Raw genomic sequence first — 448771 nt, 5'->3', positions numbered from 1 at the left:
GTCACAGATACGGGCGGCGCCCACGTGGTGCTGCTGGCCACGGGGGGCACCATCTCGTCCCGCGGGTCCGCGGCCGGCGGCGGCGCGGTGGCGTCGGACACGGGAGAGCAGGTCTTCGCCAGCGTGGCCGGCCGGGCCGCCCACCCGGTTCGCGTCGTGGACGTCTTCCGGAAGGGTTCGTACCTGCTGACCGTCGACGACATGATCGCCATCTGCACCCGGATCCGCGAGGTCCTGGCGGACCCACAGGTTCTCGGTGTGGTGGTCACGCACGGCACGGACACGATGGAGGAAACGGCGTACCTTGCGGAACTCACGCATAACGATGCCCGACCGGTCGTCTTCACCGGAGCCCAGCAGGCGGCCGACTCCAGCACCCCTGACGGCCCGGGAAACCTCGCCCGGGCGATCGCCGTCGCCGGTTCTCCCGCAGCCCGGGGGAAGGGGGTGCTCCTGGCCTTTGCCGGGACAATCTTCCCTGCGGCCGGGGTGCGGAAGTGCCACACCACCAAACCCGAAGCCTTTGCCAATCCGGATTTCGGTACGGCCGGATCGGTCAGCGAAGCGGGTGAAGTCAGCCTCACGGCGGCGCGGCCCCCGGTTGAGGCGCTGCCGTTGCCTGGCGCCGGGGCAGGGTCGCCCCGCGTGGACCTCATTGCCGCCTACCCCGGGGCGGACGCCACCCTGCTGCGAAGTTCCCTCCAGGCCGGGGCGGCGGGGATTGTCCTCCAGGGGACGGGAACGGGCAACGCCAACCGCGAGATCTGCCGGGAGGTCGCCGGGGCCACCGCGGCCGGTGTCGTGGTGGTGACGAGCACCCGGGTGGAGGCCGGCGCCGTCGTGCCGATATATGGCGACGGCGGCGGCGACGATCTGCGCGCGGCGGGCGCCGTATCCTCCGGGCTGCTCCGTCCCTCCCAGTCGCTGGTCCTCCTCAGCCTGCTGCTCCGCCTTGGCGCGCCAGCGGACCGCATCGCGGAAGTCTTCGCCCTGCGCGGCAGGGCTCCGGCCCCCGACCCACCCGAAGCCAGTACCTCAGCACCGCAACTCCAACAAAAAGCCCAGTGAAAGGTTGATCTCATGACTAAGGACATCCAAGTCGCATTCGGCGTCGACGTGGACGCCGTTGCCGGAATGCTCGGCTCCTACGGAGGCGAAGACTCTCCGTGTGACATCTCCCGCGGTCTGTTCAGCGGTGAGGTCGGCGGCCCCCGCCTCATCCGCCTCTTCGAAAAGTACGGGCTGCCGGCCACTTGGTTCGTCCCGGGCCACTCGATCGAGACGTTCCCGGACCTGACCCGGATGATCGTGGACGCCGGACATGAAATCGGCGTGCACGGTTACTCACACGAGAACCCCATCGCCATGACCCGGGAGCAGGAGACGGCCATCCTTGACCGGTCGATCGAACTCATCGAAAAAGTCTCCGGCCGCCGCCCCACGGGCTACGTCGCTCCCTGGTGGGAGTTCTCGCAGGTTACCAACGAGATTCTCCTCGAACGCGGGATCAAGTACGACCACTCCCTCATGCACCGCGACTTCGAGCCCTACTACGTCCGGGTCGGCGACAGCTGGAAAAAGATCGACTACACCAAGGACGCCGAAACCTGGATGGAGCCGCTGGTCCGCGGCAAGGAAACGGACCTGGTCGAGATTCCGGCCAACTGGTACCTCGATGACCTGCCTCCGATGATGTTCATCAAGGCGTCCCCGAACTCGCACGGCTTTGTCAGCCCCCGCGACATCGAGCAGATGTGGCGCGACCAGTTCGACTGGGTGTACCGGGAGATGGACCAGGCCGTCTTCACCATGACCATCCACCCGGACGTCTCGGGCCGGCCCCAGGTCCTGCTCATGCTCGAACGCCTCATCGAACACATCAACTCCCATGAAGGCGTCAGCTGGCTCAAGTTCGACCAGATCGCGGACTCCTTCCTCGCCCGCAGCCCCCGAAAGGAAAACCAGTCATGAGCATCCACGAACCCGCCGTCGACTTGACCAGCCCCCGGCCGGACGAGAAGCGGCGCTTCCCGGTCTTTTCCAAGCGGAACACCAGCATCTCGACCGTCCTGGCCCTGCTGGCCTGGACCGTCGCCGTTTTCGACTACGGCCTCTTCGGCACCTTGCTGCCGGCCATGCAGCAGGAGTTCGGCTGGACAGCGCCCGAGGCCTACGCCATCAACACCTGGATCGCCGTCGGCACCGCGATCGTCTGCTTCGGCATCGGCCCCGTTATCGACAGGCTCGGCCGCCGCAAAGGCATGATGGTGACCATTGGCGGCACGGCCGTCGTGTCCGGCGTGACGGCGCTGATTCCGACCGGAATCCCGTTCCTGAGCAACGGGCTGCTCGTGCTGGTCCGTTCCTTCGGCGGGCTCGGATTTTCGGAGCAGGCCGTCAACGCGACCTACATGAACGAGGTCTACCAGGTCACCGAGGTCGCCGATAAGCGCAAGCGCCCCGGCTTCCATTACTCCTTCATCCAGGGCGGCTGGCCGCTCGGCTTCCTGCTCGCCAGTGCCCTGGCGCTCGCCTTCCTGCCCTCGCTCGGCTGGCGCGCCCTGTACCTGATGGCCACCCTCCCGGCCGCCATCATCGTCTGGGTGATCGCCAAGAAGCTCAAGGAGACACCCCAGTTCGAACTGCACCACAAGCTGACCGAGCTCGAAAAGACCGGCAACTCGGACGAAGCCCACGCCCTGGCCCACGCCTACGGCGTCGAGCACTCGTCCGCGGCCCCGCTGAAGCGCATCTGGGAACCCCACCTGCGCCGCAACACCATCGTGTTCTCCCTGGCCTGGATCGTGAACTTCTTCGGCATCACCATTTTCAGCGTGCTGGGCAGTTCAGTCCTGAAGAACGCGAAAGGCGTGGAACTCTCCGACGCCTTCTGGATGCTCATTGTGATCAACCTGCTGGCCTACTTCGGCTACGTGTTCCACGGCTGGCTCGGGGACAAGATCGGCCGCAAACGGACCATCATCGGTGGCTGGATCCTCTCCGGCATTTCCTTCACCGTCATGCTGAGCCCCATCGCCACCAGCCCGTTCATGATCATCCTCACCTACGGTGCCGGCCTGTTCTTCCTCGTCGGACCCTACGCCGCAATCCAGTACTTCATGGCGGAGTGCTACCCCGTCAGCTGCCGCGCCACCGGCACCGCCTTCATCGGTGCGATGAGCCAGCCGGGCACCATCATCGGCGGGGCAATCTTCACCGCGATTGCCGCCGGCAGTGGGACCGGCACCGCAGCAGTCTGGGTGGGTGCCCTTGGCACGCTGGTTTCCGGGCTCCTGATGATCGCTGCCAAGCCGCCGGCTGAGGCCCTGCTCGAGGACCACCCGCACGAGGTCGACGCGTGACCGGGGATGTGAAGGTGGCGGTGATCACCGGGGCCGCCAGCGGAATCGGCCGCGCGCTCGCCGTCCACTACGCCAAGCATGGCGTGCGCTCGGTGATCGGCACCTTCCCGGGGGATCCCCACGACCCGGAGGAAACCCTGCGCCTGGTGAAGGAGGCGGGGGGCCAGGCGGTGATCCACGAAGTGGATGTCCGCAGCACCCCGTCGGTCGATGCGTTCGCCGGACGCGCCGTCGACGAATTCGGCCGGCTGGACTATGCGGTGGCGAACGCCGGGGTCCTGCGCAACTCGCCCCTGGGCGAGATGACCGACGAGCGCTGGGACGACATGCTCGACGTCGACCTCACCGGAGTGCTGCGGACCCTCCGGGCGGGGTCCGCGAGGATGACCGAGGGCGGCGCCATGGTTGCCGTGTCCTCAATCGCCGGCGGTGTTTACGGGTGGGAGGAGCATGCCCACTACGCGGCCGCCAAGGCCGGGGTGCTCGGGCTGATCCGCAGCGTGGCCGCAGAGCTGGGACCGCGTGGCATCCGCGCCAACGCCGTCATTCCCGGGCTCATCGAGACGCCGCAGTCACTGGACCCGGTGAACTCGCTGGGGCCCGAAGGCCTGCAGCGCGCCGGGCGGGACATTCCCTGGGGGCGCGTCGGCCGGCCCGAGGAGGTTGCCAGCGTGATCGGATTCCTGACCTCCGATGACGCCGCCTACGTCACCGGCCAGTCGCTGATAGTCGACGGTGGCCTCACTATAAAGATGCGTGCCTGAGAAGCGCTGGAAGGAACGAATGAACAACACTGACACCTCCCCTCACCAGTCGGGCCGGGCTGTGGTGGTCACGGGCGGGGCCAGCGGCATCGGCAAGGCCATCGCCGAGGCCTTCACCGCCAACGGCGACAGAGTGGCAGTCCTGGACCGGTCCGGCGCGGCGGGAACCATCGCCGTCGACGTCTCCGACGAAGCGAGCGTAAAAGCCGCCTTCGCGACCGCACGGGATCAGCTGGGCAGGATCGACATCCTCGTCAACAGCGCGGGCCTGCTGACCGAATCGCGGCTGGAGGACATGACCCTGGCCATGTGGAACGAGACAATTTCCGTTGACCTGACCGGCGTTTTCCTTTGCTGCCGGGAGGTGGTGGGGGAGATGCGGCAGCAGAAGTGGGGCCGCATCATCAACATCGCCTCCCAGCTGGCCATCAAGGGCGGCACCGGGCTCAGCCACTACAGCGCCGCCAAAGCCGGGGTGGTGGGGCTGACCAAAGCCCTGGCTCTGGAAACCGCCGGCGACAACGTGCTGGTCAACAGCATTGCTCCGGGTCCGATAGAAACTCCGCTGGTTGACGGGATCTCGGAAGACTGGAAGGCGGCCAAACGGGCGGAGCTTCCGCTGGGGCGCTTCGGAAAGCCGGCGGAGGTGGCGCCCACGGCTCTCCTGCTGGCCAGCGACCCAGGGGGAAACCTCTTTGTGGGGCAGACCCTGGGGCCAAATTCCGGCGACGTGATGCCCTAGGAAGGAAGGCCACATGTGCGGCGCCTGCGGACGAACCGTTGTGCCCGATCCCGTCCTGGGACCGGTCAGGACGATGCGGCAGAACCTGATTGTCGCAGCCACCATCAACAGTGTGTGCCAGGGCCTGCCGGGAGCCCCCAGGGTGACCGCGCTGAAAGAGGGCTGGATGATGACGGGCCCTTCGGGGGCCTCAACGCAATGCCAGACCCTTGAAGAGCTCTGGGCCGCTGTCCTCGCTTGTTTTACCGAAGTCTCGGTACGTGGACGCCTGCGCAGGCGCCAGGAAGACTACGCGGCAGACCCGTCCAACGCAGGGCTGCCCGCCCGTGCGGCCGGCATGTTTGTCCATGTTGCGTGACGGTGCCGCCGACGTCGTCGCGCGTCCCGCCGATGTCAACGACTGGGAGGTGGAAGGGGCGGGCTGATGGCTCCACGTTCGGTCGTTGGAAGGCGCCAGTCGCCGGCGGCCGAGCAGCTACGCGCGACGTCCCGGGTTGGGCGCTATCGGCGCCCGAATCAGCGGAATCGGCCAATGCGCGGCCCGAATCGGATCGATTCCGTCGTCGGTGATTCCCGCGGTGAAGTCCTCAAACCCAAAGACCTTAAACAGTGCTTCGCGGCCGAATTTCGAGCTATCTGCAACAAAGAACGCCTCGCCTGCCACCGAGCGCATCTTGCGCTTGAGCTCTATCGAATAGCTAGAGCTTGCATAGATTCCGTCGTCCATCACGGCGCCCGCGCCGAAAACGGCAACGTTTACCCTCATGTTCTCAAGCTGTTGCAAGGATGCCGGGCCCCACATGGAAGTGCTGCCGGGAAGGAGTTCGCCGCCAATGAATACCAGATTGATACGAGGCTTACGCGAAACCTCTATCCCTACCAGCAGGTCGTGGGTAACCACAGTCAGTCGCGAATGGTTGAGGTGCTTCGCGACCTCTAGGCAAGTCGTCCCGCTGTCCAGAAGCACCGTTTGGTTTTCAAGGATTCTGTCCGCAGTGGCAGCCCCGATTGCTTCCTTTTCCCGGGACTGAAGCTCGGGCATTCTCGCTGGGTTAGCGGGCTCTAGGGGCGCAGCCCCACCGTGGGTTCGCCTGATCTTTTTTTCTTCGGCGAGACGCTCCAGATCCCTGCGAATCGTGGATCCGTCCACCCCGTACTTGCGGGCGAGCGTGGTGACGCTCTGGAAGCCGTGCTCCTCTATGAGCTCGACGATCTCCTGGCGGCGCGACATCGGGCCCCTTTCTTAGGTCTGAGCTAAAGGGTAGACCGACGCACGATTTCGCGCAATATTCGCGCGGATCTTGGCAATTTTGCACGAATCTCTCGACACCTGCGCGAATATGACCTAGCGTATGCACAGATCGGAGAAACCGATGCGCGGATTCAGGCATCCGCAATGCGTGATCACAAAGGAGTGAATTGATGAAGCTTTTGCGTACATCAGCGTTTTTCGCCGCCGGCCTCTCAGCCGTTCTCATGACGGGCTGCGGCTCCGTGAATGATGGGGCCTCCGCCACGGCAGCGCCCGGCGCGAACGGCGACACCAAAGCGTCTGATATGACCATGGTGACCGTAGTAAAACTCAAGGGCATCGCATGGTTCGACCGGATGGATGAAGGCGTGCAGAGCTACGGCAAGCGCACCGGCATCGACACACGAACCGAAGGCGGCGATGACGTCAGCCCGGAGAAACAGATCAAAATCATTCAGGATCTTGTGGCGCAGAAGCCGACGGCCATCACCGTGGTGCCGAACTCGCCTGAAGCCGTTGCAAATGTTCTGGCCCAGGCCAAGGCCAAGGGCATCATCACGGTCGCGCACGAGGCCACGGGCATCAAGAATGTCGACATCGATATTGAGGCGTTCGACAACAAGGTGTACGGCCAGAAGATCATGAAGAGTTTGGGTACGTGCATGGAAGGCAAGGGCGAGTACGTGCAGTTCGTTGGCGGACTTACGGCCAAGACGCACATGGAGTGGGTCGGCGCCGCCTTTGATTACCAGAAGTCGAACTTCCCCGACATGAAGCGCGTCGAGGATCCGATTGAAAGCACGGACAACGAGGCTGCGGCGTACCAGAAGGCCAAGGAGATTCTCGCCAAGCACCCGAACATCAAGGGCTTCGAGGGGTCCGCCGGAAATGACGTTCCGGGCATTGCCCGCGCCGTCGAGGAAGCCGGCAAGGCAAAGGACATCTGCGTCATGGGAACGTCGATTCCGTCCGCGGCGAGCAAGTATCTCGCAACCGGCGGAATCGACAAGATCTTCTTCTGGGATCCCGCGTTGGCCGGGGAGGCTCAGCTTGAGATCGCCCGCATCCTTGCCACCGGAGGAAAGATCGAAACGGGCACTGATCTCGGCATTAAGGGCTACAACAGCCTGAAGAAGCTCGAGGGCTACGACAACGTATTCCTGGGCGATGCTTCTATCGAGGCGGATGCCGAATCCGCAAAGCAGTACAACTTCTGATAGTCCGGGGCGTGGGGCGGATCGTATAGCGCCCCACGCCCTCCTGAAAGGGTTCCGATATGACAAGTACTGCCCTCCAGGGGCCGCCTTCGCCTGTGCTCGAAGTGCGGAACATTGTCAAGACATTTGGCGGCGTTGCTGCACTGAGCGATGTATCGCTCGATCTGCGGGCTGGTGAAGTCCTTTGCCTCGCCGGTGAGAACGGCTGTGGGAAGTCCACCCTAATCAAAATAATTTCCGGAGCCGAGACGCCGGACTCCGGCGACATCATCGTTGATGGAACCTCATATTCTTCGATGGACCCGACCACCGCGATCAAGAGCGGAATCCAGGTCATCTACCAGGATTTCTCCTTGTTCCCGAACCTCACTGTCGCCGAGAATATTGTCCTGACCTCGGCAGTGGCGAGCCGTCATCGGCTTCATAGTTCCCGGCGCGCACGTCCCAAAGCGCAGGCCATCGTCCACGATTTGGGCTTGCACCTTGACCTCGATGCCGACGTGGAGAAGCTCTCAGTCGCCGACAAGCAACTGACTGCGATCTGCCGCGCGCTCGTCAGTGATGCGCGGGTGCTGATTATGGACGAGCCGACCACTGCACTCACCCACTCCGAGGTGGACAGGCTCTTCGAAATTGTAGAGCGATTGCGTGCCAAAGGAGTGGCGCTCATTTTCGTTTCGCACAAACTGGATGAGGTTTTGAAGATCTCCCAGCGCGTTGCGATCCTGCGTTCGGGCAGGAACGTCGTTACGAGTCCTGCCTCAACCTTGGATCCGTCGACGATCGCGCTCCACATGACAGGACGCGAACTTGACGAGACGCGCCATGTAAGCCAGCTGGATCCGAGAACCGACGTCGTCCTGGAACTCGCGGGGCTCGGACTGCGGGGAGCCTACGAGGACGTCTCGTTCAGCCTTCGGCGGGGCGAGATTCTTGGGGTGACCGGGCTTCTTGGTTCGGGCCGCACCGAAATCGCTGAATCGCTCTTCGGTGCGGTGCCGCACGACTCCGGCACCGTAAGGATTGACGGCAAAGAGGTACGCATCCGCTCCATCAAGGACGCAATCGAGGCGGGCATTGGCTACGTGCCCGAGGACCGCCTCACCCAGGGGCTCTTTATGGACAAGTCGATCGCGGACAATATTATTGCCGGTTCGCCGGCCGAGCATACGACCCGTCTGGGAACCCTCGACCTGCGTGCCGTACGGCAGACCATCCAACGGCTCTTTGAGCGGTTGCGGGTCAAGGCTCCAAACGTTCAGTCCCCGGTCCGCACCCTCTCAGGCGGCAACGCGCAACGGGTAGTGCTCGCCAAGTGGCTTGCACGCAGGCCTCGCATTTTGATGCTCAACGGTCCAACCGTTGGTGTTGACATCGGATCAAAAGCGGAGATTCTCAGCATTCTACGAGCCGAGGCTGCGGACGGCATGGGCATCATCGTGATCTCGGACGACGCGCCCGAGCTTGTGGCTTGTTGCCATCGTGTACTTGTCGTACGGCACGGCAGGGTTGTTGAAGTCCTCGAAGGCGACGATGTCGCCGTGGACACTATCCGAGAGAAGGTGGCTGCATGAGCGACACCAAGCCGGGAACTTCGGCGAGGCTCCGGCGACTCCGGGGCCCCAACAATGAAGGCGTCCTCGCAGTAGTCCTCCTGGCACTCATTGTGGCCATGTCCATAGCCAATCCGGTGTTCTTCACCTTACCGACGGCCTTCAGCATTCTTCGCAGCTCCATCGTGCCTCTGATTTTTGCCCTAGGCGTCCTTATGGTCATCATCTCCGGTGGCATAGACGTCTCGTTTGCTGCTATAGCGGTTTTTGCGGCCTACACCACGGTGCGGGCGCTCGAGACAGGAATGCCGGACTTCGGACTCGTGGGAGTTTTCGTTCTTGCGTTGCTGATGGGCGCCTCGCTGGGCGCTATCAACGGGTTCCTCATAGCGAAGTTCAGGTTGCCGACGCTCATCGTCACGCTTGGTACCCAAGGCATTTTCAAGGGTGCGCTGCTCACATATGTCGGCTCCCGCTACATAGCTGATTTGCCGACGTCAATGGCGCAAATCTCCACGTCTAACCTCGTGGAAGTCGACACCGCAAGCGGAAGCGCCTATCTGCATGTCTTAGTCGTCCCCGCGGTGCTTCTGGCACTCGGCCTCGCGTGGGTTCTCAGGAGCACGATGTTCGGACGAAGCATCTACGCCATCGGCGGGGATGTGGAGGCCGCTCGTCGCGCCGGAATCCGCGTGGTTCGCACACAGATGATCGTCTATGTAGTGGCCGGCGCCATGGCCGCGGTGGGCGGATTGATCTACGTCATCATGGGACGCAGCGCCAGCCCGCAGATCCTTGTCGGCAGCGAACTCGACATCATTGCCGCGGTTGTCCTCGGCGGAGCGTCGATCTTCGGCGGCCGCGGCTCGGTTCTTGGAACTACGCTGGGCGTTCTCCTGGTCCAAGTGATCTATAACAGCCTCATTCTCGCGGGGGTGCCGAGCGCTTGGCAGCGAACGGCTGTGGGTGTTCTGCTGCTGGTGGGTGTGGGCATCCAGGCACTGGCATCACGCCGTACTACCCAAGCCCGCATCCTCGATGAGGTCCCTCAGACGCAGGAGGTCGCAGCATGAAAAACGCAGGTCCCCAAGTAAAATCCCTTGGCCGCCTAAATGACTCACTCGACTCTGCCTGGACCCGCACGTTGGGAATGGCGGGTCTGCAAGGCGGGGTCAAGCGGATGCTGGCTCTACTCCTCGTTGCGTTCGCCATCTTCGCAGTACTGAAGCCGTCGGTATTCCTCAGCGGCACCAACCTGCGCAACATCGCGCTGAATTCACCCGAAATCGGGGTGCTTGCGGTCGCGATGATGCTGGCAATGCTTACCGGCGGAATCGACCTGTCGCTGGTGGCAACGGCCAACCTTGCAGCCATCACAATGTCGACAATGTACACGGCCGTATCCGCAAGCGATCCGGCCCTTGCCGAGCAATCTTTCCCACTTATTGTCCTCGTCGGCATCGCCGTCGGGGCGGCGGCCGGTTGCGTCAACGGGCTCCTGATCTCAGTCCTGGGTATCACGCCGATTCTTGCAACTCTGGGCACCCTACAGATCTTCAATGGAATCGCTGTTGCCTGGACCGGCGGCAAGACCTTGAACGGTACACCCGCCGCCCTAACAGCCATTGGGGCCTCGACCTTAGGCGGGATTCCAACCCTTTTCTTCGTGTTCATTCTTCTGGCCATTGCGGTCGGCATCATCGTCAATCGAACCCCTCTTGGGCTAAGAATTCAGCTCCAGGGCGCCAACCCAACGGCGGCTCGTTACTCAGGCATAGGCAGGCAGAAGACTCTTATGAGCACGTACGTTCTGACCGGTCTCCTCAGCGGCCTCGCGGGGGTGTTTTTCATCGCCCGCAACCCCACCGCGTCGGCCGACTATGGAGCTTCCTACGTTCTCCTGGTCATCGTCATAGCGGTGCTCGGTGGTACGAACCCCAACGGCGGGTTCGCCACCGTCTTCGGCGTCGTGCTGGCGACGCTTACTTTGCAGATTGTGTCCAGCGGCTTCACCGCGCTAAGACTCTCCTCCTACCAGTACGCGATCGCCCAGGGTGTGATCCTCGTGGCAGCGATGGCCTTTGAGCAGATCCGGTGGCGTCGCCGCCGGCGATTGCCTCAAGCTGCGGTCCAGCCGGGATAGGGCTCTGTTCCGGACCCCGGCTGCCAACCATGCTTTCTGCAGTGCCCGCCCAACAACCTCCCATGCGTCAACAGAAAGAAAACCGTGAAGAAGATCATTAATAAGCCTGAGGACTTCGTCAACGAGATGATCGAAGGAATCCTCCTCGCACACCCTGACAAGTTGAAGACCCCCGGCGACGATCCCCGCATTCTTGTCCGCGCAGATGCGCCGGTTGCAGGCAAAGTCGGGATTGTCACCGGAGGGGGGTCTGGCCATCTGCCGCTGTTCAAGGGCTACGTAGGCCAAGGGCTTTGCTCAGGGGTTGCGATCGGAAACGTCTTTAGTTCGCCCAGCTCGCAGCAGTGTTTTGAGGCAACAAAGGCCGTCAGTGGGGGCGCCGGCGTCCTTTACCTGTATGGGAATTATGGCGGCGACGTGTTTAATTTCGATCTGGCGGCCGATCTGGCGGAACTTGAAGACATCGAGACGCGGACCGTTATGGGCCGCGACGACGTGGCCAGCCAGCCCAAAGAAAATCGCTTGGAACGCCGAGGGGTCGCTGGACTGATCTTTGCCTACAAGGCAGCCGGCGCAGCGGCCGAGCGCGGAGACAGCCTTGACGAGGTGGCAGCCGTTGCTGAGGACATCGTCGACAATACGGCGACCATGGGGATCGGACTGTCACCCACCATCCTCCCGACTACTGGTTCCTTGAGCTTTGACCTTCCTGACGGAGAGATGGAAATCGGAATCGGGATCCATGGTGAGCCAGGTATCCACCGTGGGGCGCTCGAACCCGCCGATGCCATCACCGACCGTCTGGTTACGGCTTTGATCGAAGACCTAGACCTCACCGAGGGCGACCGCGTTGCCATTCTCGTGAACGGGATGGGCGCAACTCCACTGGAGGAGCTCTACGTCATGTACAGGCGTGCGCACCAGCTTCTCTCCGGCCACGGTGTTTCGATCAGCAAGAACTACATCGGCGAATATGCCACGAGCCTGGAGATGGCAGGCGCGTCCATCTCGCTCCTTAAACTCAACGACGAACGGCTGTCGCTGCTTGAAGCACCGGCCGCTTCACCCTTCTTCCTGGAGGTCTAAAGCATGCACTCGACACAGCTCATTGAACAGATCCAAGGAAGCCTCAGGGAGGTCGTTAAGTACGCGGATGAACTGCGCGATCTGGACCAGGCCTTGGGGGACGGCGACCTTGGTATTACGATCACCCTCGGCGCCGGCGCGGTAATTGACGCTTTAGCCGACCTCCCGGAAAGTGCCAACCCTTCGGAGATTGCCAGGGCCTGCGCCAAGGCTTTCGCCAACGCGAACCCGTCCACCATGGCCGCGCTCGTGGCCGGAGGCTTGCTCGCCGGATCCAAGGTCTGGAAAGACGTTGAGGATGTGGACATCGTTGCGGCGGCACGCTTTGTCCGCGCTGCTGGGGACAACATTGCGCAGCGGGGCAAGACACAGCTTGGTGATAAGACAATCGTCGATGCCATCATGCCTGCCGCCGACGCCTTAGACGTCAGCCGAAGCGGATCAACCGGGCTGGATGCCGCCATCGCCGCGGCAGAGAAGGCCGTCGTTGAGACGCGTTCGTTGCGTTCACGCCGAGGCCGTGCCGCTTGGCTCCAGGAGCGCAGCATCGGCCTGCAAGATCCGGGAGCGACCGCGATGTGGCGTTTCCTTGAAGCGTGGCGCACCGCCAGCGTGCCCGCCCGTTCATAGATATCGACGAAAGTTAGCTCACAGCTGTCAGCCGGATCAATCTTCCCCCTGCAACGGCTGAGAGCGGCCGACCTGGCCAGTCGGCGGGCCCGTAAGGTGGCCCGCCGACGGAGCACAATACATAGGAGTAGCAAAGATGAAAGTCCTCGTAACTGGGTCCCGCGGAAAGGTGGGCACCGCTGTTGTTCGTGCCCTCATCTCAGCCGGACATGATGTCACTGGCTCCGATCTTGGACGTCATGCTTTTGACCGGATTCTTCCCGGCGAACCCGACTATCAGCAAGCTGACCTGACGGATGCGGGGCAGGTCTACGGAATGGTTCGAGGATTCGACGCAGTGGTCCACGCCGGCGCGATTCCGGAGCCCACACACAACCCTGCACACGTCGTCTTCCAGAACAACATCATGGGCACTTTCAACATGATTGAGGCGTCCGTCCGCGCTGGCGTCAAGGTTTTCGTGAATATCTCCAGCGAGACCGTGCCGGGGTTCTTCTTTCCCGAACGCCCAGTCCTTCCGGATTACGCGCCGGTCGACGAGAATCACCCGATCCGGCCGCAGGATCCGTATGCTCTCTCCAAACTCTTCGGCGAAGAACTTTGCGACGCCGCGGTTCGCCGAAGCGACATGCGCTGTATTTCGATTCGGCCAAGTCACGTCCAGCACCCCGGAAACTATGAAAGGAACCTGGGCGCACAGGTCCGCGACGCAGGAAAACTGAGCCCAAACCTTTGGAGTTACGTCGACTCGGAGGATCTCGCGGACGCAATTGTGTTGGCCGTCGAATCGAATATCCCAGGCCACGAGGTCTTTTATATCGCTAACCCCGACAACGTAGGTGGGAGGGACTTCGCAAGTGTTCTAAAGGAGTACTACGGAGATCAGATTGAGCTCCGGGAGCTAAGCCGCGTGGACTCGTCCGGTATCTCATGCGCAAAGGCCGAACGCATGCTTGGTTGGAAGGCCAAGAGGTCTTGGCGAGATCACCTAGACACCGAGGGGCGTTCAATCGAAGGAGGGCACTGAGCCCCCGTTCCCGCAGACGGATGACGGAGGGGCCCTGGGGGCGGCAGTCCACCGGCCGGTCATCACTGACCGGCCGGCCTAGCCGGTGGAACGACGAGCGTCATTTCCTGAAATTCACGGTCGGACTTCCGTCGAAGTGTGACTATCAAACGACCCGCCCCCAAGGGGTGGGCTCTGAATGTGAGGAAAGATGCGAGAAGTTGTGCTGGGCATCGATATTGGCACGTCCAGTAGCAAGGGGGTGCTGGTAGATTTCAGTGGCAAGATTCATGCAACTGCAGTACGCGACCACGACGTTGCCCGCCCATCGCCGGGCCGCGTGGAGATGGACTCCGCCATCTGGTGGCGGGAAGCCGTGGAGATTTCCAGGGAACTTACAGCTGCGGAGGACGTCCGGATAGTCGGGGTCGGGGTAAGTGGCATGGGGCCATGCGTTCTGGTCGCGGATCAGCAGGCCAAAGCGCTCCGGCCGGCAATCCTCTACGGAATCGATTCACGGGCCGTTAGGCAGATCGACGATCTGAACCGCGCTTTCGGCGAGCAATCGATCGTCGAACGGTGCGGATCGGCCCTCTCCTCACAGGCCGTAGGCCCAAAACTCGCATGGCTCTCCGAACATGAACCAGACGTGGCGTCCAAGGCGCGAATGCTCTTCATGCCGAGTTCTTGGCTGGTCCACAAGTTGACAGGTGAGTACGTTCTCGACCACCACTCAGCAAGCCAATGCACTCCCATGTACGACACGTCGGCACACGGCTGGTACAGGCCCTATGCCGAACCGCTGATTCAATCTATCGAGCTGCCCCGTCTCGTCTGGCCGGGTGACGTCGTTGGTTACATAACCGGGGAAGCAGCGAAAACTACCGGCATACCGGAAGGCGTGCCGGTTATCGGTGGAACTATCGATGCTTGGGCGGAAGCCGTAAGCGTGGGAGCACAACGCCCCGGCGACCTGATGGTGATGTATGGCACGACGATGTTCCTGATAAGCACGCTCCAGGAACGAGCAACCTCGTCCTGTCTATGGGGCACGGTCGGCGTGCTGCCGGGTACCTACAATCTTGCTGGCGGTATGGCAACATCCGGTGCCATCACAACGTGGCTTCGGACCCTCCTCGGTTCGCCTGACTACTCGGTCCTGCTTGACGAGGCGAATAAATCTGGGCCGGGCGCGAACGGCTTGCTCATGCTTCCGTACTTCGCAGGGGAGCGCACACCCGTCGCGGACCCGGAAGCCCGCGGCCTCCTTGCGGGACTGAATCTAAACCACAACCGTGGCGACCTGTACCGTGCGACGTTGGAGGCAACAGCCTTCGGAGTCCGACACAATATTCAGGAACTCGAAAATCTGGGGGGATCCGTGCGCCGCACTATTGCCGTCGGCGGCGGTACTAAAGGGGGCTTGTGGACCCAGATCGTCTCCGACGTCACGGGGCTGGAGCAGCACATACCTCTCGTAACGATCGGGGCGAGCTTTGGGTCCGCCTTCCTGGCCGCCGGCTCTCTGGACGCGGTAGACATACACGACTGGAATCCAATCGTCGCTGTAACCCGGCCCCGCGAAGAATTGTCGGCCAGGTACCACGCTCTATACGGGCTTTACAGGGAACTATACGAGTCCACGGCGTCCATAACTCACCGACTTGTGGATCTCGCTTCGAAGTGAAGCAGTAAAGCGCGTGCCCAACTCCGCACGTTGACGCTCCGGAACCCGCGCTCCTGCGCCGCTCCCACCGTATGACCTGCGGCGATGCGGCATCGGCCCGGCACGCTGCCGGGCTATCATGGGAGCCAGCCAGTCGAAGAGCCGTGGCACGGCTACGTTCCGCAAACGGCCCCAGCTGAATTCACGAGCAGGAAGCTGCCGGCGGATTGTCCGGACCGGACCCGCGAAGGCGCGGGCCGCCGCCGGGAAAGATCGGCGGGTTCTAGCGGCTGAAGTGAAAAGGTTGGGTTGGCAGATGGCGTCTGGGGTAGCAGCACGCAACAACGTGCACGTGTACGGGCCCGAAGACGGCCCGGTCCTGGTGTTCGCCCATGGTTTTGGCACCGACCAGAGCACGTGGGGCAGGGTCCTGCCCTGGTTCACCGACCGCTACCGGGTGGTCCTGCTGGACCACGTGGGATCCGGGGGATCGGACCAGTCCGCCTACGATTCGGCCACCTATTCCGCGCTCGACCCCTACGTCGATGACCTGATGGAAGTCTGCGCGGAACTCGGGCTGGAGCACGCCACCCTGATCGGCCACAGCGTCGGGTCCATGATGGCGGTCAGCGCCGCCTCCCGCGACCAGGGTCGCCGCTTCGACCGTCTCGTCCTGCTCACTGCGTCGCCCAGCTACCTCGACCACCCCGGGGAGGGGTACGTGGGAGGGTTCACCCGCGAAGACCTCGACGACGTCTTCGAATCCCTGGACGCCAATTACCTCGTCTGGGCCGAGCAGATGGCACCGGTCTACATGAACGCGCCCCACGCGCCCGAGCTGGACCGCGAAATCCAGGGCAGCTTCGGCCGGATCAGCCCGCGGGTCGCCCGCGACTTCGCCCGGGTGGCGTTCCTCTCCGACGTTCGGCACCTGCTGCCCGATGTGACCATCCCCGCGCTGGTCCTGCAAAGCACCGACGACGTTGTCACGCCGGACCACGTGGGCACCTACCTGCACCGGGAACTGCCGGCCAGCACCTTGGTGCGGCTGGCGGCCACCGGCCACTTCCCGCAAAGCAGCGCGCCGGAGGAAACCGCCACCGCCATCCTCGAATACCTGAAGCAGCGATGAGCCAGAGGACCCAGGCCGTCGACTACGGGCAGCTTTTCCACCAGGCGCCGGCCGGCTACGTCGTAGCCGGCCGGGACGGGACCATTCTGGCCGCGAACGCCACCATGTGCGCCTGGACCGGCGTCGACGCCCTCGAGGGCACCCGCCTGCTGGACCTGCTGCCGGCCGGCGACCGGCTGATGTACCGTACGCATGCCGGGCCGAAGCTGGAACGCGACGGCCACCTGGCCGAACTTTCGATCGCACTGCTGGGGCCGGACGGGCATCGCAAGCCGGTGCTGCTCTCGGTCACCCGGACACTCAACGGCGGCGAGCCGCGGGACCTGATGATCTTCTTCGCCGCCCCCGAACGGCGGCGGTACGAGCGTGAGCTGGCCAGCGCCCACCGGCAACTCGCGGACGCCGAGGCGGAGCGCGCCAAGCTCCTACAGGAAGCGCGGCACCGGGCCCTGCATGACCCGCTGACCGGCCTGCCCAACCGGCGGCAGCTCCAGGACAGCCTGCTGGCGGCCGTGGCCCGCGCCGGCGAGCAGCGGCACAGCGTGGGCCTTTTGTTTTGCGACATCGATAACTTCAAGCAGGTGAACGACACCCTGGGCCACGCGGCCGGAGACCAGGTCCTGGAGCACGTCGCGCGGATGTTCGCCGGGGCCGTGCGCGGCGAGGACACCGTGACGCGTTACAGCGGGGACGAGTTTGTGGTTCTGATCCCCGGGCTGGAGCACCCGGGGGAGCTGGAAGCGGTAGCCGGCCGGGTCCGGGACTGCCTTGCAGCGCCCGTCACCATTGAGGGGACCGTGCTGCGGCTGGGGATGTCCGTGGGCCTGGCACAAACCGCCGTCCCGGCGGGCGCCGGGACGGCGGAGTGCCAGGAGCTGGCCAAGGCACTGCTGATCGCCGCCGACCAGGATATGTACCGGCTCAAGGCCCGGACTCCCGGCGGCCGGCGGGAAGCTCACGCCGTGGTCGACGTCTAACCCGGCGCCGGTGCCGCGACGGAGCCCCGGCGGATCAGCTCCGCCGTAAACACGGGCGCCGCCGCAGGCGCCTTCCGATCCTCCATCTGCCGGATCAGGGCCGCGGCTGCGGCTACGCCCATCTCATACACGGGCTGCGCGATGACCGTGAGCGGAGGCGTGGTGAGCCGCGTCCAAGCGAAGTCGTCGTACATGAGGAAGGAGACATCCTCCGGAATCGACAGGCCGAGCTCCTGGATAGCCTCAACGACACTCAGCCCGATCAAACCGTCGGAGGCGATAATCGCCGTCGCCGGGTCCGGGCGCTGCAGCAGCTCGCGGGTGATCTTCCGGATCGACTCGTCATCGCCGGCGTTGAGGCGGATCAGGTCATCCGGCGGTTGCAGGCCGGCGTCAACGAACGCACGGTGCAGCCCGGCGCGCCGGTCCGAGATCTGGGAAGAGTCCAGCGGCATGCCTTCACGGTACGGTTCGTCCGTCCGGAGCGTGGAGATGAAGGCGATCCTGCGGTGGCCGGCATTGATCAGGTAACTCGTGGATTCATAGGAGATGTCCTCCATGTCGACGGCGACGGTGTCGACGTCGAGCCCGGGCGCCTTGCGGTCCAGCAGGACCAGCGGGCGGCCGGACTCGTGGACGCGCCGCAGATGTTGCGTCTCGACCGAAGACGCCGGTGCCACGATCAACCCGTCCACACGCTTGTCCAGCAGCACCCTGACGGCATCGATTTCCGCGGCCGTGTCCTCGTCCGTGTTGATCAGGATGACGTTGTAGCCGCTGCGCTTGGCGGTGTCCGTGATGCCCCGGGTGGCCAGGCCGAAATGGGGGTTTTCGATGTCGCCCACCACCACCCCGATGGTGTGCGATTTGCCCGTGTTCATGCTGCGGGCCAGCTCATTGGGCCGGTAGTCCAGCTCCTCGGCGGCGGCCAGCACCCGCTCGCGCACATCCTCGCTCACAGCGCCGTAGTTGCCCAGGGCACGGGCCGCCTGGGCTTTTGACACCTGGGCGGCCCGCGCGACGTCGGCGACGGTGACATCGCGGCGACGGGAAGCATCACTCTTCATGACGGCCTTTCGTAGCGGACCCTTGACGCCCCATGTGGCTTCGATTACATTTCTAGCAATCGATGTGAGTCCGGTCTCAATCCTAGGGACTGAGACCGGACTCAGCAAGACCCGCATCGGCCCTCACCCACCACGGGGCACACCGCCCACCTACCTCGCTCCCCACCCCACGATTGGAAAACGCTGTGAACACAGGAAACAAGCTGCGCCCCGGGGCGCTCATTGCCGCTGCTGTTGCCGCGGTGCTCGCACTGTCCGGCTGCGGCGGAGCCTCGTCCGCGTCGTCGTCGCCGGCGGACAACCCCTACGGCCTGATCGAGCCCGGCACCATTCGCGTGGCCAGCCTGGGTGATTCCAAGCCCTACACCTTCGCCGATGCGCAGGGGAACTTCACCGGCTTCGACGTCGAACTCTTCAAGGATGTCGCCCACCGCGCCGGTATCGACAAGGTCGTCTTTACCGGTCAGGACTTCTCCGGGCTGCTCGCCGCCGTCTCCAACGGCCAGTTCGACGCCGGCGTCGCGGCGATCGGCATCACGGACAAGCGCAAGCAAACCGTCGACTTCTCCGACGGCTACCTGGCTGGCTACCTGACCGTCATCACCACAAAGAACTCGGGCATTGCCAACGCTGACGCGCTCGCCGGAAAACGCCTCGGCGTGGTGCAGGGGACGCTCCAGGAGGCCTACGCCGTCAAGAACTTCACCTCGGCCAGCCTGGTGCGCTTCCCGGACAACAACACCGCTATTTCAGCCGTGAACAGCGGATCCGTGGACGCGCACTTCCTGGACTACGAGGCAGCCAAGGCCTACGAGGAGAAGTACGGACTGGTCAGCGCCGCGGACATCCCGTCCTTCGACGCCCCCGCCGGGTTCGCCGTGGCGAAGGGCAAGACGGCCTTCAAGGACGCCCTGAACAAGGGGCTGGCCGCCGCCATGGAAGACGGCACCTGGAAGAAGCTGTACCAGAAGTGGTTCCCGGGATCGCCGATGCCCAAGCAGTACCTGCCGAAGGCCGAGCAGGCGGCAAGCCCCTCACCCAGCCCCACGTCCAGCAAGTAAGCCGCAAGGCGGACACCTCCGGCAGTCCCTCCGCTGCCACCTGACCGGGCGGGCCGCACAGCGCGGCCCGCCTGGGATCCACAAGCTACCTACGTCTGAGAGACACCATGGACTGGTTAAGCACCATCACCCGCACTTTCTTCGACTTCGGCGCAATGGCCGAAGTCCTGCCCCAGCTTCTGGGAGTCGGACTCCTCAACACCCTCATCATCTCCGTCGCCGCCACCATCCTCGGTGTCGCCCTCGGTATGGTCGTCGCCGTGATGGGGATATCCCCGTCCGCCTGGCTCCGTGTCCCGGCCCGGATCTACACGGACCTGTTCCGTGGGCTTCCGGCCATCCTGACCATCCTGCTGATCGGCCAGGGATTCGCCCGTCTCAGCCAGTCGATCTTCGGCCCGTCGCCCTATCCCCTGGGAATCATCGCCCTGAGCCTGATTGCCAGTGCCTACATCGGCGAGATCTTCCGCGCCGGTATCCAGAGCGTGGACAAAGGACAGGGCGAAGCCTGTCGCGCGCTGGGCATGAGCTACGCAAAATCGATGGCCCTGGTGGTTGTCCCGCAGGGTGTCCGCCGGGTCCTGCCCGCGCTGGTCAACCAGTTCATCGCCATTGTGAAGGACTCCTCGCTGGTCTACTTCCTGGGCATGCTGGTTTCCGAACGGGAACTGTTCCGCGTGGGCCAGGATGCCGCCGTCCTCTCCGGCAACCTCTCCCCGCTGGTCCTGGCCGGGATCTTCTACCTGGTGGTCACGGTGCCCCTTACCCACCTGGTCAACTACTTCGACAACCGCTTCCGCACCGGCCGACGCCGCCCCGCCGCCCCCAGCAGCGGCCTCAAGGAAGTCAACGAACTCGCCGCCGCCTCACCGCTGACCACCGGGAGCAACACATGAGCCTCGCAAGCAACACCGCCAGCAATACTGCGCCGGACATCGAGACCTTCCACGGTTCCAGCCTGGAACTGAGAAACCTGACCATGGCCTACGGTGACATCGAGGTGCTCCGGAACGTCAGCCTCAACGTTGCGCCGGGCACCACCACCTGCATCATCGGGCCCTCCGGCTCCGGCAAGTCCACCCTGCTCCGCGGTGTCAACCGGCTGCATGAACCCACGAGCGGGGACGTGCTCCTGGCCGGTGAGAGCGCCCTGCAGGTCAAACCGGATCTCTTGCGGGCCCGCCTCGGCATGGTCTTCCAGCACTTCAACCTTTTTCCGGACCACACCGCCCTCGAGAACGTCGCCCTGGCGCTGTGGAGCGTCAAGGGAATGCCGAAGGCCGAAGCGCGCGAACGTGCCCGCCGCCGCCTCGCCGAGGTGGGCCTCGCCGAGCGCGCCGACCACCGGCCCCGGGACCTCTCCGGCGGACAGCAGCAGCGCGTCGCAATTGCCCGCGCCCTGGCCATGGAACCGGAAGTCATGCTCTTCGACGAGGCCACCAGCGCGCTGGACCCCGAACTGGTTAAGGGCGTGCTGAACCTTATGGCAGGCCTGGGCCGCCGCGGCATGACCATGCTGGTGGTCACGCACGAGATGGGGTTCGCCCGCAAAGTCGCCGATCAGGTCGTCTTTATGGACGAAGGCGAAGTTGTCGAATCCGGCACCCCCGCCCAGCTCTTCGACAACCCCCAAAGCGAACGCCTCCAGCGGTTCCTCTCGGAGGTGCTCTGATGGGCAGCGGCGCAGCGGAGCCCATCCGCACCGCCGTCGTCGGCTTCGGTGTCTCCGGCAAGGTCTTCCACGCGCCGCTGATCGCAGCGCATCCCGGCTACTCGCTGGACGTCATTGTTACGGCGGATCCGGCCCGCGCCGCGGAGGCGGCCAGGCTCTACCCGCACGCCCGGATCGTCCCTACGCCGGAGGCACTGTTCACGCATGCCGGAAGCCTGGACCTGGTCGTTCTCGGGACGCCGCCGCAGACTCACTACGACCTGGCTGCAACGGCAATGGACCGCGGCCTGAACGTTGTGGCGGACAAGCCATTCGTCACGAGCACGGCCCAGGGCGACGCTCTCATCTCCCGCGCGGCTGACGCCGGCGTGCAGCTTACGGTCTTTCAGAACCGGCGTTGGGACGCCGACTTCCTGACCCTCCGGGAGCTGGTTCGGGAAGGAGCGCTGGGCGAGGTCCGCAGCTTCGAGTCGCGCTTTGAGTGGTGGCGGCCGGATGGGTTTGGGAACTGGCGGGACACTGCGACGGCGTCCGACGGCGGCGGCATTCTCAATGACCTCGGCGCCCACCTGATCGACCAGGCAGTCCAGCTGTTCGGCCCTGTAGCGGAGAGCTACGCGGAGACCGCCAACCACGGACACCCGGATGGCGCCGACACCGAGGCCTTCGTTTCCCTGTTGCACGCATCCGGGATCCGCTCACGGCTCTGGATGAACGGCATGGCGGCCCGGGTCGGCCCGCGCTTCCACGTCCTGGGCTCCGTGGCCGGGTACACCAAGTGGGGTCTGGACAGCCAGGAGCCCGCGCTGGCGGGCGGCATGTCGCCGTCGGACCCGGCCTACGGCGTCGAGGCCGAGGACTCTTGGGGGGTCCTCGGTGTCGACGGAACCTACGAGGCGGTCCCTGCCCGGTCGGGTGCCTATCCCGAGTTCTACACGCGGCTGGCCGCGGCGCTCCAGGGGGAGGGTCCGCTGCCGGTCGACCCCGAGGAGTCACTCGAGGTCCTGAGGGTGATCGAAAACCTCCGCGCTTTCGCCTAGCCACACCTCGCGCCGCCCGCCCGGGCCGCGCGAAATTCAAGCACCCATGATGCAAAGAAAGGGAGACCCATGTCCTCCACGCCCTCAACCAAACGCGTCGCTGTCATTGGCGGCGGTATCCTCGGTGTCTCCACCGCCGTCCACCTACTCCGCGAAGGCGCCTCGGTGATCCTCCTGAGCGAACGCGGCCTGGCCAGCGAGGCCACCGGCCGCTCGCTGTCCTGGCTGAACTCCGCCGGAGAACGTTCCACCCCGTACCACCAGCTCCGGGTCGCCGGCGTGGACCGCTACCGGACCCTCTTCGCTGCGGATCCGGACCGGGACTGGCTGCAGTTCGGCGGCGGCCTCATGTGGAACGCCGCAGGACAACGGGCGGTTACTGAAGCCCGGCACGACTACGAGACGTCAGTCGGCTACAACTCCAAACTGCTCGCGCCCGAGCAGCTCGCTTCAGCCGTTCCCGGCGTCGACCCGGCCGCCGTGCCCGAGAGTGCCATCTTCAACCCCGGCGAGGGATGGGTCAGCCTGCCCGAACTGGTGGAGTTCCTGATGGAGGAGTTCCACGAGCTGGGCGGGGAACTTGTGCTCAATGCCGGCAAGGTCTCCGTCACGGTCGCTGCCGGGCGGGCAAGCGGCGTGGAGACGGCCGCCGGCGACACCTACCCTGCGGACGCCATCCTGGTGGCGTGCGGCGCCGCGACACCCGCCGTCGTCGCACCCCTGGGCGTCGACATCCCCAACGGTTCCCCGGTCTCCATGCTGGTGCTGACCAAGCCCGTGGACCACGGACTGAAGGCCGTGCTGAACACCCCGCGGGCAGCCGTGCGGCCGAACCCCGGAAACGCCCTTGCCCTGGACCATGACTGGTACGAAGAACACATCACCGAACACACCGACGGTTCCTTCAGCATCCCCGACGACGTGGTCCAGGAACTTGATGATGAAGCGTCCAAGCTGATCGCAGGCCATCCCGAGCTGAAGCCGGCCTCGTGGAAGATCGGGTACAAGCCCATCCCCGGCGACGGCGAACCGGTCTTTGGTGAACTCGGCCAGGTGCCTGGCTGCTTCGTGGCCTTCACCCACTCGGGGGCGACGCTGGGCCTTATTGCCGGCGAACTCCTCGCGGGCGAGATCCTGAGCGGGAAGAAGCACCCTATGCTGGCCACCTTCCGGCCGGGCAGGTTCTCCTGACCGGTGGCCGGCTGAGCCGCCCGGACTGAGCTGGCGGCAGCCTTCCGGAGACGCGACGACGACGGCGGGAAAGCTCCCGCCGTCGTCGTCATTCCTGCGTTGAAAGGGTGCTGCTAGGCGGAGGCCGAATCCAGGCTGGCCGCGCCGTTCAGGCTGAGCGTGAAGGTGTTGGGGCCGCTGGCGTGGACCGCGATGTCGGACTTCGCGGTGTTGTGCCGGACCGAGAGGTCGTGGACCAGGGCATCCAGCTCGTGGTGCATCGTGGAGCGGTCCCAGAGCTTGTGGGTGACAGCGTTGGCAGTTTCAAACGTCATTGTTCAGTGCTTCCATTTCTGAATCCGGGTGTCCGGCCGCCGCACCGATGCGGAGCCGCCGTAGGCCAGCCCAGGAACACCTGAGACCGTGGGCAGCTCTGCGAGCTCACCGGTTTGGCCTCCTTGCGTCCACCAGGATGGTGCCCCTGCCCCGCTTCGGACGCGCGGCGTCAAAGCGGGTAACGGGGCTGTGCCGGCGGGGGGAGTTGACGCCCCTGCCTGCCTTTTTATGATGCACAGCGCCGGCCGGCCCGCTCAAGCCAGGCGGCGATTATTGCAGGTGAGACTGGTCACAGGAGGGCGGCCGCCCCCGCAGTCACACGTCGATGGTGACGACGGCGCGTTCCCCTGTTGCGTCCGCCCGCGATCCGGTGTCGGAGCTGACGGCCCGGGAAACGCAGCAGCACATCTTCGCCGCCGCATGCTGCTGGCGCTCGCTGTAGAACACATCGCGGTGGTCCACCTTGCCCTGCAGGCCCACCAGCCGGACTTCGCAGAGGCCGCATTCGCCCTTGCGGCAGTCGAACATCATGTCCACGCCTGCGCCCTCAAGCGCTTCCAGCATGGACTCGCCGGGCCCGACGGTCGTCTCCACGCCCAGCCGGGGCACGCGGACGACAAATTCCTCCGGGTCGAACCAGCCGCTGTTGCCGAACGTCTCGTACCGCAGGTTCGGCACGCTCAGCCCGCGTGCGTCCCAGCCGCGCTTCACCGCGTCCATCAGCCGGATCGGCCCGCACATGTAGAGCTCTGTCTCCGGGTCCACTCCGTCCAGCAGCGCGTCGACCTTCAGGGCCGTGCCTTCGTCATCCACGTGCACCCGGAGCTTGTCGCCGTGCAGTCCCTCCAGCTGGGGCAGGTAGGCCATGGCGGACCGGCTGCGGCCGGCGTACACGAGGGTGTAGTCTGCCTTGATGTTGCGCAGCACCCGGGCCATGTTGACCATCGCTGTGATGCCAATGCCGCCGGCCAGGAGCACGTAGCGCGGGGCGCCCACCCGGAGGGGAAAGTTCTGCAGCGGCTGGGTGATCTCCAGCCGGTCCCCGACCCCCAGGCCCTGCATAAAGATCGAACCGCCCCGGGATTGCGGTGCCCGGTAGACGCTGATCGCCACCTGCCGGCCGTCGTCGCTGCAGTCGACCACGGAGTAGGAGCGCTTGTGGCGTTCCCCGTCGATGGTGACCATAACGTCGATGTGCGAGCCGGGCTCGGCCTTCTTCGGGAGCGACTGGGACAGGACCAGCCGCCGTGTTTCCACGGTGACCGGCTCTGCCTCGACGACGGTGCCGGTCTGCCAGACCTCTGTGTTGCTTGCTGCCATGACTTTCTTCTAACTTCTCGCTGGGGCTTGGTGGCTCCGGGGTTCCCGCCCGGGACGGTCAGACGGTGGGGATGAGCCGGCCTTCGGCGGCGAGCTGGCGCTCGATCAGCCTCCGGACCCACATGCCGCCGGCGTCGATATTGAGGTTGTAGAACTCGTAGTCCGGGTTGGCGTCGATCGCCTCCTGCTGGGCCTTGAGCATGGCCTCGTCCTCGCCGAAGACGCCGTTGACGCCGTTGCGGAGCTGGGTGGTGATCAGCTGGCTGTCGAGCCGGTAGTTGCGCATGAAGGCCCAGAAGTAGTGGCAGGTCTTGGCGGTTTCGGGCGAGATGGTGTTCATGACGAAGCCGTTTACGCCCTGGCTGCGGTCTCCTTCCGGTGCCCCGGTGCCTGCCTTGGCGACGCCGACGTCGATGTTGATGGTCGACGGCGACTGGAAGGTGATGATCTGCCAGCGGTCCACCCTGCCCTCGAAGCCCGGGAATTTGTCGCGCATGTTCTTGAGCCAGAACGGCGGCGCATCGATGTCGAGCATCCACCGGGACACGGTGACGGTGTTGCCCTCCTGGGTGACTTTGAAATCGGACTCGCTCAGCTCGTCCTGCCCGATCGAGGAGGAGTGGACGAACTCCTCGTGCGTGAGGTCCATCAGGTTGTCCAGCACCAGTTGGAAGTTGCACGGGGCAAAGATGGTCTCGCCGTCGCCGGCCCATTCCTCCGAGCTCATCTGGTGCATGTCCGGGACCAGGGTGGGGTCGGCCTGGGTCGGATCGCCCAGCCAGACCCAGACGTACCGGTACCGTTCGATCACCGGGAAGGACGGCACCGTGGCGCTCGGGTTGATGGTTTCCTGCGCCGGCATGGAGACGCAGCGGCCGGCGGAGTTGTAGATGATGCCGTGGTACGGGCACTGGATGGCATCCCCAGCGAGTGTCTTGCCCATGGAGAGCGGGGCCAGCCGGTGCCAGCAGGCGTCCGCGAGTGCCACCGCCTTGCCGTCCTCGGTGCGATAGAGGGCGAGAGGCCGGTCAGCGATCCGCCGGGACATCGGCTTCCGGGTCACCTCGTGGTCCCAGGCGGCCACGTACCAGGCGTTCAGGGGGTAGCCCAGCACCTTGTTGGTGGTTGAACTCACGGACTGCATCATCGCGGTCATGTCATTCCTTCGCTATATCTATCTACATAGGTAGTGGTCTGCGTCACAGCATAACTATGTTGATAGATAGTGGCAAGGCCTAAGGGTTGAGCTTGTCGATCAGCTCCAGGCCGCGCTCGGCCCAGTGGACCTCGGCGTTGGCGCGCTCGATCATGCCCTCGTAGGTAAAAATCTTGTAGCCGGCGATCTTGGCCCGGTCGGCATCCGGGGCGGTTTCGAGGCGGGCGGCCAGGATGGGGTTCGTCCGGTCCTGCAGGGCGGCGATCATCTCCTGCCACTGCTGCGCGCGGGACGAGTGGTACGCGATGTGGGCGCGCAGCTGTGCCCGGGCGGCGTCCGGTTCGGCCCACTCCAGGTATGCCGCCTTGAGGTGGATTGGGTCGCGTTCTCGGGTGTAGTCCAGCGTGGTGTTGATCCATGCGCGGAACGCCTCAACCCCCTCCGGGGTGATGTGGTACCGCTTCTTTTTGCCCTTCTTGCCCCAGGGTTCCTCGACGCCGCGCAGGAGGCCATCCTTTTCCATCCGGCGCAGTTCTGGGTAGATCTGCGAGTCCGGGGCATGCCACACGTAACCGACGGATTGTTCGAAGTGCTTGAAAACGTCGTAGCCCGTTAGGGGCTGGGACGTCAGCAGCGCCAGCAATGCGTATCGCAGGCTCACCTGCCACCGATCCTCTCCGATAGGGTCCGCCGGCCACGGCGCGGCCGGGGTCCAACTTTCCTAACGCTCTTGTCAACTAACTATGTTCATAGTTACGCTGTGTCTCACGCCACATCTAGCTATCAGTATAGATAGTTGTCCGGCCGCCGGCCCTTCGACGACGAGGTCCGGCAGCGGGCATTGGCCCCCGAGCGGCGCACCCTGCCTCTCGGCACGCAACTTTGTACCCGCCCGGACTGTCCGCGGCCTCCAGAAAGTAGTCCCATGCAACTCCAAGAACGCATCGACGCGTCCCGCATGTCCCTGTACCAATGGCTGATCGTCGGACTGTGCATCATCCTCAACGCCCTCGACGGCTTCGACGTCCTGGCCATGGCCTTCACGGCCAACAGTGTCACCCGCGAGTTCGGCCTCAGCGGTGCCGAGCTGGGCATCCTGCTCAGTTCCGGGCTGGTCGGCATGGCCATCGGATCCCTGGGTCTGGCGCCCTTCGCAGACGTGATCGGCCGCCGGCCGATGGTGCTGGTCTCGGTGGGCCTGGCGACCGCCGGCATGCTGCTCGCCTCCCTGGCGCACTCGGCCATGGAGCTGGGCATCTGGCGTGTAGTCACGGGCCTGGGCATCGGCGGCATCCTGGCCTGCACCAACGTGATTGCCAGCGAATACTCCTCCAAGCGGTGGCGCGGTCTGGCCATCAGCATCTACACGGCCGGCTACGGCATCGGCGCGACCCTGGGCGGCGCCGCCGCGGTGTCCCTGCAGGCAAACTTCGGCTGGCGCTCGGTCTTCGTCTTCGGCGGCATCTGCACCGGCGTTGTCCTGGTCCTGCTGGCGGTCCTGCTGCCGGAATCGGTGGATTTCCTGACCAACCGCCGTCCCCGCAACGTCCTTGAGCGCCTCAACAAGATCGCGCGTAAGATCGGCCAGGCCGAGGTGACGGAGATCCCCGCCCCCGCCGTGGTTGCGCAGTGCAGGAACAAGCTCTCCGAACTCTTCACCGCCGGCAACCGCCGCTCCACCTTACTCGTCTGGCTGGCCTTCTTCGCCACCATGTTCGGGTTCTACTTCGTGAACAGCTGGACGCCGCGGCTGCTCGTCACCGCCGGCATGACCGAGAGCCAGGGCGTCATCGGCGGCCTCATGCTCACCCTCGGCGGCACTTTCGGGTCCCTGCTCTACGGCCTGCTGACCATCCGCTGGAACAGCCGCAAGGTGATGATCGTGTTTGCCGTCCTCTCTGCCGCCACCATGGTGATGTTCATTTCCACCGCCGGCATCCTTGCCCTGGCGTTCGTTGCGGGCGGCATCGTGGGCATGCTGATCAACGGCTGCATCGCCGGCATGTACACCATCACCCCGGCCCTGTACGGCGCCTCCGTCCGGAGCACCGGCGTCGGCTGGGCCATCGGAATCGGCCGCGTTGGCGCGATCGTCGCCCCGCTCATCACCGGCGCCCTGCTGGACGCGCACTGGACCGCGTCCATGCTCTACATGGGCGTAGGGGTAGTGGTCCTCGTGGCCGGCGGCGCCGTTGCAGCGATGCGCCCGGCAAAGCCGGAGCCTGCCGTTCACGACGACGCGGCGGAGGAAGTCCCGCTGTCCGTCTGACGCGGCAGCCGGACCGGCCGGCGACCGGCACCCAAACGGAAGAGGACGACGGCGGGAACTTCCCGCCGTCGTCCTCTTGCGTTCTCCCCGAGCCCTAAGGGAACACGGGGAAAGTCACCGGTGTTATTAACATCGGACCCAAAATGACTACGAAATACACAGCATTGATAATTCCGGCCCGGATCAGCGAACCTGTCCGGCTGGCCACCATTGAAACCGACCAGCGCACCCTACAGGGCCTGGTGGGCGGAGACCTTGAAACAGTCAGCCGCGGGAACTGGCACGTCTACCTCAACGCTGAAGGTGTGACGACCAACCTCCCGGCGAACCTGCGCGCCGCACAGTTGATGTACGACTGCGGCCTGGACTTGTCCGGTGTGGCGCGAGGCACCGCTGTCATACTCGGCCATGGCGACCATGGCCAGGACGCCGACGTCCCTGACCACCTGATCCGGCTCGCGGAGGAGTTCTTCGACACGCGGCTGGTCGCCTGACGGGGCGGCCTGTTCAGTAACAGCGGACTTCCAGTGACTGTCCGAACCTGCTGGGCGAAAGAGCATGTGCCCTCAACGCGGCTGAGCCTGCCGCGGGATCGCGACAGGCTCAGCAACTTGTGTATTGCAGTTCAGGACTACGGCTGCAGCACACTCTTGGGCAGCCGGTGAACCGTGACTGCTCCCACCGGAGTGAACGGGTGGAGAGGATCCGGTGCCGAAGAACCGGTTGGTCCTCCCAGCCGGGAGTCGCCGACTGCGCTCAGGACTGCGTAGGCGTCGTCCGGCTGCCAGCCATGGTCCGTGACAAGGAAGTGGAACATGTCCTCGTAGCCACGGGTGATGCTTTCCTGCACCGGGTCGCCCAAACCGACGAAAAGCCAGTCTTCGCGGGTTTCAATCCTAGGGGCGCGAAGATTCATCCCTTTGACGAGTTCAATGCTGATGATGGCGGTACCCTCGGCCTCGATGGCCACGAAGGACGATTCCCCCTCCGCCATGAGGGCATGGATGTCTCCGATCGAGAGGTAGGCGCCCTCCACCATGACGGGCAGATAGACTTTCGAGCCCGGCCGGCAGCCGGTGAGGTCCATGTTGCCGCCCCCGGCGAAGCTGGGCATGACCGTCGAGTTCTCCCCCTCGGCCGGTGCAGTGCCGATGCAACCGATCATGGGCTGGGCCTCGAAGACGTGCCGGTCGGTCACGTGCACGCCGGCCGCGTCTATCGGGATCCGCCGGGTGAACATCTTTTCGCCCATCACGTACCGCAGCGCTCCCGTTCCCGGCAGGCTGACGGACCAGCCGAAGTCTTTGAGCAAGATCTCGTGAATGGTGACGATCAGGGCGTCTCCCGGTTCGGCTCCGTCCACAAACACCGGTCCGGTGATCGGATTGATACCAACGCTGAGCCGGTCAAGGTCGTGATGTTCGTGCAGCTCCGCGTAGACGGCGTCGCTCGTCTCGAAAGCGATCCGTTCTCCCGTTCCGGGCGCGATCCGAAGTGCGGGCTCCTCGTTCGCGGAGAAGGAGAATTTCCCGTGGGATTTGTCGAGGAAATGATCGGCGATGAGGCTCACAGCTGGGACTCCGTTCCGCTCATTGCAGGCTCGGGATCGGCGCCGTTGTTCTCCGCCAGGTCCGGGGTTCGGCCGGTGAATTTGTAATATGCGAAGACTGCAGCGCCCACGACCAGCCAGATGGCGCCGCCAATTTTTGCCTCGGGCGCCGCGTTCAGCAACACATAGCCAATAATCAGGAAGCCCAGGATCGGCACCACGAGATGCAGCAGGTAGTTCTTCGATTTCTTCCGAACGACGTAGTGGACGATTACCGAAAGGTGCAGCAGCAGGAACCCGAACAGTGCGCCGAAGTTCACAAGAGCGGAAATGACGTCGATTTGCCCCACGAAGAACAGTACGAGAATCGCCGAGATGGCAGACACCAGGATGATGGCGTTCCGGGGCACCTGGCGGGTGTCGATCCGGGACAGGAACTTGGGCAGTTGACGGTCCCGGCTCATTGAGTACAGCAGCCGCGAGGTGGCGGCCTGTGCGGCCATGGCGTTCGCAACACCGATCGCGAGCACGTTCACCACAAAGAATGCCGTCATCCAGCCGCTGTTGGAGGCTGCTTCAACGACAGTGAAGAACGCGTTGCCGACCTCGTCGTCGTTGAAGGAGGGGCGGCCCGCCGCCAGTGCGCTGGCCAGCCATGTCTGCAGGATGAACAGGAAAGCCACGAGGAACAGAGCCAGGATCATGGCCCGCCCGGCGGCGTTGCGTCCGCCCGTGGCTTCCTCTGCCATGGTGGAGATGCCGTCAAATCCGAGGAAACTCAAAACGGCGATGGACAGCGCGGAGGCGATCAGCGGTCCCGTGACCTTGCTCGCGTCCCAGATCGGGTTCATTGTCAGCTCGGCGCCGGGGACGGTGTGCCCGGCCAGCGCATTGACGGCGATGACGACGAAGATCACCACAAAAATGAGTTCAATCGCAAGGAAGATCCGGTTCATCCGTTTGATTGAGCTGATCCCAAGCAGGTTGACGACGGTGTTGACCGCGACAAAGATCAGCGCCCAGAGCCAGCGCGGTGAATCGGGGAAGATCCCCACCATCGACTCGGCCGCGAACACGTAAAGCAGTGTAGGGACAAGAAGGTAGTCCAGCAGTATTGCCCAGCCGGCGAAGAACCCGGCCGTGGGATGGATGCCGCGGCCCACGTAGGAGAAAACGGAGCCGGCGAGGGGGATGGACTTTGCCATCTGCTGATAGGCGAGGGCGGTGAAGATCATGGCGACCAGGCCGATCACGTAGACGAGCGGGACCATCCCTCCCGCCGCATTGTAGACGACGCCGAAGATTGCCCACGGTGCGATCGGCACCATGAAGACGAGCCCGTAGACGAGGAGGTCCGCGGTGGATACCGATCGTTTTAGTTCCTGTTTGTAACCGAAGGCCTCGAGTTGCTGTTGGGCGCTGAGCTCGGGGGCGCTGGAAGAGTTTGCCATCGAAATCTTTCTGGGAGTGAGGGAATCGTTGTGGGTGCTAAGAGTTTGCTTGGTGGTCGTGGCGGGCCAGGTGCGCGGCAATGACGCTCCGAAACGCCTCGGGCTGCTCAAGGTGTGAGCAGTGGCTCGCGCCGGGGAAGACGTGGCTGGCGGCATCCGGAATGTTGGCGATGAACGGCTCCCAGGTGGCGGGGGTTGCCTCGTCGAATTCACCGGCTACCACCAACGTCGGAGCGGTCACGCGGTGGAGTCGGTCGATGATGCTCCAGTCGCGAAGCGTTCCGATGACATGGAACTCGTTGGGGCCGTTCATCGTGTGGTAAACCGTCGGTTCGGCCTCCATCTGGGCCACACTCTCCTCAAAATCTGCTGGGAGGGGCGTGATGCGGCAAACATGCCGCTCGTAGAACGCCGAAGCCGCAGCGGCGTACTCGGGGGTCGTCACCGTGCCCGCATCCTCGTGGAACGTAAGCGCGTCCTGGACTTCGCGGGGCAACTGCTCCCTGAGCTCCGTGGCGGCCTCTGCCCAGAGTCCCATCGAGGCGGGCGAGTTGCAGATGGAAAGGCTTGCCAGGCCCGATGGCTGGCGCACGGCGATTTCCGCGCCCAGCATGCCTCCCCACGATTGCCCGAGAAGATGGAAATCGTCCAGGCGGAAGTGCGCGAGGAGGTTCAGAAACTCGTCCACGAACAACTGCGGGACCCAGAAGTCCGCCGGAGCGTCGGGCAGATGCGAGCTGTTTCCGCAGCCCAGCTGGTCGTACAGGATGACGGTGCGACCGGTTGCCGTCAATGCCTTAAGGCTTTTCAGGTAATTGTGTGCCATGCCCGGACCGCCGTGAAGCACGACGAGGGGTAGCGCGCCCGGAACCGGGATGTCCGGGGTGAAGCGCGCGGCCCAGGTCTCCCATTGGCGGAAGGGAATTCGGTGGGTTGTGAGGGTTGTCACTGTTGATCCTTTGGTCGGACGTGAGGATCATCTTCGCGTACTAATGGTCTAATTCCAAGACCTTTTACGAATATGTATAAGTTGGTGGCATGGGCAACAGCAAAGACGACAGTCCCGAGGGGGCGCTGGACATGCCTCTGGCCGCTATGTCCAGGGCCGATGAAATCACCGACCGCCTCATCACAGCGATCGCCGTGGGCGAGTACTTGCCGGGCGCGCGCTTGCCATCCGAGCGTGATTTGGCCAAGTCCTTGCACGTGGGAAGAATGACGGTGCGAGCCGCCATCGGCCGGTTGGTTGACCAGGGACTGCTGTCTACCCAGCGCGGCCGCGCTGGCGGGTCGTTCGTCCGGGAACAATGGACGGCGGCGTCCAACGCCTCCGTGCAGAGAACACTCTCGTCCCGCTGGGACTCATTGCGCGACACCTGCGAAGCCATGGTCCATCTTCATGGCGCGATCGCCCGAGCAGCAGCGGAGAACCGTACCGACGTCGATACAGCCGTCCTTCGGGAACGGCTGGAAGCCTACCGTGTGGCCGAATCGGGCAGCGCCTCGCAGAAAGCCGACGCGCGGCTCCACATGGCCATCGCCGAAGCCGCCCACAACGTGACCCTGACCCGGATCCTCTTGGAACTCGAAGCCCAGATCGGGCTCGCCGCGCCAGCCCATCTCTGGGGTTTCGCCGAGGGAATGCGCGAGATGGAGCTCCGCGCGCTGGCTGATCATGAGCGGCTTGTTGATGCCATCTGCGCGCAGCGCCAGGCGGAGGCGGGCACCATAGGCCTCACGCATGCACGGATCGATATCGAGCTGCTGGAAGCTGCGTTGACCAGGGCCGGCTCCCACTAATCCGGCTGGCGGAGGCGTTCTTCGCCGCGGCTGGTCGCCTGACGGGCCGGTCCAACAGGATCGGGGGACCGGCCATGGACGTGTCGTTATCGCCAAACCGAATGCTCGGACGGCTAGCCTTCAGCTCAAGACGCCGGCCGCCCCTCTCGCCTTCTGTGCACTGCTCGGCGCGCTGGCCGTGTTCCAGCTGCTGCTTATTCTCGGTCTGCTGCTCAGCGTGCTGCCCAACCTGGCGTCCAAGAGCAAGCCCGAAAAGCTCGTCATGGTTCCGCTGTCCTTTTTGCTGGCCGCCCTGGCGATTGCGATCGCGCTGAGCTGAGCCCGGCCCTCGATGGCGGTGCCGACCCTGAGGTCACGCCACTGGTCCAGCTCCGCTCCGCTCTACGCCCCGGACCTTCCTGACGTCCGTGCTGTGACGCCCCCACAACACGAGGGCTATCCCAGAGCCGCCTACTTGGCCGTCGGCGTCGGCGTCGGCGTGGGAGTCGCGGATGCCGTCGCCGGCGGTGACTGGAGCTGGGCGGCGGTGAGTTTCATCCACGGGGAATCCGGGGCGCCCTCGAGCATGGCCTGCGGGCTGTCGGACTGAGTCCACCACTTGGCCTCGAAGGCGTAGCCGTCGAACAGGATCCGCGAGCCGCGCTGGTAGACCGTCTTGGCGGACCAATCCGGGTAGGTGCCGGCCGGAATGGTCGTACGCGGGCTGGGCCGGTCTCCCGGCAGGACCGGGCCGATCAGCTTCCACGGAGCCGCGGCGCCCTGCACCACGGGGTTGTCCGGGCTGTCGCCCTGCGTCCACCACTTGGCTTCGTAGACGTTGGCGTGCCACACCGTGCGGTCGCCGACGACGTAGCGCGCGGTCTCGTTCCAGACCGGGTAGGGGCTGGTCGCCGGGTCGTCCGTGGCCGTCGCCGTCGGGCTGGCGGAGGCGGCGGGCGCCTGCGCTGCGGCCGACTTCGTGGGGATGACGTCGGCGCCCAGGACGGTGGCGAAGGAAGCGTCACCCTGCTTGACGCCGCTGCAGCTGTCGGAAACCTTGGTCACGTCCGGGTAGTTGCTGCCGCAGGTCCGGTCGCGGTTGAGCGACCACATGGAAACCCGGCCCACGCCTTTGGATTTGGCGTAAGCGTTGAGTGAGGCAGCGTCGTCAAGGGTAAAGATTTCCCCGGCAATGTCGTTCTGCCCGATCATGGGAGTGATGCCAAGCTTGCGCCAGGCCGTGTCCGAGCCGAGGTCCTCGCCGTTTTGGTGGAACAACGACTGGAGCTGCTCGTGCGCCGCGTCGGCCGCGGAGGCGGAGGCCTGGTACATGGTCTGGCCGGCAGCTTTGCTGCCGCCGAAGTCCATCGTCATGAGGTTCACGCCGGCCAGTTCGACGCCGGCACGGAGGTTCCGCGTTACGAGGTCCCGCCCCGCCTGCGTCAGTCCCGCCGGGTCCGCCGGGAGGGTCAGCCACACCTCAAGGCTCTTCCCGTTGTTCTTGCGGTCCTGCTGGAGGGCGGCCACCGCCTTGGCACGGCGGTCGATGGACGCCGTGTCCGACAGGGCTGCCCCCTCAATGTCAAGGTCGATCGAGCGCAGGTCGTAGCGTTCGACCACTTCACGGTAGGCACTGGTGAGCTTGTCGCCGTCGGTGCACCCGACGGCCAGTTCGTTGTTGCTCAACCCGCCGAATGACACGGAGACCGTGCCGCCTACCTGGCGCAGCCTGGCGATCCGCCGGTCCAGGTCCAAATCCGTTTCGGCCTGGGCAAGGCTGTAGAAAGCTCCCCACGTCGGCGCGCAGGGATCCTGCTTGTCAGCAACAATGAAGGACAGGACGGCGCCCCTCGCCTCGGGGCTGGTCGGGGATTCAAACGCAAACCTGGGCGTCGCCGTCACATCGACGTAACCGGAGAACACCGAGGGGATCGAGGACGCCGCGTTGGCGTCCTGGAATGAGCGGAGCCCCAGATACGACCCGCCGGTAAGGGCAACCAGCACCAATACAAGAATTCCGAGCCGCAGTTTGGAAAGGCGGCGCCCGGGAAAGCGGTTCGACACAGATATACCCCAATGCTTGTCAAAGTGTGGTGCTCCAACCCCGGCACGCGGACTCGCGGCCCAAATATTCTGCCGCTGGCCAGGTGACGAAGCCGGAGGACGAGTTATTTGGGGTCGTGCGCTTAGTATAAGGGCAGGCCGCACCCCGAATTGACGGGACGGGCGGCCTAACGTGTGTCCGCTGGGGGTGCACATGATGTGGATGGGGATGCATGTCTGACCTCTTGACCGTTCCGCGGCCCGACGACACAACGGCCGACGAGCAGGCGACGAAGAGCCGTAAACGCCAATGGGGCGCGGAGCGACGCTCGGAACCGCTGGCTATCGTGCACCCGGAGCCTTCGCGCCGGAAAATCATTCTGGGCCGCATCGGCATCGTCGTGACGGTGCTGGCGTGGGCCGCCTACGTGGTGACCACGGTGCTCCGCGCGCTGATCAACGATCCGACGGCGGGGTTCCGCTTCCGGGCCGAGGCTGTTTCTTACGTCGTCGTCGTAACATTCCTGACTTTTTCGGCACTGATGTACCTGCTGGCCCGGCAAGGCGCCCTTAATCGCTTCCGCGAACACCGCAGGGTTCCCCGCGGGGAACTGGACCGCCACTTCGCCGATTACGAGGACGCGGTCACCGTCCTCGTCCCCTCCTATGCCGAGGAGCCGCAGGTGGTCCGGGCCACGCTGTGGTCGGCTGCGCTGCAGGAATTCCCCGACCTGTCCGTCGTCCTCCTGCTCGACGACCCGCCGTCCCCCACGGATCCGGAAGACCAGGAACGGCTGCAGGCCACCCGCGACCTCGCCGCCGGCATCACCCGGACGCTCTTGGAGCCGTCCGAGCGCTTGAACGCCGCGAGCGATGCCTTCAACCGGCGGACCGGCGAAGGGAAGGCCGGCGGGGAGCTGCCCGCGCTGATCGAGGAGTACGAGTACGCCGCTGGCTGGCTTGAGGGCATGGCCGAGGCGGAGCGGGTTGAAGACCACGTCGATGAATTCTTCGTGGACCTGGTGCTGATGGGTCTGGCCCGCGAGCTGCGGCTGGTCCTGACTGCCCTGTATGCGGCCCAGGCGCAGGGTGCCGAGCCCGAGCCGGCACGCATGCGGGAGCTTTACGCCCGGCTGACCTGGATCTTCAACGCCCGCGTTTCGACCTTCGAGCGCAAGAAGTACGCAAGCCTGTCGCACGAGGCGAACAAGGCCATGAACTTGAACTCCTATCTGAGCCTCATGGGGCACCGGTGGCAGAAGGAACAGACGGCCGACGGGACGGTGCTGCGGCCGGCAGTCAAACCCTCCGCAGACGACCTTGTGATCGAGGACAGCACCTACGTCCTGACCCTCGACGCCGATTCTCTGCTGCTGCGGGACTACTGCCTGCGCCTGGTCCATTTCCTGGAATCCCCCGGCAACGAACGGGTCGCGGTCACCCAAACGCCGTACTCCTCGTTCCGCGGCGCCCCGACGCGCATCGAACGCGTCGCCGGAGCCACCACCGATCTGCAGCACATCCAGCACCAGGGGATGACCCGGTACGGGGCCACCTTCTGGGTGGGCGCCAACGCCGTTATCCGCAAGATCGCGCTTGAGGACATTGTGGAAGTGACCTCCGAGGGCGGCTTCGAGGTCCGGACCTACATCCAGGACCGGACCGTCATTGAAGACACCGAATCCAGCGTCGACTTGGGCCGCGAAGGTTGGGATTTGGTGAACTATCCCGAGCGTCTGAGCTACAGCGCCACACCTCCGGACTTCGGCTCCCTGGTGGTGCAGCGCCGCCGCTGGGCCAACGGCGGACTGCTGATCCTGCCGAAGCTGTGGGACACCATCCGGCACCGTCGCGGCCTCGACAACGGTGTCCGGGCACGCGAAATCATGCTGCGCGTCAACTACATGGCATCCCTCACCTGGGCGAGCTTCGGGCTGCTATTCCTGCTGGCCTACCCCTACGACAGCCGGCTGCTGAGCCCCCTGGTGTTCGCCGCGGCGCTGCCGTACTTCCTGGCCATGGGCAGCGACCTGCGCGAGTCCGGCCACCGCTTCAGTGACATCTTCCGGATCTACGGGTTCAACCTCGTGCTGATGCCCGTGAACCTTGCCGGAGTGATGAAATCGCTGCAGCAGGCGCTGACCGGCGACAAGATCCCGTTCGCCCGCACCCCGAAGGTCAAGGACCGCACGGCCGCACCGGCGCTCTTCGTCATCGCACCGTACGCGATCGTGGTGTTCTCGCTGTTCACGGTCTACCGCGATTTTATGCAGCAGAACTGGACCAACGCGGCCTTCGCTGCCTTCAACGCGGTCATGGCGGCCTATGCCATCCGCGCCTACATGGGGATCAGGAACTCGATCGTGGACATTTTCCTCGGCGTGGTGAACTGGCTCTACGTCAAGCCGAGGCCGGCCGCGCCGGCGCCGCCGCAGATCATTCCGAAGTCCCCCGAGGAGGTCGACTGGGCGTCGATCCTGTACCACGGCGACCGCCGCCTTAATCGCGACCTGCGCGGCAAAAAGGACCGGCGGAAGCGGGCCGGTGTCCGCTGAGCAGCGGTTTTCCGCCAGCGCCGTGCCGTGTTGCTCCCGCTCACGGCACGGCCGCGCCTAGACTTGGGCAGATGATGCCAGAACCACTGCTCGCTGCCGCCGGGAAGAACTCCCTGCGCATCAGCGGCGGCATCCTTGAGTCCGTCTGGACCCCCGGCGCGTTCGTGGACGTCGACGACGCCCGCGACGCCATGCGTGCCACGGAACGGATCAGCCAGGGCAGGCGGCTGCCCATGCTGTCCGTCATGACCGACGTCGAAATCAGCGCCGCCGCCAGGTACGAGTTCGCCAAGTCGGTCGACGTGGTTGCGATCGCGGTTCTGGGATCCAGCGCGGTGGACCGCGTGGTGGCCGCCGCGACCAGCCGGGACACCCGGTACCCGCACGAATTCTTCACCTCGCGGGCAGACGCCGTGGCTTGGCTCAACGGCTTCTTCGACAGCCCGGAAGCGGAAGTACTCCCGGAGCAGTCCGCAGTCATAACTCCCTAGGCTGACCCTTCCCGGGACTGCTACTGTCCCCGTAAGAGCGGCATCACAGCGACAGTTCCAGTTGTGAGCGAGGGAATCAGCATGACGGTTGCCGAAATCCAAGTCGACCAGCGCGTGATCGGCATCGATTCGAGACGCTTCGCCTCGGTGGAGAAGGCGCTGGTGGAGCTGATCACCAACAGCGACGACAGCTACGCCCGGCTCGAACAGACCGGCGCCCGCGTGAGCGGCCGCATCCTGGTGCGGTACGAGCGGCACCTCACCGGTGCCGTGTTGATGGTCAGCGACCAGGCCGAGGGCATGTCCTTCGAGCAGGCCGGCCGGATCCTCAGCTACGGCGGCGCGCACAGCCCGCTCGCGCGCGGCGAGGGCGACGGCCGGGGCTACTTCGGCCGCGGCCTCAAACAGGCGATCTTCGGCCTGGGCCACGGCTGGATCGAGACCGTCCAGGCCGGGCGCTTCACCCGGATCGACATCTTCCGCGGGCAGAACGGCGGCTACCTCTACGACGACGGCGGAGAAGACCGCCGCGCCTTCCCTGCCGACTACGCCCGGCTGGGCCTCGACGAAGCACCGGCCGCCAGCGGCACCCGGGTGAGCATCGTCGTCGACAATCCCCGCGTCCGGATCACCCAGTACAGCACCCTGCTGCAGTCCCTGTCCGACAACTTCTACCTGCGTGCGGTGCTGGACCGGCGGCAGGTGGAGCTGGAGCAGGGACAACCGGGCCCGGGCGAGGGCCGCCGCGACCCGCTCCGTTTCCGGGAACCCGCGGCGGACCTGGTGCTCGGCCCGGACCAGCCGGGAAGCGTCAGCTTTGAAGGCCAGGCGTATCCGTTCAGCCTCACGCTCAAACGCGCCGCGGACACCGAGCTGTCACTCAGGGGCGACGAACGCACCAACGGCCTGGTGGTGCTTTCCGGGAAGGCGGCTCTGGATTGCCAGCTGTTCGCTTTCGAAAACCAGGTGGGCACCGAGTACCTTTTCGGCACCGTGGCCTGTGACGCCCTGACCGGGATGCTGGGCCGCGGCCGCGCGATCATCAGCGACGAGCGCGAGGGTCTGAACCCCCGGGACCCCTTTGTGGCCGCGTTCTCCCAGGCCGTCAGCCGCATGATCGCCGGGGCCGTGCAGGCTGAGAAGGAGAAACTCACGCATCTGGAGCGGGCCACCACCTCCGGCCGCACTGCCGAGATGATTGAGCGGCTGCTGCAGCACATGAGCGAGGCGGCCGTCGTCGATCTGGGCCTGGAAACGGCGCCGGCGGCAGGCGGCGGGGGCGGTCTCCCGGCGGCTGGGCAGCCCGCAGCGCTGCGCTTCACCACCCCCTTCTACTACCGCCCGCCGGGGCACCCGTTCCATGTTTCCCTGCTGCTGGACCCGGCACAGTTACCCGACGGCGGGACGCTCACCTTCGAGCTGGAGCTGCCCGGATCGCTGCGGATCGACCCGGTACCGGCTCCGCTCGCTGTCGGCTCGCTGGGAGAGATGCGCCGGCTGGAATGGACCGTGACCGGGGAGCGGCCGGGCGACCGGGGCGAGCTCAGCGTCCGGATCGGCGACTACTGGGCGCTGTGTGAAATTGTCATCGCCGACCACGCCTCGCACCATAGCGCCGCCCAGCCGCCGCACCCCGCGGTAGCCGACGTCGGGGCCGCGCAACCGCCAGGGCCGCACCGGGAAGCCCGGCGCCCGAGCCGGGACCACGGCGTCGACCTCTTCACCGGTTACGAGTTCCGCAGCCTGCACAACAGCGCCGACCGAGCCGTCTACAGCGCTGAAGAACGCAAGGTCATCATCAACACCGCCGCGCCGACCGTGCAGCTGTACGTCGACGGGCGCGGACGGTTCCGCGATTCGGCCCGGCTGCTGCTGGCCGAACTCTTCCTGGACGTGATCGCGGACGAGCTCGCCCGGCGCCGCACCGAACAGCACGGCCACGCCGGAAACCTTGAAGCGTTCAAAAGCGCCAAACGGGACATCATCCGCCGTTACGGCAGCGACGTCCACAGGACGTTCCTGGGCTAAGGTGCCGCCAACCCATTGACACCCCCATACGGCAGATCTATCCTACAACCAAATGGTTGTAGATCAGTTGGGTGATGAAGCGGTGGACCGCCTGTTCCAGGCTTTTGCCGACTCCACCCGCCGGGACATTGTGCGGCGGGTGACGGTGGGGGAGTACTCGGTCTCCGGGCTCGCCGCGCTCTACGCCATGAGTTTCGCCGCCGTCCAAAAACATGTGGCGGTGCTGGAACGCGCCTCCCTGGTGACCAAGGAGAAGCGCGGAAGGGAGCAGATTGTGCGGGCCAACCACAACGGGCTGCAGAAGGCCCGCAGCCTGCTCGAGGAGTACGAGGTCATCTGGCGGCAGCGGACCGAACGGATCGCAGACCTGCTGGCCGAAAAGGCTCCGCAGGAAGTCCAGCGGCTGACCGGCAAGGCAGAAACCAGCGAAACAGAGGGATAGGAAGGGTTGAACATGACAGTCATCAGTTCAGTCAAGAATCTTGAAGCGCTCAGCCTGAGCGTCGTCGCGGAGTTCGACGCCAGCATCGAACGGGTCTGGCAGATCTGGGAAGACCCGCGCCAGCTCGAGCGCTGGTGGGGGCCGCCCACCTGGCCGGCCACTTTCGAGAAGCATGACTTCGTCCCGGGCGGCGAGGCCAGCTACTACATGACCGGGCCCGGCGGGGAGAAAGCCCGCGGCTGGTGGCGGTTCGTCACCATCGACGCCCCGCGCAGCCTGGAGTTCGACGACGGATTCTCGGACGACAACGGCGACCCGGTGACGGAGATGGGCGCCATCCACGGGATCGTGACACTGGAACCGATCGGCGACCGGACCCGGATGACCGTACTGTCCACCTTCGAGACGGAGGAGCAGATGGAGAAGATCGTCGCCATGGGCATGGAGGAAGGCATGAAGGGCGCCCTGGGCCAGGTCGATGCGATCCTCGCCGAGCACGCCAACGCCTGAAGCGTTTCCGTCGCCCGGTACTCCCAACTGACTGGCAGTACTTGCCGTTTTGACACCTGAAACGCCAACTATTGCCAGTTAGTCGGGTGAAAGTGGTGCTGGGTCTTTCGTCCTCCCGCTTGCCGGTGGTTGGCCGCCGGCCTAGTTGTTGGCGGCCGCGTACAGGTTCAGGCTGGCCGAGAACACCAGCCACGAAACGTACGGCAGCATCAGCACCCCCGCGGTCGTGCTGATCGGTCCGAAGTGCAGCACGGCCATGGTCGCGAATACGGCATGGGCGGCGATCAGCAGCAGCGCCAGCCACAGGGCAGCGCTACCCATCATCGGGTACAGGCCGAAAAACATCAGCGGCCACGCCAGGTTCAACAGCAGCAGGGCGCCGTAAACCTTGAGCGCATCCCGGCGAGGGAAGACCCGCTGCCGCCACACCAGCCACGCCGCCACCGCCATGGCCGCGTACAGCACCAGCCAGGCCGCACTGAACATCCACCCGGGCGGGGTCCACGGCGCCGTGTCCGCGGCCGCGTACCAGGCGCCGTTCATCCTGATCGGCAGGGAGCCCAGCAGCGATACGGCCCAGGAAGCCGCCAGAAAGCCGATCAGGGCCGCAATCTGACGCCGCCGCGGGCTGGTGCCGGGGGCAAGCGTGGTGCCCGGGGCGCTTTGTTCAACGTTCAAGAGCACTGAATTACTGTGGACAACCGCAGGCCCTCCCGTCAAACTGCGACGGCGGCACCTGACAGCCCGCCAGCCTATCCGGGGACCGCCGCCCCGGTTAGGCTGACGCTGTCAGGGTCGTTTTACGTCTGGAAGGACATCATGGGCAACGATTCTTCATGGCAGGAAACCATCACTCCGGGGCGTTTCGCCGGCAAGACCGTGATCGTCACCGGCGCCGGCTCCGGCATCGGCCTGGCCACCGCGCTGCGCATCGCGAAAGAGGGCGGCAAGGTGGTCGCGGCGGACATCAGCAAGGAGCGCCTGGACCACCTGGTTGCCGACAATGCCGGCCTGGACATTGTGCCGGTGGCGGGCGACATCTCCACCGAGGAAACCGTTGCCTCCGTCGTCTCCGCCGCGGGCGGCCGCGTCGACGCCCTCGCCAACGTCGCCGGCATCATGGACAACTTCGCCCCGATCCACGAAGTGGACGACGCCGTCTGGGAACGGGTTTTCCGGATCAACGTCACCGCGCTGATGCGCCTGACCCGGGCCGTGGTCCCGCTGATGCTCCAAGCCGGCACCGGGTCCGTGGTCAACGTCGCCTCCGAGGCCGGGCTGCGCGGATCCGCCGCCGGCGCCGCGTACACCGCGTCCAAGCACGCCGTCGTCGGGCTGACCAAAAACTCCACGGTGATGTACGGGCCGAAGGGCCTGCGTTTCAACGCGGTGGCCCCCGGCGCCACGCTCACCAACATCGTGGCCGACTGGGGCTCCCAGGTCGCCGCCGAGCGCCTCGGCCCGCTGATGGGTGCCAACATCCCCACCCCCGCCACCGCGGCGCAGCTGGCAGCCTCGATCACCTTCCTGCTCAGCGACGACGGTACCAACGTCAACGGCGCCATCCTCGCTTCCGACGGCGGCTGGTCCGCGCTGTAGCTTCCCCCGCGGCACTCTGGGGGACGCTCCCTCAGGTCCTGCGGCACTCTGGGGGGACGCTCCCTCAGGTCCCGGGAGAATTTGATGGACGCTCCCTCAGGTCAGCTGAGGGGGCGCTTGTCGATCTGGCGCCGATACTGAAGGAGCGTTGGTTGTTTGGCTGCCGGAGGTGAGGGAGCATCGGGATTCGCACCCGCGCGAAGTTCGCGAAATGATGAGGACATGGAGCACACTGACCAGCAGCCCTGGGTGAAGAACTACCAGCCGGGGGTCCCGGCCGAGATCGAACTGCCCACGGAGTCGCTGGTCGCGATGCTGGAGAGGTCCGTGGCCGAGGCCGGAAGCGCCCCGGCCCTGGAATTCTTCGGCCGCCGGACCAGCTACTCGGAGCTCGGCGAGCAGGTGGACCGGGCCGCCGAGGGCCTGCGCCGGCTCGGTGTCCGCGCCGGGGACCGGGTGGCCCTGATCCTGCCGAACTGCCCGCAGCACGTCGTCGCCTTCTACGCGGTGCTGCGCCTGGGCGCCGTCGTCGTCGAACATAACCCGCTGTATACCTCCCGCGAACTCCGGCACCAGTTCGAGGACCACCAGGCCCGCGTCGTGATCGCCTGGGACAAGGCTGCGGCCGCGGTCCGCGAGTTCCCCGCGGACATCGAAATCGACCACGTCGTCTCCGTGAACCTGCTTGAAGCGTTCCCTGCCATCAAGCGGCTCGCCCTGACGCTTCCGGTCGGGAAGCTGCGCGAAACGCGGGCCTCGCTGACCGCCCCCGCGCCGGGAACCATGCCGTGGAAGCAGCTCCTTGGCCACGGCCGGATCGACCCCGCCCACCCGCGCCCGTCGGTGCAGGATCTCGCCGCGATCCAGTACACCTCCGGCACCACGGGACGGCCCAAGGGAGCGATGCTCACCCATTTCAACCTGTACTCCAACGCGCTGCAGGGCGAGGCCTGGATGGCCGGCGCGGAATACCGCAAGGAAGTTTTTTACGCGATCCTGCCGATGTTCCACGCCTTCGGCATGACGCTGTACCTGACCTACGGCATCCGCAAGCAGGGCCTGCTGGTCCTGTTCCCCAAGTTCGACCCGGACCTGGTGCTGGCCGCGATGAAGAAGTCGCCCGCCACCGTCTACTGCGCGGTCCCGCCGATCTACGAGCGCACCGCGATGGCCGCGAAGGAGAAGGGCATCTCGCTGCGGTCCTGCAAGTACTGCATCTCCGGGGCCATGAACCTGCCGGACCACGTGGTAGAGCTCTGGGAATCGGTCTCCGGCGGCCTGCTCGTGGAGGGCTACGGCATGACCGAATCCTCCCCGGTGGCGCTCGGCAACCCCTTCCACCCCACCCGCCGCACCGGCACCATCGGTGTGCCGTTCCCGTCAACCCTGATGAAAGTCGTCGACGTCGACGACCCGACCGCGGAGGTCCCGCAGGGCCAGCCGGGCGAGCTGCTGATCAAGGGCCCGCAGGTCTTCCATGGCTACTGGAACAACCCGGAGGAAACCGCGAAAACGCTCACCGCCGACGGCTGGCTGCGCACCGGTGACGTGGTCACCGTGGACCCGGACGGCTTCACCACGGTGGTGGACCGGGCCAAGGAACTCATCATCACCGGCGGTTTTAACGTCTCGCCCACCGAGGTGGAGGCCGTGCTGCGCCTGCACCCGGACGTCAAGGACGCCGCCGTCGTGGGCAAGCCGCTGGAGCGCGGCGGCGAACTGGTCGTGGCCGCCGTCGAACTCGAACCCGGCACCGCGCTGGACGAGGACGCCCTGCGTGCCCACTGCCGCGAGCACCTCGCCGGCTACAAGGTCCCCCGCCGGATCGTCCCGGTCCCGGACCTGCCCCGCTCCATGCTCGGCAAGATCCTCCGCAAGCAGGTCCGCGAACAAGTCCTGCCGGGGCTATAGGGATGGGCGCCGCAGCGATCGACTTCACGTCCGCCACTCCTCGCCCCGGCGACCTCAACGTCGCCTGGATCCACGGCTCGGAGTCGGCCAAGCACAACACGGACCCGGAGATCCAGGTCCACGCCTATGACGAGCACACCTTCGTGCTGCGCCAGAACATGGCCGTCAATTACGAGGCGCCGTTTATGTTCCTGCTGTTCGGCAACGCCCGGGCCGTGCTGATCGACACCGGTGCCACCGCCTCCGCGGAGTTCTTCCCGCTGCGCCGGGTGGTCGACGGCCTGGTGCACGACTGGTTGGCCGCGCACCCGCGGGAAGGCTACGGGCTGCTGGTCCTGCACACGCACCCGCATGGCGACCACGTCGCGGGGGACGCCCAGTTTGCCGCCCGGCCGGGCACCCTGGTGGTGGACGCCGGACAGCGAAGCGCCTGGGAATTCTTCGGATTCGCCGATGCCGCGGACGAGGACGCGGACGCCGACGCCGACGGCCGGCTTGGGCGGGTGGACCTGGGCGGACGGGTCCTGCAGTGCTGGCCCAGCCCGGGCCACCACAGCGCCGCGGTCACGTTCTATGACCCCTACACCGGCGTCCTGTTCACTGGTGACACCGTCTACCCGGGGCGTCTCTACATCCACGACTGGCCGGCGTTTGTCCGCACCACCGACCGGCTCCTCGAGTTCTGCGCCGCGTACCCCGTCAGCCATGTCCTGGGCTGCCACATCGAAATGTCACGGAAGCCCGGCGTCGACTACCCGATCTACACCACCTACCAGCCCGGCGAACCGCCGCTGCAGATGACGGTGGAGCAGCTGCGGGAACTGCGCCGGGCCATCGACGTCGTGGACGGGCGTCCGGGCCGACACGTCTTCCCCTCCTTCGTGCTCTGCCTCGACGAGGCGTGAACCGCCCGCGAGATGACACTTAGCGGCAATGTTTGGGCACACCACTGCCGCGGCGTGCCATCTCGGGCGATTCCGGCCCGGTGGCTCCGCCGCTTTTCCCGCCGCCCGGATCTGCGCATACTGGAAGGCAGATTCGCTACTCCGGCCAGCGGGAAGGATGGTATCTCATGGGCGACGGTGGACGCTCGGCGTTCCGGCGCCGGGTGGAACGGGCCGCCGAGTTGCGCTCCATCCGGTCCAGCGGCAGCACGGTCCAGGAGAATGACGAGCTCACCGCCGCCGAGGAAGAACTCCGGCAGAAGCGCGCAAAAGTCGACGACGCCGCGAAAGCGGAGTACTTAATCCGTGACGCCATGGCGCAGGGGAAGTTTGACAACCTGAAGTACGCCGGCAAGCCTATCCCCGGGCTCGGCGAGGTGTACGACCCGGACTGGTGGGTGAAGGGCCTGCTCCAGCGTGAAAACATCACCGGGTTGGGCCCGACGGCGATCCTGCTCCGCACCGAGGACGCCGGACTCGAGGCCCGCCTCGACACCCAGTCCACCGAAAAGCAGGTCCGGGACATCCTGACGGACTTCAACGCCCGGGTGATCGACGCCCGCCGGCAGCTCCAGGGCGGACCGCCGGTCATCACCAAGACCCGCGACGTCGACGCCGAGGTTACCGCCTGGCGCGACCGGCGTGCCACGGCGGCCGCTGCCGCTGCCCGGCCCGCACCGGAACCTGCACCGCCCTGGTGGTGCAGGTTCTGGAGACGTCGGCTCCGGTGAGCCGACGACGGCGGCCAGTTTCGCCGTCGCCGGACGCCCGGTAAGTCAGTGGGCGCGTCAGACGGCGCTCAGATGGTGCGCGGCGCCTTCGCGAGGTTCTCCCGCAGCTCGGTGGCGTTTTGGCGGGCGACGTAGGCCGGGCGGTCGCGTTCCACGCGCCAGCTTTCGGAGAGCGGGCCGATGTTGACGGTGTCGAATCCGAATTCGTCGTAGAGCCGGGTGACGAGCTCGGCCGCCTCCGGGAAGTCGCTCGCAGTGGCCAGGGCGCGGCGGTTTTCCGTCCCGGCGGGCGTCCCGTCAGTGGTGATGTCCGTGTACATGATGTGGTTGAAGCCCTTGGCCACCTTGGATGCGGGCAGGTGCTCCTGCAGCAGCCCCGAGGTGGTGGCTTCGCCGTTGTCCAGTGCCGGGAACCGCCCGTCGCGCTCCCAGTAGTAGTTGTTCGTGTCGATCACGATCTTGCCCGCCAGCGGCTCCGCCGGGAGGTCCTTGATGTTCTTCAGCGGGACGGTGACGACGGCGAAGTCTCCGGCCGCTGCTGCTTCTGCCGCGGTCGCCGCGCGGGCATGCGGGCCCAGTTCCGCGACGAGTTCGGCCAGCGTTTCCGGGCCCCGGGAGTTGCTGATTACGACGTCGTAGCCGAGCTGGACCGCCTTGCGGGCGAGCTGGCTGCCAATGTGTCCTGCACCGATGATTCCGATAGTTGTCATGTCCGGGCTAACCGCATCCGGACCGCGGATATTTCAGGCGCGTCCCGGCCGGGCGTGTGCGGGCGTCGGGGGTAGGCCGGTTACGGGTGCAGCCAACCCTGCTCGAAGTCCGGGTGGTCGTAATAGGGCAGCGCCAGGGCCTGCAGGGAACGCTCCATCCAGTCCAGCGACCGCGGCGCCCAGTGCGCCTCCTGGAGCGAGTCGCTGACCATGGCGGCCAGTGCCGACTGCCGTGCGGCTTCGACGACCCCGATCAGTCTCCGCTTTGCCTCGCATTCAAGCAACAGCCGTCGTTCGTACCATTCGCCGGATTTGGAGACAGTCCGGTCGCTGAGCAGTGTCCGGGCCGCCGCCTCGTCCTCGGAAATGCGCTCGGACAGAAACTCAACTATGTCCACAAACCGAGGGTACGCGCGGAGGGCGGCCTTGGCATCACCCCAGCAGGTCGTCCTCATAGCACCAGCGCCAGTCCTCGCCCGGCTCGACGCTCCGCATCACGGGATGGCCTGTCGCCTCGAAGTGCCGGCTGGCGTGTGTTCCGGGGGAGGAATCGCAGCAGCCCACGTTCCCGCACGCCAGGCACATCCTGAGGTGGACCGGCGTCGTGCCCTCCCGGCGGCAGTCCGCGCAGACGGGTTCCGGCGGTACCTCCGGGTCCGGCGCGGACTCGAGGTGGCCGCACACCCCGCCGGGCCTAGCGATCCCTTCGCCGCCGCCCTCGCTGGCGGTGTCCAGCTCGTCGAGCGAGACGTCCAGCATGGACTCCTCAACATCCAGCCGCTCCAAGACCTCGCTGAGGACCTCATGGGCGTATTCACCGCCGCGCCGCAGTTCCAGCACCTTGGCCCGTTCCGCGTCCAACATGGCCAGTCGCAGCTGGGCGTAGCGCTGGCTGGGGGTCGCAGCCTCCGACGTCGGCCGGCCGAGCCGTTCCCAGGCCGCCAGCCCGCGCTCCTGGGTGCGCCGCTTCAGCATCGCGACGACTTCCGGCGGGTCGTTGTCGGTGCGCAGTTCCTGGAGCCGCTCCACCCCGGCCGCGGTGGCCAGCTGCATCAGGGAGGCCTGGTTCAGGGCGTCCTCACGCTGGTCCGGGCCCTGCACGCCGAGGACCCGGACCAGCGCCGGCAGGGTGAATCCCTGCAACGCCAGGGTCCCGCCCACCACCACCATCGCCGCGAGGATCAGCACGGAGCGGTGCTCCAGATCCGCGGGCAGCACCAGCACCGCGGCCAGCGTCACCACCCCGCGCATCCCGGCCCAGGACACGATCGCGGCGAATTGCCACGGCGGCGCCGGGTCAGCCCGCCGCACGGCCGGAATCAGCCGGGGCAGGTAGGTCGCCGGGAACACCCACACCGGCCGGAGCAGCAGCACGGCCAGCAGGATCACCGCGCAGCCGGCCCAGATCCGGCCGGCGCCCAGCGAGTCGTCCTGGACACCCTCGATGATGGTCCGGACCTGCAGACCGATCAGCAGGAACACGGAGTTCTCCAGCAGGAACTGCACCGTGTTCCAGTTGCTGCGCTGGCTCAGTCGGGCCGCGCCGTTGGGCATGGACGGAGCCTTCGTCCCCATCACAAGCCCGGTCACGACGACGGCGAGGACTCCGGAGGCGTGGATCGCCTCGGCCGGGAGGTAGGCGACGAAGGGTGCCATCAGCGACGTCGAGGTGTTGATGGCGACGTTCCGGATCCGTTTGCGGAGTTCGGTCAGGACGTAGGCCGCGGCCAGGCCCACCACCAGTCCGCCGCCGGCCGCAAGCAGGAAGCCGCCGGCGATTCCGGCCGCGGATACGGACCCGGCGATCGCCGCGATGGCGGCGCGGAGGCAGACCAGCGCGGTGGCGTCGTTGACCAGGGATTCGCCTTCGAGGATGGTGACAATCCGGCGGGGCATGCCCACCTTCCGGGCGATCGCGGTCGCGGCCACGGCGTCGGGCGGTGCGACGACGGCGCCGAGGGCGATTGCAGCGGCCAGCGGGATCTCCGGGAACAGCCACCAGACCACGAAGCCGACGGCGATGGTGCCAAAGACGACGTAGCCGACAGAGAGCAGCCCGATGGCGCGCCGGTTGGAGCCGAAGTCGAACAGCGAGGTCCGCAGCGCCGCGGCGTAAAGCAGCGGCGGCAGCAGCCCCACGAGGACCAGCTCCGGATTCAGCTCAATATCCGGGACGAAGGGGAGGAAGGACCCCGCGACGCCGGCCAGCACCAGCAGCAGGGGGACGGAAACGTTGAGCTTCCGGCCCAGTGCGCTGCCGGCGCAGACGACGGCCACGAGAACCAGCAGTCCGAGGGCGAGTTCCATGAGGCCATTCTGTCAGGCGGTTGCGGCCGGGCTTCGTGCCAGGCCCCAGCGTTACGCGAAGCTGTCCGCCTTCGCGCGCTCCGGCTGTCCGTGCGGTGCGGCAGCGGTGGCGTGCGCGGCAGCAGGGCGCCCGTCGTGGGCCGGACGGTGGCCCTGGACGTGGTGGCCGAACGGGTTGAAGCGGCTGTGCGCCAGGCCGTCGAATTCGTACGCGGTCTCGGCGTGCTCCGAGCGGTCCACACCCGCCACCTCGGCCTCGTGGCTGACGCGGAAGCCCATGGTCTTGTGGATCGCGAGTCCGATCACCGCCGTCGCCAGACCGGACAGCGTCATCGTGATCAGCACGGCGACCATCTGGGCGACCAGCTGGTGCAGGCCGCCGCCGTAGAACAGGCCGCCGCCCTGTCCGTCTACCGGCAGGGCAATGAAACCAAGCGCCAGGGTGCCGATCAGCCCGCCGCCCAAGTGGACACCGACGACGTCGAGCGAGTCATCGAAGCCAAACTTGAACTTCAGGTCCACGAAGACGCAGCAGGCGGCGCCGGCCACCAGGCCGAGGCCGACGGCGGCGATCGGGCTGACGTTGGCGCAGGACGGCGTGATCGCGACGAGGCCGGCCACGACGCCGGACGCGGCGCCGAGCGAGGTGGGGTGGCCGTGCCGGACCTTTTCGACCACGAGCCAGCTCAGCATGGCGGCTGCGGGGGCCGCGAGGGTATTGATCCAGATCAACCCGGCCTGCTCCACCGTCGCCGCGGCGCCCGCATTGAAGCCGAACCAGCCGAACCAGAGGATGCCTGCGCCGAGCATGACGAAGGGGATGTTGTGCGGGCGGTGTGCCGGATCCTTGCCGAAGCCGTGGCGGTTGCCCAGGATCAGGACCAGGACCAGGGCGGCGGTGCCGGAGCTGATTTCGACGACGGTGCCGCCGGCGAAGTCGATCACCTGGCCGAAGACGGAGCTCACGGCGCCGCCGGCGCTCATCAGGCCGCCGCCCCAGACCATGAAGGCCAGCGGGCAGTAGACCAGGGTGATCCAGATTGGGACGAAGAGCGACCAGGCGGCGAATTTGGCGCGGTCGGCAATGGCACCGCTGATCAGGGCGACGGTGATGATCGCGAAGGTGGCGCTGAAGCCGGCCTTGAGCAGATCGGGGGAGCCCACCAGCCGGGCCAGGCCGAAGTCGGCAAAGGGGTTGCCGAATATGCCCAGGACACCCGTGCCGGTGGTCATCGAATAGCCCCAGAGCACCCAGACCACACCGACGATGCCGGCCGAGACGAAGCTCATCATGATCATGTTCAGTGAGGCTTTGGCCCTGGTCATGCCGCCGTAAAAGAGGCCGAGCGCCGGGGTCATAAGCAGCACGAGGGCCGCCGAGACCATGATCCAGACGTTTCCCGCGGTGAGTTCCACCTGCGTGTCCCTTCTCAACAATTCGCCGTACCGGGACACCTCGCCGCCGGTCCCCAACCGGGTTCAATCCTCGCGGCGGCGTGTTTCAGGCAATCGGGAACTACGTTGCGGGGACGTTACAGGAACTGCCGTTTCGTGAAGGTCGCGTGTCGGTCGTGTTTCGGATATGTAAACGGCGGCTATCCGGCGCGGTTCCCCCGCCGTCGGGCTTGGCGCCAGCGTTCCGTCCCAGTTCTCGGCCCGGGGCAGGCAGTCCGGCCGCCGCACTCCCGCGGATCACGCGGAATCTCCGCGGCCGGCTGCGGCCGGCTGCGGAAGAACCGGGCGGGAACGTCGGGACCCTCAAGCCGTCCAGCGTCCGGAATCCCGGACACAACCGTTCCCGTTCCCCGTGATCCAGGTCACGGGACATGCTCAGATGGACGGACAAACCCAACCTGATCTTTGGTGAGGACGAGCATGCAAGCTTCGACACGAACGGATTCCGCCGGGCGGCGGGTCGAGCGCCGCTCCATCGACTTCGTTCCGGAAAATGAACGCCACGGATCTCCCGGGCAGCAGTTCACGCTGTGGTTCGGGGCGAACATGCAGATCACCGCAATTGTCGACGGCGCCCTGGCCGTGCTCTTCGGCGCAGACGCGCTTTGGGCAATCCTGGGGCTCCTGGTCGGCAACCTGCTCGGCGGCGCCGTGATGGCCCTGCATGCGGCACAAGGGCCGAAGCTCGGCCTGCCCCAGATGATCTCCAGCCGCGCCCAGTTCGGCGTCTTCGGGGCGGTGATTCCGCTGGTGCTCGTCATCGTCATGTACCTCGGCTTCGCGGCGACCGGGACCGTCCTCGCCGGCCAGGCCATCGACCAGATCACCCGCACCGGCACCCCTGCCGTGGGCATGGTGATCTTCGGTGCCCTCACGGTCCTCGTGGCGACCCTCGGCTACAAATACATCCACCTGCTGGGCCGCATCTCCACCGTCATCGGCGTCCTGGGCTTCACGTACCTGGGGATCCGGCTGTTCGCGAGCCAGGACGTCGGTGCCCTCCTGGCCTCGGGCACGTTCGAGTTCCCCACCTTCCTGCTCGCCATTTCGCTGGGCGCCGGCTGGCAGCTGACCTACGGCCCCTATGTCGCGGACTACTCGCGCTACCTTCCCTCGAAGACCCCGGCGCGCAAGACGTTCCTGGCCGCATTCCTCGGGACCGTGCTGGGTTCACAGTGGTCCATGACGCTCGGCGCCCTTTTCGCGTCGCTGGCGCTGCCGAAGGGCCAGCGGTTCCTCGACGGTCAGGTAGCCTTCCTGGGCAACCTGTCCGGCGGCGGGCTGGTCGCCGTCGTCATCTACCTCGTGATCGTGACCGGGAAGCTGACGGTCAACACGCTGAACGCCTACGGCGGCTACATGACCATGCTGACCTCCGTCACGGCCTTCACCCGCAAGTCCGCAGCCGCGTCGCGCACCCGGTTCGTCTACGTGATCGGCTTCATCGGCCTCACCGTGCTGATCGCCATGCTGGCCTCCCCGGACTTCCTCGCCAATTTCAAGAACTTCGTGCTGCTGCTGCTCATGGTCTTCATCCCCTGGAGCTCCATCAACCTGGTGGACTACTACCTGATCTCCAAGGAGAAGGTGGACATCCCGGCCCTGTACGACCCGAACGGCCGCTACGGGCGGTGGAACAAGACCGCGCTGCTGTCCTACGCCGTCGGCATCGTCGCCCAGATTCCCTTCCTGGCACAAACGCTGTACACCGGCCCGATGACCGAGGTGCTGGGCGGATCCGACATCTCCTGGCTGGTGGGCCTGGCGGTCACCGCCCTGGTCTTCTACCCGCTCGCCAGGCGCAACTCCAACGCCCCGGCAGAAATGATCTACCCGCACGACGGCGGCCCGCTCGCCGCAGAACCGGTGCGGGCACCGGAGGCCGGCCGGCTCGCCGGCACCCCCATGGCCTGAGCCGCGCCACCGGCCGAGTCCCGGCCGCCGCTTGGATCCGCCAGATGACGGAGGTCCCGGCCGCACCCGCGGCCGGGACCTCCGTTGTTTCCGGTAAGCCGGGTCAGAGCCGGCTGATCTGGGTCAGGTAGCCGTAGTACTTGGCACCGGACGGCCGGAGCGGATCTCCGATAAAGCCGAAGTCCTCGTGCCGGTTGTTGTACGCCGCGGCGATGTCCAGGAACTGCTCTCTGACTTCCGGTCCCGATCCCTGGCAGGCGCCGTTGTTGATGCACAGGGCCACCGCACCTGCCACCGCGGGACTGGCGAAGCTGGTGCCGTTGTTGATGCCGTATCCGCCCGGCACGGTGGACAGGATGCACACGCCGGGTGCCGCGATCGTGTGCCGCTTGTCCCTGGCGTTGACCGCGAAGTTCGAGAAGAACGCCGGCCGGTCGTCCAGCTGGCCGAGGCGCCGCCAGTCGTCACGGCCGCAAAGGCTGGGCGCCAGGCCCTCCGGCTTCCCGTCGAAGTCCGCCATGGCGGTCGCCGTCAGCACCTCGTGGTACGCCGCAGGCACGGTGCCGGCGAGGTCGGCGGCGGAGTTTCCGGCCGCGACCGCGTAGGTGACGCCGGCCCTGACCGAGCGGCAGATCGCGTAGTGCATCGGGTCCGTGCCCTTGCCGCAGTTGGCCGTGTCGGTACCCGGGCCGCCGATGCTGATGTTGGCGACGGCGATGTCGTTGTCCTCGTTGTCGTCCTTATGGGTTGAGGTCACCCAGTCAATGGCGCAGATCAGGCTCTCTTCGGTGATGGAGCCGGTGTTGGACACGACGCGGACGGACCAGAGCGGGGTGCCGGGCGCCGTGCCGATGATGCCGGAGCCGTTGTTACGGGCTCCGATGACCCCGGCAACCGACGTCCCGTGGCCCATCACGTCAACAGGTGTCACTTCCACCGGTTTCCCGGAGGTGCAGTCGATCCCTCCGACGACGTTGAGGTCCGGGTGGCTGCCGTCGATTCCGCTGTCGATGACCGCGACGTTGACTCCGGAGCCGTTGTCATTGCCGGCTCCGGCGCGGACGGCGTCCCTGGCCTCTTCCGGATCGCCGCCGATCCGCTGCCACCATAAGGGGGCCACCTCGGTATTAGGCGTCTTGGGCTCATCGGGCTCGTCGAAGTGCCGGCCGAGCGTCACGAAATCGACACTCGGATCGGCGGCGAGCTTCCTGGCCTGGGTCGCCGTCATGGCGCCGGAGTAGCCGAGCACGGCGCTGCGGTAGACGTTGGAGGCTTTGAAGCCGAACTTGCCCTGCTGCGCGGCGGCCAGCGCGCCGGCATCGCCGGCGCCGTCCTTGAGCACAACGATGTAGCTTTGAACAGATTCGGCGGCGGTCGAGGGCGCGGCGGCGGCGATTCCCCCGCCGGTCGCCAGGGCGAGCGCGGCCAGTCCCCCCACGAGGCTCCGCGTCCGCGTGCGGTGAAGCGGGGGAGCGGCGGTGCCAGGCCGGGTCCGGCCGGGATCCACGAATGTTTTCTGCACGTGCGGAAAGAGTTTGCGGACAGTGGTAAACATCGTGGCCTCCCAGTAAGCGTGGTGCTTTTCGAGTGCCCCCCGTCCATATGGTAGGCCCTGCGGCCCGGAAAGATCAGGGGCATTCGGACCCCGGGCCCGGCGCGGGCGACGGCGGCGGCTAGTCCAGCGGGATTTCCAGGCACCTTCCGTCGGCGTCCCAGTTGCTGACGGTGCCGAGGTCCGTGCAGAGCCGGGACATCCGGGCCGCGATCTCCCGGGAGCTCGGGCCCGCCATCCGGGCTTGGAAATCGGCGATGACGGTGGGAAACAAGCGCAGCCGCCGCGGCGCCCCGCCGTCGGTCTCCAGGAGGAAAACGAAGGAATAGTCGTTGCGCTCCTCCGGGTCCACGGCATAGTCGTCGACGAAATCCCCGGCACCGTAAATGACCGGCCGGTTCCGGTACACCTCCACGCCGCGGAAGATATGCGGCGAATGTCCGAACACGACGTCGGCGCCCGCGTCGATCAGGCGCCGCGCCATGGCCCGGTGTTCCGCCGGTGCGCCCGAACCCCAGTTGCCGCCCCAGTGCGCCGAAACGATGAGCGCCTGGACGCGGGACTTGGTCCGCCGCAGCAGCTCCAGCAGCTCCTCGACGCGCTCGCCGTGTTCCGCCGCGGGGACGTAGTGCACGCCGGGGGAGCCGGGCGCCGCCTCCCAGTCCGGCTGGTTGTCCGTGAACGCCACACATCCGACGGCGATGGCCCCGACCCGCCGGATGGCGGGCCGGTCCGTACCCGCGCCAGCGTGCAGGATCCCGTGCCGGTCCAGCGCGCCGAGCATCTCCCGCAGCGCGTCCGGCCCGTAATCAAGCACGTGGTTGTTGGCCAGTGACACCAGCTCGATCCGCGCTTCGACCAGGCTGCGAACGTTGTCCAGGTCGGTTCGGAACGTGAAGACCTTCCCGGGTTCGGGCGCCCCGCCGTCGGCAATAACGCATTCCAAGTTGGCGATCCGCAGGTCCGCCCGCCGCAGGACGGGCAGGGTGTCGCCCCACGGATACGCCGGCCCGGCGGTCTTCAGGTACTCGTTCACCAGCCGGCCGAGCATGACATCACCCAGGAATGCGATCTGCATGGCACCAGCATGGACCGCCCGGCCGGGCAACGGAAGAACGACGGCGGTACGTACCGCCGTCGTTCTCGGCCGTGCTGACCTAACCGCGGAGCCGGCCGCCCAGGTTCCGGAATTTCTCAAGCCGGCGCGGCAACAGTTCGCCGATCCCGGCGGCCGAGACCAGGGACAGCTCGTATTCGATGGCTTGCCCCATCCGCTGGCAGAATGCCCGGGACTCCAGAGCCGCGTCGTCGCGTTCGTCCACAATGTGGTCTATCAACCCGTTGGCGTGCAGCGCCGCTACGTTGACGCCCTGGGCCTGCGACATGGCCGGAGCGAAGTCGGTGGTCCGGTGCACGATGGCGCTTGCGCCCTCGGGCGGCAGCGGCGAGAGCCAGGCGTGCTGGGCGGCTACGGTCCGGTCGGCCGGGAGCAGTGCCAGCGCCCCGCCGCCGGCGCCCTGGCCCAGCAGCACCGAGACAGACGGCGACTGCAACCCGATTAAGTCATGCAGGGACCGGGCGATTTCGCCGGCCAGCCCGCCTTCTTCAGCCTCCTTGGAGAGCGCGGCGCCGCCGGTGTCGATCACCGTCAGCAGCGGCAGGCCCAGCTCTTCGGCCAGCCGCATGCCGCGCCGCGCCTCGCGGAGGGAGGCCGGCCCCATGGCGGTCTGCTGCGACGGCCTCGGCCGCGTGTGGCCGAGTACGACGCAGGATTTCCCGCCGAAACGGGCCAGCGCCAGCAGCAGCCCGGGATCCTTCTCGCCCTGGCCGGTGCCGTTGAGGGGCAGTACGTCCCGCGCCCCGTGGACCAGGAGCTGGCGGAGGTCCGGCCGTCGGGGGTTCCGCGAGATCTCGATTGAGGCCCACGCGCTGGCGTCCGACGGCGCCACCGCCAGGGTCGGCGGGGGACCCACCGGGGCCGGCGTGCCGGCGCTGAGGATATCCAGTGCCCGGTTGACGATATCGGGCAGCTGCCCCGGAGGGACGACCGCGTCCACAAGTCCCTTGTCAAAGAGGTTCTCCGCAACCTGGACGTTTTCCGGGAAGGGCTTGCCGTGCAGCGCCTCGTAGACCCGCGGGCCCAGGAACCCGAGGAGGGCGGCCGGTTCGGCGACGGTGATGTGGCCCAGGGAACCCCAGGATGCCATCACTCCGCCCGTGGTGGGATGGCGCAGATACACAAGGTAGGGAAGTCCGGCCTGCCGGTGTGCCCGGACCGCGGCGGTGATCTTGACCATCGACAAGAACGCCAGCGTCCCCTCTTGCATCCGGGTACCGCCCGAGGCGGGCCCCGCCAGCAGGGGCAGGCCCTCCGCGGTGGCCCGTTCGACGGCGCTGACGATCCGTTCGGCGGCGGCGGCTCCGATGGAACCCGCCAGGAAACGGAATTCGCTGGCGATCACCGCGACCCGGCGCCCGCGGATCAGCCCCTCGCCGGTCAGGACGGACTCGTCCACGCCGGATTTCTCGCGCGCCGCCGCCAGCTCTGCCTGGTATGCAGGACTTGGGTCCGGGTCCGTCACCGGCCGGTCCCAGCTCCGGTAGGAGTGCGCATCCAGCACCGTGGCGACGAGTTCGGCGGCGTCCAAGTGCCGGACCTTCTGCTCCGCCAGCATGTCAGCGGCCGCCCTGGCCCGTTGAGCCGGCCGCCGAAGGAACGCCCGTGGCGTGGTCCAGCCAGCGGCGGATCTGCTCCCCGTCCTGGTCCAGCAGCGGCGGAGCGCTGTGCGAGGTCAGGGTCGTCTCCTGGGCATCGCCCTGGTCGAAGAACCGCAGCGGGGGCCCGGGCAGGCTGATCTTTCCCAGCACCTTGTGCTCGACGTCGACCACCAGCCCCTGCGAGTGGACCTGCTCCCACTGGTAGACCTCGTCCAAGGTCCGGACCTTGCCGGCCGGGATGCCCGCCTCGTTCAGCTTGGCCAGCAGCGGCTCGGCTTCGTACCCGGCGAAAGCGTCCTCCACGGCCTCGATGACTTTTTCGCGGTTCCGTACCCGGTCCGCGTTGGTGGCGAACTCTGGTCGTGTGGTGTCGATCCCGAACGTGGTGGCGAAGGTATTCCAGAGCTTCTCGCTGCCCACGCTGATCTGGACCCGTCCCTGCCGGCAGTGGAACAGCCCGTAGGGGGCGATGGAAGGGTGGTGGTTACCCTGGGCGCGCGGCACCTCGCCGGCCACGGTCTGCCGGGTGCCCTGGAATGCGTGCACCCCGATCAGGGCTGAGAGCAGGGAGGTCCGGACGATCTGGCCCCTGCCCGTCCTTTCGCGTTGCAGCAGTGCGGCGAGGGTGCCAAACGCCCCGTACATCCCGGAGAGCAGGTCAGCGATCGGCACCCCCACCCGCTGCGGATCGTCCGGGCCGGAGCCGGTGAGGGACATCAGGCCGGCCTCGCCCTGCAGGATCTGGTCGTAGCCGCTGCGCGATGCCTCCGGACCGTCATGTCCGAACCCGGTGATGGACAGGATCACGAGCTGCGGGTTCAGGGCGTGCATTTCCGCCGTCGAGAAGCCGAGCCGGTCCAGCACGCCGGGGCGGAAGTTCTCCACCACGACGTCGGCCCTGCCGATCAGCTCGCGCAGGATCTGGCGGCCGTCGTCGCTCTTCAGGTCTAGCGCGATGGACTCCTTATTGCGGTTACAGGACAGGAAGTACGTGGCCTGCGGATCGTCCTCGGGCCCCACGAAGGGCGGTCCCCAGCCGCGGGTATCGTCCCCGGTCCCGGGGTTCTCAACCTTAATCACGCGGGCCCCCAGGTCGGCCAGCATCATGCCGGCGTGCGGGCCGGCGAGGGCGCGGCTGAGGTCCACCACGAGGTAGCCGGACAGCGGTCCCTCGGCGGGGCGGTCGGATTCCTTGCTCATAATCGGTCCTTTTTCTTTGCAGTTCCAGGGTGTGCGGTGCGTGCGCCGGGATCGGCCGGGGACGGCTACATCCAGCCCGGGACGACCATCACCAGCCAGGCGATGGCCGGCCCGGCGACGACGACGACGCCGCTGTAGGCGAGGATCTGCTTGTAGAACTTGTCCTTGTCCACGTCCTCCGGCGCGTTGGCGAGCACAAGGGCGCCGTTGGTGGAGAACGGCGAGACGTCCACGATCGTGGAGGAAACGGCGAGTGCGGCGATGACGCCAATGGCCCCGATTTCACCGCTGGCCAGGAAGGGAACCGCCAGCGGAATGAGCGCGGCCAGGATGGCGGTGGAGGAAGCGAAGGCGGAGACGATGCCGCCGATGTAGCAGATCAGCAGGGCTGCAAGCAGGGGCATGCCGAGGTCGGCGACGCTGTTGGAGACGAACTTGATGGTGCCGGCTTCTTCGAGGACGCCGACGAAGGTCAGCATGCCGCAGATGAGCAGTACGGTGGACCAGCTGATCTTGTTCACGGCCCCCTTCTGGGCCTCGGGTGAGACCAGGGCCAGGATGATGGCGATGGTGATGGAGACGAATCCGACGTCGACCTTGAACCCGAGTGAGATCACGGCCAGGGCGATCAGGCCCAGGACGGTGATGATCTGCGGTACGGTCGCCCGGGCGCCGCCGGCGGTGGCGGTCTTGTCTGCGCCGCCGGTGGAAACGTCCGCACTGCTGCCCTTGGCGGACACGCTGGCGGGGGAAATGTCAGAACCGGAGCCCTGCAGGGTGACGCCGGCAGCGCGGGCGCCGACGCTGACCTTCATGCGGGTCTCGGCCGCCTGCTCGATGAACTGCCCGGTCTTCGAGGAGAGCAGCTTGTTGCCGCCAAGGACCATGAAAAGCACGAGCGCGATGACGAGGTTGAAGAAGAAGCTCGCCAGGAAGATGGCCATCGGGCTCGCCGCGAGGTCCGTCTTGGCGATGATGCCGTTGACCGTGACGCCGTAGACGGCGATCGGGGAGAAACCGCCCGCCTGGGCGCCGTGGATCACCATCATGCCCATCATGAGCGGGTTGATCTTGTGCTTCGCTGCGAAGCTCAGGGCGATCGGCGCGATAATGGCGACGGCGGCCGGGGAGAGCGCGCCCACAGCGGTGATCAGCGCGGTGATGGCGAACATGACCCACGGAATGAGCGCGACCTTGCTGCCCACCATCCGCACGGCACCCCGGACAAGGAGGTCAATGGTGCCGTTGTTCTGCGCAATGGCGAAGAGGTAGGTGACACCAACGATCGTCAGGAACAGCCCGCCGGGGAAATTGGCCAGGATGTCGTTGGTGGACATGCCGAGGAAAACCGAGCCAAGCAGGAAGGCGCCGACAAAGGCCAGCGCACCCATGTTGAGGGGCAGCACCGTGGCCAGCAGGAACATCACCGCCAGGACGATGATGGAAAGCACGGGAGCGGACATCTTTGTTCCTCCGGGGAATAGTGTGATGTGGATTACAGGACTACTGGCCTAGCCTCTTAGACAGTAGGTGAGTTTGTCAATACGCCGCCGGGATAGGATGGGCGTGTCGCTATATCGGGAGGATGTTGAAGATGGCAAAGAAGTCTGAGGTCCCGGAGATATCCCGCGTGTCCAGGCCGCGCCTGTACGAGCAGCTCGTGGCGCAGCTTCTGGACTTCATCGAGTCGGCGCAGCTCGGCCCCGGCGACCTCCTGCCGGCCGAGCGGGACCTGGCGGAACGGCTCGGGGTCTCCCGCGCCACGCTGGCCCAGGCGCTCGTGGCGCTGGAGGTCCTTGGCGTGATCGACGTCCAGCACGGCACCGGAGCCGTGCTGGTCTACCGACCGAACGTCCCCGCGGTGATCAGGGGCCTGCGCGAACACCGCAGCAGGCTTCCGGAGATCGTCGAGGCCCGCAGCACCTTGGAGGTCAAGCTCGCCGAACTGGCGGCCGCGCGGCGGACGGACCAAGACATGCAGGCGATCGATGCGGCGATTGACGTGATGGCCGAGGAGGTGGCCGCCGGCTCAAAGGGTGCGCGGGGCGATGAACTCTTCCATCAGGCCGTCACGGCCGCCGCCCACTCCGCGGTGCTGGGCCAGCTGATGGCCTTCATCGCGGAAATGATCCTGGAGACGCGGCTCGAATCCCTAGGGCAGCCGGGGCGCCCCGAGCAGTCCATCGCCTCGCACCGGAAGATTGCCGACGCGATCCGGGTGCAGGATGCCCCTGGCGCTGCCGCCGCCATGTTGGCCCACATCGAGATGGTGTCCGACGTCGACCTGCTCAAATAGCTAGCGGCGCAGGCCCGGGGCGGCTCGGGGCTTAGCCGTTGTAGCCCTCGACCTGCGTGACGGGGCGCGTCTGCGCGTCATCCGGGTTCTCGCCGTACTGACGCTTGGCCCGACGCTGCCGCAACAGGTCCCAGCACTGGTCCAGATCCTCCTCGAGCTGCCGGAGCCGCAGCCGGTCGGGGACGTGGTCATGGTCGGGGCTCGCGGATTCGGCGCGCTCCCGGAGCTCACGTTCCTCGTCCACCAGTGAGGTGATGCGCTGGAGGATATCCCGTTCGTCCATGGTGTCCTGCTTTCTGCGGTCCTGAAGCTGTGCGTACCCGCCAGCGTAACCACGGGCGGTCGCCGTGACCAGAGGCTGGCCGGTGCGCGGAACCCGACAGCCCAAAGACATAGTCAGCTTGCTTATTATTTTCCGGCTTCCTAGAGTTGTTTCTGTAAGGCACCAATCTCTCCGCGTGGGACATGAGTGGCCGCACGGCCGCCGGACCCTCGCGCTGGCCAGAGGAGGACACATGTCGGAACACAACATTGCAGGCAAGAAGGTCGCGTTTCTGCTGACGGACGGCGTCGAGCAGATTGAGCTGACCAGCCCGTGGAACGCGGTCAAGGACGCTGGCGGAGAACCCACCCTCGTGGCGCCCAAGAGCGGAAAGCTGCAGGGCTACGACGGGACGGACAAGGGGGAGACGTTCGACGTCGACCTCACCGTCGACCAGGCCAACGCCTCGGACTTCCACGCCCTGGTGATTCCGGGCGGCGTCGTGAACGCGGACCATCTGCGCGCGGACAAGGGCGCCCAGGCCTTCGCGCGCGGCTTCTTCGAGCAGCACAAGCCGGTGGCCTCAATTTGCCACGGCCCTTGGCTGCTGATCGACGCCGGCGTGGTGAACGGACGGAACCTGACCTCCTACTACACGCTGGAGACCGACCTCAAGAATGCGGGCGCCAACTGGACTGATGAGGAAGTGGTGGTCGACCAAGGCCTGGTAACCAGCCGGAACCCCGACGATCTGCCGGCTTTCAACGACAAGCTGCTGGAAGAAATCGCCGAGGGCGAGCACGCCGGCCAGACCGCCTAGGCGGCCGCCGCCCGCCGCCGGGGGCGGCTCCCCTGGCGGTGGGCGGGCTCTATGAAGTGGGCCCGGTTTCGGGCAGGATATGCCTGTAAGCTGCGCCGGTACGGGCGTTGCCGTTCGCCAGTCCCGCCGCCACCCGCTGCTACCAAGGAGTCCCGGATATGACCACGCTCAACCCCTACCTTGGCTTCCGCGACAACGCGAGGGAGGCCATGACCTTCTACCAGTCCGTGTTCGGCGGGGAGCTGAACATGAGCACTTTCGCCGAGTTCCAGGCCAGTGAGGACCCTGCCGAGCAGGACAAGATCATGCACGCGATGCTGACCGGTGACAAGGGACTGGTGCTGATGGGAGCCGACACTCCCAACAGCATGGACTACACGCCCGGCAACAATTTCTCGGTGTCCCTCAGCGGAACCGACGAGTCCGAACTCCGCGGTTACTGGGACAAGCTCTCCGACGGCGGCACAGTGACCATGCCGCTGGAGCGGGCCCCGTGGGGCGACACCTTCGGCATGTGCAAGGACAAGTTCGGGGTGGACTGGCTGGTCAACATCGCCCCGGCTGCCGGTTAGCACTGCCGGCGGCGGCTGCTCAGTCGGGGGTGGTGTCGGTGGTGAGGCCGCGGTCGTCGGCTGTCTTTTCGTCGTCTTCCTCGGCCGGCCCCGGCACCTTCTGGGTGTCGCCCTCGGGAGGTGCCTGACCTGCCGGGGCGCCTTTTTCCGGGGCGTCCGGCGCCGTGCCGGCGGAACCCGCGCCGCTTTCTTCGCGCGGAATAGGCTTCTCGCCGCCCTCCACCCCGTCGCTCACGATGTCTTCAGGTTCGATCGGCTTGCTGCTCATGCGTTCCTCCGATGGTGGGCTGCGCCGGGGGTTTCGCCCCGGGATGCTCCACACCAAGGTACAGGGGCGCCGCGCCCCCGTACAGGCCGACGGCAGCAGGCTCTGGCGCGCCACGGGCGCCGGTACTAGAGTCTCGCCATGAACCAGGATCCGGTGGCGACGAACCCGGGCTTGTACCGGGTGGTATTCGAAAATGAACGCGTGCGCGTGCTGGAGTACACGGACCAGCCCGGGGAGAAGACCGTCCGGCATTCGCATCCCGACAGCGTGATGATCACGCTCAGCAGCTTCCGTCGGCGGCTCTCTGCCAACGGCAGGGAGGTCGACGTCGAGCTCCCCTCGGGGCTGGCGCGCTGGCTGCCCGCGCAGTCCCACTCGGGCGAGAACACCGGCGATACCGAGACGCACACAATCTTCGTCGAGCTCAAGGACCCTGCCCCAGGGCGCGAAGGCGCTGAAGAGCCGCTCGGTCCGGCGACCAGCTAGCGGCGGCCGCCCTTTAGACGGTTTCCCGCGCCCACGTCGAGCCGCGGGCCGGGCCCGCAGGGAACCGGGCGGGCCGGAGCTTGCACGGTACGCCAGCTTGTTCGGCCCGCGCATGACCCGTCATCTGTCAGTATGCTTACTAGACGACGAACAGAAACGAGACCCACCATGAGCAGGCCCGTGCGGATCGAGGTCGAGGCCGCTGGCCACCTGGGCCACGTCTTTGCCTCCCGGCGGCCGGCGGGAGCGACGGCGGCCGGGCCCGCCGTCGTGCTCCTCCACGGGATCGGGGCCTCGCACCGTTACCTGCGCCGGCTGCACGGGCTGCTCGCTGATTCGGTCGACACGTTTTCGGTCGACTTGCCGGGCTTCGGGGCCACGCCCACGCCGGAGCATTCGCTCACCGTTGCGGAGCAGGCCACCTACCTCCTTGGAGCGCTCGAGCAGCTTGGAGTGCTGGAGTTCGTGGTGGTGGGGCACTCGATGGGCACCCAGTTCGCGGTGGAAGCCGCCCTGCAGCAGCCGCACCGGATCCCCCATCTGGTGCTGATGGGGCCGGTGGTGAATGACCGGCGGCCGACCGTGGCGCAGCAGGCCCTGGCGCTGGGCCGCGACTGCCTGTTCTTCGAGAGCCCGTCGTCCAACGCCCTGGTTTTCACGGATTATGTTCGCTGCGGACCGGGCTGGTACCTCAAGAACCTGCGGATCATGATGGACTACCGCCTCGAGGAACGGATTAGCGCTGTGAGCGCCCCCGTCCTCGTGCTGCGGGGCGCGAACGACCCGGTGGCTCCGGCGGACTGGTGCCGGCGCCTTGCCGCCCGGGCGACCACCGCGCAGGTCTTGGAAATCGAGGGTACCGGGCACGTGGTCCAGCACAACCGAGCCGTCGAGGTTGCCGGCTCCATCCTCGCCTTCGCCGGCATCGCAGCCGATGAAAGCGAAGCGCCCCAAGGGTTCACCGCGTGAGCACGCCCGTCCAGGTCGCTGGCTGGTGGGCCCGGGACTATGTTTACGCCGTCGGCCGGCAGTTGCGCAGTGCGGTCTCCCGCGTCAGTCCCGACGAGTTCCTCAGTGGCACAGGACGGCCCGTCCTCGTCATCCCCGGCATCTACGAGGACTGGCGCTTTATGCTGCCGCTGATCCGGGAGCTGCACGCGGCCGGGCATCCCGTACACGTAGTGACCGTACTGCAGCGCAACCGGTTGGCGGTACCGAAAGCCGCGGCCCTGATCGCCGACTACCTCCACCAACGCGACCTCAGGGACACCATGATTGTGGCGCACAGCAAGGGCGGGCTGATCGGCAAGTACACCATGATGTTGCTGGACCAGACGCGACGCATTACCCGGATGGTGGCCGTGTGCTCCCCGTTCTTAGGATCCCGCTACGCGAGCTACATGCTGTTGCCGAGCCTGCGGGCCTTGTCGCCGCGCAACGCCGTAACCTTGCAGCTGTCCCGCGAGCAAAGCGTCAACGAACGCATCACCTCGGTCTACGGCCTCTTCGATCCGCACATCCCGGAGGGCAGCGTGCTTCCCGGAGCGCACAACATCCAACTGAATACCGGCGGCCATTTCCGGATCCTTGCCGACGAGGACACCATCCGCACCGTGCTGGCGGAAGCTGGCGCACCGGCCGCGTTGTGAGCGGTCCGGCCGCCTAGTCCTCGAAGTGGGTCCGCGCCGGGCCCTGGCCCAGGCCGTCCACGATCGCGGAGGCGACGGCGTGCAGCTTGACGTTGCGGGTGCTGGAGGCGGTCCGGAGCAGATCGAATGCTTCCGCCTGGCTGCAGCGGTTCTGCGCCATGATGATGCCCACGGCGACGTCGATCGCGGTGCGGCTCTCCAGCGTCGCCTTGAGGTTGTCCGCCGTGTCGCTGAAGTTCGCGAAACGCACGGCCAGCCCGAGCGCCATGGTCGTCTGGCTCACGAAAACCCTCGCCAGTTCCTGGGCGCGCTCGTCGAAGCGGTGCGGCCGGTGCGAATAGAGGTTCAGTGCTGCCCGGGTTTCGCCGTCGAGCAGGAACGGCACCGCAAGAATGGAACGCATGCCGTGTTCACGGACCCTGGCCGCGCACTGGGGCCACCGCGTGTCTTCGTCCAGGTCGGCAATGTGCACTGTTTCCTGTTCCCGGGAGGCCGTAACGCAGGGGCCGTCGTTGAAGCCGTACTGGATTTCGTCCATGGCCTGTGCGGCCGGGCTGCTGCTGGCCACGGTGGCGGCTTTCCGCTGCCGGAGCAAGGTGATCCCGCACAGGATTTCGTCACCCGGTTCGGAAAGGATGCGCGCCGAAACCCGGGCCAATTCGCCGAGGAATTCCTCCACATCGGCGCTGTTCAACACGAGCTGCTGCAGGTGTTGGGTGATCGATGTTGCCGTTGACTCGCTTGCCACTATTCCTTGATGCCGTTTCGCTCGGGTCGAATCGACCCGGCGGGCGGCGCCCCACAGCACGGAATGTGGCGGTGGTAAGCGGCAGCTAAGCCGGATCGAAGAACTATCCAACGGCCTTCTGCTAAACCGTACCGAAAAAAATTATATACAGGACTGTGCCCGCATTTTGCCGGGAGATTCGCCAGCCCGCGGGCGGGGATTCCCGGCCCGCCCGGCGGGGCCGCTCGCTGGCCGACCGCACCCCCGGTGACTCGCCCCAGCTCCCGACGTAGTCTTAGCCGTATCGCGAGGTAACCGGACGGATTCTGGATGCAACAGCTCGAAACGCGGGAGTCCGCCTCCCCGCCGTTGACCATCGCCGACGCCGCGCGCGCCGACGGTGCCACGGTGCTCGGCCTGCTGGGTTCAGGCCCCGGCGGCCTGGCCGAAGCGGAGGCCGACGAGCGGCTCCAGGCGCTGGGGCCGAACGCGGTCCGGACGCATGCGGCAAGCGGCTGGTCCGTGCTGGGCCGGCAGTTCCGCAGCCCCATCCTGATCCTGCTGCTCATCACCGCAGCGCTCTCGCTCTCGCTGGGGGACGCGACCAACTCCATCGTGATCGGCGTGATCCTGCTTGTCAGTGTGGGCCTGGGGTTCAGCAATGAATTCCGCGCCGAACGCGCGGCCGAGGCGCTGCATTCGCGCGTCACGCACACCGCCGTCGTGCTCCGCGACGGGGCCGCCCGCGAGGTGGAGGTGACCGCCCTGGTTCCCGGCGACGTCGTGCAGCTGGGGCTGGGTGCGATCATCCCGGCCGACCTGCGCCTGCTGGCGGTCAAGGACCTGCTCTGCGACGAGAGCATCCTGACCGGGGAGTCGCTGCCGGTCGGCAAGGATCCCGCCCCCGTGGCCGGCGGCGCGGCGCTGGGGGACCTGACGTCCTGCCTGTTCATGGGCACCGTGGTCCAGTCCGGTAGCTGCACCGGGGTGGTGGTGGCGACCGGCGGCCGGGCCGAATTCGGCCGGATCGCCCTAGGCCTGGGCGAACGGCAACCGCAGACCGAATTCCAGCTCGGGCTCAAGCGCTTCTCCTTCCTGCTGCTGCAGGTGGCGGTCGTCCTGACGTCGCTGATCTTCATCGCCAACCTGCTGCTCCAGCGCCCGGTCATCGATTCACTGCTCTTTTCCCTGGCCATCGCCGTCGGCATCACCCCGCAGCTGCTGCCCGCCGTCGTCAGCACCAGCCTGGCCACGGGCACCCGGCAGCTGGCCAAACGCAAGGTGCTGGTCAAACGGCTGGTCTGCATCGAGGACCTCGGCGACATGGACATCCTGGTCACGGACAAGACCGGAACCCTCACGGAGGGCAGGATCAGCCTCACGGCCGCCCTGCCCGTGGCTGCCGGCCTGTCCGCGGATCAGCTGTTCACCCTGGGGTTGCTCGCCACCGAGGCGGACTACGCGGAAGCCAAGCGGTCCGTCATCGGGCAGAACCCGCTGGACGCTGCGCTGTGGGAGTCGCCGGGTGCCGCGGCTTTCGAGCCGTCGCGCTTCGAACGGCTCGACGTGATCGATTTTGACCACCAGCGTCGGCGGACCAGCGTGCTGGTCCGCGACGCCGGCGGCCCCGCCCGGATCATCACCAAGGGCTCGCCGGAGGACGTCCTGGCACTGTGCGGCGCCACTCCGGCCAGCGTGCAGGCCCTGCTGGACGAACAGTTCGACGCCGGATCGCGCGTGGTGGCCGTGGCCACCCGGGCCGCCGCCGGCATGGACGACATGTCGCCGGCCGACGAAAAGGAGCTGGTCCTGGCCGGGTTCCTGGTCTTCCTCGACCGGCCCAAAGCCAACGCGCGGGAATCCCTGGACCGGTTGGAGGCCCTCGGCATCACGGTCAAGATCGCCACCGGGGACAACGCCAAGGTGGTCGAGAAGGTGTGCGACGAACTCGGCGTGCTCTCCGGCGGGACCATCACCGGTGCCGAGGCGGAGGCAATGTCCGATCCGGAGCTCAGCGCCGCCGCACGCGAGGCCAGCATCTTCGCCCGCGTCTCCCCGGAGCAGAAGGCCCGGATCATCCGGCTGCTGCGCCAGAGCGGCGGAGCCGTCGGGTTCATGGGCGACGGCGTCAACGATGCGCTCGCGCTGCACCAGGCGGACATCGGCGTGTCCGTCGACAGCGCCACCGACGTGGCCAAGGACGCCGCCGACGTCGTACTGCTGGACAAGGACCTCGGCGTGCTGGCCGATGGTGTCATGGAAGGCCGCCGGATCTTCGCCAACACCATCAAGTACGTCCTGATGGGCACCTCCAGCAACTTCGGCAACATGTTCAGCGCCGCAACGGCGTCCGTGGTGCTGAGCTTCCTGCCGATGCTGCCGGGGCAGATCCTGCTCAACAACCTGCTGTACGACACCGGCCAGCTGGCCATCCCCGGCGACCGGGTGGACAAGGAGCAGCTGCTCGCGCCGGCCCACTGGAACATCGCCTTCATCCGGCGCTTTATGTTCCTTTTCGGCCCGATCAGCTCGGTCTTCGACTTCGCGACGTTCGCCCTGATGCTGTTCGTCTTCGACGCCGTGCCGGGGGAGTTCCGGGCCGGCTGGTTCATCGAGTCGATCGCGACGCAGACGCTCATCATCTTTGCGATCCGGACCCGCCGCGTTCCCTTCCTGCGCAGCCGCCCGTCCCTGGGACTGCTGGGAGCCTCGCTGGGCGTGGTGGCCCTGGGCGTCTATCTTCCGTTGTCCCCGCTCGGCGCCGTCCTGGGCTTCGATCCGCTCCCGGTGCCCTTCTTCCTGGCCCTGCTGGGCATGACGGTGGTGTACCTGGTGCTGGTGGAATTGGCGAAGCAATGGTTCTTCTCCCGGGCGGCCCAGCAGCCCGCCGCGCCGGTGCTGCCCAGGGTTCGGCGCCGGGGCAAGGACCACCACGTTGCCCGCCGCGCCGCGCGCTTCAGCACCACGGCGGCGGCCACCCGGCACGCCCGCCGGTCCCCGCTGGCGCCCCGGCGGGGAAGGCCCGTCCGGCGCAAACGAAACCGGGTACAAGGGCCCTCACATCCCCGGAACTCCTGACGGATAGTGAAGGAAGCGGGCCACCTGGTCCGATGCCCGGATTGGGGGGCGCATCGCAGGACGAGTCCGACTGCCGGCGCCCGATTGGAAAGCCAAGACGATGAGCATTTTTGAAGACAGGGTTGACGCCGGGCGGCAGCTGGGGCGGCGCCTGTCGGACCTGCGAGGCCAGGACATCGTGGTCCTTGGCCTTCCCCGCGGTGGCGTCCCGGTCGCGTTCGAGGTTGCCGCCGCCCTGGACGCGCCCCTGGACGTGATCGTGGTGCGGAAACTTGGGCTGCCGTACCAGCCCGAACTGGCGATGGGGGCGATCGGCGAAGGCGGGGCAAGGGTGCTCGAGGAGCATGTGCTGGCGCAGTCGCGGGTCAGCGAGCAGGAACTGCAGGCCGTCGAGGAGCGCGAACGGGCCGTGCTCGAGGACCGGGTGGCGCGGTTCCGGAAGGGCCGCGGCCGCCAGGACCTGACCGGTCGCATCGCGGTGATCGTCGACGACGGAATCGCCACCGGGTCCACCGCCCGGGTTGCCTGCCGGATCGCCCGGAAGCTTGGCGCCGCGCGCGTGATTCTGGCAGTTCCCGTGGCGCCGGCCGACACCCTGGCCAGCCTGAGCGAACCCGACGAAGTGGTCTGCCTGGCCACCCCCCGGCACTTTTCCGCCGTCGGATACCACTACCGTGACTTCTCACCCACCGAGGACGACGAGGTAGTCCAGTTGCTCGACGCCGCCGCCCGGCGGCTGCGGGATTCGTCCCGGCCAGCCGTGGCGGCGAAGGGATCCGGGGACCCGGGCGAATCCGACGAGGAAGTGGAGATCCCATCCCGGGGTGTCCGGCTCCAGGGCCAGCTGCACCTTCCCGTGCCGGCCCGCGGCGTGGTGGTTTTCGCGCACGGCAGCGGCAGCAGCCGGCACAGCCCGCGCAACCGCTTCGTGGCCAGCGTGCTCCAGCGCGCCGGGCTGGGTACCCTGCTGCTGGATTTGCTGACCCCGGCGGAGGAACGCAACCGCGCCAACGTCTTCGATATCGAGCTGCTGGCGCGCAGGCTGTCCTCGGCCACGGACTGGCTGGGCACCCGCGAGGACACCGCTTCCTGCGCCATCGGGTATTTCGGCGCCAGTACCGGGGCGGGAGCTGCACTGTGGTCCGCCTCCGAACCGTCCGCCCGGATCGCCGCCGTCGTATCCCGCGGCGGACGCCCCGACCTGGCCGGGCCGCGGCTTTCCGCCGTCCGCGCGCCCACGCTGTTGATCGTGGGCAGCTTCGACTACGAGGTGCTGGAGCTGAACCGCAAGGCCAAGGCCATGATGCGGTGCCTGAACCAGCTGGCCGTGGTCCAGGGCGCCACGCACCTGTTCGAGGAACCCGGTACGCTGGCCGCGGCAGCCATCCTCGCCAGGGACTGGTTCGCCAAGTACCTGCTGACCGTGACCGAACCGACAAGCCAGGAGTGATCCATGAGCTACACCTACACCGCCGTCGTCCCGCTGAGCTGGGCAGACGCCGTCGAAAAGACCCGCGCCGCCCTGGCGGAGCAGGGTTTCGGGATCCTCTCCGAGATCAACGTTCGCGACACTTTCGCGGCCAAACTCGGCGACGACGCCGCGCAGGCCCTGGGCGACTACGTGATCCTGGGCGCCTGCAACCCGCAACTGGCGAGCCGTGCCCTTGCGGCCGAGCCGGAAATGGGGGCCTTGCTGCCGTGCAACGTGGTGGTCCGCCGCGGTCCGGGTGCGGCCGGAACGACGGTGCACGCGATCGATCCGCAGACCATGGTGCAACTCAGCGACAGCCCCGCGGTCCGTGAGGTGGCGGACGATGCCGGCACCCGGCTCCGCGCGGCCATGGCCCAGCTGGCGGGGGACGCCTAATTTCGCGGCCGCCGCGGCTCTTCTGAGGCCGGCGACGTTCCTGCCCGGTTTTTCGGGTCCGCGGCCGGGGACCGCCGCGGACCCGCAAGGAAACCTCGGCCCCCGGGGGGCCGCGGCCGCCAACAACTGGGCGGGAACGCGTCGGTCAGGCCCAGGGGCGTGCCCTTACTCGCTGTGGCCCTGATCGCGGCTCATCTGGCCCTCGGCCGGCGGTGTCTCACCTGGCGGGACGCCCCCGCCCGGCTCCAGCCCGGTGATTTTGCCGCTGAGTGGATCGGGATTGGGCGAACCTCCCTGGTCGGCGGGCTGGGGCTCCTGGTCGCCGCGCTGCATTGCACCGGGCACGCTTTGCGGACGCGCGGAGCCGCCACCCGGTTTGGGCGGATCGGGGTTGGCCGGGTCATTTTCCGGATGGTAGGTGCTCATGGTCATGCCTTCCCTAGTTTCGGTAACTCTGGACGCTTAATAAGCATGCTGATTATCCTAGCCGTCCGGGCACGAATTCGGCCATGAGCCCTGAAGAGAAACCGGATGAGGGAGCCCTAGGCGCCGTGTGCCTTGTGCTGCCCGTCGTGGCGGGCGCGGTAGGCGTACACCAGGAGGGCAATCCCGGCCAGGATCATGACGGCGGGGACCGCAAAGTCCGCAGCGATGAGCAGCGCCGTGGCCTGCAGAGCGAAAATCGCTCCCAGCACGGCAAGCACGGCGGCCGGGATTAAGGGCCACTTCATCCGGACCGTGTGACCGGCGGTCCGGACCGGGACGAGGGAAATCAGGCCGAAGGTGGCCGCCAGGCCCAGGAACAGGACGGCGGCGACGGGCGTCCCCTGCAGTTCCTGCGGAAGGGCAACGATGGCTGCCAGCGTGAGCATCACCCCGGCGGGGATCAAAGCCCACCAGTTGGACCGTTCACGCAGGTAGACCGCCGCGAATCCCGTTGCCATAAACAGGAACAGGAAGGCTGCGCCCGCGCCTCCGTCCGCGAATTGCGAGGCGGTGATGACCGCGGCCAGGCCCAGGAACACCGAACCAGGGATGGCCGCCCACCAGTTCTCCCGGCTGCGGATGAAGAGGGACAGGAACACCACCCCGACAGCGGCAAAGATTAGCGCCGGCAGATAGGCGGCGCCCTTAACCACGCCGAGCAGGTCCAGCAGCAACAACAGTCCGACCGCCATCAGGACGATGCCGGCGATGATGCTTGCCTGCGCCGATTTCACCCGGCGCCTCCCCAGTTGCGGCGGCGCCTGCCGCGGGGATGCCGGCGCTCCACCCGGGAGCGGATGCCCAGCAGCATTCGGCGCTCCATCAGGAACTGCAGCGGTTCGAGCACCACTCGCAGCGGAATGCCCAGCGGCAACGGTGAATAGTCGTAACGCGTCCGGGACAGCAGCCGCGTACTGCGGACACCCAGCGGCTGCAGCACAAAGGTCCACCCGACATCCAGTCGCGGGCCTCCCGCCGGCGGTCCGTCGTCCGAGACCTCGCCGGTGACCTGCCCGGTTCGCGGGTCCATGGTTCCGCCCAGCGCCAGCACGGCCGACGGCTCGAGCCGCCTGACCGGGACACCGCCGCCGGGGGACAACGGAATAATGTCGCCGACGGCGAGGTGCTGGAACTCGGGCAGGATCCGGTCAGCGCTGTGCATGCCGAGGCCGGCGGCATTCTCCAAGGCGTCGTAGCTGTACATGCCGCCGCGGCCTGCCCCGAGCTGCACGAGCCACGGCCAGACAACCGCCGGCGGGGCAGCGATGCTTACGGCCCGGGTGCTTTGCAGGCGCGGGGTCGGGACGAGTTCGTCTCCCGGCAGCGGACCGGCGGCCTCCTGCGTCGTGGCGCCCCAGCGCAGCAACCGCGGCCGGACGGCGAGGACGTAGCCTGCCGCGGCTCCGGCGGCAACCAGCGCCGCGAACGGCCCTTTCAGCCCGGCAGCAAACGGCGGGCGGGGCGCGGCCTGCGCCGTTCGTCCGCTCATCCGCCGGGCTTGCGTTCGCCGGCCTCCTGGCCGACCACCAGCACCGGGCAATGGGCATGCGCCGCGCAGGCGCTGCTGACCGAGCCCATCACCTGGGCGAGGAAGCCGCCCTGGCCGCGCCGTCCGACGACGAGCAGTTGCGCGTCCCGGCTCTCGTCCACCAACACCTTTGCCGGCGGCCCGAACTTGACCTGCCGCGTGAGCCGCTCAGGGCGGGAATCGCCGAAAGCCCTCTCCAGCGACTGCTCCACCAGGCGTTTGGCGGTCTCCTCAAGTTCGCTGGTTGAGGCGGTGCGCTCCTCCGGAAGGTGCGTTGCGAGGAAGAAATCCGAGGTGCCGAGGCACGTAATCACCTCCAGCGGGGCGTTCAGGCTGGTGGCCATTTGTCCGGCGAGCCGGAGTGCCGTCGTTGAAAACTCGGAGCCGTCCACGCCCACGACTATCCGCTGATCTCCGCTCATGGCACCCACCCTGCCTCCTCCCCCCGGCAGTGCCTAGGGCCAAAGGTCACCGCGCCGGCGTGCGCCCCGCGCCGGTCCGGGATGCACCGGCGCGTGGTCCGTTCTAGGGTGGGGGGAACAGCAGCCGCCCCAGCACGGAGGAGACCCTGATGAGAATTGCAGTTACCGGAGGAAGCGGAAAGCTCGGCAGGAACGTGGTGCGCAGACTCACCGACGACGGCCACCAGGTCACCAACCTGGACCAGTCGGGCGAGCGGGAGCACGGATTCACCCGTGTGGATCTGCGGAACTTCGGGCAGGTGGTCGATGTCATCCTCGGCCTGGATGACCGGCATGAGGGCTTCGACGCGATCGTGCACCTGGCGGCCATCCCGGCCCCCGGCCTTGCCCCGGACGCCGCGACCTTTGAGAACAACATGCAGGCCACCTACAACGTGTTCCAGGCCGCGCGCCGCGCGGGCATCAAAAAGATCGTCTATGCGTCCAGCGAGACGGTGCTGGGACTGCCGTTCGACGTGGACCCTCCCTACATCCCGGTGGACGAGGAGTACCCGGCCCGCCCGGAAAGCACCTATTCGCTGGTCAAGCACCTCGAAGAGCAGATGGCAATCCAACTGACCCGCTGGGACCCCACGCTGAGCATCACCGGGCTGAGGTTCTCCAACGTGATGGACCCGGAGGACTACGAGGAGTTCCCGTCCTTCGACGCCGATGCCCGGCTGCGCAAGTGGAACCTCTGGGGCTATATTGACGGCCGCGACGGCGCGCAGGCTGTGGCCCGCGCGCTGGAACATGGAAGACCGGGCTTCGAGGCCTTTATCATCGCCAACGAGGACACCGTGATGAGCCGCCCCAGCAGCGAACTGGCCGCCGAGGTGTTCCCCAACGTCAAGGTGGTCAAGGAACTCGGCGAGCATGAGACGATGCTCTCGATTGACAAGGCCAAGCGGCTGCTGGGCTACGCCCCGGAACACAGCTGGCGGAACTACCACTCGCTGCGCACCACGCCCACCGAAGACTGATCGGAAGCTTATGGAATACCGCACCCTGGGCGCCAGCGGCGCCGTCGTTTCCAACTAGGCGCTGGGCACCATGACCTTCGGCGCCGAGGCCACCGAGGAGCAGTCCCACGCGATCCTGGACGGTTACCTCGCGGCCGGCGGCAACTTCATCGACACCGCCGATGTCTACGCCGCGGGGGTGTCGGAGGAGATCATCGGCCGCTGGCTGGCCGCGCGGCCGGAGGCCCGGGACCGGGTGGTGCTCGCCACCAAGGCCCGCTTCCCGATGGGACAGGCCCCGAACGACGTCGGCACCTCCCGCCGGCACCTGAACCGCGCCCTGGATGATTCCTTGCGCCGCCTCGGGGTGGAGCAGATCGACCTGTACCAGCTGCACGCCTGGGACCCGATCACGCCCGTGGAAGAATCCCTGCGCTTCCTGCACGACGCCGTCAGCAGCGGAAAAATCGCCTACTACGGCTTTTCGAACTTCCTGGGCTGGCAACTGACCAAGGCCGTGCACGTGGCCAAGGCACACGGCTGGAGCGCCCCGGTAACGCTGCAGCCGCAGTACAGCCTGCTGGTCCGCGAGATCGAGTCGGAGATCGTCCCGGCCTCGCTCGACGCCGGCATCGGCCTGCTGCCCTGGTCGCCGTTGGGCGGAGGCTGGCTCTCCGGCAAGTACACCCGGGACCAGCCGCCCACCGGAGCCACCCGGCTGGGCGAGAATCCCGAGCGCGGCATGGAGGCGTGGAAAGCCAGGAACGCGGACCCGCGCACGTGGGAGATCGTCGAGGCGGTGCATGAGATCGCCGGCCGGCACGGGGCCAGCGACGCCCAGGTGGCCTTGGCCTGGCTGGCTGAGCAGCCGGCGGTGACCTCGGTGATCCTGGGGGTCCGCAGCGCGGAGCAACTGGCCGACAACCTCGCGGCCGCGGGCCTGGCACTGACCGGGGCGGAGCTGGGGCGGCTGAGCGAGGTGAGCCGCCCGCGCGTCGGGGTCTATCCCTACGGCCCGATGGCCCAGGAACAGCGGAGCCGGAAGGTCGCCGGCGGTCGCTAAACCCCCTGGTGGCTGGTCCAGATGTCGCCGATTTCCTCGGTGGACTGCTCCACGATCCGGCGCATGGCCGCGTGGGCGGCGTCTGTCTCGCCGCGCTGGATGGCGCTGGCCACGTCCACGTGCAGCTGGAGCGCCTCGTGCTGGGGCAGGTGCGGCATCAGGCCGTGCTCGGTGCGGCCGGTGAGGACCTCGGCGACCAGGTTGTGCAGCTGGGAAAACATCGGGTTGCCGGAGGCCCGCAGCACGGCGGCGTGGAACTCGATGTCCAGCTGCAGGAAGTCGTCCTGATTGCCCCGCTGGCCCGCGGCCCAGAGCCGGGCGGCCTGGGCGACGAGGTCGCTGCCGGTGTCCCACGACGCCCGTTCGGCGGCGAGCCTAGCGGCCTGCGGCTCAATGGCGCCGCGGAGTTCGTTCAGGGCGCGCAGCTGGTCCACCCGCCGGGACGAGGCCAGCCGCCAGCGGATCACCTGCGGATCGTAAAGGTTCCACGACTCCTCGGGCTGCACCACGGTCCCCAGCCGGCGCCGCGATGCGAGCATGCCCATCGAGGAGAGGACCCGGGTGGCCTCCCGGACCACCGAGCGCGAGACGCCGTGCTGCGCCTCCAGCTCGTCCAGCCGGAGGATCGAGTTCGCCGCCAGGCTCCCCTCGGCGATGGCGAGCCCCAGGTTCTGGACGAGCACGGAGTGCAGGTCTGCCGGGGACGCCGCCTTTGGGGTTTGCATGAATAAATCATACGGGTGGGCACAAGGGGTTGTTTAAGTCTGCTTTATTTCTCTAAGATCGCTGCAGAGCAGATGTAAAGATGCATCAGCGGGTGGCTGGAACGATCCGGCCCTGAAGACAAGGGAGTCGTAATGAAGCGACGTTCAGTTGTGAAGTACGCGGCCGTTGCCGCGGCACTATCGCTTGGCCTCACGGCCTGCGGCGGTGCTGGAGGCGGCGACGCAAAGGCCTCCGGCACCGTCCGGGTCACGCTCGCCAACCACGTGTGGACCGAAGGCATCAAGGCAGCCATTCCGGAGTTCGAAAAGTCCACCGGCCTCAAGGTCGAACTCACACAGCTCGGCGAGGACCAGCTTTCGGACCAGTACAACGTCAAGCTCAACGCCGGCAGCGACGAGATCGACGTCATGATGTACCGCCCGCTGCAGGAAGGCAAGCTGTTCGCCAAGAACGGCTACCTCACTGACCTGACGTCCAAGGTTTCCGCCGACGCAAACTGGGACTGGAAGGACTACCAGGAGGGTCCGGTCAAGGCCAGCACCGTAGACGGCAAGGTCGTCGGCGTCCCGATCATCACCGAACGCGAAGTCCTCTACTACCGCAAGGACCTGCTGCAGGCTGCCGGCCTCCAGGTCCCCAAGACCATGGACGAACTCCAGGCCGCCGCGAAGAAGATCTCCGCAGCCAACCCGGACACCGCCGGCTTCGTGGCGCGCACCGCCAAGTCCGCCGCGGTCACCCAGTTCTCCAGCTTCCTTTACAGCTTCGGCGGCGACTTCACCGACGAAAGCGGCAAGTCCGCCATCGGCAGCGACGCGGCAAAGAAGGCCTACTCCTTCTACGGCGGTCTGATCAAGAACTCCGGCCCCAAGAACGTCAGCACCGACATGAGCTGGCCCGAGGCGATGGCCATCTTCACCCAGGGCAAGGCAGCCTTCTACACCGAGGCCGATTCGCTCTACAAGAACGCCACCGACCCGGCAAAGTCCAAGGTTGCGGACAAGGTCGGCTTCGCCGCACTGCCCGCCGGCCCGGCCGGTTCCAAGCCGTACAACATCCCGTCCTGGGGCCTGGCGATCAACCAGGCCTCCGGCAACCAGGAGAATGCCTGGAAGTTCATCCAGTGGGCTACCAGCAAGGACCGCACCATGGCTGCGCAGAAGGCCGGCGTCCCCGGTCCGCGTGCCTCGGTCTGGGCTGACCCGGCCGGAACCTCCACCTACCCGAAGGACCTGGCCGAGGCCATCGCCGCCAGCGCCAAGAACGGCGTCGGCCACGACCGCCCTCAGGTCGTCACCGTAGGCCGGGCCCGGGAAATCGTCGGCGAGCCGATCGTTGCCAGCATCACCGGCGCCGATGCCTCGGCCGCCGCGGACTCCGCCAACGAGGCCTTCCAGAAGTTCCTGGACAGCGAAAAGAAGTAGCGCACCGCGCCCGACGCGAACCGCTCCACGTATCAACGCCCGGCGGGGCGGCTGCCACGCCGTCCCGCCGGGCCACGCTCGTCACTTCACCCCCAACTCCTTAGGGAACCATGTCTGTACTGAACACCTCCCGCGGCGACTCCCGGAACGCGGTCCGCCCAACGGCCCGCGCGACCGGCCCGCGGGACAACTTCTCCGCCTGGGCCAACCGGCACCGTAAGTGGCTCTTCGCCGCGCCGGCCATGATCTTCGTGGGCGTCCTGATCATCTTCCCGCTGGCCTGGACGCTGTATCTGAGCCTCACCGACTCGCAGGGATCGGTGCGCGCCGCATCGGACTTCGTCGGCCTGAAGAACTACCTGACGGTGCTCTCCGACGTCGATCGCTTCTGGCCCGCCGTCGGCCGCACGCTCTCATTCACGGGCATCGCCCTGGTCTGCGAGGTCGTTCTTGGCATGGGCATCGCGCTGCTGCTGTGGCGGCCCTTCCGCGGCGAAAAATGGGTCCGGGTCGCCATCCTGCTGCCGCTGGTCGCCACCCCCGTCGCCGTCGGCATGATGTGGCGGCTGATCTTCGATCCGAACATCGGTTTCGCCAATCAGCTGCTCGGCCTGGTCGGCATCCCCGCGCAGCCCTGGCTCGCCGGGCAGGACACCGCCCTCGGCACCACGATTTTTATCGACGTATGGCAGTGGACCCCGATGGTGGTGCTGATCCTGCTCGCCGGACTGACCTCCCTCTCCGAAGAGCCGGACGAGGCCGCACGGATGGACGGCGCCAACGCCTTCCAGCGCTTCTTTTTCATCACCCTGCCGCTCATGATGCCGACCGTGATTGTCGCGATCCTGCTGCGCGGCATCGACGCCTTGAAGACCTTCGACATCCTCTACGCCACCAAGGGCAAAGGCGGCGGCTCGTTCCACGAGGTGGAAACGCTCAACGTGTACGCCTACGGCCTGAGCTTCGACTACAACCAGTACGGGCTCTCCTCCGCGGTGCTGATCCTGTTCTTCATGATCATCATCGGCACCATGTGGCTGCTGACCATGCGCAAGAAAGCGGTAAGCAAATGACCGTCCTGAACGAAAACACCGAAGCCCGGACGCCCGCAGCCGCCGGGCGCGCCCCCGCCGCCCGCCGCCGCAAGCCGCTGGCCACCCGCGCTTACAAGGTGTTCCGGGTTGCCGCGCTGGTCGTGGTGGTGCTCTTCCTGCTCGCCCCGCTGTTCTGGATGCTGCTGGCGTCCTTCAAGACCAACGTGGACATCTACGACACTGCCAAGTCGTTCGTCTTCACTCCCACGGGCGAGAACTACGCCAACGTGCTGGACCGGAACAACTACTTCATCTTCATCTTCAACAGCTTCTGGGTCGCCTTCGTTTCCACCGCCTTGTCGTTGGTCCTCGGTGTCCCGGCGGCCTACGCGATGAGCCGCTTCACCATGCACCGTTCGGCCCTCGTGGTCCTGATGGCCCGCGTCATCCCGGGCGTCTCGCTGCTGGTGCCCTGGTACTACGTTTTCTCCAACCTGAAGATGGTGGGCGGATTCGAGGTGCTGATCCTCAGCCACATGTTCGTCGCACTGCCGCTGATCGTCTACATCATGATGAGCTACTTCGATTCGATGCCGCTGGAGCTGGAGGAATCGGCCCAGGTGGACGGGCTCACCCCGATCGGCGCCTTCCGCCGCATCACCCTGCCGCTGTCCGTCGCCGGCGTCGCCACCGCCGGAATCCTGTCCTTCATCTTCTCGTGGAACAACTTCATGTTCGCCCTGGTGCTCTCCGGGTCCAAGACCAAGACCCTGCCGGTGGCGATCTTCGACTTCGTCTCCTACGCCAGCATCGACTGGGGCGGCCTGATGGCGGCCGCCACCGTGGTCACCATCCCGATCATGATCATTGCGCTCTTCACGCAGAAGTACATCGTCTCCGGCCTGACCGCCGGCGCGACCAAGGGCTAGGCAGTACATGACACGCATCAGCAGGATTGAAACCTTCCTCGTCGCCCCGCGCTGGCTCTTCGTCCGGATCGAAACCGACAGCGGGATCGTCGGTTGGGGCGAGGCCAGCTGCGAGGGCCGCAGCGAAACGGTGCGCACCGCCGTCGACCAGCTCTCCGAGCTGCTGATCGGCAACGACGCACTCCGGATCGAGGACCACTGGCAAGTCATGACCAAGGGCTCCTTCTACCGCGGTGGGCCCATCCTGGCCAGCGCCGTCTCCGGCCTGGACCAGGCCCTATGGGACATCGCGGGCAAGCACTTCAACACCCCTGTGCACCAGCTCCTGGGCGGCCACGTCCGCGACCGGATCCGGATGTACGGCTGGGTGGGCGGGGACGAACCCAACGAGGTGGCGGACCAGATCAGCGCGCAGCTGGCGGTCGGACTCACCGCGGTGAAGATGAACGCCAGCGGCCGAATGAGCCCCATCGCCTCGGTGGCGGAGCTCGACGGCGTCGTCCGCCGGGTCGCAGCCGCCCGCGAAGTCCTCGGGGACCACCGCGACGTCGCCGTCGACTTCCACGGCCGCTTCAGCCTGGCCAACGCCCGGCGCGTGGCGCCGCTGCTGGAACCATACCGGCCGTTCTTCCTCGAAGAACCCGTGGTCCCGGAAAACACCCACCTGCTCCGCGAGTTCACCTCCTCGACCACGACGCCGGTCTCCACCGGCGAGCGGCTCTACAGCCGGCAGGAATTCCTGCCCGCGCTGCAGGCCGGCATCGCCGTGGCGCAGCCGGACCTCTCGCACGCCGGGGGCATCACCGAGGTGCGCAAGATCGCCTCACTCGCCGAAATCTACGAAGTCCAGCTGGCCCCGCACTGCCCGCTCGGGCCGCTGGCGCTCGCAGCCTGCCTGCAGGTGGGCTTTGCCACGCCCAACTTCCTGATCCAGGAACAAAGCATCGGCATCCACTACAACCAGGGCGCCGAGGTCCTGGACTATGTGGTGGACAAGAGCCCGCTGAAATTCGTCGACGGCCACATCGAACGGCTGACCGGGCCGGGCCTCGGCATCGAGATCGACGAGGCCGTGGTCCGCGCCGCGGACAAGCGCGGCCATGCCTGGCGCGGGCCGGTCTGGCGCCACCCCGACGGCTCCTTCGCAGAATGGTGAATGACATGACCTCCGAGTTGACCCCTGAAATCCTCCTGGCCGGAATCCGCGAGACCCGCCTGGTGGCGATCGTGCGCGGCACCGACGGTGGGGCCGCCGCCCAGGCCGCACTCGCGGCCATGCAGGAAGGCTTCCGCTACGTCGAAATCGCCCTCACCACCCCGGACGCACTGGCGGCCATCCGCTCGGTCCGCGCCGCGGCGCCCGCCGGCTGCTTCGTCGGGGCGGGCACCGTCCTCACCGCCGCGGATGTCGACGAGGTTGCCGACGCCGGGGGCCAGTTCATGGTGACGCCGTCGCTGGCCAGCTCCATCCAGGAATCCGCCCGCCTCGGCATCCCCATCCTCGCCGGGGCGCTGACCCCCAGCGAGGCGTACGAGGCGATGAACCGCGGCGCCACCGCGGTGAAGCTATTCCCCGCCTCCATCGGCGGTCCCCGCTACCTGAAGGCGCTCCGCGACCCCTTCCCCGGCATCCCGTTCATCGCCGTGGGCGGCGTCGGGCTGGACGAGGCAGCCGGGTACTGGGACGCCGGCGCCATCGCCGTCGGCCTGGGCGGCCCGCTGTTCGGTGACGCCGGCTCGGGCGGGAACCTCGCCCCGATGCGCGAGCGGGCCCGCGCTTTCGTCGGCCTGGCGGCCAGGTACGGCCGGCAGGCAGCCGCGGAGCCCGCCCGGTGACAGTCGACCTGCTCACCCTGGGTGAATCGATGGTCTCGCTGCGCTCGGCGGGGCCGCTGTCCGCCGGCGGCAGCCTGGGCATGCATGTGGCCGGGGCGGAGTCCAACGTCGCCGTCGGCGTCGCCCGGCTGGGCCACAGCGTCGCCTGGGCAGGCGTCATCGGCGCGGACCCGCACGGTGAATTCATCCTGCGCCAGCTGCGGAGCGAGGGCATCGCGGTGCAGCACCGGGTGGATGCCGCCAGGGCCACCGGGGTGATGTTCCTCGAGCGGCGCACCGCGGACATCAGCCGGGCCTACTACTACCGAGCCGGTTCCGCCGGCTCCACGATCTGCCGCGAGGACGTGGACCGGGCTTTCGCAGCCGGCCCGCGCGTCCTGCACCTGACCGGCATCACAGCAGCCCTCGGCCCGGAGGCCCGGCGTGCGGTCGAGTACGCAGCCGCCCGCGGCGCGGCCGAAGGCCTGGTGGTTTCCCTCGACGTCAACTACCGCAGCAAACTGTGGTCCCGCGACGAGGCCCGCGCCGTCCTTACCCCGCTCGCCCGGCACGCCAGCGTCCTGGTGGCCTCCGACGACGAACTCGGACTCGTCGCCGACGGTGGAGTCACTGGCGGCACCCTTGGCAGTAGTGCCGGCACAGCAGGCCCGGAGTCCGCTGAACTGGCCATGGCCGCCGAGCTGCTGGACCGCGGCATCCGCGAGGTTGTGGTCAAGCGCGGCGCCGCAGGCGCCGGCGTCCACACCGCCGCCGGCCGCTGGGAATCCCCTGCCGTCCCGGTGACCAGTATCGACACCGTGGGCGCCGGAGATGCCTTCACCGCCGGCTACCTCTCCGCCCTGCTCGACGGCGGCGACGTCGCCGCCCGACTCAAGCGCGGCACCCTCGCCGGTGCCTTCGCGGTCAGCACCGCCGGCGACTGCGACGGCCTGCCCAGCGCCGCGGAACTGGCGCTGCTGGTTGCCGCCCCGGACGGAAGCACCCAGCGCTAAGACACCCTGCACCTCATCCCCGGATACCCCCCCCGACCGACACCGAAAGCCTGGACCAGACCGTGAAAATCATTGCCGCCGAAGTTTTTGTTACCAGCCCCACGCGTAATTTCGTGACGTTGCGGATCACCACGGAGGACGGTGTGACCGGGATCGGCGACGCGACTCTCAACGGCCGTGAGCTGGCCGTCGCGGCGTACCTGAAGGAACACGTCGCGCAGTTGCTGATCGGCAAGGACCCGCACCGGATCGAGGACACCTGGCAGTTCCTCTACCGGTCTTCGTACTGGCGCCGCGGTCCGGTCACGATGGCCGCTATCGCCGCGGTGGACATGGCGCTGTGGGATATCAAGGGCAAGCTGGCCGGCATGCCGGTCTACCAGCTGTTGGGCGGGGCGTCCCGGAACGGGTTGCGGGCCTACGGCCATGCCTCGGGTTCGGACCTGGAGTCATTGTTCGATTCGGTCCGGGAGCACCTGGAACTCGGGTACAAGTCGATCCGGATCCAAACCGCCGTGCCGGGGATCAAGGCCGTCTACGGGGTTGCGGCGCAGGCGCAGGCCTCGGGGGAGCGGTACGACTACGAACCTGCCGGGCGCGGCGCGTTTCCGCTGGAGGAGGACTGGGACACCCGGGCCTACCTGCGGCACCTGCCGACGGTGTTCGAGGCGGTCCGGAACGAGTTCGGCCCGGAAATCCCGCTGCTGCATGACGGGCACCACCGGATGACGCCGATCCAGGCCGCGAAGCTGGGCAAGGCGCTGGAACCCTACGACCTGTTCTGGCTGGAGGACTGCACCCCGGCCGAAAACCAGGAGGCGCTGCGCCTGGTCCGGCAGCACACCACCACCCCGCTGGCTATCGGTGAAATCTTCAACACCGTGTACGACTACCAGACCATCATCAAGGAACAGCTGATTGACTACGTCCGGGCCGCGTCCACGCACTTCGGCGGGATCTCGCCGTTGAAGAAGGTCATGGACTTCGCCGCGCAGTACCAGATCAAGTCCGGCTTCCACGGCCCCACGGACATCTCTCCGGTGGGGTTCGCCGCGCAGCTGCACGTGGGCCTGGCCATCCACAACTACGGCATCCAGGAGTACATGCAGCACTCGGACAAGACCAACGAGGTCTTCGAGCAGTCCATGACGTTTGTGGACGGCTACCTGCACCCGGGGGAGACGCCGGGCATCGGCGTCGAGTTCAACGAAGAGGCGGCCGCGGCCTACCCGTACCAGCAGGCCTACCTGCCCTACAACCGCCTTGTCGACGGAACCGTCCACGACTGGTGAGCGGCAGCTGAAGCAAAAGTAGGTCCCGGGCGGCGATTCGCAGCTCAGCCGCCCGGGACCTGGTCTGTTAGCGGCCGGGGCATGTCGTTCCCGGCCCGGCGCGCCGCTGCCTAGACGACGACTTCCCGGGTCATGCCGAAGGGGACCTGGTCAGAGAGCGCCGCGGTGTAGTGGCCCGGCTTGTGCCGGGTCAGCAGGATGCCGTGGGTGCCCGTGAGCATGGCGAGCCGCTGCAGCCCCTGGACCGCGTCATTGAGCCGGTCGTCCAGCAGCTGGCGGTTATCGACCTGGATCTCGATGCATTCGCTTGCTGTCGTCATCGCACTGTCTTTCCTGGAGGTGGCTGCCGTGGCGTCCAACGGCTGAAGCGAGGATAACGTCTGATTTAAATGTGAGTCAAATCACCGCGCGGTCGCGCCGGTGGCCGCGTCCGGACCTCAGGTCAGCACCGTGAACTCGGCCGCCGGATAGCGCACCCCGTTGACCTGCGGCTGCAGCGCGTGATCGCCGGGATGGTGGACCCGGGTGGTCATCTGGCGGAAGGCATGGCGCTTCGAAAACGTCCTTGATTCACCGGGCCCCAGGACGGCCGTGCCGAGCTTGAACACTTTGTCCGCGAGGACGCCGTTGGCCTTGGCGTAGTGCACCACGTAGTCGACAGCGATGCGGGCCTCCGCCGGGCCGATATTGGCGACGTCGAAGTCGAAGCCCAGGTCCCCCGGCAGTTCGATGACGGTGCGGTCGAGCCGGGGCGGCGTCACCGCGAGCGATGCCGGCGGGAATCCGAGCAACCCCAGCGCGCCGGGGTGGGCCTTCTTGACCAGGGTCCGCAGGCCGTGGCGGACCACCCTGCCGGTGTTCGCGTCCGGCTCCGCCAGCCAGCGCGCTGCGGTGGCGACCACCTCGTCGGGGGCATGCCGGGCCAGGTCGTTCAGGTGGTTGGCCACCGATCGCCGGACATCCTCGACCGGGTCGCGGTACAGGGCGTCCAGGATCGGCAGGGTTGCTGCCGGCCGCGCCGTGAGCCCGGGTACCCGGATAGCCCACGGCAGGTACGCCCGGGTACCCTCGCTGGCGAGCCGGCGGACCTGCCAGTCCGGGTGGGTGGTCCAGTGCTGAATGACCGTCAGGGCGCGGTCCAGGTCGGAGCCGAGGAGCCGCCGGATGGCGAATTCACCCGTGAGTCGCGGGGTCAGCTCGGCGAGCAGCGACAAGCAGTCCTCGAAATCGGCTGGACCCCTCCGGGCAAGCGCGAGCGTGGCCGCCGCCTCGCTGACCGGCCAGATCATCCAGCCGGTGAACTCCGGGTCCTGCAGCGCCCGGCGGAAGACCGCCGCCGCGGCAGGGTACCCACCGGGCAGGTCGGTGAGCATGGCGCCGCTGAGCAGGTCGGTGCGTTCGCGCAGGCTCAGTCCGTCCAGCTGGCCGGCCGTGCCGGCCAACTGCGGGAAGCGGTGGCCGGGGGAAGCAGCGGCAAGGATCCGTTCCAGCGAGCCGACCACCCCGGGGTTGATCAGTTCATTCATGACGCCCATGGCTTCAGGTTACCGGCGGGATGGCCGGGACCTGACGCCTGACCGACGCGCCCTGGGCACCGGAACCGGGATATTCTTCACGGTGGGAATGTCCACACACGGCGCAGAGGCGGATACGGGAATGGCAGAGCAGGAAACCGGGAAATCATCCGGCTGGTGGCAGGTCTTCCATGACAAGTTCGTGGTGGAGGAGCGCTACATGAGCGTGGATGCGCGGAGGAACCTCTACCGAATCGCCGTCGGGCTCATGGTCGTCGGCGTCGTGTTGTTCACCTTCATCCTGCTCAGCGTGGTGCAGCACGGCGGTATCACCGCCGTTGACGAGCCGGTCCGCTCCGGGCTCGTGGCGGTGCGCGGGGAGCCCGCCACGACCATCATGATCATCCTGGCCATTGTCTTCGGCCCTGTCGGGCTGCCGATCATCATCCTGGTGTTCACGGTGGCCTGGGGGCTGCTGGCCAAGCATGCCTGGCGGCCGATGGTGCTGGCCGGGGCCATGTTGACCGGTGTCATCCTGGCGCAGATCATCGGCCGCTCGGTCGGCCGGCAGCGGCCGCCCGTGGACCTCATGCTCTTCGGGGCGGACTCTACTTTCTCGTTCCCGTCCGGCCACGTCCTGGGCGCCTGCGACTTCCTGCTGGTCACCGCATTCCTGGTCTTTTCCCGCCGCAAGAACCCGAAAGCCGCCGTCGCGGGCTTCGCGGTTGCCGGCATCGGGATCTTCTTCGCTGCGCTGAGCCGGCTCTACCTGGGCTACCACTGGACCACCGATGCCCTCGCCTCGCTGTCCATCTCGTTCGTGATCCTGGGCGCCGTGATCCTGCTGGACACCTGGCGGACCGCCAGGATCCCGGGGGAGCGGATCACCGGCGAGCTCTCCAAGCAGGAGACCGGCGCGGAGTAGGCGGCGGCGAACGCGGGGCGCGCTGCCGGTCAGCGCGCCCCGCGTCGTTTAAGCTCCGCACGGAGCTTGGCATTGGCCGCTTCCAGGTCCAGCACCTTGGCGACGCCGGCGAGGTTCAGGCCTTCGTCCAAGAGTTCGCTGATCCGGCGCAACACCGCCAGATCCGTCTCGCTGTACTGCCTCGTTCCGCCTGCCGTGCGGTCCGGCGTCAGCAGCCCCCTGCGCTCGTACAGCCGGATGTTTTGCGGCCCGGTCCCGACCAGTTGCGCCACCACGGAGATCGCGTAAACCCCGACGTCGGCTTCACGTTCCGCCATGGCTCACGTCCCTTCGTTTGGTCGAAAATTTCCTGTTGCATCAGTTTGGCACCGGTGCTATAAAAAATCTATATCCACCATCACAGATAGTTGCGGGTTGGATAGGCAGGAAATTCAAGACTCTCGTATGAAGGAGTGGGAAATGATGTTGATGCGTACGGACCCGTTCCGTGAACTGGACCGGCTGACCCAGCAAGTCTTTGGAACGGCGGCGCGGCCCGCCGCCATGCCGATGGATGCGTGGCAGGAGGACGGCGAGTTCGTCGTCGCGTTCGATCTTCCCGGCGTCAACGTTGACTCGGTGGATCTCGACATTGAACGCAACGTCCTGACGGTTCGGGCCGAACGGCGCGAACCGGCGCAGCCCAACGTTGAGCTGATCGCCTCGGAACGGCCCCGCGGAGTCTTCAGCCGCCAACTGATCCTGGGCGACACGCTGGACACCGACAAGGTCAAGGCGAGCTACGCCGACGGCGTCCTGACGCTCCGGATTCCGGTGCTGGAGCAGGCCAAGCCGCGGAAGATTGAAATCACGCACACACAGGACAAGATGCAGGAGATCGGGAAGTAACAGCGCCGGCGGCGGAGCTCCGGACCGCTGGCGGTGCGGGGATCCGGCCTGCCGGTACGTGCGGCCGGATCCCCGCATAATCGGCCCGAGGCCTGTCCGGCCAGCCAGGAGGTGAGCCGATGAACCGCGACCCGCGCGGCTTCTACGCCGCGTTGCACGTTGCGCCGGATGCGTCCCCGGCCGAGATTCAGCGCTCCTTCCGTGCGCTGATGCGGCGCCGCCACCCCGACGTCGAAGCGTCCGGCGGTTCGGCGCCCGGCGGCGGGCCGGAGGCCATGCCCGACGCCGGGGAGGAGGTGCGCCGCATCCTCGAGTCATTCGCGGTGCTGCGGAATCCGGAAACACGGGCCGCCTATGACTCTGCGGCCGGTTCTGCGGCCCGGCCGGCCGGCGCCGGGGACACCGCCGCCGGCGCTTCCACCGTTGGCCGGGACATTCCGGTGCGCCACCACCGAAGCGGCCAGCCGGTGCTGCGCGTGACCCCGGTGCGGTGGGAGCGGGGCCCGGAGTGACGCCGGCGCCGGGTGACCGGTGCAGCAGCAGGCCGCAGCAGGCACGACGACTAGAAGAAGGAGTACAGCCATGAGCGCCTGGCGGCGTTACGACTCGCACCTCATCCCCGCCTTCCACGAACGGTTCGAGGAGCGCTGGGGCGAGGGCACGGCACCGTTCCTGGACCCGGAGGCCCACGAGTTGCCCCTCCCGCGTGCGCAATGGATCAACGTGGACACCGGCGCGGCCCTGGCGGTGGTGCCCATCTGGGCCCCCGAGGACAGCCAGCACCGCTCGTTCGGGGTGTTCTATTTGCCGCCCGCCGGGGACATTTGGGTGCTCAGGCCCGGGTTCACCGGCTACCTCGAGCCCGCGGCGGACGACGCAGAACAGCTGCTGAGCCTGCGGAATGACGCGTTCAAGAAAGCCGTCGCGCACGCCAAGGAGTACCTCTTCGGGCCGGAGGCCGGCAGCTACTGAGCAGGGCTGGGCAGCGGGGCGCGCCGGCGGGGGACCGCCGCGCCAAATGTGGCGCGGCCCCCCGCCGGGGCCTAAAATCAATCAACCATCAGCGCAACTGCATAGGGGATCCGCCAATGAATGCTTCCGCCCACGATCTGGCCGCCCTGCTGCCGCCCGGATTTACCATGGGCGTGGCAACCGCCGCCTTCCAGATCGAGGGGGCGCTGGACGAGGACGGGCGGGGACCCTCCGGCTGGGACGTCTTTGCGGCCACCCCTGGCGCGATCGTCAATGACCACAGCCCCGCAATCGCCTGCGACCACTACCACCGGATGCCCGAAGACGTGGCGCTGATGAAGGAACTGGGGATTGATTCGTACCGGTTCTCGCTGTCCTGGCCACGCATCCAGCCCGGCGGCAGCGGCCCGGTCAATCCCAAGGGACTGGACTTCTATGACCGGCTGATCGACCTGCTTCTGGCCAACGGGATCACGCCGATGGCCACGCTGTACCACTGGGACACCCCGCTGGAGCTGGATGAGGCCGGCGGCTGGATGAACCGGGACACCGCCTACCGGCTGGGAGAATTCGCAGCCATCGCCGCCGCGGCGTACGGGGACCGGGTGGCCCGCTGGGTGACCATCAACGAACCGGCCACGGTGAGTGCCAACGGATACATGCTGGGCGTGCACTCCCCGGGCGAATCCCACATGCTCAAGGCGCTGCCCAGCGTCCACCACCAGCTGCTCGGCCACGGGCTGGCGATGCAGGCGCTGCGGGCGGCGAAGGTGCCCGGCGACATCGGCCTCACCAACGTCTATTCGCCGATGGTCCCGGCCTCCGGCAACCCGCTGGACAAGGTCAGCGCCGGGCTGATGGACATGGCCCAGAACCGCTTGTACGCGGACCCGGTGCTGCTGGGCAAGTACCCGGACGCCATCAGGGCCGCCACCTTCTTCTCCTCCTTCAGCCCGTCCAGCGAGGACATGGAGCTGATCTCGCAACCCCTGGACTTCTACGGGCTGAACTACTACATGCCCACCCGCGTGGCCGCCGGGCCGGGCGAGGGCACCGTGCCCGAGGGCATGGCCGAGGCCATGGGCAACGACCTGAACGGTGGCGGATCCGGAACGCCTTTCCACATCCAGAGCTTCCCGGATACCGAGATCACCGCCTACGGCTGGCCGATCAAGCCGGACTACATGGCCGTCGCGCTCGCGGAAATGGCGGAACGCTACCCGAACCTGCCCCCGGTCTACATCACCGAGGGCGGGGCGAGCTTCGAGGACCTGGAAATCCACGACGCCGAGGGCCGCCTGATCGTGCCGGACGAGCGGCGCGTGCGGTACCTCGCCGAGCACATCGGGGCCGCCATCGAGGCGACCTCGCCCGGCGGCACGGCCGAATCGATCGACCTGCGCGGCTACTATGTGTGGTCGCTGCTGGACAACTTCGAATGGTCCGCCGGCTACAAGCAGCAGTTCGGCCTGCTGCACGTGGACCGGGACACCATGGTCCGCACGCCGAAGGCCTCTTTTTACTGGATCCGGGAGCTGATCGCGGCCCGGAACGCGTCCGGCGGCGGGACGGACGCCGCGGAAGCTGACGGTGCCGCGGGCACGGCGGAAGCTGCCGCCGTCGACGTCGAAACTCCCGCGGCCGGAGCCGGTGCAGGGAGCGCGGCCGCCGGCTAGAGGATGTCCAGCTCCTGCAGGCGCTTGGCCATGCCGGCGCCGTCGGGCGAGTAGACCCACGGCACAGCGGAGCCGGTGTGGTCGCCGTTCTCGGAATGGCCGCCAGCCAGCACCGCCTCTCCGGTGGAGAGCTGGCGGATGCCGATCGCGGCCACCCGGTCGCCGTGGTCCCGGGCGAACTGCGAATAGATGGCCTCGTCGTGCTGGCCGTTGTCGCCGAAGAGGAGCCAGCGCATGTTGGGGAATTCCTTGGCCAGCAGCTCCAGGTTCCGCCGTTTGTGGTCCTGGCCGCTGCGGAACCAGCGGTCATGGGTCAGGCCCCAGTCGGTCAACAGCAGGGTCCCGGTGGGGTACATGTTGCGGGTGATGAAGCGGGCCAGCGTCGGCGCCGCGTTCCACGGCCCGGTGGACAGGTAGATCACCGGCGCCTCGGGGTGCTCCACCAGCAGCCGGTCCATCAGGACGGCCATGCCCGGGGTGGCCATCCTGGCGCGTTCGTTGAGGACGAAGGTGTTCCACAGGGCCAGGAAGGGCCGGGGGAGGGCGGTGACCATGATGGTGTCGTCAATGTCGGAGACAATGCCCAGCTTGGTGTCCGGGGCGATGACATAGATTCTCGCCTCCGCCGGCTCGGTCCCTTCGGCGCGCAGCACGGCGGTATGCCAGCCGGGCGTGAGCTGGACCTTGACCACGGTGTCCACGAGCCCGCCGCGGTCAGCGTGCACGGTGGTGGTGGTCCCGCCGATCTCGATATCCACCTCAACGAACTGGATCGGTACGGACGTGAAGGCGCGCCAGCCGCGGACATTCTGGTTGCCGTTTTCCGCCGCCTCCGCCGCCCGGCTGCCCGGGGCGGGCTTGCTGGTGAGCAGCACGCGGCCGAGGACCCGGACCCACTCGGTGGACCCGTAGCCTTGGTACGCGATGGTTTGCGGGGCGAACTTCCAGCGCCTGGCCGCCTTCAGCCGGAAATGGTTGACCGTGTCCGAGACCAGGTGGGCCAGCCGGAAAGCCTGGCTTCCCGAGACTTTGTTCTCCCGCGGTGGTTCCTGCGCTGACTGCTGCGACGCCAATTCCATACCCCCACTCTCCCACAGCGGCGGCGGGCTCCGGCGATTGCGTCAGCGGCTCAAATGCCGAGCAGTTCGCGCAGCCGGGCCGCGTTGCGCACCGCGTTGCCGCCGCCGTCGTTGTTGAAATACGCATATACGTCCTTGCCCGCCGCCTGCCATTCGCGGATCCGGTCCGCCCACCAGCCCAGCTCCTGGTCAGAATAGGAGCCGGCGTAGAGGCGGTCCCGGTCCGGTCCATGCAGCCGGACGTAGACGAACGGGGCGGTGGCCCGCAGGATGCAGGGCAGCTGCGCCCCGCTCATCACGCAGTAGGCCGCGCCGTGCCGCTCCAGCAGCTCATACACCGCCGGCTGGTCCCAACTGGCATGGCGGAACTCCACGCTGACGCGGATCCAGTCCGGCAGCGCGGCCAGGAAGTAGTCCAGCCGGGCGTCGTCGCGGGCCAAATCCGGCGGCAGCTGCACCAGCAGCACGGCACGCTTGTCCCCCAGCTGGTGCCAGCACCGGATAATCCGCTCCACCCAGGCCTCCGGGCCGTAAAGTTTCTTGCCGTGGGTCAGCCCCCGCGGTGCCTTGACGGACATGGTGAAGCCCTGCGGCAGCCGGCGCTGCCAGCTTGCAAAGGAAACCTCCCGCGGCCAGCGGTAGAAACTCGCGTTCAGCTCCACCGTGGTGAAACGGGAGGCATAGTGGGCCAGCCGGTCCCGGGCCGGCAGCCCGGGCGGGTAGAGCACGTTCTCCCAGTGGTCATAGCTCCAGCCGCTGGTCCCGATCTGCGGCACCCCGGCGGGGAGGTGCGGGCCGCCGTCGTGGTGTGCCCAGGTTTCCTGTTCCGGCATGCTGGGATCCTAGCCGGAGCAGTGCCGCCCGGCCCAGCCCCGCATCCTAAGACGCCACGCCGCATCTTCGTCCGGCCGCGGGTCCTGTGGCAGGGTAAGAGCCATGGCACGCATCGAGGATTACGCAATGGTCGGCGACCTGCACACCGCCGCACTGATCAGCACCGAAGGCTCCATCGACTGGCTGTGCCTGCCCCGCTTCGACTCGCCGGCCTGTTTCAACGCCCTGCTGGACAGCCCCAAAGCCGGCCGCTGGCTGCTCGCGCCGGCCGCCGGCGGCGAATGCACCCGGCGGCGCTACCGGAAGAACACCCTCATCCTGGAAACCGAATGGGAAACCCCCGAGGGCCAGGTCAAAGTCATCGACTTCATGTCCCCGCGCGACGGCGCCGCGGACATTGTGCGGATCGTGGTGGGGATCCGCGGTACCGTCCGGATGCGCGGCGAGCTGGCCCTGCGGTTCGACTACGGCCACATTGTCCCCTGGGTCCGCCGCGACGAGCACGGCATCCACGCCGTGGCCGGCCCCGATGCCGCCTACCTGGTCACCGACGCGCCCTTGCGCGGCGAGCACATGCAGACCGCCAGCGACTTCACCGTCAAGGCCGGGGAACGGGTTCCGTTCGTGCTGACCTGGGCGCCCAGCCACCTCGGCCGGCCGCGGCGGGTGGATCCGGAAGCGGTCCTGGAAGCCACCGAATCGTTCTGGCACCAGTGGACGGCCAAGTGCAGCGCCACCGGCCCGTACCGCGACGCCGTGGTGCGCTCGCTGATCACACTCAAGGCCCTGACCTTCGCCCCGACCGGCGGCATTGTGGCGGCCGTGACCACCTCCCTGCCGGAGGAAATCGGCGGGGAACGGAACTGGGACTATCGCTTCTGCTGGCTCCGCGACGCGACCCTGACCCTGCAGGCACTGCTCGCCTCGGGCTACTCCGAGGAGGCCGCAGCCTGGCGGAACTGGCTGCTGCGCGCGGTGGCCGGAGACCCTGCGGACCTGCAGATCATGTACGGCCTGCACGGCGAGCGCAGGCTGCCGGAAACGACGCTGGACTGGCTGGCCGGCTACGAGGGGTCGGTGCCCGTGCGGATCGGCAACGGGGCTGCCGGCCAGTTGCAGCTCGACGTCTGGGGCGAAGTGCTGGACTGCCTGGCCCTGACCCGGAACTCCCTGCTGCTGGACGGCGATGATTCGTGGGACGTCCAGGTGGCGCTGATGGAGCACCTCGAGACTGCGTGGGACCGGCCGGACAACGGGCTCTGGGAAATGCGCGGACCGCGCCGCCATTTCACCCACTCCAAGGTGATGGCCTGGGTGGCGGCGGACCGGATGGTCAAAGGCGTCCGGGATGCCGGCCTGCCCGGCCCGGCGGACCGCTGGGAGGAACTCCGGGACCGGATCCACGCCGACGTCATGGCCAACGGTTTCGACGTTGAACGCAACACCTTCGTCCAGTCCTACGGCCGGCCGGAACTGGATGCCGCCCTGCTGCTCATCCCGCGGGTGGGGTTCCTGCCGCCGGATGATCCGAGGGTGGTGGGCACCATCGAGGCCGTGCAGCGCGAGCTCACCCATGACGGTTTCGTGCTGCGTTACCGGCAGGAGCAAAGCGACGACGGGCTTGCGGGCGGCGAGGGGGTTTTCCTCGCGTGTTCCTTCTGGCTGGTGGACGCCCTGATCGGCGCGGGCCGGCGGCGCGAGGCCAGGGAGCTGTTCGAACGTCTCCTCGCGCTACGCAACGACGTCGGGCTACTGAGCGAGGAGTGGGGGGTCGAGGAGGCCCGGCAGCTGGGTAATACGCCACAGGCGTTCAGCCATTTCGCCTTGGTGCGCAGTGCCCTCCACCTGCAGGAGGGCGGCGACTGACGGCGGCCCCTGGCCCCGGCGCGGCCAAGGGGCGGGCTTTCCTCCAGAGCTTAGATAAGTATACTTACTAATATCCCCACCAGGGGTGCAGGATTGAAGGAGTATGCAATGGCTGGATATTTCGAGGTTGTGGATGCCCCCGACGGCGGCTACCGCATTCGGATGATGGACGCCGCCGGGGACCTGATGGCGGTCTCCGTGACGTTCCCGACGAAGCGGGCGGCCGTGGCAGGTATTGCCCAGGCCCGCGAGATTGCCGGCACGGGCCTGATCCGTGACCGCAGCGGCGACGGCCAGCCCGCCATCATCGCGTCGATGGCAAAGCGGCGGACCGGCGGCGGCGCGGGCCGCGGCTCTTCACTCTCCGGTGGCACCCTGGCGGCAGCGAAGCGTACCCGTGCCCATAACTAACTCCTCCACGCCCCAGCACACGGCGGCGGTCCTGTTCGACGTCGACGGAACGCTGATCGATTCTTCCTACCTCCACACGCTCGCCTGGTGGCGCGCCTTCCGGCAGGCCGGCTATGACGTGCCGATGGCCAGCATCCACCGCTCCGTGGGCATGGGCGGGGACAAGATCCTGGACAGCCTGCTGCCCGCCGACCGGGACACCGACGCCGATGCGGACATCATGACCTCCCATGCCGCCGTGTTCTCCACGTTCTGGCCCTCGCTGCGCAGGCTCGACGGTGCCCGCGAACTGCTGGCGCAGTGCCACGACAGCGGACTGGCCGTCGCGCTGGCCTCCTCGGCCCGTGACCGCGACCTTGAGATGCTGCGGGCCGCGATCGACGCCGACGCCTATATCCATGCAGCCACGAGTTCGGCTGACGCCAAGGAGAGCAAACCGGCGCCGGACATCCTCGTCGCCGCGCTCAAAGCCGTGGGAGTCCCCGCCGAGAACGCGGTATACGTCGGGGACGCCGTCTGGGACATTTACGCCGCCGCCGCCCTGGATATCCCGGCGATCGGGCTCACTTGCGGCGGCACCAGCGAAGCCGAACTCCGGGCAGCCGGCGCGGTGGAGGTCTACCAGAGCCCCCGCGCCCTGCTGGACAACCTCGCCGGCAGCGCCATCGGCAAGCTCGCGGCCCGCTCCCGCTGACGCCGGCAACTCCTCCGCTGTGGAACCGGCGCGCAGTCGGCTTCGCGAGCTCCACATTCCTTCCAGATTTTCCCTCCAGACCGCGACCGAAAGGCAAGCTCATGAAGGCACTTACTTGGCAGGGCAAACGTTCCGTCAGTGTTGAAGAAGTTCCCGATCCGGTGATCCAGGAACCCACCGACGCGATCGTGCGCATCACCTCGACGGCAATCTGCGGCTCCGACCTTCACCTCTACGAGGTCCTCGGCCCCTACATGCACAAGGGCGACATCATCGGCCACGAGCCGATGGGCGTCGTTGTGGAGGTGGGCAGCGCCGTCACCAACTTGGCTAAGGGGGACCGCGTGGTCATCCCGTTCAATATCTCCTGCGGCCACTGCTTTATGTGCAGCCAGGGACTGCAGTCCCAGTGTGAAACGACCCAGGTCAAAGAAAAGGGCTCCGGAGCCTCGCTCTTCGGGTTCTCCGAGCTTTATGGTTCCGTGCCCGGCGGGCAGGCGGAGTACCTGCGGGTGCCGCACGCCGACTACGGACCCATCAAGGTGGGTTCGGAGCTGCCGGACGAACGCTACCTCTTCCTCTCCGACATCCTGCCCACCGCCTGGCAGGGTGTTAAGTACGCGGACGTGCCCAAGGGCGGCACCCTCGCGGTGATGGGCCTGGGACCGGTGGGGCAGTTTGCCTCACGGATCGGCAAGCACTTCGGCCTACGCGTCATCGGCGTGGATCCCGTGCCGGAGCGCCGGGCGATGGCGGAACGGCACGGCGTCGAGACGCTGGACTACTCCAAGGACGTCGCCGATGAACTCCGGTCCATGACACAGGGCAGGGGCGCCGATTCCGTAGTGGACGCCGTCGGGATGGAAGCCCATGACTCGCCCGTGGCCTCGTTCGCCCAGCACGCCGCAGGCCTGCTGCCGGAAAAGCTGGCCCAGAAAGCCTTCGAGACCGTGGGGGTGGACCGGCTCTCCGCCCTCCACACGGCCCTGGACGCGGTCCGGCGCGGCGGCACCGTCTCGCTGAGCGGCGTGTACGGCGGCACGGCCTCCCCGATGCCGCTGATGCACATGTTCGATAAGCAGATCCAGTTGCGGATGGGCCAGTGCAACGTGCGGCGCTGGACCGAGGACCTTCTGCCGCTGGTGGAGTCCGACTCCGATCCGCTGGGCGTCATGGACCTCGTGACGCATCAGGCCAGCCTGGACGAGGCCCCCGCAATGTACGAGAAGTTCCAGAAGAAGCAGGACGGCTGCATCAAGGTGGTGCTGAAGCCCTGACGGGCCGCGGACGTCCCAGGGACGTCCCTGCGGTGGGGGCTGCGGCCGCCTCAGCGGACGGGAAACTTCCTACTCCAGAGTTTCAGGAAGGCCCGCTCCGAGGCGGCCGCCAGGCTTTCTTCCTTGGCGTGCAGCCGGCCGTAGCTGAAACCGCTCTCCCCCCTGCGCAGCGCCCGGCCGCCCAGCTCCACCAGCCGCTCCCGCGCCACGACACTGTCTTGGTGCAGGCCCAGGAGCTGCTGGATCTTCCGCGCGGCTTTCGCCAACCGCTTCGCGCGCCGGCGCCGCTTTTCCCCAGCTTTCAGTGAGGCGGCCAGTTCAGCGGCGTAGCGCAGCCGCTTGGCCGCTTTCCGGACCTCGTGCAGGCCGGCATCCCGGGCGGCGCTACCGACGGGGGAGGAGCCGCCGTCGCGGGAGGGACCAGCACCGCCGTCGTCCGCAAGGGGGAGGGAGGCGACAGCGCGCTCCAACCGGCGCCGGTCCTTGGCCACGAGCTTGCCGATCCCCGGCCCCGGAGCTCCGGCCGCCTTCGGTGCCGCCGGCGCACCGGTGAGGAATTGTTCCAGGGCCGCCTGCAGGCGGGCGTACCGCTCGCTCCGAAGTCCCTCAAGTGCCGCATCGAATCCGGCTGCGGCCAAGGCGTCCAGCTCCTCGTCGATCCGGAGGGCGCCGGGCCCGAAACGCAGCGCCTCCGGCTCCTGGGCGAGCAGGGCGGTCAGCCTGGCATGGACCACCTCCGGGTCCCGGGCTGCCCCGAGAAGGCCGGAGAGCCAGCGCAGTTCATCGCGGAGCGGTTCCACGGCCCCGGCTTCGAAGAGCGGTCGGCCGGACGCGAGCAGCGAGCGGAGTCGGCGTGCCGCCACGCGCATCTGGTGCACGTCGTCGGGCTGCCTGGCCAGCACTCCGGGAGCGTGCCGGCGCAGCTCGGCGAGCTGCTGCCCAAGATAGGCCAGCAGGACCTCGCCCGCGGTGGTTGCCACGCTTCACTCTACGTCCTGGGCGGACGGCTTCGCGGCCCCGCGAGGTGGCAGATTGCGGCAATCTTTGCGCCGGACACTGCCGCAACGTGCCATCTCGGCATAGGCTGTCCGGGACCGGATTCCAGTACGCCACCCCAGGGAGCCCCATGACACGCCAGCACCACCCAGGCCGGGTCGCCGTCGTCACCGGAGCGGGGTCGGGGATCGGGCGGGCGGTGGCACGGCTCATGCTCGCCGAAGGCTACCGGGTGGTGCTGGCCGGCAGACGGGAGAAGCCGCTGCTGGAGACCGGTGCCGGACACGCGCAGTCGCTGGCCGTCCCCTGCGACGTCACCCGGCCCGACGACGTCGAGCGGCTTTTCGCCGCGGCGCTGAAGCACTGGGGGAGGGTGGACGTGCTGTTCAACAACGCCGGTGTGTTCGGCCCCGCCGCCTCGGTGGACGAGATCAGCGTCGAAGACTGGGAAGCCACGGCCGCGGTGAACCTGACCGGCTCGCTGCTGTGCGCGGCCGCCGCGGTGCGGGCGATGAAGGCCCAGTCGCCGCAGGGCGGCCGGATCATCAACAACGGCTCCATCGCCGCGCACTCCCCGAGGCCGCGCACCGTGGCCTACACGGTCACCAAACACGCGATCACCGGCCTGAGCAAGAGCATCGAACTCGACGGCCGCGGCTTCGGCATCAGCTGCGGGCAGATCGACATCGGCAACGCGGCCACGGAGCTGATGGACGAGATCGGCGTCGGCGAGGGCGCGCTCCAGGCGGACGGCAGCCGCCGGGCGGAGCCGACGTTCCCGGTGGAGGACGCGGCCCGGGCCGTGCTGCTGATGGCCGGCATGCCCGCCTCCGCCAGCGTTGGATCGCTTATTATCACCCCTGCGGGGATGCCGTTCATCGGGCGCGGCTGAGCCGTCACGCCCGGCCGCTGACTGCCTAGAGCGGGAGCAGGCCGGACAGGTCCGCGCGCAGACCTGAGGCGGCCACCTTGCCCGCGTCCACCGCGTCTGCCCAACTGAGCCGGCCGCTGACCATGGCGAGCCAGGTGGCGGCGTCGCACTCGATGACGTTAGGGGGAGTGCCGCGGGTATGCCGGGGGCCCTCGACGCACTGGGTGACGCCGAACGGCGGGACGCGGACCTCCACCGAGTTGCCGGGGGCACGGGCGGTGACCTCCTCGAGGGAGTAGCGCACCGCCGTCGCGAGCGTGCTGCGCGGGACCGCCGGAGCACCCGTCGTTGCGCCGTCCGGCCCGGCGGCGTCAGACGCTCCGGCGGTCGCTTCCCGCCAGGCGGCCAGAGCCGCGCGGCCCTCGTCCACCGGAATCCGGCGCCGCTGAACAGCCACGGCCTAGTCCAGCAGCGCCGAGACGGCGTGGCCGAGGCGGATCTTGCCGACCGGCCGGCCGCCTCCGAGCACCGGGTCGACGACCTTGTCCAGGGCGCTCGAGACCTCCGGGATCTCCACGGCCCCCGCGGCGGCGAGCAGGGTCAGGCCCACCAGTGTGGTGGCGCGGACGTTGCCGTCAAGGACCTTGACCGCCACCGAGACGCCCTGCGGGGTGGCCATGACCAGCACGCCCTCGGCGCCGACCTTGGCGATGATGCCGAGCTCGTCCATGACGATCGTGTTGGCCTGGCCCCGGCCCTGCACCGCCCATGGGTAGTCCAGCATGGAGGTGGCAATCGTGGCGGCCCGGGCGTTGGAGTTCTTGTCCCCGGGCGCCTTGGCCAGGCGGGAGAAGGCGCTGGCCAGTCCGGCGAGCGAGACCGCGGCCACCGGGGCGCCGCAGCCGTCAATGCCGAGGTGGGAGATCTTTTCACCGCAATATTCCTCGATTACGGAGCGGATGCGCTGCTGGAGGGGATGGTTCGGTTCCAGGTAGCTGTGCGTGTCCCAGCCATTCTCGGTGCAGGCCCAGAGGAACGCGGCGTGCTTCCCCGAACAGTTGAACGCCAGCCGCGACTTCCCGCGTTCGGTCTGGACCAGCCACGTCCGGGCCGTCTCGTCCTCGGGCCAGGCGGCGGGGCATTGGAGCTGGTCCTCCTTGACGCCGGCGGCCTTGAGCATGCCTTCCACCACGTCCATGTGGTCCAGGGAGCCCACGTGGCTGCCGCAGGCGATCGCCACCTGTGCGCCGCGCAGCGGAACGCCGGACTGCATGGACGCCAGTGCCTGCAGGGGCTTGAGCGTGGAGCGGGCATAGATCGGGGTGGTGATGTCCCCGAGTTCGGTGACGATGTTTCCGTCCGCGGCCATGACGACGGCGGAGCCGATGTGGCGGGACTCGATGAAACCGCTGCGTTCCACGACTGCCAGTTCGACGGCGGACTCAACAGTGAAGGTGGCATGCGGGTTCAGAGGCATGCTGCAAGTCTATGGTGCGTTGGGGTCCCGGCCCGGTTACTCCACGGTGACCATGACAGACTGCCAGCCGGAGGCGCCGTCGGGCACAGGATCGGCGCGCTTGTCCGTCTGGACTTCGCCGGTACCGTCGGTGGCGCGGGCTTTGATGTAGTGCGGTCCCGGGGTGGCATCCCAGTCGAGGGACCACTGCCGCCAGGTCACCAAGGAAGCCTCTGCGGACAGCACGGCCTCGGTCCAGGGGCCGTTGTCGATCTGCACCTCGACCTTGGTGATGCCGCGGGTCTGTGCCCAGGCGGTGCCGCCGAGCGCGACCTTGCCGGCGGCGACCTTGGCGAAGGACTTGGGGACCTCCACCCGGGCCATGGTCTTGATCGGGCCGCGCTCGGACCAGCCGCGCTGCGTCCAGTAGGCCTTATTGTCCGCGAACCGGGTTACTTCCAGGTCCACGACCCATTTGGTGGCCGAGACGAAGCCGTACAGCCCGGGGACCACCATCCGGACGGGGTAGCCGTGCTCCAGCGGGAGGGCCTCGCCGTTCATGCCGATCGCCAGCATCGCATCGCGGTCATCCTGCAGGACCTCCAACGGCGTGGAGGCGCTGAAGCCGTCGACCGAGGTGGAGAGCACCATGTCCGCGCCGTCCTTGGGCCGGGCCATCTTCAGGACGTCGCGGATGGGCATGCCCAGCCACTTGGCGTTGCCGGCCAGGTTGCCGCCGACGGGGTTGGACACGCAGGTCAGCGTGACATGGGATTCGATCAGCTGCGCATCCAGCAGGTCCTGGAAGCTGAGCCGGACCTCCTGTTCGACCATGCCGTGGATCCGAAGCTCCCAGGACTGGGCGTCGATTTCCGGCACGCTAAGGGCGGTGTCAATCCGGTAGAAGTCCTTGTTCGGTGTCAGCCAGGGGGTGACACCGGGTGCCTTGGACTGGACGCCGGCGGGCACGGGGGCGGCAGCCTTGGCCGGGGCCGGCAGTTTGAGTGCTTCTCGGGCCTGGGCCACGTTGCTGCGGGCGGCGCTTAGGAGCCGTCCTCCTGTCGCAGCCGCCGCGGCAGCGACGGCGGTGATCCCGCTGGCGGTGAAAAAGGCGCGGCGGCTGGTGGCGGGACGGTCCGGCTCTTCGGCGCCGAGGTCCGATGCCACCTCCGGCCATTGGTGCATCCGCCACAGCTTGCTGATCAGGAACCGCAGCACCACCAGGCCGGCCACGGTGCCGATCAGCGAAGGAATGGCATCCAGCGGTTTCACACTGGCCCGGGTCACTACGCTGGCCACGATCACCGCACCCAACAGCAGCACGCCTGCCACGCCCAGGACCCACTTGCGGAACGCGACGATGCCCAGCACACACGCCAGCAGCAGGATAGTCAGGCCCATGCCGACGAACAGTGCGGCCTTGTCATTGGTGCCGAACGTGGCGATGGCGAAATCCTTCATCCACGGCGGGGTGAAGTCGATGAAGGTCGAGCCGAGGGCGATCAGCGGGGTTGCGCGGGCCGTGAAGAAGGCTCCGATCAGTTCCGCGACGGCCAGCACGACGGCGGCCGATACCACGCCGGCCAGTGCGGCTAGGGCGGTGGGGCCTGACAAGAGGGCGGGCCGCTTCTTGCGCTGTGTGGTGGTGCCGGGCGTCGGATTGCTGGGCGTCTTCATACAGGATGTTCGGAGCGGTGGTGCCGGTGGATTGTCCGCGGCCAGGACTGGGTATGCCCGGCGGGCTGCGGCTAAGGCTGGACACGTCCCTTGGCTCGTCCGGTGCTGCGTGTGAGACATGCCCTCAACCGGGCAGCATGCCGGATGCTGGGGAATAACCCGAAGACGGGCCATCGTTGGTTGCATGGATGCAACGGGGCCGAGGGCTTGGTGCAGCAAGGCTTGGATCCAAGGCCCCGGAAGGGTGTTCCTGCGGCAAGTGGGCCCAGCCGCATCCGCATTGCCGACCGCGTGCTGATGCTCATGAGATCGGTGACCGCCAAGCCCACATGGCTATCAGGGAAGAACCGGGCCATTGGGAGGGCGACCTCAGGGTGTCTCATTCACTGCTTTAGGCCAATGCGGGACGGCCACGGCCGCTCCGGTGACTACGGCTGCCAGTACGAAAGCGGCAGCGAGCCCCCAGGCAGCTGCGACTGCACCTGCGGCCGTCGCGCCGAGCGCCTGCCCCAGGACGAGTGCAACAAACAGCAGCGAGGTACCCGTTGCAGCACGACCGAAGTCGCGTTCCAACGTCCATGCGATAAGCGCTCCCGTGGCGGCGGTGTAGCCCCACCCGAAAGCACCGCAGGCGACTAGCGCCAGGGCAGTAAAGCCGGGTGTGATCCCAAGCATCACAGTAGCGCCGGCAACCACGGAGGCACTGACCGCCCACGCGGCCCGTGGCCGAAAATGGCTCATCCACCGTGCAGTGGCGATTACTGCTGTTCCACCGATGCCGAGGGCTATCCATGCTCCAATCGATACCGGCTCGCTGGCACCGGATTCCACCAGATGGGCTCGTCCAAAGGTCCATACGGCAGCCGAGCCGGCACCCATCAGGAGTGCAGCGGCGATGATGTGGCTGTGTGCGCCGAACCAGGATCTGGGCGGAAACCTATTCTCGTCAACTGAGAGGTGGATGCGTGCCCTGTCAAGCCGTAGAACCATGGCGGCAACGACGAAGGTGAAGCCGGCTACGACGAACCAGGGGAGCCGCCAGTTAGGGAGAAGTACCAGCGCCAGCACCCCGGCGATGATCAGTCCAGGCCCGGTGTCTGCGTTCACAATTGATTGTGCGCGATCGTTGTCCCTTCTTTCGACATTGCGGCCGATGATGGACACGAGGGCAGGTGATGCAAGACCGGCGCCGGTGGAACTGAGGATTGCGAAGGCGGCAAAGACGCCCGGCTGCATCGCTGCGGCCATGCCTGCGGATCCAACGCCGGCACAGAGAGCCGCCCCAATGACCAGCCGGCGCGGGTGAGCCGCACCCGCGCGTAAACCGATCATGGCACCCACGCAGTAGGACAGAGACGCGCCGGATGAAATGATGCCCGCCGTGGCTGCGTCGAAGGAAAGTTCTGCCTGCACGTCCGGAAGAAAGAGGCCGTACGCCATTCGGACCAGACCATAGGTCAGCGCGATGAAGCTAGTGCCCGCGGCAAGTAACATGCCATCCATGGCGAGGGTAAACGAAAACGCACGTTTCATTTTCATAGCCTAAGCTATTTCCATGGGAATTCGTTCAAAAACTGAGGAAAAGCTGCTCGATGCCGCGGATGAGCTCTTCTTCACCCGCGGAATCGCCGCTACACCGGTTGACCTAATCCTTGACAGGGCCGGGGTGTCCGCGGCCACGCTTTACCGCGGTTACCCAAGTAAGGAAGCGCTAGTCGCAGCCGCTCTTACCAGACGTCATAAGGCATGGCTTGCTGCATGGGACCAGGCCATCGAGCGCCAGACAGCAGCCCGGGGAAAACTGCTGGCGGTCTTCGATGCACTGGACGAATTCATGGCAAGCCCTGGTGGCGCGCGCTGGTGCGCATTCCTTGGTTCTGCCGCTGAGTATGCCGAAATGCCTGCCGAAATCCTCGAGGTAGTGCGGGCAGACACCAATTCCTTTCGAACCCGGCTCGCCGAATTCGCCGTGCCCGTTGTAGGGCGCCAAGCCCAGGCTCTGGCCGAGGAACTGCTGCTCGTGGTCACCGGCGTCTTGGCGATGAGACTGCGTGAAGCCGGACAGGGAACAACAACTGCACGCAGGGTTGCCAGCTTTCTGATTGAGACCCGAACAGCCTAACGGGCGTAGGAAGTGAACCGCGGCTTATGCCTGCTTAACCGCATGGGGTGAACTTCGGCTGCTCGTCCGGTGCTGCGCGTGGGACATGCCCTCCCCGGGGCGTGAGGAATGGGCTAATGCGCGTTATGTCCAGCTGCTGCGGCTAAGGCTGGACATGTCCCGCGCCGGTCACAGCTTAGGACGCTGCAGGGTGCACAAAGTACCCTTGGGAACTGTGAAGGTACTTGTCATCGGCCCCGGCGGCCGCGAACACGCCATTGTCCGATCCTTGCTCGCCGACCCCAATGTTTCCGAGGTCCACGCGGCCCCGGGCAACGCCGGTATCAGCAGGCTGGTCCCCACACACGCCGTCGACGCGAATGATCCCGACGCCGTCGCCGCGCTGGCGACCAAACTCGACGTCGACCTCGTGGTGGTCGGTCCGGAAGCCCCGCTGGCCGCCGGCGTCTCCGACGCGGTGCGCGACGCCGGGATCCCCGTCTTCGGTCCCAGCAAAGCCGCCGCCCAGCTTGAGGCCTCCAAGGCGTTCGCCAAGGAAGTCATGGCCGAGGCCGGTGTGCCCACCGCGATGGCCCGGGTTGCGTCCAACGCCGAGGAGGCCGCAGACGCGCTCGATACCTTCGGTGCCCCCTACGTTGTGAAGGATGACGGACTCGCCGCCGGCAAGGGCGTCGTCGTCACCCGCGACCGGGATGAAGCCCTGGCCCATGCCCAAAGCTGCTTCGACGCCGGCGGAACCGTGGTGATCGAGGAATTCCTCGACGGTCCCGAGGTCTCCGTGTTCGTGCTGTGCGACGGCAGCACCACCGTGGCGCTGTCCCCGGCGCAGGATTTCAAGCGCATCTTCGACAACGACGAGGGCCCCAACACCGGCGGCATGGGCGCCTACACCCCGCTGGACTGGGCCCCGGAAGGGCTCGTCGAGGAAGTCATCGACCGGATCGCCCAGCCCACCGTGAACCAGATGGCGCACCGGGGCACCCCTTTCGTCGGCGTGTTGTTCGTCGGCCTCGCCCTCACGTCCCGCGGCACCCGGGTCATCGAGTTCAACGTCCGTTTCGGCGATCCGGAAACCCAGGCGGTCCTGGCCCGGCTCAAGACGCCCCTGGGCGGCCTGCTGATGGCCGCCGCGAAGGGCGAACTGGACAAGGTCCAGCCGCTTCGCTGGTCCCGGGAGTCGGCGGTCGCCGTCGTCGTCGCCGCCGAAAACTATCCCGGCACGCCCCGGACCGGCGACCGGATCCGCGGGCTCAAAAAGGTTGAAGCGATCGAGGGCGTGCACGTCATCCATGCCGGTACCAAATTGGACGACGAGGGCAAGGTCGTCTCCGCAGGCGGCCGCGTCCTCGCCGTGGTGGCGCTCGGGACGGACCTCGTGGAGGCCCGCGAGCGGGCGTACGACGGCGTCGAGCTGGTCCAGCTCGACGGCGGCCAGTTCCGCACCGACATCGGCGGCAAGGCCGCCCGCGGCGAAATCAAGGTGACGGCGCCCGGCGCAGCCTCGGCTGTCGCCGCGGCCGCGAAAGCGAAGGGCTGAGCATGAACGCCATCGAATCCGCCGGGCCCACCGGCGGCCTGCAGACCGAGACCCTGGACCTGCCGGGCTGGAAGCACGTCTATTCCGGCAAGGTCCGAGACCTGTACGTCCCGGCGGATGCGTCCATTACCGAGCGCGTCGGCCACGAGTGCGTCCTGGTGGTGGCCAGTGACCGCATCAGCGCCTACGACCACGTGCTCGCCAGCGAGATCCCGGACAAGGGCCGCATCCTCACCCAGCTGAGCCTGTGGTGGTTCGAGCAGCTGGGGGTGGAGCACCACGTGCTCGCGTCCACGGTCGACGGCGGCGTGCCCGCCGCGGTCGAGGGCCGCGCCATGATCTGCAAGAAGCTCGACATGTTCCCGGTGGAATGCATCGCCCGCGGCTACCTGACCGGGTCAGGGCTGGCCGAATACCGGCAGTCCGGCACCGTGTGCAGCATCCCGCTGCCGGCCGGCCTGGTCGACGGTTCCCGGCTCGCCGAGGCCATCTTCACTCCCTCCGCGAAGGCCGAGGTGGGGGAGCACGACGAGAACATCACCTACGACGCCGTCGTCGCGCTGGTGGGCGAGGACACCGCCGGGCGGCTACGGGAGCTGACGCTGGAGATCTATACGAAGGCCGAGGAGATCGCCCGCGGCCGCGGCATCATCCTGGCCGACACCAAAGTGGAGTTCGGCGTCGACGCCGCGACCGGCGTCATCACCCTCGGCGACGAGGTCCTGACCCCGGACTCCTCGCGCTTCTGGGACGCCGCGACCTACCGGCCGGGCCAGGCGCAGCCGTCATATGACAAGCAGTACGTCCGCGACTGGCTGACGTCGGCTGCATCGGGCTGGGACAAGTCCTCCGACACGCCTCCGCCGGCGCTGCCGGCCGACGTCGTCGACCGCACCCGCAGCCGCTACGTGGAAGCCTACGAGCTGCTCACCGGCCGGACCTTCGCCTAGCTGCCCTTCGCCTGGATGGCTTCATCCTGGCTGACGACGGCTGGCCCGCGGCCAGTGGGAGCTAGCTTCCGGCGGCCGCTGCTTCGGCGCGCCGCTGGGCGAGCCGGATTTCCAGGACGGCGTCCATGGCCTGCTGCACCCGGTCCGAGGCTCCGGCGGCGCTGAACTCCTTCTGGGCTTCATCCAAGTAGACGAGGGCCTCTTCGGATTCACCGGCGGCCTTGAGTGCCTTGCCGAGCAAAAGCGACACCTCGCCGGCAGTGTGCTTCGCGAGGACGTTGCGTTCCTGGTGGATCTCCCGCAATTTCTGGACCGCGCCGACGATGTCCCCGGTGAGGTAGAGCCAGCGTGCCCGGATGAAGGCCACCTCGAGCTGGTCGGTCTTGTTGCCGCCGACAATGGAGAGGGCCAGCTCGGCGCGTTCGATCGAGGACAGGGTCTCTGGCTCGACGATCCCCGAAGACAGGCGCACGGCGGCGGAGGCCTTATTGAACCTGGCCCAAAGGTCGATGTCGTTCGCGGGGGAGAGCAGCTTGGCGGCCTTCTCGTGGTACTTGATCCCCTCGGCATAGTCATGCCGCATAAAGGCCACGTTTCCCACCACCCAGGCGACTTCGCCGGCAAGCTGGGACATGGACTGGTCGTCCATCTGTTCGTTCATGTCCTGGCAGTACTTCCAGGCCTCGTCGAGCCGGCCACTTTCGGCGAGGGCGCCGATGAGTGCCCGCAGCGCCCCGATGATCAGCGTGGAGCCCTTGGGCAGCTGGGCGCAGAGCCGCACCGCTTCCTGGGCGTTTTCAACCGCTGCGGTGAGCTGGCCCTGTCCCTGGGCAGCTGCGGCCAGCATCTGCCGGGCCCGTACGCCCAGACCGGCCGATTCGGCGGCCATGGGGTGGTCCAGCAGCCGCTGGACGATCGCCTTGCACTCGGCCCACATGCCCTGCTTGATCAGGCACTCGGCCTGCATGTAGGTCATGTTCCACCATGCACTGGTGTTCTTTGCCTCCAGTGCAATCTGGGCGGCTGATGCAGCATGGACTGCCGCCAGCGGGTAGTCCCGCAGATCCCAGGCTTGCCGGGCGTACAGCCCTGCCAGCACGTATTCGGCGTCGCTGACGGAGACGGGCTGGCTCCAGGCTTCCAAGGCTTTAGGCGCGAGTTCAAGCCGGCGGGCGAGCTCTTCGATGACCTCCGCGGTCGGTTCCCGGCGCCCGGTTTCGAGCAGCGAGATGTAGCTGGGCGAGAACAGATCCTTCCCCAGTTCCGCCTGCGTGAGTCCACGCTCCAGCCGTTCCGCGCGGAGTTTCTCCCCGAATCCGTTCCCCACGGATACCACCTCATTCTGGACACTTCGTATACTAAATGCTTGACAGTCTCTGTGGAAAACATTTTACAATGTGTGTCAACAAGGGCAGTGCTGACTTGGTAACGACTCCGACTCAAAATGAGGAACTCTATGTTGAAGAAGATTGCAGCCGGCGCGGTTCTCGCAGGCGCCCTGGCTTTCTCCGCAGCGGCTCCGGCCGTTCTGTCCGCAGGTTCCATCGCCGATACCACCAACATCACCGCCGTTGGCAACTGGCCGGACCCCATGCGTACCGCATCGGCCGTGGGCAACTGGCCTGATCCGATGATGTACTCCACCAACGTCGGCAACTGGCCGGACCCGATGTAACCAGCGCTTTCACAGCCCCGGGATGACTGCCAAGTGTGTCCCGGGGCTTTTTGTGCCCTGGCCACCTCGTCGATTGCTCCGTTACGGCCCTTATGAGGGGTCTAAACGGCGGTTATGGAGCAATCGTTGGGTTCGACGGCAGGTCCGGTTGCCGCAGGCCGGTCGAACACAAAAAAGAGGGCCTTCCAATGGAAGGCCCTCTTTCGACTGGTCGGGATGACAGGATTTGAACCTGCGACCTCGTCGTCCCGAACGACGCGCGCTACCAAGCTGCGCCACATCCCGATCCGTTACTTCAAAAGCAACTTCACAAGAGTATCCGATTCGGGGCCCGGATGCGAAATCGGGGCCCTGATCGGGGCCAACGGAGCCGCCCTCCACGGGCGGCCGGCTCAGACCAGGGAGTCCTTCCACGCCCCGTGCAGCTTGGCAAAGCGCCCGCCCCCGCCGATCAGCTCCGCGGGTGTGCCATCCTCCACCACACGGCCGTCATGGACCACCAGGACGCGGTCGGCGGTCTCCACGGTGGAGAGCCGGTGCGCAATGATCAGCGCGGTGCGGCCCGCCTCGCCGGAGCTCACGCCTTGCAGCAGGCTCGCCAGCCCCGCCTGGACCATGCGCTCCGAGGGGATGTCCAGCGAGGACGTGGCCTCATCCAGGATCAGGACGGCGGGCCGGGCCAGGAAAGCCCTGGCGAAGCTGATCAGCTGGCGCTGCCCGGCCGAAACCCGGCCGCCGCGTTTGTTGACGTCGGTGTCGTAGCCGTCGGGCAGCGCGGAGATGAACTCGTGGGCGCCCACGGCCTTGGCCGCGTCCTCGATCTCCTGCCGGGAAGCCTCGGGCCGGCCCAGCGCGATGTTGTCCGCCACGGATCCGCTGAACAGGAATGCCTCCTGGGTGACCATCACGACGTTCCGGCGCAGGTCCGACGTCGTCAGCTGCCGCAGGTCCACGCCGTCGAGCGTGAGCGAACCCGAGGAGACGTCGTAGAAGCGGGCGATCAGCTTGGCCAGCGTTGACTTCCCGGCGCCGGTCTGGCCCACCAGGGCGACCGTCTGGCCGGCGGGTATGTGCAGGTCCATGGCGGGGATGATGACCGGGCCGTCGCCGTAGCGGAACTCGACGTTCTCGAAATCGATGCTGCCCTGCGCCGCGGGCAGGGCTACGGGGTTCTGCGGAGGCCGGACGGTGGGCACTTCCTCCAGTAGCCCGGAGACCTTCTCCAGCGCGGCCTGCGCACTCTGGAACGAGTTGTAGAACATCGCCATCTGGTCCACTGGCTGGAAGAAACGCTTGGCCGAGAGGATCAGCGCCAGCAGCACGCCCACGGCGAGCTCGCCGCTGAGGACGCGGAAACCGCCGGAGAGGAGCACGACGGCGACGCAGACGTTCCCGATCAGCACCAGGCCGGGCTGGAAGACGCCGTTGAGGTTGATGGAGCGGACAGTGACCTTCCGGTAGTCCTCGGAGAGCTCCGCGTAGCGCTCGGCGTTCTGGCGCTCCTTGCGGAAAGCCTTGACGGCGCGGATGCCCGTCATGGTCTCGACGAAGTGCACAATCAGCCGGGCCGAGACAACGCGGGATTCGCGGAACGCGATCTGCGAGTGCTTTTGGTACCAGCGGGCCAGGAAGTACATCGGCACGCCGGCGGCGAGCACCAGCAACCCGGTGCGCCAGTCCAGGGCGAACACGGTGATGGCGGTGAAGACCATAAACAGCATCCCGGAGGCGAGCGAGCTGACCCCGGAGTCCAAAAGTTCGCGCAGGGCCTCAAGGTCCGAGGTCTGCCGGGCGATGATGCGGCCCGAGGTGTATTTCTCGTGGAACTCCAGGCTCAGCCGCTGGGTTTGCCGGAAAACCCGCACGCGCAGGTCCAGCAGCATCGCCTGGCTCAGGCGCGCCGTCGAGGTTACGTACAGGGCGGTCAGCCCGGCCGTCGCCACCGCCGCTGCGAGGTACGCGACGCCGGCCAGCACCAGCGGGACGTTGTCCCCGGCGCGCAGGGCGGGCAGGGCATGATCGATGCCGAAGGCAATGAGCGCCGGCCCCGCGACGCGGGCGGCCTGGGACAGCACGACGGCGGCGATAGTCAGCCAGAACCGCCGGCGGACCGGGCGGATCAGCGAGCCGAGCAGGGCCAGCGAGCGGCGGCGGACGGCCCTGCTGTCGGACTTGGACAGGTGCGCGTTGTCCTCGTTGGCGGTGCCGAAGGTGGCGGTGCTCATCGGGACACCTCCTCGGCCTCGAGGGCGGACAATTCGGAGTCGAGGTCCCGCGGTTCCGGATCCAGGCTGGCGATGACGTAGCGGTAGTGGCTGTTCTCCGCGAGCAGTTCGGTGTGGGTGCCGACGGCGGCGATCCGGCCGTCCTCCAGCAACGCCACCCGGTCGGCCAGGGCCACTGTGGAGGGCCGATGGGCGACGATCAGCGTGGTGGTGTCCGCCAGCACCTCCCGCAGCCTGGCCTCGACAAGCTCCTCGGTGTTGACGTCCAGCGCGGAGAGCGGATCGTCCAGGACCAGGACCTTGGGCTGGGCCGCGACAGCCCTGGCCAGGGCGATGCGCTGCCGTTGTCCGCCGGAGAGGCTTAGTCCCTCCTCGCCGATCAGGGTGTCCAGGCCGTCCGGCAGCGAGTACGCGAAGTGGGCCTGCGCGGTGTCCAGCGCCTCGGACAGGATCTGCTCCCGGCGTTCCGCGGACTGGTGGCCCGGGACGCCGAGCAGCACGTTGTCCCGGACGGAACTGGAAAACAGGGTGGTGTCCTCGAACGCGACGGCGACGACGCTGCGTAGCTCCTCCACGCTGAAGTCCCGCAGGTCCACGCCGTCGATCGTGACCGAGCCCGCCGTGACCTCGAACAGACGCGGCACGAGCTGCAGCAGGGCACTCTTGCCGCTGCCGGTGATGCCCACCAGGGCCATGGTCTCGCCGGGCCGGATATCCAGGCAGATGTCCTTGAGGATCGGCTTGTCCGGCGCGTCCTCGAAGGCGAAGGTGGCGTTGTGGAAGCCAAGGGCGCCCCGGAGCCGATCGGGACGGCGCGGCTGCGGCGGGCTGGTGATGGTGTTGACCGAGTCCATCACCTCGAAGTGCCGGTCCACCGCGGTCTTGGCGGTGAGCGCCATCGCCAGCAGCATGCCGCAGAACTCCACCGGCGCGGCGATCACGGCTGCGGTGGCGAAAAACGCCACGAGCGAGCCGATGCTCAGCTCGCCTCCGGCCGCCAGCATGATGCCGACAACCAGCCCGGCGCCGAGGGCCAGTTCAGGCAGCAGGGTGACGACGAGGCTGAAGGCTGCCAGGTGTTTGGCCTTGGCGATCTCGGTCTGGCGCAGCTCTTCGGCCTGTTCGTTGAAGTTTTCCAGCGCCTCTCGGCTGCGCCCGAAAGCCTTGAGCACGCGGATGCCGTGGACCGACTCCTCGACCGTGGTGGCGAGGTCGCCGGCCTGGTCCTGGCTGCGTCGGGCGACCTTGCTGAAGCGGGTCCGGAAGCGGAATCCGTAGATCATGATCGGCACGGCGGCGGCCAGGAAGATCAGCGCCAGCTGCCAGCTCATGGAGAACATCACGACGACGCCGATCACCACGGTCAGCGTGGTAACCACGAGCATGATCGCACCGAACGCCATCCAGCGCCGGAGGAAGTTCAGGTCCGTCATGGCCCGGGAGAGCAGCTGGCCGGAACCCCAGCGGTCATGGAAGGCGACGGTCAGGTCCTGCAGGTGGTCGTATAACGAGACCCGCATCCGGGTTTCCACCGTGGTGGCCGGGTTGATGACAAACTGGCGGCGCAACGCTACGAGCCCGGCTTCGGCGATACCCAGCACCAGGATCACCGCGGAGGCAATCCAGACGGCCTGGCTGCTGCCGCCAGGCCGCAACCAGTCGTTGACGAGCACGCGCAGCACCTGCGGGATGGCCAGGGCGACCAGGCTGGCCAGCAAGGCACACAGCAGGCCCATAACCAGCCGCGGCATGATCGGTCTGACGTGCGGATAGAGACGGCTGATTGATGAGAAAAACGGAGTCTGCTTGGCCATGCCTGCTTCTTAGGGGCAACTGCGAAGTGAATTACGCAACTGGATGTAGTTTCCTGTAGCAACTACCCTAGGCCATCCCGTGACCCGCTTCACAGGATATCGCGCCGTTCCGAAATCTGGCCCAGTAATTATGTTCCGCAATGCTGCCTTGTCCATCGCCGGTCCCGAAGACGGAGCATGTCCGCTGGGAGGCCGCCAGCGCGGTGGACATGTCCATCTGCAGCAGGCGCCCGGCGAACGGGCGAAGTACTTCCGGCAGGCTCAGGAACGGGCGGTCAGCGTGAGCAGGACAGCTTCGGGCTTGCAGGCGATCCGGACCGGGGCGAAGCGCGACGTGCCGACGCCGCCGGAGACGTTTACCGGCGTCGTATGTCCCTTGTTTTCCCAGTTGTGCAGGCCCTTGGCCCGCCAGGTGGGCAGGTCGCAGTTGGCAACCAGCGCTCCGTAGCCCGGAACGCAGATCTGTCCGCCGTGGGTGTGGCCGGCCAGCAGCAGGTCCGCGCCGTCGTCGGTGAAGTGGTCCAGCACGCGCTGGTAGGGCGCGTGGGCGACGGCGACGCGCAGGTGCGGTTTGGCGTCCTGGCCCCTGGTGCCCCGGGGCCAGCCGGCGTAGCGCTCCAGGCGCAGGTGCGGATCGTCCACGCCGGAAAAATCCACCCGCAGGCCGTTGATCACGAGCGACTGGCAGCGGTTGGTCAGGTCCACCCAGCCGCCCATGCCGAAGCCGGAACGCAGCCGCGGCCAGTCCAGTTCAATGGGATCCGGCCGGGACTTGGACGGCCCCAGCAGATAGGAGGCGGGGTTCTTCAGCCGCGGCGCGAAGTAGTCGTTGGAGCCGGGGACGAAGACGCCCGGGAATTCCATCAGCGGCCGCAGCGCCTCCAGCACGGGGTCGATGGCTTTGACGTGGCTGAGGTTGTCGCCGGTGTTCACCACCAGGTCCGGTTTCAGCCCGGCGAGGGACTGCAGCCAGGCGGCCTTGCGGTGCTGGCCGGGCACGAAGTGGATGTCGCTCAGGTGCAGCACACGCATTGGCCCGTACCCCTGCGGCAGGATGGGGAGGTTCTCCTCCCGGAGCACGAACTGGTTCTTCTCCCACAGTCCGTAGCCGGTGGCGGCGGCCCCCGCGGCGGCTCCGAGGGCGGTGGTGACGGCAAAGCCGCGCCCGATGCTTCGAGCGCGGCTTGCCAGGGCGGATCCGCCGGCCATGGCTACTTGTTCTTTCCGGGCTTCGTCGGGCCCGAGGTTGCCGGCGGTGCGGCCGGCGCGGGGTTCTGCGTCGCCGGGGCCGGGTTGTCATTGGTGTTGCCGTTGTTGTTCGTGTTTCGGGACTCCGTGTTGGGTTGCTGGTACTGGGTGTTCCCGTACAGCAGGCTCGATGGCGGCTCCGGGAACGGCTCCGTGCCGTGCGACGGGGCGATCTGGGCCATGAACCTGGAGAACATCGGACCGGCGATCATGTAGCCGTCGATGCCCTGGTAGAACTGGCCGTTGATCGTGATGTTCTGTCCGGCGCGCTTCTGGCTGCCGAGGGGGTCGCCAAACCAAGCTGCCGTCGCGAGGCCGGTGGTGTGGCCGACAACCCAGGTGGACCCGTTGTTGTTGGAGGTACCGGTCTTGGCTGCGATCGGGAAATTGGTGACCGTGGAAATGCGCGGCTGGATCAGCGAGCCGGAGCCGCGGTTCAGGACCTCCTGCAGGGCGTAGTTCACGCCCTTGGCAACCTCGGGCTTGAGGGCATCCCGGCAGTTCACGGCCTGGGCAGGAAGTTTGGCGCCGGTCGCATCCGTGACCGAGGTGATCGCCATCGGTGCGCAGTACCGGCCGTCATTGGCGAAAGTGGCGAACGCGCTGGCCATGGTCAGCGGCGCCGTCTGGGTGGCGCCGAGCAGGTTGGGGAGCCGTGACATGTCGACCGGCTGGTTGTCCAGGCCGTTGTGGATGCCGACCGCGTCCACAATCCGCTGGATCCCGCAGAAGTCGAGTTGCGCCGCGGAGGCGAACGTAATGGTGTTGATCGAGTTGTAGAGGCCCTTCAGGACCGTCATGGGCCGATAATAACCCTCTTCGGCGTTTTGCAGGTCGTCCGCGGCGTTCCCGCCGGCGTTCTTCTCGGCGGTGCTGTAGGCGCCGAGGGTAGTACCGCAGGAGTTCCGCCAAGGGAAGCCGGTGGGGTAGGCCCGTACGGAGCCGTCCACCACAGTGTTCATGGACTTGCCCTCGTCCAGCCATTCGGCGAAGGTGAACGGCTTCATGGTGGAGCCAGGCTGGGCGCCGCCGAGGCCGCCGAGGTCCCCGCCCTTGTCGTCGTTTTTATCGACGTTGAAGTTGATCTGCGTGTCGAATTTCCCCTTGGCAGGCAGCCAGGTGGTGTTCTGTGCCATGTTGGTGATCTTGCCCGTGCCCGGTTCGACGGAGACCAGCGCGGCACCCCACTTGTCAGGGTTCGCGCCCGCCGCGGCATCCACCTGCGTCTGGGCTGCCTTCTGGGCCGCCGGTTCCAGCGTGGTCTTGATGGTCAGGCCGCCGCGGAAAATCTTCCGCTCGCGTTCCTTGGCGTCCGCGCCGTACGCCGGGTTGTTGAGCAGCAGGTGCAGCACGTAGTCGCAGAAATAAGGGGCGGTGGGGGAGTAGGCGCAGCCCTGGCGCGGCTGGGTCACCTTGGTCTTGACCGGGGTTGCGATGGCGGCGTCGTACTGCGCCTGCTTGATTTTGCCTTGCGCGAGCATGGCCTTGAGCACAAGGTCGCGGCGCGCCTTGGCGTTGTCCGGGTTCGTGATCGGGTCGTAGAAGGAGGGGCTGTTCACAACGCCGGCGAGGAGCGCGGCCTGCGGCAGCGTCAGGTTCTTGGCGGACGTGCTGAAGAACAGCCGGGACGCCGCCTCGATGCCGTAGGCGTCGCGGTTGAAGAACACGATGTTGAGATAGCCCTCAAGGATCTGCTCCTTGGTGAACTTCTTCTCCAGTGCGATGGCAAGCTTCATCTCGCGAAGCTTGTCCCCGACGCCCTTGTTAACGCCGTTGAGAAGGACCTGGTCGCCCTTGCCCTCGGACTCAAGCGAGGAGTTGATGACGTTGTTCACGTACTGCTGGGTGATGGTCGAGGCGCCCTGCTTGTTGCCGCGCGCGGTGGCAACCAATGCGCGCAGGATACCCGTGGTGTCCACACCGCCGTGTTCGTAGAAGCGGCTGTCCTCAATGGCGATCACCGCGTCCTTGATGAAGGGCGACATCTGGTCCAACGAGACGCGGGTGCGGTTCTCTTTGTAGATCGTGGCGATGACGCTGCCGTCCGAGGCCAGGATCGTGGTCGACTGGCTCGGCGGATCAACCTTGAGTTCAGCCGGCAGCGCCTCGAAGAATTTGATCGAACCGCTCGCGGTGTTGCCGGAGACGGCCGCCGCGGGGACCAGGAGTCCCGCCACCAGGACGCCACAGATAGCGCTCACGCCCAGGAAAAGGACCAGCTTTCCGAGGGTGGTGGCCGTGTCGAATAAAGGGTTCTTACCAGTCGCCATGTTTTCCACTTTACCGGCAAGGACTAGGCTTTACTTCATGACCAAATGGGAGTACGCCACGATTCCGCTCATTATCCACGCCACTAAGCAGATCCTGGATCAGTGGGGCGACGACGGCTGGGAGCTTGTGCAGGTTGTTCCGGGCCCCGATGGAAACGGCCTGGTTGCCTACCTGAAGCGGGAGAAGAACTAGCCATGAGCACGCCCGAGACGGCGGCGCCGGCCACGGGTCCGAGCCCCGCCAACACGGCGGAAAGCACCGCCCGCACCGGCGCGTCGTCCGCCGTCGAACAGCGCCTCGCCGAGCTTGGCCTGGAGCTTCCGGAGGTCGCCGCCCCGGTGGCCGCCTATGTCCCGGCCGTCATCTCCGGCAACCACGTCTACACCTCCGGCCAGCTGCCGTTTATTAACGGCAAACTCGAAGCAACCGGCAAGGTCTCCTCCGGGGCCGAAGCCACCTCGGATGAACCAACCGTGTCGCCGGAAGAGGCCAAGCGCTATGCCGAGGTCTGCGTTGTCAATGCGCTGGCCGCCGTCAAGAGCGTGATCGGTGACCTCGACCGCATCACCCGCATCGTGAAGGTGGTCGGGTTCGTTTCCTCCGATCCCTCGTTCACCGGCCAGCCCGGTGTCATCAACGGCGCCTCCGAGCTTCTGGGCAAGGTGCTCGGCGACGCCGGCCAGCATGCACGTTCCGCCGTCGGCGTTTCAGTTCTGCCGCTCGACTCTCCGGTCGAGGTCGAACTGATCGCTGAATTCGCCTAGAGGGCCGGTCGTTTCCCTTGCCGCACTTAGCTCGACGCCTGTTTGTCCTCCCCCCGGATCTTGAGGGGGCGGCCCGCAGCTGGATTGAACACGGCGAGCGGACCCCCCGTGCCCCCCGGTTTGCCTCCTCCGTTGTCCTGCTGCGGGATTCGCCCACCGGCTTGGAGGCATGGCTGGGATACCGGCCCGGGTCCTCGCCGCTGGGCGTGCTCGCGTTCCCCGGCGGCTCGCTGGAGTCGTCCGACGACGACGCGGTGGGCTGGCTTGGACCCCCGCCGCAGTGGTGGGCCGAGCAGATGGGAACCCCCGACGTCGGGCTGGCGCGACGCCACGTGGTGGGCGCTATCCGAGAGCTGTTCGAGGAGACCGGCGTACTGCTGGCCGGTCCGGATTTGTCCACTACGGTGGAGGGCACCTCCACGCCCGAGTGGATGCGCGCCAGGGAGGCCGTGGCGGAGCAGGAAAAGTCGTTCACCGATGTTCTCGCCAAGCGCGGGCTCTCGGTGCGGACGGACCTGCTCAAGCCGCTGGTGAACTGGCTGAGCCCCGACTTCGCCCACCGCCGCTTCAACACCCGGTACTTCGCTGCGACCGTCCCGGTGAACCAGCAGCCCTCGCTGCTGGCCAGCAAGGGGGTGTGGGGGCGCTGGGTGTGTGTCCGCAAGGTCATTGCCGAGCGTGACACGACAGTCCTGGGCGACGAGGTGGGCCAGCCGAACACGGTGGGCCTGACGCTCGGCCAGCTCCTGGTGCCGGGTTCGGAGATCATGCTGGAGAAAATGGCCGCCGCGAACGGCTGCATCGCCTACCTCAGCTACAAACGCAAGGCCCACGCCTACCAGCCGACCCTGGTGGAGGAAGACGGCAGGCTCATGCTCGAAGTCGAGGCCGCCAAGACCGTCGCCGGGGAACCGCAGCGGGAACGCTGAGCGTCCCGGGGCATGTCCTCCGCACGGCCTGGGCAACGGACATAGTGCGCTTTTGTCCACGCCCGGCGTCCAAGAATGGGCATGTCCCCCGTCTGGCCCCGGAAAACACCAGGCCCCTGCAGCCTCCAGCATCCACCCAAGCCCCGCTTAAACACCGAAGGCCGGCCCGTTTCACGGGCCGGCCTTCCTGCATGCACTGTAAAGCTGTAGCAACCCCTAGCGGGAGCGCTGCCGGAGACGCTGCATGTCGAGGATGACGACGGCGCGGGCTTCCAGGCGCAGCCAGCCGCGCTGAACGAACTCGGCGAGGGCCTTGTTGACGGTCTCGCGGGAGGCGCCGACCAGCTGGGCCAGTTCCTCCTGGGTGAGCTCGTGGGCCACGAGGACGCCGTCCGTCGCGGGGCGGCCGAAGCGGTCGGCCAGGTCCAGCAGCGCCTTGGCCACGCGGCCGGGGACATCCGAGAAGACGAGGTCGGAGAGCGAATCGTTGGTGCGGCGCAGGCGCCGCGCGAGGGCCTGCAGCAGCTGGGCCGAGACCTCCGGGCGGGTGCGCAGCAGGGCGTTGAGGCTCTCGTTCTTCAGCCCGGCCAGGCGGGTTTCGGAGACGGCAGTGGCCGTGGCGGTGCGCGGGCTCGGGTCGAACAGTGCCATCTCGCCGAACAGTTCGCCCGGGCCGAGGATGGCGAGCAGGGATTCGCGGCCGTCGGGGGACGTGCGGCCGAGCTTCACCTTGCCGGAGACGATGAAGTAAAGCTGGTCACCCTGGTCGCCTTCCCGGAAAACCGAGGCCCCGCGTGAGAGGTCCACCTCGGTGAGTTCGTCCGTCAGCAGACGGAACGCCTCGTCGTCGAGCGTGGCGAAAAGGGGTGCGCGGCGCAATACCTCGATATCCATGAAATCTCCTGACTTACTGTGTCGGCTGGGGCGCTTCCGCCATTGTTTCAGAATTTTGCGGCTTCTGTGACGTAGTTGGCACCGAAACGCGCGAAACGGCGGGCGCGTGACGGGCGGGCCCTGCCTCGGGCACCCGCCAAACTGTCAGCCTGCGCCGGTAGAATGGGGGTCTTACCAGTCATTAAGGAGCCCCGGTGTTCGGCTTGACCATCTTGGACCTGGCGTTGATCCTGACGCTCTTGTCCTACCTGATCTACGGGCTGCGCAACGGCTTCCTGGTGACTCTTGGCGGCATCGCAGGGTTCGCGGCGGGGGCCGTGGCCGCCTTCGTGTCCGTGCCGGTCGTCAGCGACCTTGTCGACGACTCGGGCTGGCGGCTCACGGCGATCATCGCCGCCGCTGTCCTGCTGATGATGGTGGGGCACGGGTTGGGCACCATGATCGGGCGGCGCCTCCGGAGCGTGGTCAGGATCAGCCCGCTCCGGCTGGCCGACCGCGTCGTCGGCGGCGGCGTCAACCTTGCCGTGTCGGCGCTCGTGATGTCCATGCTGGCGTTCAGCATCAGCGCCCTCGGTGTGCCCTTTGTTTCCCAGCAATTGGCCGATTCCAAGGTCATCGGGTTCATCGACGGCGTCACCCCGACGCCGTTGAAGACGTCCATGGCCCAATTGCGCTCCGCGGTGATCGGCGAGGGGATTCCCACCCTGTTCGAAGGCGGCGTCGGTGGCCGGCCCGTGCCGGTCCCGGACGCCAGCACCGACACCCCGGCGCTGAACAAGGCGGCAGCTTCGGTGCTGAAGATCGCCGGAACCGCCTACCAGTGCGGCCAGAACCAGACCGGAACCGGCTTTGTGGTCTCGCCCGGCCGGGTGGTGACGAACGCCCACGTGGTGGCCGGGGTACCGGAGCCTGTTGTGGAGGTCCCGGGCGGCGGGGCGCTCCCCGGCCGGGTCGTCTACTTCGACAGCCAGCATGACCTGGCGGTCCTGGCAGTGGACGGGCTGCGCTCCGCGCCGCTGCAACTGGGCCGGAACCTTCCCGCCGGCAGCCCTGCGGCGTTTGCCGGGTACCCGCACGGCGGTCCGTTCCAGTCCAAACCGGCAACGGTGCGGGACATCACCACCGTCCTGGTCCCGGACATCTACGGCAACAACGCCGCCGCCGAGGACGTCTACCGGCTCGCCGGCGACGTGCAGCCGGGGAACTCCGGCGGGCCGCTGCTGACCATGGACGGCAAGGTGGCCGGCGTCGTTTTCGCGAAGTCCACCTCTGAATCCTCGCTCGGGTTCGCCATCACCATGAGCGACCTTGACCCTGTCGCCGCGCGGGCGCCGGGGCTCGGCAACGCCGTCTCGCCGGGCCAGTGCATCAAGAAATAAACCCTGCGGAGCGGGCGGCGTCAGGCCGTGGCCGCTTCGATCCACTCCAGGCTCTGGCCGTGCGGGCCGGCGATGGCCACCGGCAGGCCGTCCTCCAGCAGCAGGAAGCGGCCGCGGAGGCGTGAGTCGTCCATTTCCGGAACCACGCTGGACCCGTCCTGCTGCCGGATGACGGTGTGGCCCTCGTTTGAGATCCAGTGGCAGCCCCGGTCCGCCGCCAGCAGGGCGATGGTGTCGCGGAAACGTTCGCGGCCGGCGGCATCGAGATAGGCCATGACCGCACTGTGGAAGACCACCAGGGCGGCGTCCGGCGGGGCCTGCGCCGCCAGCGACACCAGTTGTTCATTGAGGTCTCCGGCGACCAGCAGCGGCGGATCGGCGCGCGCGACGGCGATCGCCAGGCGTAGCCGCTCGCGGCGGAAGTCCTGCTCCGGCCAGATCAGCGCCTCCAGCCAGGCCACGTCGTCGGGGTTGTGGATGTCCAACGGGTTCAGGTCGATGCCTGCCCGCCACACCACCGCGGGTAGCGCGGCGGGCAGCGGCACCGGCCCGGTCGTGGTGCAGCGCAGCACGGGGTAACTTCCGGGCGGGGCGGCGGCCGGTGCGAGCCGGGTGACCGCCCCGGCCCCGCCGTCGAATTCGTAGCCGTAGCGGTCGGGGAACAGCGCCAGCCCTGCCGAGGCGCCGACCTCGATGAGGGCCAGCGGACGTCCCTCCGCAGCGGTGATCCGGGCAAGGGAGGGCAGCAACGCGGCGCAGCGTCCGGTCTCGTTTGTCTGCGTGGACCGGGAGAGGACAATCCGGGAGACCTCGTCCCAGTGACTGTCCAGGAAGCGCCGGAACTCGGGGTAGGGGCTGATCCGGGCGCCGAGGAAGCGGGCCGCAGCCAGCATCAGCAGCGGCTGGCGCTTGGTGTGCGGCCAGTCGTCGATGCGCCGGATCAGTTCCGGATCATCCGCGATGCCCAGCGACCATTCGGCATAGCAGGCGGAATTGTCCGGCGCATCGATGGTGCCGAAGTGCCGGTACCAGTCCGCGGTCCCCGAGGGCTCCGGCGCGGGGGACATGCTCAGCCCCGGCCCGCGTCCAGCTCGGCGAGGTACTCGACGGCGAAGCGGTACCCGAGGATGCCCGCGCCGGCGATCACCGCCTTGCTGATATCCGAAAGGTAGGAGTGGTGCCGGAATGTCTCCCGGGCGTGCACGTTGGTGATGTGGACCTCGACGGTGGGCAGTTGCACGGCCGTGATCGCGTCGCGGATGGCCACCGAGGTGTGCGTGTAGGCGCCGGCGTTCAGCACGATGCCCACCGCCTTCCCCCGGGCGGCATGGACGGCGTCCACCAGCGCGCCCTCATGGTTGGACTGGAAGCACTCGACGTCGAAGCCGTGCGCGGCGCCGGCGTCCTTGACGAGCTGTTCGACGTCGGCCAGGGTGGCGGTGCCGTACTTTTCGGGCTCACGGGTGCCCAGCAGGTTCAGGTTGGGTCCGTTGAGGACCAGGATGGTGCCGCGGCGCGCGTCGGCGGGGGTGGCTTCGCTCATGCCTGCCAATGTATCGCGTTGTCCCGGACCGTAGGTCGATGTTTCCTGCGGAGTTCATCAACCGCCGGGTGGGCGGCGCCGTCCGGGCGCCCGCGGACCTGTCGCGAGCTGCTCTATCCGCCGCAGCGCCAGGGCACAGACCGGCAGATAGGCAGGTGCCCACCATGGGACGGTGAAGGTGACCAGGCAGCCGCCGGGCGCCGGGACTACGCGGTGGCCGGTGGCGGGGATTCCGGCGACGGACCAAGACCAGTACCGGCCGGCCTCAAACGCTGTCACCGCGTACGGCAGCGACGGTCCGAGGACGGTGCGGACCGTGCCGCGGCTGCCGGGCGCGAGTTCCGCCGGGACGTCGCCCGTCGGTTCCGGCTCGACGCCGCTGATGGACGGCCCCCACGCCGGCCACTGCGCGGTGTCCGTAAGCAGCCCCCACACCACGTCCGCGGGCGCGGCCACCCGGCGGGTTACGGAGAATGTCACACCGGCCGGCCGAGGACCGCCAGCGCGGCGCGGTGTCCGCTGACCAGCGCGCCCTGGATGGAAGCCGTTTCCCGGTAGTCGCCGCAGACGGTGAGCCCGGTGGGACCCTCCCGGGGGTGCCCGGGCCTGAGCGGCGGCGGCTGCGCGGGCAGCGACTGCGGTATCTCGTGCCTCGCCACCAGCTCCCAGCCAACCGTGGAAGAACCAAAAAGTTCCCCGGCGTGGCGGAGGACCTCAGCATCGGTTGGCACCGGCCGGCCCGCGCCGAACAGCGCGGACGTCTGGATCAGGTGCCGGCCGGCGGGCGCGTAGCTCGGTGCCGCGTTGGAAATGACGGCAGCGTTGACCAGTGGTCCGCCCGGGCTGGTGCGGCCGTCAAGATAGAGCATGTTGGCGTCGCTGGGGGCCGAGCCAGCGGCAAACCAGTGCGTGAGCACCCCCTTCATGGCCGGCGCCTCGGTCCCGGCGAGCCGGGACGCGTTGACCGGATCGGCGGCGAGGACCACGCGGCGGGCCCGGATGACCGCATCCGCTGCGGTGACCAGGACCGTGTCCCCGTCCGGCGTGATCGTCTCCACCCGTGTCGAGGTGCGGACCGGTGCGGTGAGGGCGTCCGCCAACTGCTGCGGGAGCGCCTGCATGCCGTCGCACGGCAGCCCGGGAACGCCGGTGGCGAAGACCCGCGCCAGTTGCAGGGCGAAGTCGTTTGAGGTGGTGCCCTCGTCCTCCAGCAGCACCCCGGCAAAGAACCGGTCCACCACCGTGCGGACTTCGCCGGAACAGCCGGCCCGGTCCAGGCCGTCCCGCAGTGCGACGTCCGGGCGTCCGGGCCGCCGGGCGCCATCCCACCGGGCGCCCGCGACGGCCGGCGCAGCCCAGCGCAGCAGCCCAGCGACGGAGCGCGGGCCCAGGAGTCCGCTGCGCAGCATCTGCAGGACCATGCCCGGCTCACGCAGGGGGTGGGCCAGGACCGCCAGGGAGTCCTGCCGCCGGACCCGGACGCTGGCGCCGAAGGCCTGGAGCCCCAGCGCGCCGACGTCGACCCAGCGGCGGACCGCAGGGTACGCCGGGTTCAGCACCTGGAAGCCGCGGTCCACGAGGAATCCGTCGACCCGGTCCGTGCGGATCCTGCCTCCGACGGCGTCGGAGGCTTCCCAGACCTGCACCTCGCGCCCGGCGGCCTGCAGTTCCCGGGCACACTGCAGGCCGCCGAGGCCAGCACCGACCACCAGGACCTCGCACGATTCCGTCACCGCAGCCGCCGTCCCGTGAAGCGCCGGACCGGGTCCGGGCTCACTTCTTGAGTGAGTGGGCGATCTGTGCCATTACCGTGTTGTCGGCCAAGGTGGTGGCATCTCCCACTTCACGGCCTTCCGCGACGTCTTTGAGCAGGCGGCGCATGATCTTGCCGGAGCGGGTCTTGGGCAGTTCCGGAACAATCAGGATGGTCTTGGGCTTAGCGATCGGCCCGATCTCCTTGCCCACGTGGTTGCGGAGCTCCTGGACCATTGCGTCACCGGAGTCGACCGCGTCCCCGCGCAGGATCACGAACGCCACGACCGCCTGGCCGGTGGTATCGTCCGCTGCGCCGACGACGGCGGCTTCCGCCACGGCCGGGTGGGACACGAGGGCGGACTCAATCTCCGCGGTGGAAAGCCGGTGGCCGGAGATGTTCATGACGTCGTCCACCCGGCCGAGCAGCCAGATGTCGCCGTCGTCATCCTTCTTGGCGCCGTCGCCGGCGAAGTACATCGTTTCGAAGCGGGACCAGTAGGTTTCCTTGAAGCGTTCCGGGTCGCCCCAGATGCCGCGCAGCATGGCCGGCCAGGGTTCGCGGATGACGAGGTAGCCGCCGGCGCCGTTGGGCACGGACTCTCCGGCCTCGTCGACGACGTCCACAGCGATGCCGGGCAGCGGGACTTGGGCAGAGCCCGGCTTGGTGGCGGTCACGCCGGGCAGCGGGGCAATCATCTGCGCACCGGTTTCGGTCTGCCACCAGGTGTCCACGACGGGAGCGGGGTGCTCCTTCTTTTCCCCGTTCTTCCCGGCGTTGGCGCCGATGACGTCGCGGTACCACATCCACGCCTCGGGGTTGATGGGCTCCCCCACCGATCCCAGGACGCGGATGGAGGACAGGTCCGACTTCGCCGGGATCTCCTTGCCCCACTTCATAAAAGTCCGGATGGCGGTGGGAGCGGTGTAAAGGATGGAGACCTTGTACTTTTCCACGATTTCCCACCAGCGGCCCTGGTGCGGGGAGTCGGGGGTGCCCTCGTACATGACCTGGGTGGCGCCGTTGATGAGCGGCGCGTAGGCGACGTAGGAGTGGCCGGTGATCCAGCCGACGTCGGCCGTGCACCAGTAGACGTCCGTCTCCGGGTGCAGGTCGAAGACCGCCTTGTGCGTGTAGGCCGTCTGGGTGAGGTAGCCGCCGGTGGTGTGCAGGATGCCCTTGGGCTTTCCCGTGGTGCCGGAGGTGTACAGGATGAAGAGGGGGTGCTCGGCGTCGTGGCCGAGGGCGGTGTGGTCGGCGGACGCGGCGCCGACCGTGTCGGACCACCAGTGGTCCCGGCCCTCGTGCCAGTCGACGTCCTGGCCGTTGCGCTTGACCACGACGACGTTCTGAACGGTGTGCCCGGTGCCGTCTCCCTCGTGGGCCAGCGCCTCGTCGACCGCGGGCTTGAGCGCACTGGGCTTGCCGCGGCGGTAGGTGCCGTCGGCCGTGACGACCAGTTTGGCCTCGGCGTCGTCAATCCGGGAACGAAGCGCTTCGGCGGAGAAACCGCCGAAGACAACAGAGTGGATGGCGCCGATCCGGGCGCAGGCCAGCAGCGTGATGACGGCCTCGGGGATCATCGGCAAATACACGGCCACCCGGTCACCCTTGGCCACGCCGAGGGACTCGAACGCGTTGGCGGCCTTCTTGACCTCGTCCGCGAGCTGCGCGTAGGTGTAGCTGCGGGTGTCGCCGGGCTCGCCCTCGAAGTAGATGGCGACGCGGTCCCCGTTGCCGGCCTCGACGTGCCGGTCCAGGGCGTTGTACGCGGCATTGATCTCGCCGCCGACGAACCATTTGGCGAACGGCGGGTTGGACCAGTCCAGCGTCTGGGTGAAGTCTTTGCTCCAGCTCAGCAGGCTGCGGGCCTGCTTGGCCCAGAACGCCGGCCGGTCGGCGTCGGCCTCTGCGTAATCGGCGGCGGTGACCACGGCGTTCTCGGCGAACTCGGCGGAGGGGGCGAACTTCCGGTTCTCCTGCGAGAGGTTTTCGAAGGCGTCGCCCTGCCGGGGCGTTGTCGTGGTGGTGCCGGGGGTCTGCTGGGACATGGTGAACCTCATCATTCATTGATCCGTGCTGCACGGAACGTCCGGTACACCGCAGCCGCGCCGTCTGCGCGGCGTCGGGCATCGGCTGGTCACGGACGTGCCGCAAGAGCTGTTCCGAAATACACACTAACGCGTGGCTCCGACAGAACGTGCGCCCCGTCACAAAGGGAGCCGTGAGCGGTGTTTATTAAGCGCCAAGTGGCGCGGGACTCGGTGACGGGGGCAGGGTTCCCCCGGCGTTCACGGCGCTTTACGCGCAGGGCGAAATGGCCCGCCCGGTGGGGCTGGAGCGACGTCAACCCAGCTAGTGATCGGACCTCCACTTGGCTAGGCTGAGATGAAGTCGTGACATCCGATGGGGGCGGCAGGACCGCTGGCGGTCCTGTTTTTGCCTGCCGTTAGGCGGCACTGTCCAGGGTGCGGCCACGCTAAGGAGAACAGAATGAACGAGCAAAGCAACGGGCGCCTCCACGGGCCCTCCCGCAACGAGGGCCACGCCGGTCCGGCGCAGGCCAATGGGCGGGGGGACCAGCCGCGCTTCACGGTGGACAAGCCGAACTCGAAGAACAACGAAGCCGTCGCCGGGCCATTCACGGTCCGTGACCTCACCGTCTTCGGCTCCACGCTATTGCTGTTCATCGCTTCGCTGATCCCGATGTTCGCCGACCGGTACAACCTGTGGAACCTGGGCAGCCTGTTCTTCCTTGCCCTGGGCGTGCTGCTGCCGCTGATCGTCGCCGCCCTCTTTGTGGCGCGCCGGGTCAGCCCGGGCACCAAAATCCGGATCGGCTCCCTCTCGATCGACCAGTTCGCCTCCGTCGTGGCGTCCTTCAGCCTGGCGTTCTTCTTCCTGGCGGCCGCCGGTGCGTTTGTGCCCAGCCTGCTGGTGGGCCTTGTGGGCGCGCTCGGACTCTTCACCGCCACCGTGCTCGCGAGGCTGATTCCCAGTCTGGCCGGTGATTTCCTGCACCGCGCGGAAGCCCCCGCGCACGTCGTGGCGCGGGAAGCCGCGGAGCCGGTCCGCAAGCCGCGCGCCCCCAAGGCCGCCAAGCCCGCCGGCGAGCCGAAGAGCCCCAAGAGCGGAAGCAGCCCACTGTCCGGCTGGGCCAAACGGATGGCCCCCGGCAAACAGGCCGGCGGGGCCCAGGCTACACCGCAGGACCACGAATTCCACGGGGCATCCACGGGTACGGCTCCCGGTGCCGCTGGGAGCGGCGCCGCCGGCGCTGCCGCAACCTCCGCCCCTCCGGCGGCTACCGAGCCGGCCACCCAGGCGCACGGCGTCGTTCCCGCGCCCGCACCGGCCCCGACGCCGACACCCTCCCCGGCGGCGGCCTACGCGCCCTCTAACCCGGCAGCCGAAGCAGCACCGCCCGCCGCCGAGCAGACCCAGGCGGCAGCCGCCCCGGCGGCGTCCTCGGCTTCCGAGGGCCCGGCCGCGCAGGGCGCCAACCCGGAGGCAACCCAGGCCGCCGCGGTCCCGGCGGCCACGGCGGCAGCGCCCGCGCCCGCAAGCCACGAGGCACCCACCGCCCTCACCCCCCAGGTCCGTTCGCAGGAGCCGATCGGCGCGACCGTTGACCCGGCGACCCGGCCCGAGACCGGGCCGGCCCAACCGGCCTACGAGGCATTCTGGTTCGCCGTCGCCCAGCCCCGCACTGCGGTGGACGAGCGGAGCGGCGCCCCGGCATTTGTCGTCGAACCCGGCGGATGGGTCCTCGCCCTTGAGGACCGCGGCCATGAGTTCCTGGTCCAGCACACGGACGGCCGCGTCGGTGTGCTCCGCGACCTCAGCAACATCGAACGCGGCTAGCCGGACTATGGCCACGGTACCTCGCAGCGCGGCGGCCGGCAGCGGCAAGCCCCGGCCGGCGGCGGGGGAGACGCTGCTGGGGCTCAAGCGCCGCGCCCGCCGGATCAACAAGGCACTGGCGGAGCAGTATCCCTACGCCCACGCGGAACTGGATTTCCGCAGCCCGTTCGAGCTGGTGGTCGCCACCGTGCTCTCGGCACAGACCACGGACGTACTGGTTAACCAGATCACCCCGCTGCTGTTTTCCCGGTTCCCGGACGCCCGCAGCATGGCCGAGGCCGATCCCGCGGAACTGGAGGCCATCATCAAGCCCACCGGGTTTTTTCGGGCCAAATCGCGGAACCTGATGGCGCTGTGCACCAAGCTGGTGGACGACTACGACGGCGAGGTGCCCGGGCGGCTGGAAGACCTCGTCAAGCTGCCCGGCGTCGGACGGAAGACCGCGAACGTCGTCCTGGGCAACGCATTCGGCGTCCCCGGCATCACGGTGGACACCCACTTCGGCCGGCTGGCCCGCCGCTTCGGCTGGACGGAGTCGGATGACCCCGTCCGGATCGAAACCGACGTCGCCGAACTGTTCGAGCCAAAAGACTGGACCATGCTCTCGCACCGCGTCGTGTTCCACGGCCGGCGCGTCTGCCATTCCCGCAAACCGGCGTGCGGCGCCTGCGCGGTGGCGAACTGGTGCCCCAGCTATGGGGTGGGTGAGACGGACCCGGGGAAGGCCAGGAAGCTGCTGAAGTACGAGCTGGCCCCGGGGCAGGAAGAACTGCTCGCGAAGCTGCTGGCCGAGACCCACCGCGCCGCCGAAATTCGGATGGAATCGCAGAGAAGGCCGCGATGACCGCCCGCCAGGACCTGATTGACCTCGTGGCCGCGGTCCAGGCCGGCACGGCGCCGGCGGCGGATCCGCGCTGGCGCGAACTGGTGGTTGAGCCGGGACAACGCGTGCGCCGGGCCGCCGTGCTGATGCTGTTCGGCTCGCTGGACGACGTCCCCGCGACGTCCGTGAAGCTGTTGGCACCGGCGGATCTGGACGTGTTGCTGCTCCAACGCGCGCAGACCCTCGATGACCACCCCGGCCAGGTCGCCTTTCCCGGCGGCGGCATCGACCCCGGCGAGTCCGTCATCGAAGCGGCCCTGCGCGAGGCCGAGGAGGAGACCGGGCTGGACCCGCAAGGGGTGCAGGTCCTCGGCGCCATGCCCGAGCTGGCCCTTCCCCGCGGCAATTTCCTGGTGACGCCGGTGCTTGGCTGGTGGGCCTCCCAGTCCCCCGTGCGGGTGGTGGACTACGGCGAGTCGTCCCAGGTCTTCAGGGTGCCCGTCCGGGACCTACTCGATCCGGACAACCGGGTCATGGCGACCGTGACCCGGGCCGGCCAGACCTTCCAGAGCCCGGCTTTTACCGTCAACGGTGTGGTGGTGTGGGGCTTTACCGGGATGATACTCAACCAGCTGTTCGACCAACTGGGCTGGGCAGTCCCGTGGGACCGCACCAGGCTCCACGGCATCGACGCCTAGCGCGCCGCTAGCGGACGGCTCGCCGGGTCTCCGGCCGCTGGTTGGCGGGCCAGGCCACCGCGGCGGCGGACTTGCCGGCCGCCTTCCTGGCGGACCGGTCCACAACCAGCCCGGTGGCCGCGTTCTCACGGACCGCAGTGATGCCTGCCGCCGCCCCCTTGATGGTGTTAAAAAGCGGTGAAACAGCAACTACTGTCCCGTCCGGTGCCGTCAGCCTGAAGAAATACGACTCGTCTCCGGCCGCTGCAATCTCGAATACGCCAGCCACTCTGCTGCCTTCCCGGTTCCCTGCCTCGTTGCATTTGCGCCGGCGGAACAATCGGGATTGCCACCGGCCTTTTCGAGCGTAACGGGGCCTGCGGAGCGGGCGCAACGCTACTGGCGGGTACGTTACCCCCGGGCGTCCGGGCCGCCTTCGGGGGCTGCGGTTTCGCGGCGCTACTTGGCGTTGTCGTAGGAGTCGACCACGGCGACGCTGACCGGAAATTCCACCGGGATCTGGCCGAACAGCAGCTCCTTGGCAGCAGCCGCGGATTCCTCGATCGCCCGGACACAGGCCTCGACGGCGCCGGCCGGGCAGTGGACCATCACCTCATCGTGGAGAAAGAAGACCAGCTCCCCGGCCGGGGCTCCGTCCGCGCGCAGGGTTCGCAGCCGACGTCGCAGTTCAGCCAGCCAGCAGGCAGCCCAGTCGGCCGCGGAGCCCTGCACCACGAAGTTCCTGGTGAACCTTCCGCGCGAGCGGGCCAGCGACTCTGCCCGGCGCTGTTCCTCCGCGGTGGCGGACTGCTGGGCGCGCAGCCAGCGGTCCGACGGCGGCGGGCTGCTCCGGCCCAGCCGGGATGTGACGGTCTTCCCCGCCTCGCCCTCGCGGGCGGCCTGCTCCACGAAGCCGACGGCACGCGGGTAGGTGCGGGCCAACTGCGGCATGAGCCGTCCGGATTCGCCCGTGGTGGCGCCGTAAATAGCGCCGAGCAGCGCGACCTTGGCCTTGGCCCGGTCGCCGCCGAAGCCCTGCGCGGCGATGCCGGCGTAGAGGTCCTTGTCGCGGGCAGCCTCCGCCATTTTGGAATCCTGGGCCAGCGCTACCAGCACACGAGGCTCCAGCTGCGAGGCGTCCGCGACGATCAGCTTGTGGCCTGCGTCCGCGTGGACGGCGCCGCGGATCTGGCGGGGGATCTGCAGCGCCCCGCCGCCGCGGGAGGCCCAGCGCCCGGACACCACCCCGCCCACCACGTACTCCGGCTGGAAGCGGCCATCCTTGACCCAGGCGTCCAGCCACGCCCAGCCGTTGGCGGCGTGCAGGCGGGCGAGTTTCTTGTAAGCCAGCAGTGGTTCGATCGCCGGGTGGTTGGATTCCTTCAGCTCCCACTGGCGGGTGCTCTTCACCTCGATGCCGTTCCGGTGCAGGGCGCGCATCAGCTCCTGCGGGGAATCCGGGTTCAGCGCCGGCGACTGCAGCAGGCGGCGGAGATCGCTGTTCAGGGCTTCCAGCTTGGCCGGCCGGTGGCCCTGGGGCGGCCGCGGGCCGAGGTAGTCCGCGAGGATCTGCTCGTGCAGCTCCTCGCGCCAGGGCACGCCGGTGTGCTGCATCTCGGCGGCGATCATGGCGCCGGCGGATTCGGCGGCGAGCAGGAGTTGGAGCCGCTGTTTGCGGCGGTCACCGTCCGGAGCGACGCCGGCCAGGGCGTCCTGCTGCGCGGCGTATTCGGCCCGCAGCTGCTCGGGCGTGTACCTCGGCGTCGAGCGCAGGCCAGGGTCTTCGAACAGGGCGCCCTGGTCCACCGGTGGGGGCGGCGGCTGCAGCGACCGCGGTGGCTGCTGCACGTCGTCGTCCTGGGTCAGCTTCTCCGCGGTCCTGGCGTAGTCGGTGTGGGCGGTGAACGCCGAGTGGGCCAGGATGGCGCCGCACAGGGTGAGGTCGTAGCAGCGTTCCAGCTCGACGCGGGCCGCCAGCAGGGCAGGGTACCAGTCCTGCGTGCGGTGCCAGATCCAGCGCGGGCGCTGCAGTTCCAGCTGGCGCACGACGCCGGGCAGTTCGGCCGCGCTGACCAGGCGCGGTTCCGTGGCGGCGGGATCGGGGGCCCCTGCCGGCGTGAGGCGTTGCAGGGCTGCGCCGTGGGCGTGGGCGGCGAGCAGCAGATGCATAGGCTCAATTCTGCCTTGTCCCTCTGTCATCGGAGGACGGTCTGGAGGGGCCGCACTGGAGGGGCCAGCGTGGAGGGTGCGGCGTTGAACGACCGACCGGCCTGGGGAAACTCGCCGCGGTTTTCCACATAGCCGCCGGCGGCAGGTACCGCCGGCGTCCAATGCGCCCAAGGTGGTGGCATGAGCAGACACCAGCTACCCGAACCCGCGACCCTCCCGCCTATAACCCGGGCCGGACCCGAAGCGTGGCTTCCCGACGCTGCTGCGGAGACACTGCTGGTCACCGGGTCCGAGGTCCTGCGCGGCGAGGTGGAGGGGATCGTGGCCGCGGCCGGACGGCGGCTGAGACTGGCGCGGGATGCCGCCGAGGCGGCCCCGTACTGGGACTCGGCGGTCGCGGTGCTGGTCGGCAGCGACGTGCCGGAACTGCCGATTCGACGCCGTGCGCCGGCGGTCCTGGTGGGACTGAGCGGCGAGGGGGACAGCCTCTGGCAGCTGGCCGCGGCCATGGGGGCCGAACGGGTGGCCGTCCTGCCCGAGGGCAGTCCCTGGCTGGCCGAGTACCTCAGCCGATCGCACGCCCCGGACCCTGGCGGGCACGTCCTCGGAGCCATCGGCGGCTGTGGCGGGGCCGGGGCTACCACCGCGGCGATCTGGCTGGCCCAGGCCGCCGCGGGGATGGGCGCGAGAGTCCTCCTGATCGACGGGGACCCTTGGGGCGGCGGCCTCGAGCTGGCGCTCGCCGCCGAAGAAGAACCCGGACTCCGCTGGCCGGACCTCGCCGAGGCCCGCGGCAGCATCGACCCTGACCAGCTCCACGAGGCGCTGCCCGAAACGGGCGGCTTCTCCTTCCTGTCCTGGCCGGGCAACCGTGAACGGCCCCAGGCCATCGACCCGGCTGCGGTCGCCGGCGTGCTCGACGCCGCACGGCGCTGCTACGAGCTGGTGGTGCTGGACATCGGCCGCGGACGCGAGGCACTGCGGACGTTCGCCTGGGAGTGCGACCAGGTCGTCATAGTGCTGCCCGCCCAGCTCCGGGCCGCGGTGGCATCCGCCCGGCTAGTGCCGGAGCTTCCGCCAGTGGAGACCGCCCTGGTGATCCGGGCGAAACCCGGCGCTGCATTCGACTACCCGCTGATTTCCCAAGCCGTGGGGCTCCCGGTGCAGGGCATTATGCCCGAGGTCCGGGGGACGGCCACCGCCACGGAACTCGGGCGCCTGCTGGACACCGGCGGTCGGCGCAGTGTGCAGCGCTTCACCGAGGCAGTCCTGGCCTTCAGCGGGGCCGAGTTCCCGTGAGCCCGCAGCTGCCGGCGGACCCGCCGGCCCCGGAGAGCCGACGGTTCCGCAGGCAGCTGGGCCCGCCCCCGCCACGGGTGGATGCGCGGCTGCTTGAAGCGGTCCGCGAATCGGTCATGGCCGACGCCGGCCCGGTCACCCCGTCACGGGTAGCCGCGGCCGTGCAGGCCAGCGGCAAGCTCCTCGGCACCGCCGGCGCCCTGGCCGCCGTCGAAAGCATCGGCGCCGAACTGAACGGGCTGGGGCCGCTGCAGCTGCTGGCGCGCGACCCGCTCGTGACGGACATCTTCGTCAACAGCCCAGGCTCGGTGTGGCTGGACCGGGGGCGCGGGCTGGAACGCGCGCCGGTCGCCTTTGCCGACGAGGCCCAGGTCCGTGCGCTGGCCGCCCGGCTGGTGGCTGCCGGCGGGCGGCGGCTGGATGACAGCTCGCCCTGCGTGGATGTCAGGCTAAACGGCGGCTACCGCGTCCACGCCGTCCTGCCGCCCATCTCCACGTCGGGAACATTGCTGAGCGTGCGCATTCGTCGCGAATCGGTCTTCACCCTGGACGAACTCGGCCGGTCCGGCATGTTCGGCCCGTTCCTCCAGGACGTCCTCAGCAGGGTGGTGGAGCGCCGCCTGAGCTTCCTGCTGAGCGGCGCGACGGGGTCCGGGAAAACGACGCTGCTCGCCACGCTGCTCGGGCTCTGCGGGGCGGGGGAGCGGCTCGTTCTGATCGAGGACGCCTCCGAGCTGAATCCGGTCCACCCGCACGTGGTTTCTCTGGAGTCGCGCCACAGCAACCTCGAAGGCGGCGGCACTGTTGACCTCGGCGAGCTGGTGCGGCAGGCCCTGCGGATGCGGCCCGACAGGCTCATCGTCGGGGAGTGCCGCGGCGCCGAGGTCCGCGAGCTGCTCGCCGCGATGAACACCGGGCATACCGGCGCCGGCGGCACCATCCACGCCAATACCGCGGCCGCGGTCCCGGCCCGGTTGACTGCGCTCGGCGCGCTCGCGGGGATGGGGCCTGATGCCGTCCGCCTGCAGGCCGCCAGCGCCCTCGACGCCGTCGTCCATCTGGAACGCACACGGCTCGGGCGCCGGGTGGCGTCCGTGGGACTGGTCGGAGAAAACAGGTCAGGCCTGGCCGTTGCCGTGGCCCTGGAGACGGTCGGCGGCGAGGTCCGTGCCGGGCCCGCCTGGCCGGAGCTGGCGGTGCGCCTGGGTCTGGACCCGGCCGCGGTGCCCGGAGCCGGCGGGGCGCCATGACGGCCGTCCTCGTCGGGATCCTGGCCCTCGCGCTCTGGCTGACACTCGCACCGCGGAGCGCAGCAGGACGGCGGATTCGGCGGGCCCTCCCCGGCGCCTTCGAGGGGACCGTCCGGGTGCCGTCGCCCAAGCGGGCCGGCCGCGGCTGGCGTGGGCACCCGCGGCCTTGGCGCAGGAACGCTGGAGTCGCGCCGGGGGTCCCGACGACCGTGCTGGTCCAGCAGCTGGCCGCACTGCTGAAGGGCGGCCGGACGCCCGCGCGGCTATGGGAGGAGCTCTGGCTGCTCTACGGTGACGAGCGGCACCCGGACCGCGGCCCGGGTGCCGCGGGCCGAAGCAGCAGCGATCCAGGCCGGACCGGGGCACTGGCTGGTTCGTCGCTGGAGATCCTGGCCGCTGCCCGCACCGCGGCCCGGACGGGCTCCCCGGTCGCCGCGGCAATCCGTGCGGCGGCCGCCAGGGAGTCCGGCAGCGGTGCCCGCAGAGGCCCCCGCCGGAGGGAACAGGCGGTCTGGGTGGAATTGGCGGCGTGCCTCGACGTGGCCGAGGCCAGCGGTTGTCCGCTCGCCGGCGTCCTGACACGCTTCGCCGCCCATCTGGAGGCCGAGGACGACGCCGAAGCCGCCCGGCAGACGGCACTGGCCGGGCCCAAGACCACCGTCCGGATCCTGGCCTGGCTGCCCTTCCTGGGACTCGGACTCGGAGCCCTGCTCGGCGTGGAGCCCCTAGCCATCCTCCTCGGGACACCACTTGGGCTGGCGGCATTCGGCGCGGGGCTCGCCCTCACCGCCGCGGGCCGGAGCTGGTCCGCCCGCCTCGTCCGGACCGCCGCCGGGGCGCAGTGGTAACCCCGCGGTGAGCCCCAACCTTGGCGGTCTCACGGTCGGCGCCCTGCTGGCTGCCGCCGTGCTCGTGGCGCTCGCGGACCACCATCGCTCCGGTCTGCGCTGGAAACGGCTGGGCCGGCTCGCGCCCGGCGGGCAGATCGCCGACGGAGTCACAAACGGCGGCGCCGCGGACACGACGGCCACCGACGGAGGACTCCGCGATCCCGCCATGATGCTGGAACTGATCGGTGCCATGCTGGACGCCGGCTCCGGCCTGGGCCGCTCGCTCGAGCTGATCGCGGCCCACGCGGCCCCCGGGCTCGCCCGCCCGCTGGGTCCGGTTGTCTCCGCCCTCGCGATCGGCGCGGACTGGGACACCGCCTGGCGGAGTTCCCACAGCTTCCCCGCGCAACTGCTGGTCCTCAGGGATGCCCTCGGATTCGCTGCGATGACCGGAGTGCCGTCCTCTGCGATCCTGAACGCCCAGGCTGCCCGGCTGCGGCGCGAGCACTTCCGCGCGGCCGAGCGGCGGGCCGCCGCGTTGGGTGTGAAGCTGGTCATCCCGCTGGGGCTGTGTTCGCTGCCGGCCTTCGTGTGCCTGGGCATTGTTCCGGTCCTGCTCGCGATGCTCCCAACCGGCTCCTGACCACTGCCCGGACGCTGCGACTGTTCCTCCACAGCCGGACTTTTCCACTTGGCTGAGCCGCGGACTTACCGGCGCCGGGCGGGGACGCGAGATTGGAATCAGCCGGTCCTTGCGCCGGAATCTCCCGAGAGGAAAGCCCATGACATCCCATCGAAACGCCCCCGCCGGACCTGACAGTGCCGCCGCCGACGCCGGAACCGCGGAGGTCCGCGAACTTTATCCGGGCGCCCGGCAAGCCCCGCCGGTGCGGGACCCCTCCCGGGAACCGAGGAGACGGAAGATGTTCCGCGGTTCCGAGACGGGGATGGCCACCGCCGAATACGCCATTGCCACCCTGGCGGCCGTCAGTTTTGCGGGCCTGCTCGTATTGATCATGCGCAGCGACGAGGTCCGGGGCTTTCTGTTGAACCTCATCCGCACGGCCCTCGCGCTACCGTGATCAGGCGGGCGCGGGGTGCAAACGCCACGCGCGCCCGGGCCGGCTTGTCTGGGCCCCCCGGTGCCTGCCGGCCGGGGCTGCCGGACCCGCCGAAGAAACCGGACGCAGCGTGGCCAGGACGGCGTCCGGGCCGGGGCGTAGAAACGTCCCGGGGTGCGGTGACCGCCGAGTTCGCCGTCACCCTCCCCGCCGTTGTGTTGCTGCTGGCCCTGTTGCTGGCCGGGTCCGCGGCGGGATTGACGCAACTTCGGCTTGAAGACGCCGCCCGGGCCGGCGCAAGGGCGCTGGCGCGCGGTGAGGACGCCGCCGCCGTCGGGGGCATTGTCCGGCAGCTCGCCGGGGATGCGGCCCTGGTGGTCGTCGCCTCCGACGGCCACTGGCTCAGCGTGACGGTGTCCGGAACCGTCAGCGGGGCTGTGGGTCCATTGGTTCCGTGGACCCTCACCGCCAAGGCCTGGGCGCGGAGTGAGTCCCCGGGCGGGGCGGAGGCCTCCGTTCCGCTGCCGGCGCCTCTCGTCCTGGGCCGGCGCGCGTGATGCCGTCCCGGGACCGGGACCGGGACCCGGAGCTGGGTGCGGGCACCGTTCTCGCGCTCGGCCTGGGGATGGTGCTGCTGCTGGCGATGACCGCTGTCGTCCTGCTCGGCCAGGCGGTCGTGGCCGCGTCGAAGGCTGCCACGTCCGCGGATCTGGCGGCCCTTGCGGCCGCGGACGCAGCCCGTGGACTCTCCGCCGGCGAGCCGTGCGCCGTCGCCGCCGAGGTTGCCGCCCGGCACGGTGCGGGGCTCGTGAGCTGTTCGATCAACTTCGGCAACACTGTCCAGCTCCGCACCGAACTTCACTCCCGCACGGTCTTCGGTCCGGCCACCGGACTCGCCAGGGCCGGGCCGCCCCCGACGGAGGGCGGGGGACCGGCAGAGCCGGACACCGGGTAGGCGGTTGTGGTCTAAACCGGTTGGCCCGCGATGTGCCCAGCGGACGGAGCGCTTTGCTCCACGGCCGGGCCGACCATGAGATCGGTGGCGTCGGTCAGCAGCATCTCCAGCAGCGTGACGGCGGCGTCCTTGTCCAGCGGGTTGTTCTTGTTGCCGCACTTGGGGGACTGCACACAGGACGGGCAACCGGAATCGCATTCGCAGGCTTTGATGGCGTCGCGCGTTGCGGAGAGCCACACCCTGGCCTTGTCGTAGCCCCGCTCGGCGAAGCCGGCACCGCCGGGGTGGCCGTCGTACACGAAAATGGTGGGCACCCCGGTGTCCGCGTGGATGGCCGTCGACACCCCGCCGATGTCCCAGCGGTCGCTGGAGGCCACCAGCGGCAGTAACCCGATGGCGGCGTGCTCGGCCGCGTGCAGCGCACCCGGGAACTGCGCCTCGATTAGCCCGGCCCCCGTCAGGGACCGGCTGTCCATCACGAACCAGACCGCCTTGGTAAACAGGTCCCGGGCGCCCAGCTGCAGCGGTTCCTCGCCGAGGATCTCGTTCGAGATGAGCGCCTTGCGCTGGAAGGAGACCACCTGCGTCGTCACTTTCACATCGCCGAAATGCGCCGCGACGTCGCCCCACTGAGTGGTGCGGAGCGTCTCCAGGACCTCGATCTGGGTCACGTCGCGCGCAGTCGTGTAGTAATCAGGGTTGGCCCGCCGCACCACGACGCAGTGCTCGCCTTCGTTCAGGTCCTCGACGACGTAGCTCTCGCCCTGGTGGACGTATACGGCGCCAGTGTGTGCCTGGTAGTGCGTCTGGGGTGAATCCATGGTCCCGAGCAGGGAACCGGTGTCGGCATCCACAATGCTCACCGGACCGCCGCCGTCGGCGCGCAGGTTCACCATGGCCGCGGCGCTCTGGGGGTGGGTCCAGAACCAACCCGCCGGACGTTTACGCAGGTAGCCCTGGGCGACCAGCTGGTCAAGCAGCTTCTCGGCTGTCGGGCCGAAGAGCCCGAGTTCCGCGTAGCCCAGCGGCAGTTCCGCCGCGGCGGCGCACAGGTGGGGCCCGAGGACATAGGGATTGGAGGGGTCGAAGACCGTGGCCTCCACCGAGACGTCGAATATTGCCTCGGGGTGGTTCACCAGGTAGGTGTCGAGCGGGTCGTCGCTCGCGACGAAGGCAGCAATGGCATCCTGTCCGGCCCGGCCGGCCCGGCCGATCTGCTGGAACAACGACGCCCTGGTTCCCGGCCAGCCGGCGACCAGGACGGCGTCGAGGCCCGAGATGTCGATGCCGAGTTCAAGCGCTGAGGTGCTCGAAACGCCCAGCAGCTCGCCGGAACGCAGCGCCTTCTCCAGGGCGCGACGTTCCTCCGGCAGGTACCCGGAGCGGTACGCCGCGACCCGCTGGGGCAGGCTGGGATCGACCTCGTCGAGGAGCCGTTTGGTGATCGAGGCGATCGTCTCGGCCCCGCGGCGCGACTTGATGAACGCGATGGTCCGGATCCGGGAGGAGACCAGGTTGGCCAGCAGGTCCGAGGTTTCGGCCACCGCGGTCCGGCGCTCCTTGGCACCGTTTTCGCCGCGCAGCTCGGTCAGGGCGGGTTCCCAGAACGCCACGGTGGTGGCGCCGTGCGGCGAACAATCCTCGGAGACCGCCTTGACCGGAGCGCCGATAAGCCGGCCGAAGGAGGTCCCAGGGTCGGACGCGGTCGCCGAGGCGGCAATGAACACGGGGCCGGGGTGGGAAGCGCCGGGGCTGTAGTAGGCACAGATCCGTCGCAGCCGGCGCATCAGGTTGGCCACGTGCGAGCCAAACACGCCGCGGTAGCTGTGCGCCTCATCGACAATCACATAGCGCAGCCGCCGGAAGAACCGGGCCCACCAGGCGTGGTTGGGCAGGATGCCGAAGTGCAGCATGTCGGGATTGGCGAGGATGACGTTGGCGTGGTCCCGGATCCACCGGCGGGACGCGGGGTCGGTGTCGCCGTCGTAGGTCTCCGCCCGGACGGTCGGCAGCTTCAGTGAGCGGATGGCGGCCAGCTGGTCGGCGGCCAGGGCCTTGGTGGGGGAGAGATAGAGGGTGACGGCGCCGTCGTCGTGGATCTTGCCGGGGTCGGCGAGGACGCGCAGCTCGGAGCGGTGGACTGCGTCCAGCGCCGGCAGCTGGTAGGCCAGGGATTTGCCGGAAGCGGTCCCGGTCGCAATCACGACGTGCTCGCCGCCATGGGCAAGGTCGGCGGCCTGCACCTGGTGGCGGTACGGCTCGTGGATGCCCAGCGAGCCATAGGCCTGCACCAGATCGGGGTGGGCCCACGCCGGCCACGGCTCATTGACGGCCTTCCGGGCCGGGATCGTGCGCACATGCCGCAGCTGCTCCGGGTCCGGGCCGCGGCCCAGCAACGGGATCAGGGACTCGTGGGGATTCACTCCAACATTGTTTCACCCGGGCTCAAATCGCCCGCGGGCGCCTGCCGCGGCGCCGGTACCGGTCCGCGGTCAGCCCACAGAGAGGTCGGCGCCCTCGTCCGAGGCGGAGAGCATCAGCACCTGGCACACCGTGGTCCAGCCGAGATGTGAGTACAGTTGCTGACCATCCAGGGAGGCCAGCAGGAGGCCCCCTTCGACGTCGTGTTCGAACGCCTGCGCCGCCAGTGCCCGCATGATGAAGCTGCCGAGTCCCCGCCGCTGGAACCCCGGTGCGGTGACAATCTTGTCGAAGACGGCGGTGTGGTCGGCGACGAACACCCGTCCGCTGGCGGCGACCTCCTCGCCGGCGTACACGACGGCGTGGTGGACCCCGCCCTCGGTGGAGGGCACCCAGCGGAGATCATCGTCCGGAAGCCAGGGGTCCTCGGAGTCCTGGGTCTCCATGTCCACGACCATCATGGTCTGCGACGCCGACGTGACGTTCAGTCCGTTTTGTTCCGCCAACGCGGTGTAGCGCGGAACATCGTTGGTGAGGATGGTGAGGATCCGGGCCGGGACCTCGGCGGTCTTGGCGGCCAGGTCAGCGAACTCGGCATCCGAGGGATCGTGGGCGAAGTACTCCCATTCGTGGGTCGTGTCCGCCCGCAGCGCCGCAGGAAAGCGGCCCTGCCTGCGCGTCTCATAACCCCGGCAACCGGCCCACCCGGCAACCCAGACCTCCAGGAGGTGGGTGGTGTCTTCAACCATGGCGTCAAGACTCATGAGATGAGCGTATTCCAGCCCCGCCGCAAGCAACAGGGGCCGGGATCGGCGCGGCCGCTTGCTTACCCAATTGTGACAGTGGCGAGCCCGTCCCCCGCGGCCCCGCGTTGCTGAAGCTTTTTGCCCCGCCCAGTACGCTTAAATACGTGGCTTTGAATCGAATTGTGCTCTTTTACGGCTTTACCCCGATCGCGGACCCGGACGCCGTCCGGCTCTGGCAGCGTGCCCTCTGCGAAAAGCTCGGGCTGACCGGCCGGATCATAATCTCCAAAGACGGCATCAACGCGACCGTCGGCGGCGAGATCGGGGCGGTCAAGCAGTACGTCAAGACGACCCGCGAGTACAAGGGCTTCCGTGGCATCGACGTGAAGTGGTCCGACGGCTCAGCCGCGGACTTCCCCCGGCTGAGCGTCAAGGTGCGCGACGAGATCGTCTCCTTCGGGGCGCCCGGTGAGCTCAAGGTGGACGAACACGGCGTGGTCGGCGGCGGCACGCATCTGGCCCCGGAGGAACTGCACCGGCTCGTGGACGCGAAGAGGCAGGACGGTGACGAGGTCGTGTTCTTCGACGGCCGCAACGGCTTCGAAGCCGAGATCGGCAGGTTCAAGGGCGCCGTCGTCCCCGACGTCGCAACGACGCACGACTTCATCAGGGAGCTCGACTCCGGCAAATACGACGCCCTTAAGGACAAACCGGTCGTCACCTACTGCACCGGCGGCATCCGGTGCGAGGTCCTCTCCAGCCTGATGGTCAACCGCGGCTTCAAAGAGGTCTACCAGCTCGACGGCGGGATCGTCCGCTACGGCGAGGCGTTCAAGGACCAGGGACTCTGGGAGGGCTCGCTCTACGTCTTCGACAAGCGCATGCACCTGGAGTTCAGCGAGGACGCGAAGACCATTGGCCAGTGCGTCCGCTGCGCCGCGCCCACGAGCAAGTTCGAGAACTGCTCGAACCCCGACTGCCGCACCCTGACGCTGTACTGCGCCGACTGTGCCTCGGATCCGGCGACGCTGCGCTGCCCGGACGGCTGCGCCGCCTGAGCGCGCCCGCGCCCTATCAGCCCAGCCGCCGCCTGAGCGCGCCCGCCGCCCGAGGACGCGGCCGCCGAGCGCACCGGCTCAGCACGGCGCAGCCTCAGATCCGGCTCATACGGTAGGCGAAATTCGCCGGCGCCAGTGACTCGATCCGGACCCGCAGCACCGCGTCGGCGGCGAGCTGGACCACGTTGACGCGCGGACTGCCGCAACGCAGGCTGAGATCCACCAAGACGCTCTCCTTGTCCCGGACGGTGAACGATACCCGGCGGGTACTCCGGCAGACCAGGGTCAGCGCATACGTTCCGCTCGGCAATTGCGTGGTGGTCTCGTGCCGGACCTCTCCCGCCTCCAACAGCCCGGAAGCGGTGTGGAAAACCTGTCCCTGGGTCTCCGGCAGCACCTCCGCCAGCCACTCGTCCAGCTCCGCCCCGATGACCGGCCGGTTCCTTCCTGGGTCCTGCGGGAGTGCGGCGTCCGTGAACGTGGCTGCCTGGGACGGCGCAGAACCGGAGAACCCGTCGTCGTACTCATACTCGCAGGCGGCCAGCCCCGAAGCGCAGGCAAGGACAGCGGCCAGCGCGACGGCGGCCGCGGCGCCGCGGGACCGCCGCCGCGCTGGTCCCTGCGCGGTGGGCATACTCTGACTCTAGGCCCGGCCGCGCCGGCGGGCCAGAGCGACGTAGCCTCGGGGCCGCCACTAAGGGGGTGGGTGGCGGACGAGCCGGAACCCGATGGCGGCGCCGGGATCGGGCTCGGTTGAATTCGGGTCGATTTGCACCGTGGTTGGCCCGGATTCCAGCTTCACGGCCGCGTGGACCGTGCGCCCGCACTTGACGTTGAGCTGCAGCCTGGTCCTGTCCCGGCGGTCATTCTGTGAAAGCGTCAGGAGTGCGCTTGGTGCGCCAGCGCAGGCCACAATCACGGTATACGGACCCTCGGCTGTGCCTGAGGTGGTCTGGCGGAAGCCGATCCCGCTCAAAGCCGACATCCGTTCGTTCTTCGGTGCGGCTCCTAGGAGCCGCTGAACTTCCGTTATGTTCTTGGCCGCCTTGGCGGCAAGTTGCGGGTCTTGGGGCGGCAGGTGCGGTCCCGGCGTAGCAGACCGGGCCGGACGCGCGGTTTCAGAAGCCGGCTGCCCGACGTCGTCCACAACCTCACAGCCGGCCAGCCCCGTTACCGCCAGCGCCAGCGCGATCAGCGGCGCCGCGGCGCGGACCCCTTGCCTACCCCGAGTAGCAGCCATGCCCTGAGCCTAGTGGTACCGGCAGCAAGCGCCAGTCACATCAGGCCGCAGGGACCATGTGGTAGGCAAAAATGAGCGGGGCGTCCACGCTGGAGGCGCTGACCTTGAGCGTTCCGGCCGCCGGCACCTTGATCCTGGCGGTCTCCCGGCTCCCGTTGCAGGCGGCGCCGGCCTCCGTCAACCGCTGGCCGTCGAGGGAGACCTCGAAGAATTCCTTGCCACCGCCTTCGCAGGTCATGGTCAAGGTGTAGCTGCCAGCCGGGACGGTGGCGTCTTTGGCGACCGGATTCCGGTCCAGGATCTTGCCTGCATCAGCCAGTACAGCCCCGCTGGCCGACGGCAGGGCGGTGGACTGCCACGCGTGCACGTCGGCCGATTCGATGGACCCCGCCGGGGAGCACGCCGAGGCGCCGAGAACGACGGCGGCGCCGGCCGCGGCGGCCAGGGCACGGCGGAGAACGCGGGGGCGGGGCGGCAGCGGTGGCACGAACGGCATGCCTCCAACTTACCCGCTGCGGCGCCCCCTCCGGCCCCGGCTGTCCCCGGCTCCCGGGGAAGCCCCGGCCCCGGCTGGTCCCGACCGCCGTCGTCCGCAGGACGCTAGCCGGCACTCAGCTCAAGCACGCGTCCCCGGTGCAGCGCCAGGTAGACCCGGTCACGCAGCGTGTTGGCCTCCCGGTCCGTCAGGGTCCGGTCCAGCGGCTGCAGGACCATCCGGAGGAGCACGTTCACCTGGTCCGGGGCCAGCCGGAGGCGTTCTACGGCGGCGGCCGGCAGCTCGGCTGCCGGTGCCACGGCCAGGATCTCCAGTGACGCCAGGTTCTCTGCGTCACCGCCCAAGGCGGTGCGGGCGAGATCGCCGAGCAGTTCGACGTCGGCCTCCGCAGCGCCGAGCACGAGGGACAGATCGCGCCGGACCTCCGGCATGGCCGACACCGGCCGGTACGGAGCCAGGTCTTGCAGCTGGGCCTCAACTTCCGGATGCGCCGAACGCAGAAGCCGGATGTCCCGGATTCCCTTACGCAGCATGACGGCCCGGTCCAGCCCCAGGCCAAGGGCGAGCCCGGCCCAGCGGCGGGGGTCCAGGCCGGAGCCGTGCAGGACCCGTGCCGCGACGAGTCCGCATTCGGCCAGTTCCAGCCACTCGCGGCGGCCATCGGGCAGGGTGAGCAGCACATCCAGCTGCTGCCCCAGCGCGGTGTAGCTGTGCTCCGCCGGAGTGGACCGCCACTGGACATCCGGATACTGCGCTGCCGGCAGCACCGCCTCCACCACCGCGGCCATCACCGCGTGCAGCTCCGCGGGACCGAGCAGGCCCCGGGCCTTGAGCCGCCACAGATCCACCTGGTGCGGCGCGCCGACGTGGGTGCGGTCCACTGCATCGCGGCGGTAGACCAGACCCGGCAACACGTGCAGCCGGTCGTAGTGGCCGAGCTCGGCCCGGAGCGTGTCCAGCACTGCGGGGACGCCGGCCGAGGTGTGGCTGCGGAGCATCACGGTGGGACTGACATGGCGGGAATAGCGTGAGTCGCGGGTGACATCGCCGGCTGAGTAGCCCAGGCGGTCGTAGTTGTCGGCGGTGGCCACCAGCGGGCTGTGCCGGTGCGTCGCCACTGGGATATCCCAGAGCTGCTCCAGGCCGGCGACCACCTCCGCCAGCAGCAGCTGGACGGCGTGCGGGCCGGCGGCGGGGTCGGTGAGATCGCGGACGGTAAGGGCGGAATTCAGCTCGGGCAGGGTGAGATACGTCTTCATGGTGTGGGTCCTTGGGTTCCAGGGGGCGGAGGGGGAAACACCCTCAGCCGCTGCGCCGGACGGACCCCGGCGGCGCAGTTAGGCGCGCGTCAAGAAGCCCGTGCGGCCGGGAAGCGGCCGAGGGCTGATAAATCGCTGCTGCGTGTGCATGGGTCCATCGTACGCCAGCCGTGGGCGCCGGAGCCGGCCGGCTGAAAGAGCCCTTGACCTTGACGCAACGTCAACATTTAGGCTCGGGATAGCGGCGCGGAAACCCGGCCGCGGGAGGAGGAGCGATGGACTGGTCCGTGCAGCAGATCGCAAAGATGTCCGGCACTACCAGCCGGACGCTGCGCCACTACGGCGCCGTGGGGCTGCTCAAGCCCAGCCGCATCGGGGAGAACGGCTACCGGTACTACGACCAGGCAGCGTTGCTCAGGCTGCAGCGCATCCTGCTGCTGCGTGAACTGGGCCTGGGCCTGCCGGCGATCGCCGAGGTCATCGCCCACGAACGGGAGCCGCAAGACGCGCTGGCCGGGCACCTGAAATGGCTGCGGCAGGAACAGGACCGGCTGGCCCGGCAGGTCGCCGCGGTTCAGCACACACTCGAGGCATTGAAGACAGGAAGGGAAATCATGGCGGAAGAGATGTTTGACGGCTTCGACCACACCTCATACAAGGACGAGGTGGAGGAGCGCTGGGGCAACGACGCGTACGCGAAGAGCGACACCTGGTGGCGCGGCATGGATGCCGCCGGAAAGGACGACTGGACGCAGCATGCCAAGCAGCTGGGCGAGGACTGGATCGCCGCGGCGGCATCCGGCGCAGCCCCGGAGAGCCCGGAAGCGCAGGAGCTGGCCCGGCGCCACGTCGACTGGCTGACCGGCATCCCGGGAACCCCGCCGGCCGGCCCGGCCAACGGCACGGGAAAGGTGAAAGAGTACGTGACCGGGCTCGGCGACATGTACGTGGCGGATCCGCGCTTTGCGGCGAACTACGGCGGGGCGGCCGGCGCGGCTTTCGTGCGGGACGCGCTGAAGGCCTACGCGCAGGCACACCTCTGAGGCAGACGCTCTTCTTCGGAGAGGGGACAACTGGGCGCCGTGCGGCAGGCCGCGCCACTAAACTTGTCCGGTGACCCCATCAACGCCCTTCACCGCCGGCAACACCCCCGACGCGCCCCGCAGCGACCTCCCGGACCTGCTCGGAAGCCTGGCCGCGGACCTGCGCCGCATCGGCTACACCGTTGACGGCGTTGCCGGACTGCTGGGCCCGGCCGCGCACAGCGCCCTCAGCCGCGACCAGCTCATCCCCGCGATGATCGCCACCGAGGCCGCCGCCCACGCGGAGCCGACGACGGCGGCGCTCGCCGCCGTCGTCCGCTTCTGGCTGCTGGCCGAACCGCAGCGCGCCGCAACTCTGGACGCTGCCCTTCCTGCCATCGGAACGGAGGGCTTGCTGGAATTGGGACTCGCCGAGCCGTCCGCGGAAGGCCTGGTCCAAGCGAAGGTGGATCTGCGGCCGTACGGCTGGGAGGGGGCCCCGGGGGAAGGCGCCCAAGGGGAAGAAACAGTCAGCAGCGGCGGCGCCGAACTCTGGGTGGCCAGCGACCTGGCCGCCCACCAGCGCCCCGGCGTGCTGCGCCACGACCACGTGTTGGGGATCGGCCAGGCGTCCGCCACGCTGGTGCAGGTCACCGCGCGGCGGCACGTGGCCCGCGCCTTGGACCTCGGCACCGGCTGCGGCATCCAGACCTTCCACCTCCTGCACCACGCCGAACACGTCACCGCCACCGACATCTCCGGGCGTGCACTCGCGTTCACGCGCTTCAACCTGATGCTCAACGCGCCGGCGCTGCACCTGGACCCCGCTGAGGTGGAAGCCAGGGTGAGCCTTCGCCAGGGCTCGCTGCTCGATCCGGTGGCGGGCGAGGAATTCGACCTAGTGGTCTCCAACCCGCCGTTCGTGATCACGCCGCGCAGCGCCGGAGAGGCCTCCGCGGACCAGTTCACCTACCGCGACGGCGGCCTGCCGGGCGATGACATAGTCGCCGCGCTGGTCCGGGACCTCCCGAGTGTCCTCGCCCCCGGCGGTACGGCCCAGCTGCTGGGCAACTGGGAGATCCCGGCGGGCGCCGACTGGGCCGAACGTCCCCAGGGCTGGGCCAGCCCGGACGCGGACGTCTGGTTCATCCAGCGCGAGCAGGTCGGCCCGGAACAGTACGCCGAAACCTGGCTGCAGGATGCCTCCGAGGCCCGCGACCGGAGGCTCTACCAGGAGTCCTATGCCGCCTACCTGGACGACTTCGCGTCCCGGAACGTCGAGGCCATCGGCTTCGGCATGATCTGGCTGCGGCGCCCCGCGGCGGGCTCCCCGGTGCTGAGGCGCTTTGAGGAGATCACCTACCCGATCGAGCAGCCCGTCGGCCCGCACCTGGGCGCCGCCGTCGAGCGCGCCGACTGGCTGGCCGCCCACGACCTGCCGGCCGCGCACCTGCTGGTGGCCGAGGACGTTACCGAGGAACGGCACCAGCGCCCCGGCGCCGAACACCCCGGAGTCATCCTGCTGCGCCAGGGCGCCGGTCTGCGACGCACCAACCTGCTCAGCACCGAACTGGCCGGCTTTGTCTCAGCGTGCGACGGCGAGCTCACCGTCGGGCAGATCATCGGTGCCCTTGACGCCCTGCTCGGCGGGTACGAGGGCTACGACAGCGGGGCGTTCCGCCAAGGGCTCCTCGACGAGGTTGGCAATCTGGTCCGCGACGGCTTCCTGCTCCCCGCCTGAGCCGGACGACGCCGACGCCGGTTCTGGAGCCTGGGCCTCCGCAGCCGGCGCGCCGCCGCGGCCAAAACGGGGCAGCACGTAGGCGGCGACAGCCAGGGCCACCAGCACGCCGGCCGCCCCCGTGACCAGGAAGCTCAGCCGGACCGGCAACAGCGCGCCGAGCAGGCCACCGATCGCAAGGGCAGCAATGGAGACGGCGCGGGTCATACCGCCGATGATAGCCATCGCCTGGCCGCGTCCGCTTTCCGGAATGCGCAAAATCGCGATCGCGCCAAAGCACGCGTTCAGGGCGCCGCAGGCTGTACCCATCGCCGTGTACGCCACGAAGAGCAGCCCCACCGTGGGCACCAGGGCCATCACCCCCAGGAACGCCGAGGTCAGCGCCATTGAGGCGAGCAGCACCCGCAGGCGGGCCGGCGGCGTCCTGATCCGGCCCGCCAGCGCGGCACCCGCCGCCATGCCGAGGCCAAAAGCCGCCGCGAGTAGTCCGTACTGCGTTTCGGTGGCACCGAGTTCGCCGCGGGCCAGGAAGACTTCCAGCACGTTGGTAGCCTCGCCGACCACGATGAAGAACAGGGCCCCGAGGACCAGGGCCCACACCAGGCTGTCCCGCCGGATCAGCCGCAGGCCGTCCAGCAGTGCCGGCCCCTCCCGGCCGGCCAATTCGGCCGCGGTGCCGCGCCGGGTCCGGATCAGCAGGGCGCCGACGCCCATGGCCAGATAGCACGCGCTCGCCACCGCAAACACCATTCCCGAGCCGCCCCAGCCGCTGAGCAGCCCGCCCGCAGCCGGGCCGGCCATGCCGGCGATCATGATGGTGGCCTGCATGGTGCCCATCGCCCGCGGGGTGCGCTCCTCCCCGACGATCCGGGGCAGCAGCGCCTGCCACGTCGGCCCTGCCACGGCCTGCGCGGCGTCCAGCAGGAACGTCATGGCAAACAACACGGGAATGTGGTTGTCCAGGTACTGCAGGCCCACGCCCATCCCGGCCACGGCGGCGGCGCTGGCCACGGAGGACACCGTCGCGAGGGTCCGGGAATCCCTGGTGTCCGCGAGCCGGCCGGCCCACGGCGCCAGCAACACCAGCGGCAGCGCCGAGCACAGCAGGTAGCCCGCCACAAGCCACGGCCCGGCAGCCGCCGTCGGCCCGGCCGCCGAGACGTTCTGCAGGTGCAGCATCACGCTGACGACGACGGCCCCCATACCGGCGGTGGCCAGGAAACGGGAGCTGCTGGCGAGCAGGAAGTCGTGGTTGCGCCAGAGCGAAGGCACACCGGCCGGGCCCGGCGACTTATGAAGTATCTGTTTCATAAAGAGCAAAGTATCCCGCCCCGGGAATCAGTGTCAAGCATTTCTTTCATAGTTTGGCGCGCCTCGGTAGACTGGGAGGGTGAATGCAGAAACCCCAAAGGCGGAGCCGTCCGCTGACACCGCCGCGCCGCCCGCCAAGCGCAGGCCGCGCCCGGAAAAAAAGGTCGAAATAACCGACCCGAAGGCGATCCGGGCGCTCGCCCACGCCGCGCGGCTGGAGGTCATTTCGGAGCTGTATTCCACCCAGGTCAGCCGGACGGCCACCGAGCTCGCCGCCCAGACAGGCCTGACCCCGAGTGCGATGAGCTACCACCTGCGCGCCCTGCAGAAATGGGGCATCGTGGTGCCGGCCGCCACCGCCGGCGATGCCCGGGAGCGCCGCTGGAAAGCAGCCGGGACCGACTTCACGATCAATTCGGGCGGCGGCGTGGCGAGCCCGGAATTTGCTGTGCTCGATCTTGAGCTGGATGCCTATCGCCGGCGCGTCAACGCCTATGCCAGGACCCGGGACGAGCAGCGCCAGCGCGGGGAAGCCGTGGACGGAACGTCCTCTGTGGTGCTGGCCAGCAACCTGCTGTACCTGACGCCAGGGCAGCGTGCGGAGCTGAACGAACGGCTCTTCGATCTCCTCAGGGACTATGAGCTCGAGGACCCGGACCGGGTGCCCGAGGGTGCGGAGCGGATGGCGACCATGTGGTCGATGATTCCGGACGACCGGGGCAAGGCCGCCCGCGACTGACCGGTCCGGTGACCCCATCGGTAGCAGTGTCCTTGCCGAGGGGCGCGTTCCGGCAGGAAGCCTCCGGCCGAGTCCACGAACTCGGGCGCGAAGGCTTCCTGACTGTCAAGCAGGCGCCGGCGTTCGCTCAGTGCTGACCCAGGCTCCCGCCAGCGGGTGGAACCGGGCCCGAGCCGCGTTTGATCTCGGCCTCACGGTCGGCCGCGCTCAAGGTGTCGCTCATGGCTGTCCCGTCAGAATCCCCCTCGGTATCCACAAGGCCGTTGGTCTGGTCGAAGGGCTTGGCATCGGACCGTCCGACCGACCCGGTTGCCACGGTGCCCGAGTCGTAGCCCAGCTCCCCGCTCGTGGGCAGCCCCTCGCCCGGGAACACGCTTCCTGAGGTGCCTGTCGGCGGCACGGAAGTGGGTGCTGGCGCCGCGGGTTTCCCGGTTGCAGTGCCTTCGGCGGTGTCTTTGCGCCCGGTTGCCGCGGCAACGCCGGCGGCGGCCGCTGCAGCCAGCCCGACGCCGGCGATCACCTTGCCCGAGACCCCGGCCTTGCCGCTGTCCCCGCGCGAGGCCCCTGCCGCCTCAACTCCCGGCGTTCTGCCCGCAACGCCCTCCCCGACGGTTCCGCGCCATGCGCCCGTCGCGTAGGCCTCGTCTTCGACGAAAGCCTTGAAGCGGTTAAGGTCGTTCTCGGCCTGCTGTTCCACGATGTTGAGCTTGTCGCCTACTTTTTCGACGACGCCTTCCGGCTCATATTCGAGGGACAGCTGGACGGACGTCTGGCCGCCGCCAAGATCTTCGAACGTGACCGCCCCTGCATTGGTGGCGCCGTCGGTCGCGGCCCACGCCACCTTCCGGTCCGGAACTTGCTCCAGGATGCGGGCCTCCCATTGCCTGCGGACCCCGGCGATCTCTGCGGTCCACTCAAGCCGGTCGTCGCTTAGCTGTTTGACGCTCTTCACCCCGCTCATAAAGTGGGGGAATTCCTCGAACTGCGTCCACTGGTTATAGGCCACGCTGACGGGGACGTTGACCAGGATTCGCTTTTCAACTTTGGTGCTCACGGTGTCTCCTTCGATTGGATCGGGATCGACAGTGATGAACTAGTCATCAGTAGGCTTACTATATCCTCGGGTCGGTGATCCGGCCAGAGGTTTTCCGCCTGCGAGCAGCCGGGATCGCCCCCCATCCACCGGGACGCACAGTGCCGGGGACTGATGGTGGCAGGCCCGCAACGCGGGCCGGGGATATCGGGCGCGAATGCCCTTGGTCAGCCTTTCCGGCCCTCGGTGGCGACGCCTTCGATGAAGTGCCGCTGCCCGAAGGCGAAGAGAATCAACATGGGCAACGTGATCAGGAGGGTGGCGACCATGACGTACTGGTAGTCTCCCTGGCCGCCGTTGGTGGGGCTGTACTTGGTCATGGCGTAGGCGATTCCCAACGGGGCGGTGAAGCCCTCCACCGATCCGGCGTTGAGGTAGATCAGCGCGGACTGCAGGTTGTTCCAGCTTGCCTGGAACTCGAAGATGAAGATCACTACGAGCGAGGGAATGGACAACGGCAGGGCTATCCGCCGGAAGAGTCCGAAGTAGCTGGCCCCGTCGATCCGTGCCGCCTCGAAGAGCTCACGCGGAAGTCCAAGGAAGAACTGCCGTTGCAGGAAGATGTAGAACGCTGAGCCAAAGAGGTTCATCCCGAATAGCGGGATCCAGGTGCCGAGGACGCCGAGATTTTTCCAGATCAAATACTGCGGGACCATCGTCACCGCACCGGGGAGCATCATGGTGGCCAGAACGAGGCCGAAGAGAAAGTTGCGGCCCGGGAAGCGGAAGTAGGCGAAACCGAAGGCGACCATGGCGCTGGAAATGGTGACCAGTGAGGCGGCGAGGACGGCGATCAGGAAACTGTTGGTCACCCAGTGGACCAACGGTAATTGGTCCCACACCTGAACGTAGTTCTGCGGCGAAAAGGTGCGGGGGATGAGGGCATTGTCGAACACTTCGGCGCGGGGCTTCAGGCTCGCGGCAATGAGCCACACGAGCGGATAAAGGAAAGCCCCGCTGATGAGGATCAACACCGTCCAAAGCAGCAAGCGGGCTCCTGCGCTCCGCGGGCTGGGCGTCTTTCGGCGCGTCCGCCGTCCGACGGGCAGCTTCTCATCGTCCCGTGTAGGGGCGACGCCCGATGACTCTGCGGCCGGCTGGGTCCGTGTGGTTGCCATCAGCGTTTCTCCCCTTCGTAGTAGACGAACCTGTTCCCGATTTTCACCTGAACGAGGCTGATCAGCAGGATCAAAACGAACAGCACCCACGCCATGGCTGCCGCGAACCCGAAGTTGAATTCCCGGAACGCCTGCTGGAAAAGGTAGATCCCGTAAAACAGCGACGCCTCCGGCGATGAACTGGTCTGGTCCCTCCAGAAAAGGAGATAGGCCTGATCGAAGACCTGGAGCGCCGCGATTGTCAGGACAATCACGTTGAAGAAGATGGCCCCCGAAATCATCGGCACTGTGATGTAGAGGAACTTCCGGACAGGACCGGCGCCGTCCAAAGCCGCTACCTCGTAAAGATCCTTCGGGACACTCTTGAGCGCCGCCAGGAAGATGACCATGGTGCCGCTGACCCCCCACAGGGTCATCAGCACGATCGACGGCTTCACCCAGGCCGGATCAATCAGCCACTGCGGGCCGGTTATTCCGAAGAATCCGAGGGCTTGGTTGATGGCCCCCGTGTTTCCGTTCAGCAGGAGCAAAAACACTGCCGCGGTGGCCACGGAAGGCGTCATCTTCGGAAGGTAGTAAACGGTGCGGAAAATCCCGGCACCACGCCCCACCTGGTTCAACAAGAGCGCCAGCCCCAGAGCGACGCAAATTTCCAACGGCACGGCCAAGACGGCGTAAAACAGGGTGTTGGCCAGCGACACGGCCACCTTCGGATCGTCAAAGAGAAGGGCGTAGTTGGTAACCCCGGCGGGCCGCGCCACGTTGGTGGCGAGGTTATAACGGCTGAAAGAGATCACCAGGCTATAGACCATGGCGCCGAGCATAAACACAACAAAACCGACGATCCACGGCGAAATGAACAAGTAGCCGGCGATCGCCTCACGACGGTTGTATTTGTTCCGTGCCGGGCGACCGCCGCGCGTGGCCTTGCGCGACGCGACCTGCACCGATGCGTTAGCTCCCACCAATGACCCCCGTTCTGGATTTTTTCCAGCGCGAAGCAGAGGTGCGGCGACCTTCGGGGACCCGTGGCGGGTCCCTTGCGTCCACCGGCAGCTTCGGCTAGCTTTCGATTTAGCAAGCTTACTTACAGTTTGGCAGTTAAAGGGCGTTTGACCGAAGGTTTTCCGGTGACGAAGAGATGCCGCGAAGACCCTGAAATTGGAACTGGGGAGGATTCAGATGCGGGTTCGGGAAAAGAGTGTGGCGGTTCTGGCTCTGGCAGTCTGGGGTCTGACTGCCTGCGGCGGGGGCGGCGCGTCCCCCGCGGAAACGGCTGATTTCAAGAGGGAAGCATCCGGGGCGCTGACAGCCTGGGCCTTCGACAACGCTGACGACGTCGGCAAGGCGCGGATGAAGTTCGCAGGGGAGCAGCTTCCCGACGTCAAGATCACCATGGACCAGACACCCTTTGACGCGCAGAAGTTCACCACCCGGGCCGCCAGCGGCACCGTGCCCGACGTGGTCCAGATGGACAGGGCCTTCGTCGCCACCTACGCCGCGCAGGGCCTCATCAAGCCGCTGGACGGGTGCTTCAAGGCGCACGGCATGGACCCGGCCAAGCAGTTCTATTCAGCGGTCACGCAGCAGGTCACCTACCAGGACAAGGTGTGGGCCGTTCCGCAGTTCTACCAGCCGGCTGCCATCATCCTCAACCAGGACGTCCTGCAAGCCGCCGGCGTTGCCCCGGAAGACATCGACACCTCGGACAAGGCGAAGCTCCTCGACGCTGTTTCCAAGGCCTACAAGTCCAGCGGAAGCAATCCCGTAACGCTGGGCTTCGATCCGGTGGCCGGCGGCCAGGCCGAGCTCTGGATCCTGGGCCAAGGCGGAAAGCTCATGGACGACAAGGGGGCCCCTGCCCTGGATGACCCTGCGAACATCAAGGCACTGACCTTCCTGAAGGGGATCTACGACGCCCAGGGCGGCTACGCGAAGGCCAAGAGCTTCAGCGACTCGTTCGACACCTTCGGAAAGGACAACCAGTTCGTCAAAAACCAGGTCGGCGCGCAGGTCGACGCCCAGTGGTATGTCAACGTCCTCGCGCCGTACTCGAAGTCGCTCAACATTTCCGCCGTTCCCTTCAAGGGCAAGGACGGCAAGCCCTTCACGGTGGCCGGGGGAACCTCTTTCGTGATCCCCGCCGGGGCCAAGAACGCCGACGCCGCGTGCGCGTGGATGACGTCGTTGGTCACCGACGAGGCCTGGTCCGCGGCCGGTGCTGCCAGGGCGGAGAAGATCTCGTCAACGCCCGGCGGCATAAACACGGGGCTCTTCACCGGCTCTCCGTCCGCGGACAAGCTGATCAGGGACAAGTTCGTCAAGGCCAGCGGCAATGCAGGATTCGATAAGACCATCGCGACCTATTACGAAGTCCTCCCGGCCGGAAAGTCGCTCGGAGCTTCGCCGGCTGGCCAGACCATCAAGACGGAGGTCAACAACGCCATCGCCTCCGCCCTGCTCGGTACGAAGACGCCCGACAAAGCCCTTGCCGACGCCCAGGCCGCCGCGAAGCGGGCGTTTGACCAGGCCGGCTCCTAGGGGCGGAAGGCTGCCGGAACGGGAATATGAGGGGCGCTCCATGCGGGGGCGCCCCTCACTGTGCCGGGCGCCCCAGCGGCTGAGCGTGCGACGGCCGGCTTGGTGCCAGGGAGCATGTTCAACCCCCAGCCCGCGCTTCAACGTGTTTCGAGCCGCTTCAGCAGCGGCGGCGTCATGGCCAGGGACGGATACCTTCCGCTCTTAGCCCTCAGCGCGCCGCGATCAGGGCCTGGGGTGCTGCCTGTTTCATCCGCGTCTGCAACCAGCGCAGTTGCACCGAGGTCTCCCCGTCGCACCGGGCCACAACGTCGAGCAGTTCGCGGTCGCGAAGCGCGGAGCCGGCTTGTTTCACCATGGTCCAGGTCATGTCGACGAGGCTGGCCAGCAGGTAAAGGTCCTGGAGGTCCCGCAAGAGCCCCACTGGTCCACTGCGCGTGCTGGAAAGTCCCTCGGCATGCAGGCGCTCCGGCTCGTCGTCGGACAGGACCTCGCCGTACCGCTGCACCACGGGGAGCAGCAGGCGGCCGTGCTCCTCGCACTGCTGCGCGAGGGTGTGGCAGAGGAAATGCACATCCGGTTCAGCACCATGGCCCGCCGCCACCTGGCGGAAGGACTCCGCGAGGGTGGTTTCGGCCTGGTGAAGCATGCCCAGGTAGATGTTCAGGTTCATCGCCGACCGTCCTGTCCGCCGCGGTTGGTGGCGCCAGAGTTGATGGCTTCGGGGAAGCTGGGCGGCGTGCCAGCGCCGACCAGCTCCGTGGCCTGGGCCTCGCTGCCGCCGGCAGTGGGCCGCACGTCCCGTCCCACCGCCGCGGCGGGACGGGACGCAGTCGTGGTCGGCGCCGGTGCGGGGCCGGTACCCTCGCCGATCTTTTCCACCTTGACGGCCGCATTCTTGAAGACCGGCTGTTTCGAGACCGGATCCCATTCGGTGAGGGTGAGTTCGTTGGCAGCCGTCGGGTGTTCCCCCGGCGAGCCACCCTGGTCCCAGTAGCCGTAGTGGAACGGGGCGAAGACGGTGCCGCTTCGGATGTCGCTGACCCGGACCGGGACTTCGATCCGGCCGCGCCGCGAAGTCACGCGGACGAGGTCGCCTTCGACGATCCCCAACCGCTCGGCATCGTCCGGGCCCAGTTCCACCCACGCACTGGGGGCGGCCTTCGTCAGGGGGCGGGAGCGCCCGGTCTTGGTCCGGGTGTGGAAGTGGTAGGCGGTCCGGCCGGTGGTGTACCGCAGCTGGTACTGGCCGTCGGGTTCCTCATGCGGAGGGGAGTAATCGGCGGTTTTCAGGACGGCCCGGCCCGGCGGGACGCTGGCGCGGAACGATTCGGACCCAACGGTCGCGCCGGTCAGCAGGTCGTGCCCGTAGCTTTCGCAGTAGTCCGGGCCGGTGGGGAAGACACCGTCCGCGTAGAGCCGTTCGCGGCCGTCCGGATTCTCTTCATTGCAGGGCCACGGGATGCCGCTGCCGCCGCGAAGCCGGTCGTAGCTGATGCCGGTGTAGTCGCAGGGCCGGCCACGGGAGCATTCCTTCCACGCCTCAAAACCGTCCTCGGGGCCTGCCCACGGAAGCAGCGGTTCGCCCTGCAAGGTGGCGAACTCCATCCGGCGAGCGTAGTCGAGGAAGATTTCCAGGTCGCTCCGCGCTTCGCCGGGCGGTTCGACGGCCTTGTCCGAGAGGTGGACGATGCGGTTGACGTTCGTGAAGGTCCCGGTCTTCTCACCCCAGGCAGCAGCGGGCAGGACGACGTCGGCGGCCTGGGCTGTCTCGGTCAGGTACAGGTCCTGCACCACCAGGAACAGCCCGGGTTTGGCCAGGACGTCCCGGATCCGGGGCAGATCCGGCATGGAGACCGCGGGGTTGGTCGCCGAAATCCAGAGGAACTCGATGGAGCCTTGTTCGGCGTAACGGAAGATCTGCATCGCATGCGTCGGTGGCGCCCAGTGCGGGATGACCAAGGGGTCCACGTCCCAGAGCTCGGCAAGTTCCCGGATGTGTTCCGGGTTCTCCCAGTTCCGGAAGCCGGGAAGGTCCCCGTCCGCGCCGCACTCGCGGTTGTTCTGCGCGGTCGGCTGGCCATTCATTTGCAGGATCCCGCATCCGGGCCGCCCCAGCAGCCCGCGGAGCAGGTGCAGGTTGTTGACCTGGCAGGAGGCGGCGGTGGCCTGTGCGGATTGGTAGAAGCCCTGCAGGACGGTGGACAGCACGCGGGCCGAGGTGCCGAAGATCCGGGCGGCCTCCCGGATGTCCGCCGCGCTTACGTCACAGACCGCGGCCGCTGCCTCCGCCGTCCAGGGTTGGACGGTGGCCTTCAGTTCCTCCAGCCCGACCGTGTGCTCGTTCACGTACTCTTCATCGAGCCAGCCGTTCGCCAGGACCTCGTGGACAACGGCATTCATGAGGGCGAGGTTGGTGCCGGGCCGGACGGCCAGGTGGACGTCGGCCTGGCGGGCGACCTCCGTTTCGCGCGGATCAACGCACACGACCTTGGGCCGGTCCGGTCCGGCGATGCGGTCCAGCACCCGAGACCACAGCACGGTCTGCGTCTCGGCCATATTGTGTCCGTAGAGGAAGATCGCGTCGCAACTGTCGATGTCCGTGTAGGAGCCGGGCTGTCCGTCCGCTCCGAAGGACTCCTTCAACGCTGCCGCCGCCGTCGCGGTGCACAGCCGGGTGTTGCCGTCCATATGCGGGGTCCCGATGCCGGCCTTCCCGATGACGGCCAAGGCGTAATACTCCTCAAGGAACAGCTGGCCACTCGTATAGAAACCGTGGCTGAGCGGTCCGCGTTCCCGCAGCAGCTGCTTGCTGCGCTCGGTGATGCGGTTCATCGCCGTGTCCCAGTCACATTCGACCAGCCTGCCGTTCTCGCGGATCAAGGGCCGCTTGAGCCGCTCGCGGTGGGACACGCCCTGCCAGCTGGCGAACAGGCCTTTGGGACCGAGGCGGCCGTGGTTGACCAGATCACCGGCGCGGCCGCGGATCCCGACCATGGCGCCGTCCTTGACGGCGATGTCGCAGGCGCAGCCGTTGCTGCACAGCACGCACGCGGACTGGACCCAGCGGTCGACGTCGTCCTCGGTGATACCTTCGCCCAGCGTCTGGTCCACCCGCACCGGCCACAGCCCGTCCCGGGGATACGGGGTCCTTGTGCCCCAAATGTCGGCAATCCGGTCAACCATGCTCGTCCTCCCAGTCCTTCCTTCGCCCGACCTGCCCCGGGCAGGGTAGTTGCCTCGATCAAGCTTTATCAGCATGTGGCCGCTGCGTACAGGGCCTGCTGCGTGCGGCGGATCCGCACCCCTGCGCCGCCGTGATCGGCCGGTTGCAGGCAACAACAACATCCCCTACCTGGCCTTGAGGCACCGGATCTTTGAAGAACGCATCCTGCAGGTCAATGATCAGAACGGCGATCATCCGGGGACCTTTCGCTGGAGTCCTGGTCTCCGCGGCGGATATTCCTCGACGATGGGCCGCCCTTGGCGCGGCGCCACGCCAGTGCCGCCGCGGCCAGGGCCAGGACGACGACTGCGGCGATGACGTACGGCGCGTAATCGACGCGGGTTTCCTTGGCGCCGGGAGTCTCGCCGGTTCCGGGATCCACCGGACCAGGGGTGGAGGGGGAACCCGACGGATTGGGCTGCGTCGTGCCGGAACTTAGATGGGCCGGGGGCGCCGACGCGCTGCCGACCGAGGCGGCGGCGGCACCGGCCGGCAGGACAAGGGCTGCGCAGAGGGCCAGCGCCGCGAGGACTGAACTTAGATAGGGTCGCATCGGATTCTCCTTATCAAGCAACTGCAGGCACGGGACCGGGATGCCCGGTGAGTACGTCGTCGTGCCTTGTGGCAAATCATCAGCGTGCTTACTATAACTTTGAATGCGTGTACCGGCCAGAGCCGCCGGCACGGACCGGGTCCCAACAGAAACGACGATGCACTTGTCCAGAGGAGGCGGTAAGGCATGAACGTTCGAGCTTTGCCGGCGGAGCGGCAGGAGGCGCCCTCACGGTGGGCGGGTCTCCTGCTTGGCCTGGGTCTGGGCGGTTTCGTCGACGGGATCCTCCTGCACCAGATCCTGCAGTGGCATCACATGGTCAGCCACGTCGAGGACTTCCCGGTTTCAACGGTCGAGGGCCTCGAAGTGAACACGCTGGCCGACGGCATCTTCCATCTCGGGAGCTGGGTGATGGTGGTGGCCGGCTCAGCGGCAGCCATCGCGTCCTGGCGCCGGGGCCGCAAGGCGCCCAGCTGGGGATTCCACTTCGGCCTGGTGCTGGCCGGGTGGGGGATCTTCAACGTGGTTGAAGGCCTGGTCAACCACCAGTTGCTGCAGATCCACCACGTACGCGATGACCTGGGCGGGCCGTGGACCTGGGATGTCGGGTTCCTCGCCCTCGGGCTCCTGCTGATCGTCGGCGGCCTCGCCCTCCATCGGCGGGGCGGTCGATCACCGAGTGGAGGGCGGTAGGGCCAGCGCGGGCGTGCGGTGACGCAGCCGCCGGCGTCGTGCTCACACCGGGTTGTTGGTATCCCCGCGGGAATCCGGATCCTGTTCTTTCCCGTAATCCACTGCGGACGCCAGACCGCCTACCTGCTGTCCGGCGTTGGTCGGCCCGGGGGCGAAGCTGCGTTGTCCGTCGCCAAGGGGTTCAGGATCGGATGCGGGCAAGACATCGTCCCGCAGGTGCTCATCGGCAGGCAAGTCACTTGGGTCGGGTGCTCCTTGATCGCTCATGCCTTCAGATAACCACCCCACCAAGCGCTCTGCAAAGGTGTTTTCCGGTTCGGAAGAGAACGAGTCCGGGTGCTGGCTCCCCCGGGCGAGCCATTAGTTACGGTCCCGGCAAGGGTGGCTTTCGGGCCCGGATGCGCGGGAATCTGCAAAATATGGTGAACTAGGCGGGTATGGGCGCATCTGCCCGAGCAACCTTTTTCTGTAGGAGCACCGTGCCAAGCAAGGCCCCCACCGGCAAGAAACTCGTGATTGTGGAGTCTCCCGCCAAGAGCAAGACCATCGCCAAGTACCTGGGCGAGGGTTTCATCGTTGAGGCCTCCATCGGTCACATCCGCGACCTTCCGCAGCCTTCCGAGCTCCCCGCGGAACTGAAGAAAACGCCGCTGGGCAAGTTCGCCGTCGACATTGAACACGATTTCAAGCCGTATTACGTGGTGTCTCCGGACAAGAAGAAAAAGGTCGCTGAACTCAAGGCCCACCTCAAGGGCGCTGATGCGCTCTACCTCGCAACCGATGGGGACCGCGAGGGCGAGGCCATCGCGTGGCACCTGCTGGAAGTCCTCAAGCCCAAGGTTCCGGTGTACCGGATGACCTTCGGTGAAATCACCAAGGAAGCCATTCACCGCGCCATGGACAACCTGCGCGACGTGGACCAGGACCTGGTCGACGCGCAGGAAACCCGCCGTGTCCTCGACCGCCTCTACGGCTACGAGATTTCCCCGGTGCTGTGGCGCAAGGTGGCCCGCGGGCTCTCCGCCGGCCGCGTGCAGTCCGTCGTGACCCGCATGGTGGTGGACCGTGAACGCGAGCGGATGGCCTTCAAATCCGCTTCCTACTGGGACCTGACCGGCCAGTTCGGCGCGGAATCCGGCTCCTTCAAGGCGAAACTGGCCGCAGTCGACGGCTCCAAGGTCGCCAGCGGTCGGGACTTCAACGACGACGGCGAACTCACCTCGCGCGGTGTCGTGCACCTGAACGAGGAACTCGCCGGCGCCCTGGCCGCCGGCTTGCAGAAAGCGGACTTCCGCGTCCGCTCCGTCGACACCAAGCCCTACACCCGTCGCCCCGCGGCGCCGTTCACCACCTCCACGCTGCAGCAGGAGGCCGGCCGCAAGCTGCGTTTCTCCTCTAAGAGCACGATGCAGGTGGCCCAGCGCCTGTACGAAAACGGCTACATCACGTATATGCGTACGGACTCGAACGCCCTGAGCAACGAGGCCATCACCGCCGCGCGGCGGCAGGCCTCCGAGCTGTACGGCCCCGAGTACGTGCCGCAGTCGCCCCGCGTCTACAGCGGCAAGGCGGCCAACGCGCAGGAAGCCCACGAGGCCATCCGCCCCGCCGGCGACTCCTTCCGCACCCCGGCGCAGGTCGCCAAGCAGCTCTCCGGCGACGAATTCCGCCTTTACGAGCTGATCTGGAAGCGCACCGTGGCCTCCCAGATGGCCGACGCCAAGGGCTCCACCGCGACCATCCGGCTCGGCGCCGTCACTGTGGGCGGCGCGGCCGCCGGCCGGGACGCCGAATTCTCCGCCTCCGGTACCGTCATCACCTTCCCGGGCTTCCTCGCGGCCTACGAAGAAGGCAAGGACGAGAGCCGCGGGGACGAGGAATCCGAGGAAGCACGCCGGCTGCCCAACGTGGCCAAGGACGACGCCCTGACGGCGTCGGAGATCGTTGCCGTCGGGCACGAAACCTCGCCGCCGCCGCGCTATACCGAAGCCTCCCTGACCGCGGAACTGGAAAAGAAGGGCATCGGGCGCCCGTCGACCTACGCCTCCACGATTTCCACCATCCAGGACCGTGGCTACGTCCGGAAGCAGGGTTCCGCCTTGGTGCCGAGCTGGATCGCGTTCTCCGTGATCCGGCTGCTCGAACAGCACTTCCACGACTATGTGGACTACGACTTCACGGCGGACATGGAAGCCGACCTGGACAAGATCGCCAACGGCCAGGAAGCCGGGCCCGCCTGGCTCAAGCACTTCTACTTCGGTGAGGACTCCGAGCCCGGTCTGCTGAGCATCGTGAACAACCTCGGCGAGATCGACGCCCGTGAGATCAACTCCATCCCCATCACCGAGGGCATCACCCTGCGCGTCGGCAAGTTCGGGCCGTACCTGGAGAGCTCGGTCCCGACCGTGGACCCGAAGACCGGCGAAGTCATCGAGTCCGCCCGCGCCAACGTCCCCGAGGACCTGGCCCCGGACGAGCTGACCGCTGCCAAGGCCGTCGAGCTGATGGAGACCGCCGCCCCGGAGGAGCGGGTACTCGGCACGGACCCGCACACCGGGCACACCATCGTGGCCAAGAACGGCCGCTACGGTGCTTACGTCACCGAGATCATCCCGGAGATGACCGAGGAGCAGCTCGCCAACCAGCCGGTGGAGTACTACAAGAACGGCAAACCGAAGCCGCCGAAGAAGCCCGTCAAGGCCAAGCCGCGCACCGGGTCGCTGTTCGCCTCCATGAGTGTGGACACTGTGACCCTGGACGAGGCCCTGCAGCTGATGAGCCTGCCCCGGGTCCTCGGCCAGGACGCCGAGGGCAACCCGATCACGGTACAGAACGGCCGCTTCGGCCCTTACCTGAAGAAGGGCACGGACTCCCGTTCCATCGGTTCGGAGGAGGAAATCTTCACCATCACGCTGGAACAGGCGCTGGAGATCTACTCGCAGCCCAAGCAACGCGGTGCCCGCGCCGCCGTCCCGCCGCTGGCGGAATTCGGCCCGGACCCGGTCTCGGAGAAGAACATCGTGGTGAAGGAAGGCCGCTTCGGCCCGTACATCACCGACGGCGTCACCAACATCACAGTGCCGCGCAGCACCGCGATCGAGGAGCTGACCCGGGAACGCGCCGTCGAACTCCTCGCCGAAAAGCGCGCCAAGGGCCCGGTCAAGCGCACGACGACGGCCCGCAAGGCGCCCGCGCGCAAGGCCGTCGCCAAAAAATAGGGGTACGCCGTTTGCGGACCGGGGCGCTACGTGATCGAGTAGGACCATGACTGAACAGCCAGAACCCATGGATCTCCAGCCGCTCAACGACCTCGAAGAGAAGCTTGCCCGGGGGGAGCAGCCGGACGCCAACCCGGTGGACGTCATCCTGTCCTTCCTCAACAACGAGGTCTACATTGTCAGCTCCGACACGATCGACGGACCGGACTCCCAGGTGGAGCCGCTGGTGCTCGCCAACGCCTCGGGCGAGCCCGTGCTGGCCGTCTTCTCGCACCCCAGCCGGGTGGCGGAGCAGTACCTCGCCGCGGCGCCGAACGTGCTCGGCACCCAGGGGTCGGCCATCATCGGCAACCTCGGCGACCAGCTGGGCATGGTGATCAATCCCGGCGCCGTCTACGGTTTCGAAATCGATCCGGAGGGCGTGGCGAATATACGCCGGGACTTCAAGCCGTCCGAGGAGGAGTCGGAAGCGGCCCCAGACGACAGTCAGGTCTAGCCGCGGAACCGGCCCGGTCCGTTAGGCGGGCCGGGCTCCCGGGGGAATAATGGCAGCATGCGGCTAGGCGTCCTCGATATTGGGTCCAACACTGTCCACCTGCTCCTCGTGGACGCCCACCCCGGCGCGCGCCCGGTCCCGTTCGCGTCGCATAAACGGCCCCTTTCCCTCGTGCAGTTCCTTGAGAGCGACGGCGGCATCAACGACGCCGGCCAGCATGAGCTGATCGAGTTCGTGCTGGAGGCCTGGGAGTTTGCAGCCAAGCACAAGGCCGAAGACCTGCTGGCATTCTGCACCTCGGCCATCCGCGAGGCCACCAATGGACCCGCCGTCCTGGCCCGGGTCAAACATGAGACCACCGTTACGCTGCGGGAACTGACCGGCAGCGAAGAGGCCTCCATGACGTTTTTCGCCGTCCGCCGCTGGTACGGCTGGGGCGCGGGACCCGTGCTGAACCTGGACATCGGCGGCGGTTCCTTCGAAATGGCATACGGGGAGGACGAACTCCCCGAACTTGCGATGTCGGTCCCGCTCGGCGCGAGCCGGCTCACCCGGGACTGGCTCGCCGAGGACCCGCCTTCGGCCAAAAGTGTCAAGGAGCTTCGCCGCTACATCAGGGCCACACTTAAGCCTGCGGTGCGCGACTTCGCGAAGCTTGGGAAGGCCAACCACGTAGCCGGAACCTCCAAGACCTTCCGTTCCCTGGCGCGCATCGCCGGGGCCGCGCCAAGCGGCGCCGGGCCCTACGTCAAGCGGGAACTGTTCGCCACGGACCTCGGCCTGTGGGCGCAACGCATCTCTGCCATGGAGGTGGAGGACCGGCTGAACCTTCCCGGTGTTTCCGAAGCGCGTGCCCCGCAGCTTCTGGCTGGCGCCCTCGTGGCCGAAGCGGCCCTGGAAATGTTCGAGTTTCCGAGCCTGGAGATCTGCCCCTGGGCCCTCCGGGAGGGCCTGATCCTGCGCCGGCTCGACCAGCTCATTTTCGAGGGCCCGCTGCAGCCCGCGCCCCACGTGATCCAGACCGACGAGCCCGCCGAGCCGCAGGCTCCCGGGGTCGAGGCGTTGGACGCGCCCTGACGTCGGCCGGCTCCGGCCGGCCTTGTCCGTCCCGGCACGGAAAGCCCGGCTCCGACGTGTCGTTCCGGACGCACCCCGTTCGTTGACAAGGTGAAGGGCCCGCAAACGGCCGGCCCGATCCTCAAGGAGGACAGCATCGTGGCACAGTACTTGCTCAGCGTTTACCAGCCCGTCGGCCCCGCCCCGGCCGCAGACGTCCTGGCGCCCATCATGCGGGACCTTGAAGCGGTGAACCGGGAAATGAAGGCCGCCGGTGCCTGGGTCTTCGCCGCGGGACTGCATCCCACGCAGACCGCCACGGTCGTGCGGCAGCAGGGGGACCAGACACTCGTAACAGACGGTCCGTTCGCCGAAACGAAGGAGCACCTCGGCGGATTCACGGTCATCGAGGCGCCGGACCTCGACGCCGCCCTCGGCTGGGCCGGGAAGCTGGCCCGCGCGACCACCCTTCCCATCGAAGTGCGGCCCCTTCAGCACTAGCCGGGCGGCGGGAGCCAGCGAGCGCAAAAGGCACCGGCGGTCTGCTGCGGGAAAATGGGGGAAACCCGCTGCAGACCACCGGTGCCGGGCAGACATCCGCATGACTGCCATATCATCACTCGCACCCTCAATGAGGCAGTTCCTACGTTATTAGCCGAGTTTGGGAGCAAGCTGCGCTGAGGATGTGAGCTGGCTGTGAATCGGGGCGGACTGCAATGATGGGTCAATGAGCAACCGAATCGCATTCCTGGGCTGTGGGTCAATGAACGAGGCAATCATGGGCGGCATGATCGCGGGCGGAACGGACCCCGCGGACATCGTCGCCACCGTCCGGCGCGCCGAACGGGCCGCCGAGCTGGCCGAGCGGCACCACGGCATCACGGCTATCGCCGGCGAGGAAGAACCGGAGAACAACAGCCAGGCCGCCACCGGCGCCGCCGTCGTGGTGTTGGGCGTCAAACCCGTGGGAATCGCAGAACTTGCCCGCGAAATCAGCGGCTCGCTCTCACCGGACACCATCGTCGTCAGCGTCGCTGCCGCGGTCTCCCTGGCGCAGCTCGAAGCGGCGCTCCCGGCCGGACAGCCGGTGATCCGCTCGATGCCGAACACGCCGGCCAAACTGGGCCGCGGCGTCGTCTCCGTCTCGCCCGGAACCCACTGCTCGAACGAGCAGCTGCAGCAGGCGAAGGACATCTTCGCCGCCGTCGGCACCGTCGTCGAGGTGGCCGAGGAACAGGTGGACGCCCTGTCCGCGATCAGCGGCTCCGGCCCGGCGTACGCCTTCTACCTGGCCGAGGCGATGGCGGCCGCCGGCGTCGAGCTGGGCCTGGACGCCGAGCTCTCGCTGCTGCTGGCCCGCGAAACGGTCGCCGGTGCCGGGCTCATGCTCGCCGAGCCGGGGGCCGACCCGACAGCGCTGCGCAAGGCCGTGACCAGCCCGAACGGCACCACCGAACGCGCAATCGCCACCTTTGATGAGCGCGGCCTCCCCGCGATCATCGCCGACGGCGCCCGGGCCGCCGCCGAGCGGGCCGCGGAGATCACCCGGCAGCTCGGCCAGCCGGAAGCCAACCGCCGGCCATGACCCCGGCCGCACCGGGTGGCAGGATAGGACCCATGGAACTGCACATCACAGGGGACCCCGCGGCGGACAAACTACTCAGCGAGGACGCGTTTGCGCTGCTCACCGGCATGCTGCTCGACCAGCAGGTGACGATGGAATCGGCTTTTGCCGGTCCGGAGAAGATCCGGACGCGCATCGGGTCTCTGGAGCCCGCCGCGATCGCCGTGTACGATCCGCAGGAGTTTGTCGAGATGTTTAAAGAGCGCCCGGCCGTCCACCGTTTTCCCGGATCAATGGCCGGCCGCGTCCAGGCCCTCGCTGAGACGGTGCACAGCGACTGGGGCGGCGACGCTACCGCCATCTGGACGCAGGGCGACCCCGACGGGCCGGAGGTGCTGCGCCGGCTTAAGGCGTTGCCGGGGTTCGGCGAGCAGAAGGCGAAGATCTTCCTGGCCCTGCTGGGAAAGCAGTGCGGACTCCGGGCGGAAGGCTGGCGCGAGGCTGCCGGCCACTACGGCCAGGAGAACGCTTTCCTGTCCGTCGCGGACATTGTGGACCCGGAGTCGCTGGGCAAGGTGCGGGCCAGCAAACAGGCAGCCAAAGCCGCCGCGAAGGCGGCGAAGACCGCCGGAGCCTGACCCGGCGGGCCTGACCCGCCGGGCGCGGGTGCGCCCGGCGGCGGGGGTGCTTCGCTATCGGCAGCAAACGTTGCCGTCGGGAGGAAGTTGGCGTTTGATTGGCCTGTGATGGACGACGACGCAACTCATGACGGCCGCAAGAGCCTCGACGGAGCAACACCAAATGACCGGCGGAACGACTCCGTGGTCGCTGTCTGCGGCCCCGCCGCGTGGAATTTGCTCATCCTGCTTGACCACCTTCCCGAGCCGGTTCCGCACATGCAGTTTGCGCAGCGCTCCTGGGAGACGGTCGGGGGCACCTCCGCGGGCAAGGCTCTGCACCTGGCGGACGTCGGCATCGACGTGCGCCTGTGCTCGCCTCTTGGGGCGGACGATGCGGGCGGGCTGGTGCTCCATGCCCTCGGCACGGCTGGCGTCACTGTCGAAGCGATTGCTTCTGACCGCACCGAACGCCACGTCAACCTCATGACCGAGGAGGGCGGCCGGGTGTCCCTTTACGTCGCGTTGCCTTCCACCCCTACGGCGGAGCAGCTGGACGCTGCCGGCGCGGTGGTTGCTGCTGCGGATCTCGCCGTCATTGACCTGAGCGAACTAGGCGTGCTGTTGCTTGAACGCGAGGAGGTCCGGCAGACACCCCTATGGGTGGACCTTCACGACTATGACGGATCTTCTGCCTTCCACGAGCCCTTCCTGCGCGCGGCGGAGGTTGTTTTCATGAATGACGACCGGACTGACGACCCATGGGAGCTGATGCGCTCCTGCGTTGCCCGGGGACCCCGCCTGGCTGTGTGCACCCGTGGCGCAGAAGGAGCGATCGCGCTGCAATCGGACGGAACGCGGCATGAGGTTGCTGCGGTTCCCGCGGCTGTTGTGGACACGAATGGGGCCGGCGACGCCTTCCTGGCCGGGTTTCTGGGCGCGACCCTGGGCGGGGCATCCATCGCTGATTCCCTCAAGGGAGCGGCAGTGCAGGCCCGCGTTGCGCTCGAGAGCCGGCACCTTCACCCCGCAGTCGGGCGTTGATTCCCGACGGGCCCAGGCGGCCCGTCCTAGGGCCGCGCGGCGAACCGTTCGAGCAGGTCCACGTGGCCTGAGACGATGAGCATGTCCCGCGAGGAAACCTTGGTCTCCGGGCGGGCGTAGGTGAAGTCCTCGCCGGGGGATTTCACGCCCACGATCGTGACGCCGTACTTGGAGCGCACCTTCGACTCGTCCAGGGTGAAACCCACGGTTTCCCGCGGCGGGTACATCTTCACGATCGCGAAGTCGTCGTCGAACTCGATAAAGTCCAGCATCCGGCCGGAGACGAGGTGCGCGGCGCGGACACCGGCATCGGCCTCCGGGTAGATGACGTGGTTGGCGCCGATCCGGGTCAGGATCTTGCCGTGCGAGGGCGTGATCGCCTTCACCCACAGGTGCTCGATGCCGAGGTCCACGAGGTTGACCGTGATCAGCACCGAAGATTCAATCGAGGTGCCCACGCCGACGACGGCGGAACTAAACTCCTGCGCGCCGAGCTGGCGGAGGGCGTCGATGTTGGTCGCGTCGGCCTCCACCACATGGGTCAGCACGCTGGCCCACTTCTGCACCAGGTTTCGGTCGCGTTCGATCGCCAGCACTTCGCGGCCCTGTTTGACCAGCTGTTCTGCGGTGGATGCGCCGAAGCGGCCCAGTCCGATCACCAGCACGGGCGCGTTGTGGGCGGGACGGTTGACGGCGCCTGAGGAACTAGCCAATGATCGGTCTCTCTTCCGGGTAGTGGTACAACTGGCTGCGCTGGCGCAGCGCCAGCCCAGCTGCGAGGGTGACGGTGCCGACGCGGCCGGCAAACATCAGGGCGGTGAGGACGTAGACGCCGGCCGGGGGCAGCTCGGCACTGAGGTTGGTGCTCAGGCCTACGGTGGCGAACGCGGATATCGTCTCAAACAGCACACGGTCCAGCGAAGCGCCGCTGATCTGCAGCAGCAGCAGGGCCGAGACCGCCACCAGGGTGGCACCGGCGACGATGACCGAGATGGCCACCCGCATGGTCCCCTCCGGGATGGTTCGGCCGTAGATCTTCACATCCGCGTCACCACGGGCCTCGGCGACGATGGCCAGGAACATCACCGCGATGGTGGTGACCTTGATGCCGCCGGCGGTCGACGCCGAGCCGCCGCCGGCGAACATTAGCGCGTCGGTCAGCAGCATGGTGGTCGAGTCCATCTGGTTCTGGTCCACCAGGTTGAAGCCACCCGAGCGCGTCATCACCGAGGCGAAGAGCGAGTGCGTGATTTTGTCGGCCAGGTTCATGCCGCCGATGGTGCGAATGTTCTCCCACTCCATCAGCCCCCAGAGCACGGTGCCGGCGGCCAGCAGGATCAGCGAGACCTGGATGGTCAGTTTGGTGTGCAGGTTCCACTTCTTCCAGTTCAGCCCGTTCTGCTGCAGCACCATCACAACCGGGAAGCCGAGGCTGCCCAGGAAGACGCCGACCATTAGTGGGATCAGGATCCACAGGTCCGTCTCGTAGGGCACGATGCCGTCCGAGTGGGGCGTGAAGCCGGCGTTGTTGAAAGCGGAGATGGCATAGAACACGCCGTGCCAGACGGACTGTCCGAAGCTCTCGCCCAGCGCAAGGAACCGCGGAATCATCATCGCGGCCAGCACGCCCTCGATCACGACGGAGGTGACGATGACGATCCGCAGCAGGGTGCCCACCTCGCCGAGGCGGCCGGCGTTGTTCATGGCCTCCTGCGCAATCAGCTTTCCGCGGACACCAAGTTTCTTGCTGACCATCAGCGCCAGCAGCGACGCCAGGGTCAAGGTCCCGAGGCCGCCGACGAAGATGCCAACCAGGATCACGAGCTGGCCGAAGAAGGACCAGTGCACGGCCGTGGACACAACGGTCAACCCGGTCACGCACACGGCGGACACCGCGGTAAAGAGGGCCTGGTGCAGCGGCGTCGCCTGCCCGGTGGCGGAGGACACCGGCAAGGAGAGCAGGGTGGTGAAGACCAGGACGACGACGGCGAAGGCAGAGACGGCCAGGCGAGCCGGGGAGGTGTTGGCGATGTCGTCCACGAAGTCGCGCAGCCGGGTAAAGATCCACAGGCCCTCGCGCTCCGGCTGGCCGGGGTGCCAGCTGGCCGGGCTCGTTGACCTCGACTGGCTTTGCGTCATGTGCGGCTTGTCCTCGGTTGAAACGGCGTCCTTCAGTAGTAAACCACTATATTCCGCGCAACGACGGGGGATCGGGGCGGTGCGCTCCGGTAGCCTGTGATTGATGACATTCCTCCCCGGACTCGCTCAGACCGCCCTGCCGACGACGGTGGTGTGGGACTCTGCCATGACGGCCTACAACTTTGGCCACAGCCACCCGATGGCGCCGGAGCGGATGGAACTCACCGCGCGGCTGGCCCGCAGCCTGGGGCTCCTGGACCTGGACCACGTGAGCGTGGCCGCTCCCTGGGTGGCCACCGACGAGGAACTCGGTACCGTGCACAGCGCGGACTATGTCGCCGCCGTGCGCCGGGTCAGCGCTGATCCTGGCACTCCGGACCTGGGCCGCGGCCTCGGAACCGAGGACGACCCGGCCTTCGCTGGCATGCACGAGGCCAGCGCCCGGCTCGCCGGCGGATCGCTGCTCGCGGCCGCGGCCATCTTGGACGGCAGCGCGGTCCGGGCCGTAAACTTCGGCGGCGGCATGCACCACGCCTCCCGCGAGCGGGCCAGCGGCTTCTGCATCTACAACGACGCCGCCCTGGCCATCCAGCGGCTGCTCGACGGCGGGGTGCAGCGGGTCGTCTACGTCGACGTCGACGCGCACCACGGCGACGGGACGCAGAGCATCTTCTGGGACGACCCGCGGGTACTCACGATCTCGCTGCATGAAACCGGATTGACACTGTTCCCGGGCACCGGCTTCGCGAACGAGATCGGCGGCCCGAACGCCCAGGGCAGCGCGGTCAACGTCGCGCTTCCGGCCGGGACCGGGGACGCGGGCTGGCTGCGGGCCTTCCACGCGGTGGTTCCGCAACTGGTCGGCGCCTTCGAACCGGAGGTGATCGTCAGCCAGCACGGCTGCGACTCGCACCGCCTGGATCCGCTCACGCACCTGAACATCAGCGTCGACGGACAGCGTGAGGCCGCCACCGCCATCGGCAACCTCGCGGCCCGCTACTGCGACAACCGCTGGATTTCCACCGGCGGCGGCGGCTACAACGTCATCACCGTGGTCCCGCGCTCCTGGAGCCACCTGATCGCCATTGCGGCCGGCCGCCCGGTCCCGCTGCGGACCCCCGTGCCGGAGGACTGGCGGCAGTACGTGCAGGACAAGTACGGGGCCAAGTACGGCGTTGCGCCGCCCGCGGTGATGGGCGACGACGTGGACCTCTGGTGGCGTTCCTGGGAAGTCGGCTTCGATCCCAACGACGAGGTGGACCGCACCGTCATGGCCACCCGCAAGGAAGTTTTTCCGCTTTACGGGCTGGATCCCTGGTTCGATTAGGCGGCACGTCCAGGCCGCCGGGCCGGGCGCCGCGGGCGCCTGCAATTAGTGGATGCCATCTGGCGTATATGTCGCTAGTGTGGAGGGCATGGTGACAGACGACGTATTTGCCGTCATTGCTGAGGCAACCCGGCGGGACATTCTGGTGTCCCTCCGCCAGGGGGACAAAGCGGTGGGGGAGCTGGTCCAGGAGCTCGAGGCGAGCCAGCCCACCATTTCCAAGCACCTGAAGGTTCTGCGCGAGGCGGACCTGGTCAGCATGCGTGCGCAGGGCCAGAAGCGCTACTACGCCCTGAACCCCAAGCCGCTGGCCGGCGTCGCCAGCTGGCTGGAGACGTTCGACGTCGGACGCCCCGCCGCCACTGAACCGTCGGCCCCGTCCGCAGCCGTGCCAACCGTGCCCGCCGCCGCCCCGGAACCGGTGCCGGACAGCCTCGCCGCCGCCGTCACCACGCCGCCGGCTGCGGCGGAACCGGCGGCCGCAGCGGTGCCGGAACTCCCCGCGGGCAGTGCGCTGAGCCCCGCCGTCGCCATCCCGGTGGGCGCCGCGGGGGAGGACAAGCGGCCGCAGCAGATCGGCCGGACCGTGGGCCGAGCCGCCACCCGCGCCGCGGACCTGCTGGCCAACCTGCCGAAGTTCGGCCGCAAGAAGTAGCCCGTCCCGCGTCTTCGCTGGACCGGCGGGCTACTTGGCGAGCAACCGGACGTGGTCCGGGGTGAGGTCGGCGATCCGGCTGACACCCAGCAGTGCCATGGTGCGGCGCATGTCGGTTTCCAGGATCTCGATGGCCCGGTCCACCCCGGCCCGGCCGCCGGCCATCAGGCCGTAAAGGTATGCCCGGCCGATCAGGGTGAAGTCCGCCCCCAGCGCCAGCGCCGCGATGATGTCCGCGCCGCTCATGATGCCGGTGTCCAGGATGATCGCCGCGTCGCTGTTGTCCGCTTTGAGCGCCGTTGACACCTCCGGGAGCAGGTGGAACGGGATGGGGGCGCGGTCCAGCTGGCGTCCGCCGTGGTTGGAAAGCACGACGCCGTCCGCCCCGTGATCCACGACCTTGCGGGCGTCGTCGACGGTCTGGATGCCCTTGACCACCAGCTTGCCGTTCCAGGTTTCGCGCAGCCAGTCGAGGTCGCCGAAGGTCAGGGTGGGATCGAACATGGAGTTGATCAGGTCCGCCACGGTTCCGGTGTAACGGGACAGCGACGCGAAGGTCAGCGGCTCGTGCGTGAGGAAGTTGAACCACCACGCCGGCCGGTAGGAAGCATCCAGCACGGTCTTCAGGGTCAGTGCCGGCGGGATGGTCATGCCGTTGCGGACATCGCGGAGCCGGGCGCCCGCGACGGAGGTGTCCACCGTGACCATAAGCGTGTCGTTGCCCGCTGCGGCCGCGCGTTCGATCAGCTCCAGCGAGCGGTCCCGGTCCGTCCACAGGTACAGCTGGAACCAGTTGCGGCCGTCGGGGGCGGCAGCGGCCACGTCCTCGATGGACGCCGTGCCCATGGTGGAGAGCGTGTAGGGGATGCCCGCGGCCGCGGCGGCCCGGGAGCCGGCGTATTCGCCTTCGGACTGCATCATCCGGGTAAAGCCGGTGGGCGCGATGCCGACGGGCAGCCGTGCGGCCTTGCCCAGGATCTCGGTGCTGAGGTCCACGCTGGAAACATCGCGCAGGATGCCCGGGCGGAACTCGATGTCCAGGAAGGCCTCGCGGGCCCGGCGCAGGGTGATCTCGGCCTCGGCCGCGCCGTCGGTGTAATCAAACGGCGCCTTAGGTGTCCGGCGCTTGGCCATGTCCCGCAGGTCCCAGATGGTACTGGCCCGGCGCAGCCTCGCCGCGCGGCTGAAGTCCGGCTTCTTGAACTGCATCAGTGGCGCGAGGTCAGCGTACTTCGGCACGCGCCGCCGGAGGGCGTCGGGCAGGCCGCCCTCCCGGGCGCCCGCGGCGACCGCGGCGGGCTGTCGATGGGTGGCCGTGTCGTCCGGCGTCGTCGGGGCCTCGGGGTTGCCGATGATGGTGGGTTGCGTCATTGCGTCCTCCGGTGCTTCTCGTCACAGTCTGTGGTCCAACCACACTCTATGGGACGCGGCCGGAATGTTACGCCGCCGCTTTGCCCGTGGCCGTGGGCGGGGCTATGGTCGATGGCATGACTAACCGTTGGTATGCGTATTTTTCGTTGGCTCTGGAGGGGCCCGCGTCTAACTGACACGCATCCAACACACCTTCAGAGCCAACAGGGCAGAGATTATTCTCTGCCCTTCGCCATTTCTCCGGCGGGTTCTGACCAGGGCCCGCTCCGCACCCGGAACAGGACCCGAAACATGAGCATCGAAGCAGCCCCCCACAGCCAGCAGTCCACGTCCAACCTGCGGGTTAGCGAATTCACCGCGCTGCCCACCCCGCAGGAGATGATCGCGGAACTTCCGCTGGACGCCCGGGGCTCCGACGTCGTCGGCCGCGGCCGGGACGAGGTCCGCGCGATCATGGATGGCGTTGACGACCGGCTGCTGGTGATTGTCGGCCCGTGCTCCATCCACGATCCCAAGGCGGGCCTGGAGTACGCCCGACGGCTCGTCAGCCAGGCCGAGAAGCACCGCGGGGACCTGCTGATTGTCATGCGCACCTACTTCGAGAAGCCGCGAACCACCGTGGGCTGGAAGGGCCTGATCAACGACCCCCGGCTTGACGGCAGCCACGACATTGCCGCCGGCCTGCGCGCGGCCCGCCGGTTCCTGAGCCAGGTCACCGCGCTGGGACTGCCCACCGCCACGGAATTCCTCGAACCGATCAGCCCGCAGTACATGGCGGACCTCGTCGCCTGGGGTGCCATCGGGGCGCGCACCACGGAGAGCCAGATCCACCGCCAGCTGGCCTCCGGGCTGTCCATGCCGATCGGCTTCAAGAACGGGACCGACGGCGGCCTGCAGGTGGCGCTGGACGCCTGCAGTGCCGCCGGCGCCGCCCAGGCGTTCCTGGGGATCGACGGCGACGGGCACGCCGCCCTGGTCAGCACCGCCGGCAATCCCGACACCCACATCATCCTGCGCGGCGGCAGCGACGGACCGAACTTCTCGGCCGCCGACGTCGAGGCCGCCTCTTCGCGGCTCGCCGCCAAGCAGCTGAACCCGCGGCTGATCGTGGACGCGAGCCACGCCAACAGCGGGAAAAACCATCACCGGCAGGCCGAGGTCGCCCTCGAAATCGGAGCCCAGCTGGAGGACGGCGGGGCCTCCGCCTCTGCGATCGCCGGGATCATGCTGGAGAGCTTCCTGGTGGGCGGCGCGCAGGCCCTGGACGTCGCCAAACACGCTGCCGGGACCGACGATCTGGTGTACGGCCAGAGCGTTACGGATGCCTGCATGGACTGGGACGTGACCGCGTCGCTGCTGGACCAGCTGGCGGCGTCGGCACGCACCCGGCGGACCAAGGGCTAAGGGGGCTGACCTGGGACGGCTCGGGGACGGCCCGGGTGGGGCAATCCTGCGGAAAACCTTCGCGGATTCCTGCGGAAACCTTTCACATTGGCACCATGAACCCCTAGAGTATCTAGCACATGGTTGTTTGATGGCTCAGCATCGGCACACCGCCATGTCGTTCAGACGGGGCAGCCGTTCGCTTGAGCAAAAGGAATAAGGGAAATGTCTTCGGAGGCCAACTTCTCCAACGCCCGCTTTCTCACCGTGGCCGAGGTCGCGGAGGTCATGCGGGTGTCGAAAATGACCGTGTATCGCCTGGTGCACTCCGGCGAAATGCCGGCGGTGCGCTTTGGCCGCTCATACCGTGTTCCGGAAAACGCCGTCGAACAGTACCTCAAGGGTGCTGTCGTTGACGGACGCACCGAGACGGCCTGAGTCCTCTGCTGTCGCACCGGGCCGCGGCAGACCCCGTTGCGGGGGCTGCGGTCGTGGTGTGCCCCGGATAGGCGGTACCCTGTTAAGGAACGTTTAACGTCATTGTAAGAACCTGTCAGTTGTTCAGTCTGCTGCTTAGCGCGCGGACCCTTCCCAACGGGCAGGTATTGCATCTAGCCGGTAAGGATCTTTCGTGGGTTCAGTTATTAAGAAGCGTCGCAAGCGTATGGCCAAGAAGAAGCACCGCAAGCTGCTTCGCAAGACGCGCCACCAGCGTCGCAACAAGAAGTAGAGATACTTCGTACAGCGTCAATGCCCGTTGCCTTTCCGGCGGCGGGCATTTTCTTTGCCCCGGCGCGGCGGACCCTGAAAAGCGCGGCGGATTCGGACCAGGGCACCCCGGGTCCGGGGCGCGGGGGTCCGGAAGCGTAGCGGAAAGCCGGGCAGGCCCGGGGAGGGGCTAGACCGTGGGGCCGCGGAAGCGGGAGAAGCCCCGCCAAAGGCCGTAGATGGCTCCGCCGACGGTGGCGGCCTTCAGGCCAAGGGTGGCTGCCCGGCGTCCGGAGCGGAAGTCGTAGACCGGCCAGTTGTGTTCGCGGGCGTGGCGGCGCAGCCGGGCATCGGGATTGATGGCCACCGGGTGTCCCACCATGCTGAGCAGCGGAATGTCATTGTGTGAGTCGCTGTAAGCCCAGCAGCGGTTCAGGTCCAGGCCTTGCGCCTCGGCAATGCCGCGGACTGCGACTGCCTTGGCTGGCCCGTGCAGGATGTCGCCGACCAGCCGCCCGGTGTACGACCCGTCGTGGATCTCGCCGACCGTGCCCAGTGCTCCGGTGAGGCCCAGCCGGGTGGAGATGACCGTGGCCACCTCGATCGGCGTCGCGGTCACCAGCCAGACCCGGCGGCCCACGCGGAGGTGCTGTTCGGCCAGCGCCTTGGTGCCGGGCCAGATCCGGGACTCAATCATCTCGTCGTAGACTTCTTCGCCGAGGGCTTCAATGTCCTCCACGGTGAAGCCCGAGGCCAGGCTCAGGGCGGTGTCTCGGACGGCATGGACGTCGTCGATGTTTTCGCCGCGGAACACGAACATCAGCTGCTTCCAGGCGAAGCCGGCGGCCTGCGGAATGGTGAACGCCCCGCGCTGGTACATTTTCCGCGCCACGTGGAACAGGCTTGCCCCGCGCATGAGGGTGTTGTCGACGTCGAAGAAGGCGGCCTCGCCGTCCTGCGATGACGCAGCCGGCCGCGTAGCCACCGCGACGTACTTCTCCTCAGGCATGCCACGAGTCTAGTCAATGCCGGCGGATCCCACGCGCAGTTGGGGCGCCGCCGCACCGCCGTCCGGGCCGGAACGCGGCCGCATCGACGCCGGGCCCGGCGCCGGGCTACCGTGGAACCATGGCCACACCCGCGCTTCGCCCCGAGGTAGTTCTGATCACCAAAGCCAACTGCCACCTATGCGCCGACGCGCGCGACGTGGTCGGCCGCGTCACCGCCGGGCTGGGACTCGAATGGTCCGAGCAGTCCATTGACGACGACGCCGGCCTGCGCGAGCGCTACGCCGAGGAGATTCCAGTGCTGCTGGTGGACGGTGTCCAGCGGGATTTCTGGCGGATCGACGAGGCGCGGCTGGTGCGCACCCTGCGGCGCGCACTCGACCAGCCGGCCTGAGTGCCGCTCTGCCGGGCGCCCCGCGGGCCCGCGGGCCGCTGCTTTGTGGCCCGAACAACCGGGCCCTAGAGTGGAGTCACAACCCGACGCAATGGAGCAGATAGTGACTTCGCTGGATTCCTCACCCGATGCCCTCCCCGGGGGAGCCGGACCTGCCGCCAAGCAGATCCCGCCCGCGGCCGTGGCCCGGCTGACGATATACCTGCGCGCCCTGACTACCCTGCTGGCCGAGGGAGTGGACCGGGTCTCCTCCGAATCCCTGGCCGAAGCCTCGGGAGTTAGTTCCTCCACCCTGCGCAAGGACCTCTCCTATGTGGGCTCCTATGGAACCAGGGGTGTGGGTTATGAGGTCCAGTACCTCAACCGCCACATTGCCGCGGCCCTGGGCCTGACCCACGACTGGAAAGTCGCCATCGTCGGCGCGGGCAACCTCGGCAAGGCCCTCGCCCGGTACGGGGGCTTCGAGTCCCGGGGCTTCGACATCGTGGCGATTTTCGACGCCGACCAGATGGTGGTGGGCAGCGAGGTGGGTTGGCTGCGGGTCAGTGACGCGGCGGATCTTGAAACCGTGCTGCACCGCACCGGGACCAATATGGTGGTTCTGGCTCTCCCCGCCGCGGTAGCGCAGAGCGTGTGCGACCGGGTCGTGGCAGCGGGAGTGCGCAGCATCCTGAGTTTTGCCCCGGTCATGCTGCAGGTGCCGCCCGGAGTCAATCTCCGCAAGGTGGACATGGCTACTGAACTGCAGATCCTCGCCTACCACGCACAAAGGGCGCAGGACCCGGAAGACGCGGACTGATTTCAGCCGACGCCTTCCGGGTCCCGCGCCCTCTGAGGGCGCCTGCGTCAGCGTCCGTAAGGGTTCTGCACGTACGGGTTGGTGAACGGCTGCTGCTTCTGGAAGTAGGGGGAGACCGTCGGCAGGTACAGGATCACGATGCCGGCGACGCCCAGCACAACCGCCAGGGTGCCCAGGCTCAGCGGGAAGAGGCTGAGGAGGGACAACGCGGCCAGAACCGTGCCCAGGATCCGTGCCCAGTTCCTGCCTTTGCGCACATTCAGCGCGACGAGGGCGTAGAGCCCGGCGCTGATGAGCGCGAACACCACCACGGTCCCTACGATGACGCCCTTGATGTCCTCGAACCTGATGTCGGCCCCGCTTGCGGTCATCTGCTGTTCGAACATATCCCGCATGGCGGGCGAGTCCAGGGATCCAATCGCCAGCAGGAGGGACAGCACCCACACCACGCCGGAGGCCACGAGCAGCCAGAAGGCAAGGTCGAGCCGCGGCGGCCGTGTCCCGGCCCCACCGGCAGGGAGTTCCGACGGGTACTGCGCGTAGGGGGACTGTCCGTAAGGGCTCTGGTTGAACTGGCCCGGGGCCTGTCCGTAGGCCGGCGGCTGCTGGCCGTAGCCGGGTGTCTGCTGGCCGTATTGCGGTGCGTTCTGGCCGTATTGCGGTGCGGGCGGCTGCTGTCCGTAGTCGGGTGCGTTCTGGCCGTACTGCGGAGCCGGCGGCTGCTGGCCGTAACCGGGTGCGTTCTGGCCGTACTGCGGGGCGTTCTGACCGTACTGCGGAGCCGGCTTGCCCGACTCGGGTCCGTCAGGGCTGGAAGGCTCGACTGGCGGGTTACTCATGGCGGTCCTTTTCGTGTTGATGACGGGATGGGCTACCGGGACCAGTGTCTCAACCCCCTGCCCCCAGCATGGTTTAACTACACCGTACCCCGGGCCTGTGGCTGTGCGGGCCATTCCGCAGGGGTATTCTCGGCGCTCATTCCCGGACCCCGACGGACCCCTGGAGTCCGCACTTCGTGCCCGGCCGGCGCGGCAGCTCCATTTCCCGGGCGGGGGTTCAGGAACGGCCCTTGAAGGCGTCGAACCATACCTGCGATTTCGGCAGCCACATCAGCGCGGTCGCCGCCAGGCTGATGAGGAAGCCCGGCCAGCTTCCGCCCCCGGCGACGCCGATGCTCAGCAACGCGAGGACCAGGCTGACGCCGGCGGCGATGGTCAGGGCGAACCGGGCCCATTCCCAGCCCTCTTTCATCTTCATCGCCAGTGTGACCTGAGACCAGGCCAGGGCGAGGGCCACCAGCACCAGCAGGAGCAGCAGGATGCCCGACCACGGTGAGACCACAAACAGGACGAGGGTCCCGAAGAGACCGATCACGCCGGCGAGCACGCCCAGCAGGCCGCCGATGACCCAGATCCAGTAGGAGACCTTCAGTTCCGTGGGCATGGCGGGGACGTTGAGGATCCCGGAGTAGCCGCCGACCGGCAGGGCATCCTTGAAGTTCCGTGGCGCGTCGGCCGGCCACTGGATACGGAATCCGCTTGCCCGTCCCGGCCGCCCCGGGCCGGCCGGCGGGACGTTGCCCGGTTCCGGCGGATTGGCACCTGGCTGTGGTGGCTCGGGGACGTCGCCGGTATTGCTCATGGGGTTCACTTTAGACGGCGGGACGGGCGGTTCCTAGCGGGCTCCGCAGCGGTAACGGCTGCTGCCGGGACTCCGGAGGCAGGCACGCCGGAAGCTGCCCGGAGGCGGCGCCGCAAGAGGCCGTGATTAAGCCAAACACCCCGCGTCATCCGAGGATGGCGCGGGGTGTGTGAAGGTATTCCGGCGCTGGGCCAGACCAGCTAGGCCGGTCCAGCCGGGACGGGACGCCCTGAGGGGCGGCAGGACCTAGGCTGCCGGGGCGATGAAGGCCAGTTCCAGGTTGATGGCAACCTTGTCGCTGACCAGCACGCCGCCGGCTTCGAGAACGGCGTTCCAGGTCAGGCCGAAGTCCTTGCGGCTGATGGTGGTTTCGGCGGTCAGGCCGGCGCGGGTGTTGCCAAACGGGTCAACGGCCACACCGTTGAGCTCGGTTTCCAGCGCCACCGGGCGGGTGACACCCTTGATGGTCAGGTCGCCCTGGAGTTCGTAGGCGTCGCCCTTGGGAACGATGGCGTTGGAGACGAAGGAGATCTCCGGGAACTTCTCGACGTCGAAGAAATCCTCGCCGCGGACGTGACCGTCGCGGTTGGCGTCGCCGGAGTCGAAGCTGGCGGTCTTGATGGTGGCGTTCACCTTGGAGTCGGCGACGTCTTCTGCGAGGTCCAGGGTGGCATCGGCTTCCTTGAACTGGCCGCGGACCTTGCTGATGCCGGCGTGGCGGACGGTGAAACCGATTTCGCTGTGCGAGGAGTCGAGGGTCCAGGTGCCGGTGGTGAGGTTTGCGGGAAGTGCCATGGTGGTTCTCCTTGAGTCGGGTGGGTCGTGCGGAAGTTCATCTGATCGTAGGTTGGTGCTTCATTGGTTGAAGTCTCAACTAACTGCTTCACCCAGTATAAACATGCATTTGCATCTTTTATTCCGCTCCGGGGAACATTTCCCAAAAAGTTTCAGTTCTACTTCCTGTAGAAGATTTCGTCATTGCCCCTGCCCTTTGAGAAACTGGTACACATGCCACAAGCGACTGTTCATTTGCTCCGCCACGGCGAGGTCCACAACCCCGAGGGTGTCCTGTACGGCAGGCTGCCGGAATTCCACCTCTCCGAACTGGGCCGGCAGATGGCCGGAATGCTTGCCGAGCACTTCCGTGAACGCGCCGCGCAGGGGGCGAAGATCGTGCACCTCGCGGCCTCCCCGCTGACCCGCGCCCAAGAGACTGCGCAGCCGATCTCCGAGGCCCTCAACCTCGAAATCGCCACCGAGGAGCGCATCATCGAGGCAGCCAACTACTTCCAGGGCCTGCAGGTCTCCAAGGGTGAAATCTTCAAGCCAAAGCACTGGCCGATGCTGCGGAACCCACTCCGTCCCTCCTGGGGCGAACCGTACAAGGAGCAGGCCGCACGGGTGACCGCGGCGGTGCAGGACGCCCGCCGGCAGGCCATCGAGCTCGGCGGCGACGGCGCCGAAGCGATCCTGGTCAGCCACCAGTTGCCCATCTGGGCCACCCGGCTCAGCGCCGAGGGCAGGCCGTTGTGGCACGACCCGCGCAAGCGCGAATGCACGCTCACCTCCGTGACTTCCCTGGTGTTCGCCGACGACGGGACGCTGCTTCGCGTCGACTACAGCGAGCCTGCCGCCGTCCTGCTGCCCGGTGCCTCCCGCACCCCGGGGGCATGACCATGTCCACCAACGACCCGCGGCTCTCCCGCCGCAGCATCCTCACCGCCGGCGGCGCGGCACTGGCCGTAGCGCTCGGACTCTCCGGCTGCGCCCAGGAAGACGACCTCACCAAGCAGGCAAGGGCCGGGGACAACAAGAACTACGTCGCCGGCGACGGCTCGGTGACCGAATTCGCCGTCGGCGACCGGAAGAAACCGGTGGACATCAAGGGGACCCTGTTCGACGGCACCGCCGTCACGGCGTCGAAGTTCCAGGGCAAGGTGACGGTGCTCAACTTCTGGTTCGCCGCCTGCGCCCCGTGCCGGGTGGAGGCGCCGTCGCTGGAGGCCCTGCACCAGGAGTTCAAGGGCCAGGGCGTGCAGTTCTTCGGCGTCAACCTGCGCGATGAGAAGGCCACGGCCGAAGCGTTCGACAAGACCTTCAACCTGACCTACCCCAGCTTCAACGACAAGGACGGAGCCGTGCTGCTGGCCGTTTCCGGCCTGGTCCCGCCCGGCGCGGTGCCCACCACGCTGGTGCTCGACAAGCAGGGCCGCGTTGCCTCCCGGGTGCTCGGCGAAATCCAGAAGGGCACCCTCAAGTCCCTCATCGCTGCCGCCGTGGCCGAGTAGCCCGGCAGGTGACGTCGTGAACAGCCCCTTCGCCGAAGCCATCCTCAGCGGTTCGCTGCTGCTCGCCATCCCCGTGGCGCTGCTGGCAGGATTCGTCTCCTTCCTCTCACCCTGCGTACTGCCGCTGGTGCCCGGCTACCTTGGCTATGTGACGGGGCTGACCGGTGTCGACCTGCAGAAGCAGAAGCGGGGCCGGATGCTGGCTGGAATCGGGCTGTTCGTCCTGGGCTTCTCGGTGATCTTCGTGCTCCTCGGCGGGGCCTTCGGCCAGCTGGGAACCCTGATCACCGGCTCGCAGAACGCCTGGATCACGCAGCTGCTGGGCATCCTGGTGATCCTGATGGGCGTCGTGTTCATGGGCGGCTTCGGCTGGCTGCAGCGCGACGCAAAGATCCACGCCAAGCCCCCGGCCGGGCTCTGGGGCGCGCCGCTGCTGGGCATTACCTTCGGCCTGGGCTGGGCGCCGTGCATCGGCCCCACCTACTCGGCCGTCCAGTTGCTGAGCCTCTCCGGCGGCTCCTCCGCCGCCAAGGGGGCGCTCCTGGCCTTCGTGTATAGCCTTGGGCTGGGCATTCCCTTCCTCCTGATCGCCCTGGCCGTGCGCCGCGGCGTCGGGGTCCTCTCCTTCTTCCGCCGGCACCGGGTGGCCATCCAGCGCACCGGCGGCGGCATCCTGATCGTACTGGGCGTGCTGATGGCCAGCGGCGTCTGGGGGGCCTGGGTGTCCGGGCTGCAGTACTGGTTCCAAACCGATGTGAAATTGCCGATCTGATGAGCGAGCGCGTGAACGTAGAGAAGAAATCCCCGGCCGCCGGAACCCCCGGCAGCAGCCCTGCCGAGACCGCCGTTTCCGCCGCCAAGGCTGACGCTGTCCTGCCTTCGCTTGGACCGGTGGGCATGTTCCGCTGGGCGTGGACGCAGCTGACCAGCATGCGCACCGCGCTGTTCCTGCTGCTGCTGCTCGCCGTCGCCGCAGTGCCCGGGTCGCTGTTCCCGCAGCGGCCCGCGAACCCGGCGGTGGTCACCCAGTACATCAAGGACCACCCGGACTACGGCAAGATCCTGGACTCCCTGCAGCTCTACGATGTGTACTCCTCATCGTGGTTCTCCGCCATCTACATCCTGCTGTTCATCTCGCTGATCGGCTGCGTGGTCCCGCGCGCCATCGTGCACTACAAGGCCATGCGCTCGCAGCCCCCGCGCACCCCGGCCCGGCTGTCCCGGCTGCCCGAATACGGCACCCTGGTCATCCCCGCCGACGCCGGGATCCCGGCGTCGCGCGCCATTGACGACGCCGCGGCGCTGCTGAAGAAGCGCGGCTACCGTGTCGAGGTCAGGGACCGCGACGGCGAACGGCCCTCGGTGGGCGCGGAACGCGGCTTCCTCCGGGAGGTCGGCAACCTGGTCTTCCACACCGCGCTGATCGGCGTGCTGGTGTCCGTCGCGGCCGGCGGCCTGTTCGGCTACAGCGGGCAGCGGATCCTGGTCGAGGGCGACACCTTCGTCAACACCCTGGTGGGCTACGACCAGTTCACCCCGGGCACCAACTTCCAGAGCAGCCAGCTGGAACCGTACTCCATCCAGCTCAACAAGTTCCAGATCACCTTTGACCGCGAATCGAAGGGCAAGTTCGGCCAGCCCATCGACTTCAAGGCCGACGTCACCACCAAGGAGAACCCGGGCGCGCCCGCCAAGCAGGAGGTGCTGAAGGTCAATGACCCGCTCAGCCTCGGCGGCACCAGCATCTACCTGACCGGCAACGGGTACGCCCCGGTGGTCACAGTGCGCGACGGCGCCGGCAACATCGCCATGCAGGGCCCCGTGGTGGCCAAGCTGCAGGGCGACAACTACTACTCGTCCGTGGTCATCAAGGTTCCCGATGCCAAGCCCGACCAGCTCGCCTTCGCCGGCTTCTTCCTGCCGACCGCCTTCATCACCAAGGACGGGGTGTCCTTCAGCGGCGATCCGGAACTGTTCAACCCGCAGTTGACGCTGAACTCCTACTACGGAGACCTCGGGCTGAACAGCGGCTCGCCGCAGAACGTCTTCGAGCTCGATGTGAAGAAGCTGACGCCGCTCAACGCCCGCAACCTGCCGACCAAGGGCATTGTGCTGACCCCGGGGACCACCCACACGCTGCCGGACGGTAAGGGCACCATCAGCTTCGACGGCGTGAAGCGTTACGTCGGCGTGGACATCCACCACAACCCGGGCCAGGGCTACGCGCTGTTCTTCGCGCTGCTTGCAGTCGCGGGCCTGGTCACGTCGCTGTACGTCAACCGCCGCCGCGTTTGGGTCCGCACCGGCACCCACGAGGACGGCCGGACCATGGTGGAATACGGTCTCCTGGCGCGCGGCGAGGACCACCGACTGGCTGGGGAGGCCGCCGCCGTCCGGGCCCTGCTGTCGGCCGCCTGGCCGCTCGATGATGGGCCGGCGGATGATTCCGGGGCAGGTTCCCAGCCTGTTCCCAGCGCGACGGCGGATAATGACCGGGCGGACAGTAGCGCAAGCGCCAACGCCGGCACGCGGACCCCCACGGAACACCCCGCAACAGACTTCATCCAGTCCACAGCAGGCTCTCCTGAGTCAAAGAAGGATCAGTAATGCCGTACTCGATCAACGAAACCATGGGCCAGTACAGCGAGCTCTTTATGCTGCTCGCCGCCGGCACTTACACGGTGGCCTTCATCGCCTTCGCGTGGGATCTGGCCAAGAGCAGCAAAACCCTGCGCGCTGTGGACCTGAAGGCAGCAGAATTGTCCGGCGCCGAGCCGGCCCGCATCCCGGTGGGCGCCGGCGTCGGGGCTTCCGCTGCCGGCGTGGACCGCGCCGACGCCGACGTCAGCGGCCCGGTCGGCCGGGCCGAGCGGCCGACGTCGTCCGTCTCCGGCGGCCAGGGAGCCGCAGCCGGCGTGACCGCCGACGGCGGCATGCGCTACGGTGCCGAGCGCCGTGTTCCGGCCCGGGTCGCCGTCGCCCTGGCGGTGCTGGGCGCCGCCATCCACGCGGCCGGCGTCATCACGCGGGCGATCGGCGCGGGCCGGGTTCCGTGGGGCAACATGTACGAGTTCCTCACCACGGGCGCGTTTGTGGCGGTGGCGGTCTTCCTGTTGGTGCTGATCCGCCGCGACCTGCGCTTCCTCGGCACGTTCGTGATTGGCCTGGCCATCATCATGCTGGTTGCCGCCTCGATCGTGTTTTGGACGCCCGTGGGCCACCTCGTGCCGGCGCTGCAGAGCTACTGGCTGATCATCCACGTCTCCATCGCGGTGATGTCCTCGGCCCTCTTTACCTTGACGTTCGCGATGTCGGCGCTGCAGCTGGTCCAGTCGCACCGGCAGAAGACCATTGCCGCCGGCGGGGCCGACAAACTCGGCTTCATGCGCCTGGTCCCCAACGCCCTGAGCCTGGAGAACCTGTCCTACCGGATTAACGCGATCGCGTTCGTCGGTTGGACCTTCACGCTGATGTTCGGCGCCATCTGGGCCGAGAAGGCCTGGGGTCGATTCTGGGGCTGGGACACCAAGGAAGTCTGGACCTTCGTGATCTGGGTTGTCTACGCCGGCTACCTGCACGCCCGCGCCACCCGCGGCTGGACCGGCACGCGCGCGGCCTGGCTCTCGATCGTGGGCTACCTGTGCGTGGTCTTCAACTTCACCATCGTCAACCAGTTCTTCAACGGCCTGCACTCCTACTCGGGGCTGTAGCCGACCGGGGCGTCCCCGCGCTCCGGGACCCGCTTGCACCACCCTGCACCACCCGGAGGGCCGCTGCGCTAGATGCGCGGCGGCCCTTCCTGGTTTCCGCTACGCTTTCGGACCCGTGCCCCCGGATCCGCGGAGCGCTGGTCCGGTTCCGTAGCGGAAACAGCGCGGTGCATGCGACGGGACGGGGAGGCTGCGGGAACGGACCTACACGCGCACGTTTTGCGAATCCGCGACGCGTCTACAAATCCGCTACGCTTTCGGACCGGTGCCCCCCGGATCCGCGGAGCGCTGGTCCGATAACGTAGCGGAAACGCGGGTGCATCCGTGAGTGCGTCCGGACCGGGCCAGCGGCAAAGCTGCCTGTGGCGTAGTGCAGGCGGGGCTGCTTGATCTTGTCGGTGCCCGGCGTGGGGTCGCCGCTGGCGGGCTACTTGACCTCGTCGGTGCCCGGCGTGGGGTCGCCGCTGCCGTGCGCTTCGCCCGATTCCGTTCCGCGCGCTTCTGAGGTGCCGTTGCCGAGCCTGCGCTCTTTCGCGTCCAGCTCGTCCTTCAGCTTCTTGAGCCGGTCTGCCTCGGCCTGGTTGCGCCGGCGCAGCTCCAGGTTGCGGAGGAAGTCGGGATCGTCGTCCGGAGCGGTGGGGTGGCGGTAGCTGGCGGGGGCGGCCGTGGCTTCGCCGCGGGGCCGGCCGATGAGGAACCACAGCACTGCGCCGATCACGGGGAGAAGGATCTGCACGACGATCCAGGCCGGCTTGGAAATGCCCTTGGTCAGGCGTGCATCAGTGCGGATGAGGTCGATCAGTCCGTAGACAAAGACGACCAGTACAACGATTGGTACCACAACACGGAGCATAGCTTCAGTTTAGCCTCCGCGCGAGCTTCCGGCGCCGGGCAAGCGGCCGGCCCCGCCCAGCTGCCGGGCAAGCGGCCGGCCCCGCCCAGCTGCCCGGCCCGGGCCCGCCCCTGCTGCCGGTCTTGCCCTCCCGGTGACCCGGGGCCACGCGGCACTGCGGGACAGCTAAACTGAAAGTGTGGCTTTCCTGAAATACTCACTGATCCGTCTGGCCCTCTTTGCGCCGTTGTTCGCGTTGTTTGTGTATCTGCAGCTGGGCTGGTTGCTGGCGGTTCTTTGCGCCGGAATGATGGCCTTCGCCATCAGCTTCCTGTTCTTCCAGAAGCAGCGTGACGCGGCCACCGCATCGATCCACAACCGGTTCTCCGGCAAGGCCAAGCCGCTGCGCAGCGCCGGGGAAGTCGACGACGCCGCCGCGGAGGACCGCCTGGTGGACGAGCACCCGGACGTCACCGTGCGCACCGATAGCCGGCCCAAGGACTCCTAGGGGTCCCTGAAGGGCTCCCCGGTTCCGGGGCCTGGGCCCGGCCGCCTAGAACCCGCGGCTCAGCACCAGGCCGAGCGAGAACAGCACGGCGTAACCGAGGTTGATCAGGCCGGTCTGCTTCAGCACCGGGATCAGGCTCTTGCGGCGCCGCCCCGCGATCATCAGCCAGGACGGCATCAGGATGGCCGGGATGAGCAGCAGCACAATCAGCATCCACGGCCGCCCGGGCGCAAGGACAATCACCAGCAGGATCGCGACGGCGAGCATCAGGACGTAGCTTTCCCGGGCGTGCTTGTCGCCCAGCCGGACGGCGAGGGTCTTCTTCCCCGCCACGCGGTCGGTGGGGATGTCCCGCACGTTGTTGGCCATCAGCAGGGCGCAGGCGATAAGGCCGGTGCCGATTGCACCGATGATCGAGGCCACGCTGAGGTGGCCGGCCTGGGTGTAGGTGGTGCCCAGCGTGGCCACCAGCCCAAAGAACACAAACACGAACAGATCGCCCAAGCCAAGGTAGCCGTAAGGGTTCTTACCCCCTGTGTAGCCCCACGCGGCGAGGACGCAGCCCACGCCCACGAGGATCAGCCACCACGCCTGCGTGATGATGACCAGGATCAGCCCGAACAGCATCGCCAGGCCGAACGCGGCGAACGCAGCCCGCTTCACGTGCCCCGGTTCGGCCACCCCGGAACCGACCAGCCGGAGCGGGCCCACCCGGTCCTCGTCGGTGCCCCGGATGCCGTCCGAGTAGTCGTTGGCGAAGTTCACGCCGACCTGCAGGAGCAAGGCCACCATGGCGGCCAGCAGGGCATTGACGGGACGGAACGAGCCCATCTCATAGGCGGCTGCGGATCCGATCAGCACAGGAGCGATCGCCGCCGGCAGAGTGCGCAGACGGGCGCCTTGGATCCATTGTGCGGCTGTGGCCACGTTCAGTACCTCGTTGTTGTGGGGTGATTTGGTGGTAAGTCCGGGGTGGAGCTTTTCTATTTTCCCCGATGGCGGGCATCCAATCGAACCGTCATGCCCAGCCGGTCCGGTTTGCCGTTGGGAAGCATCAACAGTTCTTCGGCCGTGAGCACCGTTTTCGGGACCAGGGCGCCCGCCAGCGGTCCCGCGCCGCCGGCCAGCCCCGCGGTGAACGCGTCGGCCGCCTCGGGGGAGTGGTCCGCGAGCACCACATAGGCCGCCAGCGCCTGGCCCCACTCGGCGGACGGGACCCCGGCAACGAAAGCCGCCCGCACGCCGTCGAGCCTCTCCAGCTCGGCCTGCACCTGCGCGGCGGAGACTTTCACGCCCCCGGTGATGACGACGTCGTCGGCCCGGCCCAGGACGGTCAGCGTGCCGTCTGCGGACAGCTCTCCGAGGTCGTTGGTGCGGTACCAGCGGACGTCGTCGTCCTCCGCAAAGGCCGAGGCAGTGAGGCCGGGCTCGCCAAGGTAACCGGCGGCTATGGTGTCGCCGCCGAGCATGATCCGGCCGTCGGCTGAGATCTTCACCTCGACGCCGTCCAGCGGCACGCCGTCGTACACGCAGCCGCCGCAGGTCTCGGCGGCGCCGTAGGTGGCCACCACCCGGACGCCGGCGTTCTGCGCCGCCGCGAGCAGTTCCGCCGAGGCCGGGGCACCGCCCAGCAGGATGGCGTTGAAGCGCCGGAGCGCGGCCAGCGTCTGCGCCGAGGGCGCCTCAAGCAGCCGCTGCAGCTGCGTGGGAACGAGGGAGGTGAAGCGGATCTTGTCGGTCAACTCCAGCGCCGCGGCGGTGAAGGCCTCGGACGTGAACCCGCCGGAGAGGTCCATCGCCCAGGGCCGGGTGCCGGCGAAGAGCGACCGGATCAGCACCTGCACGCCGGCCACGTACTGCACCGGCAGGGCCAGCAGCCACTGGCCTTCACCCTTGAGCGCCATCGCGGTGGCCATCGAGGAGGCCGCCAGGGCGTCCACCGTGAGGACGGTGGCCTTCGGCGTCCCCGTGGAGCCGGAGGTCCGGACCACGACGGCAGCATCCTCGAAACCGGGGGTCTCCACCAGCCCGACGATAGGGGAGCCGTCCGGGCCGGCGGAGAGCTCGACGGCGGGTCCCTCGCCGCGGAGGGCGGCTGCGAGGGCTGCGAGGGCGGGCTCGATGTTGACCGCTGCTGAAGTCATAGCGGCACCCTTAGAAGTAGTACGGGAACTTGGACCAGTCCGGATCGCGCTTCTCCAGGAAAGCCTCTTTGCCCTCCACCGCCTCGTCTGTCATGTACGCCAGCCGCGTCGCTTCGCCCGCGAACACCTGCTGGCCGGCCAGCCCGTCATCGGCGAGGTTGAAGGCGAACTTGAGCATCCGGATGGCCTGCGGGGACTGCCGGGCGATGTCCGCGGCGTATTCCAGCGCCACGTCCTCGAGCCGTTCGTGGTCCACGGCCTCGTTCACCGCCCCCATCCGGACCATGTCCTCGGCGGAATATTCGCGGGCCAGGAAGAAGATCTCGCGGGCGGCTTTTTGCCCGATCTGGCGGGCCAGCAGCGCCGAGCCGTAGCCGGCGTCGAAACTGCCCACCGTCGCGTCGGTCTGCTTGAACTTGCCGTGCTGCCGGGAGGCGATGGTGAGGTCGGAGACCACGTGCAGCGAATGCCCACCGCCGGCAGCCCAGCCGTTCACGACGGCAATGACCACCTTGGGCATGGTCCGCATCAGCCGCTGGACCTCGAGAATGTGCAGCCGGCCGGCGCGGGCCGGGTCGATGCTTTCCTGGGTCTCACCCTCTGCGTACCGGTACCCGTCGCGGCCGCGGATCCGCTGGTCACCGCCGGAGCAGAAGGAGTGTCCGCCATCCTTGGCGGAGGGACCGTTGCCGGTGAGCAGGACGGTGGCGACGTCCGGTGTCATCCGGGCGTGGTCCATGGCCCGGTACAGCTCATCCACGGTGCCGGGGCGGAACGCGTTGCGCACCTCGGGCCGGTTGAACGCGATCCGGACGGTGGGAAGGTCCCGGACGACGCTGCCGTCGTCGGACCGCTCCACCTGCCGGTGGTAGGTCATGTCCTGGAAGTCGTCGAAGCCGGACACGGTGCGCCAGCGGCTGGGGTCAAAGACGTCGGATACCTTGGCGGGGATTTCGTTGCTCACAGTCCGAGTCTAGTAATCGGCTCAGCTGATGCAGAACTCGTTGCCTTCCGGGTCCGCCATGGTGTGCCAGGAATGCGGGCCCTCGTTGGCGGTCCACAGGTACGTCGCGCCGCGGGCCTCGAGGGCGGCGCGCACCTTGTCCTTGTCCGCGCCGGCCAGGTTTACGTCCCAGTGGACCCGGTTCTTGACGGTCTTTGCCTCCGGCGCGGTCTGGAACAGAATCCGCCGGGTAGCCGGCTTGGCGCCCAGGTCATCCGGCGGCCGGATGGCGGCGCCGTCCCGCCAGACCAGCTTCCCGTGGTGCAGCTTGGTTTCCGCGTCGGTCGCGAAGCCCTGTTCGATCATGGAGCGGATGAAGCCCTCGTCCTGTGGCTCCACGGCCCAGTCCAAGGTTTCCGCCCACCAGTCGGCGAGACCGTGCGGATCGATGCAGTCGACAGCGATCTGGATGTTCAGTGCCATGGGAAAAACCTACGACGCCGGCGCCCGCGGCGCTAGGGGCCGCGGGGACCGATCCTGCCCTAGCCCGCTTCGGTCCGGTTCCGCCTACTGCAGCTGTTCGAGGACTTCCGGCGGGATGGCGTAGATGAAGATGACGGCCAGCAAGTTCTTCGCGGCATGGACGAAGTAGGAGAACATCAGGTTGTTTCCGGTCCACACGTAGACGAACACCAAGGTGGCACCGAGGGCGAGGTAGGGCATCAGGACCGGCAGCGTCAGAGCTTCCTGGCCGACAATGTGCAGGGCCGCGAACAGCGCAACCGAGAGGGCGCAGCAGATCCAAATGTTCAGCTTCCGGCTCAGCTTGCCGATCAACAGGTGCCGGAAGATGTATTCCTCCACGAAGGGGCCCACGATCACCAGCAGCGGCACCATCAGCCAGGCCGGGACCTGTTGCATCAGGGCCTGCAGGCCGGCCTGGTTGGCGGAGGTCTGCGGCGGACCGGTCAGGGCCACCAGGACAGCGGTGAGGATCATCGCGGCCACCACCGTCAGCGGCACCATCAGCAGCGTAAACCACGGTCTTGTCGCCAGCACACGGAGGTCACGGCGCGCTATATGGCGTGCCGCGGCCAGTGCGAGCGCGCCGATGGCTCCGTAGAAGATGAGGTTCACCGCGTAGGACGCCACCGCGGGATTCGGCGAGAGCTGCAGCAGAAGCGGGCCCAGCAGTCCGGAAGCGGTGGCGAAAAGACCGGCCACAGCCACGTAGATCCCCGCCGTGATGAAGTCGAGACGGGAAAAGGCGTACAGTTCCGGACGCGGCGCGGGTGGTTGACGGAGAGCGGTGCCCATGCCACCAGCCTAGCCCGGCCGCGGCCCCGGGGACGCCTAAAGCCCGGGCGAAGGCGCCGGGCGTTAGGTGCGAGTGCTGTCTGCCGTGGTCCTGCCGGACCGGTAACCGCCGGAAGTGCGGCTACCGGAACAGCGACCCGTAGGTCCCCATCAGGATCCGGTCGCCCGGGGTGGACTTGCGGAGATAGTCCACCACTGCCCAATCGTCGAGCGAGATGCAGCCCGCCGTCGGGATCTTCTTCATGTGCAGGAAGATCGCGAAGCCGGCGTTCTGGACGATGTTGGGGCGGTTGTAGTTGATGACCACGCCCTGGCGGTAGTAGCCCAGGCTGGCGAACCACCACATGTTCTCGTCATAGCCGACCCAGGAGGACGACTCGTGGTACTTGTTGTACGTCGCCGTCCAGGGGTTGCCGCCCCACCGTGAGCGCGGGTTGAGCGTGCGGTAGGGGAGCTTGGTGCCGGGGTTGCCCAGGCCAAAGGCCTCCGTCACGGAAAACGAGCCGGTGGGGGAGAAGAGGTTCCGGGTGGGGCCGGACGGCACTCCCGGCGGCTTGAACCCTGAGGCGCCAACGTAACCGTCGGTCCGCCAGTCCTGCACATATATTCCGGCGACGCTCCTGCAGTACATGTTGGTCGCATGGGATTGTCCGTAGGTCTGGGTCCAGGTGATCAGGACCCGGTTTGCGCCGTAGGTGGAGTACTTGGACTGGCCGTTGTTGAGCTTGTGGCATTCGGACATCGCGTACACCCGGGTTCCGGTGGAACCGGACCACGTGATGTCCCCGCGCTGGTACGACTGTGCGCAGGAGCCGCCGGCGCAGCGTTCGTTGCCGATCGGGTAGCCCAGCGAGCCGCCGGGGCCGCCGGACACAATGTACTTGCTGACGATGCCACGGCCGGAGAACCACGCGCCGGTGGTGGGGGACCAGTAGATGCGGCCGCCCTGGAACAGCTGCACGCAGCCCCGGCCGGACAGTCCGCACTGCTCGTCGGTGAGCGGGAATCCGAGCATCCCGCGCGACGCTCCGGCGGCGGTCCAGCGGCCGCCGATGCCACCGCGGATCACGTGCGCGCCGGTGGGGCTGGACCAGTAGATGCTGCCGCCCTGGAAACGCTGCAGGCAGCCCCCGCCGGGAAGGCCGCAGGTTTCCTCGCTGGACGGGTAGCCGAGCACACCGTTCTGAGCCTTGACGGCGTCCCAGCGGCCGCGGATGCCGCCCCAGACCACGTGGCCGCCGACGCGGGGCGCCCAGTAGATGGCGCCTCTGCCGAACTGCTGCACGCACCCCGACGACGTCAGGCCGCAGGTTTCGGCCGTTACGGGCAGGCCCAGGACCGCTTCGCCGCCGGCGGCTACCCAGCGGCTGCCGATGCCGCTTCCGGTGGTGAACTCGATCAGCCGAGTCCCCGACCAGGTCACGATACGGCCGGTGGAGAACTTTTGGATTGTTCCTCCGGACACCGTGGTTTCGTCGGTGACGGGGTAGCCATAGAGGGCAAGGCCGCCCTTGGCGAACCATCGGGGGCCGGTGTGCCCGGTTTTGCCCAGGACCGGGTGCGCGCCGGTTGCCTTGGTCCAGAAGATGGACCCGCCCTCGAACGCCTGGCTGCAGATGCCGCCGGAGCAGGTCTGGCTGGCGGTCGGCGCCCCGAGGACTCCGGCCGCGCCCTTCAGCGCCGTCCACTTTTCACCGATGGGCCCCGGCACGACGGCGGCCGGCGGCTTCGGGACCTCCGTCGGGATCTCCGTCGGGATCGGCTCCTGGGTCGCCGTCGGTGCGTCGGTAGGCGTCGCCGTCGCCTCACCGGTCGACCGCGCCGCAGTAGTGGTTGGAGTCGCGGTGACTTCCAGGGTGGGAGCGGTCAGGGGCGAGGCCGCCTGGGTTGGCGTCGCTGCATCGGTAGGCCCCGCCGTCGGGCTCTCTGAAGGGGCCGGCGGGGCGGCGGTCTCAGCGAAGGCGGGGCCGATTGCCAGCGGCCCGGCCGTGAGCCCAAGGACCACCGCCGCGACGAGTACGAGCTTTTTCATGGGGCATCCTCTACGGAGACAACCGGATTGCAGGTCCCGCTGCTGTCTTTGGTCTTGGCAAAGTTCGGTGCTGCGATCTCGGCCGACTTGCCGGCCGCAACGGTTTCGGTGATCAGGGTGTGCCCTGCCACCGCCGGGCCCACGGTGACGGCGATGGCCACGGTGAACACCTTGGTTTTGTCGCTGTTGTTGACCAGGGTCCCCGTGAAGGACCACGACCCGTCGGCTGTTGCGGTGCAGGCGTGCTGGCGCAAGGCGTCGGGTGCGTTCAGCGAACTGGAAACATCTGCCGGCTCGGATGACGCCGGTGCCGTGGCTCCCGACGGCGGTGCCGTGGACGGCGCCGTCGTGGCCGTGGCTGGCGCCGTCGTGCGGGTTTCGCTGGGTTGGTTCGGTGCCGGCCCGCCGCTCGAGCATCCGGCCAGCGCGACGATCAGCACTGCTGGCAGTATCGCTCTGTATTTCATCGTTCCCCCAAACTCACGGCGTCCCTGCCATGGCCTGCAGTGACGTCGCAGGCACACCGGCCGGGAAGTCCCGGCGGTGTGCCAAGAGTAATGGACGCAGGCTGGATATAGGACCCCTGATCAGCGGTTTTGCGTTAAAACATTGCCTTTGTTGCGGTTTGCAGTCGGCCGCGGGCCGGCGGCGGACGGCTTGGGGTGTAGCCCGGGTCACGGCGGGCGCCCGAAGGCTAGTAGTATGGACTCGCCGCGCGACGCTGCGACCCATTGTGAGTTTCGGTCCATACCCCCTGCCCGCTGCCCTGGGCCGGGAGCGTGAGGGCCCGTACTTGTGCTCCCGGATCCGCCTCTCCCGTCCCGGCAAGACCCCGACCCACAAGGAACAGTTGTGCCACAAAGTACGTCCACTGCACCCAAAAGCGCGCCGGCGCAAACCGCCGTCGTCGACCCGACCCTCAGCGCCGAGGGCTACAAGAAGACCCTGAACGGCCGCCAGGTCACCATGATCGCCATGGGCGGCGCCATTGGCGTGGGCCTGTTCATGGGCGCCGGCGGACGCCTGGCCTCGACCGGCCCCGCCCTGATTTTCTCCTACGCCATCGCCGGCGTGATCGCGTACCTGCTGATGCGCGCCCTGGGCGAACTCATCATGTACCGGCAGACTTCAGGCTCGTTTGTCAGCTACGCCGGCGAGATGTTCGGCCGGAAGGGTGCCTACCTTTCCGGCTGGATGTACTTCATCAACTGGGCCATGACCGGCATCGCGGAGCTCATCGCGATCGGGCTGTACTTCCAGTTCTTCTTCCCCAACGTGCCGGTGGAGCTCACCGCCATCGCGGCGCTGCTGCTCCTGGTCGGCGTGAACCTGATGAGCGTCAAAGCGTTCGGTGAGTTTGAGTTCTGGGCCTCGGTCCTCAAGGTCTCGGCCATCCTGATCTTCCTGGCCGTCGGCACCTTCATGGTGGTCACCAACGCCAAGGTCGGGGACGGCCACGCCTCCGTCAGCAACCTCTTCGCGGCCGACGGCGGCATGTTTCCGAAGGGCGCCCTGGTGATGATCCTGGTGCTGAACGCCGTGATTTTCGCGTACAACGCCATCGAGCTGGTCGGCATCACCGCCGGCGAAATGGAAGACCCGGCCAAGGAAGTGCCCAAGGCGATCCGCGCCGTCGTGATCCGCATCGTGGTGTTCTACGTCGGCTCCGTGACTCTGCTGGCGATGCTGCTGCCCTCCGACCAGTACAAGGCCGGCACCTCGCCGTTCGTGACCGTGTTCGGCCAGATGGGCCTGCCGTGGATGGGCGATGTGATGAACATGATCGTCATTACAGCGGCGCTGTCCTCCTGCAACTCCGGCCTGTACTCGATCGGCCGGATTTTCCGCACCATGGCCAACAACGGCCACGCCCCGCAGTGGCTGACCCGGATGTCCAAGAGCCACGTGCCCTACGCCGCGATCCTGGCGATCGGCACGGTCTACCTGGTCGGCATCCTGCTGAACATCTGGCTGGGCGGTTCGCACGCCTTCGACCTCGCGCTGAACACAGCCTCGATTGGCGTCATCTTCACCTGGGGCTCGATCTTCGCCAGCCAGATTGCGCTGCGCAAGACCAAGGGCAACGCCTCGTCCCTGCCCATGCCGGGATCCCCGTGGACCAGCTGGGCCGGGCTGGTGGCACTGCTGGCCATCACGGTGCTGATCGGATTCGACACCATGACCAGCAAGTCCGGCGAGGTCTTCCCGCTGGGCCTGTGGACCCTGGCCACCATCCCGTTCTTCGCGGTGGTGCTCTGGCTCGGCTGGCAGAAGGTCAAGAACAACGCCCCCAAGAGCGAGCTGTTCAGCTAGTCCCACGCCCGAACCAACACGGCCGGCTTTCCAGCCCCCTCTGATGGCGCGAACGTACACTTGAGGCCCCGAATCCGCGACGATTCGGGGCCTCACGTGTACGTTCGCGCAAATCACGAGGGCCTCAAGTGTACGTTCGCGCGAATCGCGAGGCTGGGGTGGGGCTAGCCCTTCAGGTGCCGGGCGAAATGGTCTTCGATCCGGCGCCAGGCCTCGGGTGCGGCCTGCGGATCCGGCCCGACGCCGAGCACACGCATCAGCGGACGCAGCGGGCGGGGGCCGGCCTCGGCGTCGTTGAGGAACGCGTGGCCCGCCGTCTCGAATTCCTTGACGTCGTGGTCGACGCCCAGCGCCTCGAGCACCGAGTCCAGCCGGGCCGCCGCCCCGCGAAGGCTGCGGTCCTTGGCGCCGAAGTTGGCAACGATCGGACAGGCGCCGGCGAGCGCCGTCTCCGGATCTTTGGGCAGCCGGCCGTAGTTCACCGCCGCGGCGTCGAATCCGTCGTTGGCCAGCAGCAGGGCGAACCCGCCGCCCATGCAGAAGCCGATCACGCCGATTTTTCCGGTGGTGCGGCCGGAATCCAGCAACCACTGCCGGGCGGCCGCCAGGTCCGTGAAGGCCCGGCCCTCGCCGGCCGCCAGGGAGCGCATGGTCGACACAAGACAGCGGCGCGCACCGCCGTCGCTGAACAGGTCCACGGCGAGCGTCAGATAGCCCGCCGCCGCCAGCCGCTCCGCGTGCCGGACCGAGTTGTCGTCGAGGCCAAAGGCCTCGTGGATCATCAGCACGGCCGGGAACGGTCCATCGCCTTTCGGTTCCGCCAGGTAACCCCGGAGGCGGGGCGATCCGCCGGCGGCATTGCCGGCCCCGGTGAGGTCCACGTTATGCAGATCCCCGACCGTGGCTTGAACCCGCTTTGCACTGATCCTGGCCATGCGCGCTCCTGTGTTGTGGTTCGGCGGTGTGGTCCTGCGGCGTGTTGATGACAGTCTTGCATCCAGGCACAAAAAACGGCGCCGGACATCCCCCAAAGGAATGTCCGACGCCGTCGATTTTTAGGACTAGTCGCGCTTGACAGCGTCCTTGACGTTTTCGCCGACCTTCTTCGCGTCGGACACAACCTGGTCCTTTTGGCCTTCGGCCTTCAGCCGGTCGTTGTCCGTGGCGTTTCCGGCAGCTTCCTTGGCCTTGCCGCCAAGGTTTTCCGCTTCGTTCTGAATCTTGTCTCCGATACCCATGGTGTACTCCACCTTTCGTTTCCGGTTGAAATTCAACGCAGTTTCACCATAACACGAAGCATACTTACTAATTCAAGTCTTTCCGCGAGGTGATTCAGTTCGGCCCCCGGCCGCGAGTTTCCGGGGCGCCGGGCTAGGCTCGGGGCTATGGAGTCCAGGAAAGTCACCGCCCCGCGCCTCACCCCGGTCCGGCTGGCGGACCTTACGCATGACGCAACCCCGGACTTCCGGCGGGGGGAGCGCTACGACGGCGTCCGGTACAGCCGCGCCAGGGCGGACGGGCTGGAGCTCAGCGGCACCGACTTCGTTGAGTGCGAGTTCGACGGCGCCTCCTTCAACGAGACCCAGTTGCGCGGAGCGGGCTTCCGCGACTGCGTCCTGGCCGAGATCTTGGCCCCGGTGCTCACGGCGGCCCGCTCCAGCCTGCGCGACGTCGAGATCCGCAACCCCCGCTGGGGGTCGGCGGAACTGTATGAAAGCGGCTGGCAGTCGGTGCGGATCGACGGCGGCAAGCTGGACTACGTCAACCTCCGCGGCTCGAAACTCATCGACGTCCAGATCAGCGACTGCATCATCGGCGAACTGGACCTCGGCTCCTGCACGGCCACCCGGCTCGCGCTAAGGAACTGCACCATCGGCAGCCTGGACTTCAGCGGCGCCCGGCTCAAGGATGTGGACCTGCGCGGCACCGGTTTCCGTTCGGTCAGCGGCCTCGGCAGCCTCGCGGGCCTGGTGATCGACGACGACCAGCTCACCCTGCTGGCCCCGCTGCTGGCAGCCCACCTGGGCATCACCGTCGCCTGAGACCCCGCCGCGTCATCCGGGGCCATCCGGTTGACCCGCTTGACCCGCCGTGTAATCTTTATAGAACGAACGGTCGGTAATTTGGTTTGCTGCCGGCCCTGCTCCCTTGGTGAAGGATGTTCTCATGGTCGAGGCTTTTCTTGTTGGCGGTGCCCGCACTCCCGTGGGGCGGTATGGCGGTGCCCTGTCCGCGGTCCGTCCCGACGACCTGGCGGCGCTGGTGGTCCGCGAAGCCGTGGCCCGCGCCGGAGTCGATCCGGACGCCATCGACGAGGTCATCCTCGGCAACGCCAACGGTGCCGGCGAGGAAAACCGCAATGTCGCACGGATGGCCACCCTCCTGGCCGGGCTCCCGCTCCACATCCCCGGCATCACCGTCAACCGGCTGTGCGCCTCCGGCCTGAGCGCCATCATCATGGCCAGCCAGATGATCAAATCCGGTGCCGCGGACATCGTGATTGCCGGCGGCGTCGAATCCATGAGCCGCGCGCCGTGGGTGCAGGAGAAGCCGCAGACCGCGTTCGCCAAGCCCGGCCAGATCTTCGACACCTCCATCGGCTGGCGCTTCGCCAACCCGCTGTTCCAGAAGGGGGAGCTCTCCCGCGACGGCAAGATGACCTATTCCATGCCGGAGACGGCAGAGGAAGTCGCCCGCGTGGACGGCATTTCCCGTGAGGACGCCGATGCCTTCGCGGTGCGCTCCCACGAACGTTCCCTCGCCGCGATCGCGGCCGGCCGTTTCGCCGACGAGATCGTTCCGGTGACCGTCAAGACCCGTAAGGGCGAGACGGTTGTTGACACCGACGAGGGCCCCCGGGCCGGCACCACCATGGACGTGCTCGCCGGGCTGCGCCCCGTCGTCGCCGGCGGCTCCGTGGTCACCGCCGGCAACTCATCCACCCTCAACGACGGCGCCTCCGCGATTATCGTCGCCTCCGAAGCCGCGATCCAGAAGCTCGGCCTCACCCCGCGGGCCCGCATCATCGACGGCGCCTCGGCCGGTTGTGAGCCCGAGATCATGGGCATCGGCCCCGTTCCTGCCACCCGGAAGGTGCTCGCCCGGGCCGGCCTCGACGTCGGCGACCTCGGGGCGGTCGAACTCAACGAGGCCTTCGCGACCCAGTCGCTCGCCAGCATGCGCCGGCTCGGCATCGACCCGGAGATCGTGAACCGCGACGGCGGCGCGATCTCCCTGGGGCATCCGCTCGGCTCGTCCGGATCCCGGATCGCCATCACCCTGCTGGGCCGGATGGAACGTGAGGACGCAAAAATCGGTCTCGCCACCATGTGCATCGGCGTCGGCCAGGGCACCGCCCTGCTGCTGGAGCGGGTCTAATGCCGGGGCAGCCCGGCGGGATGGACACCGCGGGCTTCGTCACGCTCCTGGTCGAGGAGCGCGCCGACCGTGTGGTGGTGCTGCTCAACCGTCCCGAGGTCCGCAACGCGATCGACCAGCAGATGGTCGACGAGCTCCACCGCGTCTGCGCGTACCTGGAACAGGTGCCCAAGGTGCTGGTTCTGGCCGGCACCCAAGGCGTGTTCGCGTCCGGCGCCGACATCGGCCAGCTGCGCGAACGCCGCCGGGACGACGCGCTGCAGGGCATCAACTCCACCATCTTCGTCCGGATCGCCAAGCTGCCGATGCCGGTCATCGCTGCCCTCGACGGGTTCTGCCTGGGTGGCGGCGCCGAACTGGCCTACGCGGCCGACTTCCGGATCGGCACCCCCGGCGTCCGGATCGGCAATCCCGAAACGGGACTCGGCATTCTTGCCGCCGCCGGGGCCAGCTGGCGGCTCAAGGAATTGGTGGGGGAGCCGGTGGCCAAGGACATCCTGCTGGCCGGTGCCGTGCTCCGCGCCGACCGGGCGCTCGCCGTAGGGCTCATCACCGAGGTTCACGAACCCGCGGAGCTGATGGACGCCGCCCATGCGCTGGCGGACCGGATCGCGCAGCAGGACCCGCTCGCGGTGCGGATCACCAAGTCCGTGTTCCATGCCCCGGCTGAGGCGCACCCGCTGATCGACCAGCTGGCGCAGGGCATCCTCTTCGAATCCCAGGCAAAGTTCGACCGCATGCAGGCTTTCCTGGACAAGAAATTGGCCAAGAAAACCGCGAAGAAACCGGCCAAGGAAACAGCCAGCGCGCCGGACCAGAAGCTCGACCAGAATTAAGACGGAAGAAGAACAGATGAGCAACTCCGTACTCCCCGCTAACCTGCCCGCGACAGTCGGTGTGCTCGGCGGCGGCCGGATGGGCGCAGGCATCGCCCACGCTTTCCTGATCAACGGCGCCAACGTGCTCGTCGTCGAGCGCGACGAGGAGTCCGCCGAGGCTGCCCGCGAGCGCGTGGAGTCCGCGGCAGCCAAAAGCATCGAGCGCGGCGCCACCGACGGCAACCTCGACGAGATGGTCTCCCGGCTCGCCGTGACCGTGGACTACGACGATTTCAAGGACCGCCAGCTCGTCGTCGAGGCCGTACCCGAGGACTGGGACCTGAAGGTGGCCTCGCTGCGGGGAATCGAGGAACGTCTCGCCGCGGACGCCTACCTGGCCTCCAACACCTCGTCGCTCTCGGTCAACGGCCTGGCCCGCGAGCTGAAGCGCCCGCAGAACTTCCTGGGCCTGCACTTCTTCAACCCGGTCCCCGCGTCCACCCTGATCGAGGTCGTCCTCGGGGAGCGGACCAGCGAAACCCTCGCCTTGGCTGCCGCCGGCTGGGTGGAAGCGCTCGGCAAGACCGCCGTCGTCGTCAATGACGCCCCGGGGTTCGCTTCCTCGCGGCTGGGCGTCGCGATCGCCCTCGAAGCGATGCGCATGGTGGAGGAGGGCGTCGCCTCCGCCGAGGACATCGACAACGCCATGGTCCTGGGCTACAAGCACCCCACCGGCCCGCTGCGCACCACCGACATCGTCGGCCTCGACGTCCGGCTCGGCATTGCCGAATACCTGGCCTCCACGCTGGGCGAGCGCTTCGCGCCGCCGCAGATCCTCCGGGACAAGGTGGCCCGCGGCGAACTTGGACGCAAGACCGGCAAGGGCTTCTTCGACTGGACCGACTGAGCCCCCGGCGGGCTAGTCGGCTGCCAGCGCGTCGAGCCTCTTTCTCATGCCGTCCATGGCGGGACCGGCCAGTGACTGGAAGGCCGGCTTAGCGAACGGTTCGGCGAGCTTGAGCCATCCCTTGAGCCGGAACTCCGCCGTGTACCGGACCTCGGAGCCCGCGCCCAAGGGTTTGACGTCGATCGTGTCCACGGAGATGACGGTCTTGTTTTCGCCGCGAAGCTTGATGACGGTTCCCGCGAGCTCCACCACCTCGTAGATCAGCGCCTGGCGCTTGCCGCGGAACTCCGCTTCTGCGTGGTAGCGGTGTCCCACTGCCACCGGGCCCTCGGAAAGCTTCCTGACCACGGGAGTTCCAGGGTCCCACTCCGGCGTGTGCTCGAAAGCGGAGAGATACGCGAAGGCCTTGCCGGCCTCCAGTGCGGAGCGGACGGTGTCGGTGACTGTGATCATGCGCCCAGCCTACCCAGAACGCCGGCCAGTGGTAGCCGGCCCGCGCGGGTAGCCCGCGCAGGCGAGGAATCCCTGGCGGGACGGCCCGCGGCGCCGCGCCTTTAGGATGGTGCCGTGACTATCCCGGCGCTGCCCCGCATTGAACCGATCACCCTCACGGGCCAGTACGTGGTGCTGGAGCCGCTGAGCCGTGCCCACCACGACGGCCTGGTGGACGCGGTCCGGGACGGCGAACTCTGGAAGCTCTGGTACACCTCCGTCCCGGCCCCGGAGGCCATGGCAGCCGAAATCGACCGGCGCCTGGCCCTGCAGCAGGCCGGATCGATGCTGCCGTTCACCACCCGGCTGCTCGACCCGGGCACCGGCGGGCCCGGAAAGGTGATCGGCATGACCACCTACATGAACATCGACGCCGCCACACCTCGGGTGGAGATCGGGTCCACCTGGAACGCCGCCTCCGCGCATGGCAGCGGCAGCAACCCGGACTCCAAACTGCTGTTGCTCCGGCACGCCTTCGAAACCCTCGGCTGTCCCGCCGTCGAATTCCGCACGCACTGGCTCAACCACCAGTCGCGCGAGGCGATCGCCCGGCTGGGCGCCAAACAGGACGGCGTGCTGCGCAGCCACACCCGGACCGCCGACGGCGTGCTGCGTGACACCGTGGTGTATTCCATCCTCGAACACGAGTGGCCGATGGTCCGGAACGCCCTTGAGTTCAGGCTGGCGAGCCGGCGCTAGGGTGCAGAGTACGTTCCGTCGCTGCTCAGTGCCGTGTAGTACGCCTTGTAGCCCTTGGCGTTCGGGTGGAAGCCATCCGGGCTGTCCGGGACCGCGCCGTTGATCCATGGGTCGTTCGAGATGATGCCATGGCCGGCGAAAGCGGTCCGGACGTCGACGTACTTGACCCGAAGGGCCGTGGGGTCGGTGGCTGCGGCGGCCACCGCGATGGATCCGTTAAGGCCGTCGGCCAGGTCAGTGGCCCGGTAGATGAACTGGGACATCCGATCGGTCCGGCCGGCGGGGATCGGATCGAAGAGGTAGGGGTAGCCGGTCACCACAATCCTGGCGTTGGGAGCGGCAGCCTGCACACTCTGGATCATGGAAGCCACATCCCCGGCCAGCTGTCCGCTGACGAGCTTGGCCTTCGCCGTTGCGCTGGCATCGGCGCATGCCGCAGCAAAGGCGGAATCGAAGATGGCCGTACCGCAGGTGGTGACGATGTCCCCAAACCCGAGGTTGTTGCCGCCGGCCGTGATGGTCACCAGGTCCGTGCTTTTGTTCAATTGACGCAGCTGGGTGGCCACCACTTCCTGGGTCGTCTTGCCGCTGCAGGCCGCGTTCGTAACCAGCTTGATGGCCTTGGAGTCAGCCGCGAGCTCGGAGTACGAGTTCTCGCTGCGGTAACAAGTGTCGTTCTTGTACGGCCCCGCTCCCTGGCCGGCGGCGTAGGAGTCGCCGAGCGCGATGTACTTGGTCTTCTCCGCGGCCTGCGCGGGGACCGCCGCCAGACTGACCGCCATTGCCAGGGTGGCGAGACCGGCCGCCAGAGCCGTCCGCCGTCGCCGGAGTTTCAGACATCCCATGGTGTTCCCATCAATAGCACGCAGGTACAGCATCCGTGCCGTGCCGGGGTGCCAGTCCGGACGGCAGGGGCTGAAAAGGAGCCCGGCGGCTGCCAGGTCCACCGCCACCCTACGCGGCGGCCCGGTTCCGGGCCCATGCCAATAGTCCCAAGTGTCCGGGTTCCCCGAATCCGCCCCGCGCAGCGGAGCCGGAGTGTGCTTAACTTTCCAGATGACGAATCCTGCCCCGCGCAGCGGCCACGCACCCGGCCAGGCGGAGTCCGGTGCGGTGGACTGGGAGGGGGCCGTCAATGCGTGGCACATCGGCGGCAGCGTGTACCGGATGGGCCGCCGGGAATGGCTCACCGAGGCGGGCTGGCAGCAGGCGTACGACGGCGGCGTCCGGACCGTGATCGACCTCCGCAACCCGGACGAAATCCGCCGCCGCGACACCGATCCGACGGTGAACGAGGCGGTCCTGGCCGCATTCGACGTCGTCCACGCCCCCACCGAGGATCCCGGCAACAGCGAATTCCGGGCGCTCTGCGTTCCCTATCTGAACGATCCCGCGTCCTATGCGGACAACGCCAGGATCTTCCCCGGAAAACTCGCAGCCGTCTTCCAAGCGGTGGCTGCAGCGCCCGGCGGCGTCGTGATCCATTGCTCGGCCGGCCGTGACCGCAGCGGAATGGTGGCAGCCATGCTGCAGGACCTTGGCGGCGCGGGGGAGGCCGAAATCGCCCTGGCGTACGAGCGCGCCGTACGGGGCATCAACGAGTACCACCGGGTCTCCGGGCTCCCGCATCCGCACGAGCGGTACTTGCCAGAAGAGGCCCTCACGCCGCTGATTGAACGGCGCCAGGAAAGCCTCCTGGGTTTTGTTCGGCAGGTGCGGACACCGGAGTTTTTGGGCCACAATGGAGTAACGGTCCCGGAGGTGGCTGCCATCCTGCGCAAACTGGGGCGCTAGAGTAACCGGGTGAAGACTCCCAGGTACCAGTCGGTGATGCGCGCCGTGGCGGCGGCCGCCGTCGCGCTCGCGGGGTCGTCGCTGGCCGTCCCTGCCCTCGCAGAGGCCGGGCCCTCCAAGCCCGCTACGCCGTCTGCCTCCCCGCCGGCTGCACCGTCTCCCTTCCGGCCGGCTGCACCGTCCCCGCAAGCCGGCATCAGCGACGCCGGACTCGCCGAAGCGGTCAGCCGGGACCTGGGTATGACGCTTGAGGAGTTCAACGCCGCCGGTGCGCAGGCCAAACGGGCCGCCGACGCCGCGCCCGGCCTCCGGGGGCTGCCGGGCTACGTCGGGATCCGGCTGCAGGACGGAAAAATCGTCGTGGAAGGCTCGGGCGCGGAGCTCCAGGCCCGGATCGGCGAACTCAACTCCGCAGGGCCGGCCGAGTTCACGCTGCACGCCCCCACGCTGCATAGCCCCACGCCGTCCGCACCGCTGGCCAAGGCCCAGGCGGCCCCGGAATTGGTCGCCGGCAGCACTGAACAGCTCTTCCAGGCATACGTCCATGAGGTGGGACCGGCCGGTCTGCAGGCTGTAGCCTTCGCCGACGGCCACTTCATCATCCGCACCGGTGGCACCAACATCCCGGAAGCGCAGGACCCGGGAGCCCCCTCGCCTGCGGAACCGGCCCCCGGGAAAATCTCGCCCGCCGACTTCGTATCACGGTACGCCAACGTGCTGCTTGAAAAGGGAACAGCCATCAAGACCGAAGATGACCTGTTCGGCGGCCAGGGCTATGTGATCGACAACATGACTATTTGCTCTGCCGGCTTCGGGGCCTTTGATCCGAGCGGCCTGCCGCTGGTGCTGACGGCCGGGCACTGCGCCGAAGACGGAAAGGCAGTCAACGCCGACCTCGAGCCGCCCACCGCGGCGCCCGCGGGAGGGGCGACGACGGCACTTCCGGCTGCCCTCAAACCGCTTGGGACGTTCGGCTTCAGCCAGTTCGGCGGACCGGAGAACTCGCCCATCACGGGCTCGGAGGCGAGTCCCGGCAACATCGGCACGGACATTGCCGTCCTCAAGGGATTGCGTCCGGGACTCAACGTCCAGCCCTCCGCCACCACGTGGGAAAACCCGGCCAGCCCGGCAGGGACCGCCGTGAAGATCGTCGGAACGGCAGCGCCGTACCAAGGCCAGGCGGTCTGCCGGTCCGGCCGCACCGACGGGTGGTCCTGCGGCAGCGTGGCCGAGACCGGCATCTACGTCGCCGCCGGTAATCCCACCACCGGGACCACCTGTACCGACGCCAACGGCGTGCCGGTCAGCCCCTGCGACCTGCGCGCCTTCAAGGGTTTCCTGTCCTATGACGTCACATCCAGCGGCGGAGACTCCGGCGGACCCTGGATCAGCGGCAACTTCGCGGTGGGCACACACTCGGCGGGGGAACCGCAGGGCGCTCCCAATTTCGCCGTCGCGACCTCCCTCGAGGATGCCATGTCGCACATACCGGGCGGCGTCCAGCTCCAGCTCTTCCTGAGCGCGCCCGAGTTGGCCGGCAAGCCGGCTGGCAACCCGGGCGGCGCCGAGGCGGTGGCCGGCCAGCCGATTACCGGCACCGTCCGGGCCGAACCCAACACCTCGCTTCCGGCGAATACCACAGTGCGCATCACTATTACGGGGCCGCACGCCCTGGCCGGGCAGACCCTTAAGGCCCCGGTGGGGCGCTCGGGGAACTGGCAGTTCCCGGCTCCGCTGACCGCCGGGCCGCTCACCTTCACGGCGACGACGATCAACGGCTTCAGCCGGTCGGCGCCGGCGTCGTTCGCGGTGACCGTGGCCCCGTCCGCCCTTGCCGCGCCCACGCTGACGACGCCGAACCGCGGCCCGGTTGGTTCCCTCACCCGGATTGACGGCACCGGGACACCCGGTGCGGCGGTGACGTTGTCCGGAGACGTGGCCGGCACCGGAACAGTTCAACTTGACGGCCACTGGACGGTGCGCCTGGACCACCCGGCGCCCTACGGCAAGGTGGACGTGTCGGCCGTGCTCTCAACGGCCGGGACGCCGGACAGCCCCGCGGCCGTGGCAACCTTCACGGTCCGCCCGCCCGCCCCGGCGATCTCCGGTATCCCCGACGGCACACAAATCCGCAGCGGGTCGCGTCCCCGGACCATCCAGGGAACCGGCGTCGACGGCGCCGAGGTGCGGGTACTGATTGACGGAACACCCGTGGCCGCGCAGGCCGGCAGCGGGGCGGCGGCCGGTTCCCGGACCGTTGCCCTGGCGCTGCCGCAACTGGTGGTGGCGGGAGGGCACTGGAGCGTTCCCTTCCCGGCCGACCTGACTCCGGGCCGCCATACCTTGTCCGTGACCCAGTCGGTCGACGGGGTCGCCTCGGCCCCGCGGCAGGTGGCGTTCACCATCCTGGCCGCACCGGCGGCCCCGGTGGAGCCCGGAACCCCCGCTGACCCCGCCGGGCCCCCCGGCCCTCCGGCTCACGCCTCCGTCCCGGGGGTCCCGGCGGGCCCTGCCGCTTCGGCGGCCCCGGCCGCAGCGACCCATGCGGACGCGCCCATTGTGGTTACGGCCGGCTCCGGCCAACTCGCGGACACCGGGGCCGGGACGATCCTGACGACAGCAGCCCTTGCCGCCGTCGCGATGCTGCTGGGCGCCGTCCTCCTTATCGGAGTCCAGGTGGCCGGAGCGCGGCGGCGCATCGTCCGCTAGGGACGGAGGCCCCGCGTCAGCCCGGAAGCCAGGCTTCGGCTCAATGTTCGGCTTTGCGGCCGTGCCGGCCGTGGTCCCGCCACTTGTCCGAGTCGACTATCTGGACCGCAACGCCGAGGGTGCCCTTCTTGAGGCTGCCCCAGGCGTACACAATCGTGTTCTTGCCCTTGGTAACTGGAATGTCAGCCGGGCCGATCAGGGGTTTGGTGGTCCCGGCGGCCGCCACCGAGGCGGACACGGTCCCGGCCTTCAGCGTTAGCACTTCCTGGTCCGGGTTCGTCAGATCCTCGATGACGGCAGTCTTGCCGGCAAGGACGTCCACGGCGGGCGCGGCCGCTACGTGCCTGACCGTCAGCTTGCCTTGGTCCCGGGGGCTGGGCGAGGTGTCGTTCTTGAACAGGGTGGCGGTGGGATCCCCGTCCTCGTCAAGATGGGCAACAGCGGTGTAGTTCCGTCCCTCCCTGAGCTTGACCTCGACGGGGCCGATCACCGCGTCGTCGGCACTCTTGGCGTTGGCGGCCGTGACGGCAATCTTGTAGCTGCCTCCCTCGAGCTTCAGCGGGCCTGCGAGCTTGCCGGGCTTGAAGTCGTCCAGGGTGAGCTTGCCGTTCACCCACACGTCCACGGTGAGACCGGGAACGCCGTGCAGGACGGAGAGGACGGCATCGTCGCCGTGGTGCCTGCCGCCGTCGTGCTTCCCGCCGGCCTGGGCCGGGGCGGCGAAAGCGAGGGCGGCCACCATCGACACGGCGCCGGCGGCATAAACGGTTTTGCGCATTTCAAACTCCTCGTTGAGTTGCCCGGATTCGGGCGGTGATTTGCTTACACCGTTACTACCGGCCGGGGACCCGCTTTAGATGCAGCCGGTGGGAACTTTTGCTTAAAACGGTCAGCCCTTGCGGTCCAGCAGCAGGTTGGTGATCCGCAGAGTGCAGAGCCGGTCGCCGGCCTCGTTGGTGATCAGCACCTCGTGGGTCGTCACCGTGCTGCCGAGGTGGATCGGGGTGGCTGTGATCGTGACGATCCCCTCGCGGGCGGACTTGTGGTGCGTGGCTGAGACGTCCACGCCCACCGCCGTCTTGCCCAGCGTGCTGGCGTGGATCACCGAGGCCCAGGAACCCACGGCTTCGCCCACGGCGAGCGAGGCGCCGCCGTGCAACAGCCCGAAGGACTGGCGGTTTCCCTCCACCGGCATGGTGGCCACAACGCGTTCCACCGACTGCTCGATGATTTTGACCCCCATCTTCTCGTCCAGTTCCCCAAGCGTGATCTTCCACAGCTCGGTACTGCGGGGGTCGGGCGTCATAGCGTCTCCTCTGGTGCTCTGGCCTGTCACGGGCCGTCCGGTCCTGCCGCTACTAGTGTGCCGCAGGGCTCATTCATGTACTGTAGACATATTACCGAACGGACGGTCAGTAATGCTCTGGCCGTGTTGATCTTGCCCCGCGTTGGAAGGACCCGTCAACGATGACCACCACCACAACAGCTCCGGAACCTTCTGTAGGCACCGTCGAGATCGTCCCCAGCTTCATCCGGAACTCGTGGTGGACCCCCGACGCCGCGTCCGCGTCCGGCGCAGCCTCCGTCCTGGACGCCAGCACCGGTGAGCTCCTGGCACGGGTGAGCACCGAGGGCCTGGACCTTGCCGCCGTCGTCGACTACGGGCGCACCACCGGGCAGGCCGAACTGGGCAAACTGACCTTCCACCAGCGGGCCCTGAAGCTCAAGGAGCTGGCCCAGTACCTCAACGGCCGCCGCGAGGAGTTCTACGCGCTGTCCGCGCAGACCGGCGCCACCAAGATCGACTCGATGATCGACATCGACGGCGGCATCGGCGTGCTGTTCACCTTCGGCTCCAAGGGCCGGCGCGAGCTGCCCAACGCCCAGGTGGTGGTGGACGGCCCGATGGAGGTGCTCTCGAAGGATGGGTCCTTCGCCGGCGAGCACATCTACACCCGGATCCCGGGCGTCGCCGTGCAGATCAACGCCTTCAACTTCCCGGTTTGGGGCATGCTCGAAAAGCTTGCCCCGGCCTTCATTGCGGGCGTCCCCACTATCGTCAAGCCCGCCACCCCCACCGGCTACGTCGCCGCGGCCGTCGTGAAGGCGATCGACGAATCCGGCATCCTGCCCCAGGGCTCGCTGCAGCTCGTCTCGGGCTCCGTCCGCACCCTGCTGGACCACCTGGACTACCGTGACCTCGTTGCTTTCACCGGGTCCGCGTCCACCGCCAACACGCTCAAGTCCCACCCCAACGTGGTCAAGGGCGGGGTGCGCTTCACCTCCGAGACCGACTCGCTCAACGCCGCCATCCTAGGCCCGGACGCTGTGAGGGGCACGCCGGAATTCGACGCGTTCATCAAGTCCCTCGTCACCGAGATGACCGCCAAGGCCGGCCAGAAATGCACGTCGATCCGCCGCGCGATCGTGCCGCAGGAACTGGTGTCCGACGTCGTCGCCGCCGTGGGGGAGCGGATCACCGAACGCGTCGTGCTCGGCGACCCGCGCGCCGAGGGCGTCACGATGGGCGCCCTCGCCTCCCGTGAGCAGCTCGCCGACGTGCGCGCCGCCGTCCAGTCGATGCTCGACGCCGGCGGCGAGCTGGCGTACGGCACCATCGATTCGCCGAAGGTCACCAGCGCGGACGGGAGCGTAGGCGTCGTCGAGGACGGCGCATTCATGTCCCCGGTGCTGCTGAGCTGGGCCGACCCGGAAGCCGAAGAAGTCCACTCGCTCGAAGCCTTCGGCCCGGTCTCCTCGGTGATCGGCTACACCGACCTCGCCGACGCCGTCCGCCTCGCCGCCCGCGGCGGCGGCTCGCTGGTCGCCTCGGTCTGCACCAACGATCCGGCCGTGGCCCGCGAACTCGTCACCGGCATCGCAGCCCACCACGGCCGCGTGCTCATGCTCAACCGCGAGGACGCCCGCAGCTCCACCGGCCACGGCTCCCCGGTCCCGCACCTGGTCCACGGCGGCCCCGGCCGCGCCGGCGGCGGCGAGGAACTGGGCGGAATCCGCTCGGTCATGCACCACATGCAGCGCACCGCCATCCAGGGCTCGCCCAACATGCTCACGGCCGTCACGGGCGTCTGGCACACCGGCGCGGACCGCAACTTCACGCTCGAGACCGAGGGCCAGCACCCGTTCCGGAAGCACCTGAGCACGCTGCACATCGGCGACGCCATCCGCTCGGAGCTGCGCGAGGTCTCGCTGGAGGAGATCACCAAGTTCGCGAACTCCACGGGCGACACCTTCTACGCCCACACCAACCAGGAAGCGGCGGAGGCCAACCCGTTCTTCCCCGGCATCGTGGCGCACGGCTACCTGCTGCTGGCCTGGGGCGCGGGGTTGTTCGTGGAGCCCGCGCCGGGTCCGGTGCTGGCGAACTACGGCCTGGAAAACCTGCGCTTCATCACGCCGGTCGCGGCCGGAGACTCCATCCGGGTCACGCTGACGGCCAAGAAAATCACCCCGCGCGAGACCGACGAGTACGGCGAGGTGGCCTGGGACGCGGTCCTGACCAACCAGAACGACGAGATCGTGGCCACCTACGACGTGCTGACCCTCGTTGAGAAGTAGGCCCCTCCGACGCTCCCTCACCTCCTGTGGTTCCGTTGACGACGCTCCCTCACCTCCTGCGGTTCCGTTGACGACGCTCCCTCATCCAGTGCGGGAGCGTCGTCGGTTGGGCGGCCGGAGGTGAGGGAGCGTCGGGTGTTCGGTTCGCGGTTGGCGGGCTCTTTGCACCCGACGGCGGCGTAAAATCATGCTCGTAGGAGGTGGCGAAATGTCCCTAGTACTGAATAAAGCCACAACAGTCCTGCCAGTCGATGATGCAGCGCGTGCCCGGCATTTCTATGCGGACACCTTGGGGCTCCCGCACCGTGGCGTGGCAGACGACGGAAGCGAACTCTTTGGCTCAGAAGGCGGCCCCATGCTGCAGCTGATGCCTGTCAAGGATGGAAAGCATTCAGAGCACACCACCCTGAGTTTCGAAGTCAGCGAGATCGAACGCACCGTCAAGGAGATGGAAGCCAAGGGCGTCACGTTCCAGGATTACGATCTCCCCGATCTCAAGACGGAGAACCACATTTGCACCACGGATTCCGAAAAGTGCGCATGGTTCATGGACTCCGAGCACAACATTCTCTGCGTGCACGAAAACATCACCACGGCAGCCGACTACCAGCTCTGAGCGGCGGCGCCTGGCTTACCAGTCCGCGGAACGGAATTGCAGAACAGCGTCCCGGCCTTCCGGGGCGCTGTTCCATGTCCGCGCTAGGGCCTCCGGGTCCTGTCCCGCTGCTGCATCCCGGGTGTAGCTTGAAACCGGACTCCCGGACGGCGGAGGCGAGGCGTGCAGACATGACTGTTTCGTCTTCCCGGCCGGCATCCGAAACCCGGAACCGTCGCGTCGTCCGGCTGCTGTCGGCTACGCTGATGTGTTACCTCGGCCGGCTCACCACGGCCCAGGGCGCAGCGGCCCCGTGACGGCGTCGTCCAGGGCGCGCGGCCGCAAAATCGCCTGGCTGCCACGCACCCCTGTGGGCAACGTGGCTCTGGTCCTGGATCTCGCAATGGTCGCCTTCCCGGTTTGGGTTCTGCCGTCCTGGTACCTCGTGACGTTATTGGTGGGTGCCGGCGGCATGTTCGAGTCGCCCCGGGCGGTGGTCGCGAACAGCATTTTCCAGGCCCTCGTGGTGGCCGCCACGCTGGCGGTCAACCTGGCCGCGTTGCTCCGCGCCAGGGACTACTCGATCCTGCTCGGGCTGGCCGTGCTCCCGCTGTCCGCGGTGCTGCTGTACATGTGCTGGTTCGTGGCCGCGAACGGATTCCCCGGCCTTGCGGGGGCACATTGACACGGACCCGCCGAGGCGTGGCGGTGGATAACGTCCAGCAACCGTCAAAGTCCCCCGGACGGACTGGATACCCCCGGGGTGGGGGCGTCAGGCCTGGCTGGGGACGTGGAGGCCGTGGAAAGCCATGGTGATGACGTCGTCGGCCAGCTTCGCGGGGGAGAGCGAACCGCCCGGCTTGTACCACTCAACGATCGAGTTGATGGTGCCGAACAGCAGCCGGGTGACAGTGCGCGGATCAATGTCCTGGCGCAGCGAACCCTCATCGCGGGCCTCGGAAATGAGTGCCGCCACCTTGTGGTCGAAGGTGCGCCGGCGTTCCAGCGCGTCACGCTCGATTTCGGTGTTGCCGCGCAACCGCAGCAGCAAGGTGACGAACGGCAGCCGTTCCACCAGGACGGAGATGGTCTCGCGGACCACGAACTCAAGCCGGGCTTCGGCGGTGCCGGTCTGCGCCTCGGGCCGGTCGAGGATGGCCTCAAGGCCGCCCAGGGCATGGTCGAGGGCGAGTTTGAGGAGATCGCCCTTGGACGGCACGTGGTGGTAGATCGCGGACTTTGAGATGCCCAGATTCTCGGCGAGGATGCCCATCGAGGTGGCGTCGTAGCCGTGGCGGTTGAAGACGTCGACGGCGATCAGCAGCACCGACTGCTGGTCATAGCCGGGGCGGCCGCGCTTGGTGGTGGTTCCTGTGCTGGGCATACTCGCTAGTTTCTCATGAACGGTCGGTCGGCCCGGCAGCCGTGGCCCGGGAGGTCACAGCTGCCGGGCCGGCCCGGTGGCGGAACAAGCCCGAGCCGGTCAGGCCTTCGGGCGCAGGTCGTAAATCCGGCGCAGCTTGCCGTTGGAGCGCTCCAGCGAACCGGGATCTACGACGTCGACGGTGCAGGAGGAGCCGCCGTGGATCTTGATCTGCTGCTGCAGCACCTTCGCCGCCGCCGCGCTGCCCTCGACCGTGACGGCCTCGCGGCGCTCGATCTTGACCGTCAACTGGTCCATCCGCTGGCCTTCCGGGCGGGTGAGTTCCAGCTGGAAGTGCGGGCTGAGCTCCGGGATGCGCAGTGCGATTTCCTCGATCTGCGAGGGGAACAGGTTCACGCCGCGCAGGATGATCATGTCGTCGCTGCGGCCGGTGATGCGGCCCATCCGGCGGTGTGCCGGGCGGGCCGTGCCGGGCAGCAGCCGGGTGAGGTCCTTCGTGCGGTAGCGGATGATCGGCAGGGCTTCCTTGGTGAGCGAGGTGAAGACCAGCTCGCCGGGTTCGCCGTCGCCGAGGACCACGGAGGGGTCGAAGGCGTCGACGATCTCGGGGCGGAAGTGGTCCTCCCAGATGTGGCTGCCGTCCTGGGTTTCCACGGCTTCGCCGGCGACGCCGGGGCCCATGACCTCGGAAAGGCCGTAGATGTCGCAGGCCTTGATGTTCATCATCACTTCGAGCTCGTGCCGCATTTCCTCGGTCCACGGCTCGGCGCCGAGTACCGCGTACTTGAGCGAGGTGGAGGCCGGGTCGATGCCTTGCTTCATCATGGCGTCCGCGATGGTCAACAGGTACGTCGGGGTGGCCAGGATCGCGTCCGGCTTGAAGTCCTGGATCAGCGTGATCTGGCGTTCGGTCTGGCCGCCGGAGATCGGGATGACGGTGCAGCCCAGCGCCTCGGCACCGGCGTGGGCGCCCATGCCGCCGGTGAACAGGCCGTAGCCGTAAGCGTTATGGACCTTCATGCCCGGCCGGACGCCGGAGGCACGCAGCGAACGGGCCACCAGCTTGGCCCAGTCAGCGAGGTCCTTCTTGGTGTAACCCACCACGGTGGCGCGGCCGGTGGTGCCGGAACTCGCGTGGATCCGGGCCACCTCGTGCTGCGGCACGGCGAACATTCCGAAGGGGTACTCGAGCCGGAGGTCTTCCTTGGTGGTGAACGGGAACTTCCCAAGGTCCGAGAGCTCGTGGAGGTCCGTCGGGTGCACGCCGGCCTCATCAAACTTGCGCTTGTACAGGGGAACGCGGTCATAGGCGTACGCCACGGTGTGCTGCAGGCGGCTGAGCTGCAAAGCCTCCAGCTCGTCGCGGGAAATGGTCTCTTCGCGGTCCAGGACGGCGTCGCTGGGGGCGAGGGCAGATTCGGCGATGGGGGTGGTCATCTGGGTCCCTATTTCTATTTCTTGGAGATGGTGCGGCTGCGGCCGCGGAACTCGGCGATGAGTTCGCCCGGGGGGACGTCGGCGGGTAGCCCGCCCGGGAGCGTTGTGGTGGGGTGTGCCCCTGCGGGAGCGCCGTCAGCGCTCTGCGCGGGGCCGGGGTCGGCGGCGTAGATCTGGACATCGTAGAGGCCGCTGCGGCCGGTGCTGGCGCGGTGGTTGGCGACGGCGGTGAGGATCTGACCGCGGAAGGCCGGCTTGATGAAGTTGATGTCGACGCCGGAAGCGACAGTGATGGACCCCGCGTCGGCCGGGCCCGGTTTTACCGGATTGCAGGCGAGAGCGAACGCGGTGTCCCCGAAGGCGAAGATCATTCCGCCGTGGGCCATGCCGAAACCGTTGAGCATTTCCTGCCGGAGCGGCATCCGGATGGTGGCGTGGCCGTCGTCGAGCGCCAGAACCTCAATGCCCATCCATTCGGAGGCGTAGTCGTCTTTCAGGACGGGGTGGGTGCCACCGGAAACCGTCAGTTCAGCCATGCGTCGTTGCCTCCAGCTTTATTTACCGAATGTTCATTAGGTAATCCCATTCGGGTGCCCGCTGTCAAGGGGTGTAAGTATGCTGGGACACATGGCCAAAGGAATATATGTCAGCGCGACGACCCCGGGATCCGGTAAGTCGCTCATAGCCCTGGGCCTGGCGGACACGCTCCACCGGCACGCGGACCGCATCGGCTTCTTCAAACCGGTGGTCCACGGCCACGCCGACGCCGACCCGATGGTCGCGCTGATGAAGTCCCGCTTCGACCTCGACGACGAACGCTGCCGCGCAGGCCTGACCTTCGCCGAGGTCCGCGGCCTCCTGGCGGAAGGAAAACGTGAGGAGATCGACTCCCGCTGCGTCGAGATCTTCGCGGAGATGTCCCGGCACTGCGACGTGGTGATCATCGAGGGCACGGACCTGACCGGCCAAGACGCTGCCGTCGAATTCGACCTCAACGCCCGGCTCGCCAACAACCTCGCGGCGCCGATGGTCGCCGTCGTCGGGGCAAGGGGCCGCACCGTGGCCGAAACCGCGGACGCCGTCGAAGTGGCCCGCAAGGAACTCCTCGCCGAGCGGTGCGCCCTGCTCGCGATCATGGTCAACCGCGCCGATCCCAAGGACCTGGAGCAGATCGCCGCGGCGGTCCGCCCGGGCGCCTCCGGCCGCCCCGTGTACGTCTTCCCCGAACTGGAGGACATCGCGCGGCCCACCACCGGCGAGGTCGCGTCCGCGCTGGGCCTCGGCCAGGTGGCCGGCCTGCCGGACCTGGAGCGCGACGTGCACTCGGTCAAGGTGGCGGCCATGAACGTGGCCAACTTCCTGCACGTGCTCGACGACGGCGCGCTGGTGATCGTTCCCGGTGACCGGGCGGACGTGCTGGTGGCCTGCCTCGCATCCTCGTTCTCGCCGGAGTTCCCGGTGCCGTCGGCGCTCATCCTGACCGGCGGGCTGGCCCCGGACCCCACCATCTACTCGTTGCTGGCGCAGGCCCCGTTCCCGATCTTCGCCGCCCCGGACGACACCTACGTCACCGCCAAACGGGTCTCCGAGGTGCGCAGCGAGATCTGGTCCGGCCACCGCCGCAAGGTCGCGTCCGCGCTGGGCCTGTGGGCCAAACGGGTGGACGAGGCGGAACTGCTGGAGCGGCTGCACCTGCCGCGGCCGGAACGGATGACACCGCTGCGGTTCCTGCACGACCTGATCGAACGGGCCCGCTCGCAGCGCCGCCACATTGTCCTGCCGGAGGGCACGGACGTCCGGATCCTGCGGGCCGCGGAGATCCTGCACCGCCGCGACGTCTGCGAGCTCACCGTGCTGGGCCGCGAGTCCGTGGTCCGTGAGCTCGCCGCCACGCAGGGAATCGACCTGACCGGCATCAACATCGTGGACCCGGCCACCTCCGAGCTGCGGCAGGGCTTCGCCCAGAAGTACGCGGAACTGCGTGCGCACAAGGGCGTGGACCTGGCGAAAGCGCTCGAGGTGATGCAGGACGAAAGCTACTTCGGCACCATGATGGTCCAGCTCGGCGTGGTGGACGGCATGGTCTCCGGGGCCGCGCACACGACGGCGCACACCATCCGGCCGGCGCTCGAGTTCGTCAAGACCCGCGAGGGCGTCAAGATCGTCTCCTCGGTGTTCCTTATGCTGATGCCGGACCGGGTGCTGGTCTACGGAGATTGCGCCGTCAACCCCGAACCCAACGTGGAACAGCTCGCGGACATCGCCCTGGCCTCGGCCGAAACCGCGGCCCAGTTCGGTGTCGAACCGCGGGTGGCAATGCTCTCCTACTCCACCGGCGGCTCCGGGGCCGGCGAAGCGGTTGACGCGGTCCGCGAGGCCACCGAACTGGTGCGCCAGCGGCGCCCGGACCTCGCGGTGGAGGGCCCCATCCAGTACGACGCCGCGGTCGACGCCGCCATCGGCGAGTCCAAGATGCCCGGCTCGTCCGTGGCCGGGCAGGCGACCGTGTTCATCTTCCCGGACCTGAACACCGGCAACAACACCTACAAGGCCGTCCAGCAGTCCTCCGGTGCGGTCGCCGTCGGGCCCGTGCTGCAGGGGCTCCGCAAGCCGGTCAACGACCTGTCCCGCGGCTGCACCGTGGACGACATCCTGAACACGGTCGCCATCACGGCGATCCAGGCCCAGTCGGTGCAGCCGGCCGCCGAACCGGCCGCAGGGCAAACCACCGATCAGCCCGTCGACGCCAAGGCTTAGGAGGCCCCATGCTCGTGCTCGTCATCAACTCAGGCTCGTCCTCGCTCAAGTACCAGGTCCGCGACGTCGAAGCGGGCAGCGTCCTCGCCGAGGGGCTGGTCGAGAAGATCGGGATGGGCAACGGCGGTGACGGCGACGGCGAGATCGAGGGCCCCCGCGACCACGCCGAGGCTCTGGAACAAGTGGACGGGGCGATCCACGAGGCGCTGGGCGACCGGCCGCTGGACGCCGTGGGCCACCGCGTGGTGCACGGCGGCGAACGCTTTTCCGAACCTGTGCTGGTCAACAATGAGATCACCCGCGCCATTGAACGGCTGAACCCGCTGGCGCCGCTGCACAACCCGGCCAATGTCCTCGGCATCCGCGCCATCAGCAAGAAATGGCCGCAACTGCCGCAGGTGGCCGTCTTCGACACCGCCTTCCACCGCACCCTGCCCGAGTACGCGTGGCGCTACGCCGTGCCGGACGAGCTTTACACCAACCACGGCATCCGGCGCTACGGCTTCCACGGCACCTCGCATGAGTACGTGGCGCACCGGGCCGCGGCGCTGCTGGACCTGCCGGTGGAGGAGTTCGATGCCGTGATCGCCCACCTCGGCAACGGTGCCTCGGTTACCGCCATCCGCGGCGGCAAGTCCATTGACACCTCGATGGGCTTCACCCCGCTGGAAGGCCTGGTGATGGGCACCCGCTCCGGCGACCTGGACCCCTCCATCCTGGTCTTCCTGGGCCGGGCCGGCTGGTCCGCCGAGGACATCGATTCGATGCTGAACCGCCAGTCCGGGCTGAAGGGCCTCGCCGGGAACAACGACATGCGCTCGGTCGTCGAAGCGGCGGAGGGCGGCGACGCCAGGTCCGCGATGGCGCTGGCCGTGGCTTCCTACCGGCTGGCGAAGTACATCGGCGGCTACCACGTGGCCGTCGGCGGCGCGAAGGCGCTGGTCTTTACGGCCGGAATCGGTGAAAACTCGCACCAGTTCCGCAACCTTGTCGCGGAGCGGCTGGGGGCGCTGGGCGTGGAGCTCGACGCCGGGCTGAACCGTGAGCGGTCCAAGGAACCGCGGGTAATTTCGACGCCGGGGTCGGCGCTGCCGGTGCTCGTCGTGCCGACGGACGAGGAACGCGCGATCGCGGAGGCGACGGCCGCCGTCGTCGCCCATTCATCGGTTGCTCCCTAACCGCCCTTCAGGGCGCCCAGAACGGCGCTTACGGAGCAATCGACGGGGAAACGGGTCATAGGCTGGGGGCATGACCGAACTGAACCTGCCCCTGCGGACCGAGCGGTTGGTATTGCGCCGCTTCGAGGCCGGGGACCTGGCGGCCTTCCACGCCTACCACTCGCTGCCCGAGACTGCCCGCTTCCTGCCGCGGGAGGCCAAGAGCTACACCCAGTCGATGGAATACGTGGGCAAATACGCCAACTTTGAATTCGAGAAGGAAGGCGACTGGGTGGCGCTGGCCATCGAGGCCGCGGACTCACCCGGACTGCTGGGGGAGGTGGTGCTCAAGTGGCTGCCCGGCTGTGGCCAGGCCGAGGTGGGCTGGAGCCTGGCCCCGGCGGCCCGCGGGAAAGGGTATGCGGCGGAGGCGGCCGCCGAGATGCTGAGGCTGGGCTTCGAGGACTTGGGCTTCCACCGGATCGACGCCAAGCTGGACGCCCTCAATACCGCTTCCGCCGCCCTGTGCAAACGCCTCGGCATGCGGCTGGAATCGACCCAGGTGGACAAGTGGCATTACAAGGGCCAGTGGGCCACCGAGGTCGTATACGCGATCCTCGCCGACGAATGGGCGGCCCGGTGTCCGGGTCGCGCGCAGGCCGGATAACCCTGCGATTGCTCCGCAGGTGCCCTTATGGGGGTCCAAAAGGGCGCCTACGGAGCAATCGGTGGTCGGGACTGGGTCGAGCGGCCCGGCAGCCCCGCTAAGGGCCGGCCGTCGGTGCGGTGGTTTCCGGCGCAGGCGACGACGCGGTGGTCTCCGGTGCGGCGTCCTCCCCGGTATCCGGGGCGGACTCGGTGGCGCCGCCGGTCGGCTGGCCGGGGTCCGGCGCCAGCGTTTCGGCCGGTGCGGGCTGTTCCGTGACGCCGGACGTCGGCGATTGTGTGGGCGACGGTGTGGCCCCCGGGGAAGCCGGCGACGGCGCCGTCGGGGAAACCGGTGCCGGCGCCGTCGGCGTGGCAGCACCGGCGGGCGTGGCGCTGGGATCCGTTCGGACGATCTCCATGATCTGTTCCTTGAACCCACTCAATGTGCCCTGGATCTCCGCGAGCGGGACATTCTGCAGGTTCCGCCCGTACTCGGCAATTTGCTGCCACAGCGCGTTCAGCCGGGACACGCCCTCCGGGCTCAACGGCCCGTCCAGGGTGAGGACCAGCTGGCTGGCCAGGGCGTAAGTCAGGCACCGGAGGCAGTTGTTGTTGGCCGCCGCGGAGAGGTTCTCCGGAACGATCACATCAGCCTGCCCCACGATCAGCACCACCTGGAACCCCACCGAGACGGCGGCGCAGTCCTTGCAACTGGCGAAGGCGTAGGCCTCGTTCCGGTTGCGGACGTCCTCCCCGTCCTCGGCCCAGACCAGCGCGAACGCGACGTCATAGACCACGGAGCCGTCCGTGGTGTTGACCGCCAGCGACTGGTTGCCGCCTTCCGCAGGAGCGGCCGGTTTGTCGAAGGGGAATACCCAGGAGGGGGCCGTCGGCGTGGTGCCGGATCCGCCGGCCGGGGCTGACCCCTCCCGCGGCACGAGCACCATGCTCAACTGCGGGTCCTCGCGGGTCGGTTTACGGGCACCCTGCGGCCAGAGCGCCACGGTCCGTCCGGCCTGGCCTTCCTTCATCCGGTCGGACGAGGCCGAGGGGAAAACAGCGGTGGTGATGTCGCCCAGGGTGCCCCGTTCATAGGGCTGGACAGGGCGGTAGCTTTCGGCACCGGGCCACCAAGCCCACGCGAGGCCCGCGGCGACAGCTACGACGGCGGCCATCGCCGCGCCGCGCTGCAGCGCCTTGCCCTGCGTCTTTTGCCAGAGGCTGCTGATTAGTTGCCGCGCGGTGCGCAGCAGGATGTAGAAGATGCCCAGGATGGGCAGCCCGATGCAGATGATCGCCAGCACACGCACGGCCGCGTCGGCAAAGTCGCCGTTGGCTGCGCTGTGGGTGAGCATGGCCTGCTGCTTCCAGCCGTTATCCCAGGCGGTGCCCAGGATCCTCGGCAGGGCAATGACCATGGTGACCAGGCTGAACACCAGCAGGGGTACCGTGACCAGCACCCAGACGGTGACGACGGCGCGGGCCCAGGGCTTGAGCAGCTGGGCCTCGGGATCCGTCCTACGCCAGGGGACCAGGGCCAGGAGGGTCGGTTTGATCCTCTGGAACAGATCCGGGACCCCGGTGGCGCCGGCGAGGATGTGGTAGCCGTCGAAGCGGACCATGGGCATCAACTGCCGGACCATCTGCAGGATCTGCGTGACCACCACCAGCAGCAGCGCGTCGAAGCCGGTGGCCCACCAGACGCCCATGATGGCCACAGCCACGATGGCATTAAAGTACAGGCCGCCCACATCCGTGCGGAGGCGGCCGGCCCGGCCCAGCCGGTACGAGTCGGTGACGTCGGTGTAGAACGCGGGCCACATCAGGTACAGGCCGGTGCCCATGGCACCGGGCGTGGCGCCGCCGCGCCGGGCCGCCGCAGCGTGGCCGAATTCGTGGAAGCCGGCCGAGAGCACGGTTACCAGCAGAATCAACAACACCAGCCCGGGGTTCGCGAAGGCCTCGTGCGTGGCCGAGGCAAGTCCCTTGACCATCAGCACCCACCAGCAGGTGGCGAGGAAGGCGGCGGTCACGGCCACGACAATCAGCGGATTGAACAGCATTGCAAACGGTGCGGTGAGCTTGCGGGTGCGTTCCGGGTCCGTGACGGAGTACCGGAACCGCATGCCCAGGAGCGGGTTGGATTTCTTGACCGCCGGCTGGGAGCCGTCGGCCAGCCGCAGCAGGCCCAAGGGCAGCAGCTGGGACTCGATCAGGGTCTGGACGTTCCCGGAACTGACCTGCTTGCCGTACGCGCTGCCGGCGTGCTGTGCAATCTCCTCCAAACTGCGGCGTCCGTCCACAGCCTCCAGCACCAGGTAGAGCAGGCGGGTCAACTGCAGCGTCTGTCCGTCGGCGCGGCGGACCAGCGACGGTGCCTGCTTGTAGCCGGAGCCCTTCGTCTCGCCGAGCAGTTGGACGCCTTCGGCCAGGGCGGGGGGCGGCAGGGTATTGGCGGCGGCAGGGGCCGGCGGGCCGTCCTGCGCGGACGGCCCGCCGTGCAAGGTAGTCACTGAGCGGCTACTGCTGGATGTTCGACTGCTGATCGGCCGAGGCCGCAGCCTCGCCCTCGATGTTCTGGTTGATGATCGCGTCCTGCTGCGAGACGGCGTAGGAATCGCTGTCGATCGAGCCGATGTTGGCAGCGACCGCAGCGTCGATCGGGGCCGCAACGTTGGCATTGGCGGCGACGGCGCCGTTGATCGGCGCAGTGATGCCGGCGTTGGCGTCGAGGTTGACGTCGACGTTGAGGAGGTTGCCGTTGAGGGCCCCGGCAGCGTCGGTCGGCAGCGCGCCAAGGTCGGGCGCCGTGCCGTCAGGAAGAGCGTCCGTGGCGCCGTCCAGCGTCCCGTCCACAGCGCCGTCGAGCGTGCCGCCGGCGTCGGTCGGGGTGGTGGCGCCGTCGGCGGTCCCGGCATCGCCGGTAGTGGCCGTGGGCGCGTCGGAACCGGAGGCCTGGTCGATGCCGCTGTCCTGGACGGAGGTCGCGTTGGCGTCGGCGACGATGCCCTGGTTGATGATGACGCCCTGGTCGGAGAGGGCCTGCGACTCCGAACCGGCGGAGAGGATGTTCGCCGATGCGGCGGCGTCGATGGGTGCGGCGACGTTGGCGTTGGCCGCGACGGCCAGGTCGATCGGCGCGGCGGCTTCGATGCCCAGGTTCAGGTCGGCATTCAGGTCCAGGACGGAGGCCACTTCCTTGTCGGGCAGCGCGGTGGCAGCCTCGGACATCAGTTCCTCGTCGGACAGGGCGTTCATTGCTGGTTCAGTACTCACGGTTGACTCCAGTTCCGGCACGGTTGCTGCTGCCCCCAGTGAGCAGTGTCTCCACCGACGTGCCTAGTGCAGGTCAATAGTAAGCATGATGATCAAATTTGGGTATGTTCCGCCCCCCGGGCAGCCCGGCGATTGCTCCGTCGGCGCCCTTATGGGGGTCCAAAAGGGCGCCTACGGAGCAATCGATCAAACCTGGGGCTACTTCAGCCCGGCGCCCGGCAGCAGTTCCGTGGCGCCAAGGGAGTCCGCGACGAAGGCATAGTCCCAGGCGCGCTCCTTCCACTGCACGTACCGGCCGGAGGCGCCGCCGTGGCCGCCCTCCATTTCGATCTTCATCACGATCGGCTCGCTGCCGGTGTTCACCTCGCGCAGCCGCTGCACCCACTTGGCCGGCTCCACGTACAGCACGCGTGTGTCATTAAACGACGTCACCGCGGCGATTTTGGGATACGCCGCCGCCCGGACGTTCTCATAGGGGGTGTACGACTTCATGTACCTGTAGACCTCCGGATCCGTGATCGGGTTGCCCCATTCCTCCCACTCCAGCGCGGAGAGCGGCAGTTCCGGGTCCAGGATGGTGGTCAGCGCGTCCACGAACGGCACGGCTGCGACAACCGCCGCGTACTTCTCCGGCGCCAGGTTGGCCACCGCGCCCATCAGCAGCCCGCCGGCAGAGCCGCCCATGGCCGCGATCCGGGCCGGGTCCACCCAGCCGGAGCCGGCGAGCCAGTCGGTGGCCGCAATGAAGTCGGTGAAGGTGTTCATCTTGTGCAGCTTTTTGCCGTCGTCGTACCAGTGCCGGCCCAGTTCGCCGCCGCCGCGGATATGCGCAATCACAAACACGATGCCGCGGTCCAGCAGCGAGAGCCGGGGAATGCCGAAGCCCGGATCCATACTCAGCTCGTAGGAGCCGTAGCCGTACACCAGGCCGGCCGCCGTCGAATCCTGCGCCACGGACACGTGCCGGAGCACCGAGAGCGGGATGCGCGTCCCGTCGGAAGCGACCGCCCATTCCCGGGTGGCGACATAGTCCGCGGACGAGTATCCGCCCAGCACCGGGCTCTCCTTGCGCAGCAGCAGTTCGCCGGCGGGCAGCTCCGCCGTCGGGAGCACAAAGTCGTAAACGCGTGACGGCGTGAAGTAGGAGGTGTAGCCCATCCGGATCACCGGGGCTTCGTAGTCGGAGCCGGCAACGCCCGCCGTGTAGAGCTCCTCGTCGAAGGCCGGTTCCACGGGGGCGCCCTGCGCCGGGGTCCCCAGTCCAGCCAGCGGCAGGACCTGCACCCGTTCGATCGTGTCCTTGCGGATGGACAGCACCAGGTGGGTGGAGGTCACGCCGGCGCCGTTGACGCGCACCTGGTCGGAGTGTTCGACGACGGTCCGCCACTGCTGCTCGGCCGCCGGCTTGGCGAGTTCGGCCGGGTCCACGAGCGAGACCATCGAGTTGATGGCGTCCTTGTTGTGGGTCAGCAGAATGGTCTCACCGCCCTCCAGCAGGAACGGCTCCGCCTCGTACAGGATCCGCTCGGCACGGGGGATGACGGTCGTCAGCCCGGCCTCGGGCGCGTCGAAGCGCAGCAGCCGGGTCTCGCTGAACTCGGAGCAGCCGATGCCCAGCACCAGGTGGCGCCGGTCCGCGGAGAGCTCGAAGCCGAGCCACATCGCGACGTCGTCCTCCTGGTAAATCAGCTCGTCGTCGCCGACGGGCGTGCCCAGCACGTGGGCCTTCACCTGGTATGGCCGCCAGGATGCGTCCACCACGGTGTAGAAGATCCGGCTCCCGTCGGGGGAGAAGGACACACCGTAGAAGACGTTCTCGATCACATCCGGCAGCAGTTCGCCGGTGCGGAGGTCCTTGATGCGCAGCGTGAACCGCTCGTCGCCGGCGTTGTCCACGGCGTAGGCGTAGAGGTTCCCATCGATCGTCACTGCGGAGCCGCCCACGGCGAAGAACGGTTTGCCTTCCGCCTCCACGTTGCCGTCCAGCAGCACCTCCTCGCCCGGAATCGCGACGCCGACCTCGACAGCGGGCGGAGTCCAGTCCGCCACGCGGTCGCCGCTGTCCTGGGCGCGGACGCGGCACTGGATGCCGTACTCCTTGCCCTCGACCGAGCGGGTGTAGTACCACCAGCCGTCCTTGCGGTTGGGGACCGAGAGGTCGGTCTCCTGGGTGCGCCCCTTGATTTCCTGGAAGATGGCTTCGCGCAGTGGTTCCTGGTGGGCTGTCACCGCTTCCTGGTAGGCGTTTTCGGCCTTCAACAGTTCAACGACCTCGGCGGATTCCTTGTCCCGCAGCCACTCGTAGTTGTCTTCGAAAACATCACCATGGTGGGTGCGGCGGGCGGGCACCTTCTTGGCAACGGGGGGCTGCGGGGAAGGCTGCACGGGAGTCTGCGTCATGGACCCAATCTACCGAACATCTCCCCGGCGGCCGGGCGGTCAGTTGCCGTTTTGCAGTTTGTGCGCGGCCACGTAACTGCCGAGTTTGTTGGCCCGCAGCGCGGCCACGAGCTCCGCGGTTTTGGCGGTGTCCTGGACCACGATGGACTGCCCGTCGTCGCTGGTGCCGTCTCCCGCCGTCGGCAGGGTGAAGAACACCCCGCCGGCAGGGGTGTTCCGGAAGCTGAAGGTGAGGCGCGCCAGCGTATCGAGGGTCAGGCCCGGGGCCACGGTGATGCGGGGCAGGACAGTGGCGGCCAGCTTGCGGGCGGCGGCGCGGTCGGCCGCGCCCTGCTTGACGGCCTTGGCCAGCACGGCTCTGAGAAAGGTCTGCTGGTTCCGGACGCGCTGGTAGTCGCCGTCGACGAACGCTTTGCGTTCGCGGACAAAATCCAGTGCCCGCGCGCCGTTGAGCCGATTCACTCCGGCCGAAAACGCTACTCCGGGGTCGATGGTGGATGTGAACGGGAGCTTGACGCTGACATCGACGCCGCCCACCGCGTCGGTCAGGGCAGCGAAGGTCTGGAAGTCAACCATGACCGTGTGGTCGATCCGCTGGCCGAGCAGGGATTCAACGGTTCGTGTTGCGAGCGGAATCCCGCCCAGTTCGAGGCTCGCGTTGATTTTCGCCTCGCCGTGGCCGGGGATGCTGACCCACAGATCGCGCATCAGCGAGATGCCGTAGACCTGTTGCCGGTTCGCGGGGAGGTGGAGGAAGACGAGGGTGTCCGCCCGCTGGTCGGAGACCTTGCCTGCGGCAGCCGCGCCCCGCTGGTTCACCCGGCTGTCGCTGCCGATCAGCAGGATGTTCAGCGCGGTGGGCGGCGGCTCCGGCGGCGGCGTGGGGCTCGGCGTCACCGCCGCGCTCGGTGCAGGGGATTGCGGCGGCCCGGCGTCCGGCGTCCGGGGCGGAGACAGCAGGAAAGCGGCGGCGGCGACGCCGGCGGCCAGCAGCACGCCCAGGACGGCGAACAGGAACCGACGGCGCCGCCGTCCGGCCGGCGCAGAGTGCGGCCCTGCCGGCGGTTCTGCTGGTTCGGGCGAGGCCATGAGCGGACGATACCACCGGCCGGCAGGGGCAGGGCAGGGCCACGCGGCGCAACTGTGGCGGCCGGTGGAAAGGGGGCGGCGCACCCCCCCGGCCGCCGCGGTGCGCGGACGGACCACGAAGGCGCTTGGACCTGGTCAAGGCCGGCCTGAAGCAGGCGTTCGGCCACGGGCGCCCGGCGGATGTTTCGGCAGGCGGCAGACGGCACCCCGGACGCGGCGCCGCCGCCGACGGGTGCTTGACTCCCTTCCCGCCTTCCGCATATCCTGAACGAACGGTCGGTAATTATTTATCGGAAATGCATAGGAGCAACCATGGCATCGCAGACCCTGCAGTCAGTGCCCGCCGAGCCATCGCCGGCGCGGCACGAAACGCGGCACGAAATGAGCCCCGAGGACGCGGCCCGCCGTGATGCCGAGGGACAGGCCTACTTCGACAAAGTCATGGCGGAGGACTCCCGGATCGAACCCCGTGACTGGATGCCCCCGGCCTATCGCAAGACCCTGCTGCGCCAGATCTCGCAGCATGCGCACTCGGAGATCATCGGCATGCAGCCCGAGGCCAACTGGATCTCCCGCGCCCCGAGCCTGAAGCGCAAGGCCATCCTGATGGCCAAGGTCCAGGACGAGGCCGGTCACGGCCTCTACCTCTACTCCGCCGCCGAGACACTTGGCCAGCCGCGCGATCAGATGATGCAGGACCTGATGGACGGCAAGGCGAAGTATTCCTCCATCTTCAACTACCCGGCCCGGACCTGGGCGGATATGGGTGCGATCGGCTGGATGGTCGACGGCGCCGCGATCGCCAACCAGGTGCCGCTCTGCCGGGCCTCCTTCGGCCCCTACGGCCGGGCCATGGTCCGCGTCTGCAAGGAAGAATCCTTCCACCAGCGGCAGGGCTTTGAAATCCTGCTCGAACTCTCGCACGGCACCCCCGAGCAGAAACAGATGGCCCAGGACGCCGTGAACCGCTGGTACGCACCGGCCCTGATGATGTTCGGCCCGCCGGACGACGATTCGCCCAACTCCAAGCAGTCCATGGCCTGGAACATTAAGCGCTTCGGCAATGACGAGCTCCGCAACCGCTTCGTCGGCATGATGATGGAGCAGGTCAAGGTCCTGGGGCTCACCCTGCCGGACAAGGACATCCGCTACAACGAGGAAACCCGCAAGTGGGAGCACGGCCCGCTGGACTGGGATGAGTTCCACGAAGTCCTGGCCGGCCGTGGCCCGTGCAACGCCCAGCGCCTGGAACGGCGCCGCGAAGCCCACCAGAACGGCGCCTGGGTGCGCGAAGCAGCAGCTGCCTACGCAGCGAAGCAGGCCAAAAAGCACGCAGAGAAGGAATTTGCAGCATGACAACCCCCGAACCCCACGCAGGCAACGTCTGGCCTATCTGGGAAGTCTTCGTCCGCTCCAGCCGCGGCCTCTCCCACGTCCACGCCGGCTCCCTGCACGCCCCGGACGCCGCAATGGCGCTTCGCAACGCACGCGACCTTTACACCCGCCGCAATGAGGGCGTGTCCATCTGGGTGGTTCCCGCGGACGCCATCGCCTCCAGCGACCCGGATTCCAAGGGCGCATTCTTCGAGTCGCCGCAGGGCAAGGACTACCGGCATGCGACCTACTACACCAAGAGCGAGGGTGTGAAGCACCTGTGAGCACCCCCGACGCACCCACCGAAACCAGCACTCACGACGGCGGCCACGGGGACATCTCCGTCGGCGTCCAGGCATCCAGCGGCAGTGGCGAGGCAACAGCCAGCGCCACGCGCATCACGCCGGGCAACGCCCTCCGCCCCGAGGACATCGCCCTGGCCGTCAGCCGCGGCACCGCCAAGCCGAGCGAGGACGTCGCAGAACTGGCCCTGCGCCTGGGCGACGACGCCCTGGTCCTGGCGCAGCGCCTGGGCCACTGGATCTCCCGTGCACCCGAGCTCGAAGAAGACATCGCCCTGGGCAACATTGCGCTGGACCAGCTGGGCCACGCCCGGTCCTTCCTGAGCTACGCCGGGGGACTGGACGGCAGGAGCGAGGACGATCTCGCCTACTTCCGCCGTGAGCACGAATTCCGCTCGGTGGAACTGTTCGAACAGCCCAACGGCGACTTCGCGGTCACCATCGCCCGGCAGTTTGTCGTGAGCTATTACCAGTTCGAGCTCTACCGCCGACTGGCCGACTCCACGGACGCCACCCTCGCCGGTATCGCCGCGAAGGCCGTCAAGGAAGTGGACTACCACCGTGACCACAGCGCCCAGTGGGTGCTGCGCCTGGCGCTCGGCACGGACGAGTCCCGCGCGAAGATGATTCACGGCTTCAAGGTCATCTGGCCCTACGTGGACGAACTGTTCCGCGACGACGAATTAACCGGCCGCCTCAGCGAGTCCGGCGCGGCCGTCCAGCCCTCCAGCCTGCGGGCCGAGTTCGACCGCCTCACCGGCGAGGTGCTCGCCGAGGCGGAGCTCGACGTTCCTCAGGTCCAGCCCGCTCCGGGCGGTGGGCGCCGCGGGTTCCACTCCGAGCACCTGGGCTATCTCCTCGCCGAGATGCAGGTCCTGGCGCGCGAATTCCCCGGAGCGAGCTGGTAGCCATGCCGGAGATGTACGTCAGCCACCCTACGGCCGATGCCACGGCACCCGGCGAGCAGAAATCCGCCGAACAGCGGACGGCGGAGCAGAAAGCGTGGGCGGTCGCCGCCACGGTCTGTGACCCGGAAATCCCGGTCCTCACCATTGAGGACCTCGGGATCCTTCGCGGTGTCCGGGTGGACAAGGAACCCAGCGCCGACGACGGCGTGATGGTCCCGGCCGTGCAGGTCACCATTACGCCGACCTACTCGGGCTGCCCCGCCATGGACGCCATCCGCGACGACCTCACGGCGGCCTTCCACCGGGAGGGCTACCCCAGCGTCAACGTCGAACTGGTGCTCTCCCCGGCATGGACCACGGACTGGATGAGCGAGGCCGGCAAGGCCAAGCTGGAGCAATATGGCATCGCCCCGCCCTCGGGCCACTCCAACGCAGTGCGGCACGCCGGGCCCGTCCGGCTGTCCCTGGCGGTCAAATGCCCCCAGTGCTCGTCGCTGAACACCAAGGAACTCACCCGCTTCGGATCCACCTCCTGCAAGGCGCTCTACGTCTGCCAGGACTGCAAGGAACCGTTCGATTACTTCAAAGTTTTGTAAGGAACAGGTGCCCCCATGACTGTTGTCCGCCAGACCGCCGCCGAAGCGGCCACCGCGACCGGCCGCCGTCGTGCGTCCTTCCACACCTTGGCGGTGGACGAAGTCCGCCGGCTCACCGACGACGCGATCGAGGTCACCTTCGGTGTTCCGCCCGAGCTGGCCGGACAGTTCGACTACCTCCCGGGACAGTACGTCGCCCTGCGGACCACCCTGCCGGACGAAAAGGGCGAGCCGCACGAGGTGCGCCGCAGCTACTCGATCTGCGCGGAGCCGCGCAGCTTTGCGGACGGCAGCAGCGAGATCCGCGTCGCCATCAAAAAAGACCTTGGCGGTCTTTTCTCTACTTGGGCCAACGCCGAGCTCAAGGCCGGCGACGTCCTGGACGTGATGAGCCCGATGGGCGCGTTCGTGTCCAAGCACGGCCGCGACGGCAAGCCCGTGGAACAGAACGTCATGAACTCGATGAACCATCCGGAAGAGCTGGCCGGGGAGCCCGGTTCTTTCGTCGCGATCGCCGCCGGCTCCGGCATCACGCCCGTCATCGCGATCGCCCGGACGCTGCTCGCAGCCCACCCGGAAACCCGCTTCGACCTTATCTACGCCAACAAGGCCGCGATGGACGTGATGTTCCTCGAAGAACTTGCCGACCTGAAGGACAAGTACCCCTCACGGCTCGCCCTGCACCACGTGCTCTCGCGCGAACAGCGGATCGCCCCGCTGCTCAGCGGCCGGATCGACGCCGAAAAGCTGCAGGCGCTGCTGGGCACCGCGATCCACGCTGACGACGTCGACGAATGGTTCCTCTGCGGACCGTTTGAGCTCGTCCAACTGTGCCGCGACACCCTCGCGGCCCGCGGCGTGAAGCCGGAGCATGTCCGCTTCGAACTGTTCACCTCCGGCAAGCCGGACCGCCCCGAAGGCAACATCGGCCGGCCAGTGGTTGCGGACGAATCCAAGGAAACGTACAAGATCACCTTCAAGCTCGACGGCCTGCAGGGCGAAGTCGCCAGCCCGACGCACGCCCGCGAATCGATCCTCAACGCGGCCTTGCGGGTCCGGCCGGATGTCCCCTTCGCCTGCGCGGGCGGCGTCTGCGGCACCTGCCGCGCCAAGGTGGTCGCCGGGTCCGTCACGATGGACGAGAACTACGCGCTGGAGCAGGACGAACTGGACAAGGGCTACGTCCTGACCTGCCAGTCCCACCCCACCACCGCTGAAGTCACCGTCGACTTCGACGTTTAACCCTTCCCGAATCCTAGGAGCCGCATGATTTCCCTGACCATCGCCGACGGCATCGCCGAGGTTGTCCTGGACGCACCGCAGAAGCTGAACTCGCTGGACGAACAGGCCCTGCAGGATTTGGCGCAGGCGTACGACGACGCCGCCGGCGCCGCCTCGCGCGGTGAGGTCCGGGCGCTGCTGCTCCGGGGCAAAGGCCGCGCCTTCTGCGCGGGCAGGGACATCTCCGGCGTGACCCCGGACAGCGACGACGCCCAGGCCTACCTGGGCGGGCTGGTCCAGCCGCTCCTGAAAAAGATGAGCTCCTTCCCGGCGCCCACCTTTGCCGCGGCGCAGGGGGCCTGCCTGGGCGTGGGGCTCGGGCTGCTGCTGGCCACCGACGTCGTCTACGTCGCGGACACGGCCAAGTTCGGTTCCCCCTTCGCCAAGCTCGGGGCCACCCTGGACTCCGGCGGCCACTGGTACTTCACCGAACGGCTGGGGATGCACCGCACCCTGGACCTGATCTACACTGCCGAGCTCATGAGCGGCGCCGAGGCCGTCGCCCAGGGGCTGTTCAGCCGCGCGATGCCCGCGGACGAGCTACTGGAGAACACCCGCGGGATCGTCGCCAACGTCGCCACCGGCGCCACCGGGGCGTTCAACGCCAGCAAGGAGCTGGTGGCGCACATCCGCGACCAGCGTCTTGGGCTCTGGGAGGCCATGGAGGAGGAGAACGCCGAGCAGGCCCGCCTCTGCAAGAGCGAAGATTACGCCGAGGGGTTCCGGGCGTTCCAGGAGAAGCGCAGTCCCGTTTTTCGGGGATAGCCGTTAGACTCCCCCCATGACTTGGGGGAAACCAGTAACAAAAGCAGTGATCCCGGCCGCCGGACTTGGCACCCGATTCCTGCCCGCCACGAAGGCAATGCCGAAGGAAATGCTTCCGGTGGTGGACCGTCCGGCCATCCAGTACGTCGTCGAGGAAGCCGTCAAGGCAGGCCTGGACGACATCCTGATGATCACAGGGCGCAGCAAGCGCGCCCTCGAGGACCACTTTGACCGTGAGCCAGGGCTTGAGCGGGCACTGGAGCTCAAGGGTGACACCGAGCGCCTGGCCGCAGTCCAGGAGGCGTCCGACCTTGGACCCATCCACTACGTCCGACAGGGTGAGGCGAAGGGCCTGGGGCACGCAGTCTTGTGCGCCAGGCAGCACGTGGGCAACGATCCGTTCGCCGTCCTCCTGGGCGATGACCTGATCGATGAAGCGGAGGATCTGCTGACCACCATGATGGAGGTGCAGCAGAAGACCGGCGGTTCCGTGATAGCTCTGATCGAGGTGGACCCTTCACAAATCAGCGCTTACGGATGCGCGGACGTCATGGCCATCGAGGGCGAGAGCTTCGTCCGCGTCAACAGCCTTGTGGAGAAGCCGACTGTCAGCGAGGCACCGTCCAACCTGGCCGTCATCGGCCGGTATGTGCTGCAGCCGTCCGTCTTCGACGTACTGGAGACCACTCCGCCGGGCCGCGGCGGCGAGATACAACTGACAGATGCGTTACAGACGCTGGCCGCCGGTGAGGGCGAGGGTTCCGGCGTGTACGGCGTTGTCTTTAGGGGCCGGCGCTACGATACCGGTGACAAGCTCAGCTACCTCAAGGCAGTGATTACCATCGCCTCCGAGCGCGTTGAGTTCGGCGAAGAATTCAAGACCTGGCTCAAGGGCTTCATCAACTGACCCAAGCGCGAACGTACACTTGCGGCCCGCCGCTTGAGCGCGAACGTACACTTGCGGCCCAGCCCAGCGCGGGCGCGGGGCCCGAAGTGTCCGTTCGCGCCCAGGGGTTAGCGGGTATCGAGGTCCTCGAAGACCAGGAAGGTCTGTGTGTCCAGGACCCCGGGCATGGACTGCAACTGGTCGAAGATCACCCGGCGCAGGTCAACGTTGTCTACGGCGCGGACCAGCAGGATCACGTCGAAGTCGCCGCCCACCAGCGCGATGTGGTGCACCTCTGGAATCGCCCGGAGCAGCTCCCGAAGCTCCCGCCAGGAATGCTGGCGCACTTTGAGGGTGACATAGGCGGAGGACTTCAGGCCCGCCTTGATCGGATCCACCAGCGCCGTGAACTTGGTGAGGACCCCTTCGCCGGTCAGCCGGGCAATCCGGGTATACGCGTGGGCCCGGGAAATGTGGACGTTCTCGGCCACCTGGGTCACGGACATCCGGCCGTCCCGGGTCAACTCCGCGATGATGTTCCGGTCCACATCGTCCAGCGGAACCGCCTGGTCCGTCTCTGTCGCTGCCATTCGTCTACAACCCCCGCCGGTAATCCAGCTCACACTTGCATTTCGTCTTCCAGAGTAGGGTAAATTCCGGTAGTTCTCCACAGTTTCGGGTGGCGGTGGATACGAAACCGCTCACGGGACCATACTGGGACCGAATAGTGGCTACAGAAGGACGGACCAATGACGATCTCCGCAGACCATCCTGCGCAGCAGCCGGCCCCCGGGCAGGCGCCCTCGGCTGAGGCGGGAAACGCCGCCAGCGAGGCGGTGCGCAAGTTCGGCATCACGGTTGAGGATTACATGCTGCCCGCCCGGCACCCGATCCAGATCGTAGGTCCGGACGGCGCGGTGAACGCCCACACGGAGCAAGGCGCGCAGCCCGGCCACGAGTACAGCCTTCCCGGGGACGCGGAACTGCTGGCCGCATACGAGCAGCTCGTCGTCGGACGCCGCGTCAACGACCAGAACTCCGCACTGGTCCGGCAGGGCCGGATGGCCGTCTACCCCTCCAGCCACGGCCAGGAGGCCTGCCAGGTCGCGGCCGCGCTCTGCCTGTCCGACGGCGACTGGATGTTCCCCACCTACCGTGACTCCGTGGCCGTGATGGCCCGCGGGGTGGACCCCGTCCAGACCATGACGCTGTTCCGCGGCGACTGGCATGGCGGCTACGATCCCGCCAAGCACAAGGTCGGCATCCAGTGCACCCCGCTGACCACCCAGCTGCTGCACGCCGTCGGCGTCGCGCACGCGGCCAAACTCCGCGGCGAGGACACCGTGGTCCTGGCCATGTGCGGCGACGGCGCTACCAGCGAGGGCGACTTCCACGAGGCGCTGAACTTCGCCGCCGTGTTCCACCTCCCGGTGGTCTTCTTCGTCCAGAACAACCAGTACGCCATCTCCGTACCGCTCGCGCACCAGTCGGTGGCACCGTCCCTCGCGCACAAGGCCGTCGGCTACGGCATGGCCGGCGAACGCGTGGACGGCAACGACATCGTCGCGCTCCTCGCCGTGCTGGGCCGGGCCGTGAAGCTGGCCCGCGACGGTTCCGGCCCGCTGCTGGTGGAAGCGCACACCTACCGGATGCAGGCCCACACCAACGCCGACGACGCCACCCGCTACCGGCAGGACAGCGAAGTGGCCGAATGGCTGGCCAAGGACCCGGTGAGCCGGATGAAAACCTATCTGACGGAACGCGGACTGCTCGACGACGACGGCGCCGCCCGGATCGCCGAAAGGGCCGAAATCGTGGCCGGGCAGCTGCGCGAAGGCCTGAGCGAGGACGTCCCCGTCGATCCCCAGGACCTCTTCAAGTACGTCTTCTCCACCCCGACCCCGCAGTTGCTGGAACAGTCCCACATGCTCGCCGACGAACTGGCGCGCGACGCCGCCTCCGCCACGACTTCCGAGGAGTCCGCACGATGAGCCCCACCATCACCACCTCCTCCGAAGCGAACGGCAACGTCAGTGCCGCCACCGCCCGGGCAGCCGCCAAGGCCGCTGTCGAAGCCGAAAAAACAGGCCCGCAGACCATCACCCTGGCCAAGGCGCTCAACAGCGCCATGGCCGACGCCATGCACGCCGATGACTCCGTCCTGGTCTTCGGCGAGGACGTCGGTATGCTCGGCGGGGTTTTCCGGATCACCGACGGGCTCACCAAGACCTTTGGGCAGAGCCGCTGCTTCGACACTCCGCTGGCCGAATCCGGCATTGTGGGCATGGCCGTGGGCATGGCCATGAACGGCATGCGCCCGGTCATCGAAATGCAGTTCGACGCCTTCGCCTACCCGGCGTTCGAACAGATCGTCAGCCACGTCGCTAAGATGCACAACCGCACCAAGGGCACGGTGAAGCTGCCGATCGTCATCCGCGTCCCGTACGCCGGCGGCATCGGCGGAGTGGAGCACCACTGCGACTCCTCCGAGGCCTACTACGCCCACACCGCGGGCCTCAAGGTCTTCACCCCGGCCACCGTGGCCGACGGCTACCGGATGCTCCGCGAAGCCATCGACTCGGACGACCCGGTGATGTTCATGGAGCCCAAGAAGATGTACTGGTCCAAGGACCAGGTGGACCTGGGCGCGCTCCGCGCCGAGCACGCCGCTAACATCGAACGCGGGACCTCCTCGGAGGGCCGCGCCGCCGTCGCCCGTCCCGGCACCGACGCCACGCTCATCGCCTACGGCCCGTCCGTCCCGACGGCGCTCGCCGCAGCGGCCGCCGCCGCCGAGGAGGGCCGCTCACTTGAGGTGATCGACGTCCGCTCGATCGTGCCATTCGACGACGAGACGATCTGCGCCTCGGTGCGCAAGACCGGCCGCGCCGTCGTCATCGCGGAGGCGCACGGCTTCGCCTCCGTCGCCTCGGAAATCGTGGCCCGGGTCCAGGAACGCTGCTTCCACCACCTCGCCGCCCCGATCCGCCGGGTCACCGGCTTCGACGTGCCGTACCCGGCGCCGAAACTCGAGCACTACTACCTGCCCGGCGTGGACCGCATCCTCGACGCCGTTGACGACCTCCAGTGGGAAGACTGACCATGAATAAGCCGAAAGTATTCCTCCTGCCGGACCTCGGCGAGGGCCTCACCGAAGCTGAGCTCGTCAACTGGCTCGTCGCCGTGGGTGACGAGATCCGCGTCGACCAGCCGATCGCCGAGGTGGAGACCGCCAAGTCCATGGTCGAGGTCCCCTCCCCGTACGCCGGCACCGTCGCCGTACTGTACGGCGAGCCGGGCCAGACGCTCGACGTCGGGAAGCCGCTGATTTCTGTGACTCCGGTTGGGGCTTCTGCGGCCGCCGCTACAGGCAATGCCGCCCCCGGTGGGGCCGGCGCGGATGATGCCGCCCCCGCCCCTTCGCCGGACAGCATCCGTCCTGCGGACGATGCTGCCGGCTCAGACAGGCCCGATGCCACTCCCGGGGCGGCATCATCCGCGCCGGCCGGGTTCGCTTCTGACTCGCCTGCTGCTGCTGTTGCCGCTGAGGTTTACCGCGAGGAGGAGAAGGCTGGGTCGGGCAATGTGCTCATTGGGTATGGGACTCCGGGCGGGCACGGGGTGGCGAGGCGGACGCGGGCTCCTAAGCGGGCTGGCTTGGCCGAACCTGCGGCTCAGGTGGCGGCGGCGGAGAAAGCTGCCGATGATTTGTTGCTGTTGCGGACCCGGGTTCCGGGGAAGCTGGGGGCCGTGATTTCTCCGCTGGTCCGGCGAATGGCGCGGGACCACGGGGTTGACCTGGGGGAGCTTCAGGGCTCCGGGACCAGCGGGCTGATCATGCGCCGCGACGTCGAGGCTGCGATCACGCCCGCTCCGGCAACCGGGCGCCCCGCCGCCGAAGCCCAGGTGCCGGCAAGGGACGGCGGCACCGACGCGCGGACCGGGCTTGGCATTTCCGGGCGCACCCCGGTCCGGGGCGTGCGCAAGGCCGTGGCTGCGAATATGAGCCGCAGCCGGTCCGAGATCCCCGAGGCCACCGTCTGGGTTGACGTGGACGCCACGGCCCTGGTGGAGCTGCGTGCCGCGCTGAAGAAGGCCGATCCGCACCGCACGCCGGGCCTGCTGGCATTCATCGCCCGCTTCGTCACGGCCGGGCTCAAGAAGTTCCCGGAGCTGAACACCCGGATCGTGACCACCGAGGACACCGCCGGCGGCGCCAGCCAGGAAATCGTGGCCTTCGACGGCGTCAACCTCGGCTTCGCCGCCCAGACGGACCGGGGACTGATGGTCCCCTCGGTGCACAACGCGGACAAACTCAGCGCCCGCGAGTTGGACGCCGAGATCCGGCGGCTCACCGCCGTCGTCCGCGAGGGCAAGGCGACACCCGCGGAACTGGGCAGCGGCACCTTCACGCTGAACAACTACGGCGTCTTCGGCGTGGACGGCTCAGCGGCGATCATCAACCATCCCGAGGTGGGTATCCTCGGCGTCGGCCGCATCATCGACAAGCCGTGGGTGGTCAATGGGGAGCTCGCCGTCCGCAAGGTCACCGAGCTGACGCTCACCTTCGACCACCGTGTGTGCGACGGCGGAACCGCCGGCGGTTTCCTGCGCTACGTGGCCGACGCGATCGAAAATCCGGGGTCCGTGCTGGCCGACCTGTGAGGCTGGAGGCTAGTGCACGGTTGCGCGGCCAGGGACCTGGCCCGGCGGCGCTTTGGACAGCAGCGTCCGCGCTGCCATCTGGGCCATCTTCCGGGTCGCCGGCGACAAGTAGGCGCCCTCCCGCTGGATCAAGGCGATCGTGTCGAACAAGGGCTCTGCGAACGGGGCGGCATGGACGTTTTTCGGGAAGGCGGGCCCGTTGACGATCGCCTGGGGAACAAAAGAGTCAGCCGCGCCTGCGGCGACCAGCCCCAGCGCGGTGTCGACATGTTCCACCTCGATGGCCGGATCGATTTTCAGCCCCTTGAGGTGGGCGCGTTCCAGAATCTGCCGGCGGGTGGGGTCACGCCAGCCGGCGAAGGCGTCGTAGAGCACCAGCTTCGACTCGGCGAGTTCCTCGATGGTGACCGGGCCGCGAGAAGGATGCCGGGTGGCCGATACAAAAAACACTTCGTCGCGGAAGAGCGGCCGCACCTGAAGGCCGGCTTCCGCCACCGGCAGGACGATCAGCCCGGCCTCGATTTCGCCCGACACCACTGATTCGGCCACTGTCACCGAGTTCAACCCGACGAGGCGAACCCTGACTTTCGGGTACCGGCGGTGGAAGCGCTGCACCAGGTCGGCGAGGTCGTAGTGGGCTCCGTACCGCAGCACTCCGAAGGTGCAGACGCCTCCCTCCAGCGCCGACATCGACCGCAGTGCCTCAACGCCGTTGTCGAACGAGGTGATCGATTGCAGTGCGTGCACCTGCAGTTCCACCGCCGCCGTGGTGGGGATGAGCCGTCGCCCGCCGCGGGTGAACAGGCTGTGCTGAAGCTCCTGTTCGAGCCTGCTGATGAGTTCGGAGACGGACGCCTGGCTTGTTTCCAGCTTTCGCGCGGCAGCGGTGAAGGAACCGAGCTCGTAGGCCGCTAAGAAGGCCCTGAGTTGCGCGAGTGTCATGGCTAACCCTGGTTCTCAGTAAGACATCAGGCAGGTTTGCAGACAACGTTGCGGGGTGAACCGCTCGGGTGGCGCGGACAAAATCAGCTATCTTAAGCATAGGGCAACCCTGTATGAGGCACATGTTGGGGTCCCGTTGTGCGATGGCATGGGCGTCAGTAGCTTTAGGCCATGCACATCACCGAGCGTGACCGGGCTCACATTCCGGGGAACTTCACCACCCTCAAGGCCCCCGCCATCGAGGACGTGCCGGCGCAACGGCTTCCCGAAGTCGTGGAAACCGTATCCGCGATGCTGGGTGACATTGAGAGCCGGGGCATGGACGCGGTCGCCATGTACGCCCGTGAGCTGGACGGGTGGCAAGGTGCGAATCTGGAGATCAGCCAGAACGACCTGGCCAAGACCGGTGAGTCGCTCTCCCCGGAGCTGAGGGAGGCCCTGCTGGCCAGCGCCGAACGCACCCGCCTGTTCGCGGTAGAGCAGCGCGAACACCTCACCGATTTTGAAGTCGAGCTCATCCCGGGAGTCTTCACCGGACAAAAGTACGTTCCGGTGGCACGCGTCGGAGCGTACCTTCCGGCGGGCCGGTTCCCGATCCTTGCCAGCGCCTTCATGACGGTGGGGGTCGCCAAGGCCGCCGGCGTCTCCAACGTCCTGGCCTGCACGCCGCCAACCTCCCAAGGCCGAGGCAACCCGGCAGTGCTGTACGCCGCGTACCTGGCCGGCGTGGACAGGGCGTTTGCCATCGGCGGGGTGCAGGCCCTGGCCGCCTTGGCCTTCGGGCTCCTGGGGGAGCAACCGGTCGACATCCTGGTCGGAGCCGGCAACGCCTATGTCACCGAGGCCAAGCGGCAGCTGTTCGGACGCGTCGGCATCGATCTGCTGGCGGGCCCGTCCGAGGTCGCCGTGATCGCCGACGAATCTGCCGATGCGGAGCTCGTCGCCGCCGACCTCCTTGGCCAGGCCGAACACGGCCCGCAGTCGCCGGCCTCCCTCGTCACCACTTCCCACGAACTCGGGGAAGAGGTCATCAGGTACATCAACAAGCAGCTGCGGACGCTGGCCACACGGGACATTGCCGGGCCCGCCTGGCGGGACTACGGCACCGTGTATGTGGCCGAGGACCGGGAAACGGCCGTGCGGATCATGGACCTGCTGGCACCGGAACACCTGGAAATCCAGACCTCGGACGACGTCTACTACCACCAGAACCTGCAGAACTACGGCTCCATCTTCCTGGGCCAGTGGTCGACGGTGGCCTACTCGGACAAGGGCTCATCCGGCACGAACCACGTGCTCCCGACCGGAGGGGGCGCCCGGTCCTCGGCCGGGCTCTCCGTGTCCCGCTTCCTCAAACCCCTTACCTTCCAGCGCGTCGAAAAAAGTGCAACCCCGCGTCTGGCCAATTACGTCACCACAATCTCCGACACCGAAGGAATGGCAGCCCATAAGGCCACCGCCACTCTGCGGCTCGACCGCTTCAACCGGTAGAAATCCATCTCTAGCAAAAGGCACCTCATGATGAATACAAAAATCCTCCGCAAGCGTTTCGCTGCATTGGTGCCCATGGGCGTTGCCGTGGCCCTCGCCATGACCGCCTGTGGCTCAGGAGGCGGCGGGGGCGGGGCCAGCGGCGGCGGTGACCAGAAGACCATCACCATCGCCACGTCCAATGACGCCCCCTTCTCCTTTACCGACCAGGCCTCCGGCGAGCTCAAGGGCATCGACGGGGAAATGATCAACGCGATCGCCCAGGCCAAGGGCTGGAAGATCAAGGTCTTCACCTCCGAATACGCGACCCTGATCGCCGCGCTCAACGCCAAGAAAGCCGACGTGATCGTGGACGCCATGTACATTACCGACGAGCGGAAGAAGCAAATCAACTTCACCGACCCTTGGTACACGGAAGGTGAGGCGATGGTGGTGCCGGCGGACTCAACGCTGGCCTCCCGCGACGACGTGAAGGGCAAGGTTCTTGGCGCCCAGACCGGCACCGTGTTCAAGGACCTCGTCGACAGCCTGGGCGGCAGCCAGGTCAAGCTGTTCGACTCGCAGGCTTCGCTGCTTGCGGCCGTGGAAAACAAGCAGGTTGATGCGGTCTTCACCGACAGCGCCGTAATCGGCTACAGCCTGGTCCAGAAGCCGAACCCCAAGCTGAAGCTCGTCTCCCCCTACAAGCCCTTCTACCCGGGCATTATCGGCGCCGGCGTCCGCAAGGAGGATTCGCAGCTCCTGCAGGACCTGAACTCCGGCCTGGCTGACCTCAAGAAGACGCCCAAGTACCTGGAGATCCTCAAGAAATACGGGCTGACCGAAGCCAACGCCGTCAAATAAGTTCCAGCATCATGCGGGGCTGGCGGGCATGCGATCCGCAACCGCGGAGCACGCCGGCCCCGCCCGACCCTAACCTAGGGATTATCAGTGGACTTCATTACCAACACCATGGCCGTGTTCCCGGCACTCCTGCAGGCCGTTCCCGTCGTCGTGCAACTGGCACTTGGCGCTATGGCACTGGCCCTGGTACTGGGCCTCCTGATTGCCCTGGCCAGGATTTCCTCGATCAAAATCCTCCGCGGCATCGCCACGTTCTACCTGGAGGTGATCCGGGGGACTCCGCTGCTGGTGCAGCTGGTCTACATCTTCTTCGTCCTCCCCAGCATCGGCGTGAGTATCGAACCCGTCCCGGCCGGCATCCTGGGCCTGGGCCTTAACTACGCGGCCTACCTTTCCGAGGTCTTCCGCTCCGCCATCCTTTCCGTGGAGCACGGCCAGACTGAAGCCGCGCTGTCCCTGGGGTACACGCCAACCAAGACGCTGTGGAAGGTGGTTATCCCGCAGTCCTTCGTGGTGTCCATGGGGCCGATCGGCAACTACTTCATTGCGATGATCAAGGACACCGCACTGACGTCGGTGATCGCCGTGACGGAGATCCTGAAGACCGCCAACATCCTTAACAGCCAGACATTCCAGACCACGGCCATCTACACCGCCGCGGCCATTCTCTATCTGATCATCAGCCTCCCACTCTCACGCGTCGTGGTGGTGCTTGAACGAAAGGCACGGGCCAATGGCTGACGAGACCATCATCGACGTCCGCGATGTCCACAAGACATTCGTTTCCGAGACAAAACCGAGCCTGTGGAAAAGACTTTCCGGCAAGCCGCACGTGCAGAAACGGGTGGAGGTCCTCAAAGGCGTGGACCTTGTTGTGCACCGCGGCGAGACCATCGCCATACTGGGCTCCAGCGGTTCCGGCAAAAGCACCCTGCTGCGCTGCATCAACAAGCTGGAGACCATCGACGCCGGCCGCATCTACGTCAACGGCCACCTGATCGGCTACGAGGAGCGCGGCGGCGAACTGATCGCCGAGAAAGCGTCCATCACGGCGCAAAAACGAACGGACATCGGCTTCGTTTTCCAGCACTTCAACCTGTTCCTGAATAAAACGGCGCTGGGGAATGTCATGGCGCCGTTACGCGACGTCAAGAAGCTCTCTGCGGCGGAGGCCAGGAAGGTGGCCGTCCCCAACCTCGAGATGGTGGGCCTGGGCGACAAAATGGACAACTATCCCAGCAAGCTCTCCGGCGGCCAGAAGCAGCGGGTGGCCATTGCCCGCGCCCTGGCGATGGAGCCGAGCGTCATGCTCTTCGATGAGCCGACCTCCGCCCTGGATCCGGAGCTGGTGGGCGAGGTCCTGTCCGTAATCAAGAAAATCGCGCAGCAGGGCACCACCATGGTGATCGTCACCCATGAGATGCAGTTCGCCCGGGACATAGCAGACCGGATCGTTGTCATGGATCAGGGGGTCATTGTGGAGGAGGGGCCGCCCAGCCGAATTTTTACCGCTCCGCAGCATCCAAAAACACGGGCGCTGCTGAGCCGCTCGGGCATTCTGCCGGCGTAGGAAGCCGGATTTAAGCGGGCGGGGTCGGGGACGCGGACGGGTGCCGCTTCCGGGCATTCCCGCAAGCCCGCGGGTAGAATCGTGGCCAGAACATCGCACCAACCACGCCGGCGCAAGCGCCGGACTACGGAGATTTCATGTCACGATGGCTCGACGTCGGCCAGGGCAACTACCTGCTGACCACCCAGGGATCCCTACTCAACACCGGGTTGGTGGTGGGCGCCGAACGCGCCATGGTGATCGACACCGGCGGCGGGCCCCGGCAGGGGCGCGAAATCCTGGACGCCGTGCGGGAAAAGACCCAACTGCCGCTGGTGGTCGTGAACTCGCACGCCCACTACGACCACTTCTTCGGCAACGCCGTGTTCGCCGACGACGGCGTGACCGAGTTCTGGGGGCACGAAAACTGCGCCGCGGACATCGATGAGAACGGGGACGCCCAGCGGGAGCGCGTAGCGGCGGCGGAACCGGAAATGGCCGCCGGCCAGGGCGCATTGGTGGAGCTGGTGGTTCCGAACGCCATCGTCAAGGACCAGCCGGTCCTGGTGGATCTGGGCGGCCAGACCGCAACGCTGTTTTACCTGGGACGCGGGCACACCGACGGCGACCTGCTGGTGGGCACGGGCACCACACTCTACGCCGGCGACCTTGTGGAGCAAGGCGCGCACCCGTCTTTCGAGGATTCCTTCCCGGAGGAATGGGCCGATGCCCTCCGGCATATTTCCGCGCTCCGGCACCGCTACGAATTCCTGATCCCGGGCCACGGCGAACCCTGCAGCGACCAGTTCGTCAAGACCATGGCCAACACCATGAGCACGGCGGTGCGGCAGGCCACCCAGGCCACCCGCGAGACGCCGAACGACGCCACCAAAGCCATCCCCATCCTGCCCTACGGGCCCGAGCAATCCCGGTGGTTCATCAAGCGCCTGCAGGAAACCCGGGCCCACCACTAAGACGGCTCCCCGCCCGGCGCCACACCCGGCCTCGCGCCGGGCCGGGAAGCGGCTGTGAGGTGGCCGAAGATAAGGGTGCTCACGACTGCGCCTAGACTTGCACTTTGAAAGAAGTCACAACAAGCGCCGCAGCGTGCTCCGCGGTGAGTCCTGGGGGAGAAACCAAGAGATGCCCGAATCGGTGGAAGACAACTCAGCTGCCACTGCTGAAAACTCAGGCCAGCCTGAACTTCGCCGCCGCCGCGACCTGCGTCGCGCCGACGGTGGGGATCCCGCTGTCCGGACAGGAACCATGCCGGTCGTCAACCCCCGCAGCATCCCCGCGGAAACCCCAGCCCGCCCTGCTCCGCCGCGCAGCAGCTCCTGGGCCGCGGCCGCAGAGGCCGCCGATGAGCGCTTTGGCCCGGCCACGGGGGCCACTCCGGTGATCAGCCAGGTCCCGGCCGCGCCGAAGCCGCCGGCTACCCCGCCGACGTCGGCCGCCCCGCCGGCGGCAGAGCAGCCGGCGGACCCGGCGGACACTCCTGCCCCGGCGGCGGACCCGGCAACCGCCGCAGTGCCCCCGCCGCCTACCCGCGCCACCCGATCGGCGAGCCGGGCCGCGGCCCTGGCCAACGCGCCGGTGCCGGACTTCATCAGTTCGCCCGGCCTCTTCGTCCGGGAACAGAAGCCCCGGCCGGTCGGCGGCTTCCGCGGCGCCCTCTACAAGATGACCGGCGGCAGCCTGAACTTGGGCCCGAGCGCCCGGCAACGCGAAGAGGACGAACTCGCGCGGCGGATTTCCCGCCAGCTCCAAGGCAGCTACAACACCGCGGTGCTGAGCCTCAAGGGCGGCATCGGCAAGACCTCCACCACGGTCGGCGTCGGGCTCACCCTGGCCGAATACCGGGGCGACCCGCCGTGCGCCATCGACGCCAACCCGGACTCGGGCGACCTCGTGGAGCGTGCCCTGGGCGAAGGGATCTACCAGCAGCAGGCGCCGCGGACCATCAGCGACCTGCTCCGCAACGTCGACTCGATCGATTCGCTGACCGCCCTGGCCCGCTACATGCACCACGCGGGCCGGCTGCACCTGATCGCGGGAGAACAGGACCCGGAGGTGTCCGACTCGCTTACCGCCGAGGAGTACCTGCGCATCCGCAAGCTCATCTCCGGCTACTACTCGGTGGCCCTCACCGACTGCGGCACCGGCGTCACCCACAACGCCATGAGCGGGATCCTGCAGTCCGCGGACAACCTGATCATCGCGGCGGGCTACGCCGTCAGCGGCGCCAAGCGGGCCCGAAGCACCCTGCACTGGCTCGCGAGCCATGGCTACGAGGACCTGGCACGGAACGCCGTTGTCGTCATCACGGACAAGGACGAGGTCTCCTCCCGGGTGGACAAGGACGCCATTGAGGACCACCTCGCCGGCATCTGCCGCCAGCTGATCGCCGTCCCGCATGACCGCGGCGTGGCCGACGGCGACCTCGTCACTCTCGACGTCCTCCGGCCGGAGACCCGGCGGGCATACCGGGAAATTGCCGCCGCAATCGTCGACGGCTACGTATAACCGCTACATTTAGGCCATGAGCAAGTATGCCGGGAATGACGCCGCCGCCCAGTTGCAGGACCTCATTGTGGGGACCGAGAACGTCGAGGACTTCCTGGGGCGCCTCGCGGAATTTGCCGCCTCCACGCTGAGCCATTCGCTGGGCACGGACATCGAATGCGGCGTGACCCTGCAGCGCCGGAAGAAGACCATGACCGTGGCCGGCAGCAGCAGCAACGCCGTCATGCTTGACCGGATCGAGCAAAGCCTGGGCGACGGGCCCTGCATCGAGGCGCTGCGGACCAAGGGCCCCGTGCTGCTGGCCGACGTGGACACCGACCCGCGCTGGCCGGAATACCAGCAGCAGCTCAAGGCGCACGGCTGCCGCAGCACCCTCGGTGTACCCCTGGAGATCGGCGAGGACTCCGCGGCCGCGCTGAACTTCTTCGCCTCCACGACCGGCGTGTTCACCGCTCCGATCGTGGCCGAAGCCTCGGGCTTCGCCGACCTCGCCGGCCGTGCGCTGCGCCTGGCCGTGCGGATCGGCACCGCCCAGGCCCGCGCCGAGGACCTGCAGGCCGCCATGGAACACCGCACCGCGATCGACCTGGCCTGCGGCGTCGTGATGGCGCAGAACCGGTGCTCGCAGCACGAAGCGATGGCCATCCTCACCCGGGTCTCCAGCAACCGGAACCAGAAGCTGCGCGAGGTCGCAGCAGAGGTGCTGAAGAACGTCACGGGTGAGGAAATCCACACCCACTTCGACGGCTGATTTTCCGGCCGGCCGGGCGCAGCCGGGCCTAGGATGAAAGCGATGACCACAACACGCCCCGCCGCCTTCAGCCTCCGCAGCATCGCCGTCCCCGCCTTCGGCCCGGCCCTGCTGTTCAGCATCGGCGAGGGCGCGATCCTGCCGGTGGTGGCACTGTCCGCCCGGGACCTGGGTGCCTCGGTTGCCGTCGCGGCCCTGGTCGTCACGCTGATCGGGCTCGGCTCCTGGTTCTTCAACCTGCCGGCGTCACTGATCACGCTGAAGTTCGGCGAGCGCTGGGCGATCGTCGGGGCCGCTGCGGCGAGCGCCGTCGCCCTCGCCGCAGCCGCCGTCGCCCCGCTGGTGCCGGAGGGCCTCTGGATGCTGGCCGCGTCGATGGTGGTCGTAGGCATGGCCGCCAGCGTGTTCAGCCTGGCCCGGCAGAAATACCTGACCGAGGCCGTGCCCGTCATTCTCCGTGCCCGGGCGCTCTCCACCCTGGGCGGGGTCAACCGGATCGGGATCTTCATCGGCCCGTTCATCGGCGCCGCGGTGATGCAGTTCGGCGGCATCACCGCCGCCTACTGGGCCGGCGTGGTGGCCATGGCCGCAGCCGCGGCACTGTCGGTGACCATCCCGGATCTCGCCGCCGTGCCCGGCCCGGCCGATGGCACACCGGCCCCGCAGCCGACGCTGCGCAGCGTCGCCGCCTCCCACGCCGCGGTGTTCCTGAGCGTGGGGCTGGGGGTGCTGCTGCTCAGTGCGCTGCGCGCCTCCCGCCAGGTCGTCATCCCGCTGTGGGCCGAGCACCTGGGCATGGACGCCACCCAGGCGTCACTGATCTATGGCATCTCCGGAGCCATCGACATGCTGGTTTTCTACCCGGCCGGGAAACTGATGGACCGCAAGGGCCGCCAGTGGGTGGCGGTGCCCTCCACGCTGATCATGGGCACGGCCATGCTGCTGATTCCGCTCAGCACCGGGTTCGTGGGTCTGCTGCTCGCCGCACTCCTGATCGGTTTCGGCAACGGCATCAGCTCCGGGCTGAACATGACGCTCGGAGCTGACTTCTCGCCGGACAACGGCCGCGGCCAGTTCCTCGGCATCTGGCGGTTCATGGCCGACGCCGGCGCCACCGGCGGCCCGGTGCTGCTGTCCGGCGTCACGGCCGCGGCGTCGCTAGGGGCCGGTGTGGGCGCCACCGGCGTGCTCGGCTTCGCCGCTGCCGCCGTCTTCGCGATCACCATTCCGCGGCTCAGGCACCGCCGCAACTACTGAAGGCGCCGGCACCCGCTGCGCCAACTGCCGCACCACATACGCCGCATCCCGGCCGACGCCGCCGATCAGGCCCGAGGTGAGCGCGTACTGGAAGGGCAGGCCGACGAAGTAGAGCCCCGGCACGCCGGGGACGGCGCCCCGCGTTGTTCGTGGCCAGCCCGACGGCGCCCGCTCCGGCCCGTGGACCCAGTCCAGGTTCGGTCGGTACCCGGTGGCCCAGATGACCGTTCGCACCTGGGCCGAACCACCGCCGTCGAAGACGGGACGGCCGTCCGCGGTGCCGGAGAACCGCGGCATCCGGACCACTCCGGCGCGGTCAAGATCCTTCGGTGAGATCCGGATCAAGGGGGCGCCGCGCTGGTGGATGGTCGCCGCAACTTTGCGCCCGGCCGGTGTGCGCAGCGTCAGCACCGAGTGGATGAACTGCCAGTACGCCCCGCCGGCGTAGCGGAGCAGGGGGTCGGGAATATGCGGGGTGGGCCGGCCCGCGAGCAACACCCGGTGCCCGGCCGCGAGTTCCAGGGCAATCTCCGCGCCCGAGGTTCCGGCTCCCACCACCAGCACCTCGCCGTCCGGGATGTCGGCCGGACCGCGGTATTGCGAGCTGTGGAGTTGGCTGATGCCGGGATCCAGCCCGACGGCGGCGCCCGGAACGCGGGGGAGCACGTTCGCGCCGGCCGCCACGATGACGTTGCGCGCCAGCACCGGCCCGCCCGCGGTGTCGACCGCGAACCCCGAACCCGCCGCGGCGACGCGGTCCACGCGGACGCCCGTCCGCACCGGCAGACCGAAGTGGGCCGCATAGTTCTCGAGGTAGGCCGCGAACTCGTCCTTGCCCGGATAGGTGTTCCGTCCCGCCGGGAAGGGCAGTCCAGGGAGGCCGTCGTGCTGGGCGGGGGTGAACAGGCGCAGGGAATCCCACCGGTGCCGCCAGGCCTCACCCACCCGCGGGGCTTGCTCCAGGATTTCGAACCGTAGTTTCGTGCGGGCGAGGTGGTAGCCGGCGGCCAGCCCCGCCTGGCCCGCGCCGATAACCACTACATCAAGCTGCTGACTGTCCTGGTTCATGGCCGCCGCCTCCTTGCTGGGGCATCCTTTTTGCTTATGACTAGAATACCGTTCCAGTGAGTGGAGCGGTAGTCTAGTTTCCATGCAAAAACCGACGCGCCGGGCCATCCAGGCGGCCGGCACGCGGGACGCCATTGTCGAAGCGGCCGGCCGGTTGTTTGCCGCCGACGGCTACGTCCAGACCACCATCGACGGGATAGCAGCCGCGAGCGGGGTGGCAGTCCAGACGGTCTACAACTCCGTGGGCAACAAGGCGGCGCTGCTCTCCGCCGTCCTGGACAGCGCGGCGGCGGGGCCCAGGGCGCAGGCGGGCGTGCTTGACCTCATGCGGGAGCGGACCCGGCACGCGGCCGACCTCGACGCCCTGATCGCCGTGCTGGCGGACTGGTTTGTCGAGGTACACCCCCGGACCGCCGGAATCAACGCCGTCATCGCCCGGGCCGCGGCCGTGGATGACACTGCAGCGCAGCTGGAGCGGGACCGCGGGCAGCAGCGGCTCCGGCGCTATGAGGAAGCCGCCGCGGCGGCCCGGGCGCGCGGCGGGCTCAGCTCCGGAATGTCGGACGCCGAGGCGGCCGCAGCCATCTGGTCGCTGGGACATCCCCAGGTTTACCGTGCCATGGTGCAGGACGCCGGGTGGCCGGTACCGGCCTACCGGGATTGGGTGGCCAAGGCGCTCGCCGCGGCGCTCGGCTAGGCGAAGGCCCCAGGCGGGCAGGACGCCAGCCTCAGGCGGCGGAGGCGGCCCGGCGTCGTCGTGCGGCGTGGCCAAACAGCCACACACCGGCAATGGTGGCCAGATACCCGGTGATGACGATCAGCGAGGTGCCGGCCCAGAAATAGTTCGTGGTGCTGCCCTCCTGGCCCGGTCCGGGCGCGATCTTCAGCAGCGAGTAGGCGGCCACGGCCGCGGAGGCGAGCCCCGCCAGCACCGGGACGGCGACCCACAGCCGGGCCGAGGCCCAGTGGCCGTTGTAGCCGTCCCACACGTTCCAGCGGGGCCCGCTGCGCATGATCAGCCAGCCCGCCGGCAGCATGAAGGCGCCGACCACCAGGAAGGCTGCCACCACATCGGCGGGCCGGTGCCACTGGTTGATCAGCGTGGACACCCCGGTGGCGACGGCGAAGCTGCCGCCCAGGAATCCGACCAGCGGCCGCCAGCGCGGCGAAACCATCAGGAAGACCGCCGCCGCAGCCGAGGCCGCCAGGGTGGTGTGACCGGACGGAAGCGAGTTGAACTCCAGTGTTTCGATCCCGCGGAACGGCCGCACCGGGACCAGGGCCTTCAGGAGCTGGGTGGCGATGTTGGCCCCCGCGGCGGCCGCGACGGCGATGCCGGCGGCTGCCCAGCGCCGGCGGGCCACGGTCACGAAGAGCACCACCACCGACGCGATCAGCACGGAGAGTGCGGGCAGCCAGTCCAGGAGCCGGTTGCTCGCCTTGCCGGCCGCGCCGTGGATTTCGACCGCTTCGACCAGCGCGGACTCGTCGATGAACTGGCCGGTGGTGGTGCGCACGAAGAAGTAGTACGTGGCGGCTAGTGCGGCGGCGCAGCCCACGGTGGCCAGCAAGAAAAGCAACGCGGTGGCCCGGCCCGGGCCGCGGGGCTCTGCGGCGGCTTCCGGGCGCGCCGGGAAGCGGTCCGGGCCGCGGTCCAGGGCGCGGCCCAGATCGCGGGCGCGCACCGGGGCGTCCGCCACCGTGGATTCGTTGCTGCGGGTCGATCGAAAAGTCATCGTGTACAGGTTCCCATAGAACGCTGCGAGCCGCCTGAGGCAGGCTGGTCTGGCAGGCGGGAGCGGCGATCACGGCAGGATTGACCGGCGCCGCGAACCGGACGAGAGTCGTGCCATGAGCAACCCGGAGCCCCGGGGCCCCACCCGGTCGGACGCAGCAGACAGGCACCCGGACCCTGCCTTCCCACTGTTCCATCCGCGGCCCGCGCTGGGCTGGACCGGCGCTCCCGCCGGCCTGTGCTACCTGGACGGCCGGTACCACGTGTTCTTCCAGTACCGCCCAGGGGCGGGGCGGCAGGACCGAAGCTGCTGGGGACACCTGAGCTCCCCGGACCTGCTCCGCTGGGACGAACATCCCGTTGCGCTCCGGCCGCAGCCAGCCGGTCCGGACAGCCTCGGCTGCTGGACCGGCGCCGTGACGGACGACGCCGGGGTCCCCACCGCGGTGTATTCGGCTGCCTCCGGGGACGGGTGTGCCCCGGTGGTCCTGGCCCGGGGTTCCGACGGGCTGAGGGACTGGCGGCAGGAAGGTCAGGTCGCGGCGCCGGTGCCCGCGGACCCCCGCGTCACCGCGGTACGCGATCCGTTCCTGTTCCACTTCCAGGGCCGGCGCTTCGCAGTCCAGGGCGCCGGCCTGGCGTCGGGGCGCGCCGCCGTGCTGCTCTACCGCGCCGACGAGCTGCGCGACTGGCGGTACGAAGGGATCTGGTTCAGCAGCGAGAACGCCCTGGCCGCCAGGTACCTGCCGGCCGACAGCTGGGAGAGCCCGCAACTGGTCCGGGTGCCCGACTCCTCCGGGGCCGAAACCTGGCTCCTGATGGCGTCCCTCCGGCATGCCCCGGACCCGCAGCCTCACCCCGGCGGCGTGGGCTACCTGCTCGGATCGCTGGCGACGGACACGGCCACGGGACTGCCGCTCTTCACTCCGGCGCATGGCGGAAAGGCGGACCTGGGCCCGGATTTCTACGCCCCCCAGATCCTGTCTCTACCCGATCGGGCCCTGCTGTGGGGCTGGGCCGACGAGGTGCCGGGCCCGGACGGGCGCGCCGGCCGCGGCCCGGCGGAAGCGGATGCTGCGGGCTGGGCCGGGGTGCTGACCTTCCCGCGCCAACTGGCGGTGCACGGGGACGCGCTCGCCGTCGAACCGGCACCCGAACTGCGCGGCTACCGGGGAGGGCGGCGCACCAGGGGCGCCGCGGGCACCCTGCACCTGCCTGCCCGGGCGGAAGCCGCCGTCACCGGTGGGGAAGGCCGGATCCGGCTGGTCCTGGCCGCGGCGGCACAGAGCCGGGCGATCTTTGCGGACACCGTGGCCGGCGGGGATGAGCTGCGGATCTTCGTGGACGGTTCGATCGTGGAGGTCTACCGCCACGGTTCTGTGCCGGCGACGGTGCGCGCGTACCCCGTTCCGGGCGAGGAATGGCGCCTGGAACTGCCACATGGCGCGGCAGCCGACGTCTGGGACCTGGAGCAGCCCCGCTCCATGTAGCGCGGCGCCGCGGGTAGAGTACTGCCATGCCCACCAGCCACGACCGCCCGACCCCTTCCGGCCTGAACCCCGGCGGCGTGGAGGAACTCCTGAACCCCGGCGGCGTGGAGGAACTCCTGAACCCCGGCGGCGTGGAGGAACTCCTGGACACCGCCCGGGTGGTGACCCTGCCCATGCGCGTGAAGTTCCGCGGCATCACGCAGCGCGAGGCACTGCTGCTCCCGGGGCCGCTGGGCTGGGGTGAGTTCGGCCCCTTCCCCGAGTACGGGGACGCCGAAGCGTCCCGCTGGCTCTCGGCCGCCATCGAGGCCGGCTGGCACGGCTTCCCGGCACCCCGGCGGACCAGCATCCCGGTCAACGCGACCGTGCCCGCGGTCGCCGCGGGGCGGGTGCCGGAGATCCTGGCCCGCTTCGGCCGGGTGGACGCCGTCAAGGTCAAGGTGGCGGAGCGCGGACAGACGCTCGACGACGACGCTGCCCGGGTGACCGCCGTCCGTGCCGCGCTGCCGGACGCCGCGATCCGCATCGATGCCAACGGGGGCTGGGACGTCCCGCAGGCCGTCGCGGCACTGACCCGGCTGGCCGACGTCGGACTGGAATATGCCGAACAGCCGGTACCGGAGATCGACGGCCTCGCCGAGGTGCGCCGCCGGCTCCGGGCCGCGGGCATCCCGGTGCTGATCGCCGCGGACGAGAGCGTGCGCAAGGAGGAGGACCCGCTCAAGGTGGCGCGTGCTGGCGCCGCGGACCTGGTGGTGGTCAAGGCCGCCCCGCTGGGGGGAGTGCAGCGCGCCCTGGACATCGTGGCGCAGGCCGGCCTGCCCGCCGTCGTCAGTTCCGCACTGGACACCTCCGTAGGGATCCGTGCCGGGCTGGCGCTCGCCGCCGCCCTGCCCGAACTGCCCTACGCCTGCGGACTCGGCACCGTGTCGCTGCTCGCCGCCGACGTCACCGGCGACTCCCTGGTCCCCGACGACGGCGCCATCCGCCTCCGCGACGTCACCGTGGAACCGGGCCTGCTGGACGAATACGCCGCGCCGCCGGAGCGGAGGGACTGGTGGCTGGACCGGCTACGGCGCGTCCACGCCGTCCTGGCAGCATCGACTGCTCCGTAACGGCCCTGATGGTCGTCGAAAAGGGCGCCGCCGGAGCAATCGACGGACTTGGCGGGAACTGAGAGCGTTCACCCGATCGTCACCTGGGGGACGGCTCTGCGTAGTCCGCCGCTGGCAGGGTGGCGGGGACGCATCCCTCTGCTTTGGAAGGTCCCACCCATGTCTGTCTCCTCCGGACGCAAGTTCTCCCTGCTGCCCATGCTGGGCCACACCAAGGGCAAGCGCAGCCCCGTGACCTGTGCGCTCAAGTGCGACAACGCCTGCTCCGGCGAGGTCTGCAACAGCAGCTCAAACGACTACTTCCGCGATATTGCCTCCGCCACGATGTCCCGCCGCTCTGCCCTCGGCTTCGGCGCCGCCGGTGCGCTCGCCGTCGTCTTCGGCAACGCCGTGACCTCCGCGGAACCGGCAGCCGCCGGAGGCCAGGGCCTGTCCGCCGCCGCCAAGACCGGCTTCGGCAAGTCCAAGCTGCAGTTCACCGCCATTGCCCCGGTTGACGCCGCCGTCGACGCGTTCACGGTACCGGCAGGGTACAGCTGGCAGCCAATCATCCGCTGGGGCGACCCGCTCTTCAACGACTCGCCCGCCTTCGACGTGGACCGCCAGAGTGCCGCGGCGCAGGCCCGCCAGTTCGGCTACAACAATGACTACACGGACATCCTGCCGCTGGACGCCAAGGACCGGCGTGCCGTGCTCTTCACCAACCACGAGTACACCAACGAGAGCATCATGCTCCCGGCCGGCTTCGACGCCGCGGAGACCCGGGCCATCGGCCGCGCCGCCCACGGCCTGACCGTCGTCGAGCTGGAGCGCAAGAACAAGAACCAGCCGTGGCGCTACGTCCAGGGCGCCCCGCTGAACCGCCGCTTCCTGAGCGACACCAGCTACGAACTCACCGGCCCGGTTGCCGGCTCCGCCCTCGTCACCACCGTTGCCGACCCGGGTGGGCGGACCATCAAGGGCACCCTGGGCAACTGCTCCGGCGGCACCACTCCGTGGGGCACCATCCTCTCCGGCGAGGAGAACTTCAACGGCTACTTCGTCTCCGCCGGAACGTCCGCCGCGGACAAGCGCTACGGCCTGACCAGCAAGCCCACGGCCCGCCAGTGGGAGCTCGATGACCCCCGCTTCGACACCCGCAACCCCGGCTACGCCAACGAAAGCAACCGTTTCGGCTGGATCGTGGAGGTGGACCCGCAGGACCCGACGTCGACGCCGAAGAAGCACTCCGCGATGGGCCGCTTCAAGCATGAGGGCGCCAACGTGATCGTGGCCGCCTCCGGCCACGTCGTCGCCTACATGGGGGACGATGAGCGCTTCGATTACCTCTACAAGTTCGTCTCCAAGGACAAGTACCGTCCCGGGACGGCCGCGGCCGACCGCCGGCACAACATGACGTTGCTCTCCGAGGGCGACCTCTACGTCGCCAAGTTCAGCGGCGACTCCCCGGCGGCCGAAATCGACGGTTCCGGCAAGCTCCCCGCTGACGGCGCCTTTGACGGCACCGGCGAATGGCTTCCCCTGGTGGTGGGAGGCAAGTCCATGGTGTCCGGAATGTCGGTCGAGGAAGTCCTGGTCTACACCCGCCTCGCCGCGGACAAGGTGGGCCCCACCAAGATGGACCGCTGCGAGGACGTCCAGCCGAGCCTGCACACCGGCAAGGTCTACGTGGCCTGCACCAACAACACGGACCGCGGCAAGACCGGGAAAGAAGGCGCCACCGAGGTCAACCCGCGCACCCTGAACCGCGACGGCCACATCGTGGAAATCACCGAGACCGGGGACCAGACCTCCACGAAGTTCAACTGGAACCTGCTGATGGTCTGCGGCGACCCGGCCAAGAACGCCTCCGCGTACTTTGCCGGCTTCCCGGCCGAGAAGGTCTCGCCCATCTCCTGCCCGGACAACCTGGCCTTCGACTCGGTCGGCAACCTGTGGATTTCCACCGACGGCGCGCCCTCGACCACCGGCTACGCCGACGGGCTCTTCAAGGTCACCTTGGCCGGGCCGGAGCGCGGCCGCGTAGAGCAGTTCCTTGCCGTGCCGCGCGACGCCGAGACCTGCGGACCCATCATCCACGATGAGGAAAGGCACGTCTTCGTCGCCGTGCAGCACCCGGGCGAGGACGGCAGCTTCGAGGCGCAGAACTCCCGCTTCCCGGACTACGTCGCAGCCGGTGCCACGCCGAAGCCGGGCCAGGCACGGGTTCCGCGCCCGTCCGTGGTCCAGGTCTTCCGCACCGACGACTGACCTCTCTCCGCCATACCCGAACGCTCCCTCACGTGTGGCGGGTTTGGGGCCGACGCTCCCTCACGTTTGGGGGTTTCGGGCCGACGCTCCCTCACGTGTGGCGGGTTTGGGGTTGACGCCCCCTCACTTATCGCATTTCGGCAGCGAACGGTGCGGGGGCGTTGGACGGTGGGCGGCGGGATCTGCGGGGGCGTTGGACGGTGGGCGGTGTGATCTGCGGGGGCGTTGGACGGTGGGCGGTGTGATCTGCGGGGGCGTTGGACGGTGGGCGGTGTGATCTGCGGGGGCGTTGGACGGTGGGCGGTGTGATCTGCGGGAGCGTCGGGTGGTGAGCGGTGTGATCTGAGGGGGCGTTGATCGGTGGGCGGTGTGATCTGCGGGAGCGTCCGGTGGTGCGGCGGAACTGATAATTTGAACAGTGTGAATAATCCGGCCGAAATGGTTGTCCCCAGAGTCCAGGCAGCTATTGCCAACGCGTTCGGCGAGGAGTTCCGCCAGACGGACCCGGTGATCCGTCCTTCGCAGTTCGCGGACATCCAGATCAACGCCGCCATGGCCCTCGCCAAAAAGGTCGGGTTGCCGCCGCGCGACGCCGCCGCACGAATCGTGGAGTCCCTGGACCTCGACGGCCTCTGCAGCCTCGTGGAGATCTCCGGGCCCGGCTTCATCAACCTCACCTTCGACGGCACCTGGATCGAGGAACTGCTCAACGCGCCGGAGCCTGCCGGCGCGGGCGCGCGGCCGGAGCCGCAGCACCGCGTCGTCGTCGACTATTCGTCCCCGAACGTGGCCAAGGAAATGCACGTCGGGCACCTGCGCACGACGGTGGTGGGGGACAGCATCGTCCGGGTGCTCGAGGCGCTGGGCCACACCGTGATCCGGCAAAACCACATCGGCGACTGGGGCACCCCGTTCGGCATGCTGATCGAACACTGGCTTGAGGTGGGCGAGGACTCGCCCGAGGCCGCACTGCTGGTCGATGACCCCAGTGCCTTCTACCAGGCCGCCCGGGCCAAGTTCGATGCCTCTGCCGCGGACCCGGACGGGTTCGCCACCCGGGCCCGCTTGCGCGTCGTGGCGTTGCAGGGCGGGGACCCTGAAACGTTCGCCGTCTGGCAGCGGCTCGTGGCGCAGTCCAAGCGCTACTTCAACGCGATCTACGCGATGCTCGGTATCAGCCTCACCGACGACCACATCGCCGGCGAAAGCTCCTACGACGCGCACCTGGCACAGCTGTGCCAGGAACTGGAGGAGCGCGGCATCGCGCGGATCAGCGAGGGTGCGCTCTGCACCTTCCCCGCCGGCTTCACCGGACGGGACGGCGAGCCGCTGCCGCTCATCATCCGCAAGTCCGACGGCGGCTACGGCTACGGCACCACCGACCTCGCCACCATCCGGTACCGGGTCCGGGAGCTTGAAGCGGACCGGGTGCTGTACGTCGTGGGTGCGCCGCAAAACGTGCACCTGCGGATGGTGATGGCCACGGCCCGCGACGCCGGCTGGCTCCCGGAGACGGTGGAGGCCACCCACGTCCAGATCGGCAACGTGCTCGGTGAGGACGGCAAGATCCTCAAGTCCCGGGCTGGAAATCCGGTCAAGCTGATGGCGCTGCTTCAGGAAGCCGTCGACCGGGCCCGGGCCGTTATCGACGCCAGCCGCCCCGAACTCAGCGACGCCGAACGGGCGGCCACGGCGCGGCAGGTCGGCATCGGCGCGGTCAAGTACGCCGACCTCTCCACCGGACACGACACCGAATACGTCTTTGACTTCGACCGGATGCTGGCTCTGACCGGCAACACCGGCCCGTACGTCCAGTACGCCGCCGCGCGGATCCGCTCCATCCTGCGCAAGGCCGGAGTGCTGGAGGAGCACCTCGACGGCGCCGCCTCCGGCACCGCGGCTGCCGCCGGCGCAGCCCGCGCGGGGGCGATCGCCGTCGTCGAACCCGCCGAACGCGCGCTGGCCCTGCACCTGCTCGAATACGGAGCCACCATGCAGAAAGTCGGCGAACTGCTCGAACCGCACCGGCTCTGCGCCTACCTGTTCGAACTCGCGCAGCTGTTCACCTCCTTCTATGACCAGTGCCCCGTGCTCAAGGCGGAGGACACCGTCCGCGAATCGCGGCTGGCGCTCTGCGGACTGGTCCTGCGGAGGCTTTCCAGTGGCCTGGACCTGCTGGGCATCGAGACGCCGGAGAACATGTGAGTCCGGACGGGCAGCCGGACGTGCCTGCGGGCGGGCAGCTGGGCGCGGTCGAGGCCGCGCGGGTGGCTGTCGCGGCCCTGATCGGGGCCGGGGTGCGCTACGTCGTGGTGGCTCCGGGGTCCCGCTCGGCCCCGATGGCCTACGCCCTGGCCGAGGCCGACGCCACCGGCCGGGTCGAGCTGCTGGTTAGGATCGACGAACGCGACGCCGGCTTCACCGCGCTGGGCCTTGCCCTGGCCACCGGTGCCCCCGCGGCCGTGCTGACCACCTCCGGCACCGCCGTGGGGAACCTGCTGCCCGCCGTGATGGAGGCCAACCACGCCGCCGTGCCGCTGGTGGTCCTCTCGGCCGACCGGCCCGAGGAACTCCGCGGCACCGGGGCCAACCAGACCACCGTGCAGCCGGACCTCTTCGGCGAGCACGTCCGGTTCGCCGCCGACGTCCCCGCGGGCGAGAACCCGCTTCGGGCCGTCGAGACCGCGCTGAGCGCCGCCACCGGGGCCTTCGAGGACATCCCGCCCGGGCCGGTGCAACTGAACCTCGCCTTCCGCGACCCGCTGGTCCCGGCGGCCGCCGACGGCCTGGACGACACCTCCGCCCGGCGGATTTACCAGGCGCCCCGGCATCCGTTGGCGCTGGACTTCCCGGCGGCCTCCGCGGCCCTGCCGGAGCGGCGCACCGTGGTCCTCGCAGGGCACGACGCCGGCCCGGTCGCCGAGGCGTTCGCCCGTGCCCACGGCCTGCCGTTGCTTGCCGAGCCGTCCTCCAACGCCCGGTTCGGCCCCAACGCGGTGGGCCCCTACCGGCTGCTGTTGGAGCACTTCGGCCCGGAGTCCGCCCAACCGATCGAACGGGTGGTGCTGTTCGGCCGCCCCACCCTGTCCCGGCCGGTGTCCGCGCTGCTCGCGCGGGCGGACGTCCCGTCCGCCCTGTACCAGCCGGTGCCCGTGGCCTGGTACGAGCCGGGCCGCCGCACCGAACTTCCGCTGCAAACCTTGGCGGACCTGGCCGACTTCGCCGGCCGGGGCACCGCGGCGTGGCTCGATGCCTGGCTGCTGGCCGGTGCCGCCGCCCAGCACGCCCTGGACCTGCTGCTCTCCGGCGCCGCCGCGGACGCCCCAGCCTCCGGCCCAGCGGTGGGCGCGCTGGTGTGGGAGCACACCCGCGGGCAGCTTGTCCTGGGCTCCTCCAACGGGATCCGCGACGTCGACCTCGCTGGTGCACCGCCGCCGGAACCCCGGGCCACCGTCTTCGCCAACCGGGGCCTGGCCGGGATCGACGGCACCCTCGCGACGGCCACCGGCATCGCCATCGGCGGCCGGCAGGAAACCACCGTGCTGCTGGGCGACGTGACCTTCCTGCACGACGCCGGCGGACTGCTGCTGGGCGCGGGGGAGGCCGTTCCGGCGCTGCGGATCGTGGTCCTCAACGACGCCGGCGGTGCCATCTTCGGGCTCCTGGAGCATGGCGCCGTCGAGCAGTCCGGCCGCTACGGCACTGCCGTCGAGCGTCTCTTCGGCACCCCGCACGCAGTGGACCTTGCCGCCCTCGCCGCCGCGTACGGCGTCGGGCACCGCGCGGTCAGCACGGCGGCGGACCTCGCCGCGGCACTGGCGGAACCCGTTCAGGGCCGCAGCATCATCGAAGTGCGGACCGAGCGGCACGGCCTGCGCGAACTGCACGGCCGCATCCGCGCCGCCGTCGCCGCTGCCGTGGCCGGGGTCCTGGGCCGGTAGCCTGCGGTTTCCGCTACGCAACCGCGTTTACGCTACGAAAAAGGACAGCCGCTACGTGGATCCACGTAGCGGCTGTCCGAAATCGGAGCGGAAAGGCTTACTCCGCGATATCGATATGCGTCGGGTCCAGGACGCGCCGGAGGAATTCCTTGGTGCGCGGCTGGGTGGGGGCGCCGATGACCTGCTCAGCAGGGCCTTCCTCCACCACCACGCCGCCGTCCATGAAGACCACGCGGTCCGCGACTTCGCGGGCGAAGCCCATCTCGTGGGTCACCACCAGCATGGTCATGCCTTCTTTGGCCAGGTTCCGCATGACGGCGAGCACGTCGCCCACTGTCTCCGGGTCCAGGGCCGAGGTCGGCTCGTCGAAGAGCATCAGCTCGGGGTCCATGCTCAGCGCCCGGGCAATGGCCACACGCTGCTGCTGGCCGCCGGAGAGCTGGTCCGGGAACCGATCCGCGAGGTGGTCCAGGCCCACGCGGGCCAGGTTCTTCCGGGCCACGTCCGAGGCGTCAGCCTGGCTGCGCTTGAGCACCTTGGTCTGCGCGATCGTGCAGTTCTGCAGCGCGCTCAGGTGCGGGAAGAGGTTGAACTGCTGGAACACCATGCCGACCTTGCGGCGCATTTTGTCGATGTCCACGTCCGGGTCGGTCGATTCGAACCCGCCGACATGGATGGTGCCCACGTTAGGCTGCTCAAGCAGGTTCACACAGCGCAGGAGGGTGGACTTGCCGGAGCCGGAGGGTCCGATCAGGCACACCACTTCGCCGGGAGCGACCTCGAGGTCGATGCCCTTCAGGACCTCGTTGGAGCCGTATGACTTTCGGAGCTCCTTGACGGACACCCCGGCGGCCTGGATCTGCCTCGCAGCTGCCGATGACGTTGATTCAGTCATGGTGAGCCCTAGCCCTTCGTCTTGGCGGTTCGGGATTCAAAGCGGCGGGCCAGAATTCCGAGCGGAACGGTGATGATCAGGTAGCAGGCGCCGGCGATGACGAGCGGGGTCAGGCCGGCGTTCGGCTGCGTGATGCCGTCGCGGCCGAACTTGGTGAGCTCGTACTGCGATGCCGCCAGGCCCAACAGGTAGACCAGGGAGGAGTCTTTGGTCAGCAGGATGACCTCGTTGGTCAGCGGCGGCAGCACGATCTTGAACGCCTGCGGAATCACGATCGAGACCATGGCCCGCCAGTGCGGCATGCCCAGCGAACGGGCCGCCTCGAGCTGCCCCTTGGGCACGGCCTGCAGGCCGGCGCGCAGGGTCTCGGCGATGTAGGCCGCAGCCACCATGCCCAGTGCCAGCATGACCGTGATGTAAATGTCGAAGCGGACGCCGAACGCCGTCGGGATACCGAAGCCGAAGGCAATGAAGACCAGCAGGGCCGGGACACCGCGGAAGAACTCGATGTACAGCGTGGCGATCCAGCGCCACACCGCCACGGAGGAGAGCTTCATCAGCGCCAGCAGCAGGCCGCCGGAGAGGCCCACCACAAAGCTCAGCGCCGTGTAGATCAGGGTGTTCTTCAGCGCCAGGGTGATGATCTCCGGGAACTGCTTGACCGCGGAGTCCCAGTTGAAGAACGCCTTGCCGATGGAGGCCCAGTCGGCGAAGAGGATGAACAGGACGACGGCGAGTGCCAGCAGTCCGTACTGAACGGACCGGCTCACGCGGGCCCGTTGGCGAACAGTCAGTGCCATGTGATTTGCCTTTTACATGTTGCTGGGCGGTTCCGGGTCAGGAACTGGCCGGAGCCAACGACTGATCCGGAACCGCCCTGCTGTGGTCGGTCCGGGCTGGTGGGTTACTTGGCGGCTTCGCCGAACCAGGTGGTCTTGAGCTTGGCGATGGTGCCGTCGTCCGCAAGCCGCTTGAGGGTCTTGTTGACCGAGTCGGTCATGGCCTTGTTGTCCTTCTTGACCGCGACGCCGAGCTGCTCGCCGGTCTTGTAGGTTTCGGCGAACACCAGGGAGTCGTCGCCCTTGGCCGCGAAGCCGAGCACGGACTGGTTGTTGATGGCCGCGTCGACGCCGCCGGTCTTGATCGCCTGGATCAGCAGGCCGGTGTTCTCGTACTGGATCGTCTCCAGGCCCTTGGACTTGGCGTACTCCTCGCCGGTGGTGCCCTGCTGGACGCCGACCTTTTTGCCCTTGAGGTCGGCCAGGTTCTTCAACCCGGACGCCTTGGTCACCAGCAGCGAGAGGTCATCGTCGAGGTACGGGGTGGAGAAGTCCATCACGGTCTTGCGCGCATCGGTGATGGAGATGCCCGAGACGGCGACATCGCACTGGTTGGTGTTCAGGGCCTGGCCCGACTGGATGCCTTCGAAGGCCACCGTGAGGACATTCGGCTCGACCTTGAGGTCCTTGGCAATCTCTGAGGCCAGGTCCATGTCGAAACCGACGTTCTTGCCGTCCTTGACGAATTCGAATGGCTCGTAGGGGATGTCCGAGCAGACGGTGAGCTTGCCGGCTTCGATCAGCTTGACGCCGGAATCGGTGGTCGTGGAGCCGCCGGAGGAGCTGCAGCCGGTGAGGGCGAGGGCGCCGACAGCGACCAGGGCTGCCGCCTTGGCCGCGGAGCCGGCCAGGAAGGAACGGGAGATCAGCATTTCTTTACCTTTTGTTGCAGGGGCATGCGTGACAAAACGGCTTTTAGTCTATCGCCGAATAAGAGATGTGCATCACAGGAAACTAAGTTTCACTATTGGATAACTATTGTCGAGCAAATATCAAGAGGCCGCGCCCGGCGGCTGTCTGTAATTTCGGATTCGCCCCGGCGGGAGCCGACGTCTGGCCGCCCGGACCCGGGCGCTGACCCGGCAGCCCGAGGGGCGTCAGCTGCTGATGCCGAGGGACTCCAACATCGGCCGGAACTTCGCCCAGGTCTCGGCAAGTTCGGCTTCGGGCACGGACCCCTCCACCACGCCGCAGCCGGCGTAGAGCCGGACCGTGTCCGGTCCTTCGATGACCGCGCCGCGCAGGGCGATGCCCCATTCGCCGTTGCCGGCGGCGTCGAGCCAGCCGACCGGTCCGGCGTACGGGCCGCGGTCCAGGTGTTCGAGTTTGCGGATGAGGGCACCGGCCACGGTGGTGGGAGTGCCGCAGACGGCGGCGGTGGGGTGGAGCGCGTTGATCAGGGCCAGGCACGTGGGCACGTGGCCCTCCACCTCGGTCAGTTCAGCCTTCACGTCCGAGGCCAGGTGCCAGACGTTCGGCAGTTCCAGGATGAACGGCTCGCTGTGTGCGGTCATGGCCTCGGAGAACGGCGCCAGCTGGGTGGTGAGCGACTGGATGGCGATGTCATGCTCATGCCGCTGCTTCTCGGACCCGGCGAGCACCCGTTCGGCGAACTCCATCGGCGAGCCTGCCATGCCTTCGGCGTCGCGGCGGTCCAGGGTGCCGGCCAGGACGCGTGCCTGCGCCGTGCGGCCCTCCACCTGGATCAGCATCTCGGGGGTGGAACCGACCAGGCCGTCCACGCCATAGGTCCAGCACTCGCGGTAGCGCACTGCGAGCTCGCGCAGGATCTGGGCGGCGTTCACCCCGTCGGGTACGGTGGCGACAATATCCCTGGCCAGCACCAGCTTTTCCAGCGCGCCGGTGCGGATCTCGGCGACGCCCTCGGCGACGGCGGCCATCCAGTCCGCCTCGCTGAGCGAACCGGTGCTGAGCTTGGCTTCCCGTTTTGCCTGCTGGTCCGGCGCTGACGAGGCCGTCCAGGCCGGCGCCGGGCCGTCCGAAGCGGACGCCGTCCGGTCAAGCGCGGCGGCCGTCGCTGGACCGTCCTCAGCTGCGGCGCCGTCCACGTCCAGCCAGCGGCGGAGGGCGGCGCGGGCGCCCGCCTCGGTGAGCTCGTCGTCGTCGAACGTGAGCTGCGTGAGCCAGGCGTTGCCGTCACGCAGGCCCACCACGATTTCGGGGACGATCAGCCTGGAGGCGTGTGCGGAAACTTTGGAGAAGGCGAAGGAGCCAAAGGCCACCGGGCCCGTTCCCGGGCCGCCGACCGCGTCGGTGATCTCCGCCTCGAGGACCAGGTGCCGCCACCAAATGTCCGCTTCGAGGAACCGCTCGGGGCCGGTGGCGCTGAACCGGGCCACCTCTCCGAAGCCCACCAGGCCGGCCTCGCGGCGCGTCCAGCAGAGCAAGTCGTCACGAACCAGGAACGACGGCAGGCCCCCGGGGAACGAATCGGCATCGAGGGGGACAGTCAGAGTCCTGATAATTCGGGAACGGAACGCGCTGGTCATGATGAGACAACACTACTCCCGGAGTGCGCCGCGCCCCGGCCGGGCCGGTGGTTAGGGGGTGGGTCGAAGATTTGAGACAATAACGGGGTGAACCGAGCATCCTTGGATAAGCGTCCGGACGAAGTAGCCACGATGTTTGACGACGTCGCACCCAAATACGACGTCGTCAATGACGTCCTGTCCATGGGACAGACGCGCCGCTGGCGCCGGATCGTCGTCGAAGCCATGGATGTAAAGCCGGGCCAGCGCGTGCTGGACCTGGCCGCGGGAACCGGCACGTCCAGCGAGCCGTACGCCGACGCCGGCATCGACGTGATCGCCTGCGACTTCTCCCTGGGCATGCTCAAGGTCGGCAAGCGCCGCCGTCCGGACATCGATTTCATCGCCGGTGACGCCACCCGCCTGCCCTTCGCGGACAACACCTTCGACGCCAGCACCATCTCCTTCGGCCTGCGCAACGTCAACGAGCCCAAGAAGGCCCTCGCCGAGATGCTCCGGGTCACCAAGCCCGGCGGCCGGCTGGTCATCGCCGAGTTCTCCCAGCCGGTGGTGCCGCTGTGGCGGACCATGTACACCGAGTACCTGATGCGCGCGCTGCCCGCCATCGCCGTGAAGGTCTCCTCCAACCCGGACGCCTACGTCTATCTCGCGGAATCCATCCGCGCCTGGCCGGACCAGGACCACCTGGCCGCCTGGCTGCAGGAAGCGGGCTGGGAGTCTGTTACCTACCGCAACCTCAGCGGCGGGATCGTCGCTGTCCACCGCGCCCAGAAGCCGGCAGGCCCGGCAGCCGGCCCTGCCGCGGGCGCCGCGGCCCTGGCCAACCACACCGGCCCCGTGGCCAAGCTGCGTCGCAACATCACCCGGCCTGAACGTTAGCCGACAGCTGCTGTGAAAGTACTGATCGTCGGGGCAGGTCCGGCCGGATCCACCGCCGCGTTCTACCTTGCCCAGGCCGGCGTGGACGTCACGGTGCTCGAAAAGACGAGCTTCCCGCGCGAGAAGGTCTGCGGTGACGGGCTGACCCCGCGCGCCGTCCGGGAAATCCAGAAGCTCGGCCTGCCGCACCCCGAAAGCGAGGGCTGGCGGCGGAACAAGGGCCTGCGACTGATCGCCGGGGGCCGCACCATCGAACTTCCCTGGCCCGAGGTCTCCGACTTCCCGCAGTACGGGCTGATCCGAACCCGCCTCGGCTTCGACGAGGAACTGGCCCGGCACGCGCAGTCCGCCGGCGCCGTCGTGCTGGAACGCCACAGCGTCACCGAGACGCTGCGCTCCGAGGACGGCCGCGTCACCGGCGTCCGCGCCGCCCTGCTCGACGACGCCGGCCGCAAGACCGGGCAAACGCAGGACTTCACCGCCGACGTCGTCCTCGCCGCCGACGGGAACTCCACCCGCACGGCCGTCTCGCTCGGCATCCAGAAGCGCGACGACCGGCCGCTGGGCGTGGCCGTGCGGACCTACTTCACCAGCCCGCGGCACGACGACGACTGGATGGAAGGCTGGCTGGAGCTTCCCGGCCGCGACGGCAAGCTGCTGCCCGGCTACGGCTGGGTGTTCGGCGTCGGCGACGGCACCTCCAACGTGGGACTGGGGATCCTGAACTCCTCCAAGGAATTCGGCAAGCTGGACTACAAGCAGGTGCTGCGCGAGTGGACGGCCGCGATGCCCGCGGATTGGGGCTTCACGCCCGAGAACCAGGTGGGCGAGATCCGCGGCGCCGCGCTGCCGATGGGCTTCAACCGCACCCCGCACTATTCGCCGGGCCTGCTGCTGCTCGGCGACGCCGGCGGGATGGTCTCCCCGTTCAACGGCGAGGGAATCTCCTACGCCATGGAGTCCGCCCGCTTCGCGGCCGAGTACATCATCGACACCGCGGCGCGCTCCGCTTCCGCAGGCTGGAGCACGGCCGACGCCGACGCCCGCCTGGCCGGCTACGCGGACTTCGTGCGGGGGCAGTGGGGTTCGCACTTCACCCTGGGCCGGGCCTTTGCCGCCGTGATCGGCAGGCCGGCCGTGATGAAACTGGCGCTGCGGACTGGCATGCCCTTGCCGGTGCTGATGAAGTTCGTCGTCCGGCTGCTGGCCAACCTGACCGACCCCTCGGCCAAGGGACTCGAGGACCGGATGATCCGCGTCCTCGAAGCCCTCGTCCCGGCCACCTCCAACACCCGGCCCGTTCCAGGCTCCAATCCGCGGATTCCGCAACAAAAAGTTAGGGTTAACCCGTGACCAACTCTGCAGACCAAAGCTGGACGCACGCCGGACACGGCCTGCCGGGCGCCGAACCCAGCCTGAACACCACCGCCATCGCCACCGGCCTCCAGTTGCCGGCCGGCTTCGCGGCGATCGCGGGGGACCCGGAGCTGGGCCCGGCCATCACCACCAACTTGGCGCGGGTGGAGAAGAAGTTGCGCGAGGCGATCGCCAACTCGGATCCGCTGGCCGACGCGACGTCGCGCCACCTCGTGGAAGCCGGCGGCAAGCGCATCCGGCCGCTGCTGACCCTGCTCTGCGCGCACCTCGGCGACGCCTCGCTGCCCGCCGTGGTGCAGGCCGCCGTCGTCGTCGAACTGACGCACCTGGCCACGCTGTACCACGACGACGTGATGGACTCCGCGCCGTTCCGCCGCGGCGCCCCCACCGCGCACGAGGTTTGGGGCAACTCCGTGGCCGTACTGACCGGCGACCTCATCTTCGCCCGGGCCTCGATCTTGGTTTCCGAGCTGGGTGCCCGTGCGCTCGGCATCCAGGCCCGCACCTTTGAGCGGCTGTGCCTCGGCCAGCTGCACGAGACCGTGGGCCCGCGCCCGGACGAGGACCCGGTGGAGCACTACCTCTCCGTCATTGCGGACAAGACCGGCTCGCTGGTGGCTGCCTCCGGCCAGCTGGGTGCGATCTTCGCCAACGCCGACCCCGCCTACGAGGCCCTGCTGGTCGAGTACGGCGAGAAGGTTGGCGTCGCCTTCCAGCTCGCCGACGACGTCATCGACGTCACCGGCGTCAAGGTCAAGTCCGGCAAGTCGCCGGGCACCGACCTGCGCGAAGGTGTGCCGACGCTGCCGGTGCTGCTGCTGCGCAAGGCCGCGGTCGACGGCGACCAGTCTGCCGTCGACCTCCTGAAGCTGATCGACGGCGACCTCAGCTCCGACGAGGCCCTCGCGGCCGCCGTCGCCGGGCTGCGCGAACACCCCGTCACCGCCGAGTCCTGGGCCGTGGCACGTGCCTGGGCCGCCGAAGCCATTGCCGCCCTCGGCCCGCTGCCCGAAGGCGTGGTCAAGGATTCGCTGACCAGCTTCGCCCACGCCGTGGTGGACCGCAGCAGCTAGCGGGTTCCGGCGGGTTCTGACGGGGCATCCCCGCTGACGGTGCCCAGCCCTTGGGCCGAGTTGTTAAACGGAATGGCCCCGGTTCTTCACAACGTTACGAGTCGTCCGTTGTGCGGAACCGGGGCCATTTCTCCGTTCGCATCAGATTCACCGGAGGCATTTGGTGAACCCATGAACGAGCTTATGACAGCTGTGTCACATTGTCCAGTGATTCTGTAAATCGACTGTCACGGACTTGCTGGCGGTGGTGCGTCGCCGCGGGGGTACTTTGGGGCTTGGCGGGGTGCGCCGGTCCTGATTCAGTGGCGTGTCCGTGTCAAAGTGCCCCCGGCCGGAGCGGGATTATCCACATATGGCAGTCGGTGTGAACTCCGCTTTCTGCTGAGCGGGCACTGTGGGGCGATGAACGTTGACGCTTTCTTGGCATCACAGGGCGGAACGGCCACCGCGGGTGACCTTAACCGGGCAGGATTCAGCCGACATCGAGTCACCAAGGCGGTGGCCCATGGCGCCATAGTGAGGATCCGCCGCGGGCACTACGGACTGCCGCAGGATTCCAGTACCTACCGAACTGCTTGCGAGCTGAAGGGCCTGCTGACGTGCTTGTCGGCTGCTCCAGGCTACGGCTTATGGACCTTGGTGCCCGCCCGAAGTTTGCATCTGTGTCTTGGCCATCGGTCGGCGCCGCCTGGCTCCGTGGCACACGGGCCCTTGCTGCATCCCCGACACCCCAGACTCCCGATGGCATGGCTGGCCGACGTCCTGATTCATGCCCTGCGCTGCCTGCCCGAATTGGAGGCCCTTGTCATGGTCCAGTGTGCCGCGGGCCGTGGGGAGATCACGCTGCCTTTCCTCCGAAGGAAACTTCCGGGAAACCGCAACGCGCGCGCCAGGTCAGTGCTGGACCTGGTTATTCCCCGGGCGGACTCGCTACTGGAGGTACTCGCCAACACGGCTTTCTCCCGAGCCGGGCTCCAGGTGCGCAGGCATGTCGAGATCCCCGGCGTCGGGGAGGTCGACTTCCTGGTGGAAGACTGCACTGTCGTGGAGACCGACGGCGCGCCGCACCTGGAGCCGCGGCGGGTCAAGAAGGACCGCCGTCGCAATAACGCGGCCGTGATCGGCGGTTACCTCGTGCTCAGGTTCGGCTACGACGACGTCGTCCATCACCCACAGCGGATGGTCGCAGAGGTCCGCGCGGTGCTGGAGTTGTGGCGTGCAGGTGCTTTCCGGCCGTGACGGTCGCTGTCGGCGGCATTCCGGGGCTACTTTGGAGCCACAGCCGGTGAATCCTCGGCCGAGCGGCGGCGTGTCCGTGTCAAAGTGCCCCCGGAAGGTCGGGAAGACGGCGGACGGTGCGGGCAGGCGGCCGGCCAGCCGGAGAGGGGGTTTAGTCTTCGTCCTCGTCGTTGAAGGCCCACTCGAACATGTCGAAGACGAACTCGGAGAACGTGCCTTCCTCGCTCTTCCACTGGCCGCGGGCATTGTTCCGGCGGTACACGATCGGGTCCGGGACGCTGAGGTCGCCCACGCGGAAGCCCCACGTGAACTGCTCTTCCTCGTCCTCAAGGAACATCAGGAAGCCTTCGTCGTCGACCTCAAGCTCCTCGGGGTCCCAGAAGTAGTGGTAGGCCTCCATCAGGTCCTCGCAACCGCCCAGGGCAAGATAAAACTCCCGCAGGACCAGCGGGACCTGGAACTGGTGCTCGGCGAGGGCCGCATCAAGCTCGTCTGCCGGCAGCCCGTCCTCTTCCTGCCATTCGTCCTCGAGATACTTCGGAACAAGCGCGCGGAACTTCTCGAGGAACATGTCAGTCATGCTTCTTATCCTAGCTAATCCTTTGGGCCACTTTGGGACGCATCCAGCCCCAGCCGGTGCCAGCCGCGGACCGCCAGCGGCACGTACCAGTGGCGCCGCCAGGCCGTGACACGGAAGGCGAAAACCACGGCCGCCACCGCGCTGGCCGTCACCGCCGTGAACGTCCCGGTGACGGACAGCGCGACCGTCAGTGCGGCGCCGGCAAACGCGGGCAGGGCGTAGATGTCCTTGGGGTCGAAGAGCTGCGGCACCTCGTTGGCCGTGATGTCCCGCAGCAGGCCTCCGCCCACCGCCGTCGTGACCCCCAGGAGCACCGCGGCGAGCGGGTGCATGCCTGCGGCGAGGGCCTTCAGGCTTCCCGTGATGCAGAACAGGGCCAGGCCGCCGGCGTCGAACAGGACCAGTAGCGACGTGAAGCGCTGGAAACTGGAGAACAGGAAATACACCAGCACCGTCGCCAGCAGCGGGGGAGCGAGGTATGCCGGGTTGGTGAAGGCGGCCGGCGGGCCCGAGTTGATGATGATGTCCCGGATGACGCCGCCGCCCAGGCTCACGACGGAGGCCAGCAGCAGGGAACCGACAATGTCGAACTGCTTCCGCGCCGCGAGCAGCGAACCCGAGACGGCGAAGAAGAAGACGCCGGCCAGGTCCAGCCAGACCATAACGAGGCTAAAGGAAAAGGTCATGGGGCGTCCCGGTCGGTTGCAGGGGCGGATGGGGCGGCTCCAAGGTTACGCTAACGGCTATGAATAGCCCCATCATGATCGCCTGCGCCCACGGCACGTCCAGCATTCAGGGTGCGGCGGAGGTCAATGCCCTACGGGCCGGGATCGCGGCCCTGCGTCCCGGGCTCGATGTCCGCGAGGCATACGTCGACGTGCAGGACCCCGAACTGCCGACCGTCGTGGCCGGACTCCCGGCGGGGCAAACCGCCGTCGTCGTCCCGCTGCTGCTGAGCATGGGCTACCACGTCAAGGTGGACATCGCCCGGGCCGTTAAGAGCCGGCCGGGCACCCTCGCCGCGGCGCCGCTGGGCCCGGACCCGCGGCTCGCGGCGCTGCTGGACCAGCGGCTACGCGAGGCCGGGGTGACCGACAACGACGCCGTGATCCTCGCCGCCGCAGGCTCCTCCGACGCCACCGCCGCGGAAAACGTGGAGGAACTCGCCGGCCAACTGCGTGCCCTCCGCTCCAACCGGATCGTGGCCGCGTACGGCGCCTCGGCGACGCCGTCGGTGCCGGAGGCCGTGGCCATGCTCCGCGAGGAGGCCGCTGGAGGGGCGGGCGCGGGTCGTTCGGCCGGGGCGGTCGACCTTGGCGGGCGTGTCGTCATCGCCTCCTACCTCCTGGCCCCGGGCTTTTTCCACGACCAGCTCGCCAAGGCCGGCGCGGACCTGGTCACCGCGCCGCTGCTGCCCTCTCCGGTGCTCGCCGAGATCGCCTTGGCCCGCTACGACGCGGCCGTCGCCGGAAGCGCTACATGACGAAATGTTGCCCAAGGTGACCCCGCGTTTCTGACCCTTTGTGACGCCATTACGGCCGCCCCTACAGTCGATCCATGACTGATACAGCTCTAGCCGGAGCGTCCCCGGACCAGGCTGCCGCAGGCCGCGCCAACCGACCCGCCCGCCCCGCGGCCAAGCCGCACGGGCAGTGGAAGGTGGACGGCACCGCCCCCCTGAACGCCAACGAAACCTGGAAACAGGAAGACAACGGCCTGAACGTGCGCGAGCGGATCGAGTCGGTCTACGCCAAGCACGGCTTCGACTCGATCGACGGCACCGACCTGCACGGCCGCTTCCGCTGGTGGGGCCTCTACACCCAGCGCAAACCCGGGATCGACGGCGGCAAGACCGCCACGCTTGAGCCGCACGAACTCGAAGACAAGTACTTCATGCTCCGGGTAAGGATCGACGGCGGAGCCCTCAGCACCGAACAGCTGCGCGTCATCGGCCAGATCTCCGTGGACTTCGCCCGCGGCTCGGCCGACCTCACGGACCGGCAGAACATCCAGCTGCACTGGATCCGGGTCGAGGACGTACCGGAGATCTGGCGCCGGCTGGAGTCCGTGGGCCTGTCCACCACCGAGGCCTGCGGCGACGTACCCCGGGTCATCCTCGGCTCCCCGGTCGCGGGCATCGCCAAGGACGAGATCATCGACCCGACGCCGCTGATCCAGGAGCTCGCCGAACGGTTCATCGGCGACCCGGAACTGGCCAACCTGCCGCGCAAATTCAAGACCGCCATCACCGGCCACCCCAGCCAGGATGTGGTCCACGAAATCAACGACGTCGCGCTGGTGGGCCTGGTCCACCCGGAGCTCGGCGCCGGTTACGACCTGTGGGTGGGCGGCGCGCTATCCACCAACCCGATGCTGGGCAAGCGCCTCGGCGCGTTCGTCCGGCCGGACCAGGCCGCCGACGTCTGGCTCGGCGTCACCAGCATCTTCCGTGACTACGGCTACCGGCGGATGCGCACCAAGGCACGGCTGAAGTTCCTGCTGGCCGACTGGGGGACGGAGAAGTTCCGCCGGGTCCTCGAGGACGAATACCTCGGCTATAAGCTCGATGACGGCCCCGCCGCCCCCAAGCCCGCCACCCCGGGCGACCATGTCGGCGTGCACGAACAGAAGGACGGCCGGTTCTTCATCGGCGCCACCCCGGTGGCCGGCCGCCTCGCCGGCAGCCAGCTCGTCAAGCTCGCGGACACCTTGGAGGCCCGCGGCTCGCAGCGGCTGCGTACCACTCCGCACCAGAAGATCGTGGTCCTCGACGTACCCAAGGACCAGGTGGAGCCACTCGTCGCCGAACTCGACGCCCTGGGCCTCTCCGCCCGGCCTTCGGTGTTCCGCCGCGGCACCATCGCCTGCACCGGCATCGAATTCTGCAAGCTGGCCATCGTGGAAACCAAGGTCACGGCCGCCACCGCCGTCGCCGAACTGGAACGCCGCCTCGCGGACCTCGTCGAGTCCCGGCAGCTCCCGCAGGCGCTGTCCCTGCACATCAACGGCTGCCCGAACTCCTGCGCCCGAATCCAGACCGCCGACATCGGGCTCAAGGGCATGATGCTGCCCACGCCCGACGGCGACCCAACCCCGGGTTTCCAGGTCCACCTCGGCGGCGGCCTGGCTTCCCACAGCCGCGAGGAAGCCGGTCTCGGCCGGACCGTCCGCGGCCTCAAGGTCACGGCCGAAGACCTGCCCGACTACGTGGAGCGCGTGGTCCGGAAGTTCGTCGCCGACCACACCGAGGGCCAGACCTTCGCCGAATGGGCCTTCGCCGCCGACGAGGGGGATCTGCAATGAGCGCTGTTCAGCCGTTGGCAGGCGGTGCCGCCCAGGGAGTGGCATCGGGCCTGTCGGAGCCGCGCGCTGAGCTGATCGAAGATCAGCAGCGCGGCGAAGGGGCGGGGGCGGCATCGACTGCCAACGGTCCCGTCCTCCGCACCCACGACGAACTCAAGGTCATCGCCGAATCCGGCGCCGCCGAGCTCGGCTGGGATGCCCCGGCCCGTGAGGTCATCGCCTGGGTGGCCCGCAACTTCGAGCTGCCCGCCGTCGCCGTCGCCTGCTCCATGGCCGATGCTGTCCTGCCGGCGCTCGTCGCGGATCAGCTGCCCGGCGTCGACGTGCTCTTCCTGGAGACCGGCTACCACTTCCCGGAAACCTACGCGACGCGCAACGAAGTGGCAGCGAACCTGCGTGTCAACGTCGTGGACGTGCTGCCGGAGACCACTGTGGAGCAGCAGGACCGGCTGCTCGGCAAAGACCTCTTCGCCCGCGACCCCGCCCAGTGCTGCGCCCTGCGGAAGGTGGCCCCGCTGCGCCGCACCCTGGCCGGCTACGAACTCTGGTTCACCGGGGTCCGCCGCGACGAGGCACCCACCCGCACCAACACCCCGCTGGTCACGTGGGACGGCACCAACGGCCTGGTCAAGGTCAACCCGGTCGCGGCCTGGAGCTTCGACCAGCTGGTGGAGTACTCCGATGACAACCTTCTCCCGGTCAACCCGCTGCTTTCACAGGGCTACCCGTCCATTGGCTGCCAGCCCTGCACCCGCAAGGTGGCGCCCGGCGACGACCCCCGCGCCGGACGCTGGGCAGGAACCGACAAGACAGAATGCGGACTACACGTATGAGTACTTTCCTGACTTCCGTGGCAGGCTACGCCTCCACAGCAGATGCCGCCCCCGCCCCTGCGCGGGACGGCGATGCTGCAAGCAGCATCGCGTCCCGCTCCGACAGGCCCGATGCCACTCCCGGGGCGGCATCTGCTGCTCCGGCTCTGCTGTCGGGTCACCTAAGTTCCGCGGCTCCGCGACCGGTCCGCCTGTCGTCCTTGGATACTTTGGAATCCGAAGCGATTCATGTCATCCGCGAGGTGGTTGCCGAGTTCGAGAAGCCGGCGCTGCTGTTTTCCGGCGGCAAGGACTCCGTGGTGATGCTGCACCTGGCCACGAAGGCGTTTTGGCCGGGCAAGGTGCCGTTCCCGGTGCTGCACGTGGACACCGGCCACAACTTCCCCGAGGTCATCGAGTTCCGCGACCGGACGGTGGAGCGGCTGGGACTGAAGCTCGTCGTCGGCAGCGTCCAAGAGTTCATCGATGCCGGCGAGCTGGCCGAACGCGCCGACGGCACCCGCAACCCGCTGCAGACGGTTCCGCTGCTGGACGCAATCCAGCGCAACAAGTTCGACGCCGTCTTCGGCGGCGGCCGGAGGGACGAGGACAAGGCCCGGGCCAAGGAACGCATCCTGAGCCTGCGCGACGAATTCGGCCAGTGGGACCCGCGCAACCAGCGGCCCGAACTGTGGAACCTGTACAACGGCCGGCACACCGTTGGCCAGCACGTCCGGGCGTTCCCGATCAGCAATTGGACCGAACTGGACGTGTGGCGTTACATCGAACGCGAAAACATCGAACTGCCGGGCCTGTACTACGCCCACGAACGGCAGGTCTTCGCCCGCGACGGCATGTGGCGCGCCGTGGGCGAGGTCTCCCAGCCGCGCGACCACGAGGAAGTCATCACCAAGACCGTCCGCTACCGGACGGTCGGCGACATGTCCTGCACCGGCGCGGTCGAATCCGCCGCCGCCACCGTGCGCGACGTCGTGATCGAGGTTGCCGCCTCCACGATCACCGAACGTGGCGCCACCCGGGCCGACGACCGCATCTCCGAGGCCGCCATGGAAGACCGCAAGAAAGACGGCTATTTCTAATGAGCACCACCGCAACTGTGCCTGACGCTACCGCAAACCTCGAACTTGCTTCCGCTTCCCTGTTCAGGTTCGCGACCGCCGGTTCGGTCGACGACGGCAAGTCCACCCTGGTGGGCCGGCTGCTGCACGACTCGAAAGCGATTCTCGCCGACCAGCTCGACGCCGTCGCCCGCACCTCGGCGGACCGCGGGTTCGGCGGTGACAGGGGCGGGATCGACCTCGCGCTGCTCACCGACGGCCTGCGTGCCGAGCGGGAGCAGGGCATCACCATCGACGTCGCCTACCGCTACTTCGCCACGGACCGGCGCAGCTTCATCCTCGCGGACTGCCCCGGCCACGTGCAGTACACCAAGAACACCGTCACCGGCGCGTCCACCGCGGACGCCGTCGTCGTGCTGATCGACGCCCGCAAAGGTGTCCTCGAACAGACCCGACGGCACCTGTCCGTGCTGCAGCTGCTTCGCGTGGCCCATGTGATCGTCGCGGTGAACAAGATCGACCTCGTGGACTTCAGCGAGGACGTGTTCCGCAGCATCGAGGCCGAGGTGCAGCAGGTGGGCCGGGAACTCGGACTGGGCCGCCATGAATCAAACAGTGACGGCGCCGCCGATCTTTTCGTCATCCCCGTGTCAGCGCTCGACGGCGACAACGTCGTGGACCGCTCGGCCCGGATGCCCTGGTACCAGGGGCCGGCGCTGCTGGAGGTCCTCGAAACGCTGCCCGCAGCCGACGAACTCGAAAGCCACCTGGAGAGTTTCCGCTTCCCGGTCCAACTGGTTGTCCGGCCGCAGGGAGCACTGGCGCCCGACGCCGTCGCCGGCGGCCTCGATCCGGAGGTGTACCGGGACTACCGCGCCTACGCCGGGCAGATCACCGAAGGCACGGTGCGGCTGGGGGACACGGTAAGTGTCCTGACCCCGGGCCAGGCGCCGCGCACCACCACAGTCACCGGCATCGACTTCGCCGGCGCCGAACTTACCGAGGCCGTGGCCCCGCAGTCGGTGGCGCTGCGCCTCGCGGGCGAGTTCGACGTCGCCCGCGGGGACATGATCGCGGCGGCGGGAACTTTTTCCGAGTCCACCGCCGACCTGTACGCGGCCCTGTGCTGGCTCTCGCCGAAGCCGCTGCGGGAGGGTGCGAAGGTCCTGGTGAAGCACGGCAGCCGCACCGTCCAAGCTTTGGTCAGGAACGTGACCGGGAAGCTGGACCTTGCAAGCTTCCGGCTCGAACCGGCTTCCACGCTGGAACTCAACGACATCGGCCACGCCCAGCTGCGGCTCGCGGCCCCGTTGCCGTTGGAGAACTACCTGCACCACCGGCGGACCGGCGCGTTCCTGGTCATCGACCCGCAGGACGGCAACACGCTGGCTGCCGGGCTCGTCAGGGACCATCCGGGTGACCACGAGGATGAGCGCTACTCGATCTGATGTAGATCCTCCGCCCGGGCACCTGCCGGTGTTTCGATAGCTGAAACCGGCGGCCTTGGATACCCTGCTGATGAGAGGCGCGGCGCGATGATCACAGGGGGACCGGTTGGAAGATCATGATTCCGTTGTTGCCAGGTCCTTGGCGCATTACAGCGTGCTGCTGCCCCGGCTCAACGCGGCCTCGGACGCGATCGGGGATGCCATCCGCGCCCGGCTCCGCGACGACGGCCTCAACCACCACACCGTGCAGGCGCGGGTCAAGGATCCCGACTCGGTCAAAGAGAAGCTGGACCGCCTCACCGCCGACGGCAGATTCAAGTACGAACGCGGCCTCGAGCAGCTCGATGACCTCATCGGCGTCCGGATCATCATGTTCCTGGAGCCCGACATCGCGGACGTCGCCACGGCCCTGAAGGGTCAGTTCAGCTGCCGCGAGGACGACGACAAGACCAGCTCCCAGCGGCGGAACGGCCAGATCGGCTACGCCGGACGGCACCTGATCCTCGAAGTCCCTGCCGGGAACGTTCCCGTGGGCTGCCAGACCTTCATCGGGGAGCGCTTCGAAGTCCAGATCCGGACGGTGCTGCAACACGCGTGGGCGGCGTTTGAACATGACATCCGCTACAAAGGGCTCGCAGAGGCCAACGCCGAAGTGGACCGCGCGTTCACCATGGCCTCGACCCTGATCGAACTCGCGGATGCCCAGTTCTCCGCAATCAACGACATCGTCAAACGCCGCCAGGCCGAAAGCACGGCCGGGTTTGCCGCGAACCCAGGGACTGAGTTGACCGGGGACATCCTCCACGACATGCTTGCCCGGCTCCTGCCCGAACACCCCAGAAGCCAGGCCTGGCAGTACGGGTGGCTGGGTGATGTGCTGGCCGCCAACGGTCTGCGGACCGTCGCTGACGCCGAGGAGCTGTTCGGCGCCGCCGACTGGGTCGCAGTGGCGAAGGGGATGGACTACAAATTCCCAGCTGGCCACGTCCGGATTGCCGACGACTTCCTGCTGAAGACGTGGGGCGCGGACTATATAGCGCGGACCAAGTCCCTGGGCGGTGACCCCAAACGTGAGGCGAAGCTGACGTACCGGCTGGAGCGCATGCAGGACTGAACCCGCCGCGCCTGAGCCTGCCGCCACTGAAACTGTCAGGTTCCCGGCGGCCGGTACTTGATCTGCTCCGCCTTGGCCAGTGCTTCCATGGTTTCGTCGACCGTCAGGAGCACCGTCGTCTCGAGGGAGCTGAGCGCCCCGCCTCCGCTGATCGCGAGCGCCACCGCGGCCATGGACACGTTGTCGGGTGCCTCCCACAGGTTGTAGCCGTCGTGGGAGCCGAAGGCGTACCAGAAGCCGTGGAGTTTCCCGCCCACCGATTCGATATAGGCCTGGGCGGCTTTCCTGCGGTCTTCCGGCTTGCTGATCAGTCTCGCCCACGTCTCGGGTGTGTAGCTGAACTTCGACAGATAGAGGGGCATCGTCTCGTCCTTTCCTGCGTGTGCCGGTTCAGTAAGGATGGCAGTCGGCCGCCGGGGCAGCAATGGCCGCGGGGCTCGTTAAAACCAGCTGTCGAGACCACCCCCAAAAACCGCCGCCAAGGTCGTCCCTTGCCACCTGGCGTCCGGCCGACGATCATCGTCGTTGGGAGGGCAGATCCTTGGAAGCCATCAACAGCCGACTCATCAGCTGGGCCTCCCTACTGGATGACGAAACCCGGAGGCAGGCCCTCGCCACGTCCCAGCTGCCCATCATCTACCCGCATCTGGCGTTGATGCCGGACGCCCACTTGGGCAAAGGGGCCACGGTGGGCTCCGTTATACCCACCGTGGGCGCCATCATCCCGGCCGCCGTGGGTGTGGACATCGGCTGCGGCATGATCGCTGTCCGCACCCAGTACGCAGTCAAGGACCTGCCGAAGGACCTGAAGCGGTTGCGCGAAGCTATCGAGCGGGCCATTCCGCTATCGGCCGGCCACTTCAATCGCAGGATCTCCGCCACTGCCGCGCCCCGGCTCGCCGAGCTGCGCAGAATGGCCGCGAAGGCCGGTTTTGACCCGGCCACGTACGCCGCGAACTGGGAACTGCAGCTCGGCTCGCTGGGCTCGGGCAACCACTTCATCGAGGTATGCGCGGACGAGGACGCGGCGGTCTGGATGTTCCTGCATTCGGGCTCCCGCGGGGTGGGGAACAAGATCGCACAGCGCCACATTGCCGAGGCCCGGGGCGTGGCCTTGCGCCGGCACCTCGCCCTGCCGGACCGGGACCTGGCCTACCTTGAGGAAGGCACCCCCGAATTCCTCCGCTACATCCGCGAATTACGATGGGCGCAGCACTTTGCCCTGCTGAACCGCGAGGAAATGATGGACCGGGTGGTCCAGCAGTTTGAAACCTGGATCGGCGGGCCCGTCCGGGAACTCGAACGGATCAACTGCCACCACAACTTCACCGCGCAGGAAACGCATTACGGCCGGTCCGTCTGGGTCTCACGCAAGGGCGCTATCCGCGCCGAGGCCGGCGACGCGGGCCTGATTCCCGGGTCCATGGGCACGGCGTCCTACGTCGTCGTCGGGCTGGGAAACCCCGCATCACTGAACTCCTCGCCGCACGGCGCCGGCAGGGAGTACTCCCGCACCGCCGCCCGGAGGATGTTTTCGCTCGCCCAGCTAAAGACCGCCATGCAGGGCATCGAATTCCGGCCCCGGGAGGCGTTCATCGACGAGATCCCGGCTGCCTATAAGCCCATCGACCTGGTCATGCGCGACTCGGCGGACCTCGTCAGGGTGCGGCACAAGCTCCGGCAACTCGTCAACATCAAAGGCGACTGACCCGCCGCGGGGCGCCCATTCAGGCTTCCCATATGACGCCGCATGAACTTCCGTGACCCCGGGTTTCCGCACCATTGAACACTGTTCGCCACCCTCCCTAGGGTGAAGCCATGACCACTCCGGAACGATCCAACAGCCCCTTCTTGAGGGCGCCCCAGGGGCGATGTCGCCGGCGCTGACCACCCGTCCGGCGCACCCGCACCCTTCCCGAACAGGATCCTTCCATGTCATCCACCCCCGCAAGCCCCACCCCCGGCACTACCCGGATCGTCGCCGGCGCCCCGGCCAAACCGAGGCGCAGGCGCACCGTCGAAATCGGAGTCGCCGTCGGACTGGCCCTGCTGATCGGCACCGGCGCCGCTGTCGCCTCGACCGTGTCCCGCAACCACGACGCCGGGACGGCGCCGGGCGCCGGTACCTCGCCGGCCGCGGAACTCAAGCTCGGCTATTTCGGCAACATCACACACGCTCCCGCCCTGGTCGGCGTCAGCAAGGGGTTCATCGCGGGGAGCCTGGGCCAGACCAAACTCAGCACCGAGGTCTTCAACGCCGGACCCGCCGCGATCGAGGCGCTCAACGCCGGCGCCATCGACGCCACCTACATCGGCCCCAACCCGGCGATCAATTCCTACGTCAAGAGCGAAGGCAAATCCATCAACATCATCGCCGGGGCAGCCGCCGGCGGGGCGCAGCTTGTGGTCAAGCCGGGCATTACATCGCCGTCGGATCTCAAGGGCAAGAAGCTCGCGACGCCGCAGCTCGGCGGGACCCAGGATGTTGCGTTGCGCGCCTGGCTCGGGACACAGGGCTACAAGACCAGCACCGACGGCGGCGGCGACGTGACGATCAACCCCACCGAAAACGCCCAGACCCTGAAGCTGTTCCAGGACGGCAAGCTCGACGGCGCCTGGCTGCCGGAGCCGTGGGCCTCCCGGCTGGTGCTGCAGGCCGGCGCGAAGGTCCTCGTCGACGAGAAGGACCTGTGGGACGGTTCACTCACCGGCAAGCCCGGCGAATTCCCCACCACCGTGCTCATCGTCAACAAGAAGTTCGCCGCCGAGCATCCTGAGACCGTGAAGGCGCTGCTGCAGGGCCACGTCGAGTCCGTGGAGTGGCTCACGGCGGCTTCCGCCACTGAGAAGGCCAGCGTTCTCAATGCCGCACTCAAGGTATCGGCCGGCAAGGCGCTCCCGGCTGACGTGGTCGACCGATCGCTCAAGAACATCGTCTTCACTGTCGACCCGCTCGCCGGAACGTACAAGAAACTGCTCCAGGACGGCGTCGACGCCGGCACCACCAAGCAGGCGGACATCACCGGCATCTTCGACCTGAGCACGCTCAACTCGGTGTCCGGAACGAAGACCTCCGCCCAGGGGCTCGGCAAGGACTAGCCTGCCCCGCCTCGCCCCGCCACCACTACTAAGGACGTGACCATGCCAGTCGTACTGGAAAACCTGGGCAAACGCTTCGGCGACGGTGCCCCGGTCCTGGACGGCGTCAACGCCAGCATCGGGAAGGGCGAGTTCGTCGCGCTGCTCGGTGCGTCCGGCTGCGGCAAGTCCACCCTGCTGAACATTATTGCCGGGCTGGAGGCACCGACGTCGGGCGCCCTCGAGGTGCCCAGCGACGGCGCCGCCTTTATGTTCCAGGACGCGGCACTGTTCCCTTGGCTGACCGCCCGGGAAAACGTGGAGCTCGCGCTCAAACTGCGCGGCCTCGGCAAAGCCGAACGCCGGGGGCAGGCCGACGGGCTCCTGGACCTGGTGCACCTGGGCGGGGCGGGGGACAAGCGCCCGCACGAACTGTCCGGCGGCATGCGCCAGCGGGTGGCGCTGGCCCGGTCGCTGGCGCAGGACCGGCAACTGCTCCTGATGGACGAGCCGTTTGCCGCGCTGGATGCGATCACCCGGGACCTGCTGCACGATGAGCTGGAACGGATCTGGAAGGAAACCGGCCGCACGATCGTGTTCGTGACGCACAACGTCCGGGAAGCCGTCCGGCTGGGCCAGCGCGTACTGCTGCTCTCGTCGCGGCCGGGGCGCGTGGTGACGGAATGGCACGTCACCGAAGAACACCGCACCGACGCCGGCCTGGCCGGCCACCTGACCGGCGTCATCACCGCCCGGCTCCGCGAGGAGATCCGCCGCCATGCCAGATAGCCCCCTTCCCGTGGTGGAAGCCCCGGCAGAGGCCCACAAGGTGCACGCGGCCCTGACCAGGGCCTCCACGAGTCCCGCCGACCTGCGCGAGCTGGAAGCCGGACTCGATTCGCTCCAGTCCGATGCCGTCCGCCGGGCCCGCATCGACTGGACCCGGATCCTGTTGCCGGTGGCCGCGCTCGCCGTGCTCATCGTCGCCTGGCAGGTCTACGTCTGGCTTGGCTTCAAGCGCCGGGACCTGGTCCCCGGCCCGCTGGATGTCATCGGCCAGCTCGGCACGCTCGCGGGCGAGGGCAAACTCCAGGAGGCCGTCTGGACGTCGCTGCAGCGCGGCGTCGCGGGCTTCCTGATCAGCGTTGTCATCGCGACGCCTGTGGGGTTGTTGCTGGCCCAGGTCGCCCCGCTCCGGCGCGCCTTCGGCCCGCTGATCTCGGGATTGCAGGTCCTGCCCTCGGTGGCCTGGGTGCCGGCCGCCATCATCTGGTTCGGCCTGAGCGATGCCACCGTGTACTTCGTCGTGCTGATGGGCGCCATCCCCTCGATCATCAACGGGTTGATCTCCGGCGTTGACCAGATCCCGCCGCAGTACCGCCGCGTGGGCGCAGTCCTGGGCGCATCACGGTTCCAGCTGGCGCTGCAGATCGTCCTCCCGGCCGCGCTGCCGGGCTACCTGAGCGGGCTCAAGCAGGGCTGGGCCTTCTCCTGGCGCTCGCTGATGGCCGCGGAAATCATTACCGTGGGCGGCAGCATGGGCTTCGGCCTCGGCTCCATGCTGAACCAAGGCCGCGACCTCGCGGACATGACCGTTGTCCTGGCGGCCATCCTGCTGATCCTCGCCGTCGGCATCCTGGTGGAACTGCTGGTCTTCGCCCCGATTGAAAAGCGCCTGCTCCGGCGTCGTGGCCTGCTCGCCGGCAGCACTCGGTAGGACCGCCTTCCATAGGCGTTGTCTGCCGGGGCGGACAGGCCTACACTCACGGCTACAGGCCGGTTTACGGCCGATCCATCCCATCCAAGGAGACAGCCGTGGCACCAAAATTTGGCGTGCTTGCATTAGTCGAAGCCAAAACGGGGAAGGAGCAGCAGGTCTGGGAATTCCTCAACGGCGGCCGCGAGATCGTGCTCAGCGAACCTGGCACCCGGACCTGGTACGCCTTCCGGGTCAACGAGAACACCTTCGGCATTTTCGACACCTTCGACACCGAGGAAGACCGGCAAGCCCACCTCAACGGGGCCATTCCGGCCGCCCTCGGCCAACACGGTCCGGAGCTGCTGGCCAAGGATCCGGACATCAAACTGGTCGAAGTCATTGCGGTGAAGTAGGGGCCAGGGCTTTTCCAGGACGCCGCCCCAGGTTACGCCCCGTTACCCTGCGTGAACTGGTGTTTCCGCACCGTTGTTCCGCCTTCGGGCGCCGCCCTATCGTCGATGCATGGCAATTCAGGACATTTACCCCACGGCGCTGCGCCTGCTTGGCCGCCCCGTGCTGGTGGTCGGTGGCGGACCCGTCGCCGCGCGCCGCGCCAAAGGGCTGCTCGACGCCGGCGCCCGCGTCACCGTCGTCGCGCCCGTTGCCTGCCCGGCCCTGAACGAACTGGCCGACGCCGGACTGCTCAGCTGGCAGCCCCGCCGGTACCTCCCGTCGGACGTCGACGGCGCCTGGTTCGTCCAGACGGCCACGGGCGACGCCGCCGTGGATGCGCAGGTCGCCGCCGACGCCGAGGCGCAGCGCGTCTGGTGCGTCAACGCCTCCGACCATGAGGCGTCCGCCGCCTGGACACCCGCCGTCGCCGTCGTCGATGACGTCAAGATCGCCGTCAACGCCGGGGGAGACCCGCGCCGCGCCATGGCCCTGCGCGACGCCGTCGCGACGGCCCTGGACGCCGGGGACCTGCCGCTGCGCCGCCACCGCGCTTCGGGCACAGGCTCAGCCGCAGGGTCCGGCACCGTGGCGCTCGTCGGCGGAGGTCCCGGCGATGCCGGGCTCATCACCGTCCGCGGCCGGCGCCTCCTGGGCCAGGCCGACGTCGTCGTCGCCGACCGGCTCGGCCCGCGTGAACTCCTGGCTGATCTCGCCCCCGAAGTCCGCGTGATCGAGGTCGGCAAGACCCCGGGCCACCACCCGGTCCCGCAGTCCGGGATCAACCGGATCCTGGTGGACGAAGCCCTCGCCGGCCACCGGGTGGTCCGGCTCAAGGGCGGCGACCCCTACGTCCTGGGCCGCGGCGGCGAGGAAGCCGAATTCTGCCGGCAGCACGGCGTCGAGGTGGAGGTCGTGCCCGGCGTCACGTCGGCGGTCTCCGTCCCGGCCGCCGCCGGAATCCCCGTCACGCACCGCGGCCTGGCCAAGGGCTTCAGCGTGGTCACCGGCCACGAGGAGCTGTCCGAGGTTCCCGCCCGCGCCGACCACACGGTGGTCCTGCTCATGGGCGTGGGGCAACTGCGCGATTCCGCCGCCTCGCTGGGCCGCGCCGGTTTGCCAGCCGGGACACCTGTTGGCATCGTAGAGAATGGATACCTGCCCAACCAGCGGGTGACCATCGGAACGCTCGAGACCATCGCGGAGCAGGCGGAGGCCGCAGGCGTCGCGAATCCCGCCGTGATCGTGATCGGTGACGTGGTCCGCGTCAGCCCGTTCGCGCCGTCGCACTTCAAGACTGCGGACTACAGCACCACGTCCCCGAACGCCCCGCGCGTCCCCGCCCGTTAATTTCAGCCCGCGTCACGACCCCGTAAAGACCGTCGATTGCTCCATAACTGCCGTTATCAAGCCTCAAACGGGCAGTTATGGAGCAACGGATGCAGAAGAATAAGGAACACAGCCGTGTCAACGAACACCCCCGTAGGAACGCCCGCCCGTCCGCTGCGCGTCGCCGTCGTCGGTTCCGGCCCCGCCGGCGTCTACGCCGCGGACATCCTGACCAAGAGTGAGGCCGTCAAGAGCGGCGAACTGACTGTCAGCATCGACCTCTTCGACCGCTACCCGGCACCCTACGGCCTGATCCGCTACGGCGTGGCCCCGGACCACCCGCGCATCAAGGGCATCGTCAACGCCCTGCACAAGGTCCTGGACCGCGGCGACATCCGCTTCTTCGGCAACGTGGACTACGGTACGGACCTCACCCTCGGGGATCTCCGCACGCACTACGACGCGGTTATCTTCGCCACCGGCGCCATCAAGGACGCGGACCTGAACATCCCCGGCATCGAGCTGGACGGCTCCTTCGGGGGCGCGGACTTCGTCTCCTGGTACGACGGGCACCCGGACGTGCCCCGCGACTGGCCGCTGGACGCCAAGGAAATCGCGGTGATCGGCAACGGCAACGTGGCACTGGACGTTGCCCGGATGCTCTCCAAGCACGCCGACGACCTCCTCGTCTCCGAAATCCCGGATAACGTCTACCGGGCTCTGAAGGATTCCCCGGTCACGGACGTGCACGTCTTCGGCCGCCGCGGGCCGGCTCAGGTGAAGTTCACGCCGCTGGAGCTGCGCGAACTCTCCCACTCCAAGGATGTCGATATCATCCTCTACCCCGAGGACTTCGAGTTCGACGCCGAATCGGACCGCCAGATCCAGAGCAACAACCAGACCAGGACCATGGTGGGGACGCTCACCAACTGGATCGCCGAGCAGCCCGAGGACCTCTCCGAGCTCACCGCGTCCCGCCGCCTGCACCTGCACTTCCTGCACAGCCCGGTGGAGATGTATGACGACGCCGCGATCCCCGGCCGCGTCGCCGGGATCAAGTTCGAGCGCACCGAACTGGACGGCACCGGCAACGCCCGCGGCACGGGCGAGTTCGTCGACTACCCGGTCCAGGCCGTCTACCGTGCCATCGGCTACTTCGGTTCCGCGCTGCCCGAGGTGGAATTCGACCACAGCAAGGGCGTGGTCCCGAACGACGGCGGCCGCGTCCTGGATGCCGCCGGCACCCACGTGCCGGGCATCTACGCCACCGGCTGGATCAAGCGCGGCCCGGTCGGCCTGATCGGCCACACCAAGGGCGACGCCCTGGAAACCGTGACGTACCTGCTGGAGGACCGCGACAAGCTGCCGCTGGCCGCGGCACCCGCGCCGGAGGCGATCGTCGGTGTGCTGGAAGACCGCGGCGTGCAGTACACCAGCTGGGAGGGCTGGCTGGCCCTGGACGCGCATGAACGGTCCCTCGGCGAGAAGGCGAGCGCCGGGGCGGACAGCGTCCAGCGTGAACGCATCAAGGTGGTCCCGCGCGAGGACATGGTCGAAATTTCGCGCGGCGGAGTCGCTGCGGAGGTCTGATCGCCTGACAACGTTGGTTGATATGTGGGAGATCCCGGCGGGTAGTCAGTAGGCTTACCGTTATGGACACCGCGAGGCACCCGGGAACCGGCCGATGAGGCTCCGTCACAGCAACGCGTCCGGCCGCGGCTACCGCCGGGTTCCTGCCGGGACCGGCTTCAGCTACAAGGACCTCGACGGCTCCACACTGCCGGCCGGCCCGGTGCGGGACCGGTTGGAGAGCATCGGGATCCCGCCGGCCTGGACCGACGTCTGGATCGCACCCTACGAGAACGGTCACATCCAGGCCACCGGAGTCGACGCCGTCGGCCGCCGCCAGTACATCTACCACCCCGGCTGGCGTGAGCGGAAGGACCGGCTGAAGTTCGACCGGTCGCTGCAACTCGCGGAGACCCTGCCGTCCGCGCGCCGGCTGGTTACCCTGGACCTGCGCTCCGAGGGGCTCACCCGGGAACGCGTGCTGGCCGCCGCCTTCAGGATGCTGGACAGCGGATCGCTGCGCGTGGGCTCCGAGCGGTACACCAACGAGAACGGCAGCCACGGTCTCGCCACCCTGCTCTGCGCGCACGTGAAAGTGCGCAAGGACGAACTCCGGCTCAGCTTCCCGGCCAAGAGCGGCAAGACGTGGGAGTCCCGGATCGACGACGCCGACCTCGCCGCCGTCGTCCGCTCACTCAAGCGCCGCGGCGGCAACGCCCGCCTGCTGGCGTACAAGAACGGGCGCAGCTGGCACCCGGTCACCAGCGCCGAGATCAACGACTACGTGAAGGAGCGCACCGGCGCGGACTTTACCGCGAAGGACTTCCGCACCCTGCGCGGCACCGTCGCAGCGGCAGTCAGCCTGGCCCGGAGCGGTCCGCAGCCGAAGGTTTCGGCCCGGAAGCGCGCCGTGAGCCGTGCCATGGTCGATGCCGCGGCGGTGCTGGGAAACACGCCGTCGATCGCCCGGAAGAGCTACGTTGATCCCCGCCTGCTGGACCACTTCGCCGCGGGTGAGACCATCGACCCGAAGCGCCTGGACTCTGCCGAGTCGGAGATCCGGGCATTGCTGTACCAGGAGGGCTCGGTCGTCCCGCTGCGCTGACCGGCTGCCTCCGCGAACCGTGCGCGGAATCGTGGGCTTCAGAACTCGGCATTAACGAATCCGATGATGATCGCCGTCCACCAACATGCCTGCGAGATCACCAGGCACACCAGCAGGTGGATCTGCTGCCCGGCGGCCAGACGCCGGAAAGGGGTGTCCGGAGGCAGATGAACCAGCCGACGCATCAGCGGGATGAGCATGATGCCGTTCAGGCTAAGAATCAGCACGGCGGCCAGCTTGACGTCTGTCATCGGGTTATCAAGGTGCGGGTTCAGGAACACGCCGGTGGCCATCAGGCCGGCCAGGCCGGACCAGATCAGCGGAGTGGCGGCGCCGTCGAGCCGGATGGTCTCGGCCAGTCTGCGCCGGCCGATGAGCCACAGGAAACCGTGCCAGTCGACCAGGATGATGGCGCCGAAGGACACCACGAGGGACAAGACATGCAGGACGGCGGCCATGTTGTGGGCATAGCCGCCGACGCGGACCGCCGTGGACATGGTGACCGAAAACAGCCAGGCCACCGCTGCCACCGCGGAGAGGACGAGCACCAGGCGCCGGGTGGATCGCTCGGACTCACGGTGGCGCCGGATTGTGCGCCTGCTGACTGGAACGTAGCTCATGGCCTTACCTCGAAGGACCGACCCGCCGCATGCGGGCGGAGCCACCCGGACGGCGCAGGAAAACGCGGTTCAGGGCTGGCTAAAACGATATCCTCCGTCCCGTGCGGCAACAAGGACGGAACGGAAGGCTACATCCGCCCGAACCGGGCGCGGATCAGGGCGAACACGCCGTACGCGATGAACCCGGCGCCGATGGCGAGCAGCAGGAACGGGCCGAAGGGATGGTGCTGCAACGCCTTGAGGCTGCCGTCCAGCCCGGTCGACGAGCGGGGGTCGTTGGTAGCGGCGGCCATCACGAACAGCAGCCCGGTCAGGATAAGTGCCAGTCCCTTGGCGACGTGGCCGGCCACGCCCAGGCCGCTGATGAGGTGGCCGCGGTGCGTGCCTTCGAAGTGCCGCAGCTCCGCTTTGAACTTCTTGCCCAGGCCCTTCACCACGAAGTAGACGCCGATCCCGCTGACCGTCAGGCCCAGCCCGATCAGCAGGGGCGCACCCAGCGGCCGGTTCATCAGGGCCTGGCTGAACGCCGCGGTGGACTCGCCCGAGTCGCGGCGGACGCCGACGGCGAAGCTGGCAAAGGTGAATCCGACACTGCCGTAGGCGACAGCCAGGAAGCCCGAGGACACCAGTTTGCCCAGCCGCTCCCCGCGCGGCAGATGCCGGGCCCGCAGCGTCGCCTCGCTCAGTTGCCACAGCGCGAGGCCGGCGCAGCCGATGGCGCCGGACCACATCACGGCGGGGCCCCAGGGGTTGGCGGCGAGCTGCTCAATGGCGCCGGTAGGCTCGGCCTGGCCCGGGGCGCCCAGCACCAGGGCGACGGCGATTGCTCCGATCACAATGTGGAGCAGGGCCATCACGGCGAACCCCCAGCGCGCGACGACGTCGAGCACCCTGCTGTTGGAGGCGGCCTCCGCGGCATCGGCGGCTTCGCCGATGGCAGCCTCGTGGGCCTGCACCGCCTCCCCGCCCGGCAGTTCCCCGCTCAAACGTCTTCCTCCATGGCCACGAGCTTACGCGTGCCGGGGCTGACTTCCCGGCGTGCGCCGGCGAGAACCGGGGACTATCAACTTGGTGCTAAGTGTGCTTACTATGTCAGGGGTGCGGCCTTAGGGGTCGTGCCGCTCCGGATTCGATTTCACACGATAGGAAGCTCACCATGGCAGGTAATCTTGTTGCCCGATCCATCCACGACCTGACCGCCGGCGCGTGGTTCGGCGGTTCGCTGATGGGCGCCATCGGGCTGAATGGCGCGACGGCGGAGGCCAAGGACCCGGCCGAGCGGACCCGTCTGTCCAGCCTTGGCTGGAAGAAGTGGGCCCCGTACCAGACGGCGGCCTTCGGTGCGCACTTCCTCTCCGGCCTCGCCATCATGTGGGAGAACAAGGGCCGGATGACCAAGCAGGACGGTGTCACCCGGCTGAGTATCTACAAGTCCATCGTCACCCTGGCCGGCGCCGCGGTGACTTTGTATGCCGGGCTGCAGGGCGCGAAGGTGGACAAGCTCGCCGCCGAGGGTGCCCAAGGCGCCACCGAGCCCAAGTCGGGCGCCTCTGAGGAACTCCGGTCGGCCCAGCAGCAGCTGAAGATCCTGCAGTGGGCCATCCCGGTCTTCGCCGGCTGGGTGATTGTTTTGGGCGCCAAGCACGGCGAAATGCAGCGGCCGAAGAACGTCTTCAAGGGCCTCTCCCGCTAGTCGCTAGGCAAACGCGGGGTCACCTCGCGCCCATGCCGGGTCCCGGACGGGTGCGAAGTGGCCCCGCGTTGCGTTCAGCTGAGCGCTCCTCAGCGGGGGTGGCGGGCGCTGAGCCGCTGCACTGCGAGGGCCAGCCACAGCTGCACCCGGTCCGCGGTCTGGGCCGGGTCATAGCCGGTCAGTTCGGTGATTTGGGCCAGCCGGTACCGGACCGTGTTGCGGTGCAGGGTGAGTTCCTCCGCGACGGCGGCGACTGAGCCGTTGTTGCTCAGGTAGCTCTCCAGCGTGGTCATGAGTTCGGCACCGTGGGCGGCGTCGAAGTGGCGCAGCGGATTCAGTGACTCGTTCGCCATGTCGGCCAGCGGTACGTCCTCGCTGGCCAGCAGCAGCGAGGTCAGGCTCAGCCGCTCCGGCTCGTTGACCGGCAGTCCGTGGCTCGCGGCGTCGCGGGCCTCGAAGTAGCTCCAGCGCAGCCCGTTCGGCTTGGTATATGCGCCGCCGATGCCGATCGTGGCATGGATCCCGGCCTCGGCAAGGTGGTCGCTGAGGCCCCGGGCCAGTGCGCCGGCGCCGGTTCCGTCGTCGTGGACCAGCACCACCAGGTCCTTGCCGACGACGGCGGTCACGGCAGCCGCCAGCGGCTGCGGCAGCGAGGAGCTTCCCAGCTGCTTGGCGTGGGCCGCCGATTCCGCCAGCAGCACCACGTTCTTGCGGGTGCTGTTGACGCCTATGCCGGCGAGCCGCCGGGTGGCTTCGGTGGCCTCGAGCGTCCCGTGGATGACGTCCTCAAGCACCTGCCCGGCCAGGGCGCGCTGCGACTGGCGCTGTTTGACCATGTTGTTGAGCTCGACGCTGATCAGGTTCTGCGCGTAGCCGACGATTCCGGAGTCCTCGAACGGGTGCCGTACCCAGAGCGTGCAGGCGTCGCGGCGGCCGGTCGGGATCGGGTACGAGGCCCAGCCGTCCGCGGTGGGGGAGGGGCTGCCGGCGGCGCTGTTGTACAGCTGCGCGGTGAACTGCGTCAGGACGATGTCGGTGCGCAGCATGGAGCCGAGGTGCTTGAGCAGCTCGGCGAGTCCACCGCCGGTCAGCAGGGCGCGGGCCAGGACCTGGTGCCCCGCAATCAGGCGCTCCAGCTTGGCGTAGTGGTCCGCTGACTGGGCGTCGGCCACCAGCTTGCCGATCGCGATGAAGGGCGTCTCGTAGGGAACCTCCACCACGGGCAGGCCCCAGCGGTTGGCCTCGGCGATCAGCGCCGGAGGCACCGCGTCGTGCGTCAGGCCGATCCCGAAACCGATCCCCACGGCGCCGGCACGCTGGACCTGGCGGACGAAGCGGCGCTGCTCGGGGGCGGATTTGAGCCGCATTCCGGTGGTGAGGACCAGTTCACCGCCGTTGAGGAAGCGTTGCGGGTCTTCCTGTTCGGTCACAGCAACCCAGTGGATATCCTGGTGCCAGGTGGTTTCCGCGAGGCCCGATTTCGACAGCTTGAGGGACGGGACCCCCAGCAGGGCCGCGAGTGAAATTGCCATGGAATCAGGATAGCCGGGTGCTGGTCAACCGCACTAAAGCCCCGCGGCTTCGGTGTGCAGCTGCCTATTCCCTGCCTTGCCTGCCTGGCATAGGCTCGGAGCAGTCGCAGATCCCTCCTACCTGCCTTCCAGGCCAGCACGAAAGAGGTTGTACACCGTGGTTCAAACCTTGCAGAACTTCATCAACGGCGAGTTCGTTACCCCCGCCGGCACCGCCCTGCTCGACATCGTCAATCCCACCAACGGCGAGGTGGTGGCCAAGTCGCCGGTCTCGGTGCAGGCCGACGTCGACGACGCCATGACGGCAGCGAAGAACGCCTTCGCCAGCTGGAAGCACGTAACCCCCGGCCAGCGCCAGCTGATGCTGCTCAAGCTCGCCGACGCCGTTGAGGCCAACAGCGACGAGCTCGTCGAGGCGCAGCACCGCAACACCGGGCAGGTCCGCTCCCTGATCGCCGCCGAGGAAGTGGCCGCCGGCGCGGACCAGCTGCGGTTCTTCGCCGGCGCCGCCCGCCTCCTGGAAGGCAAGTCCGCCGGCGAATACCTCGAGGGCCACACCTCCTACGTACGCCGCGAACCGATCGGCGTCGTCGCGCAGGTCGCCCCCTGGAACTACCCGTTCCTGATGGCGGTCTGGAAGATCGGCCCCGCCCTCGCGGCCGGCAACACCGTGGTCCTGAAGCCCTCGGACACCACGCCGGAATCCACCCTGGTCCTGGCCCGCCTCGCCGGCGAGATCCTCCCGGCCGGCGTTCTCAACGTCGTGCTCGGCACCGGCGAGACCGGCGCCCTGATGGTGGAGCACAAGGTCCCGGGCCTGGTCTCCATCACCGGTTCCGTCCGGGCCGGCATCGCGGTCGCTTCCGGCGCCGCCAAGGGCCTCAAGCGCGCCCACCTGGAGCTCGGCGGCAAGGCGCCCGCGATCGTGTTCAAGGACGCGGACATCAAGAAGAGCGCCGCGGCCATCGCCGAGTTCGCCTTCTTCAATGCCGGCCAGGACTGCACTGCCATCACCCGGGTCCTGGTCGAGGATTCCGTGCACGACGACGTCGTGGCCGCCATGGTGGAGCACACCAAGACCCTGCGCACCGGCTCGCAAAACGACGAGGACAACTACTTCGGTCCGCTGAACAACGTCAACCACTTCAATGCGGTCACTTCCGTAGTGGAGCACCTGCCGGCGAACTGCAAGATCGAGACCGGCGGCCACCGCGCGGGGGAGAAGGGCTTCTTCTTCGAGCCCACCATTGTCACCGGCGCCAAGCAGACCGACGACATTGTCCAGAAGGAAACGTTCGGCCCGGTCATCACGGTGCAGAAGTTCAGCACCGAGGCCGAGGCGATCGAGCTGGCCAACGACGTCGACTACGCCCTTGCCTCCAGTGTCTGGACCACGGACCACGGCACGGCCATGCGGGTCAGCCGCGACCTGGACTTTGGCGCCGTCTGGATCAACACCCACATCCTGCTCACCGCTGAGATGCCGCACGGCGGCTTTAAGCAGTCCGGCTACGGCAAGGACCTGTCCATGTACGGCGTCGAGGACTACACCCGCATCAAGCACGTCATGAGTGCGCTTGACGCCTAACGCAGACGCCTAACGCAGATGCCCAACGCCGCCTCTGAACGCAGGCGCGCAACTGCTCCCGCCCGACCCGGACACGCCGACCCTTCCACGCTTAGAAAGGCCTTCCCCATGACCACCACAGCAAACGACATCACGTACCGTCTGGAGCAGAAGCGCCGCGTCCAGGCCGACTTCCCGGGCCCCAAATCCGTCGCCCTGACCGAACGCCGCAAGGCGGTCGTCGCCTCCGGCGTCGCCTCCAGCGTCCCGGTCTACGTCGCCGACGCCGACGGCGGCATCATCCAGGACGTCGACGGAAACTCCTTCATCGACCTCGGTTCCGGCATCGCGGTGACGAGCGTGGGCGCGTCCGACCCCGCCGTCGTCGGCGCCGTGAAGGAAGCCGTGGAGCACTTCACCCACACCTGCTTTATGGTCACGCCCTACGAAGGCTATGTCGCCGTCGCCGAACAGCTGAACCGGCTCACCCCGGGAGACCACGAGAAGCGGACGGTGCTGTTCAACTCCGGTGCCGAAGCCGTGGAGAACGCCGTCAAGGTGGCGCGCCTCGCCACCGGCCGCGACGCCGTCGTCGCCTTCGACCACGCCTACCACGGCCGGACCAACCTCACCATGGCGCTCACCGCCAAGGCCATGCCGTACAAGACCAACTTCGGCCCGTTCGCGCCCGAGGTGTACCGGATGCCGATGAGCTACCCGTACCGCGAGGAAAACCCGGAGATCACCGGTGCCGAGGCCGCCAAGCGCGCCATCACCATGATCGAAAAGCAGATCGGCGGCGAGTCGGTTGCCGCGATCATCATCGAACCCATCCAGGGTGAGGGCGGCTTCATCGTCCCGGCCGAAGGTTTCCTGCCGGCCCTTGCGGCGTGGGCCAAGGACAAGGGCATCGTCTTCATTGCCGATGAGGTCCAGTCCGGCTTCTGCCGCACCGGCGAATGGTTCGCCGTGAACCACGAAGGCGTGATCCCGGACATCGTCACCATGGCCAAGGGAATCGCAGGCGGCATGCCGCTCTCCGCCATCACCGGCCGCGCCGACCTGCTCGACGCCGTCCACCCCGGCGGCCTCGGCGGTACCTACGGCGGCAACCCGGTGGCCTGCGCCGCGGCACTGGCTGCCATCGGCTCGATGGAGCAGTACGACCTCAACGCCCGGGCCCGCCACATCGAGGAAATCGCCCTGGGCAGGCTGCGCGAACTGGCCTCCGAGGTTTCGGTGGTCGGGGACATCCGCGGCCGCGGCGCCATGCTCGCGATCGAACTGGTCCAGGCCGGCTCGAAGGAACCGAACCCGGAGCTGACCAAGGCCGTTGCCGCCGCCTGCCTCAAGGAGGGTGTCATCATCCTCACTTGCGGTACCTATGGCAACGTGATCCGGCTGCTGCCGCCGCTGGTTATCAGCGACGAGCTCCTGCTGGATGGTCTTGAGGTCCTCGCCGCGGCCGTCCGCGCCAACGCCTGACCGGCCGGGGCCTGACAGGCCCCACCGCAACGTGGACGAGCCGCGGACTGAGAGGTCCGCGGCTCGTCCACGTTCAGGGGTCTTTAGTCGCTTATTTCCAGGAACTGGCGTCGAGCTGGACGGCCACCACGTACAGGTGCCGGCCCTGCTCGATCTTTTCCACCTCATAGACGCGCACTTTTGTCGGCGGCACCGTGGTGCCCGGGCGGCCGACGCCGATTCCGTAGCTGAGCACCCCTTCGAAGTCGCCGGCCGGGGCGTAGCTGGTGAGCGCCCGGTAGCCGATCAAGGGGGCGGGGCTGCTCTTGATGGTGCTGGCCTTGCCGTCCGCCGTGTGCGCCTGGGCGCCGCGGAAAACCACTTTCACGATGGCGCCCGTCCCGGGCATTGGCACGGGCAGGCCGCTGCCGTCGGCGAGCAATTCGGGCACGAACGAGATGTCGTAGCTGGGGAAGGCGCCGTTGAACCGGAAGCTCAGCTGGTCGTAGGGCGGGCTGTCCGAGGGGTGCTGCCCGGCGCCGATCGTGTACAGCGTGGGAAGCGGCTCGGCGGGCGGCGGAGCCAGCGGCACGGGATTCCGGTGCGTGGTCGTGAACGGTGCCGCGGCCGACGGCGAGGCCCAGTCGTGCGTGACGGTCGAGGAAATCACGCGGTCACCGTTTTGCGGGGCGGCGGTCTCGTCGGAATCCGGCGGCAGCGTTGCAGAGGCCGACGGCGTGGCCGAGCCGGTGGGTGACGGCGTCGCCGTCGCGGACGTTGTGGCCGTTTCCGTGGCCGAAGCCGTTGCCGGGGCCGTGCTGCTCCCGGAGGGCTGCGGCGGGGAGGGGGTGCAGCCGCTCAGCACGAGCAGGAAGGCCAACAGGCCCAGCCCGGTCGTTCTTGCCGTCAACCCGTGGTTCCCGATCACGCTCATGGTGAACTCCCCTCCACGTCTTCAGCGTAGCCACGGACGGTGGCGCGCCGCGGGGCCAAAAGTCACCAACTATTCCGCGCATCGCTGGGCTAGAGTCGTTCCTACCACTGCAGGAACGCAGACCGGCCGCCGTTGCCCGGAACCCCGGGCCAGGCTCGATTCTGCCCCAGACCCATAAGGGGTTCTTAGATGCGATACGTAGTTGGCTATACACCCAACGACCGCGGCGCCGACGCCGTCGCGCTGGCCTCGGCCATGGCCCGCGCCCAGGGCGCCCACCTGGACCTGGTCCATGTGGTGGACCGGCACACGCCCTATGTCGCGCTGAACCCGCAGGGAAACCGCGTCAGCGCCGCCGAGCAGTCCGTGCTGACGGCCGAGCGGCAGGGCCTTTCCCTGGTCCCCGAAGGACTCGAAGCCAGGTTCCACGTGCGCCAGGCCGATTCCTTCGCTGCGGGCCTGATCGACGCCGCCAAGGAGTACCGCGCCGGCCTGATCGTGGTGGGCGCGGCGAGCAGCGGGCTGTTCAAGCGCCACACCGTCGGCAGCGTGGCCAACGCCCTGCTGCACGCCTCCCCGGTGCCGGTGGCGCTGGCCCCGCGCGGCTACCGCAACACCGAACCGATCACCCGGCTCACGCTCGCCGTCGGACAGCGCACCGGCGCGGAGGCAGCGATCGACGTCGCGATCGAATCGGCCGGGCGCCGCGGTGTGCCGCTGCGGCTGGTGTCCCTGGTGGAGCTCGACGTCGAGGGCGACAGCGGTGAGAACGTCAACGCCGCGCACGTCCATGCGAACACCGTACTCAAGGCCGCCGCCGACCGGCTCCCGGCAGGGCACTCGGTCAGCGTGGAAGTGGCGCACGGCCGCACCATCGAGGAAGCGATCGACGACCTCGAATGGGACGACCAGGAGATCATGATCGTCGGCTCGTCCCGGCTGGCGGAAAAGAACAAGCTCTTCATCGGCAGCACGGCCAACAAGGTGCTCCGGGCCCTGCCGGTCCCCATGGTCGTGGTGCCGCGCGATTACGTGCGCATCGACACCAGCCCGGAGGACTAGCCCCACCTGCGCGCGAACGTACACTTGCGGCCCCTTGTATCGAGCCGACGGGCCTCAAGTGTCCGTTCGTGCGAAACCGCGGGGCCTCAAGTGTCCGTTCGCGCGAAACCGCGGGGCCTCAAGTGTCCGTTCGCGCGGGGCGGGCTAGGCGGCGGCGCGGGCCAGCCTGCGGGTGACGGAGTTCTTGCGGGCGGTCCGGAGCATGTCCGCCGTGAGCAGGAGCAGGGCGAGCCAGACGACGCCGAAGCCGGCCCAGCGTTCCGGGGTCATAGCCTCCTTGAACACGACCAGCGCCACGATGAACTGGAGCACCGGGGCGAAATACTGCAGCAACCCGATGGTCGTCATCGGCAGCCGCCGTGCGGACGCACCGAAGAACAGCAGCGGGACGGCGGTGATGACGCCGGACGCTGCAAGCAGCCAGAAGTGCCCGGCGCCGTTGCTGGTCAGGGTGGCGGCCCCGGTCAGGGCGAGGACAATCATGGTGGCCCCGGCGAGGGGTGCCAGCACGATCGTCTCCACCGAGAGGCTGGTGAGCGCGTCGGCCCGCGGACCCACGCGCTTCTTGACGAAGCCGTAGAGGCCGAAACTGAACGCCAGGGTCAGGGCGATCCACGGCAGTTTGCCGTAGGAATACGTCAGCACGCCCACGGCAACGAACCCGACGCCGACGGCGGCCCACTGCAGCGGCCGCAGTTTTTCCTTCAGGACAAAGACGCCCAGCAGCACAGACACGAGCGGGTTAATGAAGTAGCCCAGCGACGTTTCGACTGCCTGGCCGGTGGTCACGCCGTAGGTGTAGGTGAGCCAGTTGACCGCGATCAGGCCGGCCGCAAGGGCGAGCGGGCCGATCACGGTGCGGTTCCGGAACGCGGCGCCCATCACCCGCCAGGAGCGGGTGACAGTGATCAGCAGGACGCAGAACAGCAGGGACCACACCACACGGTTGGCCACGATTTCTATGGCACCGGCCGGGTGCAGCACGAAGAAGTACAACGGCAGCAGCCCCCACAGGCCGTAGGCGCCGATGCCGAACAGGATACCCGCCGTCGTATCCTTGTCCACCGCCTTGAGTCCCGGTGCCGCGCCGGGACCGGCGGGGGCGGATCCGGCGCCGGCCGGGCCTGCAGCGGCCCCGGGGGCGGGGGCAGCGGTGCCCGGTGGATTCAGGGCAGCGGGGGCGGGGGTTCCATCGGAGATAGGCACAAGACCAATAACACCACCCCCGGTGCCCCTATTCCTGCCGGGAGCCCTTACAAGTGTTTTCCCTCACCCTGGGGCACACGCCGTCGCGGGGACATTTAGAATGGGGGACTGTGCGCTGTTTCTGCCGGCGCACCCGCCAAGACTCAGAAGGGCTCCCGGTGTCCAACTCGGCCGCAACTCCGTCCAAACGTCCCCTCCGCGTGGCGATCGTCGGCGCCGGACCGGCCGGTGTCTACGCCGCGGATATCCTGACCAAGTCCAACGAAGTCAAGGGCGGCGACTTCGAGGTCAGCATCGACTTGTTCGAGGCCTACCCGGCACCCTACGGCCTGATCCGCTACGGCGTGGCCCCGGACCACCCGCGCATTAAGGGCATCGTCAACGCCCTGCACAAGGTCCTGGACCGCGGCGACATCCGTTTCCTCGGCAACGTCAGCTACGGCCGGGACCTGACACTGCACGATTTCCGCGCCTTCTACGACGCGGTGATCTTTTCCACCGGCGCCATCAAGGACGCGGACCTGGACATCCCGGGCGTTGAACTCGAGGGTTCGTTCGGCGGGGCGGACTTCGTCTCCTGGTACGACGGGCACCCGGACGTGCCCCGCGACTGGCCGCTGGACGCCAAGGAAATCGCGGTGATCGGCAACGGCAACGTGGCACTGGATGTCGCCCGGATGCTGGTCAAGCACGCCGATGACCTGCTCGTCACGGAGATCCCGGACAATGTCTACCGGGCTCTGAAGAATTCGCCGGTCACGGACGTGCACGTCTTCGGCCGCCGCGGGCCGGCGCAGGTGAAGTTCACGCCGCTGGAGCTGCGCGAGCTTAGCCACGCCAACGACGTGGACATCGTCCTGTATCCGGAGGACTTCGAGTTCGACGAGGCCTCAGACGAGGCCATCCGCACCAACAACCAGATCAAGACCATGGTGAACACCCTCGGCAACTGGCTTGTCGAAGAGCACGCCGAGGCCGAGGAACCGTCCTCCCGCCGGCTGCACCTGCACTTCCTGCACAACCCGGTGGAAATACTCGGAGAAAAAACAGGCGACGCTGCGCACCCGGGCAGGGTGGCGGGCATCAAGTTCGAGCGCATGCGGCTGGACGGCACGGGCAACGTCAAGGGCACGGGGGAGTTCGTCGAGTACCCGGTGCAGGCCGTCTACCGCGCCATCGGGTACCACGGTTCCCCGCTGGCCGAGCTGGAGTACGACGCCCGGCGCGGTGTCATCCCGAATGAGGGCGGCCGCGTGCTCGGCGCCGACGGCAAACCCGTGCCCGGCATCTACGCGACCGGCTGGATCAAGCGCGGCCCCGTCGGCCTGATCGGCCACACCAAGGGTGATGCGCTGGAGACCATCGGCTTCCTGCTCGAGGACCGGCTGAGCCTCCCGCCGGCGCAGAACCCGGATCCGCAGGCCATCATCGACCTGCTGGATGAGCGCGGCATCAAATACACCACCTGGGAAGGCTGGAACAAGCTCGACGCCCAGGAACTGGCCCTCGGCGCCGCCTGGTCCGCTGCCCACACGGACGACGGCGTGGTGCGCGAACGCATCAAGGTTGTACCGCGGGACGAAATGATCCGGATCTCCCGGGACTGACCAGGCGCCGCTACGCTCTGGCGGCCCCTGACGAAGGCCCATTAGACTGGGCCGGACGACGCTGCCTCCGGCATGCAGTCGCGCCCTGGAAGGTGCCCGTCAGGTGGGAGTTCAATGAGGAATCCGGTCGAGCAGGCAGCCCCGCGCAGTTCCGGCCACGGCCAGAGCCCGGAACTGCGCCAGCAGCATGCCCGCGCGGGGCATGAGCAGCTGGACTCCCTCGGCCTGGCCGGGGCGCAACTGCCCGGGCTCCGCAGCCTGATCCGGGAATCCTGGCAGCGCTCCGCCCAGCTGCACGCCAACCCGGACAACCCGGAAGCCCCGCTGGCCATGGACCGCGAGGAACTCGAGGAATACCGCCGGCAGCACCCGCTGGCCGCGATCATGCCCGTGATCCACAAACTCCTGGTCCTGCCCAGCCACGACAGTGGCATGCTGGTGGCCGTCGGTGATGAAGTGGGCCGGCTGCTCTGGGTCGAGGGCGACCCCGCCATGCAGCGCCGCGCCGAGGGAATGATGTTCGTCCCCGGCGCCGACTGGTCCGAAGCCACCGTCGGCACGAGCGCACCCGGCACCGCGCTTGCCCTGGGCCGCGGTATCCAGATCGCCGGCGCCGAACACTACAAGCGCTCGGTGCATCCGTGGAGCTGCACGGCCGTGCCATTCCACGACCCGGATTCCGGCGCCCTGCTGGGTGTCGTGGACATCACCGGCACCGAATCCGCCGTCGCGCCGCACACCCTGTCCCTCGTCGAGGCGACCGTCGCCGCCGCGCAGGCGCACCTGCGGGTGGAACGGCTCCAGCTCGCCGCCACCCGGCAGGCCGCCCCGCTCCGACGCCGGCAGCCCGCCGCGTCGGGCACTGCCGCCGGGGGCATCGCAGCCGGGGGCACCGTGGCCCGCGGCACAAGGGCAGCCGGCACGGGCACCCGGCCGCCCGGCAGCTTGTACCGCAACAGCCTGCAGCTGCTCGGCCGCGACCAGGCCGTGCTGAGCATCGACGGCCGCACCGTCACGCTGTCGGCACGGCACAGCGAAATCCTTGCCCTGCTCAGCATGCATCCGGAAGGACTCAACGCGGAGGAGCTGAGCGCCCTGCTCTACCGGCGCGACGGATCCACCATGACGCTGCGGGCCGAGATGGTGCGGCTGCGCAAGGTGCTGCAGCAGCTCAACCCGGATGCCGTCCCGGAGTCCCGGCCGTACCGGCTGCCGGTGGATCTGGTGCCGGACTCCGGTCAGGTCCTCAGCTGCCTGCAGCGCGGCGCACACCGGATCGCGCTGGAAATCTACCGCGGCGCAGTGCTGCCACGTTCCGAGGCGCCCGGCATCGGGGAACTGCGCAGCCGCGTCTCGTCCCTGCTGCGTGAGGCGGTGCTGACCGACGGCAGCGCCGAATCGCTGCTGAAGTACGCCGAACTGCCGGAAGCGCGGGACGACGTCGAGGTCCGCGCCGCCGCGCTGAAGCTGCTCCCGCCCCGCTCGCCCAAGCGGGCCGCCGTCGTCGCGGACCTGGAGCGGCTCCACGCGGAACTCAGCGCCTGAGCCGGACGGCACCGCGTTCCGCGGACCGCGCCCTGAACACGCCGCGCGAGTCGGCGTGATCCGGCTCACATGGTTGCAACCTGCTCGCAACCTCCCCGCTCCTAAGCTGGGGCCAGCGGCGGCCGGAGAAATCCTGGCCGTCTCCGCCACCCATCTTGCACAGCAAAGGAGCTAGCAATGACTGTCTACGCACAGCCCGGTACCGAGGGTTCGAAGGTCACCTTCAAGGACCGCTACGAGAACTGGATCGGCGGCGAATGGGTTGCCCCGGTCAAGGGCCAGTACTTTGAAAACATCACCCCGGTGACGGGCAAGGCCTTCTGCGAGGTCGCCCGGGGCACCGCCGAGGACATTGAGCTGGCCCTGGACGCCGCGCACAAGGTCGCCCCGTCCTGGGGCAAGACCTCCGTCGCCGAGCGCGCCGCCGTCCTGAACAAGATCGCCGACCGGATCGACGAGAACACCGAGATGCTCGCCGTCGCCGAGTCCTGGGACAACGGCAAGCCGATCCGCGAAACCCTCAACGCCGACATCCCGCTCGCCGCGGACCACTTCCGCTACTTCGCCTCCGCGGTCCGCGCCCAGGAGGGCCGGCTGTCCCAGCTCGACGACGACACCACCGCCTACCACTACCACGAGCCGCTCGGCGTCGTCGGCCAGATCATCCCGTGGAACTTCCCCATCCTGATGGCCGTCTGGAAGCTGGCCCCCGCGCTGGCCGCCGGCAACGCCGTCGTCCTCAAGCCGGCCGAGCAGACCCCGTCCTCGATCCTGGTGCTGATGGAACTTATCAGCGACCTGCTGCCCGCGGGCGTCATCAACGTGGTCAACGGCTTCGGCGTCGAGGCCGGAAAGCCGCTCGCCTCCAGCCCGCGGATCCGCAAGATCGCGTTCACCGGCGAGACCACCACCGGGCGCCTGATCAGCCAGTACGCGTCCCAGAACCTGATCCCGGTCACCCTGGAACTGGGCGGCAAGAGCCCCAACATCTTCTTCAACGACGTCGCGGACAACAACGACGCGTTCTACGACAAGGCACTTGAAGGCTTTACCCTGTTCGCGTTCAACCAGGGCGAGGTCTGCACCTGCCCGTCCCGCGCCCTGGTCCAGGACGGCATCTACGACTCGTTCATGGCCGACGCGCTCGCCCGCACCCAGAAGATCATCCAGGGCAACCCGCTGGACACCGACACCCAGCTCGGCGCCCAGGCCTCCAACGACCAGCTTGAGAAGATCCTGTCCTACATCGACATCGGAAAGCAGGAGGGCGCCAAGGCCCTCACCGGCGGCGCCCGCGCCGAACTGTCCGGCGACCTCGCCGGGGGCTACTACGTCCAGCCGACTATCTTCGAGGGCCACAACAAGATGCGGATCTTCCAGGAGGAGATCTTCGGCCCGGTGGTCTCCGTGACCCGCTTCAGCGACTACAACGACGCCATGGGCATCGCCAACGACACCCTCTACGGTCTCGGTGCCGGCGTCTGGTCCCGCAATGGCAATGTCGCCTACCGTGCCGGCCGGGAGATCCAGGCGGGCCGGGTGTGGGTCAACAACTACCACGCCTACCCGGCCGGTGCCGCGTTTGGCGGGTACAAGTCCTCCGGCATCGGCCGCGAGAACCACGCCATGATGCTGGACCACTACCAGCAGACCAAGAACCTGCTGGTCAGCTACAACGAGAACAAGCTCGGCTTCTTCTAAGCCAACGCGGCGGGGCGGACCGCAGTGGTCCGCCCCGCCTCGCCGTTTCTGCGGTGACTGCCGTCCCTACCTACAGGAAGTAGCCCAATGACCCAGACCAGGCTCGACGCCGCCGTGACGCTGGCGGGCGAGGACTTTTCCCGAGTGGCCCTCACCTCGGAAGCCGTCCTGCTGCTGCGCAAACTGTGGCTCCAGCACGGCCCGCTGATGTTCCACCAGTCCGGCGGCTGCTGCGACGGCTCCTCGCCGATGTGCTACCCGGCGGGGGAGTTCCTCACAGGCGACTCGGACGTGCTGCTGGGCCGGTTCGACATCTCGGACGGGGTGGAGCCCCAGCCACTGGAATTCTGGATGTCCAAGGAACAGTTCAACTACTGGAGCCACACGCATCTGACGGTCGACGTCGTACCCGGCCGCGGGAGCGGATTCTCGGTCGAGGCGCCGGAGGGCAAACGCTTCCTGATCCGCTCGACGCTGATGGACTGGCCCGTCTGAGCCGCTGAACCCCTGAGCCGCTGAACCCCTGAGCGCGAACGTACACTTGGGGTTCCTTCCCGCGAGGGCCGCAAGTGTACGTTCGCACTCTTGTGCGTCTCACCATGTGGGATTAAAACGGCCGTCCAGTGGATGGACACTACTATTAATAGGTCTGTTTCCAACCAGCTACCGAGATTTTGGACTTTCCTATGAACCTTTTCCGGACCAAATCCATCGAGCAGTCGATCGCCGACGCCGATGAGCCCGGACGCAAGCTGAAACGCTCGCTCAGCACTTGGGACCTGATGATCATGGGCGTCGCAGTTGCCGTCGGCGCCGGGATCTTCTCGGTCGGGGCCAAGGCTGCCGCCAACTTTGCCGGCCCCGCCGTCACCATTTCCTTCGCGATCGCCGCCGTCACCTGCGCGCTCGCGATCATGTGCTACGCCGAATTCGCCACCGCCATCCCCGTGGCCGGCTCCGCCTACGTCTTCACGTACGCCACGATGGGCGAGGTCCTCGCCTGGATCATCGGCTGGAACCTCATCCTCGAGCTCTTCACCGCCGCCGCCGTGATTGCCAAGTACTGGGGCATCTACCTCAGCAAGGTCTTCGCGCTGATGGGCCTGGACGTCCCGCCGTCGATCTCCGTGGCCGGCGTCGACCTCTTCTGGGGCGCCTTCCTGATCGTCGCCGTCTTCACCGTCCTGCTGGTCTTGGGGACCAAGCTGTCCGCCCGCGTCGGCAACGTCTTCACCCTGATCAAAATCGCCGTCGTGCTCTTCGTGATCGTGGTCGGCTTCAGCTACGTAAAGTTCGAGAACTACGCCCCGTTCGTCCCGGCCTCCGAGCCCACCGGCGGCACCGGCGCTACTGACGTGCTCAAGCAGTCCTTCTTCGGCTTCCTCACCGGAGCGGCCCCTGCCCAGTACGGCACGCTGGGCATCTTCGCCGGCGCCGCCCTCGTCTTCTTCGCCTTCATCGGCTTCGACGTCGTCGCCACCTCCGCCGAAGAGGTCAAGAACCCGCAGAAGACCCTGCCCCGCGGCATCTTCGGCGGCCTCGCGATCGTCACCGTGCTCTACATCCTCGTGTCGCTCGCACTGACCGGCATGGTGTCCTACACCAAGCTCGCCGAGGCGAAGAACCCAACGCTGACCACCGCCTTCGAGGCCGTGGGCAACACCGACGCCGCAAAGGTCATCGCCTTCGGCTCCCTCGTGGGCCTCACCACCGTGATCATGGTGCTGCTGATGGGCCTCTCGCGCGTGGTGCTGGCCATGAGCCGCGACGGCCTGCTGCCGCGGTCGCTATCCAAGACCTCCACCATCCGGGCGACGCCCGTACGCCTGCAGATCATCTGCGGCACGGCCGTGGCGGTCGTGGCCGGATTGACGAACGTGGACCTGCTCGAGGAAATGATCAACATCGGCACGCTTTCCGCGTTCGTGATGGTTAGCCTCGGCATCCTGGTGCTGCGCCGCAAGCGCCCCGACCTCAAGCCGGCGTTCCGCGTGCCGTTCGGCAAGGTCCTCCCTGTCGTGTCGGCCGTCCTGTGCCTGTACCTGATGACCAACCTGGCCGTGGAAACCTGGATCTTCTTCGCCATCTGGCTGGTTATCGGCATCGCGATCTACTTCGCCTACGGACAGCGCCACTCCCGGCTGAACGAGAAGTTCGCCGAGGCACGGGCCGCCGTCAACGACCCCGCTGCCCAGGCAGCCATACCGGCCGCCCAGCCGGCCGCCGAGCCCGCCGTCGTCGAGGACAACGACGCCTACACGCGCTCCTAGCCACACCCCCGAATACCAACGCGGGGCCACTGACGGACCGTCCGGACAGACCGGACCGTCCGTCAGTGGCCCCGCTTGCTGTGTGGCGGAGGGTTCGGCCCGGCCCCGGTTCGCCGGGAGCGGCATGGTTGCTCCCGATTTCCCCCACGCCGCAGACCTCGGACATCACTTATCCGTAACAATGCGCCCCATGTGGTCGGCATCACAGTATGGTGGAGATAGTCGTGATTTTGAACGTTTGTTCGAGAAGCGAACAAGAGGCCGGGGGCTTGTCATTCCCGCGGCCAAATGCGCACATAGGAGTGAACATGAAACGTCGTATTGTTACCGTGCTGGCGGCCGCCTCGGTCCTCGCACTCTCGGCCTGCGGCAGCGGATCGCCGAGTTCCACCGGCGGGGGCAGCGCATCCGGCGGCGCAACGGGCGGCGGAGACCTCACCAAGGTCAGCGTCGGCGTCATTCCGATCGTGGACTGCGCCCCCATCTACCTGGGCAGCAAGCAGGGCTTCTTCAAGGACGAAGGAATTCAGCTGGACATCCAGACCGCCAGCGGCGGAGCGGCGATCGTTCCCGGAGTGGTGAGCGGCAGCTTCGACTTCGCCTTCTCCAACCTGATCTCGGTCATGGTGGCGAAGGACAAGGGCCTTGACTTGAAATTCGTCGCGAACGGCGCCTCAACCACCGGCGAGAAGGGCAAGGACATCGGCGGCGTCGTCGTTCCCGCGGGCTCCGCGATCAGTTCCCCGAAGGACCTCGCCGGAAAGACCGTTTCGGTGAACAACCTCTCCAATATCGGTGACACCACCATCAAGTCGGTTGTCGAAAAGGCCGGCGGCGACGCCTCGAGCGTGAAGTTTGTGGAGGTGGCTTTCCCGGACGCTCCGGCAGCCCTGGCCAAGAAGCAGGTGGACGCGGCCTGGATCCTGGAGCCGTTCCTGTCCAAGGCCGTCGCGGAGGGCGGCAAGATCATCTCCTCGAACTTCGTGGACATGAGCCCTGAGCTGGACATCGCCGGCTACTTCACCAAAGCGGAGACGATCAAGGACAAGGCGGAGCTGACCCAGAAGTTCACCCGGGCCATGAACAAGTCCCTCGAATACGCCCAGACCCACCCGCAGGAAGTCCGCGACATCGTCGGCACCTACACCAAGATCGATGAAGCCACGCGCGCCAAGATGGTCCTGCCGCGGTACCGGGTGGAGTTCAACAAGGACGCCTTCAAGACTCTCGGCGACGCCGCCGCCAAGTACGGCACGCTGAGCAAGGCTCCGAACGCCGGCGACCTCCTCCCGTGAGTTCCGTGAGTTCCGCCGACGCTCTGGCGTCCGGCGGTTCCGCCCCCGGCGGGGGACGGAGCCGCCGGACCGGCCACAAACTTCCCGCGAAGCAGCTGCTCGGTGTGGTTGGGATTCTTGGGTTCCTCGGCACCTGGGAACTCATTCCCCGGCTGGGCATCATCGACGAACGCTACCTGCCGCCGGCCAGTGAGGTCATCGCCGCCCTGGCCCAAGACTTCAGCTTGACCGCATTCTGGGTGTCGGTCGGTGAGACCATGAAAGCCTGGTTCCTGGGCCTCGTCATCGCAATCGTCCTGGCCGTGGTAGTGGGCTTCATCATCGGCTCCAGCGCATTCCTGCGGAAGGCGACCAACTCCACTGTGGAGTTCCTGCGCCCCATCCCGTCGGTGGCGCTCATCCCGCTGGCGGTGCTGCTCTTCGGCGTGAAGATCGAATCCTCGCTCATGCTGATCACCTATGCCGCCTTCTGGCAGGTCCTCATCCAGGTCCTCTACGGCGTGGCCGACGTCGACATGGTCGCCAGCAACACCGCGAGGACCTATGGGCTGGGGTGGATGGCGCGGATCCGTTATGTCGTGTTCCCCAGCGCACTGCCCTACTTGATGACCGGCGTGCGGCTCGCAGCAACGGTGGCGCTGGTCCTGGCCATCACGGCGGAACTCGTGATCGGCTCGCCGGGGCTGGGCCGTGAAATCGCCCTCGCACAATCCGGCGGCGCCATCTCCGGTATGTACGCCTTGGTGCTCGCAACCGGCCTGATTGGCGTGCTGATCAACGTCCTGATGCGCTTCATCGAAAAAAAGACCCTGTCCTGGCATTCCTCGGTCCGTTCTGAGGTGATCGTATGAAAGCACTGAAAACGGCGGCCTACGTGCTGGCGCTGCCGGCGTTGCTGGTCCTGGCCTGGTGGGTCTCGACCCTCGGAACGGTCAATTTCTTCGTCCCCACCCCGGCCGCCCTGGTCAACAAGTTCGGCGAAGTCTGGTTCGGCCCCCGCTTCTTCTCGGATGTGCTGCCCAGCATCGCCCGGCTCCTGATCGGCGTCGTCGCCGCGATCGCCATCGGCGTCGTGGGCGGGGTGCTGATCGGCTCAGTCAAATGGCTCCGCGCGTTGCTCGAACCCACGCTCGAATTCTTCCGCGCTATCCCGCCGCCGGTCCTGGTCCCGGTCCTGATCCTGCTGATGGGCATCACCGACTCCATGAAGATTGCGGTCATCATCTCCGGCTGTGTCTGGCCGGTGCTGCTGAACACCATTGAAGGCGTCCGCGCAGTGGATGGGGTCCTCTCGGATTCGGCCCATACCTACGGCATCGATGGCTGGGCCCGGGTGCGTTACCTGGTGCTGCCGTCGGCCAGCCCGCAGATCCTCGCCGGCGTACGCCAGTCGCTGTCGCTCGGGTTGATCCTGATGGTCATTTCCGAAATGTTTGCCTCGTCCTCGGGGCTTGGCTTCACCATCGTCCAGTTCCAGCGTTCGTTCGCCATCCCGGAAATGTGGTCCGGCATTGTGGTGCTCGGCCTGCTGGGCGTGGCGATGTCGTTCATCTTCCAGTGGGCCGAGCGGAACATCCTGCGTTGGTACCACGGCCAGAAAGAGGTAGAAAATGCAGCCTGACCCCACTCGCCCGGCGCCGGAGGCGATGCTCTCCGTCCGCGGCCTGAAGAAGGTCTACCAGACCGACGGCGGCGACATCGAGGCGGTACGCAACCTCACCTTCGATCTTCGGTCCGGCGAACTCGCCTGCCTCGTCGGCCCCTCCGGCTCAGGTAAAACCACACTGCTGAAGTGCATCTCGGGCCTGATGGCGCCTACCGAGGGCGAAGTGCTCCTCGACGGCAAGCAGGTGTCCGGTCCGCCGAAGAAGATGGCCGTGGTGTTCCAGGAATACGGCCGCTCGCTGTTCCCCTGGATGCGGGTCCGGGACAACGTGGAGCTGCCGCTGAAGAACCAGGGCGTGCCCAAGGCTGAACGCGACCGGCTTGTCGACGAGGCCCTCGAAGCGGTGGGCCTTGCCCACGTGCCGCGCTCCTACCCCTGGCAGCTCTCCGGCGGCATGCAGCAGCGCGTGGCGATCGCCCGCGCGATCGCCTACCAGCCCGAGGTCCTGCTGATGGACGAACCGTTCGCGGCCGTGGACGCCCAGACCCGGGCGGACCTTGAGGACCTGATCCGGACGGTGTGGAAGAAGCTGGGCGTGACCGTGCTTTTCGTGACCCACGACATCGACGAATCGGTTTACCTCGGCGAACGCGTCATCATTCTCTCCAGCTCTCCGACGGTGGTGCAGGAGGACATCGTGATCGACCTGCCGGCCGAGCGCGACCAGCTGGAGACACGCTCGCTGCCGCGCTTCACGGAGCTACGCCACCACGTCTACGAGCAGATCCAGCTGGCCAAGAAGGGGCACCGGCCCGCGGCGGCCGTCACGCCGTCGGCGGCTTCCGCAGCAACGCCGACGCCGGCTGGCCCGACGGCGGCCTCCGGCACCGGCGGCGCTTAGCCGCCCGGCCGGCCGGGCTTACGCTACAGAACGGGATTTCCGCTGCGGAAGCGGACCAGTGCTCCCCCGATCCGGGGTGCACTGGTCCGCAAACGGCGCGGGTGTCCGGAAGCGCCGCGGAAATGTACCCGGCGGCGGCCTCAGGGCCCGGCTAGCCGCAGGCCGTGATCCTGTACAGGGTGCGGCCATCCGCGGAGGCGACTTTTTCGAAGCCGCGGCCGGTGGGCACATTGTAGAAACCGGGCCACCGCTGCAGGCTCACACTGCCGTGCGATCCACCCGGGGCGTCCTCGTAAAAGTGCGTGGCGCCGACCGTACGCAGCGCCGCGCAGACCGACTTGTCCGTCGCCAGCCGGTTGAACCCGGTGCGGAGCAGTTCCTTGGCGGCACTCCCGGCCGTCGGGGCGCCCAACTGCGTGTACACCACGTGCCGCCCGGTGAGAGCGTAGAAATACGTCTCGCCGTTGAACGGGTCCCCGATCACCACCGCGTCGGCGGGCAGCACCGCACCGGCGCGCAGGATGAATTCCTGTTCGCCCCTCGAGAGGACCCCGGTGCCGGGCCGTGCTGAGACCTCGTAGTTCTGCGCTGCCACTGCCACCCGGTCCACGGACCGAAAGCCCCCGGAGGCCGCATACATTCCGTACATCACGACGGCGACGGACAGCCCGACGAGGACCGCCGGAAGAGGCCACCTGCCGCCGAGGCGGGCCGACGGCAGCCGCGCCGCCAGTGCACGGTGTGCGGCCCTCGCCAGCACCGCGATGGCCAGCGCCGCCAGCAGGCTGCCGGTCATGGCGATGAACGGGGCGATCCGCTGCGTGTCCTTGTACCAGAAACCGGTCAGCCACCGCAGCGCGTTCTCCGGTCCGGCGGCAAGCACGTAGAGCACGACGAAGGCCAGCCAGGCGACGGTCAGCGGCCTCGCGCCCCTGATGAAGACAGCCACGGCACCGCCGAGGATCACCAGAAGCCCCACCGCGAGGTTGAAATCGTTCGGGGCAGGCGGGGACAGGGCGGGAAACCTCGGGAGGTCGAAGAACGCAAGCAACAGGGAATCCGGGACTTGGGCCCGCACCGCCCGCGGGTAGGCCATCACGCCGGCGAGCAGCCGTGAATGAGCCAGTACGGCGTAGGCCGCGGCGGCAGCAGCAACCGCCGCAGCGACCGCCGCGACCGCGGTCCAGGGGCGGCGTCGTGCGCCCCGCAGCAGGGGAGGCAGGGTATGCGCTGCCAGGAAAGGCAGGGCGGCAACTGCGGTGGCAAAAACGGCACTCGGGTGCGCGGCAGCACAGCCGCCGAGGACAGCGGCAAGGACCACATACTCCCGCGCCGGCGTGCGGGCCCGCTCGACGGAGGTCAGGCGCCGCAGAACCAGGACGCTCAGGGCCAGGGCGGCCGGGACCAGGGCGGTGGCGAGCCCGTTGGGCCACTGGCCGCTGCGGAGGAGCTGGGAGTAAGGAAAGCTGACAAACGAGGCCGCGAAGAGCGGCGTCAGCGCCCACGCCACCGGGTGCCGCGGCAGGACCGCTGCGGCCAGGAACGTCAGGCCGATCGGCCAGATCATGCCACCGATGATGATCGAGGACAGGTTGGCCGTTGCCGCCACGCTGCCCGGGACCAGCGACACCACGCTGTGCCAGCCTGCGGGGTAATAGGTGCCGGAGCCGAAGATCGGAGCCACGCCCCACGGCGTGGCGCTGCCGGACTCCTGGATCCACCGCAGCACGTTCAAGTGGAAGATCGGATCCCAGCCCTGCGAAGCGGCGGCCGGGTCGCCGATGCCCCGGAGCAGCGCCAGGCAGGTCAGCCCGGAACCGATCAGCACGCCCGCGCCAACGGCCAGTTTCACCGGCAAGCTGACGCGGGCAGGCCACAGGCTTGAGTTCAGGCTGGAACGCCTTCCCACCAGCCAGGCGGCCAGGACCGGCGGCGCAGCACTGAGGGCGACCGTGGCCGGGGTCCACGGCACACCGATGGCCTCCGCCGCCATGCTTCCGGCCAGGAAGACCAGCAAGGTGACTGCCGGGCTGAGGGCAACGGCCGCGGGCCACCCTGGTTTCAGCGGCAGGAGCACCAGCAGTCCCGGGAGGAAGAACGTGCCGACAAGAAGAACTACGGTCAGGGCGTGCGGCAGCAGCCCGGGAAGCCAAGTCAGCATGGGTGTGTCAGCGCACTCCGGACCGGAGCTTGTTTTTCAGGGACACTGCCTTGGTTTTGTTGAAGAGCTTGGCGGCCCCGGCTGTCAGGGATCCGCCCGGGCCGGAGAACGCCGGGTAGAGCGTTTCGGCTTCGGTGCGTTTCTGTTCGAGGAGTGCGGGCAGTTTCGCCGCCAGCGGGCCGGGGTATTCGGGCATGGCAGGGCTATCCTCGCCGAGGGCCAGGGACCAGCCGCTCCCCAGGGCCGCGACGGATTCGTGTTTGACATCGTAGTAGCCCTTTTTCACGCCGACGGCGATGCCGCGGGCACCCGCGGCGGCGGCCAGCAGGTGCAGGTGGAAGCGGCTGGTGACCCAGGTCTGCTGCGCGGAAAGCGGCAGGCCTTCGGTCCATACGCGGTTGAACGGGATGAACCGGGCCTCGGGTATGCGGTCGGCGAGGCGTTCGTAGGCGGCGTGGTCGACGCCGGGGATCGCTTCGACGTAGTAGGCCTTGACTCCGCGGCGGCCGGCGAGTTCGACCTGGGCGCGGGCAAGCTCGACGGCGGCCTGGAAGCGCCCGGGATCGGCCATGTCGCTTTGGATGCAGACGTACAGCCCGGCCGGGGCGGTGTTGCGGCCGATTTCCCCGGCTATGCCGAGGAAAGCGTCGTCCAGGCCAAGGTCCAGGCCGTGGGCGGCGGCGCTGGGTTCGTCCCGGACCCTGGCGTGGTGGAATCCCTGGAAGAGGGGCGTTTGGGTGTCGGCCGGCTGTGCCGGCATCAGGCCCTGGCCGGTGGCGTAGAGCCGGGCGCCGGTGGCTTCGCTGACGGCGCGCATGCCCACAACGAGTCCGGCGTGGTGCGGCCAGGTGTCGTTGACATAGCCGCCGCCGATCAGGTGCAGCGACTCGGCCTCCCGCAGCTTGAGGATGCCCAGGTCGTAGGCGGGGGTGCCGAAGTTGGTGATGCGTTCGCGGATGTGTTTGGCTGCCGCGTCCGCGGGGAGGTCGGCGGTGTCGTTCACCAGGCGCCAGAGCGTGTTGGTGATCCGGAGCCGGGGGTGCAGGCCCTCGAACAGGACTTGGGCCATGCCCGGTTGGGGGCAGTCGAGCCAGACGTCGGCGTCGGGCCGGGCCGCGGCCAGGTGTTTGAGCCACGCGGCGGCAATAAACTCGTCGCCGAAGTTAGGGTGGCCGGAGGTGCCTACCAGATAAATGATTGCCGAATTCACTCAACAGACTATAGCGGCGCGCTCGCGCCGTGGGTGACAGAACACCCCGCCGCGGGCGATCGCGACGGGGTGTTCTTACGTGCAGGCGGAAATTAGCCGATCTTGTTGGCAGCCTCGGCGTCCGAGGTAACAACACCGGCAGCGGCGGCACCCAGGTTGGCGCGCAGCTTCGCGCCGAGCTCGGCATCGACGTTGGTCCAGTACTGAATGGCGCGTTCCTTGATGGCCGCGCTCTTCACGCCACTCACGGCGCCGGTGATGGTGTCCAGCAGGCGGGCTTTGGCGCCGTCGTCGAACACCTCTCGGTACAGCGTGCCGGCCTGGCCGAAGTCACCGTCCTCAGCGTGCAGGGAGTGCGCGGAGAGCGTCAGCTCGCCGTCGTTCTCCCAGCCGCCAGCCGGGCTCTGCGGCTCCACGGCAGCCGGGCCGCCGAAGGAGTTCGGGGCGTACACCGGGACCGACGGGGCGTTGAAGTGGTAGCGGCCCGCGCCGTCCTGGCTGTAGTTGTTGACCTGGCTCTTGGGAAGGTTCACCGGGAGCTGGGCGTGGTTGGTGCCCACGCGGTAACGGTGCGCGTCGGCGTAGGAGAAGATGCGGGCCTGCAGCATCTTGTCCGGCGAAGCGGCGATGCCGGGCACGAAGTTCGACGGCGCGAAGGTTGCCTGCTCGATCTGCGCGAAGTAGTTCTCCGGGTTCTTGTTCAGCTCCATGGTGCCGACCTTGATCAGCGGGTAGTCGCTGTGCGGCCACACCTTGGTGAGGTCGAACGGGTTGAAGCGGTAAGTCTTGGCGTCCTCGTACGGCATCACCTGGACGTGCAGGTCCCAGCTGGGGAAGTTGCCCGCCGCGATGTTCTCCGAGAGGTCGCGGATGTAGAAGTCCGCGTCCGAGCCGGCGAGGGCCTCGGCGTCGTCGCCGGTCATCGACTTGACGCCCTGGTTGGACTTGAAGTGGTACTTGACCCAGAAGCGCTCGCCCGCGGCGTTGATCCACTGGTAGGTGTGCGAGCCGTAGCCCTGCATTTCACGCCAGGAAGCCGGCAGGCCGCGGTCGCCCATCAGCCAGGTGACCTGGTGGGCGGACTCGGGGGAGAGGGTCCAGAAGTCCCACTGCATGTCCGCGTCGCGCAGGTGCGTGCCCGGCAGGCGCTTCTGCGAGTGGATGAAGTCAGGGAACTTGATGCCGTCGCGGATGAAGAACACCGGGGTGTTGTTGCCGACGAGGTCGTAGTTGCCCTCGGTGGTGTAGAACTTCACGGCAAAGCCGCGGGGGTCGCGCCAGGTGTCGGGGGAGCCTGCCTCGCCGGCGACGGAGGAGAAGCGGATGAGCATGTCCGTCTCGGTGCCGGGCTGGAAGAGGGCAGCCTTGGTGTAGCGGGAGACGTCCTCGGTGGTCGTGAAGGTACCAAACGCGCCGCCGCCCTTGGCGTGCACCACACGCTCCGGCACGCGCTCGCGGTTGAACTGGGCCAGCTTCTCGATCAGGTAGTGATCAGTCAGGATGATCGCGCCGTCAGCACCGACGGTCTGGGAATGGGCATCGGACGTGACGGGGGCGCCGGACTGTGTCGTGGACACTGCGGGCGCAGAGATGTTCTGAGTCATCGTTCTCCTATTTCTGTTTCTTGCTAGTTGCGGGTGGGAAGTTTTTGGTTGCGCTGGCACTCCTCGCACACGCCCTGGTACAGGACGTCGGCGATCTGGATGGTCATCGGCCTGGAACCGGCCTCCCAGTGCGGGGTCAGGCAGGGGGCGTGGCCGACCGCGCATTCGACGTCCTCGACGCGGCCGCAGCTGATGCAGACGGCGTGGTGGTGGTTGTCGCCGACCCTGGTCTCATACAGCGCGGGGGAGTGCGGCGGTTCGAAGCGCCGCAGCATCTGCAGCTCGGTCAGGTCACCCAGAACAACGTAGACGGACTGTGCGGTGAGGTCCGGCAGTTCCTCGCGGGCGGCGGCGAGGATAGCTTCGGCCGGCGAATGCGGATGGCGTTCGACGGCGGCCAGCACGGCCAGCCGCTGTTTGGTCACCCGGCGCCCGTGGGCACGCAGGGCGGCGGCCCATGCCTCGCTGCCGTCCACCAAATCCGTCATAGCCCCATTCAAGCACTTATTTTTAGCAGTTCACAATAAGGTCCCCCTTATGACCGACGCTCCCTCACTTTTGGCGGCAATTCCCAGGACGCCCCCTCTCGTCGGGCGAGACGCTTACTGCCGCCACCCAAAAGGTGCGGGAGGGTTGGGGTCTGGGCGGCAGGAGGTGAGGGAGGGCGTGGGCACTTGCGCCCCATTAGAGTTGCCGGGTGGGGAAATTCTTGGCGGACATTACGCCGTTACGCGAAAGTCCGGCCTTCCGCCGCCTCTGGCTGGGATCCGCCGCCTCGGCGCTGGGCAGCCAGCTCACCCTAGTGGCCGTAAGCCTTGAGGTCTACCGGCTCACCCAGGACAGCCTGTATGTGGGGCTGCTGAGCATCTTCGCCCTCGTCCCGCTGGTGTTCGGCGGGCTGCTGGGCGGATCCATTGCCGATGCCCACGACCGCCGCAAGGTCGCGCTGGCCGCCTCCGCTGTGCTGTGGCTGACCACCGCGGGCCTGGCACTGCAGGCCTGGCTGCAGCTGGGGAACGTCTGGCTGCTCTACGTGCTCGTGGCGGTCCAAAGCGGTGCGCAGGCCATCAACCAGCCGGCGCGCAGCGCCATTATCCCGGTCCTGGTCCGCAAGGAACTGCTCCCCGCGGCCAACGCCCTGAGCATGATGAGCTTCGGACTGGCCATGACCGCCGGACCACTGCTGGCCGGCGTGCTGGTCGCCACGGTCGGCTTCGCCTGGACCTACACGATCGACGTTGCCAGCTTCGCATTCGTCGTCTGGGCCCTGCTGAAGCTGGCGCCGATGCCGCCGGGGCAGGAGTCGCACCGGGCCGGCCTGCGTTCCGTCGTGGAAGGCTTCCGCTTCCTCGGAACCCGTCCCAATCTGCGCATGACCTTCGTGATCGACCTCGTGGCGATGATCCTCGCGCAGCCGAGGGCGTTGCTGCCGGCCATCGGCGCGCTCATGATCGGCGGCGGCGAAGCCACGGTCGGCGTGCTGCTGGCCTCGACCGCCGTCGGCGCCTTCCTCGCCGGGCTCTTCTCCGGCCCGCTGGGAGCCGTCCGGGCCCAGGGCGCAGCCGTGGTCTGGTCTGTCATGGGCTGGGGGGCCTCGATCGCGGGTCTGGGCCTCGTCGTCGTGCTCGCCGGCCGGTCCGGCGCCGGGGGCGTGACGTTCTGGCTGGTGCCCGCTGCGGTCTGCTGCGCGCTCGCCGGGATCGCCGACTCGGTCAGTGCCGTCTTCCGCACCACCATCCTGCAGTCGGCCACCCCGGACCACCTGCGCGGCCGGCTGCAGGGCGTCTTTGTGGTGGTTGTGGCCGGCGGACCCCGGGTGGGGGACATGCTGGCGGGCGGCGCGACTAAGCTTGTCAGTGAAGGCTGGGTGCTGCTCGCAGGCGGGGTGTTCTGCGCGGTGGTGGCGTGGCTCGTGGCGCGCTGGGAGTCCGGGTTCCTGCAGTACGACGCGCGGAACCCGGTTCCGTAGCAGTTCGTTCCTTAAAGGGGAGATCTACCGGACACCCCGACGACGGCGGCACGGCTTGGGAGGATCAGTGCACAACCACCATAACGGCCTGAAAACGGCGGCCCTGTTTGGCGTTCTCTGGGCTGTGCTCCTGGGCCTCGGCGCGCTGATTGGATCCGGCATGCGCAGCCCGGCGCCCATCTGGATCATGGCGCTGATCGGCGTCGGCACCACCGCCTACGGCTACTGGAACAGCGACAAGATCGCGATCCGGTCCATGCAGGCGTATCCGGTGACGGAGGCCGAGGCGCCGCAGCTGCACCAGATAGTCCGGGAACTCTCGGCCCGCGCCAACCAGCCGATGCCGAGGATCTACATATCACCGACCATGGCGCCGAACGCCTTCGCCACCGGCCGGAACCCACAGAACGCGGCGGTCTGCTGCACGCGGGGCATCCTGCAGCTGCTCGACGCCCGCGAACTGCGCGGCGTTCTGGGCCACGAGTTGATGCACGTTTACAACCGGGACATCCTGACCTCATCGGTGGCAGCCGCCGTCGCCGGGGTCATCACCTCGGTAGGCCAGATGCTGCTGTTCTTTGGCGGCGGCGACCGCCGCAACGCCAACCCCCTGGCCCTGCTCGCGATGGCGCTGCTGGCGCCGTTTGCCGCGTCGCTGATCCAGATGGCCATCTCCCGCACGCGGGAGTACGACGCCGACGAGGACGGTTCGGCGCTGACCGGCGACCCGCTGGCGCTGGCTTCGGCCCTGCGCAAGATCGAGCAGGGTGTGCAGCTCGCGCCGTTGCCGCAGGACCAACGGCTGGTAAACGCCTCGCACCTGATGATCGCCAACCCGTTCCGGGGCGGCGGCATGGCGCGGATGTTTTCCACGCACCCGCCGATGAGCGAACGGATCGGCCGGCTGGAACGGATGGCCGGGCGGCCGCTGGGCTAGCTGCGGAAGTTGACGAACTGCAGGTCGGCCTCGTCGAAGCCCTTCAGCAGGTTCATCGTCTCCTGGAGGTCGTCGCGGGACTTGGACGTCACGCGCAGCTCGTCGCCCTGGATCTGGGACTTGACCGACTTGGGCCCCTCGTCGCGGATCAGCTTGTTGATCTTCTTCGCGAGGTCCTGCGCGATGCCCTCCTTGATGGTGGCCTCGAGGCGGAATTCCTTGCCTGAAGGGTAGGGCTCGCCGGTGTCCAGGGACTTCAGCGAGATGCCGCGGCGGATCAGCTTGGACTGCAGCACGTCAAGGACGGCCATCACCCGCTCCTCAGAGTTGGCCTTCATCAGGATCTTCTCGCCGCTGAAGTCGACCTCGGCGCCGACCCCCTTGAAGTCGTAACGCTGCGCCAGCTCCTTCTGCGCCTGGTTCAGCGCGTTGGCGACCTCCTGCTTGTCGACCTTGCTGACGACGTCGAATGTGGATTCGCCTGCCATGACTGTCCTCCTGATGGTTGTCCGGACGCCCGGGTGAAGGGCGGTGTTTTCTGCATTCCAGCCTAGTACGGATGGCCCGGATGTGAAGGTGCGCCGGGACCGACGGTCCTCACAGTCGGCTCAAAGCTGAACCCCGGGGGGAACGAAGCTTGGCCCGGCAGAGTTGGAGTCCTTGGAAGAGCCGCTTGAAAGGCAAAGCACATGAACCGCAAGGCCATCCGTTACGTCTCCAGCTCGACCGCTGCCGCAGCGGGTTCGATCACCACGGCGGTGACGTCGGTGGCCGCCGCCGCCCTGGCGGCCTCGATCATCCTCAGCCCGGCCGCGGACGTTTCGGCCCGGCTGGACGGGGTGCAGGCGGATCTGGCCCGGGCGGTGCAGCTGAACCAGGTCACCGCGGAGCAGGCGGCGAAATTCGAGGCGAAACTTGCCGGCCGTATCCTCGGAGAAGCCTGATTTTCCGGGCCTGCACGGGCAGTGCGGCGCCGATTCGATTCTTCGGCGGAAGTTCTGTAAAGTTGTCTTGCCCGCGGTTGCTGGAAGCGGAACGACTGGAAACAGGCGTTCGGAGACAGAACCCGCGAGTGATCTTCTTTTGAAGTTCGGCAGATTACCCGAGCGGCCAAAGGGGGCTGACTGTAAATCAGCTGGCAACGCCTACGGGGGTTCGAATCCCTCATCTGCCACCCTTGAGAAAACCTCCGGAACCACTCGGTTCCGGAGGTTTTCTCTTTGCCCGGCCGCGCCCAATGACCGGAGAACCCCCGGCGGGTGCTCCGCAGGTGCCCTTTTGCGGGGTGAGAACGGCGGCTACGGAGCAATCGATCGGCGGGCGCGCCGACATTTTCGGGCGTAAACGTGCCTGGCGTCACATCTTGGCCCGTGAGGCGCTACCCTTTCGCAGGGGGGAAATTACATGGAGATAGTCCTGTCGGCCGGCAAGGGCACGCTCAGCCTGGATGAGGGCGGAATTCTGCAGCTGGCCTGGGCTTCCGGCTCTGCGCTGGATACGGCGGACGCCGTCGAGTCCGTTCTGGCCACTTCAAAAATCAGTGCCGGGCGCATGCTGCCGCTGTTGATCGACATCAGTGACGTCAAGTTGACTGCCGGGGCCCGCAACCATTACCTGGACAGCCGCTTCGTTTCCTCGGTGGCCCTGGTAGGTGAGTCCAATGTGGACCGGGTGTTTGCCGCGTGGATGCGCCGCGGGAACGACTGTCCGCAACGCTACTTCACCTCAAGGATCGAAGCCCGGCAATGGCTGGCCGGACTGGCCGCCGACGACGGGACGCAAAGCGTCGCAGGCTGATTCGTCCTGCGGCCCGCGGCCGCGGCCAGCCGGCCGGCCGGGCGGACGACACCCCGGCCGGAAGATCGGCCGATTTGTCATTACTGCAGAGTAGGGTAAGCGCGTTGATCAAAAAGTCCCTGAGGAGCCGAAATGAAGTCGTTTGCATGTGGTGACGTTGTACCCGGTTGTGAAGCCCGCTGGGTCTGCAGCACGGACGACGAAATTCTGGTCCAGGTCGGCGCCCACGCCGCATCCGTGCACGGCCTGACCGATCTGTCCCCCGAGCTCGTCGCCTCGGTGCACAGAGCAATCGTCCCGGCTAGTTGATTCCCACGGCGGGCGGGCCGCATCCCGACGCCGGTGCCGGCACGCCGGCCCCTCCGGACTGGGACGGCCTGCTCGCTTCTGCCTGCCGCGGTGAAGGGCTGGCGGCGGCCTATCAACCCATCATTGATACGGCTCGGGGAGCGGTGGTGGGCTACGAAGCCTTGGCACGGTTTCCCGGTTATGCCGAGAAGAACCCCGAAGTGTGGTTTGCGGCCGCCCGCGCCCACGGGAAAGCTGCCGAACTTGAGTCTGCCGCGCTGCGCACCGCCCTGAAGGCCCGCGCTGCGCTGCCGCCGAACTGTTTCCTGACCCTCAACGTTTCGCCGGAACTGCTCACGTCCGAGCGCATCCGCAGAGTGTGGCGCGACGAGGGCCAGCTGGGCGGTTTGATCGTCGAACTGACGGAGCAGACGCCGATCGATTCGTATGTGGAGCTGGAACCGGACCTGAACCAGTTGCGCGCCGCCGGTGCCCTGATCGCCGTCGACGACGCCGGGGCCGGCTACGCGGGGCTGCGCCACCTGCTGGCCCTGCGGCCCTCGATGATCAAGATCGACCGGGCCCTGATCCAGGACGTCGACCGCGATGAGGCGAAGCGGGCCCTGATCGGGATGCTTGGCGCCTTTGCGAGCCGCGTGGATGCGTGGATCCTGGCCGAGGGTGTGGAGCGGGCCGAGGAGCTCGAGGCGCTCGTCTCGCTGGGCGTCCCGCTCGTGCAGGGCTACTACCTTGCCCGGCCCGGCCCGCCGTGGGCCGCCATCGACCTTGACGTGGCACACCGCCTCGCCAGTACGCGACCGGTGGCCCATAAGACGGTCATCCGCGACGTCGTCGAACCGGCGGCGACGGTGACCAGTGCCGCTCTGGCCGCCGAGGCTTTTTCAGCCAACCCGGCGCTGGAAGCGGTCGTGCTGCTCGGTGAGCACCTGCGGCCGGTCGCCGTGCTGGACGCGGGGGCGGCCGCGTTTGGCGTGGTCAGCCCCGGGATGCGGGTAAACCTCGATACCCCGCTCAGCCAGGCGCTGGCCCGATCCATGACGAGGCCGAAGGCCCAAAGGTTCGACTCGCTCCTGGTGACAGACAACGCGGGACGCTTTGCCGGCGTAGCCCGGATGGAGCGCATGATCCTTGCGCTCGCCGGAAGCGGCGACCAGGCCGGGGGCTAGGCCCGTCCGCGTCCCGGCGGCACGAGTCGGAAGGAATACTGCCCGGTGCCGCCGGCGGGTGCCACCGCCAGGTCGGCGCCGTCGGCGGGCAGCTCCAGCTCAGTGCTGATGACCTCCCCGCACGGGACGGACACTGCGGCCAGGGCCTCGGCGCCGTTCCAGCTGCGGATGGACAGCCGCACCGATGCCGTCCCGCGGCAGGCGAAATCCAGTTCGTAGCGGCCAGGAGGAGCGGAGAGCCCGAAACTGGTGGGGTCATCGGACGTGCCGGACCCCCTGATTTCGCCGGGGACGGCCGGGTCCAGGACGTCCCGCGCCCAAGAGCTGGCCTCGAAATTGTCGCGCAGCGATGCGTCCGTGGCCGGCTCGATCTTCATCCCGGCAACGCCTTCGCCAAGCCCGTACAGCGCGGTGGCGCTAACCGTGAGCGTGCCACCTTTGTGGCGGATGAACGAGGAGAAGGCCTCCCCGCAGGGGTAGTCCCAGGACTGCGGAAGGGCCCGTTCGCGATTCAGTTTCACTTCCAGCCGGGTGGCGCCGGAGCAGGCCGCCGTCAGCAGGTAGTCGCCGGCGGCAAGTTCGCCGGTCCAGGCGGCCGTCTTGCCGGTGGCATGTGGGGCGCCGGAGTTGGCGGGCGGTCCTCCCAGCTGCCGGGTCACCTCGGCAAGAAATAGGGCCGGATCGACGGAGTGCGTTGCGGTTGGCGCGGGAAGCGGCTCATCCGGACTGTACTCGCACGCGGCCACCGGCAGAACAAGCAGCAGCAGCAATACCTTCGCGCGCAGGATCCGCGCCCCCCACAGAGCCGACATGCCTCGAGTCTAATGCCCCCGGACCATCAGGCCCGCAGGCCGGACCGGCCGAGGGACCAGGCTGCGCGACGACGGAGGCCTGGGCCCGTCCGCGTCCCAGCGGCGCGGCGCTGGCGGCTGCAGCAAGGGGATCCGGAAGGATGGGGAGGATGATGACTGGGAGTTCAAGCATGCTGGCGGGCGAGCTGCCAGGCGGTGTCCGGATCCGGCTGCTGCGCGGCTCCGACGCCGAGCGGCTGGGTGCCGCCTACCGGCGGAACCGGGAGCACCTTGCGCCCTGGGAACCGGTCCGGAGTGCGGAATTCTTCGCGACGGAGGGCCAGCGGGCAAACATCGCCGGCAAGCTCGCCATGTTCGCCGCCGGGACCGCCGTTCCCTGGATCCTGCTGCAGGGCGACCGTGCGGTGGGCACAATGACGCTGAGCGGTCTTGTGCGGGGCCCGTTCCGCAGCGCCAACCTGGGCTACTGGGTGGACCAGGAATGTACCGGCCGGGCGTCGGCACGGCCGCCGTCGCCCACGTCGTCGCGGCTGCCCGCACGGCGCTGGAGCTGCACCGCATCCAGGCGGCCACCCTGCCGCACAACGCCGCCTCGCAGACTGTGCTGCGGCGCGCCGGTTTCCAGCAGATCGGGCTGGCCCCGGAGTACCTGCACATCGCCGGCAGCTGGCAGGACCATGTCCTGTTCCAGCGCATTCTGCACTGACGCGCGTGCGAGACTCTCACAGTGACTGATGAATCCTTTGGCGCCCTGCACCATGTCGAGCTGTGGGTACCGGACCTCGGCCGGGCCACGGACCACTGGGGCTGGCTGCTGGCCCGGCTCGGCTACGAGCCTTACCAGGACTGGCGCTGCGGGCGGAGCTGGCGGCGCGGACCCACGTACATTGTCGTCGAAGCGTCTCCGGACCTGAGCAGCAGGACCCACCGCCGCACGGCGCCCGGGCTGAACCATCTGGCCTTCCGGGCCGGAACCCGGCAGGACGTGGACGCGATGGCGGCGGACGCCCCCGCCCACGGCTGGACCGGGCTCTTTCCGGAACGCGGGCGGCCCCGGCCATTACGCCGCCTACCTGGTGAACTCGGATGGCTTTGAAGTCGAGCTGGTCGCCGCGGACTGACGCTGCCGCCGGGGCGGTACCGTGATACCCATGAGCATCATCCTGGTGGGCGGCGGCCCGGATACCGTGACTACACCGATTATCTTTGACCGGTTCGTCAAGGATGTCCGGAACCGCGCTGGCGGAAGCCGGCCTCCCCGGATCGCCGTCGTGCTGTTTGACCGCGAAGGAAGCTCGGAGTACTTCCTTCCCGCCTATCTGGACCCGCTGCACAGCCGGACACCCTGCGAGTCGGTCCCGGTCCTGCTGCGCGCCCACGATCCGGCCGATCCGGAGGAGTTCAACGACGTCGACGCGATCGTCGTCGGCGGCGGCCCCACCCCGGACTACCTTGACGGCCTCCGCGACGCGGCGGAGGCGATCCGGGCCGCCGTCGCGGCCGGCGTCCCCTACCTGGGGTTCTCCGCGGGGGCGATGATTGCGCCGCAGCGTGCCTTGGTGGGCGGCTACCGGATTCGGGGCGTCGAGGTGTGCTCGGAGGAATGCTCCGAAGGCCTTGACGAGCTTGAGGTCCGCGACGGCCTGGGCCTGGTGCGGTTCGCCGTCGACGTCCATACCGCGCAGGCCGGGACCCTGAGCCGTGCGGTCGCGGCGGTCGCGGAGGCTCTCGTGGACCGGGCCGTGGCGGTGGACGAGAACACCGCATTGGTGCTGCGCCACGCGGACCTCAATGACCTGGAGGTAATCGGCGCCGGGAACTGCTGGTCCATCCGCGGCGCGGGCCGCAAGGCCACGGTCGCCGTCCTCTCGGCCGGCTGAACCGGCCACACCTTGGCACCCTTGTTACTCGCGGGTAACATAGTGCCTATGCATCTGCTGCTCCGCACCATCCTCCTGCTCATCAAGTCAGCCCGGCGCTCGCCGCTCGGCATCTGGGACGCGTCCTCGCTTCCACTCCGGGTCCTGCCGACCGACATCGACATCGCCATGCACGTCAACAACGGCATGTACTTCTCCCTGATGGACCTGGGCCGGTTCGACCTGATGGCACGCAGCGGAACCTGGCAGGCCATGCGCCGGCGCGGCTGGACACCGGTGGTGGCGGGGGAGACGATTGCCTTCCGTCGCTCCCTGCAGCTGTGGCAGCGCTACAGCATCGAGACCAAGGTCATCGGGCTGGATGAGAAGGCCATCTACTTCGAGCAGCGCATGGTGGCGGGCGGCGAAATCTACGCCCGGGCGCACATCGCCACGCGGCTGGTCGCCAAGGGCGGCCCGGTCAGCCAGGAGGAGATCATCCGCGAATTCGGGGCGCCGCCGGCCGACCTGGAGCTGCCCCAGTGGATCCATCACTGGCGAGAAAACAACGCGCTGCCGGGGGCCCGCCGCCCCGCCCCGCATGCCTGGGCCTAACCCGGCGAAGGATGTGCCAACAGCGAAACCCAGGGGACTTTAGCGGGCGGCTCGCGTACCGTTGACCCATGGCTACCGTAGACATAACAGGTGAACAGTTCGCATCGACCGTCGAGGACAACGACATTGTCCTCGTAGACTTCTGGGCCGAATGGTGCGGCCCGTGCAAGCAGTTTGGCCCGACCTACTCGGCCGTTTCGGAGAAGCACCCGGACGTGGTTTTCTCCAAGGTGGACACCGAAGCGGAGCAGCAGCTCGCCGCCGAGGCCGGCATCACTTCTATCCCCACCCTGATGGCCTTCCGTGAAAAGGTGCTGGTGTTCTCCCAGCCAGGTGCGCTGAACGCCCAGCAGCTAGAGCAGGTGGTCGACGCCGTCAAGGCCCTCGACATGGAGGAAGTCCACGCGCACGTGGCCCGCGCCCAGGCCGAAGCCGCAACCCAGCAGGACGGCACCCAGATTCCGGACGCCTAAGCCGGCTCCACACGACTTAAAGCAACCCGGGGTCACTCCGCACCCGCCCCTGGTGGGGAAATGGGCGCGGGGCAACCCCGCGTTGTTGTTGTGTTGCCCGGAGCGGCCGGACTAGAGCTTTTCCAGCTTGACCGGCTCGGCCAGCAATGCACTCAGGGACTCGTTCAGGTCCTGGACCGCCGTGCCCTTCGAATGCTTGTCCAGGTCTTCCTGGGAGGCCCACCGCTCGGTCAGCACCAGCTTGTCTTCGCTCGCCTCGGTCAGTTCGTAACGGATGCAGCCGGGTTCGTTGACGACCTCGTCGATCGCGATCTCAAGGGCCAGCTTCACGCGGAAGAACTCGCCGTCGTTGGGGATAAAAGTGGCTTGCAGGTCAATGGGTGCGCTCATGGCCTTTACCCTACCGGGCGGCCGCGCCGGCGTCGGGAGATGTCCGGAAGATTTCCTAGGACTTCCACGCTTTACGCTTCTCTTGCCGCCGGGCTGTTGGTAGCGTCACACCATGCTTGCGTACACAGCCGGGGACACTGACGTCCCGCTGATCGATGAAACCATCGGCGACCACTTCGAGCGGATCGTCGCGCGGTTCCCGTTCCACGACGCGCTGATCGAGGCCGCGGCGGTCCCAGGCGGGGAGGCCCGGCGGTGGAGCTACACGAAAATGAACGACGACGTCGACCGGCTGGCCCGCGCGCTGCTCGCGCTCGGCGTCGCCACCGGGGACCGGGTCGGCATCTGGAGCCCGAACTGCGCCGAATGGACCATCCTGCAGTACGCCACGGCGAAGATCGGGGCGATCCTAGTCAACGTCAACCCGGCGTACCGCAGCCACGAGCTCGAATTCGTCGTCAAGCAGAACGGCATGCGGATGCTGGTGGCGGCGCCGTCGGACAAGAACAGCGACTACACCGGGATGGCCCGGCAGGCGCTGGCGGAATGTCCCGAGCTGCGTGAACTCGTTTTCCTGCCCGACGCCGGCCTGCCCGGCCTCAGCGCCGGGGTCCCGGAAAGCGAGGCGGAACAGACCTACGCGGAACTGCTGAGGCGGGCCGACGATGTCGCGCATGCCGGGCTGAAGGCGCGGATGGCTGAACTGGACCCGCACGATGCGATCAACCTGCAGTACACCTCCGGCACCACCGGCTTCCCCAAAGGTGCCACCCTGACGCACCGCAACCTGCTCAACAACGGCTACTCCATCGGCGAGCTGCTGGACTACACCGAGCACGACCGGGTGGTGCTGCCGGTGCCGTTCTACCACTGCTTCGGCATGGTGATCGGCAATCTGGCAGCCTTCAGCCACGGCGCCGCCACCATCATCCCGGGCCGAGGGTTCTCGCCGGCTGCGGCGCTCGAGGCTGTGCAGGACTTCGGCGGGACCTCGCTCTACGGCGTGCCGACCATGTTCATCGCCGAACTCGCCCTGCCGGACTTCGCCTCGTACGACCTGTCCACATTGCGTACCGGCGTTATGGCCGGCTCACTGTGCCCCATCGAGGTCATGAACCGGGTGATCGCGGAGATGAACATGCGCGACGTGGCCATCTGCTACGGCATGACGGAGACTTCGCCGGTTTCCACCATGACCCGCGGCGGGGACACGATGGCCCAGCGCACGCAGACCGTGGGCCGGACCATGCCACACCTGGAGAGTCGGATCGTGGACCCGGTGACCGGCGAGGCTGTGCAGCGCGGAGAGATCGGCGAGCTGTGTACCCGCGGGTACTCGGTAATGCAGGGGTACTGGAACCAGCCGGACAAGACCGCCGAGGCGATCGACGCCGACGGCTGGATGCATACCGGCGACCTGGCACGCATGGATGAGGACGGCTATATCGTGATCGAAGGCCGGATCAAGGACATGGTGATCCGCGGCGGCGAGAACGTCTACCCGCGCGAGATCGAGGAGTTTCTCTACACCCACCCGGATATCCAGGACGTTCAGGTGATCGGTGTCCCTGACGCCACGTACGGCGAGGAACTGATGGCCTGCGTGATCCTCAAGCCCGGAGCCGGCAGGCTGGACGCCGCGGCGCTGGCGGAATTCTGCCGGGGCAAGCTGGCGCACTACAAAATCCCGCGCTACGTGGACGTCCGGGAAAGTTTCCCAATGACCGTGTCCGGCAAGATCCGCAAGGTGGACATGCGCCAGGAAGCCGTCGCCCGGCTGAAGCTCTAAGAGCTGCGCCGGTCAGTGTCCGCGGTGGTCCTGGATGGTCATCCGCGGCCCGAAGACCGGCTTGCGGAACCCGCTGAGGCCGATCATGCGCACCACCCGCTGGCGGTGGCCCGCCCAGGGCGCCAGCAGCCTCAGCATGCCCGCGTCGTCCGTCCTCCGCCCGGTCAGGGCCGCGCCGACGTAGGCAGCCAGGTGGTAGTCGCCCACCGCGATGGAGTCCGGACAGCCGTGCGTGCGCTGCACCACTTCGGCCGCCGTCCACACGCCGATCCCGGGAAGTGTCTGCAGCTTCGCAGCTGCTTCGGCCGCCGGCAGCGCCGCCAGCCGTTCCAGCGCGGCCGCGGAACGCAACACCCGCATGACTGTGTCCGATCGTTGCGGGCCCACTCCGGCTTTGTGCCATTCCCAGGACGGGATGCGCAGCCACTGCTCGGGCGTGGGCTGGACCAGGAGGTTGGCGGGGGCCACGGTGCCGGCGCCGGGCGCCGCCGTCCCGAAGCGGTACATCAGGTAGCGGTAGCCGCGCCGCGCCTCGATCACCGTGACCTTCTGCTCAAGGACCGTCGGCACCAGGGAATCGACCATCCGCCCGGTGGCCGGCAGCCGGACGGCGGGGTTCCTGCGCCGGGCTTCGGCGACGATCCGGGGGAGCGTGGCGTGGAAGGCAGGTTCGTCGAAGGCCGACCAATCGTCGTCGCGGCCCAGCAGGCGCGGCACGGCTCCGGTCGCCTCGCCCGCCCCGGGTCCCCAGGCGCGGGCCTCGATCCACGGCGCCGCGACCGGACCGGCAGGGGCCAGGCGCAGCGTGGCCGGACCGGCCGGAGTGGTGAACGCCAACCAGACCCCGTCCGGGGCGACCCGGATGGAGGGATCGCCGTGGCCGCGGCGGAGCGGTCCGAGGGTTTGCATCAGGTCGTAGGGGCCGCCCGACTGCCACCGGAGCGAGGAGTCCGCCGCGGCGGCGCCGGCGGGGAGCTCTGCGGTGGTCACCCGAACATGTTCCCACGGCCAGCTGGCGTCGGGCACATCCGGGACCGCCGCGGCGGCCGGGTCCGCGGACCCGACGGCCCTTATCCGGAGCCCCGGGGCGGGACTAGACTCCGGCTGTGGCGCGGATTCCGTGCCGTCCCCGGGAGCGGATCCCTTGACGGGCAGGAGAGTGTGATGGCTGGCGGAGTGGTGCATTTCGAGCTTCCCGCGGACGACGAGAACCGCGCCCGGGAGTTCTACAGTTCAGTGTTCGGCTGGGGTTTCCAGGTCATGCCGGAGATGGAATACAGCCTGGCGCTGACCACCCCGATGGACGAGCACGGCCGGCCCGCTGTCTCCGGGTCCATCAACGGCGGCTTGTTCCGCCGCGGCGACCTCACCGCCCCGGTGGTAACGGTCGACGTCGACGACATTGACGAGGCGCTGGCGAGGATCGCGGCCCGGGGCGGGTCGGTCCACCGCGGGAAGATGGAGGTGCCGGGATCCGGGTGGAACGCGTACTTCAAGGACACCGAGGGCAACATCGTGGGGCTGTGGCAGAACGCGGCCCCGGCGGCCCCGGCGGCAGCCGGCGGCAGCACCGGTGAGGCGGCCGGCGCAACCGCCGGGAACGATATCGGGGCCTGACGCGGGATCAGTGCATGCCGCTGGTCAGCCAGAGGGCCACGACCGCCAGGGGAACGGTAAGGGCGACGGCGGCGACGCCCGCCATGGCGAAACCGCCCCAGCGGATCTCCACGTTGAGGGCCCGCAGGCGTTCGTGCCAGAGCAGGGTCGCCAGCGAGGCCCAGGGGGTTACCAGCGGGCCGAGGTTCACGCCGATCAGCAGGGCCGCGAGCCGCACCGGCGAGCCGCCCACCGGTTCCAGCGCGAGGTAGGCCGGCAGGTTGTTGACCGCGTTCGCCGCGCCCGCGCCCAGCCCGGCCAGCTGCAGCAGCGCCGGCAGGCTGTCTCCGGACCCGGCGACCCGGCCCAGCACCCGCGCCAGGCCGTTGGCGTGCAGCGTCTCCACCACCATGAACAGGCCGATGGTGAGCATCAGCGGCCGCCACGGGATCATGGACCACCGCAAGGCGGAGCGGCGGCGCCACAGGAAGAGGGCCAGGAGGACCGCGGCGGCGGCCGCGGCCGGAAGGTACACCGGGATCCCGGAGACCAGCGCCGGCAGCAGGAGCAGCATCACGCCCGCCGAGGCAGAGAGCAGCACCCGGTCCCGCACCCGGTGGACCGGCTGCGGGCCGTAGCGGCCCCGCAGATCCTTCCGGAAAGCCAGCCAGAGCAGCGCCAGCGGGACCAGGATTCCCACCAGCGCCGGGGCCCAGACCAGCGAGGCGAAGCCGGCCGGGCTGAGGCCGAGCCTGGACTGGGCCAGCAGGTTGGTCAGGTTGGACACGGGCAGCAGAAGTGAGGCCGTGTTCGCGAGCCAGATGGTGGTCAGGGCGAAGGGCAGCGGCGGAATCCGGGCGTGGACGGCCAGCAGCACCACGACGGGGGTGACCAGCACCGCCGTCGTATCCAACGACAGGAACACGGTGGAGACGGTGGCCAGCGCGATCACCAGCAGCCAGAGCAGCAGCACGCGGCCCCGGCCCAGGGCGGCCAGACGGTCCGTGACCGCCCGGAACAGCCCGGCGTCGTCGACCAGTTCGGTCACCAGGGACATCGCCACCACAAAGCCCAGCACCGGCACCGTGCGCCCGGTGAGCTGCTCGAAGGCGGGCCACGGCAGCAGCCCGGTGCCCAGCGCCGCGCCCCCGGCCAGCAACATGCCGCCGGGGACCAGATAGCTCCTGAGCGTCTTCCACCAGGTCCTTCGTTTCACCGCCTAATCGTCGCACCCGCACCGCGGCGGCGGCGACGCGACGTGCCCGCGGCCCCGCAGACGGTAACTTTGTACCTATGAAGTACGCCCAGTCCGTCCTGGACCTCATCGGCAACACGCCGCTCGTCAAACTCAACCACGTGACCGACGGTATCGCCGCCACGGTCTTGGTGAAGCTGGAATACCTGAACCCCGGCGGGTCCATCAAGGACCGCATCGCCGCCAAAATGATCGACGAGGCGGAGCGCAGCGGCAAGCTCCAGCCCGGCGGGACCATCGTGGAGCCCACCTCCGGCAACACCGGCGTCGGCCTGGCCCTCGTGGCGCAGCAGAAGGGCTACCGCTGCATCTTCGTGGTCCCGGACAAGGTCGGCGAGGACAAACGCGCCGTGCTGCAGGCCTACGGCGCCGAAGTTGTGGTGACGCCCACCGCCGTCGCCCCCGACAGCCCGCAAAGCTACTACGGTGTCTCGGACCGCCTGGTCACCGAAATCCCCGGCGCCTACAAGCCGGACCAGTTCTCCAACCCGGCGGCGCCGGCCAGCCACTACGAGTCCACCGGCCCGGAAATCTGGCGCGACACGGACGGCAGGATCACGCACTGCGTGATCGGCGCCGGCACCGGCGGCACCATCACCGGCACCGGCCGGTACCTCAAGGAAGTTTCCGCGGACCGGGCCGAGGCCGACGGCGGCGTCGTCAAGATCATCGGGGCGGACCCGGCAGGCTCGGTCTACTCCGGCGGCACCGGCCGGCCGTACTTCGTCGAAGGCGTCGGCGAGGACATGTGGCCGGCGAACTACGACAAGGCCGTGCCCGACGACGTGATCGCCGTCAGCGACGCCGACTCGTTCGCCATGACCCGCCGGCTGGCCCGGGAAGAAGGCCTGCTCGTGGGAGGTTCCTCCGGCATGGCCGTCGTCGCCGCGCTGCAGGCTGCCCGGGACCTGCCCGCGGACGCCGTCGTCGTCGTGATCCTGCCGGACTCCGGTCGCGGCTACCTGGCGAAAATCTTCAACGACCAGTGGATGCGCTCCTACGGTTTCCTGTCCGGCGGCGACGAGGCCTCGGTGGGGGAGGTGCTCAAAGCCAAGACCGGCGAGCTGCCGGACCTGGTGCACATCCACCCGAACGAGTCCGTCCGCGACGTCATCAACATCATGAACGAGTACGGCGTCTCGCACATCCCGGTGCTTTCCCAGGAACCGCCGGTGGTAATGGGCGAGGTGCTCGGGGCCGTCGACGAACGCACCCTGACCGCCAAGCTCTTCCGCGGCGAGGCGAACCTCACCGACAAGATCTCCGAACACATGGAGGCGCGGCTGCCTGTGATCGGTTCCCTCGAATCGATCTCCACCGCCCGCGAACTCCTCTCCGACACCGACACCCTGATGGTGACGTTCGTCGGCGCTCCGGTGGGGATCCTGACCCGCCACGACCTCCTCGCCTACCTCAGCAACTGACCCGTTCAAGGAGTCCCATGTCCCAGCCAGAAAGCTCTTCCGCGACCAACGCCGGCTTCAACACCCGCGCCGTGCACGCCGGCCAGGCCTTCGAGCCGCGCACCGGCGCCGTGGTGCCCCCGGTGCACTTCTCCTCCACCTACGCGCAGGACGGGATCGGCGGACTCCGGGCCGGGTATGAATACGGCCGCGGCACCAACCCCACCCGCGACGCGCTGCAGGAACAGCTTGCCGCGCTGGAAGGCGGCGCCGCGGCGTTCTCCTTCAGCTCGGGCCTGGCTGCCGAGGACTCGATGATCCGCGCCCTCACCCGGCCCGGGGACCACATTGTGCTCGGCAACGACGCCTACGGCGGGACATACCGGCTGATCAGCCGCGTCCTGGGCGAGTGGGGGATAGGCAACACCCCGGTGGACATGTCCGATCTTGACGCCGTCGCCAAGGCCGTCGCGGCCGGCGGATCGAACGGCGGCAAGACGCGGCTGGTGTGGGTGGAGACGCCGTCGAACCCGATGATGAAAATCACCGACATCGCGGCGCTCGCCACGGTGGCGCACGACGCCGGCGCCCTCCTGGTGGTGGACAACACCTTCGCCTCCCCGTACCTGCAGAACCCGCTGGGCCTCGGCGCCGACGTCGTGGTGCACTCCACCACCAAGTACATCGGCGGGCACTCCGACGTCGTCGGCGGCGCGATCATCGTCAACGACCCGGAGCTGGCCGAGAAGATCGGCTTCGTCCAGTTCGCCGTCGGCGCCGTGTCGGGGCCGATGGACGCCTTCCTGACCACCCGCGGACTGAAGACCCTCGGCGTGCGCATGGACCGGCACAGCGACAACGCCCACGCCGTGGCCGAATGGCTGCTGCAGCGCCCCGAGGTGGAGGCCGTGCTGTACCCTGGCCTGCCCTCGCACCCGGGCCACGAGCTGGCGAAGAAGCAGATGAAGAAGTTCGGCGGGATGATTTCCGTGCAGTTCAAGGGCGGCGAGGCAGCGGCGCGCAAGGTTGCCGAGTCCACCTCGGTGTTCACCCTGGCCGAGTCCCTGGGCGGCATCGAATCACTGATGAACTACCCCTCGGAGATGACGCACGCCTCGGTCAAGGGCACCGAACTGGCGGTTCCGGAGAACCTGATCCGGCTCTCCTGCGGTATTGAGGATGTCGAGGACCTGATTGCGGACCTCGAGCAGGCGTTCGCGCGCATTGAGACGGGCAGCTAACCTCCGGTGACCCTCACTTCCCGGGCAGCCGGCTCCGCCACCCGCGGCTGGATTGCGACGGCGGCCGGCGCTGCCGCCGTCGTCGTCGCCCTGGTGGTGCTGTACTCGGCCTACATCCCGCTGATGAACGACTTCGAGGTCTACTTCTACGGCGGGAACCGCGTGCTGCAGACCGGGGAAGCCGGCGTGAACGAGCTCTATGCCCCGCGCGACGGGCTCCCGTTCACCTACCCTCCGTTCGCCGCGCTGATCTTCGCCGCCCTCGCCACCCTGGGCCAACGCACCGGCAGCCTTGTCTTCATTACCGCCGCGCTGCTCGGTGCCGCCGTCGTGTCCGCGTGGCTGACCCGGCACTACTTCGGGCTGGGCCGCTGGCGCGACGCCGCCGCGGACTGGCGGTTCCGGGCCGTGGGCCTGGCCGGTACGGCGGCGATCCTGCTGATGGGGCCGTGGCGGGACACCTTCGACTTCGGCCAGATCAACATCATCCTGATGGGCCTGATCCTGGCCGACTTCGCGCTGCACGGAAAATCCCGGGCGGGGGAGTTCCGCTGGCCGGCGGGCCTGCTGATCGGGATCGCGGCCGGGATCAAACTGACCCCGCTTGCCTTCGGCCTGTACTTCCTGGTCCGCCGCGACTTCAGGGCCCTCGGCTGGATGGCCGCCGGGTTTTTCGGCTCGATCGCGCTCGCCTGGGCCATGCTGCCCACCGCCTCAGTGACGTTCTGGACCAGGATCCTGCCGGACACCGGGCGGATCGGCGGCCCGGGCTATGTGGACAACCTTTCGGTCAAGGGCCTGCTGCTGCACCTTGGCCTGCCGGATTCGTCCCTGACGTCAGGGGTGTGGCTGGTGCTCTCGCTTGGCCTGGCCGCCGTGACTGCGCTCGTGATCAAGTGGGCCGTTGACGCGGAGGAGAACTTCGTGGCCGTGTCCGCCACCGCGCTGCTGATGCTGCTGATCAGCCCGGTGTCCTGGTCCCACCACTGGGTCTGGATGGCCGTGGCGCTGCCGTGCATGGGTTTTGCCATCCACCGGGTCCCCTCGCGCGACGGGAAGATGCGGCTGGCCGGCTGGATCATCGTCGCCGCGTCCGCCGTTGCCTTCTACCTGACGCCCAAGTACCTCGCGGTGATGGCCGGTGCGCACGAGTGGGGCAAGGACCCGAACACGCAGTGGCAGCTCACCGTCGCGAGCCTGGGCGTGGTCTGCGGGATCGCCATGCTGGTTTACTGGGCCCTGGCCTACCGGCCCTCACGCGCCGGCCTCCGCCAGCAGCTCTAGCCCCGCGCCAACGCGCGGACGTACACTTGGGGCCCGCGCCATGCGCCTCAAAGGGGCCCCAAGTGTACGTTCGGCCTAGCTTTCTTGAAGAGAGTTAGCTAGCCTGCCGGTATGGCACTTCGATCCGACTGGTCCCGGCGCACCTGCAGCATGGCCCGCGGCCTGGAAATCCTCGGCGACCCGTGGGGCATGCTGGTCCTTCGCGAAGTCTTTTTCGGCAACGGACGCTTCGACGCCATGAAGGCACGCCTCGGCGCGGCGGACTCGGTGCTCACCAAACGGCTGGCGGCCCTCGTCGAGGCCGGCCTGCTCACCCGCCGGCCCTATGACGACGGCGGCCGCCACCGCCAGGAGTACGTGCTCACCGCCAAAGGCGAAGACGCCCTGCCGGTGCTCAACGCCGTCGTGATCTGGTCCGAAAAGCACCTGGCCGCGCCGTCCGAGCAGGCGCACATGTTTGTCGTTCACAGCGGCTGCGGGCAGCGCACCACCTCAGCCGACAGCTGCACGGCCTGCGGCGAACGGCTCACCGCCGCGAACACCAGCTGGCACAGCCTCGCCCGGACCGCCGCCCCGGTATCCCTCGCCACCGCCCCGGCGACCCAGCAGAGCGGGACGGCAGCATGAGTGCGCCCCGGACCACCCCCGCCCCGCCTGGCCGCCGCCGGATCCATCCGGCCTGGATCGTCGCCGCCGTCGCGTTCCTGGCTCTGGTCGGCGCGGCCGGATTCCGGGCTGCCCCCGGCGTGCTGATGGTGCCGCTGCAGAACGAGTTCGGCTGGTCCACCACGGTCCTCTCGGCCGCCGTCAGCATCAACCTGGTGCTGTTCGGCCTCACCGCACCCTTTGCCGCGGCCCTGATGGAGCGCTTCGGGATCCGCGCCGTGACTTCTGTGGCGCTGGTGCTGATCGGGGCCGGGAGCGCCCTGACCGTGCTGGTGAACCAGTCCTGGCAGATCCTGTTGACGTGGGGCCTGCTGATCGGCCTCGGCACCGGATCCATGGCGCTGGTGTTCGCCGCCACGGTCGCCAACACCTGGTTCGTGAAGAGCCGCGGACTGGTGATCGGCATCCTCACCGCGGGCAGCGCGGCGGGGCAACTGGTGTTCCTGCCCTTCATCGCCGCCCTCGCGCAGAGCCCCGGCTGGCGGCAGGCCTCGCTGCTGATCGCCGCCGGCGCGCTGGCCGTGGTGCCGCTGGTGCTCAAATTCCTGAAGAACTCACCCGCCGACGCCGGTGCGCTGCCCTACGGTGCCGACGCCGCCGGGCCGGGGGACGCTGCGGCGACGGCGGCGGAGCTACCCGGGGGAGTCGCCGCAGCCCCGGGATCCCCGCCCGCCCCGGCCGGACCCAGCCGGAACGCCGCCGTCCGCGCGCTTCAGGTGCTCAAGCGGGCCAGCAGGGTCCGGACGTTCTGGGCCCTCGTAGCCGGCTTCGCCATCTGCGGCGCCACGACCAACGGGCTGATCGGCACCCACTTCATCCCCTCCGCGCACGACCACGGCATGGCCGAAACCACCGCCGCCGGCCTGCTCGCCGTCGTCGGCATCTTCGACATCATCGGGACCATCGCCTCGGGCTGGCTGACGGACCGGTTCAACCCGCGGATTCTGCTCGCCGTCTACTACCAGTTCCGGGGTATCGGGCTGCTGGTGCTGCCGCTGCTGCTCAGCGCGGAAGTGCAACCCAGCATGATCGTCTTCGTGGTCATCTACGGCCTGGACTGGGTGGCCACCGTCCCGCCTACCGCCGCGATCTGCCGCCAGGTGTTTGGCGCGGACGGCAGTGTGGTTTTCGGCTGGGTTTTCGCCGCGCACCAGCTGGGCGCCGCCGCGGCAGCCTTGGCCGCCGGCGCCGTCCGCGACGCCACCGGGCAGTACACCTACGCCTGGTTTGCCGCTGCGGCCATGTGCACGATCGCCGCGGTGATCAGCGCGACGATCCGCAAGGACACCGGAAACAAGGCTCCGGTCCCGGTCCCGGCCTAGGTCGGCAGCTAGGCTGGGCCCCATGGTTTTCACTGCGCCCGTGCCCGATTCCCCGGACACACCGGCTGCCGCTGCCCCGCCGGTGCAGCGCAAGACGGCCCTGGTCACCGGTGTCGGGCGGCTCGCCGGCATTGGTGGCGGCATTGCACGGCGGCTCGCCGCCGACGGCTGGGACCTGGTGCTCACCTACTGGCAGGACTACGACACCCGGATGCCTTGGGGCGTCCAGCCCGACGACGTCGAACGCCTCACCGCCGAGCTGCAGGCAACCGGGGCAGCCGTGATGGTTGTCCCCGCAGACTTCGAGGATCCGCACGCCGTGGACCGGTTGATGGCCGCGGTGGCGGACGACGCCGGCACCCTGCAAGGACTCGTGCTCAGCCACGCGGAATCTGTGGACTCCGGCATTCTGGACACCACCCTGGAGAGCTTTGAGCGCCACTTCGCGGTCAACACCCGCGCCAGCTGGCAACTGATTGCCGCGTTCGCCCGGCAGGCGCCGGCGGAAGGCGGCGCGATCGTGGCGCTGACCAGCGACCATACCGCGTTCAACCTGCCCTACGGCGCGTCCAAGGGCGCCCTGGACCGGATCGTCATCGCGGCGGCCAGGGAACTGGGCCCGCTGCGGATCAGCGCCAACGTGCTCAACCCGGGCCCGGTGGACACCGGCTGGATGGACGCGCAGCTGCGCGATGACCTGTCGCGGCGGCAGCCCGGCGGCCGGCTCGGCACGCCCGCGGACGTGGCCGGGACGGTGGCGTTCCTGCTCTCCCCCGAGGGTCGCTGGGTGTCCGGCCAGCTGGTCAAGTCCGACGGCGGCTTCTCCGCTTGAGCCGCCCTGCCGCCTGAGCCGCCTTCGGGCCCGCCCGTTGCCGCCCTCCGAGGCCCTTCGGGATGACAGATACCGGCAATGTTTGCAGGAAACACTGCCGTGAAGTGCCTGCTCGCGGACTCAGCGGAAGGCGGCCAGCCCGGTAATGTGCTGCCCCAGGATCAGGGTGTGCACCTCGTCGGTGCCCTCATAGGTGCGCACCGATTCAAGGTTGGCGGCGTGCCGCAGCGGCGAATAATCCAGCGTGATCCCGTTCCCGCCCAGGATGGTGCGGGCCTCGCGGGCAATCGCGATCGCTTCGCGCACGTTGTTCAGCTTGCCCAGCGAAATCTGCTCCGGCCGCAGCTTCCCGGCGTCCTTGAGCCGGCCCAGTTGCAACGCCAGCAGGGTGCCCTTCTGGATTTCCAGCAGCATGTTCACCAGCTTCTCCTGGGTGAGCTGGTACCCCGCCAGCGGCTTGCCGAACTGCAGCCGATCCTGTGAGTACTGGAGCGCCGCCTCGTAGGAGTCCCGGGCGGCGCCCATCGCGCCCCATGCGATCCCGTACCGTGCCTCGTTCAGGCAGCTGAAGGGTCCGCGCAGCCCGCGGGCGGCCGGAAGCTGGGCCTCGGGGCCCAGCCGCACGCCGTCGAAGCTGACATCGCACTGAATCGAGGCGCGCATCGAGAGTTTCTGCCCAATCGGGGTGGCCGTGACCCCGGGGGTGCCGGCGGGGACCAGGAAGCCGCGCACGCCGTCGTCGGTCATGGCCCACACCACCAGCACGTCAGCCACCGAGGCGAGTCCGATCCAGCGCTTGGCTCCGTCCAGGATCCAGCCGGCGTCGTCGCCGGCCCCGTCCCGCCGGGCGAAGGTCTGCATGGCGGCCGGGTCCGAGCCGGCCGTCGGCTCGGTCAGGGCGAAGCAGCCGATCACTTCGCCTGCCGCCATCCGGGGGAGCCAGTGGAGTTTTTGCTCCTCCGAGCCCCACAGGTGGATGGCGGTCATGGCGAGGGATCCTTGCACCGAGACGAAGGTGCGGATGCCGGAATCGCCGGCCTCGAGTTCCATCGCGGCCAGGCCGTATTCGACGGCGGAACGGCCGGGGCAGCCGTAGCCCTCCAAATGCATGCCAAGCACCCCGAGCTCGCCCAGTTCCGCGGCCAGCTCCAGCGGGAACACGCCGTCGTCGTACCAGCCGGCGATGCCGGGCCGGATCCGCTGGCGGGTGAAATCGCGGACCTTTTCCCGGACTGCCAGCTCATCGGCGCTCAGCAGGGAATCGATGGCCAGGATGTCGGATACGTCGGGTGCTTCAAGGCTGCTCATGGGAGCATCCTACGTTCCGGTCTGGCCGCCGGCCCGGCGTTCCCGCCCGGTTGTTGTCCTGGTTCCGCCCGGTTCCCGGCCGACCCGCCGGTGTCGCCGGGTGCTTGGGGCCAGGACGGAGCAACAACCGGGCGGGAGCGCGTCGCCAGCCCCGCCACCACCGCCACCCATCGCAGCCCGCCAGTCCGGGGCGCCAGGCCTACACTGGTGCCATGAACACCGCATCCGTGCTTGCCGTCTGCCGGGTCCACCAGCTGCTCGGCGACGAAGGACGGCTGGGCGTGACGGCCATTGACAAGCGTCCCGTGGAGGGGCCGGTGAAGGTCCACCGGCTGGGCCTCCGCGGCGACGTCCAGGCCGACCGGATCGACCACGGAGGCGAGGACCAGGCGCTGTACGCCTATTCCCAGGCCGACGCCGACTACTGGGCCGCGGAAATCGGACGCGACATTCCGCCGGGGTACTTCGGCGAGAACCTCCGGGTCGCCGGACTCGATGCCACGAACGCGGTGATCGGCGAACGCTGGAAGATCGGGCTCGACGTCGAGGTGGAAGTCACCTCGCCCCGCCGGCCGTGCAGCACCTTCCAGCGGCGGATGAACGAACCCCACTGGGTCAAACGGTTCACCGAAGCCGGCCGGGTGGGCGCGTACCTGCGGGTGGTCCGGCTCGGCAGCATTCAGGCGGGGGACCACATCCACCGGCTCTACGTCCCGGCGCACGGCGTGACAGTCGGGAAATGGTTTTCCGACCCCACGGTCGAGGATATGGCGGCGCTGCAGGACGCCGACGCCGACGGCCTGATCCGGCTGCAGCCGGAGTACCACCAGGAGTTTGCCAAACTGCAGTCCCGGCAAGGGGAGTAGCCCCGGGGCCTGGGGCCATGTGCGCAAGGTCACCGCGGCCGTCGGCCGCTGCGTTAACACCTGCGCCGACACATGCCCTACACTTGAAACATCCCCCACTCCGGAAATCCCTTATTCCTGCCCAATTCTTGAGGCAGGACTGGCAAGTGTTGGGGCCCGCTACTGTGACGCGGGCATTTTCATAGGGAGAGCCGGCTAAAGAAAACGCTGTACAGACTGCTGGGATAGCAGCCAAGAGATGCAGCGGGAAGTCCTGCCACGGGATTGCGAAAGCGCCGGACTTCTACGTGACCGGCCGGTCAATGTCTGCCCGGCGCCAACGTGTCACACGTACTGCGGCTCCGCTCACCTCGGGTTGTGCCGCCTGGCCCCTATGGATGAGGAAAATTCCCCTATGCCCGAAAATCAAGACAACTCCGTCGACACCGAGAACACCCAGGCCGACGTCGAGGCCACTGAAACGGCTGCCCCCGCAGCCGAAGAAACCGCAGCCGGCACCGCCGCTGAGAACACCGCCGCTGGGAACACCACCGGCGAGAAGCCCGCTGACGAAACCGGCGACGACGAAACCGGCCTCCGCTTCGTCGACCTCGGCATCGACGCCCGCGTCCTCGCTGCCCTGCAGGACGTCGGATACGAGAAGCCATCCCCGATCCAGGCAGCCACCATCCCGGTGCTGCTTGAGGGCCGCGACGTCGTGGGCCTGGCCCAGACTGGCACCGGTAAGACTGCAGCATTCGCAGTACCGGCGCTGTCCCGGCTGGCCGAACTCCACGACCTGAACGGCCCGTCCCGCAAGACGCAGGCCCTGGTGCTTGCTCCGACCCGCGAGCTCGCGCTCCAGGTCGCCGAGGCCTTCACCTCCTATGCCAAGCACATCGACGACTTCACCGTCCTGCCGGTCTACGGCGGCTCCGCCTACGGCCCGCAGCTGGCCGGCCTGCGCCGCGGTGCCCAGGTTGTTGTCGGTACCCCCGGCCGCGTCATCGACCACATTGCCAAGGGTTCCCTGGACCTGTCCGAACTCCAGTACCTGGTGCTGGACGAGGCGGACGAGATGCTGCGCATGGGCTTCGCCGACGACGTTGAGCAGATCTTCCAGCAGACCCCCGAGGGCCGCCAGGTTGCACTGTTCTCCGCCACCATGCCGAGCCAGATCCGCCGCCTCTCCAAGCAGTACCTGAACAACCCGGCCGAGATCCAGGTGAAGTCCAAGACCACCACCGGCGCCAACACCCGCCAGCGGTACCTGCAGGTCATGGGCCCGCACAAGCTTGACGCGCTGACCCGCATCCTCGAGGTCGAAGAGTTCGACGGCGTCATCGCCTTCGTCCGCACCAAGATGGCCACCGAGGACCTGGCCGACAAACTGCGTGCCCGCGGCTTCCAGGCCGCCGCCATCAACGGCGACATCCCGCAGCAGCAGCGTGAGCGCACGGTCGAGGCGCTGAAGGAGGGTCGGATCGACATCCTCGTCGCCACCGACGTCGCGGCCCGCGGCCTTGACGTCGAGCGCATCAGCCACGTGATCAACTACGACATCCCGCACGACACCGAGTCCTACGTGCACCGCATTGGCCGCACCGGCCGCGCAGGCCGCTCCGGCGACGCCGTGCTGTTCATGACCCCGCGGGAGAAGTACCTGCTGCGTTCCATCGAGAAGGCCACCCGCCAGCCGGTGGAGCAGATGCACCTGCCTACCGCGGAAACGGTCAACACCCTGCGGCTGGGCAAGTTCGCCGAGAAGATCACCGAGACCCTTGAATCTGAGGACGTCTCGGCGTTCCGCGACCTGATCGCCTCCTACGAAGAAGAGCACAACGTTCCGGCCGCCGAGATCGCCGCCGCGCTGGCCGTCATGGCACAGGGCGGCCAGCCGCTCCTGGTCAAGGAACTGCCGGCCGCTCCGGAATTCCAGAAGCGCGAGCGCTCCAAGGACGGCTTCGGTTCCCGCGGCCCGACCCGCACCCTGACCGAGGGCAACGCCACCTACCGGATCGCCGTCGGACGCCGTCAGCGCGTTATGCCGGGATCCATCGTGGGCGCCATTGCCAACGAGGGCGGCATCTCCTCGGCCCAGATCGGCGGCATCGACATCCGTTCGGATCACTCCCTCGTGGAGCTCCCGGCGGACCTGAGCCCCGATCAGCTGAAGGCCCTGTCCCGCACCCGGATCGGCGGCGAGCTGATCCACCTCGAGCTGGACAACGGACGCAAGCCCTCCGGCGACCGTGGCGCCTACCAAGGAACCCGCAGTGGGGACCGGGGCGAGCGCGGCGGTTACTCCGGCGGCAGCGGCAACTTCAAGGGCAACGGCGGTTTCAAGCGCGAGTTCCGCAAGAACGACGGCGAGCGTTCCTCTGCTGACCGCGGCGGCCGCTCCTTCAGTGACCGCAACGAGCGCGGCGTCGGCACCGACACCCGCAAGCCCCGCACCGAGGGCGGCTTCAAGCCCCGGAACAAGTGGTAACCACTAGTTCCTAGGCAGTGCCAGGACGGGCCGGCTCTTTTTGAGCCGGCCCGTCCTCCTTTTTAAGCCCGGACCGTGCCCTGTTCCTGGGACGCACCGGACCCGTGAGTCGGCTTCGTCACATCCGGGGATCGGACCGGCCGGAATGGGCCCGCAAGGGATGGCCGAAGCCCCCGGAGATCCCCGGAACCGCGAGGATTTTGGCGGCCCCGGCGGACGAGGCCGGCCGATTTGTTGGGAGCCGAATCTTCCGGTAGAGTATTTACTCGTTGCCCCCCTAGCTCAGTGGTAGAGCGCGTTCTTGGTAAGAACGAGGTCACCGGATCGATTCCGGTGGGGGGCTCTGGATGAGGGCCTGTGTCAAGGCGGTTTTGACCGGCTTGACGCAGGTTTTTCTCATTCGTGGCGGTGTAGCTCAGTTGGTTAGAGCGCACGACTCATAATCGTGAGGTCGGGAGATCGAGCCTCCCCACCGCTACCAAGTAAGACCCCGCAGGCCCGGCCTGCGGGGTCTTTTTTGCCTTGACCCGCCGTCGCCCCGCCCACTTGACCTTGCCGCGCCCATGACGGCCGCAAGTGGCAGCGACGCGGCCAGGGGCGGCACGCCGGGTGCGGGGCAGGAGTGATTGGGACAGAATGGAACAATGACTCGAATCGCAATCATCGGCGGCCACGGCAAGGTGGCTTTGAAACTGTCCAGCATCCTCGCGAAGGACGGGCACGACGTTACGTCCGTCATCCGCAATCCGGATCACCGCGACGACGTGGCTGCCACCGGCGCCAGCCCGCTGGTCCTGGACGTGGAGAAATCGACGACGGCGGACATCGCCGCGGCGTTGCAGGACCACGACGCCGTGGTCTGGTCCGCCGGTGCGGGCGGAGGCAGCCCCGAACGCACCTACGCCGTTGACCGGGACGCCGCCGTCCGCTCAATGGACGCCGCAGCCCGGGCCGGCGTCCGGCGCTACGTCATGGTCTCCTACCTGGGCGCCGGGCCGGACCACGGAGTCCCGGCGGACAACGGCTTCCACGCCTACGCCGAGGCCAAGGCCGCCGCAGACGCCCACCTGCGCGCCAGCGGCCTGGAATGGACCATCCTGGGCCCCGGATCCCTGACGGACGGCCCAGGCGACGGGCTGCTCGACGTCGACCCCGCGGACACCTCAGACGGCACCGACACGTCGCGCTCCAATGTGGCGCTCGTCGCCGCCGCCGTGCTGGGCATGCCCCGGACCGCCGGCCGGACGATTGAGTTCCGGGACGGCTCGACGCCGCTCGCCGCAGCCCTGGAAACGGTGGACTAGCACCGACGGACCAGCACCCCGATAGGGTGGTGGGGCGGCCTGCGCTTCAAGGACCAGCGTCGGGCCGCCGTAACCCGCGGGGAAAGTGAGCTCATGGACCAGTTGGCCCTCATCGTCGGACTTCTCCTCGCCACGGTGGTGGCCGTCGGCCTCGGTGACCGGCTCCGTCTGCCGTACCCGGTCCTGATGCTGATCCTGGCCGCGTCGCTGACCTTCATCCCGGGCTTTCCGGAGATGCAGATCCCGCCGGACCTGATCCTGCCCATCTTCCTGCCCCCGTTGCTCTTTGCGACCGCGCAGCGTAGCTCCTGGGCCGTCTTCCGGGTGCGCTGGCGCACGCTGCTGATGCTCGCCGTCGCTCTCGTGGTGGTCTCCACCGCCGTCGTTGCCGGCGCAGCCTGGCTGATGATCCCGGGCATCGGGATCCCGGCAGCAATCGCCCTCGGCGCCATGGTGGCGCCGCCCGACCCCGTGGCGGTGGACTCCATCGCCGGGCGGGTCCGCATGCCCCGGCGCCTCATCACGGTCCTGCAGAGCGAGGGCCTGTTCAACGACGCGGCCGCAATCGTGATCTTCCAGGCTGCCGTTGCGGCTTCCGTTTCCGGTACCAAAATAGGGCCCGACGTCGTCCTGCAGTTTGTCGTGGGAGCGGCGGTCGCCGTCGGGATTGGGATCGGCACGGGCTGGTTCACGAGCCTTACCACCCGCCTGGTTCAGTCGCTGGTGGCACGCAGCGCCGTCACGCTGGTGGTCCCGTTTGCCGCGTACATCCTCGCCGAGGAGCTGCATGCCTCCGGCGTGATCGCCGTCGTCGTCACCGCCCTGGAGATCAAGCGGCATTCACGGCCGCAGGACGCCGCCGAGCGGGTCACCCGCACGGCCTTCTGGGACGTGGTGGAACTGCTCGCCACCGGGTTGGCCTTCGGTCTGGTGGGCCTGGAAATCCGGCAGGTGGTCCGTGAGGAGGGCGCCGCCGTCTTCGGCATGGCCGGGACCGCCGCCGTGGTCTGCGTGCTCGTGTTCGCCGTCCGGTTCGGCTGGTTGGCGATGATGTCCGGCCTGGCACGGAGCGAGCAGAACACACTGCGTCCCACCTCCGCCAAGGAGGTCCTGATTCTCTCCTGGTGCGGGATGCGCGGCCTGGCCACGCTGGCGCTGGCACTGGCCCTGCCGGTCACCCTGGCCGACGGGACTCCGTTCCCGGCCCGCAGCGAGCTGCTGGTGATTGCCTGCGCCGTGTTGCTGGCCACCCTGGTACTGCCGGGCCTGACGCTGCCCTGGCTGATGCGGGCCCTGAAAGCCTCGGAGGACGGCTCCGTGGAGCGCGACGCGGCGCGGCTGCTGGCTTCCCGAGCACAGCAGGCGGCCATCGCGGCGCTGAAGGACAACGAGCTGATGAGGGAGCTGCCGCCGGAAAAGGTGGCCTTGGTCAAGGAGAAAATGACCCGGCTGCACGCCGAGCTGCTGGACGGCAGCCTGCGGAACGAGAGTGTGAATGAGAAGCGCAAACGTGGGCGGGAGCTCGCCATCGCCGTGCAGACCATCGCCTTGGACGCGGCGCGGCAGGAGGTCGTGGCCGCCCGGAACGAACCCGACATGGACCCCGAAGTCGCCGACCGGGTGCTGCGCCAGCTGGATCTGCGCACCATGATCATGCCGGAGTGACGCCGGCGGTGCTGCCCGCGGTTGACGCCGGCGGTGCTGCCGGCGGTTGGCGCCGTTGGCGCCGTTGGCGCCAACCGCCGGGTTCCGTCGGCTAGGGAGTGACGACGCTGCCCCGTGCGGCGGACCAGGTGATGGTTCCTTTTTGGAAGCGCTGGCTGCATGCGCTGTCGGCCGGGCCGCAGACTTCGGTTCCGGCCGGATAGCCGAGCCGCCCGCGTTCGTATCCGAGGCTGGCCCAGGTGGCGCGGATCGCACCGGTGGTGGCGAAGGCACCGACGCCTGGCGCCCAGTTAATGGAACCGCCCTGGAACATCTGGTAGCAGCCGCCGTTGATCAGGCCGCAGGTCTCCATGCCGGTCGGGTAACCGAGCTTGCCCCGTTCGTATCCCACGCTGCCCCAGGCAGAGCGGATACCGCCCCAGGTGGCCTTGGCGCCGGTGGCCGGCGACCAGTGGATGTCGCCGCCTTGGAACCTCTGGTAGCAGCCGCCGTTGGGCAGGCCGCACGTTTCCTTGCCGGCCGGGTATCCGAGTTTGCCGCGTTCGTAGCCCAGGCTCCCCCAGGTGGAGCGGATGCCGCCCCACGTGGGGTTGGCGCCGGTGGCCGGGGACCAGTGGATGTCGCCGCCTTGGAACCTCTGGTAGCAGCCGCCGTTGGGCAGGCCACAGGTTTCGTTCCCCGTCGGGTAGCCCAGCTTGCCCCGCTCGGCGCCCAATGCCGTCCAGGTGGAGCGGATGCCGCCCCAGGTGGCGTGGGCGCCGGTGCCCGGGGACCAGTGGATGGTCCCGCCCTGGAACTTCTGGGAGCAGCCGCCATTGGCCAGCCCGCAGTCCTCGTTGGCGACGGGGTACCCGAGTTTGCCCTTTGCGGAGCCCAGGCCGGCCCACTCGGAGCGGATCGGTCCCATGGTGGCAACAGCCCCCGACGAAGCGGTCCAGTGGATGGCACCGCCCTGGAAGTTCTGGTCACAACTGTCCGCCTGCGAACAGACGACATTGCCGGTGGGGTAGCCGAGTTTCCCGGTTTCGTATCCGCGGGCGCCCCAGGCGCTGCGGATCGGACCGTAGGTGGCAAAGGCACCGACACCGGGGGCGTAGTGGATGGCGCCGCCTTGGAACTTCTGCGAGCAGCCGCCCTGCGCCAGGCCGCACGTCTCGTTGGCCGTGGGGTAGCGGAGTTGGCCGTGTTCGTAGCCCAGCTTTGCCCACGTGCTGCGGATGGCGCCAAGGGTGGCGACCGCCCCGGTGGCCGACGACCAGTGGATGGTGCCGCCCTGGAACGACTGGTAGCACCCGCCGTTGACCAGGCCGCAGGCCTCCCTGCCCGAGGGGTAGCCAAGTTTGCTCCGTTCGTAACCCAGGCCTGCCCAGGTGGCGCGGATAGCGCCCCAGGTGGGGACGGCGCCGGTGGCCTGCGACCAGTGGATGGTGCCGTCTTGGAACCTCTGGTAGCAGCCGCCGTTGACCAAGCCGCAGGTTTCGTTGCCGAGAGGGTAGCCGAGTTTGCCGTTTTCATGGCCGACGCTGTTCCAGGTGTTACGGATGCCGCCCACGAGCGCGAACGCCCCGGTGCGGCTGGTCCAGTAGATGGCGCCAAATTGGAAGGACTGGGTGCAGCCACTGCCGACCAGCCCGCAGCGCTGGCCGGCTGTCGGGTAGCCAAGCTTGCCCCGTTCGTAGCCCAGCGCGCCCCAGGCCGCCTTGATGGCGCCGAGGGTTGCGACCGCCCCGGTGCGGGGGCTCCAGTGGACGGAGCCGTTCTGGTAGTTCCGGTAGCAGCCGCCGCCGGCGAGTCCACAGCCGACGGCGGAGGTCGGGTTCCCCAGGGCAGGCGTGGCCGCGGCCGTCGAAGCTATGGCCTTGCCGACGATCGAGGCCTTGGATTCGACGGTGATGGAGGCCGACGTCGCGGAAATTCCGTCGATCCGCACGCGTGTGCCGGCATGGGTGGTGAACGTCTGCCCGGCCTGCCACGCCTGCCGCGGGTTGTAGTAGCCGTCGAAGGGCCGGGAGTCCGGCAGCAGGATCAATGAACCCGCTCCCAGCTGCTGGACAATCTTGACGCCGCTGTTGAGGTAGACGGCCTTGGCGGTGTCGTAGCTGACCGGAAGCCGCAGCTCGAGAAAATATACTTCGCCGCTGACGGCATCCCTGAACTTCACGGCCCGCCTCGCGGCGGTGCCGGCCCAGGCCGTCAGGGAAATTTTCCTCACATCGGTGATGGTTCCGGCGTCGACGATTTCGTCGCCGCGGCCAAAGCCGCCGTAGGCCCAAAGGGTAGAGCTGATCGTGGGCTGGGACGTCTGGGAGACGCCCATCAGGTCCAGGCTGTCCCCGTATTCACGGATGTAGCAGCTGCCGTCAGCGAACGTTCCGTCGGCGTTCGTGGCGACATCCTGCGCGCCGCTGCCGCACTGCAGGCTGTTGGCGTGCATCAGCCCGAGCACGTGGCCGAATTCGTGCGTCAGGACGCTGTTGGTCAGTGACGCCGGGAGCGGCATGATGACTCGGCCGCTGGTGCCCTGGTAGCTCCAGCCGGCACCGTAGGCTCCGTCCGACAGCGTTGGGCTGGAGACGAAGACGACGAGGGCGGTGTAAGGGTTGGGCGTCCAGCCGAGCTCATTGGAGATCGTGTTCATCATGTCCGGGTAGCGCTGGCCGGAGGTGGCTTTGCTGGTGCGGCTCTCAACCTTGGTCACGGTCATCGATAGCCGCCCGTTGGACATGGTCTTCCAGTAGTTGCTGCTGGTGCTGATGGCAGCTTTTGCGGCAGCCAGCGGGATGGTCGCCTTCCGGTCCGCCAGCTGGACCAGGACCAGGCGCACCTTGATGTCGCCGGTGCGGGCCAGCGAGTAGGACTCGGTGCTGAGGCGGGCGGCCCCGGCGGGTGCACCCTTCCTGCCCGCCGGGGGCGGGTTCTCAAACGTGTGCGCGACGATCGGCTCCTCGCCGCCCTGCACCGGGAGCGACTCAATCGTCGTCACCGACGACCCGGCCGTGGCGGAGGGAGTTGCCGTCGACTGGGCCGTCGTCGTGCCGGAAGTCGGGGCCGCAGCGGAAGCCGGGGCGGCAGCGGTGGACGTCGGCGTCGGCGCCAGCTCGGCGAAGGCCGGCGCCGTTCCGAGAGCCGGGACCGAAGCGAAGGCAAGGACAAGCGCGGCAAGCAACGCAGTCTTCATCCGTAAAGAGTTCACGTTTATCTTTCATGAGACCGCCGCCCAGCAGACGGGTCAGCTGAGCGGCCGCAAGTGACCAGAGTGACGTAAGTCTACGGATGGGATAGCGCAATATCATTAAACCTGCGCCAAACTTTCGAGTTGGGTAGTCAATCGTTGCCGAATCTTGAGCTACCCCTCGTGGGCACAACGGCGGCCCCGGACGGGTCAGCCGCCCAGCTCCAGTTCCAGCGCGTTGGCCTCGACGAAGTCCAGCGCGTGCCGGATGGCGCCGACCGTCACGATCCGGTCGCCCAGCGGCGAGGCGGTCACCCGCGGGGGAGTGGCGGTGAAACGCGGCAGCGCCGCCGTGATGGCGGGCACCAGCGCGCCGGCCGAATCCGCGACGGCGCCGCCGATCACCACCTGCTCGGGGTTGATCAGGCTGGCAATCGCGGCGATCACGCGGGCCATCCGCTCCGAGAGCCGGTCCAGGATTGCGAGGGCGGCCGGGTCCCCGGCCGCGGCATCCTCGAACACACGCCGGGCGCTGGCTGTCCCGCCGGCCGCCGGCCCGCCGCCCGCGGCCTGCCATTGCCGGGCCAGGCTCGCAATGCCGTCGCTGGACCCAACGCCCTCAACCATGTCCAGGAAGCCCATCTCGCCGGCGCCGCCGCCGCCGTGCAGCAGCCTCCCCGACTCCAGCATGCCCGCTCCGAGGCGCTCGCCGGCCAGCAGCACAACGAGGTCGTCCACGCCCGCGCCGGAGCCGCGCCAGCGTTCGCCGAGCGCGGCCAGGTTCGCGTCGTTCTCCAGCAGCACCGTCCAGCCGTGCAGGTCCAGCAGCGCCGAGCGGAGCCCGACGTCGAACAGGCTCCAGAAGTGCTGGGCGGACAACACGTTGCCGCGCCGGTCCACCGGCGCGGCAATCCCCGCGCCAACCGCCAGGACCTTGTCAGGGGTTTCGCCGGCTGCCTCCAGCGCCTGACGGCAGGCCCGGTCCACGACGCTGATCCGCTCCGCGGCAGGGATGTCCGCGGCGCGGAAGCTGCCGCTGGCACGGCTGAGGACCGTGCCGCGCAGGTCTGCGACCGCCGCGGTCGTTGTCGCGGCGCCGATATCGAGGCCAAGGACGACGCCGGCCCGTGCCCGGAGCTCGAACCGCCGCGCCGGCCGCCCCTTCTGCGGGCTTCCCGCGGCGGGAGCATCCTTGCGGGGGGCGTCCAGTTCGCGGATCCAGCCGCGCCGGATCAGATCCTCGCAGACGGCGATCACCGACGCCCGGGTGAGGCCGGTCCACGCCATCAGGTCCGTGCCGGTGGCCACCTCGGTCCCGCGGATCGCGGCCAGCACGGCCTGGGCGTTGACCCGGCGCAGCAGTTGGGGCGTGGCGGCTGCCTGCGGCTTCGTAATCTTGACCTCCCCCTGAATGCGGACCCATAATTGAACCAAGAATAGATTTAGCTTGTATCTAAATTATCAGACGCGGTGTTTCCAGGCACCGCTTCTTTCAGACACCGCACCCCAGCCCCGAAGGATTCACCTTGTCGAACACCGCCACGCTGGCCACCCTGTCCGGTTCCGACCTTGCCGCCGACCCCAACTGGTGGCGCCAGGCATCCGTGTACCAGATCTACCCGCGCAGCTTCGCCGACTCGAACGGCGACGGCCTGGGCGACATCAAGGGCATCACCGCCAAGGTTCCGTACCTGAAGGAACTCGGGATCGACGCCGTCTGGCTCTCCCCGTTCTACCCCTCGGCCCTCGCCGACGGCGGCTACGACGTCGACGACTACCGCGACGTCGACCCCAAACTCGGCACGCTGGAGGACTTCGACGAGATGTCCACCGCCCTGCACGCCGCAGGCATCAAGCTGATCGCGGACATCGTCCCGAACCACTCCTCCAACCGCCACGTGTGGTTCCAGGAAGCCCTCGCATCCCCCCGCGGCTCCGCCGCCCGCGAGCGCTACATCTTCCGCGACGGCAAAGGCGAAAACGGGGAGATCCCGCCGTCGGACTGGGAATCCGTCTTCGGCGGCCCCGCCTGGGAACGCATCACCGAGCCCGACGGCACTCCCGGCCAGTGGTACATGCACATCTTCGCCAAGGAGCAGCCGGACCTGAACTGGTCCAACCGCGAGATCCGCGACGACTTCATCAAGACCCTGCGCTTCTGGTCCGACCGCGGCGTGGACGGTTTCCGCGTCGACGTTGCGCACGCCCTGACCAAGGACCTCACTGAGCCGCTGCTCTCCAAGGTCGAGCTGAGCGAGGCGGGAACCGGGGCTGACGGTCACGTTGACGGTTCGCACCCGTTCTGGGACCGCGACGAGGTGCACGAGATCTACGTCGAATGGCGCGAGGTCTTCAACGAATACAACCCGCCGCGCACCGCCGTCGCCGAGGCCTGGGTACACGCCTCCCGCCGCGCCCGCTACGCCAGCCCGGAGGGGCTGGGCCAGGCGTTCAACTTCGACCTGCTGCAGGCCGACTTCGATGCGGACGAGTTCCGCGAAATCATCACCCGCAACCTCGCCGAGGCCACCGAGTCCGGCGCCTCCTCCACCTGGGTCTTCTCCAACCACGACGTCGTCCGGCACGCCACCCGCTACGGCCTGCCCAAGGGCGGCGGACGGCACGCCAAGGGACAGGACGGCAAGGGCTGGCTGCTGGCCGGCGCGCCGGCCGAGGAGCTCGACGTCGAACTGGGCCTGCGCCGCGCCCGCGCCGCGACACTGCTGATGCTGGCCCTGCCCGGCTCCGCCTACCTGTACCAGGGCGAGGAGCTTGGCCTGCAGGAAGTCGCCGAGATCCCCGACGCCGAGCGCCAGGACCCCACGTTCTTCCGCAACAAGGGCGTCGAGATCGGCCGCGACGGCTGCCGGGTGCCGCTGCCCTGGGCCCCGGAAGGTACCTCCTTCGGATTCGGCGACGGCGGCGCCCACCTGCCGCAGCCGGCCTGGTTCGGCCGCTACGCCGTTGCCGCGCAGGACGGAACCGAGGGCTCCACCCTGGAGTTCTACCGCAAGGCCCTGAAGCTCCGCCGTGAGCTGCAGACCTCGGAGGAACTGGAATGGCTGGAGACCGGCCGCGCCGACGTGCTGCACTTCCGCCGCCACGGCGGCTGGCAGTCCGTGACCAACTTCGGGGACGACGCCGTCGAGCTCCCCGCCGGGGAGGTGCTGGTCAGCAGCGGTCCACTGGACGGGCAGCTGCTCCCGGGCAACACCACCGTCTGGCTGCGGTGACTACCCCCTCCGCTGAGCTCACCGGGCAGCCGGGAACCCAGGGGCGGCCCGGGCAGGAGCTGATCTATGGCTGCATGGGCCTGGGCGGCAGCTGGTCGGCGGAGCCGTACTCGTCCGCGCACGTGGACGAGGCGGCCTCCGTCGTCCAGGCCGCCCTGGACGCCGGCATCACCTTGTTCGACCACGCCGACATCTACCGCAGCGGCAAGGCCGAGGCGGTGTTCGGCGAGGTCCTGGCGCGGACCCCGGGGCTGCGCGAGCGGATCCGGCTGCAGACCAAGTGCGGCATCCGCCTGGGCGAGCAGGGCCTCGAGGCGTTCTACGACCTGAGCCGGGAGGCCATCCTGGAAAGGGTCAACGAGAGCCTCGCCCGGCTGCAGACGGACTACGTGGACGTGCTGATGCTGCACCGCCCGGACCCGCTGCTGGACCCGGCCGAGGTGGCCTCCGCCGTCGGGCAGCTCATGGCCGAAGGCAAGGTCCGCGCGGTGGGCGTCTCCAATATGTCGGCGCCGCAGATCGAACTGCTGCAGGACCGGCTTGAGGTGCCCGTGGTGGCCAACCAGTTGGAGATGAGCCTGTCCGCACGGGCCTGGCTGGAGAGCACCGTGCTGGTCAACCACGCCGAGGGGACGGACTACAGCTTCCCGCACGGCACCGTGGAGCACTGCGTCCGGCGCGGCATCACACTGCAGGCCTACGGTGCGCTGGCCCGCGGCCTGTACACGGGGGCGCCGGCGGCGGACCCGAGCGCCGCCGAGACGGCCACCGCGGCACTCGTGGCCGAAATGGCGGCGGCGAAGGGCACCACGGGCGAGGCCGTGCTCCTGGGCTGGCTGATGAAGCACCCGGCCGGGATCGCCCCCGTGATCGGCAGCGCCAAGCCGGAACGGATCCGGGCCTGCGCCGGCGCCGCCGAGGTGGCCGCGGCAATGACCCGGGCCGAGTGGTACCGGCTCTGGATCACGGCCCGGGGCAGCAACATTCCCTAAGGCAGCCCCGCCGCCGGCGTCCAGGGGTGATTTTGGTCGTATTGGTCGCCCCAAACGGAGGTCTTACTTGGCGGCGGGCGCCCCCGGGCGGCTAGCGTAGAGACATGACCTCTACCACCACCGCCGGGATTGTCCGGCCCCAGCGCAACGTCCCGGCCGAAATCGCCCGCTCCTGGCTGCTGGTCAACGCCATGAAGCCGGAACTCTTCGGACCGTCCGCGGAGTCCCGCGCGGACGCCATCATCCTGGACATCGAAGACGCGGTGGATCCTTCGCAGAAGGATGCTGCCCGCCAGCACGTCGTGGACTGGTTGACCGCCGGCGGCAACGCCTGGGTCCGGATCAACGACGCGACCAGCCCGTTCTGGGCCGATGACCTGGCGGGCCTGCGCGGCACCCCGGGGCTGCTGGGCGTGATGCTCGCCAAGACCGAGTCCGCGGACCAGGTCACCGAGAGCTACCACCGCATGGACGGCAAGACTCCGGTCATCCCGTTGGTGGAGTCCGCCGTCGGCATCGAGGAAGCCAACCACATCGCCAAGGCCCAGGGTGCGTTCCGGCTGGCTTTCGGCTCCGGTGACTTCCGCCGCGACACCGGCATGGCGGCCACCCCCGAAGCGATGGCCTACCCGCGCGCCAAGCTCGTCGTCGCCAGCCGCGTCGGCAACCTGCCCGGCCCCATTGACGGCCCCACGGTCGGCACCAACCACCCGATCCTGCGCGAGCAGACCGGCATCACGGTGATGATGGGCATGACCGGCAAGCTCTGCCTCGCGACCGACCAGACCAGCGTCATCAACGAGGTCATCAGCCCCACGCCGTCCGACGTTGCCTGGGCCACCGACTTCATGGCCGACTTCGAGGCCAGCGGCCGCGTCATCCGCGACGGCTCCGACTTGCCGCGCCTGGGCCGCGCCGAGAAGATCATGAAGCTCGCGGTAGCCTTTGGGGTGCAGCCGGCCCTGTAGCCGGCCCCGGCTCGCGCCAGCAAGGAGACCCCGTGACCGATACCCGTTATCTGGTCCACGGGGTCTTTTGGCATGGTCCGCAGCCGGCCGCGCCGGTTGCCGGGCTGCCTGGTGCCGGCCGCGCGGCCCTGCGCCTGCAGGACCCCGCAGGCGTCTTTACCGAGCTGGCGCTCGACGCCGGGACACGGCTCGGCTTCCGGCTCGCCGACCGGGATAAGCGGTGCCTGGGCCACCACAAAGTCCACGGCCCCGCGGACCGGGACCACGTCAGCTGCCCGGACCGGGCCGCGGCGGCCCGGGGAAACCAGTGCGGGCCCTGCTTCGCCGTGGACGATGCACGGCTGATCCATGACTTCCACCGCGGCGGCTACGCTCCGCCGGGGCTCCGCAGTTACCTGATGCAGCCGCACTGGCTCTACGTTGCGACCTTCGCCAACGGCGCCAGCAAGGTGGGCACCGCCGCAAACCTGCGCAAATGGCACCGGCTCGCCGAGCAGGGCGCCGTCGTGGCCCGCTATGTCACCCGCGCCGCCGACGGGCGTGTGGTCCGGATCCTGGAAGACCTTGTCACGCGCGACGCCGGGCTGCCGCAGCAGGTCCGCTCGGCAGCGAAGGCCGCCGGGCTCGTCGCACCGCGGGCCGCCGCAGCACTGGACGCACTGAACAGCCGGCTCGCGGCCGGGGTCCGGAACCTGCTGGGCGGCGCCGGCGTGGAAGGCTTCGAGGTCGTGGACGAACGGTGGCTGCGTCCCGGGCTGGCCGACGCGGCCTGCACGCCGGCTGCCCGCCACGCCTATCCGCACGACCTGGGAACCGGCGCCCACGGCTTCCGGATCGACTCGCTGAGCGGCGGCGTTGCGCTGGCCCGGCTCGACGGCGCCGACCTGGACTTCGTCGTCAACCTCGGCGGGCTAAAAGCGCGGACCATCGAACTTGGCGACCACCGCTCCGGCGTCCCCGCGGTGCAGGAGGCGCTGTTCTGAGGCTGGATTCGCCTCCGACGGCGTGTGCTGGGGTCCCGGTAGACTGGCACGGTGCTGAACGAATTCTGGGCCACCGCGTCAACTACCTACAAGGTGCTCGTTTTCAGCGCCATGGGGCTGATCGCCGTCGGCATCGTCCTCAACCTGGTGGGCAACACCACCGGCAACCAGGGCCTGGCCCTCGGCTCGCTGGCCGTCATCGGTTTGGGCCTCATCCTGCACATCGCCGGCATAGTGCTGCGCGGCCAGACCATCCGGAAAAACCTCAAGCGCTAGCTGCGGCGTTCCGCAGCACATGGCTGCGGGCGTGCTCCACAGCCTCGGGCAGGCTGGCGAACAGATGCTTGTGGTGCCGCAAGGACCGGATCACGCCCACATTCGTCACCAGATCCAGGTGCTGCGGCTGGACACCCTTAAGCAACACTGTAACGCCGCGCAGCTCCAGCGCCGAGACGACATCGACCAGCGTATGGGCCCCGGTCGCGTCGAGCATCCGCACCTGCGAGAGCCGGATAATCGCGACCTGGATGTCCTTGACCTGGCTGATTTCCTGCAGCACCCGCTCCGCGGCGCCAAAGAACATGGCCCCGTCGAGCCGGAGGATGGCGATATGCCGGTCCCCCGGCGCGGGCGGGCCCGGGATCTCCTCGCGCTGCACCCCGCTGAGTGAGGCGAATTTGCGCAGCGTGAACACCGCGGCCGCCACCAGCCCAATCTCGATCGCCACGATCAGGTCGAACGCCACCGTGATCAGCGCGGTCAGGACAAAAACGAAGGCATCGGCCCGGGTGGAGCGCAGGACCGCCGCCACGGTCTGCCGCGAGACCATCCGTGTGGCCGTGACCATCAGGATCCCGGCCAGTACCGCCAGTGGAATCCTGCCCACGAGGCCCGCCGCCAGGTAAATGATGGCCAGCAGCACCAGGGCGTGCACGATCGCCGCGAGCCGGGTCTTCGCTCCGGAGCGGACGTTGACGGCGGTCCGGGCGATCGCGCCCGTAGCCGGCATGCCGCCGAAGAACCCCGCCGCCACCGAGGCCAGCCCCTGGCCGGTGAGCTCGCGGTCCGGGCTGTAAGTTCCGGTGGGCCGGCCGTCGGGGCCGACCATGCCGGCGGCGACCCGGGCGGACAGCAGCGACTCGATGGCCGCAAGCGCGGCGATGGACACCGCGGGCATCAACAACCCGCCCAGGACCGCCGGGTCCAGTGACGGCAGGGACGGCGCGGCGAGGGAATGCGGCAGCGAGCCGATCCGCGGGATCTGCAGGCCCAGCAGTTCGGCCGCCACGGTGGCCAGCAGCACGGCGGCCAGGCTGGCCGGGACGGCCTTGGTGAACCGGGGAAGCAGGAACATCACCGCGGCGACTCCGACCACCACTGCCAGGGTCTGCAGCACGCCGGGCGCGGTGGCCGTGGCTGCGCTCTCGACGGCGGCCAGCAGGGTGTTGTGGCCGGGAACTCCCTCGGTGCCGGTGGCCATCGGCACCTGCTGCAGGAAGATGATGGCGGCGATCCCCAGGGTGAACCCTTCCACCACGGGCCACGGGATGAACGCGACGGCCCGGCCCAGGCCGCTGATGCCGAGCAGGATGACCAGCAGCCCGGCCATCACGGAGACGAGGGCGACGCTGCCGGCGCCGTGCGAGGCGACCACAGGGGCCAGCACCACCACCATGGCGCCGGTGGGTCCGGATACCTGGACGTGGGAGCCGCCCATCACGGCGGCCACCAGTCCGGCGACCACCGCCGTGATGAGCCCGGCCTCGGCGCCCACCCCGGAGCTCACCCCGAACGCAAGAGCCAGCGGGAGGGCGACGATGCCCACAGCGACGCCGGAGAGCAGGTCCGTCCGCCAGGACCGGCGCAGCCCGTCGTAGTCGCGGCGGGAAGGCAGGAACCGGGTCAGGTAGCCCCGGGCGCCCATGACCGCCGTCCCGGCGGTCATGACCCGGACGCCTGGCGGGACGCGGCCGGCAGTTCCTGCGCGAGCCGCAGTTGTTCGCCCGACTCCGCCAGGCTGTCCAGCAGGAAGATCCGGGCAATGGCCAGCAGCTCAGCGATCTTCGGGTGGGCCAGCCGGTAGGTCACGGCGTTGGCCGTCCGGACCGAGGTCACCACCCGGTGCCGGCGGAGTGTGGCCAGGTGCTGTGACAGATGCGAGGCCTCCAACCCCGTCTCGGCCAGCAGGTGGCTGACCGGGGCCGCGGTGTCCGGGGCCGCTGCCAGCAGTTCCAGCACCCGGATCCGCGCCGGGTGCGCCAGGGCCTTGAAGAGGTTGGCCTTGATCTCGTACAAGGGTGTCTGCGCTGCGGGAATCATCGCGGTCCTGCGCTTTCTCGGCTTGCGGCCGAGACCAGCGCCGCGAATTGCTGAATTGATGTTTCCATCATATCGACAGTGTGCAAGGCCCGCCGCTGGAGGTAACGGAGAAAGGCGGCTGGAGCCTGGGCGCTAGGCTGGAGCCATGACTATCAATCCGGATCTGCAGGGCCGCAGTTACCCTGCCGCAGAGGTGTATGACGTCGGCCGCGAGACCATCCGGGCGTTCGCACGCGCGGTCAAAGCCGCTCACCCCGCCCACTTCGACGTGGACGCCGCGCAGGCCCTGGGCCACGGCGACCTCGTGGCCCCGCCGACTTTCGCGATCATCGTTGCGCAGCGGGCCGACGCGCAGCTGATCGAGGATCCGGATTCCGGCATCGACTTCTCCCGTGTGGTCCACGCCGACCAGCGCTTCGTCCACCACCGCCCGATCATCGCCGGAGACCGCCTGGTCGCCGAACTGCACGTCGACGGCGTCCGGGCCATGGGGGGAGGCGCCATGATCACCACCCGCTCCGAGATTTTCGCCCTCGCCGGCGAGGTGCGCGGCAGTGAGCCGGGCGGCCAGGCCGCCACGGGGCAGCGCGAAGCCGTCGCCACCACCACTTCGTCCATCCTGGTCCGGGGAGAGGGACAGTAAGCCATGAGCCCCACACTTTCAGAACTCACGGTCGGCCAGGACCTCGGCAGCCGCAGCATCGAGGTCACCCGCACCGACCTCGTCAAGTATGCCGGCGCGTCCGGCGACTTCAACCCGATCCACTGGAACGAGGCCTTCGCCACGGGCGTCGGCCTGCCCGGCGTGATTGCCCACGGCATGTTCACGATGGGCGCCGCGGTCCAGCTCGTGACCGACTGGGCCGGCGACCCGGCTGCCGTCGTCGACTTCCAGACCCGCTTCAGCAAGCCGGTCCCGGTCGCCGACACCACGGGTACCCCGGCGGCCGGCGCCGTGATCGAGGTCAGCGCCGCCGTTGGGGCGATCGACGCCGACACGGGGACCGCCCGCGTGGACCTCACCGTCGTAGCGGGCGGCCAGAAGGTCCTCATGAAGGCCCAGGCCGTCGTCCGGCTGGCCTGACTGCATGATGCTTCAGTGAAGGTGCGTGCCGCCCAGTCCGCCGAGGTCACCCGGTGGCGTAACGCCGTCGTGGCCGCCTACGCCTTCAGCGGCGTGGCCTTCGCCAGCTGGGTGTCCCGGCTGCCGGCCATCCGGGACGGACTCGACCTCACGCCCGGCAACGTCGGTCTGCTGCTGCTGTGCATGACACTGGGCTCCTTCGTCTCGGTCTCCGCGTCCGGGCTGATCGTGCTGCACTTCGGCTCCAAGCAGACCATCCGGATTGGCAGCATCATGGTGGGCACCGGCTTGGTCCTCGCCGGGTTCGGGACCTCGATCCTGGTCAACCCGCTGGCCGTGGCCGCGGGGCTCGTCGTGGTGGGACTCGGCACGGCCAGCTGGAACACGGCCTCCAACGTGGAGGGCGCCGCCGTCGAACGCGCGGTCCGGCGGCACATCATGCCGCGTCTGCACGGCGCGTTCAGCCTGGGCACCGTGGCCGGCGCCGGCGCAGGCGCCTGGGCAGCCGGCGCGGGAGTGCCTGTCTTCTGGCACCTCGCCGCCATCGGCCTGCTGGTCGCCGGCTCCGTGGCCACGGCCGCCCGCTGGTTCCGCGCCGACATCACCCCGGTGGAGGACGCGAAAGACTTCACCCCGGCCGGGACCGACACCTTCGAGGATCCCTCTACCGGTCCACTGCCGATTATCAGCCAGGCCACGCAGGGCCCGGACGAACCGCTGGACAACAAGCGGCAGATCGCGCAGGCCTGGCGGGACCGCCGGACCCTGCTGCTCGGCGTCCTGGTGCTCGGCCTGGCCCTGGCCGAGGGCGCGGCCGGGGACTGGGTGGCCCTCGCGCTCGCCGACGGGCATGGCCAGTCCGACGCCGCCGGGGCCGCCGGGTACGGTCTCTTCGTCACCTTCATGACCGTGGGCCGCTTCGCCGGCACCCTGGTGCTGGACCGTTACGGCAGGGTCCCGGTGATGCGCTGGTGCGCGGCGCTGGCCGTAGCCGGCTTGGGCCTGTTCGTCTTCGCGCCGGTTCCCTGGCTGGCCTACGTCGCCCTGGCCATCTGGGGGCTGGGCGCCTCGCTGGGCTTCCCGGTGGGCATGTCCGCCGCCGCGGACGACCCCGTCAAGGCCGCCGCGCGCGTCTCGGTGGTCTCCACCATCGGCTACGGGGCGTTCCTCTGCGGGCCGCCCCTGCTCGGACTGCTGGCAGAGCACGTAGGTATCCTGCACTCGCTGCTGGCCGTCATGGTGATGCTCGTCGTCAGCTTCGTGCTCTCCCCGGTGGCGCGCAAGGCCGCCTAGGCCCGGCCCTGCCGCCTTTCCGGGCACACGCCGAACCCGGCTAGGCTGGTGGGGTGACCCAGACACTGCTTTCCGCCCTGACCACGGCTGGCGTCGGCGGCCCCGCCGCCCACTACGTCGAAGCCCGCACCGAAGCGGAAATCATCGACGCCGTCCGCACGGCCGACGCCGCCGGCGAGCCGCTGCTGATTATCGGCGGGGGCTCCAACCTGCTGGTCGGCGACGAAGGCTTCCCCGGAACCGTCGTGAAGATCGCGTCCGAAGGATTCACCGTCAACGCCGAAGATTCCTGCGGCGGAGTCGCCGTCGTGGTCCAGGCCGGCCACAACTGGGACGCCCTCGTGGAGCACGCCGTCAAGCATGCCTGGTCGGGCATAGAGGCCCTGTCCGGGATCCCCGGCGCCACCGGCGCGACCCCCGTGCAGAACGTCGGCGCCTACGGCTCCGACGTCTCGCAAACCATCGCCGCGGTGCGCACCTGGGACCGGGAACGCAATGCCGTACAGACGTTCACGAACTCGGAGTTGAAGTTCGGCTACCGCGACTCCATCCTCAAGCAGACCACCGTCGGCGGGTCCCCGCGGTACGTGGTGCTGACGGTGGAATTCCAGCTGCCGCTGGGCCGGATGAGCGCTCCGGTCCGCTACGCCGAGCTGGCCCGGGCCCTCGGCGTCGAGGCCGGCCAGCGGGCCTACGCCAACGACGTTCGGCGCGAGGTGCTCCGGCTCAGGGCCTCCAAGGGCATGGTCCTGAACCCTGCCGACCGGGACACCTACTCCACCGGATCCTTCTTCACGAACCCCATCGTCCCGGCCGAGGTCGCCGCAGGCCTGCCTGAGGAGGCCCCCCGCTACCCGGGCGGTGCCGACGGGCTGACCAAGCTCTCCGCGGCGTGGCTGATCGACCAGGCCGGGTACGGGAAGGGATTCGGACTTGAGCCGGACAGCGTCTCCGGCGGCCGCGCCGCCCTGTCCACCAAGCACACCCTGGCGGTCACGAACCGGGGCGGCGCCAGTGCTGCGGACCTGCTGGCGGTCGCCCGCGAGGTGCGCCGCGGCGTCGTCGAACGTTTTGGCATTGAACTGCACCCGGAACCGCTGCTGATCGGTATCGAGCTCTAAGTCAGGGGCCGCCGGGGGACCCCACTGCCGTCAGCACCACGGCGAGCCGGACCACACTCGGCTGGCGGCGCCAGTCGCGCAGCAGCCTCACGCTCGCCAGCATCATCCAGCGCGCCCGGCTCTTGTCCAAGACGTCCGGCAACGCCCCAAAGTCATCCGGCAAACCTACCCGAGGGCCGTCCGGTGCCGGGGTGCTAGTTCCTGCTGCGGCGCGGGGTGACCTTGCTGAAGAGCATAAACGTGAAACCGGAGGCCGCGGCGCCGAGCAGGAACACCTGGCAGAATGCCACGGACTGGGCGCTGGGCCCGCTGCGCAGCAGGAGCCCGGCACAGGCGAAGGCCACCGCGCCGGCCAGCAGCGCGAGCGAGCCGAGCAAGAAGCTCTGCACCGTGGCGGGAAATTCCCCGCCGGGATCGAGTTCCAGCTCGCGCCCGTCGCCGTCCGGCAGTGCCGGGGTCCGCGGCTGGAACGTCGCCGCGGTCACGAAGCTGGCTACAGCGATCACCATGCACACGGCGGAAACCGTCTGGAACGTGGTCATCATGGGGGAGAGGCGGGTGCCGCTGGCGATGGCGACGGCGAGGCCGGCCGCCATGCCGGCCGCGCTGGAGGCCCAGCCCAGCAGGGCCAGTCTCCTGCACACGGGCCGCAGTCGCGGCCACACATCAGCCAAAGTCATGCACCCACCTTAAGTAATCCGGCTGGGCGCAGGCTGGGAGGGCGCCGGGCAGCAACCGGGCAGGAACCTGATCCGCCGGACCGGCCCTAGGATGTTCCCATGGCAGCAGTGGTGCGCGCGCGTCTGAACCGCGGCATTATGGGCCGGCTCCGCCTGGCCTCGCAGGGTCTCTCCGGCCGCGGATTCGGCTCCGTGCCCGCCGCTGTCCGGTCGATGACTGCCATGCAGGCGCAGGACCTCCAGGCCTCGCTGTGGGCGGTGGGACAGCGCGTCAGGGGCTCCCGCGTGGCCGACGTCCGCGCCGCGCTGGACCGCGGGGAGGTTGTCCGCTCCTGGCCGATGCGCGGCACGCTGCATCTGCTCGCGCCGGAGGACCTGAGATGGGTCCTGGACATCACCTCCGGCCGCCTGATCAAAGGCCTTGCCCGGCGGCACCGGGAACTTGGCATCTCGGCGGTGGACGTCGACGCCGCCGCGGACGCGGCGCTGCTGCGGGTCGCCGGCGGGGCCGCTGCCAGCCGGGCGGAGCTATTCCGGGCATTTGAACAATCCGGCCAGTCGACGGCCGGCCAGCGCGGCATCCATTTGCTCAGCATCCTGTGCCAGCAAGGGCTGCTGGTGCAGGGCCCGCTGGCCGGGAACCAGCAACTGGTAGTCGCCTTTGACGACTGGATTAAGGCTTCACGCCGGCTGGACCGCGAGGAAGGGACCGCCGAATGGCTGCTGCGCTACCTGTCCAGCCACGGCCCCGCCACCGAGCGTGACTTCGCCTGGTGGTCCGGAGTCCCGCTGACGGAAACCCGCGCGGCCCTGGCCGCAGTCCGGGACCGGCTGGTGGAGCTGGAGTTCGACGGGAAAACCTACTGGCTCTCGCCGCAGACGGCGGCCCTGCTCGACGGCAATGTCCCCGGCCAGCGCAGCGTGCTGGCGCTGCCGGCGTTCGACGAGTTCCTCCTGGGCTACACCGACCGGTCCATCGCTCTGCCCGCACACCACTCGGACAAAATCGTTCCGGGCGGTAACGGGGTGTTCAAGAGGACCATCGTGGCCGGCGGCGAGGTGATCGGCACCTGGTCCGCGCCCGGGAAAGGCCGGGACGGCGCGGTCGTGCCGGAGCCCTTCGACGGCGTTAACGGACTGCGGCCCGCGGCTCGGAAATCCTTTGAGCTGCAGGCCGCGAAGTACCGGCGGTTCCTCGGGTAGGAGGCCCCCGGCGGTGCCTAGAGCGTGCCGGTGGCGATCTTGAGCATGCGCCGCAGCGGCTCCGCGGCGCCCCAGAGGAGCTGGTCGCCGACGGTGAAGGCGCTGATGTACTCCGGGCCCATTTCGAGCTTGCGGATGCGGCCCACCGGGATGTCCAGGGTGCCGGACGCCGCCACCGGGGTGAGGTCCGCCATCGAGGCTTCCTTGGTGTTGGGCACCACGGTGGCCCATTCGTTGTCCGCATCCAGGAGCTTCTCGATCTCGGTGACGGAGAGGTCCTCGCGGAGCTTGAGCGTCAGCGCCTGGGAGTGGGAGCGCATGGCGCCGATCCGGACGCACAGGCCGTCCATGATGACGCGGTTTTCGCCGGCGGTGCCGAGGATCTTGTTGGTTTCCACCCCGGCTTTCCACTCTTCCTTGGACTGGCCGTTGCCGAGGTCAGCGTCGATCCAGGGGATCAGTGAGCCGGCCAGCGGCACGCCGAACTGGGTCGCGTCGATGTCGGTGCGCTGGTGCGCCAGGACCTTGCGGTCGATCTCCAGGATGGCCGACGCCGGGTCGTCCAGTTCACTGCTGACCTCGGCGTTCAGCGTGCCGAACTGGCTCAGCAGTTCACGCATGTGCCGGGCACCGCCTCCGGACGCGGCCTGGTAGGTCATCGAGGTGCCCCATTCGACGAGGCCGTTCTTGAACAGGCCGCCGAGGCCCATCAGCATGCAGGAGACCGTGCAGTTGCCGCCGATGTAGTCCTTGACGCCGCCGGAGAGGCCGGCGTCGATGACGTCGCGGTTGATCGGATCCAGCACGATGATCGAGTCGTCGTTCATGCGCAGGGTGGAGGCGGCATCGATCCACAGGCCCTCCCAGCCGCGGCTGCGCAGCTCGCCGTGCACCCGCTTGGTGTAGTCGCCGCCCTGGGCGGTCACAATGATCGGCAGCTTTGCCAGCGTCTCGACGTCGAACGCGTCCTCGAGCTTGCCGGCAGCGCCTGCCGCCGCGCCGGCGATGGCCGGGGCGGCGCCTCCGGCGTTCGAGGTGGAGAAGAAGACCGGGTTGATGTTGGCGAAGTCGCCCTCGTCCTGCATTCGCTGCATCAGGACGGAGCCGACCATGCCACGCCAACCGACCAGTCCGACGGACGGGATAGCTGCTGTAGTCATTGGGCCAGTTTAGACTTTGCGGCGCCGGGCCCGCAGTCGGTTACGTCACGGCAGCGGCTGGCGCACGGTACGACGCCGGCCGCGGGACTACTCGACGGGCCGCGGCAGGTTGCGTGCCTTGCGGAGCTTCTCGGCCTTGCGTTCCTTGACGTAGCCGGCCCAGCCGGCGAAGAGCGGAAAGAGGACCAGCACGTACATCCACCAGATCTCGCCCATGATGTTCCACTGGTCGGTCAGGGCCATCTGGATAACGCCGTAAAGCATCAGTCCGAACAGGGCGGTCATCAGCAGGGACAGGAACAGCAGGCCGCCGGAGGAGCTCACCGGCTTGATGACGCCGAGGCCGTCGTCCTTCCGGACTCCGTACTCGTCGTCGGTGTAGCTGACAATCTCGCCGTTTTCCGCCAGGCGGTGCTTCACGGGCGTCTCCGGGGGCGGCGGCGGTGTGTAGCCGGGCTCCTGCGGGACGTCCCGGCTACGCCTCGCCACGGGATTCCTTGATGGCGCCCAGCAGCCCGGCATCGTCCAGCGGGGCGCTCTCGGCCACCTCGTCGGTCGCGAAATCCGGCACGCCGGTGGCCCAGGAGTCCCCGTCGCGGCGGATCAGTAGGTGCTTCTCGTCCTGGAGCGTCTTGAACACCAGGTAGGCCGTGCCTCCCGGGTGTTCATCGACGTGCTGCCGGAGGACCCGCAGGATGGCCTCGGCGGAGCTGATGGTGGGGTCCTGGGCGAAGGCGAACCAGGTGCCCAGGGCCCGGGGCTGCAGCATCAGGGAGACCTCCGGGGCCTCGAGCAGCACCACGTTGTCCATGCTGTCCTCGGTCAGCAGGGACATCTCGGTCCAGCGCGCGGCGTGGCCCATGGCGGTCGCGACGGCGGCGGCGACCCCCTTGACCCCGAGCTCGTCGTCGTCGCCGACGAGGGCGAGGTCCCTGGCCAGCAGCGAGGAGGCGCCCGCCGTGTTCAGCGTGGAGTTTTCCACGAGCTCCTCGGCCCGGAAAACGCTGACGGAGCGGTCACGGGCCGGGCCCTCGAAGACGTTGAGGAGGTAGGCGAGCTCGCCCACGCCAAAGCCAATGACGTCGACGCCGAGGCGCGGTTCCTGGGCCATCTCGTGCTGGACGGTCATCTGGGTCTCCTAATCTCCGAAGCCGAAGAAATTGGCCACGGATTTTCCTGCATTCTTGACGTTATCGGCGGTGTCGCTGACGAATTTGCCGGGATCCTTCACGGCGTTGACGATGCCTTCCCCGACGTCCTTGCCGACGCTGGTGATGGTGTCCCAGTTTTCGTAGACCGCGATCCCCACGCTGGCGACCTGGCAGACGGTTCCGGCCGGCGGCGGCAGGAAGCAGCCGACGCCGAGCACGGCCTTGCCCGCACTGAACGCGCCGCCCTTGATGTCGCCGTCGGCAAAGCTCTTGACGGAATCGAAGGTGTTGAAGCCAACCCCGGCCCAGCCCAGCCCGCGCGCGATGCCGGATTTGCCGAGCCACTCCCAGCTCTTCCCGGCGCCAAGCCAGGGTTTCTCCGCCACCAGGCCGCCGAGCTTGTCCAGCGGCTTGATGAAGTTATTGAGGTTTTTCAGGGACGCGGCGTCCGAGGCCTTGTCGATGGCGTTGAGGGTGCGGCTCGCCTTGGAGGAGTCTTTGAGCAGTCCCTCGAGGGTCTTGTTCCCCGCGGTGGTCTGCCAGAGGTTGCGCATCTCGAAGCCCGGGCCGCCCAGCCGGTGCCGGCCCTGGGTAAAGAGCGCCTTGACCAGGCCCTCGCGCTGGTTCTTCAGCACCCAGCCGTACTGGCCGACCGTCTTGGCCAAGGTGAGCGGGGTCTTGATGTCCTTCTGGATCCCCATGAAGTTCCGGAGGATGCCGAGCCCGGCGGCCCCGCCCAGGAGGGCCCAATTCCCCGGCGAACCCGGCGCGCCCGGAATTCCCGGGCCGCCGCCGGAGCCCGCAGCGGCGTTGCTGGCCTTTTCCTGGTCGTCCGCCTGGGTCATCAAGCGCTTGGAGTGTTCCTTCAGGGCGCGCGCGGTCTCAAGGATCCGGGTGCGGTGGTTCGAGTTCCATTCGGATTTGAAGCGGGCGCCGTCGGCGCCCTTCCACGAGGTGTTGTTGTTGATGGCCGACGTCAGGGAGGTCGACTGCTGCAGCAGCGTCTCGGAAGTCTTGCCGAAATTCTGCGCGAGCATGCGCAGCTGGGCCACGTCGGCGCCCCACACGTTTCCTGCCATGATGGCATCCCCCTTTACGGGCAACAGCCTAACGGGCCGCTGCCAAGACCAAGTGCATTGCGGCTCATTACAGCCAGGCCAAAGAATCCGACCCGCCCCAATCTAGCCGGGGGAGCGGGATGCCGCGATGGGGTGCTCTCCCCATCACCCCGCGCCGGTGGGGCCGGGGGCCGGCACCCTATTCGCCGTCGGGCTCTGCCAGCAGTGCGCTCTTGCGCCGGCGCAGGGCGAACATGGCGCCGAAAGCGAACACCTGCGTGACGACGACGAGCACGATCGCGCCCGCGATCTTGTTGCCGCCGAGGATCATGGTCAGTCCCACGATCGCGGACAGCAGCGCCAGCAGCGGCAGCAGCATGTAGCCAAGGACAAAGAGGGTTTCAGGCTTTCGCAACACTATTTGGCCTCCGTCCGCCGCCACAGGGTGATGCGGTACCGCGTGCCGTTCGCCGCAGTCAGCCAGCCGTCGGGCGGGAGGCTGGCCTCCGCAGTCCAGTCGTAGCCGAGTTCCGGGGCGAAGGTGTCGCCCTCCGTCGCGGTGTCGATGGTCGTCACGACGGCGATGTCGGCGAGGTCGAGGGACTGCGTGAAGATCTCGCCGCCGCCGATGATCCAGACCATCTCGGGGCTGGACGCGAACTGCGATTCCAGCAAGGCGTCGTCGAGGGATTTGACTGCCACGGCGCCTTCGGCCTCCGGCGTCCCGCCCCAGCCTTCCTGCCGGGTGATGACAATGTTCGTCCGGCCGGGCAGCGGCCGGTACTTGTCCGGGAAGGAATCCCACGTCTTGCGCCCCATGATGACGGGGTGCCCGGCCGTGAGCCGGCTGAAGTGCTTCATATCCTCTGGCAGGTTCCACGGCATGGTCCCGGCCTGGCCGATCACTCCCGTGTTGGTCTGCGCCCACACCAGGCCGAGGCCGGTGACGGTCCCGCGGAGCTGCTCGGTGAAATCGACGGGATCCGTGGGGTTGCTGGTCTCGTTGCTCATACGGCTATCGGGGCCTTAATCGTTGGATGGTGCTGGTAGCCGACGACCTCGAAGTCCTCAAGGGTGTAGTCGAAGATGGACTCCGGCTTGCGGGTGATCCTCAGCTGCGGATATTCGTAGGGCTCCCGGCCCAGCTGCGTGAGGACCTGGTCCAGATGGTTCTCGTAGATGTGGACATCGCCGCCGGTCCAGACGAATTCGCCCGGGTCCAGCCCGGTCTGCTGGGCCAGCATGCAGGTCAACAGCGCGTAGGAGGCGATGTTGAAAGGCACGCCCAGGAAGGTGTCCGCGGAGCGCTGGTACAGCTGGCAGGAGAGTTTGCCGTCCGCGACGTAGAACTGGAAGAAGGCGTGGCAGGGGGGCAGGGCCATGTTCTTGAGCTCGGCCACGTTCCACGCCGAGACGATGTGGCGGCGTGAATCGGGGTTGCTTTGGAGATTCTCCACCAGTTCCGCGATCTGGTCGACGTGCCCGCCGTCGGGCGTGGGCCAGGAGCGCCACTGGACGCCGTAGACCGGGCCGAGTTCGCCGTCGGCGTCGGCCCATTCGTTCCAGATGGTGACGCCCTGGTCCTGCATCCACTTCACGTTGCTGTCCCCGCGCAGGAACCACAACAGTTCCACGGCGACGGACTTGAAGTGCACGCGCTTGGTGGTGATGAGCGGGAAGCTCTTGCCCAGGTCGAAGCGGAGTTGCCGGCCGAACACGCTGCGGGTGCCCGTCCCGGTGCGGTCCGATTTGTGGGTGCCGTGCTCGAAGACATCGCGCAGCAGGTCTTCGTAGGGCGTTGGGATGCTCACGGTCCCAGTCTACTGAGAAGAGTCTTGCTCGCCGTATTCGTGGCGTTGGCCGAGCCGGGCGCGCATCACGGCGAGCAACGCGCCGTCGTCGAGGCCGGCCGCGCGGCCTGCGGCAATGCAGCGGTCGACGGCGGCGATCACCGCGGCGTTCGGTCCGGCCGCCGGCCGCGCCGGGACAGCATCACCGAGGGTGCCACCCGGGCCGTCCCCGCCGACCGGGCCGGCGACGACGGTTCCGTTGCGGCGCCCGGTCTGGATCAGCCCGGTCTGTTCGAGTTCCTTATAGGCACGTGCGACGGTTCCGGCCGCAATGCCGAGGTCTGCGGCGAGGCGCCGGACGGTCGGCAACCGGGTTCCCGGCGGCAGCGCCCCGATGACGATCAGCGAGGCGATCTGCGCCCGGATCTGCTCGTACGGCGGTGTGGCCGAGCGGAGGTCGATGGAGATTCCCGCGGTCACGCGGCGGGCTCCTTGTCCCGCCGCGGCACGGGTCCGGCCGGGCTGCGCGCGGGGCCGGCGACGGGGATAACGGCGATGATGGTGGCAAGGGTGCCGAGGACCGCTCCGGCCAGGGTCGCCGGCCACCACGTGTTGGCGTCGGGATTGAATGGTCCCCCGAAGGATCCGGCGGCGAAGACCGCAGCCCACGCGGGCCCCTGGGTCAGCAGCAACACGGCGGCCTGGGCGGTGAACAGGGCCGCGAGGGTCCGCACGGTCCGGTGGATCGTGACGGCGCGCAGCGCGGCGTCCATGCCGGCGGCAAGACCGGGGACCCCCTGCCGGTGCCTGGCGGCGAGGAAAGCCGGCACCGAGGCAAGCGCGCCGCCGGCCGCGAGGAGGGCCGGCGGAACCCAGTCCGGCTCTCCATAGAGCCGTTCCTGACCGACCGCCGTGACTGCCAGGGCCAGCAGGAACGACAGCAGGGCCAGGACGGCGGTGGTCAGCATTGCCGGGCTAACCGGCTGCCGCGGCCAGTTGCGCGGCGCTCCCGGGTCGCCGTAGTTGCGCTGCAGGAGCAGTTCGCCGGCCGCAATGACCGCCAGCACCGCGGCCGCCATCAGGGTAGCAAAGCCCGCCATTATGAAGCCCGCCGCGGCGGCGGTCAGTCCGGGGACGATGAAGACCCCCGCCAGCAGGGGCACCGCCGCCGCGAGTCCCAGCAGCGGACCCAGCGACGAGACCAGCCGGGCCGCGGGGTGCTGGCCGCCGGCCTGCAGTCCTGAAGGCGGCCGGTTGCGCGCGCCCAGCCCGGCGGCCGCGAGCCGCGGCGGCCCCCAAAACCACATCATCAAGAGGACACCCATGCCCGCCAGGCCGGCCGCATTCGTCCAGGACGAGACGCCGGTTGACGGGTCCGGCCGCGCCGCGAAGTTGCCTGCGATCACGCCCAGCCCCGCAGCCACTATGGAAGCGGTCCGCAGCAGGCGGTTCATGGCGATGGTGCGCAGCACCGCATTGTCGCCGGCGTCGAGGGCCTCCAGCTGGCGGCGGCTGGCAATCAGCCACAGCACCAGCATCGTCCCGGCGGCCAGGACGGCCAGGGCTCCGCCCAGCCAGGCGGCCAGCTCAACCCCGGGAATACGGCCGTCAACGCCCAGCGTCTGCCGGGTGTACGGGCCGTCCGCCACGGTTGTGGGCGGCACGGGTGCGAACCCCGGGAGCGTGGCGGTCCACGCGATGAGCGCGCCGGCGGCGGCAAAGACGGCCGCGGTGACCGCGGCCAGCCGGTGCGGCAGGAAGTCGCGGATCCGCCGGACCGACAGGACGGTCTGCCGCCGCATTCGCCGCGGCCCCGGATAGCTGACCTGGCCGAGCGCGTGTACGCCCAGGCAGCCCAGGATCGGCCAGGTAAGGGCCGGCAGGATCGTCGCCGGGGTCGTCATGGCGCCGCCGGCGGAAGGGTCGGCCGGAATGATGCCCAGATTCATGGCGCCCTGCAGCGAGCTCGCCAGCCAGCCGATTACCCCCACCCACAATGCGTGTTCCGACACCGATGCCGGGGAGGTGCCTGTATCCGGCGCCCAGATTACCCAGCGCAGCACGGCGTACACCAGCACGGCGGCGATGATCGGGCCGAACAGCAGCATCGATGGAAAGTAGAACTCGCCAGGCATGAAATCCCCCAAAGATCCCGCAGTTATGTACCAAGTACTTGATACAAACTAGGGCCGGGGGACGCCGGGGTCAAGGACCCTAGTCGTCGAAGGGCCGGAACTGCTCCACGGCCACGACCTTGCCCTTGCTGTGCGAGACATGGCAGACGATGATTTCCCCTGGCGAGAGGAATGGATCGTTTGAGGGCAGCAGGGCCCGCAGCCGGGAGTTCATGTGCTTGCCCAGTTGCGCAAAGACCGTGGGCAGTGCGGGGCGGTGCGTGCACAGTGCCACCGGGCGCCCCTTGTCGAACAGGGATTCGACGACGTTGGCGGTCTTGTGCGGGCTCCGGCCGTGCAGGTGCTCGGTCAGTGATTCATGCAGCTTCACCTTGGCGTCGACGGCCTTGGCATAGGGCGCGACCGTGGCTACGCAGCGTAGCCAGGGACTCGTCACCACCCGCGACGGGCTCCACGCCTGGAGCAGCCGGCCCACGGCCTGTGCCTGGCGTGTCCCGGTGGCAGCCAGCGGACGGTCGCCCTCGGCCTTGGACCAGGACGAGCGCGGCTTGGCTTTGGCGTGGCGCAGCACCAGCAGCGGCCAGGTGTCCAGTTCGCCGCGGGAGTGCGCCGCCGCGAGGTGCTCCAGCGGGGCCTGGTCGCTGGGGTTGCTGAGCAGGCCGGCGGCCTTCTCCGGCGAACACCACATGACGCTGTCCACCTCTTTTCCATCCGGGCGGAGCGGGGCGCCGTCGACGTCGACCGCCCAGTAGTGCACCACTTTCAGGCCCGCAGCCACGTGGTAGTGGATGGGCGGCAGCGGGATGCCGAGGGGAGCCTTGAGGCCGATTTCCTCTTCCACCTCGCGGGCGGCGCACTCGGGAACGGTCTCGCCCGGATCGAGCTTGCCTTTGGGCCAGGACCAGTCGTCGTAGCGGGGACGGTGGATCAGCAGGACCTCAAGCTTGTCCTTATTGACGCGCCACGGCAGGGCGCCGGCCGCGACAACGGCTATGGTCTCGCCGGGATGATCGGTCTGGTCCGCGACCAGGGAATCGCTGCTCACAACCCGTGGCCCTAGCGCAGGCTCGCCGAGCGCTGCCGCGAACGCGACGCCAGGAGCCATGACTGGACGTCCTGCAGCGCGGTGCCGTCCTCGGCCAGGTGATGGCGCACCCATTCGCCACTGTTGTCCAAATGCCAGCTGGCCGTTCCGGGATCCATGTAGCGGCGGAGCATGTCCAGCACGTAGGTGGTATCGTCCCCGCTGCTGAGCTGCACGAGGGCCTCGACGCGGCGGTCCAGGTTGCGGTGCATCATGTCGGCCGAGCCGATGTAGACAACGGGGTCGCCGGCGTTGGCGAAGGCAAAGACGCGGGAATGCTCCAGGAAGCGGCCCAGGACGGAGCGGACGGTGATGTTCTCGCTGAGGCCGGGGACGCCGGGGCGCAGCGAGCAGATACCGCGGACAATGACGTCGACCTGCACGCCCGCCTGGGAGGCCCGGTAAAGGGAGTCGATGATGGCTTCATCCACCATCGAATTCACCTTGATCTGGACGCGGGCGGCGATCCCGGCCCGCGCGTTGCGGATTTCGGTTTCAATCCGGTCGATCAGCCCGGAGCGTACCGACCGCGGGGCGACCAGCAGCCGCTTGAAGGTGGACTTCGGTGCGTAGCCCGAAAGCTGGTTGAAGAGCTTGGACAGATCCTCGCCCACCTGCTCGTTGGCCGTCAGCAGGCCGAGGTCCTCGTAGTAGCGGGCGGTCCGCGGGTGGTAGTTGCCGGTGCCGATGTGGCAGTAGCGGCGCAGCCCGTCAACTTCCTGGCGGACCACCAGGGAGAGCTTGCAGTGCGTCTTGAGGCCCACGATGCCGTACACCACGTGCACGCCGGCCTGCTCCAGCTTCCGGGCCCACGAGATGTTGGCCTGCTCATCGAAGCGGGCCTTGATTTCCACCAGGGCGAGCACCTGCTTGCCGGCCTCGGCGGCGTCGATCAGGGCGTCAACGATGGGCGAGTCGCCGGAGGTGCGGTACAGGGTCTGCTTGATGGCTTGGACCTTCGGGTTCGCCGCGGCCTGCTCAAGGAAGGCCTGCACGGAGGTGGAGAAGGAATCGTACGGGTGGTGCAGGAGGATGTCGCGCCGCCGCATGGCTGCAAAGACGTTCGCGGCCTTGGAGGTTTCCGATTCGTTGAGGTACCGGGAGGTGTGCGGCACGTGCTTCGGGTAGTGCAGGTCCGCCCGGTCAATCCCCGCGATCACGGAAAGGCCGCGCAGGTCCAGCGGCGCCGGGACGGAGTAGACCTCGGATTCCTCCACCCCGAGTTCGCGGATCAGCAGCGCGCGGATGTTGGGGTTGATGTCGTTGGTGACCTCGAGCCGGACCGGCGGGCCGAAGCGGCGGCGCAGCAGTTCCTTTTCCAGCGCCTGCAGCAGGTTCTCGGCGTCGTCCTCTTCGACCTCGACGTCCTCGTTGCGGGTGACGCGGAAGATGTGGTGCTCCAGCACCTCCATCCCGGCAAAGAGCTGGTCCAGGTGCACGGCGATGACTTCCTCGAGCGCGATGAAACGCGCCACCCTTCCGGGGACGGAGCCGGCGCGCGGGCCGTCGATCGAGATCAGCCGCGGCAGCTGGTCCGGGACCTTGACACGGGCGAAGAGCTCCTTGTCGCTGACCGGGTTGCGAACCACCACCGCCAGGTTCAGCGACAGCCCGGAGATGTAGGGGAAAGGGTGGGCGGGGTCCACGGCCAGCGGGGTCAGGATCGGGAAGACCTTTTCCGCGAACATGGCGCTGAGCTGGTCCTTGGCCTGGGCGTCCAGTTCTTCCCAGTGCATCAGGTGGATGTGTTCGTAGGCCAGCGCGGGGCGGATCTGTTCGGCGTAGACGCGGGCGTGGCGCTGCTGGAGCCGGTGGGCGGCCTCGCCGATCTGTTCCAGCACCTGCATGGGGCTCAGCCCGGCGGGGGACGGCACGGCGAGGCCGGTGGCGATGCGGCGCTTGAGCCCGGCGACCCGGACCATAAAGAACTCGTCGAGGTTGGAGGCGAAGATTGACAGGAAGCTAACACGTTCCAGCAGGTAGAGGCTTGGATCTTCGGCGAGTTCCAGGACGCGCGAGTTGAACGCCAGCCAGCTCAGCTCCCGGTCCAGGAAGCGGTCGGGGCTGATGTCGCCTTCCGGTTCCAGGTTGGGGGCGAACTCGGGAATGTCGATCCGGTCCTGGGTGGCGCGCGAGGCGGGCACTTCGGAGGAGCCGAACCGCGCCCGCGCGGGACGCGCAGCCTTGTCCGGCGTAGCGGCTTCAGACGTGGCTGTCCGGGCAGATTCCCGTTGCATGGTCTCTCCTAATGCTGGCGCGAGTTAGCTTCAACCTTACAAGGATTCAGATCCGGATGAGCCCAGGTTCCGGCCCCCGCCGGGCGCCCGGCCGCCGGCGCGGTTACTGGCCTTCCCGGGGCGCGTACATGACGTCCACATCCCAGCGCGAAAAGCCGAGCCGCCGGTACAGGGCGACGGCGGGAATGTTGTCGGCGTCGACGTAGAGCATGACGGCGTGCAGGCCCTGCTGCTGCAGGTGCTTGATGCCGGCAATGGTCAGGGCCTTGCCCAGCCCGGTGCCCTGCGCGGCGGGTGCGACGCCGACAACGTACACCTCGCCGATCGCCGGGTGCTCGCCGTGCCGTGGGTGCACCTTGGTCCAGTGGAAGCCGAGGATCCGGCCGTCGGCGTCGACGGCGAGCAGGAAACCGGCAGGGTCGAACCACGGCTCGGCCATCCGTGCGTGCAGGTCGTCGAGGCTCATGTTCCCTTGTTCGGGGTGATGGGCGAAGGCCGTCCGGTTGACCGCGAGCCAGGCCTCCTCATCCCGCCCCGGCACGAAGCTGCGCAGCGAGAAGCCCTCCGGCAGGGCGGCGTCGGGCAGCTCCGAGGTCGCGGTCGCGAGCCGCATCTTCCACAGTTCGCGCACCGGGGCGTAGCCGTAGCGGGCGGCGAGGTCCGCGGCGGCTTCATGGTTGCCGTGCGACCAGGCCTTCAGTCCCGCGAAGCCGCGCACCTTCTGCAGTTCGGCCACCAGCCGGTCCGCCACGCCCTGGTTGCGGTAGCTGGGATGGACGGCCACCTCCAGCACCCCGGTGCCATCGGCCTCCTCGACGACGACGGCGAACCCGGCCAGGTCGTTGCCCCGGGCGGTGCCGGAAACGGTGCCGGAGTCATCGCGGGAATAGTCAGGGGAGTAGAGCGCCAGGGCCAGCACGCTGTGCGGGCCGGCGCCGGCGGCGCGAAGGGTCACCAGGGTCTGCTCTGAAAGCGGCGGGTTGCCGTCGGACTCCTCGGCGGCAGCCACCAGGGTCTTGACATCCTGCAGCAGCCGTTCGTCGACGGCTCCCTGCAGGGTGAGTACGGGCCAATTCTCCGGATGCGCGGGGCTCATGGTGCAAGGCTATACGTCTGCTGCCCGCCGGCGCGTGGAAAATGCGTGAATTTGATGCATCCGCCCGGGGCACGTATAGTCAATATCTCATCCGGCTCAACGGCGCGAAACCGTTGAGTGGATGTGAGGGGGATCCACCACTGGGGTGGCCTCGATACGTTCGACCCGTATGTCCTCCACTGCAGCGCCACACGGCGCACGAAAGCCCCGGACTCCTGAGTCCGGGGCTTTTTCGTGTGGCGCTGCCGGAGAGCGCCGGGGGCAGTAGCCGGGCCCTGTTCGTCAGGCCTCGGTGAGTTCCTCGTCCGGCTGCCGGACGAGGGTCAGGCGGTACCCGACGTTGCGCACCGTGCTGATCAGGTTTTCGTGGTCGGCGCCGAGCTTGGCCCGGAGGCGGCGGACGTGGACGTCCACCGTCCGGGTGCCGCCGTAGTAGTCGTAGCCCCAGACCTCGGTGAGGAGCTGCTGGCGGGTGAAGACGCGGCCCGGGTGCTGCGCGAGGTACTTGAGAAGTTCAAATTCCTTGAAGGTCAGGTTGAGTGCCGCCCCGTTGACCCGCGCCGTGTAGCTCGCTTCGTCGATCACGACGCCGGCAGCCCGGATCTCCGTGGGGGTGTCGTCCGCATCAGGCACGGCGCGGGCGACGCCGAGGCGGATGCGTGCCTCCACTTCGGCGGGGCCGGCAGACTCCAGGAGGATGTCGTCCACCGCCCAGGCGGAGGAAACGGCGGCCATGCCGCCTTCGGTGAGGATCAGCATCAGGGGCGCGCTCAGTCCGGTCGCCTTGAGCAGCTGGGTGAGGGAGCGGGCGCCCACGAGGTCCTTGCGGGCGTCAAGCAGCACGATATCGCACGGGTCCGTTTCGAGCAGGGCCGTGGGCTCGGCGGGAAGAATGTGGACGCGGTGGTTGAGCAGCTCCAGCGCAGGAAGGACGTCCACCGATGACCCGGTGCTGTTCGTCAGTAGCAGGATGTGCGACATGGTTCCTCCAAGGGGTGTCCGCGCATCATTGGGCGTCTGAACCGGGCTTCCACCGGCGGGTACTGGGCTTCCGGGCGGTGCCCCGCCAGCGGCTGCCGGAGGAAGCGTAGCTGAACTTCGAGTATACCCAAACGACCGTCGGCGGACACTGTTCCGCCGCTCCAGTGTGCTTCTTTTGCGACACAAAACGTTCACATAGGGCAGGATTGATCCGTCAGGGCCTGCCGCTCCGGCGGAGTCGAGCAGGCCGAGTGGGTCCGCAGTGAGCGAAGGTGCCGGTTGATCGTGGCTATGTTGATCGTGGGGGACCGCGTTGGGAGTGCCCGGTGGCGGCACGCCCCGGGGGGAATGCAGTGAGGTCGCGGAGCGTCGGTATCATCGGGCTGGCCGGCCTGGCGGCCATCGTCGCCGGGGCCTACTCCACGCCGGAGGCCCTGTTGGCCGTCGCTGCCATCACGGCCGCCTGCGTCGGATTTGGCTGGCCCCATTTCCTGGGCATCCCGGCCAAGAAGACCCTGGCCGCCCTGATCGGCCTGCCCGGGATCGGTTCAGCGGTGGCAGCCACCTATCTTCCCGCGCCCGGTTTCCTGAACTGGACGCCCGCGTTCGTAGCGGCCGGGGTGATGGCCATCTTCGTGATGCAGCTGATCCGCGGCACCGGCCAGGCCCAGCGCCTGGAATCCACCCTGGGATCCAGCGCCGGAGTCCTGCTGTCCTGCCTCGGTGCGGGCTGGATCGCCTGCTCACGTTTCAACGGGGTCAAGGAAATGCTGCTCATCGCCGCCATCAGTGCCGCGATCGCCCTGATGGCGGGCCTGATCCGCTGGCCGGACCGGATCGTTGCGCCGCTGGGCATCGTCGGCGCGGGGCTCGCCGGTCCGCTGGCCGGCCTGGTGTTCTCCGACATCGCCGTGCTGCCGGCCGCCCTCGTCGGGATCGTCGTCGGCGCCGTCCTGGTCAGCTTCCGCCGGCTGGTGATCATCCGGGGCACCACCTTGAACCTGCCGGCAGTGCTGGGCATGGGCCTGGGGCCCGTCTCCGCGGTCGGTTCGCTGGCCTACTTCATAGACAAACTACTCCTTCACTAAAGCGTTAGGATGGCATCATGTCCGTACTTGCATTTGAGATCTTCTTCCTTGTCCTGCTCGGCATCGCCAGCCTTTCCATGGCCTGGTTCGCCGGTTTTGTGGTCTACCGGCTCTTCAAGGGCCAGAAGTAGACAGTCCCGACCTGTACCCGTCCAGAACCCGTAGTTTCCAGAGGTAGCTGCCGTGCCGATTGAAATTCCTACAGATCTGACGCCCGAAATCGTTCCGCTGTCCTGGCTCATTGGTGAGTGGGAGGGCCGCGGCCGGCTGGGAGCCGGGGAAGAGGACTCGGAACATTTCCTCCAGCACGTCTCCTTCACCCACAACGGCCTGCCGTACCTGCAGTACCGGGCCGAATCGTGGCTGACGGACGACGAGGGGACCAAGCTACGCCCGCTGACCGTGGAGACCGGCTTCTGGGCCCTTGAGCGCAAGCAGCGCGAGGAAGACGGCGGCCCGGGGCTCATCCCGGCCGATATCGTCCCGGTGCTCAAGAGCGCCGACGAGGTCGAGGAACTTCGCAATGGCGACGGCGGCTTTGACATCTCAGTCTCCATCTCGCATCCGGGCGGGATCTCCGAGTTGTACTACGGCCAGATCAAGGGCCCGCAGATCCAGCTCAGCACCGACATGGTGATGCGCGGCAGCCACTCCAAGGAGTACACCGCGGCCACACGGATCTTCGGGCTGGTCGACGGCAAACTGCTCTGGCGCTGGGACGTCGCCTCCGGTAAGGGGTCGACGCCGGGCGGTGGCCTGGAGGCGCATGCCTCCGCCATCCTCAGCAAAGTCGGCTGAACCGCGCGCCAGGCGGGAAGCCGCGGTCTCGCTGAATTTCCGTTGTCCGCAGCGAACGCAGGGAGCACCACAGTGAACGACACAGCAAGCGGCACGACACACGCCACCTCGACACCCGGCAACTACAGCGACCTCAGGGCCGTGTTCTTCAACGGGACCCTGAAGAAGTCACCGGAGACCTCCAACACGCAGGGCCTGATCGAGATCAGCCGCAGGATCATGGAAAAGCAGGGCGTAGCCACCAGCATCATCCGGACGGTGGACCACGACATCGCCAGCGGCGTCTACCCGGACATGCGCGAGCACGGATGGGCCAGCGACGAATGGCCGGCCCTGTACCCGGCAGTGCAGGAAGCGGACATTGTGGTGGTCGCCGGCCCGATCTGGCTCGGTGACAACTCGTCCCAGACCAAGAAGCTGATCGAGCGGCTATACGCGCACTCCGGCGAACTAAACTCCAAGGGCCAGTGGGCGTTCTACCCGAAGGTGGGCGGCTGCCTGATCACGGGCAACGAAGACGGCATCAAGCACTGCGCCATGAACGTGCTTTACAGCCTCCAGCACATCGGCTTCACCATCCCGCCGCAGGCGGACGCCGGCTGGATCGGCGCCGTGGGCCCCGGGCCCAGCTACCTGGACGAGGGCTCCGGCGGACCGGAAAGCGACTTCACCAACCGCAACACCACCTTTATGACGTGGAATCTGTTGCACCTGGCCCGGATGCTCAAGGACGCCGGCGGCATCCCCGCCTACGGCAACCTGCCCGAAGGCTGGAAGGCCGGCACCCGATTCGACTTCGAAAATCCGGAATACCGCTGAGCGCTGAGGACTTCTACTTCATATGACTACCAAGAGCCCACTGCTGTCGCGCCCGGGCGCCGTTGAAGCGGCCGGTGCGGACGCCGGCGTCGCCGCCCACTACGGCGAGCCGCTGCGCGAGCAGCGCGCACTGGCCGCCGGCACCGCCGTCGTCGATCTATCCCAGCGCGGAGTGGTCACGGTGGCCGGCCCGGACCGGCTGAGCTGGCTCAACACCCTGTCCTCCCAGCAGCTCACCGCTCTGGCGCCCGGCCAGTCCACCGAACTGTTGCTTCTCAGCGTGCAAGGCCGGATCGAATTCGACGCGCGGGTGCTGGACGACGGTGCCACCACCTGGCTGATCGTGGAGGCGGCCGAGGCCGCGCCGCTGGCCGAATGGCTCACCAGGATGAAGTTCATGCTCCGGGTCGAGGTTGCCGATGTGTCCGCGGACTGGGCCGTACTGGGCAGCACCCGGCCGGTTCCGGACTGGGCCGGCCGCCAGGTCTGGGAGGATCCCTGGCCGCATGTGGGCGCCGGAGGGTACTCCTACGCCGTCGTCGGTGAGGACTCCCACCCGGGCCTGGAGCGGCCCTGGTTCGAATACCTCGTTCCGGCCGCCGAGCTCGAGGCCACCGTCGCGGGCCGCCCGCTGGCCGGCGTTTTGGCGGCCGAGGCGCTCCGGATCGCCGCGTGGCGCCCCCGCTGGGGGGCGGAGACCGACGACAAGACGATTCCGCACGAACTGGACCTGCTGCGCACGGCCGTGCACCTGGCCAAGGGCTGCTATAAGGGACAGGAAACCATCGCCCGGGTGCACAACCTGGGCCACCCGCCGCGGCGGCTGGTGTTCCTCCAGCTGGACGGCTCGCAGCACACGCTGCCCGCAGTCGGGAGTGAAGTACGGGCCGGCGAGCGGAAAGTCGGCACGGTGACGTCCGTGGCGCAGCACTATGAGATGGGCCCGGTGGCCCTGGCCGTGATCAAGCGCTCCGTCGCCCCGGATGAGGTGCTGACCGTGATGGACGGCGAGGAACCGTACACCGCGGCCCAGGAGCTCATTGTGGCGCCTGACGCGGGTCAGGTCGTGGGACGGCAGACCGGATTCCTCCGGGGGACCCGGTGAACGGCGGGCCGGAAGCGGCCGCCCCCGACGACGAGACCCTCGCGCTGGCCCACACCCTCTTCGACGCCGCCCGCAAGGGGGACTCCACGCTGCTCGGCGGCTACCTCGCCGCCGGCGCGCCGGCCGCGCTGACCAACGCGGCAGGGGATTCGCTGCTCATGCTGGCCGCCTACCACGGCCACGCGGACACCGTCCAACTGATCCTGGCGCACGGCGCCGACGCCAACACGGCCAACGACCGCGGCCAGACGCCGCTGGCCGGGGCGGTGTTCAAGGGCTACCCCGACGTCATCCGGATCCTTGTGGACGCCGGTGCCGACCCGGACGCCGGAAGTCCCTCCGCCCGGGCGGCCGCGCAGATGTTCGCCCGGACCGAGATCCTGGCGCTCCTGCGCTGACACCGGCCACCGCCGTCGGCCGCCGGAACCTGCACCGCCTGATAGACCTCAGTTCCACCAAAAACTCCAGCCCGGCAACAGCACCGTAAGGAACCTCATGGAAAACGTAGCGAGGCCCTGGGCCGCACTTTGGTCGCTGGTGATCGGATTCTTCATGATCCTGATCGACACCACCATCGTCTCGGTGGCCAACCCCCGGATCATGGAAGGCCTGAACGCCGACATCAACTCGGTGATCTGGGTGACCAGCGCCTACCTGCTCGCCTACGCCGTCCCGCTGCTCATTACGGGCCGGCTGGGTGACCGCTTCGGACCGAAGAAGCTCTACCTGTCCGGGCTGGTCGTGTTCACCCTCGCATCGCTGTGGTGCGGGCTCTCCGGCGACGTCCACACCCTGATCGAGGCCAGGGTGCTGCAGGGCCTCGGGGCCGCGATGATGACGCCCCAGACCATGGCCGTCATTACGCGGATCTTCCCGCCGGACCGCCGCGGCGCGGCCATGGGCATCTGGGGTGCCACGGCCGGCGTGGCCACCCTGGTGGGACCGATCCTGGGCGGTGTCCTGGTGGACGGGCTGGGCTGGGAGTGGATCTTCTTCATCAACATTCCGGTGGGCATCACCGGCTTCATCCTCGCTTTGCGCTTTGTTCCGTCGCTGAGCACCCACCCGCACAAGTTCGACATCCCCGGCGTGCTGCTCAGCGCTGTCGGCCTGTTCCTGCTGGTGTTCGGGATCCAGGAGGGCGAAACCTACAACTGGGGCACCATCACCGGGCCCATCACCGTGTGGGGCCTGATCATCGGCGGCATCGTCGTCCTGGTCGCGTTCGTTGCCTGGCAGCGGGTCAACAAGGGTGAGCCGCTGCTGCCGCTGGGATTGTTCAAGGACCGCAACTTCTCGCTGGCCAATGTGGGCATCACCACGGTCGGCTTCACCGTGACCGCCTTCAGCCTGCCGCTAATCTTCTACTACCAGGTGGTCCGGGGCCTGACCCCCACGCAGTCCGCGCTCATGATGGTCCCCATGGCAGTGATCTCCGGCGCCCTGGCGCCGGTCGTGGGCAAGATCATCGACCGGGTCAACCCGAAATTCATCACGGCCGCCGGCCTGATCCTGATGTCCGTGGCGCTGTTCTGGAACGCCTCGCTGATGCACCCGGACACCCCCATCTGGCTCTTCCTGCTCCCCAGCGCGGTGCTGGGATTCGCGAACGCCGGCATCTGGGCGCCGCTGAGCTCCACCGCCACCAGGAACCTGCCGCCCCGGCAGGCGGGGGCCGGTTCCGGCGTCTACAACACCACCCGCCAGATCGGCGCGGTCCTGGGCAGCGCGGCCATCGCGGTGCTGATCCAGGCCCGGCTCGCCGCGGAGCTGCCGGCGGCGCCCGGAGCGTCGGGGGAGTCCAACCCGATGGCGTTCGGCGGCAAGCTGCCCGAGGCGCTGCACGAGGGATTCTCGACGGCGATGGGCCAGTCCATCATGTTGCCTGCTGCGGTGATCCTGCTGGGCGCGGCCGTGGCGCTGTTCTTCGCCAAACCCCAGCCGCAGCAGGGCTGGGGCGCGCCGGGTACGGTTCCGGCTGCAGCGGACAGCGGGAACCCCGCCGCGGACGCGGCCGAGGCCAAGCGCGGCTAGGCCAGCAGCACGCTGGTCTGGATGCCGCCGGCGGTGAACCCCAGGCTCCGGGCCAGCGCCAGGGACCCCTTGTTGCTGACATCGGAGCGCCACTGCAGCGTCAGGCCCGAGGCCAGTGCCTCGTGGGCGGCGATCGAGGCGGCCAGTGTCCCGACGCCGCGGCGCCGCCACTCGGGTGCCACCAGCACCCCGAGCTGCGCCAGCAGGCCTTCCCACTCGGTGTAGGCGCCGCACGCCACGGGCGTCCGGCCGCCGTCGTCCTCGACGTGCATGATCGTAAACCGGTGCTCAAGGTCCGCCAGGCCCACCTCGTTAACATCGTCCGGCGGGCAGAGCGCTTCGAGTTGGATCGCTTCTGGGTTCCCGTGCGAGACGGTAAGCTCCTCGGCCGGCTGCTGCAGCGGCAGGTCGTCGGCGAAGAACAGCGCCGCGGCGCCCAGTCCGTGGCCACCGTGCCCACGGGTGATGGTCAGCAGGGTCACGTGCTGCGCCAGCTCCTCGTCGGAATACCCGGCCGCCGCGTCAAGGGCCCATTCCGGCCCGACCAGCGCCGAGCTGCCGAACAGCCGAACAAACTGCAGGGATCGGGCCGAATTGTCGGCCCGGGTGAGGCGGCGGCCCCGGGCGGCGGCGAAAGCGCCGTCGTCGAGTCCCAGCCGGCGTGCCCACGCGAGCTGGATGATTTCAGCGGAACCGGGGGCCAGAGTCATGCCTCAACCCTACCCAGCCGGGACTCCCGCTCGGGAAAGCCCAGCCGGGAAACCCTCAGCCGAAGAGAACCGCAGCTTCCTCGTAGCGGTGCTGCGGCACGCTCTTGAGGTTGCCGAGGGCGGCATCAAAGCCGACGTGGACGATGTCGGTGCCGTTGAGGGACACCATGGTTCCCCAGCGCTGCTCCACCACCGAATCGATTGCGGCCATGCCGAGGCGGGTCGCCAGCACCCGGTCAAAGGCCGTGGGAACGCCGCCGCGCTGGATGTGGCCCAGCACCGTGGCGCGGGTCTCGATCCCGGTCCGGGCCTCCAGCTCGGGGGCCAGTAGTTCGGCAATGCCGCCCAGGCGCGGGCGGCCGAAGGTGTCCAGTCCGCGCTCGGAGTGCGGGGACTCCTGGCCTTCGGGGACAAAACCTTCCGCGACCACTACCAGCGGGGCGCGGCCACGGTCGCGAGCCGAGATAACCCATTCGGTGATCTGTTCCATCGAGGCCTTCTGCTCCGGGATCAGGATGGCGTGGGCGCCGGAGGCCATGCCGGCGTGCAGCGCGATCCAGCCGACATGGCGGCCCATGACCTCGGCGATCATGGTCCGGTGGTGGGACTCGCCGGTGGTGCGCAGGCGGTCGATGGCCTCGGTGGCGATCTCGACGGCCGTATCGAACCCGAAAGTGTAGTCGGTGGCGTCGAGGTCGTTGTCGACGGTCTTGGGCACGCCGACGATCTTCAGGCCGGCGTCGGTCAGGCGCTTCGCGGCGGCCAAGGTGCCTTCGCCGCCGATGGCGATGATGGCGTCGATGCCGAGCCGGTCCATGTTGGCCTTGATGACCTCGGGCCCGCCGTTGTTCTCGAACGGGTTGGTCCGGGACGTGCCAAGGATCGTCCCGCCCTGCTTCGCGATGCCGCGGACCAGGGCGCGCGGGATGTCGATGACATCACCCTCCACCACTCCGCGCCAGCCATCCAGGAACCCCACGAATTCGTGGCCGTGCACGGCGATGCCCTTCAAGACGGCGCCGCGGATCACGGCGTTCAGTCCGGGGCAGTCTCCGCCGCTGGTGAGGATTCCAATTTTCATGTCTCGGCTCAAATCCTGGTTCGAAGGGGTACAGGCAGAGCGCCACGCTGAGCTCACCTAGAAGTGTACTGGCGCATGTGGGGCAGGACACAAACCGTGACCCACGCACAGTGCCCCCGCTGGAGGGGCGGGGGCACTGTGCGTGGGTCGTGCGGTGCGGGTGCTGAGGGTGCTGCGGGCGGATCAGGGCCGGCCGGCGCGCCTCTCGAGGAAGGACTCGAGGATGATCGCGTTCCGCTGGTCCGGCAGGATGAGCCAGGCCGCCAGATAGAACACGAAGGCGGGGCCGGGGATCAGGGCGAACAGCAGGTACCCGATCCGGACGTACGCGACGTCGACGTTCAGCTTGGCGGCAATCCCGCCGCAGACTCCGCCCAGCCAGCGCTGCGGACCGCGTTTCAGGCCGAGGCCCCGGACGATGCTGAAGAACTTATCCATGGTTCAAGACTTCCCTGTTGTGGTTTCTTTGTCACGTCCGCGGGCGGACAGCAGTCCGCCGATTACGAGCGCCGCGCCGGCCCCGATCATCAGGCCGATCAGCACGTAGGTGCCGTTCAGGGCGACGAGGCCGAGCCGGGAGATGATTATCAGTGCGGCCAGGGCCAGCACGATCAGCCCCCAAACAACCGTCCCCACCCGGGCCCGCGGGCCGCCGGCCGTCGCCGGCTGCGCGGGGGTGTCCGGCGTTTGCGCCGGGTCGTAGCTGCTCATGTCAGTTGCCTTCCTTCACGGTGATGTTGCTCAGGGTCCCGGAGATCTTCACGATCAGGCGGCTGCCTGGCTTGTCCGTGTTGTAGTCGCTCTGCTGGGTTGTCACGCCGCTGTGGTTGCCGCGGCCGTCGTTGAGGTTGCCCATGGTCATGTCAGCCTGGACCTGGACCGGGACGTCGGTGGGGATGGCCACCGTGACGTTGCTCGCGGTGGCATCCAGCCGGACCACGACGTCGGAGCCCAGAGGCGGGTTCAGGTTTAGCTTGGTCAGGTCCACCGTGCCGGTCCCGCCGGTGATGTCGAAGCCGCCCCGGGCCTGCTCAATGCTGACCGGGGCCCAATCGATGTTCTGGAAGCGGGCCCGGTCTGCATTGGGGACCAGGTTGAAGATCCCGCCAACCACCAGCGCCACGACCGCGAAGAATCCCAGGATGCCGGCGGTACGGCCCCGGAGCCCGGCTATCAGGATGCCCAGCCCCAGCACGGCAGCGCCGCTGGCCCACACCACCGCGTTGCCCGCGGTGCCGAGGTTGATGGCGTGCGCGGCATCAAGGGCCTTGATGCCGCCGCCCACCAGGAGGGCAAGGCCGGCGGTCACTGCCACGGCCGGGGCACCCGGGCCGAGGTTGCGGGGCTTCGGGGCCGGCGCCGGCGGGGGCACGTAGCCATACCCGCCGCCGTAGGGCGGGGTGGGACCCGGGGAGGGCGGCGCAGCCCAGCCGGACGCCGCTCCGGAGCGCTCCTCGCCATACCGCCCCGGGAGCCCTTCCATCGGGACGGTCTGGTTCGGGGCCGCAGCGGCCGTGCTGTCATAGGCGCTGCCGGCGCCTGGCGTGGCGGCACTTTCGGCGCCGCCGCCGGCCGCACTCCAGCCGGCGACGCCCGGCCCCCGGCCCGGAGTCATGGGGGTCCCCGCGGCACGGGCCTTGTTGCGCTGGGTCAGGTAGTAAATGACGTAGATGGCCCCGCCCACCCAGAACACGGTCCAGACGAAGGCACCGAAACCGTAGCGGTCCCAGCCCCAGACGCCGCTGCCCAGGCTGGGGAATCCAACGATGGTGGTGATCAGGGCGCCGGTCATGCCCGAGCTCCAGCGGCCCGCGGCGGCCTCCTGGACGTGGATCCGCCCGTCGGGCTCGGGCAGCAGCGCCCATGCCAGGCCGTAGAACAGGACACCCACGCCGGCGAACACCGTCAGCACAATCAGGATGCCGCGCACGATCAGGGGATCGACGCCGAGCCGCTGGGCAATGCCGCTGGCTACGCCGCCGATCCAGCGCTCGCGGCCCCGGTAGATGCCATGGCTGCGGACCCAGTCAAAGAAGTTCTGCGGCTGCGGACCCTGTCCCGGAGCGCCGGCGTACGGCGGAGGGGTGGCCCCGGAATACGAGCCCCAAGAGGAGGGGTACGGGCCGCCCGGCGGATAGAGGGGTGGTGCCTCGCCGGCAGGTTCGCCGGGGGCCGGGGGAGTGGTCCCGGAGCTGTCTGCCGGGCCGGTGGAAGGGGCGCCCGGGGTACTTTCCGGCCGGCCCGGAGCGTTCGGGTCCTCATCTGGGTGCGGAGTGTGCGGATTCATACCTCGATCCTCCCGCCCGCAGGGGCCCGCCCTCTACTGGGGAAGACCCTGAACGACCCCTGAGCGGCCCCCGGTTCGGCCCGAAAACGGCTCCGGGAAACCCCGGTCCGTGTTTGGATTGACCCATGACAACAGCCGTTTCCCGCCCGCCGCTGGCCCGCAGCAGCGACCGCGTGATCGCCGGTGTCTGCGCGGGCCTGGCCAACCACCTGGGCTGGCCGGTCCAGATGGTCCGGATCGGCATGGTGGTGGCAGCCCTCGCCGGCGGGGCCGGCGTCGCTTTCTACGCTTGGCTCTGGATCATGGTCCCCACCGCGGACGAGAGCGCCAAGCGCAACGCACGCCAGCCGGCGTCGCCGATCGCCCCGGCGGTCAGCGAACGACCCGTCGACGGACCTGGCCCCGGCACCCCGGCCGGGTCCTGGCGGACACTGCTGCCGGGCATGCCCTACGGCAAGGAACTCCTGCTCGGTGCCGGACTGCTGCTGGCGGCTGGGATCCTGATCGCGCGGCTCTTTGGCCTGGACGTCCCGCTGGGCACCCTGATCCCGGTGGCCGCGATCCTGGGCGGCGCCGCCATTGCCTGGATGCAGCTGGACGAGACCCGGCGCGCCGGCATTGTGGACAAGACCAAAGCCGACCAGGCAGGCGGCTGGGCCAGGCTCGCGGCCGGGCTGGCACTGGTGGTGGCCGGGGTGCTGCTGATGGTCTCCGGGTCGGGGTCCTGGGAACAGACCTGGCTCGCCCTGCTGGCCTCCGTGGCCGTCCTGGGCGGGGTCGCGCTGGTGCTGCTGCCCTGGGGGTTGAAGTTCTGGCGCGACCTGGAGGCCGAACGTGCCGGCCGGGTGCGGGCCACCGAACGCGCCGAGATCGCTGCCCACCTGCACGACTCCGTGCTCCAGACGCTGGCGCTGATCCAGCGGCGGGCCGGCAACGAGCACGACGTCGTCCGCCTCGCCCGCGCGCAGGAACGCGAGCTGCGGGGCTGGCTCTACCGGGACCCGGGCCGCGACGCGGGCCAGCTTTCCGACGCGGTGAAGGCGGCCGCCGCGGAGGTGGAGGACTCGCTGGGGCACGCTGTGGAGGTCGTGACCGTGGGCGACTGCGCCATGACCGAACGCCTCGAGGCCATGGTCCAGGCGGCCCGTGAGGCCATGCTCAACGCCGCCCGCCACGGCGGCGGCGCGGTCTCGGTGTACCTGGAAGCGACCGACGACGCTGCCGAGGTGTTCGTCAAGGACCGCGGGCCAGGGTTCGATCCGGGGGCCATCCCGCCGGACCGCCTGGGCGTGCGGGAATCCATGATCGGACGGATGCGGCGCCACGGCGGCACCGCCGTGATCGCCAGCAGCCCCGACGGCACCGAAGTGCGGCTCCGGCTGCCGCTCGCGGCCGCCGCCGGGGCCAACGGGGCAGGGACCAACGTAACCGGGAATAACGGAGAGGACAGACAGTGAGCAGTCAACCAGAGGGCACCGGCGGGTCCGGAACTTCGCCAGGGGCAACGCGCGTGGTCATCGTCGATGACCACGCCATCTTCCGCTCCGGACTGAAAGCGGACCTGGATCCCGGCATCCTCGTCGTCGGCGAGGCGGGAACCGTGGAGGAGGCCGTCGCCGTCATCGCCAAGGCGCGCCCCGACGTCGTACTGCTGGATGTCCACCTCCCCGGCGGACTGGGCGGCGGCGGTCGCGACGTGCTGGCCGGCTCCGCAGCACTGCTGGGCAGCACCAAGTTCCTTGCGCTGAGTGTTTCGGATGCCGCCGAGGACGTCGTCTCCGTGATCCGGGCCGGGGCGCGGGGCTATGTCACGAAGACCATTTCGGGGGCCGAGATCAGCGACGCAGTGCGCCGTGTGGCGGGCGGCGACGCCGTCTTCTCACCCCGGCTGGCCGGCTTTGTCCTCGACGCCTTCGGCACCGCCCCCGCGGACATCGCCGACGACGAACTGGACCGGCTGTCGGCCCGTGAACTGGAGGTCATGCGGCTGATCGCCCGCGGCTACAGCTACAAGGAAGTGGCTAAGGAGCTGTTCATCTCGATCAAGACAGTCGAAACCCACGTCTCGGCGGTGCTGCGCAAACTCCAGCTCTCCAGCCGGCACGAGCTGACGCGCTGGGCCGCGGAGCGCCGCCTCCTCTGACCCTCCCGCACGTCTGGGGGCTTTCCACCCGACGCTCCCGCACGTCTCGAGGCTTTCCACCCGACGCTCCCGCGGATCCTGCGGCCAGACGCCAACGCTCCCTCACGTCTGGGGGCTTTCCGCCCGACGCTCCCGCGGATCCTGCGGCCAGACGCCAACGCTCCCTCACCCTGTGCTGCGCAAGGTGAGGGAGCGTTGGCGTTTCGCCCGCTAAAGGTGGGGGAGCGTCGGGTTTGCTGCTGCAGAACCTGAGGGAGGGCTGCTACTTGGCCTTGCCGAGGAAGTTCTGGAGGCGGCCGACTCCGGTGGCGAGGTCTTCGTCGCCCAGCGCGTAGGACAGGCGCAGGTAGCCGGAGGGGCCGAAAGCCTCGCCCGGCACCACGGCGACCTCCACCTCGTCGAGGATGAGCGCGGCGAGTTCGGCCGACGTCGAGGGCCGGACCGGGCCGTTCGCGGTGGGGAACTCCTTGCCCAGCAGTGCCCGGACGTCGGCGTAGACGTAGAAGGCACCCTGGGGCGTGGGGCAGTCGACGCCCTCAATCGCGTTCAGCCCGGCCACAATAGCCTTCCGGCGCCGGTCAAAGGCAACCTTCATCTCGTCCACCGCCGTGAGCGGGCCCGACACGGCCGCGAGGGCGGCGACCTGCGGGATGTTGGACACGTTGGAGGTGGCGTGCGACTGCAGGTTGGTGGCGGCCTTGATGACGTCGGCCGGGCCGATCATCCAGCCCACGCGCCAGCCGGTCATGGCATAGGTCTTGGCCACCCCGTTGAGGATGACCACCTTGTCGCCGAGTTCCGGGACGGCCGTGGCAATCGAGGTGAACGGCACGCCGTCGTAGGTCAGGTGTTCGTAGATCTCATCCGTGACCACCCACAGACCCTTGGCCGCGGCCCACTGGCCGATCTCCCTGACCTGCTCCGGAGAGTACACGGCCCCGGTCGGATTGGACGGGGAAACGAAGAGGAGGATCTTGGTGCGGTCCGTGACGGCCGCTTCGAGCTGCTCCACGGTGACCAGGTAGCCTTGCTCGGGGCCGGCGAAGACCTCCACCGGGACACCGCCGGCCAGCCGGATCGCTTCCGGGTAGGTGGTCCAGAACGGCGTCGGGACAATCACTTCGTCGCCCGGGTCCAGCAACGTGGCGAAGGTGTTGTATACGGCCTGCTTACCGCCGTTGGTCACCAGCACCTGGGAGGCATCGGCCTTGTAGCCGGAGTCCCGGAACGTCTTGTCCGCGATGGCCTGCTTCAATTCGGGCAGCCCGCCGGCGGGGGAGTAGCGGTGGTACTTCGGCTGGCTGGCGGCCGCGATGGCGGCCTGGACGATGTAGTCGGGGGTCGGGAAGTCAGGTTCTCCGGCGCCGAAGCCGATCACCGGCCGGCCGGCTGCCTTCAACGCCTTCGCCTTGGCATCGACAGCCAGTGTGGCGGATTCGGCTATGGCGGAAATGCGCTGGGAAATGCGGGCGGCAGGCATTGCGGGTCCGTTCTTCGCGTGCAGCACGTGGCTGGATGTGGGATTCGACGAAATCTACTCTATGCTGTTCAGCGGATCCTCCGGGGTGCCGGGTGGGAATGTGACCCGCAGCGGGAATGAGACTGACGGGTCAGCCGATTTCCGCAGGCAGCCAGGGGTCCGGACAGTGCCGGTTCGACGTGGACGCAGTTGTTGCGTAGACTGGTTCTCCGGTGTTGAAAACACGATGATGGCGTGCGCCTCAGGGAAACCTGCGGGAAAACGCGCTCAGACCGTTTTTCGATCCATAGGGTAGTGGCGCAATTGGTAGCGCAGCGGTCTCCAAAACCGCAGGTTGCAGGTTCGAGTCCTGTCTGCCCTGCGCAAGCTGTTCCGGGGTTTACCGGAACCAGCGCAGCAACCATGGTTCATTCCAGAGCCGGGTATCCGACATCGCGAGGATGAGTGAGGATCAGGTGACCGAAACAGCTGCCAGCAGCTCCAAAGGCCGCCCCGCCAAGAATGCCCCCAAGGCAGGATTCTTCGCTCGGATTGCACTCTTCGTCCGCCAGGTCATCGGCGAACTGAAGAAAGTCGTTGCACCCACCCGCAAGGAACTGATCAACTACACGCTCGTGGTGCTGGTGTTCGTGGTCATCATGATGGTGATCGTCACCCTGCTGGACCTGGCCTTCGGGACCGGAGTGAGCTGGGTCTTCGGCGGAACAGGCGCCACGGACCGCTGAGGCGACCGGTCCGCAGACTGCGTGGATCTCCGATAACAATGGAGCTTCCGCGGGGTGTGCGGAATTGAGTCATTTAAATAGGCATGTTAGGCAATGAGGAAGCAGGAGACCAAGTGTCTGAGCAGGAGCTCGAGGTAACTGAGACTGAGCTGGATAAGAGCCAGGACGCCGCGGTGGAAGCCGCGGAAGGGTCCGAGGCCGAGTCTGCTGCGCCCGAATCCGACGCCGCCGATGAGTCTGTTGACGAGGCCGTAGCCGCCGACGAGTCTGCTGACGAGGCCGTGGCCGCCGAGGACACCGCAACCGGCGAAGAGGGCGACGCCCTGGCTGCGGCCGCCGCGGCGGCCGAGGTCGACCCCGCCGATGAATTCCGCGCCAAGCTGCGCCGCCAGGAGGGTGACTGGTACGTCATCCACTCCTACGCCGGCTACGAAAACCGCGTCAAGGCCAACCTTGAGACCCGCATCCAGACCCTGGACATGGAAGATTACATCTTCGAAATCCAGGTTCCGATGGAGGAAGTCGTTGAGATCAAGAACGCTCAGCGCAAGGTCATCAACCGCGTCCGCATCCCCGGCTACGTCCTGGTCCGGATGGACCTGACGGACGCCTCCTGGGGCGCCGTCCGTCACACCCCCGGCGTCACCGGCTTCGTGGGCAACGCCCACAACCCCGTGCCGCTGCGCCTCGACGAGGTCTTCTCCATGCTCGCGCCGGTCTTCGAAGAAGAGCAGGCCGAGAAGGGCAAGCAGGTCAAGCACGCTCCCGCTGCGGTCGACGTCGACTTCGAGGTCGGCGAATCGGTTATCGTCAAGGAAGGGCCTTTCGAGACCCTTCCCGCCACGATCTCCGAGATCAAGGTGGATTCGCAGACCCTGGTGGTGCTCGTCTCCATCTTCGAGCGCGAGACCCCGGTCACCCTGGCGTTCAACCAGGTCAGCAAGATCTAGCAACACCCACAGAATTCGCCCCGGGCTGCCCGCTTAGCAGCTTCGGAGCGGCCGGCCGCCTCGCCATGGCGGCCAACAACCTGAGGCACGCTCCTGTGTCCCAGGACGTAATTGAGAGAAGGACCCTACATTGGCTCCCAAGAAGAAGGTCACCGGCCTCATCAAGCTGCAGATCCAGGCAGGTGCCGCCAACCCGGCCCCGCCGATCGGTCCTGCGCTTGGCCAGCACGGTGTCAACATCATGGAATTCTGCAAGGCGTACAACGCTGCGACGGAAGCCCAGCGCGGCAACGTTATTCCGGTTGAAATCACCGTTTACGAAGACCGTTCATTCACGTTCATCACCAAGACCCCGCCGGCTGCAGAGCTCATCAAGAAGGCTGCAGGCGTCGCCAAGGGTTCGGCTACCCCGCACACCGTCAAGGTTGCCAAGCTGACCCAGGCCCAGGTCAACGAGATTGCTTCCACCAAGATGGAAGACCTCAACGCCACCAGCCTGGAAGGCGCCGCGAAGATCATCGCCGGCACCGCCCGCTCCATGGGTATCACCGTCGAGGGTTAATTCCCCCACCGCTGATGCGGCGCCGGGTCCGGGAAACCGGGAACGACGCCGGGCAGCACCGCCGGGTGACCGGCACCACCTAAACATTGAAATATCGGGAACCCGCAACGGATCAACCGCTCGGAATCCCGAATGTGGCAGGGCCCAGCGCGGTCCGCAGACCACAACTGCACAAGGAGAATAAGCAGCATGGCAAAGCGCAGCAAAGCATATGAGGCAGCCGCCGCCAAGATCGACGCGGAGAAGTTCTACGCGCCGTTCGAGGCAGTAACCCTCGCCAAGGACACCAACCCGTCCAAGTTCGACGCCACCGTTGAGGTCGCGTTCCGCCTCGGTGTCGACCCCCGCAAGGCCGACCAGATGGTCCGCGGCACCGTCAACCTGCCGCACGGCACCGGCAAGGTCGCCCGCGTCCTCGTCTTCGCCACCGGCGACAAGGCCGAGGCCGCAATCGCAGCCGGCGCCGACTTCGTTGGTTCCGACGACCTGATCGAGAAGATCGCCGCCGGCTGGACCGACTTCGACGCCGCCGTCGCCACCCCTGACCTCATGGGCAAGGTTGGCCGCCTCGGTAAGGTCCTGGGCCCGCGTAACCTGATGCCGAACCCGAAGACCGGCACCGTGACCGCTGACGTCGCCAAGGCTGTCAACGACATCAAGGGTGGCAAGATCGATTTCCGCGTCGACAAGCACTCGAACCTGCACTTCATCATCGGCAAGGTTTCCTTCGACGCCATCAAGCTGGCCGAGAACTACGCCGCCGCACTGGAAGAGGTCCTCCGCCTCAAGCCGTCCGCTTCGAAGGGCCGTTACATCCAGAAGGCCACCGTCGCCACCACGTTTGGTCCGGGCATCTCGGTTGACCCCAACGTCACCAAGGTCCTGACCGAGGTCTAATCCTCACCCGGCCTGCGGTAACAAGCAGCGAAAAGACCGTCCCGCAGCCGCGGGGCGGTCTTTTCTGCATCCGGGGTGGCGGTTAAGCTGACCCGGTGACCGACGCCCCGTATCTCATCGAACCCCTGCACCTGCCGGACACTATCGACGCGCCGGAAGCCGCGGAATTCCTCGAATTCGGCCGGCTCTGCGACGCGCTGACCCTGGAGACCTGGGGCAGCCTGGACCGGGCCACCCCCGCCGGGGCCCGGCTGCGCTACTGGCGGGACAACGCCTACACCCGGATGCGGATCTTCTTCGTCCGCATCGACGGCCGGATGGTGGGGAAGTCGTGGATCCGCTTTGAGCAACAGGAGAACCTCGGCAGCGCACTCCTGCACGTGGCAGTGCTGAGGGCGTACACCGGCCGCGGGATCGGCCGTGCGCTGCTGGAGCACGCGCAGTCCCTGGCCGCCGCTGACGGTCGCACCGTCCTGATGAGCTTCACCGAACATCCAGCGGACTTCGACGCCGACGGCCCGGACGTGGTGAAGCCGCTGACCGGGACCGGCGCCCTCCCGATGGCGGCACGCGGCGTCCGCTTCGCCGCTGCGGCGGGCTACCGGCTCGAACAGGTGGAGCGGTTCAGCAGCCTGGATGTCGCCGCAGCGGTGCCGGGCCTGGACAGGTTGGAACGGGAGGCATGGACCCGGGCCGACGGCTACGAGCTGCTGTGCTGGACGGACCACTGCCCGGACGAATACGTGGCGCAGCTGGCGGTGCTGATGTCGCGGATGAGCACGGACGCGCCCACCGGAGGACTCAGCTACGACGAGGAGACCTGGGATGTCGCACGCGTGCGCCATGTCGAAGACACCTGGACGCAGGCCGGCAACGTCTCGCTCGTGGCGGCGGCCCGCCACCGGCAGAGCGGCGAGCTGGCTGCCTACTCCGTGCTTGAACTCGCGCCCGGCAAGCCGTGGCTCGCCGAGCAAGATGACACCCTGGTGGCCTCAAGCCACCGCGGCCACCGCCTAGGCATGCTTGTGAAGATCGCCAACCTCCGGCGGCTGGCAGGCTACCCGGACGTCCGGCGCGTCACCACCTTCAACGCCGCCGAAAACGACCACATGCTCGCCATCAACGTCGCCCTCGGGTTCCGCCCCGCGGGCTGGGATGGGGAATGGCAGCGGTCCGCCGCCCCGGGAGCCCCGGGAGCCCCGGACGCCGCGGTCGCCCCGGGAGACCCAAGCGCCCCGGACGCCGCGGTCGCCCCGGGAGACCCGGACGCCCCGGCACTCGGGTGAGGCGCGCCGGCGTCGGGCGCTGCCGGAAAGTCCCCGGTGCGGGCCATGGAATGCGGACCAAAACGGGCATATGCTGACGCTTGAAAGCCCGGTGCGAGCCGGGCAACGCATGAGGCGGCAGAGCATTGGGCGGCAGGATGGCTGGGAACATGCCCGCTAAGGCACACGAGGTACGGGTCGAGCAGCTCTGGATCCCGGATTCGCTGGACGGACCGGATGCAGCGGACTTTCTTGCGGCCGTGGAAGTGGGGCGCAAGGTCCGGATGGAGACCTGGGGCAGTGATGACCTTGCCTACGCCCCGCTGGAGAAGCTGCTGGAAATGGCGGACCCCTATGAGCGCCAGGTGATCCTCGTGGCAAAGGTCGACGGCGAGATCGTCGGAACCGTGGACATTGCCCTGCCGCTCGCGGACAATCTCGACCTGGCCGAGTTCACGCTCGACATCCTGCCGGAGTTCCAGGGCCGCGGCGTCGGCCGGCAGCTGCTGGAAGCCGCGGAGCACCTCGCCCGGGAGGAGGGCAGGCGCACCATCCTGATCGACACCAACCACCCGGGTGCGACGCTGGCTGACAATACGGCCGGGCAGCTCATTCCCGGTTCCGGCATGGGCTTCGTGCCGCTGAACAGCCGGGAGGTCGAATTCGCCCAACACACCGGCTACACCCTGCAGCACATCGAACAGTTCAGCTCCTGTGCCCTCCCGCTGGACAGCAAGCTGGTCGCCGAGCTGCAGGCCGAGGCCGACGCAGCCAACGCCGGCCGTTACCGGCTGCACCATTGGACGGACCGCTGCCCGGAGCAGTGGCTGGAGGCCGTCGCCGCGCTGGAGAACGAGGCCGGGGAGGACGGGATCCCGGGTGCCGACGACGGGGACCTGGTGGTCGACGGCGGCATACTGCGCGAGGCGGAGGACGTCGCCATCGCGCAGGGCCGACGGACGGTGGTGACCGCCGTCGAGCACCTCGCGAGCGGCGCGCTGGTGGGGCTGACGACCATCAGCGTCCTGGCCCTGCGCCCCGACGTGGTCTTCCAGGACGACACGGTGGTGCTGGGGGAACATCGGGGCAACAAGCTGGGACTGCTGATCAAGGTGGCCAACATGGAACGGCTCACCGAACAGTTTCCGGACGCGCGGGTGTTGTACACCTGGAATGCGCCGGAAAACCGCTACCTGCTGACCGTGAACCAGCAGCTCGGCTTCACCACTGCGGGCGTGACGGGCATCTGGCAGAAGGAGCTGCCGGACTTCGGACCCAGCGTCAGCTGAGCCGATTTGGAGCACGCGGGGCGCGTCCCGTAAGCTGGGGGAACCAAAGACCGTCGGTTGTTGGAAATCCACTCTCCCAAGCAAGGCTCAATTCTGCAGCTGCGCCGGGGAGGCCCAGTGGGTCTCCGGACGAAGGACCCTGAACATAGGGCGGCCGGCGCAGGTGAACGAAGCAAAGCTCCGCGGCTTGACCGCGTTGAGCCAAGCCCCGTGCATCTGCGCGGGGCGTTTTTAGTTTTAGCTCACCTGAGCGGGGACCCGGACAAACCGGCACTATCCCCGGAAGGAGGGTTATGGCAACGCCTACTAAGGTTTCAGCAGTAGCTGAGATCACTAACGATTTCAAGGAATCGAACGCCGCTGTCCTGACCGAATACCGTGGGCTCACCGTTGCACAGCTCAAGCAGCTGCGTGTTTCTCTCGGCCAGGACACCAAGTTCGCGGTCGTCAAGAACACCCTGACCGCCATTGCAGCCAAGGAAGCCGGCGTCGAAGCATTTGACGGCCAGCTTGCCGGCCCCACTGCAATTGCGTTCATCAAGGGTGACGCAGTTGCAGCTGCCAAGAGCCTGACGGATTTTGCCAAGGCCAACAAGCAGCTGGTCATCAAGACCGGTTACTTCGAGGGCAAGGCACTGAACGCCAGCGAAGTTGCTGCCCTGGCAGCACTCGAGTCCCGCGAGCTGCAGCTCGCCAAGGTTGCAGGCATCCTCAAGGCTCCTGCTGCCGCTGCTGCACGCATCATCGACGCCCTGCGCCTCAAGCTTGAAGAAGAGAACGGTGCACCGGCAGCTGCCGAAGCGCCCGCCGCTGAAGAAGCCCCGGCCGCAGAAGCAGCAGAGACCGAAGCTCCGGCCGACGCCGCAGCCACTGAAGAGAACTAACTCTCTTTCAACCCAGACTCCGGTGCGACGCAACGGCCCAGGCCGCCAAGCACCACCTATAGGAAGGACGCCACACCATGGCGAAGCTCACCAACGAAGAGCTCATTGAAGCTTTCAAGGAACTGACCATCATCGAGCTCTCCGAGTTCGTCAAGCTCTTCGAAGAGACCTTCGAAGTTACCGCTGCCGCTGTTGCAGTTGCCGGCCCCGCCGGTGGCGCTGCTGAAGAGGTTGAAGAGAAGACTGACTTCGACGTCATCCTCGAAGCTGCTGGCGACAAGAAGATCGCAGTGATCAAGGAAGTTCGCGCCATCACCTCCCTCGGCCTCAAGGAAGCCAAGGACCTGGTTGACGGTGCACCGAAGGCCGTCCTCGAAGGCGCCACCAAGGAAGCTGCAGAGAAGGCCAAGGAGCAGCTCGAGGCTGCCGGCGCCACCGTTACCCTCAAGTAACACTCGCAGCTCCGGAAGGCACTCAGCTTTCCAGCTCCGGGAAAACCCCGTCCACTCCGGTGGGCGGGGTTTCCTGCGTTTGGGGCCGGGCGGGGCCGGGCGGGGCCGGGCGGGACTTGGGTGAACCCTGAGCAAATGATTGCCTGCTCTCCTTTTCAGGACGGGGCGTCGCCCCTAGACTTTGGCCTTGTGCCGACCGGCCGCCAAACCCTGAGGAGCCCACACAATGACCGATCCGAACCCTTCGTTATCGCGCCGCGCCATGCTCACCGCGGCCTTCGTTGGCGGCAGCGCCGCCGCGGCCGCACTCTCCGGTGCGCCGGCGGCTCAGGCCGCGCCGGTCAACGGCAAGAAAAAGTTCAGCCTGACCGTACTCGGCACTACCGATCTGCACAACAACGTCTTCAACTGGGACTACTTCAAGGACGTGCCCTACTCGGACGCCGCGGGCAATAAGATCGGCATCGCCCAGGCAGCCACCCTGATCAAGGCTGTCCGTGCCGAACGGGGAGCCGGAAACACGCTCACCATCGACTCCGGCGACACCATCCAGGGCACGCCCCTGGCCTACTACTTCGCCAAGGTGAACCCCATCTCGGAGACGGTCAAGCACCCCATGGCGCTGGCCATGAACGCGGTGGGCTACGACGCCGTCGCGCTCGGGAACCACGAGTTCAACTACGGCATCCCGATGCTGCGGACCTGGGAAAAGCAGCTGGACTTCCCGCTGCTCGGCGCGAACGTGCACGACGCCGTCACCGGCCGGCGCGCGTTCACCCCTTACGTCCTCAAGCGCGTCAAAACAGAGAGCGGCTGGCTGACGGTGGGCCTCGTCGGCTTCGTGACGCCCGGCTGCGCGCTCTGGGACCGCGACAACGTCCAGGGCAAGCTCGACTTCAATGGGATCGTCGAGGAGGCCAAGACCGTCATTCCGCAGATGAAGGCCGCCGGCGCCGACGTCGTCATCGTCTCCAGCCACTCGGGCGCGACGCCGGGCTCCTCCTACGGCGACGCGCTGCCGTTCGCCGAGAACGCCTCCACACAGCTCGCCGAGGAAGTCCCGGGCATCGACGCGATCCTCGTCGGGCACGCCCACCTGGAAATTCCGGAACGCTTCGTCGCCAACAAGGCCACGGGACGCCAGGTCCTTCTCACTGAACCCCTGAAGTGGGGGATGCGCGTTGCTGTGATCGACCTGCAGCTCGCCAAGGACCGTGGCCAGTGGACGGTCACCTCGGCGCACTCGCACCTGTTGGACGCCAAGACCGTCGAGGCGGATCCCGCCGTCGTCAGCGCCGTGCAGGCGGGCCACGAGGCGACGGTCAAGTACGTCAACCAGGTAATCGGGACGTCCACCGCCCCGCTGAGCACGGCCACCGCCTGCTGGGGCGACTCGGCGGCGATCGACGCGATCAACTACGTCCAGGCCAGCACCATCAAGGCCGAGCTGGCCAACGGTCCGGCGGCCGGGCTGCCGGTCCTCTCCATCGCGGCGGCGTTCTCGCGCTCGGTGGACGTCAAGGCCGGCCCGCTGACCATCCGCGACGTTGCCGGGCTGTACATCTTCGACAACACACTATTGTCCATCAAGGTCACCGGCGCCCAGGTGAAGGAGTACCTCGAGTGGTCAGCGCAGTACTTCAAGCCGGTGAGCGGCACAACGGCCCGCGCGCAGGACGTCACGAACGCCGTCACCGCGCTGGCGCCCAACGGCACCCCGGACTATAACTACGACGTCGTGTACGGCCTGGACGCCCCGCTGGACTACGAGATTGACCTGGCCCGTCCCGCGGGGGACCGGATCATGAACCTGACGTACGGCGGGTCGCCGGTGCCGGCGGACCAGGAGTTCGCGATGGCGATCAACAACTACCGGCAGAGCGGCGGCGGCGGCTTCCCGGCAGTGAAGACGGCTCCGGTGCTCTCTAACAGCCAGCAGGAGATCCGGCAGCGCATCATCGACTACGTCGTGGCCCGCGGCACCCTTGACGCGGCCGTGTTCAGCCGGAGCAACTGGCGGCTCACCGTCAACGGCGAACCGCTGACCGTCACCGCCTGACGCCAGCGCATCCCCGTCGACTGCTCCGTAACTGCCGTTTTCAGCACCCATAACGGCAGCTACGGAGCAGTCGCCGTGCCGGGCACCAGCCGGACGGGCGGCGGTGTTAACCCGGCCGGGCTACTTTCGCGCTGCACGGGTTTGTCTCCGCAGCCGTTAGTTACTGCAGCGGCTCGGTGATGTCCGCGACGACGGCGGCCAGGGCTGCAATGAGGGCGTCGGCGTCGACGAAGGCGCTGTAGCCGTGTTCCCCGGCCCCCATCGAGATCCGCCGGCCGGTGATGGTGCTGTCGGCATAGACCGGCCACGGGGTGGTGCTGCCGAGCGGGGTGATAGTGCCGCGTTCGTATCCGGTCGCGGCGAGGGCGACGTCGGCGCCGGGCAGCGAGAGTTTGTTGACGCCCACCAGTTGCCGGAGCTTGGGCCAGGAGATCTGCCGGTCGCCGGGGACCAGGGCGAACAGGAAGCTGCCGTCCTTGTGCTTGACCACGAGGGACTTCACGATGTCCGCTGGAGCGATGCCGAGGATGCCGGCGGCCTCCTCCAGGCTGCTGGCGGCCAGCCTCTCCACCAGTTCCACCTCGAGGCCGCGCGCGGCGGCGTCGGCCAGGAACCGTTTCCTGCCGGCACCGCCGCCGCGGCCCTCGCCGGAGATGAGTTCAGTCATCAGTCGCGGTACAGCAGTAGGGCCTCGCCCTGCCCGCCGCCGCCGCAGAGCGACACGGCGGCCTTGCCACGGCCGCGCCGCTTCAGCTCATGGGCCGCGTGCAGGGCCAGCCGGGCGCCGGAGGCGCCGATCGGGTGCCCCAGGGCGATGGCGCCGCCGTGGATGTTGCACTGCTCCAGGGGGTAGTCGAGGTCCTTGAGGGACTGCACGGCCACGGAACCGAAGGCCTCGTTGATCTCGATGAAGTCCAGGTCCGCGGCGGACCAGCCGGCCTTGTCCAGCGCACTCTTGATCGCGTTGGAGGGCTGGGAGTGCAGCGAATTGTCCGGCCCGGCGACCTGCCCCGGCTTGCCGACCACGGCCAGGTACTCCAGGCCGTGTTCGTCGGCGAACCGCCGCGAGGTGAGCACCAAGGCGGCTGCACCGTCGGAGAGCGGGGACGAGTTGCCGGCCGTGATGGTGCCGTCGGTGGCGAAGGCGGCGCGCAGGCCGGCCAGGGAGGAAACGGATGTGTCCGGGCGCACGCCCTCGTCGGTTCCGACCACCACCGGGTCGCCTTTGCGCTGTTTGACGCTGATCGGGGCGATCTCGCCGTCAAAAACCCCGTCCTTCGCGGCCGTGGCCGCGCGCTGGTGGGAGGCCGCAGCCACCTCGTCCTGGGAAGTCCGGTCGATGCCGAGCGCGACGTTCTTGCTTTCCGTGGACAGGCCCATCGACTGGCCGTCGAAGGCGTCCGTGAGGCCGTCGTGGGCGGCGGCATCGAGTGCCTGAACCGAGCCGTAGGTCCAGCCCTGCCGCGAGCCGGGCAGCAGGTGCGGTGCCCGGCTCATCGATTCCTGGCCACCGGCGACGACGACGGTCGCGTCGCCGCTGCGAATCATCCGGGCCGCGTCGATTACGGCGGTGAGGCCGGAGAGGCAGACCTTGTTGATGGTCACGGTGGGGACGTTCCAGCCGATGCCGGCGCCGATGGCGCTCTGCCGGGCAGGGTTCTGGCCCGCGCCGGCCTGCAGGACCTGGCCCATGATGACGGAGTCGACCTGGTCCGCCTTCACTCCACTGGCGGCCAGCGCCGCCCGGATCGCGTGGCTGCCCAGTTCGACGGCGGTGAAGCTGGCAAGCTGCCCGTTCAGCCGGCCCTGCGGGGTGCGGGCGGCAGCGAGGATGACAACATCATTGTTGTCCGCGGAGTTGCTCATGGTTATCTCTTCCGATCTCTAACGATGTACCCCAAGGTTATCGTGAGCCCCGTCACTGAGCCATCCGGCGGGGCGGCACAGGCTGCGGGCCAGCTGCAAGAGAGGCGAGGGCGGAGGACCCGGGGGAGCGGGGGCCGTGCTTGCATTCGCGGGGCAAGTGGGGTAGACAAGTAGGTTGCTTTGCCGTATCGTAGATATTTGCGTCTTCCCTGTTTACCTTCAGCCTTCATATAGCGGTGGGCTTAGCCTGACAGCTGCGCCATCAATGTGCCGTCTACAACGTGCACCAGCATGGGCAGCCCAGGTCCCGGGTCATATAGCGGAACCGGACTGGTAGCACTGCGAAGTCACTTCGCAGGGTGCATAACGGGGGAGATCTGAAAACGCCTGAAGGTCTGTGGAAGGATCCCTCTTGGTCGCCTCGAGCACCTCTAATGTAAACAACGCTACCGCTATTAATGCCGACAGCACCGACGGTGCAACCCGCCGGCTCTCCTTCGCAAAGATTCACGAACCGCTAGACGTTCCGAATCTGCTTGCCCTGCAAACCGACAGCTTTGACTGGCTGGTCGGGAACGAACGCTGGCAGGCACGCGTCGCGAAGGCCGTCGAAGAAGGCGACCTCAGTGTCGCCACCACTTCGGGCCTGTCTGACATCTTCGAAGAGATCTCCCCGATCGAGGATTTCCAGGGCACCATGTCCCTGAGCTTCTCCGAGCCGGAGTTCGCTGACCCGAAATACACCATGGCCGAATGCAAGGACCGGGACGCTACGTACTCGGCTCCTCTGTATGTCAAGGCCGAATTCATGAACAACAACACGGGCGAAATCAAGCAGCAGACCGTGTTCATGGGTGACTTCCCGCTGATGACCGAGAAGGGCACCTTCGTCGTCAACGGCACCGAGCGTGTCGTCGTCTCACAGCTGGTCCGCTCCCCGGGCGCCTACTTCGAGCGCACCGCGGACAAGACCAGCGACAAGGACATCTTCACCGCGAAGATCATCCCGTCCCGCGGCGCCTGGTTCGAACTCGAAATCGACAAGCGCGACCAGGTCGGCGTCCGCCTCGACCGTAAGCGCAAGCAGTCCGTCACCGTGCTGCTGAAGGCCCTCGGCTGGACCGAAGGCCAGATCCTCGAGGAGTTCGGTCAGTACGACTCCATGCGCGCGACGCTGGAGAAGGACGCCACCGAAACCCGCGAAGACGCCTTGCTGGACATCTACCGGAAGCTGCGACCGGGCGAGCCGCCCACCGTCGAGGCTGCCCAGTCCCTGCTGGACAACCTGTACTTCAACTCCAAGCGCTACGATCTGGCCAAGGTCGGCCGTTACAAGATCAACCGCAAGCTTGGCATCGACCGCTCCCTTGGCGACAAGGAAGCATCCGTGCTGCACGTTGAAGACATCGTTGCCATGATCAAGTTCCTGGTAGCCCTGCACGCCGGTGAGAAGACCCTCATGGGCAAGCGCGACGGCCAGGACCACGAGCTCCGCGTCGAGATCGACGACATCGACCACTTCGGCAACCGCCGCATCCGCGCCGTCGGCGAGCTCATCGAGAACCAGGTCCGCACCGGCCTGTCCCGCATGGAGCGCGTTGTCCGCGAGCGTATGACGACCCAGGACGTCGAGGCGATCACGCCGCAGACCCTGATCAACATCCGCCCCGTCGTGGCAGCGATCAAGGAGTTCTTCGGAACGTCCCAGCTGTCGCAGTTCATGGACCAGAACAACCCGCTCTCGGGCCTGACCCACAAGCGCCGCCTTTCCGCGCTTGGCCCGGGTGGTTTGTCCCGTGACCGCGCCGGCATGGAAGTTCGTGACGTGCACCCGTCCCACTACGGACGTATGTGCCCGATCGAAACTCCTGAAGGCCCGAACATCGGCCTGATCGGTTCGCTGGCTTCCTACGGACGCATCAACCCGTTCGGCTTCATCGAAACCCCGTACCGCCTTGTCTCCGAGGGTGTCGTTTCCGATGAGGTCCAGTACCTCACCGCCGACGACGAGGCCGAGGTCCTGATCGCACAGGCCAACGCCCCGCTCGACGATAACAAGCGTTTCGCCGAAGAGACCGTGCTGGTCCGTGCCCGTGGTGGTGGAGGCGAGCCCGTGCTGGTTCCCGCCGCCGACGTCGAGTTCATGGACGTTTCCCCGCGCCAGATGGTGTCCGTGGCTACCGCCCTGATCCCGTTCCTCGAGCATGACGATGCAAACCGCGCACTCATGGGTGCCAACATGCAGCGCCAGGCTGTGCCGCTGGTCCGTTCCGAGGCGCCGTTCGTCGGCACCGGTATGGAGCGCGCCGCCGCCGTCGACGCCGGTGACGTTGTCATCGCGAAGAAGGCCGGTGTGGTCACCGAGGTTTCCGCCGAGCTCGTCATCATGCTCAACGACGACGGCACCGAAACCAACTACCGGATCAACAAGTTCGCCCGCTCCAACCAGGGCAACTGCTACAACCACCGTGTCCTGGTGAACGAAGGCCAGCGCCTGGAGGTCGGCGGCATCATCGCCGACGGCCCGGCAACGGACCAGGGCGAGCTCGCCCTCGGTAAGAACCTGCTCGTGGCATTCATGTCATGGGAAGGCCACAACTTCGAGGATGCCATCATCCTGTCCCAGCGGATCGTGGCCGAGGACGTCCTGTCCTCGATCCACATCGAGGAGCACGAGATCGATGCCCGCGACACCAAGCTTGGTGCCGAGGAAATCACCCGTGACATCCCCAACGTGTCCGAGGAAGTCCTGGCAGGCCTGGACGAGCGCGGCATCATCCACATCGGCGCCGAGGTTGAAGCCGGCGACATCCTGGTCGGTAAGGTCACTCCCAAGGGCGAGACCGAGCTGACCCCGGAAGAGCGCCTGCTGCGCGCCATCTTCGGTGAGAAGTCCCGCGAAGTGCGCGACACCTCCCTGAAGGTGCCGCACGGCGAGTCCGGCACCGTGATCGGTGTCCGCGTCTTCGACCGCGACAACGACGACGAGCTGCCCCCGGGCGTCAACCAGCTGGTCCGGGTCTACGTGGCCGCCAAGCGCAAGATCACCGACGGCGACAAGCTCGCCGGCCGCCACGGCAACAAGGGTGTTATCTCCAAGATCCTCCCGATCGAGGACATGCCCTTCCTTGCCGACGGCACCCCCGTTGATATCGTCCTGAACCCGCTGGGTGTTCCGGGCCGCATGAACGTCGGCCAGGTGCTCGAAACGCACCTCGGCTGGGTTGCCAAGACCGGTTGGAAGATCGAAGGCGAGCCCGAGTGGGTCAAGCAGCTGCCGAACCTGCCGCGCGAGAGTGGCTCGACCACTGTCGCCACGCCGGTCTTCGACGGTGCGCGTGAAGAGGAAATCACGGGCCTGCTCGACTCCACCAACGTCACCCGCGACGGGGACCGCCTGATCAACTCTTCGGGCAAGACCCGCCTGTTTGACGGCCGCTCCGGCGAGCCGTTCCCGGATCCGATCTCGGTCGGCTACATGTACATCCTGAAGCTCCACCACCTGGTGGACGACAAGATCCACGCGCGCTCCACCGGCCCATACTCCATGATCACGCAGCAGCCGCTGGGTGGTAAGGCACAGTTCGGTGGCCAGCGCTTCGGTGAAATGGAAGTGTGGGCGCTCGAAGCCTATGGCGCCGCCTACACGCTCCAGGAGCTCCTCACGATCAAGTCGGATGATATCCACGGTCGTGTGAAGGTCTATGAAGCCATCGTTAAGGGCGAGAACATCCCGGAGCCGGGCGTTCCTGAGTCCTTCAAGGTCTTGATCAAGGAAATGCAGTCGCTGTGCCTGAACGTGGAAGTACTTTCCACGGACGGAACCACAATTGAAATGCGTGACTCTGATGACGCAGTCTTCACGGCTGCGGAAGAACTGGGCATCGATCTGTCTCGTGCAGAGCCCAGTTCCGTAGAAGAGGTCTAGCAGGTAGGGGTCGGGGAAAAGCAAGCGGCCCCGCCGCGCTGTCTTTTCCCCGGCGCCTCCTCCCTCTTCCCGTAACCCAAGACTTCAGAATTTAGAGAACAAGAGAGAACAGGGACCATATGTCCAGCGAATCCTCCTTCGGCCTCATGCAGATCGGCCTCGCCACCGCGGAAGACATCCGTGGCTGGTCTTACGGCGAGGTTAAGAAGCCGGAAACCATCAACTACCGCACGCTCAAGCCCGAGAAGGACGGCCTCTTCTGCGAGAAGATCTTCGGCCCGTCCCGCGACTGGGAATGCTACTGCGGCAAGTACAAGCGCGTGCGCTTCAAGGGCATCATCTGCGAGCGGTGTGGCGTTGAGGTCACCCGTGCCAAGGTGCGCCGTGAGCGCATGGGCCACATCGAGCTGGCCGCCCCGGTCACGCACATCTGGTACTTCAAGGGCGTTCCGTCCCGCCTGGGCTACCTCCTTGACCTGGCGCCGAAGGACCTCGAGAAGGTCATCTACTTCGCCGCCTACATGATCACCAGCGTTGATGCCGATGCGCGCCACGAGGAACTGCCCAACCTCCAGGTTGAGCACGACATCGAGAAGAAGCAGCTGATCGACAACCGCGACTCGGACATCGCCACGATCGCCCGCGACCTCGAGAACGAGATTGCCCGTCTCGAGGGCGAAGGCGCCAAGGCTGCCGACAAGAAGAAGGCCCGCGACTCCGCGGACCGCCAGATGGCCAACGTCCGCAAGCGCGCGGATGCTGAGATCGAGCGCCTCGAGCAGGTCTGGGACCGGTTCAAGAACCTCAAGGTCGCCGACCTCGAAGGTGACGAGGGCCTGTACCGCGAGCTGCGCGACCGCTACGGCATGTACTTCGAAGGCGCCATGGGTGCCGAAGCCATCAAGAAGCGTCTTGAGACCTTCGACATGCAGGCCGAGTCCGACCTGCTGCGCGACATCATCGCCAACGGCAAGGGCCAGCGCAAGACCCGCGCCCTGAAGCGGCTCAAGGTGGTCAACGCGTTCCTGACCACCAACAACAGCCCGCTCGGCATGGTACTCGACGCCGTCCCGGTGATCCCGCCGGAACTGCGCCCCATGGTCCAGCTGGACGGCGGCCGCTTTGCGACCTCCGACCTCAACGACCTGTACCGCCGCGTGATCAACCGCAACAACCGCCTCAAGCGCCTGCTTGACCTCGGTGCTCCGGAGATCATCGTCAACAACGAGAAGCGCATGCTTCAGGAAGCCGTTGACAGCCTCTTCGACAACGGCCGCCGCGGCCGTCCGGTCACCGGACCGGGCAACCGCCCGCTGAAGTCCCTGAGCGACATGCTCAAGGGCAAGCAGGGTCGTTTCCGCCAGAACCTCCTGGGCAAGCGCGTCGACTACTCCGGCCGTTCCGTGATCGTCGTCGGCCCGCAGCTGAAGCTGCACCAGTGCGGCCTGCCGAAGCAGATGGCCCTGGAGCTCTTCAAGCCGTTCGTGATGAAGCGCCTGGTTGACCTCAACCACGCGCAGAACATCAAGTCGGCCAAGCGGATGGTCGAACGCTACCGTCCGCAGGTCTGGGACGTGCTCGAAGAGATCATCACCGAGCACCCCGTGCTGCTGAACCGTGCACCTACCCTGCACCGCCTCGGCATCCAGGCGTTCGAACCGCAGCTCGTTGAAGGCAAGGCAATCCAGCTCCACCCGCTGGTTTGTGGCGCCTTCAACGCCGACTTCGACGGCGACCAGATGGCAGTGCACCTGCCGCTGAGCCCCGAAGCCCAGGCCGAAGCCCGGATCCTGATGCTGTCCTCGAACAACATCCTGAAGCCGTCTGACGGCCGCCCGGTGACGCTGCCTTCGCAGGATATGATCATCGGTCTCTACCACCTGACCACCAAGCGTGTCGGTTCAGCTGGCGAAGGCCGGATCTTCTCCTCCGTTTCGGAAGCCATCATGGCGTTCGACCTGCACGAGCTGCACCTGAACTCCAAGGTCAAGATCCGGCTCGAGGGCTTCGTTCCTTACGCCGGCTGGGAAGCTCCCGAAGGCTGGGAGCCGGGTCAGACCGCACTGGTCGAGACCTCCCTCGGCCAGGTCATCTTCAACCAGACGCTGCCCGCGGATTACCCGTGGGTTGAGGCTGTTGCCGACAAGGGCGAGCTGTCCCGTATCGTCAACGACCTCGCCGAGCGCTACCCGAAGGTTGTCACCGCGGCAACGCTGGACAACCTGAAGGATGCCGGTTTCTACTGGGCAACCCGCTCGGGCGTCACGGTCGCCATCTCCGACATCGAGGTGCCCCAGGACAAGCCGCAGATCCTCGCCGGTTACGAGACCATGGCCGCGAAGATCCAGGGCCAGTACGACAAGGGCCTGATCGACGACGACGAGCGTCGCCAGGAACTGATCGAGATCTGGAACAAGGCCACCAACGAGATCGCCCAGGCGATGCGTGACAGCCTGTCCCCGATGAACACGATCAACCGCATGGTGTCCTCCGGCGCCCGTGGTAACTGGATGCAGGTCCGCCAGATCGCGGGTATCCGTGGCCTGGTGGCCAACCCGAAGGGCGAGATCATCCCGCGTCCGATCAAGTCCTCCTACCGCGAGGGCCTGTCGGTGCTGGAATACTTCATCGCCACGCACGGTGCCCGTAAGGGCCTGGCCGATACCGCCCTGCGTACCGCCAACTCGGGTTACCTGACCCGTCGTCTGGTGGACGTTTCGCAGGACGTCATCGTCCGGGAAGAGGACTGCGGCACGGAACGCGGCCTCGTCACCCCGATCGCCGTCGCTGACGCCAACGGCGAGCTCGTCCTGGACGAGAACGTCGAGAACAGCGCCTACGCCCGCACCCTGGCCGTGGACGTTGTTGACGCCAAGGGCAAGGTTCTGGCAGCGGCCGGCACCGACTGCGGTGACGTCGTCATTGCCGAACTGTTCGCAGCCGGCATCACCGAGGTCAAGGTCCGCTCCGTACTCACCTGTGAGTCCAGCGTCGGCACCTGCGCCCTGTGCTACGGCCGTTCGCTGGCCACCGGCAAGACCGTGGACATCGGTGAGGCCGTTGGCATCATCGCCGCACAGTCCATCGGTGAGCCGGGTACCCAGCTGACCATGCGTACCTTCCACACCGGTGGTGCTGTCTCCGCCGGCGGCGGCGACGACATCACCCAGGGTCTGCCCCGTATCCAGGAGCTCTTCGAAGCCCGTACTCCGAAGGGTGTCGCACCGATTGCTGAAGCAGCCGGCCGCATCACCATCGAAGAATCCGAGCGCCAGATGCGCCTGGTCATCACCCCGGATGACGGGTCCGAAGAGATCGCCTACCCGGTGCTGCGCCGTTCACGTCTCCTCATCGAAGACGGCGATCACGTCAGCGTCGGACAGAAGCTCATCAACGGCCCGGTCGACCCCAAGCAGGTTCTGCGCATCATGGGCCCCCGTGCCGCGCAGAAGTTCCTGGTGGACGAGGTCCAGGGCGTGTACCGCAGCCAGGGCATCGGTATCCACGACAAGCACGTCGAGGTTATCGTCCGCCAGATGCTGCGCCGCGTCACGGTCATCGAGTCCGGCGAATCGGATCTGCTGCCCGGCGAGCTCGCCGAGCGCAGCCGTTTCGAGGATGCCAACCGCCGCGTTGTCTCCGAGGGCAAGACGCCGGCCTCCGGCCGTCCCGAGCTCATGGGTATCACCAAGGCGTCCCTGGCGACCGAGTCCTGGCTGTCCGCAGCTTCCTTCCAGGAGACCACCCGCGTCCTGACGCAGGCGGCCATGGAAGGCAAGAGCGATCCGCTGCTCGGCCTCAAGGAAAACGTCATCATCGGTAAGCTGATCCCGGCCGGCACGGGTCTCCCGCGCTACACCGAGGTCACGGTGGAGCCGACTGAGGAAGCGAAGGCCAACCTGTTCACCGGCCCGAGCGCGTTCAGCGACTTCTCCTACGATTCCCTGGGCGGCGACGGAGCTCCTGAGTTCCACGCCATCCCGCTGGATGACTACGACCTGGGCAGCGACTTCCGCTAAACGCCAGGGCGGCCCTTCCAGGCCGTCCCAGCTCTCCCGGGGATGGTCCCGCACCGCAAGGTGCGGGACCATCACCTTTTAACCCCTCGACTGCTCCGATGCTGCCCTTTTGGGGCCCCAGAACGGCCGTATCTCAGCACTCGACGCCGGGAAGCGGCCGACGGCGGATGGGCCTGAAAGCCCGCCGATTAAGGGCTGGGGACCGTCCGTGTTAGACTTGAGACTAATTGTTATTGTGGCAGTGGATGAGAGCGCCGGTTGTACCGAAAGGTCCAACGAGGACGACGTTTCCGGTTTGCAGGGTTCTTGTGCAACGTATGCCACATTTTCGCATGCCTAGGGGCAGTCAAGGATGAAAGTCCGGAACCCCGGTGTGCGGTCCGACTATTAAGGCTTCGCCTCAGCTGCTCTGGAGAGAACTTCAAAGCTCGAGCGGCGGGGCGCAGCGACGAGAGAGCGGCCGCCAACGGCTGCTCCGGATAAAACGGAGAACACGAGAGTGCCTACGATTAACCAGCTGGTCCGCAAGGGCCGCACGCCGAAGGTCAAGAAGACCAAGGCTCCCGCGCTTAACGGCAGCCCGATGCGCCGCGGTGTCTGCACCCGCGTTTACACCACGACCCCGAAGAAGCCGAACTCGGCTCTGCGTAAGGTCGCCCGTGTGCGCCTCAACGGCGGCGTTGAAGTCACCGCCTACATCCCCGGTGTTGGCCACAACCTGCAGGAGCACTCCATTGTGCTCGTCCGTGGCGGCCGTGTTAAGGACCTTCCGGGTGTCCGTTACAAGATCGTCCGTGGCGCCCTCGATACCCAGGGTGTGAAGAACCGTAAGCAGGCACGCAGCCGCTACGGCGCAAAGATGGAGAAGAAGTAATATGCCTCGCAAGGGTCCGGCCCCCAAGCGGCCGCTAGTACTAGATCCCGTTTACGGCTCCCCGCTGGTCACGCAGCTGATCAACAAGGTGCTGGTTGACGGCAAGAAGTCCACCGCAGAGCGCATCGTTTACGGTGCACTCGAAGGCGCACGCGCCAAGTCCGGCGGCGACCCGGTTGCAGCCCTCAAGAAGGCCATGGACAACGTCAAGCCTTCCCTCGAGGTCCGCTCCCGCCGCGTCGGTGGCGCTACTTACCAGGTTCCCGTCGAGGTCAAGCCGGGCCGTTCCACGGCCCTCGCCCTCCGCTGGCTGGTTGGCTACTCCAAGGCCCGCCGCGAAAAGACGATGACCGAGCGCCTCCAGAACGAAATCCTGGATGCCTCGAACGGTCTCGGAGCCGCTGTGAAGCGTCGCGAAGACACCCACAAGATGGCCGAGTCCAACAAGGCCTTCGCACACTACCGCTGGTAATACTTCCCGGACGCCGCCGGCTCAACCGAGTCGGCGGCGAACGTGCAGTCCATCCGAAAGGGAGACACCGTGGCACAGGACGTGCTTACCGACCTTAGCAAGGTCCGCAATATCGGCATTATGGCCCACATTGATGCCGGCAAGACCACTACTACCGAGCGCATCCTGTTCTACACGGGTGTGAACCACAAGATCGGCGAAACGCACGACGGCGCGTCGACCACCGACTGGATGGAACAGGAAAAGGAACGCGGCATCACCATCACGTCTGCCGCCGTGACCTGCTTCTGGGAAAACAACCAGATCAACATCATTGACACCCCCGGCCACGTGGACTTCACGGTTGAGGTTGAGCGCTCCCTGCGCGTCCTCGACGGTGCAGTCGCTGTGTTCGACGGCAAGGAAGGTGTGGAGCCGCAGTCCGAGACTGTTTGGCGCCAGGCCGACAAGTACAACGTCCCGCGCATCTGCTTCGTCAACAAGATGGACAAGCTCGGCGCTGACTTCTACTTCACCGTCGACACCATCATCAGCCGCCTCGGTGCCAAGCCGCTCGTCATGCAGCTGCCGATCGGTGCCGAGAACGACTTCATCGGCGTCGTCGACCTGCTCTACATGCGCGCACTGGTCTGGCCCGGCGACTCCAAGGGTGACGTCACCATGGGTGCCAAGTACGAGATCCAGGAGATCCCGGCTGACCTCAAGGAAAAGGCCGAGGAGTACCGCGCAACGCTCGTTGAGACCGTTGCTGAGTCCTCCGAAGAGCTCATGGAGAAGTACCTCGAAGGCGAAGAGATCTCGGTCGACGAGCTCAAGGCCGGCATCCGTCGGATGACGATCAACTCCGAGCTCTACCCGGTCTTCTGTGGCTCCGCGTTCAAGAACCGCGGCGTCCAGCCGATGCTCGACGCCGTCGTGGACTACCTGCCGAACCCGCTCGACGTCCCCCCGATGATCGGCCACGATCCTCGCGACGAAGAGAAGGAACTGACCCGTAAGCCTTCCGCTGACGAGCCGTTCTCCGCGCTGGCGTTCAAGATCGCCGCGCACCCCTTCTTCGGCCAGCTCACCTTCATCCGCGTGTACTCCGGTCACGTGGAAGCAGGCGCACAGGTGGTTAACTCCACCAAGGGCAAGAAGGAGCGCATCGGCAAGCTGTTCCAGATGCACGCCAACAAGGAAATGCCGGTCGACGGTGCTACCGCGGGCCACATCTACGCAGCGATCGGCCTGAAGGACACCACCACGGGCGACACCCTGTGCGATTCCTCCAACCAGATCGTCCTCGAGTCCATGAGCTTCCCGGAGCCCGTGATCTCGGTTGCGATCGAGCCGAACACCAAGGGTGACCAGGAGAAGCTCTCCACCGCCATCCAGAAGCTCTCCGCTGAGGACCCGACCTTCCAGGTCTCCCTCAACGAAGACACCGGCCAGACCATCATCGCCGGCATGGGCGAGCTCCACCTGGACATCCTGGTGGACCGCATGCGCCGCGAATTCAAGGTCGAGGCAAACGTGGGCAAGCCCCAGGTTGCCTACCGCGAAACCATCAAGCGTGCTGTAGAGCGTCACGACTACACGCACAAGAAGCAGACCGGTGGTTCGGGCCAGTTCGCAAAGATCCAGATCGCGATCGAGCCGCTGGACACGTCCGAAGGCGAGATGTACCAGTTCGAGAACAAGGTCACCGGTGGCCGCGTTCCGCGCGAATACATCCCGTCCGTTGACGCGGGCATCCAGGACGCGCTGAACGACGGCGTCCTGGCCGGCTACCCGGTTGTCGGCATCAAGGCAACGCTGATTGACGGCGCTTACCACGATGTTGACTCCTCGGAAATGGCGTTCAAGATCGCCGGCCGTATGGCTTTCAAGGAAGCCGCACGCAAGGCGAACCCCGTCCTGCTGGAACCGCTGATGGATGTCGAGGTCCGCACCCCTGAGGAATACATGGGTGAAGTTATCGGTGACCTCAACTCCCGCCGTGGCCAGATGCAGTCCATGGAAGATGCCCAGGGCGTCAAGGTCATCCGCGCGCACGTCCCGCTGTCCGGCATGTTCGGCTACATCGGTGACCTGCGTTCGAAGACCCAGGGCCGCGCTGTGTACTCCATGACGTTCAACAGCTACGCCGAGGTCCCGAAGGCAGTTGCCGACGAGATCATCCAGAAGAGCCGCGGCGAGTAGTCCCCAGGGACTTCCCGCAGCAGCGACAACACTCGGGTGCGTTTCCTCAATAGGGGATTCACCTGGTGCTGGCGGCCGTCCCCGGCCGGATGCAGCACGGTCCGGACCGGACCGGCCGCCAGCACGAACAGGCTCGTGGGACTAGTATTAGTTCCTGAATCTGCAATTTCACCAATCCAAAGCCCCCCAAGTAGACTTACTGGAGTTTCAGCCGCGACAAGCGCGGTCGAAGGGTAAGTCATTTGAAAACGTTCTAGGAGGAACCTGTGGCAAAGGCAAAGTTCGAGCGGACTAAGCCGCACGTTAACATCGGTACCATTGGTCACGTTGACCACGGTAAGACGACGCTGACGGCCGCCATTTCCAAGGTGCTGTACGACAAGTACCCGACTCTCAACGAGAAGCGTGACTTCGCGTCGATTGACTCTGCACCCGAAGAGCGTCAGCGCGGCATTACCATCAACATCTCCCACGTTGAGTACCAGACCGAGAAGCGCCACTACGCACACGTAGACGCTCCGGGTCACGCTGACTACATCAAGAACATGATCACCGGCGCTGCTCAGATGGACGGTGCAATCCTCGTGGTTGCCGCCACTGACGGCCCGATGGCCCAGACCCGCGAGCACGTCCTGCTCGCCCGCCAGGTTGGTGTTCCCTACCTGCTGGTGGCACTGAACAAGGCTGACATGGTCGATGACGAGGAACTCCTCGACCTCGTCGAAATGGAAGTTCGTGAGCTCCTCAGCTCGCAGGGCTTCGATGGCGACGAAGCGCCGGTTGTCCGCGTTTCGGGCCTGAAGGCTCTGGAAGGCGACCCGGAGTGGGTCAAGTCCGTTGAGGACCTGATGGCTGCCGTCGACGAGTCCGTTCCGGACCCGGTTCGTGACCGCGACAAGCCGTTCCTGATGCCGATCGAAGACGTCTTCACGATCACCGGCCGTGGCACCGTTGTTACGGGCCGCGCCGAGCGTGGAACCCTCGCGATCAACTCTGAGGTCGAGATCGTCGGCATCCGCCCGGTCCAGAAGACCACGGTTACCGGTATCGAGATGTTCCACAAGCAGCTCGACGAAGCATGGGCCGGCGAGAACTGTGGCCTCCTGCTCCGCGGTCTGAAGCGCGACGATGTCGAGCGTGGCCAGGTTGTCGTCAAGCCGGGTTCCATCACCCCGCACACCGACTTCGAGGCCAACGTCTACATCCTCTCCAAGGACGAAGGCGGACGTCACAACCCGTTCTACTCCAACTACCGCCCGCAGTTCTACTTCCGCACCACGGACGTAACCGGCGTTATCACCCTGCCGGAAGGCACGGAAATGGTTATGCCCGGCGACAACACTGAGATGACCGTTGCGCTCATCCAGCCGATCGCAATGGAAGAGGGCCTCGGCTTCGCAATCCGCGAAGGCGGCCGCACCGTTGGTTCGGGACGCGTCACCAAGATCATCAAGTAACTACTCGCTGATCTGAGCTTGAACTCCTGATCGGTCCGGCCGTCTGACGGCCGCCGTGACGAAAGGAACAGCCCCGCTGCCTTGCAGCGGGGCTGTTCCTTTTAACCCCTGCTACCGTTGGCGGTGAAGAAAGGAGTCCGGCATGGAATGGATCATTTTCCTGGCGGTGCTGGCCGCCGTCGTCGCGGGCGGCCTGTGGGCCAAGAAGTACTTCCGTCACGAAATCGACCGCGCAAAGCGCATCGACCGCGCCAATAAGAACCGGTAGCGGCGCGGCTGCGGTGGCCGGACCGCTCAGCGGGCGGGGGAACCGGGCCGTGCCCGGCTGAGCGCCTGGTACCAGTAGTAGGACTCCTTTGGGGTTCTCGCCTGGGTATCGAAGTCGACGTGGACCAGGCCAAAACGTTGGGAGTAGCCGGCCGCCCATTCGAAATTGTCCATCAGGGTCCATACGTAGTATCCGAGAAGTTCGACGTCGTCCGCGATCCCGCCGGGGGCGGTCGCCGCAAGAGCGTGGCCCAGGTGGTCCGCGAGGTAGCTGATCCGGCCGACGTCGGGGATTGGCCCGTCCACATGGTCCGGCTCGGGGAAGCTCGCCCCGCTCTCCGTGATGTACAGCGGCGGGAGCGCGTCGCCGTACCGGTCTTTCATTTCCCGCAGCAGCGCGCCCAGATGGTCGGGGGCAACCGGCCAGCCGAAGCCGGTGGTTTCGTACTCCGGGAAGGCGGCGAAGTGGAAGGGCAGGCGCAGCATCGCCTCGGCGGTGCCGACCGGGCTGTCCGCGGGGCCGCGGCCGGTGGCCACCTTCACCGGGTAGTAGTAGTTGAGCCCGTAGAAGTCCAGCGGCTGGTGGATGGTGTGCAGGTCCGCGTCGGAGATCTTGCCGAGCGAACGGAACCAGGGCCGGGCCACCAGCGGAGGCTTAGGGTAGGTCCCCAGCAGGATCGGGTCGGCGTAAATGCGGTTCAGCCCCAGGTCAAAGACCTTGGCCAGCAGCCGATCTGTCATAGAGCCTGACGCCGGCCGGACGGGGGAGTGCAGGTTGGTGACGCCGACCGTTCCGGTGACGCCTGCGGCCCGCAACGCCTGCACGGCGAGTCCGTGCGCCAGGAGCTGGTGGTGGACCGAGGGCAGCGCGTCGAAGAGCAGGTCGTGGCCCGGTGCGTGCACGCCCAGGGCATAGCCGTTGAGGGTGACTGAGGCCGGCTCGTTCAGGGTCACCCACTGGGCAACCCGGTCGCCGAACCGGGCGCCGGCGGCGGCGCTGTACTCGGCGAAGCGCTCCGCCGTCGTCCGGTTCATCCAGCCGCCCCGGTGTTCCAGCGGAAGCGGCGTGTCCCAGTGGTACAGCGTGGCCATCGGCGAGATGCCGGCCTCGAGGAGCCGGTCGATCAGCCGGTCGTAGAAGTCGAGGCCCTCGGTATTGAACGGACCGGTGCCGTCCGGTTGGATCCTGGGCCACGAGATGGAGAAGCGGTAGGAGTCGATGCCGAGTTCGCGCATCAGCCGGATATCTTCGTCCGAGCGGTTGTAGTGGTCGCAAGCGACGGCGGGGGAGTGGCCGTCCTGGATGCTGCCGGGCTTTTCGGCAAAGGCGTCCCAACCGGAGGGCCCGCGGCCTCCGGCCGCGAGGGCACCTTCGATTTGGAAGGCGGCGGAGGCCACCCCCAGCTTGAAGCCAGGCCGGAGCTTGGCAGCGAGGGCCTGGACGGCGGGGGAATCCTGCACGGTCATGCCCCTATCTTCGTATCGGCCGTTGCTGAAGGCAATGACCGGGCGCCGGCCGGACCAATAGTGGGGACGGGCGGGTGCGGCGCAGCCGGGACTGATTCGCTTCTGACGAATAATTCCGGCATACTAGATGAGTTGTTCAAGCGCTCTTTCGCGTCCCGATTCGGATAATGCCGGGTGTCAGGGTCCAAGTAAGAGCCCAAACATAACCCACTTCCCAAGGAACTGCGGACGAGTACGCGTGCACAGCGCGACACGCCCGACCGCGGGGGTCGGTTGCGTCGGCAGGTTGAGGAACCCGGATCCATCCGGATTCAGCTTGTGCGGCGGGTGGTAGTTACGACTTCAAATGCTTCGGCAGCCATACAACGAGTAAGTAAACAGGGCAGCCCTAAACAGGGGAAGCACAGACTGAAAGAGAGTCAGGCGACATGGCGGGACAAAAAATCCGCATCCGGCTGAAGTCATACGACCACGAGGTCATTGACGTTTCAGCACGGAAGATCGTTGAGACGGTCACGCGCGCAGGCGCAACTGTAGTTGGCCCCGTGCCGCTGCCGACGGAGAAGAACATTTACTGCGTAATCCGCTCTCCGCACAAGTACAAGGACAGCCGCGAGCACTTTGAAATGCGCACGCACAAGCGTCTTATCGACATCATCGATCCCACGCCCAAGGCTGTTGATTCGCTCATGCGTCTCGACCTGCCGGCCGACGTGAACATCGAAATCAAGCTTTAGGGAGGTGCTGAGAGACTATGACCGCAACCCGTAACGTAAAGGGCCTGCTGGGCACGAAGCTCGGCATGACCCAGGTCTGGGACGAGAACAACAAGCTCATCCCCGTCACTGTGGTCCAGGCTGACTCGAACGTCATCACGCAGCTGCGCAACGCAGAGACTGATGGCTACGTCGCCGTTCAGATCGGCTACGGCCAGATCGACCCCCGCAAGGTCACCAAGCCGCTGGCTGGTCACTTTGAAAAGGCAGGCGTCACGCCTCGCCGCCACGTCGTAGAACTGCGCACTGCAGATGCTGACTCTTACGAGCTGGGCCAGGAGCTCTCCGTTGAGCTCTTCGAAGCCGGCCAGAAGATCGACGTCGTTGGCACCACCAAGGGTAAGGGCTTCGCCGGTGTTATGAAGCGTCACGGCTTCCACGGCGTTGGAGCTTCCCACGGTGCCCACAAGAACCACCGTAAGCCCGGTTCCATCGGTGGCGCATCCACCCCGAGCCGCGTCTTCAAGGGCATGAAAATGGCCGGCCGCATGGGCGCCGTTCGTCACACCACGCTGAACCTCACGGTCCACGCGGTTGACGTCGAGAAGTCGCTGCTCCTGATCAAGGGTGCCGTCCCCGGCGCCCGCGGCCAGGTCGTACTCGTACGCACCGCCGTGAAGGGAGCCTAGTTCAATGACTAGCACTGTCAAGGTTGACCTGCCTGCAGAGATCTTCGACGTACAGACCAACGTGCCGCTGCTGCACCAGGTCGTCGTTGCACAGCTCGCTGCTGCTCGCCAGGGTACCCACAAGACCAAGACCCGCGCCGAAGTTTCCGGTGCAGGTCGCAAGCCGTTCAAGCAGAAGGGCACCGGCCGCGCCCGTCAGGGTTCCATCCGTGCTCCTCACATGACCGGTGGTGGCATTGTCCACGGCCCGACGCCGCGTGACTACAGCCAGCGCACCCCCAAGAAGATGATTGCTGCTGCCCTGCGCGGCGCTCTCTCTGACCGCGCCCGCAACGGCCGCATCCACGTCGTTGCTGAACTGGTCGCCGGCACCAAGCCGTCCTCCCGTGAAGCACTGGCAACGCTGCGTGGCGTCTCCGAGCGCAAGAACCTGCTCGTTGTCATCGACCGCGCCAACGATGTTGCTGCACTCTCCGTGCGCAACCTCGAGGATGTTCACGTTCTGTACGCAGACCAGCTGAACACCTACGACGTGCTCGTTTCTGACGACGTAGTCTTCACCAAGGCTGCCTACGAAGCATTCGTTGCTGACAAGGCTGCAAAGAACGAGGAGGATGCCAAGTGAGCGCAGCCACCATCAAAGACCCGCGCGACGTCGTGCTTGCACCCGTCGTTTCGGAAAAGAGCTACGGCCTGATCGACGAGGGCAAGTACACCTTCCTGGTGGACCCCCGCTCGAACAAGACCGAGATCAAGCTGGCCGTGGAGAAGATTTTCTCCGTCAAGGTCGAATCGATCAACACCATCAACCGTGCCGGTAAGCGCAAGCGCACCAAATTCGGATGGGGTACCCGCAAGAACACCAAGCGTGCCATTGTGAGCCTCAAAGAAGGCACTATCGACATCTTCGGCGGTCCGCTCTCGTAGCGGAGACCACTTTAACGAGGAAATAAATTATGGGAATCCGTAAGTACAAGCCGACTACCCCGGGCCGTCGTGGCTCGAGCGTAGCGGACTTCACCGAAATCACGCGGTCGACGCCGGAAAAGTCGTTGGTACGTCCCCTCCCGAAAAAGGGTGGCCGTAACAACACCGGTAAGATCACGACCCGTCACAAGGGTGGTGGACACAAGCGCCAGTACCGTCTGATCGACTTCCGTCGCCACGACAAGGACGGCGTCAACGCCCGCGTTGCCGAAATCGAGTACGATCCGAACCGCACGGCTCGCATCGCCCTCCTGCACTACGTTGATGGCACCAAGCGTTACATCATCGCCCCGAACAAGCTGGCCCAGGGTGACACCGTGGAAGCGGGTGCCGACGCTGACATCAAGCCCGGCAACAACCTTCCGCTGCGCAACATCCCGGTCGGTACCGTAATCCACGCAGTTGAACTGCGTCCGGGTGGCGGCGCCAAGATGGGCCGCTCCGCCGGCGCATCGATCCAGCTCGTTGCAAAGGAAGGCCGTTTCGCCCAGCTGCGTCTGCCTTCCGGCGAAATCCGCAACGTTGACGTGCGCTGCCGCGCAACCGTCGGCGAGGTCGGCAACGCCGAGCAGTCGAACATCAACTGGGGTAAGGCCGGCCGTATGCGCTGGAAGGGCGTCCGCCCGACCGTCCGTGGTGTCGCCATGAACCCGGTCGACCACCCGCACGGTGGTGGCGAGGGTAAGACGTCCGGTGGACGTCACCCCGTCAACCCGAACGGTAAGCGCGAAGGCCGCACCCGCCGTCCCAACAAAGAGAGCGACAAGCTTATTGTTCGTCGCCGTCGTACTGGCAAGAACAAGCGATAGGAGCCTGGACACATGCCACGCAGCCTGAAAAAAGGTCCTTTCGTTGACCAGCACCTCTTTGTGAAGGTAGCCAGGGAAAACGAAAAGGGCACCAAGAACGTCATTAAGACCTGGTCCCGCCGTTCGATGATCGTCCCCGACATGCTCGGCCACACGATCGCCGTGCACGACGGACGCAAGCACATCCCGGTGTTTGTCACTGAGTCGATGGTCGGGCACAAGCTCGGCGAATTCGCTCCCACGCGGACATTCCGCGGCCATGTCAAGGACGACCGTAAGGGCAAGCGCCGCTAGGCGCCTGCACTTACGTCAAAGACGAGAGAAGGAAAGCAATGGAAGCCAAGGCAATTGCGCGTCACATCCGCGTAACGCCTATGAAGGCCCGGCGCGTCGTCAACCTTGTTCGTGGTAAGCAAGCGAACGAGGCTCTGGCAATTCTGAAGTTTGCCCCGCAGGCAGCTTCTGAGCCGGTATTCAAGGTAGTTCAGTCGGCAATCTCCAACGCCCGGGTCCTCGCGGACCGCGACGGCGTGGCGTTTGACGAAGGTGACCTCATCATCAGCGAAGCGTTTGTTGATGAAGGCCCGACCATGAAGCGGTTCCAGCCGCGTGCCCAGGGTCGTGCATTTCAGATCAAGAAGCGCACGAGCCACATCACCGTGGTAGTCGCTACCCCGGAGAAAGAGGAGGCTCGCTAAGTGGGACAGAAAGTTAACCCGCACGGGTTCCGACTCGGTATCACCACCGATCACGTATCGCACTGGTTCGCCGACAGCACCAAGGCCGGCCAGCGGTACAAGGACTTCGTTCGCGAAGACATCCGCATCCGCCAGCTCATGTCCACGGGCATGGAGCGCGCCGGTATCGCCAAGGTTGAGATCGAGCGCACCCGCGACCGTGTCCGCGTGGATATCCACACGGCACGTCCGGGCATCGTGATCGGCCGCCGCGGCGCCGAAGCAGACCGCATCCGCGGCGAGCTCGAAAAGCTCACGGGCAAGCAGGTCCAGCTGAACATCCTCGAGGTCAAGAACCCCGAGATGGAAGCGCAGCTTGTTGCCCAGGGCGTTGCAGAGCAGCTGACTTCCCGCGTGGCTTTCCGCCGTGCGATGAAGAAGGCAATGCAGTCCGCGCAGCGTGCCGGTGCCAAGGGCATCCGTATCGCTTGCTCGGGTCGACTGGGTGGCGCAGAAATGTCCCGCTCGGAGTTCTACCGCGAAGGCCGTGTGCCCCTGCACACCCTCCGCGCGAACATCGACTACGGCTTCTACGAGGCCAAGACCACCTTCGGCCGCATCGGCGTGAAGGTCTGGATCTACAAGGGTGACGTCACCGCCAAGGAACTGGCTCAGCAGGCAGCTGCTGCCCCGTCCCGCGGCCGTGGTGCCAGCGATCGTCCGGGCCGCCCGGGTGGCGCTGACCGTGGTGACCGCCGTCGTCGTAACGACCGCCCGGCCGAGGCTGCACCCGCTGCTGCCGAAGCTCCGGCTGTCGAAGCAGCTGCACCGGCAGTAGAAGGAGGACAGGCTTAAATGCTTATCCCGCGTCGAGTAAAGCACCGTAAGCAGCACCACCCGGGTCGTTCCGGCGCTGCCACGGGCGGCACCGAGGTCTCGTTCGGTGAGTGGGGTATCCAGGCTCTGAGCCCGGCCTACGTCACCAACCGTCAGATCGAATCAGCCCGTATCGCGATGACCCGCCACATCAAGCGTGGCGGCAAGGTCTGGATCAACATCTACCCGGACCGTCCGCTGACGAAGAAGCCTGCCGAAACCCGTATGGGTTCCGGTAAGGGTTCTCCGGAATGGTGGGTCTCAAACGTCAAGCCGGGCCGGGTTCTCTTCGAACTCTCCGGTGTCAGTGAAGAGGTAGCTCGCGAGGCCCTGCGCCTGGCAATCCACAAGCTGCCGTTGAAGGCACGCATTGTGCGTCGCGAAGGTGGTGAGTAGAAATGGCAGTAGGATCCAAGGAACTTGCATCCGCACAGCTGGACGGTTTCGACAACGAGCGTCTCGTTGAAGAACTCCGCAAGGCCAAGGAAGAGCTGTTCAACCTGCGTTTCCAGTCCGCCACCGGACAGCTGGAGAACCACGGTCGTCTGCGCGCGGTAAAGAAGGACATCGCACGCATCTACACCGTTCTCCGTGAGCGCGAGCTGGGCATTCGTGCCGAGGTTGCCGCACCGGTTGTGGAAGCCAAGGAAGAAAAGAAGTCCAAGAAGGCTGCAACCAAGAAGGCTGACAAGGCTGAAACGGTTGAGACCGAGGAGGATGCCAAGTGAGTGAAAAGGACGAGAACGTGACGGAAACTGTTTCCGACGCAGCCAAGGCTGACGAGCGCGGTTACCGTAAGACGAAGCGCGGCTACGTCGTCTCGGACAAGATGGAAAAGACCATCGTTGTCCAGGTCGAAGACCGCGTGAAGCACGCCCTTTACGGCAAGGTGATGCGCCGCAACACGAAGATCAAGGCTCACGACGAAGAGAACTCCGCCGGCATCGGCGACCTCGTTCTCCTCGCCGAGACCCGCCCGCTGTCCGCTACCAAGCGGTGGCGCCTGGTGGAGATCCTCGAGAAGGCCAAGTAACACCTGCAGCTGCCCCGCAAGGGGATCTGCGCCGAAACCCCCGTTCCCTCCTGGGAGCGGGGGTTTCCTCGTTCCCGGGCGCCCGGCCCCCTGGGGCATCCCTTCCAGCGTTCAGCTAGAGTACGACGCCGGCGGGCCGGGTTTGCGGGGGAGGGCGGCGGAGGGCGGGCCAAAAGACGGTCCTGAGTGACGGCGTCGGCCGCTCCCGGCCCGCGGCCCCCACCCGACGCCCCGCCACACGCGCGGAACGTACACTTCGCGCCCAGGCCCACGCGCGAACGTACACTTGCGGCCCCGCGCGTGGCCGCCCCTGGGGCCTCAAGTGTCCGTTCGCGCTTTGTGGGGGAGGAGCAGGCGGGCCTCAAGTGTCCGTTCGCGCGTTGTGGGCGGGCGACCGGCAGCTGTGATATGGGGATGTGGCGGAAACGTGCTAAGATTTTGAGTTTGTATGGCGCCTTTCGTGCGTCATCATCAACCTCGTAAACAATCGTGCCACGGCATAGTGCCCCCTCGCGCCCCGCGCGCATGGGAAGCAACTGTTTTTGGCACGGGCGTTTAGGCCTGGTCTGGCAAAATCCAGGCAGGTCAAGAGACACCCCGATCAACCGTTCCGCAAGGCTCATTCCGTAGGAAGATTTTCGGTCTGAGAACCGGCGCGACGCAAGGAGTAAATAGTGATTCAGCAGGAGTCGCGACTCAAGGTCGCCGACAACACGGGTGCTAAGGAAATCCTTACCATTCGCGTTCTCGGTGGATCTGGCCGTCGCTACGCAGGCATTGGCGACGTGATCGTCGCTACCGTCAAGGACGCAATTCCGGGCGGCAACGTAAAGAAGGGCGACGTCGTCAAGGCTGTCATCGTCCGTACCAAGAAGGAACGCCGCCGTGCGGATGGTTCCTACATCAAGTTTGACGAGAACGCAGCTGTGATCCTGAAGAACGACGGTGACCCCCGCGGTACCCGTATCTTCGGACCGGTTGGTCGTGAACTTCGCGATAAGAAGTTCATGAAGATCGTTTCTCTGGCTCCGGAGGTGCTCTAGTCCATGGCTAAGATCAAAAAGGGTGACCTCGTTCAGGTCATCACTGGCGCCAAGGCTGAGCGCGGCGGCGACCGTGGCAAGCAGGGCAAGGTTCTGCGCGTTTTCCCGGAGACCAACCGCGTGTTGGTCGAAGGCATTAACCGCGTAACCAAGCACACCAAGGTCGGTCAGTCGCAGCGCGGCACCAAGACCGGTGGCATCGAGGTCGTTGAGGCTTCAATCCACATCTCCAACGTGGCTCTGGTTGACCCCTCCACCAAGAAGCCCACCCGCGTCGGTTTCCGCACCGAGACCGTTGAGCGCGATGGCGTGAAGCGCGAAGTGCGTGTCCGCGTGGCCAAGAGCTCAGGGAAGGACATCTAATGACTGAGACTCTCGAGACTCCGGCAAGCAAGATCGTTCCTCGTCTGAAGACCAAGTACGCGGATTCCATCAAGAGCTCGCTCGTTGAGGAATTCAAGTACGAGAACGTCAACCAGGTTCCCCGTCTGGTGAAGGTCGTTGTGAACATGGGTGTTGGAGATGCCGCCAAGGACTCCAAGCTGATCGACGGCGCTGTCCGCGATCTGACCCTGATCACCGGCCAGAAGCCGCAGGTAACCAAAGCCCGCAAGTCGATCGCACAGTTCAAGCTGCGCGAAGGCATGCCGATCGGTGCGCACGCAACTCTGCGTGGCGACCGCATGTGGGAATTCCTGGACCGTCTGGTCACGCTGGCACTGCCGCGTATCCGCGACTTCCGGGGCCTCAGCGGCAAGCAGTTCGACGGCAACGGCAACTACACCTTCGGTCTGACCGAGCAGGTTATGTTCCATGAGATCGACCAGGATTCCATTGACCGCGTTCGCGGCATGGACATCACCGTCGTGACCACCGCCAAGACCGACGACGAAGGCCGCGCGCTGCTCAAGGCGCTTGGCTTCCCGTTCAAGACCGAAGATTAATCTAGCTACGTAAAAGGTCCGACTGACTGGCTTTGTTGCCAGGGCAGCGGAAACCGTTATGAGGAAGGGCAAGAGCCCACATGACTATGACAGATCCTGTCGCAGATATGCTTACGCGTCTGCGCAATGCAAACTCGGCATACCACGATTCCGTGTCTATGCCTTACAGCAAGCTCAAGGCACGCGTTGCTGACATCCTGAAGGCAGAAGGCTTCATTGCCTCCTGGAAGGAAGAAGACGCGGAGGTTGGCAAGAAGCTGACCCTCGAGCTCAAGTTCGGTCCGAACCGCGAGCGTTCCATCGCTGGCGTTCGTCGTATTTCCAAGCCGGGACTGCGCGTTTACGCAAAGTCCACCAACCTGCCGCACGTGCTGGGTGGCCTGGGTATCGCAATCCTGTCCACCTCTTCCGGCCTCCTGACTGACAAGCAGGCCGGCAAGAAGGGCGTGGGCGGCGAAGTCCTCGCTTACGTCTGGTAACGGGAAAGGAAGAGAATAATGTCACGTATTGGACGTCTCCCCATCACCGTTCCTGCCGGCGTTGAGGTCAAGGTTGACGGCTCTGTCGTCAGCGTCAAGGGTTCCAAGGGCGAGCTGAGCCACACTGTGGCCAGCCCGATCGAGGTCACCCTGGAAGAAGGCACCCTGACTGTCGCCCGCCCGAACGACGAGCGCGCCTCCCGTTCGCTGCACGGCCTGACCCGCACCCTGATCGCCAACATGATCCAGGGCGTTACCGCAGGCTACGAGAAGAAGCTTGAGATTGTCGGTACCGGTTACCGCGTCCAGGCCAAGGGTTCTGACCTGGAGTTCGCTCTGGGCTACAGCCACCCGGTCAACGTCTCGGCTCCGAACGGCATCACCTTTGCAGTTGAGACCCCGACCAAGCTCTCTGTTTCAGGTATCTCCAAGCAGCAGGTCGGCGAGGTTGCTGCCAACATTCGCAAGCTGCGGAAGCCGGACCCCTATAAGGGCAAGGGCATCCGCTACGCCGGCGAAGTCATCCGCCGCAAGGTCGGAAAGGCTGGTAAGTAACCATGGCCATCGCAATTAACAAGAAGCGTACGAACAAGAGCAAGTCTGCCCAGCGCAGCCGCCGCCAGCTTCGTATCCGCAAGCGCATCTCCGGTACGGCTGTACGTCCGCGTCTGGTCGTCAACCGTTCCGCACGCCACGTATTCGTCCAGGTTGTCGATGACACCAAGGGCCTGACCGTAGCGAGCGCGTCCACTCTGGAAGCCGACCTTCGTGCATTCGACGGTGACAAGACCGCCAAGGCCAAGCGCGTTGGCGAGCTCGTCGCCGAGCGCGCCAAGGCTGCAGGGATCGAAGCTGTTGTCTTCGACCGCGGTGGTAACAAGTACCACGGCCGGATCGCCGCCGTCGCTGACGGCGCACGTGAAGGTGGGCTGGCACTGTGACCGAAAATAACGAAAAGGACATTCAGGTGACTGAAGCTGTAGCTGCTCCGGCAGCTGAGACCGCTGCGCCTGCTACCACTGACGACCGCCGTGGTGGCGCCCGTCGTGGCGAGCGTGGCGACCGCGGCCAGGGCCGTGGTGGCCGTGGTGGCCGCGACGGCGGCCGCGAAGCCGAGAAGAGCCAGTTCGTAGAGCGCGTCGTAACCATCAACCGCGTTTCCAAGGTCGTCAAGGGTGGTCGTCGCTTCAGCTTCACCGCCCTCGTCGTCGTCGGTGACGGCAACGGTATGGTCGGCGTCGGCTACGGCAAGGCCAAGGAAGTTCCCGCCGCCATTGCGAAGGGTGTCGAAGAGGCCAAGAAGTCCTTCTTCCGCGTTCCGCGCATCGGCAGCACCATCCCGCACCGCGTTCAGGGTGAAGCCGCCGCAGGCGTTGTTATGCTGCGTCCGGCCTCCGCCGGTACCGGTGTTATCGCCGGCGGTCCGGTCCGTGCAGTACTGGAGTGCGTGGGCATCCACGACATCCTCTCCAAGTCGCTCGGTTCCTCCAACGCCATCAACATCGTTCACGCGACTGTTGACGCACTGAAGCGCCTCGAAGAGCCGGCAGCAGTGGCAGCACGCCGCGGCCTCCCGCTCGATGAGGTCGCTCCGCCGGCAATGGTGAAGGCGCTCCTGAACCAGAAGGCAGGTGTCTGAGTCATGGCTAAGAACCTGATTCCCTCCGACGCTCAGTTGGAGATCACTCAGATCAAGTCCGCCATTGGCGGCAAGCAGAACCAGCGCGACACCCTTCGGTCCCTCGGCCTGAAGCGGATCGGACACACCGTTGTCCGCACCGCTGACGCCGTGACCGTCGGAATGCTCAACACGGTTCCGCACCTGGTAAAGGTAGAGGAGGCGAAGTAAATGGCAGAGAAGAACACCGCCGAGAAGGCACAGGGCGCCGCTGCTGAGAAGCAGAACGCACTGAAGGTTCACCACCTGCGTCCCGCCCCGGGTGCCAAGACCGCCAAGACCCGCGTTGGTCGTGGTGAAGGTTCCAAGGGTAAGACCGCTGGTCGCGGTACCAAGGGTACGAAGGCCCGCTACCAGATCAAGGCTGGCTTTGCCGGCGGCCAGCTGCCGCTGCACATGCGCCTGCCGAAGCTGCGCGGCTTCAAGAACCCGTTCCGGGTTGAGTACCAGGTTGTAAACCTGGACAAGCTCAACGAGCTGTTCCCGGAAGGTGGCGCAGTCACCGTGGAGAACCTGGTCGAAAAGGGTGCCGTTCGCAAGAACCAGCCCGTCAAGGTGCTGGGCACCGGCGACATCACCGTCAAGGTTGACGTCACCGTCCACGCATTCTCGACCAGCGCCGCAGAGAAGATTGCCGCAGCAGGCGGAAGCACCACTGCCCTCTAAGGAGGCGGCGGGGCACTCGCCCGTTGTTGGAACTCCCGGCACCGTGGGGCTAAGGCCCCCGGTGCCGGGAGTTTTTTCATTTTCCGGGCCATGCCGATTGTTCGCCGGACGCATCCACCCGTTAGACTCGGTTGTTGGGTTTATTTGACCTATCTCACACGACTTTACTTATTACTCAGGAGGACGCTTGCTTAGCGCATTTGGCCGGGCCTTTCGCACGCCTGATCTGCGACGCAAGTTGTTGTTCACGCTGGGAATCATCACAATCTTCCGCTTGGGTGCCTTCATCCCCTCGCCTGGTGTGAACTACCAGAATGTCCAGCAATGCTTGCAGAACGGTCAGACCTCGGGCGGGATCTACCAGCTCGTCAACCTGTTCAGCGGCGGTGCATTGCTGCAGGTCTCAATCTTCGCGCTCGGGATCATGCCGTACATCACGGCCAGCATCATCGTCCAGCTGCTCCGCGTGGTTATTCCCCGGTTCCAGCAGCTCTACGACGAGGGCGCCTCGGGCCAGTCCAAGCTGACGCAGTACACCCGTTACCTGACGATCGCCCTGGGCCTCCTGAACGCCACGACGCTGGTGTCGCTCGCGCGTTCCGGCCAGCTGTTGCCGAACTGCCAGCTGCCGATCATCCCGGACTCCAGCATCATCACCACGATCCTGATCATCATCACCCTGACGGCCGGAACCGGCCTGATCATGTGGATGGGCGAGCTTGTCACCGAGAAGGGCGTGGGCAACGGCATGTCGTTGCTCATCTTCACCTCGATCGCCGCAGGCTTCCCCACCTCCCTCGGCGCCATTTGGAAGGCCCAGGGCCCGGGCACCTTCTTTATGGTCCTGGTCATCGGCCTGCTGACTGTGGCGCTGGTTGTCTTCGTGGAGCAGTCCCAGCGCCGCATCCCCGTGCAGTACGCCAAGCGCATGATCGGCCGCCGCACCGTGGGCGGCACCAGCACTTACATTCCCATCAAGGTGAACATGGCCGGCGTCGTGCCCGTCATCTTCGCCTCCTCGATGCTGTACCTGCCGGGCCTGATCTCACAGTTCAACCAGCCCAAACCGGGCGAGCCCGTGGCTCCCTGGGTTGAGTGGATCAGCAACAACCTGACCCGCGGTGACCACCCCATCTACATGGCCCTGTACTTCGCCATGATTGTGTTCTTCACTTACTTCTATGTTGCGATCACTTTCAACCCTGAGGAAGTTTCTGACAACATGAAGAAGTACGGCGGCTTCATTCCGGGTATCCGTGCCGGCAAGCCGACCGCGGACTACCTGCAGTATGTGCTTTCCAGGATCACCCTGCCCGGCGCGATCTATCTGGGCTTTGTGGCCCTGATCCCGCTGATTGCCTTGGTCCTGATCAACGCCAACCAGAACTTCCCGTTCGGTGGCACCTCGATCCTGATCATGGTGGGCGTAGGTTTGGAGACCGTCAAGCAGATTGATGCGCAGCTACAGCAGCGTCACTACGAAGGGCTTTTGCGATGACGAGAATGTTGATTATCGGACCTCCGGGTTCCGGCAAGGGGACACAGGCGGAACGTATTTCGGAGCGCCTCGGCGTTGTTGCGATCTCCACCGGCGACATCTTCCGTGCCAACGTCAAGGGTGAGACGCCGCTCGGCATCGAAGCCAAGAAGTACATGGACGCGGGCGACTTCGTCCCGGACAGCGTGACCAACAAGATGGTCCGGGACCGCCTCACCGAGGCCGACGTCGAAGCCGGCTTCCTGCTCGACGGTTACCCGCGGACCACCGCGCAGGTGGACTACCTCGACGCGATCCTCGCCGACGGCGACCAGAAGCTCGACGTCGTCCTGCAGCTGACGGCCGACGACGAGGAACTCGTCACCCGCCTGCTGGGCCGTGCGAAGGACACCGGACGCAGCGATGACAACGAAGCCGTCATCCGCCACCGGCTTGACCTCTACCATGGCCAGACGGAAGCCGTGGTGGCCAAGTATGCCGAGCGGGGCATCCTGACCCAGGTCGACGGCATCGGCGGCATCGACGAGGTCACCGACCGCGTCATGCAGGCCATCAAAGCGGCACAGTCCGCCTGATCCGGGCCCGTAACTACCGAGGCTCCTCCCGCATTGCCGGGAGGAGCCTCAGCCATTTGTCCGCACACCCCTCACCGGGCCGCGCGGCACCATCGAAAGGACGCTGAGGATGGCATTCGGCCAGCCCCGCATTGAATACAAGACCAACGCTCAGATGCGGACCATGCACGACGCCGGGCTGGTGCTGAGCCGCGCGCTCGACGCCGCCGTGGGGGCAGCCGTGCCCGGAGTGACCACCCGTGACCTCGACGCCGTGTTCGCCGGCGTGCTGCAGGACGCCGGCGCGAAGTCCAACTTCCTCGGCTACCACGGCTTTCCGGCCACCATCTGCACCTCGGTGAACGAGGAAGTGGTGCACGGCATCCCGGGCGACCGTGTCCTGCAGGACGGGGACATCATCTCGATTGACGGCGGCGCCATCGTGGACGGCTGGCACTCCGACTCGGCCCGGACAGTCATCGTGGGCACGGCCGACCCGGAGGACCAGCGGCTCTCCGACGTCACCGAGGCGGCCATGTGGCGCGGCATCGCGGCGCTGGCCACCGGCAAGTTCGTCGGTGATATCGGCAACGCCGTCGACGATTATGTCTCCTCGGTTCCGGGCAAGCCGCTGGGCATCCTGGAGGACTACGTGGGCCACGGCATCGGCTCCGAGATGCACATGGCGCCGGACGTGCTGAACTACCGCACGGGCCACCGCGGGCCCAAGATCCGTCCAGGGCTGTGCCTTGCCATCGAACCCATGCTGGTCCGCGGCAGTATCGAAACCGCCACCCTCGACGACGACTGGACCGTCGTCACCACGGACGGGAAGCGCTCCTGCCAGTGGGAGCACTCCGTTGCGGTGCACGACAAGGGCATCTGGGTGCTTTCCGCGCCCGACGGGGGAGCCGCGAAGCTGGCGCCGCTCGGCGTCGTACCCGTCCCGATTCCCTAGGACCCCCGTCGTGGCGGCACGGCGACGCGCCGGACCGGCCGTGAGACGACGAATCCCTGGCGACGCTGGATTACCAGCGTCGCCAGGGATTCGTCGTATCGTCAGGCAGGGAGAACAGCGTCAGCTCTTCAGCTTCGGCTTCACGTCCTTGGTGTAGATCCCTTCGAGGGTGCCCTTGAGCGCGGTCATGGTGGCCTTGACATCGCCCTGCTGCGTGAGGATCGCCGCGGCCGCCTTCGCCATTTCCTGGTCAGCGCCCGGCAGGAACACCCGGGCGTTGTCCTGCACCCGGGTGACCGCGAGCTGGTCGATGGCGGTCTTGATCTGCGGCGTCTTGGCGAGCACCGCGGTCATATCTGCGGAGGTCCGGGTCGGCATGTAACCGGTGGCAGCCGAGAACGCCGCGGTGTTCTCCGGCTCGGTCATGAACTTCAGGAAGGTCGCCGCAGCAAGCTGGACCTCCTTGCTGACACCGCTGGGGATGCCGAGCCCGGCGCCGCCGGTGGGGCAGACGCCGGTTTCGTTCTTGGGGCCGCCCGGCAGGAAGCCGACGCCGACGTTGAACTTGGCCGAGCTCAGCACACCCAGCAGTGAACCGGTGGAGGCGATCGTGGTGGAGGTAATGCCGGCGGCGAAGTCATCCGCGGCCTCCTTGGAGGAGACACCGGCCCACTTGCCCTTGTAGATCGAGTCCTGGGCCCACTGGAGAGCCTCCACCGACTCGGGGGAATCACAGTTGATGGTCCACTCGTTGGACCAGCTGCCGCCCCAGCCCCAGAGGTTGTTCTGCAGGGTCCAGCCGGCATATCCGGCCAGCGCAGGGTAGATGTAGGCGTACTGCGCGCCGGAGCTTGCCTTGAGCTTCGGCGCCCATTCGCCGAACTCCTGCCAGGTCTTCGGTGCCCGGTCCGGCAGGCCCGCGGCCTTGAAGTGGTCCTTGTTGTAGTAGAACAGCGGGGTGGAGCGGCCGTAGGGGAGCGCCCACTGCTTGTCGGCGTACTGGTAGTCCGCGACGAGCGACTTCTGGAAGTCGTCGACCTTGATGTCCAGCTGCTTGATCAGGCTGTCGAGCGGGATGATGTTGCCGTTGGTGAAGTACCGGAACCACCAGACATCGGAGAGGACCACGAGGCCCGGCAGGGCCGACTTCGCGGCCTGCGACGTCTGGAACTTCTGCGCGATTTCCTCGTAGTTGGCCCCCGCGGTGATCAGGTTGACCTTGATCTCGGGGAACTTCGCCTGGAACTTTTCGATGATCGCCTTTTCAACCTCCTGGGACTTGCCCGGGTGGTTGGTCCAGAAATCGAAGGACGAGGCCGGCTTCACGCCGCTGAAGTCGATGTCCGCCGTGCCTGTGGCCGCGGTGCCGCCTCCCGTGGAGGGGCCCCCGCAGGCCGCCAGGGCCGCGGCTCCTGCGCCCGCGCCGGCCAGGCCAAGGAAGTGTCTGCGGTCAAGATTAATTGCCATGGTGGATCCTCTCAAAAGTGGTAACTCGTTGTGATGTTGGGATGCTTTGGGGGCGGGCGGCTGGAAGCTTCTGTGGTGGCGTCACCCGGTGACGCTGCCCTGCGTGAGGCCTGCCACGATGTAGCGCTGCAGCGCAGCGAAGACCAGCAGGATCGGAACGATCACCAGCACCGCGCCGGCCATCAGGATGCCCCAGCCGGAGCCGTTGCCTTCCGAATTCTGCAAGAGGGTCAGGCCCACGGGCAGCGTCATGGTTTCCGGTCGGTCGGTGATGATGAGCGGCCAGATGTAGTCATTCCATTCGCTCACCACGGTGACCAGGGCGACAGTCGCGATGGAGGGGCCGGAGACCGGGACGACGACCTGCCAGAGCCGCCGCCAGTGCCCCGCGCCATCGATCTCGGCAGCCTCGAGGATGGAGCCGGGCAGCGTCATGAAGTGCTGGCGCAGCAGGAACGTGCCGAATGCAGTGCCCAGCCCCGGGAGGATGATCCCCCACAGGGTGTTCTTCCCGCCCATGCCCGCGATCAGGATGTAGTTGGGCAGGATTGAGACCTGCGGGGGCACCATGAGCGCGACCAGGATAACGATGAAAATGACGTTCTTGAAGGGGAAGCGGACAAAGACGAGCGCGTAAGCCGTGAGGATGGCCAGGATGACCTTCACGGTGGCGCCCACGGTGGTGACGATCAGGCTGTTCACGAAGAACCGGGCAAACGGCACCGTTGTCATCGCGACGTGATAGTTGTCCAGGTTCACGCTTTCCGGCAGGATCTTCAGGTCCATCGTGACGATCTCGCCTGGCTGCTTGAAGGAACTCAGCACCATCCAGAGCAGCGGAAGGACCACCACGAGGGTGGCAAGGATGAGCGGGACATAGCCGCCGGCGATGGTCTGGATCAGGTTTGCGCGGGAAAACGGCCGCTGGCGCTGCGGCGGCGCCTCGGGGCCGCCGGCGGCCCCGGCGTTGGCGGCCGGATCCGGGTTCACGGGAGAGAGAGTGCTCACGAGTAGTGCACCTTCCGTTCTACGAACCGCACCTGCAGCACGGTGATGATCAGGAGGATCGCGAAGAGGACCACGGAGATGGAGGCCGAGTAACCGGCGCGGTTGAAGGCGCCGAAGGCCTGCAGGTAGGCCTCATAGATCAGGGTGGACGTGCCGTTGCCCAGCGGGGTCATGATCCGGATCAGGTCGAACGCCTGCAGGGAACTGAGCATCGTGGTGATGAGCAGGAAGAAGGTGGTGGGGGAGAGCAACGGGACCGACATGTTGATGAAGCGGCGGAACCCGTTGGCGCCGTCCAGCGAGGCGGCTTCCATGACGTCCTGGGGCAGTGACTGGAGGCCGGCGAGGTAGACGACGGCGCAGTAGCCGAGGTTCTTCCAGACGTAGACGATGATCACCATGACCAGGGAGAGTTGGGGGTCATTGATCCATTGCGGACTCTGCTGGCCGATCCCGCGCAGCAGCCAGGACAGCACGCCGTAGCCGGGATCGAAGATGAACAGCCAGACAAGCCCGACACCGACCCCGCTCAGCACGTAGGGGGCGAAGACGGCGGACCGGGCGAAGGTGGTGCCGCGGACCTTGGAGTTCAGCGCCAGGGCCACCAGCAGCCCGAGGACCATGGAGCCGCCAACCGTGATGAGGGTGAAGACGGCCGTGGTGCCCAGCACCTTGGGAGCGTCCGCGCTGGTGAAGAAGTTGATGTAGTTGTCGAAGCCGACCACCGTGGCCGAGGCAGAGCCCAGTGTCCAGTCCAGGGTGGAGTAGTAGATGTTGTTGATGAGCGGGAGGTAGGTGAACACCGCTATCAACGCCAGGTTTGGCAGGGCCAGCCCAAGGAATACGATGAAGTCCCTGCGGGTCCGGGCGGACCAGCGTCGCCTGCGCGGGCCCGGCGTGACGGTCCCGGCGGTAGCCGCAGGACGGTCAGTCAATTGTCTAGTCATAGGAGTCTCTAACGGATCCAGGCCTGCCAATGGCAGGCAGTTGGGCGGGGGATCAACAACACTTCACCACACTGTTGGTGGGCGGAACCCCGCACAAGGCCTTGTCAGAGCTTTGTTATGTCAGGCTTCCTTGCCCGTTTACCTCTTGTTGGTTGCAGTATTCCACAAAGTTCGCCTGCCACTGCGGACATCCCGGCTACGGTATTGCCCGGCAGCGGGGCGCACAATGGAGCCATGACAGCGATTACAGACGTGCCCGGAATCCGCGTCGGCCATGCGTCCCGGACCGGGGCCGGCTGGCTGAGCGGCGTCACCGTAGTGCTTCCCCCACCGGGCTCGGTCGGCTCGGTTGACGTCCGCGGCGGCGGCCCCGGAACGCACGAGACCGACGCGCTGGATCCCACCACGCTGAGCACCGCCGTCGACGCCGTGGTCCTTACCGGGGGCAGCGCGTTCGGATTGGCATCCGCCCACGGCGCCCAGCGCTGGTGCGAGGACCAGGGGAGGGGCTTCGCGGTGCCTGGCGGGGTGGTGCCGATCGTCCCGGCGGCGGCCATCTTCGATCTGGGCCGGGGCGGCGATTTCACCGCCCGCCCCGACGCCGCCATGGGGTACGCCGCCACCGCAGACGCCGCCTCCCGCCCGGACGGGCACGACGTCGAACGAGGCAACGTCGGCGCCGGCACCGGAGCCCTCATCGGCCGGGGAACCTACAAAGGCGGCCTTGGCACCGCCTCCATCACGCTGGACAACATCTCCCAAGACGGCCCGGTCGTCGTTGGGGCGCTCGCCGTAGTAAACGCGCTGGGACTCCCGTTCGCTGAGGCGAAAGCCGCACCGGACAGCCTCCGGGTTTCGGATGTGCCACCGGACCTCAACACAACCCTCGTCGTCGTCGCGACCAACGCCATCCTGGACAAGGCCGAATGCAAGCGCACGGCGTCAGCCGCCCACGCCGGCCTCGCCCGGGCCCTGAATCCAAGCCACACCCTGGCCGACGGCGACACGGTCTTCTGCCTCGCCACCGGTGCCGTGGCGCTGGACCGCAGCACCGCGTCCGCCCGGCAGTTGAGCCTGATGACGCTGCAGAGTGCGGCGGCCGACGTCGTCCGGCTGGCCATCCTGGACGGTATCGCGGCCGCGGCCGGGGTGGAGACCCCGGCGGGGCGGTTTCGTGCATACCGGGACGGAGTGCGCTAGCATAGCTGGATTTAACATTCGGCCCGCGATGCCGTAGTGTTGTCTGTTGGTTGTCTGCCCTGTTGTGCCCTTTTGTGGGCCGGTGGCTTCAGCCAAGCAATCAAAAAACGTCCGCAGTGATCGCCGGTGCAAGCCGGAGGGGCTGTGGCAACAACAGTTAGCGGAGGGTATGGCCAAGAAGGACGGGGTCATTGAGATCGAGGGCGTTGTGACTGAGGCGCTGCCTAACGCGATGTTTCGCGTTGAGCTCACCAACAAGCACATCGTTCTGGCACACATCTCTGGAAAGATGCGCCAGCACTACATCAGGATTCTCCCTGAGGACCGGGTAGTGGTGGAGCTGAGCCCGTACGACCTGACACGTGGTCGTATCGTCTACCGCTACAAGTAAACACTGGCCGGCCGCGGCAGTAACCGAGGACCGGTCCAGCTGACCAACTGCAACACGCAAAGGAACGCCATGAAGGTCAAGCCGAGCGTCAAGCAGATCTGCGAAAAGTGCAAAGTGATCCGCCGTAATGGCCGGGTCATGGTGATCTGCGAGAACCCGCGCCACAAGCAGCGCCAGGGCTAATTTCCTTCACGGGAAAACCCTGGGTTGCTAACCCACGCAAGTAAATAATAAGGCAGCACAAGCTGATCTGGGACACTGAGCAACAACGAGTCCGGACAGCTAACCCCCGGTCGGAGGCTGGGGCCGCATTGAACATGCGGGTGTACTGCCTACGACCTCCGGTTTATACAAGGAGTACTGCCACTATGGCTCGTCTCGCTGGCGTAGACATTCCCCGCGAAAAGCGGTTGGAAATTGCGCTTACTTACATCTACGGCGTGGGCAAGACCCGTGCACACGAAACCCTGGCTGCTACCGGCATCAGCGCTGACGTTCGGGTCAAGGACCTGACCGACGCGCAGCTGGTTGAGCTGCGTGACTACATTGAAGGCAACTACAAGGTTGAGGGTGACCTTCGCCGCGAAGTGGCCGCTGATATCCGCCGCAAGGTTGAAATCGGCAGCTACGAAGGTATTCGCCACCGCAAGGGCCTGCCAGTGCGCGGTCAGCGTACGAAGACGAACGCACGTACCCGCAAGGGTCCGAAGCGCACCGTCGCAGGCAAGAAGAAGACGCGCTAAACCGCACGTCTTCCCCCCGATAACTTTCTGTAGGAGAAATAATGCCCCCGAAGACTCGTGGCGCGGTTCGCAAGCCGCGTAAGAAGGACAAGAAGAATATCGCGCTGGGCCAGGCGCACATCAAGAGCACCTTTAACAACACCATCGTTTCCATCACGGACCCGAACGGTGCTGTCATCTCCTGGGCTTCGTCCGGTGAGGTTGGCTTCAAGGGCTCCCGCAAGTCCACCCCGTTCGCTGCCCAGATGGCCGCCGAAGCCGCTGCGAAGCGTGCACAGGAGCACGGCATGCGCAAGGTTGACGTATTCGTCAAGGGACCGGGCTCCGGACGCGAGACGGCAATCCGTTCACTGCAGGCCGCTGGCCTCGAGGTTGGGTCCATCCAGGACGTAACCCCCAGCGCGCACAACGGCTGCCGCCCGCCGAAGCGCCGCCGCGTCTAATTCTTAGCCGGAGCTTGCCCGGACCCTCACCGGTCCGGGCAGGCCCAGCCGCGTTAAGTCATTAGACCGATCTTTCCACCACCTGTGTTGCGTCATATAGCGGATGCTCGCCGAAAGGAAACCTAAGTGCTCATTGCACAGCGCCCCACCCTCTCCGAAGAGGTCGTCTCCGATAACCGTTCCCGTTTCATCATTGAACCGCTGGAACCGGGCTTCGGTTACACCCTCGGAAACTCCCTCCGCCGTACCCTGCTCTCCTCCATTCCCGGTGCCTCTGTAACGAGCATCCGGATCGATGGCGTGCTGCACGAGTTCACCACGGTTCCGGGTGTCAAGGAAGATGTCACCGAGATCATCCTGAACATCAAGAACCTGTCGGTCTCCTCCGAGCACGACGAGCCGGTTGTTGCTTACCTGCGCAAGCAGGGCCCGGGAGTCGTCACCGCCGCGGACATCGCTCCGCCGGCCGGCGTCGAATTCCACAACCCGGATCTGCACATTGCCACGCTGAACTCGAAGGGCAAGTTCGAACTCGAACTGACCATCGAGCGCGGCCGCGGCTACGTTTCGGCAGCTCAGAACAAGTCCGGCGACTCCGAGATCGGCCGCATCCCGGTCGACTCGATCTACTCGCCGGTGCTGAAGGTTACTTTCCGCGTGGAAGCTACCCGTGTTGAGCAGCGCACTGACTTCGACAAGCTCATTGTCGACGTCGAGACCAAGCAGGCCATCGCCCCGCGCGACGCGGTCGCTTCGGCAGGTACCACCCTGGTGGAACTGTTCGGTCTGGCCCGCGAGCTGAACACCGCAGCTGAAGGTATCGAGATTGGCCCGTCGCCGACGGATGCTGCCCTGGCAGCAGACATGGCCCTGCCGATCGAGGATCTGGACCTCACCGTCCGTTCTTACAACTGCCTCAAGCGTGAGGGCATCCACACCGTGGGTGAACTCGTTGCCCGCTCCGAGGCTGACCTGATGGACATCCGTAACTTCGGTGCGAAGTCCATCGATGAGGTCAAGGCAAAGCTCGTTGAACTGGGTCTGTCCCTTAAGGACTCCCCTCCCGGTTTCGATCTCGCAGCCCGCGCCGCAGCCATCGAAGAGGACGACGCCGCTTTCAGCGACGACGAGCTCTAAAACAGATCTTGGCCAGCAGGCTGGACGCACCGCAGCGTGCACAGCCCGCCGGCTTCCATATGAGGAGAAATAGTTATGCCTACCCCCACTAAGGGTCCGCGCCTCGGAGGCGGCCCGGCTCACGAGCGCCTCATGCTCGCGAACCTGGCAGCCGCACTGTTCGAGCACAAGCGGATCACCACCACGGTGACCAAGGCCAAGCGGCTGAAGCCGTACGCCGAGCGCCTGGTGACTTTCGCCAAGCGCGGCGACCTGGCCTCCCGCCGTCGTGTGCTCGGTCTGATCAGCAACAAGGGCGTCGTCCACGAGCTGTTCACCGACATTGCCCAGGCAGTTGAGAACCGCGACGGTGGCTACACCCGCATCACCAAGATCGGCAACCGCAAGGGCGACAACGCTCCCATGGCTGTCATCGAACTGGTCCTCGAGCCGGTTTCCGCCAAGCAGGCAGTGGTAGCCGAGGCTACCTCCGCCGCGCAGCGCGACGCTGACAAGAAGGATGCAGACAAGGCTGAAGCAGCTCCGGTCGCCGAGACCGAAGCAGCAGAGACCGAAGAGGCTCCCGCAGCTGAGGCCACTGTGGCCGCAGAGACCGAAGCAGCAGAGACCGAAGCGGCTCCGGCCGCGGAGGAAACTGCCCCCGAGTCCGAGAAGGACGCGAAGTAATTCGCTAAAACCTTCTTATAGACTTAAGTCTATGAACGAGCTCAAACCCGCCGCCCCCGTTATGGGGGGCGGCGGGTTTTTGCGTATCCGGCTGGATCTCTCGTACGACGGCGGCCCCTTCAGCGGCTGGGCCCTGCAGCCGGGGCGCCGGACCGTCCAGGGCGTCCTGGAGGAAGCACTCGCCCTGCTGATCCGCCGTCCCGTGCGGGTCACCGTGGCCGGGCGCACCGACGCCGGCGTGCACGCCCGCGGACAGGTGGTGCACCTGGACCTGAGCGAGACGGAGTGGCAGGGCCTGAACCGGGGCGCCGAACTCGACCCGGCGGCGGCACTGCTCCGGCGGCTCCGCGGCGCACTGAGCCGCGGGCTGGGCGATCTCAGCGGCGCGATCGAGGTGCACCGGGTCGCCCTCGCCCCGGAAGGCTTCGACGCCAGATTCTCCGCACTGTGGCGGCGCTACAGCTACCGGATCGCGGACGGCGCCGCCCTTTGGGACCCGCTGGGGCGGTACTCGACCCTCTGGCACAAGGAGCGGCTGGACACCGCGCTGCTGAACGAAGGTGCCTCTCGCTTGCTGGGCCTGCAGGACTTCCGTTCCTACTGCAAACCGCGCGAAGGAGCCACGACCGTCCGGGAACTGCAGCGTTTCGAGTTCACCCGCGGCCCCGACGGCGTCATCGTCGCCACCGTCCAGGCAGACGCCTTCTGCCACAACATGGTCCGCTCGCTCGTGGGATCAGCGCTCTACGTCGGGGCCGGTGTGGAACAGCCGGGCTGGCTGTATGAGCGGCTGATCGCGCGGCAACGGGATGCCCGGTCGGTCCTGGCTGCCCCGCACCCTTTGGTGCTCGAAGAGGTGGCGTACCCCTCCGCAAGCGGGCTGCTGGCGAGGGCCGAACTGACGCGCGCCCTGCGCAAGTAAAAACCGGCGCTCTGGACAGTGGCTCCAAAAGTGGGGAAATCCTGAACCAGCCTAGAAGCCGACCGGCGCTCCGTCGGCCGGCAGGTCCACGGTGAAGGTGCTCCCGCAGCCGGGCAGGGTGCTGCACGAGATGGAGCCGCCGTGGCCCTCGACGATCGCTTTCGTGATGGACAGGCCAAGTCCGGCGCCCGGGATGGCGCCGTCCCGCACCGCCGGGCTTCGGAAGAAACGGGTGAAGACCTTTTCGGCGTCGGCGGCGGTCATGCCGATGCCGCTGTCCTCCACCCGCAGGAGCACCCGGCCGGCGTCCGCGCGGGCCGTGACCGTCACGGCCCCGCCGTCCGGCGAGTACTTGATGGCGTTGGAGACCAGGTTGTCCAGGGCCTGGCCGATCCGCAGCGGATCCACGTGCGCCCACAGCGGCGCCGGCACGTCCATCGCCAATGACACCCGGGAGGACTGCGCATGGGCCTGCGCGGAGCCAAGCGTTGCCTCCACCAGGCCGGCCAGGTCGGTCCTGCGCGGGTGGACCTGGACGGCGGAGTTGGCGGACATCAGCAGGTCCGAGACGAGGGCCAGCAGGCGCTCGGCGTTGCGCTGCGCCACCTCGATCCGGCGCAGCACCGGCAGGGACAGCTCCTCGCCAAGGACCAGGTCCAGGTTGCCGATGATCGAAGTCAACGGGGTGCGGAACTCGTGCGATACCGTCGCGACGACGTCTTCCTTGGCGGCGAGGGCGTTGACCAGCCCGGTGACTTCGTTGTACACGACGACGGCGCCGCGGAAGCCGCCGTCGTCGTCCTTCAGCGGCCGCGCGCCGGTGGACACCACCCGGCTGCCGGGTGCTTCCCCGAAGTAGACCAGATGGTCTGCGAATGACTCGCCCTTCAGCGCCCGGCGGATCGGGCGCCGGCCGGGCGGGAGCGGGGTGGACTGGTCCCGTCCGGTCAGCTGCAGATGTTCTTCCCACTCCGGATCGGCCGGCGTCGCACCCGCAGGCGCCGCGGACGCCTCCAGCCGGGCCTGCCAACTGTTGGTGAGCAACCGCCGGCCGTCGGCCCCGATCGCAATGATTCCGACGTCGATCGTGTCCAGGATGGCGTTGAGCAGCCGTTCGCGCTCCCGGCTTTCCTTGAGGAGTTCCTGCAGCTCGGCCTCGGCCGCGTCGACCTTGTGCTGCTGTCGGCGCAACTGCGCCCGTGCGAGCTGCATGGCCAGCGAGACGGCCAGCGTCACCAGTGCCAGCAGCAACACTGTGGCGATGCGTCCGGGACCGTCCCCGGCGGCGGCGGCGAAGTACCAGGGCAGGCCCGCCAGCAGTGGCCCCAGGAAACTGGCGGCGAGGATGGCGGCGGGGGAAAGCCGCGAGGCCGAAATCCAGACAACGGGAAGCACGGAAAGCACCCCCAAGCCCGGCAGTTCCTCCGCGGCCGCCACCCGGCTGCAGCCGATGGCGACCAGGTCCAGGACCGGGATGGCCAGCGGCGCCAGCGGTCCCAAGCGATGCCAGGGCGCGAGGAAGCAGGCCAGCAGGACCACGGCGTGCAACGCGAGGGCGGCCTGGCCCCAAGGATTGGCCAAATGCAGGTGCCAGGCCTCCGGTGCGGCGGCCATGGCGGCGGCTAGCAGCAGGGTCAGCGGCAGTTGGCCGGCCAGCACCCGGGCGCGCGGCGTCAGCGTCCCAAAGTCGCGGTCCATGCCCGCGCCGAGAATCAGCCGCCGTTCACCCACTGACTAGCGCCCCTTCCTCGCCTCTGGAGTTTACATTGCTGTCACACATACTTGACTACAAACATATTACGGTTGCCCCGTGTCATGGGGCCGGAGACCAAAATCGCGGCCCGGCATGGGTATTGTGGCAAGACATGCGTATACCGCGTCCTGGGGGCGCGGTTTGGGCGTCCGGGGCATCCGCCCCGGTTTTGTAGCGGCGGCCGTGGTGAGCAACCCGCGGCCGGCGGACCAGCAGCATCGGATGTGAGGGTGGCATGACTGACCTTGGGGTGGCCGTCGTTGTTGAGGACGATGCGGATGTTCGCAACCTTGTGGAGGCAGTGCTCCGGCAAGCCGGCTTCGAGGTGCATTCCGCGTCCGAGGGCCGGGAGGGGGTCGAGGTCGTCCGGCGTCGGGACGCGAGTGTGGTCACGCTCGACGTTGGCCTTCCCGATATCGACGGCTACGAGGTGCTGCGCCGGATCCGGCAGTTCAGCGACGCGTATATTGTCATGCTGACCGCACGGACCGATGAACTCGACACGCTGACCGCGCTCCATACCGGCGCCGACGACTTCCTGACCAAGCCTTTCCGGCCCCGTGAACTCCGGGCCCGGGTTGCCGCGATGATGCGCCGGCCGCGGCAGGACAGCCAGGGCGCGTCGGGCCCGGCGTCTGCGCGTCAGAACGGGACCGTCGCGGTCCTGGACAATGTACTGCGCCACAACGGGCTGGCCCTGAATCCTGACATGCGTTCGGTGACGATCGACGGCGATTCGCTCGCCCTCACCCGCAGCGAGTTCGACCTGCTGCACGCGCTCCTTCGCGGCGCCGGTGCGGTGAAGTCCAAGACCGAGTTGGTGCGGGTGGTACGGGGAGAGTACTACCGGGCCGACGCCTATATCAGCGAGTCCGATGAGCGGGCCGTTGAAGTGCACATCGGCAACCTGCGGCGGAAACTCCGTGAGGACCCGGTGCAGCCGCGCTGGCTCCAGACGGTGCGCGGAGTGGGCTACCGGCTGGCGCCCGAGCGCTCCCAGCACGCCGAGCGCTCCTAGCGCTCCTAGCGCTCCCAGAGGATGTAGCTGAACTGCAGTTCGTTCACGGTTTCACTGCCGCGGGCGGCGAGTTCGTCCAACAGCGATGCGGCCTGTCCCAGGTCGCCGCCCCGGATCGCTGCTTCGAGCTCCGCGGCGAGTTTGGCCAGGCGCAGGCCGCCTACCATCGAGGAGGAGGTCTTGAGGCTCAGGACGGCATCCAGCGCGGCCGCCGGGTCGCGGCGGTCCAGGGCGCCGGCGAGGGACTGATACCGGTGGTCCCACATTTGTGCGTAGTCCCGGGCGAAGCCCTTGGCGACGGCCGGGCTGTTCAGCTGCTCGCCCAGGTCCTGCAGGGCGGCGGGGTCCACGAGCGGCGCCGCGTCGGGATTCGGCGCCAGCAGTCCGGTGCCTCCTGCCGGGGCCTCGGCGGCGGGCAGGGGGCCCGCGTTTCCCTCGTCGGGGCAGGCAGCTAAGAGAGACATGGCACTACGGTACTAGCTGTCCGGGCCGGCGCCCGAGTCGGCAGGGTATCCTGCGGAAACCTTGTGGCTATCCTTATGCCGCCCTGGTGCTGGCCGGTTTGCTGGGTCTTTTCCCGGGTCCGGGGGCGGCTACTTGCGGACGTTTTGCCCTAGCTCACTGGCCGCTGAACGTCGCAATGGCGTTGATTACGGCCGGGCCCAGGATGGCGATGAAGAGCACCGGAAAGATGAAGAACAGCAGGGGGAACAGGATGGTGACGGGCAGCTTCATGGCTTTTTCCTCGGCCCGCTGGCGCCGTTTGACGCGCATCACCTTGGCCTGGATCCTGAGCACCCGGCTGATCGCAATGCCGTAGGTGTCGGCCTGCACCACGGCTTGGACGAAGCTGCGCAGCTCCGGGATGTTCGTCCGTGCCGCCAGGGCCTGATAGGCCTCCCGCCGGCTGCGTCCCACCTGCATGTCCTGCAGGGTGCGGACCAGTTCCTCGGCCAGCGGACCCTTGCCGTTTTCGCCGGCCCGGGCCATGGCCCCTTCGAACCCCAGGCCGGCCTCGACCGAGATCAGCATCTGGTCCAGGGTGTTGGCCAGCTCCAGCTGCATGATCTTCTGGCGCTCCTGGCCTTTGCTGTACAGCAGGAGGTCCGGGATGAAGTAGCCCAGGAGCATCACGAACAAACCCACCAGTTTCAGGAGGGGCGCCGGCGTGCTGGCGAACCACAGGCCGAGGGCGGCCCCCACCAGTCCCAGCAGCGGTTTGGCGGCGAGCACCCGACCCAGCGGGAGCGAGGCCGGGCGGCCGGCCAGGGACAGCAGCCGGTCGAGTTTCCTCACATACCCCGCGGGCGTCAGCCGGTGACCGATCCGCTCCAGCAGCGCCGTCTCTTGCGGAGCAGCGGATTCGGCTGGTCCGGTGCCCAACGAGAGGATTTCCCGGATGGCCCGCTGGGATTGGCGGTCAACGGACAGGAAGGACCACGCCAGGTAGGCGACTGGAAGGCAGATCAGCAGGAGGGCGCTCAGGACCAGGGGACTCATCGGCACCTCAGAACTTCAGGTCGATGATCTTGCGCATCCACAGACCACCGATCGTCATCAGGATCACGGAGGCCGCGATCATGCCCCAGCCCAGCGGGTTGGTGAACATGACGTTCATGTAGCCGGGATTGACCAGCATCAGCATCACCACGATGCCTACGGGCATGGCCATCAGGATGTACGCGGAGAACTTGCCTTCGGCCGCGAGGGACTTGATGTGGCCCTTGATCTCGCTGCGCTCGCGGATTGTCTCGTTCACTTGGTCCAGCACCTCGGCGAGGTTGCCGCCCACCTCGCGGTTGATCTGGATGGCCTGGGCGATCCAGACAAAGTCCTCATTCCGCATCCGCTCCGCGGTGTCGCTGAGCGAGGCCAGTAGGTCGCGGCCGAGGGAGGTTTCGGTGATGACGCGGCGCATTTCCTCCGCCGTGGGGCTTTGCGATTCGTTGCCGGCCGCGTCGATGGCGCGCAGGATACTGTGTCCGGCGCGCAGGCCGCCGGACAGCAGCTGCAGGGTGTCACCGAGTTGGTCATCGAACTTGGCCCGGCGTTTGCCGGCCAGGACCGTCAGGACCAGGTGGCCGGCTACCGGGGTCAGCAGGACCAGCAGGAGGGCGAGCAGGAGACCGCCGACGACGAAGCCGGCCAAGGCGCCTACGAACGCGCCGACCGCGAGCAGGACGTAGAAGTCGCCCTGGCCCATCCGCAGTCCCGCTTGTTCAAGCGCGTCGCGGTCGAAGAGCCGGACTTTGCGTTGCGCGAAGAAGCCGTCTGCGACGTTGACCGCGGATCCTGCGAACCGCCTGAGCGAGGAGTCCGGCGCGTTCTGGACCGGTCGCCGTCGGTCCAGTGGGACGCGCGCGGCCCCCGGTGAGAGGACGGCCACGGCCAGCAGGAGGAGGGCAGCGACCAGAAAGGCGACGCCGACAGTCAGTGCCATGGCCGGCTCACGCCTTGCCGGCCGTGGCCAGGGGAGCTGCAAAGACGTTGGGGGAAACGTAAATGCCCATGTCCTCGAAGCGGTCGATGAAGCGGGGTCGGATCCCGGTAGCCACTGGCTTGCCCAGGAAACGGCCGTGCGCGTCTACGCCGGCAGAGTAGTCGAAGACGAAGGCGTCCTGCAGGGTGACAATATCCCCCTCCATGCCCTGCACCTCGGTCACGTGGGTAATGCGCCGTGTACCGTCCCGCAAACGCGAGATCTGCACGATCAGGTTCACCGCGGAGGCGATCTGCTCGCGGATGGCGCGCAGCGGCAGGTCCATCCCGGCCATCAGCACCAGCGTCTCGAGGCGGGCGACGGCGTCGCGCGGCGAGTTCGAGTGCACCGTGGAAAGCGAACCGTCGTGGCCGGTGTTCATGGCCTGGAGCATGTCCAGCGACTCGCCGCCTCGGACCTCGCCGACCACGATCCGGTCCGGCCGCATCCGCAGGGAATTGCGCAGCAGGTCGCGGATGGTGACCTCGCCCTTGCCTTCGGTGTTCGGCGGCCGGCTTTCGAGGCGGACCACGTGTTCCTGCTGGATCTGGAGTTCCACCGCGTCCTCGATCGTGACGATGCGCTCGTCGTGCGGCAGGAAGGAGGACAGGACGTTGAGCAGCGTAGTCTTGCCGGTACCGGTGCCGCCGGAGACGATGATGTTCAGCTTGGCCCGGACACACGCGTTCAGCAGTTCCGCCATCTCGGGGGTCAGGGTCCCGAAGTCGATCAGGTTCCGGACCGTCAGCGGGACCTTGCTGAACTTTCGAATGGTCAGCGAGGACCCGCCAACAGCCAGCGGGGGGATGACGGCGTTGACGCGGGAGCCGTCCTCGAGCCGTGCGTCCACAAGCGGGGATGACTCGTCGATCCGGCGGCCCACCTTGGAGACGATGCGTTCGATCACTTTGCGCAGGTGGTCCTCAGAGCTGAAGCGCGAGTCGGTCAGGGTGAGCTGGCCCTTGCGTTCCACGTAGATCTGGTCCATCCGGTTCACCATGATCTCGGTGACCGCGGGGTCGTCCAGCAACCGTTGGAGCGGACCGTAGCCGAGCACGTCATCCGCAACGTCGCGGACCAGCCGGGTGCGCTCCTCGGCGGACAGCGGCACCTGTTCGGCGTCGATGATGCGGCTCAGTTCGTCACGTGCGGTGGCTCGCAGCTCCTCTTCCTTGACCGCAGAATCGCTGAAGCGGGTACCCATCCGTTCGAACAGGGCGGTGGCTGCCCGCTCCTTGAGCGCGGCGAAGGCGTCCACCGGCTGCTGGCCCTTGGCGCGTGCAGTGTCGGGGTGTTCCGCCAACGACGGCGTGGCCGCGGCGGCGAGGCGCGACGGCTCGGTCCGCGCCGGTTCAACGCGAGGGGACAGGCGGGCCGGGCGGGCCGCCTGGGCGGGCGTGGGCGCCACCGCGGCTGCTGCCGGTGTCGGCGGTGCCGGCTGTGAGTGCGGGACAGCTTCCACCGCGGAAAGGCGTTCGGAGAGCTTCACCTAGACCACCACCCTGCGGTGCAGTTTCTTCTGGGCTGTGGCGCGCCAGGCCGGGTCGAAACGTGTCACTAGCTGCCGCAATCCCTTCACGGCCGGATCCTTGCGACCGTCCTGCAGGACCGGGATCCCACGGTTCGTGGAGTACGCCACCGCCTTGGAGCGCGGAATGCTCACGTCCACCGGGGCGCCTATGGTGGCTTCGACGTCCTGGACGCTGAGTCCGGACTTGGAATCCGCCATGTTCAGGACCACATGCCGGGTTTCCGGAAGCAGGTCCAGCCGGCGCAGGATTTCCAGTCCTGAGCGGAGCCCGCGGATGCTGGGGACGTCCATGGCACTGACCCAGACGACGTCGGTGCACTGCTCCATCGCGGCCAGGCCCACCTCCGGCAGGCCCGGGGCGGTGTCCACGACGACGTACTGGAACTGCTCGGCAAGCTGTTCGATCAACCGGCTCACCTGCTGGGGCGTGATGTCATCGGCCTCCACCGGTGTCCGGGGGGCGCAGAGGGCGTAGATGCTGCTGGGATGGACCGTGAGGAAGGCCTTGAGAACTAGCGAGTCCTGGCTGGCGGACGCCGAGACCGCGTCCGTGACGGTGTGCTCCGGGTTCAGGTACAGGCCGGAGGCAACGTCGCCGAACTGCAGGTCCAGATCCACGATGACAACGCCCATCGGTGCCACCCGGCCCAGTCCTATGGCGATATTCGTGGCGATGGTGGTCTTGCCGACGCCGCCTTTGGGGGAGAAGACGCCGATCACCAGGCCCCTGGGCTTGCTGTCCGGCTGCTGGACGGCCGTGGCCCGGGTGCGGCTGGCATAGGACTGGCAGGCACGCTCCAGCAGCACCCGGATCTGGGCCGGGTCCGAGGCGGGGCTGAGGATGTCCCTGATCCCGGCGCGCATCGCCAGCAACACAAATTCCGGTTCGGGCTCGCCCACCAGGATCACGCTCAGCTCCGGCAGCTGCACGTCAAACACGGTGGCGAGCCGCAGGGCGTCCTCGATGGGAACGTCGGGTCCAAGGATCAGCACCTCAGGACGCTCCTGGTTGAGGTTGGCGAACAGTTCACCGGGGTTGGCCGGGTTGACGAAGGCGAAAGTCTGGACGCCGCCCGGCAGCCCGCCCGCCACGGCCTGGCGGACCCGCGCATCGAAGTCGGTGTTGGGGGTAATCAGGACGAAGCGGCTCACTTGTAGACCTCGGTTCCCTGCATTGGGTTTTGTCCGCTTTCCTTGGCGTCGAGTGGCTCCTTGCTCAGCCAGAGGGTCGCAAATTCGGCGGCGTAGATAATCTTCGACGCGTTGACATCGCTGACGGCAACGGTGAGGAGCAAAGCGCCGGTGGGCAGCGAAGTGTCCTCCACCGGGGCATCGGGAGCGCCACTGGCGTCGGGCTGCGGGCTGGGAGTGGCGACGGGGGCGCGCTGCACTGCCGTTATCAGGACTTTGTGGATGGCTAGCTGGGTGGACTCCTTGTCGGGCTTGGCCTCGAGTCCGCCTTTTTTCTGTGAAATGAAGATGCCGATGTGATCGCCCGGTGCCAGCCGCCCGCCGACGACCCGCTGAGGTTCGAGCTGGAAAGACACCTCCTGTAGCCCCTTTGGAACTTCCACCGATCCGCTGGTCTTCAGCTCTTCCGGTTCGACCAGCCGCTCGGCCACGAGCTGCTCACCCGGCAACAGGTCGACGGCGGTGACCTTGCCGGCCAAGCCGTCCAGGTTCTTCAGCGCTGTTTTGGAGACAGCCTTGCCCGGGAGTTCCTGGCTGGTGACAAAGGCGCGCAACGTCTCCACAGGGGTGCCGGCGGGAACGGCCTTTTGCACCACCATCACGGAGACCGGTTCGAGGTTCTTCACGGCGCGGGTGTCGGCTCCCTGGGCGTAGCTGACGACGAGGATGGCGCCGACGACGGCCAGCACGACGGCGGCCAGTCCTGCCAATAAGCGTGACTTCAAAAACTGCTCCTGAACCGGTGAGGGACTGCGGGTATAAGGGGGGTTACTTCGTAAGGCGGACTACGGTGGCCCCACTGGAATCGACCGGGCCGAGCGTGAAGCCGTCCGCCAGCGAAACATATTTGATGAAACTGCCGATGATGCCGCGGCAGTTGCCGTCGCACGCCACCGCCGAGGGGACGGTGGGGGCCGTGTTCCGGAAAGTTTCGGGGAGCGTGTTGTTGCCGCTGAACTTCCAGCCGGTGACCTTGAACGCGGCGAAGGACTTGAGGCTGTAGACGGCACCGTTGCCGGTACCGGTAACGCGGTCAAAGACCGGGAGCAGGACGACGACCTCCTTGCCGGCGCTAAGGTCAGAGGCCCACCGATTCAAGGTGGCCGCGCAAACAGACGGCGAGCTGTTTCCCGGGTCGCTGCCGCTCTCCGCCAAAGCAAGGTCGATCAGGCCGCCGCAGACCCCCGGGTCGCTGACCAGCCAGCCGAAGCCACCCTCGACGGCCGCCCCGGAGGGTCCGTAGTTGCAGTCCGGATTCGCATTGCTGCCGTGGTTCTGCAGCAGTTGGAGGGTGCCGTCGACATGGCTTTGGACCTGGCAGATCGAGAAGGTCACGGGAAACGCCGTCGGACCTTTCACCGGGCTGCCCCAGGTAACGGCGGATGTCGCCGATACCTCGGCGGAGGTGTAGCCCAAGGCCCGCGCGAAAAACAAGGACACCCGGTTCGGCTCCTTGCCGGGCTCCTGGGCCGCAGCGGCGACGGTGACAGTGCGGTTGACCTTGTCGAGGAGCAGCGACTGGATGTTGCTGGCGCCGTCGCCGGCGTTGCCGTTGGCGAGACCCTGGGCCAGCGTGGACGTGGCCGAGCATTGGGCATCGTTGATGTCCTTGGCGCACTTTTGCGCTACCGCCAGGGCAGCGGCGTCGGCACCGTTTCGCAGCTGCGTCCGCTCGGCATACAGCATGCCGACGTCGACGGCGAGGGCCGCGAAACCGAGCAGCGAAACCATCAGGATCGCAACCATAATGGCGATCCCGCCGCGCTCGCGGTCCGCGGCGGCTACGGGAGTGCTTAACCGCCGCACAGCATGACTCCTTTGCCTTCCATCGGGAACGGCCCGGCGATGCCGGTCATGGTGGAGAGGGTGTACGTGATCTTGACCGTCACCTGCGCACCGGAAGTGCAGGGGGTGGGGCTGACCGTGATGTTGGAGTCGGCGAGGGCGGGCCTCAGTCCGGTTGTGGCATTTTTCACCGCAGTGCGCGCCGCGGATGCACTGTTGTTGATGGCCATCACGCGCACACCCTCCCGGGCGGCACTGGAGAGTGAAATCTGTACGTTGTAGGCGCGGCCGAATTCCATGATCCCCAGCAGCATCATGATCAGGACCGGGGCCAGGAGAGCGAACTCCACCGCGACGGCGCCCCGTTCGTTTGTCTTGGACATGGGGGGCCGCCTTCCTGGCAAGTTGCCTGATACGACTGTGTGGTGGCGGCTAAGTGCCGCCACCACACAGTCACGGGCCGAAGCGCTGTGGTTCGGCTTAGGTGTTTAGGTGCAAGCCCCGTCGGCCCCGGCTGCACCGTCAGTCCAAGTCTGGCCGGAGACCTGGCACTGCACCTTGTTGAAGGTATTGCTCAAGGTGCCGCCGAGCAGCGTCACGGCGACGATGATGACGACGGCGATGAGGGAGACCATAATGCCGTATTCGACGGCGGTGGCCCCGCGCTGGTCGCGGCGAAGGCGGGTTGCGATATTGGAGAAGTAGGAACGCATTGGTGACTCCTGAGCGAGTTGGGCGGCTGGCCCTGCACCAGCACTGAGAGGAACTTAGCAAGCGCCGACACGCCGTCAATCGGATCTAGGAACATCCTGTGCCAAGCCTTCCCAAGCTGTCCCTTTCCTGTACTTTCCCTGCGCGGATCCTGCGCTGGGAGCTGCGGGACCGGCCGGATTCCCCGCCGGCACAAGGATGGACCCCCCTGGCTCTGGGTACCAAGGGGGTCCGGTCTAGGGGCGGCCCGACGAGAAGCCGCGTGGTTACTTGTTGGCGAAAACTTCCATAATGCTCAAGACCGTAGGCCCGAGCACGACAATGAAAAGCGTGGGGAGGATTGAGAAGATCAACGGAAAGAGCATCTTTACCGGCATCTTCATGGCGTGCTCCTCCGCCCGCTGGCGCCTTTTGACCCGCATGTCCTTCGCCTGAGAGTTCAGTACGTTGGCGATGGCGATGCCGTAAGCGTCGGCCTGGACCACGGCCCGTACGAAGGTCCGCAAATCCGGGACATCCACTCGCTGGGCCATGGCCAGGTAGGCGTCCTTGCGCGAGCGGCCCACTTGGATGTCTTGTAGTGTCCTGATCAATTCCTCGGCAAGCGGACCTTTACCGTTCTGGCCCGCGCGGGCCATGGCGGTCTCGAAGCCGAGACCGGCCTGGACCGAGATGAGCATTTGGTCCAGGGTGTCCGGCAATTCGAGCTTAATTCTTGCGCGTCTCTTTTGGGCGTGGTTTCGAATCAGGATGTCGGGGACAAAGTACGCCAACGCCGTCATCCCCATCAACAGGAGGACATTGATCGCCGTGGGGCTTCCGGCGACCATGAGGATTCCCATCACAGCGCCGGCGAGGGCCAGCAGGGGCTTGACCATGAGGATGCGGCCCAGCGGCCATTCCTTCGGCCTGCCGGCGCCGGCGAGCTGTTTGTCCAGCCACGCAGTGTAGCCCTTCGGGGTGGCCTTCCGGCTCAGGGCCGCCAACTGGCCAGTGGCCGAGAGTGCGGAACCGGCGGCCTGCGGGCCGCGGCCAAGGTTGGACTGGATGTTTCGCAAGCCTGCCCGATCCCCGGTGAAAGCAAGCCAAGTCATGATCGAGAGCGGGGCGATGACCGCCAAGATGGCTGCGTAGGCAATAGTTTGCACAGTTCACTCCCTACTTCTCAGAACTTCGGTTTAATGAGTCGGCTGAGCCAGAGGCCGCCAAGAGAAAGCAGAACCACCGAGACGAGGATCATCAGGTATCCGGGAATCGTGGTGAAGAAGACCTTCGAGTAGGTCGGGTTGAAGAGCGTTAGCCCAATGAACATCACGATCGGGAGGGCCATCAAGACCATGGCGGACATCCGGCCTTCCGCGCTGAGGGCTCTGACTTGGCCCCGGATCTGGTTGCGATCCCGGATGGTCCCGCCTACGTGGTCTAGGACCTGGGCGAGGTCGCCGCCGACCTCCCGGTGGATCTCGATCGCCCTAGTGATCGAGGCGAAGTCTTCGTTATTCGTTCGCCGAGCAACATCCCCGAGCGCTTCACCGAGATCCCGGCCGATGCGTGTCTCGTTCACCACCCGGTTCAGCTCCTCCTTCATCGGGGCCTCGTTCTCCTCGGCGGCCGCGTCCACCGAACGGAGCAGGCTGTGGCCGGCGCGGAGACCGCCTGCCAGCATCTGAAGAGAATCGGGCACCTGCTCATCGAACTTCTTGTGCCGCCGGGAGATGAGGACGTTCAGGAACAAGACGAGTCCAACCGGCGTTAGCAGCAGGATGAGCGCGGCGAGGGAGGGGCCGGCCAGAAGGAAGCCCAGCACCACGGCCACGCAAGTAATGGCGCCCGCCATCAGCAGGTAGTCGCCTGGCTGCTTTTTCAAGCCAGCGCTGTCGAGCTTCTCGCGATCCAGCAGTCCGGAGCCGCGGCTCTGGAGGCCTCTGTTAAGCGTGTGCACGGCTTGGTTGGTGAGCCGGGAGAGGCTGGAGGAGTGAACTGCCGCCGCGTCGGGACGACGCCGGGACAGCGGCACCGCATTTGGTTTAAAGACGACGGCGACCATCGTCGCCAGCGCCGCGTATGCCAGGATAAGGCCTGCGACAAAAACAAGGGGAGACTGGTCCGGCACGGTTACCGCCCCCTGACAGGCACGGCGCCAAAGACCGCCGGCGAAATCGGAATCCCCAGTTCGGCGAAGCGATCAGTGAACCGCGGACGGACGCCCGTCGGGACGGGCTTGCCGAGGAAGCGGCCGCTGGCGTCGATGCCGGCGGAGTAGTCGAACACGAAGGCATCCTGCAGCGTGACGACATCGCCCTCCATGCCTTGAACCTCCGTGATGTGCGTGACGCGCCGCGAGCCGTCGCGGAGCCGCGAGATGTGCACAATCAGGTTCACGGCCGAAGCCACCTGTTCGCGAACGGCCCGTAGGGGCAGATCCATGCCTGCCATCAATACGAGGGTCTCGAGTCTGGCGATGGCATCCCTAGGGGAGTTGGCATGCACTGTGGAGATGGAGCCGTCATGGCCGGTGTTCATGGCCTGCAGCATGTCGAGGCACTCGCCGCCGCGGACTTCACCGACCACTATTCGGTCCGGCCGCATGCGCAGCGAGTTGCGGACCAGGTCACGAATGGAAATCTCGCCCTTGCCCTCAGTGTTCTGCGGCCGGCTCTCCAGCCGGACAACGTGATCCTGCTGCAGCTGCAGCTCCACGGCGTCCTCAATCGTGACTATCCGGTCCGAGCTTGGAATGAACGAGGAGAGCACGTTCAGCAGGGTCGTCTTGCCGGTGCCGGTTCCGCCGGAAACAATGATATTCAGCCGGGCAAGGACACAGGCCTGCAACAGCTCCGCCATTTCCGGCGAGAGACTGCCCATTGAGATCAGGTCATGGACAGTCAGGGGGTCCCGCCCGAATTTCCGGATGGTAAGCGCCGGTCCGTTGACGGCCAGCGGCGGGATGATGGCGTTCACACGGGATCCGTCCGACAGCCGGGCATCAACCAACGGGGACGATTCGTCGATTCGGCGTCCCACATTGGAAACGATCCTCTCGATGACCCGTCGCAGGGCATCGTCCGAGGTGAACTTGGAGTCCGTCAACTGGAGTTGCCCTTGGCGTTCCACGTAGATCTGGTCGAAGCGGTTGACCATGACCTCTGTCACCGTGGGATCGTCCAGATACCGCTGGATGGGGCCGTGCCCGAGCACGTCGTCGATGATCTCCCGGATCAGGCGCTGCCGCTCGCTTGATGTGAGGGGGATCTGCTCCTCGTCCACGACCGACGTGAGTTCGTCCTTGACGGACTGGTGGAGTTCCGACTCGTCGATGGAGGAATCGGTGATGCGGGAACCGAGCCGTTCGAACAGGGCCTGGCTGGCGCGTTCCTTAAGCGCGTTGAGCGCTTCGCTGGCAACGGACGCGGTCTGCTGTAGTTCTGAGAATCCAGGCTGGGATTCTGCGGCCGTCTTCGCCTCCAGGATCCGACCGAGCGTTGACGGCTGGGTCTGCGAAGCGAAGACGTCGGCAGCGGCCGGCCGTTCTTCAGGCGCGGCCGGCGGGAGTCCGGCGCGTAGTTGCTGAAATCGGTCAGTGAGGCTCACTGGAATACCGCCCTTCTGTGAAGTTGCTTGTGCGGCCTGGCTTCCCACTCCGGCTTGAAACGGTCGACCAGCTGGCGGAGGCCCTTAAGGGCAGCGTCGCGGCTGCCGTCCTGCAGGACGGGTACGCCTTTATTGGTGGAGAACGGAAGAGTCCGGGAACGCGGCAGCACGACGTCTACCGGGGCTCCGATGGTTGCTTCAACGTCCTTGAGTGACAGCCCCGCCCGGCGGTCAGCCATGTTGAGAACGAGATGGCGTTGGGCAGGTACCAGGTTCAGTTCCTCCAGGATGTGGAAACCAGTCCGCAGGCCTCGAATGCTGGGGACGTCCATGCCACAGATCCAGACCGCATCCGTGGCTTGTTCCAGTGTGGCCAGGACGTGTTCGCCCAGGCCGGGTGCGGTGTCCACGACCACGTACCGGAATTCCTGCCGCAACTGCCCCAGGAGATGGGAGATGTGCGCCGCGCTGATGCGGTCCATCTCCACGGGCGTCCGGGGGGCACATAAGGCGTAGATGCCCGCCGGGTGGACCGTGAGGTAGGTCTTGAGCACCATGGAGTCTTGGCTGGCGGCCCCCATCACGGCATCGGTGATGGTGAACTCCGGTTCCAGCAGGAGCCCGCTGGCCACGTCGCCAAACTGGAGGTCGAGATCCACGATCACCACGCTCATGGGTGCAGCCTTCCCCAGGCCCACTGCGAGGTTAGTAGCCACCGTCGTCTTGCCGACGCCACCCTTGGGGGACATCACCGCGATGACACGCCCTGAGCCGTGGTCGGCATGCTCGGCGGCCTGCGGGCCGAGTCCCCGGCGCCGGCCGGCAGCGGCGAGGCTGGCCCGCTCCAACATCACCCGGATGGTGTCAGGGTCGGCTCCGGGATCCAGCAGGTCCCGGACGCCGGCGCGCATCGCCTGTACGACGGTATCCGGGCCGGCAGTGACCGCCAGGATCACGCTGATTTCCGGATACTGGAGATCTACAACGGCTGCCAATTTCAGCGAGTCAGCCACGGGGACGCCGGGACCAAGGATCAGTACCTCGGGCGGATCACCAATCATTTGTCGCATGATGTCGGCCGGGCCCTCCGGCAGGTAGTCAGCCCTAAAGACGTGGAGCTCCCCGTGCATTCCGCCGATGGCCAGACGGACCAGCCGTTCGAAGTCGGCGTTGGGCGTGATCAGGATGAAGCGGCTCATCGGAACAACCTCGACGAATCCACGTAGCTGGCACCGGCTTCGGCCGCGCTCGCTGGCTCCTTAGAGAGATAAACCTTGCCGAACTCCGCGGCGAAAACGATCCGTTCGGCGTCGGCTGAATTACGGGCGATTGTGATCAGGTAGGTTCGGTCGCTTGGTACTTTGGTGGAGCTGCTGCTCGACGTCGACGCCGCCTGCGTGGTGCCGGCGGTGCCGGCAGATTGCGCCGTCTGCGCGGCAGCGCCGTCGCTGAACTGCGCAGCGGTGACGAGTACCTTGTGGAAGCCCAGCTGTGTCTTGCTCACTTTCTGCCCGTTGGCGCCGGCAGTTGCGGACTCCAGAGACAGGAAGATGCCAACCGTGTCGCCCGCATTTACCTTGCCCCCAGCGACGCGCTCGATGGGCAGCTTCAAGGTGATTTCCTGCAGCCCGGCCGGAACCTGGACCCGGGACGGACCGAGGAATGCTTGCTCGTCCACCATCCGGCTTGAGAGAAGCTGCTCGCCCGGAACCAGTGCCACCGCGGTGACTTTCGAGCCGAGTGAGGCGAGGTCTGTCACATTGTTGCTTGCCAGTGCCGCCTTCGGCACTTCCTTCTTGGTCACCGAGGCGGAGATCTTGTCGGCGGGTGTGCCCGCCGGAATGGCCTGCTGCACCACGTAGATGCTCTCAGTTTCGGTTCCGGCCATTGCGCGTTTATCTGCATTTTGAACATAGGAGACCAGTAGGACTGTTCCAATGACTGCCACAAGTAATGCGGCGATGCCCCCCAGCAGGCGTGCTTTCATTTCTACCCCTTAGAAAATTGCCTATTTAATTAACTTGATATTCACGGTGCCGAGATCCGCACTCGTACCCGATGTTTCCTCTACGGCATCAATCGACTCAAATTTCACAAATTGCCCGACAATTCCTCGACAACTTCCGGTGCAGGCATTGGCGGGATCTCCGACCCAGGGCATAGTCGCCCGGAAAACTTCAGGCGTCCCGCCGCCAGAGAACGCCCAGCCGATGATTTTGAAAGTCGCGTAACCGCGGATATGGAACCAGCCGCCGTGACCCGTGCCGCCGGCGTCGTCGTAGACCGGGAACGTGCCTTCCACCGTGCCTCCGGCCAGAATGGTGTTGCGCCAGGCCGTCACCGTTGCGGTGCACGTGACGGGGAAGTTGGCCCCGGTGTCGGTTGCCACGACGTCCTCGGCATCGGTCGTCGCTACGCACGTCCCGCTCTCGTCCAGCCAGCCGAAGCCGCCGGGAATGACGTGCCCCGAAGTGGAAGTGCACGTCCCGCTGCCGGGCTTGTATTTGATCAATTGGATGTCGCCGGTGTCCTCGGCGCCGGAAAGGTCGTACTGACAATCTGAGATTGCCAGCGGGAAGGCGGTGGCGCCGCCCGGCGGGGCAAAGGATGCCGTGGCTCGCGCCCCGACCGTCACCGGAGGGGCGTTGAGTGCACGTGCGAACATCTGCGTGAGGAACCCCGCGCCGCTGGCGCCGTTGCGGGTGGAAGTTGCCACGGTGACTTGGTTCGTTACTGAGAGATCTACCTCGGCAATGTTGGTTGCGCCGTCGTTGGAGTTCGGACCGCTCAGCTCAGCCGCCCAGGACGTTGCCTCGGCGACGGTGCATCCGCCGGCCCTGTGGCACTGCTGCGCCGCTGCCATCGCGCCGGCATCGGCGGCGTTTTGCAGCTGCGCGCGTTCGGCGTAGATCTGGCCGACGTCCACGGCCATCGCGCCGGCGCCGATCAGAACAAGCATCATCACTGCTACCAGAACGCCGACCGCACCGCGTTCCCTCTCGGTGGGCTGGCCTAGCCGCCGCATCTCATCGCTCCTTCGCCCTCAAGCCTGAGGTTTGCGCCGAGCAGCCCGGTCAAGGCGGCGGCCGTGTAGGTGACGGTGACCGCGGCATTTCCGGGACCCCCGTCGCAGACGCTCGTGAAGTTGAAGCCGAAGGATCCGGCGTTGAGCCCTGGAGCCCCGGCTATCCCGGCGGCTCGAGCGGCGGTGGCGTCATGCTCAACGGCCATTGTCCGGGCTGCCTCGCGAGCGGCCTGGGTTACTGAAATCTGCAAGTTATACAAGTAAGAGAATTCGACGATTCCGCCGACCAGGAGCAGCAGAATGGGTGCCACCAGGCCAAACTCGACAGCGACGGCTCCCCGCTCGCGTTTTTCACCGCCCGTGCGGGGCACCTTCGCGCCAGCGACGGGCGACTTTGACTTGCTGCGCTTCATTGGATCCCCCCAGGGATAGATGCAGCTGAAGATGGAAAGAAGTGTGCCGCGTCCGCGATAGACGGACGCGGCACACTGGGTGATGCAGAACCAGTTGCCGGGAGACCTGTCCGGCAGTGGTGGTCGAGTGGCGGACTACGGAGCGACCCAGCTGTTGACTTCGGTGCTCATCTCGCCGAACCAGCCGCTCAGCGCCGTGCCGAATGCGGTGGTTGCGATGATGATGCCGAAGGCGATGAAGGCCACGAGCAGCGAGTATTCCGTCGCGGTTGCTCCCTTTTCGGATTCCAGCCGGTCTTTGACGCCGGCGATGAATGAAAGCATTGAGACCATGAGACCAGTCATTTTATATGTCCTTTTCCAGAGTTTCGAATTGTCTTACGAAGCTCCAGCAAATCCCCTTTTGCTATCTGGTGGGGCTTCGTTGGGACAACATTTGCACGCGGATTAATGGCGCTGCAATGGCTTCGACTACTCGACTTCTGGGGACGAAATAGGGGGTTTACTTATGGGCCCCGGAGAGGTGTACTCAGTTTTTTCTGGCACCGCGGCGGCAACTACTTGTTTTGATAAGTCCGCTTACTGGTTCGCCCGCGGGCCGGGGAAAGCGCCTGGGCTACGCCGTGAGCAGGGTGGTGATCAGGGCGGCGGCGAGCATGGAGGGCCCGAAAGCAACTTCCTTGGGCTTGTTGCCGCGGCTTTTCAGCACGAGGGCCAGGGAGACCAGGCCGCCGGCCACGAAGCCCAGGGCGCCGCCGTAGAACAGCGGGGTCCAGCCTAAGTAGCCTAAGTACAGGCCGAGCGGAGCGGCGAGCTTAACATCGCCCATTCCGAGGCTCTTGGGGCTGATGAGAGCCAAGATGAAGTAGAAAAAGAAGAGAATGACGGCGCCGGCGACAGCGCGGACCAGCTCTTCCCACCCTCCACGTGCCACCGAGGCAGCAGCGAGAAGCAGGAGGCCGGCTCCCAGCAAGGGCATCACCAGACGGTTCGGCAGCAAATGATGGACAATATCAATTCGCGCCAGCTGAATCCCGATAACCGCCAAAACAATAAAGGCCGGCAGTTCCGGAGCCGGGCCGAATCGCCACGCCAGCAGTGCGCACAGCGTCGCGGCGGCAACCGACGTGGTTACTTTCTGCGCGCGAGTAGGGCGGCCCGCCAGGTGCGGAAGGGTGCGTCCCACCATGACGTCGCCGACCAGCCCCAGGCACAGCCCGGCCGCGGCCATTCCAGCGAGGAACAGCAGCGGAACTGAACCGGCAAGGGCAGGATCAGGCACGGGACCTCCAGGAACGCAGCGGGCCGGAACTGAACGGCAGGCTGGGCAGCATGCCACCGGACACCCCATTTTGACCCACGCCCCCGGCTTCCGCTATTCTTGGTAGTCGTTGTGCGTGTCCTATCTCGATGATGCGTGCCCGCTTGAGAATCCGGTTGCAGGATAGCTACTCAACGTGCACATTCGAGACCACAGGATGACTGGTTACATGGAGCCCTCACCTCTGTTCCGGTAGCGCATAGATAGTAGGTGCACCTTTTGCGTGACGCCTAAAACAAGAACGCCAGAACAAGAACGAGGCAAACACCGTGCGTACGTACACCCCGAAGCCCGGCGATATCAACCGCCAGTGGCACGTCATTGACGCCACCGACGTTGTCCTTGGTCGTCTCGCCAGCCAGACCGCAATCCTGCTGCGCGGCAAGCACAAGGCCACCTTTGCGTCCCACATGGACATGGGCGACTTCGTCATCATCATCAACGCTGAAAAGGTTGCCCTCACCGGCGCCAAGCTGGAGCAGAAGCGGGCATACCGCCACTCCGGCTACCCGGGCGGCCTGACCAGCGTCAACTACGCGGAGCTGCTGGAATCCAACCCGGTCCGCGCCGTGGAGAAGGCCATCAAGGGCATGCTCCCGAAGAACTCCCTCGCTGCGCAGCAGCTGGGCAAGCTGAAGGTTTACCGCGGTGCCGAGCACCCGCACGCCGCCCAGCAGCCCAAGACTTTCGAAATCACCCAGGTCGCCCAGTAGTCCTGGCCACCAACAAAACTTTTAACTAAGGAGAATCGTGGCTCAGAACGAAGAACTGACCACCGAGGCCGTTGTGGCCGAGGAAAACCTGACCAGCTACACCTCGGAAAGCGGTCCTGCGGAAGCAGAAGCGCCGAAGAAGGAGCGCCCGGCACTGACCGTTGCCGGCGCAGCAGTTGGCCGCCGCAAGGAAGCTGTTGCCCGTGTCCGCATTGTGCCCGGCACCGGCAAGTGGACCATCAATGGCCGCGAGCTGGCGAACTACTTCCCGAACAAGCTGCACCAGCAGGACGTCAACGAGCCCTTCAAGATCCTCGATCTTGACGGCGCCTACGACGTCATTGCCCGCATTCACGGTGGTGGCATTTCCGGCCAGGCCGGTGCGCTGCGTCTCGGCATCGCCCGTTCACTGAACGAGATCGACACCGAGAACAACCGCGCCACCCTGAAGAAGGCCGGTTACCTGCGCCGTGACGCCCGCGTCATCGAGCGTAAGAAGGCTGGCCTCAAGAAGGCACGCAAGGCTCAGCAGTACTCCAAGCGCTAACCAGCGCCGTTCCGGAAACCCGTCCCGCATTGCGGGGCGGGTTTCCGGCGTTTAACGGCTACCCGGCCGCCCAAGGCGGGGACCGGGCCCGCCATCGTCTAAACTTGGGCACGATGTCTAGATTATTTGGAACAGACGGTGTCCGGGGCCTGGCTAACGGCCTATTGACCGCAGAGCTGGCGCTGCAACTGGCGCAGGCCGCCGCAGTGGTGCTTGGCCACGACCGCAACACCAACGGCAACCGGCCGCGCGCCGTCGTCGCCCGCGATCCGCGGGCCAGCGGCGAGTTCCTCGCCGCTGCCGTGGAGGCCGGTCTCTCCAGCTCGGGCATTGACGTTTACGACGCCGGCGTGCTGCCGACGCCGGCAGCGGCGTACCTCGTGGCCGATCTCGACGCCGACTTCGGCGTGATGATCTCGGCCTCGCACAACCCCGCCCCGGACAACGGCATCAAGTTCTTCGCCCGCGGCGGCCAGAAGCTTCCCGACGAGGTCGAGGATGCGATCGAGGCGCAGCTGGCAAGGGAACCCCAGCGGCCGGTCGGCGGCGATGTGGGACGCATCCAGCGTTTCTCCGACGCGGAAGACCGCTACATCGTGCACCTGCTCGGCACCCTGCCGCACCGCCTGGACGGCCTCAAGGTTGTGCTGGACTGCGCGCACGGCGCCGCCAGCGGCTGCTCGCCGCAGGTCTTCAAGTCGGCTGGCGCCGACCTGGTAGTCATCGGGGCCGACCCGGACGGAATCAATATCAACGACGGGGTGGGGTCAACCCACCTCGGCCCGCTGAAGCAGGCCGTCCTGGACCATGGGGCCGACCTGGGCATCGCCCACGACGGCGACGCCGACCGCTGCCTGGCTGTGGACCACGAAGGCAACGAGGTGGACGGCGACGAAATCATGGCCATCCTTGCCGTGGCCCTCAAAGCCTCCGGCAAGCTCAAGGACGACGTCCTCGTTGCCACCGTCATGTCCAACCTCGGTTTGAAGATCGCCCTCCGGGAGGCAGGCATCACCCTGCGCGAGACCGGGGTCGGCGACCGCTACGTGCTGGAAGGCATGCGCGAGGGCGGCTTCAACCTGGGCGGCGAACAGTCCGGCCACGTGATCTTCGCCGACTACGCCACCACCGGCGACGGCGTGCTCACCGGCCTCCAGCTGGCCGCGCAGGTGGCGCTCACCGGCCGCCCGCTCAAGGAGCTGGCAGCGGTGATGACCAAGCTTCCGCAGGTGCTGATCAACGTCAAGGGCGTCGACCGGACCCGGGTGAAAGGTGACGCAGCCGTGGCCGCGGCCGTGGCCCTCGCCGAGGCGCAGCTGGGCGACACCGGCAGGGTGCTGCTGCGCCCGTCCGGGACCGAACCCGTAGTCCGGGTAATGGTGGAAGCCGCCGACCAGGAAACAGCCCAGGAAGTCGCCGAAAGCCTGGCCGAGGTGGTCCGGACCGAGCTGGCCCTGGCGCTCGTCACCGACTGACGGCAAGACCCGAAGATCCAAAAAGTGTGGCCCGCCTCCTTCAGGAAGCGGGCCACAGCGGTTTCGGTCGCAAAGGCTAGCGGGAAGTGCGGGTCAGCGCGTCGCGGATCTCGGTGAGCAAAGCGAGTTGCGGGTCTTCAGCAGCCTCATCCTTGACCTCGGCGTTGATGCCCAGCTTGCGGTTGCGGCGTTCGATCATGTGATTCATGGGCATGACGACCACGAAGTAGATTGCAGCGGCAATAAGCAGGAAGTTGACGATCGCGGTGAGAAGGACGCCAAACTCGATGGCGTTGCCGTTCAGGTCCACCCTCGCGAAGCTGTCGAAGTTTGGCGACCCCACGAGGCCGGCAATGAACGGCATGAGCACCTTGTTCACGAGGGCCGTGACGACGGAACCAAAGGCGGTTCCAACTACGACGGCGACGGCAAGGTCAATGACATTGCCCTTCATGATGAAGTTCTTGAATCCAGTCAACATGGACTCCACGGTAGCGCGGGACCGGAGGGCTCAGCGGTAGGCCGGCGCGGCTTCCAGGCCAAAATACTCCTCAAGGGTGGCGATGCCCCGCCGGTGCATGTCGCCGGCGGCCTCGAGGCCTACATAGCGGAGGTGCCACGGCTCGTAGAAGTAGCCGGTGACCGGGTGCTCCATCCAGGGGTAGCGGACGACGAAACCGAAGCGGTGGGCATTGGCCTTGACCCACACGGCGGCCGGCTGCTGGGCGAAGCACGGCTGGAAGCTGCACGCCCCGCCGCCGTCGCCGATATCGAAGGACCAGCCCGTCTGGTGCTCCGAATAACCCGGCCGGGCGGACGCGGTATCCGCCTCGGCGCGCCCGCGGGACGCCACGTAGCCGTTGTACGTGGCCGTCTGGGTGGCGTAGGAGCGGTAGCCGCTCGCCAGCGTCAGCACGACGCCGGCCGCCGCCGCGCCCGCAAACATGCGCTCGGCAGCCGCCGCCGTGGTGCGGTTCAGCAGCGCCGCCTCACCGGAGACTGCCAGCCTGACGGCCGGCTGGACCAGGTCCGCCGGAACGAACGTCGCGGGGGAGAGCGGCCGGTGTTTGTTCACCACCACCCACGGGCTTGAAGGATCCGTGAGGGAGTACTTCCGGCCCGGCCCGGTCGTCGCCGGCGCGGTCTTCGCCGTCGAAGCCGGGGCCGGGGGAGGAGCCGTGGCCGTGCCGGCGGGCGACGACGTCGGAGTGGCGGAAGCAGAAGCGGCCGTGGGCGGCGCGGAAGTGGGGGTGGCTGTAGTAGAGGGGCTCTCAGTTGGCACAGCCGTGCCGGAGGTGGGCTGCGGCACGGTGCTTGCGGGGCTGCAGCCAGACACGGCAGCCAGGACGGCGAAAGCCATCCCGGCGGCGCGGAAGCGCCCGACCGCGCGCCGGGCCGGTGATTTCGGTCCCGGAGCCCCGCCGGCGCGGTCGTGGCACACCTGTGCTACACCTTGCGCAGCAGCATGCGGCGGATGGAGTGGTCGGCGTCCTTGGTCAGCACCAGCTGGGCCCGGCCGCGGGTGGGGAGGACGTTCTCCTCCAGGTTCGGCTCGTTGATGCGCTTCCAGATCTCGCGTGCGGTCTGCTCGGCCTCCGAATCGGACAGCGTCGCATAGCGGTGGAAGTAGGATTCCGGCTGCGCGAACGCAGTGGTGCGCAGCTTGCGGAACCGGTCCACGTACCACTCCTCGATATAGGAGGTCTTGGCGTCCACGTAGATGGAAAAGTCGAAGAAGTCACTCAACGCCAGGCCCTGCCGGCCGTCCTGCCGCGGGCGGGCCGGGGCCAGCACATTCAGCCCCTCCACAATCAGCACGTCCGGGCGCCGGACCACGACTTCCTTGCCGGGAACAATGTCGTAGGTGACGTGCGAATACCAAGGCGCCCGCACTTCCTCGGCGCCGCCCTTGACTTCGCTGACGAACCGCAGCAGCGCCCGCCGGTCATAGGACTCAGGGAAGCCCTTGCGTTCCAGCAACTGCCGCCGCTTGAGCTCGGCGAGGGGATACAGGAAACCGTCGGTGGTGATCAGTTCGACGTTCGGCGTGC

The 448771-nt window shown here is 67.5% G+C and carries 439 protein-coding genes, 5 tRNA genes and 2 pseudogenes (2 of these 446 running past the window's edge); 274 read left to right on the top strand and 172 right to left on the bottom strand.

From position 1 onward, the window contains the following. The 6 genes in view from ACUYM2_RS16140 to ACUYM2_RS16115 are tightly spaced (at most 19 nt apart) and all read left to right on the top strand, a layout consistent with a single transcriptional unit that may run on beyond the window. Positions 1-1068: the 3' portion of an asparaginase gene (locus ACUYM2_RS16140; protein WP_481600978.1), read on the top strand. Its footprint begins 6 nt before the window's first position; the window shows 1068 of its 1074 coding nt (coding positions 7-1074); the start codon falls outside the window, past its left edge; its stop codon occupies positions 1066-1068. A 12-nt stretch (positions 1069-1080) separates the two neighbouring features. Next, positions 1081-1971 (top strand): polysaccharide deacetylase family protein, encoded by an 891-nt coding sequence (locus tag ACUYM2_RS16135; protein WP_146336574.1) that lies wholly within the window; start codon positions 1081-1083, stop codon positions 1969-1971. Further along, positions 1968-3362 (top strand): MFS transporter, encoded by a 1395-nt coding sequence (locus tag ACUYM2_RS16130; RefSeq protein ID WP_481600977.1) that lies wholly within the window; start codon positions 1968-1970, stop codon positions 3360-3362. The genes ACUYM2_RS16135 and ACUYM2_RS16130 overlap by 4 nt, the downstream gene beginning before the upstream one ends. Next, positions 3359-4126, top strand: a complete 768-nt coding sequence (locus ACUYM2_RS16125) for an SDR family NAD(P)-dependent oxidoreductase (RefSeq protein ID WP_481600976.1) — start codon at positions 3359-3361, stop codon at positions 4124-4126. The genes ACUYM2_RS16130 and ACUYM2_RS16125 overlap by 4 nt, the downstream gene beginning before the upstream one ends. A 19-nt stretch (positions 4127-4145) precedes the next feature. Continuing rightward, positions 4146-4868 (top strand): SDR family NAD(P)-dependent oxidoreductase, encoded by a 723-nt coding sequence (locus tag ACUYM2_RS16120; protein ID WP_481600975.1) that lies wholly within the window; start codon positions 4146-4148, stop codon positions 4866-4868. Positions 4869-4881: 13 nt separating this feature from the next. Continuing rightward, entirely contained in the window at positions 4882-5226 is a 345-nt protein-coding gene (locus ACUYM2_RS16115) for a hypothetical protein (RefSeq protein WP_481600974.1), read from the top strand. Positions 5227-5343: 117 nt separating this feature from the next. Here the strand turns inward: ACUYM2_RS16115 and ACUYM2_RS16110 are convergent, their stop codons facing one another. Beyond that, the gene (locus ACUYM2_RS16110) at positions 5344-6099 is read right to left on the bottom strand and encodes a DeoR/GlpR family DNA-binding transcription regulator (protein ID WP_481600973.1); all 756 of its coding nucleotides are present in this window, start codon (positions 6097-6099) and stop codon (positions 5344-5346) included. Between the two features lie 191 nt (positions 6100-6290). Between ACUYM2_RS16110 and ACUYM2_RS16105 the strand changes: the two genes are divergently transcribed. From ACUYM2_RS16105 to ACUYM2_RS16060, 10 genes are all read left to right on the top strand, one after another. Continuing rightward, positions 6291-7337, top strand: a complete 1047-nt coding sequence (locus tag ACUYM2_RS16105) for a substrate-binding domain-containing protein (protein WP_481600972.1) — start codon at positions 6291-6293, stop codon at positions 7335-7337. Between the two features lie 59 nt (positions 7338-7396). After that, positions 7397-8911 carry a sugar ABC transporter ATP-binding protein gene (locus ACUYM2_RS16100; RefSeq protein WP_481600971.1) on the top strand — a complete coding sequence of 505 codons (1515 nt, stop codon included), beginning with the start codon at positions 7397-7399 and terminating at the stop codon, positions 8909-8911. Further along, the gene (locus ACUYM2_RS16095) at positions 8908-9963 is read left to right on the top strand and encodes an ABC transporter permease (protein ID WP_481600970.1); all 1056 of its coding nucleotides are present in this window, start codon (positions 8908-8910) and stop codon (positions 9961-9963) included. Before ACUYM2_RS16100 ends, ACUYM2_RS16095 begins: the two co-directional genes overlap by 4 nt. After that, complete coding sequence (locus ACUYM2_RS16090) at positions 9960-11033, top strand: ABC transporter permease (RefSeq protein WP_481600969.1); 1074 nt, start codon at positions 9960-9962, stop codon at positions 11031-11033. The genes ACUYM2_RS16095 and ACUYM2_RS16090 overlap by 4 nt, the downstream gene beginning before the upstream one ends. Positions 11034-11117: 84 nt before the next feature. Next, on the top strand, positions 11118-12119 hold the full coding sequence (locus ACUYM2_RS16085) for a dihydroxyacetone kinase subunit DhaK (RefSeq protein ID WP_481600968.1): 1002 nt from the start codon (positions 11118-11120) through the stop codon (positions 12117-12119). 3 nt (positions 12120-12122) lie between these two features. After that, positions 12123-12749: a dihydroxyacetone kinase subunit L gene (locus tag ACUYM2_RS16080; protein WP_481600967.1), complete on the top strand. Its 627-nt coding sequence runs from the start codon at positions 12123-12125 to the stop codon at positions 12747-12749. A 136-nt stretch (positions 12750-12885) separates the two neighbouring features. Further along, positions 12886-13776 carry an NAD-dependent epimerase/dehydratase family protein gene (locus ACUYM2_RS16075; RefSeq protein WP_481600966.1) on the top strand — a complete coding sequence of 297 codons (891 nt, stop codon included), beginning with the start codon at positions 12886-12888 and terminating at the stop codon, positions 13774-13776. Positions 13777-13966: 190 nt separating this feature from the next. Continuing rightward, on the top strand, positions 13967-15442 hold the full coding sequence (locus ACUYM2_RS16070) for an FGGY-family carbohydrate kinase (protein WP_481600965.1): 1476 nt from the start codon (positions 13967-13969) through the stop codon (positions 15440-15442). Positions 15443-15737: 295 nt separating this feature from the next. After that, on the top strand, positions 15738-16553 hold the full coding sequence (locus tag ACUYM2_RS16065) for an alpha/beta fold hydrolase (protein WP_481600964.1): 816 nt from the start codon (positions 15738-15740) through the stop codon (positions 16551-16553). Beyond that, positions 16550-17530: a sensor domain-containing protein gene (locus ACUYM2_RS16060; protein WP_481600963.1), complete on the top strand. Its 981-nt coding sequence runs from the start codon at positions 16550-16552 to the stop codon at positions 17528-17530. Before ACUYM2_RS16065 ends, ACUYM2_RS16060 begins: the two co-directional genes overlap by 4 nt. Here ACUYM2_RS16060 and ACUYM2_RS16055 read toward each other — a convergent pair. Beyond that, positions 17527-18597, bottom strand: coding sequence for a LacI family DNA-binding transcriptional regulator (locus ACUYM2_RS16055; RefSeq protein WP_481600962.1), 1071 nt, complete (start codon positions 18595-18597; stop codon positions 17527-17529). The genes ACUYM2_RS16060 and ACUYM2_RS16055 overlap by 4 nt on opposite strands. A 173-nt stretch (positions 18598-18770) precedes the next feature. Here ACUYM2_RS16055 and ACUYM2_RS16050 point away from each other — a divergent pair, with 173 nt between their 5' ends. The 5 genes from ACUYM2_RS16050 to ACUYM2_RS16030 all read left to right on the top strand — a co-directional run bounded on the left by ACUYM2_RS16050 (position 18771) and on the right by ACUYM2_RS16030 (position 23561). Then, positions 18771-19658, top strand: coding sequence for an ABC transporter substrate-binding protein (locus ACUYM2_RS16050; RefSeq protein ID WP_481600961.1), 888 nt, complete (start codon positions 18771-18773; stop codon positions 19656-19658). A gap of 107 nt (positions 19659-19765) precedes the next feature. Next, positions 19766-20554: an amino acid ABC transporter permease gene (locus ACUYM2_RS16045; protein ID WP_481600960.1), complete on the top strand. Its 789-nt coding sequence runs from the start codon at positions 19766-19768 to the stop codon at positions 20552-20554. Further along, the gene (locus ACUYM2_RS16040; RefSeq protein ID WP_481600959.1) at positions 20551-21330 is read left to right on the top strand and encodes an amino acid ABC transporter ATP-binding protein; all 780 of its coding nucleotides are present in this window, start codon (positions 20551-20553) and stop codon (positions 21328-21330) included. Before ACUYM2_RS16045 ends, ACUYM2_RS16040 begins: the two co-directional genes overlap by 4 nt. Beyond that, on the top strand, positions 21330-22370 hold the full coding sequence (locus tag ACUYM2_RS16035; RefSeq protein WP_481600958.1) for a Gfo/Idh/MocA family protein: 1041 nt from the start codon (positions 21330-21332) through the stop codon (positions 22368-22370). Before ACUYM2_RS16040 ends, ACUYM2_RS16035 begins: the two co-directional genes overlap by 1 nt. A gap of 69 nt (positions 22371-22439) precedes the next feature. After that, a complete protein-coding gene (locus ACUYM2_RS16030) occupies positions 22440-23561 on the top strand; it encodes an NAD(P)/FAD-dependent oxidoreductase (RefSeq protein ID WP_481600957.1) in 1122 nt (373 codons plus the stop codon). Between the two features lie 113 nt (positions 23562-23674). Here the strand turns inward: ACUYM2_RS16030 and ACUYM2_RS16025 are convergent, their stop codons facing one another. From ACUYM2_RS16025 to ACUYM2_RS16010, 4 genes are all read right to left on the bottom strand, one after another. Further along, complete coding sequence (locus ACUYM2_RS16025; protein ID WP_481600956.1) at positions 23675-23875, bottom strand: hypothetical protein; 201 nt, start codon at positions 23873-23875, stop codon at positions 23675-23677. A gap of 316 nt (positions 23876-24191) precedes the next feature. Then, positions 24192-25196 carry a PDR/VanB family oxidoreductase gene (locus ACUYM2_RS16020; protein ID WP_481600955.1) on the bottom strand — a complete coding sequence of 335 codons (1005 nt, stop codon included), beginning with the start codon at positions 25194-25196 and terminating at the stop codon, positions 24192-24194. Between the two features lie 58 nt (positions 25197-25254). Next, complete coding sequence (locus ACUYM2_RS16015) at positions 25255-26352, bottom strand: aromatic ring-hydroxylating oxygenase subunit alpha (RefSeq protein ID WP_481600954.1); 1098 nt, start codon at positions 26350-26352, stop codon at positions 25255-25257. Positions 26353-26431: 79 nt separating this feature from the next. Further along, positions 26432-27013, bottom strand: coding sequence for a helix-turn-helix transcriptional regulator (locus tag ACUYM2_RS16010; RefSeq protein ID WP_481600953.1), 582 nt, complete (start codon positions 27011-27013; stop codon positions 26432-26434). Between the two features lie 264 nt (positions 27014-27277). Between ACUYM2_RS16010 and ACUYM2_RS16005 the strand changes: the two genes are divergently transcribed. After that, complete coding sequence (locus ACUYM2_RS16005; RefSeq protein ID WP_481600952.1) at positions 27278-28621, top strand: MFS transporter; 1344 nt, start codon at positions 27278-27280, stop codon at positions 28619-28621. 143 nt (positions 28622-28764) lie between these two features. Then, positions 28765-29115, top strand: coding sequence for a DUF3846 domain-containing protein (locus tag ACUYM2_RS16000; protein WP_481600951.1), 351 nt, complete (start codon positions 28765-28767; stop codon positions 29113-29115). Between the two features lie 137 nt (positions 29116-29252). Here the strand turns inward: ACUYM2_RS16000 and ACUYM2_RS15995 are convergent, their stop codons facing one another. Genes ACUYM2_RS15995 through ACUYM2_RS15985 form a run of 3 tightly spaced genes read right to left on the bottom strand, consistent with a single transcriptional unit; the run spans position 29253 to position 32570 of the window. Continuing rightward, positions 29253-30191 (bottom strand): acetamidase/formamidase family protein, encoded by a 939-nt coding sequence (locus ACUYM2_RS15995; protein WP_481600950.1) that lies wholly within the window; start codon positions 30189-30191, stop codon positions 29253-29255. After that, a complete protein-coding gene (locus tag ACUYM2_RS15990) occupies positions 30188-31621 on the bottom strand; it encodes an APC family permease (RefSeq protein WP_481600949.1) in 1434 nt (477 codons plus the stop codon). Before ACUYM2_RS15990 ends, ACUYM2_RS15995 begins: the two co-directional genes overlap by 4 nt. A 37-nt stretch (positions 31622-31658) precedes the next feature. Next, entirely contained in the window at positions 31659-32570 is a 912-nt protein-coding gene (locus tag ACUYM2_RS15985; RefSeq protein WP_481600948.1) for a proline iminopeptidase-family hydrolase, read from the bottom strand. Positions 32571-32659: 89 nt separating this feature from the next. On the opposite strand from ACUYM2_RS15985, the gene ACUYM2_RS15980 reads away from it, so the two are divergent. Together ACUYM2_RS15980 and ACUYM2_RS15975 are read left to right on the top strand one after the other, a co-directional pair. Further along, the gene (locus ACUYM2_RS15980) at positions 32660-33421 is read left to right on the top strand and encodes a FadR/GntR family transcriptional regulator (RefSeq protein ID WP_481600947.1); all 762 of its coding nucleotides are present in this window, start codon (positions 32660-32662) and stop codon (positions 33419-33421) included. Between the two features lie 178 nt (positions 33422-33599). Then, a complete protein-coding gene (locus ACUYM2_RS15975; protein WP_481600946.1) occupies positions 33600-33740 on the top strand; it encodes a hypothetical protein in 141 nt (46 codons plus the stop codon). A gap of 131 nt (positions 33741-33871) precedes the next feature. Here the strand turns inward: ACUYM2_RS15975 and ACUYM2_RS15970 are convergent, their stop codons facing one another. Then, entirely contained in the window at positions 33872-35404 is a 1533-nt protein-coding gene (locus tag ACUYM2_RS15970; RefSeq protein WP_481600945.1) for a chitinase, read from the bottom strand. Between the two features lie 272 nt (positions 35405-35676). Here ACUYM2_RS15970 and ACUYM2_RS15965 point away from each other — a divergent pair, with 272 nt between their 5' ends. From ACUYM2_RS15965 to ACUYM2_RS15945, 5 genes are all read left to right on the top strand, one after another. Then, the gene (locus ACUYM2_RS15965; RefSeq protein WP_481600944.1) at positions 35677-37998 is read left to right on the top strand and encodes a glycosyltransferase family 2 protein; all 2322 of its coding nucleotides are present in this window, start codon (positions 35677-35679) and stop codon (positions 37996-37998) included. A gap of 71 nt (positions 37999-38069) precedes the next feature. Then, positions 38070-38489, top strand: coding sequence for a DUF7793 family protein (locus ACUYM2_RS15960; protein ID WP_481600943.1), 420 nt, complete (start codon positions 38070-38072; stop codon positions 38487-38489). Between the two features lie 81 nt (positions 38490-38570). Beyond that, the gene (locus tag ACUYM2_RS15955; protein ID WP_481600942.1) at positions 38571-40517 is read left to right on the top strand and encodes an ATP-binding protein; all 1947 of its coding nucleotides are present in this window, start codon (positions 38571-38573) and stop codon (positions 40515-40517) included. 52 nt (positions 40518-40569) lie between these two features. Further along, the gene (locus ACUYM2_RS15950) at positions 40570-40959 is read left to right on the top strand and encodes an ArsR/SmtB family transcription factor (RefSeq protein WP_481600941.1); all 390 of its coding nucleotides are present in this window, start codon (positions 40570-40572) and stop codon (positions 40957-40959) included. Between the two features lie 12 nt (positions 40960-40971). After that, positions 40972-41469: an SRPBCC family protein gene (locus ACUYM2_RS15945; RefSeq protein ID WP_481600940.1), complete on the top strand. Its 498-nt coding sequence runs from the start codon at positions 40972-40974 to the stop codon at positions 41467-41469. Between the two features lie 141 nt (positions 41470-41610). On the opposite strand, the gene ACUYM2_RS15940 is transcribed toward ACUYM2_RS15945, so the two are convergent. After that, positions 41611-42153 (bottom strand): TspO/MBR family protein, encoded by a 543-nt coding sequence (locus ACUYM2_RS15940; protein WP_481600939.1) that lies wholly within the window; start codon positions 42151-42153, stop codon positions 41611-41613. A gap of 135 nt (positions 42154-42288) precedes the next feature. Between ACUYM2_RS15940 and ACUYM2_RS15935 the strand changes: the two genes are divergently transcribed. From ACUYM2_RS15935 to ACUYM2_RS15920, 4 genes are all read left to right on the top strand, one after another. Continuing rightward, positions 42289-43068 carry an SDR family NAD(P)-dependent oxidoreductase gene (locus ACUYM2_RS15935; RefSeq protein ID WP_481600938.1) on the top strand — a complete coding sequence of 260 codons (780 nt, stop codon included), beginning with the start codon at positions 42289-42291 and terminating at the stop codon, positions 43066-43068. A gap of 156 nt (positions 43069-43224) precedes the next feature. Continuing rightward, complete coding sequence (locus tag ACUYM2_RS15930) at positions 43225-44979, top strand: long-chain-fatty-acid--CoA ligase (protein ID WP_481600937.1); 1755 nt, start codon at positions 43225-43227, stop codon at positions 44977-44979. A gap of 2 nt (positions 44980-44981) precedes the next feature. Further along, positions 44982-45884, top strand: coding sequence for an MBL fold metallo-hydrolase (locus tag ACUYM2_RS15925; RefSeq protein WP_481600936.1), 903 nt, complete (start codon positions 44982-44984; stop codon positions 45882-45884). Positions 45885-46051: 167 nt separating this feature from the next. Continuing rightward, positions 46052-46654: a DnaJ family domain-containing protein gene (locus ACUYM2_RS15920; RefSeq protein WP_481600935.1), complete on the top strand. Its 603-nt coding sequence runs from the start codon at positions 46052-46054 to the stop codon at positions 46652-46654. Positions 46655-46722: 68 nt separating this feature from the next. Here ACUYM2_RS15920 and ACUYM2_RS15915 read toward each other — a convergent pair whose 3' ends face one another. The 4 genes from ACUYM2_RS15915 to ACUYM2_RS15900 form a co-directional block, all read right to left on the bottom strand. Beyond that, complete coding sequence (locus ACUYM2_RS15915) at positions 46723-47364, bottom strand: NADPH-dependent F420 reductase (RefSeq protein ID WP_481600934.1); 642 nt, start codon at positions 47362-47364, stop codon at positions 46723-46725. Between the two features lie 80 nt (positions 47365-47444). Beyond that, positions 47445-47762 carry a DUF6221 family protein gene (locus ACUYM2_RS15910; RefSeq protein ID WP_481600933.1) on the bottom strand — a complete coding sequence of 106 codons (318 nt, stop codon included), beginning with the start codon at positions 47760-47762 and terminating at the stop codon, positions 47445-47447. A 34-nt stretch (positions 47763-47796) separates the two neighbouring features. Then, positions 47797-49671, bottom strand: coding sequence for a Na+/H+ antiporter (locus tag ACUYM2_RS15905; RefSeq protein ID WP_481600932.1), 1875 nt, complete (start codon positions 49669-49671; stop codon positions 47797-47799). 51 nt (positions 49672-49722) lie between these two features. Beyond that, complete coding sequence (locus ACUYM2_RS15900) at positions 49723-51087, bottom strand: ammonium transporter (RefSeq protein ID WP_481600931.1); 1365 nt, start codon at positions 51085-51087, stop codon at positions 49723-49725. Between the two features lie 459 nt (positions 51088-51546). Here ACUYM2_RS15900 and ACUYM2_RS15895 point away from each other — a divergent pair, with 459 nt between their 5' ends. Then, positions 51547-53040 (top strand): purine-cytosine permease family protein, encoded by a 1494-nt coding sequence (locus tag ACUYM2_RS15895; RefSeq protein WP_481600930.1) that lies wholly within the window; start codon positions 51547-51549, stop codon positions 53038-53040. 103 nt (positions 53041-53143) lie between these two features. On the opposite strand, the gene ACUYM2_RS15890 is transcribed toward ACUYM2_RS15895, so the two are convergent. The 5 genes from ACUYM2_RS15890 to ACUYM2_RS15870 all read right to left on the bottom strand — a co-directional run bounded on the left by ACUYM2_RS15890 (position 53144) and on the right by ACUYM2_RS15870 (position 59973). Then, on the bottom strand, positions 53144-54595 hold the full coding sequence (locus ACUYM2_RS15890; RefSeq protein WP_481600929.1) for a S8 family peptidase: 1452 nt from the start codon (positions 54593-54595) through the stop codon (positions 53144-53146). 118 nt (positions 54596-54713) lie between these two features. After that, on the bottom strand, positions 54714-55670 hold the full coding sequence (locus tag ACUYM2_RS15885; protein WP_481600928.1) for a CapA family protein: 957 nt from the start codon (positions 55668-55670) through the stop codon (positions 54714-54716). Between the two features lie 79 nt (positions 55671-55749). Continuing rightward, entirely contained in the window at positions 55750-57267 is a 1518-nt protein-coding gene (locus ACUYM2_RS15880; RefSeq protein ID WP_481600927.1) for a carboxyl transferase domain-containing protein, read from the bottom strand. Between the two features lies 1 nt (position 57268). Further along, complete coding sequence (locus ACUYM2_RS15875; RefSeq protein WP_481600926.1) at positions 57269-58510, bottom strand: CaiB/BaiF CoA transferase family protein; 1242 nt, start codon at positions 58508-58510, stop codon at positions 57269-57271. 65 nt (positions 58511-58575) lie between these two features. Then, positions 58576-59973: an SLC13 family permease gene (locus ACUYM2_RS15870; RefSeq protein WP_481600925.1), complete on the bottom strand. Its 1398-nt coding sequence runs from the start codon at positions 59971-59973 to the stop codon at positions 58576-58578. A gap of 131 nt (positions 59974-60104) precedes the next feature. Between ACUYM2_RS15870 and ACUYM2_RS15865 the strand changes: the two genes are divergently transcribed. Beyond that, a complete protein-coding gene (locus ACUYM2_RS15865; RefSeq protein WP_481600924.1) occupies positions 60105-60806 on the top strand; it encodes a FadR/GntR family transcriptional regulator in 702 nt (233 codons plus the stop codon). A 31-nt stretch (positions 60807-60837) separates the two neighbouring features. On the opposite strand, the gene ACUYM2_RS15860 is transcribed toward ACUYM2_RS15865, so the two are convergent. Next, positions 60838-61089 (bottom strand): DUF2630 family protein, encoded by a 252-nt coding sequence (locus ACUYM2_RS15860; protein WP_481600923.1) that lies wholly within the window; start codon positions 61087-61089, stop codon positions 60838-60840. A 232-nt stretch (positions 61090-61321) separates the two neighbouring features. On the opposite strand from ACUYM2_RS15860, the gene ACUYM2_RS15855 reads away from it, so the two are divergent. Then, positions 61322-61888: a type 1 glutamine amidotransferase domain-containing protein gene (locus ACUYM2_RS15855; RefSeq protein ID WP_481600922.1), complete on the top strand. Its 567-nt coding sequence runs from the start codon at positions 61322-61324 to the stop codon at positions 61886-61888. Between the two features lie 158 nt (positions 61889-62046). Then, positions 62047-62460 (top strand): VOC family protein, encoded by a 414-nt coding sequence (locus ACUYM2_RS15850; RefSeq protein ID WP_481600921.1) that lies wholly within the window; start codon positions 62047-62049, stop codon positions 62458-62460. Positions 62461-62479: 19 nt separating this feature from the next. Here ACUYM2_RS15850 and ACUYM2_RS15845 read toward each other — a convergent pair whose 3' ends face one another. Further along, positions 62480-62728: a hypothetical protein gene (locus ACUYM2_RS15845; RefSeq protein WP_481600920.1), complete on the bottom strand. Its 249-nt coding sequence runs from the start codon at positions 62726-62728 to the stop codon at positions 62480-62482. 138 nt (positions 62729-62866) lie between these two features. On the opposite strand from ACUYM2_RS15845, the gene ACUYM2_RS15840 reads away from it, so the two are divergent. The 3 genes from ACUYM2_RS15840 (at position 62867) to ACUYM2_RS15830 (ending at position 64863) form a co-directional block, all read left to right on the top strand. Then, positions 62867-63214: a cupin domain-containing protein gene (locus ACUYM2_RS15840; protein ID WP_481600919.1), complete on the top strand. Its 348-nt coding sequence runs from the start codon at positions 62867-62869 to the stop codon at positions 63212-63214. Between the two features lie 168 nt (positions 63215-63382). Continuing rightward, entirely contained in the window at positions 63383-64183 is an 801-nt protein-coding gene (locus tag ACUYM2_RS15835; RefSeq protein ID WP_481600918.1) for an alpha/beta fold hydrolase, read from the top strand. Continuing rightward, positions 64180-64863, top strand: a complete 684-nt coding sequence (locus tag ACUYM2_RS15830) for an esterase/lipase family protein (protein ID WP_481600917.1) — start codon at positions 64180-64182, stop codon at positions 64861-64863. The genes ACUYM2_RS15835 and ACUYM2_RS15830 overlap by 4 nt, the downstream gene beginning before the upstream one ends. Positions 64864-64876: 13 nt before the next feature. On the opposite strand, the gene ACUYM2_RS15825 is transcribed toward ACUYM2_RS15830, so the two are convergent. Continuing rightward, a complete protein-coding gene (locus tag ACUYM2_RS15825) occupies positions 64877-65611 on the bottom strand; it encodes a GAF and ANTAR domain-containing protein (protein WP_481600916.1) in 735 nt (244 codons plus the stop codon). Positions 65612-65920: 309 nt separating this feature from the next. Here ACUYM2_RS15825 and mgtA point away from each other — a divergent pair, with 309 nt between their 5' ends. The 3 genes from mgtA to ACUYM2_RS15810 all read left to right on the top strand — a co-directional run bounded on the left by mgtA (position 65921) and on the right by ACUYM2_RS15810 (position 70535). Continuing rightward, the gene (mgtA, locus tag ACUYM2_RS15820; protein ID WP_481600915.1) at positions 65921-68668 is read left to right on the top strand and encodes a magnesium-translocating P-type ATPase; all 2748 of its coding nucleotides are present in this window, start codon (positions 65921-65923) and stop codon (positions 68666-68668) included. 100 nt (positions 68669-68768) lie between these two features. Further along, the gene (locus ACUYM2_RS15815; protein ID WP_481600914.1) at positions 68769-70118 is read left to right on the top strand and encodes a phosphoribosyltransferase family protein; all 1350 of its coding nucleotides are present in this window, start codon (positions 68769-68771) and stop codon (positions 70116-70118) included. Between the two features lie 3 nt (positions 70119-70121). Next, positions 70122-70535 (top strand): DUF302 domain-containing protein, encoded by a 414-nt coding sequence (locus tag ACUYM2_RS15810; protein ID WP_481600913.1) that lies wholly within the window; start codon positions 70122-70124, stop codon positions 70533-70535. A gap of 165 nt (positions 70536-70700) precedes the next feature. Here ACUYM2_RS15810 and ACUYM2_RS15805 read toward each other — a convergent pair whose 3' ends face one another. From ACUYM2_RS15805 to ACUYM2_RS15790, 4 genes are all read right to left on the bottom strand, one after another. Further along, complete coding sequence (locus ACUYM2_RS15805; protein WP_481600912.1) at positions 70701-70961, bottom strand: DUF6480 family protein; 261 nt, start codon at positions 70959-70961, stop codon at positions 70701-70703. A gap of 116 nt (positions 70962-71077) precedes the next feature. Then, positions 71078-71755: a hypothetical protein gene (locus ACUYM2_RS15800; RefSeq protein ID WP_481600911.1), complete on the bottom strand. Its 678-nt coding sequence runs from the start codon at positions 71753-71755 to the stop codon at positions 71078-71080. Continuing rightward, a complete protein-coding gene (locus ACUYM2_RS15795; protein WP_481600910.1) occupies positions 71752-72510 on the bottom strand; it encodes an SRPBCC family protein in 759 nt (252 codons plus the stop codon). The genes ACUYM2_RS15800 and ACUYM2_RS15795 overlap by 4 nt, the downstream gene beginning before the upstream one ends. After that, entirely contained in the window at positions 72507-72971 is a 465-nt protein-coding gene (locus ACUYM2_RS15790; RefSeq protein WP_481600909.1) for a universal stress protein, read from the bottom strand. Before ACUYM2_RS15790 ends, ACUYM2_RS15795 begins: the two co-directional genes overlap by 4 nt. Positions 72972-73120: 149 nt before the next feature. Here ACUYM2_RS15790 and ACUYM2_RS15785 point away from each other — a divergent pair, with 149 nt between their 5' ends. Continuing rightward, the gene (locus tag ACUYM2_RS15785; protein ID WP_481600908.1) at positions 73121-73993 is read left to right on the top strand and encodes an NAD-dependent epimerase/dehydratase family protein; all 873 of its coding nucleotides are present in this window, start codon (positions 73121-73123) and stop codon (positions 73991-73993) included. Positions 73994-74063: 70 nt separating this feature from the next. Next, entirely contained in the window at positions 74064-75035 is a 972-nt protein-coding gene (locus ACUYM2_RS15780; RefSeq protein WP_481600907.1) for an aldo/keto reductase, read from the top strand. Here the strand turns inward: ACUYM2_RS15780 and ACUYM2_RS15775 are convergent. Then, on the bottom strand, positions 75032-75760 hold the full coding sequence (locus tag ACUYM2_RS15775) for a FadR/GntR family transcriptional regulator (protein ID WP_481600906.1): 729 nt from the start codon (positions 75758-75760) through the stop codon (positions 75032-75034). The two genes, ACUYM2_RS15780 and ACUYM2_RS15775, sit on opposite strands and share 4 nt — an antisense overlap. Before the next feature lie 132 nt (positions 75761-75892). Between ACUYM2_RS15775 and ACUYM2_RS15770 the strand changes: the two genes are divergently transcribed. From ACUYM2_RS15770 to manD, 7 genes are all read left to right on the top strand, one after another. Continuing rightward, the gene (locus ACUYM2_RS15770; RefSeq protein ID WP_481600905.1) at positions 75893-77185 is read left to right on the top strand and encodes an ABC transporter substrate-binding protein; all 1293 of its coding nucleotides are present in this window, start codon (positions 75893-75895) and stop codon (positions 77183-77185) included. A gap of 110 nt (positions 77186-77295) precedes the next feature. Next, entirely contained in the window at positions 77296-78258 is a 963-nt protein-coding gene (locus ACUYM2_RS15765; RefSeq protein ID WP_481600904.1) for a carbohydrate ABC transporter permease, read from the top strand. After that, on the top strand, positions 78255-79148 hold the full coding sequence (locus tag ACUYM2_RS15760; protein ID WP_481600903.1) for a carbohydrate ABC transporter permease: 894 nt from the start codon (positions 78255-78257) through the stop codon (positions 79146-79148). Before ACUYM2_RS15765 ends, ACUYM2_RS15760 begins: the two co-directional genes overlap by 4 nt. Before the next feature lie 7 nt (positions 79149-79155). Next, complete coding sequence (dgoD, locus tag ACUYM2_RS15755) at positions 79156-80304, top strand: galactonate dehydratase (RefSeq protein WP_481600902.1); 1149 nt, start codon at positions 79156-79158, stop codon at positions 80302-80304. A gap of 5 nt (positions 80305-80309) precedes the next feature. After that, positions 80310-80984, top strand: coding sequence for a bifunctional 4-hydroxy-2-oxoglutarate aldolase/2-dehydro-3-deoxy-phosphogluconate aldolase (locus ACUYM2_RS15750; protein WP_481600901.1), 675 nt, complete (start codon positions 80310-80312; stop codon positions 80982-80984). Then, positions 80981-81976, top strand: a complete 996-nt coding sequence (locus ACUYM2_RS15745) for a sugar kinase (RefSeq protein ID WP_481600900.1) — start codon at positions 80981-80983, stop codon at positions 81974-81976. The genes ACUYM2_RS15750 and ACUYM2_RS15745 overlap by 4 nt, the downstream gene beginning before the upstream one ends. A gap of 62 nt (positions 81977-82038) precedes the next feature. Further along, on the top strand, positions 82039-83268 hold the full coding sequence (manD, locus tag ACUYM2_RS15740) for a D-mannonate dehydratase ManD (RefSeq protein ID WP_481600899.1): 1230 nt from the start codon (positions 82039-82041) through the stop codon (positions 83266-83268). A 110-nt stretch (positions 83269-83378) separates the two neighbouring features. Here the strand turns inward: manD and ACUYM2_RS15735 are convergent, their stop codons facing one another. Both ACUYM2_RS15735 and ACUYM2_RS15730 read right to left on the bottom strand, forming a co-directional pair. Beyond that, entirely contained in the window at positions 83379-83588 is a 210-nt protein-coding gene (locus ACUYM2_RS15735) for a hypothetical protein (RefSeq protein WP_481600898.1), read from the bottom strand. 117 nt (positions 83589-83705) lie between these two features. Continuing rightward, the gene (locus ACUYM2_RS15730) at positions 83706-84803 is read right to left on the bottom strand and encodes a DNA alkylation repair protein (RefSeq protein WP_481600897.1); all 1098 of its coding nucleotides are present in this window, start codon (positions 84801-84803) and stop codon (positions 83706-83708) included. A gap of 121 nt (positions 84804-84924) precedes the next feature. Here ACUYM2_RS15730 and ACUYM2_RS15725 point away from each other — a divergent pair, with 121 nt between their 5' ends. Next, complete coding sequence (locus tag ACUYM2_RS15725; RefSeq protein WP_481600896.1) at positions 84925-85707, top strand: phosphatase PAP2 family protein; 783 nt, start codon at positions 84925-84927, stop codon at positions 85705-85707. A 29-nt stretch (positions 85708-85736) separates the two neighbouring features. On the opposite strand, the gene ACUYM2_RS15720 is transcribed toward ACUYM2_RS15725, so the two are convergent. Continuing rightward, positions 85737-86024 carry a MerR family transcriptional regulator gene (locus ACUYM2_RS15720; protein ID WP_481600895.1) on the bottom strand — a complete coding sequence of 96 codons (288 nt, stop codon included), beginning with the start codon at positions 86022-86024 and terminating at the stop codon, positions 85737-85739. A gap of 145 nt (positions 86025-86169) precedes the next feature. Here ACUYM2_RS15720 and ACUYM2_RS15715 point away from each other — a divergent pair, with 145 nt between their 5' ends. The 4 genes from ACUYM2_RS15715 to ACUYM2_RS15700 all read left to right on the top strand — a co-directional run bounded on the left by ACUYM2_RS15715 (position 86170) and on the right by ACUYM2_RS15700 (position 89243). Next, complete coding sequence (locus ACUYM2_RS15715; protein ID WP_479782520.1) at positions 86170-86595, top strand: Hsp20/alpha crystallin family protein; 426 nt, start codon at positions 86170-86172, stop codon at positions 86593-86595. Between the two features lie 119 nt (positions 86596-86714). Further along, positions 86715-87107, top strand: a complete 393-nt coding sequence (locus tag ACUYM2_RS15710) for a J domain-containing protein (protein ID WP_481600894.1) — start codon at positions 86715-86717, stop codon at positions 87105-87107. A gap of 70 nt (positions 87108-87177) precedes the next feature. Continuing rightward, on the top strand, positions 87178-87567 hold the full coding sequence (locus ACUYM2_RS15705) for a hypothetical protein (protein ID WP_481600893.1): 390 nt from the start codon (positions 87178-87180) through the stop codon (positions 87565-87567). Positions 87568-87683: 116 nt separating this feature from the next. Beyond that, complete coding sequence (locus ACUYM2_RS15700) at positions 87684-89243, top strand: glycoside hydrolase family 1 protein (RefSeq protein ID WP_481600892.1); 1560 nt, start codon at positions 87684-87686, stop codon at positions 89241-89243. On the opposite strand, the gene ACUYM2_RS15695 is transcribed toward ACUYM2_RS15700, so the two are convergent. Together ACUYM2_RS15695 and ACUYM2_RS15690 are read right to left on the bottom strand one after the other, a co-directional pair. Next, on the bottom strand, positions 89240-90322 hold the full coding sequence (locus tag ACUYM2_RS15695) for an App1 family protein (RefSeq protein WP_481600891.1): 1083 nt from the start codon (positions 90320-90322) through the stop codon (positions 89240-89242). The genes ACUYM2_RS15700 and ACUYM2_RS15695 overlap by 4 nt on opposite strands. A 50-nt stretch (positions 90323-90372) precedes the next feature. After that, the gene (locus ACUYM2_RS15690; RefSeq protein WP_481600890.1) at positions 90373-91155 is read right to left on the bottom strand and encodes a DUF72 domain-containing protein; all 783 of its coding nucleotides are present in this window, start codon (positions 91153-91155) and stop codon (positions 90373-90375) included. A gap of 103 nt (positions 91156-91258) precedes the next feature. Here ACUYM2_RS15690 and ACUYM2_RS15685 point away from each other — a divergent pair, with 103 nt between their 5' ends. The 4 genes from ACUYM2_RS15685 (at position 91259) to ACUYM2_RS15670 (ending at position 95404) form a co-directional block, all read left to right on the top strand. Then, positions 91259-93022: a glycoside hydrolase family 15 protein gene (locus ACUYM2_RS15685; RefSeq protein WP_481600889.1), complete on the top strand. Its 1764-nt coding sequence runs from the start codon at positions 91259-91261 to the stop codon at positions 93020-93022. A gap of 108 nt (positions 93023-93130) precedes the next feature. Then, on the top strand, positions 93131-93433 hold the full coding sequence (locus tag ACUYM2_RS15680; protein WP_481600888.1) for a YegP family protein: 303 nt from the start codon (positions 93131-93133) through the stop codon (positions 93431-93433). Next, entirely contained in the window at positions 93426-94127 is a 702-nt protein-coding gene (locus ACUYM2_RS15675; protein WP_481601508.1) for an HAD family hydrolase, read from the top strand. Before ACUYM2_RS15680 ends, ACUYM2_RS15675 begins: the two co-directional genes overlap by 8 nt. A gap of 101 nt (positions 94128-94228) precedes the next feature. Beyond that, a complete protein-coding gene (locus ACUYM2_RS15670; protein ID WP_481600887.1) occupies positions 94229-95404 on the top strand; it encodes a zinc-dependent alcohol dehydrogenase in 1176 nt (391 codons plus the stop codon). Between the two features lie 50 nt (positions 95405-95454). Here ACUYM2_RS15670 and ACUYM2_RS15665 read toward each other — a convergent pair whose 3' ends face one another. Then, the gene (locus ACUYM2_RS15665; RefSeq protein WP_481600886.1) at positions 95455-96384 is read right to left on the bottom strand and encodes a CHAD domain-containing protein; all 930 of its coding nucleotides are present in this window, start codon (positions 96382-96384) and stop codon (positions 95455-95457) included. Positions 96385-96530: 146 nt separating this feature from the next. On the opposite strand from ACUYM2_RS15665, the gene ACUYM2_RS15660 reads away from it, so the two are divergent. After that, positions 96531-97292, top strand: coding sequence for an SDR family oxidoreductase (locus tag ACUYM2_RS15660; RefSeq protein ID WP_481600885.1), 762 nt, complete (start codon positions 96531-96533; stop codon positions 97290-97292). 25 nt (positions 97293-97317) lie between these two features. Here the strand turns inward: ACUYM2_RS15660 and ACUYM2_RS15655 are convergent, their stop codons facing one another. The 4 genes from ACUYM2_RS15655 to ACUYM2_RS15640 all read right to left on the bottom strand — a co-directional run bounded on the left by ACUYM2_RS15655 (position 97318) and on the right by ACUYM2_RS15640 (position 101937). Continuing rightward, positions 97318-97728, bottom strand: coding sequence for a sterol carrier family protein (locus ACUYM2_RS15655; RefSeq protein WP_481600884.1), 411 nt, complete (start codon positions 97726-97728; stop codon positions 97318-97320). 3 nt (positions 97729-97731) lie between these two features. Beyond that, positions 97732-98748: an asparaginase gene (locus tag ACUYM2_RS15650; RefSeq protein WP_481600883.1), complete on the bottom strand. Its 1017-nt coding sequence runs from the start codon at positions 98746-98748 to the stop codon at positions 97732-97734. Between the two features lie 36 nt (positions 98749-98784). Continuing rightward, on the bottom strand, positions 98785-100404 hold the full coding sequence (locus ACUYM2_RS15645; protein ID WP_481600882.1) for a molybdopterin-dependent oxidoreductase: 1620 nt from the start codon (positions 100402-100404) through the stop codon (positions 98785-98787). Positions 100405-100773: 369 nt separating this feature from the next. Next, positions 100774-101937, bottom strand: coding sequence for an MFS transporter (locus ACUYM2_RS15640; RefSeq protein ID WP_481600881.1), 1164 nt, complete (start codon positions 101935-101937; stop codon positions 100774-100776). A gap of 22 nt (positions 101938-101959) precedes the next feature. On the opposite strand from ACUYM2_RS15640, the gene ACUYM2_RS15635 reads away from it, so the two are divergent. From ACUYM2_RS15635 to ACUYM2_RS15625, 3 genes are all read left to right on the top strand, one after another. Beyond that, a complete protein-coding gene (locus ACUYM2_RS15635) occupies positions 101960-102526 on the top strand; it encodes a TetR/AcrR family transcriptional regulator (RefSeq protein WP_481600880.1) in 567 nt (188 codons plus the stop codon). A 214-nt stretch (positions 102527-102740) separates the two neighbouring features. Further along, the gene (gene purD, locus ACUYM2_RS15630) at positions 102741-104063 is read left to right on the top strand and encodes a phosphoribosylamine--glycine ligase (protein WP_481600879.1); all 1323 of its coding nucleotides are present in this window, start codon (positions 102741-102743) and stop codon (positions 104061-104063) included. Between the two features lie 2 nt (positions 104064-104065). Further along, positions 104066-105013 carry a phosphoribosylaminoimidazolesuccinocarboxamide synthase gene (locus tag ACUYM2_RS15625; protein ID WP_481600878.1) on the top strand — a complete coding sequence of 316 codons (948 nt, stop codon included), beginning with the start codon at positions 104066-104068 and terminating at the stop codon, positions 105011-105013. Between the two features lie 61 nt (positions 105014-105074). On the opposite strand, the gene ACUYM2_RS15620 is transcribed toward ACUYM2_RS15625, so the two are convergent. After that, positions 105075-106340, bottom strand: a complete 1266-nt coding sequence (locus tag ACUYM2_RS15620; protein ID WP_346957848.1) for a helix-turn-helix domain-containing protein — start codon at positions 106338-106340, stop codon at positions 105075-105077. Positions 106341-106469: 129 nt separating this feature from the next. On the opposite strand from ACUYM2_RS15620, the gene ACUYM2_RS15615 reads away from it, so the two are divergent. Beyond that, the gene (locus ACUYM2_RS15615) at positions 106470-106688 is read left to right on the top strand and encodes a hypothetical protein (protein WP_481600877.1); all 219 of its coding nucleotides are present in this window, start codon (positions 106470-106472) and stop codon (positions 106686-106688) included. A 208-nt stretch (positions 106689-106896) separates the two neighbouring features. Here the strand turns inward: ACUYM2_RS15615 and ACUYM2_RS15610 are convergent. The 5 genes from ACUYM2_RS15610 to ACUYM2_RS15590 form a co-directional block, all read right to left on the bottom strand. Then, a tRNA-Pro gene (locus tag ACUYM2_RS15610) sits at positions 106897-106973 on the bottom strand. A gap of 107 nt (positions 106974-107080) precedes the next feature. Beyond that, positions 107081-108913, bottom strand: coding sequence for an ABC transporter ATP-binding protein (locus ACUYM2_RS15605; RefSeq protein ID WP_481600876.1), 1833 nt, complete (start codon positions 108911-108913; stop codon positions 107081-107083). Next, positions 108910-110727, bottom strand: coding sequence for an ABC transporter ATP-binding protein (locus ACUYM2_RS15600; RefSeq protein ID WP_481600875.1), 1818 nt, complete (start codon positions 110725-110727; stop codon positions 108910-108912). The genes ACUYM2_RS15605 and ACUYM2_RS15600 overlap by 4 nt, the downstream gene beginning before the upstream one ends. A 261-nt stretch (positions 110728-110988) precedes the next feature. Then, positions 110989-111936: a metallophosphoesterase gene (locus ACUYM2_RS15595; protein WP_481600874.1), complete on the bottom strand. Its 948-nt coding sequence runs from the start codon at positions 111934-111936 to the stop codon at positions 110989-110991. 2 nt (positions 111937-111938) lie between these two features. Then, entirely contained in the window at positions 111939-114245 is a 2307-nt protein-coding gene (locus ACUYM2_RS15590) for a transglycosylase domain-containing protein (protein WP_481600873.1), read from the bottom strand. Between the two features lie 37 nt (positions 114246-114282). On the opposite strand from ACUYM2_RS15590, the gene sp36 reads away from it, so the two are divergent. The 3 genes from sp36 to ACUYM2_RS15575 are packed head-to-tail and all read left to right on the top strand — an operon-like array spanning position 114283 to position 115939. Further along, entirely contained in the window at positions 114283-114438 is a 156-nt protein-coding gene (sp36, locus tag ACUYM2_RS15585; protein WP_175321496.1) for a Sp36 family protein, read from the top strand. Between the two features lie 2 nt (positions 114439-114440). Then, positions 114441-115010, top strand: a complete 570-nt coding sequence (locus ACUYM2_RS15580; protein ID WP_481600872.1) for a RidA family protein — start codon at positions 114441-114443, stop codon at positions 115008-115010. 17 nt (positions 115011-115027) lie between these two features. After that, the gene (locus tag ACUYM2_RS15575; RefSeq protein WP_481600871.1) at positions 115028-115939 is read left to right on the top strand and encodes an NUDIX hydrolase; all 912 of its coding nucleotides are present in this window, start codon (positions 115028-115030) and stop codon (positions 115937-115939) included. A gap of 216 nt (positions 115940-116155) precedes the next feature. On the opposite strand, the gene ACUYM2_RS15570 is transcribed toward ACUYM2_RS15575, so the two are convergent. Continuing rightward, positions 116156-116833, bottom strand: coding sequence for a Crp/Fnr family transcriptional regulator (locus tag ACUYM2_RS15570; RefSeq protein ID WP_011693220.1), 678 nt, complete (start codon positions 116831-116833; stop codon positions 116156-116158). A 194-nt stretch (positions 116834-117027) separates the two neighbouring features. Here ACUYM2_RS15570 and ACUYM2_RS15565 point away from each other — a divergent pair, with 194 nt between their 5' ends. After that, positions 117028-118212: a MarP family serine protease gene (locus ACUYM2_RS15565; RefSeq protein WP_481600870.1), complete on the top strand. Its 1185-nt coding sequence runs from the start codon at positions 117028-117030 to the stop codon at positions 118210-118212. A gap of 20 nt (positions 118213-118232) precedes the next feature. Here the strand turns inward: ACUYM2_RS15565 and ACUYM2_RS15560 are convergent, their stop codons facing one another. From ACUYM2_RS15560 to acs, 5 genes are read right to left on the bottom strand one after another with little or no spacing between them, the layout of a single operon-like run. Beyond that, entirely contained in the window at positions 118233-119279 is a 1047-nt protein-coding gene (locus ACUYM2_RS15560; RefSeq protein WP_481600869.1) for a DUF2332 domain-containing protein, read from the bottom strand. Between the two features lie 2 nt (positions 119280-119281). Next, positions 119282-119755, bottom strand: coding sequence for a type II 3-dehydroquinate dehydratase (gene aroQ, locus ACUYM2_RS15555; RefSeq protein WP_481600868.1), 474 nt, complete (start codon positions 119753-119755; stop codon positions 119282-119284). Positions 119756-119812: 57 nt separating this feature from the next. Continuing rightward, the gene (locus ACUYM2_RS15550) at positions 119813-120235 is read right to left on the bottom strand and encodes an SRPBCC family protein (RefSeq protein ID WP_481600867.1); all 423 of its coding nucleotides are present in this window, start codon (positions 120233-120235) and stop codon (positions 119813-119815) included. Beyond that, a complete protein-coding gene (locus ACUYM2_RS15545) occupies positions 120232-121488 on the bottom strand; it encodes an NAD(P)/FAD-dependent oxidoreductase (protein WP_481600866.1) in 1257 nt (418 codons plus the stop codon). The genes ACUYM2_RS15550 and ACUYM2_RS15545 overlap by 4 nt, the downstream gene beginning before the upstream one ends. 40 nt (positions 121489-121528) lie before the next feature. Continuing rightward, complete coding sequence (acs, locus tag ACUYM2_RS15540) at positions 121529-123559, bottom strand: acetate--CoA ligase (RefSeq protein ID WP_481600865.1); 2031 nt, start codon at positions 123557-123559, stop codon at positions 121529-121531. Between the two features lie 442 nt (positions 123560-124001). Between acs and ACUYM2_RS15535 the strand changes: the two genes are divergently transcribed. From ACUYM2_RS15535 to ACUYM2_RS15525, 3 genes are read left to right on the top strand one after another with little or no spacing between them, the layout of a single operon-like run. Continuing rightward, positions 124002-125372, top strand: a complete 1371-nt coding sequence (locus ACUYM2_RS15535) for a hypothetical protein (protein WP_481600864.1) — start codon at positions 124002-124004, stop codon at positions 125370-125372. A gap of 7 nt (positions 125373-125379) precedes the next feature. After that, positions 125380-126216 carry an endonuclease III gene (gene nth / locus ACUYM2_RS15530; protein ID WP_481600863.1) on the top strand — a complete coding sequence of 279 codons (837 nt, stop codon included), beginning with the start codon at positions 125380-125382 and terminating at the stop codon, positions 126214-126216. Next, positions 126213-126893, top strand: a complete 681-nt coding sequence (locus tag ACUYM2_RS15525) for an NUDIX hydrolase (protein ID WP_481600862.1) — start codon at positions 126213-126215, stop codon at positions 126891-126893. Before nth ends, ACUYM2_RS15525 begins: the two co-directional genes overlap by 4 nt. A gap of 7 nt (positions 126894-126900) precedes the next feature. On the opposite strand, the gene ACUYM2_RS15520 is transcribed toward ACUYM2_RS15525, so the two are convergent. Together ACUYM2_RS15520 and ACUYM2_RS15515 are read right to left on the bottom strand one after the other, a co-directional pair. Continuing rightward, complete coding sequence (locus ACUYM2_RS15520; protein ID WP_481600861.1) at positions 126901-127161, bottom strand: YegP family protein; 261 nt, start codon at positions 127159-127161, stop codon at positions 126901-126903. 170 nt (positions 127162-127331) lie between these two features. After that, a complete protein-coding gene (locus ACUYM2_RS15515) occupies positions 127332-129041 on the bottom strand; it encodes a bifunctional 3'-5' exonuclease/DNA polymerase (protein ID WP_481600860.1) in 1710 nt (569 codons plus the stop codon). 180 nt (positions 129042-129221) lie between these two features. On the opposite strand from ACUYM2_RS15515, the gene ssd reads away from it, so the two are divergent. The 7 genes from ssd to ACUYM2_RS15480 all read left to right on the top strand — a co-directional run bounded on the left by ssd (position 129222) and on the right by ACUYM2_RS15480 (position 134436). After that, complete coding sequence (gene ssd, locus ACUYM2_RS15510; RefSeq protein WP_481600859.1) at positions 129222-130340, top strand: septum site-determining protein Ssd; 1119 nt, start codon at positions 129222-129224, stop codon at positions 130338-130340. 56 nt (positions 130341-130396) lie between these two features. Beyond that, positions 130397-131590 (top strand): TadA family conjugal transfer-associated ATPase, encoded by a 1194-nt coding sequence (locus tag ACUYM2_RS15505; protein ID WP_481601507.1) that lies wholly within the window; start codon positions 130397-130399, stop codon positions 131588-131590. Further along, positions 131587-132438 (top strand): type II secretion system F family protein, encoded by an 852-nt coding sequence (locus ACUYM2_RS15500; protein ID WP_481600858.1) that lies wholly within the window; start codon positions 131587-131589, stop codon positions 132436-132438. The genes ACUYM2_RS15505 and ACUYM2_RS15500 overlap by 4 nt, the downstream gene beginning before the upstream one ends. A gap of 7 nt (positions 132439-132445) precedes the next feature. Then, positions 132446-133063: a type II secretion system F family protein gene (locus ACUYM2_RS15495; RefSeq protein ID WP_481600857.1), complete on the top strand. Its 618-nt coding sequence runs from the start codon at positions 132446-132448 to the stop codon at positions 133061-133063. Between the two features lie 139 nt (positions 133064-133202). After that, positions 133203-133502: a DUF4244 domain-containing protein gene (locus ACUYM2_RS15490; RefSeq protein ID WP_481600856.1), complete on the top strand. Its 300-nt coding sequence runs from the start codon at positions 133203-133205 to the stop codon at positions 133500-133502. Between the two features lie 158 nt (positions 133503-133660). Continuing rightward, positions 133661-134038: a TadE family type IV pilus minor pilin gene (locus ACUYM2_RS15485; protein WP_481600855.1), complete on the top strand. Its 378-nt coding sequence runs from the start codon at positions 133661-133663 to the stop codon at positions 134036-134038. After that, positions 134038-134436, top strand: a complete 399-nt coding sequence (locus ACUYM2_RS15480; protein WP_481600854.1) for an Rv3654c family TadE-like protein — start codon at positions 134038-134040, stop codon at positions 134434-134436. Before ACUYM2_RS15485 ends, ACUYM2_RS15480 begins: the two co-directional genes overlap by 1 nt. A gap of 11 nt (positions 134437-134447) precedes the next feature. On the opposite strand, the gene ACUYM2_RS15475 is transcribed toward ACUYM2_RS15480, so the two are convergent. Both ACUYM2_RS15475 and ACUYM2_RS15470 read right to left on the bottom strand, forming a co-directional pair. After that, positions 134448-136859 (bottom strand): DEAD/DEAH box helicase, encoded by a 2412-nt coding sequence (locus ACUYM2_RS15475; protein ID WP_481600853.1) that lies wholly within the window; start codon positions 136857-136859, stop codon positions 134448-134450. 69 nt (positions 136860-136928) lie between these two features. After that, positions 136929-137621, bottom strand: coding sequence for a GNAT family N-acetyltransferase (locus ACUYM2_RS15470; RefSeq protein ID WP_481600852.1), 693 nt, complete (start codon positions 137619-137621; stop codon positions 136929-136931). 146 nt (positions 137622-137767) lie between these two features. Here ACUYM2_RS15470 and trhO point away from each other — a divergent pair, with 146 nt between their 5' ends. Beyond that, the gene (gene trhO, locus ACUYM2_RS15465; RefSeq protein WP_481600851.1) at positions 137768-138661 is read left to right on the top strand and encodes an oxygen-dependent tRNA uridine(34) hydroxylase TrhO; all 894 of its coding nucleotides are present in this window, start codon (positions 137768-137770) and stop codon (positions 138659-138661) included. Between the two features lie 94 nt (positions 138662-138755). Here trhO and ACUYM2_RS15460 read toward each other — a convergent pair whose 3' ends face one another. The 4 genes from ACUYM2_RS15460 to srmL form a co-directional block, all read right to left on the bottom strand. Beyond that, complete coding sequence (locus tag ACUYM2_RS15460) at positions 138756-139295, bottom strand: DUF6023 family protein (protein ID WP_481600850.1); 540 nt, start codon at positions 139293-139295, stop codon at positions 138756-138758. A gap of 60 nt (positions 139296-139355) precedes the next feature. After that, positions 139356-139901 (bottom strand): hypothetical protein, encoded by a 546-nt coding sequence (locus tag ACUYM2_RS15455; protein ID WP_481600849.1) that lies wholly within the window; start codon positions 139899-139901, stop codon positions 139356-139358. Positions 139902-139941: 40 nt separating this feature from the next. Beyond that, positions 139942-140397, bottom strand: a complete 456-nt coding sequence (locus ACUYM2_RS15450; protein ID WP_481600848.1) for a hypothetical protein — start codon at positions 140395-140397, stop codon at positions 139942-139944. Positions 140398-140501: 104 nt separating this feature from the next. Beyond that, entirely contained in the window at positions 140502-141656 is a 1155-nt protein-coding gene (gene srmL / locus ACUYM2_RS15445) for a PheS-related mystery ligase SrmL (RefSeq protein ID WP_481600847.1), read from the bottom strand. A gap of 275 nt (positions 141657-141931) precedes the next feature. Here srmL and ACUYM2_RS15440 point away from each other — a divergent pair, with 275 nt between their 5' ends. Together ACUYM2_RS15440 and ACUYM2_RS15435 are read left to right on the top strand one after the other, a co-directional pair. Beyond that, entirely contained in the window at positions 141932-142699 is a 768-nt protein-coding gene (locus ACUYM2_RS15440) for a MerR family transcriptional regulator (RefSeq protein ID WP_481600846.1), read from the top strand. Between the two features lie 70 nt (positions 142700-142769). Further along, positions 142770-144419 (top strand): DUF7059 domain-containing protein, encoded by a 1650-nt coding sequence (locus tag ACUYM2_RS15435; RefSeq protein WP_481600845.1) that lies wholly within the window; start codon positions 142770-142772, stop codon positions 144417-144419. Between the two features lie 30 nt (positions 144420-144449). Here the strand turns inward: ACUYM2_RS15435 and ACUYM2_RS15430 are convergent. After that, a pseudogene (locus ACUYM2_RS15430) lies at positions 144450-145622 on the bottom strand (MFS transporter); the annotation flags it as partial. A gap of 187 nt (positions 145623-145809) precedes the next feature. On the opposite strand from ACUYM2_RS15430, the gene ACUYM2_RS15425 reads away from it, so the two are divergent. Further along, positions 145810-146469: an ArsR/SmtB family transcription factor gene (locus ACUYM2_RS15425; RefSeq protein ID WP_481600844.1), complete on the top strand. Its 660-nt coding sequence runs from the start codon at positions 145810-145812 to the stop codon at positions 146467-146469. Between the two features lie 127 nt (positions 146470-146596). Here ACUYM2_RS15425 and ACUYM2_RS15420 read toward each other — a convergent pair whose 3' ends face one another. The 3 genes from ACUYM2_RS15420 to ACUYM2_RS15410 form a co-directional block, all read right to left on the bottom strand. Then, positions 146597-147523 (bottom strand): SRPBCC family protein, encoded by a 927-nt coding sequence (locus ACUYM2_RS15420; RefSeq protein WP_481600843.1) that lies wholly within the window; start codon positions 147521-147523, stop codon positions 146597-146599. Positions 147524-147729: 206 nt separating this feature from the next. Further along, the gene (locus ACUYM2_RS15415) at positions 147730-148680 is read right to left on the bottom strand and encodes a carbohydrate ABC transporter permease (RefSeq protein ID WP_481600842.1); all 951 of its coding nucleotides are present in this window, start codon (positions 148678-148680) and stop codon (positions 147730-147732) included. After that, positions 148680-149645 (bottom strand): carbohydrate ABC transporter permease, encoded by a 966-nt coding sequence (locus ACUYM2_RS15410; RefSeq protein ID WP_481600841.1) that lies wholly within the window; start codon positions 149643-149645, stop codon positions 148680-148682. The genes ACUYM2_RS15415 and ACUYM2_RS15410 overlap by 1 nt, the downstream gene beginning before the upstream one ends. Before the next feature lie 238 nt (positions 149646-149883). Here ACUYM2_RS15410 and ACUYM2_RS15405 point away from each other — a divergent pair, with 238 nt between their 5' ends. After that, positions 149884-151221 (top strand): ABC transporter substrate-binding protein, encoded by a 1338-nt coding sequence (locus ACUYM2_RS15405; protein WP_481600840.1) that lies wholly within the window; start codon positions 149884-149886, stop codon positions 151219-151221. Between the two features lie 208 nt (positions 151222-151429). Here ACUYM2_RS15405 and ACUYM2_RS15400 read toward each other — a convergent pair whose 3' ends face one another. The 3 genes from ACUYM2_RS15400 to ACUYM2_RS15390 all read right to left on the bottom strand — a co-directional run bounded on the left by ACUYM2_RS15400 (position 151430) and on the right by ACUYM2_RS15390 (position 154997). Beyond that, on the bottom strand, positions 151430-151891 hold the full coding sequence (locus ACUYM2_RS15400; protein WP_481600839.1) for a hypothetical protein: 462 nt from the start codon (positions 151889-151891) through the stop codon (positions 151430-151432). Continuing rightward, positions 151888-154404 carry a molybdopterin oxidoreductase family protein gene (locus ACUYM2_RS15395; RefSeq protein ID WP_481600838.1) on the bottom strand — a complete coding sequence of 839 codons (2517 nt, stop codon included), beginning with the start codon at positions 154402-154404 and terminating at the stop codon, positions 151888-151890. The genes ACUYM2_RS15400 and ACUYM2_RS15395 overlap by 4 nt, the downstream gene beginning before the upstream one ends. 212 nt (positions 154405-154616) lie before the next feature. After that, positions 154617-154997 carry a LuxR family transcriptional regulator gene (locus ACUYM2_RS15390; protein WP_481600837.1) on the bottom strand — a complete coding sequence of 127 codons (381 nt, stop codon included), beginning with the start codon at positions 154995-154997 and terminating at the stop codon, positions 154617-154619. A gap of 186 nt (positions 154998-155183) precedes the next feature. Here ACUYM2_RS15390 and ACUYM2_RS15385 point away from each other — a divergent pair, with 186 nt between their 5' ends. From ACUYM2_RS15385 to ACUYM2_RS15350, 8 genes are all read left to right on the top strand, one after another. Further along, positions 155184-155690 (top strand): DUF2243 domain-containing protein, encoded by a 507-nt coding sequence (locus ACUYM2_RS15385; protein ID WP_481600836.1) that lies wholly within the window; start codon positions 155184-155186, stop codon positions 155688-155690. 479 nt (positions 155691-156169) lie between these two features. Next, positions 156170-158908, top strand: coding sequence for a type I DNA topoisomerase (topA, locus tag ACUYM2_RS15380; RefSeq protein WP_481600835.1), 2739 nt, complete (start codon positions 156170-156172; stop codon positions 158906-158908). A 46-nt stretch (positions 158909-158954) separates the two neighbouring features. Further along, positions 158955-159404: an SseB family protein gene (locus ACUYM2_RS15375; RefSeq protein ID WP_481600834.1), complete on the top strand. Its 450-nt coding sequence runs from the start codon at positions 158955-158957 to the stop codon at positions 159402-159404. A gap of 57 nt (positions 159405-159461) precedes the next feature. After that, positions 159462-160481, top strand: coding sequence for a Ppx/GppA phosphatase family protein (locus ACUYM2_RS15370; protein ID WP_481600833.1), 1020 nt, complete (start codon positions 159462-159464; stop codon positions 160479-160481). Positions 160482-160571: 90 nt separating this feature from the next. Then, positions 160572-160961, top strand: coding sequence for a YciI family protein (locus ACUYM2_RS15365; RefSeq protein ID WP_481600832.1), 390 nt, complete (start codon positions 160572-160574; stop codon positions 160959-160961). A 226-nt stretch (positions 160962-161187) separates the two neighbouring features. Next, positions 161188-162045: a pyrroline-5-carboxylate reductase gene (gene proC / locus ACUYM2_RS15360; protein ID WP_481600831.1), complete on the top strand. Its 858-nt coding sequence runs from the start codon at positions 161188-161190 to the stop codon at positions 162043-162045. 32 nt (positions 162046-162077) lie between these two features. Then, entirely contained in the window at positions 162078-162662 is a 585-nt protein-coding gene (locus ACUYM2_RS15355) for an HhH-GPD-type base excision DNA repair protein (protein WP_481600830.1), read from the top strand. A 108-nt stretch (positions 162663-162770) separates the two neighbouring features. Then, on the top strand, positions 162771-163685 hold the full coding sequence (locus tag ACUYM2_RS15350; RefSeq protein ID WP_481600829.1) for a carbohydrate kinase family protein: 915 nt from the start codon (positions 162771-162773) through the stop codon (positions 163683-163685). Between the two features lie 26 nt (positions 163686-163711). On the opposite strand, the gene ACUYM2_RS15345 is transcribed toward ACUYM2_RS15350, so the two are convergent. After that, positions 163712-164350, bottom strand: coding sequence for a potassium channel family protein (locus tag ACUYM2_RS15345; protein WP_026539112.1), 639 nt, complete (start codon positions 164348-164350; stop codon positions 163712-163714). A 40-nt stretch (positions 164351-164390) separates the two neighbouring features. Further along, positions 164391-165824: a TrkH family potassium uptake protein gene (locus ACUYM2_RS15340; RefSeq protein ID WP_481600828.1), complete on the bottom strand. Its 1434-nt coding sequence runs from the start codon at positions 165822-165824 to the stop codon at positions 164391-164393. Between the two features lie 103 nt (positions 165825-165927). On the opposite strand from ACUYM2_RS15340, the gene ACUYM2_RS15335 reads away from it, so the two are divergent. Further along, positions 165928-167151: an acetoin utilization protein AcuC gene (locus ACUYM2_RS15335; RefSeq protein WP_481600827.1), complete on the top strand. Its 1224-nt coding sequence runs from the start codon at positions 165928-165930 to the stop codon at positions 167149-167151. A gap of 88 nt (positions 167152-167239) precedes the next feature. Further along, a complete protein-coding gene (locus ACUYM2_RS15330; protein ID WP_481600826.1) occupies positions 167240-167806 on the top strand; it encodes an ArsR/SmtB family transcription factor in 567 nt (188 codons plus the stop codon). Positions 167807-167836: 30 nt separating this feature from the next. Here the strand turns inward: ACUYM2_RS15330 and ACUYM2_RS15325 are convergent, their stop codons facing one another. Beyond that, positions 167837-169177 carry an alpha-hydroxy acid oxidase gene (locus ACUYM2_RS15325; protein WP_481600825.1) on the bottom strand — a complete coding sequence of 447 codons (1341 nt, stop codon included), beginning with the start codon at positions 169175-169177 and terminating at the stop codon, positions 167837-167839. Between the two features lie 291 nt (positions 169178-169468). Here ACUYM2_RS15325 and ACUYM2_RS15320 point away from each other — a divergent pair, with 291 nt between their 5' ends. The 3 genes from ACUYM2_RS15320 to ACUYM2_RS15310 all read left to right on the top strand — a co-directional run bounded on the left by ACUYM2_RS15320 (position 169469) and on the right by ACUYM2_RS15310 (position 171290). Next, positions 169469-170581, top strand: a complete 1113-nt coding sequence (locus tag ACUYM2_RS15320) for a 3-deoxy-7-phosphoheptulonate synthase (RefSeq protein ID WP_481600824.1) — start codon at positions 169469-169471, stop codon at positions 170579-170581. Between the two features lie 204 nt (positions 170582-170785). Beyond that, complete coding sequence (locus tag ACUYM2_RS15315) at positions 170786-170998, top strand: helix-turn-helix domain-containing protein (RefSeq protein WP_481600823.1); 213 nt, start codon at positions 170786-170788, stop codon at positions 170996-170998. 193 nt (positions 170999-171191) lie between these two features. After that, on the top strand, positions 171192-171290 hold the full coding sequence (locus ACUYM2_RS15310; protein WP_003792170.1) for a 30S ribosomal protein bS22: 99 nt from the start codon (positions 171192-171194) through the stop codon (positions 171288-171290). Positions 171291-171458: 168 nt separating this feature from the next. Here ACUYM2_RS15310 and ACUYM2_RS15305 read toward each other — a convergent pair whose 3' ends face one another. Further along, the gene (locus ACUYM2_RS15305; protein WP_481600822.1) at positions 171459-172277 is read right to left on the bottom strand and encodes an HAD family hydrolase; all 819 of its coding nucleotides are present in this window, start codon (positions 172275-172277) and stop codon (positions 171459-171461) included. A 119-nt stretch (positions 172278-172396) separates the two neighbouring features. Between ACUYM2_RS15305 and ACUYM2_RS15300 the strand changes: the two genes are divergently transcribed. Further along, complete coding sequence (locus tag ACUYM2_RS15300) at positions 172397-172669, top strand: glutaredoxin family protein (protein WP_481600821.1); 273 nt, start codon at positions 172397-172399, stop codon at positions 172667-172669. Positions 172670-172772: 103 nt separating this feature from the next. Continuing rightward, entirely contained in the window at positions 172773-173468 is a 696-nt protein-coding gene (locus tag ACUYM2_RS15295) for a redox-sensing transcriptional repressor Rex (protein WP_481600820.1), read from the top strand. 47 nt (positions 173469-173515) lie between these two features. On the opposite strand, the gene ACUYM2_RS15290 is transcribed toward ACUYM2_RS15295, so the two are convergent. The 3 genes from ACUYM2_RS15290 to ACUYM2_RS15280 form a co-directional block, all read right to left on the bottom strand. After that, positions 173516-174307 carry a hypothetical protein gene (locus tag ACUYM2_RS15290; protein ID WP_481600819.1) on the bottom strand — a complete coding sequence of 264 codons (792 nt, stop codon included), beginning with the start codon at positions 174305-174307 and terminating at the stop codon, positions 173516-173518. Between the two features lie 217 nt (positions 174308-174524). Further along, entirely contained in the window at positions 174525-175109 is a 585-nt protein-coding gene (locus tag ACUYM2_RS15285; RefSeq protein WP_481600818.1) for a hypothetical protein, read from the bottom strand. Positions 175110-175355: 246 nt separating this feature from the next. Next, on the bottom strand, positions 175356-175904 hold the full coding sequence (locus ACUYM2_RS15280; protein WP_481600817.1) for a YceI family protein: 549 nt from the start codon (positions 175902-175904) through the stop codon (positions 175356-175358). A gap of 213 nt (positions 175905-176117) precedes the next feature. On the opposite strand from ACUYM2_RS15280, the gene ACUYM2_RS15275 reads away from it, so the two are divergent. From ACUYM2_RS15275 to ccsB, 5 genes are read left to right on the top strand one after another with little or no spacing between them, the layout of a single operon-like run. Beyond that, the gene (locus ACUYM2_RS15275) at positions 176118-176783 is read left to right on the top strand and encodes a histidine phosphatase family protein (protein WP_481600816.1); all 666 of its coding nucleotides are present in this window, start codon (positions 176118-176120) and stop codon (positions 176781-176783) included. Further along, positions 176780-177397: a TlpA family protein disulfide reductase gene (locus ACUYM2_RS15270; RefSeq protein WP_481600815.1), complete on the top strand. Its 618-nt coding sequence runs from the start codon at positions 176780-176782 to the stop codon at positions 177395-177397. Before ACUYM2_RS15275 ends, ACUYM2_RS15270 begins: the two co-directional genes overlap by 4 nt. A 16-nt stretch (positions 177398-177413) precedes the next feature. Next, positions 177414-178169 carry a cytochrome c biogenesis CcdA family protein gene (locus tag ACUYM2_RS15265; RefSeq protein ID WP_481600814.1) on the top strand — a complete coding sequence of 252 codons (756 nt, stop codon included), beginning with the start codon at positions 177414-177416 and terminating at the stop codon, positions 178167-178169. Continuing rightward, positions 178169-180004, top strand: coding sequence for a cytochrome c biogenesis protein ResB (gene resB, locus ACUYM2_RS15260; RefSeq protein WP_481600813.1), 1836 nt, complete (start codon positions 178169-178171; stop codon positions 180002-180004). Before ACUYM2_RS15265 ends, resB begins: the two co-directional genes overlap by 1 nt. Further along, complete coding sequence (ccsB, locus tag ACUYM2_RS15255) at positions 180004-181107, top strand: c-type cytochrome biogenesis protein CcsB (RefSeq protein WP_481600812.1); 1104 nt, start codon at positions 180004-180006, stop codon at positions 181105-181107. The genes resB and ccsB overlap by 1 nt, the downstream gene beginning before the upstream one ends. A 427-nt stretch (positions 181108-181534) precedes the next feature. Here ccsB and ACUYM2_RS15250 read toward each other — a convergent pair whose 3' ends face one another. Beyond that, positions 181535-181960, bottom strand: coding sequence for a PLD nuclease N-terminal domain-containing protein (locus ACUYM2_RS15250; protein WP_481600811.1), 426 nt, complete (start codon positions 181958-181960; stop codon positions 181535-181537). A gap of 178 nt (positions 181961-182138) precedes the next feature. On the opposite strand from ACUYM2_RS15250, the gene ACUYM2_RS15245 reads away from it, so the two are divergent. Beyond that, complete coding sequence (locus ACUYM2_RS15245; protein ID WP_481600810.1) at positions 182139-182447, top strand: DUF4229 domain-containing protein; 309 nt, start codon at positions 182139-182141, stop codon at positions 182445-182447. Positions 182448-182492: 45 nt separating this feature from the next. Here ACUYM2_RS15245 and ACUYM2_RS15240 read toward each other — a convergent pair whose 3' ends face one another. From ACUYM2_RS15240 to ACUYM2_RS15210, 7 genes are all read right to left on the bottom strand, one after another. Continuing rightward, positions 182493-183374: a 1,4-dihydroxy-2-naphthoate polyprenyltransferase gene (locus tag ACUYM2_RS15240; RefSeq protein ID WP_481600809.1), complete on the bottom strand. Its 882-nt coding sequence runs from the start codon at positions 183372-183374 to the stop codon at positions 182493-182495. 56 nt (positions 183375-183430) lie between these two features. Next, positions 183431-184591 (bottom strand): AMP-binding protein, encoded by a 1161-nt coding sequence (locus ACUYM2_RS15235; protein ID WP_481600808.1) that lies wholly within the window; start codon positions 184589-184591, stop codon positions 183431-183433. Between the two features lie 10 nt (positions 184592-184601). Next, positions 184602-185555, bottom strand: coding sequence for a 1,4-dihydroxy-2-naphthoyl-CoA synthase (locus ACUYM2_RS15230; protein ID WP_481600807.1), 954 nt, complete (start codon positions 185553-185555; stop codon positions 184602-184604). Positions 185556-185576: 21 nt separating this feature from the next. Further along, positions 185577-186017 (bottom strand): VOC family protein, encoded by a 441-nt coding sequence (locus ACUYM2_RS15225; RefSeq protein WP_481600806.1) that lies wholly within the window; start codon positions 186015-186017, stop codon positions 185577-185579. A gap of 84 nt (positions 186018-186101) precedes the next feature. Next, a complete protein-coding gene (locus ACUYM2_RS15220) occupies positions 186102-186851 on the bottom strand; it encodes a CPBP family intramembrane glutamic endopeptidase (protein ID WP_481600805.1) in 750 nt (249 codons plus the stop codon). Positions 186852-186972: 121 nt separating this feature from the next. Then, positions 186973-188883 carry a hypothetical protein gene (locus tag ACUYM2_RS15215; protein ID WP_481600804.1) on the bottom strand — a complete coding sequence of 637 codons (1911 nt, stop codon included), beginning with the start codon at positions 188881-188883 and terminating at the stop codon, positions 186973-186975. Then, complete coding sequence (locus tag ACUYM2_RS15210) at positions 188880-189323, bottom strand: hypothetical protein (protein WP_481600803.1); 444 nt, start codon at positions 189321-189323, stop codon at positions 188880-188882. Before ACUYM2_RS15210 ends, ACUYM2_RS15215 begins: the two co-directional genes overlap by 4 nt. A gap of 412 nt (positions 189324-189735) precedes the next feature. Between ACUYM2_RS15210 and ACUYM2_RS15205 the strand changes: the two genes are divergently transcribed. Then, on the top strand, positions 189736-191196 hold the full coding sequence (locus tag ACUYM2_RS15205; RefSeq protein WP_481600802.1) for an amino acid permease: 1461 nt from the start codon (positions 189736-189738) through the stop codon (positions 191194-191196). Positions 191197-191360: 164 nt separating this feature from the next. Here ACUYM2_RS15205 and ACUYM2_RS15200 read toward each other — a convergent pair whose 3' ends face one another. Both ACUYM2_RS15200 and ACUYM2_RS15195 read right to left on the bottom strand, forming a co-directional pair. Further along, positions 191361-192131 carry a dienelactone hydrolase family protein gene (locus ACUYM2_RS15200; RefSeq protein ID WP_481600801.1) on the bottom strand — a complete coding sequence of 257 codons (771 nt, stop codon included), beginning with the start codon at positions 192129-192131 and terminating at the stop codon, positions 191361-191363. Between the two features lie 126 nt (positions 192132-192257). Beyond that, positions 192258-192434 (bottom strand): CsbD family protein, encoded by a 177-nt coding sequence (locus ACUYM2_RS15195; protein ID WP_481600800.1) that lies wholly within the window; start codon positions 192432-192434, stop codon positions 192258-192260. A 147-nt stretch (positions 192435-192581) separates the two neighbouring features. Here ACUYM2_RS15195 and ACUYM2_RS15190 point away from each other — a divergent pair, with 147 nt between their 5' ends. The 4 genes from ACUYM2_RS15190 to ACUYM2_RS15175 all read left to right on the top strand — a co-directional run bounded on the left by ACUYM2_RS15190 (position 192582) and on the right by ACUYM2_RS15175 (position 196299). Beyond that, entirely contained in the window at positions 192582-193238 is a 657-nt protein-coding gene (locus ACUYM2_RS15190; protein ID WP_481600799.1) for a pentapeptide repeat-containing protein, read from the top strand. A 124-nt stretch (positions 193239-193362) separates the two neighbouring features. Continuing rightward, positions 193363-194574 (top strand): thiolase family protein, encoded by a 1212-nt coding sequence (locus ACUYM2_RS15185; RefSeq protein ID WP_481600798.1) that lies wholly within the window; start codon positions 193363-193365, stop codon positions 194572-194574. After that, positions 194574-195410 (top strand): enoyl-CoA hydratase/isomerase family protein, encoded by an 837-nt coding sequence (locus tag ACUYM2_RS15180; RefSeq protein WP_481600797.1) that lies wholly within the window; start codon positions 194574-194576, stop codon positions 195408-195410. The genes ACUYM2_RS15185 and ACUYM2_RS15180 overlap by 1 nt, the downstream gene beginning before the upstream one ends. A 16-nt stretch (positions 195411-195426) precedes the next feature. Further along, a complete protein-coding gene (locus tag ACUYM2_RS15175; RefSeq protein ID WP_481600796.1) occupies positions 195427-196299 on the top strand; it encodes a 3-hydroxyacyl-CoA dehydrogenase family protein in 873 nt (290 codons plus the stop codon). A 12-nt stretch (positions 196300-196311) separates the two neighbouring features. On the opposite strand, the gene ACUYM2_RS15170 is transcribed toward ACUYM2_RS15175, so the two are convergent. After that, the gene (locus ACUYM2_RS15170) at positions 196312-196752 is read right to left on the bottom strand and encodes an SRPBCC family protein (RefSeq protein WP_481600795.1); all 441 of its coding nucleotides are present in this window, start codon (positions 196750-196752) and stop codon (positions 196312-196314) included. Positions 196753-196881: 129 nt separating this feature from the next. Between ACUYM2_RS15170 and ACUYM2_RS15165 the strand changes: the two genes are divergently transcribed. Continuing rightward, the gene (locus ACUYM2_RS15165; protein WP_481601506.1) at positions 196882-197490 is read left to right on the top strand and encodes a GNAT family N-acetyltransferase; all 609 of its coding nucleotides are present in this window, start codon (positions 196882-196884) and stop codon (positions 197488-197490) included. Here the strand turns inward: ACUYM2_RS15165 and ACUYM2_RS15160 are convergent. After that, complete coding sequence (locus ACUYM2_RS15160; RefSeq protein WP_481600794.1) at positions 197487-198272, bottom strand: SGNH/GDSL hydrolase family protein; 786 nt, start codon at positions 198270-198272, stop codon at positions 197487-197489. The two genes, ACUYM2_RS15165 and ACUYM2_RS15160, sit on opposite strands and share 4 nt — an antisense overlap. A gap of 274 nt (positions 198273-198546) precedes the next feature. On the opposite strand from ACUYM2_RS15160, the gene ACUYM2_RS15155 reads away from it, so the two are divergent. Both ACUYM2_RS15155 and ACUYM2_RS15150 read left to right on the top strand, forming a co-directional pair. Then, entirely contained in the window at positions 198547-199284 is a 738-nt protein-coding gene (locus ACUYM2_RS15155) for a tyrosine-protein phosphatase (protein WP_481600793.1), read from the top strand. 9 nt (positions 199285-199293) lie between these two features. Then, the gene (locus ACUYM2_RS15150; RefSeq protein ID WP_481600792.1) at positions 199294-201993 is read left to right on the top strand and encodes a S1 family peptidase; all 2700 of its coding nucleotides are present in this window, start codon (positions 199294-199296) and stop codon (positions 201991-201993) included. A gap of 40 nt (positions 201994-202033) precedes the next feature. On the opposite strand, the gene ACUYM2_RS15145 is transcribed toward ACUYM2_RS15150, so the two are convergent. Beyond that, positions 202034-202771, bottom strand: coding sequence for a DUF4397 domain-containing protein (locus ACUYM2_RS15145; RefSeq protein WP_481600791.1), 738 nt, complete (start codon positions 202769-202771; stop codon positions 202034-202036). Between the two features lie 111 nt (positions 202772-202882). After that, a complete protein-coding gene (locus ACUYM2_RS15140; RefSeq protein WP_481600790.1) occupies positions 202883-203299 on the bottom strand; it encodes a PaaI family thioesterase in 417 nt (138 codons plus the stop codon). Positions 203300-203460: 161 nt separating this feature from the next. Between ACUYM2_RS15140 and paaZ the strand changes: the two genes are divergently transcribed. From paaZ to ACUYM2_RS15120, 4 genes are all read left to right on the top strand, one after another. Continuing rightward, positions 203461-205572 (top strand): phenylacetic acid degradation bifunctional protein PaaZ, encoded by a 2112-nt coding sequence (gene paaZ / locus ACUYM2_RS15135; protein ID WP_481600789.1) that lies wholly within the window; start codon positions 203461-203463, stop codon positions 205570-205572. 208 nt (positions 205573-205780) lie between these two features. Next, a complete protein-coding gene (locus ACUYM2_RS15130; protein ID WP_481600788.1) occupies positions 205781-206188 on the top strand; it encodes a VOC family protein in 408 nt (135 codons plus the stop codon). 170 nt (positions 206189-206358) lie between these two features. Then, positions 206359-206484 (top strand): hypothetical protein, encoded by a 126-nt coding sequence (locus tag ACUYM2_RS15125; RefSeq protein ID WP_481600787.1) that lies wholly within the window; start codon positions 206359-206361, stop codon positions 206482-206484. Next, positions 206481-206852 (top strand): hypothetical protein, encoded by a 372-nt coding sequence (locus ACUYM2_RS15120; protein ID WP_481600786.1) that lies wholly within the window; start codon positions 206481-206483, stop codon positions 206850-206852. Before ACUYM2_RS15125 ends, ACUYM2_RS15120 begins: the two co-directional genes overlap by 4 nt. A gap of 87 nt (positions 206853-206939) precedes the next feature. Here the strand turns inward: ACUYM2_RS15120 and ACUYM2_RS15115 are convergent, their stop codons facing one another. From ACUYM2_RS15115 to ACUYM2_RS15105, 3 genes are all read right to left on the bottom strand, one after another. Next, positions 206940-207551 (bottom strand): TetR/AcrR family transcriptional regulator, encoded by a 612-nt coding sequence (locus ACUYM2_RS15115; RefSeq protein WP_481600785.1) that lies wholly within the window; start codon positions 207549-207551, stop codon positions 206940-206942. 99 nt (positions 207552-207650) lie between these two features. Then, a complete protein-coding gene (locus ACUYM2_RS15110) occupies positions 207651-208988 on the bottom strand; it encodes an AMP-binding protein (protein ID WP_481600784.1) in 1338 nt (445 codons plus the stop codon). Between the two features lie 14 nt (positions 208989-209002). Beyond that, the gene (locus ACUYM2_RS15105; RefSeq protein WP_481600783.1) at positions 209003-209524 is read right to left on the bottom strand and encodes a hotdog fold thioesterase; all 522 of its coding nucleotides are present in this window, start codon (positions 209522-209524) and stop codon (positions 209003-209005) included. Between the two features lie 91 nt (positions 209525-209615). On the opposite strand from ACUYM2_RS15105, the gene pta reads away from it, so the two are divergent. The 3 genes from pta (at position 209616) to ACUYM2_RS15090 (ending at position 213569) form a co-directional block, all read left to right on the top strand. Further along, entirely contained in the window at positions 209616-211745 is a 2130-nt protein-coding gene (gene pta, locus ACUYM2_RS15100) for a phosphate acetyltransferase (RefSeq protein ID WP_481600782.1), read from the top strand. A gap of 8 nt (positions 211746-211753) precedes the next feature. Further along, positions 211754-212923 carry an acetate kinase gene (locus ACUYM2_RS15095; RefSeq protein WP_481600781.1) on the top strand — a complete coding sequence of 390 codons (1170 nt, stop codon included), beginning with the start codon at positions 211754-211756 and terminating at the stop codon, positions 212921-212923. A 70-nt stretch (positions 212924-212993) separates the two neighbouring features. After that, the gene (locus ACUYM2_RS15090; RefSeq protein WP_481600780.1) at positions 212994-213569 is read left to right on the top strand and encodes a GNAT family N-acetyltransferase; all 576 of its coding nucleotides are present in this window, start codon (positions 212994-212996) and stop codon (positions 213567-213569) included. A 97-nt stretch (positions 213570-213666) separates the two neighbouring features. On the opposite strand, the gene ACUYM2_RS15085 is transcribed toward ACUYM2_RS15090, so the two are convergent. From ACUYM2_RS15085 to ACUYM2_RS15070, 4 genes are all read right to left on the bottom strand, one after another. Then, entirely contained in the window at positions 213667-216063 is a 2397-nt protein-coding gene (locus ACUYM2_RS15085) for a hypothetical protein (protein ID WP_481600779.1), read from the bottom strand. Between the two features lie 7 nt (positions 216064-216070). Then, positions 216071-216826, bottom strand: coding sequence for a peptidoglycan-binding protein (locus ACUYM2_RS15080; RefSeq protein WP_481600778.1), 756 nt, complete (start codon positions 216824-216826; stop codon positions 216071-216073). Between the two features lie 198 nt (positions 216827-217024). Next, complete coding sequence (locus tag ACUYM2_RS15075; protein WP_481600777.1) at positions 217025-219226, bottom strand: S9 family peptidase; 2202 nt, start codon at positions 219224-219226, stop codon at positions 217025-217027. A 39-nt stretch (positions 219227-219265) separates the two neighbouring features. After that, complete coding sequence (locus ACUYM2_RS15070) at positions 219266-220315, bottom strand: LCP family protein (RefSeq protein WP_481600776.1); 1050 nt, start codon at positions 220313-220315, stop codon at positions 219266-219268. A gap of 312 nt (positions 220316-220627) precedes the next feature. On the opposite strand from ACUYM2_RS15070, the gene paaA reads away from it, so the two are divergent. From paaA to galU, 7 genes are read left to right on the top strand one after another with little or no spacing between them, the layout of a single operon-like run. Next, complete coding sequence (paaA, locus tag ACUYM2_RS15065) at positions 220628-221671, top strand: 1,2-phenylacetyl-CoA epoxidase subunit PaaA (RefSeq protein WP_481600775.1); 1044 nt, start codon at positions 220628-220630, stop codon at positions 221669-221671. After that, on the top strand, positions 221668-221973 hold the full coding sequence (gene paaB / locus ACUYM2_RS15060) for a 1,2-phenylacetyl-CoA epoxidase subunit PaaB (protein WP_136321706.1): 306 nt from the start codon (positions 221668-221670) through the stop codon (positions 221971-221973). Before paaA ends, paaB begins: the two co-directional genes overlap by 4 nt. After that, a complete protein-coding gene (gene paaC / locus ACUYM2_RS15055; RefSeq protein WP_481600774.1) occupies positions 221970-222899 on the top strand; it encodes a 1,2-phenylacetyl-CoA epoxidase subunit PaaC in 930 nt (309 codons plus the stop codon). Before paaB ends, paaC begins: the two co-directional genes overlap by 4 nt. Positions 222900-222910: 11 nt before the next feature. After that, complete coding sequence (gene paaD, locus ACUYM2_RS15050) at positions 222911-223495, top strand: 1,2-phenylacetyl-CoA epoxidase subunit PaaD (protein ID WP_481601505.1); 585 nt, start codon at positions 222911-222913, stop codon at positions 223493-223495. A 15-nt stretch (positions 223496-223510) separates the two neighbouring features. Further along, positions 223511-224737: a 1,2-phenylacetyl-CoA epoxidase subunit PaaE gene (gene paaE, locus ACUYM2_RS15045; RefSeq protein WP_481600773.1), complete on the top strand. Its 1227-nt coding sequence runs from the start codon at positions 223511-223513 to the stop codon at positions 224735-224737. Positions 224738-224761: 24 nt separating this feature from the next. Further along, positions 224762-225541: an enoyl-CoA hydratase/isomerase family protein gene (locus ACUYM2_RS15040; protein ID WP_481600772.1), complete on the top strand. Its 780-nt coding sequence runs from the start codon at positions 224762-224764 to the stop codon at positions 225539-225541. Positions 225542-225557: 16 nt separating this feature from the next. Then, complete coding sequence (galU, locus tag ACUYM2_RS15035; protein ID WP_481600771.1) at positions 225558-226448, top strand: UTP--glucose-1-phosphate uridylyltransferase GalU; 891 nt, start codon at positions 225558-225560, stop codon at positions 226446-226448. Positions 226449-226555: 107 nt separating this feature from the next. Here galU and ACUYM2_RS15030 read toward each other — a convergent pair whose 3' ends face one another. Further along, on the bottom strand, positions 226556-227017 hold the full coding sequence (locus ACUYM2_RS15030) for an Lrp/AsnC family transcriptional regulator (protein ID WP_481600770.1): 462 nt from the start codon (positions 227015-227017) through the stop codon (positions 226556-226558). A gap of 159 nt (positions 227018-227176) precedes the next feature. Between ACUYM2_RS15030 and ACUYM2_RS15025 the strand changes: the two genes are divergently transcribed. The 3 genes from ACUYM2_RS15025 to ACUYM2_RS15015 are packed head-to-tail and all read left to right on the top strand — an operon-like array spanning position 227177 to position 231092. Beyond that, positions 227177-228418 carry a thiamine pyrophosphate-dependent dehydrogenase E1 component subunit alpha gene (locus tag ACUYM2_RS15025; RefSeq protein ID WP_481600769.1) on the top strand — a complete coding sequence of 414 codons (1242 nt, stop codon included), beginning with the start codon at positions 227177-227179 and terminating at the stop codon, positions 228416-228418. After that, positions 228415-229527 carry an alpha-ketoacid dehydrogenase subunit beta gene (locus tag ACUYM2_RS15020; RefSeq protein WP_481600768.1) on the top strand — a complete coding sequence of 371 codons (1113 nt, stop codon included), beginning with the start codon at positions 228415-228417 and terminating at the stop codon, positions 229525-229527. The genes ACUYM2_RS15025 and ACUYM2_RS15020 overlap by 4 nt, the downstream gene beginning before the upstream one ends. 2 nt (positions 229528-229529) lie before the next feature. Then, positions 229530-231092 carry a dihydrolipoamide acetyltransferase family protein gene (locus ACUYM2_RS15015; protein ID WP_481600767.1) on the top strand — a complete coding sequence of 521 codons (1563 nt, stop codon included), beginning with the start codon at positions 229530-229532 and terminating at the stop codon, positions 231090-231092. Positions 231093-231101: 9 nt separating this feature from the next. On the opposite strand, the gene ACUYM2_RS15010 is transcribed toward ACUYM2_RS15015, so the two are convergent. Beyond that, the gene (locus ACUYM2_RS15010) at positions 231102-232034 is read right to left on the bottom strand and encodes a LysR family transcriptional regulator (RefSeq protein WP_481600766.1); all 933 of its coding nucleotides are present in this window, start codon (positions 232032-232034) and stop codon (positions 231102-231104) included. Positions 232035-232205: 171 nt separating this feature from the next. Between ACUYM2_RS15010 and hisD the strand changes: the two genes are divergently transcribed. The 8 genes from hisD to ACUYM2_RS14970 all read left to right on the top strand — a co-directional run bounded on the left by hisD (position 232206) and on the right by ACUYM2_RS14970 (position 240451). Beyond that, the gene (gene hisD / locus ACUYM2_RS15005) at positions 232206-233525 is read left to right on the top strand and encodes a histidinol dehydrogenase (RefSeq protein WP_481600765.1); all 1320 of its coding nucleotides are present in this window, start codon (positions 232206-232208) and stop codon (positions 233523-233525) included. 30 nt (positions 233526-233555) lie between these two features. Then, entirely contained in the window at positions 233556-234368 is an 813-nt protein-coding gene (locus tag ACUYM2_RS15000; protein ID WP_481600764.1) for an ABC transporter substrate-binding protein, read from the top strand. Between the two features lie 87 nt (positions 234369-234455). Beyond that, positions 234456-235109: an amino acid ABC transporter permease gene (locus ACUYM2_RS14995; protein ID WP_346957728.1), complete on the top strand. Its 654-nt coding sequence runs from the start codon at positions 234456-234458 to the stop codon at positions 235107-235109. Continuing rightward, on the top strand, positions 235102-235938 hold the full coding sequence (locus ACUYM2_RS14990) for an amino acid ABC transporter ATP-binding protein (RefSeq protein WP_481600763.1): 837 nt from the start codon (positions 235102-235104) through the stop codon (positions 235936-235938). Before ACUYM2_RS14995 ends, ACUYM2_RS14990 begins: the two co-directional genes overlap by 8 nt. Positions 235939-236075: 137 nt before the next feature. Further along, complete coding sequence (locus ACUYM2_RS14985) at positions 236076-236891, top strand: MBL fold metallo-hydrolase (protein WP_481600762.1); 816 nt, start codon at positions 236076-236078, stop codon at positions 236889-236891. Between the two features lie 292 nt (positions 236892-237183). Then, complete coding sequence (locus ACUYM2_RS14980) at positions 237184-238443, top strand: MinD/ParA family ATP-binding protein (protein WP_481600761.1); 1260 nt, start codon at positions 237184-237186, stop codon at positions 238441-238443. A 16-nt stretch (positions 238444-238459) separates the two neighbouring features. After that, positions 238460-239194, top strand: coding sequence for a GAF and ANTAR domain-containing protein (locus ACUYM2_RS14975; protein ID WP_481600760.1), 735 nt, complete (start codon positions 238460-238462; stop codon positions 239192-239194). A 42-nt stretch (positions 239195-239236) separates the two neighbouring features. Continuing rightward, positions 239237-240451 (top strand): MFS transporter, encoded by a 1215-nt coding sequence (locus tag ACUYM2_RS14970; protein WP_481600759.1) that lies wholly within the window; start codon positions 239237-239239, stop codon positions 240449-240451. Here the strand turns inward: ACUYM2_RS14970 and ACUYM2_RS14965 are convergent. Next, complete coding sequence (locus ACUYM2_RS14965) at positions 240353-241519, bottom strand: flavin-containing monooxygenase (RefSeq protein WP_481600758.1); 1167 nt, start codon at positions 241517-241519, stop codon at positions 240353-240355. The genes ACUYM2_RS14970 and ACUYM2_RS14965 overlap by 99 nt on opposite strands. An 82-nt stretch (positions 241520-241601) precedes the next feature. Here ACUYM2_RS14965 and ACUYM2_RS14960 point away from each other — a divergent pair, with 82 nt between their 5' ends. Next, positions 241602-242216, top strand: coding sequence for a TetR/AcrR family transcriptional regulator (locus ACUYM2_RS14960; protein WP_481600757.1), 615 nt, complete (start codon positions 241602-241604; stop codon positions 242214-242216). Positions 242217-242247: 31 nt separating this feature from the next. Here the strand turns inward: ACUYM2_RS14960 and ACUYM2_RS14955 are convergent, their stop codons facing one another. Then, complete coding sequence (locus tag ACUYM2_RS14955; RefSeq protein WP_481600756.1) at positions 242248-243255, bottom strand: phosphatase PAP2 family protein; 1008 nt, start codon at positions 243253-243255, stop codon at positions 242248-242250. A gap of 115 nt (positions 243256-243370) precedes the next feature. Here ACUYM2_RS14955 and ACUYM2_RS14950 point away from each other — a divergent pair, with 115 nt between their 5' ends. The 5 genes from ACUYM2_RS14950 (at position 243371) to menD (ending at position 252050) form a co-directional block, all read left to right on the top strand. After that, entirely contained in the window at positions 243371-244744 is a 1374-nt protein-coding gene (locus ACUYM2_RS14950) for a glycoside hydrolase family 32 protein (protein ID WP_481600755.1), read from the top strand. Positions 244745-244770: 26 nt separating this feature from the next. Then, entirely contained in the window at positions 244771-245859 is a 1089-nt protein-coding gene (locus ACUYM2_RS14945; RefSeq protein WP_481600754.1) for an o-succinylbenzoate synthase, read from the top strand. Between the two features lie 159 nt (positions 245860-246018). Next, a complete protein-coding gene (locus tag ACUYM2_RS14940; RefSeq protein ID WP_481600753.1) occupies positions 246019-248109 on the top strand; it encodes a PhoX family protein in 2091 nt (696 codons plus the stop codon). A gap of 438 nt (positions 248110-248547) precedes the next feature. After that, positions 248548-250314 (top strand): arginine--tRNA ligase, encoded by a 1767-nt coding sequence (gene argS / locus ACUYM2_RS14935; RefSeq protein WP_481600752.1) that lies wholly within the window; start codon positions 248548-248550, stop codon positions 250312-250314. Next, positions 250311-252050, top strand: a complete 1740-nt coding sequence (gene menD, locus ACUYM2_RS14930) for a 2-succinyl-5-enolpyruvyl-6-hydroxy-3-cyclohexene-1-carboxylic-acid synthase (RefSeq protein ID WP_481600751.1) — start codon at positions 250311-250313, stop codon at positions 252048-252050. Before argS ends, menD begins: the two co-directional genes overlap by 4 nt. A 97-nt stretch (positions 252051-252147) precedes the next feature. Here menD and ACUYM2_RS14925 read toward each other — a convergent pair whose 3' ends face one another. From ACUYM2_RS14925 to ACUYM2_RS14910, 4 genes are all read right to left on the bottom strand, one after another. Further along, on the bottom strand, positions 252148-252945 hold the full coding sequence (locus tag ACUYM2_RS14925) for an amino acid ABC transporter ATP-binding protein (protein ID WP_481600750.1): 798 nt from the start codon (positions 252943-252945) through the stop codon (positions 252148-252150). Between the two features lie 8 nt (positions 252946-252953). Continuing rightward, positions 252954-253745, bottom strand: coding sequence for an amino acid ABC transporter permease (locus ACUYM2_RS14920; protein WP_481600749.1), 792 nt, complete (start codon positions 253743-253745; stop codon positions 252954-252956). A 104-nt stretch (positions 253746-253849) separates the two neighbouring features. Continuing rightward, complete coding sequence (locus ACUYM2_RS14915; protein WP_481600748.1) at positions 253850-254656, bottom strand: ABC transporter substrate-binding protein; 807 nt, start codon at positions 254654-254656, stop codon at positions 253850-253852. 225 nt (positions 254657-254881) lie between these two features. Then, positions 254882-256294: an isochorismate synthase gene (locus ACUYM2_RS14910; protein WP_481600747.1), complete on the bottom strand. Its 1413-nt coding sequence runs from the start codon at positions 256292-256294 to the stop codon at positions 254882-254884. Between the two features lie 87 nt (positions 256295-256381). On the opposite strand from ACUYM2_RS14910, the gene ACUYM2_RS14905 reads away from it, so the two are divergent. From ACUYM2_RS14905 to ACUYM2_RS14885, 5 genes and pseudogenes are all read left to right on the top strand, one after another. Further along, entirely contained in the window at positions 256382-257173 is a 792-nt protein-coding gene (locus tag ACUYM2_RS14905) for a demethylmenaquinone methyltransferase (RefSeq protein ID WP_481600746.1), read from the top strand. A 12-nt stretch (positions 257174-257185) separates the two neighbouring features. After that, positions 257186-258526, top strand: a complete 1341-nt coding sequence (locus ACUYM2_RS14900) for a geranylgeranyl reductase family protein (protein WP_481600745.1) — start codon at positions 257186-257188, stop codon at positions 258524-258526. Continuing rightward, on the top strand, positions 258523-259623 hold the full coding sequence (locus tag ACUYM2_RS14895; protein ID WP_481600744.1) for a polyprenyl synthetase family protein: 1101 nt from the start codon (positions 258523-258525) through the stop codon (positions 259621-259623). The genes ACUYM2_RS14900 and ACUYM2_RS14895 overlap by 4 nt, the downstream gene beginning before the upstream one ends. Before the next feature lie 402 nt (positions 259624-260025). Then, a pseudogene (locus ACUYM2_RS14890) lies at positions 260026-260160 on the top strand (type IV toxin-antitoxin system AbiEi family antitoxin domain-containing protein); the annotation flags it as partial. Between the two features lie 204 nt (positions 260161-260364). Further along, positions 260365-260862, top strand: coding sequence for an endonuclease domain-containing protein (locus ACUYM2_RS14885; RefSeq protein ID WP_481601504.1), 498 nt, complete (start codon positions 260365-260367; stop codon positions 260860-260862). Positions 260863-261013: 151 nt separating this feature from the next. On the opposite strand, the gene ACUYM2_RS14880 is transcribed toward ACUYM2_RS14885, so the two are convergent. Together ACUYM2_RS14880 and ACUYM2_RS14875 are read right to left on the bottom strand one after the other, a co-directional pair. After that, positions 261014-261442, bottom strand: coding sequence for a hypothetical protein (locus tag ACUYM2_RS14880; RefSeq protein WP_346957706.1), 429 nt, complete (start codon positions 261440-261442; stop codon positions 261014-261016). Positions 261443-261456: 14 nt separating this feature from the next. Then, positions 261457-262128 carry a trimeric intracellular cation channel family protein gene (locus ACUYM2_RS14875; RefSeq protein WP_481600743.1) on the bottom strand — a complete coding sequence of 224 codons (672 nt, stop codon included), beginning with the start codon at positions 262126-262128 and terminating at the stop codon, positions 261457-261459. 59 nt (positions 262129-262187) lie between these two features. Here ACUYM2_RS14875 and ACUYM2_RS14870 point away from each other — a divergent pair, with 59 nt between their 5' ends. The 6 genes from ACUYM2_RS14870 (at position 262188) to ACUYM2_RS14845 (ending at position 269198) form a co-directional block, all read left to right on the top strand. Then, positions 262188-262925, top strand: a complete 738-nt coding sequence (locus tag ACUYM2_RS14870) for a sirohydrochlorin chelatase (protein WP_481600742.1) — start codon at positions 262188-262190, stop codon at positions 262923-262925. Between the two features lie 74 nt (positions 262926-262999). Next, the gene (locus tag ACUYM2_RS14865; RefSeq protein WP_481600741.1) at positions 263000-264745 is read left to right on the top strand and encodes a nitrite/sulfite reductase; all 1746 of its coding nucleotides are present in this window, start codon (positions 263000-263002) and stop codon (positions 264743-264745) included. Next, positions 264742-265578: a phosphoadenylyl-sulfate reductase gene (locus ACUYM2_RS14860; RefSeq protein WP_481600740.1), complete on the top strand. Its 837-nt coding sequence runs from the start codon at positions 264742-264744 to the stop codon at positions 265576-265578. Before ACUYM2_RS14865 ends, ACUYM2_RS14860 begins: the two co-directional genes overlap by 4 nt. A gap of 146 nt (positions 265579-265724) precedes the next feature. Continuing rightward, positions 265725-266657: a sulfate adenylyltransferase subunit CysD gene (gene cysD, locus ACUYM2_RS14855; RefSeq protein WP_481601503.1), complete on the top strand. Its 933-nt coding sequence runs from the start codon at positions 265725-265727 to the stop codon at positions 266655-266657. After that, on the top strand, positions 266657-268084 hold the full coding sequence (locus tag ACUYM2_RS14850) for a sulfate adenylyltransferase subunit 1 (protein WP_481600739.1): 1428 nt from the start codon (positions 266657-266659) through the stop codon (positions 268082-268084). Before cysD ends, ACUYM2_RS14850 begins: the two co-directional genes overlap by 1 nt. 106 nt (positions 268085-268190) lie before the next feature. After that, positions 268191-269198: a GTP pyrophosphokinase gene (locus tag ACUYM2_RS14845; RefSeq protein ID WP_481600738.1), complete on the top strand. Its 1008-nt coding sequence runs from the start codon at positions 268191-268193 to the stop codon at positions 269196-269198. Between the two features lie 35 nt (positions 269199-269233). On the opposite strand, the gene ACUYM2_RS14840 is transcribed toward ACUYM2_RS14845, so the two are convergent. Next, the gene (locus tag ACUYM2_RS14840; RefSeq protein ID WP_481600737.1) at positions 269234-269560 is read right to left on the bottom strand and encodes a GYD domain-containing protein; all 327 of its coding nucleotides are present in this window, start codon (positions 269558-269560) and stop codon (positions 269234-269236) included. Positions 269561-269739: 179 nt separating this feature from the next. Here ACUYM2_RS14840 and ACUYM2_RS14835 point away from each other — a divergent pair, with 179 nt between their 5' ends. The 8 genes from ACUYM2_RS14835 to ACUYM2_RS14800 all read left to right on the top strand — a co-directional run bounded on the left by ACUYM2_RS14835 (position 269740) and on the right by ACUYM2_RS14800 (position 278428). Beyond that, on the top strand, positions 269740-270906 hold the full coding sequence (locus tag ACUYM2_RS14835) for an RtcB family protein (protein ID WP_481600736.1): 1167 nt from the start codon (positions 269740-269742) through the stop codon (positions 270904-270906). A 224-nt stretch (positions 270907-271130) separates the two neighbouring features. Next, positions 271131-272297 (top strand): ABC transporter substrate-binding protein, encoded by a 1167-nt coding sequence (locus ACUYM2_RS14830; protein ID WP_481600735.1) that lies wholly within the window; start codon positions 271131-271133, stop codon positions 272295-272297. A gap of 42 nt (positions 272298-272339) precedes the next feature. Continuing rightward, a complete protein-coding gene (locus tag ACUYM2_RS14825) occupies positions 272340-273065 on the top strand; it encodes an ABC transporter ATP-binding protein (RefSeq protein WP_481600734.1) in 726 nt (241 codons plus the stop codon). Next, positions 273055-273993: an ABC transporter permease gene (locus ACUYM2_RS14820; protein ID WP_481600733.1), complete on the top strand. Its 939-nt coding sequence runs from the start codon at positions 273055-273057 to the stop codon at positions 273991-273993. The genes ACUYM2_RS14825 and ACUYM2_RS14820 overlap by 11 nt, the downstream gene beginning before the upstream one ends. A gap of 98 nt (positions 273994-274091) precedes the next feature. After that, the gene (locus ACUYM2_RS14815) at positions 274092-274388 is read left to right on the top strand and encodes a putative quinol monooxygenase (protein ID WP_481600732.1); all 297 of its coding nucleotides are present in this window, start codon (positions 274092-274094) and stop codon (positions 274386-274388) included. Between the two features lie 109 nt (positions 274389-274497). Further along, positions 274498-275775 carry a uroporphyrinogen-III C-methyltransferase gene (cobA, locus tag ACUYM2_RS14810; protein ID WP_481600731.1) on the top strand — a complete coding sequence of 426 codons (1278 nt, stop codon included), beginning with the start codon at positions 274498-274500 and terminating at the stop codon, positions 275773-275775. 114 nt (positions 275776-275889) lie between these two features. After that, positions 275890-277344 (top strand): FAD-dependent oxidoreductase, encoded by a 1455-nt coding sequence (locus ACUYM2_RS14805; protein ID WP_481600730.1) that lies wholly within the window; start codon positions 275890-275892, stop codon positions 277342-277344. A 94-nt stretch (positions 277345-277438) separates the two neighbouring features. Further along, a complete protein-coding gene (locus ACUYM2_RS14800) occupies positions 277439-278428 on the top strand; it encodes a DNA topoisomerase IB (protein ID WP_481600729.1) in 990 nt (329 codons plus the stop codon). A gap of 38 nt (positions 278429-278466) precedes the next feature. On the opposite strand, the gene ACUYM2_RS14795 is transcribed toward ACUYM2_RS14800, so the two are convergent. Both ACUYM2_RS14795 and ACUYM2_RS14790 read right to left on the bottom strand, forming a co-directional pair. After that, a complete protein-coding gene (locus ACUYM2_RS14795; protein WP_481600728.1) occupies positions 278467-279048 on the bottom strand; it encodes a hypothetical protein in 582 nt (193 codons plus the stop codon). A 128-nt stretch (positions 279049-279176) separates the two neighbouring features. Continuing rightward, entirely contained in the window at positions 279177-280034 is an 858-nt protein-coding gene (locus tag ACUYM2_RS14790; protein WP_481600727.1) for a DUF1206 domain-containing protein, read from the bottom strand. A 170-nt stretch (positions 280035-280204) separates the two neighbouring features. Here ACUYM2_RS14790 and ACUYM2_RS14785 point away from each other — a divergent pair, with 170 nt between their 5' ends. Then, complete coding sequence (locus tag ACUYM2_RS14785) at positions 280205-280741, top strand: hypothetical protein (RefSeq protein WP_481600726.1); 537 nt, start codon at positions 280205-280207, stop codon at positions 280739-280741. An 89-nt stretch (positions 280742-280830) separates the two neighbouring features. Here the strand turns inward: ACUYM2_RS14785 and ACUYM2_RS14780 are convergent, their stop codons facing one another. Further along, on the bottom strand, positions 280831-282273 hold the full coding sequence (locus ACUYM2_RS14780; RefSeq protein ID WP_481600725.1) for a PucR family transcriptional regulator: 1443 nt from the start codon (positions 282271-282273) through the stop codon (positions 280831-280833). A gap of 157 nt (positions 282274-282430) precedes the next feature. On the opposite strand from ACUYM2_RS14780, the gene ACUYM2_RS14775 reads away from it, so the two are divergent. Together ACUYM2_RS14775 and gabT are read left to right on the top strand one after the other, a co-directional pair. Then, positions 282431-283861 carry a gamma-aminobutyraldehyde dehydrogenase gene (locus tag ACUYM2_RS14775; RefSeq protein ID WP_481600724.1) on the top strand — a complete coding sequence of 477 codons (1431 nt, stop codon included), beginning with the start codon at positions 282431-282433 and terminating at the stop codon, positions 283859-283861. A 108-nt stretch (positions 283862-283969) separates the two neighbouring features. Further along, on the top strand, positions 283970-285325 hold the full coding sequence (gabT, locus tag ACUYM2_RS14770) for a 4-aminobutyrate--2-oxoglutarate transaminase (RefSeq protein WP_481600723.1): 1356 nt from the start codon (positions 283970-283972) through the stop codon (positions 285323-285325). Positions 285326-285416: 91 nt separating this feature from the next. Here gabT and ACUYM2_RS14765 read toward each other — a convergent pair whose 3' ends face one another. Further along, positions 285417-286238 (bottom strand): AMIN-like domain-containing (lipo)protein, encoded by an 822-nt coding sequence (locus tag ACUYM2_RS14765; protein ID WP_481600722.1) that lies wholly within the window; start codon positions 286236-286238, stop codon positions 285417-285419. A gap of 189 nt (positions 286239-286427) precedes the next feature. Here ACUYM2_RS14765 and ACUYM2_RS14760 point away from each other — a divergent pair, with 189 nt between their 5' ends. Further along, the gene (locus ACUYM2_RS14760) at positions 286428-287300 is read left to right on the top strand and encodes a universal stress protein (RefSeq protein ID WP_481600721.1); all 873 of its coding nucleotides are present in this window, start codon (positions 286428-286430) and stop codon (positions 287298-287300) included. A 144-nt stretch (positions 287301-287444) separates the two neighbouring features. On the opposite strand, the gene rarD is transcribed toward ACUYM2_RS14760, so the two are convergent. Beyond that, positions 287445-288515 carry an EamA family transporter RarD gene (rarD, locus tag ACUYM2_RS14755; protein ID WP_481601502.1) on the bottom strand — a complete coding sequence of 357 codons (1071 nt, stop codon included), beginning with the start codon at positions 288513-288515 and terminating at the stop codon, positions 287445-287447. Positions 288516-288664: 149 nt separating this feature from the next. On the opposite strand from rarD, the gene ACUYM2_RS14750 reads away from it, so the two are divergent. From ACUYM2_RS14750 to ACUYM2_RS14710, 9 genes are all read left to right on the top strand, one after another. Continuing rightward, the gene (locus ACUYM2_RS14750; protein WP_481600720.1) at positions 288665-290113 is read left to right on the top strand and encodes an FAD-dependent oxidoreductase; all 1449 of its coding nucleotides are present in this window, start codon (positions 288665-288667) and stop codon (positions 290111-290113) included. 114 nt (positions 290114-290227) lie between these two features. Further along, the gene (locus ACUYM2_RS14745) at positions 290228-291658 is read left to right on the top strand and encodes a GAF domain-containing protein (RefSeq protein WP_481600719.1); all 1431 of its coding nucleotides are present in this window, start codon (positions 290228-290230) and stop codon (positions 291656-291658) included. Between the two features lie 177 nt (positions 291659-291835). After that, positions 291836-293359 (top strand): acetaldehyde dehydrogenase ExaC, encoded by a 1524-nt coding sequence (gene exaC / locus ACUYM2_RS14740; protein ID WP_481600718.1) that lies wholly within the window; start codon positions 291836-291838, stop codon positions 293357-293359. An 87-nt stretch (positions 293360-293446) separates the two neighbouring features. Then, entirely contained in the window at positions 293447-293854 is a 408-nt protein-coding gene (locus ACUYM2_RS14735) for a DUF779 domain-containing protein (protein WP_481600717.1), read from the top strand. A gap of 191 nt (positions 293855-294045) precedes the next feature. Further along, complete coding sequence (locus ACUYM2_RS14730) at positions 294046-295629, top strand: amino acid permease (protein WP_481600716.1); 1584 nt, start codon at positions 294046-294048, stop codon at positions 295627-295629. Between the two features lie 308 nt (positions 295630-295937). Then, complete coding sequence (locus tag ACUYM2_RS14725) at positions 295938-296924, top strand: ABC transporter substrate-binding protein (RefSeq protein WP_481600715.1); 987 nt, start codon at positions 295938-295940, stop codon at positions 296922-296924. A gap of 5 nt (positions 296925-296929) precedes the next feature. Beyond that, entirely contained in the window at positions 296930-297775 is an 846-nt protein-coding gene (locus tag ACUYM2_RS14720; protein ID WP_481600714.1) for an ABC transporter permease, read from the top strand. Beyond that, positions 297772-298545: an ABC transporter permease gene (locus ACUYM2_RS14715; protein ID WP_481600713.1), complete on the top strand. Its 774-nt coding sequence runs from the start codon at positions 297772-297774 to the stop codon at positions 298543-298545. The genes ACUYM2_RS14720 and ACUYM2_RS14715 overlap by 4 nt, the downstream gene beginning before the upstream one ends. Next, positions 298535-299431 carry an ABC transporter ATP-binding protein gene (locus ACUYM2_RS14710; RefSeq protein WP_481600712.1) on the top strand — a complete coding sequence of 299 codons (897 nt, stop codon included), beginning with the start codon at positions 298535-298537 and terminating at the stop codon, positions 299429-299431. Before ACUYM2_RS14715 ends, ACUYM2_RS14710 begins: the two co-directional genes overlap by 11 nt. Positions 299432-299582: 151 nt before the next feature. Here the strand turns inward: ACUYM2_RS14710 and ACUYM2_RS14705 are convergent, their stop codons facing one another. The 4 genes from ACUYM2_RS14705 to ACUYM2_RS14690 form a co-directional block, all read right to left on the bottom strand. Then, a complete protein-coding gene (locus ACUYM2_RS14705) occupies positions 299583-301592 on the bottom strand; it encodes a DUF6541 family protein (protein ID WP_481600711.1) in 2010 nt (669 codons plus the stop codon). 7 nt (positions 301593-301599) lie between these two features. Beyond that, the gene (locus ACUYM2_RS14700; RefSeq protein WP_481600710.1) at positions 301600-302802 is read right to left on the bottom strand and encodes a polysaccharide pyruvyl transferase family protein; all 1203 of its coding nucleotides are present in this window, start codon (positions 302800-302802) and stop codon (positions 301600-301602) included. A gap of 92 nt (positions 302803-302894) precedes the next feature. After that, the gene (locus ACUYM2_RS14695) at positions 302895-304406 is read right to left on the bottom strand and encodes a catalase (RefSeq protein WP_481600709.1); all 1512 of its coding nucleotides are present in this window, start codon (positions 304404-304406) and stop codon (positions 302895-302897) included. A 23-nt stretch (positions 304407-304429) separates the two neighbouring features. Then, positions 304430-304894, bottom strand: coding sequence for a Fur family transcriptional regulator (locus ACUYM2_RS14690; RefSeq protein ID WP_481600708.1), 465 nt, complete (start codon positions 304892-304894; stop codon positions 304430-304432). A 209-nt stretch (positions 304895-305103) separates the two neighbouring features. Here ACUYM2_RS14690 and ACUYM2_RS14685 point away from each other — a divergent pair, with 209 nt between their 5' ends. After that, complete coding sequence (locus ACUYM2_RS14685; RefSeq protein ID WP_481600707.1) at positions 305104-306375, top strand: MFS transporter; 1272 nt, start codon at positions 305104-305106, stop codon at positions 306373-306375. 67 nt (positions 306376-306442) lie between these two features. Next, entirely contained in the window at positions 306443-307312 is an 870-nt protein-coding gene (gene htpX, locus ACUYM2_RS14680; RefSeq protein WP_481600706.1) for a zinc metalloprotease HtpX, read from the top strand. Here htpX and ACUYM2_RS14675 read toward each other — a convergent pair. Further along, positions 307309-307800, bottom strand: coding sequence for a YajQ family cyclic di-GMP-binding protein (locus ACUYM2_RS14675; RefSeq protein WP_481600705.1), 492 nt, complete (start codon positions 307798-307800; stop codon positions 307309-307311). The two genes, htpX and ACUYM2_RS14675, sit on opposite strands and share 4 nt — an antisense overlap. A 201-nt stretch (positions 307801-308001) precedes the next feature. On the opposite strand from ACUYM2_RS14675, the gene ACUYM2_RS14670 reads away from it, so the two are divergent. From ACUYM2_RS14670 to ACUYM2_RS14650, 5 genes are all read left to right on the top strand, one after another. Next, positions 308002-308256 carry a hypothetical protein gene (locus ACUYM2_RS14670; RefSeq protein ID WP_481600704.1) on the top strand — a complete coding sequence of 85 codons (255 nt, stop codon included), beginning with the start codon at positions 308002-308004 and terminating at the stop codon, positions 308254-308256. A gap of 148 nt (positions 308257-308404) precedes the next feature. Next, positions 308405-308486: transfer RNA gene (locus tag ACUYM2_RS14665), tRNA-Tyr, on the top strand. A gap of 230 nt (positions 308487-308716) precedes the next feature. Then, complete coding sequence (locus ACUYM2_RS14660; RefSeq protein WP_481600703.1) at positions 308717-309109, top strand: DUF7793 family protein; 393 nt, start codon at positions 308717-308719, stop codon at positions 309107-309109. A 132-nt stretch (positions 309110-309241) separates the two neighbouring features. Next, the gene (locus tag ACUYM2_RS14655) at positions 309242-309418 is read left to right on the top strand and encodes a DUF1059 domain-containing protein (RefSeq protein WP_481600702.1); all 177 of its coding nucleotides are present in this window, start codon (positions 309242-309244) and stop codon (positions 309416-309418) included. Further along, on the top strand, positions 309415-310584 hold the full coding sequence (locus ACUYM2_RS14650; protein WP_481600701.1) for an EAL domain-containing protein: 1170 nt from the start codon (positions 309415-309417) through the stop codon (positions 310582-310584). Before ACUYM2_RS14655 ends, ACUYM2_RS14650 begins: the two co-directional genes overlap by 4 nt. Here the strand turns inward: ACUYM2_RS14650 and ACUYM2_RS14645 are convergent. After that, a complete protein-coding gene (locus ACUYM2_RS14645; protein WP_481600700.1) occupies positions 310581-311396 on the bottom strand; it encodes a hypothetical protein in 816 nt (271 codons plus the stop codon). The genes ACUYM2_RS14650 and ACUYM2_RS14645 overlap by 4 nt on opposite strands. Positions 311397-311877: 481 nt before the next feature. On the opposite strand from ACUYM2_RS14645, the gene ACUYM2_RS14640 reads away from it, so the two are divergent. The 5 genes from ACUYM2_RS14640 to trxA all read left to right on the top strand — a co-directional run bounded on the left by ACUYM2_RS14640 (position 311878) and on the right by trxA (position 314343). Then, positions 311878-312102, top strand: a complete 225-nt coding sequence (locus ACUYM2_RS14640) for a GNAT family N-acetyltransferase (protein ID WP_481600699.1) — start codon at positions 311878-311880, stop codon at positions 312100-312102. Positions 312103-312123: 21 nt separating this feature from the next. Next, positions 312124-312492, top strand: a complete 369-nt coding sequence (locus tag ACUYM2_RS14635) for a VOC family protein (RefSeq protein ID WP_481600698.1) — start codon at positions 312124-312126, stop codon at positions 312490-312492. Positions 312493-312547: 55 nt separating this feature from the next. Further along, positions 312548-313276, top strand: a complete 729-nt coding sequence (locus ACUYM2_RS14630; protein WP_481600697.1) for a Type 1 glutamine amidotransferase-like domain-containing protein — start codon at positions 312548-312550, stop codon at positions 313274-313276. A gap of 48 nt (positions 313277-313324) precedes the next feature. Continuing rightward, positions 313325-313870: an acyl-CoA thioesterase gene (locus ACUYM2_RS14625; RefSeq protein WP_481600696.1), complete on the top strand. Its 546-nt coding sequence runs from the start codon at positions 313325-313327 to the stop codon at positions 313868-313870. Between the two features lie 68 nt (positions 313871-313938). Further along, positions 313939-314343 (top strand): thioredoxin, encoded by a 405-nt coding sequence (trxA, locus tag ACUYM2_RS14620; protein WP_481600695.1) that lies wholly within the window; start codon positions 313939-313941, stop codon positions 314341-314343. 111 nt (positions 314344-314454) lie between these two features. Here trxA and ACUYM2_RS14615 read toward each other — a convergent pair whose 3' ends face one another. Further along, positions 314455-314733: a putative quinol monooxygenase gene (locus tag ACUYM2_RS14615; protein WP_481600694.1), complete on the bottom strand. Its 279-nt coding sequence runs from the start codon at positions 314731-314733 to the stop codon at positions 314455-314457. Between the two features lie 112 nt (positions 314734-314845). Here ACUYM2_RS14615 and ACUYM2_RS14610 point away from each other — a divergent pair, with 112 nt between their 5' ends. Next, positions 314846-316522 (top strand): AMP-binding protein, encoded by a 1677-nt coding sequence (locus ACUYM2_RS14610; RefSeq protein WP_481600693.1) that lies wholly within the window; start codon positions 314846-314848, stop codon positions 316520-316522. Between the two features lie 12 nt (positions 316523-316534). On the opposite strand, the gene ACUYM2_RS14605 is transcribed toward ACUYM2_RS14610, so the two are convergent. Further along, entirely contained in the window at positions 316535-317512 is a 978-nt protein-coding gene (locus ACUYM2_RS14605) for a DNA-3-methyladenine glycosylase family protein (protein ID WP_481600692.1), read from the bottom strand. A 174-nt stretch (positions 317513-317686) separates the two neighbouring features. Between ACUYM2_RS14605 and ACUYM2_RS14600 the strand changes: the two genes are divergently transcribed. Continuing rightward, positions 317687-318139, top strand: coding sequence for a VOC family protein (locus ACUYM2_RS14600; protein WP_481600691.1), 453 nt, complete (start codon positions 317687-317689; stop codon positions 318137-318139). A gap of 7 nt (positions 318140-318146) precedes the next feature. On the opposite strand, the gene ACUYM2_RS14595 is transcribed toward ACUYM2_RS14600, so the two are convergent. Beyond that, on the bottom strand, positions 318147-319280 hold the full coding sequence (locus tag ACUYM2_RS14595; RefSeq protein WP_481601501.1) for an ArsB/NhaD family transporter: 1134 nt from the start codon (positions 319278-319280) through the stop codon (positions 318147-318149). Between the two features lie 131 nt (positions 319281-319411). Here ACUYM2_RS14595 and ACUYM2_RS14590 point away from each other — a divergent pair, with 131 nt between their 5' ends. From ACUYM2_RS14590 to ACUYM2_RS14565, 6 genes are all read left to right on the top strand, one after another. Continuing rightward, on the top strand, positions 319412-320797 hold the full coding sequence (locus ACUYM2_RS14590; RefSeq protein WP_481600690.1) for a cystathionine beta-synthase: 1386 nt from the start codon (positions 319412-319414) through the stop codon (positions 320795-320797). A gap of 17 nt (positions 320798-320814) precedes the next feature. Then, positions 320815-322017, top strand: a complete 1203-nt coding sequence (locus ACUYM2_RS14585) for a cystathionine gamma-synthase (RefSeq protein ID WP_481600689.1) — start codon at positions 320815-320817, stop codon at positions 322015-322017. Positions 322018-322023: 6 nt separating this feature from the next. Further along, complete coding sequence (locus ACUYM2_RS14580) at positions 322024-323301, top strand: glycosyltransferase 87 family protein (protein WP_481600688.1); 1278 nt, start codon at positions 322024-322026, stop codon at positions 323299-323301. Positions 323302-323412: 111 nt separating this feature from the next. After that, positions 323413-323928 (top strand): winged helix-turn-helix transcriptional regulator, encoded by a 516-nt coding sequence (locus ACUYM2_RS14575; protein WP_481600687.1) that lies wholly within the window; start codon positions 323413-323415, stop codon positions 323926-323928. After that, complete coding sequence (locus tag ACUYM2_RS14570; protein ID WP_481600686.1) at positions 323925-325289, top strand: MFS transporter; 1365 nt, start codon at positions 323925-323927, stop codon at positions 325287-325289. The genes ACUYM2_RS14575 and ACUYM2_RS14570 overlap by 4 nt, the downstream gene beginning before the upstream one ends. A gap of 22 nt (positions 325290-325311) precedes the next feature. Then, complete coding sequence (locus ACUYM2_RS14565; protein WP_481600685.1) at positions 325312-326121, top strand: SDR family oxidoreductase; 810 nt, start codon at positions 325312-325314, stop codon at positions 326119-326121. 120 nt (positions 326122-326241) lie between these two features. On the opposite strand, the gene ACUYM2_RS14560 is transcribed toward ACUYM2_RS14565, so the two are convergent. Continuing rightward, positions 326242-327429: an acyl-CoA dehydrogenase family protein gene (locus ACUYM2_RS14560; protein ID WP_481600684.1), complete on the bottom strand. Its 1188-nt coding sequence runs from the start codon at positions 327427-327429 to the stop codon at positions 326242-326244. Positions 327430-327641: 212 nt separating this feature from the next. Here ACUYM2_RS14560 and ACUYM2_RS14555 point away from each other — a divergent pair, with 212 nt between their 5' ends. The 6 genes from ACUYM2_RS14555 to ACUYM2_RS14530 all read left to right on the top strand — a co-directional run bounded on the left by ACUYM2_RS14555 (position 327642) and on the right by ACUYM2_RS14530 (position 333734). Then, positions 327642-328295 (top strand): MOSC domain-containing protein, encoded by a 654-nt coding sequence (locus ACUYM2_RS14555; protein ID WP_481600683.1) that lies wholly within the window; start codon positions 327642-327644, stop codon positions 328293-328295. Positions 328296-328689: 394 nt separating this feature from the next. After that, on the top strand, positions 328690-330765 hold the full coding sequence (locus ACUYM2_RS14550) for a DEAD/DEAH box helicase (RefSeq protein ID WP_481600682.1): 2076 nt from the start codon (positions 328690-328692) through the stop codon (positions 330763-330765). A 271-nt stretch (positions 330766-331036) separates the two neighbouring features. Next, a tRNA-Thr gene (locus tag ACUYM2_RS14545) sits at positions 331037-331108 on the top strand. A 61-nt stretch (positions 331109-331169) separates the two neighbouring features. Beyond that, positions 331170-331246, top strand: a tRNA-Met gene (locus ACUYM2_RS14540). Positions 331247-331409: 163 nt separating this feature from the next. Then, a complete protein-coding gene (locus ACUYM2_RS14535; RefSeq protein WP_481600681.1) occupies positions 331410-332069 on the top strand; it encodes an SDR family oxidoreductase in 660 nt (219 codons plus the stop codon). Positions 332070-332162: 93 nt separating this feature from the next. Continuing rightward, on the top strand, positions 332163-333734 hold the full coding sequence (locus tag ACUYM2_RS14530; protein WP_481600680.1) for a Na+/H+ antiporter: 1572 nt from the start codon (positions 332163-332165) through the stop codon (positions 333732-333734). A 91-nt stretch (positions 333735-333825) separates the two neighbouring features. Here ACUYM2_RS14530 and ACUYM2_RS14525 read toward each other — a convergent pair whose 3' ends face one another. After that, the gene (locus ACUYM2_RS14525; RefSeq protein WP_481600679.1) at positions 333826-336912 is read right to left on the bottom strand and encodes an LGFP repeat-containing protein; all 3087 of its coding nucleotides are present in this window, start codon (positions 336910-336912) and stop codon (positions 333826-333828) included. Positions 336913-337116: 204 nt separating this feature from the next. Beyond that, entirely contained in the window at positions 337117-338340 is a 1224-nt protein-coding gene (locus ACUYM2_RS14520) for an ROK family protein (protein WP_481600678.1), read from the bottom strand. A 92-nt stretch (positions 338341-338432) separates the two neighbouring features. Here ACUYM2_RS14520 and ACUYM2_RS14515 point away from each other — a divergent pair, with 92 nt between their 5' ends. The 5 genes from ACUYM2_RS14515 to ACUYM2_RS14495 all read left to right on the top strand — a co-directional run bounded on the left by ACUYM2_RS14515 (position 338433) and on the right by ACUYM2_RS14495 (position 343358). Continuing rightward, positions 338433-340139, top strand: a complete 1707-nt coding sequence (locus tag ACUYM2_RS14515) for a glycoside hydrolase family 13 protein (protein ID WP_481600677.1) — start codon at positions 338433-338435, stop codon at positions 340137-340139. Further along, the gene (locus tag ACUYM2_RS14510) at positions 340136-341131 is read left to right on the top strand and encodes an aldo/keto reductase (RefSeq protein ID WP_481600676.1); all 996 of its coding nucleotides are present in this window, start codon (positions 340136-340138) and stop codon (positions 341129-341131) included. The genes ACUYM2_RS14515 and ACUYM2_RS14510 overlap by 4 nt, the downstream gene beginning before the upstream one ends. A gap of 104 nt (positions 341132-341235) precedes the next feature. After that, positions 341236-342099, top strand: coding sequence for an HpcH/HpaI aldolase/citrate lyase family protein (locus ACUYM2_RS14505; protein ID WP_479781504.1), 864 nt, complete (start codon positions 341236-341238; stop codon positions 342097-342099). A gap of 32 nt (positions 342100-342131) precedes the next feature. Further along, positions 342132-343082, top strand: a complete 951-nt coding sequence (locus ACUYM2_RS14500) for a DUF2797 domain-containing protein (RefSeq protein ID WP_481600675.1) — start codon at positions 342132-342134, stop codon at positions 343080-343082. 51 nt (positions 343083-343133) lie between these two features. Then, a complete protein-coding gene (locus tag ACUYM2_RS14495) occupies positions 343134-343358 on the top strand; it encodes a DUF3188 domain-containing protein (protein WP_481600674.1) in 225 nt (74 codons plus the stop codon). Here the strand turns inward: ACUYM2_RS14495 and ACUYM2_RS14490 are convergent. Together ACUYM2_RS14490 and ACUYM2_RS14485 are read right to left on the bottom strand one after the other, a co-directional pair. Further along, a complete protein-coding gene (locus tag ACUYM2_RS14490) occupies positions 343348-345027 on the bottom strand; it encodes a SulP family inorganic anion transporter (RefSeq protein WP_481600673.1) in 1680 nt (559 codons plus the stop codon). The two genes, ACUYM2_RS14495 and ACUYM2_RS14490, sit on opposite strands and share 11 nt — an antisense overlap. Next, a complete protein-coding gene (locus tag ACUYM2_RS14485) occupies positions 345024-345401 on the bottom strand; it encodes an ArsR/SmtB family transcription factor (protein ID WP_481600672.1) in 378 nt (125 codons plus the stop codon). The genes ACUYM2_RS14490 and ACUYM2_RS14485 overlap by 4 nt, the downstream gene beginning before the upstream one ends. Positions 345402-345546: 145 nt before the next feature. Here ACUYM2_RS14485 and ACUYM2_RS14480 point away from each other — a divergent pair, with 145 nt between their 5' ends. Genes ACUYM2_RS14480 through ACUYM2_RS14465 form a run of 4 tightly spaced genes read left to right on the top strand, consistent with a single transcriptional unit; the run spans position 345547 to position 348899 of the window. Then, positions 345547-346044, top strand: coding sequence for an FAS1-like dehydratase domain-containing protein (locus ACUYM2_RS14480; RefSeq protein WP_481600671.1), 498 nt, complete (start codon positions 345547-345549; stop codon positions 346042-346044). A gap of 3 nt (positions 346045-346047) precedes the next feature. Continuing rightward, positions 346048-346485 carry a MaoC family dehydratase gene (locus tag ACUYM2_RS14475; protein WP_481600670.1) on the top strand — a complete coding sequence of 146 codons (438 nt, stop codon included), beginning with the start codon at positions 346048-346050 and terminating at the stop codon, positions 346483-346485. 15 nt (positions 346486-346500) lie between these two features. Continuing rightward, positions 346501-347778 carry an MFS transporter gene (locus tag ACUYM2_RS14470; RefSeq protein WP_481600669.1) on the top strand — a complete coding sequence of 426 codons (1278 nt, stop codon included), beginning with the start codon at positions 346501-346503 and terminating at the stop codon, positions 347776-347778. 53 nt (positions 347779-347831) lie between these two features. Further along, complete coding sequence (locus ACUYM2_RS14465; RefSeq protein ID WP_481600668.1) at positions 347832-348899, top strand: UDP-N-acetylmuramate dehydrogenase; 1068 nt, start codon at positions 347832-347834, stop codon at positions 348897-348899. Position 348900: 1 nt separating this feature from the next. Here the strand turns inward: ACUYM2_RS14465 and ACUYM2_RS14460 are convergent, their stop codons facing one another. Both ACUYM2_RS14460 and ACUYM2_RS14455 read right to left on the bottom strand, forming a co-directional pair. Continuing rightward, complete coding sequence (locus ACUYM2_RS14460; RefSeq protein ID WP_481600667.1) at positions 348901-349041, bottom strand: hypothetical protein; 141 nt, start codon at positions 349039-349041, stop codon at positions 348901-348903. 52 nt (positions 349042-349093) lie between these two features. Next, the gene (locus ACUYM2_RS14455; RefSeq protein ID WP_481600666.1) at positions 349094-349579 is read right to left on the bottom strand and encodes a hypothetical protein; all 486 of its coding nucleotides are present in this window, start codon (positions 349577-349579) and stop codon (positions 349094-349096) included. A 99-nt stretch (positions 349580-349678) separates the two neighbouring features. On the opposite strand from ACUYM2_RS14455, the gene ACUYM2_RS14450 reads away from it, so the two are divergent. After that, positions 349679-350782: a winged helix DNA-binding domain-containing protein gene (locus ACUYM2_RS14450; protein ID WP_481600665.1), complete on the top strand. Its 1104-nt coding sequence runs from the start codon at positions 349679-349681 to the stop codon at positions 350780-350782. A 17-nt stretch (positions 350783-350799) separates the two neighbouring features. Here ACUYM2_RS14450 and asd read toward each other — a convergent pair whose 3' ends face one another. The 13 genes from asd to ACUYM2_RS14385 form a co-directional block, all read right to left on the bottom strand. Further along, a complete protein-coding gene (gene asd, locus ACUYM2_RS14445) occupies positions 350800-351942 on the bottom strand; it encodes an aspartate-semialdehyde dehydrogenase (RefSeq protein ID WP_481600664.1) in 1143 nt (380 codons plus the stop codon). A gap of 87 nt (positions 351943-352029) precedes the next feature. Then, positions 352030-352431 carry a hypothetical protein gene (locus ACUYM2_RS14440; protein ID WP_481600663.1) on the bottom strand — a complete coding sequence of 134 codons (402 nt, stop codon included), beginning with the start codon at positions 352429-352431 and terminating at the stop codon, positions 352030-352032. After that, positions 352418-353071: a hypothetical protein gene (locus ACUYM2_RS14435; RefSeq protein ID WP_481600662.1), complete on the bottom strand. Its 654-nt coding sequence runs from the start codon at positions 353069-353071 to the stop codon at positions 352418-352420. Before ACUYM2_RS14435 ends, ACUYM2_RS14440 begins: the two co-directional genes overlap by 14 nt. 9 nt (positions 353072-353080) lie before the next feature. Then, entirely contained in the window at positions 353081-354172 is a 1092-nt protein-coding gene (locus ACUYM2_RS14430) for a WXG100 family type VII secretion target (protein WP_481600661.1), read from the bottom strand. A 178-nt stretch (positions 354173-354350) separates the two neighbouring features. Next, a complete protein-coding gene (locus tag ACUYM2_RS14425) occupies positions 354351-354569 on the bottom strand; it encodes an NF038396 family protein (RefSeq protein ID WP_481600660.1) in 219 nt (72 codons plus the stop codon). Next, positions 354569-355162 (bottom strand): dihydrofolate reductase, encoded by a 594-nt coding sequence (locus tag ACUYM2_RS14420; RefSeq protein ID WP_481600659.1) that lies wholly within the window; start codon positions 355160-355162, stop codon positions 354569-354571. Before ACUYM2_RS14420 ends, ACUYM2_RS14425 begins: the two co-directional genes overlap by 1 nt. Next, a complete protein-coding gene (locus ACUYM2_RS14415) occupies positions 355159-355962 on the bottom strand; it encodes a thymidylate synthase (protein ID WP_481600658.1) in 804 nt (267 codons plus the stop codon). Before ACUYM2_RS14415 ends, ACUYM2_RS14420 begins: the two co-directional genes overlap by 4 nt. A gap of 9 nt (positions 355963-355971) precedes the next feature. After that, a complete protein-coding gene (locus ACUYM2_RS14410; RefSeq protein WP_481600657.1) occupies positions 355972-356421 on the bottom strand; it encodes a GntR family transcriptional regulator in 450 nt (149 codons plus the stop codon). Next, entirely contained in the window at positions 356418-358076 is a 1659-nt protein-coding gene (locus ACUYM2_RS14405) for a hypothetical protein (RefSeq protein ID WP_481600656.1), read from the bottom strand. Before ACUYM2_RS14405 ends, ACUYM2_RS14410 begins: the two co-directional genes overlap by 4 nt. 79 nt (positions 358077-358155) lie before the next feature. Then, on the bottom strand, positions 358156-359121 hold the full coding sequence (locus ACUYM2_RS14400) for an NUDIX hydrolase (protein WP_481600655.1): 966 nt from the start codon (positions 359119-359121) through the stop codon (positions 358156-358158). A gap of 11 nt (positions 359122-359132) precedes the next feature. After that, a complete protein-coding gene (locus ACUYM2_RS14395; RefSeq protein ID WP_481600654.1) occupies positions 359133-361397 on the bottom strand; it encodes an RNA degradosome polyphosphate kinase in 2265 nt (754 codons plus the stop codon). Between the two features lie 103 nt (positions 361398-361500). Beyond that, positions 361501-362493: a mycothiol synthase gene (mshD, locus tag ACUYM2_RS14390; protein WP_481600653.1), complete on the bottom strand. Its 993-nt coding sequence runs from the start codon at positions 362491-362493 to the stop codon at positions 361501-361503. Between the two features lie 282 nt (positions 362494-362775). After that, entirely contained in the window at positions 362776-363474 is a 699-nt protein-coding gene (locus tag ACUYM2_RS14385; protein ID WP_481600652.1) for a winged helix-turn-helix transcriptional regulator, read from the bottom strand. A 353-nt stretch (positions 363475-363827) separates the two neighbouring features. Between ACUYM2_RS14385 and ACUYM2_RS14380 the strand changes: the two genes are divergently transcribed. The 6 genes from ACUYM2_RS14380 to ACUYM2_RS14355 all read left to right on the top strand — a co-directional run bounded on the left by ACUYM2_RS14380 (position 363828) and on the right by ACUYM2_RS14355 (position 369318). Continuing rightward, a complete protein-coding gene (locus ACUYM2_RS14380) occupies positions 363828-364562 on the top strand; it encodes a permease (RefSeq protein WP_481600651.1) in 735 nt (244 codons plus the stop codon). Positions 364563-364745: 183 nt separating this feature from the next. Further along, the gene (locus ACUYM2_RS14375) at positions 364746-365360 is read left to right on the top strand and encodes a nitrobindin family protein (RefSeq protein ID WP_481600650.1); all 615 of its coding nucleotides are present in this window, start codon (positions 364746-364748) and stop codon (positions 365358-365360) included. A gap of 72 nt (positions 365361-365432) precedes the next feature. Then, the gene (locus tag ACUYM2_RS14370) at positions 365433-366179 is read left to right on the top strand and encodes a flavodoxin family protein (protein WP_481600649.1); all 747 of its coding nucleotides are present in this window, start codon (positions 365433-365435) and stop codon (positions 366177-366179) included. 22 nt (positions 366180-366201) lie between these two features. Beyond that, positions 366202-367284 (top strand): CAF17-like 4Fe-4S cluster assembly/insertion protein YgfZ, encoded by a 1083-nt coding sequence (gene ygfZ, locus ACUYM2_RS14365; protein WP_481600648.1) that lies wholly within the window; start codon positions 366202-366204, stop codon positions 367282-367284. Next, positions 367281-367682, top strand: a complete 402-nt coding sequence (locus ACUYM2_RS14360; RefSeq protein ID WP_481600647.1) for an ankyrin repeat domain-containing protein — start codon at positions 367281-367283, stop codon at positions 367680-367682. Before ygfZ ends, ACUYM2_RS14360 begins: the two co-directional genes overlap by 4 nt. A gap of 97 nt (positions 367683-367779) precedes the next feature. Then, on the top strand, positions 367780-369318 hold the full coding sequence (locus ACUYM2_RS14355) for a DHA2 family efflux MFS transporter permease subunit (protein ID WP_481600646.1): 1539 nt from the start codon (positions 367780-367782) through the stop codon (positions 369316-369318). Here ACUYM2_RS14355 and ACUYM2_RS14350 read toward each other — a convergent pair. From ACUYM2_RS14350 to ACUYM2_RS14330, 5 genes are all read right to left on the bottom strand, one after another. Further along, positions 369315-370028 carry a GNAT family N-acetyltransferase gene (locus ACUYM2_RS14350; RefSeq protein ID WP_481600645.1) on the bottom strand — a complete coding sequence of 238 codons (714 nt, stop codon included), beginning with the start codon at positions 370026-370028 and terminating at the stop codon, positions 369315-369317. The genes ACUYM2_RS14355 and ACUYM2_RS14350 overlap by 4 nt on opposite strands. Positions 370029-370083: 55 nt before the next feature. Beyond that, positions 370084-371109, bottom strand: a complete 1026-nt coding sequence (locus ACUYM2_RS14345) for a 6-phosphofructokinase (protein ID WP_346960639.1) — start codon at positions 371107-371109, stop codon at positions 370084-370086. A 183-nt stretch (positions 371110-371292) separates the two neighbouring features. Then, positions 371293-371547, bottom strand: a complete 255-nt coding sequence (locus ACUYM2_RS14340; RefSeq protein WP_441417017.1) for a PspC domain-containing protein — start codon at positions 371545-371547, stop codon at positions 371293-371295. 3 nt (positions 371548-371550) lie between these two features. Next, positions 371551-371820 (bottom strand): hypothetical protein, encoded by a 270-nt coding sequence (locus ACUYM2_RS14335; protein ID WP_481600644.1) that lies wholly within the window; start codon positions 371818-371820, stop codon positions 371551-371553. A 1-nt stretch (position 371821) separates the two neighbouring features. Next, positions 371822-373396 carry a PspC domain-containing protein gene (locus tag ACUYM2_RS14330; RefSeq protein ID WP_481600643.1) on the bottom strand — a complete coding sequence of 525 codons (1575 nt, stop codon included), beginning with the start codon at positions 373394-373396 and terminating at the stop codon, positions 371822-371824. Positions 373397-373521: 125 nt separating this feature from the next. Between ACUYM2_RS14330 and ACUYM2_RS14325 the strand changes: the two genes are divergently transcribed. Together ACUYM2_RS14325 and ACUYM2_RS14320 are read left to right on the top strand one after the other, a co-directional pair. Then, positions 373522-374853, top strand: a complete 1332-nt coding sequence (locus ACUYM2_RS14325; protein ID WP_481600642.1) for an ATP-binding protein — start codon at positions 373522-373524, stop codon at positions 374851-374853. Between the two features lie 53 nt (positions 374854-374906). After that, positions 374907-375539, top strand: coding sequence for a LuxR C-terminal-related transcriptional regulator (locus ACUYM2_RS14320; protein WP_481601500.1), 633 nt, complete (start codon positions 374907-374909; stop codon positions 375537-375539). 262 nt (positions 375540-375801) lie between these two features. Here ACUYM2_RS14320 and ACUYM2_RS14315 read toward each other — a convergent pair whose 3' ends face one another. After that, positions 375802-377019, bottom strand: coding sequence for a pyridoxal phosphate-dependent aminotransferase (locus tag ACUYM2_RS14315; RefSeq protein WP_481600641.1), 1218 nt, complete (start codon positions 377017-377019; stop codon positions 375802-375804). A gap of 288 nt (positions 377020-377307) precedes the next feature. On the opposite strand from ACUYM2_RS14315, the gene ACUYM2_RS14310 reads away from it, so the two are divergent. The 10 genes from ACUYM2_RS14310 (at position 377308) to ACUYM2_RS14265 (ending at position 386102) form a co-directional block, all read left to right on the top strand. Further along, a tRNA-Trp gene (locus ACUYM2_RS14310) sits at positions 377308-377380 on the top strand. 79 nt (positions 377381-377459) lie between these two features. Then, complete coding sequence (gene secE / locus ACUYM2_RS14305) at positions 377460-377744, top strand: preprotein translocase subunit SecE (RefSeq protein ID WP_056738571.1); 285 nt, start codon at positions 377460-377462, stop codon at positions 377742-377744. A gap of 113 nt (positions 377745-377857) precedes the next feature. Then, complete coding sequence (nusG, locus tag ACUYM2_RS14300) at positions 377858-378694, top strand: transcription termination/antitermination protein NusG (protein ID WP_481600640.1); 837 nt, start codon at positions 377858-377860, stop codon at positions 378692-378694. 130 nt (positions 378695-378824) lie between these two features. Then, positions 378825-379256: a 50S ribosomal protein L11 gene (gene rplK, locus ACUYM2_RS14295; RefSeq protein ID WP_003803853.1), complete on the top strand. Its 432-nt coding sequence runs from the start codon at positions 378825-378827 to the stop codon at positions 379254-379256. Between the two features lie 189 nt (positions 379257-379445). Next, positions 379446-380153: a 50S ribosomal protein L1 gene (rplA, locus tag ACUYM2_RS14290; protein WP_091251962.1), complete on the top strand. Its 708-nt coding sequence runs from the start codon at positions 379446-379448 to the stop codon at positions 380151-380153. 95 nt (positions 380154-380248) lie between these two features. Then, positions 380249-381439: a GNAT family N-acetyltransferase gene (locus ACUYM2_RS14285; protein WP_481600639.1), complete on the top strand. Its 1191-nt coding sequence runs from the start codon at positions 380249-380251 to the stop codon at positions 381437-381439. 149 nt (positions 381440-381588) lie between these two features. Then, positions 381589-382707: a GNAT family N-acetyltransferase gene (locus tag ACUYM2_RS14280; RefSeq protein ID WP_481600638.1), complete on the top strand. Its 1119-nt coding sequence runs from the start codon at positions 381589-381591 to the stop codon at positions 382705-382707. A 293-nt stretch (positions 382708-383000) separates the two neighbouring features. Then, complete coding sequence (gene rplJ, locus ACUYM2_RS14275; RefSeq protein ID WP_346960918.1) at positions 383001-383591, top strand: 50S ribosomal protein L10; 591 nt, start codon at positions 383001-383003, stop codon at positions 383589-383591. Between the two features lie 77 nt (positions 383592-383668). Next, positions 383669-384043 carry a 50S ribosomal protein L7/L12 gene (gene rplL, locus ACUYM2_RS14270; RefSeq protein ID WP_441417028.1) on the top strand — a complete coding sequence of 125 codons (375 nt, stop codon included), beginning with the start codon at positions 383669-383671 and terminating at the stop codon, positions 384041-384043. Positions 384044-384269: 226 nt separating this feature from the next. Beyond that, entirely contained in the window at positions 384270-386102 is a 1833-nt protein-coding gene (locus ACUYM2_RS14265; RefSeq protein ID WP_481600637.1) for a 5'-nucleotidase C-terminal domain-containing protein, read from the top strand. Between the two features lie 160 nt (positions 386103-386262). On the opposite strand, the gene ACUYM2_RS14260 is transcribed toward ACUYM2_RS14265, so the two are convergent. Then, positions 386263-386769 (bottom strand): aminoacyl-tRNA deacylase, encoded by a 507-nt coding sequence (locus ACUYM2_RS14260; protein ID WP_481600636.1) that lies wholly within the window; start codon positions 386767-386769, stop codon positions 386263-386265. Next, positions 386769-387968 (bottom strand): acetyl-CoA C-acetyltransferase, encoded by a 1200-nt coding sequence (locus ACUYM2_RS14255; protein ID WP_481600635.1) that lies wholly within the window; start codon positions 387966-387968, stop codon positions 386769-386771. Before ACUYM2_RS14255 ends, ACUYM2_RS14260 begins: the two co-directional genes overlap by 1 nt. 412 nt (positions 387969-388380) lie before the next feature. Here ACUYM2_RS14255 and rpoB point away from each other — a divergent pair, with 412 nt between their 5' ends. The 7 genes from rpoB to ACUYM2_RS14220 all read left to right on the top strand — a co-directional run bounded on the left by rpoB (position 388381) and on the right by ACUYM2_RS14220 (position 401170). Further along, positions 388381-391896 carry a DNA-directed RNA polymerase subunit beta gene (rpoB, locus tag ACUYM2_RS14250; RefSeq protein ID WP_481600634.1) on the top strand — a complete coding sequence of 1172 codons (3516 nt, stop codon included), beginning with the start codon at positions 388381-388383 and terminating at the stop codon, positions 391894-391896. A 119-nt stretch (positions 391897-392015) separates the two neighbouring features. Then, on the top strand, positions 392016-395915 hold the full coding sequence (locus tag ACUYM2_RS14245; protein WP_481600633.1) for a DNA-directed RNA polymerase subunit beta': 3900 nt from the start codon (positions 392016-392018) through the stop codon (positions 395913-395915). A gap of 499 nt (positions 395916-396414) precedes the next feature. Continuing rightward, a complete protein-coding gene (rpsL, locus tag ACUYM2_RS14240) occupies positions 396415-396789 on the top strand; it encodes a 30S ribosomal protein S12 (protein WP_011692814.1) in 375 nt (124 codons plus the stop codon). A 1-nt stretch (position 396790) separates the two neighbouring features. After that, positions 396791-397261: a 30S ribosomal protein S7 gene (rpsG, locus tag ACUYM2_RS14235; protein WP_026531948.1), complete on the top strand. Its 471-nt coding sequence runs from the start codon at positions 396791-396793 to the stop codon at positions 397259-397261. A 69-nt stretch (positions 397262-397330) separates the two neighbouring features. Beyond that, complete coding sequence (gene fusA / locus ACUYM2_RS14230; RefSeq protein WP_481600632.1) at positions 397331-399445, top strand: elongation factor G; 2115 nt, start codon at positions 397331-397333, stop codon at positions 399443-399445. Between the two features lie 266 nt (positions 399446-399711). Beyond that, a complete protein-coding gene (gene tuf, locus ACUYM2_RS14225) occupies positions 399712-400902 on the top strand; it encodes an elongation factor Tu (RefSeq protein WP_003803827.1) in 1191 nt (396 codons plus the stop codon). A gap of 142 nt (positions 400903-401044) precedes the next feature. After that, entirely contained in the window at positions 401045-401170 is a 126-nt protein-coding gene (locus ACUYM2_RS14220; RefSeq protein WP_481600631.1) for a hypothetical protein, read from the top strand. Positions 401171-401196: 26 nt separating this feature from the next. Here ACUYM2_RS14220 and ACUYM2_RS14215 read toward each other — a convergent pair whose 3' ends face one another. Beyond that, positions 401197-402636: a GH1 family beta-glucosidase gene (locus tag ACUYM2_RS14215; RefSeq protein WP_481600630.1), complete on the bottom strand. Its 1440-nt coding sequence runs from the start codon at positions 402634-402636 to the stop codon at positions 401197-401199. A 428-nt stretch (positions 402637-403064) separates the two neighbouring features. On the opposite strand from ACUYM2_RS14215, the gene rpsJ reads away from it, so the two are divergent. From rpsJ to map, 23 genes are all read left to right on the top strand, one after another. Continuing rightward, positions 403065-403373: a 30S ribosomal protein S10 gene (gene rpsJ / locus ACUYM2_RS14210; protein ID WP_038464699.1), complete on the top strand. Its 309-nt coding sequence runs from the start codon at positions 403065-403067 to the stop codon at positions 403371-403373. A gap of 17 nt (positions 403374-403390) precedes the next feature. Continuing rightward, positions 403391-404041 carry a 50S ribosomal protein L3 gene (rplC, locus tag ACUYM2_RS14205; protein WP_003803812.1) on the top strand — a complete coding sequence of 217 codons (651 nt, stop codon included), beginning with the start codon at positions 403391-403393 and terminating at the stop codon, positions 404039-404041. A 4-nt stretch (positions 404042-404045) separates the two neighbouring features. Then, complete coding sequence (gene rplD / locus ACUYM2_RS14200) at positions 404046-404666, top strand: 50S ribosomal protein L4 (RefSeq protein ID WP_481600629.1); 621 nt, start codon at positions 404046-404048, stop codon at positions 404664-404666. Continuing rightward, on the top strand, positions 404663-404968 hold the full coding sequence (gene rplW / locus ACUYM2_RS14195) for a 50S ribosomal protein L23 (protein ID WP_018773664.1): 306 nt from the start codon (positions 404663-404665) through the stop codon (positions 404966-404968). The genes rplD and rplW overlap by 4 nt, the downstream gene beginning before the upstream one ends. A gap of 29 nt (positions 404969-404997) precedes the next feature. After that, complete coding sequence (gene rplB, locus ACUYM2_RS14190; RefSeq protein WP_024366131.1) at positions 404998-405837, top strand: 50S ribosomal protein L2; 840 nt, start codon at positions 404998-405000, stop codon at positions 405835-405837. A 12-nt stretch (positions 405838-405849) separates the two neighbouring features. Continuing rightward, positions 405850-406131: a 30S ribosomal protein S19 gene (rpsS, locus tag ACUYM2_RS14185; RefSeq protein ID WP_018773666.1), complete on the top strand. Its 282-nt coding sequence runs from the start codon at positions 405850-405852 to the stop codon at positions 406129-406131. A 38-nt stretch (positions 406132-406169) separates the two neighbouring features. After that, entirely contained in the window at positions 406170-406535 is a 366-nt protein-coding gene (gene rplV / locus ACUYM2_RS14180) for a 50S ribosomal protein L22 (RefSeq protein ID WP_003803798.1), read from the top strand. Then, positions 406536-407369: a 30S ribosomal protein S3 gene (rpsC, locus tag ACUYM2_RS14175; RefSeq protein WP_479781407.1), complete on the top strand. Its 834-nt coding sequence runs from the start codon at positions 406536-406538 to the stop codon at positions 407367-407369. Further along, complete coding sequence (gene rplP / locus ACUYM2_RS14170; protein ID WP_138768571.1) at positions 407370-407786, top strand: 50S ribosomal protein L16; 417 nt, start codon at positions 407370-407372, stop codon at positions 407784-407786. A gap of 2 nt (positions 407787-407788) precedes the next feature. After that, on the top strand, positions 407789-408118 hold the full coding sequence (rpmC, locus tag ACUYM2_RS14165) for a 50S ribosomal protein L29 (RefSeq protein WP_011692802.1): 330 nt from the start codon (positions 407789-407791) through the stop codon (positions 408116-408118). Then, entirely contained in the window at positions 408115-408423 is a 309-nt protein-coding gene (gene rpsQ, locus ACUYM2_RS14160; protein WP_056737811.1) for a 30S ribosomal protein S17, read from the top strand. The genes rpmC and rpsQ overlap by 4 nt, the downstream gene beginning before the upstream one ends. A 674-nt stretch (positions 408424-409097) precedes the next feature. After that, positions 409098-409466, top strand: a complete 369-nt coding sequence (rplN, locus tag ACUYM2_RS14155; RefSeq protein WP_003803789.1) for a 50S ribosomal protein L14 — start codon at positions 409098-409100, stop codon at positions 409464-409466. Positions 409467-409469: 3 nt separating this feature from the next. Further along, complete coding sequence (gene rplX / locus ACUYM2_RS14150) at positions 409470-409829, top strand: 50S ribosomal protein L24 (RefSeq protein WP_066436866.1); 360 nt, start codon at positions 409470-409472, stop codon at positions 409827-409829. Then, positions 409829-410410 (top strand): 50S ribosomal protein L5, encoded by a 582-nt coding sequence (rplE, locus tag ACUYM2_RS14145; RefSeq protein WP_056425240.1) that lies wholly within the window; start codon positions 409829-409831, stop codon positions 410408-410410. Before rplX ends, rplE begins: the two co-directional genes overlap by 1 nt. Before the next feature lie 80 nt (positions 410411-410490). Beyond that, on the top strand, positions 410491-410889 hold the full coding sequence (gene rpsH, locus ACUYM2_RS14140; protein WP_056737814.1) for a 30S ribosomal protein S8: 399 nt from the start codon (positions 410491-410493) through the stop codon (positions 410887-410889). Between the two features lie 18 nt (positions 410890-410907). Continuing rightward, positions 410908-411444, top strand: coding sequence for a 50S ribosomal protein L6 (gene rplF, locus ACUYM2_RS14135; RefSeq protein WP_481600628.1), 537 nt, complete (start codon positions 410908-410910; stop codon positions 411442-411444). Positions 411445-411446: 2 nt separating this feature from the next. Next, positions 411447-411830 carry a 50S ribosomal protein L18 gene (gene rplR, locus ACUYM2_RS14130; protein ID WP_018773674.1) on the top strand — a complete coding sequence of 128 codons (384 nt, stop codon included), beginning with the start codon at positions 411447-411449 and terminating at the stop codon, positions 411828-411830. Between the two features lie 26 nt (positions 411831-411856). Beyond that, entirely contained in the window at positions 411857-412528 is a 672-nt protein-coding gene (gene rpsE / locus ACUYM2_RS14125) for a 30S ribosomal protein S5 (protein ID WP_481600627.1), read from the top strand. Positions 412529-412531: 3 nt separating this feature from the next. After that, positions 412532-412738: a 50S ribosomal protein L30 gene (gene rpmD, locus ACUYM2_RS14120; RefSeq protein WP_056626615.1), complete on the top strand. Its 207-nt coding sequence runs from the start codon at positions 412532-412534 to the stop codon at positions 412736-412738. Continuing rightward, complete coding sequence (gene rplO / locus ACUYM2_RS14115; RefSeq protein ID WP_481600626.1) at positions 412739-413233, top strand: 50S ribosomal protein L15; 495 nt, start codon at positions 412739-412741, stop codon at positions 413231-413233. 187 nt (positions 413234-413420) lie between these two features. Next, complete coding sequence (secY, locus tag ACUYM2_RS14110) at positions 413421-414731, top strand: preprotein translocase subunit SecY (RefSeq protein ID WP_481600625.1); 1311 nt, start codon at positions 413421-413423, stop codon at positions 414729-414731. A 5-nt stretch (positions 414732-414736) separates the two neighbouring features. Beyond that, positions 414737-415306, top strand: a complete 570-nt coding sequence (locus ACUYM2_RS14105; RefSeq protein WP_481601499.1) for an adenylate kinase — start codon at positions 414737-414739, stop codon at positions 415304-415306. Positions 415307-415415: 109 nt separating this feature from the next. Then, complete coding sequence (gene map, locus ACUYM2_RS14100) at positions 415416-416243, top strand: type I methionyl aminopeptidase (RefSeq protein WP_481600624.1); 828 nt, start codon at positions 415416-415418, stop codon at positions 416241-416243. Between the two features lie 120 nt (positions 416244-416363). On the opposite strand, the gene ACUYM2_RS14095 is transcribed toward map, so the two are convergent. The 3 genes from ACUYM2_RS14095 to ACUYM2_RS14085 form a co-directional block, all read right to left on the bottom strand. Then, positions 416364-417710, bottom strand: a complete 1347-nt coding sequence (locus ACUYM2_RS14095) for an ABC transporter substrate-binding protein (RefSeq protein ID WP_481600623.1) — start codon at positions 417708-417710, stop codon at positions 416364-416366. Positions 417711-417791: 81 nt separating this feature from the next. Next, positions 417792-418718: a carbohydrate ABC transporter permease gene (locus ACUYM2_RS14090; protein WP_481600622.1), complete on the bottom strand. Its 927-nt coding sequence runs from the start codon at positions 418716-418718 to the stop codon at positions 417792-417794. Next, complete coding sequence (locus tag ACUYM2_RS14085) at positions 418715-419665, bottom strand: carbohydrate ABC transporter permease (protein ID WP_481600621.1); 951 nt, start codon at positions 419663-419665, stop codon at positions 418715-418717. The genes ACUYM2_RS14090 and ACUYM2_RS14085 overlap by 4 nt, the downstream gene beginning before the upstream one ends. A 234-nt stretch (positions 419666-419899) precedes the next feature. On the opposite strand from ACUYM2_RS14085, the gene ACUYM2_RS14080 reads away from it, so the two are divergent. The 8 genes from ACUYM2_RS14080 (at position 419900) to ACUYM2_RS14045 (ending at position 425167) form a co-directional block, all read left to right on the top strand. Beyond that, positions 419900-420865, top strand: a complete 966-nt coding sequence (locus tag ACUYM2_RS14080; RefSeq protein WP_481600620.1) for a P1 family peptidase — start codon at positions 419900-419902, stop codon at positions 420863-420865. Positions 420866-421034: 169 nt separating this feature from the next. Next, on the top strand, positions 421035-421256 hold the full coding sequence (gene infA, locus ACUYM2_RS14075) for a translation initiation factor IF-1 (RefSeq protein WP_009358723.1): 222 nt from the start codon (positions 421035-421037) through the stop codon (positions 421254-421256). Between the two features lie 69 nt (positions 421257-421325). Beyond that, complete coding sequence (rpmJ, locus tag ACUYM2_RS14070) at positions 421326-421439, top strand: 50S ribosomal protein L36 (protein ID WP_009358722.1); 114 nt, start codon at positions 421326-421328, stop codon at positions 421437-421439. A 185-nt stretch (positions 421440-421624) separates the two neighbouring features. Continuing rightward, positions 421625-421999 carry a 30S ribosomal protein S13 gene (gene rpsM, locus ACUYM2_RS14065; RefSeq protein ID WP_481600619.1) on the top strand — a complete coding sequence of 125 codons (375 nt, stop codon included), beginning with the start codon at positions 421625-421627 and terminating at the stop codon, positions 421997-421999. 41 nt (positions 422000-422040) lie between these two features. Further along, positions 422041-422442, top strand: coding sequence for a 30S ribosomal protein S11 (gene rpsK / locus ACUYM2_RS14060; RefSeq protein WP_018773682.1), 402 nt, complete (start codon positions 422041-422043; stop codon positions 422440-422442). A 126-nt stretch (positions 422443-422568) separates the two neighbouring features. Beyond that, positions 422569-423579, top strand: a complete 1011-nt coding sequence (locus tag ACUYM2_RS14055; RefSeq protein ID WP_024366109.1) for a DNA-directed RNA polymerase subunit alpha — start codon at positions 422569-422571, stop codon at positions 423577-423579. Between the two features lie 75 nt (positions 423580-423654). Beyond that, entirely contained in the window at positions 423655-424245 is a 591-nt protein-coding gene (gene rplQ, locus ACUYM2_RS14050) for a 50S ribosomal protein L17 (RefSeq protein WP_481600618.1), read from the top strand. A 31-nt stretch (positions 424246-424276) separates the two neighbouring features. Next, positions 424277-425167 (top strand): tRNA pseudouridine synthase A, encoded by an 891-nt coding sequence (locus tag ACUYM2_RS14045; RefSeq protein WP_481600617.1) that lies wholly within the window; start codon positions 424277-424279, stop codon positions 425165-425167. Positions 425168-425218: 51 nt separating this feature from the next. Here the strand turns inward: ACUYM2_RS14045 and ACUYM2_RS14040 are convergent, their stop codons facing one another. Continuing rightward, entirely contained in the window at positions 425219-426898 is a 1680-nt protein-coding gene (locus ACUYM2_RS14040; RefSeq protein WP_481600616.1) for a sensor histidine kinase, read from the bottom strand. A 257-nt stretch (positions 426899-427155) separates the two neighbouring features. Here ACUYM2_RS14040 and ACUYM2_RS14035 point away from each other — a divergent pair, with 257 nt between their 5' ends. Further along, positions 427156-427938, top strand: coding sequence for a response regulator transcription factor (locus ACUYM2_RS14035; RefSeq protein ID WP_481600615.1), 783 nt, complete (start codon positions 427156-427158; stop codon positions 427936-427938). Positions 427939-427943: 5 nt separating this feature from the next. Here ACUYM2_RS14035 and ACUYM2_RS14030 read toward each other — a convergent pair whose 3' ends face one another. The 18 genes from ACUYM2_RS14030 to ACUYM2_RS13945 form a co-directional block, all read right to left on the bottom strand. After that, positions 427944-428402, bottom strand: a complete 459-nt coding sequence (locus ACUYM2_RS14030; protein ID WP_481600614.1) for an Hpt domain-containing protein — start codon at positions 428400-428402, stop codon at positions 427944-427946. Positions 428403-428556: 154 nt separating this feature from the next. Further along, positions 428557-429438 (bottom strand): type II secretion system F family protein, encoded by an 882-nt coding sequence (locus ACUYM2_RS14025; RefSeq protein ID WP_481600613.1) that lies wholly within the window; start codon positions 429436-429438, stop codon positions 428557-428559. A gap of 7 nt (positions 429439-429445) precedes the next feature. Then, the gene (locus tag ACUYM2_RS14020; RefSeq protein ID WP_481600612.1) at positions 429446-430378 is read right to left on the bottom strand and encodes a type II secretion system F family protein; all 933 of its coding nucleotides are present in this window, start codon (positions 430376-430378) and stop codon (positions 429446-429448) included. A 7-nt stretch (positions 430379-430385) separates the two neighbouring features. Continuing rightward, positions 430386-431906 carry a TadA family conjugal transfer-associated ATPase gene (locus ACUYM2_RS14015; RefSeq protein ID WP_481600611.1) on the bottom strand — a complete coding sequence of 507 codons (1521 nt, stop codon included), beginning with the start codon at positions 431904-431906 and terminating at the stop codon, positions 430386-430388. Then, positions 431907-433100, bottom strand: a complete 1194-nt coding sequence (locus ACUYM2_RS14010; RefSeq protein ID WP_481600610.1) for a CpaE/TadZ family protein — start codon at positions 433098-433100, stop codon at positions 431907-431909. Further along, the gene (gene cpaB / locus ACUYM2_RS14005) at positions 433097-433864 is read right to left on the bottom strand and encodes a Flp pilus assembly protein CpaB (protein WP_481600609.1); all 768 of its coding nucleotides are present in this window, start codon (positions 433862-433864) and stop codon (positions 433097-433099) included. The genes ACUYM2_RS14010 and cpaB (ACUYM2_RS14005) overlap by 4 nt, the downstream gene beginning before the upstream one ends. A 43-nt stretch (positions 433865-433907) precedes the next feature. Continuing rightward, a complete protein-coding gene (locus ACUYM2_RS14000) occupies positions 433908-434945 on the bottom strand; it encodes a pilus assembly protein TadG-related protein (protein ID WP_481600608.1) in 1038 nt (345 codons plus the stop codon). Next, a complete protein-coding gene (locus ACUYM2_RS13995; protein WP_481600607.1) occupies positions 434933-435307 on the bottom strand; it encodes a TadE/TadG family type IV pilus assembly protein in 375 nt (124 codons plus the stop codon). Before ACUYM2_RS13995 ends, ACUYM2_RS14000 begins: the two co-directional genes overlap by 13 nt. A gap of 105 nt (positions 435308-435412) precedes the next feature. Further along, a complete protein-coding gene (locus ACUYM2_RS13990; RefSeq protein WP_481600606.1) occupies positions 435413-435637 on the bottom strand; it encodes a Flp family type IVb pilin in 225 nt (74 codons plus the stop codon). Positions 435638-435901: 264 nt separating this feature from the next. Beyond that, positions 435902-436783 carry a type II secretion system F family protein gene (locus ACUYM2_RS13985; RefSeq protein ID WP_481600605.1) on the bottom strand — a complete coding sequence of 294 codons (882 nt, stop codon included), beginning with the start codon at positions 436781-436783 and terminating at the stop codon, positions 435902-435904. Between the two features lie 17 nt (positions 436784-436800). Next, a complete protein-coding gene (locus ACUYM2_RS13980) occupies positions 436801-437748 on the bottom strand; it encodes a type II secretion system F family protein (protein ID WP_481600604.1) in 948 nt (315 codons plus the stop codon). A 2-nt stretch (positions 437749-437750) separates the two neighbouring features. Further along, a complete protein-coding gene (locus tag ACUYM2_RS13975; protein WP_481600603.1) occupies positions 437751-439226 on the bottom strand; it encodes a TadA family conjugal transfer-associated ATPase in 1476 nt (491 codons plus the stop codon). Beyond that, positions 439223-440425 carry a CpaE/TadZ family protein gene (locus tag ACUYM2_RS13970; RefSeq protein WP_481600602.1) on the bottom strand — a complete coding sequence of 401 codons (1203 nt, stop codon included), beginning with the start codon at positions 440423-440425 and terminating at the stop codon, positions 439223-439225. The genes ACUYM2_RS13975 and ACUYM2_RS13970 overlap by 4 nt, the downstream gene beginning before the upstream one ends. Next, positions 440422-441213, bottom strand: coding sequence for a Flp pilus assembly protein CpaB (cpaB, locus tag ACUYM2_RS13965; RefSeq protein WP_481600601.1), 792 nt, complete (start codon positions 441211-441213; stop codon positions 440422-440424). Before cpaB (ACUYM2_RS13965) ends, ACUYM2_RS13970 begins: the two co-directional genes overlap by 4 nt. 21 nt (positions 441214-441234) lie before the next feature. Beyond that, the gene (locus ACUYM2_RS13960; RefSeq protein ID WP_481600600.1) at positions 441235-442251 is read right to left on the bottom strand and encodes a pilus assembly protein TadG-related protein; all 1017 of its coding nucleotides are present in this window, start codon (positions 442249-442251) and stop codon (positions 441235-441237) included. Continuing rightward, positions 442239-442664: a TadE/TadG family type IV pilus assembly protein gene (locus ACUYM2_RS13955; protein ID WP_481600599.1), complete on the bottom strand. Its 426-nt coding sequence runs from the start codon at positions 442662-442664 to the stop codon at positions 442239-442241. The genes ACUYM2_RS13960 and ACUYM2_RS13955 overlap by 13 nt, the downstream gene beginning before the upstream one ends. A 135-nt stretch (positions 442665-442799) precedes the next feature. Next, a complete protein-coding gene (locus ACUYM2_RS13950) occupies positions 442800-443009 on the bottom strand; it encodes a Flp family type IVb pilin (RefSeq protein WP_481600598.1) in 210 nt (69 codons plus the stop codon). A gap of 271 nt (positions 443010-443280) precedes the next feature. Further along, a complete protein-coding gene (locus ACUYM2_RS13945) occupies positions 443281-443946 on the bottom strand; it encodes a prepilin peptidase (protein WP_481600597.1) in 666 nt (221 codons plus the stop codon). A gap of 308 nt (positions 443947-444254) precedes the next feature. Here ACUYM2_RS13945 and rplM point away from each other — a divergent pair, with 308 nt between their 5' ends. From rplM to glmM, 3 genes are all read left to right on the top strand, one after another. Then, complete coding sequence (gene rplM, locus ACUYM2_RS13940) at positions 444255-444698, top strand: 50S ribosomal protein L13 (protein ID WP_015937805.1); 444 nt, start codon at positions 444255-444257, stop codon at positions 444696-444698. A 37-nt stretch (positions 444699-444735) separates the two neighbouring features. Continuing rightward, positions 444736-445245, top strand: a complete 510-nt coding sequence (gene rpsI, locus ACUYM2_RS13935) for a 30S ribosomal protein S9 (protein ID WP_024367144.1) — start codon at positions 444736-444738, stop codon at positions 445243-445245. A 113-nt stretch (positions 445246-445358) separates the two neighbouring features. Then, positions 445359-446720 carry a phosphoglucosamine mutase gene (gene glmM / locus ACUYM2_RS13930; RefSeq protein WP_481600596.1) on the top strand — a complete coding sequence of 454 codons (1362 nt, stop codon included), beginning with the start codon at positions 445359-445361 and terminating at the stop codon, positions 446718-446720. Between the two features lie 76 nt (positions 446721-446796). Here glmM and mscL read toward each other — a convergent pair whose 3' ends face one another. The 3 genes in view from mscL to coaA are tightly spaced (at most 30 nt apart) and all read right to left on the bottom strand, a layout consistent with a single transcriptional unit that may run on beyond the window. Continuing rightward, complete coding sequence (mscL, locus tag ACUYM2_RS13925) at positions 446797-447201, bottom strand: large conductance mechanosensitive channel protein MscL (protein WP_481600595.1); 405 nt, start codon at positions 447199-447201, stop codon at positions 446797-446799. Positions 447202-447231: 30 nt separating this feature from the next. Continuing rightward, positions 447232-448161 (bottom strand): M15 family metallopeptidase, encoded by a 930-nt coding sequence (locus ACUYM2_RS13920; protein ID WP_481600594.1) that lies wholly within the window; start codon positions 448159-448161, stop codon positions 447232-447234. A gap of 5 nt (positions 448162-448166) precedes the next feature. Further along, positions 448167-448771, bottom strand: the 3' portion of a protein-coding gene (coaA, locus tag ACUYM2_RS13915) for a type I pantothenate kinase (RefSeq protein WP_481600593.1). The gene runs 361 nt beyond the window's last position; 605 of the gene's 966 nt are visible here — the last part of the coding sequence; its start codon lies off the right edge, out of view — the gene reads right to left on this strand; its stop codon occupies positions 448167-448169.

Source organism: Arthrobacter sp. SD1074B (genome assembly GCF_056780195.1).
The sequence above is the reverse complement of the archived record's forward strand: the minus strand, read 5'-3'. Positions and strand labels throughout refer to the sequence as shown.

Excerpts from the sequence above, each read along its gene's own strand:
- ACUYM2_RS15715 (WP_479782520.1), top strand. The coding sequence starts at position 86,170 with ATGTTGATGCGTACGGACCCGTTCCGTGAACTGGACCGGCTGACCCAG.
- ACUYM2_RS15215 (WP_481600804.1), bottom strand. The coding sequence starts at position 188,883 with ATGAAAAAGCTCGTACTCGTCGCGGCGGTGGTCCTTGGGCTCACGGCC.
- ACUYM2_RS15095 (WP_481600781.1), top strand. The coding sequence starts at position 211,754 with ATGCTCGTGCTCGTCATCAACTCAGGCTCGTCCTCGCTCAAGTACCAG.
- ACUYM2_RS15070 (WP_481600776.1), bottom strand. The coding sequence starts at position 220,315 with ATGGCCTCGCCCGAACCAGCAGAACCGCCGGCAGGGCCGCACTCTGCG.
- paaE (WP_481600773.1), top strand. The coding sequence starts at position 223,511 with ATGACTGTTGTCCGCCAGACCGCCGCCGAAGCGGCCACCGCGACCGGC.
- rpsH (WP_056737814.1), top strand. The coding sequence starts at position 410,491 with ATGACTATGACAGATCCTGTCGCAGATATGCTTACGCGTCTGCGCAAT.
- ACUYM2_RS16005 (WP_481600952.1), top strand. The coding sequence starts at position 27,278 with ATGCAACTCCAAGAACGCATCGACGCGTCCCGCATGTCCCTGTACCAA.
- ACUYM2_RS15840 (WP_481600919.1), top strand. The coding sequence starts at position 62,867 with ATGAACCAGGATCCGGTGGCGACGAACCCGGGCTTGTACCGGGTGGTA.
- ACUYM2_RS14820 (WP_481600733.1), top strand. The coding sequence starts at position 273,055 with ATGCCAGATAGCCCCCTTCCCGTGGTGGAAGCCCCGGCAGAGGCCCAC.
- resB (WP_481600813.1), top strand. The coding sequence starts at position 178,169 with ATGAGCGAGCGCGTGAACGTAGAGAAGAAATCCCCGGCCGCCGGAACC.
- rplQ (WP_481600618.1), top strand. The coding sequence starts at position 423,655 with ATGCCTACCCCCACTAAGGGTCCGCGCCTCGGAGGCGGCCCGGCTCAC.
- ACUYM2_RS14980 (WP_481600761.1), top strand. The coding sequence starts at position 237,184 with ATGCCGGTCGTCAACCCCCGCAGCATCCCCGCGGAAACCCCAGCCCGC.
- ACUYM2_RS16105 (WP_481600972.1), top strand. The coding sequence starts at position 6,291 with ATGAAGCTTTTGCGTACATCAGCGTTTTTCGCCGCCGGCCTCTCAGCC.
- ACUYM2_RS14865 (WP_481600741.1), top strand. The coding sequence starts at position 263,000 with ATGACTGATACAGCTCTAGCCGGAGCGTCCCCGGACCAGGCTGCCGCA.
- ACUYM2_RS14385 (WP_481600652.1), bottom strand. The coding sequence starts at position 363,474 with ATGTCGCACATCCTGCTACTGACGAACAGCACCGGGTCATCGGTGGAC.
- ACUYM2_RS15460 (WP_481600850.1), bottom strand. The coding sequence starts at position 139,295 with ATGCCCACCGCGCAGGGACCAGCGCGGCGGCGGTCCCGCGGCGCCGCG.
- ACUYM2_RS14690 (WP_481600708.1), bottom strand. The coding sequence starts at position 304,894 with ATGACGGATTTGGTGGACGGCAGCGAGGCATGGGCCGCCGCCCTGCGT.
- ACUYM2_RS15160 (WP_481600794.1), bottom strand. The coding sequence starts at position 198,272 with ATGGCGGTCAGTCTGGCGGCGGTCCCCGCGCAGGCCGCGGAGAAGACC.
- ACUYM2_RS15895 (WP_481600930.1), top strand. The coding sequence starts at position 51,547 with ATGCAAGCTTCGACACGAACGGATTCCGCCGGGCGGCGGGTCGAGCGC.
- ACUYM2_RS15440 (WP_481600846.1), top strand. The coding sequence starts at position 141,932 with ATGGACTGGTCCGTGCAGCAGATCGCAAAGATGTCCGGCACTACCAGC.
- ACUYM2_RS15010 (WP_481600766.1), bottom strand. The coding sequence starts at position 232,034 with ATGACACTCGCGCAACTCAGGGCCTTCTTAGCGGCCTACGAGCTCGGT.
- ACUYM2_RS15490 (WP_481600856.1), top strand. The coding sequence starts at position 133,203 with ATGACATCCCATCGAAACGCCCCCGCCGGACCTGACAGTGCCGCCGCC.
- ACUYM2_RS15605 (WP_481600876.1), bottom strand. The coding sequence starts at position 108,913 with ATGAGCACCGCCACCTTCGGCACCGCCAACGAGGACAACGCGCACCTG.
- ACUYM2_RS15535 (WP_481600864.1), top strand. The coding sequence starts at position 124,002 with ATGAACGAGCAAAGCAACGGGCGCCTCCACGGGCCCTCCCGCAACGAG.
- ACUYM2_RS16130 (WP_481600977.1), top strand. The coding sequence starts at position 1,968 with ATGAGCATCCACGAACCCGCCGTCGACTTGACCAGCCCCCGGCCGGAC.
- ACUYM2_RS14585 (WP_481600689.1), top strand. The coding sequence starts at position 320,815 with ATGTCCCAGCCAGAAAGCTCTTCCGCGACCAACGCCGGCTTCAACACC.
- ACUYM2_RS15090 (WP_481600780.1), top strand. The coding sequence starts at position 212,994 with ATGACCGAACTGAACCTGCCCCTGCGGACCGAGCGGTTGGTATTGCGC.
- ACUYM2_RS14910 (WP_481600747.1), bottom strand. The coding sequence starts at position 256,294 with ATGACCAGCGCGTTCCGTTCCCGAATTATCAGGACTCTGACTGTCCCC.
- ACUYM2_RS15695 (WP_481600891.1), bottom strand. The coding sequence starts at position 90,322 with ATGGAATTGGCGTCGCAGCAGTCAGCGCAGGAACCACCGCGGGAGAAC.
- ACUYM2_RS14925 (WP_481600750.1), bottom strand. The coding sequence starts at position 252,945 with ATGACTGAATCAACGTCATCGGCAGCTGCGAGGCAGATCCAGGCCGCC.
- ACUYM2_RS14220 (WP_481600631.1), top strand. The coding sequence starts at position 401,045 with ATGGAATGGATCATTTTCCTGGCGGTGCTGGCCGCCGTCGTCGCGGGC.
- ACUYM2_RS15960 (WP_481600943.1), top strand. The coding sequence starts at position 38,070 with ATGATGCCAGAACCACTGCTCGCTGCCGCCGGGAAGAACTCCCTGCGC.
- aroQ (WP_481600868.1), bottom strand. The coding sequence starts at position 119,755 with ATGAGCGAAGCCACCCCCGCCGACGCGCGCCGCGGCACCATCCTGGTC.
- secE (WP_056738571.1), top strand. The coding sequence starts at position 377,460 with ATGAGTGAGGATCAGGTGACCGAAACAGCTGCCAGCAGCTCCAAAGGC.
- ACUYM2_RS15905 (WP_481600932.1), bottom strand. The coding sequence starts at position 49,671 with ATGGAACTCGCCCTCGGACTGCTGGTTCTCGTGGCCGTCGTCTGCGCC.
- ACUYM2_RS15855 (WP_481600922.1), top strand. The coding sequence starts at position 61,322 with ATGTCGGAACACAACATTGCAGGCAAGAAGGTCGCGTTTCTGCTGACG.
- ACUYM2_RS14675 (WP_481600705.1), bottom strand. The coding sequence starts at position 307,800 with ATGGCAGGCGAATCCACATTCGACGTCGTCAGCAAGGTCGACAAGCAG.
- mgtA (WP_481600915.1), top strand. The coding sequence starts at position 65,921 with ATGCAACAGCTCGAAACGCGGGAGTCCGCCTCCCCGCCGTTGACCATC.
- ACUYM2_RS15270 (WP_481600815.1), top strand. The coding sequence starts at position 176,780 with ATGACCATGTCCACCAACGACCCGCGGCTCTCCCGCCGCAGCATCCTC.
- ACUYM2_RS15730 (WP_481600897.1), bottom strand. The coding sequence starts at position 84,803 with ATGGGCGTCATGAATGAACTGATCAACCCCGGGGTGGTCGGCTCGCTG.
- ACUYM2_RS15235 (WP_481600808.1), bottom strand. The coding sequence starts at position 184,591 with ATGACTTCAGCAGCGGTCAACATCGAGCCCGCCCTCGCAGCCCTCGCA.
- ACUYM2_RS14475 (WP_481600670.1), top strand. The coding sequence starts at position 346,048 with ATGAGCCCCACACTTTCAGAACTCACGGTCGGCCAGGACCTCGGCAGC.
- ACUYM2_RS16025 (WP_481600956.1), bottom strand. The coding sequence starts at position 23,875 with ATGACGTTTGAAACTGCCAACGCTGTCACCCACAAGCTCTGGGACCGC.
- ACUYM2_RS15700 (WP_481600892.1), top strand. The coding sequence starts at position 87,684 with ATGAATGCTTCCGCCCACGATCTGGCCGCCCTGCTGCCGCCCGGATTT.
- rpmC (WP_011692802.1), top strand. The coding sequence starts at position 407,789 with ATGGCAGTAGGATCCAAGGAACTTGCATCCGCACAGCTGGACGGTTTC.
- ACUYM2_RS14080 (WP_481600620.1), top strand. The coding sequence starts at position 419,900 with ATGACAGCGATTACAGACGTGCCCGGAATCCGCGTCGGCCATGCGTCC.
- rplA (WP_091251962.1), top strand. The coding sequence starts at position 379,446 with ATGGCAAAGCGCAGCAAAGCATATGAGGCAGCCGCCGCCAAGATCGAC.
- ACUYM2_RS15370 (WP_481600833.1), top strand. The coding sequence starts at position 159,462 with ATGCGGCTAGGCGTCCTCGATATTGGGTCCAACACTGTCCACCTGCTC.
- rplV (WP_003803798.1), top strand. The coding sequence starts at position 406,170 with ATGGAAGCCAAGGCAATTGCGCGTCACATCCGCGTAACGCCTATGAAG.
- ACUYM2_RS14350 (WP_481600645.1), bottom strand. The coding sequence starts at position 370,028 with ATGACTCTGGCCCCCGGTTCCGCTGAAATCATCCAGCTCGCGTGGGCA.
- ACUYM2_RS15850 (WP_481600921.1), top strand. The coding sequence starts at position 62,047 with ATGACCACGCTCAACCCCTACCTTGGCTTCCGCGACAACGCGAGGGAG.
- ACUYM2_RS15375 (WP_481600834.1), top strand. The coding sequence starts at position 158,955 with ATGACTGAACAGCCAGAACCCATGGATCTCCAGCCGCTCAACGACCTC.
- ACUYM2_RS14880 (WP_346957706.1), bottom strand. The coding sequence starts at position 261,442 with ATGACTGACATGTTCCTCGAGAAGTTCCGCGCGCTTGTTCCGAAGTAT.
- ACUYM2_RS14530 (WP_481600680.1), top strand. The coding sequence starts at position 332,163 with ATGGACCAGTTGGCCCTCATCGTCGGACTTCTCCTCGCCACGGTGGTG.
- ACUYM2_RS15075 (WP_481600777.1), bottom strand. The coding sequence starts at position 219,226 with ATGACGCAGACTCCCGTGCAGCCTTCCCCGCAGCCCCCCGTTGCCAAG.
- ACUYM2_RS15315 (WP_481600823.1), top strand. The coding sequence starts at position 170,786 with ATGTCTTCGGAGGCCAACTTCTCCAACGCCCGCTTTCTCACCGTGGCC.
- ACUYM2_RS14875 (WP_481600743.1), bottom strand. The coding sequence starts at position 262,128 with ATGACCTTTTCCTTTAGCCTCGTTATGGTCTGGCTGGACCTGGCCGGC.
- ACUYM2_RS15775 (WP_481600906.1), bottom strand. The coding sequence starts at position 75,760 with ATGCAAACCCCAAAGGCGGCGTCCCCGGCAGACCTGCACTCCGTGCTC.
- ACUYM2_RS15805 (WP_481600912.1), bottom strand. The coding sequence starts at position 70,961 with ATGAGCACCTACCATCCGGAAAATGACCCGGCCAACCCCGATCCGCCC.
- ACUYM2_RS15515 (WP_481600860.1), bottom strand. The coding sequence starts at position 129,041 with ATGCATCTGCTGCTCGCCGCCCACGCCCACGGCGCAGCCCTGCAACGC.
- ACUYM2_RS14280 (WP_481600638.1), top strand. The coding sequence starts at position 381,589 with ATGCCCGCTAAGGCACACGAGGTACGGGTCGAGCAGCTCTGGATCCCG.
- ACUYM2_RS15450 (WP_481600848.1), bottom strand. The coding sequence starts at position 140,397 with ATGCCGTTCGTGCCACCGCTGCCGCCCCGCCCCCGCGTTCTCCGCCGT.
- ACUYM2_RS15130 (WP_481600788.1), top strand. The coding sequence starts at position 205,781 with ATGTCCCTAGTACTGAATAAAGCCACAACAGTCCTGCCAGTCGATGAT.
- rplP (WP_138768571.1), top strand. The coding sequence starts at position 407,370 with ATGCTTATCCCGCGTCGAGTAAAGCACCGTAAGCAGCACCACCCGGGT.
- rpsK (WP_018773682.1), top strand. The coding sequence starts at position 422,041 with ATGCCCCCGAAGACTCGTGGCGCGGTTCGCAAGCCGCGTAAGAAGGAC.
- ACUYM2_RS14095 (WP_481600623.1), bottom strand. The coding sequence starts at position 417,710 with ATGGCAATTAATCTTGACCGCAGACACTTCCTTGGCCTGGCCGGCGCG.
- ACUYM2_RS14765 (WP_481600722.1), bottom strand. The coding sequence starts at position 286,238 with ATGAGCGTGATCGGGAACCACGGGTTGACGGCAAGAACGACCGGGCTG.
- ACUYM2_RS14940 (WP_481600753.1), top strand. The coding sequence starts at position 246,019 with ATGTCTGTCTCCTCCGGACGCAAGTTCTCCCTGCTGCCCATGCTGGGC.
- ACUYM2_RS14735 (WP_481600717.1), top strand. The coding sequence starts at position 293,447 with ATGACCCAGACCAGGCTCGACGCCGCCGTGACGCTGGCGGGCGAGGAC.
- ACUYM2_RS15385 (WP_481600836.1), top strand. The coding sequence starts at position 155,184 with ATGAACGTTCGAGCTTTGCCGGCGGAGCGGCAGGAGGCGCCCTCACGG.
- ACUYM2_RS14045 (WP_481600617.1), top strand. The coding sequence starts at position 424,277 with ATGAACGAGCTCAAACCCGCCGCCCCCGTTATGGGGGGCGGCGGGTTT.
- ACUYM2_RS14615 (WP_481600694.1), bottom strand. The coding sequence starts at position 314,733 with ATGAGCGCACCCATTGACCTGCAAGCCACTTTTATCCCCAACGACGGC.
- ACUYM2_RS15685 (WP_481600889.1), top strand. The coding sequence starts at position 91,259 with ATGGCACGCATCGAGGATTACGCAATGGTCGGCGACCTGCACACCGCC.
- ACUYM2_RS15455 (WP_481600849.1), bottom strand. The coding sequence starts at position 139,901 with ATGGCTGCTACTCGGGGTAGGCAAGGGGTCCGCGCCGCGGCGCCGCTG.
- ACUYM2_RS14860 (WP_481600740.1), top strand. The coding sequence starts at position 264,742 with ATGAGCGCTGTTCAGCCGTTGGCAGGCGGTGCCGCCCAGGGAGTGGCA.
- ACUYM2_RS14535 (WP_481600681.1), top strand. The coding sequence starts at position 331,410 with ATGACTCGAATCGCAATCATCGGCGGCCACGGCAAGGTGGCTTTGAAA.
- ACUYM2_RS16045 (WP_481600960.1), top strand. The coding sequence starts at position 19,766 with ATGGACTGGTTAAGCACCATCACCCGCACTTTCTTCGACTTCGGCGCA.
- ACUYM2_RS15705 (WP_481600893.1), top strand. The coding sequence starts at position 87,178 with ATGAGCGCCTGGCGGCGTTACGACTCGCACCTCATCCCCGCCTTCCAC.
- ACUYM2_RS14430 (WP_481600661.1), bottom strand. The coding sequence starts at position 354,172 with ATGGCAGGAAACGTGTGGGGCGCCGACGTGGCCCAGCTGCGCATGCTC.
- argS (WP_481600752.1), top strand. The coding sequence starts at position 248,548 with ATGGTTGTCCCCAGAGTCCAGGCAGCTATTGCCAACGCGTTCGGCGAG.
- ACUYM2_RS14525 (WP_481600679.1), bottom strand. The coding sequence starts at position 336,912 with ATGAAGACTGCGTTGCTTGCCGCGCTTGTCCTTGCCTTCGCTTCGGTC.
- ACUYM2_RS14030 (WP_481600614.1), bottom strand. The coding sequence starts at position 428,402 with ATGTCTCTCTTAGCTGCCTGCCCCGACGAGGGAAACGCGGGCCCCCTG.
- ACUYM2_RS15525 (WP_481600862.1), top strand. The coding sequence starts at position 126,213 with ATGACCGCCCGCCAGGACCTGATTGACCTCGTGGCCGCGGTCCAGGCC.
- ACUYM2_RS15025 (WP_481600769.1), top strand. The coding sequence starts at position 227,177 with ATGACGATCTCCGCAGACCATCCTGCGCAGCAGCCGGCCCCCGGGCAG.
- ACUYM2_RS14335 (WP_481600644.1), bottom strand. The coding sequence starts at position 371,820 with ATGAGCAGCTACGACCCGGCGCAAACGCCGGACACCCCCGCGCAGCCG.
- ACUYM2_RS14395 (WP_481600654.1), bottom strand. The coding sequence starts at position 361,397 with ATGCAACGGGAATCTGCCCGGACAGCCACGTCTGAAGCCGCTACGCCG.
- ACUYM2_RS14565 (WP_481600685.1), top strand. The coding sequence starts at position 325,312 with ATGGTTTTCACTGCGCCCGTGCCCGATTCCCCGGACACACCGGCTGCC.
- ACUYM2_RS15040 (WP_481600772.1), top strand. The coding sequence starts at position 224,762 with ATGATTTCCCTGACCATCGCCGACGGCATCGCCGAGGTTGTCCTGGAC.
- ACUYM2_RS15750 (WP_481600901.1), top strand. The coding sequence starts at position 80,310 with ATGACCTCCGAGTTGACCCCTGAAATCCTCCTGGCCGGAATCCGCGAG.
- paaA (WP_481600775.1), top strand. The coding sequence starts at position 220,628 with ATGGCATCGCAGACCCTGCAGTCAGTGCCCGCCGAGCCATCGCCGGCG.
- ACUYM2_RS14315 (WP_481600641.1), bottom strand. The coding sequence starts at position 377,019 with ATGCCTGCCGCCCGCATTTCCCAGCGCATTTCCGCCATAGCCGAATCC.
- ACUYM2_RS15980 (WP_481600947.1), top strand. The coding sequence starts at position 32,660 with ATGGGCAACAGCAAAGACGACAGTCCCGAGGGGGCGCTGGACATGCCT.
- ACUYM2_RS15145 (WP_481600791.1), bottom strand. The coding sequence starts at position 202,771 with ATGCGCAAAACCGTTTATGCCGCCGGCGCCGTGTCGATGGTGGCCGCC.
- ACUYM2_RS15225 (WP_481600806.1), bottom strand. The coding sequence starts at position 186,017 with ATGGCACTGAACATCCAGATCGCTGTCGACTGCATCGATCCGCACGGT.
- ACUYM2_RS14800 (WP_481600729.1), top strand. The coding sequence starts at position 277,439 with ATGAGGCTCCGTCACAGCAACGCGTCCGGCCGCGGCTACCGCCGGGTT.
- ACUYM2_RS15950 (WP_481600941.1), top strand. The coding sequence starts at position 40,570 with ATGGTTGTAGATCAGTTGGGTGATGAAGCGGTGGACCGCCTGTTCCAG.
- ACUYM2_RS15340 (WP_481600828.1), bottom strand. The coding sequence starts at position 165,824 with ATGACGCAAAGCCAGTCGAGGTCAACGAGCCCGGCCAGCTGGCACCCC.
- ACUYM2_RS15780 (WP_481600907.1), top strand. The coding sequence starts at position 74,064 with ATGACCTTCGGCGCCGAGGCCACCGAGGAGCAGTCCCACGCGATCCTG.
- ACUYM2_RS16095 (WP_481600970.1), top strand. The coding sequence starts at position 8,908 with ATGAGCGACACCAAGCCGGGAACTTCGGCGAGGCTCCGGCGACTCCGG.
- ACUYM2_RS15030 (WP_481600770.1), bottom strand. The coding sequence starts at position 227,017 with ATGGCAGCGACAGAGACGGACCAGGCGGTTCCGCTGGACGATGTGGAC.
- ACUYM2_RS15875 (WP_481600926.1), bottom strand. The coding sequence starts at position 58,510 with ATGAGCAAGGAATCCGACCGCCCCGCCGAGGGACCGCTGTCCGGCTAC.
- ACUYM2_RS15305 (WP_481600822.1), bottom strand. The coding sequence starts at position 172,277 with ATGCCTGAGGAGAAGTACGTCGCGGTGGCTACGCGGCCGGCTGCGTCA.
- ACUYM2_RS15865 (WP_481600924.1), top strand. The coding sequence starts at position 60,105 with ATGGCAAAGAAGTCTGAGGTCCCGGAGATATCCCGCGTGTCCAGGCCG.
- ACUYM2_RS14215 (WP_481600630.1), bottom strand. The coding sequence starts at position 402,636 with ATGACCGTGCAGGATTCCCCCGCCGTCCAGGCCCTCGCTGCCAAGCTC.
- ACUYM2_RS14870 (WP_481600742.1), top strand. The coding sequence starts at position 262,188 with ATGAATAGCCCCATCATGATCGCCTGCGCCCACGGCACGTCCAGCATT.
- paaD (WP_481601505.1), top strand. The coding sequence starts at position 222,911 with ATGTACGTCAGCCACCCTACGGCCGATGCCACGGCACCCGGCGAGCAG.
- ACUYM2_RS14965 (WP_481600758.1), bottom strand. The coding sequence starts at position 241,519 with ATGAACCAGGACAGTCAGCAGCTTGATGTAGTGGTTATCGGCGCGGGC.
- nth (WP_481600863.1), top strand. The coding sequence starts at position 125,380 with ATGGCCACGGTACCTCGCAGCGCGGCGGCCGGCAGCGGCAAGCCCCGG.
- ACUYM2_RS15320 (WP_481600824.1), top strand. The coding sequence starts at position 169,469 with ATGAGCATCGAAGCAGCCCCCCACAGCCAGCAGTCCACGTCCAACCTG.
- ACUYM2_RS15560 (WP_481600869.1), bottom strand. The coding sequence starts at position 119,279 with ATGTCCCCCGCGCCGGAGCCCTCGGGGACCGCGGACTGGTACCGGCAC.
- ACUYM2_RS14715 (WP_481600713.1), top strand. The coding sequence starts at position 297,772 with ATGAAAGCACTGAAAACGGCGGCCTACGTGCTGGCGCTGCCGGCGTTG.
- ACUYM2_RS14970 (WP_481600759.1), top strand. The coding sequence starts at position 239,237 with ATGACCACAACACGCCCCGCCGCCTTCAGCCTCCGCAGCATCGCCGTC.
- ACUYM2_RS16075 (WP_481600966.1), top strand. The coding sequence starts at position 12,886 with ATGAAAGTCCTCGTAACTGGGTCCCGCGGAAAGGTGGGCACCGCTGTT.
- ACUYM2_RS14640 (WP_481600699.1), top strand. The coding sequence starts at position 311,878 with ATGTACCGGCCGGGCGTCGGCACGGCCGCCGTCGCCCACGTCGTCGCG.
- ACUYM2_RS15275 (WP_481600816.1), top strand. The coding sequence starts at position 176,118 with ATGCCACAAGCGACTGTTCATTTGCTCCGCCACGGCGAGGTCCACAAC.
- ACUYM2_RS14695 (WP_481600709.1), bottom strand. The coding sequence starts at position 304,406 with ATGACTCAGAACATCTCTGCGCCCGCAGTGTCCACGACACAGTCCGGC.
- ACUYM2_RS14990 (WP_481600763.1), top strand. The coding sequence starts at position 235,102 with ATGGCTGACGAGACCATCATCGACGTCCGCGATGTCCACAAGACATTC.
- ACUYM2_RS14725 (WP_481600715.1), top strand. The coding sequence starts at position 295,938 with ATGAAACGTCGTATTGTTACCGTGCTGGCGGCCGCCTCGGTCCTCGCA.
- ACUYM2_RS15595 (WP_481600874.1), bottom strand. The coding sequence starts at position 111,936 with ATGGCCGGCGGATCCGCCCTGGCAAGCCGCGCTCGAAGCATCGGGCGC.
- dgoD (WP_481600902.1), top strand. The coding sequence starts at position 79,156 with ATGACACGCATCAGCAGGATTGAAACCTTCCTCGTCGCCCCGCGCTGG.
- ACUYM2_RS16135 (WP_146336574.1), top strand. The coding sequence starts at position 1,081 with ATGACTAAGGACATCCAAGTCGCATTCGGCGTCGACGTGGACGCCGTT.
- ACUYM2_RS15815 (WP_481600914.1), top strand. The coding sequence starts at position 68,769 with ATGAGCATTTTTGAAGACAGGGTTGACGCCGGGCGGCAGCTGGGGCGG.
- ACUYM2_RS15795 (WP_481600910.1), bottom strand. The coding sequence starts at position 72,510 with ATGAGCGGACGAACGGCGCAGGCCGCGCCCCGCCCGCCGTTTGCTGCC.
- ACUYM2_RS16000 (WP_481600951.1), top strand. The coding sequence starts at position 28,765 with ATGACTACGAAATACACAGCATTGATAATTCCGGCCCGGATCAGCGAA.
- ACUYM2_RS14795 (WP_481600728.1), bottom strand. The coding sequence starts at position 279,048 with ATGAGCTACGTTCCAGTCAGCAGGCGCACAATCCGGCGCCACCGTGAG.
- mshD (WP_481600653.1), bottom strand. The coding sequence starts at position 362,493 with ATGAGCCCCGCGCATCCGGAGAATTGGCCCGTACTCACCCTGCAGGGA.
- rplF (WP_481600628.1), top strand. The coding sequence starts at position 410,908 with ATGTCACGTATTGGACGTCTCCCCATCACCGTTCCTGCCGGCGTTGAG.
- ACUYM2_RS14975 (WP_481600760.1), top strand. The coding sequence starts at position 238,460 with ATGAGCAAGTATGCCGGGAATGACGCCGCCGCCCAGTTGCAGGACCTC.
- ACUYM2_RS14345 (WP_346960639.1), bottom strand. The coding sequence starts at position 371,109 with ATGAAAATTGGAATCCTCACCAGCGGCGGAGACTGCCCCGGACTGAAC.
- rplC (WP_003803812.1), top strand. The coding sequence starts at position 403,391 with ATGACCGCAACCCGTAACGTAAAGGGCCTGCTGGGCACGAAGCTCGGC.
- rpsS (WP_018773666.1), top strand. The coding sequence starts at position 405,850 with ATGCCACGCAGCCTGAAAAAAGGTCCTTTCGTTGACCAGCACCTCTTT.
- ACUYM2_RS14085 (WP_481600621.1), bottom strand. The coding sequence starts at position 419,665 with ATGACTAGACAATTGACTGACCGTCCTGCGGCTACCGCCGGGACCGTC.
- ACUYM2_RS14950 (WP_481600755.1), top strand. The coding sequence starts at position 243,371 with ATGAGCAACCCGGAGCCCCGGGGCCCCACCCGGTCGGACGCAGCAGAC.
- ACUYM2_RS15500 (WP_481600858.1), top strand. The coding sequence starts at position 131,587 with ATGACGGCCGTCCTCGTCGGGATCCTGGCCCTCGCGCTCTGGCTGACA.
- ACUYM2_RS15935 (WP_481600938.1), top strand. The coding sequence starts at position 42,289 with ATGGGCAACGATTCTTCATGGCAGGAAACCATCACTCCGGGGCGTTTC.
- map (WP_481600624.1), top strand. The coding sequence starts at position 415,416 with ATGGCATTCGGCCAGCCCCGCATTGAATACAAGACCAACGCTCAGATG.
- ACUYM2_RS15195 (WP_481600800.1), bottom strand. The coding sequence starts at position 192,434 with ATGGGTATCGGAGACAAGATTCAGAACGAAGCGGAAAACCTTGGCGGC.
- ACUYM2_RS14850 (WP_481600739.1), top strand. The coding sequence starts at position 266,657 with ATGAGCACCACCGCAACTGTGCCTGACGCTACCGCAAACCTCGAACTT.
- ACUYM2_RS15400 (WP_481600839.1), bottom strand. The coding sequence starts at position 151,891 with ATGAACCTGAACATCTACCTGGGCATGCTTCACCAGGCCGAAACCACC.
- ACUYM2_RS15000 (WP_481600764.1), top strand. The coding sequence starts at position 233,556 with ATGAATACAAAAATCCTCCGCAAGCGTTTCGCTGCATTGGTGCCCATG.
- ACUYM2_RS14825 (WP_481600734.1), top strand. The coding sequence starts at position 272,340 with ATGCCAGTCGTACTGGAAAACCTGGGCAAACGCTTCGGCGACGGTGCC.
- ACUYM2_RS14960 (WP_481600757.1), top strand. The coding sequence starts at position 241,602 with ATGCAAAAACCGACGCGCCGGGCCATCCAGGCGGCCGGCACGCGGGAC.
- ACUYM2_RS15785 (WP_481600908.1), top strand. The coding sequence starts at position 73,121 with ATGAGAATTGCAGTTACCGGAGGAAGCGGAAAGCTCGGCAGGAACGTG.
- ACUYM2_RS15200 (WP_481600801.1), bottom strand. The coding sequence starts at position 192,131 with ATGGCCAGGATCAGTGCAAAGCGGGTTCAAGCCACGGTCGGGGATCTG.
- rplX (WP_066436866.1), top strand. The coding sequence starts at position 409,470 with ATGGCTAAGATCAAAAAGGGTGACCTCGTTCAGGTCATCACTGGCGCC.
- ACUYM2_RS15925 (WP_481600936.1), top strand. The coding sequence starts at position 44,982 with ATGGGCGCCGCAGCGATCGACTTCACGTCCGCCACTCCTCGCCCCGGC.
- ACUYM2_RS15415 (WP_481600842.1), bottom strand. The coding sequence starts at position 148,680 with ATGGCAACCACACGGACCCAGCCGGCCGCAGAGTCATCGGGCGTCGCC.
- ACUYM2_RS14245 (WP_481600633.1), top strand. The coding sequence starts at position 392,016 with ATGTCCAGCGAATCCTCCTTCGGCCTCATGCAGATCGGCCTCGCCACC.
- ACUYM2_RS15300 (WP_481600821.1), top strand. The coding sequence starts at position 172,397 with ATGGCCACACCCGCGCTTCGCCCCGAGGTAGTTCTGATCACCAAAGCC.
- ACUYM2_RS14450 (WP_481600665.1), top strand. The coding sequence starts at position 349,679 with ATGGCAGCAGTGGTGCGCGCGCGTCTGAACCGCGGCATTATGGGCCGG.
- ACUYM2_RS16100 (WP_481600971.1), top strand. The coding sequence starts at position 7,397 with ATGACAAGTACTGCCCTCCAGGGGCCGCCTTCGCCTGTGCTCGAAGTG.
- ACUYM2_RS14570 (WP_481600686.1), top strand. The coding sequence starts at position 323,925 with ATGAGTGCGCCCCGGACCACCCCCGCCCCGCCTGGCCGCCGCCGGATC.
- ACUYM2_RS15955 (WP_481600942.1), top strand. The coding sequence starts at position 38,571 with ATGACGGTTGCCGAAATCCAAGTCGACCAGCGCGTGATCGGCATCGAT.
- rpsJ (WP_038464699.1), top strand. The coding sequence starts at position 403,065 with ATGGCGGGACAAAAAATCCGCATCCGGCTGAAGTCATACGACCACGAG.
- ACUYM2_RS14840 (WP_481600737.1), bottom strand. The coding sequence starts at position 269,560 with ATGCCCCTCTATCTGTCGAAGTTCAGCTACACACCCGAGACGTGGGCG.
- ACUYM2_RS15280 (WP_481600817.1), bottom strand. The coding sequence starts at position 175,904 with ATGGCACTTCCCGCAAACCTCACCACCGGCACCTGGACCCTCGACTCC.
- ACUYM2_RS15180 (WP_481600797.1), top strand. The coding sequence starts at position 194,574 with ATGCCGGGGCAGCCCGGCGGGATGGACACCGCGGGCTTCGTCACGCTC.
- ACUYM2_RS15670 (WP_481600887.1), top strand. The coding sequence starts at position 94,229 with ATGAAGGCACTTACTTGGCAGGGCAAACGTTCCGTCAGTGTTGAAGAA.
- ACUYM2_RS15770 (WP_481600905.1), top strand. The coding sequence starts at position 75,893 with ATGAAGCGACGTTCAGTTGTGAAGTACGCGGCCGTTGCCGCGGCACTA.
- ACUYM2_RS14610 (WP_481600693.1), top strand. The coding sequence starts at position 314,846 with ATGCTTGCGTACACAGCCGGGGACACTGACGTCCCGCTGATCGATGAA.
- ACUYM2_RS15570 (WP_011693220.1), bottom strand. The coding sequence starts at position 116,833 with ATGGATATCGAGGTATTGCGCCGCGCACCCCTTTTCGCCACGCTCGAC.
- ACUYM2_RS15335 (WP_481600827.1), top strand. The coding sequence starts at position 165,928 with ATGACATTCCTCCCCGGACTCGCTCAGACCGCCCTGCCGACGACGGTG.
- trxA (WP_481600695.1), top strand. The coding sequence starts at position 313,939 with ATGGCTACCGTAGACATAACAGGTGAACAGTTCGCATCGACCGTCGAG.
- ACUYM2_RS14645 (WP_481600700.1), bottom strand. The coding sequence starts at position 311,396 with ATGTCGGCTCTGTGGGGGGCGCGGATCCTGCGCGCGAAGGTATTGCTG.
- ACUYM2_RS15945 (WP_481600940.1), top strand. The coding sequence starts at position 40,972 with ATGACAGTCATCAGTTCAGTCAAGAATCTTGAAGCGCTCAGCCTGAGC.
- ACUYM2_RS16120 (WP_481600975.1), top strand. The coding sequence starts at position 4,146 with ATGAACAACACTGACACCTCCCCTCACCAGTCGGGCCGGGCTGTGGTG.
- srmL (WP_481600847.1), bottom strand. The coding sequence starts at position 141,656 with ATGAAGACGTATCTCACCCTGCCCGAGCTGAATTCCGCCCTTACCGTC.
- ACUYM2_RS15590 (WP_481600873.1), bottom strand. The coding sequence starts at position 114,245 with ATGGCGACTGGTAAGAACCCTTTATTCGACACGGCCACCACCCTCGGA.
- ACUYM2_RS14575 (WP_481600687.1), top strand. The coding sequence starts at position 323,413 with ATGGCACTTCGATCCGACTGGTCCCGGCGCACCTGCAGCATGGCCCGC.
- ACUYM2_RS14780 (WP_481600725.1), bottom strand. The coding sequence starts at position 282,273 with ATGGCAATTTCACTCGCGGCCCTGCTGGGGGTCCCGTCCCTCAAGCTG.
- ACUYM2_RS16065 (WP_481600964.1), top strand. The coding sequence starts at position 15,738 with ATGGCGTCTGGGGTAGCAGCACGCAACAACGTGCACGTGTACGGGCCC.
- ACUYM2_RS15020 (WP_481600768.1), top strand. The coding sequence starts at position 228,415 with ATGAGCCCCACCATCACCACCTCCTCCGAAGCGAACGGCAACGTCAGT.
- ACUYM2_RS14745 (WP_481600719.1), top strand. The coding sequence starts at position 290,228 with ATGAGGAATCCGGTCGAGCAGGCAGCCCCGCGCAGTTCCGGCCACGGC.
- ACUYM2_RS15355 (WP_481600830.1), top strand. The coding sequence starts at position 162,078 with ATGGAACTGCACATCACAGGGGACCCCGCGGCGGACAAACTACTCAGC.
- ACUYM2_RS14590 (WP_481600690.1), top strand. The coding sequence starts at position 319,412 with ATGAAGTACGCCCAGTCCGTCCTGGACCTCATCGGCAACACGCCGCTC.
- ACUYM2_RS15220 (WP_481600805.1), bottom strand. The coding sequence starts at position 186,851 with ATGGGCACCGCTCTCCGTCAACCACCCGCGCCGCGTCCGGAACTGTAC.
- glmM (WP_481600596.1), top strand. The coding sequence starts at position 445,359 with ATGTCTAGATTATTTGGAACAGACGGTGTCCGGGGCCTGGCTAACGGC.
- rpsM (WP_481600619.1), top strand. The coding sequence starts at position 421,625 with ATGGCTCGTCTCGCTGGCGTAGACATTCCCCGCGAAAAGCGGTTGGAA.
- rplL (WP_441417028.1), top strand. The coding sequence starts at position 383,669 with ATGGCGAAGCTCACCAACGAAGAGCTCATTGAAGCTTTCAAGGAACTG.
- ACUYM2_RS14985 (WP_481600762.1), top strand. The coding sequence starts at position 236,076 with ATGTCACGATGGCTCGACGTCGGCCAGGGCAACTACCTGCTGACCACC.
- ACUYM2_RS15155 (WP_481600793.1), top strand. The coding sequence starts at position 198,547 with ATGACGAATCCTGCCCCGCGCAGCGGCCACGCACCCGGCCAGGCGGAG.
- ACUYM2_RS15125 (WP_481600787.1), top strand. The coding sequence starts at position 206,359 with ATGACTGTTTCGTCTTCCCGGCCGGCATCCGAAACCCGGAACCGTCGC.
- ACUYM2_RS14255 (WP_481600635.1), bottom strand. The coding sequence starts at position 387,968 with ATGAGCAACTCCGCGGACAACAATGATGTTGTCATCCTCGCTGCCGCC.
- infA (WP_009358723.1), top strand. The coding sequence starts at position 421,035 with ATGGCCAAGAAGGACGGGGTCATTGAGATCGAGGGCGTTGTGACTGAG.
- asd (WP_481600664.1), bottom strand. The coding sequence starts at position 351,942 with ATGACTACAGCAGCTATCCCGTCCGTCGGACTGGTCGGTTGGCGTGGC.
- ACUYM2_RS16020 (WP_481600955.1), bottom strand. The coding sequence starts at position 25,196 with ATGGCAGCAAGCAACACAGAGGTCTGGCAGACCGGCACCGTCGTCGAG.
- ACUYM2_RS14480 (WP_481600671.1), top strand. The coding sequence starts at position 345,547 with ATGACTATCAATCCGGATCTGCAGGGCCGCAGTTACCCTGCCGCAGAG.
- ACUYM2_RS14265 (WP_481600637.1), top strand. The coding sequence starts at position 384,270 with ATGACCGATCCGAACCCTTCGTTATCGCGCCGCGCCATGCTCACCGCG.
- ACUYM2_RS16080 (WP_481600967.1), top strand. The coding sequence starts at position 12,123 with ATGCACTCGACACAGCTCATTGAACAGATCCAAGGAAGCCTCAGGGAG.
- ACUYM2_RS15635 (WP_481600880.1), top strand. The coding sequence starts at position 101,960 with ATGGGAATTCGTTCAAAAACTGAGGAAAAGCTGCTCGATGCCGCGGAT.
- ACUYM2_RS13995 (WP_481600607.1), bottom strand. The coding sequence starts at position 435,307 with ATGTCCAAGACAAACGAACGGGGCGCCGTCGCGGTGGAGTTCGCTCTC.
- ACUYM2_RS15860 (WP_481600923.1), bottom strand. The coding sequence starts at position 61,089 with ATGGACGAACGGGATATCCTCCAGCGCATCACCTCACTGGTGGACGAG.
- ACUYM2_RS16055 (WP_481600962.1), bottom strand. The coding sequence starts at position 18,597 with ATGAAGAGTGATGCTTCCCGTCGCCGCGATGTCACCGTCGCCGACGTC.
- ACUYM2_RS15015 (WP_481600767.1), top strand. The coding sequence starts at position 229,530 with ATGAATAAGCCGAAAGTATTCCTCCTGCCGGACCTCGGCGAGGGCCTC.
- ACUYM2_RS15640 (WP_481600881.1), bottom strand. The coding sequence starts at position 101,937 with ATGAAACGTGCGTTTTCGTTTACCCTCGCCATGGATGGCATGTTACTT.
- ACUYM2_RS14405 (WP_481600656.1), bottom strand. The coding sequence starts at position 358,076 with ATGCCTGGCGAGTTCTACTTTCCATCGATGCTGCTGTTCGGCCCGATC.
- ACUYM2_RS15480 (WP_481600854.1), top strand. The coding sequence starts at position 134,038 with ATGCCGTCCCGGGACCGGGACCGGGACCCGGAGCTGGGTGCGGGCACC.
- rplO (WP_481600626.1), top strand. The coding sequence starts at position 412,739 with ATGGCAGAGAAGAACACCGCCGAGAAGGCACAGGGCGCCGCTGCTGAG.
- ACUYM2_RS14490 (WP_481600673.1), bottom strand. The coding sequence starts at position 345,027 with ATGACCGCCGGGACGGCGGTCATGGGCGCCCGGGGCTACCTGACCCGG.
- pta (WP_481600782.1), top strand. The coding sequence starts at position 209,616 with ATGGCCAAAGGAATATATGTCAGCGCGACGACCCCGGGATCCGGTAAG.
- ACUYM2_RS14760 (WP_481600721.1), top strand. The coding sequence starts at position 286,428 with ATGCGATACGTAGTTGGCTATACACCCAACGACCGCGGCGCCGACGCC.
- ACUYM2_RS14105 (WP_481601499.1), top strand. The coding sequence starts at position 414,737 with ATGTTGATTATCGGACCTCCGGGTTCCGGCAAGGGGACACAGGCGGAA.
- ACUYM2_RS14785 (WP_481600726.1), top strand. The coding sequence starts at position 280,205 with ATGGCAGGTAATCTTGTTGCCCGATCCATCCACGACCTGACCGCCGGC.
- sp36 (WP_175321496.1), top strand. The coding sequence starts at position 114,283 with ATGACCAAATGGGAGTACGCCACGATTCCGCTCATTATCCACGCCACT.
- ACUYM2_RS14260 (WP_481600636.1), bottom strand. The coding sequence starts at position 386,769 with ATGACTGAACTCATCTCCGGCGAGGGCCGCGGCGGCGGTGCCGGCAGG.
- ACUYM2_RS15765 (WP_481600904.1), top strand. The coding sequence starts at position 77,296 with ATGTCTGTACTGAACACCTCCCGCGGCGACTCCCGGAACGCGGTCCGC.
- ACUYM2_RS15470 (WP_481600852.1), bottom strand. The coding sequence starts at position 137,621 with ATGAGTCTTGACGCCATGGTTGAAGACACCACCCACCTCCTGGAGGTC.
- ACUYM2_RS14670 (WP_481600704.1), top strand. The coding sequence starts at position 308,002 with ATGAACCGCAAGGCCATCCGTTACGTCTCCAGCTCGACCGCTGCCGCA.
- ACUYM2_RS15720 (WP_481600895.1), bottom strand. The coding sequence starts at position 86,024 with ATGGCGGAACGTGAAGCCGACGTCGGGGTTTACGCGATCTCCGTGGTG.
- ACUYM2_RS15990 (WP_481600949.1), bottom strand. The coding sequence starts at position 31,621 with ATGGCAAACTCTTCCAGCGCCCCCGAGCTCAGCGCCCAACAGCAACTC.
- ACUYM2_RS15660 (WP_481600885.1), top strand. The coding sequence starts at position 96,531 with ATGACACGCCAGCACCACCCAGGCCGGGTCGCCGTCGTCACCGGAGCG.
- ACUYM2_RS15835 (WP_481600918.1), top strand. The coding sequence starts at position 63,383 with ATGAGCAGGCCCGTGCGGATCGAGGTCGAGGCCGCTGGCCACCTGGGC.
- ACUYM2_RS14710 (WP_481600712.1), top strand. The coding sequence starts at position 298,535 with ATGCAGCCTGACCCCACTCGCCCGGCGCCGGAGGCGATGCTCTCCGTC.
- ACUYM2_RS14485 (WP_481600672.1), bottom strand. The coding sequence starts at position 345,401 with ATGATTCCCGCAGCGCAGACACCCTTGTACGAGATCAAGGCCAACCTC.
- ACUYM2_RS15625 (WP_481600878.1), top strand. The coding sequence starts at position 104,066 with ATGAACGCCATCGAATCCGCCGGGCCCACCGGCGGCCTGCAGACCGAG.
- ACUYM2_RS16015 (WP_481600954.1), bottom strand. The coding sequence starts at position 26,352 with ATGACCGCGATGATGCAGTCCGTGAGTTCAACCACCAACAAGGTGCTG.
- hisD (WP_481600765.1), top strand. The coding sequence starts at position 232,206 with ATGCACATCACCGAGCGTGACCGGGCTCACATTCCGGGGAACTTCACC.
- ACUYM2_RS14035 (WP_481600615.1), top strand. The coding sequence starts at position 427,156 with ATGACTGACCTTGGGGTGGCCGTCGTTGTTGAGGACGATGCGGATGTT.
- ACUYM2_RS15645 (WP_481600882.1), bottom strand. The coding sequence starts at position 100,404 with ATGAAGACGCCCAGCAATCCGACGCCCGGCACCACCACACAGCGCAAG.
- paaZ (WP_481600789.1), top strand. The coding sequence starts at position 203,461 with ATGACCACCACCACAACAGCTCCGGAACCTTCTGTAGGCACCGTCGAG.
- rplR (WP_018773674.1), top strand. The coding sequence starts at position 411,447 with ATGGCCATCGCAATTAACAAGAAGCGTACGAACAAGAGCAAGTCTGCC.
- ACUYM2_RS15285 (WP_481600818.1), bottom strand. The coding sequence starts at position 175,109 with ATGAGCAATACCGGCGACGTCCCCGAGCCACCACAGCCAGGTGCCAAT.
- ACUYM2_RS15580 (WP_481600872.1), top strand. The coding sequence starts at position 114,441 with ATGAGCACGCCCGAGACGGCGGCGCCGGCCACGGGTCCGAGCCCCGCC.
- ACUYM2_RS15350 (WP_481600829.1), top strand. The coding sequence starts at position 162,771 with ATGGACGACGACGCAACTCATGACGGCCGCAAGAGCCTCGACGGAGCA.
- ACUYM2_RS14600 (WP_481600691.1), top strand. The coding sequence starts at position 317,687 with ATGGCTGGCGGAGTGGTGCATTTCGAGCTTCCCGCGGACGACGAGAAC.
- ACUYM2_RS14625 (WP_481600696.1), top strand. The coding sequence starts at position 313,325 with ATGCATCTGCTGCTCCGCACCATCCTCCTGCTCATCAAGTCAGCCCGG.
- ACUYM2_RS13960 (WP_481600600.1), bottom strand. The coding sequence starts at position 442,251 with ATGCGGCGGCTAGGCCAGCCCACCGAGAGGGAACGCGGTGCGGTCGGC.
- ACUYM2_RS15175 (WP_481600796.1), top strand. The coding sequence starts at position 195,427 with ATGAGCAACTCCGTACTCCCCGCTAACCTGCCCGCGACAGTCGGTGTG.
- ACUYM2_RS15790 (WP_481600909.1), bottom strand. The coding sequence starts at position 72,971 with ATGAGCGGAGATCAGCGGATAGTCGTGGGCGTGGACGGCTCCGAGTTT.
- ACUYM2_RS14455 (WP_481600666.1), bottom strand. The coding sequence starts at position 349,579 with ATGACTTTGGCTGATGTGTGGCCGCGACTGCGGCCCGTGTGCAGGAGA.
- ACUYM2_RS15890 (WP_481600929.1), bottom strand. The coding sequence starts at position 54,595 with ATGTTTACCACTGTCCGCAAACTCTTTCCGCACGTGCAGAAAACATTC.
- rpsG (WP_026531948.1), top strand. The coding sequence starts at position 396,791 with ATGCCTCGCAAGGGTCCGGCCCCCAAGCGGCCGCTAGTACTAGATCCC.
- ACUYM2_RS14830 (WP_481600735.1), top strand. The coding sequence starts at position 271,131 with ATGTCATCCACCCCCGCAAGCCCCACCCCCGGCACTACCCGGATCGTC.
- ACUYM2_RS14595 (WP_481601501.1), bottom strand. The coding sequence starts at position 319,280 with ATGTTGCTGGCCGGGGGCGCGGCGCTGGGCACCGGGCTGCTGCCGTGG.
- ACUYM2_RS15920 (WP_481600935.1), top strand. The coding sequence starts at position 46,052 with ATGGGCGACGGTGGACGCTCGGCGTTCCGGCGCCGGGTGGAACGGGCC.
- ACUYM2_RS14945 (WP_481600754.1), top strand. The coding sequence starts at position 244,771 with ATGCCCACCAGCCACGACCGCCCGACCCCTTCCGGCCTGAACCCCGGC.
- ACUYM2_RS15390 (WP_481600837.1), bottom strand. The coding sequence starts at position 154,997 with ATGCGACCCTATCTAAGTTCAGTCCTCGCGGCGCTGGCCCTCTGCGCA.
- ACUYM2_RS15250 (WP_481600811.1), bottom strand. The coding sequence starts at position 181,960 with ATGCTCCGTGTTGTGGTACCAATCGTTGTACTGGTCGTCTTTGTCTAC.
- ACUYM2_RS14560 (WP_481600684.1), bottom strand. The coding sequence starts at position 327,429 with ATGAGCAGCCTTGAAGCACCCGACGTATCCGACATCCTGGCCATCGAT.
- ACUYM2_RS15710 (WP_481600894.1), top strand. The coding sequence starts at position 86,715 with ATGAACCGCGACCCGCGCGGCTTCTACGCCGCGTTGCACGTTGCGCCG.
- ACUYM2_RS14325 (WP_481600642.1), top strand. The coding sequence starts at position 373,522 with ATGACAACAGCCGTTTCCCGCCCGCCGCTGGCCCGCAGCAGCGACCGC.
- ACUYM2_RS14920 (WP_481600749.1), bottom strand. The coding sequence starts at position 253,745 with ATGGCACTGACTGTTCGCCAACGGGCCCGCGTGAGCCGGTCCGTTCAG.
- ACUYM2_RS14505 (WP_479781504.1), top strand. The coding sequence starts at position 341,236 with ATGACCTCTACCACCACCGCCGGGATTGTCCGGCCCCAGCGCAACGTC.
- ssd (WP_481600859.1), top strand. The coding sequence starts at position 129,222 with ATGAGCAGACACCAGCTACCCGAACCCGCGACCCTCCCGCCTATAACC.
- cobA (WP_481600731.1), top strand. The coding sequence starts at position 274,498 with ATGGCAATTCAGGACATTTACCCCACGGCGCTGCGCCTGCTTGGCCGC.
- proC (WP_481600831.1), top strand. The coding sequence starts at position 161,188 with ATGAGCAACCGAATCGCATTCCTGGGCTGTGGGTCAATGAACGAGGCA.
- ACUYM2_RS14730 (WP_481600716.1), top strand. The coding sequence starts at position 294,046 with ATGAACCTTTTCCGGACCAAATCCATCGAGCAGTCGATCGCCGACGCC.
- ACUYM2_RS14020 (WP_481600612.1), bottom strand. The coding sequence starts at position 430,378 with ATGGCACTGACTGTCGGCGTCGCCTTTCTGGTCGCTGCCCTCCTCCTG.
- ACUYM2_RS15395 (WP_481600838.1), bottom strand. The coding sequence starts at position 154,404 with ATGGTTGACCGGATTGCCGACATTTGGGGCACAAGGACCCCGTATCCC.
- ACUYM2_RS14885 (WP_481601504.1), top strand. The coding sequence starts at position 260,365 with ATGGCATGGCTGGCCGACGTCCTGATTCATGCCCTGCGCTGCCTGCCC.
- rpmJ (WP_009358722.1), top strand. The coding sequence starts at position 421,326 with ATGAAGGTCAAGCCGAGCGTCAAGCAGATCTGCGAAAAGTGCAAAGTG.
- ACUYM2_RS14955 (WP_481600756.1), bottom strand. The coding sequence starts at position 243,255 with ATGACTTTTCGATCGACCCGCAGCAACGAATCCACGGTGGCGGACGCC.
- ACUYM2_RS15725 (WP_481600896.1), top strand. The coding sequence starts at position 84,925 with ATGGCAGAGCAGGAAACCGGGAAATCATCCGGCTGGTGGCAGGTCTTC.
- ACUYM2_RS15290 (WP_481600819.1), bottom strand. The coding sequence starts at position 174,307 with ATGAGTAACCCGCCAGTCGAGCCTTCCAGCCCTGACGGACCCGAGTCG.
- paaB (WP_136321706.1), top strand. The coding sequence starts at position 221,668 with ATGACAACCCCCGAACCCCACGCAGGCAACGTCTGGCCTATCTGGGAA.
- ACUYM2_RS13955 (WP_481600599.1), bottom strand. The coding sequence starts at position 442,664 with ATGAAGCGCAGCAAGTCAAAGTCGCCCGTCGCTGGCGCGAAGGTGCCC.
- ACUYM2_RS14655 (WP_481600702.1), top strand. The coding sequence starts at position 309,242 with ATGAAGTCGTTTGCATGTGGTGACGTTGTACCCGGTTGTGAAGCCCGC.
- ACUYM2_RS13970 (WP_481600602.1), bottom strand. The coding sequence starts at position 440,425 with ATGAGCCGCTTCATCCTGATCACGCCCAACGCCGACTTCGAACGGCTG.
- rplJ (WP_346960918.1), top strand. The coding sequence starts at position 383,001 with ATGGCAACGCCTACTAAGGTTTCAGCAGTAGCTGAGATCACTAACGAT.
- ACUYM2_RS16110 (WP_481600973.1), bottom strand. The coding sequence starts at position 6,099 with ATGTCGCGCCGCCAGGAGATCGTCGAGCTCATAGAGGAGCACGGCTTC.
- ACUYM2_RS15885 (WP_481600928.1), bottom strand. The coding sequence starts at position 55,670 with ATGCAGATCGCATTCCTGGGTGATGTCATGCTCGGCCGGCTGGTGAAC.
- ACUYM2_RS16070 (WP_481600965.1), top strand. The coding sequence starts at position 13,967 with ATGCGAGAAGTTGTGCTGGGCATCGATATTGGCACGTCCAGTAGCAAG.
- ACUYM2_RS16035 (WP_481600958.1), top strand. The coding sequence starts at position 21,330 with ATGGGCAGCGGCGCAGCGGAGCCCATCCGCACCGCCGTCGTCGGCTTC.
- galU (WP_481600771.1), top strand. The coding sequence starts at position 225,558 with ATGACTTGGGGGAAACCAGTAACAAAAGCAGTGATCCCGGCCGCCGGA.
- ACUYM2_RS15690 (WP_481600890.1), bottom strand. The coding sequence starts at position 91,155 with ATGCCGGAACAGGAAACCTGGGCACACCACGACGGCGGCCCGCACCTC.
- ACUYM2_RS15185 (WP_481600798.1), top strand. The coding sequence starts at position 193,363 with ATGGTCGAGGCTTTTCTTGTTGGCGGTGCCCGCACTCCCGTGGGGCGG.
- ACUYM2_RS15680 (WP_481600888.1), top strand. The coding sequence starts at position 93,131 with ATGGCTGGATATTTCGAGGTTGTGGATGCCCCCGACGGCGGCTACCGC.
- ACUYM2_RS15915 (WP_481600934.1), bottom strand. The coding sequence starts at position 47,364 with ATGACAACTATCGGAATCATCGGTGCAGGACACATTGGCAGCCAGCTC.
- gabT (WP_481600723.1), top strand. The coding sequence starts at position 283,970 with ATGACCACCACAGCAAACGACATCACGTACCGTCTGGAGCAGAAGCGC.
- ACUYM2_RS15140 (WP_481600790.1), bottom strand. The coding sequence starts at position 203,299 with ATGACGCCCGACCCCCGCAGTACCGAGCTGTGGAAGATCACGCTTGGG.
- ACUYM2_RS14555 (WP_481600683.1), top strand. The coding sequence starts at position 327,642 with ATGAACACCGCATCCGTGCTTGCCGTCTGCCGGGTCCACCAGCTGCTC.
- ACUYM2_RS15810 (WP_481600913.1), top strand. The coding sequence starts at position 70,122 with ATGAGCTACACCTACACCGCCGTCGTCCCGCTGAGCTGGGCAGACGCC.
- ACUYM2_RS16030 (WP_481600957.1), top strand. The coding sequence starts at position 22,440 with ATGTCCTCCACGCCCTCAACCAAACGCGTCGCTGTCATTGGCGGCGGT.
- ACUYM2_RS14355 (WP_481600646.1), top strand. The coding sequence starts at position 367,780 with ATGGAAAACGTAGCGAGGCCCTGGGCCGCACTTTGGTCGCTGGTGATC.
- acs (WP_481600865.1), bottom strand. The coding sequence starts at position 123,559 with ATGTCCCAGCAGACCCCCGGCACCACCACGACAACGCCCCGGCAGGGC.
- ACUYM2_RS14550 (WP_481600682.1), top strand. The coding sequence starts at position 328,690 with ATGCCCGAAAATCAAGACAACTCCGTCGACACCGAGAACACCCAGGCC.
- ACUYM2_RS15965 (WP_481600944.1), top strand. The coding sequence starts at position 35,677 with ATGTCTGACCTCTTGACCGTTCCGCGGCCCGACGACACAACGGCCGAC.
- ACUYM2_RS14915 (WP_481600748.1), bottom strand. The coding sequence starts at position 254,656 with ATGCTGATCTCCCGTTCCTTCCTGGCCGGCTCCGCGGCCAAGGCGGCA.
- exaC (WP_481600718.1), top strand. The coding sequence starts at position 291,836 with ATGACTGTCTACGCACAGCCCGGTACCGAGGGTTCGAAGGTCACCTTC.
- ACUYM2_RS15170 (WP_481600795.1), bottom strand. The coding sequence starts at position 196,752 with ATGATCACAGTCACCGACACCGTCCGCTCCGCACTGGAGGCCGGCAAG.
- ACUYM2_RS14705 (WP_481600711.1), bottom strand. The coding sequence starts at position 301,592 with ATGCTGACTTGGCTTCCCGGGCTGCTGCCGCACGCCCTGACCGTAGTT.
- ACUYM2_RS15110 (WP_481600784.1), bottom strand. The coding sequence starts at position 208,988 with ATGACCACCCCCATCGCCGAATCTGCCCTCGCCCCCAGCGACGCCGTC.
- ACUYM2_RS15880 (WP_481600927.1), bottom strand. The coding sequence starts at position 57,267 with ATGCTGGCGGAGCAGAAGGTCCGGCACTTGGACGCCGCCGAACTCGTC.
- ACUYM2_RS15870 (WP_481600925.1), bottom strand. The coding sequence starts at position 59,973 with ATGTCCGCTCCCGTGCTTTCCATCATCGTCCTGGCGGTGATGTTCCTG.
- ygfZ (WP_481600648.1), top strand. The coding sequence starts at position 366,202 with ATGACTACCAAGAGCCCACTGCTGTCGCGCCCGGGCGCCGTTGAAGCG.
- ACUYM2_RS15325 (WP_481600825.1), bottom strand. The coding sequence starts at position 169,177 with ATGACGCAACCCACCATCATCGGCAACCCCGAGGCCCCGACGACGCCG.
- ACUYM2_RS15190 (WP_481600799.1), top strand. The coding sequence starts at position 192,582 with ATGGAGTCCAGGAAAGTCACCGCCCCGCGCCTCACCCCGGTCCGGCTG.
- ccsB (WP_481600812.1), top strand. The coding sequence starts at position 180,004 with ATGCCGTACTCGATCAACGAAACCATGGGCCAGTACAGCGAGCTCTTT.
- rplB (WP_024366131.1), top strand. The coding sequence starts at position 404,998 with ATGGGAATCCGTAAGTACAAGCCGACTACCCCGGGCCGTCGTGGCTCG.
- ACUYM2_RS16115 (WP_481600974.1), top strand. The coding sequence starts at position 4,882 with ATGTGCGGCGCCTGCGGACGAACCGTTGTGCCCGATCCCGTCCTGGGA.
- rplE (WP_056425240.1), top strand. The coding sequence starts at position 409,829 with ATGACTGAGACTCTCGAGACTCCGGCAAGCAAGATCGTTCCTCGTCTG.
- ACUYM2_RS14420 (WP_481600659.1), bottom strand. The coding sequence starts at position 355,162 with ATGAGCAACGAGACCAGCAACCCCACGGATCCCGTCGATTTCACCGAG.
- ACUYM2_RS14330 (WP_481600643.1), bottom strand. The coding sequence starts at position 373,396 with ATGAATCCGCACACTCCGCACCCAGATGAGGACCCGAACGCTCCGGGC.
- ACUYM2_RS13990 (WP_481600606.1), bottom strand. The coding sequence starts at position 435,637 with ATGCGTTCCTACTTCTCCAATATCGCAACCCGCCTTCGCCGCGACCAG.
- ACUYM2_RS15615 (WP_481600877.1), top strand. The coding sequence starts at position 106,470 with ATGTTGAAGAAGATTGCAGCCGGCGCGGTTCTCGCAGGCGCCCTGGCT.
- mscL (WP_481600595.1), bottom strand. The coding sequence starts at position 447,201 with ATGTTGACTGGATTCAAGAACTTCATCATGAAGGGCAATGTCATTGAC.
- cpaB (WP_481600601.1), bottom strand. The coding sequence starts at position 441,213 with ATGAAAGCACGCCTGCTGGGGGGCATCGCCGCATTACTTGTGGCAGTC.
- ACUYM2_RS15760 (WP_481600903.1), top strand. The coding sequence starts at position 78,255 with ATGACCGTCCTGAACGAAAACACCGAAGCCCGGACGCCCGCAGCCGCC.
- rplD (WP_481600629.1), top strand. The coding sequence starts at position 404,046 with ATGACTAGCACTGTCAAGGTTGACCTGCCTGCAGAGATCTTCGACGTA.
- ACUYM2_RS15600 (WP_481600875.1), bottom strand. The coding sequence starts at position 110,727 with ATGGCCAAGCAGACTCCGTTTTTCTCATCAATCAGCCGTCTCTATCCG.
- ACUYM2_RS15330 (WP_481600826.1), top strand. The coding sequence starts at position 167,240 with ATGGTGACAGACGACGTATTTGCCGTCATTGCTGAGGCAACCCGGCGG.
- ACUYM2_RS15105 (WP_481600783.1), bottom strand. The coding sequence starts at position 209,524 with ATGGCTGAACTGACGGTTTCCGGTGGCACCCACCCCGTCCTGAAAGAC.
- ACUYM2_RS15845 (WP_481600920.1), bottom strand. The coding sequence starts at position 62,728 with ATGAGCAGCAAGCCGATCGAACCTGAAGACATCGTGAGCGACGGGGTG.
- ACUYM2_RS14630 (WP_481600697.1), top strand. The coding sequence starts at position 312,548 with ATGAGCATCATCCTGGTGGGCGGCGGCCCGGATACCGTGACTACACCG.
- ACUYM2_RS15650 (WP_481600883.1), bottom strand. The coding sequence starts at position 98,748 with ATGCCTCTGAACCCGCATGCCACCTTCACTGTTGAGTCCGCCGTCGAA.
- ACUYM2_RS15735 (WP_481600898.1), bottom strand. The coding sequence starts at position 83,588 with ATGACGACAGCAAGCGAATGCATCGAGATCCAGGTCGATAACCGCCAG.
- ACUYM2_RS13950 (WP_481600598.1), bottom strand. The coding sequence starts at position 443,009 with ATGACTGGTCTCATGGTCTCAATGCTTTCATTCATCGCCGGCGTCAAA.
- ACUYM2_RS14435 (WP_481600662.1), bottom strand. The coding sequence starts at position 353,071 with ATGACCGTCCAGCACGAGATGGCCCAGGAACCGCGCCTCGGCGTCGAC.
- ACUYM2_RS15115 (WP_481600785.1), bottom strand. The coding sequence starts at position 207,551 with ATGCCCAGCACAGGAACCACCACCAAGCGCGGCCGCCCCGGCTATGAC.
- ACUYM2_RS14660 (WP_481600703.1), top strand. The coding sequence starts at position 308,717 with ATGGAGATAGTCCTGTCGGCCGGCAAGGGCACGCTCAGCCTGGATGAG.
- ACUYM2_RS16090 (WP_481600969.1), top strand. The coding sequence starts at position 9,960 with ATGAAAAACGCAGGTCCCCAAGTAAAATCCCTTGGCCGCCTAAATGAC.
- ACUYM2_RS16040 (WP_481600959.1), top strand. The coding sequence starts at position 20,551 with ATGAGCCTCGCAAGCAACACCGCCAGCAATACTGCGCCGGACATCGAG.
- ACUYM2_RS16060 (WP_481600963.1), top strand. The coding sequence starts at position 16,550 with ATGAGCCAGAGGACCCAGGCCGTCGACTACGGGCAGCTTTTCCACCAG.
- ACUYM2_RS14025 (WP_481600613.1), bottom strand. The coding sequence starts at position 429,438 with ATGAGTCCCCTGGTCCTGAGCGCCCTCCTGCTGATCTGCCTTCCAGTC.
- ACUYM2_RS14340 (WP_441417017.1), bottom strand. The coding sequence starts at position 371,547 with ATGGATAAGTTCTTCAGCATCGTCCGGGGCCTCGGCCTGAAACGCGGT.
- rpmD (WP_056626615.1), top strand. The coding sequence starts at position 412,532 with ATGGCTAAGAACCTGATTCCCTCCGACGCTCAGTTGGAGATCACTCAG.